The 459,057-nt window shown below is 60.8% G+C and carries 404 protein-coding genes, 3 tRNA genes and 4 pseudogenes (2 of these 411 cut by a window edge); 206 read left to right on the top strand and 205 right to left on the bottom strand.

Going from position 1 to position 459,057, the window contains the following annotated elements:
- On the bottom strand, window positions 1-15,611 hold the 5' portion of the coding sequence (locus tag KVQ82_RS29925) for a LapA family giant adhesin (RefSeq protein WP_222017421.1). Its footprint begins 1,225 nt before the window's first position; the window shows 15,611 of its 16,836 coding nt (coding positions 1-15,611); it begins with the start codon at window positions 15,609-15,611; the stop codon falls past the left edge of the window.
- Between the two features lie 357 nt (window positions 15,612-15,968).
- Between KVQ82_RS29925 and KVQ82_RS29920 the strand changes: the two genes are divergently transcribed.
- From KVQ82_RS29920 to KVQ82_RS29870, 11 genes are all read left to right on the top strand, one after another.
- Complete coding sequence (locus KVQ82_RS29920; RefSeq protein ID WP_041070916.1) at window positions 15,969-17,321, top strand: TolC family outer membrane protein; 1,353 nt, start codon at window positions 15,969-15,971, stop codon at window positions 17,319-17,321.
- 42 nt (window positions 17,322-17,363) lie between these two features.
- On the top strand, window positions 17,364-19,520 hold the full coding sequence (locus KVQ82_RS29915) for a type I secretion system permease/ATPase (protein WP_095137824.1): 2,157 nt from the start codon (window positions 17,364-17,366) through the stop codon (window positions 19,518-19,520).
- Window positions 19,510-20,877, top strand: a complete 1,368-nt coding sequence (locus KVQ82_RS29910) for an HlyD family type I secretion periplasmic adaptor subunit (RefSeq protein ID WP_041070920.1) — start codon at window positions 19,510-19,512, stop codon at window positions 20,875-20,877. Before KVQ82_RS29915 ends, KVQ82_RS29910 begins: the two co-directional genes overlap by 11 nt.
- Before the next feature lie 370 nt (window positions 20,878-21,247).
- The gene (locus KVQ82_RS29905) at window positions 21,248-22,144 is read left to right on the top strand and encodes a TauD/TfdA family dioxygenase (RefSeq protein ID WP_139053661.1); all 897 of its coding nucleotides are present in this window, start codon (window positions 21,248-21,250) and stop codon (window positions 22,142-22,144) included.
- 18 nt (window positions 22,145-22,162) lie between these two features.
- Window positions 22,163-23,188, top strand: a complete 1,026-nt coding sequence (locus KVQ82_RS29900) for an ABC transporter substrate-binding protein (protein WP_222017419.1) — start codon at window positions 22,163-22,165, stop codon at window positions 23,186-23,188.
- A 5-nt stretch (window positions 23,189-23,193) separates the two neighbouring features.
- Window positions 23,194-24,054 (top strand): ABC transporter ATP-binding protein, encoded by an 861-nt coding sequence (locus tag KVQ82_RS29895; RefSeq protein WP_222017418.1) that lies wholly within the window; start codon window positions 23,194-23,196, stop codon window positions 24,052-24,054.
- Between the two features lie 20 nt (window positions 24,055-24,074).
- The gene (locus KVQ82_RS29890; protein WP_108181302.1) at window positions 24,075-24,941 is read left to right on the top strand and encodes an ABC transporter permease; all 867 of its coding nucleotides are present in this window, start codon (window positions 24,075-24,077) and stop codon (window positions 24,939-24,941) included.
- A gap of 198 nt (window positions 24,942-25,139) precedes the next feature.
- The gene (locus KVQ82_RS29885) at window positions 25,140-26,057 is read left to right on the top strand and encodes a LysR family transcriptional regulator (protein ID WP_041070933.1); all 918 of its coding nucleotides are present in this window, start codon (window positions 25,140-25,142) and stop codon (window positions 26,055-26,057) included.
- 189 nt (window positions 26,058-26,246) lie between these two features.
- Window positions 26,247-27,785 (top strand): MFS transporter, encoded by a 1,539-nt coding sequence (locus KVQ82_RS29880; RefSeq protein WP_222017416.1) that lies wholly within the window; start codon window positions 26,247-26,249, stop codon window positions 27,783-27,785.
- A gap of 26 nt (window positions 27,786-27,811) precedes the next feature.
- Entirely contained in the window at window positions 27,812-28,882 is a 1,071-nt protein-coding gene (locus KVQ82_RS29875; protein ID WP_222017413.1) for an HlyD family secretion protein, read from the top strand.
- Window positions 28,879-30,453 carry an efflux transporter outer membrane subunit gene (locus tag KVQ82_RS29870; protein ID WP_222017412.1) on the top strand — a complete coding sequence of 525 codons (1,575 nt, stop codon included), beginning with the start codon at window positions 28,879-28,881 and terminating at the stop codon, window positions 30,451-30,453. The genes KVQ82_RS29875 and KVQ82_RS29870 overlap by 4 nt, the downstream gene beginning before the upstream one ends.
- Before the next feature lie 95 nt (window positions 30,454-30,548).
- Here the strand turns inward: KVQ82_RS29870 and KVQ82_RS29865 are convergent, their stop codons facing one another.
- A complete protein-coding gene (locus KVQ82_RS29865) occupies window positions 30,549-30,854 on the bottom strand; it encodes an XRE family transcriptional regulator (protein ID WP_098966556.1) in 306 nt (101 codons plus the stop codon).
- Window positions 30,847-31,041, bottom strand: a complete 195-nt coding sequence (locus KVQ82_RS29860; protein ID WP_222017410.1) for a hypothetical protein — start codon at window positions 31,039-31,041, stop codon at window positions 30,847-30,849. The genes KVQ82_RS29865 and KVQ82_RS29860 overlap by 8 nt, the downstream gene beginning before the upstream one ends.
- 169 nt (window positions 31,042-31,210) lie before the next feature.
- On the opposite strand from KVQ82_RS29860, the gene KVQ82_RS29855 reads away from it, so the two are divergent.
- From KVQ82_RS29855 to KVQ82_RS29840, 4 genes are read left to right on the top strand one after another with little or no spacing between them, the layout of a single operon-like run.
- On the top strand, window positions 31,211-31,990 hold the full coding sequence (locus KVQ82_RS29855; protein ID WP_108181306.1) for an efflux RND transporter periplasmic adaptor subunit: 780 nt from the start codon (window positions 31,211-31,213) through the stop codon (window positions 31,988-31,990).
- Window positions 31,987-33,306, top strand: a complete 1,320-nt coding sequence (locus KVQ82_RS29850; RefSeq protein ID WP_222017408.1) for an efflux RND transporter periplasmic adaptor subunit — start codon at window positions 31,987-31,989, stop codon at window positions 33,304-33,306. The genes KVQ82_RS29855 and KVQ82_RS29850 overlap by 4 nt, the downstream gene beginning before the upstream one ends.
- A complete protein-coding gene (locus KVQ82_RS29845; protein ID WP_222017406.1) occupies window positions 33,307-35,403 on the top strand; it encodes a biotin/lipoyl-binding protein in 2,097 nt (698 codons plus the stop codon).
- Window positions 35,404-35,414: 11 nt separating this feature from the next.
- Complete coding sequence (locus KVQ82_RS29840) at window positions 35,415-35,912, top strand: GNAT family N-acetyltransferase (RefSeq protein WP_222017404.1); 498 nt, start codon at window positions 35,415-35,417, stop codon at window positions 35,910-35,912.
- Window positions 35,913-36,031: 119 nt separating this feature from the next.
- On the opposite strand, the gene KVQ82_RS29835 is transcribed toward KVQ82_RS29840, so the two are convergent.
- The 7 genes from KVQ82_RS29835 to KVQ82_RS29805 all read right to left on the bottom strand — a co-directional run bounded on the left by KVQ82_RS29835 (window position 36,032) and on the right by KVQ82_RS29805 (window position 43,899).
- Window positions 36,032-38,215, bottom strand: coding sequence for a lipase family protein (locus KVQ82_RS29835; RefSeq protein ID WP_222017402.1), 2,184 nt, complete (start codon window positions 38,213-38,215; stop codon window positions 36,032-36,034).
- A 12-nt stretch (window positions 38,216-38,227) separates the two neighbouring features.
- Window positions 38,228-38,953 carry a hypothetical protein gene (locus KVQ82_RS29830; protein ID WP_222019466.1) on the bottom strand — a complete coding sequence of 242 codons (726 nt, stop codon included), beginning with the start codon at window positions 38,951-38,953 and terminating at the stop codon, window positions 38,228-38,230.
- Window positions 38,954-39,052: 99 nt separating this feature from the next.
- Entirely contained in the window at window positions 39,053-39,787 is a 735-nt protein-coding gene (locus KVQ82_RS29825) for a hypothetical protein (RefSeq protein WP_222019465.1), read from the bottom strand.
- Window positions 39,788-39,822: 35 nt separating this feature from the next.
- A complete protein-coding gene (locus KVQ82_RS29820; protein ID WP_222017401.1) occupies window positions 39,823-40,680 on the bottom strand; it encodes a DUF4123 domain-containing protein in 858 nt (285 codons plus the stop codon).
- The gene (locus KVQ82_RS29815; protein WP_222017399.1) at window positions 40,677-42,743 is read right to left on the bottom strand and encodes a type VI secretion system tip protein VgrG; all 2,067 of its coding nucleotides are present in this window, start codon (window positions 42,741-42,743) and stop codon (window positions 40,677-40,679) included. The genes KVQ82_RS29820 and KVQ82_RS29815 overlap by 4 nt, the downstream gene beginning before the upstream one ends.
- Window positions 42,744-42,943: 200 nt before the next feature.
- Window positions 42,944-43,255: a hypothetical protein gene (locus KVQ82_RS29810; RefSeq protein ID WP_222017396.1), complete on the bottom strand. Its 312-nt coding sequence runs from the start codon at window positions 43,253-43,255 to the stop codon at window positions 42,944-42,946.
- 56 nt (window positions 43,256-43,311) lie between these two features.
- Window positions 43,312-43,899, bottom strand: coding sequence for a phage tail protein (locus KVQ82_RS29805; RefSeq protein WP_041070954.1), 588 nt, complete (start codon window positions 43,897-43,899; stop codon window positions 43,312-43,314).
- A 241-nt stretch (window positions 43,900-44,140) separates the two neighbouring features.
- Between KVQ82_RS29805 and KVQ82_RS29800 the strand changes: the two genes are divergently transcribed.
- The 7 genes from KVQ82_RS29800 to KVQ82_RS29770 all read left to right on the top strand — a co-directional run bounded on the left by KVQ82_RS29800 (window position 44,141) and on the right by KVQ82_RS29770 (window position 57,984).
- Window positions 44,141-45,736: a glycosyltransferase family 39 protein gene (locus KVQ82_RS29800; RefSeq protein ID WP_222017394.1), complete on the top strand. Its 1,596-nt coding sequence runs from the start codon at window positions 44,141-44,143 to the stop codon at window positions 45,734-45,736.
- A gap of 138 nt (window positions 45,737-45,874) precedes the next feature.
- Window positions 45,875-46,720 carry a sulfotransferase gene (locus KVQ82_RS29795; RefSeq protein ID WP_047290731.1) on the top strand — a complete coding sequence of 282 codons (846 nt, stop codon included), beginning with the start codon at window positions 45,875-45,877 and terminating at the stop codon, window positions 46,718-46,720.
- A gap of 53 nt (window positions 46,721-46,773) precedes the next feature.
- Window positions 46,774-54,084 carry an Ig-like domain-containing protein gene (locus tag KVQ82_RS29790; RefSeq protein WP_222017392.1) on the top strand — a complete coding sequence of 2,437 codons (7,311 nt, stop codon included), beginning with the start codon at window positions 46,774-46,776 and terminating at the stop codon, window positions 54,082-54,084.
- A 49-nt stretch (window positions 54,085-54,133) separates the two neighbouring features.
- On the top strand, window positions 54,134-55,651 hold the full coding sequence (locus tag KVQ82_RS29785) for a TolC family protein (RefSeq protein ID WP_041070966.1): 1,518 nt from the start codon (window positions 54,134-54,136) through the stop codon (window positions 55,649-55,651).
- Window positions 55,635-56,240, top strand: coding sequence for an adenylyl-sulfate kinase (cysC, locus tag KVQ82_RS29780; RefSeq protein WP_222017390.1), 606 nt, complete (start codon window positions 55,635-55,637; stop codon window positions 56,238-56,240). The genes KVQ82_RS29785 and cysC (KVQ82_RS29780) overlap by 17 nt, the downstream gene beginning before the upstream one ends.
- Window positions 56,237-57,022, top strand: coding sequence for an aspartyl/asparaginyl beta-hydroxylase domain-containing protein (locus tag KVQ82_RS29775; protein WP_198759188.1), 786 nt, complete (start codon window positions 56,237-56,239; stop codon window positions 57,020-57,022). Before cysC (KVQ82_RS29780) ends, KVQ82_RS29775 begins: the two co-directional genes overlap by 4 nt.
- On the top strand, window positions 57,010-57,984 hold the full coding sequence (locus KVQ82_RS29770) for a sulfotransferase family protein (protein WP_222019464.1): 975 nt from the start codon (window positions 57,010-57,012) through the stop codon (window positions 57,982-57,984). Before KVQ82_RS29775 ends, KVQ82_RS29770 begins: the two co-directional genes overlap by 13 nt.
- On the opposite strand, the gene KVQ82_RS29765 is transcribed toward KVQ82_RS29770, so the two are convergent.
- Both KVQ82_RS29765 and KVQ82_RS29760 read right to left on the bottom strand, forming a co-directional pair.
- Window positions 57,950-58,708, bottom strand: coding sequence for a slipin family protein (locus tag KVQ82_RS29765; RefSeq protein WP_145595694.1), 759 nt, complete (start codon window positions 58,706-58,708; stop codon window positions 57,950-57,952). The two genes, KVQ82_RS29770 and KVQ82_RS29765, sit on opposite strands and share 35 nt — an antisense overlap.
- Before the next feature lie 2 nt (window positions 58,709-58,710).
- On the bottom strand, window positions 58,711-59,262 hold the full coding sequence (locus KVQ82_RS29760) for an NfeD family protein (RefSeq protein WP_222017388.1): 552 nt from the start codon (window positions 59,260-59,262) through the stop codon (window positions 58,711-58,713).
- Window positions 59,263-59,416: 154 nt separating this feature from the next.
- On the opposite strand from KVQ82_RS29760, the gene KVQ82_RS29755 reads away from it, so the two are divergent.
- The 15 genes from KVQ82_RS29755 (at window position 59,417) to pgaD (ending at window position 75,187) form a co-directional block, all read left to right on the top strand.
- Window positions 59,417-59,878 carry an aminoacyl-tRNA deacylase gene (locus KVQ82_RS29755; protein ID WP_041070977.1) on the top strand — a complete coding sequence of 154 codons (462 nt, stop codon included), beginning with the start codon at window positions 59,417-59,419 and terminating at the stop codon, window positions 59,876-59,878.
- Between the two features lie 123 nt (window positions 59,879-60,001).
- Window positions 60,002-60,247: a DUF2789 domain-containing protein gene (locus tag KVQ82_RS29750; protein WP_108591740.1), complete on the top strand. Its 246-nt coding sequence runs from the start codon at window positions 60,002-60,004 to the stop codon at window positions 60,245-60,247.
- 82 nt (window positions 60,248-60,329) lie between these two features.
- Window positions 60,330-60,575 (top strand): type II toxin-antitoxin system Phd/YefM family antitoxin, encoded by a 246-nt coding sequence (locus KVQ82_RS29745; RefSeq protein ID WP_222017386.1) that lies wholly within the window; start codon window positions 60,330-60,332, stop codon window positions 60,573-60,575.
- Complete coding sequence (locus tag KVQ82_RS29740; RefSeq protein ID WP_222017384.1) at window positions 60,565-60,846, top strand: type II toxin-antitoxin system RelE/ParE family toxin; 282 nt, start codon at window positions 60,565-60,567, stop codon at window positions 60,844-60,846. Before KVQ82_RS29745 ends, KVQ82_RS29740 begins: the two co-directional genes overlap by 11 nt.
- A gap of 146 nt (window positions 60,847-60,992) precedes the next feature.
- The gene (locus tag KVQ82_RS29735; protein ID WP_047290742.1) at window positions 60,993-61,421 is read left to right on the top strand and encodes a MarR family winged helix-turn-helix transcriptional regulator; all 429 of its coding nucleotides are present in this window, start codon (window positions 60,993-60,995) and stop codon (window positions 61,419-61,421) included.
- Window positions 61,418-63,481: an FUSC family protein gene (locus KVQ82_RS29730; RefSeq protein WP_222017381.1), complete on the top strand. Its 2,064-nt coding sequence runs from the start codon at window positions 61,418-61,420 to the stop codon at window positions 63,479-63,481. Before KVQ82_RS29735 ends, KVQ82_RS29730 begins: the two co-directional genes overlap by 4 nt.
- Complete coding sequence (locus KVQ82_RS29725; RefSeq protein WP_007957657.1) at window positions 63,478-63,687, top strand: DUF1656 domain-containing protein; 210 nt, start codon at window positions 63,478-63,480, stop codon at window positions 63,685-63,687. The genes KVQ82_RS29730 and KVQ82_RS29725 overlap by 4 nt, the downstream gene beginning before the upstream one ends.
- Entirely contained in the window at window positions 63,684-64,571 is an 888-nt protein-coding gene (locus KVQ82_RS29720; protein WP_041070994.1) for an HlyD family secretion protein, read from the top strand. Before KVQ82_RS29725 ends, KVQ82_RS29720 begins: the two co-directional genes overlap by 4 nt.
- Window positions 64,568-66,010 carry an efflux transporter outer membrane subunit gene (locus tag KVQ82_RS29715; RefSeq protein ID WP_222017379.1) on the top strand — a complete coding sequence of 481 codons (1,443 nt, stop codon included), beginning with the start codon at window positions 64,568-64,570 and terminating at the stop codon, window positions 66,008-66,010. The genes KVQ82_RS29720 and KVQ82_RS29715 overlap by 4 nt, the downstream gene beginning before the upstream one ends.
- Window positions 66,011-66,103: 93 nt before the next feature.
- On the top strand, window positions 66,104-66,739 hold the full coding sequence (locus KVQ82_RS29710; RefSeq protein ID WP_047290746.1) for a hypothetical protein: 636 nt from the start codon (window positions 66,104-66,106) through the stop codon (window positions 66,737-66,739).
- Window positions 66,740-67,055: 316 nt separating this feature from the next.
- Entirely contained in the window at window positions 67,056-68,561 is a 1,506-nt protein-coding gene (locus tag KVQ82_RS29705; RefSeq protein ID WP_222017377.1) for a YdgA family protein, read from the top strand.
- A 248-nt stretch (window positions 68,562-68,809) separates the two neighbouring features.
- Complete coding sequence (pgaA, locus tag KVQ82_RS29700) at window positions 68,810-71,290, top strand: poly-beta-1,6 N-acetyl-D-glucosamine export porin PgaA (RefSeq protein ID WP_222017375.1); 2,481 nt, start codon at window positions 68,810-68,812, stop codon at window positions 71,288-71,290.
- Window positions 71,291-71,302: 12 nt separating this feature from the next.
- Entirely contained in the window at window positions 71,303-73,300 is a 1,998-nt protein-coding gene (gene pgaB / locus KVQ82_RS29695) for a poly-beta-1,6-N-acetyl-D-glucosamine N-deacetylase PgaB (protein ID WP_222017373.1), read from the top strand.
- Window position 73,301: 1 nt separating this feature from the next.
- Window positions 73,302-74,657: a poly-beta-1,6-N-acetyl-D-glucosamine synthase gene (gene pgaC, locus KVQ82_RS29690; protein WP_222017371.1), complete on the top strand. Its 1,356-nt coding sequence runs from the start codon at window positions 73,302-73,304 to the stop codon at window positions 74,655-74,657.
- A complete protein-coding gene (pgaD, locus tag KVQ82_RS29685) occupies window positions 74,654-75,187 on the top strand; it encodes a poly-beta-1,6-N-acetyl-D-glucosamine biosynthesis protein PgaD (protein ID WP_222017369.1) in 534 nt (177 codons plus the stop codon). Before pgaC ends, pgaD begins: the two co-directional genes overlap by 4 nt.
- Before the next feature lie 102 nt (window positions 75,188-75,289).
- Here the strand turns inward: pgaD and KVQ82_RS29680 are convergent, their stop codons facing one another.
- Window positions 75,290-76,813: an apoptosis inducing factor family protein gene (locus KVQ82_RS29680; RefSeq protein WP_222017367.1), complete on the bottom strand. Its 1,524-nt coding sequence runs from the start codon at window positions 76,811-76,813 to the stop codon at window positions 75,290-75,292.
- Window positions 76,814-76,952: 139 nt separating this feature from the next.
- Between KVQ82_RS29680 and KVQ82_RS29675 the strand changes: the two genes are divergently transcribed.
- The 5 genes from KVQ82_RS29675 to KVQ82_RS29655 all read left to right on the top strand — a co-directional run bounded on the left by KVQ82_RS29675 (window position 76,953) and on the right by KVQ82_RS29655 (window position 80,782).
- Complete coding sequence (locus tag KVQ82_RS29675) at window positions 76,953-77,513, top strand: YbhB/YbcL family Raf kinase inhibitor-like protein (protein ID WP_027611137.1); 561 nt, start codon at window positions 76,953-76,955, stop codon at window positions 77,511-77,513.
- Between the two features lie 89 nt (window positions 77,514-77,602).
- Window positions 77,603-79,288, top strand: a complete 1,686-nt coding sequence (locus KVQ82_RS29670) for a VWA domain-containing protein (protein ID WP_222017365.1) — start codon at window positions 77,603-77,605, stop codon at window positions 79,286-79,288.
- Window positions 79,288-79,899 carry an RNA polymerase sigma factor gene (locus KVQ82_RS29665; RefSeq protein ID WP_313902816.1) on the top strand — a complete coding sequence of 204 codons (612 nt, stop codon included), beginning with the start codon at window positions 79,288-79,290 and terminating at the stop codon, window positions 79,897-79,899. The genes KVQ82_RS29670 and KVQ82_RS29665 overlap by 1 nt, the downstream gene beginning before the upstream one ends.
- Window positions 79,896-80,495 carry a hypothetical protein gene (locus KVQ82_RS29660; RefSeq protein WP_222017363.1) on the top strand — a complete coding sequence of 200 codons (600 nt, stop codon included), beginning with the start codon at window positions 79,896-79,898 and terminating at the stop codon, window positions 80,493-80,495. Before KVQ82_RS29665 ends, KVQ82_RS29660 begins: the two co-directional genes overlap by 4 nt.
- 56 nt (window positions 80,496-80,551) lie before the next feature.
- Window positions 80,552-80,782, top strand: coding sequence for a hypothetical protein (locus tag KVQ82_RS29655; RefSeq protein WP_177327917.1), 231 nt, complete (start codon window positions 80,552-80,554; stop codon window positions 80,780-80,782).
- 75 nt (window positions 80,783-80,857) lie between these two features.
- Here KVQ82_RS29655 and KVQ82_RS29650 read toward each other — a convergent pair.
- Window positions 80,858-80,934 (bottom strand) — tRNA-Arg (locus KVQ82_RS29650).
- 443 nt (window positions 80,935-81,377) lie between these two features.
- Here KVQ82_RS29650 and gabD point away from each other — a divergent pair.
- The 3 genes from gabD to KVQ82_RS29635 all read left to right on the top strand — a co-directional run bounded on the left by gabD (window position 81,378) and on the right by KVQ82_RS29635 (window position 85,629).
- Entirely contained in the window at window positions 81,378-82,820 is a 1,443-nt protein-coding gene (gabD, locus tag KVQ82_RS29645) for an NADP-dependent succinate-semialdehyde dehydrogenase (RefSeq protein ID WP_007963502.1), read from the top strand.
- Window positions 82,821-83,005: 185 nt separating this feature from the next.
- On the top strand, window positions 83,006-84,286 hold the full coding sequence (gene gabT, locus KVQ82_RS29640; protein ID WP_182403345.1) for a 4-aminobutyrate--2-oxoglutarate transaminase: 1,281 nt from the start codon (window positions 83,006-83,008) through the stop codon (window positions 84,284-84,286).
- A gap of 131 nt (window positions 84,287-84,417) precedes the next feature.
- The gene (locus KVQ82_RS29635; protein WP_198760131.1) at window positions 84,418-85,629 is read left to right on the top strand and encodes a response regulator; all 1,212 of its coding nucleotides are present in this window, start codon (window positions 84,418-84,420) and stop codon (window positions 85,627-85,629) included.
- Between the two features lie 130 nt (window positions 85,630-85,759).
- On the opposite strand, the gene KVQ82_RS29630 is transcribed toward KVQ82_RS29635, so the two are convergent.
- A complete protein-coding gene (locus KVQ82_RS29630) occupies window positions 85,760-86,749 on the bottom strand; it encodes a sensor domain-containing diguanylate cyclase (RefSeq protein WP_222017361.1) in 990 nt (329 codons plus the stop codon).
- Window positions 86,750-86,996: 247 nt separating this feature from the next.
- The gene (gene desA / locus KVQ82_RS29625; protein WP_222017359.1) at window positions 86,997-88,181 is read right to left on the bottom strand and encodes a delta-9 fatty acid desaturase DesA; all 1,185 of its coding nucleotides are present in this window, start codon (window positions 88,179-88,181) and stop codon (window positions 86,997-86,999) included.
- A gap of 147 nt (window positions 88,182-88,328) precedes the next feature.
- Between desA and dibA the strand changes: the two genes are divergently transcribed.
- The 6 genes from dibA (at window position 88,329) to KVQ82_RS29595 (ending at window position 94,840) form a co-directional block, all read left to right on the top strand.
- The gene (gene dibA, locus KVQ82_RS29620) at window positions 88,329-90,248 is read left to right on the top strand and encodes a phosphodiesterase DibA (RefSeq protein WP_222017356.1); all 1,920 of its coding nucleotides are present in this window, start codon (window positions 88,329-88,331) and stop codon (window positions 90,246-90,248) included.
- 308 nt (window positions 90,249-90,556) lie between these two features.
- Entirely contained in the window at window positions 90,557-90,739 is a 183-nt protein-coding gene (gene oscA / locus KVQ82_RS29615; RefSeq protein ID WP_003220508.1) for a sulfur starvation response protein OscA, read from the top strand.
- Between the two features lie 147 nt (window positions 90,740-90,886).
- Window positions 90,887-91,900 carry a sulfate ABC transporter substrate-binding protein gene (locus tag KVQ82_RS29610; protein ID WP_108181331.1) on the top strand — a complete coding sequence of 338 codons (1,014 nt, stop codon included), beginning with the start codon at window positions 90,887-90,889 and terminating at the stop codon, window positions 91,898-91,900.
- Between the two features lie 242 nt (window positions 91,901-92,142).
- Complete coding sequence (gene cysT / locus KVQ82_RS29605; protein WP_007952818.1) at window positions 92,143-92,961, top strand: sulfate ABC transporter permease subunit CysT; 819 nt, start codon at window positions 92,143-92,145, stop codon at window positions 92,959-92,961.
- A 13-nt stretch (window positions 92,962-92,974) separates the two neighbouring features.
- Window positions 92,975-93,847: a sulfate ABC transporter permease subunit CysW gene (gene cysW / locus KVQ82_RS29600; protein ID WP_007952817.1), complete on the top strand. Its 873-nt coding sequence runs from the start codon at window positions 92,975-92,977 to the stop codon at window positions 93,845-93,847.
- A gap of 3 nt (window positions 93,848-93,850) precedes the next feature.
- Window positions 93,851-94,840 (top strand): sulfate/molybdate ABC transporter ATP-binding protein, encoded by a 990-nt coding sequence (locus tag KVQ82_RS29595; RefSeq protein ID WP_086794830.1) that lies wholly within the window; start codon window positions 93,851-93,853, stop codon window positions 94,838-94,840.
- An 87-nt stretch (window positions 94,841-94,927) separates the two neighbouring features.
- Here the strand turns inward: KVQ82_RS29595 and KVQ82_RS29590 are convergent, their stop codons facing one another.
- On the bottom strand, window positions 94,928-95,455 hold the full coding sequence (locus KVQ82_RS29590) for a DUF962 domain-containing protein (protein ID WP_222017354.1): 528 nt from the start codon (window positions 95,453-95,455) through the stop codon (window positions 94,928-94,930).
- Between the two features lie 85 nt (window positions 95,456-95,540).
- Here KVQ82_RS29590 and KVQ82_RS29585 point away from each other — a divergent pair, with 85 nt between their 5' ends.
- Window positions 95,541-96,218 (top strand): Crp/Fnr family transcriptional regulator, encoded by a 678-nt coding sequence (locus KVQ82_RS29585; protein WP_222019462.1) that lies wholly within the window; start codon window positions 95,541-95,543, stop codon window positions 96,216-96,218.
- A 171-nt stretch (window positions 96,219-96,389) separates the two neighbouring features.
- Here the strand turns inward: KVQ82_RS29585 and uraH are convergent, their stop codons facing one another.
- Window positions 96,390-96,800 carry a hydroxyisourate hydrolase gene (uraH, locus tag KVQ82_RS29580; RefSeq protein ID WP_086794832.1) on the bottom strand — a complete coding sequence of 137 codons (411 nt, stop codon included), beginning with the start codon at window positions 96,798-96,800 and terminating at the stop codon, window positions 96,390-96,392.
- Window positions 96,801-96,811: 11 nt separating this feature from the next.
- Window positions 96,812-97,297, bottom strand: a complete 486-nt coding sequence (locus tag KVQ82_RS29575; protein WP_222017352.1) for a heme-binding protein — start codon at window positions 97,295-97,297, stop codon at window positions 96,812-96,814.
- Between the two features lie 136 nt (window positions 97,298-97,433).
- Here KVQ82_RS29575 and KVQ82_RS29570 point away from each other — a divergent pair, with 136 nt between their 5' ends.
- Window positions 97,434-98,114, top strand: a complete 681-nt coding sequence (locus tag KVQ82_RS29570) for a heavy metal response regulator transcription factor (protein WP_131670853.1) — start codon at window positions 97,434-97,436, stop codon at window positions 98,112-98,114.
- On the top strand, window positions 98,104-99,489 hold the full coding sequence (locus KVQ82_RS29565; protein ID WP_222017350.1) for a heavy metal sensor histidine kinase: 1,386 nt from the start codon (window positions 98,104-98,106) through the stop codon (window positions 99,487-99,489). The genes KVQ82_RS29570 and KVQ82_RS29565 overlap by 11 nt, the downstream gene beginning before the upstream one ends.
- Window positions 99,490-99,621: 132 nt before the next feature.
- Here the strand turns inward: KVQ82_RS29565 and KVQ82_RS29560 are convergent, their stop codons facing one another.
- Window positions 99,622-100,626: an AraC family transcriptional regulator gene (locus KVQ82_RS29560; protein ID WP_222017348.1), complete on the bottom strand. Its 1,005-nt coding sequence runs from the start codon at window positions 100,624-100,626 to the stop codon at window positions 99,622-99,624.
- A 100-nt stretch (window positions 100,627-100,726) separates the two neighbouring features.
- Here KVQ82_RS29560 and KVQ82_RS29555 point away from each other — a divergent pair, with 100 nt between their 5' ends.
- Window positions 100,727-101,800 (top strand): fatty acid desaturase, encoded by a 1,074-nt coding sequence (locus tag KVQ82_RS29555; protein WP_222017346.1) that lies wholly within the window; start codon window positions 100,727-100,729, stop codon window positions 101,798-101,800.
- A gap of 130 nt (window positions 101,801-101,930) precedes the next feature.
- Here KVQ82_RS29555 and KVQ82_RS29550 read toward each other — a convergent pair whose 3' ends face one another.
- The 3 genes from KVQ82_RS29550 to KVQ82_RS29540 are packed head-to-tail and all read right to left on the bottom strand — an operon-like array spanning window position 101,931 to window position 105,966.
- Window positions 101,931-103,541, bottom strand: a complete 1,611-nt coding sequence (locus KVQ82_RS29550; RefSeq protein WP_222017344.1) for an arylsulfatase — start codon at window positions 103,539-103,541, stop codon at window positions 101,931-101,933.
- A gap of 14 nt (window positions 103,542-103,555) precedes the next feature.
- The gene (locus KVQ82_RS29545; protein ID WP_222017342.1) at window positions 103,556-104,371 is read right to left on the bottom strand and encodes an ABC transporter ATP-binding protein; all 816 of its coding nucleotides are present in this window, start codon (window positions 104,369-104,371) and stop codon (window positions 103,556-103,558) included.
- Entirely contained in the window at window positions 104,368-105,966 is a 1,599-nt protein-coding gene (locus tag KVQ82_RS29540) for an ABC transporter permease (RefSeq protein WP_222017339.1), read from the bottom strand. The genes KVQ82_RS29545 and KVQ82_RS29540 overlap by 4 nt, the downstream gene beginning before the upstream one ends.
- Window positions 105,967-106,336: 370 nt before the next feature.
- On the opposite strand from KVQ82_RS29540, the gene KVQ82_RS29535 reads away from it, so the two are divergent.
- A complete protein-coding gene (locus KVQ82_RS29535; protein WP_222017337.1) occupies window positions 106,337-107,350 on the top strand; it encodes an ABC transporter substrate-binding protein in 1,014 nt (337 codons plus the stop codon).
- Window positions 107,351-107,427: 77 nt separating this feature from the next.
- Here the strand turns inward: KVQ82_RS29535 and KVQ82_RS29530 are convergent, their stop codons facing one another.
- A complete protein-coding gene (locus tag KVQ82_RS29530; RefSeq protein WP_041071095.1) occupies window positions 107,428-108,348 on the bottom strand; it encodes a LysR family transcriptional regulator in 921 nt (306 codons plus the stop codon).
- Between the two features lie 181 nt (window positions 108,349-108,529).
- Between KVQ82_RS29530 and KVQ82_RS29525 the strand changes: the two are divergent.
- Window positions 108,530-109,449: pseudogene (locus KVQ82_RS29525) on the top strand (TauD/TfdA dioxygenase family protein).
- A 107-nt stretch (window positions 109,450-109,556) separates the two neighbouring features.
- Here the strand turns inward: KVQ82_RS29525 and KVQ82_RS29520 are convergent.
- Both KVQ82_RS29520 and KVQ82_RS29515 read right to left on the bottom strand, forming a co-directional pair.
- A complete protein-coding gene (locus KVQ82_RS29520) occupies window positions 109,557-111,173 on the bottom strand; it encodes an alkaline phosphatase family protein (RefSeq protein ID WP_222017335.1) in 1,617 nt (538 codons plus the stop codon).
- 213 nt (window positions 111,174-111,386) lie between these two features.
- Window positions 111,387-112,331: a LysR family transcriptional regulator gene (locus tag KVQ82_RS29515; RefSeq protein ID WP_222017333.1), complete on the bottom strand. Its 945-nt coding sequence runs from the start codon at window positions 112,329-112,331 to the stop codon at window positions 111,387-111,389.
- A gap of 165 nt (window positions 112,332-112,496) precedes the next feature.
- Here KVQ82_RS29515 and KVQ82_RS29510 point away from each other — a divergent pair, with 165 nt between their 5' ends.
- The 13 genes from KVQ82_RS29510 (at window position 112,497) to KVQ82_RS29450 (ending at window position 125,534) form a co-directional block, all read left to right on the top strand.
- A complete protein-coding gene (locus tag KVQ82_RS29510) occupies window positions 112,497-114,857 on the top strand; it encodes a TonB-dependent receptor (RefSeq protein WP_222017331.1) in 2,361 nt (786 codons plus the stop codon).
- A gap of 23 nt (window positions 114,858-114,880) precedes the next feature.
- Entirely contained in the window at window positions 114,881-116,224 is a 1,344-nt protein-coding gene (locus KVQ82_RS29505; protein WP_222017329.1) for an aryl-sulfate sulfotransferase, read from the top strand.
- 181 nt (window positions 116,225-116,405) lie between these two features.
- Entirely contained in the window at window positions 116,406-116,732 is a 327-nt protein-coding gene (locus KVQ82_RS29500; RefSeq protein WP_003220553.1) for a hypothetical protein, read from the top strand.
- 377 nt (window positions 116,733-117,109) lie between these two features.
- Window positions 117,110-117,925: an energy transducer TonB gene (locus KVQ82_RS29495; RefSeq protein WP_145595763.1), complete on the top strand. Its 816-nt coding sequence runs from the start codon at window positions 117,110-117,112 to the stop codon at window positions 117,923-117,925.
- Window positions 117,926-117,969: 44 nt separating this feature from the next.
- Window positions 117,970-118,695 (top strand): MotA/TolQ/ExbB proton channel family protein, encoded by a 726-nt coding sequence (locus KVQ82_RS29490; protein ID WP_041071117.1) that lies wholly within the window; start codon window positions 117,970-117,972, stop codon window positions 118,693-118,695.
- Between the two features lies 1 nt (window position 118,696).
- The gene (locus KVQ82_RS29485; protein WP_003220570.1) at window positions 118,697-119,098 is read left to right on the top strand and encodes a biopolymer transporter ExbD; all 402 of its coding nucleotides are present in this window, start codon (window positions 118,697-118,699) and stop codon (window positions 119,096-119,098) included.
- A 280-nt stretch (window positions 119,099-119,378) separates the two neighbouring features.
- Entirely contained in the window at window positions 119,379-119,960 is a 582-nt protein-coding gene (locus tag KVQ82_RS29480) for an alpha/beta hydrolase (RefSeq protein ID WP_041071127.1), read from the top strand.
- 59 nt (window positions 119,961-120,019) lie between these two features.
- Window positions 120,020-120,940, top strand: coding sequence for a sigma 54-interacting transcriptional regulator (locus KVQ82_RS29475; RefSeq protein ID WP_222017327.1), 921 nt, complete (start codon window positions 120,020-120,022; stop codon window positions 120,938-120,940).
- 258 nt (window positions 120,941-121,198) lie between these two features.
- A complete protein-coding gene (locus KVQ82_RS29470; RefSeq protein WP_041071133.1) occupies window positions 121,199-121,996 on the top strand; it encodes a MetQ/NlpA family ABC transporter substrate-binding protein in 798 nt (265 codons plus the stop codon).
- Between the two features lie 584 nt (window positions 121,997-122,580).
- Window positions 122,581-123,246 (top strand): amino acid ABC transporter permease, encoded by a 666-nt coding sequence (locus KVQ82_RS29465; protein WP_145595768.1) that lies wholly within the window; start codon window positions 122,581-122,583, stop codon window positions 123,244-123,246.
- Window positions 123,227-123,886, top strand: a complete 660-nt coding sequence (locus tag KVQ82_RS29460) for an amino acid ABC transporter permease (protein ID WP_222017325.1) — start codon at window positions 123,227-123,229, stop codon at window positions 123,884-123,886. The genes KVQ82_RS29465 and KVQ82_RS29460 overlap by 20 nt, the downstream gene beginning before the upstream one ends.
- Window positions 123,883-124,665 carry an amino acid ABC transporter ATP-binding protein gene (locus KVQ82_RS29455; protein ID WP_222017323.1) on the top strand — a complete coding sequence of 261 codons (783 nt, stop codon included), beginning with the start codon at window positions 123,883-123,885 and terminating at the stop codon, window positions 124,663-124,665. The genes KVQ82_RS29460 and KVQ82_RS29455 overlap by 4 nt, the downstream gene beginning before the upstream one ends.
- Entirely contained in the window at window positions 124,662-125,534 is an 873-nt protein-coding gene (locus tag KVQ82_RS29450) for a transporter substrate-binding domain-containing protein (RefSeq protein ID WP_041071145.1), read from the top strand. Before KVQ82_RS29455 ends, KVQ82_RS29450 begins: the two co-directional genes overlap by 4 nt.
- 120 nt (window positions 125,535-125,654) lie before the next feature.
- Here KVQ82_RS29450 and KVQ82_RS29445 read toward each other — a convergent pair whose 3' ends face one another.
- Entirely contained in the window at window positions 125,655-126,851 is a 1,197-nt protein-coding gene (locus KVQ82_RS29445) for an AAA family ATPase (RefSeq protein WP_222017321.1), read from the bottom strand.
- A 202-nt stretch (window positions 126,852-127,053) separates the two neighbouring features.
- Between KVQ82_RS29445 and KVQ82_RS29440 the strand changes: the two genes are divergently transcribed.
- Genes KVQ82_RS29440 through KVQ82_RS29430 form a run of 3 tightly spaced genes read left to right on the top strand, consistent with a single transcriptional unit; the run spans window position 127,054 to window position 132,268 of the window.
- A complete protein-coding gene (locus KVQ82_RS29440; RefSeq protein WP_222017320.1) occupies window positions 127,054-128,157 on the top strand; it encodes an efflux RND transporter periplasmic adaptor subunit in 1,104 nt (367 codons plus the stop codon).
- The gene (locus KVQ82_RS29435; RefSeq protein WP_041071153.1) at window positions 128,154-129,218 is read left to right on the top strand and encodes an efflux RND transporter periplasmic adaptor subunit; all 1,065 of its coding nucleotides are present in this window, start codon (window positions 128,154-128,156) and stop codon (window positions 129,216-129,218) included. Before KVQ82_RS29440 ends, KVQ82_RS29435 begins: the two co-directional genes overlap by 4 nt.
- Window positions 129,215-132,268 (top strand): efflux RND transporter permease subunit, encoded by a 3,054-nt coding sequence (locus KVQ82_RS29430; RefSeq protein ID WP_041071156.1) that lies wholly within the window; start codon window positions 129,215-129,217, stop codon window positions 132,266-132,268. The genes KVQ82_RS29435 and KVQ82_RS29430 overlap by 4 nt, the downstream gene beginning before the upstream one ends.
- A gap of 84 nt (window positions 132,269-132,352) precedes the next feature.
- Here the strand turns inward: KVQ82_RS29430 and KVQ82_RS29425 are convergent, their stop codons facing one another.
- The 12 genes from KVQ82_RS29425 to KVQ82_RS29370 all read right to left on the bottom strand — a co-directional run bounded on the left by KVQ82_RS29425 (window position 132,353) and on the right by KVQ82_RS29370 (window position 144,813).
- Window positions 132,353-132,982 carry a bifunctional 2-polyprenyl-6-hydroxyphenol methylase/3-demethylubiquinol 3-O-methyltransferase UbiG gene (locus tag KVQ82_RS29425; protein ID WP_222017318.1) on the bottom strand — a complete coding sequence of 210 codons (630 nt, stop codon included), beginning with the start codon at window positions 132,980-132,982 and terminating at the stop codon, window positions 132,353-132,355.
- A 136-nt stretch (window positions 132,983-133,118) separates the two neighbouring features.
- Window positions 133,119-133,763: a methionine ABC transporter permease gene (locus KVQ82_RS29420; protein ID WP_027611182.1), complete on the bottom strand. Its 645-nt coding sequence runs from the start codon at window positions 133,761-133,763 to the stop codon at window positions 133,119-133,121.
- Window positions 133,753-134,874, bottom strand: a complete 1,122-nt coding sequence (locus KVQ82_RS29415) for a methionine ABC transporter ATP-binding protein (protein ID WP_222017315.1) — start codon at window positions 134,872-134,874, stop codon at window positions 133,753-133,755. Before KVQ82_RS29415 ends, KVQ82_RS29420 begins: the two co-directional genes overlap by 11 nt.
- Window positions 134,875-134,876: 2 nt before the next feature.
- Window positions 134,877-135,686 (bottom strand): MetQ/NlpA family ABC transporter substrate-binding protein, encoded by an 810-nt coding sequence (locus KVQ82_RS29410; protein WP_041071164.1) that lies wholly within the window; start codon window positions 135,684-135,686, stop codon window positions 134,877-134,879.
- Between the two features lie 126 nt (window positions 135,687-135,812).
- Entirely contained in the window at window positions 135,813-137,165 is a 1,353-nt protein-coding gene (locus KVQ82_RS29405) for an LLM class flavin-dependent oxidoreductase (protein ID WP_222017313.1), read from the bottom strand.
- Window positions 137,165-138,358 carry an SfnB family sulfur acquisition oxidoreductase gene (locus tag KVQ82_RS29400; protein ID WP_222017311.1) on the bottom strand — a complete coding sequence of 398 codons (1,194 nt, stop codon included), beginning with the start codon at window positions 138,356-138,358 and terminating at the stop codon, window positions 137,165-137,167. Before KVQ82_RS29400 ends, KVQ82_RS29405 begins: the two co-directional genes overlap by 1 nt.
- 36 nt (window positions 138,359-138,394) lie before the next feature.
- Window positions 138,395-139,636, bottom strand: coding sequence for an SfnB family sulfur acquisition oxidoreductase (locus tag KVQ82_RS29395; protein WP_222017309.1), 1,242 nt, complete (start codon window positions 139,634-139,636; stop codon window positions 138,395-138,397).
- Window positions 139,637-140,029: 393 nt separating this feature from the next.
- Entirely contained in the window at window positions 140,030-140,794 is a 765-nt protein-coding gene (locus KVQ82_RS29390; protein ID WP_041071176.1) for a hypothetical protein, read from the bottom strand.
- 469 nt (window positions 140,795-141,263) lie between these two features.
- Entirely contained in the window at window positions 141,264-142,013 is a 750-nt protein-coding gene (gene tcyN / locus KVQ82_RS29385; RefSeq protein WP_047290800.1) for an L-cystine ABC transporter ATP-binding protein TcyN, read from the bottom strand.
- 3 nt (window positions 142,014-142,016) lie between these two features.
- Complete coding sequence (tcyL, locus tag KVQ82_RS29380) at window positions 142,017-142,682, bottom strand: cystine ABC transporter permease (protein ID WP_003220607.1); 666 nt, start codon at window positions 142,680-142,682, stop codon at window positions 142,017-142,019.
- Window positions 142,682-143,482 carry a cystine ABC transporter substrate-binding protein gene (gene tcyJ / locus KVQ82_RS29375; RefSeq protein ID WP_041071182.1) on the bottom strand — a complete coding sequence of 267 codons (801 nt, stop codon included), beginning with the start codon at window positions 143,480-143,482 and terminating at the stop codon, window positions 142,682-142,684. The genes tcyL and tcyJ overlap by 1 nt, the downstream gene beginning before the upstream one ends.
- Before the next feature lie 332 nt (window positions 143,483-143,814).
- Window positions 143,815-144,813 (bottom strand): D-cysteine desulfhydrase, encoded by a 999-nt coding sequence (locus tag KVQ82_RS29370; RefSeq protein WP_222017307.1) that lies wholly within the window; start codon window positions 144,811-144,813, stop codon window positions 143,815-143,817.
- Between the two features lie 186 nt (window positions 144,814-144,999).
- Between KVQ82_RS29370 and epsC the strand changes: the two genes are divergently transcribed.
- Both epsC and betT read left to right on the top strand, forming a co-directional pair.
- The gene (gene epsC / locus KVQ82_RS29365) at window positions 145,000-145,926 is read left to right on the top strand and encodes a serine O-acetyltransferase EpsC (protein WP_041071188.1); all 927 of its coding nucleotides are present in this window, start codon (window positions 145,000-145,002) and stop codon (window positions 145,924-145,926) included.
- A gap of 414 nt (window positions 145,927-146,340) precedes the next feature.
- The gene (betT, locus tag KVQ82_RS29360; RefSeq protein WP_222019461.1) at window positions 146,341-148,302 is read left to right on the top strand and encodes a choline transporter BetT; all 1,962 of its coding nucleotides are present in this window, start codon (window positions 146,341-146,343) and stop codon (window positions 148,300-148,302) included.
- A 24-nt stretch (window positions 148,303-148,326) separates the two neighbouring features.
- Here the strand turns inward: betT and KVQ82_RS29355 are convergent, their stop codons facing one another.
- A complete protein-coding gene (locus KVQ82_RS29355; RefSeq protein WP_108181365.1) occupies window positions 148,327-148,587 on the bottom strand; it encodes a hypothetical protein in 261 nt (86 codons plus the stop codon).
- Window positions 148,588-148,982: 395 nt separating this feature from the next.
- Here KVQ82_RS29355 and KVQ82_RS29350 point away from each other — a divergent pair, with 395 nt between their 5' ends.
- Window positions 148,983-149,165, top strand: a complete 183-nt coding sequence (locus tag KVQ82_RS29350) for a type II toxin-antitoxin system HicA family toxin (protein ID WP_222017305.1) — start codon at window positions 148,983-148,985, stop codon at window positions 149,163-149,165.
- Window positions 149,166-149,224: 59 nt separating this feature from the next.
- A complete protein-coding gene (locus tag KVQ82_RS29345; RefSeq protein WP_047291023.1) occupies window positions 149,225-149,626 on the top strand; it encodes a type II toxin-antitoxin system HicB family antitoxin in 402 nt (133 codons plus the stop codon).
- 93 nt (window positions 149,627-149,719) lie between these two features.
- On the opposite strand, the gene KVQ82_RS29340 is transcribed toward KVQ82_RS29345, so the two are convergent.
- Window positions 149,720-150,757 (bottom strand): LacI family DNA-binding transcriptional regulator, encoded by a 1,038-nt coding sequence (locus KVQ82_RS29340; protein ID WP_222017302.1) that lies wholly within the window; start codon window positions 150,755-150,757, stop codon window positions 149,720-149,722.
- A gap of 204 nt (window positions 150,758-150,961) precedes the next feature.
- Here KVQ82_RS29340 and KVQ82_RS29335 point away from each other — a divergent pair, with 204 nt between their 5' ends.
- The 3 genes from KVQ82_RS29335 (at window position 150,962) to mgrA (ending at window position 155,716) form a co-directional block, all read left to right on the top strand.
- Window positions 150,962-153,187 (top strand): TonB-dependent receptor, encoded by a 2,226-nt coding sequence (locus tag KVQ82_RS29335; protein ID WP_222017300.1) that lies wholly within the window; start codon window positions 150,962-150,964, stop codon window positions 153,185-153,187.
- Window position 153,188: 1 nt separating this feature from the next.
- Window positions 153,189-154,508 carry an LLM class flavin-dependent oxidoreductase gene (locus KVQ82_RS29330; RefSeq protein ID WP_222017298.1) on the top strand — a complete coding sequence of 440 codons (1,320 nt, stop codon included), beginning with the start codon at window positions 153,189-153,191 and terminating at the stop codon, window positions 154,506-154,508.
- Between the two features lie 170 nt (window positions 154,509-154,678).
- Window positions 154,679-155,716 (top strand): L-glyceraldehyde 3-phosphate reductase, encoded by a 1,038-nt coding sequence (gene mgrA / locus KVQ82_RS29325; protein WP_086793993.1) that lies wholly within the window; start codon window positions 154,679-154,681, stop codon window positions 155,714-155,716.
- Between the two features lie 160 nt (window positions 155,717-155,876).
- Here the strand turns inward: mgrA and tauD are convergent, their stop codons facing one another.
- From tauD to KVQ82_RS29290, 7 genes are all read right to left on the bottom strand, one after another.
- Complete coding sequence (gene tauD / locus KVQ82_RS29320) at window positions 155,877-156,719, bottom strand: taurine dioxygenase (protein ID WP_222017296.1); 843 nt, start codon at window positions 156,717-156,719, stop codon at window positions 155,877-155,879.
- Between the two features lie 137 nt (window positions 156,720-156,856).
- The gene (tauC, locus tag KVQ82_RS29315; RefSeq protein ID WP_222017294.1) at window positions 156,857-157,690 is read right to left on the bottom strand and encodes a taurine ABC transporter permease TauC; all 834 of its coding nucleotides are present in this window, start codon (window positions 157,688-157,690) and stop codon (window positions 156,857-156,859) included.
- Window positions 157,687-158,481 carry a taurine ABC transporter ATP-binding subunit gene (tauB, locus tag KVQ82_RS29310; protein WP_222017292.1) on the bottom strand — a complete coding sequence of 265 codons (795 nt, stop codon included), beginning with the start codon at window positions 158,479-158,481 and terminating at the stop codon, window positions 157,687-157,689. Before tauB ends, tauC begins: the two co-directional genes overlap by 4 nt.
- Before the next feature lie 16 nt (window positions 158,482-158,497).
- Entirely contained in the window at window positions 158,498-159,475 is a 978-nt protein-coding gene (tauA, locus tag KVQ82_RS29305; protein ID WP_222017290.1) for a taurine ABC transporter substrate-binding protein, read from the bottom strand.
- A gap of 207 nt (window positions 159,476-159,682) precedes the next feature.
- Complete coding sequence (gene gshA, locus KVQ82_RS29300; RefSeq protein WP_222017289.1) at window positions 159,683-161,266, bottom strand: glutamate--cysteine ligase; 1,584 nt, start codon at window positions 161,264-161,266, stop codon at window positions 159,683-159,685.
- 246 nt (window positions 161,267-161,512) lie between these two features.
- Window positions 161,513-161,896, bottom strand: a complete 384-nt coding sequence (locus KVQ82_RS29295; protein WP_086793980.1) for a PaaI family thioesterase — start codon at window positions 161,894-161,896, stop codon at window positions 161,513-161,515.
- Window positions 161,896-164,220, bottom strand: a complete 2,325-nt coding sequence (locus KVQ82_RS29290) for a Tex family protein (protein ID WP_098966684.1) — start codon at window positions 164,218-164,220, stop codon at window positions 161,896-161,898. Before KVQ82_RS29290 ends, KVQ82_RS29295 begins: the two co-directional genes overlap by 1 nt.
- A 358-nt stretch (window positions 164,221-164,578) precedes the next feature.
- Here KVQ82_RS29290 and ompR point away from each other — a divergent pair, with 358 nt between their 5' ends.
- The 4 genes from ompR to KVQ82_RS29275 all read left to right on the top strand — a co-directional run bounded on the left by ompR (window position 164,579) and on the right by KVQ82_RS29275 (window position 168,042).
- On the top strand, window positions 164,579-165,319 hold the full coding sequence (gene ompR, locus KVQ82_RS29285; RefSeq protein ID WP_003220637.1) for a two-component system response regulator OmpR: 741 nt from the start codon (window positions 164,579-164,581) through the stop codon (window positions 165,317-165,319).
- A 114-nt stretch (window positions 165,320-165,433) separates the two neighbouring features.
- Entirely contained in the window at window positions 165,434-166,747 is a 1,314-nt protein-coding gene (locus KVQ82_RS29280; RefSeq protein WP_027611205.1) for an ATP-binding protein, read from the top strand.
- A gap of 159 nt (window positions 166,748-166,906) precedes the next feature.
- Window positions 166,907-167,209 carry a transposase gene (locus KVQ82_RS31780; protein WP_232967021.1) on the top strand — a complete coding sequence of 101 codons (303 nt, stop codon included), beginning with the start codon at window positions 166,907-166,909 and terminating at the stop codon, window positions 167,207-167,209.
- Window positions 167,206-168,042 carry an IS3 family transposase gene (locus tag KVQ82_RS29275; protein WP_260687688.1) on the top strand — a complete coding sequence of 279 codons (837 nt, stop codon included), beginning with the start codon at window positions 167,206-167,208 and terminating at the stop codon, window positions 168,040-168,042. Before KVQ82_RS31780 ends, KVQ82_RS29275 begins: the two co-directional genes overlap by 4 nt.
- A gap of 82 nt (window positions 168,043-168,124) precedes the next feature.
- Here the strand turns inward: KVQ82_RS29275 and rimK are convergent, their stop codons facing one another.
- Together rimK and KVQ82_RS29265 are read right to left on the bottom strand one after the other, a co-directional pair.
- Window positions 168,125-169,030, bottom strand: a complete 906-nt coding sequence (gene rimK, locus KVQ82_RS29270; protein WP_007949201.1) for a 30S ribosomal protein S6--L-glutamate ligase — start codon at window positions 169,028-169,030, stop codon at window positions 168,125-168,127.
- Window positions 169,027-169,446 (bottom strand): ATP-dependent zinc protease, encoded by a 420-nt coding sequence (locus KVQ82_RS29265; RefSeq protein ID WP_230679352.1) that lies wholly within the window; start codon window positions 169,444-169,446, stop codon window positions 169,027-169,029. The genes rimK and KVQ82_RS29265 overlap by 4 nt, the downstream gene beginning before the upstream one ends.
- Before the next feature lie 276 nt (window positions 169,447-169,722).
- On the opposite strand from KVQ82_RS29265, the gene KVQ82_RS29260 reads away from it, so the two are divergent.
- Entirely contained in the window at window positions 169,723-170,127 is a 405-nt protein-coding gene (locus KVQ82_RS29260) for an RNA-binding S4 domain-containing protein (RefSeq protein ID WP_222017287.1), read from the top strand.
- A 167-nt stretch (window positions 170,128-170,294) separates the two neighbouring features.
- Here the strand turns inward: KVQ82_RS29260 and KVQ82_RS29255 are convergent, their stop codons facing one another.
- Window positions 170,295-171,098, bottom strand: coding sequence for a phosphatase PAP2 family protein (locus KVQ82_RS29255; protein ID WP_222017285.1), 804 nt, complete (start codon window positions 171,096-171,098; stop codon window positions 170,295-170,297).
- A 103-nt stretch (window positions 171,099-171,201) separates the two neighbouring features.
- On the opposite strand from KVQ82_RS29255, the gene hslO reads away from it, so the two are divergent.
- Together hslO and KVQ82_RS29245 are read left to right on the top strand one after the other, a co-directional pair.
- Window positions 171,202-172,104: an Hsp33 family molecular chaperone HslO gene (gene hslO, locus KVQ82_RS29250; protein ID WP_041071252.1), complete on the top strand. Its 903-nt coding sequence runs from the start codon at window positions 171,202-171,204 to the stop codon at window positions 172,102-172,104.
- A gap of 181 nt (window positions 172,105-172,285) precedes the next feature.
- On the top strand, window positions 172,286-173,827 hold the full coding sequence (locus KVQ82_RS29245; RefSeq protein ID WP_041071255.1) for a phosphoenolpyruvate carboxykinase: 1,542 nt from the start codon (window positions 172,286-172,288) through the stop codon (window positions 173,825-173,827).
- A 149-nt stretch (window positions 173,828-173,976) separates the two neighbouring features.
- Here KVQ82_RS29245 and KVQ82_RS29240 read toward each other — a convergent pair whose 3' ends face one another.
- Together KVQ82_RS29240 and KVQ82_RS29235 are read right to left on the bottom strand one after the other, a co-directional pair.
- A complete protein-coding gene (locus KVQ82_RS29240; RefSeq protein ID WP_222017283.1) occupies window positions 173,977-175,104 on the bottom strand; it encodes a hypothetical protein in 1,128 nt (375 codons plus the stop codon).
- 94 nt (window positions 175,105-175,198) lie between these two features.
- Window positions 175,199-175,486, bottom strand: a complete 288-nt coding sequence (locus KVQ82_RS29235; protein WP_222017281.1) for a hypothetical protein — start codon at window positions 175,484-175,486, stop codon at window positions 175,199-175,201.
- A gap of 290 nt (window positions 175,487-175,776) precedes the next feature.
- Here KVQ82_RS29235 and KVQ82_RS29230 point away from each other — a divergent pair, with 290 nt between their 5' ends.
- Entirely contained in the window at window positions 175,777-176,280 is a 504-nt protein-coding gene (locus KVQ82_RS29230) for a polysaccharide deacetylase (protein ID WP_222017278.1), read from the top strand.
- 19 nt (window positions 176,281-176,299) lie between these two features.
- Here the strand turns inward: KVQ82_RS29230 and KVQ82_RS31775 are convergent, their stop codons facing one another.
- Window positions 176,300-176,428 (bottom strand): hypothetical protein, encoded by a 129-nt coding sequence (locus KVQ82_RS31775; protein WP_260687873.1) that lies wholly within the window; start codon window positions 176,426-176,428, stop codon window positions 176,300-176,302.
- A 244-nt stretch (window positions 176,429-176,672) separates the two neighbouring features.
- Between KVQ82_RS31775 and KVQ82_RS29225 the strand changes: the two genes are divergently transcribed.
- The 3 genes from KVQ82_RS29225 (at window position 176,673) to KVQ82_RS29215 (ending at window position 180,469) form a co-directional block, all read left to right on the top strand.
- Entirely contained in the window at window positions 176,673-178,601 is a 1,929-nt protein-coding gene (locus tag KVQ82_RS29225; RefSeq protein ID WP_222017277.1) for an ATP-dependent DNA helicase RecQ, read from the top strand.
- A gap of 148 nt (window positions 178,602-178,749) precedes the next feature.
- Window positions 178,750-179,976 carry a 3-hydroxyacyl-CoA dehydrogenase gene (locus tag KVQ82_RS29220; protein ID WP_222017275.1) on the top strand — a complete coding sequence of 409 codons (1,227 nt, stop codon included), beginning with the start codon at window positions 178,750-178,752 and terminating at the stop codon, window positions 179,974-179,976.
- A 61-nt stretch (window positions 179,977-180,037) separates the two neighbouring features.
- Window positions 180,038-180,469, top strand: coding sequence for a thioesterase family protein (locus KVQ82_RS29215; RefSeq protein WP_041071270.1), 432 nt, complete (start codon window positions 180,038-180,040; stop codon window positions 180,467-180,469).
- 64 nt (window positions 180,470-180,533) lie between these two features.
- On the opposite strand, the gene KVQ82_RS29210 is transcribed toward KVQ82_RS29215, so the two are convergent.
- The 3 genes from KVQ82_RS29210 to fdhD form a co-directional block, all read right to left on the bottom strand.
- Entirely contained in the window at window positions 180,534-181,013 is a 480-nt protein-coding gene (locus KVQ82_RS29210) for a glycine zipper domain-containing protein (RefSeq protein WP_131670885.1), read from the bottom strand.
- A gap of 210 nt (window positions 181,014-181,223) precedes the next feature.
- Window positions 181,224-183,572 carry an FdhF/YdeP family oxidoreductase gene (locus tag KVQ82_RS29205; protein WP_222017273.1) on the bottom strand — a complete coding sequence of 783 codons (2,349 nt, stop codon included), beginning with the start codon at window positions 183,570-183,572 and terminating at the stop codon, window positions 181,224-181,226.
- Window positions 183,569-184,408: a formate dehydrogenase accessory sulfurtransferase FdhD gene (gene fdhD / locus KVQ82_RS29200; RefSeq protein ID WP_086793967.1), complete on the bottom strand. Its 840-nt coding sequence runs from the start codon at window positions 184,406-184,408 to the stop codon at window positions 183,569-183,571. The genes KVQ82_RS29205 and fdhD overlap by 4 nt, the downstream gene beginning before the upstream one ends.
- Before the next feature lie 234 nt (window positions 184,409-184,642).
- Between fdhD and lysM the strand changes: the two genes are divergently transcribed.
- Window positions 184,643-185,083 (top strand): peptidoglycan-binding protein LysM, encoded by a 441-nt coding sequence (gene lysM / locus KVQ82_RS29195; RefSeq protein WP_027611221.1) that lies wholly within the window; start codon window positions 184,643-184,645, stop codon window positions 185,081-185,083.
- Window positions 185,084-185,185: 102 nt separating this feature from the next.
- Here the strand turns inward: lysM and yrfG are convergent, their stop codons facing one another.
- Entirely contained in the window at window positions 185,186-185,848 is a 663-nt protein-coding gene (yrfG, locus tag KVQ82_RS29190) for a GMP/IMP nucleotidase (RefSeq protein ID WP_222017271.1), read from the bottom strand.
- An 88-nt stretch (window positions 185,849-185,936) separates the two neighbouring features.
- Here yrfG and nudE point away from each other — a divergent pair, with 88 nt between their 5' ends.
- Both nudE and cysQ read left to right on the top strand, forming a co-directional pair.
- Window positions 185,937-186,503, top strand: a complete 567-nt coding sequence (nudE, locus tag KVQ82_RS29185; protein WP_222017269.1) for an ADP compounds hydrolase NudE — start codon at window positions 185,937-185,939, stop codon at window positions 186,501-186,503.
- A gap of 11 nt (window positions 186,504-186,514) precedes the next feature.
- A complete protein-coding gene (gene cysQ, locus KVQ82_RS29180) occupies window positions 186,515-187,342 on the top strand; it encodes a 3'(2'),5'-bisphosphate nucleotidase CysQ (protein WP_222017267.1) in 828 nt (275 codons plus the stop codon).
- Window positions 187,343-187,427: 85 nt separating this feature from the next.
- On the opposite strand, the gene KVQ82_RS29175 is transcribed toward cysQ, so the two are convergent.
- From KVQ82_RS29175 to rfbC, 4 genes are read right to left on the bottom strand one after another with little or no spacing between them, the layout of a single operon-like run.
- Window positions 187,428-187,883, bottom strand: a complete 456-nt coding sequence (locus KVQ82_RS29175) for a thioesterase domain-containing protein (protein WP_041071291.1) — start codon at window positions 187,881-187,883, stop codon at window positions 187,428-187,430.
- The gene (locus KVQ82_RS29170) at window positions 187,880-189,265 is read right to left on the bottom strand and encodes a sigma-54 dependent transcriptional regulator (protein WP_041071294.1); all 1,386 of its coding nucleotides are present in this window, start codon (window positions 189,263-189,265) and stop codon (window positions 187,880-187,882) included. Before KVQ82_RS29170 ends, KVQ82_RS29175 begins: the two co-directional genes overlap by 4 nt.
- Window positions 189,262-191,070 (bottom strand): ATP-binding protein, encoded by a 1,809-nt coding sequence (locus KVQ82_RS29165; protein WP_041071297.1) that lies wholly within the window; start codon window positions 191,068-191,070, stop codon window positions 189,262-189,264. The genes KVQ82_RS29170 and KVQ82_RS29165 overlap by 4 nt, the downstream gene beginning before the upstream one ends.
- A 42-nt stretch (window positions 191,071-191,112) precedes the next feature.
- On the bottom strand, window positions 191,113-191,658 hold the full coding sequence (gene rfbC, locus KVQ82_RS29160) for a dTDP-4-dehydrorhamnose 3,5-epimerase (RefSeq protein ID WP_222017265.1): 546 nt from the start codon (window positions 191,656-191,658) through the stop codon (window positions 191,113-191,115).
- Window positions 191,659-191,804: 146 nt separating this feature from the next.
- On the opposite strand from rfbC, the gene KVQ82_RS29155 reads away from it, so the two are divergent.
- From KVQ82_RS29155 to KVQ82_RS29115, 9 genes are all read left to right on the top strand, one after another.
- Window positions 191,805-194,717 carry an aminotransferase gene (locus KVQ82_RS29155; protein ID WP_222017264.1) on the top strand — a complete coding sequence of 971 codons (2,913 nt, stop codon included), beginning with the start codon at window positions 191,805-191,807 and terminating at the stop codon, window positions 194,715-194,717.
- Between the two features lie 184 nt (window positions 194,718-194,901).
- Window positions 194,902-196,008 (top strand): agmatine deiminase, encoded by a 1,107-nt coding sequence (gene aguA, locus KVQ82_RS29150; protein ID WP_047290833.1) that lies wholly within the window; start codon window positions 194,902-194,904, stop codon window positions 196,006-196,008.
- 244 nt (window positions 196,009-196,252) lie between these two features.
- Window positions 196,253-196,465: a hypothetical protein gene (locus KVQ82_RS29145; protein ID WP_041071305.1), complete on the top strand. Its 213-nt coding sequence runs from the start codon at window positions 196,253-196,255 to the stop codon at window positions 196,463-196,465.
- Between the two features lie 237 nt (window positions 196,466-196,702).
- Entirely contained in the window at window positions 196,703-197,371 is a 669-nt protein-coding gene (locus KVQ82_RS29140) for a DsbA family protein (RefSeq protein WP_222017262.1), read from the top strand.
- A gap of 296 nt (window positions 197,372-197,667) precedes the next feature.
- On the top strand, window positions 197,668-198,954 hold the full coding sequence (locus KVQ82_RS29135; RefSeq protein WP_041071313.1) for an OprD family porin: 1,287 nt from the start codon (window positions 197,668-197,670) through the stop codon (window positions 198,952-198,954).
- A gap of 230 nt (window positions 198,955-199,184) precedes the next feature.
- Complete coding sequence (locus KVQ82_RS29130) at window positions 199,185-199,931, top strand: 2OG-Fe dioxygenase family protein (RefSeq protein ID WP_041071315.1); 747 nt, start codon at window positions 199,185-199,187, stop codon at window positions 199,929-199,931.
- Between the two features lie 79 nt (window positions 199,932-200,010).
- Window positions 200,011-200,388 (top strand): GNAT family N-acetyltransferase, encoded by a 378-nt coding sequence (locus KVQ82_RS29125; protein WP_008080517.1) that lies wholly within the window; start codon window positions 200,011-200,013, stop codon window positions 200,386-200,388.
- A complete protein-coding gene (locus KVQ82_RS29120) occupies window positions 200,385-201,101 on the top strand; it encodes an AzlC family ABC transporter permease (protein WP_027611235.1) in 717 nt (238 codons plus the stop codon). The genes KVQ82_RS29125 and KVQ82_RS29120 overlap by 4 nt, the downstream gene beginning before the upstream one ends.
- Complete coding sequence (locus KVQ82_RS29115; protein WP_003220702.1) at window positions 201,080-201,397, top strand: AzlD domain-containing protein; 318 nt, start codon at window positions 201,080-201,082, stop codon at window positions 201,395-201,397. Before KVQ82_RS29120 ends, KVQ82_RS29115 begins: the two co-directional genes overlap by 22 nt.
- Here the strand turns inward: KVQ82_RS29115 and KVQ82_RS29110 are convergent.
- The gene (locus KVQ82_RS29110) at window positions 201,314-202,240 is read right to left on the bottom strand and encodes a LysR family transcriptional regulator (protein ID WP_007961685.1); all 927 of its coding nucleotides are present in this window, start codon (window positions 202,238-202,240) and stop codon (window positions 201,314-201,316) included. The genes KVQ82_RS29115 and KVQ82_RS29110 overlap by 84 nt on opposite strands.
- A gap of 470 nt (window positions 202,241-202,710) precedes the next feature.
- On the opposite strand from KVQ82_RS29110, the gene KVQ82_RS29105 reads away from it, so the two are divergent.
- From KVQ82_RS29105 to KVQ82_RS29085, 5 genes and pseudogenes are all read left to right on the top strand, one after another.
- The gene (locus tag KVQ82_RS29105; protein WP_003220704.1) at window positions 202,711-203,001 is read left to right on the top strand and encodes a type II toxin-antitoxin system RelB/DinJ family antitoxin; all 291 of its coding nucleotides are present in this window, start codon (window positions 202,711-202,713) and stop codon (window positions 202,999-203,001) included.
- Entirely contained in the window at window positions 202,967-203,281 is a 315-nt protein-coding gene (locus KVQ82_RS29100; RefSeq protein ID WP_222017261.1) for a type II toxin-antitoxin system YafQ family toxin, read from the top strand. The genes KVQ82_RS29105 and KVQ82_RS29100 overlap by 35 nt, the downstream gene beginning before the upstream one ends.
- A 136-nt stretch (window positions 203,282-203,417) precedes the next feature.
- Window positions 203,418-203,828, top strand: coding sequence for an MbcA/ParS/Xre antitoxin family protein (locus tag KVQ82_RS29095; protein WP_007961687.1), 411 nt, complete (start codon window positions 203,418-203,420; stop codon window positions 203,826-203,828).
- Entirely contained in the window at window positions 203,825-204,505 is a 681-nt protein-coding gene (locus tag KVQ82_RS29090; RefSeq protein ID WP_222017259.1) for an RES family NAD+ phosphorylase, read from the top strand. The genes KVQ82_RS29095 and KVQ82_RS29090 overlap by 4 nt, the downstream gene beginning before the upstream one ends.
- A 65-nt stretch (window positions 204,506-204,570) precedes the next feature.
- A pseudogene (locus KVQ82_RS29085) lies at window positions 204,571-204,660 on the top strand (transcriptional regulator); the annotation flags it as partial.
- Window positions 204,661-204,971: 311 nt separating this feature from the next.
- Here KVQ82_RS29085 and xerC read toward each other — a convergent pair.
- The 12 genes from xerC to KVQ82_RS29025 form a co-directional block, all read right to left on the bottom strand.
- Window positions 204,972-206,120: a tyrosine recombinase XerC gene (xerC, locus tag KVQ82_RS29080; protein ID WP_222017257.1), complete on the bottom strand. Its 1,149-nt coding sequence runs from the start codon at window positions 206,118-206,120 to the stop codon at window positions 204,972-204,974.
- A complete protein-coding gene (locus KVQ82_RS29075) occupies window positions 206,117-206,329 on the bottom strand; it encodes a hypothetical protein (protein WP_222017255.1) in 213 nt (70 codons plus the stop codon). The genes xerC and KVQ82_RS29075 overlap by 4 nt, the downstream gene beginning before the upstream one ends.
- A 94-nt stretch (window positions 206,330-206,423) precedes the next feature.
- The gene (locus KVQ82_RS29070) at window positions 206,424-206,630 is read right to left on the bottom strand and encodes a hypothetical protein (protein WP_222017253.1); all 207 of its coding nucleotides are present in this window, start codon (window positions 206,628-206,630) and stop codon (window positions 206,424-206,426) included.
- Window positions 206,631-206,840: 210 nt separating this feature from the next.
- Window positions 206,841-207,107, bottom strand: a complete 267-nt coding sequence (locus KVQ82_RS29065) for a hypothetical protein (protein ID WP_222017252.1) — start codon at window positions 207,105-207,107, stop codon at window positions 206,841-206,843.
- 61 nt (window positions 207,108-207,168) lie between these two features.
- Complete coding sequence (locus tag KVQ82_RS29060) at window positions 207,169-207,306, bottom strand: hypothetical protein (RefSeq protein WP_222017251.1); 138 nt, start codon at window positions 207,304-207,306, stop codon at window positions 207,169-207,171.
- Window positions 207,307-207,344: 38 nt separating this feature from the next.
- Window positions 207,345-207,641, bottom strand: coding sequence for a hypothetical protein (locus KVQ82_RS29055; RefSeq protein ID WP_222017250.1), 297 nt, complete (start codon window positions 207,639-207,641; stop codon window positions 207,345-207,347).
- 39 nt (window positions 207,642-207,680) lie between these two features.
- The gene (locus KVQ82_RS29050) at window positions 207,681-210,485 is read right to left on the bottom strand and encodes a toprim domain-containing protein (protein WP_222019460.1); all 2,805 of its coding nucleotides are present in this window, start codon (window positions 210,483-210,485) and stop codon (window positions 207,681-207,683) included.
- A 2-nt stretch (window positions 210,486-210,487) separates the two neighbouring features.
- Window positions 210,488-210,721, bottom strand: coding sequence for a hypothetical protein (locus tag KVQ82_RS29045; protein WP_222017249.1), 234 nt, complete (start codon window positions 210,719-210,721; stop codon window positions 210,488-210,490).
- A gap of 64 nt (window positions 210,722-210,785) precedes the next feature.
- On the bottom strand, window positions 210,786-211,160 hold the full coding sequence (locus KVQ82_RS29040) for a hypothetical protein (protein WP_222017247.1): 375 nt from the start codon (window positions 211,158-211,160) through the stop codon (window positions 210,786-210,788).
- Entirely contained in the window at window positions 211,160-211,441 is a 282-nt protein-coding gene (locus tag KVQ82_RS29035; RefSeq protein WP_222017245.1) for an ogr/Delta-like zinc finger family protein, read from the bottom strand. Before KVQ82_RS29035 ends, KVQ82_RS29040 begins: the two co-directional genes overlap by 1 nt.
- 77 nt (window positions 211,442-211,518) lie before the next feature.
- The gene (locus KVQ82_RS29030) at window positions 211,519-211,992 is read right to left on the bottom strand and encodes a YmfL family putative regulatory protein (protein ID WP_222017243.1); all 474 of its coding nucleotides are present in this window, start codon (window positions 211,990-211,992) and stop codon (window positions 211,519-211,521) included.
- A gap of 29 nt (window positions 211,993-212,021) precedes the next feature.
- Entirely contained in the window at window positions 212,022-212,222 is a 201-nt protein-coding gene (locus KVQ82_RS29025; RefSeq protein WP_222019459.1) for a DNA-binding protein, read from the bottom strand.
- A 103-nt stretch (window positions 212,223-212,325) separates the two neighbouring features.
- On the opposite strand from KVQ82_RS29025, the gene KVQ82_RS29020 reads away from it, so the two are divergent.
- Window positions 212,326-212,682 carry a helix-turn-helix domain-containing protein gene (locus KVQ82_RS29020; RefSeq protein ID WP_222017241.1) on the top strand — a complete coding sequence of 119 codons (357 nt, stop codon included), beginning with the start codon at window positions 212,326-212,328 and terminating at the stop codon, window positions 212,680-212,682.
- 104 nt (window positions 212,683-212,786) lie between these two features.
- Window positions 212,787-212,960, top strand: a complete 174-nt coding sequence (locus KVQ82_RS29015; RefSeq protein WP_222017240.1) for a hypothetical protein — start codon at window positions 212,787-212,789, stop codon at window positions 212,958-212,960.
- A gap of 30 nt (window positions 212,961-212,990) precedes the next feature.
- On the opposite strand, the gene KVQ82_RS29010 is transcribed toward KVQ82_RS29015, so the two are convergent.
- The 25 genes and pseudogenes from KVQ82_RS29010 to KVQ82_RS28895 form a co-directional block, all read right to left on the bottom strand.
- Window positions 212,991-214,280 (bottom strand): phage late control D family protein, encoded by a 1,290-nt coding sequence (locus KVQ82_RS29010; RefSeq protein ID WP_222017238.1) that lies wholly within the window; start codon window positions 214,278-214,280, stop codon window positions 212,991-212,993.
- On the bottom strand, window positions 214,277-214,717 hold the full coding sequence (locus tag KVQ82_RS29005; RefSeq protein WP_222017236.1) for a phage tail protein: 441 nt from the start codon (window positions 214,715-214,717) through the stop codon (window positions 214,277-214,279). The genes KVQ82_RS29010 and KVQ82_RS29005 overlap by 4 nt, the downstream gene beginning before the upstream one ends.
- A 6-nt stretch (window positions 214,718-214,723) precedes the next feature.
- The gene (locus tag KVQ82_RS29000; RefSeq protein WP_222017233.1) at window positions 214,724-217,546 is read right to left on the bottom strand and encodes a phage tail tape measure protein; all 2,823 of its coding nucleotides are present in this window, start codon (window positions 217,544-217,546) and stop codon (window positions 214,724-214,726) included.
- Window positions 217,539-217,658 (bottom strand): GpE family phage tail protein, encoded by a 120-nt coding sequence (locus tag KVQ82_RS28995; RefSeq protein ID WP_222017230.1) that lies wholly within the window; start codon window positions 217,656-217,658, stop codon window positions 217,539-217,541. The genes KVQ82_RS29000 and KVQ82_RS28995 overlap by 8 nt, the downstream gene beginning before the upstream one ends.
- An 8-nt stretch (window positions 217,659-217,666) precedes the next feature.
- Entirely contained in the window at window positions 217,667-218,011 is a 345-nt protein-coding gene (locus tag KVQ82_RS28990) for a phage tail assembly protein (protein ID WP_222017228.1), read from the bottom strand.
- A gap of 53 nt (window positions 218,012-218,064) precedes the next feature.
- Window positions 218,065-218,580 (bottom strand): phage major tail tube protein, encoded by a 516-nt coding sequence (locus KVQ82_RS28985; RefSeq protein WP_222017226.1) that lies wholly within the window; start codon window positions 218,578-218,580, stop codon window positions 218,065-218,067.
- Between the two features lie 46 nt (window positions 218,581-218,626).
- A complete protein-coding gene (locus tag KVQ82_RS28980) occupies window positions 218,627-219,799 on the bottom strand; it encodes a phage tail sheath protein (protein WP_222017224.1) in 1,173 nt (390 codons plus the stop codon).
- Between the two features lie 115 nt (window positions 219,800-219,914).
- Complete coding sequence (locus KVQ82_RS28975; protein ID WP_222017222.1) at window positions 219,915-220,448, bottom strand: DUF4376 domain-containing protein; 534 nt, start codon at window positions 220,446-220,448, stop codon at window positions 219,915-219,917.
- On the bottom strand, window positions 220,448-222,361 hold the full coding sequence (locus KVQ82_RS28970) for a phage tail protein (protein ID WP_260687866.1): 1,914 nt from the start codon (window positions 222,359-222,361) through the stop codon (window positions 220,448-220,450). The genes KVQ82_RS28975 and KVQ82_RS28970 overlap by 1 nt, the downstream gene beginning before the upstream one ends.
- Window positions 222,354-222,968 (bottom strand): phage tail protein I, encoded by a 615-nt coding sequence (locus KVQ82_RS28965; protein WP_222017219.1) that lies wholly within the window; start codon window positions 222,966-222,968, stop codon window positions 222,354-222,356. Before KVQ82_RS28965 ends, KVQ82_RS28970 begins: the two co-directional genes overlap by 8 nt.
- Window positions 222,965-223,879, bottom strand: a complete 915-nt coding sequence (locus tag KVQ82_RS28960) for a baseplate J/gp47 family protein (RefSeq protein ID WP_222017218.1) — start codon at window positions 223,877-223,879, stop codon at window positions 222,965-222,967. The genes KVQ82_RS28965 and KVQ82_RS28960 overlap by 4 nt, the downstream gene beginning before the upstream one ends.
- Window positions 223,876-224,229, bottom strand: a complete 354-nt coding sequence (locus KVQ82_RS28955) for a GPW/gp25 family protein (protein WP_222017216.1) — start codon at window positions 224,227-224,229, stop codon at window positions 223,876-223,878. Before KVQ82_RS28955 ends, KVQ82_RS28960 begins: the two co-directional genes overlap by 4 nt.
- Window positions 224,226-224,807, bottom strand: coding sequence for a phage baseplate assembly protein V (locus KVQ82_RS28950; protein ID WP_222017214.1), 582 nt, complete (start codon window positions 224,805-224,807; stop codon window positions 224,226-224,228). Before KVQ82_RS28950 ends, KVQ82_RS28955 begins: the two co-directional genes overlap by 4 nt.
- A 38-nt stretch (window positions 224,808-224,845) precedes the next feature.
- Complete coding sequence (locus tag KVQ82_RS28945; protein WP_222017212.1) at window positions 224,846-225,298, bottom strand: phage virion morphogenesis protein; 453 nt, start codon at window positions 225,296-225,298, stop codon at window positions 224,846-224,848.
- Window positions 225,295-225,777: a phage tail protein gene (locus KVQ82_RS28940; RefSeq protein ID WP_222017210.1), complete on the bottom strand. Its 483-nt coding sequence runs from the start codon at window positions 225,775-225,777 to the stop codon at window positions 225,295-225,297. The genes KVQ82_RS28945 and KVQ82_RS28940 overlap by 4 nt, the downstream gene beginning before the upstream one ends.
- A complete protein-coding gene (gene lysC / locus KVQ82_RS28935) occupies window positions 225,774-226,040 on the bottom strand; it encodes an Rz1-like lysis system protein LysC (protein ID WP_222017209.1) in 267 nt (88 codons plus the stop codon). Before lysC ends, KVQ82_RS28940 begins: the two co-directional genes overlap by 4 nt.
- Window positions 225,967-226,326, bottom strand: a pseudogene (locus tag KVQ82_RS31765) (LysB family phage lysis regulatory protein); the annotation flags it as partial. The pseudogene KVQ82_RS31765 and the gene lysC, both read right to left, overlap by 74 nt.
- Entirely contained in the window at window positions 226,323-226,529 is a 207-nt protein-coding gene (locus tag KVQ82_RS28930; protein WP_222017207.1) for a hypothetical protein, read from the bottom strand. The gene KVQ82_RS28930 and the pseudogene KVQ82_RS31765, both read right to left, overlap by 4 nt.
- A complete protein-coding gene (locus tag KVQ82_RS28925; protein ID WP_222017205.1) occupies window positions 226,526-227,365 on the bottom strand; it encodes an N-acetylmuramidase family protein in 840 nt (279 codons plus the stop codon). Before KVQ82_RS28925 ends, KVQ82_RS28930 begins: the two co-directional genes overlap by 4 nt.
- Window positions 227,362-227,676 carry a phage holin, lambda family gene (locus tag KVQ82_RS28920; protein ID WP_222017203.1) on the bottom strand — a complete coding sequence of 105 codons (315 nt, stop codon included), beginning with the start codon at window positions 227,674-227,676 and terminating at the stop codon, window positions 227,362-227,364. The genes KVQ82_RS28925 and KVQ82_RS28920 overlap by 4 nt, the downstream gene beginning before the upstream one ends.
- Before the next feature lie 62 nt (window positions 227,677-227,738).
- The gene (locus KVQ82_RS28915; RefSeq protein WP_222017201.1) at window positions 227,739-227,951 is read right to left on the bottom strand and encodes a tail protein X; all 213 of its coding nucleotides are present in this window, start codon (window positions 227,949-227,951) and stop codon (window positions 227,739-227,741) included.
- Window positions 227,951-228,415 carry a head completion/stabilization protein gene (locus tag KVQ82_RS28910; protein ID WP_222017199.1) on the bottom strand — a complete coding sequence of 155 codons (465 nt, stop codon included), beginning with the start codon at window positions 228,413-228,415 and terminating at the stop codon, window positions 227,951-227,953. Before KVQ82_RS28910 ends, KVQ82_RS28915 begins: the two co-directional genes overlap by 1 nt.
- Window positions 228,416-228,513: 98 nt before the next feature.
- Entirely contained in the window at window positions 228,514-229,218 is a 705-nt protein-coding gene (locus tag KVQ82_RS28905; protein ID WP_222019457.1) for a terminase endonuclease subunit, read from the bottom strand.
- A 2-nt stretch (window positions 229,219-229,220) separates the two neighbouring features.
- A complete protein-coding gene (locus tag KVQ82_RS28900; RefSeq protein WP_222017196.1) occupies window positions 229,221-230,225 on the bottom strand; it encodes a phage major capsid protein, P2 family in 1,005 nt (334 codons plus the stop codon).
- 34 nt (window positions 230,226-230,259) lie between these two features.
- The gene (locus KVQ82_RS28895; RefSeq protein WP_222017194.1) at window positions 230,260-231,090 is read right to left on the bottom strand and encodes a GPO family capsid scaffolding protein; all 831 of its coding nucleotides are present in this window, start codon (window positions 231,088-231,090) and stop codon (window positions 230,260-230,262) included.
- Between the two features lie 157 nt (window positions 231,091-231,247).
- On the opposite strand from KVQ82_RS28895, the gene KVQ82_RS28890 reads away from it, so the two are divergent.
- The 3 genes from KVQ82_RS28890 to KVQ82_RS28880 all read left to right on the top strand — a co-directional run bounded on the left by KVQ82_RS28890 (window position 231,248) and on the right by KVQ82_RS28880 (window position 234,887).
- Window positions 231,248-233,008: a terminase ATPase subunit family protein gene (locus tag KVQ82_RS28890; RefSeq protein ID WP_222017192.1), complete on the top strand. Its 1,761-nt coding sequence runs from the start codon at window positions 231,248-231,250 to the stop codon at window positions 233,006-233,008.
- Window positions 233,008-234,063, top strand: a complete 1,056-nt coding sequence (locus KVQ82_RS28885; protein WP_222017190.1) for a phage portal protein — start codon at window positions 233,008-233,010, stop codon at window positions 234,061-234,063. Before KVQ82_RS28890 ends, KVQ82_RS28885 begins: the two co-directional genes overlap by 1 nt.
- Before the next feature lie 62 nt (window positions 234,064-234,125).
- Complete coding sequence (locus KVQ82_RS28880; RefSeq protein WP_222017188.1) at window positions 234,126-234,887, top strand: DNA adenine methylase; 762 nt, start codon at window positions 234,126-234,128, stop codon at window positions 234,885-234,887.
- A 68-nt stretch (window positions 234,888-234,955) separates the two neighbouring features.
- Here KVQ82_RS28880 and KVQ82_RS28875 read toward each other — a convergent pair whose 3' ends face one another.
- The 15 genes from KVQ82_RS28875 to KVQ82_RS28805 all read right to left on the bottom strand — a co-directional run bounded on the left by KVQ82_RS28875 (window position 234,956) and on the right by KVQ82_RS28805 (window position 246,060).
- Window positions 234,956-235,615, bottom strand: a complete 660-nt coding sequence (locus KVQ82_RS28875; RefSeq protein ID WP_222017186.1) for a hypothetical protein — start codon at window positions 235,613-235,615, stop codon at window positions 234,956-234,958.
- A gap of 742 nt (window positions 235,616-236,357) precedes the next feature.
- A complete protein-coding gene (locus KVQ82_RS28870; RefSeq protein ID WP_260687864.1) occupies window positions 236,358-236,597 on the bottom strand; it encodes a hypothetical protein in 240 nt (79 codons plus the stop codon).
- Between the two features lie 83 nt (window positions 236,598-236,680).
- A complete protein-coding gene (locus tag KVQ82_RS28865) occupies window positions 236,681-236,944 on the bottom strand; it encodes a hypothetical protein (RefSeq protein WP_186646219.1) in 264 nt (87 codons plus the stop codon).
- 236 nt (window positions 236,945-237,180) lie between these two features.
- Window positions 237,181-237,372, bottom strand: coding sequence for a hypothetical protein (locus KVQ82_RS28860; RefSeq protein WP_186646217.1), 192 nt, complete (start codon window positions 237,370-237,372; stop codon window positions 237,181-237,183).
- 239 nt (window positions 237,373-237,611) lie between these two features.
- On the bottom strand, window positions 237,612-237,830 hold the full coding sequence (locus KVQ82_RS28855; protein ID WP_186646215.1) for a hypothetical protein: 219 nt from the start codon (window positions 237,828-237,830) through the stop codon (window positions 237,612-237,614).
- A 164-nt stretch (window positions 237,831-237,994) separates the two neighbouring features.
- Window positions 237,995-238,798, bottom strand: a complete 804-nt coding sequence (locus KVQ82_RS28850; protein WP_222017183.1) for a Bro-N domain-containing protein — start codon at window positions 238,796-238,798, stop codon at window positions 237,995-237,997.
- Between the two features lie 86 nt (window positions 238,799-238,884).
- Window positions 238,885-239,091, bottom strand: a complete 207-nt coding sequence (locus KVQ82_RS28845; protein WP_222017181.1) for a hypothetical protein — start codon at window positions 239,089-239,091, stop codon at window positions 238,885-238,887.
- On the bottom strand, window positions 239,088-239,246 hold the full coding sequence (locus KVQ82_RS28840) for a hypothetical protein (protein ID WP_222017179.1): 159 nt from the start codon (window positions 239,244-239,246) through the stop codon (window positions 239,088-239,090). The genes KVQ82_RS28845 and KVQ82_RS28840 overlap by 4 nt, the downstream gene beginning before the upstream one ends.
- A 1,108-nt stretch (window positions 239,247-240,354) precedes the next feature.
- The gene (locus KVQ82_RS28835; RefSeq protein ID WP_222017177.1) at window positions 240,355-241,236 is read right to left on the bottom strand and encodes a hypothetical protein; all 882 of its coding nucleotides are present in this window, start codon (window positions 241,234-241,236) and stop codon (window positions 240,355-240,357) included.
- 117 nt (window positions 241,237-241,353) lie between these two features.
- Window positions 241,354-241,429: transfer RNA gene (locus tag KVQ82_RS28830), tRNA-Thr, on the bottom strand.
- A 419-nt stretch (window positions 241,430-241,848) separates the two neighbouring features.
- Window positions 241,849-243,084, bottom strand: coding sequence for a methyltransferase (locus KVQ82_RS28825; RefSeq protein WP_222017175.1), 1,236 nt, complete (start codon window positions 243,082-243,084; stop codon window positions 241,849-241,851).
- The gene (locus KVQ82_RS28820) at window positions 243,065-243,754 is read right to left on the bottom strand and encodes an ABC transporter permease (protein WP_003220713.1); all 690 of its coding nucleotides are present in this window, start codon (window positions 243,752-243,754) and stop codon (window positions 243,065-243,067) included. Before KVQ82_RS28820 ends, KVQ82_RS28825 begins: the two co-directional genes overlap by 20 nt.
- Entirely contained in the window at window positions 243,751-244,446 is a 696-nt protein-coding gene (locus KVQ82_RS28815) for an ABC transporter permease (protein ID WP_007961693.1), read from the bottom strand. The genes KVQ82_RS28820 and KVQ82_RS28815 overlap by 4 nt, the downstream gene beginning before the upstream one ends.
- 77 nt (window positions 244,447-244,523) lie before the next feature.
- A complete protein-coding gene (locus KVQ82_RS28810) occupies window positions 244,524-245,273 on the bottom strand; it encodes an ABC transporter substrate-binding protein (protein WP_182403420.1) in 750 nt (249 codons plus the stop codon).
- Window positions 245,274-245,286: 13 nt separating this feature from the next.
- On the bottom strand, window positions 245,287-246,060 hold the full coding sequence (locus KVQ82_RS28805; RefSeq protein WP_041071351.1) for an ABC transporter ATP-binding protein: 774 nt from the start codon (window positions 246,058-246,060) through the stop codon (window positions 245,287-245,289).
- 552 nt (window positions 246,061-246,612) lie between these two features.
- On the opposite strand from KVQ82_RS28805, the gene gabP reads away from it, so the two are divergent.
- Window positions 246,613-248,004, top strand: a complete 1,392-nt coding sequence (gabP, locus tag KVQ82_RS28800; protein WP_041071354.1) for a GABA permease — start codon at window positions 246,613-246,615, stop codon at window positions 248,002-248,004.
- Between the two features lie 70 nt (window positions 248,005-248,074).
- Here the strand turns inward: gabP and KVQ82_RS28795 are convergent, their stop codons facing one another.
- From KVQ82_RS28795 to KVQ82_RS28785, 3 genes are read right to left on the bottom strand one after another with little or no spacing between them, the layout of a single operon-like run.
- Window positions 248,075-248,527 carry a hypothetical protein gene (locus KVQ82_RS28795; protein WP_041071357.1) on the bottom strand — a complete coding sequence of 151 codons (453 nt, stop codon included), beginning with the start codon at window positions 248,525-248,527 and terminating at the stop codon, window positions 248,075-248,077.
- A gap of 6 nt (window positions 248,528-248,533) precedes the next feature.
- Window positions 248,534-248,947: a hypothetical protein gene (locus tag KVQ82_RS28790; protein ID WP_222017173.1), complete on the bottom strand. Its 414-nt coding sequence runs from the start codon at window positions 248,945-248,947 to the stop codon at window positions 248,534-248,536.
- A gap of 28 nt (window positions 248,948-248,975) precedes the next feature.
- Window positions 248,976-249,926, bottom strand: coding sequence for an alpha/beta fold hydrolase (locus KVQ82_RS28785; protein WP_222017171.1), 951 nt, complete (start codon window positions 249,924-249,926; stop codon window positions 248,976-248,978).
- A gap of 243 nt (window positions 249,927-250,169) precedes the next feature.
- Between KVQ82_RS28785 and KVQ82_RS28780 the strand changes: the two genes are divergently transcribed.
- On the top strand, window positions 250,170-250,610 hold the full coding sequence (locus tag KVQ82_RS28780) for a hypothetical protein (protein ID WP_041071366.1): 441 nt from the start codon (window positions 250,170-250,172) through the stop codon (window positions 250,608-250,610).
- 91 nt (window positions 250,611-250,701) lie between these two features.
- Here KVQ82_RS28780 and KVQ82_RS28775 read toward each other — a convergent pair whose 3' ends face one another.
- The 6 genes from KVQ82_RS28775 to KVQ82_RS28750 all read right to left on the bottom strand — a co-directional run bounded on the left by KVQ82_RS28775 (window position 250,702) and on the right by KVQ82_RS28750 (window position 255,439).
- On the bottom strand, window positions 250,702-251,052 hold the full coding sequence (locus KVQ82_RS28775; protein WP_222017169.1) for a hypothetical protein: 351 nt from the start codon (window positions 251,050-251,052) through the stop codon (window positions 250,702-250,704).
- Window positions 251,053-251,218: 166 nt separating this feature from the next.
- Window positions 251,219-251,294: transfer RNA gene (locus KVQ82_RS28770), tRNA-Phe, on the bottom strand.
- Between the two features lie 103 nt (window positions 251,295-251,397).
- Window positions 251,398-251,670: an oxidative damage protection protein gene (locus tag KVQ82_RS28765; protein ID WP_008024947.1), complete on the bottom strand. Its 273-nt coding sequence runs from the start codon at window positions 251,668-251,670 to the stop codon at window positions 251,398-251,400.
- Complete coding sequence (gene mutY, locus KVQ82_RS28760; protein WP_222017167.1) at window positions 251,667-252,734, bottom strand: A/G-specific adenine glycosylase; 1,068 nt, start codon at window positions 252,732-252,734, stop codon at window positions 251,667-251,669. Before mutY ends, KVQ82_RS28765 begins: the two co-directional genes overlap by 4 nt.
- Complete coding sequence (locus KVQ82_RS28755; RefSeq protein ID WP_222017165.1) at window positions 252,731-254,956, bottom strand: AsmA family protein; 2,226 nt, start codon at window positions 254,954-254,956, stop codon at window positions 252,731-252,733. Before KVQ82_RS28755 ends, mutY begins: the two co-directional genes overlap by 4 nt.
- Window positions 254,957-255,034: 78 nt before the next feature.
- Entirely contained in the window at window positions 255,035-255,439 is a 405-nt protein-coding gene (locus KVQ82_RS28750) for an acetyl-CoA sensor PanZ family protein (protein WP_222017163.1), read from the bottom strand.
- A 225-nt stretch (window positions 255,440-255,664) separates the two neighbouring features.
- Here KVQ82_RS28750 and KVQ82_RS28745 point away from each other — a divergent pair, with 225 nt between their 5' ends.
- From KVQ82_RS28745 to KVQ82_RS28715, 7 genes are all read left to right on the top strand, one after another.
- Window positions 255,665-257,329 carry an OFA family MFS transporter gene (locus tag KVQ82_RS28745; RefSeq protein WP_041071385.1) on the top strand — a complete coding sequence of 555 codons (1,665 nt, stop codon included), beginning with the start codon at window positions 255,665-255,667 and terminating at the stop codon, window positions 257,327-257,329.
- A gap of 271 nt (window positions 257,330-257,600) precedes the next feature.
- The gene (gene hisB / locus KVQ82_RS28740; protein ID WP_007909204.1) at window positions 257,601-258,194 is read left to right on the top strand and encodes an imidazoleglycerol-phosphate dehydratase HisB; all 594 of its coding nucleotides are present in this window, start codon (window positions 257,601-257,603) and stop codon (window positions 258,192-258,194) included.
- A complete protein-coding gene (hisH, locus tag KVQ82_RS28735; protein ID WP_007961712.1) occupies window positions 258,194-258,832 on the top strand; it encodes an imidazole glycerol phosphate synthase subunit HisH in 639 nt (212 codons plus the stop codon). The genes hisB and hisH overlap by 1 nt, the downstream gene beginning before the upstream one ends.
- On the top strand, window positions 258,833-259,093 hold the full coding sequence (locus KVQ82_RS28730; protein ID WP_007952545.1) for a DUF2164 domain-containing protein: 261 nt from the start codon (window positions 258,833-258,835) through the stop codon (window positions 259,091-259,093).
- A gap of 42 nt (window positions 259,094-259,135) precedes the next feature.
- A complete protein-coding gene (hisA, locus tag KVQ82_RS28725) occupies window positions 259,136-259,873 on the top strand; it encodes a 1-(5-phosphoribosyl)-5-[(5-phosphoribosylamino)methylideneamino]imidazole-4-carboxamide isomerase (protein WP_115988409.1) in 738 nt (245 codons plus the stop codon).
- Window positions 259,874-259,882: 9 nt separating this feature from the next.
- Entirely contained in the window at window positions 259,883-260,653 is a 771-nt protein-coding gene (gene hisF, locus KVQ82_RS28720; RefSeq protein ID WP_007909211.1) for an imidazole glycerol phosphate synthase subunit HisF, read from the top strand.
- Between the two features lie 73 nt (window positions 260,654-260,726).
- On the top strand, window positions 260,727-261,482 hold the full coding sequence (locus tag KVQ82_RS28715) for an ABC transporter substrate-binding protein (protein ID WP_222017160.1): 756 nt from the start codon (window positions 260,727-260,729) through the stop codon (window positions 261,480-261,482).
- Here the strand turns inward: KVQ82_RS28715 and KVQ82_RS28710 are convergent.
- The 5 genes from KVQ82_RS28710 to gpmI form a co-directional block, all read right to left on the bottom strand.
- Window positions 261,463-262,758 carry a Vps62-related protein gene (locus tag KVQ82_RS28710; RefSeq protein WP_108181411.1) on the bottom strand — a complete coding sequence of 432 codons (1,296 nt, stop codon included), beginning with the start codon at window positions 262,756-262,758 and terminating at the stop codon, window positions 261,463-261,465. The genes KVQ82_RS28715 and KVQ82_RS28710 overlap by 20 nt on opposite strands.
- A gap of 113 nt (window positions 262,759-262,871) precedes the next feature.
- Window positions 262,872-263,648, bottom strand: a complete 777-nt coding sequence (locus tag KVQ82_RS28705; protein WP_222017158.1) for a divergent polysaccharide deacetylase family protein — start codon at window positions 263,646-263,648, stop codon at window positions 262,872-262,874.
- A 2-nt stretch (window positions 263,649-263,650) separates the two neighbouring features.
- Window positions 263,651-264,970 (bottom strand): S41 family peptidase, encoded by a 1,320-nt coding sequence (locus KVQ82_RS28700; protein WP_041071409.1) that lies wholly within the window; start codon window positions 264,968-264,970, stop codon window positions 263,651-263,653.
- A gap of 31 nt (window positions 264,971-265,001) precedes the next feature.
- On the bottom strand, window positions 265,002-266,288 hold the full coding sequence (locus KVQ82_RS28695) for a murein hydrolase activator EnvC (RefSeq protein ID WP_086793950.1): 1,287 nt from the start codon (window positions 266,286-266,288) through the stop codon (window positions 265,002-265,004).
- A gap of 252 nt (window positions 266,289-266,540) precedes the next feature.
- Window positions 266,541-268,067 (bottom strand): 2,3-bisphosphoglycerate-independent phosphoglycerate mutase, encoded by a 1,527-nt coding sequence (gene gpmI, locus KVQ82_RS28690; protein WP_222017157.1) that lies wholly within the window; start codon window positions 268,065-268,067, stop codon window positions 266,541-266,543.
- 153 nt (window positions 268,068-268,220) lie between these two features.
- Between gpmI and KVQ82_RS28685 the strand changes: the two genes are divergently transcribed.
- From KVQ82_RS28685 to secB, 3 genes are read left to right on the top strand one after another with little or no spacing between them, the layout of a single operon-like run.
- A complete protein-coding gene (locus KVQ82_RS28685) occupies window positions 268,221-268,634 on the top strand; it encodes a rhodanese-like domain-containing protein (protein ID WP_041071418.1) in 414 nt (137 codons plus the stop codon).
- A 1-nt stretch (window position 268,635) separates the two neighbouring features.
- Window positions 268,636-268,890: a glutaredoxin 3 gene (gene grxC / locus KVQ82_RS28680; protein ID WP_041071421.1), complete on the top strand. Its 255-nt coding sequence runs from the start codon at window positions 268,636-268,638 to the stop codon at window positions 268,888-268,890.
- A 57-nt stretch (window positions 268,891-268,947) separates the two neighbouring features.
- Window positions 268,948-269,433 (top strand): protein-export chaperone SecB, encoded by a 486-nt coding sequence (gene secB, locus KVQ82_RS28675; RefSeq protein WP_025110924.1) that lies wholly within the window; start codon window positions 268,948-268,950, stop codon window positions 269,431-269,433.
- Window positions 269,434-269,662: 229 nt separating this feature from the next.
- On the opposite strand, the gene KVQ82_RS28670 is transcribed toward secB, so the two are convergent.
- Window positions 269,663-270,118, bottom strand: a complete 456-nt coding sequence (locus KVQ82_RS28670; RefSeq protein WP_041071426.1) for a tRNA (cytidine(34)-2'-O)-methyltransferase — start codon at window positions 270,116-270,118, stop codon at window positions 269,663-269,665.
- Here KVQ82_RS28670 and KVQ82_RS28665 point away from each other — a divergent pair.
- Window positions 270,117-270,557, top strand: a complete 441-nt coding sequence (locus KVQ82_RS28665; protein ID WP_108181413.1) for a hypothetical protein — start codon at window positions 270,117-270,119, stop codon at window positions 270,555-270,557. The genes KVQ82_RS28670 and KVQ82_RS28665 overlap by 2 nt on opposite strands.
- Before the next feature lie 508 nt (window positions 270,558-271,065).
- Here KVQ82_RS28665 and ntrC read toward each other — a convergent pair.
- The 5 genes from ntrC to glnA form a co-directional block, all read right to left on the bottom strand.
- Window positions 271,066-272,502 carry a nitrogen regulation protein NR(I) gene (gene ntrC, locus KVQ82_RS28660; RefSeq protein WP_007961729.1) on the bottom strand — a complete coding sequence of 479 codons (1,437 nt, stop codon included), beginning with the start codon at window positions 272,500-272,502 and terminating at the stop codon, window positions 271,066-271,068.
- Complete coding sequence (gene glnL / locus KVQ82_RS28655; RefSeq protein ID WP_007961730.1) at window positions 272,499-273,584, bottom strand: nitrogen regulation protein NR(II); 1,086 nt, start codon at window positions 273,582-273,584, stop codon at window positions 272,499-272,501. The genes ntrC and glnL overlap by 4 nt, the downstream gene beginning before the upstream one ends.
- A gap of 231 nt (window positions 273,585-273,815) precedes the next feature.
- Window positions 273,816-274,433 carry a DUF4124 domain-containing protein gene (locus tag KVQ82_RS28650; RefSeq protein WP_222017155.1) on the bottom strand — a complete coding sequence of 206 codons (618 nt, stop codon included), beginning with the start codon at window positions 274,431-274,433 and terminating at the stop codon, window positions 273,816-273,818.
- Complete coding sequence (locus tag KVQ82_RS28645) at window positions 274,430-274,942, bottom strand: DUF4124 domain-containing protein (protein ID WP_222017153.1); 513 nt, start codon at window positions 274,940-274,942, stop codon at window positions 274,430-274,432. The genes KVQ82_RS28650 and KVQ82_RS28645 overlap by 4 nt, the downstream gene beginning before the upstream one ends.
- A gap of 284 nt (window positions 274,943-275,226) precedes the next feature.
- Entirely contained in the window at window positions 275,227-276,633 is a 1,407-nt protein-coding gene (gene glnA, locus KVQ82_RS28640; protein ID WP_003220788.1) for a glutamate--ammonia ligase, read from the bottom strand.
- 328 nt (window positions 276,634-276,961) lie between these two features.
- Between glnA and thiI the strand changes: the two genes are divergently transcribed.
- Together thiI and typA are read left to right on the top strand one after the other, a co-directional pair.
- Window positions 276,962-278,416 carry a tRNA uracil 4-sulfurtransferase ThiI gene (thiI, locus tag KVQ82_RS28635; RefSeq protein ID WP_027611269.1) on the top strand — a complete coding sequence of 485 codons (1,455 nt, stop codon included), beginning with the start codon at window positions 276,962-276,964 and terminating at the stop codon, window positions 278,414-278,416.
- Window positions 278,417-278,555: 139 nt separating this feature from the next.
- Window positions 278,556-280,376 (top strand): translational GTPase TypA, encoded by a 1,821-nt coding sequence (gene typA / locus KVQ82_RS28630; RefSeq protein WP_007961739.1) that lies wholly within the window; start codon window positions 278,556-278,558, stop codon window positions 280,374-280,376.
- 215 nt (window positions 280,377-280,591) lie between these two features.
- On the opposite strand, the gene KVQ82_RS28625 is transcribed toward typA, so the two are convergent.
- Window positions 280,592-281,029 (bottom strand): YkgJ family cysteine cluster protein, encoded by a 438-nt coding sequence (locus KVQ82_RS28625; protein ID WP_007961740.1) that lies wholly within the window; start codon window positions 281,027-281,029, stop codon window positions 280,592-280,594.
- A 259-nt stretch (window positions 281,030-281,288) separates the two neighbouring features.
- On the opposite strand from KVQ82_RS28625, the gene KVQ82_RS28620 reads away from it, so the two are divergent.
- The 5 genes from KVQ82_RS28620 to KVQ82_RS28600 all read left to right on the top strand — a co-directional run bounded on the left by KVQ82_RS28620 (window position 281,289) and on the right by KVQ82_RS28600 (window position 290,817).
- Window positions 281,289-283,739, top strand: a complete 2,451-nt coding sequence (locus KVQ82_RS28620) for a glycogen/starch/alpha-glucan phosphorylase (protein WP_108181416.1) — start codon at window positions 281,289-281,291, stop codon at window positions 283,737-283,739.
- A gap of 168 nt (window positions 283,740-283,907) precedes the next feature.
- Entirely contained in the window at window positions 283,908-287,504 is a 3,597-nt protein-coding gene (locus KVQ82_RS28615) for a DUF2339 domain-containing protein (RefSeq protein WP_222017151.1), read from the top strand.
- The gene (locus KVQ82_RS28610) at window positions 287,501-288,865 is read left to right on the top strand and encodes a DUF3999 domain-containing protein (protein WP_108181418.1); all 1,365 of its coding nucleotides are present in this window, start codon (window positions 287,501-287,503) and stop codon (window positions 288,863-288,865) included. The genes KVQ82_RS28615 and KVQ82_RS28610 overlap by 4 nt, the downstream gene beginning before the upstream one ends.
- Before the next feature lie 335 nt (window positions 288,866-289,200).
- Window positions 289,201-290,211 carry a class 1 fructose-bisphosphatase gene (locus tag KVQ82_RS28605; RefSeq protein ID WP_007961744.1) on the top strand — a complete coding sequence of 337 codons (1,011 nt, stop codon included), beginning with the start codon at window positions 289,201-289,203 and terminating at the stop codon, window positions 290,209-290,211.
- Window positions 290,212-290,214: 3 nt separating this feature from the next.
- Window positions 290,215-290,817 (top strand): DUF924 family protein, encoded by a 603-nt coding sequence (locus KVQ82_RS28600; protein WP_222017148.1) that lies wholly within the window; start codon window positions 290,215-290,217, stop codon window positions 290,815-290,817.
- Here the strand turns inward: KVQ82_RS28600 and KVQ82_RS28595 are convergent.
- Together KVQ82_RS28595 and KVQ82_RS28590 are read right to left on the bottom strand one after the other, a co-directional pair.
- Complete coding sequence (locus tag KVQ82_RS28595) at window positions 290,814-290,978, bottom strand: hypothetical protein (RefSeq protein ID WP_179294948.1); 165 nt, start codon at window positions 290,976-290,978, stop codon at window positions 290,814-290,816. The two genes, KVQ82_RS28600 and KVQ82_RS28595, sit on opposite strands and share 4 nt — an antisense overlap.
- Window positions 290,979-291,133: 155 nt before the next feature.
- Window positions 291,134-293,026 carry a methyl-accepting chemotaxis protein gene (locus KVQ82_RS28590; protein WP_222017146.1) on the bottom strand — a complete coding sequence of 631 codons (1,893 nt, stop codon included), beginning with the start codon at window positions 293,024-293,026 and terminating at the stop codon, window positions 291,134-291,136.
- A gap of 282 nt (window positions 293,027-293,308) precedes the next feature.
- On the opposite strand from KVQ82_RS28590, the gene KVQ82_RS28585 reads away from it, so the two are divergent.
- Both KVQ82_RS28585 and KVQ82_RS28580 read left to right on the top strand, forming a co-directional pair.
- Window positions 293,309-293,563 (top strand): hypothetical protein, encoded by a 255-nt coding sequence (locus KVQ82_RS28585; RefSeq protein WP_003220802.1) that lies wholly within the window; start codon window positions 293,309-293,311, stop codon window positions 293,561-293,563.
- Between the two features lie 31 nt (window positions 293,564-293,594).
- Window positions 293,595-294,164: a lipocalin family protein gene (locus KVQ82_RS28580; protein ID WP_041071454.1), complete on the top strand. Its 570-nt coding sequence runs from the start codon at window positions 293,595-293,597 to the stop codon at window positions 294,162-294,164.
- A gap of 120 nt (window positions 294,165-294,284) precedes the next feature.
- Here the strand turns inward: KVQ82_RS28580 and KVQ82_RS28575 are convergent, their stop codons facing one another.
- Window positions 294,285-295,649: a formimidoylglutamate deiminase gene (locus KVQ82_RS28575; protein WP_222017144.1), complete on the bottom strand. Its 1,365-nt coding sequence runs from the start codon at window positions 295,647-295,649 to the stop codon at window positions 294,285-294,287.
- 188 nt (window positions 295,650-295,837) lie between these two features.
- Between KVQ82_RS28575 and hutC the strand changes: the two genes are divergently transcribed.
- The 20 genes from hutC to KVQ82_RS28475 all read left to right on the top strand — a co-directional run bounded on the left by hutC (window position 295,838) and on the right by KVQ82_RS28475 (window position 320,173).
- The gene (hutC, locus tag KVQ82_RS28570) at window positions 295,838-296,506 is read left to right on the top strand and encodes a histidine utilization repressor (RefSeq protein ID WP_230679353.1); all 669 of its coding nucleotides are present in this window, start codon (window positions 295,838-295,840) and stop codon (window positions 296,504-296,506) included.
- Entirely contained in the window at window positions 296,503-297,075 is a 573-nt protein-coding gene (locus KVQ82_RS28565) for a HutD family protein (RefSeq protein WP_222017142.1), read from the top strand. Before hutC ends, KVQ82_RS28565 begins: the two co-directional genes overlap by 4 nt.
- 458 nt (window positions 297,076-297,533) lie before the next feature.
- Window positions 297,534-299,216, top strand: coding sequence for a urocanate hydratase (hutU, locus tag KVQ82_RS28560; protein ID WP_108181423.1), 1,683 nt, complete (start codon window positions 297,534-297,536; stop codon window positions 299,214-299,216).
- 154 nt (window positions 299,217-299,370) lie between these two features.
- The gene (locus KVQ82_RS28555) at window positions 299,371-300,843 is read left to right on the top strand and encodes a cytosine permease (protein WP_222017141.1); all 1,473 of its coding nucleotides are present in this window, start codon (window positions 299,371-299,373) and stop codon (window positions 300,841-300,843) included.
- 69 nt (window positions 300,844-300,912) lie between these two features.
- Window positions 300,913-301,881, top strand: coding sequence for an ABC transporter substrate-binding protein (locus KVQ82_RS28550; RefSeq protein ID WP_041071468.1), 969 nt, complete (start codon window positions 300,913-300,915; stop codon window positions 301,879-301,881).
- 83 nt (window positions 301,882-301,964) lie between these two features.
- Window positions 301,965-302,816, top strand: coding sequence for a proline/glycine betaine ABC transporter permease (locus KVQ82_RS28545; protein WP_007949591.1), 852 nt, complete (start codon window positions 301,965-301,967; stop codon window positions 302,814-302,816).
- A complete protein-coding gene (locus KVQ82_RS28540; protein WP_222017140.1) occupies window positions 302,813-303,643 on the top strand; it encodes a glycine betaine/L-proline ABC transporter ATP-binding protein in 831 nt (276 codons plus the stop codon). Before KVQ82_RS28545 ends, KVQ82_RS28540 begins: the two co-directional genes overlap by 4 nt.
- A gap of 144 nt (window positions 303,644-303,787) precedes the next feature.
- Entirely contained in the window at window positions 303,788-305,311 is a 1,524-nt protein-coding gene (gene hutH / locus KVQ82_RS28535; protein WP_222017139.1) for a histidine ammonia-lyase, read from the top strand.
- A gap of 116 nt (window positions 305,312-305,427) precedes the next feature.
- Window positions 305,428-306,960, top strand: a complete 1,533-nt coding sequence (gene hutH, locus KVQ82_RS28530) for a histidine ammonia-lyase (protein ID WP_086793939.1) — start codon at window positions 305,428-305,430, stop codon at window positions 306,958-306,960.
- A gap of 89 nt (window positions 306,961-307,049) precedes the next feature.
- Window positions 307,050-308,255 carry an imidazolonepropionase gene (gene hutI / locus KVQ82_RS28525; RefSeq protein WP_222017137.1) on the top strand — a complete coding sequence of 402 codons (1,206 nt, stop codon included), beginning with the start codon at window positions 307,050-307,052 and terminating at the stop codon, window positions 308,253-308,255.
- A 10-nt stretch (window positions 308,256-308,265) separates the two neighbouring features.
- Window positions 308,266-309,069 (top strand): N-formylglutamate deformylase, encoded by an 804-nt coding sequence (gene hutG, locus KVQ82_RS28520; RefSeq protein ID WP_222017135.1) that lies wholly within the window; start codon window positions 308,266-308,268, stop codon window positions 309,067-309,069.
- A gap of 253 nt (window positions 309,070-309,322) precedes the next feature.
- Entirely contained in the window at window positions 309,323-310,270 is a 948-nt protein-coding gene (locus KVQ82_RS28515; RefSeq protein WP_222017133.1) for a choline ABC transporter substrate-binding protein, read from the top strand.
- A complete protein-coding gene (locus KVQ82_RS28510) occupies window positions 310,270-311,187 on the top strand; it encodes an alpha/beta hydrolase (protein WP_222017132.1) in 918 nt (305 codons plus the stop codon). Before KVQ82_RS28515 ends, KVQ82_RS28510 begins: the two co-directional genes overlap by 1 nt.
- A 104-nt stretch (window positions 311,188-311,291) precedes the next feature.
- Window positions 311,292-312,263 carry a prolyl aminopeptidase gene (pip, locus tag KVQ82_RS28505; protein ID WP_003220824.1) on the top strand — a complete coding sequence of 324 codons (972 nt, stop codon included), beginning with the start codon at window positions 311,292-311,294 and terminating at the stop codon, window positions 312,261-312,263.
- A complete protein-coding gene (gene dtd, locus KVQ82_RS28500) occupies window positions 312,260-312,697 on the top strand; it encodes a D-aminoacyl-tRNA deacylase (RefSeq protein ID WP_222017130.1) in 438 nt (145 codons plus the stop codon). Before pip ends, dtd begins: the two co-directional genes overlap by 4 nt.
- A gap of 307 nt (window positions 312,698-313,004) precedes the next feature.
- The gene (locus KVQ82_RS28495; protein ID WP_161794907.1) at window positions 313,005-314,789 is read left to right on the top strand and encodes a glucan biosynthesis protein G; all 1,785 of its coding nucleotides are present in this window, start codon (window positions 313,005-313,007) and stop codon (window positions 314,787-314,789) included.
- Complete coding sequence (gene mdoH / locus KVQ82_RS28490) at window positions 314,782-317,352, top strand: glucans biosynthesis glucosyltransferase MdoH (RefSeq protein WP_222017128.1); 2,571 nt, start codon at window positions 314,782-314,784, stop codon at window positions 317,350-317,352. Before KVQ82_RS28495 ends, mdoH begins: the two co-directional genes overlap by 8 nt.
- 208 nt (window positions 317,353-317,560) lie before the next feature.
- The gene (locus KVQ82_RS28485) at window positions 317,561-318,358 is read left to right on the top strand and encodes a transporter substrate-binding domain-containing protein (protein ID WP_222017127.1); all 798 of its coding nucleotides are present in this window, start codon (window positions 317,561-317,563) and stop codon (window positions 318,356-318,358) included.
- Window positions 318,359-318,486: 128 nt separating this feature from the next.
- Window positions 318,487-319,446, top strand: coding sequence for an amino acid ABC transporter permease (locus KVQ82_RS28480; RefSeq protein WP_222017125.1), 960 nt, complete (start codon window positions 318,487-318,489; stop codon window positions 319,444-319,446).
- A complete protein-coding gene (locus KVQ82_RS28475; protein ID WP_041071506.1) occupies window positions 319,439-320,173 on the top strand; it encodes an amino acid ABC transporter ATP-binding protein in 735 nt (244 codons plus the stop codon). Before KVQ82_RS28480 ends, KVQ82_RS28475 begins: the two co-directional genes overlap by 8 nt.
- Before the next feature lie 154 nt (window positions 320,174-320,327).
- On the opposite strand, the gene KVQ82_RS28470 is transcribed toward KVQ82_RS28475, so the two are convergent.
- The 10 genes from KVQ82_RS28470 to ubiE form a co-directional block, all read right to left on the bottom strand.
- On the bottom strand, window positions 320,328-322,244 hold the full coding sequence (locus KVQ82_RS28470; protein WP_222017123.1) for a methyl-accepting chemotaxis protein: 1,917 nt from the start codon (window positions 322,242-322,244) through the stop codon (window positions 320,328-320,330).
- Between the two features lie 201 nt (window positions 322,245-322,445).
- Entirely contained in the window at window positions 322,446-323,153 is a 708-nt protein-coding gene (locus KVQ82_RS28465; RefSeq protein ID WP_222017121.1) for a 16S rRNA (uracil(1498)-N(3))-methyltransferase, read from the bottom strand.
- Window positions 323,150-323,941 carry a twin-arginine translocase subunit TatC gene (tatC, locus tag KVQ82_RS28460; protein WP_041071516.1) on the bottom strand — a complete coding sequence of 264 codons (792 nt, stop codon included), beginning with the start codon at window positions 323,939-323,941 and terminating at the stop codon, window positions 323,150-323,152. Before tatC ends, KVQ82_RS28465 begins: the two co-directional genes overlap by 4 nt.
- A complete protein-coding gene (gene tatB / locus KVQ82_RS28455; RefSeq protein WP_222017119.1) occupies window positions 323,938-324,411 on the bottom strand; it encodes a Sec-independent protein translocase protein TatB in 474 nt (157 codons plus the stop codon). Before tatB ends, tatC begins: the two co-directional genes overlap by 4 nt.
- Before the next feature lie 10 nt (window positions 324,412-324,421).
- Window positions 324,422-324,703, bottom strand: coding sequence for a twin-arginine translocase TatA/TatE family subunit (locus KVQ82_RS28450; RefSeq protein ID WP_003220847.1), 282 nt, complete (start codon window positions 324,701-324,703; stop codon window positions 324,422-324,424).
- 25 nt (window positions 324,704-324,728) lie between these two features.
- Entirely contained in the window at window positions 324,729-325,061 is a 333-nt protein-coding gene (locus KVQ82_RS28445; protein ID WP_007909355.1) for a phosphoribosyl-ATP diphosphatase, read from the bottom strand.
- Window positions 325,054-325,455 (bottom strand): phosphoribosyl-AMP cyclohydrolase, encoded by a 402-nt coding sequence (hisI, locus tag KVQ82_RS28440; RefSeq protein ID WP_007909357.1) that lies wholly within the window; start codon window positions 325,453-325,455, stop codon window positions 325,054-325,056. The genes KVQ82_RS28445 and hisI overlap by 8 nt, the downstream gene beginning before the upstream one ends.
- 80 nt (window positions 325,456-325,535) lie before the next feature.
- Complete coding sequence (gene ubiB / locus KVQ82_RS28435; protein ID WP_041071521.1) at window positions 325,536-327,140, bottom strand: ubiquinone biosynthesis regulatory protein kinase UbiB; 1,605 nt, start codon at window positions 327,138-327,140, stop codon at window positions 325,536-325,538.
- Entirely contained in the window at window positions 327,137-327,760 is a 624-nt protein-coding gene (locus KVQ82_RS28430) for an SCP2 domain-containing protein (RefSeq protein ID WP_086793910.1), read from the bottom strand. Before KVQ82_RS28430 ends, ubiB begins: the two co-directional genes overlap by 4 nt.
- The gene (gene ubiE, locus KVQ82_RS28425) at window positions 327,760-328,530 is read right to left on the bottom strand and encodes a bifunctional demethylmenaquinone methyltransferase/2-methoxy-6-polyprenyl-1,4-benzoquinol methylase UbiE (RefSeq protein ID WP_007961779.1); all 771 of its coding nucleotides are present in this window, start codon (window positions 328,528-328,530) and stop codon (window positions 327,760-327,762) included. Before ubiE ends, KVQ82_RS28430 begins: the two co-directional genes overlap by 1 nt.
- 154 nt (window positions 328,531-328,684) lie before the next feature.
- Here ubiE and KVQ82_RS28420 point away from each other — a divergent pair, with 154 nt between their 5' ends.
- The 3 genes from KVQ82_RS28420 (at window position 328,685) to KVQ82_RS28410 (ending at window position 330,555) form a co-directional block, all read left to right on the top strand.
- Window positions 328,685-328,960, top strand: a complete 276-nt coding sequence (locus KVQ82_RS28420) for a polyhydroxyalkanoic acid system family protein (RefSeq protein WP_003220859.1) — start codon at window positions 328,685-328,687, stop codon at window positions 328,958-328,960.
- A 250-nt stretch (window positions 328,961-329,210) separates the two neighbouring features.
- The gene (locus KVQ82_RS28415) at window positions 329,211-329,633 is read left to right on the top strand and encodes a phasin family protein (RefSeq protein WP_041074948.1); all 423 of its coding nucleotides are present in this window, start codon (window positions 329,211-329,213) and stop codon (window positions 329,631-329,633) included.
- Window positions 329,634-329,643: 10 nt separating this feature from the next.
- Complete coding sequence (locus tag KVQ82_RS28410) at window positions 329,644-330,555, top strand: phasin family protein (protein ID WP_098966799.1); 912 nt, start codon at window positions 329,644-329,646, stop codon at window positions 330,553-330,555.
- A 164-nt stretch (window positions 330,556-330,719) separates the two neighbouring features.
- Here the strand turns inward: KVQ82_RS28410 and KVQ82_RS28405 are convergent, their stop codons facing one another.
- The 10 genes from KVQ82_RS28405 to KVQ82_RS28360 all read right to left on the bottom strand — a co-directional run bounded on the left by KVQ82_RS28405 (window position 330,720) and on the right by KVQ82_RS28360 (window position 343,710).
- A complete protein-coding gene (locus KVQ82_RS28405) occupies window positions 330,720-331,337 on the bottom strand; it encodes a TetR/AcrR family transcriptional regulator (protein ID WP_222017116.1) in 618 nt (205 codons plus the stop codon).
- Window positions 331,338-331,367: 30 nt separating this feature from the next.
- Complete coding sequence (gene phaC / locus KVQ82_RS28400; protein ID WP_222017114.1) at window positions 331,368-333,050, bottom strand: class II poly(R)-hydroxyalkanoic acid synthase; 1,683 nt, start codon at window positions 333,048-333,050, stop codon at window positions 331,368-331,370.
- Window positions 333,051-333,189: 139 nt separating this feature from the next.
- Window positions 333,190-334,044, bottom strand: coding sequence for a poly(3-hydroxyalkanoate) depolymerase (gene phaZ, locus KVQ82_RS28395; protein WP_041074940.1), 855 nt, complete (start codon window positions 334,042-334,044; stop codon window positions 333,190-333,192).
- A 140-nt stretch (window positions 334,045-334,184) separates the two neighbouring features.
- Window positions 334,185-335,864, bottom strand: coding sequence for a class II poly(R)-hydroxyalkanoic acid synthase (gene phaC / locus KVQ82_RS28390; RefSeq protein WP_041074938.1), 1,680 nt, complete (start codon window positions 335,862-335,864; stop codon window positions 334,185-334,187).
- 257 nt (window positions 335,865-336,121) lie between these two features.
- Window positions 336,122-336,499, bottom strand: coding sequence for a gamma-butyrobetaine hydroxylase-like domain-containing protein (locus tag KVQ82_RS28385; protein ID WP_086793902.1), 378 nt, complete (start codon window positions 336,497-336,499; stop codon window positions 336,122-336,124).
- Between the two features lie 119 nt (window positions 336,500-336,618).
- Window positions 336,619-337,956, bottom strand: coding sequence for an ATP-dependent protease ATPase subunit HslU (gene hslU, locus KVQ82_RS28380; RefSeq protein WP_222017112.1), 1,338 nt, complete (start codon window positions 337,954-337,956; stop codon window positions 336,619-336,621).
- Window positions 337,957-338,011: 55 nt separating this feature from the next.
- Complete coding sequence (gene hslV, locus KVQ82_RS28375) at window positions 338,012-338,542, bottom strand: ATP-dependent protease subunit HslV (protein WP_007968352.1); 531 nt, start codon at window positions 338,540-338,542, stop codon at window positions 338,012-338,014.
- 288 nt (window positions 338,543-338,830) lie between these two features.
- Complete coding sequence (locus KVQ82_RS28370) at window positions 338,831-339,538, bottom strand: SPOR domain-containing protein (RefSeq protein WP_041074932.1); 708 nt, start codon at window positions 339,536-339,538, stop codon at window positions 338,831-338,833.
- 1 nt (window position 339,539) lies between these two features.
- Window positions 339,540-341,276 carry an arginine--tRNA ligase gene (gene argS, locus KVQ82_RS28365; RefSeq protein ID WP_174377218.1) on the bottom strand — a complete coding sequence of 579 codons (1,737 nt, stop codon included), beginning with the start codon at window positions 341,274-341,276 and terminating at the stop codon, window positions 339,540-339,542.
- Window positions 341,277-341,490: 214 nt separating this feature from the next.
- Window positions 341,491-343,710, bottom strand: a complete 2,220-nt coding sequence (locus KVQ82_RS28360) for a primosomal protein N' (protein ID WP_222017110.1) — start codon at window positions 343,708-343,710, stop codon at window positions 341,491-341,493.
- 287 nt (window positions 343,711-343,997) lie between these two features.
- On the opposite strand from KVQ82_RS28360, the gene rpmE reads away from it, so the two are divergent.
- The 3 genes from rpmE to KVQ82_RS28345 all read left to right on the top strand — a co-directional run bounded on the left by rpmE (window position 343,998) and on the right by KVQ82_RS28345 (window position 346,489).
- Window positions 343,998-344,213: a 50S ribosomal protein L31 gene (rpmE, locus tag KVQ82_RS28355; RefSeq protein WP_041074926.1), complete on the top strand. Its 216-nt coding sequence runs from the start codon at window positions 343,998-344,000 to the stop codon at window positions 344,211-344,213.
- 41 nt (window positions 344,214-344,254) lie between these two features.
- Complete coding sequence (locus tag KVQ82_RS28350; protein WP_222017107.1) at window positions 344,255-345,037, top strand: thermonuclease family protein; 783 nt, start codon at window positions 344,255-344,257, stop codon at window positions 345,035-345,037.
- A 183-nt stretch (window positions 345,038-345,220) separates the two neighbouring features.
- On the top strand, window positions 345,221-346,489 hold the full coding sequence (locus KVQ82_RS28345; RefSeq protein ID WP_222017105.1) for a malic enzyme-like NAD(P)-binding protein: 1,269 nt from the start codon (window positions 345,221-345,223) through the stop codon (window positions 346,487-346,489).
- A 235-nt stretch (window positions 346,490-346,724) separates the two neighbouring features.
- Here KVQ82_RS28345 and KVQ82_RS28340 read toward each other — a convergent pair whose 3' ends face one another.
- Window positions 346,725-349,172: a penicillin-binding protein 1A gene (locus tag KVQ82_RS28340; protein ID WP_041074922.1), complete on the bottom strand. Its 2,448-nt coding sequence runs from the start codon at window positions 349,170-349,172 to the stop codon at window positions 346,725-346,727.
- 216 nt (window positions 349,173-349,388) lie between these two features.
- Here KVQ82_RS28340 and KVQ82_RS28335 point away from each other — a divergent pair, with 216 nt between their 5' ends.
- From KVQ82_RS28335 to hemE, 11 genes are all read left to right on the top strand, one after another.
- Window positions 349,389-350,453 carry a pilus assembly protein PilM gene (locus KVQ82_RS28335; protein WP_041074920.1) on the top strand — a complete coding sequence of 355 codons (1,065 nt, stop codon included), beginning with the start codon at window positions 349,389-349,391 and terminating at the stop codon, window positions 350,451-350,453.
- Window positions 350,453-351,019 (top strand): PilN domain-containing protein, encoded by a 567-nt coding sequence (locus KVQ82_RS28330; RefSeq protein WP_041074918.1) that lies wholly within the window; start codon window positions 350,453-350,455, stop codon window positions 351,017-351,019. The genes KVQ82_RS28335 and KVQ82_RS28330 overlap by 1 nt, the downstream gene beginning before the upstream one ends.
- Window positions 351,016-351,639: a type 4a pilus biogenesis protein PilO gene (pilO, locus tag KVQ82_RS28325; protein WP_047290892.1), complete on the top strand. Its 624-nt coding sequence runs from the start codon at window positions 351,016-351,018 to the stop codon at window positions 351,637-351,639. Before KVQ82_RS28330 ends, pilO begins: the two co-directional genes overlap by 4 nt.
- Complete coding sequence (locus KVQ82_RS28320) at window positions 351,636-352,163, top strand: pilus assembly protein PilP (protein WP_222017104.1); 528 nt, start codon at window positions 351,636-351,638, stop codon at window positions 352,161-352,163. The genes pilO and KVQ82_RS28320 overlap by 4 nt, the downstream gene beginning before the upstream one ends.
- Before the next feature lie 13 nt (window positions 352,164-352,176).
- Window positions 352,177-354,255 carry a type IV pilus secretin PilQ gene (gene pilQ / locus KVQ82_RS28315; protein WP_222017102.1) on the top strand — a complete coding sequence of 693 codons (2,079 nt, stop codon included), beginning with the start codon at window positions 352,177-352,179 and terminating at the stop codon, window positions 354,253-354,255.
- A gap of 4 nt (window positions 354,256-354,259) precedes the next feature.
- Window positions 354,260-354,778, top strand: a complete 519-nt coding sequence (gene aroK / locus KVQ82_RS28310; RefSeq protein WP_027611316.1) for a shikimate kinase AroK — start codon at window positions 354,260-354,262, stop codon at window positions 354,776-354,778.
- Window positions 354,779-354,929: 151 nt separating this feature from the next.
- On the top strand, window positions 354,930-356,030 hold the full coding sequence (gene aroB, locus KVQ82_RS28305; protein WP_041074910.1) for a 3-dehydroquinate synthase: 1,101 nt from the start codon (window positions 354,930-354,932) through the stop codon (window positions 356,028-356,030).
- 10 nt (window positions 356,031-356,040) lie between these two features.
- Complete coding sequence (locus KVQ82_RS28300) at window positions 356,041-357,630, top strand: AAA family ATPase (RefSeq protein ID WP_131670928.1); 1,590 nt, start codon at window positions 356,041-356,043, stop codon at window positions 357,628-357,630.
- Window positions 357,631-357,980: 350 nt separating this feature from the next.
- Window positions 357,981-362,426, top strand: a complete 4,446-nt coding sequence (gene gltB, locus KVQ82_RS28295) for a glutamate synthase large subunit (RefSeq protein ID WP_222017099.1) — start codon at window positions 357,981-357,983, stop codon at window positions 362,424-362,426.
- 33 nt (window positions 362,427-362,459) lie between these two features.
- Window positions 362,460-363,878, top strand: coding sequence for an FAD-dependent oxidoreductase (locus KVQ82_RS28290; protein WP_169428512.1), 1,419 nt, complete (start codon window positions 362,460-362,462; stop codon window positions 363,876-363,878).
- A 247-nt stretch (window positions 363,879-364,125) separates the two neighbouring features.
- A complete protein-coding gene (gene hemE / locus KVQ82_RS28285; RefSeq protein WP_007968321.1) occupies window positions 364,126-365,193 on the top strand; it encodes a uroporphyrinogen decarboxylase in 1,068 nt (355 codons plus the stop codon).
- Window positions 365,194-365,328: 135 nt separating this feature from the next.
- Here hemE and KVQ82_RS28280 read toward each other — a convergent pair whose 3' ends face one another.
- A complete protein-coding gene (locus KVQ82_RS28280; protein ID WP_222017098.1) occupies window positions 365,329-366,603 on the bottom strand; it encodes an MFS transporter in 1,275 nt (424 codons plus the stop codon).
- Between the two features lie 118 nt (window positions 366,604-366,721).
- Between KVQ82_RS28280 and KVQ82_RS28275 the strand changes: the two genes are divergently transcribed.
- Window positions 366,722-367,624: a LysR family transcriptional regulator gene (locus tag KVQ82_RS28275; protein WP_041074902.1), complete on the top strand. Its 903-nt coding sequence runs from the start codon at window positions 366,722-366,724 to the stop codon at window positions 367,622-367,624.
- A 105-nt stretch (window positions 367,625-367,729) separates the two neighbouring features.
- Here KVQ82_RS28275 and KVQ82_RS28270 read toward each other — a convergent pair whose 3' ends face one another.
- Window positions 367,730-368,167 carry an excinuclease gene (locus KVQ82_RS28270; protein ID WP_222017096.1) on the bottom strand — a complete coding sequence of 146 codons (438 nt, stop codon included), beginning with the start codon at window positions 368,165-368,167 and terminating at the stop codon, window positions 367,730-367,732.
- Between the two features lie 117 nt (window positions 368,168-368,284).
- Here KVQ82_RS28270 and KVQ82_RS28265 point away from each other — a divergent pair, with 117 nt between their 5' ends.
- On the top strand, window positions 368,285-368,590 hold the full coding sequence (locus KVQ82_RS28265; protein ID WP_041074898.1) for a type II toxin-antitoxin system RelE/ParE family toxin: 306 nt from the start codon (window positions 368,285-368,287) through the stop codon (window positions 368,588-368,590).
- Window positions 368,587-368,874 (top strand): addiction module antidote protein, encoded by a 288-nt coding sequence (locus tag KVQ82_RS28260; protein ID WP_007943750.1) that lies wholly within the window; start codon window positions 368,587-368,589, stop codon window positions 368,872-368,874. The genes KVQ82_RS28265 and KVQ82_RS28260 overlap by 4 nt, the downstream gene beginning before the upstream one ends.
- Window positions 368,875-368,930: 56 nt before the next feature.
- On the opposite strand, the gene KVQ82_RS28255 is transcribed toward KVQ82_RS28260, so the two are convergent.
- The 21 genes from KVQ82_RS28255 to KVQ82_RS28155 all read right to left on the bottom strand — a co-directional run bounded on the left by KVQ82_RS28255 (window position 368,931) and on the right by KVQ82_RS28155 (window position 388,005).
- The gene (locus KVQ82_RS28255) at window positions 368,931-369,740 is read right to left on the bottom strand and encodes a hypothetical protein (RefSeq protein WP_041074895.1); all 810 of its coding nucleotides are present in this window, start codon (window positions 369,738-369,740) and stop codon (window positions 368,931-368,933) included.
- 25 nt (window positions 369,741-369,765) lie between these two features.
- Window positions 369,766-370,992, bottom strand: coding sequence for a beta-ketoacyl-ACP synthase (locus KVQ82_RS28250; protein WP_095667740.1), 1,227 nt, complete (start codon window positions 370,990-370,992; stop codon window positions 369,766-369,768).
- The gene (gene fabG / locus KVQ82_RS28245) at window positions 370,992-371,720 is read right to left on the bottom strand and encodes a 3-oxoacyl-ACP reductase FabG (protein WP_041074891.1); all 729 of its coding nucleotides are present in this window, start codon (window positions 371,718-371,720) and stop codon (window positions 370,992-370,994) included. The genes KVQ82_RS28250 and fabG overlap by 1 nt, the downstream gene beginning before the upstream one ends.
- Window positions 371,713-372,177, bottom strand: a complete 465-nt coding sequence (locus tag KVQ82_RS28240; RefSeq protein WP_041074889.1) for a hotdog family protein — start codon at window positions 372,175-372,177, stop codon at window positions 371,713-371,715. Before KVQ82_RS28240 ends, fabG begins: the two co-directional genes overlap by 8 nt.
- Window positions 372,174-373,370: a beta-ketoacyl-[acyl-carrier-protein] synthase family protein gene (locus tag KVQ82_RS28235; RefSeq protein WP_222017094.1), complete on the bottom strand. Its 1,197-nt coding sequence runs from the start codon at window positions 373,368-373,370 to the stop codon at window positions 372,174-372,176. The genes KVQ82_RS28240 and KVQ82_RS28235 overlap by 4 nt, the downstream gene beginning before the upstream one ends.
- On the bottom strand, window positions 373,367-373,975 hold the full coding sequence (locus tag KVQ82_RS28230) for a hypothetical protein (RefSeq protein WP_222017091.1): 609 nt from the start codon (window positions 373,973-373,975) through the stop codon (window positions 373,367-373,369). The genes KVQ82_RS28235 and KVQ82_RS28230 overlap by 4 nt, the downstream gene beginning before the upstream one ends.
- Window positions 373,975-374,700, bottom strand: coding sequence for a class I SAM-dependent methyltransferase (locus KVQ82_RS28225; RefSeq protein WP_222017089.1), 726 nt, complete (start codon window positions 374,698-374,700; stop codon window positions 373,975-373,977). The genes KVQ82_RS28230 and KVQ82_RS28225 overlap by 1 nt, the downstream gene beginning before the upstream one ends.
- A complete protein-coding gene (locus KVQ82_RS28220) occupies window positions 374,697-375,944 on the bottom strand; it encodes an NAD(P)/FAD-dependent oxidoreductase (RefSeq protein ID WP_041074883.1) in 1,248 nt (415 codons plus the stop codon). The genes KVQ82_RS28225 and KVQ82_RS28220 overlap by 4 nt, the downstream gene beginning before the upstream one ends.
- A complete protein-coding gene (locus tag KVQ82_RS28215; RefSeq protein ID WP_222017087.1) occupies window positions 375,931-377,094 on the bottom strand; it encodes a sodium:proton antiporter in 1,164 nt (387 codons plus the stop codon). Before KVQ82_RS28215 ends, KVQ82_RS28220 begins: the two co-directional genes overlap by 14 nt.
- Complete coding sequence (locus tag KVQ82_RS28210) at window positions 377,091-379,430, bottom strand: MMPL family transporter (protein ID WP_222017085.1); 2,340 nt, start codon at window positions 379,428-379,430, stop codon at window positions 377,091-377,093. The genes KVQ82_RS28215 and KVQ82_RS28210 overlap by 4 nt, the downstream gene beginning before the upstream one ends.
- Window positions 379,414-380,016: an outer membrane lipoprotein carrier protein LolA gene (locus KVQ82_RS28205; protein ID WP_041074877.1), complete on the bottom strand. Its 603-nt coding sequence runs from the start codon at window positions 380,014-380,016 to the stop codon at window positions 379,414-379,416. Before KVQ82_RS28205 ends, KVQ82_RS28210 begins: the two co-directional genes overlap by 17 nt.
- Window positions 380,013-380,438 (bottom strand): thioesterase family protein, encoded by a 426-nt coding sequence (locus KVQ82_RS28200; protein WP_145596002.1) that lies wholly within the window; start codon window positions 380,436-380,438, stop codon window positions 380,013-380,015. The genes KVQ82_RS28205 and KVQ82_RS28200 overlap by 4 nt, the downstream gene beginning before the upstream one ends.
- Window positions 380,431-381,975 (bottom strand): histidine ammonia-lyase, encoded by a 1,545-nt coding sequence (hutH, locus tag KVQ82_RS28195; RefSeq protein ID WP_222017084.1) that lies wholly within the window; start codon window positions 381,973-381,975, stop codon window positions 380,431-380,433. Before hutH (KVQ82_RS28195) ends, KVQ82_RS28200 begins: the two co-directional genes overlap by 8 nt.
- Complete coding sequence (locus KVQ82_RS28190; RefSeq protein WP_222017082.1) at window positions 381,956-382,903, bottom strand: glycosyl transferase; 948 nt, start codon at window positions 382,901-382,903, stop codon at window positions 381,956-381,958. The genes hutH (KVQ82_RS28195) and KVQ82_RS28190 overlap by 20 nt, the downstream gene beginning before the upstream one ends.
- Complete coding sequence (locus KVQ82_RS28185; protein ID WP_222017080.1) at window positions 382,900-383,634, bottom strand: glycosyltransferase family 2 protein; 735 nt, start codon at window positions 383,632-383,634, stop codon at window positions 382,900-382,902. The genes KVQ82_RS28190 and KVQ82_RS28185 overlap by 4 nt, the downstream gene beginning before the upstream one ends.
- Window positions 383,635-383,762: 128 nt before the next feature.
- Entirely contained in the window at window positions 383,763-385,442 is a 1,680-nt protein-coding gene (locus KVQ82_RS28180; RefSeq protein ID WP_222017078.1) for an acyl-CoA synthetase family protein, read from the bottom strand.
- Complete coding sequence (locus tag KVQ82_RS28175; protein WP_222017076.1) at window positions 385,439-385,984, bottom strand: hypothetical protein; 546 nt, start codon at window positions 385,982-385,984, stop codon at window positions 385,439-385,441. Before KVQ82_RS28175 ends, KVQ82_RS28180 begins: the two co-directional genes overlap by 4 nt.
- Window positions 385,981-386,235 (bottom strand): acyl carrier protein, encoded by a 255-nt coding sequence (locus tag KVQ82_RS28170; RefSeq protein WP_041074867.1) that lies wholly within the window; start codon window positions 386,233-386,235, stop codon window positions 385,981-385,983. Before KVQ82_RS28170 ends, KVQ82_RS28175 begins: the two co-directional genes overlap by 4 nt.
- Before the next feature lie 9 nt (window positions 386,236-386,244).
- A complete protein-coding gene (locus tag KVQ82_RS28165; RefSeq protein ID WP_041074865.1) occupies window positions 386,245-386,520 on the bottom strand; it encodes a phosphopantetheine-binding protein in 276 nt (91 codons plus the stop codon).
- Window positions 386,504-387,310 carry a 1-acyl-sn-glycerol-3-phosphate acyltransferase gene (locus tag KVQ82_RS28160; RefSeq protein ID WP_041074863.1) on the bottom strand — a complete coding sequence of 269 codons (807 nt, stop codon included), beginning with the start codon at window positions 387,308-387,310 and terminating at the stop codon, window positions 386,504-386,506. Before KVQ82_RS28160 ends, KVQ82_RS28165 begins: the two co-directional genes overlap by 17 nt.
- Entirely contained in the window at window positions 387,286-388,005 is a 720-nt protein-coding gene (locus tag KVQ82_RS28155) for a beta-ketoacyl synthase chain length factor (RefSeq protein WP_047290917.1), read from the bottom strand. Before KVQ82_RS28155 ends, KVQ82_RS28160 begins: the two co-directional genes overlap by 25 nt.
- Window positions 388,006-388,367: 362 nt before the next feature.
- Between KVQ82_RS28155 and KVQ82_RS28150 the strand changes: the two genes are divergently transcribed.
- Window positions 388,368-389,138, top strand: coding sequence for a ParA family protein (locus KVQ82_RS28150; protein WP_041074859.1), 771 nt, complete (start codon window positions 388,368-388,370; stop codon window positions 389,136-389,138).
- Window positions 389,139-389,251: 113 nt separating this feature from the next.
- Here KVQ82_RS28150 and trxC read toward each other — a convergent pair whose 3' ends face one another.
- Entirely contained in the window at window positions 389,252-389,686 is a 435-nt protein-coding gene (gene trxC, locus KVQ82_RS28145; RefSeq protein ID WP_222017075.1) for a thioredoxin TrxC, read from the bottom strand.
- A gap of 326 nt (window positions 389,687-390,012) precedes the next feature.
- On the opposite strand from trxC, the gene KVQ82_RS28140 reads away from it, so the two are divergent.
- Window positions 390,013-390,405: a type II toxin-antitoxin system HigA family antitoxin gene (locus tag KVQ82_RS28140; protein ID WP_198758220.1), complete on the top strand. Its 393-nt coding sequence runs from the start codon at window positions 390,013-390,015 to the stop codon at window positions 390,403-390,405.
- Between the two features lie 6 nt (window positions 390,406-390,411).
- On the opposite strand, the gene selO is transcribed toward KVQ82_RS28140, so the two are convergent.
- The 4 genes from selO to KVQ82_RS28120 all read right to left on the bottom strand — a co-directional run bounded on the left by selO (window position 390,412) and on the right by KVQ82_RS28120 (window position 398,983).
- Window positions 390,412-391,875, bottom strand: a complete 1,464-nt coding sequence (gene selO / locus KVQ82_RS28135; protein ID WP_222017073.1) for a protein adenylyltransferase SelO — start codon at window positions 391,873-391,875, stop codon at window positions 390,412-390,414.
- Window positions 391,876-391,923: 48 nt separating this feature from the next.
- Complete coding sequence (mscK, locus tag KVQ82_RS28130) at window positions 391,924-395,277, bottom strand: mechanosensitive channel MscK (protein ID WP_222017071.1); 3,354 nt, start codon at window positions 395,275-395,277, stop codon at window positions 391,924-391,926.
- 34 nt (window positions 395,278-395,311) lie between these two features.
- Window positions 395,312-397,054 (bottom strand): potassium/proton antiporter, encoded by a 1,743-nt coding sequence (locus KVQ82_RS28125; RefSeq protein WP_041074130.1) that lies wholly within the window; start codon window positions 397,052-397,054, stop codon window positions 395,312-395,314.
- Window positions 397,055-397,357: 303 nt separating this feature from the next.
- A complete protein-coding gene (locus tag KVQ82_RS28120) occupies window positions 397,358-398,983 on the bottom strand; it encodes a methyl-accepting chemotaxis protein (RefSeq protein WP_222017069.1) in 1,626 nt (541 codons plus the stop codon).
- Between the two features lie 278 nt (window positions 398,984-399,261).
- Between KVQ82_RS28120 and KVQ82_RS28115 the strand changes: the two genes are divergently transcribed.
- The 3 genes from KVQ82_RS28115 to KVQ82_RS28105 all read left to right on the top strand — a co-directional run bounded on the left by KVQ82_RS28115 (window position 399,262) and on the right by KVQ82_RS28105 (window position 401,828).
- On the top strand, window positions 399,262-399,492 hold the full coding sequence (locus KVQ82_RS28115) for a hypothetical protein (RefSeq protein ID WP_007967306.1): 231 nt from the start codon (window positions 399,262-399,264) through the stop codon (window positions 399,490-399,492).
- Entirely contained in the window at window positions 399,489-399,791 is a 303-nt protein-coding gene (locus KVQ82_RS28110) for a cell division protein ZapA (protein ID WP_007967308.1), read from the top strand. Before KVQ82_RS28115 ends, KVQ82_RS28110 begins: the two co-directional genes overlap by 4 nt.
- Window positions 399,792-399,890: 99 nt before the next feature.
- A complete protein-coding gene (locus tag KVQ82_RS28105; RefSeq protein WP_047290924.1) occupies window positions 399,891-401,828 on the top strand; it encodes a methyl-accepting chemotaxis protein in 1,938 nt (645 codons plus the stop codon).
- Between the two features lie 142 nt (window positions 401,829-401,970).
- On the opposite strand, the gene KVQ82_RS28100 is transcribed toward KVQ82_RS28105, so the two are convergent.
- The gene (locus KVQ82_RS28100) at window positions 401,971-403,773 is read right to left on the bottom strand and encodes an acyl-CoA dehydrogenase (protein ID WP_222017067.1); all 1,803 of its coding nucleotides are present in this window, start codon (window positions 403,771-403,773) and stop codon (window positions 401,971-401,973) included.
- A gap of 260 nt (window positions 403,774-404,033) precedes the next feature.
- Window positions 404,034-407,987, bottom strand: a complete 3,954-nt coding sequence (gene putA / locus KVQ82_RS28095) for a trifunctional transcriptional regulator/proline dehydrogenase/L-glutamate gamma-semialdehyde dehydrogenase (protein ID WP_222017066.1) — start codon at window positions 407,985-407,987, stop codon at window positions 404,034-404,036.
- Window positions 407,988-408,444: 457 nt separating this feature from the next.
- Between putA and putP the strand changes: the two genes are divergently transcribed.
- The 4 genes and pseudogenes from putP (at window position 408,445) to KVQ82_RS28075 (ending at window position 413,490) form a co-directional block, all read left to right on the top strand.
- Entirely contained in the window at window positions 408,445-409,929 is a 1,485-nt protein-coding gene (gene putP / locus KVQ82_RS28090; RefSeq protein ID WP_086794202.1) for a sodium/proline symporter PutP, read from the top strand.
- Window positions 409,930-410,278: 349 nt separating this feature from the next.
- The gene (locus KVQ82_RS28085; RefSeq protein WP_222017064.1) at window positions 410,279-412,294 is read left to right on the top strand and encodes a type VI secretion system tip protein VgrG; all 2,016 of its coding nucleotides are present in this window, start codon (window positions 410,279-410,281) and stop codon (window positions 412,292-412,294) included.
- Entirely contained in the window at window positions 412,275-412,991 is a 717-nt protein-coding gene (locus KVQ82_RS28080; protein WP_198758202.1) for a DUF4123 domain-containing protein, read from the top strand. Before KVQ82_RS28085 ends, KVQ82_RS28080 begins: the two co-directional genes overlap by 20 nt.
- Before the next feature lie 179 nt (window positions 412,992-413,170).
- Window positions 413,171-413,490, top strand: a pseudogene (locus KVQ82_RS28075) (hypothetical protein).
- A 117-nt stretch (window positions 413,491-413,607) separates the two neighbouring features.
- Here the strand turns inward: KVQ82_RS28075 and KVQ82_RS28070 are convergent.
- Genes KVQ82_RS28070 through KVQ82_RS28060 form a run of 3 tightly spaced genes read right to left on the bottom strand, consistent with a single transcriptional unit; the run spans window position 413,608 to window position 415,177 of the window.
- Window positions 413,608-414,024 carry a type VI secretion system amidase immunity protein Tai4 gene (locus KVQ82_RS28070; protein ID WP_222017062.1) on the bottom strand — a complete coding sequence of 139 codons (417 nt, stop codon included), beginning with the start codon at window positions 414,022-414,024 and terminating at the stop codon, window positions 413,608-413,610.
- Window positions 414,021-414,593, bottom strand: a complete 573-nt coding sequence (locus KVQ82_RS28065) for a type VI secretion system amidase effector protein Tae4 (RefSeq protein ID WP_222017060.1) — start codon at window positions 414,591-414,593, stop codon at window positions 414,021-414,023. The genes KVQ82_RS28070 and KVQ82_RS28065 overlap by 4 nt, the downstream gene beginning before the upstream one ends.
- On the bottom strand, window positions 414,593-415,177 hold the full coding sequence (locus tag KVQ82_RS28060) for a PAAR domain-containing protein (RefSeq protein ID WP_222017058.1): 585 nt from the start codon (window positions 415,175-415,177) through the stop codon (window positions 414,593-414,595). The genes KVQ82_RS28065 and KVQ82_RS28060 overlap by 1 nt, the downstream gene beginning before the upstream one ends.
- 232 nt (window positions 415,178-415,409) lie before the next feature.
- Between KVQ82_RS28060 and KVQ82_RS28055 the strand changes: the two genes are divergently transcribed.
- Window positions 415,410-416,249 carry a 23S rRNA (adenine(2030)-N(6))-methyltransferase RlmJ gene (locus KVQ82_RS28055; protein WP_222017056.1) on the top strand — a complete coding sequence of 280 codons (840 nt, stop codon included), beginning with the start codon at window positions 415,410-415,412 and terminating at the stop codon, window positions 416,247-416,249.
- A 119-nt stretch (window positions 416,250-416,368) separates the two neighbouring features.
- Here KVQ82_RS28055 and msrA read toward each other — a convergent pair whose 3' ends face one another.
- From msrA to aceE, 5 genes are all read right to left on the bottom strand, one after another.
- Window positions 416,369-417,034, bottom strand: a complete 666-nt coding sequence (msrA, locus tag KVQ82_RS28050) for a peptide-methionine (S)-S-oxide reductase MsrA (protein ID WP_047290930.1) — start codon at window positions 417,032-417,034, stop codon at window positions 416,369-416,371.
- 127 nt (window positions 417,035-417,161) lie between these two features.
- Window positions 417,162-419,858, bottom strand: a complete 2,697-nt coding sequence (locus KVQ82_RS28045) for a bifunctional diguanylate cyclase/phosphodiesterase (RefSeq protein WP_108181479.1) — start codon at window positions 419,856-419,858, stop codon at window positions 417,162-417,164.
- Between the two features lie 252 nt (window positions 419,859-420,110).
- Window positions 420,111-421,508, bottom strand: coding sequence for an alkaline phosphatase D family protein (locus KVQ82_RS28040; RefSeq protein ID WP_222017054.1), 1,398 nt, complete (start codon window positions 421,506-421,508; stop codon window positions 420,111-420,113).
- Window positions 421,509-421,781: 273 nt separating this feature from the next.
- Complete coding sequence (gene aceF / locus KVQ82_RS28035) at window positions 421,782-423,743, bottom strand: dihydrolipoyllysine-residue acetyltransferase (RefSeq protein ID WP_222017052.1); 1,962 nt, start codon at window positions 423,741-423,743, stop codon at window positions 421,782-421,784.
- A gap of 11 nt (window positions 423,744-423,754) precedes the next feature.
- Complete coding sequence (gene aceE / locus KVQ82_RS28030) at window positions 423,755-426,400, bottom strand: pyruvate dehydrogenase (acetyl-transferring), homodimeric type (protein ID WP_003220999.1); 2,646 nt, start codon at window positions 426,398-426,400, stop codon at window positions 423,755-423,757.
- Between the two features lie 262 nt (window positions 426,401-426,662).
- Between aceE and KVQ82_RS31760 the strand changes: the two genes are divergently transcribed.
- The 9 genes from KVQ82_RS31760 to KVQ82_RS27990 all read left to right on the top strand — a co-directional run bounded on the left by KVQ82_RS31760 (window position 426,663) and on the right by KVQ82_RS27990 (window position 436,990).
- Window positions 426,663-426,788: a hypothetical protein gene (locus KVQ82_RS31760; RefSeq protein WP_256198919.1), complete on the top strand. Its 126-nt coding sequence runs from the start codon at window positions 426,663-426,665 to the stop codon at window positions 426,786-426,788.
- Window positions 426,785-429,724, top strand: coding sequence for a bifunctional [glutamate--ammonia ligase]-adenylyl-L-tyrosine phosphorylase/[glutamate--ammonia-ligase] adenylyltransferase (gene glnE / locus KVQ82_RS28025; protein WP_222017049.1), 2,940 nt, complete (start codon window positions 426,785-426,787; stop codon window positions 429,722-429,724). Before KVQ82_RS31760 ends, glnE begins: the two co-directional genes overlap by 4 nt.
- Before the next feature lie 306 nt (window positions 429,725-430,030).
- Window positions 430,031-431,065: a lipopolysaccharide heptosyltransferase II gene (waaF, locus tag KVQ82_RS28020; RefSeq protein WP_222017048.1), complete on the top strand. Its 1,035-nt coding sequence runs from the start codon at window positions 430,031-430,033 to the stop codon at window positions 431,063-431,065.
- Between the two features lies 1 nt (window position 431,066).
- Window positions 431,067-432,128, top strand: a complete 1,062-nt coding sequence (gene waaC, locus KVQ82_RS28015; protein ID WP_027611365.1) for a lipopolysaccharide heptosyltransferase I — start codon at window positions 431,067-431,069, stop codon at window positions 432,126-432,128.
- Window positions 432,128-433,249 (top strand): glycosyltransferase family 4 protein, encoded by a 1,122-nt coding sequence (locus KVQ82_RS28010; protein WP_142579696.1) that lies wholly within the window; start codon window positions 432,128-432,130, stop codon window positions 433,247-433,249. The genes waaC and KVQ82_RS28010 overlap by 1 nt, the downstream gene beginning before the upstream one ends.
- Window positions 433,250-434,056, top strand: coding sequence for a lipopolysaccharide core heptose(I) kinase RfaP (gene rfaP, locus KVQ82_RS28005; RefSeq protein WP_222017046.1), 807 nt, complete (start codon window positions 433,250-433,252; stop codon window positions 434,054-434,056).
- Entirely contained in the window at window positions 434,056-434,790 is a 735-nt protein-coding gene (locus KVQ82_RS28000; protein ID WP_222017044.1) for a lipopolysaccharide kinase InaA family protein, read from the top strand. The genes rfaP and KVQ82_RS28000 overlap by 1 nt, the downstream gene beginning before the upstream one ends.
- Window positions 434,787-435,539 carry a lipopolysaccharide kinase InaA family protein gene (locus KVQ82_RS27995; protein WP_222017042.1) on the top strand — a complete coding sequence of 251 codons (753 nt, stop codon included), beginning with the start codon at window positions 434,787-434,789 and terminating at the stop codon, window positions 435,537-435,539. The genes KVQ82_RS28000 and KVQ82_RS27995 overlap by 4 nt, the downstream gene beginning before the upstream one ends.
- On the top strand, window positions 435,539-436,990 hold the full coding sequence (locus tag KVQ82_RS27990; protein WP_222017039.1) for a lipopolysaccharide kinase InaA family protein: 1,452 nt from the start codon (window positions 435,539-435,541) through the stop codon (window positions 436,988-436,990). The genes KVQ82_RS27995 and KVQ82_RS27990 overlap by 1 nt, the downstream gene beginning before the upstream one ends.
- 141 nt (window positions 436,991-437,131) lie before the next feature.
- Here the strand turns inward: KVQ82_RS27990 and KVQ82_RS27985 are convergent, their stop codons facing one another.
- Entirely contained in the window at window positions 437,132-438,337 is a 1,206-nt protein-coding gene (locus tag KVQ82_RS27985) for a hypothetical protein (protein ID WP_222017037.1), read from the bottom strand.
- A 377-nt stretch (window positions 438,338-438,714) separates the two neighbouring features.
- On the opposite strand from KVQ82_RS27985, the gene KVQ82_RS27980 reads away from it, so the two are divergent.
- Genes KVQ82_RS27980 through KVQ82_RS27955 form a run of 6 tightly spaced genes read left to right on the top strand, consistent with a single transcriptional unit; the run spans window position 438,715 to window position 445,977 of the window.
- Window positions 438,715-440,472, top strand: a complete 1,758-nt coding sequence (locus tag KVQ82_RS27980) for a carbamoyltransferase (protein WP_007967355.1) — start codon at window positions 438,715-438,717, stop codon at window positions 440,470-440,472.
- Window positions 440,456-441,586, top strand: a complete 1,131-nt coding sequence (locus KVQ82_RS27975) for a glycosyltransferase (RefSeq protein ID WP_222017035.1) — start codon at window positions 440,456-440,458, stop codon at window positions 441,584-441,586. Before KVQ82_RS27980 ends, KVQ82_RS27975 begins: the two co-directional genes overlap by 17 nt.
- Complete coding sequence (locus KVQ82_RS27970) at window positions 441,586-442,482, top strand: antimicrobial resistance protein Mig-14 (RefSeq protein WP_222017034.1); 897 nt, start codon at window positions 441,586-441,588, stop codon at window positions 442,480-442,482. Before KVQ82_RS27975 ends, KVQ82_RS27970 begins: the two co-directional genes overlap by 1 nt.
- A gap of 8 nt (window positions 442,483-442,490) precedes the next feature.
- The gene (locus tag KVQ82_RS27965) at window positions 442,491-443,927 is read left to right on the top strand and encodes a PIG-L family deacetylase (protein WP_222017032.1); all 1,437 of its coding nucleotides are present in this window, start codon (window positions 442,491-442,493) and stop codon (window positions 443,925-443,927) included.
- The gene (locus KVQ82_RS27960) at window positions 443,924-445,078 is read left to right on the top strand and encodes a glycosyltransferase family 4 protein (protein WP_222017029.1); all 1,155 of its coding nucleotides are present in this window, start codon (window positions 443,924-443,926) and stop codon (window positions 445,076-445,078) included. The genes KVQ82_RS27965 and KVQ82_RS27960 overlap by 4 nt, the downstream gene beginning before the upstream one ends.
- A gap of 14 nt (window positions 445,079-445,092) precedes the next feature.
- Window positions 445,093-445,977, top strand: coding sequence for a glycosyltransferase (locus KVQ82_RS27955; protein WP_041065906.1), 885 nt, complete (start codon window positions 445,093-445,095; stop codon window positions 445,975-445,977).
- 18 nt (window positions 445,978-445,995) lie between these two features.
- Here the strand turns inward: KVQ82_RS27955 and KVQ82_RS27950 are convergent, their stop codons facing one another.
- Window positions 445,996-447,213, bottom strand: coding sequence for an acyltransferase (locus tag KVQ82_RS27950; RefSeq protein ID WP_108181491.1), 1,218 nt, complete (start codon window positions 447,211-447,213; stop codon window positions 445,996-445,998).
- Window positions 447,213-449,075: a bifunctional O-antigen ligase/aminoglycoside phosphotransferase family protein gene (locus KVQ82_RS27945; RefSeq protein ID WP_108181492.1), complete on the bottom strand. Its 1,863-nt coding sequence runs from the start codon at window positions 449,073-449,075 to the stop codon at window positions 447,213-447,215. The genes KVQ82_RS27950 and KVQ82_RS27945 overlap by 1 nt, the downstream gene beginning before the upstream one ends.
- A 153-nt stretch (window positions 449,076-449,228) precedes the next feature.
- Between KVQ82_RS27945 and msbA the strand changes: the two genes are divergently transcribed.
- The 4 genes from msbA (at window position 449,229) to hldE (ending at window position 454,097) form a co-directional block, all read left to right on the top strand.
- Window positions 449,229-451,031 carry a lipid A export permease/ATP-binding protein MsbA gene (gene msbA, locus KVQ82_RS27940; RefSeq protein WP_041065811.1) on the top strand — a complete coding sequence of 601 codons (1,803 nt, stop codon included), beginning with the start codon at window positions 449,229-449,231 and terminating at the stop codon, window positions 451,029-451,031.
- A gap of 233 nt (window positions 451,032-451,264) precedes the next feature.
- Window positions 451,265-451,969 carry a sulfotransferase family 2 domain-containing protein gene (locus KVQ82_RS27935; protein WP_222017026.1) on the top strand — a complete coding sequence of 235 codons (705 nt, stop codon included), beginning with the start codon at window positions 451,265-451,267 and terminating at the stop codon, window positions 451,967-451,969.
- On the top strand, window positions 451,962-452,573 hold the full coding sequence (gene cysC / locus KVQ82_RS27930) for an adenylyl-sulfate kinase (RefSeq protein WP_222017023.1): 612 nt from the start codon (window positions 451,962-451,964) through the stop codon (window positions 452,571-452,573). Before KVQ82_RS27935 ends, cysC (KVQ82_RS27930) begins: the two co-directional genes overlap by 8 nt.
- Before the next feature lie 102 nt (window positions 452,574-452,675).
- Complete coding sequence (gene hldE / locus KVQ82_RS27925) at window positions 452,676-454,097, top strand: bifunctional D-glycero-beta-D-manno-heptose-7-phosphate kinase/D-glycero-beta-D-manno-heptose 1-phosphate adenylyltransferase HldE (RefSeq protein WP_041065802.1); 1,422 nt, start codon at window positions 452,676-452,678, stop codon at window positions 454,095-454,097.
- A gap of 90 nt (window positions 454,098-454,187) precedes the next feature.
- On the opposite strand, the gene KVQ82_RS27920 is transcribed toward hldE, so the two are convergent.
- The 4 genes from KVQ82_RS27920 to KVQ82_RS27905 form a co-directional block, all read right to left on the bottom strand.
- The gene (locus tag KVQ82_RS27920; RefSeq protein ID WP_041065799.1) at window positions 454,188-455,156 is read right to left on the bottom strand and encodes a hypothetical protein; all 969 of its coding nucleotides are present in this window, start codon (window positions 455,154-455,156) and stop codon (window positions 454,188-454,190) included.
- 31 nt (window positions 455,157-455,187) lie between these two features.
- Entirely contained in the window at window positions 455,188-456,000 is an 813-nt protein-coding gene (locus tag KVQ82_RS27915) for an aldo/keto reductase (RefSeq protein WP_182403552.1), read from the bottom strand.
- Window positions 455,997-457,172: an FAD-binding oxidoreductase gene (locus tag KVQ82_RS27910; RefSeq protein WP_222017019.1), complete on the bottom strand. Its 1,176-nt coding sequence runs from the start codon at window positions 457,170-457,172 to the stop codon at window positions 455,997-455,999. Before KVQ82_RS27910 ends, KVQ82_RS27915 begins: the two co-directional genes overlap by 4 nt.
- 144 nt (window positions 457,173-457,316) lie before the next feature.
- Window positions 457,317-457,649: a multidrug efflux SMR transporter gene (locus KVQ82_RS27905; RefSeq protein ID WP_003221050.1), complete on the bottom strand. Its 333-nt coding sequence runs from the start codon at window positions 457,647-457,649 to the stop codon at window positions 457,317-457,319.
- Between the two features lie 102 nt (window positions 457,650-457,751).
- On the opposite strand from KVQ82_RS27905, the gene KVQ82_RS27900 reads away from it, so the two are divergent.
- Window positions 457,752-458,654: a LysR family transcriptional regulator gene (locus KVQ82_RS27900; RefSeq protein WP_222017017.1), complete on the top strand. Its 903-nt coding sequence runs from the start codon at window positions 457,752-457,754 to the stop codon at window positions 458,652-458,654.
- A gap of 11 nt (window positions 458,655-458,665) precedes the next feature.
- Window positions 458,666-459,057: the 5' end (the start) of a lipid IV(A) 3-deoxy-D-manno-octulosonic acid transferase gene (gene waaA / locus KVQ82_RS27895; RefSeq protein WP_222017014.1), read on the top strand. 883 nt of this gene lie beyond the right edge of the window; the window shows 392 of its 1,275 coding nt (coding positions 1-392); its start codon is at window positions 458,666-458,668; its stop codon lies beyond the right edge, outside the window.

Raw genomic sequence — 459,057 nt, 5'->3', positions numbered from 1 at the left:
GCTTCCGTGCTCTGGAAGAAGTTGGCCGTGGTCTTGAACACGTCTTCGTAGTTGGTGCCGCCACCGGAGGTCATCGAGTCGAGTACGGCTTTGAGCTGGGTCAGCGCGTTCGGGTCGTTGAGGTTGACCGAGACTGACTTGTTGACCTGGGTATCGAAGTCCACCAGGAAGATGTTCACCGTGCCCGAATTGCTGCCGCCCAGGCTCTGCTTGAGGGTGTTGAACACCGAGGTCAGCGAGTCTTTGGCCGCGTTGATCGACGAGGTGCTCATACTGCCCGAGCTGTCGACCATGAACGCAATGTTGTAGTTGGTGCCCGGCACCACGGTCAGACCGCCGATGTCGGCGACCATGATGTCGTTGCCGTCGGTGCCGTTGAAGGTGTCATCGCCCGAAGTACCGACCACGGCGTTGTATACCGCTGGCACCACGGTGACCGGAATCGTCGCGGTGCTGCTGGCCGAGCCGCCGACCATCTCGGTGGAAGTCGACGTCACGGTCAGGTTGAACTGGCCGTTGTAGTAGGTCGGCGGGGTCACGGTCAGGCTGCCGAGGCTCCAGCCGGTAACGTTGGCTTCGCCATTGCTCGCGGTGACAGTAAAGCTGTGGCCATGGCCGTCGGAGAGAACCGAGCCGACCGGCGCGCCACTGATCTTCACGCTCAGGGTTTCCGAGCCGTCGGTGTCGGTCAGCGCGGTGTTGATCGCCGACAGTTTCACCGTGGTGCCTTCGGCGCCGGTGTTGAGTTTGTAGCCGTCGTAATAACCTTCGCCGTTGGTACCGTGCAGGTCGGAGACGGTCACACCGGCGTTCACCAGATCCTGCACGCCGGTGTAGATCGGCACGCCGGCGCTGCTCAGGTCGATCGGCGTGCTGCCGTTGACCGACAGGTTCACGTCATAGCTGCCCGGGCCGCTCTGGTTGTGGTGGTAGATGTCCAGGGTGTAGTAGCCGCTGGTGGTCGGGGTGAACGAACCGCTGATCGTACCGCCCGCGCCCCAGGTGCCCGACGCCACGCTCTTGCCGCCGATGGTGATCAGCAGGCTGTCGTCAGCCACGCCGCTGAAGCTGTAGGTCTTGCCGGCTTCCAGATAGATCAGGCCCGAGGTTTTCGACGCGGTGCCGGCGGTCACGCTGCCGTCCGACTGCACGTTGGTCACGTTGGTGCTGGAGTTCGGGGTGCCGGCGCCATCGATCACGTTTTTCAGCGTGGTCGAGTCAGCGCCATTGCCGCTGGTACCCAGGCCCGCCAGACCGGTCCAGACTTCCTTGACCAGTCCGGTGGATTTCACGCTGTTGTCGGCCACGCTCACGGTCGGTGCATCCGCCACTGGCGTGATGTCGATCTTCACGGTGCCGGTGTTGCCCAGCAGTTGGCCGTCGGTGGGCTGGAACTTGATCTGCGCGTAGTCGGCCTGGTTGTTGCCCAGGCCGGTGCCGCCGTAACCGTTGACGCCCGACTCGTTGGCATCCGGCAGGAAGCGCAGCTTGCCAGCGTCGATGTCAGCCTTGCTGAAGGTCTGGTTGTTGGCGACGTCTTTCCAGGTCGAACCGTCCAGGTACTGCAGTTTGCCTTCGCCCGGCAGCTGGGTGATTTTGATCCCCAGGCTGCTGGCCGGGCTGTCCACGTCGGTCACACCGAAGGTCGACCAGCCGAGGATCAGCGGGGTGTCTTCGGTGCCGGTGACGTTGACTGGCGCTGCAACAGGCGCATCGTTGACCGCCACCACGTTGACCGTGGTGGTCGCGGTGTTGGAGTAGTTGCCGCCATCGGTCACGGTCACGGTGATGATCCGTGGCACGGTGCTCGGGTCTTCACTGCTGTTGGTGAAGGTGATGTTCTTGATGGCCTGCATGTAGTCGGCCAGCGTCGCGTTACCCGACAGGGTCAGGGTCACGGTGCCGTTGGTGCTGTTGGCATTGATGGTGATGCCGTTGACGCTGTTGCCGAGGTTCAGCGCATCGCCGTCCTGACGGTTGGTCAGGACGATGGTCGCACCGGTCAGCATGGTGCTGTCCGGGTCGGTGATCGTCAGGTCGGTATCGGCAATCGACACGCCGGCGCCCGGAGTGTTTTCGGTGAACGTCACCTTGTAGTCGGCACCGGTGGCGCCGCTGGAGTTGTTGGCATCCAGGTCGATGACCGGTGGTGCATCGTTGTCGATGATCGAGGTGCTGACGCTGCCGTTGGTGCTGCTGACGGCCAGGTTCTCGAAGTTGCCGCCGGTGGCCGAGTCGATCTTGACCACGAAGTTCTCGGTGCCTTCGGTGATCTTGTCATCGATGGTCGCGACGTTGAACTGCGCGCTGCTGGCGCCCGCCGGAATCTTCACGGTGTACACGCCAGTGAAGTCCGAACCGTCGGCAGCGGTGCCGCTGTAGACGATCTTCAGGGTCACGTCGGTTTGCGCCGGGTGCGTCAGGCTGACGGTGTAGCTGGCGGTCTGGCCTTCGGTCACCGAGGTGCTGCCGGTGATGCTGACGGTGGTGGTGTCGATGGTATCGGCGACGTTGGTCACGGCCGGTGTCGTGCTCGGTACCAGGTTCTCGAAGTTGCCACCGCTGGCATTGGTGATGGTCGCCTGCACGCTGCCGGCGTCTTTGTAGACATCGTCAGCCGGAGCCGGAACGGTCACGGTGCCGGTGGTTTTGCCGGCGTCGATGGTGATCACCGAGCCGTTGCTCAGGGTCACGGTCACCGGCGAGCCGGCGGCGTTGCTCAGGGTCGCGGTGTAGGTGATCTGGCCGCCCTCGCTCACCGCCGGGGTCGCGCTCAGCGACAGGCTGGTGGTGTCGACGGTGTCGGTTACGGCGGTGCTGACCGGGGTCTTGTCGGCCACGAGGTTTTCGTAGTTGCCGCCGGTCACGTTGCTGATCGAGTTGGTCAACGGCGCGTGGCCAGTCAGTGCATCGTTTGGCGCGATGCTGGTCACGGTGCCGGTGGTCTTGCCGATGTCGATGGTGATGGTCTGGCCGTTGGCCAGGGTTACCACGACTGGCGAACCAGTCACAGGCGCACCGACGGTGGCGGTGTAGGTGACGGTGCCACCTTCGGCCACGGTGCCCGTGGCGGTGAGTTTCACCCCAGTGGTGTCGATGGTGTCGGTGACGCTGGTCACGGCTGGCGTGGTGCTTGGTACCAGATTTTCGAAGCTGCCACCGGTGGCAGTCTTGATCGTGGCCTGCACGGTGCCGGCGTCTTTGTAGACGTCGTCCGCTGGAGCCGGAACGGTGACGGTGCCCGTGGTTTTGCCTGCATCGATCGTGATCACTGCACCGTTGCTCAGGGTCACGGTCACTGGCGAGCCAGCGGCGTTAGTCAGGGTTGCGGTGTAAACGATCGAGCCGCCTTCGGCCACGGTGCCGGTCGCGGACAGCGACAGGTTGGTGGTGTCGACGGTATCGGTCACGGTGGTGCTGACCGGCGTTTTGTCGGCCACGAGGTTCTCGTAGTTGCCGCCGCTGACGTTGGTGATGGCGTTGGTCAGTGGAGCGTGGCCGGTCAGCGCGTCGTTTGGCGCAGTAGTGGTCACGGTGCCGGTGGTTTTGCCGATGTCGATGGTGATGGTCTGGCCGTTGGACAGAGTCACCACGACTGGCGAACCTGTGACTGGCGCACCGACGGTGGCGGTGTAGACGACGTTGCCGCCTTCAGCCGCTGTACCGGTGGCAGACAACTTCACGGTAGTGGTGTCGATGGTATCGGTGACGCTGGTCACGGCCGGTACGGTGCTTGGTACCAGGTTTTCGAAGTTGCCGCCGCTGGCATTGGTGATGGTTGCCTGCACGGTGCCGGCGTCTTTGTAGACGTCATCAGCCGGGGCAGGAACGGTCACGGTGCCAGTGGTTTTACCGGCGTCGATTGTGATCACTGCGCCGTTGCTCAGGGTCACGGTCACTGGCGAACCAGCGGCGTTGGTCAGGGTGGCGGTGTAAATGATCGAACCACCCTCGGCGACCGTATTAGTGGCGCTCAGGGACAGGTTGGTGGTGTCGACAGTGTCGGTCACGGTGGTGCTGACCGGGGTCTTGTCGGCCACAAGGTTTTCGTAGTTGCCGCCGGTCACGTTAGTGATCGAGTTGGTCAACGGCGCGTGACCGGTCAGCGCATCGTTCGGTGCGATGCTGGTCACGGTGCCGGTGGTTTTGCCGATGTCGATGGTGATGGTCTGACCGTTGGCCAGGGTCACGACGACAGGCGAGCCGGTAACTGGCGCACCAACGGTAGCGGTGTAAGTGACGGTTCCACCTTCGGCCACGGTGCCCGTGGCGGTGAGTTTCACGCCCGTGGTGTCGATGGTGTCGGTGACGCTGGTCACTGCTGGCGTGGTGCTTGGTACCAGGTTCTCGAAGCTGCCACCGGTCGCGGTTTTGATCGTTGCCTGAACAGTGCCGGCGTCTTTGTAGACGTCGTCGGCCGGGGCAGGGACGGTCACGGTGCCAGTGGTTTTACCGGCGTCGATGGTGATGACTGCACCGTTGCTCAGCGTCACGGTCACTGGCGAACCAGCGGCGTTGGTCAGGGTTGCGGTGTAAACAATCGAGCCACCTTCGGCCACGGTGCCGGTCGCGGACAGCGACAGATTGGTGGTGTCGATGGTGTCGGTCACGGTGGTGCTGACCGGCGTTTTGTCGGCCACCAGGTTTTCGTAGTTGCCGCCGCTGACGTTAGTGATCGCGTTGGTCAGTGGTGCATGACCGGTCAACACGTCGTTAGGCGCGGTGGTGGTCACGGTGCCGGTGGTTTTGCCGACTTCGATGGTGATGTTCTGGCCGTTGGCCAAGGTCACCACAACCGGCGAACCGGTGACCGGCGCGCCGACGGTCGCGGTGTAAGTGACAGTGCCACCTTCAGCAGCAGACTCGGTCGCGGTCAGTTTGACCGTGGTGGTGTCGATGGTGTCGGTGACGCTGGTCACGGCCGGGGTGTTGCTGGTCACCAGGCTTTCGAAATTGCCGCCAGTCGCGGTCTTGATCGTGGCCTCAACGGTGCCGACGTCTTTGTAGACGTCATCGGCCGGTGCCGGAACGGTCACGGTGCCGGTGGTTTTGCCCGCGTCGATGGTGATCACGGCGCCGTTGCTCAACGTCACGGTAACCGGCGAGCCGGCAGCGTTGGTCAGGGTCGCGGTGTAAACGATCGAGCCGCCTTCGGCCACGGTACCGGTCGCGGACAGCGACAGGTTGGTGGTGTCGACGGTATCGGTGACCGTGGTATTGACCGGGGTCTTGTCGGCAACGAGGTTTTCGTAGTTGCCACCGCTCACGCTAGTGATCGCGTTGGTCAACGGCGCATGGCCGGTCAGCGCGTCGTTCGGTGCGGTGGTGGTTACGGTACCGGTGGTTTTACCGACTTCGATGGTGATGTTCTGGCCGTTGGCCAGAGTTACCACAACTGGCGAACCGGTGACCGGCGCACCGACAGTGGCGGTGTAGGTGACGGTGCCGCCCTCGGCCGCCGACTCGGTCGCGGTCAGCTTGACCGTGGTGGTATCGATGGTGTCGGTGACCTGAGTCACAGCCGGAACGGTGCTTGGCACCAGGTTTTCGAAGTTGCCACCGGTCGCGGTGGAAATGGTCGCTTCGACTTTACCTGCGTCTTTGTACACGTCATCGGCAGGTGCCGGAACGGTCACGGTGCCAGTGGTTTTACCGGCGTCGATGGTGATGACGGCGCCGTTCGACAGAGTCACGGTGACTGGCGAGCCAGCGGCGTTGGTCAAGGTCGCGGTATAGATGATTGAACCACCCTCGGCGACCGAGTTGGTTGCGCTGAGGGACAGGTTGGTGGTGTCGACAGTGTCGGTAACGGTAGTCGAAACCGGGGTTTTGTCGGCGACCAGACTCTCGTAATTGCCACCGGTCACGCCGGTGATGGCGTTGGTCAACGGCGCATGGCCGGTCAGCGCGTCGTTCGGTGCGGTGGTGGTTACGGTACCGGTGGTTTTACCGACTTCGATGGTGATGTTCTGGCCGTTGGCCAGAGTTACCACAACTGGCGAACCGGTGACCGGCGCACCGACAGTGGCGGTGTAAGTGACGGTGCCACCTTCCGCAGCAGACTCGGTCGCGGTCAGCTTGACCGTGGTGGTATCGATGGTGTCGGTGACCTGCGTCACAGCCGGCACGGTGCTCGGTACCAGGTTTTCGAAGTTGCCACCGGTAGCGGTGGAGATGGTCGCTTCGACTTTACCCGCGTCTTTGTAGACATCGTCGGCCGGTGCCGGAACGGTCACAGTGCCGGTGGTTTTGCCAGCCTCGATGGTGATCACGGCGCCGTTGCTCAACGTCACGGTGACTGGCGAGCCAGCGGCGTTGGTCAGGGTCGCGGTGTAAACGATCGAGCCACCTTCGGCCACGGTACCGGTGGCGGACAGCGACAGGTTGGTGGTGTCGACGGTGTCGGTGACGTTAGTGCTGACCGGGGTTTTGTCAGCCACGAGGTTTTCGTAATTGCCACCGGTGACGTCGGTGATCGCGTTGGTCAGAGAAGCATGACCGGTCAATGCATCATTAGGCGCAGTGGTAGTCACGGTGCCAGTGGTTTTACCCACCTCAATGGTGATGTTTTGACCGTTTGCCAAGGTCACGACCACAGGCGAACCGGTCACTGGCGCGCCGACGGTTGCGGTATAGGTGACGGTGCCACCTTCGGCCACTGAGGTATCGGCAGTCAGTTTGACGGTCGAGGTGTCGATCGTGTCGGTGACTTCGGTGACAGCCGGCACGGTACTTGGCACCAGGTTTTCGAAGTTGCCACCGGTGGCGGTGGAAATGGTTGCTTCGACTTTACCGGCATCTTTGTAAACGTCGTCCGCCGGAGCTGGAACAGTCACGGTGCCGGTGGTTTTGCCGGCCTCGATGGTGATGACAGCGCCGTTGCTCAGCGTCACGGTAACTGGCGAGCCAGCGGCGTTGGTCAGGGTTGCTGTGTAAACGATCGAACCACCTTCAGCGACGGTGCCAGTGGCACTGAGCGACAGGTTGGTGGTGTCGACGGTGTCGGTGACATTGGTCGAAACCGGCGTTTTATCCGCCACGAGGTTTTCGTAGTTACCGCCGCTCACGTCGGTGATCGCGTTGGTCAGCGGTGCATGACCGGTCAACGCATCGTTCGGCGCGGTGGTGGTGACGGTGCCGCTGGTCTTACCCACCTCGATGGTGATGTTCTGACCGTTGGCCAAGGTTACGACCACAGGCGAACCGGTCACTGGGGCACCGACAGTCGCGGTGTAAGTGACGGTGCCACCTTCAGCAGCGGATTCAGTCGCGGTCAGTTTGACCGTGGTGGTGTCGATGGTGTCGGTAACGTTGGTGACGGCCGGAACGGTGCTTGGCACCAGGTTCTCGAAGTTGCCACCGGTAGCGCTGGAAATGGTCGCTTCGACTTTACCGGCGTCCTTGTACACGTCATCGGCCGGCGCCGGAACGGTCACGGTGCCAGAGGTTTTACCGGCCTCGATGGTGATCACCGCGCCGTTGGACAGGGTCACGGTGACTGGCGAACCAGCCGCGTTGGTCAGGGTTGCGGTGTAAACGATCGAGCCACCCTCGGCCACGGTGCCGGTCGCGCTGAGCGACAGGTTGGTGGTGTCCACGGTGTCGGTGACGTTAGTGCTGACCGGAGTTTTGTCAGCCACGAGGTTTTCGTAGTTACCACCGCTCACGTCGGTGATGGCGTTGGTCAGCGGCGCGTGGCCGGTCAGCGCATCGTTCGGTGCAGTGGTAGTCACGGTGCCAGTGGTTTTACCCACTTCGATGGTGATGTTCTGACCATTGGCCAAGGTCACCACGACCGGCGAGCCAGTCACTGGCGCGCCGACAGTCGCGGTGTAAGTGACGGTGCCACCTTCCGCAGCCGATTCGGTCGCGGTCAGTTTGACCGTGGTGGTATCGATGGTGTCGGTCACGTTGGTGACGGCCGGAACGGTGCTCGGCACCAGGTTCTCGAAGTTGCCACCGGTAGCGCTGGAAATGGTTGCTTCGACTTTACCCGCGTCTTTGTACACGTCGTCAGCCGGAGCTGGAACGGTCACGGTGCCCGACGTTTTACCGGCTTCGATGGTGATCACCGCGCCGTTGGACAGGGTCACGGTCACCGGAGTGCCGGCAGGGTTGGTCAGGGTCGCGGTGTAAACGATCGAACCACCTTCCGCCACCGAGTCGCTGGCGGTCAGGTTCAGATTGGTAGTGTCGACAGTGTCCGACACCGAGGTGTTCGCCGGTGTTTTGTCGGCCACCAGGTTTTCATAGTTGCCGCCGGCAACCTTGTCGATGGCGACGCTCAGCGAGCTGCCGCCCGCCAATGGGCTGTTCGGTGCGACGAAATTCACGCTGCCGGTGGTCTCACCGACGGCGATGGTGATGGTCTGGCCGTTGGACAGGGTCACGACGACCGGGGAGCCGGTTACCGGCGCGGTCACGCTCGCGGTGTAGACCACGGTCTCGCCTTCGGCGACGTTGGCGGTGGCGGTCAGCGACACGGTGGAGGTGTCGATGGTGTCGTTGACGGTGGTCACCGCCGGCGTGTTGCTGGTCACCAGGTTTTCGAAGTCGCCACCGGTCGCGCCCTTGATGGTCGCTTCAACGGTGCCGGCGTCTTTGTAGACGTCATCCTTCGGTGCATCGACGGTCACGGTGCCGGAAGTTTTGCCGGCGTCGATGGTGATCACCGCGCCATTGCTCAACGTCACGGTCACCGGAGTGCCGGCGGCGTTGGTCAGGGTGGCGGTGTAGGTGATCTGGCCACCTTCGTTCACCGCCGGCGTCGCGCTCAGCGACAGGTTAGTGGTGTCGACGGTGTCGGTCACGGTGGTGCTGACCGGCGTCTTGTCGGCGACGAGGTTTTCGTAGTTGCCGCCGCTGACATTGGTGATCGAGTTGTTCAGCGGCTCGTGACCGTTCAGCGCATCGTTCGGTGCGGTGGTGGTCACGGTGCCGGTGGTCTTGCCGATGTCGATGGTGATGGTCTGACCGTTGGCCAGGGTCACAACAACAGGCGCGCCAGTCACTGGAGCGCCGACAGTAGCGGTGTAAGTGACAGTGCCGCCTTCAGCCACCGAAGTATCGGCGGTGAGTTTGACCGTCGAGGTGTCGATGGTGTCGGTGACTTCGGTAACGGCTGGAACGGTGCTTGGCACCAGGTTCTCGAAGTTGCCGCCTGTTGCATCCTTAATCGTGACTTCGACCTTGCCGGCGTCTTTGTAGACGTCATCGGCTGGCGCTGGAACGGTCACGGTGCCGGTGGTTTTGCCCGCGTCGATGGTGATCACGGCGCCGTTGGACAAAGTCACGGTTACCGGCGTACCGGCCGGGTTGGTCAAGGTTGCGGTGTAGACGATCGAACCGCCTTCAGCGACGGTGCCGGTCGCGGCCAGCGACAGGTTGGTGGTGTCGACGGTATCGGTCACGGTGGTGCTGACCGGGGTTTTGTCGGCAACCAGATTCTCGTAGTTGCCGCCGCTCACGTCGGTGATGGCGTTAGTCAACGGCGCATGACCGTTCAGCGCATCGTTCGGCGCGGTGGTGGTGACGGTGCCAGTGGTTTTGCCGACTTCGATGGTGATGTTCTGACCGTTAGCCAGGGTCACGACCACAGGCGAGCCGGTCACTGGTGCACCGACAGTCGCGGTGTAGGTGACGGTGCCACCTTCAGCAGCGGACTCGGTTGCGGTCAGTTTCACCGAAGTGGTGTCGATGGTGTCAGTGACTTCAGTCACTGCCGGAACAGTGCTCGGAACGAGGTTCTCGAAGTTGCCGCCGGTTGCACTGTTGATGGTGACTTCAACCTTGCCCGCATCTTTGTAGACGTCATCGGCTGGCGCTGGAACGGTTACGGTGCCAGTAGTTTTGCCGGCGTCGATGGTGATCACGGCGCCGTTGCTCAGGGTCACGGTGACCGGCGAGCCGGCAGCGTTGGTCAACGTCGCGGTGTAAACGATCGAACCGCCCTCAGCCACGGTACCGGTCGCGCTCAGCGACAGGTTGGTGGTGTCGACAGTGTCGGTCACGATGGTGCTGACCGGGGTTTTGTCGGCAACCAGATTCTCGTAGTTGCCGCCACTCACGTCGGTGATGGCGTTAGTCAACGGCGCATGACCGTTCAACGCATCGTTTGGCGCGGTGGTGGTCACGGTGCCGGTGGTTTTGCCGACTTCGATGGTGATGTTCTGACCGTTGGCCAGGGTCACCACGACTGGCGAACCGGTCACGGGTGCACCGACAGTCGCGGTGTAAGTGACGGTGCCACCTTCAGCAGCCGACTCGGTTGCGGTCAGTTTCACCGACGTGGTGTCGATGGTGTCAGTGACTTCAGTCACTGCCGGAACAGTGCTCGGAACGAGGTTCTCGAAGTTACCACCCGCAGCATCCTTGATCGTGACTTCGACCTTGCCGGCGTCTTTGTAGACGTCATCGGCAGGTGCTGGAACAGTCACGGTGCCGGTGGTTTTGCCCGCTTCGATGGTAATCACCGAACCGTTGGACAGGGTCACGGTAACGGGCGAGCCAGCAGCGTTGGTCAGAGTCGCGGTGTAGGTAATCGAACCACCCTCGGCGACCGAGTTGGTGGCGCTGAGCGACAGGTTCGTCGTGTCCACGGTGTCAGTGACGGTGGTGCTGACCGGGGTTTTGTCAGCGACCAGATTTTCGTAGTTGCCGCCGCTGACGCCGGTGATCGAGTTGGTCAGCGGTTCGTGACCCGTCAGCGCGTCGTTTTGCGCGGTGGTGGTGACGGTGCCGGTGGTCTTGCCGACTTCGATGGTGATGTTCTGACCATTGGCCAGAGTTACCACGACTGGCGAACCGGTCACTGGTGCACCAACGGTAGCGGTGTAGGTGACCGTGCCACCCTCAGCAGCGGACTCGGTCGCGGTCAGTTTCACCGACGTTGTGTCGATAGTGTCGGTGACTTCGGTCACGGCTGGAACGGTGCTCGGCACCAGGTTCTCGAAGTTGCCGCCGGTTGCACCGTTGATGGTGACTTCAACCCTGTCGGCGTCCTTGTAGACGTCATCGGCAGGCGCCGGAACGGTCACGGTGCCGGTGGTTTTACCAGCTTCGATGGTGATGACGGAGCCGTTGCTCAGGGTCACGGTCACCGGGGTGCCGGCAGGGTTGGTCAGGGTTGCGGTGTAAACGATCGAACCACCTTCGGCCACGGTACCGGTGGCGCTCAGGGTCAGGTTGGTGGTGTCGACGGTATCGGTGACGGTGGTCGAAACCGGAGTTTTGTCCGCCACCAGATTTTCGTAGTTGCCGCCCGTTACGCCGGTGATCGAGTTGGTCAGCGGTTCGTGACCGTTCAGAGCGTCGTTCGGTGCGGTGGTGGTGACGGTACCGGTGGTCTTGCCGACTTCAATGGTGATGGTCTGGCCGTTCGTCAGGGTCACAACAACCGGCGAGCCGGTGACCGGTGCGCCGACGGTGGCGGTGTAAGTGACAGTCCCGCCTTCAGCTACCGAAGTGTCGGCGGTGAGTTTGACCGTCGACGTATCGATGGTATCGGTGACTTCGGTCACGGCTGGAACGGTGCTCGGCACCAGGTTCTCGAAATTGCCGCCTGCGGCGTCTTTGATCGTGACTTCAACCTTGCCAGCGTCTTTGTAAACGTCATCGGCTGGTGCTGGAACGGTCACGGTGCCGGTCGTTTTACCGGCTTCAATAGTGATCACCGAACCGTTGCTCAGGGTCACGGTGACTGGTGTGCCCGCTGGATTGGTCAAGGTCGCGGTGTAGACGATCGAACCACCTTCAGCGACGGAACCGGTGGCGCTCAACGTCAGGTTGGTGGTGTCGACGGTGTCGGTGACGATGGTGCTGACAGGGGTTTTGTCTGCCACCAGGTTTTCGTAGTTGCCGCCCGTTACGCCGGTAATCGAGTTGCTCAGCGGCTCGTGACCGTTCAACGCATCGTTCGGTGCGGTGGTGGTCACGGTGCCAGTGGTTTTGCCCACTTCGATGGTGATCGTCTGACCGTTGGCCAGGGTTACAACAACCGGTGAGCCGGTGACCGGTGCGCCGACGGTGGCGGTGTAAGTGACAGTCCCGCCTTCAGCTACCGAAGTGTCGGCGGTGAGTTTGACCGTCGACGTATCGATGGTATCGGTGACTTCGGTCACGGCTGGAACGGTGCTCGGCACCAAGTTCTCGAAATTGCCGCCGGTGGTTCCGGTAATGCTGACTTCCACTTTGCCAGCGTCTTTGTAGACGTCATCGGCAGGTGCTGGAACAGTCACGGTGCCAGTGGTTTTACCGGCCTCGATGGTGATGACCGAGCCATTGCTCAAGGTCACGGTCACCGGAGTGCCCGCCGGATTGGTCAGGGTCGCGGTGTAGACGATCGAACCGCCCTCGGCCACGGTGCCGGTCGCAGTCAGCGACAGGTTCGTCGTGTCCACGGTGTCAGTGACGGTGGTGCTGACCGGGGTTTTGTCAGCGACCAGATTTTCGTAGTTGCCGCCGCTGACGCCGGTGATCGAGTTGGTCAGCGGTTCGTGACCCGTCAGCGCATCGTTTGGTGCGGTGCTGGTCACGGTGCCAGTGGTTTTGCCCACTTCGATGGTGATGGACTGACCGTTGGCCAGAGTCACGATAACCGGCGAACCGGTCACGGGTGCACCAACCGTAGCGGTGTAAGTCACCGTGCCGCCCTCGGCGACCGAGGTATCGGCGGTAAGTTTGACGGTCGAGGTGTCGATGGTGTCGGTCACTTCGGTGACAGCCGGCACGGTGCTCGGAACGAGGTTCTCGAAATTGCCACCGCTGGTTCCGGTAATGCTGACTTCAACCTTGCCGGCATCTTTGTAAACGTCGTCGGCAGGCGCTGGAACGGTCACGGTACCGGTGGTCTTACCGGCTTCGATGGTGATGACGGAGCCGTTGCTCAACGTCACAGTCACCGGGGTGCCGGCCGGGTTCGTCAGGGTCGCGGTGTAGACGATCGAACCGCCTTCAGCGACGGAGCCAGTGGCACTCAGCGACAGGTTGGTGGTGTCGACGGTGTCGGTGACGGTGGTCGAAACCGGAGTTTTGTCCGCCACCAGATTTTCGTAGTTGCCGCCAGTCACGCCAGTGATCGAGTTGCTCAGCGGTGCCTGGCCGTTCAACGCATCGTTCGGCGCGGTGGTGGTCACGGTGCCGGTGGTCTTGCCGACTTCGATGGTGATGGACTGACCGTTGGCCAGAGTCACGACAACCGGCGAGCCAGTCACAGGCGCACCAACGGTCGCGGTGTAAGTGACGGTGCCACCCTCGGCGACCGAGGTGTCAGCGGACAGTTTGACCGTCGAAGTATCGATGGTGTCGGTCACTTCGGTGACCGCAGGGACAGTGCTTGGCACCAGATTTTCGAAGTTGCCGCCGGTTGCACCGTTGATGGTGACTTCGACTTTGCCGGCGTCTTTGTATACGTCATCCACAGGCGCCGGAACCGTCACGGTGCCGGTGGTTTTACCGGCTTCGATGGTGATCACGGCGCCGTTGCTCAGGGTCACGGTGACCGGCGAGCCGGCAGCATTGGTCAACGTCGCGGTGTAAACGATCGAACCGCCTTCGGCCACGGTGCCAGTGGCACTCAGCGACAGGTTGGTGGTGTCGACGGTGTCGGTAACGGTGGTCGAAACCGGGGTTTTGTCGGCGACGAGGTTCTCGTAGTTACCGCCACTGACGTTGGTGATGGCGTTGGTCAGCGGCGGGTTGCCGGTCAGCGCATCGTTCGGTGCGGTGGTAGTCACGGTGCCGGTGGTCTTGCCGACTTCGATGGTGATGGTCTGGCCGTTCGCCAGGGTCACGGTCACTGGCGAACCGGTGACCGGCGCGCCTACGGTGGCAGTGTAAGTGACGGTGCCGCCCTCAGCGACCGAGGTATCGGCGGTCAGTTTGACCGTCGAAGTGTCGATGGTGTCGGTGACTTCGGTGACGGCTGGAACGGTACTTGGTACCAGGTTCTCGAAATTGCCACCGCTGGTGCCGGTGATGCTGACTTCGACTTTGCCGGCGTCTTTGTAGACGTCATCCGCAGGCGCGGGAACGGTCACGGTACCGGTGGTCTTGCCAGCTTCGATGGTGATGACGGAGCCGTTGCTCAACGTCACGGTCACCGGGGTACCGGCCGGATTGGTCAGGGTTGCGGTGTAAACGATCGAACCGCCTTCGGCCACGGTGCCAGTGGCACTCAGCGACAGGTTGGTGGTGTCGATGGAGTCAGTGACGGTGGTGGTCGCTGGCGTCGTGTTTGGCACCAGGTTCTCGAAGTTGCCGCCGGTAGCACCGGTAATCGTGGTGCTGACGGTGCCGCCGTTGTTGTAGACGTCGTTCGGCGGTGTCGGCACGTTGACGGTGCCCGTGGTCTTGCCGGCTTCGATGGTGATGGTCGAGCCGTTGGACAGCGTCACGGTAACCGGCGTCTGCGCCGGGTTGGTCAGGGTCGCGGTGTAGGTGATCTGGCCACCTTCAACCACGCTGCCGGTAGCGGTCAGGGTCAGGCCGGTGGTGTCGCGCGAATCGACGATGTTCGTCACGGCTGGCGACGTGTTCGGCACCAGATTCTCGAAGTTGCCGCCGGTGGCACCGGTAATGGTGGTAGTGACGGTGCTGCCGTTGTTATAGACGTCATTCGGCGCGGTTGGCACGTTGACAGTGCCCGTGGTCTGGCCGGCTTCGATGGTGATGGTCGAGCCGTTAGACAGGGTGACGGTGACAGGCGTCTGTGCCGGGTTGGTCAGGGTCGCGGTGTAGGTGATCTGGCCGCCTTCAGTCACGCTGCTGCCAGCGGTCAGGGTGACGGTGGTGGTGTCGATGGTGTCGGTGACCTGGGTCGTGGCCGGAGTGGTCGGCGGGGTCACGGTGATGCCGTTGCCGCCGGTGGTACCGGTGACGGTCACGTCGATCTGGGTCGGGTCGTTATAAACGGTGTCGTTCGGCGCCAGCGGCACGTTGACGGTGCCGGTGGTGGAGCCGGCTGGAATCACGATCACCGAGCCGTTGGACAGGGTGATGGTCAGGTCGGTCAGCGGCGCCTGGGTCAGGGTCGCGGTGTACACCAGCACGCCGCCGGCTTCGGTGATGGTCGGCGTGGCGCTGAGGCTCAGGGTCGACTCACGCAGAGCGTTGGTGGTGGTGTCGGTGGTCTGGCCACCGGTGATGTTCTGCGCCGCTTGCGCACCGGAATTGATGCCTGCGGTCGGGAAGCCGATGGTCGGGTCGACGCGGCCAGCAGTGGCGTCGAGCATCACGAAGCTGTGGCCGCCGCCTGCCGCGCCGCCAGTCCCCGCCGCGGTCGCGCCGGCAGCGGTGGCTTCAAGAGCAGTGGTCGGGTCGGCACCGGCGGCGATGGCCTGCTGCAACTCGGCTACAGAAGGTGCGGCCTGCGCGGTGGCTTCGGCCAGGTCCGTGCTGGAGTCGGGCGCGTTGGCGCTCCACTGCGTTTCGCGACCCAGGTCCAGGGTGCGGCCATCCGCCAGTTCCAGCGATACAGCGCCGGAGAGGCCAGTATCGATCTGGTCGCCGACGAACAGGCGATCGCCTTCAACGAGCACGCGGCGTACACCCTCGGGGGATACCACGAATACCTGACCGACAATGCTTTTGACGATGGCAACAACACTGCTCATTGAAGACTCTCCGGGTGTTACGTTCAGTTGACTTCCATTGCCTGATGGCTTCGGCGCCGATTCAGTCTGGACGTACTTTTAAAATTTGCGAATCAAGATTGACGCTTCTTTTCGTCAATATTTTGGCTAGATTCTTTCGCTATTAACTTTATGCCAAACTATTGACCTTCTGGGTGCCATCCTAAACAATCGCCCCACTAATGTCACATTGATATTTCCGCGGCGACCTGTCCCTCAGCGTGTGATCCAGTTCCTATTTTGAACTTTCCGACATACGGTCATTCCGGTTGCCAATCATCCGACGCAGCAGCACGTTTTGCTGTGATTCAAGACAAGAAGTCCTGGGAAATCTTTACCATGCGTTTGCACTTGTTCAAGGCTCTACCCTTCGCTCTGGCCGCCTCTTTCGCCCATGCACAATCCTTACCGGAAGCCATGCAACAGGCGCTGGATGTCCATCCGGAAATCCAGGCAGGGGTCAACAGTCGTCTGGCCGCGGATTATCAGTTAAAGGCTGCGAAAGGTGGATACCTGCCCAAGGTCGACCTGCTGGGTGGTTATGGCCGTGAGGGCACCGACAGCGTGACCACGCGCGCCAACGGTGGCGGCAACCACTGGGAGACGCTGAACCGCAGTGAGTCAAGTTTACGTCTCTCGCAAATGGTCTTTGACGGTTTTGCGACGTCGAGCGAAGTCGGGCGTCAACAAGCCACCGTCAACTCCCGCGCCTACTCCCTGCTGGGGACTTCCGAGCGCACCGCGCTGACCGTCGCCCAGGTGTACCTGGACGTGTTGACCCGCCGCGAATTCGTGCGTCTGGCCGAAGAAAACCTCAAGAGCCATCAGCGCATCTACGACCAGATTCAGCTGCGCACCCAGCGCGGCGTCGGCAGTGGTGCCGACCTCGATCAGGCCGAAGCGCGGATGGCACAGGCGCGTAATAACCTGATCACCGAGCAAACCAACCTCGCTGACTCCGAGACCAACTTCCTCAGTGCCGTCGGCCAGATGCCTGACCAGTTGGAGCGTCCGGCGCCGTTCATGGCGATGATGCCGGCCAACCTCAATGAAGCGCGGCAGCAGATGCTGGAAAACAGCCCGATCCTGCGCTCGGCCGAGTCCGATATCGCTGCTGCCGAGAAGCAGTACGAAACCGCCAAGTCGACCTTCTACCCACGTTTCGACGCCGAGCTGGGTCGCACCGCCGACAACGATCTCGACGGTCAGAACGGCCATAACAACGAGTGGCAGGCCATGCTGCGCATGCGCTTCAACCTGTACTCCGGTGGCAGCAACAAGGCCGATCTGGAATCCAAGTCGTACCTGTCGAACCAGGCGCTGGACATCCGCAACAACGCCCTGCGTCAGTTGAACGAAGAACTGGGCCTGGCCTGGAACGCCCTGAACAACGCCAATGCGCAGGTGCCGATCGCTCAGCAGTACGTTGATCACAGCACCGCCGTGCGTACCGCTTACCAGCGTCAATTCAGCCTCGGCGAGCGCACCCTGCTCGATTTGCTCGACAGCGAAAACGAGTTGTTCACCGCTTCGCGCCGTTTGGCCGAGATCAAGAACATTCAGTTATTTACTCAGTATCGAATCAAGGCGACCATGGGCGAGTTGCTCAAGAGCCAGGGAGTGGTCGCACCGTTGGCATCCGTCGTGCAGAACGATGTGAAGCCGAAGGTCCAACTGCCGGGTATGAATTGAGCAGAACCTTCATTGTTCAATTGTTAGCCAAGAGTGCCGAGCGTGGAATCAGAAGTCAGTCGAGTTCAACTCATTCATGATCCGCGCGCGATGCACGACGATCCGTTGCTGGATGGTCTGCTCGCTCTGTGCATGCTGCACCAGAAACCCGCCAGTGCGGCGATGCTCACCACCGGTCTGCCGCTGCCCAAGCAGCGCCTGAGTATCGAGTTGCTGCCCCGCGCAGCGGCTCGCGCCGGGCTGCAGGGTCGGGTGCTGCAACGCAAGCTGGAAGAGATTCCGGCGATTGCCATGCCGGCGCTGTTGCTGCTCAAGGATGGCCGCAGCGCCGTCCTGCTCGGCTGGCAAGGTGACAACGAAGCCCGGGTGCTGCTCAGCGAAAGCGACGGCGGCGAATCGGTGGTCAGCCGCGAACTGCTGGCCGACGACTACACCGGCAAAGTGTTCTTCGCCCAGCCGCAGCACAAATTCGACGTCAACCACGGCACGCTGATCCCGCGTGCGCGCTCGTGGTTCCGCGACACCCTCAAGCGTTCACGCTGGCTGTATGCCGATGCGATCGCCGCCAGTTTCCTGATCAACATCATCGCCATGGCCGCGCCGCTGTTCGTGATGAACGTCTACGACCGTGTGGTGCCGAACCAGGCCGAGGCGACTCTGTGGGTGCTGGCGCTGGGCATCACCGGTGCCTACATTTTCGATCTGATTCTCAAGAGCCTGCGCAGTCTGTGCCTGGATCTGGCCGGCAAGAAAACCGACCTGATCATCTCCGCGACGCTGTTCGAACGCATCGTCGGCATGGCCATGAAGTACCGCCCGGCGCGGGTCGGCAGTTTCGCGCAGAACATCCATGAGTTTCAGAGCCTGCGTGACTTTCTCGCCTCGCTGACCCTGACCAGCCTGATCGACCTGCCGTTCACCATTCTGATTTTCATCGTCATCGCCATTCTCGGCGGGCATCTGGTGTGGATTCCGGTGCTGGCGTTCCCGATTGCCTTGTTGATCGGTTACGCGCTGCAGAAACCGCTGGTCGCGACCATGGAGCGCACCATGGCCCTCGGCGCCGAGCGGCAGTCGAGCCTGATCGAAACCCTCGCCGGCCTCGACGCGGTCAAGGTCAACAACGCCGAAAGCGAACGCCAATACCAGTGGGAGCAGACCATCGGCACCCTCAGCCGCCTCGAGCTGCGGGTGAAAATGCTCTCCGGTCTGGCGATGAACATCACTCTGCTGATCCAGCAACTGGCCGGGGTGATCATGATCGTCTTCGGCGTGTACCAGATCATCGCCGGCAACCTGAGCATGGGCGGTCTGATTGCCTGCTACATGCTCAGCGGCCGCGCGCTCAGCCCGCTGGCCTCGTTGTCCGGTCTGTTGACCCGCTACCAGCAGGCGCGGGTGACCATGACCTCGGTCGATCAGATGATGGAGCTGCCGCAGGAGCGCAATTTCGAAGAGCGTCCGCTGAGCCGCAAGGTATTGCAGGGCGCGATCGAGTGCCGTCAGCTGAACTTCACCTACCCGGAACAACAGAACCCGGCGCTGAAGAACATCAACCTGGTGATCCGTCCCGGCGAGAAGATCGGCATCATCGGCCGCAGCGGTTCGGGCAAGAGTTCGCTGGCGAAACTGCTGGTCGGCCTGTACCAACCGGATGACGGCGCTCTGCTGGTAGATGGCGTCGACATCCGCCAGATCGACGTCAGCGAACTGCGCTACAACATCGGCTACGTGCCGCAGGATATCCAGCTGCTGGCCGGTACCCTGCGCGACAATCTGGTCTCCGGAGCGCGTTATGTCGAAGACGAGCTGGTACTGCAAGCCGCAGAACTCGCGGGCGTGCACGAATTCGCCCGTCTGCACCCGCAAGGCTATGAACTGCAAGTCGGCGAGCGCGGGCAGAACCTGTCCGGCGGCCAGCGGCAGAACGTTGCGCTGGCGCGGGCGTTGCTGCTCAACCCGCCGATCCTGCTGCTCGACGAACCGACCAGCGCCATGGACAACACCGGCGAAGAACGCCTCAAGCAACGCCTGGCTGCCGTCGTTGAAAACAAGACCGTGGTACTGGTGACGCACCGGGCCTCGCTGCTGTCGCTGGTCGACCGCCTGCTGGTGGTCGACCGTGGACAGATTCTCGCCGATGGCCCGAAAGCCGCCGTGATGGAAGCGTTGAAGAAGGGGCAGATCAGTGTTGCTTAAGTCGGGTGTCAAAGAGTCGATCCGTCGCTACTTCAAGGGTTCTGCCTCGCTGCAGGGCCAGCCGCTGCCGGAGGTCAACAAGGCGCTGATCGAGGACGCCCCGCGCGTCGTGCGCCTGACCATCTGGGCAATCATCGGCTTCTTCCTGTTCCTGCTGCTGTGGGCCAACTTCGCCGTGATCGACGAAGTGACCAAGGGCGACGGCAAGGCGATTCCGTCGTCGAAGATCCAGAAAATCCAGAACCTGGAGGGCGGGATCGTTTCGGAAATGTTCGTCAAGGAAGGCCAGATCGTCGAGGCCGGCGCACCGCTGATTCGCCTGGACGATACGCGATTTGCGTCCAACGTCGGTGAAACCGAAGCTGATCGCCTGTCGATGCTGTTGCGTGTCGAACGCCTGAGCGCCGAGGTCGATGACCGTCCGCTGAACTTCCCGGAGGACGTGCTCAAAGCCGTGCCGGGTCAGGCGAAAAGCGAAGAGTCGTTGTACATCAGCCGTCGTCAGCAATTGCATGACGAAATCGGTGGCCTGCAGGAACAACTGATTCAGCGTCAGCAAGAACTGCGCGAATTCAGTTCCAAGCAAGCGCAATATCGTCAGCAACTGGGCCTGCAGCGCCAGGAAATCAACATGTCCGAACCACTGGTGGCACAGGGTGCCGTATCGCCGGTGGAAGTGCTGCGCCTCAAGCGTGCCGAAGTCGAAACCCGTGGTCAGCTCGACGCCACCACGCTGGCCATCCCGCGCGCCGAATCGGCGATCAAGGAAGTACAACGCAAGATCGACGAGACGCGCGGCAAATTCCGCAGCGAAGCGCTGACTCAGCTCAACGAAGCCCGCACCGACCTGAACAAGGCCCAGGCCACCGGCAAAGCGCTGGAAGACCGGGTCAGCCGGACGCTGGTCACCTCGCCGGTGCGCGGCATCGTCAACAAGTTGCTGGTCAACACCATTGGCGGCGTGATCCAGCCGGGCAGCGACATGGTGGAAATCGTGCCGCTGGACGACACCTTGCTGGTCGAAGCCAAGATCCGCCCGCAGGACATTGCCTTCCTGCATCCGGGGCAGGAAGCGATCGTCAAATTCACCGCGTACGACTACACCATTTATGGCGGGCTGAAAGCCAAACTGGAGCAGATCGGTGCCGACACCATCACCGACGAAGACAAGAAAACCACCTACTACATGATCAAGGTGCGCACCGAGCGCAGCCACTTGGGCACCGATGACAAGCCGCTGCTGATCATTCCGGGGATGGTCGCGTCGGTGGATATCATCACCGGCAAGAAGTCGGTGCTGAGCTATCTGCTCAAGCCGATCATCCGGGCGCGGGCCGAGGCGTTGCACGAGCGTTAATTCTCTAGTGGTCATTACCGCCTCATCGCTGGCAAGCCAGCTCCCACAGAGTTTTCGGCTGGAACACGATTGTGTGCTCGACATCGGAAACTGTGGCAGCTGGCTTGCCAGCGAAGGCGCCAGTGAAGTTGCCCCATTACGCCTAGAAGTGACGCAAATCGTCACTCACCATCCCGTCCATTCCTCACCAACCGCCATATCGTTATTCATTAACGGTATTTAATTTCCAATTCTTATAGCTTTAAAGTCACCCACCTGCGTACCTGCCGACCAATCGGCGCGCCGCACGACCTGAACCGACACGCAATCCAGCGTGAGTGTCTGATCGACGTGCGCGCCTGTGAGCGCGCCGTGCGTGGGAGATTGAAAGATGTCCGCAGCTACTGCCACCCCAAGCGCCGCGACTGCCGCGCCGCAAAGCTTTGAAATCCGTCCGTTCAGCGGTGCCGTCGGTGCCGAGATCATCGGCCTGGACCTGACCCGGCCGGTCAACGATCAGGACTTCGCGCGCATTCATCGCGCGCATCTGGATCACCATGTCGTGGTGTTCCGCGACCAGCGCATCACCCCGCAACAGCAGATCGATTTCAGCCGCCGCTTCGGCGTGCTGCAGATCCACGTGCTCAAGCAGTTCCTGCTGGCCAATCACCCGGAAATCCTCATCGTTTCCAACATCGTCGAGAACGGCCAGAACATCGGTCTGGGCGACGCCGGCAAGTTCTGGCACTCCGACCTTTCCTATAAAGAGCTGCCGAGCCTCGGTTCGATGCTACATGCCCAAGAGTTGCCGTCCGAGGGCGGCGACACGTTATTCGCCGACATGCACAAAGCCTGGGACAGCCTGCCCGAGGCGCTGCGCAAAGCCGTGGAAGGCCGCTCTGCCGCGCATTCCTACACCGCGCGCTACAGCGAAACCAAATTCGAGGGCAACTGGCGCCCGACCCTGACCCCGGAGCAACTGGCGCAGGTCGCCGAAGTGGTGCACCCGATCGTTCGCACTCACCCGGAAAACGGCCGCAAGGCGTTGTTCGTCAGCGAGGGCTTCACCACCCGCATCGTCGGCCTGCCGGAAGACGAGAGCAAACAACTGCTGGCCGAGCTCTACGCCCACAGCGTGCTGCCGCAAAACATCTACCGCCATCAGTGGCAGCCCCACGACATGGTGTTCTGGGACAACCGTTCGCTGATCCACCTTGCCGCCGGCTGCCCCGCGCACCTGCGCCGCAAGCTGTATCGCACGACCATCCAGGGCGACGCGCCTTTCTGATTTGCCGGAGATTCGATCATGTCCAAACGTCTTCCATTTGCACCGCTGGCGGCGGCCATCGGCCTGGGTTTCAGCCTGCTTGCCGGTAGCCTGGTGGCGCCAACCGTGGCCCACGCCGAAGGTGAAATCCGCATCGCCGAACAGTTCGGGATTGTCTATTTATTGCTCAACGTGGTGCGCGATCAGGGCCTGATCGAGAAGTACGGCAAGCAGCAAGGCCTCGACATCAAGGTCGACTGGACGCAGCTTTCGGGCGGCGCGGCGGTCAACGATGCGCTGTTGTCGGGTTCTATCGACATTGCCGGCGCCGGCGTCGGCCCGCTGCTGACCATCTGGGATCGCACCCACGGCAAGCAGAACGTCAAGGCCGTCGCCTCGCTCGGCAACTTCCCGTACTACCTGGTCAGCAACAATCCCAAGGTCAAAACCATTGCCGACTTCACCGAGAAGGACCGCATTGCGGTGCCGGCGGTGGGCGTGTCGGTGCAGTCGCGCTTCCTGCAATTCGCCGCGGCCAAACAATGGGGAGACAAGGAATTCAATCGCCTCGACAAGTACACCATCGCCGTGCCGCACCCGGATGCGACCGCTGCGCTGATTGCCGGCGGCACCGAGCTGACCGGGCATTTCTCCAACCCGCCGTTCCAGGATCAGGCGCTGCAGAATCCCAGCGTGCACGTGGTGCTCAACTCCTACGACATCCTCGGCCCGAACTCGCCGACGGTGCTGTTTGCCACCGAGAAATTCCGCAACGACAACCCGAAAACCTACAAAGCTTTCGTCGAGGCGCTGAGCGAAGCCGCGCAATTTGCGCAGAACGATAAGGGCGCGGCGGCGGACACCTACATCCGCGTGACCAAGGCCAAGATCGACCGCGCCGAGCTGCTGAAAATCATCGACAACCCGCAATTCGAATTCAGCGTCACGCCGAAAAATACCTATCCGCTGGCCGAATTCCTCTACCGCGTCGGCGCGATCAAGAACAAACCGGAGTCGTGGAAGGACTACTTCTTCCAGGACGCCAAACCGCTGCAAGGGAGCTGATCGAGATGAACGCCCCTTTGCAAGGCCACGCGGCCAGCAACCCGGTCGCCAGCACGCAAGCGCTGCTGGCGGTGGATAACGTCAGCCTCGAATACCGCACTCCGCAACGGGTGGTGCAGGCCACCCATCAGGTCAGCTTCGAAATCGATCCGGCGGACCGCTTTGTACTGCTCGGCCCGTCCGGCTGCGGCAAGTCGACTTTGCTCAAGGCCGCTGCTGGGTTCATCGCACCGAGCGAAGGCGAGATTCGCCTGCAAGGTCAGCGGGTCGAGGGACCCGGTCCGGACCGGATCGTAGTGTTCCAGGAGTTCGATCAACTGCCACCGTGGAAAACCGTGAAACAGAACGTGATGTTTCCGCTGCTGGCCTCACGAACCCTGAACAAAAAAGACGCTGAACAACGCGCGCTGCACTATCTGGAAAAAGTCGGACTGGCGGCGTTTGCCGACGCCTATCCTCACACCTTGTCCGGCGGCATGAAGGCGCGGGTGGCGATTGCCCGGGCGCTGGCGATGCAGCCGAAAATCCTTCTGATGGACGAGCCATTCGCCGCGCTGGATGCGCTGACCCGGCGCAAGATGCAGGAAGAATTGCTGCTGCTCTGGGAAGAGGTGCGCTTCACCTTGCTGTTCGTCACCCACTCGATTGAAGAGGCGCTGGTGGTCGGCAATCGCATCTTGCTGCTGTCGCCACATCCGGGGCGGGTACGCGCTGAAGTGCACAGCCATCAATACGATCTGCAAAGCCTCGGCGGCGTGGCATTTCAGGAATCGGCACGGCGCATTCACCGCTTGCTGTTCAATGAAGGCCAGTCGCCGGAGACCGAGCGTGACCATGACTTCAACGACATTCGTATCGCTTATTGAGCGTTCTGGAGGATTGCCCGATGAGCCAACCATCGTCTGTACGACAAGAGTTTGAAACCGTCCTTGAACCATTGACCAGCGTGCCGCTTGAGCGCGAATTGCCGTTGGCGCAACGCCTGTGGCAACAGGGCTGGTTGCGTAAGAGTGTGATCCTGATTCTGCTGGCGATCCTCTGGGAAGTGATCGCCCGGGTGCAGAACAACGACCTGTTGCTGCCGAGCTTTCTGCAGACCGGCCATGCGCTGTACGACGGCCTGCTCAGCGGCGAGCTGCTGGGCAAGGTGTGGATATCGCTGGTGGTGCTGATCAAGGGTTACCTGATCGGCATCGTCCTGGCATTCGCCCTGACCACGCTGGCGGTGTCGACCCAGTTCGGTCGCGACCTGCTGAGCACCCTGACCTCGATGTTTAACCCGCTGCCGGCGATTGCCTTGCTGCCGCTGGCGTTGCTCTGGTTCGGTCTGGGGCAGAACAGCCTGATTTTCGTGTTGGTGCATTCGGTGCTGTGGGCGCTGGCGTTGAACACCTACGCAGGCTTTCTCGGCGTCTCGGAAACCCTGCGCATGGCCGGGCGTAACTACGGGCTGAAGGGCATGCGTTTTGTGCTGTTTATCCTGATCCCGGCAGCGCTGCCGTCGATCCTCGCCGGGTTGAAAATCGGCTGGGCGTTTGCCTGGCGCACGCTGATCGCCGCCGAGCTGGTGTTCGGCGCCACCAGCGGCAAGGGCGGGTTAGGCTGGTACATCTTCCAGAACCGCAATGAGCTGTACACCGACAAGGTGTTTGCCGGATTGGCGGTGGTGATCCTGATCGGGTTGCTGGTGGAGAATCTGGTGTTCGACACGCTGGAGCGGGTCACTGTAAAACGCTGGGGCATGCAGCGCTGATGTGTATTGACTGAGCTGGCCCTATCGCTGGCAAGCCAGCTCCCACAGGAGTTTCGCCGGCCATAGACTTTGTGGAAGCTCACAATCCTTGTGGGAGCTGGCTTGCCAGCGATGGCGTCCTTGCAACCACCACCAGACTTGAGGGATGTTTGCTAGCATTGCACCCGGATCAATCCAGATCAGCCACGAGTGCTCTGCATGCAACTCCCGGACATGAATCTCCTGGTCGCCCTCGACGCCCTGCTCGACGAGGGCAGTGTGGTTGGCGCCGCGCGGCGGATGAACCTCAGCCCTGCCGCCATGAGCCGCACCCTGACGCGTATTCGCGAAGCCATTGGCGATCCGATCCTGGTGCGCGCCGGTCGTGGCCTGGTACCCACCCCCAAAGCCCTCGAATTGCGCGAGCAGGTGCGCGATGTGGTCGAGCAGGCGGCGCTGCTGTTTCGCTCCGCCGACAGCGTGGATTTGGGTACCTTGCGGCGGCGTTTCAGCATCCGCGCCAACGACTTTTTCATCGGCGTATATGGCGGCAAGCTGTTCGACACCCTCGACCAGCAGGCGCCGCACTGCGAATTGCGCTTCGTCCCCGAAGGCGATGGCGACGACGAAGCGCTGCGTGAAGGACGGATTGATCTGAGTGTCAGCAACACCCGTCCGGTGACCCCGGAAGTCAAAGTGCAGAACCTGTTCTCCACGCATTTTGTCGGTCTGGTGCGTGAGGATCATCCACTGCTCGACGGCGAAATCACCGCCGAGCGCTATGCCGGTTATTCGCATATCAGCATGTCGCGTCGTGGCATTGCTCGCGGCCCCATCGACACTGCGTTGAACGCCTTGGGCCTGGAGCGGCGGGTGGCGGTGATTGCACCAAGCTTCCACGCGGCGATGTTTGCCTTGCCCGATTCCGACCTGATCCTGCCGGTGCCCAAGGAAGCGTTGCTCAGCGTGCGCCGACTGGGCCTGAAGCTGCGCTCGTTCAATCTGCCGATCCCGTTGCCGACGCTGATGCTGACCCAGGCCTGGCACCCGCGCTTCGACAAGGACCCGGCACACCGCTGGCTGCGCGAAACGCTCAAGGCGTGTTGCGACGAAACCTGGCTGGCCGCGCAGCCCTGAAGGGCCAAAAGATCGCAGCCTTCGGCAGCTCCTACAGGGAAGCGCAGTCCGTAGGAGCTGCCGAAGGCTGCGATCTTTTACTTTAAACTATTGTGTCTGACGCACTTATAACCTGCCGATAAGTCAATTTTCGTCAGCACTAAGCCTTACTAAAATGCTCCGGTATTTTTCCCTCCGGAGTGTGTATTCATGACATCCCTGACCGTCCCGGCGCCCGTCGCTGCGGCCAGTCCGGCGACGGCGGCCACGCCACCGGTGTTTGGCGCGCGGATCATCACCGGCCTGGTCGGCGTGCTGCTGGCGGTGCTGGTCTCGGGCCTCAACGAGATGGTGACCAAAGTCGCGTTGGCCGACATCCGTGGTGCGCTGAACATCGGTTACGACGAAGGCACCTGGCTGGTGTCCTGCTACGCCGCGACTTCGGTGGCGGCGATGGCGTTTGCGCCGTGGTGCTCGGTGACGTTTTCCCTGCGCCGCTTCACCCTCTGCGCGATCAGCCTGTTCACGCTGCTCGGCGTGCTGTGCCCGTTCGCCCCGAACTACGAAAGCCTGTTGCTGATGCGCACCTTGCAAGGGCTGGCCGGCGGCGCGTTGCCGCCGATGCTGATGACCGTCGCCCTGCGCTTTCTGCCGGCCAATTTCAAACTTTATGGCCTGGCCGGCTATGCGCTGACGGCGACGTTCGGCCCGGGTCTTGGCACGCCGCTGGCCGGGTTGTGGAGCGAATACGTCGGCTGGCAATGGACGTTCTGGCAAATCATCGTGCCGTGTCTGATTGCCATGGCGATGGTTGCCTGGGGCATTCCGCAGGATCCGCTGCGCCTGGAACGCCTCAAGACGTTCAACTGGAAAGGCCTGCTGCTGGGTTTTCCGGCGATCTGCATGCTGGTGATCGGCTTGCTGCAAGGCAATCGGCTGGACTGGTTCGAGTCGAACCTGATCTGCGCATTGCTCGGCGCCGGCGCGCTGTTGCTGCTGGCGTTTCTGATCCATGAATGGTCGCAGCCGATTCCGTTTTTCAAGCTGCAGATGCTCGGTATTCGCAACCTGGCGTTCGCACTGATGACCCTGGCCGGGGTGCTGGTGGTATTGCAGGCGGTGGTGCTGATTCCGTCGAGCTATCTCGCGCAGGTGCAGGGTTATCGCCCGGTGCAGACCGCGCCGATCATGCTGATCGCGGCGTTGCCGCAGCTGATCGCGCTGCCGCTGGTGGCGGCTTTGTGCAACCTGCGCTGGGTCGATTGTCGCTGGGTGCTGGGCATCGGTTTGAGCATGCTCACGCTGTCCTGTCTGGGCGGCTCGCTGCTGACTTCAGAGTGGATCCGCGACAATTTCTACGTCCTGCAATGGTTGCAGATTTTCGGTCAGCCGATGTCGGTGCTGCCGCTGTTGATGCTCTCCACCGGCAGCATCCAGCCGCAGGACGGCCCGTTCGCTTCGGCGTGGTTCAACACGGTGAAAGGCCTCGCGGCGGTGATCGCCACCGGCGTCATCGAGGCGCTGACCACCGCGCGCCTGCATTTTCACTCGACCATGTTGATCGACAACCTCGGTAATTCACCGTTGGCCGATCGCAGCGATCCGGGCCTTGCCCATCGCCTGCACGAACAGGCCGTGGTGCTGACGTCCTCTGATCTCTATGTGTGCATGGCCGGCGTCGCGGTGGCGCTGATCCTGCTGATTTTCTGGCTGCCGACGCGGATTTTTCCGCCGCGCGCGCCGACCTGATTGCTTCACAGATACCGAAGGTTTTTATGACGACTCAAGCAAAGCAAAAACTCGCGGTGGCCGTGGCCGCCGCACTGGCGGTCGGCGTGTTGCTGTACCTGGCGGTGCCGGGACTGTTCGGCAAGCGTACTCAGCAAAACACCAACGACGCGTTCGTTTCCGCCGACTACACGTTAGTGGTGCCGCGCGTGGCCGGGTTCATCAAGGAAGTGCTGGTGGAAGACAACCAGCAGGTCAAGGCCGGGCAATTGCTGGCGTTGATCGATGATCGTGATTTACGCGCCGCCGCTGAAGCCGCCGATGCACAGACTCTGGTCGCCCGCGCCCAGTTGCAAAACGCCAGGGCCACGCTGGAGCGGCAGACCTCGGTGATCGCTCAGGCGCAGGCTTCGGTGGTCTCGGCCAAGGCAGAAATGGCCTTCGCCCAGCAAGAGCTCAATCGCTACAACCACCTCGCCGGTGTAGGTGCCGGCACGGTGCAGAACGCGCAACAGGCGCGTACGCGCATCGATCAGGCGAGCGCACGGCTTGATACGGCCAGCGCGAAACTGGCGGCCGAGCGCAAGCAGGTAGAGATTCTCACGGCGCAGCGCGATGCCGCCGAAGGCAATCTGAAGCATGCGCAAGCGGCACTGGAAATTGCCAGTTTCGAGCTGTCGTATACGCGCATCACTGCGCCGCAGGACGGCATGGTCGGCGAGCGTGCGGTGCGCGTCGGCGCCTATGTCACGCCGGGCAGCAAGCTGCTGGCGGTGGTGCCGTTGCAGCAGGCGTATGTGGTTGCCAACTTCCAGGAAACTCAGCTCACCGACGTGCAACCGGGCCAGCAAGTGCAGGTGCACGTCGACAGCCTCGGCGGTGAGGCCTTGAACGGTCGCGTCGAAAGCATCGCCCCGGCCACTGGCGTGACATTCGCCGCGGTGAAACCGGACAACGCCACGGGCAACTTCACCAAAGTCGTGCAGCGGATTCCGGTGAAGATCGTGCTTGAGTCGGGTCAGCCATTGGCCGAGCGTTTGCGGGTGGGCATGTCGGTGGAGGCGAGTATCGACACTCGCCGTTCGGCGTCGGCGGAGCGCGGGGTGACTCAGCGATGATTTTTGTTGAATCGGCTGTCGACATCGCTGGCAAGCCAGCTCCCACAGAGGGTGTGCAGACTGGCCGGGATTCTCACTCCAAACAGAGTTCTCTGTGGGAGCTGGCTTGCCAGCGAAGAGGTCCGTGGCAGCAACTCACCTTAAGTGCCTTGCTTACCCTTGGCCTCAGCGCCTGCACCGTCGGCCCGGACTTCCACAAGCCTGAAGCCCGCCAGATCACCGACTGGGCCAAACCCGCCAAGTCCGCCCCCAGTCAGGCGGTCAGCGAACCGCTGAACGAACGCTGGTGGGAGGTTTTCCACGACCCGCAACTCTCAGCCCTGACCCAGCGGGCGATGAACAGCAACCTCGATCTGCAGCTGGCCGGCAGCCGCTTGCAACAAAGCCGTGCCGCGCGCCAGGTGATCACCGCGGATCGCTACCCGGCCACCGCCGCTACCGGCAGCTACGCGCGCAAACGCAACAGCGGCGAAGGCCTGAATGACCCGTCCGGACACAACGGCGATTCCGCCTTCAACCTGTGGGACGCCGGTTTCTCCGCCTCTTGGGAACTGGATGTCTGGGGCCGCGTGCGCCGCGAGACCGAGGCTGCCGATGCCAACCTCGAAGTCGCCGAAAACGACCGTCGCGGCGTGCTGCTCGCGGTCCTCGCCGACACTGCACAGAACTACATTCAGCTGCGCGGCGTGCAGAATACCCGCGCGGTCACAGAGCAGAACCTCGATGTCGCCCGGCACAGCCTCAAGCTGTCGCAACTGCGCCTGAACGACGGTGTGGCGACCGATCTGGACGTCGCCGAAGCCGCCGCCCAGGTCGCGGCCATCGAATCGCGCCTGCCGGCCCTTGAGCAGCGTCAGTCGCAACTGATCAACGCGATCAGCCTGTTGATGGGCGATGCGCCCCAAGCGCTGGCCAAGGAGTTATCCACAGATGCCGCGGTGCCGCAGTCACCGCTGCAAGTCGCCATCGGCCTGCCGTCACAGCTGGCCGAACGCCGACCGGACATCCGCCAGGCCGAGGCGCGCCTGCACGCCGCCACTGCCAACATCGGCGTGGCCAAAGGCGACTTCTATCCGCGCATCACCCTGTCCGGCAACTTTGGCTCGCAGGCAATGCAGCTCAGTGATTTCGGTTCCTGGGGCTCGCGAGCTTTCGGTATCGGCCCGCAATTCAGCCTGCCGCTGTTCGACGGCGGACGGCTGCGCGGCATGCTGCAACTGCGCGAAGCCCAGCAACAGGAAGCGGCCATCGCCTATCAGCAGACCGTGCTGCGCGCCTGGCATGAAATCGACGACCAGTTGACCGCCTACAACGCCAGCCAGCGCCGCCGCGACAGCCTCGCCGAAGCCGTGCGCCAGAACCAGATCGCCCTGCGCACCGCGCAACAGCAATACGTCGAAGGCGTGGTCGATTTCGTCAACGTCCTCACCGTGCAAGGCGCGTTGCTGGCCACTCAGGAGCAGTGGGTGGAGAGTTCGACGGGTGTGTCGTTGGCGATGGTCGGGTTATACAAGGCGTTGGGTGGGGGATGGGAGTCGGTGTATCCGGTGGGGGAGATGGCGCAGCGCTGAGATTGCGCCTGAGGGAGCAAATTGGCGAATTCGATTGGCCACTATACGGCTATTGCACAGTGGAAGATTCACAGGTTGAAGCGGGTTATGGCTGTTCAGCCTGCGAAATTTTCGATTTTGATTTGCCCGTCGGGAAAGGTCGCGATGATTTCAAGTTCGCCCCCCATTGCCCGGATATAGTTGCGCAGCGTGCTGATGTACATATCGGTACGGCGCTCCATTTTCGAGATGGCCGCTTGGTTGACGTGCAGCATTTCAGCCAGCGTGGCCTGGCTCAAGGCCTTGGCTTGTCGCAGTTCGTTAAGCGGCATTTCCTTGATGTGTTGTTCGTAGATCGAATCGGCAAGCGCCCGTGCTTCGGGTGTCATGCGTGCTTCGAGGTCGGCGAATTTCTTAGCCATTGTTGCAACCCTCTTTGCGCAATGTTTCGAGATGCTCATCATTGATTGCACTGCTATGCGGAAAACGCAGGCCTGGGCCGAATTGCCCAAGCAGTTTGACGCTTGCCGCCACAGAACTCTGCTCGCTCTCAGTCAGTTCTTCCCACCAGTTGCCGAACTCGTCGGTGTATTCGATATCCCAATTCATGGGCACTAATATGAGTGTTATGGAATATTCCATCAAAGTCATATTTTCGATGGGTTGACCATAGCGCTTCGGTCGGATTACAGCAAGCGTAACGGCACAGTGATGGCCTTTCGCTTGACGCTATTCCCCGCTGTCGTAGACTCCGCTCATCCGTCAGGGAGTAGCGGTTATGCAGCGTTTGCGCGGTTGGGTTATCGGATTGACCTTTGTTACGTGTGCAGTTCAGGCGCAAACGCCCGGGCCAGACGATCCGCTGCTGGATAACGCAGCGCCTGCGACAGCCACGGCGAGCAGTGAGGCGCGGGGTGTGTTGCGCGCTCGGGATCAGGCGACGCTGGCCAGTGAGTTGTCCGGGCGGATTGTCGAGTTGCCGTTCAGCGAGGGCGAGTCGTTCAAGAAGGGCGATGTGCTGGCGAAGTTCGATTGCTCGGCGTATCAGGCGCAGCTCAATGCCGCCCAGGCCGCCAGCCGCGGTGCCGGTGAGGAACTGGCGCACAATCGGCAACTGGCGGCGCTCAATTCCGTCGGGCGTTTCGAAGTGGCGCGGGCCGAGGCCAAGGTCAGCGAGACCCAGGCGCAATCTCAGGTTTATCAGGTTCAGGTCAAACGCTGCAGCGTGGTTGCACCGTTCGACGGGCAAGTGGTCGAGCGCAAGGTGCAACGCTACGAAAGTGTGCCGGCCGGCGCGCCACTGCTCGATGTGGTCGACAACCGTACCCTGGAAATTCACCTGCTGGTGCCCTCACGCTGGATGGCCAGACTCAAGCCAGGCCAGACCTTCAGTTTCGTTCCCGATGAGACCGGTCAGCCCATCGACGCCACGGTCAAACGACTCGGTGCGCGGATTGACGAAGGCAGTCAGACCCTGTTGCTGGTCGCCACACTTCCCGAAGCCAAGGGCTTGCTCGCCGGCATGAGCGGCACGGCGCATTTTGCGGAGCTTAAATGAACGCCCCGGTGGCCGGCGGCGCCGAACAGGTGTTTGCGCGGTTTCTGGATCTCGAACGACAGACACGCGCTGCTCGCGATGCCTCGCAACTGGCCTATAGCCTGGTCAACGACGGCCAGGCGCTGTTCGGGTATCGCCATGCGGCATTACTGATCGCTGGCAAGGTACAGGCGGTGACTGGCGTCAGTACGGTCGAGCCGAATGCACCGTTTGTGGCATTCGTCGAGCAGGCGGTGGCGCAGTTGTTCAAGCAGGATGGATTGAAGATTGCGCGGGTCATCACGCCTGAGCGGGTGGGCGAAGCGATTCAGGCTGACTGGCGCAGTCTGTCTGCCGCTCAGGTGTTCTGGCTGCCACTGATCGACCGCGAGGGCGAGGTGTTCGGCGGTTTGTGGCTGGCCCGCGACGTGCCGTGGAACCCTTCCGAACAAGTGCTGTTGTCACAACTGGGCGACACCTTCAGTCACGCCTGGCTGGCGCTGCAACCGCGCAAACCGTGGCGGCTGCGCTGGACCCGCAAGCGTCAGGTGGCGCTGGTGGCGGTGCTGTTGCTCGGGTTGTTGATCCCGGTGCGCCAGTCAGTGCTGGCCCCGGCCGAGGTGGTGCCGCAGGGCGGGCGCGTGGTGGCGGCGCCGCTGGACGGGGTGATCGCCGAGTTTCTGGTCAAGCCCAATCAACCGGTGAAAACCGGCGACCTGCTGCTGCGGTTTGAAAGCACCACCCTCAAGGCCCAGGCTGATGTGGCCGAGCGTGCCTTGGGCGTGGCGGAAGCAGAGCTGAAATCCAACTCGCAACGTTCGTTTGCCGATGCCGAATCCAGTGCCAGGGTCGATTTGCTCGCCGCCCGCGCCGAGCAAAAACGCGCTGAGCGCGATTACGCCCGCGAGTTGCTGGCGCGTAGCGAAGTGCACGCGGAGCGTGACGGCATTGCAGTGTTCGCCGATGCCGAGCGCCTGACCGGCAGACCGGTGCAGACCGGCGAGCGCTTGATGGAAATCGCCGACCCGAATCAGGCCGAACTGCGCATCGAACTGGCGGTGGGCGACGCGATTGCGCTGGAACCGGGCGCCGATATTGCGTTGTTCCTCGACAGCGATCCGCTGCAACGCCACACCGCCAGACTTGAGCGTTCGGCCTATGAAGCGCAGCCCACCGCTGGCGGCCAACTGGCGTATCGACTGGATGCGAATTTTACCGAGGCACCGCCGCGCATCGGCCTGCGCGGTACGGCCAAGATATTCGGCGACCGCGCGCCGCTGGCCTTGTACCTGCTGCGTCGCCCGCTCGCCGGTCTGCGCCAGAGCGTGGGCCTGTAAATGAATCTGCCGAGCCTGCGTGCCGACCTGCAACTGTCGCCCGCGGCGCCGGCACTGGACGGTTCACCGCGCTGGACCCTGGCCGATCCGGTGCGCGGTCGGTATTTCAAACTCGGCGCGGCGGCGATGCGTCTGTTGCGCCACTGGTCGCTGGGCGATCCCGAGCAAGTGCTGCGCGCCGCCAACCGCGAACCGGGCCTGCCGCTGGACGGTGTCGAGTTGGAGCAACTGCTGACATTTCTGCGCGGGCATGACCTGATCAGCGCCCTCGACGATCAGCAGCGTGCCAGTTACTCGCTCAAGGCCCTCGCGCAACGGCAGAGCCTGTGGAAAATCCTGCTTCACCAATATCTGTTTTTTCGCATTCCATTGTGGCGCCCGGACGCTTTTCTCAATCGCGCGTGGCCGTGGCTGGAGCGCTTCGGACCACGACTGTTGCGCGTCGGTCTGCCGGTAACGCTGGCGCTCGGGGTGTTTCTGGTTTCGCGGGACTGGCAGCGCTTTGTCGGCACCTTTCCGCACCTGTTCAGCCTCGGTGGGGCGCTCTCGTTTGGTGTGGCGCTGTTCTTCGCCAAGCTCTGTCACGAGTTTGGCCACGCATTCATGGCCAAGCGCGCCGGCTGTCGGGTGCAGAGCATGGGCGTGGCGTTCATGGTCTTGCTGCCGATGTTTTACACCGATGTCAGCGATGCCTGGCGGGTCAACGACCGGCGTGCGCGGCTACTGATCGGCGCCGGCGGGGTGCTGGCGGAGTTGTTGCTGGCGTGCATCGCGTTGCTGGTCTGGTCGCTATTGCCCGACGGCCCGGCCCGAACGGCGGCGTTCATGCTCGCCAGTGCGACCTGGATCACCACGCTGGTGGTCAATCTCAACCCGTTCATGCGTTTCGATGGCTACTTTTTGCTCAGCGACTTGTGGGAGGTCGACAACCTGCAGGGCCGGGCCTTTGCCTTCTGTCGCTGGCGCCTGCGTGAGTGTTTGTTCGGCTATGGCACTCCGGCGCCGGAGCCTTGGTCGCCGAAGATGCAACGGCGTTTGCTGATCTGGGGGTATGGCTCGTGGTTATGGCGTGCGGCGTTGTTTTTCGGGATCGCGCTGGCGGTCTATCACCTGTTTTTCAAAGTGTTGGGGATCTTCCTGATGCTGGTGGAACTGGTGTGGTTCATCTTTCTGCCAATCATGAATGAGTGGCGCCAGTGGTGGAGCCGCCGCGAACAGGCCCACGGTGCGCGTGTGCTGCTGAGCAGTCTCGCTGTGCTTGGTCTGCTGCTGGTGCTGATCGTGCCGTGGCGCAGCGCGGTGGAACTGCCGACGATGCTTGAGGGCGGTCGGGCCAGTGCATTGCATGCGCCCGTGGCGGCGCGGGTCAAAACAGTCAAGGTCGCGGATGGCCAGACAGTCGCTCAGGGCGATGTACTGATCGAACTGGAATCGCCGGACCTCGATTCGCAGCAGGCCATCGTCCGTCGGGAAATCCAGATCCAGCAATTGCTGATGCGCCGACAGGCCGGTCGCAGTGAAACCGCGGCCGACGCCAGTATCATCGAGCAACGCCTCGCCGAAGCCGTGGCGCAATACCGTGGTCTGAGCGCTCGGCGCGAACGCCTGCTGCTGCGCGCGCCCCATGCCGGCACTGTGCGTGATGTGCTGCCAAACCTGACGCCGGGGCGCTGGCTGTCGAGCAAGGATGCGCTGGCGCGGGTGGTCGAGGACGGTTCGCGCCTGCGCGGCTATATCGCCGAGGCCGAGTTGTGGCGGGTCAAACCGGGCGCAACCGGGCGCTTCATCGCCGATGATCCGATGCATCCGGCGCTCGCCGTAAAGCTGGATGAAATCGATACCAATGGCGTGGCCTATGTCGATCAGGAGGCGCTGACCTCCGATCATCACGGGCCGATTGCCGTGCGCCGCGATCAACAGCAACGAGCCGAGCCTGTACAGGCGCAATATGGCGCGCGATTGACTACGCTGGATCAGCCACCCACCCCGGTTCAACCGTTGCGCGGTGTGGTGGTGCTGCAGGGCAGCGGCGAGTCGGTACTCGGCGTGGCCTGGCGTCGGCTGGCGGCGCTGGGGGTCAGGGAAAGCGGTTTTTAGGGAGCGTGAACATGGCGAGCAACGCAGATGTGGCGGCAGACGGATTGGTGGTGCGACCTTCGCGGGCCACCGACGGGCCGTTTTTGCACCGCCTCTATCAGTCGGCACGCCCGGATCTGCAATGGATCGACGGCGAGCAGGAAGTGGTGCAGCAAGTGGTCGCCCAGCAATTTCAGGTGCAGGAACAGGGCGTGGGTGAAAACCATCCCAACGCCATGCACTACGTCGTGGAAAAACTCGGCACGGCCATCGGGGCGCTGAGCACCGACTTCGGCCCCAATGAAATCCGCGTGTTGTACATCGCCTTCATCCCCCAGGCGCGGGGCAAGGGTTACGGCCGCGCGGTGTTGCAAGGCGTGCAAAAGGCCGCGCAGCAGGTCCGCTGCCCGGTGGCAACGGTGGTCTGGGCCAACAACCCTCACGCGCGGCAACACTATCTGGCGTTGGGCTTTACTGTGGAGGAAAGCAATCCTGCGGCGCAGCGGCTCGTCTGGTATCCCCACGGCTAGACCTCACAAAACCCTGTGGGAGCGAGCCTGCTCGCGAAGGCGGTGGTTCATCCAGCATCGTTGTTGGCTGATACGGCGCTTTCGCGAGCAGGCTCGCTCCCACAAGGGTGATGTGCCGTCTAGATGATCGAGTCGATATCGAGCGTATGCGGCGCACCGATCGTATGCCCGTAAAGTGACGTCAGCAGTGCATCGTTGCCGGCGTTGTCCGGGGCCTGCGCGAGTTGTTCTTGCTTGAGGTTTTCCGGGTGCGTGCGCCAGCGTTGCACGCACTCGGCGAGCAGCTCCGGCTGTTCGGCGAGCAGGCCATAAACGTCCGTTGCGCTGACCCGTTTATGCCGCAGGGCGCTCAGGCGCGCATGGCTGGTCTCGATGCGGCTGACTTCGTGGCTGATCGCCTCGATCGTGCGCTCCTGGGTGCGCACGTAAGCCGCTGGCCGGGCCAGCAGGTCCTGGCGGGCGGCGCGCAATTGCCGGGTAATGCGCACCAGCGCTTGCTCGACCCATTCAAACTCGCTGTCAGTGACCCGCGTGCGATTCGCCTCATGCGCCTGTTGCCAACGGCGCAAGGCGGCCCAGCACGCCGGGACATAGCCGCCGACCATCGAGTGATGCCCGGCATTGAAGATCTGCCGCAACAATCCCGGACGATCCGGCAGGCCGTTTTTCTGTTGCAACGCGAGGGTGCACGCCGCGTGCTGGGTGATGGTGTCGCAGCCCGGCTGCCACAGGATCGAAGACGTCTGCTGACGCCCGAACTCCACCGGCATGGCGTGATGCAGGCTGCCGTGGTGATCGTAGGCTTCCCCCGTCCAGTTTGTAATGCCCGCGACGAACACCGACAGCCCGACCGGCACGTTGGTAAACATCAATGTCGCGCCAGTCCCGTACACCTCGGCCTTGGTGTTCATCCAGCTGCCCGGCACGCTGGGCACCGGGTCGTTGTGGTTGACCATGCGGTGATGCACCAGCGGGGCCGCTGCCTGGGTGAAGACCGTGTCGCCGGCGCGGGGGGCGCCGTAGGTGTAGAGCTGGATGTTGTAGGCTTCGGACCTGCGGCGCAGCATTTCCGCGAGCAGCAGGGTGATTGCACCGCCGAGGCTGTGGCCGCAGATGATCAGTTTTTGGCCGGCGTAGAATCGGTCTAGATAGCTGATTGCGAATGCCGCAGCTTTTTTTGCTGCCTGATAGAAACCGCGGTGGACCTGACCCTCTCCTTCTTCGAACGGCACTTGTAATGCATCGGCATCGCGTAATCCGTCAGGAATGATCTCGAAGGTCCCACGCACCGCGATCAAAATCAGTTCGTCATTGTGAGTAATGAATGCCTGGGTATCGGTCGCTTCTTTACCGAGGAACCTGTCGTCAAGGAAGTGGACTTTCTCTGGGTGTTCCTGTTCCGCACCCAGAGCCGGGTTATTGACTTCATATAGCACCGGATCGAACGGCACGATTTCCAGCCTTCTCGAATACGCCACGTCTTCATACAAGGGGTAATAGGCATTCTTTTGCCCGGGATCGACGCGCCACAGCTCATCGGACTTGGCCAGAGCATCGGCGAACCAGTTGCCCACACTGGGTTGATCAGGGAAGGCCACCCGGGGTTCCTTGATCGGCGCGGCGGCGGGTTTCTGGCCAAAAGGGCAGTAACTCAGTGTGGCCATCAATGCCAGTTGATACAGGTTGAGTGCGCAGAACTCCGGCGCCGTCGACAGCATCGGGCGAAAGGCCCGCAACGCGCGAACTTCCAGCACCGTGTGCTTGCGCGAGGCCAGGGCGACGCCGACCTCGGCGTGCTTGCCCATGATTGCAGCCAGGCCGCTGTCAGCGGGGTAGTGGCGATAGACCTCGGGTGATAGATGAGCGACATGCCGGACCAGGTGGCGCACCTCGACCTGTATGTATACGTCTCCATCCGGTATGGGTTGTTCGCGGTTACGGGTGGCGCCGGGATTGCGGTAACGGGTTTGCTCGGCGCGAACCTGGAGTTCGGTGATTTTCAGGGGGTAATGGGGCCGCTCCATTACACGTAAGTAGACCTTCTCCTGCCCCTCATAAGCCTGTTCGAAACGTAAGGCAATCGGACCTGCGCAATAACTGTCGACTCTGCCAATTCCTTTTGCATCCAGATATCCATTGAATGCTTGTCCCTCCGAATCGACCGCAACATAGGCCAATCCCTCATAGGCTTCCCCCGAGCCAAACTCATCGACCAGTTGAAAACTGCTCCAGTTGCCTTGCGTCGGGCAGGTCAGCATGCGGCTGTTGAGTGGTGATTGCAGTTCCTTTTCAAATGACGTCATGTGGAACACTCCTTATTCCGTGCAGCCGGGATAGATGGTGCAGATGCGGCCATCGACCATCTGGAAGGTGCTGAAATCGGTGTGGTTGCCGAAGCAGAAGGCATCCTGATCTTCGAAGTTGTCGCCCATGCAGCGCTTCCAGCCGTTAGGGACCTTGACCCAGGTCTTGCCGATGGCGGGCCTTTCCTCCTCTGCCAACCCGATCTTCATCCGCACTGTTTTTCCCGGCAGTTGATCGACGGTGTACGCGGCAAAAGGGTGACCTTGTGCTAGCGCGCCAAGCTCATCGGCTTTTTTGCAGTCGAGGAGTTTTCGCAGGATGCGTGGCTTGCCCGAGGTGCGGAACAGCCACTGACACTGGCCGTAAAAGTTGCTTTCAGCCTTATCGTTAAAGGTGCCCTTGTAACGGGCTTCCAGCTCCTCGCGTACAGCGACCACTGCGCTGTCACCGTTGATGTCACTCCAGCCTTTGCCATATGCAGCCTTGATTTCGACATCGATCTTCCAGATCACCAGCGGGCATCCCTTGACCGTCCGGTGGATCGCAATTTCTGAAACCGGCTCGTAGTGCTCACGCCATTTCAGGTTGTAGCCAACCGCAGTATTTCGCCCGTCCGGGACGGTGCAGGTTTCTCCTTTTGCGGGTACGTATTTGGCGATGGCTTCATAGGCGAACCCCGGCGGCAGATCAGCCGTGAAGGTGAAGCTGTCGGGCGGACTGCTCTTGCAGCCAGCCATCAGGGCAAAGCAGCCGCCCAGCGCCGTGATGCATCGCCAGCGAGGCCCGGTGAGGCAACTGTGCAATGCCTTTTCCAATGACGTCATGTGGAACACTCCTTATTCCGTGCAGCCGGGATAGATGGTGCAGATGCGGCCATCGACCATCTGGAAGGTGCTGAAATCGGTGTGATTTCCGAAGCAGAAGGCATCCTGGTCTTCGAAGTTGTCGCCCATGCAGCGCTTCCAGCCGTTAGGGACCTTGACCCAGGTCTTGCCGATGGCGGGCCTTTCCTCCTCCGCCAACCCGATCTTCATCCGCACTGTTTTTCCCGGCAGTTGATCGACGGTGTACGCGGCAAAAGGGTGACCTTGTGCTAGCGCGCCAAGCTCATCGGCTTTTTTGCAGTCGAGGAGTTTTCGCAGGATGCGTGGCTTGCCCGAGGTGCGGAACAGCCACTGACACTGGCCGTAAAAGCGGCTTTCACCGGTTTTGTCGAATGTGCCTTTGTACTTTTCTTCAAGTTCTCCGCGTATGGCCACGGCGGCATAGTCTGAAGCGAAATCCCCGCGGTCTTTGCCATACGCAAAGTAGAGCTCCAGATCGATTTTGCGGATCACCAACGGGCAACCGCGCACGGTTCTGCGAATAGCTATTTCAGAAACGGCCGCGTAGTTCTCACGCCACTGCAGGTTGTACCCCACGGCGGTATTGCGGCCGTCCGGAACACTGCAGGTTTCACCTGCATCGGGTTCGTATTTGGCGATAGCTTGATAAACAAACCCCGGCGGCAAATCAGCCGTGAAAGTGAAGCTGTCCGTCGGACGCGCCACACAACCCGCCAACAACCCCATGCAGCCCACCCACCCGGCATGTTGAAAAAATCGTTTCACTGCGTTGCCTCTCCAGCCATCGTTTTCACCCAATGGCTCACCCGTTCAAAGTGTTCCAGCGGCGTTTCCCCCGGGCGCACTTGCCACTGCGCGTCAAAGCCGTTGGCTGGCGCTCGCAAGCTGTGAATCAGTAGAAACTCCAGCTGCTGCGGGGTCTGCCAACCCCACTCATCTGCTTGCGCCAAGCGTTCGCGCAGCCAGGTTTGCGGTGGCTGTGTGCGGGCGAGGTCGGCGTAGGCCTGCTCGTGCTCGGCCAGCAGATAGCGATGAGCGTTAAGCTGGCGAATCTCGCGGGTTTGCTCCGCAGGCACGGGTGTTTGCAGCCACGGTGGAGACGCTGGCAGTGGATAGCGGCCGGGCGCCGGGTTGTCGCAGCTTTCCCATTGCGTGTCCTGCCAGTAACACACGCTAAGGGCGGGCCCGAGGTAGGCCGCAATGTCTCCGTTTGGCAGATGCGCCAGTGTCCGGGCCAGCACGCGGTTGTCGTGAAAGCGGTACAGCGCCTGATGTGGACGGGCGCCGATAATCAGCCGTTGCTGCCAGTGTTCCACCCATGCGGACAGGGAGGTTTGCGGCAGGCTGAACAGCCATCCCCAGTTGCTCTCCGGACTGGCGAGCAACGGCGCGATGCGCCTGTCGTCGTACCGCTCCAGGGCGAAGACAAACGGCCCGTTGTCCGCCAGTTCGGCGGCGGGTGTGTCTTTGTAGAGGATGCGGTAATGCTCGAAGTCGCTGGTTTGCAGCAGCGTCTGCCGGGTTTCCCGTTGTGGCGGCTGTGAGTCCAGCAGCAGGTACAGGCCGTGCCCTGAAGCGAATTGACCGCTCAGCCAGCTGCGCGCAAATGCGTCGTTCATGCGACGTTCTCCCGTGGCAGACAGACGCCATCGCGGCAGGCTTCACACAGTGGGCAGAATGTCGCGCCCATGGCGTTGCTGGCCGCCAGCAGCGCGAGTTGCGTGGACGCCAGCACGGGTGGCAATCGAGATGGGGCCGCCAAGTCGTCGACGCCGTCGGGCATCGCAGCCCGCGCCGACGCAACCGCCTTGGGATTGCCGCCGAGCTGAATGGCACTGCTGCTGAAAATGCCACCGTGACTGATCACCAGATGCTCGCCACCGACCGTGAGGCTGATGCTGTTGCCGGCGTTGAGCACCAGATGATCGCCGGCGTTGAGGTGGATTTGCCGACCGGCCTCGATCGCCTGCAGTTGATCGACCCGGCTATGGCTGTCACCGCTGACGTGCAAGTGGTCGCTGGCATACAGCCGGGTTTTGCGGTCGCCGTGCACGGTGCGCTGTTCTTCGGCCTGCAACACGCTGATGCTGTGGCCCTTGATGGTTTCGTGGCGCTGGTTGCCGACGTCCAGGCGGCTGTCGTTTTCCACCTTGTGTTCGAGGTCGCGCTGGGCGCGCAGGTAAATCAGTTCGCGACCGGCGCGATCTTCCACGTGCAACTCGTTGAAACCGCCGTTGTCCGGTGAACTGCGTGAGCGAAACACGCTGCGGGTCTTGTGTTCCGGCAGTTCATAGGGCGCCGGGTTGGCGCTGTTGATCAGGCAGCCGCTGACTACCGGGTGATCGGGATCACCGTCGAGAAAACTGACCAGCACCTCCATGCCGACCCGGGGCAGCGTCAAGCTGCCGTGGGCGCTGCCGGCCCAGTTCGAGGCCAGCCGCAGCCAGCAACTGCTGTGGTCGTCGTGGTTGCCTTCGCGGTCCCAGTAGAACTGCACCTTGACCCGCCCGAACGCATCGCAATGGATCTCTTCGTCCACGGGGCCGGTCACCACGGCGGTCTGGCTGCCGAAGATTCGCGGCTTCACGAACGATGGCGGTGGGCGGTAGATCACCTCCCATGGCGTGGCGACGAAATCGTTCCGGTAGCCTTCAACGAAGCCGTCGTCTGCCGCGGTATTCACCGCACTCAGCGTTTCCTCCAGCACTGCGGGTTGTTTGCCGCGATGATTGACTTCGGTCAGCAGCCACAACCCGTTGGTGTCCTCGCAGGGATGCTCACTGATCGCCAGGAAATGACCCGTCACCAGGCCTGGCTGATCGCTTTGGCCTTGGGCCTGCAAGTAGTCGACGCGATGACTTTCCAGGGCGCGGCGGGTCAATTGCTTGCCCCGCGCGCCGTCGGTGAAGCGCCCGGGGTAGCGATAATCCTCAAGCGCCGGCCGGGCCGCGTCACTGTCGGCGCGGTGAGTGGCCTCCAGCAGAAAGCGGGTTTTGCGAAAGTCGTGATCACGCCGCACGGTTGCCGTGGGGCGGGTTTCCATGCGCACCTCAAAGGCGTTGATCGCTGGTGTCTGGGCAACCATGCCGGTGTCCTGGCGATAGGCTGTGGGACGATCCAGCCTGGGAAAGACCGTCTGGTCGTCACCCAGCACCAGCAGGTGTTTTTCGCGACTGTGCTGGAAGTGGTAGTGAATGCCTTCTTCCTGACACAGCCGCTGGATGAAGTGCAGATCCGACTCCGCCTGCACGCAATAGTCGCGTGGCGGATAGTCGGCCCCCAGATGAAACCGGTGCAGGTCACGGTGAATGCCGTTGTCCGCAAGAATCCGGGTGATGATTTGCGGCACGCTCATCTGCTGGAAAATCCGCTGATTGCAGCGATGTTGCAGATACGCCAGACGGGGTACCAGGGTCAGGCTATAGCGCGTCAGCCGTTTGCCGCGATCGCCGCGGGCGATGCGATTGACCACGCCGTGGATACCATGGCCTTCGAGGTCGAATGCGAGGAATGCCTGTTGGTGCATGAAGCTTTCAAGACGCAGGTTCGCTCGTTCGCTGACCAGTTCAACTTCGAACGCATAGGGCTGGCTGATCGATTCGTGGCCGGTGAAGGAGAGGACCTGCAGGTCGTGTTTAACGTCGTTGAGCAATAGGTTGAAGCGGGCACGGGTGGTCGACATCCTTTATTCCTTGTCCTGTGACGGGGCACAGGCTCTTGGACGTCGATGCAACGCTTGCACGCCGATCTTCCTTGGTCTGGCGCGCAACAAACGTCTCGGAGCCGGTTTCGTGCAACGCTAACAAGGCCGCCGAAGAAATGATGTCAGACGCTTCCCAAACTGCGGTTACAAAAACACTGGTCGATGCGGATTCCGGCGGGTCAGTTGAAGGACATGCAGAAGTAACCCAGTTGCGGATCCCGCCCCATCGCTGGCACTCGTGACACGAAAATGTCTTCCACTCGCCCGAGTTCCGGCAGCTCCAGTGCGCACAGGCCGTCGACGAACCCGGTCGGCACCAGGCTGTTGAATTCGAGGCAGAACGGCATGCGCTCGCTGTAGCGGGTTTTCGCGGCGGGGACTTCGTTGAGGTACTCGATGTGGATCGGCAATGCCGTGCCATCTGGCAGGTGCAGCGTGCTTTGCTGTCCGAGCAACGGCTGGACGTGTTGGATCTGAACCGCTTGCAGCATGATCTGACTCCGTTGAAAAAAGAACGGCCGGGGGCCGTGAGGCCCCCGACCTTTGTTCAGTTGCGCGAAGGGAACAGCCCGTTCAGGGCAACGCTGAAGTTGACGACCAGAGAGGGGTTGACGATGGATAACGGCTGACTGCCGCCCGTGGAGGAAATGTCCCCGGTGACCGTGGTGGTCAGGCCTTTGATGGGAACCGGTGTGGCACCTTGGGCATCGGAATAGATGTTCGCCGAGCCAGGGCCGCCGCCGGACGCGCCGATGTACGAGTTGGTGGCGGTGGGTACGGTCGCCGGATTGCTTGCAGGCACCGCCAGTTGCAGGGCGGTGTTGGCGGAAAGACCGGTCATCGCGTGGGTGTGGTTGGGCATGTTGGCGATCGTAGCCGTTACGTTTTCTGTGCCATACACCTGACCGATGACACGCGGCGTCAGCCCCTGTCCGTTACCCTGTGCCACCGGCACCCGACCTTGCAGGTTGGGCAACTGAAAATTGGTCGTGCCGTTGCCGCCGTAGTAGGTGCCCAGCAAGGCGAACAATGCCTGGTATTGCGAGATGCTCAGGATTTGTCCGTTGCACAAGGCCCAGCCACTGGGGGCGAAGTTGAAGGCGAACGGTTGAATCGTACCCATAAAGACTTCCATGGTTCCTCATCCTTCTGTTATGTGGTCGGCGCGCCGCGCGGTAGCCTAGTTGCAGGGCAGGTACACAGGCTGTGCTGACGCCTTGCATTTGCGCGGGCAGGTCACGCCACGCCGTAGCGTAGACCCGGATCAGCGGACTTGCCGGACGTCGTCATGGCCGCGCGTCGACTTCGCCTCTGGCCTACAGTGTGCGCAATGAGTGATGCTGGTTGTGATTCGGTAAATCTGTAAGGGAAGGTTGATGGAAGCGCGTCGCGAGACTCCGCTGGGGGATACCCAGGACCCGTTTGCCGCACCGAATGCCGGTGTCCGGCGTCTATGGCGCTGGGCTCGCCAGCAGTGGCTGATACCGATTCTGTTGTTGGCGACGGTGGTGCGTTTTTATGACCTGACCGCTGCCGCGATCTGGGGCGACGAAGGCTCAAGCCTGCTGCTGGCGCGCTATTCGCTGACCGGTATTTGGCAGCACGCGGCGTTCGACGTGCATCCGCCGTTGTATTTCATGCTGCTGCATGGCTGGATCGGGTTGTTCGGTGAAGGCATCCTGTCGATTCGCAGCCTCAGCGCCGTGGCTGGCATCGCCACGGTCGGGCTGGGTGTCTGCCTGGTCGATCGCCTGGCCACCCGCCGCGCCGCGATCATTGCCGGGGTGCTGTTGGCGTTGCTGCCGACGGCGGTGCGCTACAGCCAGGAAGTGCGCATGTACTCGCTGCTCGGCTTGCTCCTGATCGGTTCCACACTGGCGCTGATCTGCTGGGTCAGACGCTCGCAGCGCCGGCGGTATCTGGTGATCTATGCATTGCTGATGAGCGCGGCGTTGTACACCCACTACTTTGCAGTGCTGGCCGCGCTGAGCCATTGGCTGTATCTGGGGCTGATTCGCCTGCTGCCGGGTTATCGCCTGCGGCATATCCAGCGCAAGGACTGGTGGCTCGCCAATCTGGCCATCGTCGTGCTCTACCTGCCGTGGTTGCCGAACCTGCTTGATCTGACGCAACACATGGAAGAACTCAAGGTCGGTGGCGACGTGGGCTGGGAAGATCCGGTGACCCTGTCCTCGCTGCCGTCGATGATCTGGCTCTGGTTGATTCAGGACGACGGCGAGCATCTCCCCTTGCTGCTGTTCTGCGGCGTACCGCTGGCCTTGCTGGCGCTGGCGGGCGTGGCCGTGGCCCGCGACCGCAGCGTGAACCATGGCAGCGTCTTGCTGGCGCTTTACACCGGTATGCCGTTGTTGCTGGTGTTCGCGGTGTCCTTCATCAGCCCGGTGTTCATCGAGCGTTACCTGACAGCCTATGCGCTGGGGTTGCCGATGCTGGCGGCGCTGGCCATTGACCGGTTGTACCGCCGCGCTCGTGTGCTGGCGGTGGCGATCCTGGTGTCATGGGTCGGGGTTGAGTTGGTGGGGGTGAACACCAACGCCACGGTCGACCCGCACGATCAGTTCAACGTCATGGTCGATTACATCAACCGGCATTTCGTCAGCGGTGACCGGATCGTCACCAGCGACATGCTCTGGTACCTCAGTTACGTCTACTACAATCGCACTGACGCTCAGGTGCGTCTGTATACCCCGCCCGCCGCCGATGGTCGCTCGACGCGCCCGAATCACTACGGTTTTGGCACCCTGGTGTCCGAGGAGGTCTATCTGGATCGGCTCGGTGACCTGCCCAAGGGCAGTGCCCGGGTCTGGTTGATCGGCGATCTGGACGTGGACGTGCCTGACCCATTCCGTCCCTTGCCGACGACCTGGCAACTGCGTGATCAGACCCATGCCGGTGGCGCAAATGCGCGACTTTTTTCGTTGACCACTGATAACGGGACGACGGAGAAATGACTTAAACGCTTCACCATTTTTTTCGCGATTAAAACGGACTTTCATAGTCCGTTTTGCTCTATTTTGATATCAAAACACTACTAGTCGAAAGGGTATTGTTGGACTACGCTCGTCGGACAAAAGGACTTACAAAGTAGGGTGAAGGGATTGCAGCAATTCCACTTTATCTCCGGCTTGCCGCGCTCAGGTTCCACCCTGCTTTCTGCGATTCTTCTGCAGAACCCGCGCTTTCATGCCGGCATGACCAGCCCGGTCGGCGCGCTGTTTTCCGGTGTCCTTGAACAATGCAGCGCCGGCAGCGAATTCGGCGCGGTGATCGACACCGACATGCGCCGGCGCCTGCTGCGCGGACTGTTCGATGCCTACTACGCCGACAAGGCTGACAAACCGGTGGTGTTCGACACCAACCGGCAGTGGAGTTCGCGCCTGCCGGCCATCAGCGATCTGTTCCCCAAAGCCAAAGTCATTGCCTGCGTGCGCAACGTCGCCTGGGTGATGGACAGCCTGGAACGGTTGTACCGCGCCAACCCTTATGAAAACACCAAGCTGTTCGGCGATGCTGTCGAGCGCAACACCGTCTACAGCCGCTGCGAAACCCTGGCCCAGCGCAATCGTCTGGTCGGTTTTGCCTGGGCGGCGCTCAAGGAAGCCTATTACGGCGAGCACGCCGATTCGCTGCTGATCGTTGATTACGACTTGTTGACCCAGGCCCCGGAGCGGGTGCTGCGGCTGGTCTACGACTTCATCGGCGAGCCCTGGTTCGAGCACGATTTCGAACACCTGGCCTATGACGCGCCGGCGTTCGACCAGGCGCTGGGTGTGGCCGGCCTGCACAAGGTCAAACCCAAGGTTGCCCTGCAGTCCCGGCGCACGATTCTACCGCCGGACCTGTTCAAGCAATACGCCGATCTGTCCTTTTGGCTCGATGGCTCAGCCAGCGCTGCCAATGTGATTCGTATGAAGTCCGACGCCGCGATCAGTTGATCGCGGCGTTTTTCATTGATGCGTTTACAACTGTTCGAGTCCGGGTGAGCAACATGTGGTGGAGCAAGCAAAAGTCGCGGGTAACCGAAGGCCAACGGACGCTGGCTGCGCCGCTGATCATGTCGCTGGAACCGCGCATGCTGTTCGACGGTGCCGTCGCAGCCACGGTCGCTGACACCGCCGCCCAGGCCGACAGTCATCCCGCCGCCGACGCGGCCAAGGCACCGACGGCCGATCATCCGGTGGCCAGCAAAGACACCCACGGCCAGGCCGATGCCACGCCGGCTGCCAGTCCTGTCGCGGTACCTGGCCAGAGCGTGGTGTTCGTCGATGCCCGGGTCAAGGATGCCGACAGCCTGCTCAAAGGCGTCGCCCCCGGCGCGCAAGTGGTCAAGCTCGATGCAAGCAAGGACGGCTTGCAGCAGATCGCCGATTATCTCGACCAGCATTCGGGCGTCAGCTCGGTGCAGATCATCGCTCACGGCAACGCCGGTGACCTGTGGCTCGGCAACAGCTATCTGTCGGCCGACAACGTCGCGCAACGCAGTGCAGTGCTGGCGGACATCGGCAAGGACATGAACGTTGGCGGCGACATCCTCATTTACGGCTGCTACACCGCCGAGGGCGACCGAGGCCTGAGCTTCGTTGACTCGCTGGCACAATTGACCGGCCGCGATGTAGCCGCCTCGAACAACCGCACCGGCGTGGGCGGCGACTGGGATCTGGAAATCGCCACGGGCAAGATCGAGAGCGCCAACGTGCTGTCGACCCTGTCGATGAGCGAGTATCAGTGGGGCCTCGCCACGTGGACCGCCACCAACAACGCGAACACCGGGGTCGGCTCGCTGCGCGCAGCGCTGGCGTCGGCGCAGAACGGCGACATCGTGACCTTCGGCACCAGCATGACGGTACAGCTCACCTCTGAGCTGCTGATCAACAAGAACATCACCGTCGATGGCGACCTGAACAACGACGGCGTCGCGGACGTCACCCTCGATGGCCAGTACAAGACCCGAGTGGTAGAAATCACCTCCGGCAACACCGTGACCCTCGATGGTCTGGTGATTACCCGGGGTCTGGTCTCTGGCAACGGCGGCAATGGCGGCTACGGGGCAACCGGCGCCATGGGCGGCGGGATTTTCAACGCCGGTATTCTCACGCTGAACAACGTTTCGGTAACGGGTAACGCGGCGGCCGGTGGCGGCGGTGGCGGCGGTGTCACGGGTGCCAACTACGGCGGCGGTGGTGGCGGTGGCGGCGGCCTTGGTGGTCAGGGCGGCGGCCATGGCGGTACGGCCGGGCCGGGCACCGGAACGTTGGGCGGCCAGGCCGGCAGCGGTGGCGTGGGTGGCTATGGCGGAGGCTACGATGCAACGCACATGGGCGGGCGCGGCGGCTCCACCGTCGGCGGTGCCGGTGGCGTGGGTGTGTCCTATTACAGCAACGGCGGCAATGGCGGCACAGCCAACAACGGCACGATTTCCATCGGCGGCGGCGGTGGCGGCTCCGGTTGGGACAAGGTTGGCGGCGTCGGTGGCAATGCGGCCGGCGGGATTTACAACGCCTCGACCGGTACGTTGAAAATCGTCGGCACCTCGGTCATCAGCAATAACATCGGCGCGGGCGGCGGTGGCGGCGGCGGTAGCGGCCAGGGCAGCAACAACCTGAACGGTGGCGACGGCGGACGGGGTGTCGGTGCGATCTGGAACCAGGGCGGCACGGTCCTGATCACCGCCGCCAACTTCAGCGCCATCAGCGGTAACGCGGCTGGCAGCGGCTCCGGTGGTGCAGAGCTGGGCGGCGGCGTGACGGGCTCTGTACCGTTGGCCTTCGCGGCAATCTACAACAATGGCGGCACACTCAATACCGCTTATGTGGAGCCACCGACCGCGACCATCGTGATGGCCGACACGGCCCTGAAAATCGGCGAAACCTCGCTGGTGACCATTACCTTCAGCCGGGCGGTGAGCGGTTTCACCAACGCCGACCTGACCATTGCCAACGGAACGCTGACAGCGGTCAGCAGCAGCGACGGCGGTCTGACCTGGACCGCGACGTTCACTCCGACCAACAACCTCACCGACGCCACCAACCTGATCACCCTTGACAACACCGGGGTGACCGCGATCAGCGACGGCGTGGCGGGCGTCGGCACCACCAGCTCCGTCAATTACGCGATCGATACCGCGCGCCCGACCGTGACCATCGTGATGTCCGATACGGCGTTGAAGATCGGCGATACCTCGCTGGTGACTTTCACCTTCAGTGAAGCCGTGACCGGTTTCACCAACGCCGACCTGACAATCGCCAACGGCACGCTGAGCGCGGTGAGCAGCAGTGACGGCGGTATCACCTGGACCGGGACCTTCACTCCGACCGCCAGCATCACCGACACCACCAACCTGATCACCCTGGACAACACCGGTATCGCCGACCTCGCTGGCAACGCCGGCAGCGGCACGACGGATTCGGCCAACTACGTGATCGATACCGTGCGGCCGACGGCGACCATTGTGGTGGCCGACACCAACTTGGCGGTCGGTGAAACCTCGCTGGTGACCATCACCTTCAGCGAAGCGGTCAGCGGCTTCACCACCGCCGACCTCACCGTGGCCAACGGCAGCCTGAGCGGCCTGAGCAGCAGTGACGGCGGCATCACCTGGACCGCCACGCTCACGCCGACCAACAGCATCACCGACACCACCAACCTGATCACCCTGGATAACACCGGGGTCGTCGATCTGGCTGGCAATGCCGGCAGTGGTACCACCAATTCCAACAACTACGCCATCGACACCGCGCGTCCGACCGCGACCATCGTGGTGGCCGACAACAACCTGCGGATCGGTGAAACCTCGCTGGTGACCATCACCTTCAGCGAAGCCGTGACCGGCTTCACCAACGCCGACCTGACGATTGCCAACGGCACCTTGACGGCGGTCAGCAGCAGCGACGGCGGCATTACCTGGACGGCGACCTTCACGCCGACCGCCAGCATCACCGACGCGACCAACCTGATCACCCTGAACAACACCGGCATCGCGGATCTGAACGGCAACGCCGGCAGCGGGACCACCGACTCCAACAACTACGCCATCGATACCGTGCGCCCGACCGCGACCATCGTGGTGGCCGACAACAACCTGCGGATCGGTGAAACCTCGCTGGTGACCATCACGTTCAGCGAAGCGGTGACCGGTTTCACCAACGCCGACCTGACCATCGCCAACGGCACGCTGAGTGCGGTGAGCAGCAGCGACGGCGGCATCACCTGGACCGCGACGTTCACGCCGAGTGCCAGCGTCACCGACACCACCAACCTGATTACCCTGGACAACACCGGTATCGCCGACCTGGCGGGCAATGCCGGCAGCGGCACCACCGACTCCAACAACTACGCCATCGACACCCAGCGCCCGACCGCGACCATTGTGGTCGCCGACAGCAATCTCACGGCCGGTGAAACTTCGCTGGTGACCATCACGTTCAGCGAAGCGGTGAGCGGTTTCACCAACGCTGACCTGACCATCGCCAACGGTACGTTGACGGCGGTGAGCAGCAGCGATGGCGGCATCACCTGGACGGCGACGTTCACCCCGAACTTGGGCGTCAACGACGCGACCAACCTGATCACGCTGGCCAACACCGGCATCGCCGACCTCGCGGGTAACGCCGGTAGCGGTACCACCAACTCCAACAATTACACCATCGACACCGTGGTGCCGACCGCGACCATCATCGTGTCCGACCCCAGCCTGAAAATCGGCGAGTCCTCGCTGGTGACCATCACCTTCAGCGAAGCCGTGACCGGCTTCACCAATGCTGACCTGACCATCGCCAACGGTACGTTGACGGCGGTGAGCAGCAGCGACGGCGGCATCACCTGGACGGCCACGTTCACGCCGACTACCAACATCACCGACGCCACCAACCTGATCACCCTGGACAACACCGGCGTACAGAACCTGTCGGGCAATGCCGGCAGCGGCACCACCGATTCCAACAATTACTCGATCGACACCCAGCGCCCGACTGCCACTATCGTGGTGGCTGACACCGCACTCGGCGTCGGCCAGACCAGCCTGGTGACCATCACGTTCAGCGAAGCGGTGACCGGTTTCACCAACGCCGACCTGACCATCGCCAACGGCACGTTGAGCGCAGTGAGCAGCAGTGATGGCGGCATCACCTGGACAGCGACCTTCACTCCGGCGGCAGGGATTACCGACACCAGCAATGTGATCACCCTGGACAACACCGGCATCGCCGACCTCGCGGGCAACGCCGGCAGCGGCACCACCGACTCCAACATCTATGCCGTCGACAGCCAGCGCCCGACCGCCACCATCGTGCTCTCCGACAGCAGCCTGAGTGCCGGAGAAACCTCGCTGGTCACCATTACCTTCAGCGAAGCCGTGACCGGTTTTGACAACGCCGACCTGAGCGTCGCCAACGGCACCTTGAGCAATGTCGCGTCGAGCGACGGCGGCATCACCTGGACGGCGACGTTCACGCCGAACGTGGGCGTCAACGATGCGACCAACCTGATTGTCCTGAACAACACCGGCATCGCCGACCTGGCCGGCAACAACGGGACCGGCACCACCAGCTCGCCGAACTACACCATCGACACCGTGCTGCCGACTGCGACCATCATCATTGCCGACAACGCGCTGAAAATCGGTGATACCTCGCTGGTGACTATCACCTTCAGCGAAGCGGTGAGCGGTTTCACCAACGCCGACCTGACGATTGCCAACGGCACGTTGTCGGCAGTCAGCAGCAGCGACGGCGGCATCACCTGGACGGCCACGTTCACGCCGACCAGCAACATCACCGACGCCACCAACCTGATCACCCTGGACAACACCGGCGTACAGAACCTGTCGGGCAATGCCGGCAGCGGCACCACCGATTCCAACAATTACTCGATCGACACCCAGCGCCCGACCGCCACTGTCGTGGTGGCTGACACCGCACTCGGCGTCGGCCAGACCAGCCTGGTGACCATCACTTTCAGCGAAGCGGTGACCGGTTTCACCAACGCCGACCTGACCATCGCCAACGGCACGTTGAGCGCAGTGAGCAGCAGTGATGGCGGCATCACCTGGACAGCGACGTTCACGCCGGCGGCGGGCATCACCGACACTACCAACCTGATCACCCTGGACAACACCGGCATCGCCGACCTCGCGGGCAACGCCGGCAGCGGCTCCACCGATTCCAACAACTATGCGGTCGACAGTCAGCGTCCGACGGCGACCATTGTCATGGCCGACAGCGACCTGCGTCCCGGTGAAACCGCGTTGGTGACCATCACCTTCAGCGAGGCCGTGACCGGATTCGACAATGCCGACCTGAGCGTCGCCAACGGCACCTTGAGCAATGTCGCGTCGAGCGACGGCGGCATCACCTGGACGGCCACGTTCACGCCGAACATTGGTGTCACCGATCTCACCAACCTGATTGTCCTGAACAACACCGGTATTACCGACCTGGCCGGCAACACCGGCACCGGCACCACCAACTCCGCCAACTATCAGGTGCAGACTCAGGTGCCGACTTCCACCATCGTGGTTGCCGACACTTCACTCAAGGCCGGGGAAACCTCGCTGGTGACCATCACCTTCAGCGAAGCGGTGAGCGGTTTCGACAACAGCGACCTGACCATCGCCAATGGCACGTTGAGCAATGTCAGCAGCAGCGACGGCGGTGTCACCTGGACGGCGACCTTCACCCCGACCGCCAATGTCACTGACGCGACCAACCTGATCAGCCTGAACAATGCCGGAGTGACCAACGTCTCAGGCAACAGCGGTATCGGCATTACCGATTCCAACAACTTCGCCCTCGACACCGCGCTGCCGACCGCCACCATCGTGGTCGCCGACAACCGCCTGGGCATCGGCGAAACCACCACCGTGACCATCACCTTCAGCGAGGCGGTGATCGGTTTCGATCTGTCGGACATCAGCGTCGCCAATGGTGCGCTGTCGAACCTGGCCAGCAGCGACGGCGGCATCACCTGGACGGCGACTTTCACCCCGACAGCCGGCGTCAACGACCCGACCAACCTGATCCTGATCGACACCGCCGGCGTCCAGGATCTGGCCGGCAACCTCGGCGCGAGCATCGCCATCTCCAACAACTACATCCTCGATGCAACCCGGCCGACGGTGAACATCGTGGTTGCCAATCCGCATCTGGGCATCGGCCAGACCACCACGGTGACCTTCACCTTCAGCGAGTCGGTGAGCAATTTCGACCTGTCCGACCTGAGCGTGACCAACGGCGACCTGAGCAACCTGAGCAGCAGCGATGGCGGCAAGACCTGGACCGCGACTTTCACCCCGACCGCGAACGTGACCGACCCGAGCAACTTCATCGCGCTGGACACCAGCAACGTCACCGACCTGGCAGGCAATGCCGGCAGCACGGTGGCGGTGTCGAACAACTATGCCCTCGACAGTGAGCGCCCGACCGCCACGGTCGTGGTGGCCAACCCGAATCTGGGTCTCGGCCAGACTTCGCAGGTGATCATCACCTTCAACGAAGCGGTCAGCGGTTTCGATCTGGCGGACCTCAGCGTGGCCAATGGCACCTTGTCCAACCTGAGCAGCAGCGACGGTGGCAAGACCTGGACCGCGACCCTGACGCCGACCGCCAACGTCAACAGCGCCAGCAATGCAATCAGCATCAACACGGCCGGGGTCAGTGACCAGTCGGGCAACAGCGGCAGCGGGATCAGTCAGTCCGGGAACTACGTGATCAATACGGTGCCGGTGGTCGTACCGCCGGTGACACCGACCTCGCCGTTGGTGGTGGTGCCGCCGGATCCGGAGTTCCGCAGCAGCGACCCCGTCGTGCCACCACCGGCGCCGAACGTCCCGCTGCAACCGCTCATCTTCACACCGCCCACCGGCGACCTCGGCTCACCGCTGACCTTCGCGCCGTTGTTCGAACAACGGGTGATCGGCAACGGCATCCGTCCGCTGGGTGACATTTTCATCAACCACGGCGCCCTGAGCCCGAGCTTCATCGCCCAGGTTTTCACCAGCAGCGACAGCGGCGGCGATGGTTCCGGCCATGGCTTCCTCGGGTTTGGCGGTGGCGATGGCGGGGTGTTCGGCAGCAGCACGCTGTCGAGCCTGTTCCATCAGGACAGCGCCGCAGAGCGCGATTCGCTGAATGCCTTCGACCGTCATTCGATCACGGGCGGCGATATTTCCCAGGGCCTGCGCGGTGTGTTCGGCGCGCCGACCCTGGGCCAGCAACTGCAACAGATCAAGGACAGCGAGCAGCACCGGGTCGACAACCTGGCGGCGGCTCTGCAACAGGTCGGTATCAGCGAAATGCAGGCCTGATAACACACACAACAACTCAATATGCGCAGCACCCAGGGGCGATGCAGGGATGAAGAAAAGTCAAAAATTGTTCGGCGCCAGCCTGCTGGCGCTGGCAATCAGCGGATGTGCAGTCACCAGTGAACCGATCGAACGCAGTGTCAGCGAACAACGGGCCAAAGCCGACCTGCAAAGCATGTACAAGGGCCAGGAACCGCTGAGCGGTCCGCTGACCCTGCACCAGGCGATGGCCCGCGCGGTGAAATACAACCTCGAAGGGCGCTTGAAAATCATGGAGGAAGCGCTGGCCAAGCGGCAGCTCGACCTCGCCAGCTTCGACATGCTGCCACGCATGGCGCTGGATGCCGGTTACGTCGGACGCAACAATGTCAGCGCCTCCAGCAGCCAGAGCGTACGCACCGGCACCCAGTCCCTGGAACCGTCGACCTCCCAGGACCGCGACCGCAACGTCGCCGACCTGACCATGGTCTGGAACGTCCTCGACTTCGGCGTCAGCTACATCAACGCCAAGCAACAGGGCGACCAGCGCCTGATCGTTCAGGAACGCCGGCGCAAAGTGATCAACACCATCGTTCAGGACGTGCGCTCGGCCTATTGGCGGGCGATGGCGGCCGAACGCCTGCTCAAACAGATCGACAGCCTGATGGCGCGGGTCGATACCGCCCGGCGCAACAGCGAAAGCATGAGCGAGCAGCGCATCGGTGATCCGGTGCAGTCCCTCGGTTACCAGCGTTCGCTGATCGAAGCGACCCGGCAACTGGAAGAGCAACGCCGGGCGTTGTCGCTGGCGAAAACCGAACTGGCGACCCTGATCAACCTGCCGCTGGGCACCAACCTGACGCTGGCCACTGACGACGGTTATCAGATCCCGGAACTCAAGGTCGATATTTCCAGACTGGAGCAGGAAGCCCTGACCAGCCGTCCGGAACTGCGCGAGCAGGATTACCAGACCCGGATCAGTGCTGCTGAAACCCGCAAGGCGATGTTGCGCATGTTGCCGGGCCTGGAGTTTTCTGCCGGCGGACACTACGACAGCAACTCGTTCCTGGTGAACGATCGCTGGGCCGACTATGGGGTGAAAGTCACCTGGAACCTGTTCAATGTGATCTCCGCCCCGGCAGCCATCGATGTGGCCAAGGCTGGCGAAGAAGTCGCCACCGCACGTCGTCAGGCGATGTCGATCGCGGTGCTGGCGCAGCTGTATGTGGCCAATGCCAACTATCAAGAGGCGCTGCGTCAGTTCAAGACCAACCAGCAACTGTCGGACATCGACGGGCAGATCGTCGGTCAGTTGCGTAATCGGCACCAGGCCGCCGGCATCGGCGAGCTGGAGTTGATTCAGGGTGAATTGAACAACCTGCAAGCGGATCTGCGCCGCGACCTGTCGTATGCCGATCTGCGCAATGCCTATGGGCAGATTTTCGCCAGCGCCGGCCTCGATCCGCTTCCGGATCAAGTGCAATCCACCGCGGTGCAGTCGATCGCCACGGCCCTGGCAAACCGCGAATCGGCCTGGGCGTCGGGGGATATCTCGGTGCCGGTGGTGGCCCATGCCGGCGCCAAATAATCTGCAGGCGCCCGTCGCCAGCATCAGCCGCTCGCAACGCGAGGCCCGCAACGGCCATCGCGGTGCGGCGATTTTGCTCACCGGTCTGCCGGCGGCGGGCAAATCGACTCTGGCTCAGGCGTTGCACGCCGAGTTGTTTGTCCTTGGATTGCAGAGCGTGGTCCTCGATGGCGACGGTTTGCGGGTCGGGCTCAACCGCGATCTGGGGTTTGGCGACGCCGATCGTCTGGAGAACATTCGCCGGGCCAGTGAGCTGGCGGCATTGCTGGTGGAAAACGGGCAGATCGTGGTTCTGGCGATGATTGCGCCATTGCTGGAGCTGCGCGAGGTGTTCGCCCAGCGTTTGGGTGAGGACTATCGAGAAGTCTGGTGCAGTGCATCGCTGGCGGTGTGCGAGCAGCGGGATCCGAAGGGGCATTATGCCCGCGCAAGACGTGGCGAAATGGCCGGTTTCACGGGGGTGTCGGCGCCGTATGAGCCGCCCCTGCAGGCGTCGTTGATACTCGACACTGGCGTGCAATCGGTTGAGGCCAGTCTGGATCGGTTGCTGACCTGGCTCGGCGAGTCTGCGGTGTTACCCAAGGCATGAGCCGCCCGGTCTGTTCGCGTCTACCGGTGGCGGTGGATCTGCCGTTGCTGTTGCAGGCGCTGCAGGCGATTGCCGAAGAGGCATGGCGCGGCCACTTCAACACGGACTACTTCACGGGCGACTGGAGCGGCGTGGCGCTGATTTCGGCTGCCGATGCACTGAGTGAGTTAGCCCCAGGACGCGGTTTGCCGCTGCAGCGCACGCCATGGTTGCGTGATGAACGCTGGCAGCGGGGGTTGCGCGAGCTGGCGCTGGATATCGTCAGCGCACGCTTGCTGCGACTGGGGCCCGGCGGGCGAATTCATGAGCACCGTGATTACGATCTGGAGGGGCCGGACGCCGATCTGCGCCTGCACATTCCGTTGCTCAGCCCGCCCGCCGCAGACTTCTGGCTCGAGGGGCAGCGTGTGCCGATGACGGCGGGCGAGTGCTGGTTTCTCGATCTTGCTCGTGCGCATCGGGTGGATAACTTCGACACGTCGGCACGGATTCATCTGGTGCTCGATTGCCGACCCGGCGCCTGGCTTGCGCAGAAAATCGTCGAAGGTGTGAACGACACCCCCGCAACGCAACGGCCAGACTCGGCGTTGCAGCAATTCCAGCGATGGGTGGCGGGCGATGCCACGTTGGCGGCGACGTTGCAGGACATGACGGACCCCGAATTATTCATCGAGCGTACGCTTGAGCTGGCCGCCGAACACGGCTTGCCCTTCTCCCGGGAAGAGTTGCGTGCGGCCATGCGCCAGGGGCGTCGGCAATGGAACGCGCAATGGAGCGGCTGAATTTCGACGGCTGGCTGCCGATCCGGGTATGGCCGGTTGCGGGGCTTTGGCAGGTCGATTGGTGCTGGTTCGGTGATAGACCTTTGCAGCAGCCGTTTTTTCGCGATGCGGTCGAGGACGCGTTGCGTTTGCCGTTCAATCAGGTCTTTCGGCGCCAGACGCCGCTGTCGGCGCTGACGCAGTGGCACACGCTAAGCCCGGGACTGGCGCCGAGTGCCTTTATCCTGCACGCCTCGCGTTGCGGTTCGACATTGATCAGCCAGATGCTCGCGCGGCTCGATGACCACATCGTAGTCTCGGAGCCACCGCCGCTTGATGCGCTTTTGCGAGGTGAACTACCCGAAACCGAGCGGCGGGCAGCGATCAGTGGACTGCTCTCGGCCTACGGTCAACGTCGACGCGGTATCGAGCAGCGACTGGTGATCAAGCTCGATGCCTGGAACATCGGCGAATGGCCGTTGTTGCAGACATGCTTTCCCGACACGCCGTGGCTGTTCGTGTATCGCGATCCGCTGGAAATCGCCGTATCGCACGTGCGTCGTCCGGGGATGCACATGGTGCCGGGGATGCTTGGTGATTGTGTCCTGGACGACGGATTGCCGTTTGCCGGCCGTGAGGACTTCATCGCGCGGCGGCTGGGGCGTTTGTTCGAGGCGGGGTACATCCATTGTCGCGATGGCAGCGGTCTGGTGGTGAACTACAGCGAATTGCCCGAGGCCATGGCGGGCCGGTTGGCAGGGTTTTTTCGCTTGAACGCCGAGCAGTGTCAGCGGATGTTGGCGGCGACCTCGCAGCACGCCAAGCAGCCGTCACAGCGCTTTTTCGCCGATGGAGAAGACAAACGCCGTGAGGCGTCGTCGCAGTTGCAGGCACAAGTAAAACGTTGCGCGGCTGCGCCCTACGCGGCGCTGGAACGTTTGCGCCTGCTCAAGCCTTGCCCGACAAGTCCGCCATCCCTTTAAGCAACTCGATCGGCAACGGAAAGACAATCGTCGAACTCTTGTCACCGGCAATCGAACTCAAGGTCTGCATATAGCGCAGTTGCATGGCGCCGGGTTGGCGGCCGAGCATTTCGGCGGCCTGCATGAGTTTTTCCGAGGCTTGCAGCTCGCCTTCGGCGTGGATCACCTTGGCCCGGCGTTCACGTTCGGCTTCGGCCTGTTTGGCGATGGCACGGACCATCGATTCGTTGAGGTCGACGTGCTTGATCTCGACGTTGGCGACCTTGATGCCCCAGGCGTCGGTCTGGGCGTCGAGCACTTGCTGGATATCGATATTCAGTTGCTCGCGTTCGGCCAGCAGTTCATCCAGCTCATGTTTGCCGAGCACCGCGCGCAGGGTGGTCTGCGCCAGTTGGCTGGTGGCCGAAAGAAAGTCTTCGACCTGAATGATCGCCTTCTGCGGGTCAAGCACGCGGAAGTACAGCACCGCATTGACCTTCACCGAGACGTTGTCGCGGGTGATCACATCCTGTGGCGGCACGTCGAGCACCACGGTGCGCAGATCGACCCGGACCATTTGCTGCACCACCGGTATCAACAGGATCAGCCCCGGCCCTTTGACCTGCCAGAAGCGCCCGAGCTGGAACACCACGCCGCGCTCGTACTCACGCAGGATACGGAAGGTCGACCCGGCGAGGGCGATCACCAACAGCAGCAGTGCAACAAAACCGATTTGCAGACCCATGATCACTCTCCGTGTCGCACCGCGTCAGTCGCGGCGACTTTCAGCAATAAGCCCTTGCGCCCTACCACGCGCACCGATTGCCCGGTGTGCAAGGGTGTGGCGCTGTGCACTTGCCAGTGTTCACCCTGCAAATGCACCCAGCCGTTGTGGGCGTTTTCCGCTTGCACGGTGGTCACCGCCGTCACGCTGCCGACCAGCCCGGCGTCGCCGCTGACGGCGTGGCGCGGGCGGGTTTTCAGGGCGCGGATGATCAACGCGATCAGCAGCAGAGCGCTGAGCAGGCCGAGGCCGATGATCATCGGTACCGGCACCTCGGCGTTGCTCAGGATCAGCGCGCCGATGACGAACATGATGATCCCGCCAAGGCCGATGACCCCGTAGTTGGGCAGCGCGGCTTCGGCTATTAGAAAGGCAATGCCAAGGGTGATCAGCCACAGGCCGACCGGATTGACCGCCGTCAGCGGGACGTCAGCCGCGAGGGCCGGGCCGCTGGTCAGCAGTATCAGAAAAAACAGACAACATCGGCTGTTCACGTGACCCTCCGGGAGAGTCATGGGGGTGTTTCCTTAAGTCTAGTTGAGCCTGGCGCTGAATGAATTCTGCTCAATGAGCAGATGTGTCCAGTGAGCGGATTTCCCTTCGCCTGAGCCTCGCCGAACTAGACTCAGCAGAACAGGCACAACGTTCCGCGTGACACCGAGGTGCAGCATGCGTATGGCAAAAAAAGTGCAAAGCAGCCTGAACCGGGCGCATTGCGAATATGACATCGTGGCCCACCGCCACTCCGCCAGCAGTCTGGAAACCGCACGGGTTTCCGGGGTGCCCGCCGAGCGCGTGGCCAAGTCGGTGATTCTCGACGACCACCACGGGCATTACCTGATGGCCGTGCTGCCGGCCAGCCGGCACCTGGATTTGAGCAAAGTGCGCAGCCGCGGCGAATGGCAGATCACCCGGGAAAGCAACCTGGCGCACATCTTCGATGACTGCGAACGCGGCGCGGTGCCGCCGCTGGGTGATTCCTACGGCCTGGACATGGTCATCGACCCGCTGCTGACCCGGCAGAAAGACATCTACCTGGAAGCCGGCAACCACAACTACCTGCTGCACATGAGCATGCCCGAGTTTCTGAAAATGGTGCCGCATGCCGAGGTGCGGGAGTTGAGTCAGTAGGTTCTGTAGCGCTTTCGCGGACGCCTTCGCGAGCAAGCTCGCTCCCACAGGTTGAACGCGTTCTCCTGTGGGAGCCTGCTCGCGAATAATCTCTCACCCACCGCATTCTTGAAGGAGTCCTCCATGGAGCAGCCCACCCACAGCCTGCCGTCCCTGTTCAAGCAACTGGGCCTGGACAGCGACCCGACCAGCATTGACCAATTCATCGCCACCCATTCACCGCTCAAACCCGAGCTGCACCTGGCGGATGCGTTTTTCTGGAGCAAAAGTCAGGCGGATTTCTTGCGCGGCGAGATTCTTGATGATGCGGATTGGGCGGAGGTGGTGGATCAGCTGAACGTGCTGTTGCGCAAGGGGCGGGAGGGATGACCACCTGGCGGCTGAGCACATTTTCGGTTGTATGGAAGGTATAAATAGACCAATATCACGACCTCAATTGAGGTCTTTTATTATGCAAAGTGTTCTTGCCGATATGGCGGTCAGTGTTTCCGAATTGAAGAAAAATCCATCAGCAGTGCTGAGTGGCGCACATGGTGGTGCTGTGGCTGTGCTGAACCATAATCGCGTCATGGGTTACATGGTGCCAGCCGATGTTTACGAAGCCATGATGGAGCGGCTTGATGATTTGGAACTGGTCGAGATCGTCCGTTCCCGCAGTCATGAAACACCCATTTCGGTAAGCCTGGATGACCTATAAGCTCGAATTTCTGCCGTCTGCTCATAAGGAGTGGAACAAGCTGGGTCATACGTTGCGAGATCAATTCAAGAAAAAGCTCGCTGAAAGGTTATCGCTACCAAGGGTATCGGCTGATGCGCTTCATGGAATGCCTGATTGCTACAAAATCAAACTGAAGGCTTCTGGTTACCGTTTGGTCTATCAAGTGACAGATGAGCGAATCGTCGTTTCGGTAGTCGCTGTGGGAAAACGCGAGCGCAGCAGTGTCTATGAGAAAGCCAAAAAACGCTGAGTCGTCCAGACCTCGGCGCTTTTTCTTCTCCCCTGACAACCTATTTGTTTCAAAACTTGACTGAAATTCCCCGCCAATGCGATATTGATAGTTAGCAAACTAACAGTGTGCATTTTCCCGTGGCGAATTCCCTCGACGCTCTCCAGATGAACATCAGCAGTGCCATGGTGGTGGCCGCCAGGCATTGGCGGAAGATCTGCCAGACCACGCTGGTCAACTATGGAATCTCCGAAGCCTGCGCCGTGCCGTTGTTGATGATCGGGCGGTTGGGCGAGGGCGTGCGTCAGGTGCAGGTGGCGCAGGCCGCCGGGATGGAAAGTCCGTCGCTAGTACGCCTGCTCGACCAGTTGTGCCACGCCGGCTACGTCTGCCGCACCGAAGATGCGCAGGATCGTCGGGCCAAGTGCCTGAGCCTGACCGACACCGGTCGTGAGCTGGTGCAAGCGGTGGAAAGCGAACTGGTGCGTCTGCGTCATGAAGTGCTCGAAGGCATCGACCAGAGTGATCTGGAGGCTACGCTTCGAGTACTGCGAGCTTTTGAGGCGGCCAATCCGCCTGTGGTGATCAATTCTTGAACGGTTTTTTCTCCGGTATTCCTCCGGCCCGCGACTGGTTCTACGGGGTCCGCACCTTTGCAGCGTCGATGATCGCGCTGTACATCGCCTTGCTCATGCAAATGCCGCGTCCGTATTGGGCGATGGCCACGGTGTACATCGTCTCCAGCCCGTTTCTCGGCCCGACCAGTTCCAAGGCGCTGTACCGCGCCATCGGCACCTTTCTCGGGGCGGCGGCGGCGGTGCTGTTCGTGCCGATGTTCGTGCAGAGTCCATATGTGCTGGTGGTGGTGATTGCCTTGTGGACGGGGATTTTGCTGTTCCTGTCGCTGCACCTGCGCACCGCCAATAACTACGCGCTGATGCTGGCCGGTTACACATTGCCGCTGATTGCCTTGCCGACCGTGGATAATCCGCTGGCGGTGTGGGACGTGGCGGAAGCGCGCACCGAAGAGATTTTTCTCGGCATCGCCGTGGCGGCGGTGGTCGGCGCGATGTTCTGGCCGCGGCGTCTGGCGCCGGTGTTCAACGACGCGGTGGGCAAATGGTTCACCGACGCCACCACCTACAGCTTGAAGTTCCTCAGCCGTGACGTGCAGCCTGAACAGATCGCCGCGCTGCGCATGGCCATGGTCGCCAACTTCAACAGCCTCGAATTGATGATCGGCCAGTTGCCCCACGAAGGCGCCCGGCCGCAAACCGTGCGCAACACCAAGGAGCTGCGCGGGCGGATGATCCACCTCTTGCCGGTGATCGACGCTCTGGAAGACTCGCTCTACGCCCTCGAACGGCGTACCCCGGAACTGGTGGAAAAGTTTGCCCCGCTGCTGACCGCGACCCAGCAATGGCTCGGCCATAACGACGCCGATCTTGATCGGTGGCAGGCGCTCAAGGATCAACTCCAGGCCCTGCAGCCAAGCTGCGAGGCGCTGGAAGATCGCAAGCAGTTGCTGTTCTCCAACGCGATTTATCGCCTCGGTGAATTCATCGATCTGTGGCAAGACTGCCGCAGTCTGCAGGACGCGATTCTCTGCGAGCGCCAGGATAGCTGGCGTGCGGTTTACCGGCACTGGCGCCTCGGGCGGCTGACGCCGTTTCTCGACCGCGGGATGATGCTGTATTCGGTGGCCTCGACCATTCTGGCGATCATCGTCGCCTCGGTGCTGTGGATCCTGCTGGGTTGGCCGGACGGCGGCAGTGCGGTGATTCTGGCAGCGGTGGCGTGCAGTTTCTTCGCCTCAATGGACGACCCGGCGCCGCAGATCTACCGGTTCTTTTTCTGGACCGGGATGTCGGTACTGTTCGCCAGTCTCTATCTGTTCCTGATTCTGCCGAACCTGCACGATTTCCCGATGCTGGTACTGGCGTTTGCGGTTCCGTTCATTTGCGTCGGCACCCTGACGGTGCAGCCGCGTTTCTACCTCGGCATGCTCCTGACGCTGGTCAACACCTCGTCGTTCATCAGCATTCAGGGCGCGTATGACGCGGACTTTTTCGCCTTTGTGAACTCCAACCTGGCCGGCCCGATGGGTTTGCTGTTCGCGTTCATCTGGACCCTGATCGCCCGCCCGTTTGGCGTCGAGCTGGCCGCCAAACGTCTGACCCGTTTCAGCTGGAAGGACATCGTGCACATGACCGAGCCGGCCAACCTTGCCGAACATCGGCAGTTGGGCGTGCAGTTGCTCGACCGTCTGATGCAGCACTTGCCGCGTCTGGCCATGACCGGCCAGGACACCGGGATTGCCATGCGTGAAGTGCGTGTCGGGCTCAACCTGCTTGATCTGCTGGCCTACACCCCGCGGGTGGAGGGCGCGCCGAATGCCCTGCTGCAACAAGTGGTGGCCGAGGTCGGTGAGTATTTTCGCGCTTGCCTCAAGGCCGGCGAACGCTTGCCGGCACCGAGTCCCTTATTGATGACCATGGATCGCGCCCGCCGCGCCCTCAAAGGTCACGGCGACGAAGAAACCCGGCTAAACCTGTTGCATGCCCTGAGCGGTTTGCGTCTGGCGCTGTTGCCCGGCGTGGAATTTGTCAGCACCGGCGATGCCGAAGAACCGCTGCCCGATGGAGCGCCCCTATGATTGGTGATCTGGATATCAGCGGCATTTTCCTGCCGACCCTGCTGGTGTTGATGGGCATCACCTATGTGTTGTTTGTGCTGGTGCACGGCGTGCTCACGCGCCTGCACTTTTACCGTCTGGTCTGGCACCGGGCATTGTTCAACGTGGCCCTCTACGCCGTGATGCTGTACGGCGTGGACTCACTCAGTCGATACCTGATGACATGAAAAAACCGTTTCTGACCATCGGTCGCGTGGTCCTGACCCTGCTGATCGTGACTTTTGCCGTCGTCCTCGTCTGGCGCATGGTGATGTATTACATGTTTGCGCCATGGACCCGTGACGGCCACATTCGCGCTGACATTATTCAGATCGCCCCGGACGTGTCCGGGCTGATCCAGCAGGTCGAGGTCAAGGACAACCAGTTGATCAAACGCGGCCAAGTGCTGTTCAGCATCGACCAGGACCGCTTCAAACTGGCCCTGCGTCAGGCTAAAGCGGCGGTCGCCGATCGCGAAGAAACCCTGGCCCAGGCGCAGCGTGAAGCCAAGCGTAACCGTGGTCTGGGCAATCTGGTGCCGGCCGAACAGCTGGAAGAAAGCCAGTCGAAAGTTGCCCGCGCGCAATCGGCGCTGGCCGAAGCGCTGGTGACGGTGGACAGCGCGCAGCTCAATCTGGATCGCTCGGTGATCCGCAGCCCGGTGGACGGTTACGTCAACGACCGTGCGCCGCGTGTGCAGGAATTCGTCACCGCCGGGCGTCCGGTGTTGTCGGTGGTCGACAGCAACTCTTTCCATATCGACGGCTACTTCGAAGAAACCAAACTCGATGGCATTCATGTCGGGCAGTCGGTGGATATCCGTGTGATCGGCGACAAGGCCAGGCTGCGCGGGCATGTCGAAAGCATCGTCGCCGGTATCGAAGATCGCGACCGCACCAGCGGCAACAACCTGCTGCCGAACGTCAACCCGGCGTTCAGCTGGGTGCGCCTGGCACAACGGATTCCGGTGCGCATCGCCTTTGACGAGGTGCCGGAAGACTTCCGCATGATCGCCGGGCGGACCGCGACCGTGTCGATCATCGACGACAAAACGCAGGAGCCCGCGCAATGAACAGGGCCCTGATGATCGCCGGGTTGGGCCTGATGCTCTCGGCCTGCCAGATGGTCGGGCCGGACTATCACCTGCCCGCTGACGCGGCGGTGCAGCGCAAGGATTTTCAGGGCGAGCTGGCGGTGGACGGCAAACCAGTGGTGTCGGCGCCGGTGCCGGCGGACTGGTGGCGGCTGTATCAAGACCCGCGTCTGGATCAACTGGTACAGCAAGCCATGGCTTCCAATACGGATTTGCGCGTGGCGGCGGCCAACCTGTCGCGGGCGCGGGCTCAGGTCGATGAAGCGGAAGCGGCCGGCGGCTGGAGCGGCGGCGTGAAGATGGGCGCGCAGCGCTTGCAGGAATCCGGACAAGCATTCCTGCTGCCGGAAAAAGTCCCGGTGGCCAACGTCGCTGACATCGGTATCAGCGCGTCTTACCAGTTCGATCTGTGGGGCACGCTGCAACGCGGGATCGAAGCGGCGAAAGCCAACGCCGATGCCACGCAAGCGGCGGCCGACACCGCGCGCATCACCCTCGTCGCGGACGTGGTCCGTGCCTACACCCAAGTGTGCGCCGCCAACGAAGAACGGGAAATCGCTCAGCATTCCCTCGACCTGCAATCGCAGAGCACCACGCTGATCCAGCGCTTGCGCGATGCCGGGCGTGGTGACGAGACCCAGGTCACCCGTTCGCAAACCCAATTCAAATCCTTGCGGGCTGACCTGCCGCGCTACGAAGCGGCGCGTCAGGCCGGATTGTTCCGCCTGTCGATGCTGCTGGCCAAACCGCTCGACCAGTTGCCTGCCGGCACCGCGACCTGTGCCGAACTGCCGAAAATCGCCCAACAGTTGCCGGTGGGCGACGGTGCGACGCTGCTCAAGCGTCGTCCCGATGTGCGGCAGGCCGAACGTCGCCTCGCCGCCGCGACCGCCGGCATCGGCATTGCAACCGGTGAGCTGTACCCGGACATCAGCATCGGCGCGACCATCGGCACCGTCGGCATCGTTTCCGACCTTGGCGATCCTTCGACCAACCGCTGGGGCTTTGGCCCGTCGCTGAGCTGGAAAGTGCCGACCAACGGCGCCCGCGCACGGATCCGTGAGGCCGAAGCCAACACTCAGGGCGCGCTGGCGCATTTCGACGGTGTGGTGCTCAACGCCATCCGCGAAACCCAGACCGGTCTGGCCCAGTACAGCGCACTGCTGCAGCGTCGCGATGCACTGGCCGACGCCGAGCAATCGGCGAAACTGGCGGCGGACCAGACCCATCGCTTCTTCCAGGCCGGGCGCGAGTCGTTCCTCGCCGACCTGCAGGCGACCCGCACTTACACCGACGTCACCGCGCAACTGGCCGCCGCCAACACCCAGGTCGCCATGAGCCAGATCGATTTATTCCTCGCCCTGGGTGGCGGTTGGGAAAGCGGACGAACGCAAGCCTCAAGCGCCAGCAAACCCTGAAGCCGTTGCTATGCTTTGAAGTGTTGAAAGGGTGCCCCGTGCAACGCACCCTTTCAGCGCACATTGCTAGCGCTGGTCTAGGGGAAACCAATAATGAAAAACCCTTACGCTCTCGGCTTCTGGTGCGCCCTGGTAGCGCTGGTGCTGCTATCGGCCACCTATTTCTACGGCATCATGCTGGCCCATCAGATCGACAAGGCCATGGTCTTCCTCGACAGCGCCACGGCGTTGATCGCGGTGATGGCCATCGTCGTCGTGGCGTGGGCCTCGGTTCAGGTGCAGCGGGTCAAGAAACGCCAGTTGGAACAGGGCAAGACCCTGGTGCTGATCTGGGACACCAAAGTCGCCCTGCGCCGGGTCGAAACCGTGTTTGATCGCTACTTCTGGGGCAGCTACTGGCAACCGGGACGCACCTTCGCCGAAGTCATGGGCGAACTGACCGGCACGCCGCTGGAAAAAAGCCTCGAAGCCCTGAAAAAGCAGTGTCTGGAACTCGACAAGCAGATTGCCGATGAAGGCTGGCACTGGCTCAATAATGCCCGCGAACTGTCGGATGTCGCCACGGCCATGGCCCGTGAGCGCTATCAACTGGATTTCTGCGATCCCCGGGCTGACGGGCCGGGCGGGGCGGTGATTGATCGCGACTTTGAAGTGCTGGTGTATACCTGGACGGCGCGGTTGAAGAGCTTCGATCATCAGCTCGATGAGATCGAGGTTCAGTATTCCTGATCTTCTGGGAGTCCTCTGGCCCCATCGCTGGCAAGCCAGCTCCCACAGTTTTTGTGGTGTTCTCGGATTTTGTGAACACAACCAGTCCTGTGGGAGCTGGCTTGCCAGCGATAGCGTCCTCAAAAACACTGCAACTCTCCCCGCCTGTCAGCTGTCCACACTCCCCATAGACACTCTTTAACCTTTAAACATTGGGCCGCCTCGCGCTGCCAGTGCTAATCTCCACCGCTAATTTCAGCGGAGTCGAGCCGCGACCCGGTCACGGGTTCAGGGAAGACGACCACACTTTCAGCCACGGACATTGATCAGGTCATTCATGAATAAATCAGCAGGCGTGCTTCTCGGGATTGTTGTTGCCATCGGTGCGATCAGTGCCGGCGGGGCCTGGTATACCGGGACCAAGATCGAAGGCGTGCTGAACAACGCCGTCAGCAACGCCAACAAAGAGCTGCAGACCGCGATGGCCGGCTCCAATGGCAGCGCGTCGTTGGAGCTGGTGTCGCTGGAGCGCCACACCTTCACCAGCACCGCGCACTACCGCCTCAAGGGCGAAGGCGAGATGTTCGGTGACCAGCCGGTCGAGCTGCTGTTCGTCGATCACATCGAACACGGCCCGCTGCCGTTCTCGCGCCTGGTTTCGCTGAAGTGGCTGCCGGTCATGGCCACCAGCAATTACGAGCTGGAAAAGAGCCCGGCCACCGAAAAATGGTTTGCCGCCACCAAAGGCGCCGCGCCGCTCAAAGGTGTGACCAACATCGGCTACGACGAATCCACCACCAGCAGCCTGGAACTGCTGCCGCTGGAAACCGCGCTGGACGAACAGTCGAGCCTGAAGTTTTCCGGCCTGACCATGAACATCTCCGCCAGTGCCCAGGCGCAGAAGGTCAAGGCTGACGGCTACATGGACAGCCTGAAACTGGTCACCGTGGCGCAGGATCAGGCACCGGTGCAGGTCGAACTCAACGGTCTGACCCTGGCCAGCAACCTCACCAAGAGCAGCTACGGCTACTACACCGGGGAAAACACCCTGGAGCTGACCAGCAGCAAAACCACCTTCGGTCCCAAGCAGTCGGTACTCGGTGTGAAGAGCTTCGAAATGAAGAACCTCACCGAAGAGAGCGGCAGCAATGCCTCGGGCCGCGCTGACTACAAGGTCGGTGAAGTCACCCTCAACGACAAGAAAATCGGTTCGGCCAACATGGCCATGAGCCTGAAGAACCTCGACATCCCGTCGACGATGTCGCTGATGCAGATCTACCAGACCAAATTGCAGCCGTACGAGAAGGAAGCGGCGGCCGCTGCCGAGGCCGGTCTGCCGGCACCGGAATTGAACCTGACCGAAGCCGAGTCGGCACAGGTCAAGGCTGACCTGCAGAAACTGCTGGCCGCCAGTCCACAGATCGCGCTGGAAAACCTGTCGCTGAAAACCGCCAACGGTGAAAGTCGCGCCAGTCTGGTGATTGATCTGACCAAGCCGCAATCGATGGATCTGCCGCCGGATCAACTGGGCAAGCAATTGATCGCGCTGCTGGACCTGAATATTCAGGTGTCCAAGCCGATGCTGATCGATCTGCTCAGCGTGCAGGCGCAGCTCGACGGCCAGACTGACGCCAAAGCCATCGTCGATCAGGCCAGCGCCGGCGCCGACATGTTCTCCGGCATGGCAGTCGGTTCGCAATTGGCGACCGTCGACGGCACCAATGTCGTGACCAAGCTGCATTACGCCGCCAACCAGGTGGAATTCAACGGCCAGAAAATGACCGTCGAGCAGTTCGTCGGCTTCCTGATGAGCAAGTTCGCTGGCGTCACGCAAGTGCAGTAATCCTGCGCTCTAAATAGCAACGCCCGGCCTCTGGATTCGCGGACGCCGGGCGTTTTGCTGTCTGGCGTTCGGGTTTTGAACTGAACCGGCGGCACGATTCTGAACAATTATTGTGTTCTGAATATTCGACTACGCTTGCATGCAAGACTGCCTGACTAAGCTTGGCTGGGTCTTTATTGGCTCAGCCTCCGTTACGAATGGGCAAGGGGGGCATTGCGACCCGGCTGGCCATGTAAGGATGCTGACGAATGCCGCGTATTGATGTGCCTGTTCTACATCGTGGTTTACGCCCGTTGTTTCGTGTTGCGCTGTGCAGCCAGTTGCTTTGGCCGGCACTGGCGTTTGCCGATACGCCCTATGATCAGATGGTGCGTGATGCCCGTGCCGGGCAGACCACGCCTGCGCTGAACGTGCTGCGCCAGGTGCCGCCGGGGCAGTCGACCACTGGCCAGATCAGCGATCACCTGCAGATCGCCAGTTGGGCCGGCCTCGATGCCGAAGTGGTGCAGGTCTATGAAACCCAGGGGCGTGACCGGGCGCTGCCGGTGCAGGCACTGACCGCCACCGCACGGGCCTATCGCAACCTCAAGCGTTGGGAGCAGGCGACTCAGGTCTACAACAAGGCGCTGGCGCTGGAGCCGGACAACGCTGACCTGCAATTGGGGCTGGCCCTGACTCAGGCTGACGCGGGCAAACCCGACGAAGCCGTGACCCGCGCCAAGGCGCTGGTCGCCGCCAAACCCGACGATCCTTCGCGCCGCCTCGCACTGGGCTATGCACTGACCCGCGCCGGCAAGCAGTACGACGCGTTGTTTGAATACGATCAAGCGTTTATCCGTGCCGGCAGCAAGCCGGAAGTCGCCCGCGAATACGTGGTCGCCCTGCAAAAGGCGCGGCTGCCGGAACCGGCGCTGCGTCTGGCCAATCAACGTCCGGGGCTGATCGACCCGGTCACCTTGCGTCGACTCGAAGGTGATCTGGCCGCCGAACGCGTGCGTCTGGCCGAACTCGCCACCCGCAGTGAAAAAGAACGCTACGTGATCGCCGACCGCGCGCTGGCCGATTACGACAAACTGCTCGCCACCTGGACCCCGGATGCCAGCGCCCATGATGACGTGATTCGCTGGCGCATCGACCGCATGGGCGCGCTCAAGGCCCGGGCGCGCACCGCCGACGTGATCAATGAATACCAGAAGCTGCAAAGCGAAGGCGTGAAGATTCCGACTTACGCCTTGCGCTGGGTCGCCGCGTCGTATCTGGATCAGCGCCAGCCAGAAGTCTCTACCGACCTGTATCGCCAGGTGTTGTCGGCCCCGGACGCCGATGTCGGTGATCGCCTCGAAGACACCACCGCGTTGTACTACTCGCTGCTGGAAAGCGACCGCGCCGATGAAGCGCGCAAACTCGCCGAGGATCTGGCCAAGACCCAGAAACCGCGCGTCGAACTCAAGGGCTTGCCGATCGGCAACCCCAATGATGAGTGGATGGACGCCCAGCAACTCGCGGCGCAGGCCGGCACCTACGGCTCCGACCTGCCGCACGGCGAAGAGCGCCTGCAGACACTGGTCGATCAGGCCCCGGGCAACATCGGCCTGCGCCTGGCGCAGGCCGATCTGTACCTGGCCCGGCAATGGCCACGCCGCGCGGAAAATCAGCTCAAGGAAACCGAGAGCATGGTCCCGCGCGACATGGGCCTGGAACTCGCTCAGGCGCGCACCGCGATGACCCTGCAGGAATGGCGGCAAATGGATGCGCTGACCGATGACGTGGTCGCGCGCTTTCCCGACAACCGTCAGGTGCAACGAGCGGCCCGCGAGCGCGAAGTGCACGACATGTCCGAACTGCGCGTCGAAGCCTATGGCGGCAAGGCCAACGGAGGCGGCGGCAGTGGTGCGGGCGCGGTCAGTGGCAGCCGCGATTTCGGCATCCAGAGCACTCTGTACAGCCCGCCGATCGATGAAGACTGGCGGGTGTTCGTCGGCGCCGGTTATGCCACCGGCGACTTCGCCGAAGGCACGGGCACCGACCGCTTCCAGCGTGTCGGTCTGGAGCGCCGTACCCGCGACATGAGCCTGGAAGCCGAGGTCTCCAACCACGATTACGGTTACGGCGCCAAACAGGGCGCGCGCATCGCGATTGCCCGCGACATCAACGATCACTGGCAGTACGGCGGCAGCTTCGCCTATCTGTCGGCCGAGACGCCGTTGCGGGCGCTCAACAGCGACATCAAGGCCAACGGCGGCAACGCGTTCATTCGCTGGCGCGCCAACGAAAGTCGCGAGTGGCGGCTGTCGGTCAGCCCGTCGCACTTCAGCGACGGCAACAACCGCGTCGAAGCCTTGCTCACCGGGCGCGAGGGCGTCTACAGCGCGCCGAACGTGCAGGTCGATGCCGGTCTGGAAGTCGGTACCAGTCAGAACTCCAAGTCCGAGGATGTGCCGTACTTCAACCCGAAGGCGGACTTCAGCGTGATGCCGACGGTCAACGTCAACCATGTGCTCTACCACCGTTACGAAACCTCGTGGAGCCAGCAGTTTCAGGCCGGGGCGGGCACCTACAGCCAGCGTGACCACGGCACCGGCGGCATGGCGATGCTCGGCTACGGCCAGCGTTATGCCTGGAACGACGTGTTCGAGGTGGGCGGTTTGTTCAGTGTGATCAACCGGCCCTACGACGGTGATCGGGAGACCGATCTGCGTCTGCTCGTCGACCTCACTTTCCGCTTCTAGAAGAGTTTGAAGATGCCTTTGATGACGCGTTTCATCCTTCTGCTGGGAGTGCTGCTGATCAGCGCCTGCGCCCAGCAAGCCCCGGCTTTCGCGCCGCCGTCGCAACGTCCGGTGGCGGCCAATGAAAAACCCTGGCCGAAAAACCATGTGCTGGGCATTGCCTATCACGATATCGAAGACCGCGACCCCGATCAGGCGGTGGTGGCGGTGCGCACCGAGCGCATGATCGAGCAGCTCGCGTGGCTGCGGGAGAACGGCTACCAACCGGTCACCGTCGATCAGATCATGGCGGCGCGCAAGGGCGGCCCGGAACTGCCGGCCAAAGCGATCCTGCTCAGCTTCGACGATGGTTATTCAAGCTTCTACACCCGCGTGCTGCCGGTGCTGCGCGCCTACAACTGGCACGCTCTGCTGGCGCCGGTCGGCGTGTGGATCGACACGCCGCTCAATCAACCGGTGGATTTTGCCGGCGCCCCCCGCGCACGTTCGGACTTTCTGACCTGGGATCAGGTGCGGGAAATCTCGCAGTCGGGGCTGGTGGAAATCGCCGCGCACACCGACGCCAGCCACAAAGGCATCCTCGCCAACCCGCAAGGCAACATGCAGCCTGCGGCGGCCACACGACGCTACGATCCGCTCACCAAACGCTATGAGTCCGAAGAACAGTTCCGCGCTCGAATCAGCAATGACGTGGCGACCATCTCGGAAAAAATCCGCAAAGTCACCGGCAAGAAACCGCGCATCTGGGTCTGGCCGTACGGCACGGCGGACGGCACATCGCTGGCCGTGATCGGCGAGCAGGGCTATGAAATGGCCCTGACCCTGGACGACGGTCTCGATGCCCTCGACAACCTGATGAGCAGCCCGCGCTTTCTGGTGGCCTCGGATCCTGACGGCGAGCATTTCGCCAACAGCATTGTTGGCGTGCAGTCGGATTTCGCCATGCGTGTGGTGCACGTTGATCTGGACAACGTTTACGACCCAGACCCGGCGCAACAGGAAATCAACCTCGGCAAGCTGATCCAGCGCATGGCCGACATGGGTGCCAACACCGTGTTCCTGCAGGCTTTCGCCGATCCGAAGGGCGACGGACTGGTGCACTCGCTGTACTTCCCCAACCGTCACCTGCCGGTGCGCGCCGACATCTTCGATCGCGTTGCCTGGCAACTGCGCACTCGGGCGCACGTGAAAGTCTTCGCGTGGATGCCGGTGCTGAGTTTCGGCCTCGATGCGAAGCTGCCGCGTGTTACGCGCTGGGATCCGAAGACCGGCAGCACCTCGGTCGATCCGGGCCAGTATCAGCGCCTGTCGCCGTTCGATCCGCAAGTACGGCGGATCATCGGTGAAATCTACGAAGACGTGGCGCGCCTGACCTCGGTCGACGGCATTCTCTATCACGACGACGCGGTGCTCTCGGACTTCGAAGACGCCAGCCCCGAGGCCCTGAAGGCGTATGCCGCGCACGGCTTGCCGGGGTCCATTGCGGCGCTTCGCGATGATCCGTCAGCCATGCAGCGCTGGACGCGGTTCAAGAGTAAATACCTGATCGACTTCACCAATGAGCTGACCGCCAAGGTCCGCGCGATCCGTGGCCCGCAGGTGCTGACCGCACGCAACATCTTCGCCGAGCCGGTACTCAATCCTGAGAGCGAAGCCTGGTTTGCGCAGAACCTCGACGACTTCCTCGTGACCTACGACTGGACGGCGCCGATGGCCATGCCGCTGATGGAAAAACAGACCCAGGCGCAATCCGGCCCGTGGCTTGAAGAGCTGGTGGCGAAGATCAAACAGCGCCCCGGTGCACTGGATCGCACGGTGTTCGAGCTGCAGGCCCGCGACTGGACGAAAAAGGATCAGGCCGACATCGACGGTGCGCAACTGGCGGACTGGATGGGCCGGCTCAAGCGTCAGGGGGCGACCAGTTTCGGTTACTACCCGGACAACTTCCTCGACAACCTGCCGGACCTGAAAACCGTAAGGCCTGCGCTCTCCAACAAATGGAACCCATGACATGCTGGATAGACTGTTAGCCCTGCTTGTTCTGGCGCTCGTCCTCGGCGTGCCGCTGGGGTTGATCTTCCTGGTCACCGGGCAGTTCCTGATGGACTTCGTGTTCTTCTACCCGTTGTTCATGTCCGGGCTGTGGATTGCCGGCGGCCTGTATTTCTGGCCGCACTGGGAGCGTCACTGGCCATGGCAGGACGACACCCTGCCGCCGCCACTGGAAGGCGAGCCACTGATCTCGATCCTGATCCCTTGCTACAACGAAGGCGAAAACGCCGCCGATACCATTCACGCGGCGCTGGCCCAGCATTACCCGAACATCGAAGTCATCGCGATCAACGACGGTTCCAAGGACAACACCGCCGAAGTACTCGACCGGCTCGCCCAGGAAGACCCACGCCTGCGGGTGCTGCATCTGGCGGAAAACCAAGGCAAGGCCGTGGCCCTGCGCATGGGCGCCATTGCCGCGCGCAGCGAATATCTGGTGTGCATCGACGGCGACGCGCTGCTGGCGCCGAACACGGCGGCCTATCTGGTGGCGCCGATGCTCGACAACGCGCGGCTTGGCGCAGTGACCGGCAACCCACGGATTCGCACACGTTCGACCCTGGTCGGGCGGGTGCAGGTCGGTGAGTTCTCGTCGATCATCGGTCTGATCAAGCGCACGCAGCGGGTGTTCGGGCGGATCTTCACCGTGTCCGGGGTGATCGTCGCGTTCCGCCGTACCGCGTTGAACCGGGTCGGCTACTGGAGCCCGGACATGATCACCGAAGACATCGACATCAGCTGGAAGCTGCAACTCGATCACTGGAGCATCTTTTACGAGCCGCGCGCGCTGTGCTGGATCCTGATGCCGGAAACCCTGCGTGGTCTGTGGAAGCAGCGCCTGCGCTGGGCCCAGGGCGGTGCCGAGGTGCTGTTCAAGAACATCCGCGGCATCTGGCAGTACCGCCATCGTTACCTGTGGCCGCTGCTGTTCGAGTATTGCCTTTCGACTGGTTGGGCCTTCACCTTTCTGCTGTCGGTAATCTTCTGGGCCGTTGGCAAGTTCGTCGTCATGCCGGAGTCGATTGCCGTGCATCACCTGATGCCGCCAGCGTTCACCGGGCTGTTACTGGCGTTCGTCTGCCTGGTGCAATTCGCGGTCAGCATCATTATCGACCGGCGCTACGAACCGGGGTTGGGCCGAACCATGTTCTGGGTGGTCTGGTACCCGATCGCGTTCTGGCTGGTCAGCCTGCTCACCACCTTGGTCAGTTTCCCCAAAGTGCTGTTTGGTCAACATCAGAAGCGTGCGCGTTGGGTCAGCCCTGACCGCGGCATCAAGCCGGTTGGCGACGACGAAGAGGAGGTCATCAAATGAAAATCATCCGGACCCGGCAGCGGCCCTTCCTGGTGGTGATCGATGTGGTCCTCACCGTGCTGGCCTGGGTCGGCCTGCTGTTCCTGCTGATACGCGGGCTGTGGCCGCTGATCGAAACCCACGCCGGTGGGCCACGCATCGACAACTCTGCATTCGAGGCCCTGGGTACGTTGCAGATCTACCTGTGGGTGGCGCTGGTCAACGCGGTGATCCTGATTGGTTGGGCGCGTTATCAACAGCGCAAAAGCCGAAGCTTCGCCCAGCGTCGATTGCCGGCGCCGGTGGTCGATGATGAAGGGCTGAGCAAGAGCTTCCGGCTGTGCGATGAGCGCTTGCAGAAACTGCGCACACCGGGAGTGATGACCATCCACAACGATCAGGAAGGTGACATCAGCCATGTGGTGCTGAACTTTCGGCCGCTGGAGCCTGCGGAGCTGCCGCCACCGCTGGCGCCGCTGGAGCATCCGCGGGTGATCTTTCTGCACGCCGAGGATGACGATAATCGCGACCCGGTGAATCGCCTCACCTGAAAGATGCCCCCCTGTAGGAGCTGCCGAAGGCTGCGATCTTTTGATCTTTAAAATCAAGATCAAAAGATCGCAGCCTTCGGCAGCTCCTACATTGTTCAGCATTCAGCAGCGAATCAGCTCCCAAGCTTCTTCCATCGCCAGTGGTTGTTTCATCCGCTCCGCGAGCATCGCCATGGCCCGTTCTTCCTCGCAGGCCACCGCGGCGACCACCACGCCGTTGTGGCCGAACAGGCCGATGAACGGCGGATGCTCGGGTTCGCCCCTGAACTCGATTTCATCCCACTGGCTGGCGTGGCCAAGGTAGTCGTAGTTCCTGCCGAAGTGCCAGGTCCAGAAAAACGGCACATCCAGATAATGCTCATCGGCGCCCAACATGTTGGCGGCAGCGATGCGTGCGTGCTGCTGGGCCAGGCGCCAGTGCTCGATGCGTTGCGGCTGGCCGCTCAGGGGGAACGTGGCGATATCGCCAATCGCCCACAGGCCTTCGCAAACACGCAGGCCGGCATCGACACGCAGCGACTGGTCTTTCTCCCTCGGCAGCGACGCAAAAGCCTCGGTGGCCGGGCGCACGCCGACCCCCGCCAGCACCAGATCCGCCGAGACGCGCAAACCGTTGTCCAGCAGTACCGCTTCGACTTTGCCGTCGCCAATGATTTCCCGGACTTCGTGATCGGTGATGAATTTCACCCCGTGTTGTTCATGCAGCGCACGGATCGCTTTACCCACGGCTGTGCCGAATTGCGCGGCAAACGGAATGGCGTGGCGGGCGCTGACCGTCACGTCGAGCCCGAGCTGGCGCAGGGCCGAGGCGCATTCCAGGGCGATAAAGCTGTCGCCGATGATCAGCGCCCGCTGTTCGGGTTTGGCGGTGCGCATGATCTGTTCGGCCTGGGCTTTCGAACGCAGGACGAACACTTGCGGCAGATCAGCGCCGGGCAGTTGCAGCGGATTGGGCTCGCCGCCGGTGGCGAGCACCGCGGCGTCGTAACGCAGGGATTGGCCGTCGTGCAAATGCAGGGTTTTCGCTGAGGCGTCGAGGGCGGTGATTTCGCCTTGTCGGCGTTCGATGCGCTGCTCTTGATAAAAATCTTCATCGCGCAGCGGCGGGGTTTCCTTCGCCGACATTTCGCTGGCGAGGACAAATTTGCTCAGCACCGTGCGGTCGTAACCGGCCTCCGCTTCGCGGTCGAGCATGATGATCCGGCCACCGAAACCTTTCTCCCGCAGTGCCGCCGCACATGCCGTGCCCGCTGCACCTGCGCCGACTATCACGAAGGTGCGCGAATCATCGGCCGGCGGCGTGTGCCCATCCGGTAGCGGTTGATCATCGACCCAGACTTCCTCGCCGCGAAGTTCCAGCGGATAACGCTTGAGGCTGTCGAGGGCCGGTGGCTCGCACAACGCGCCGTCTTCGACGCGAAATGCGGCTTTGTGCCAAGGACAGATCAGGCGTCCGTTGCACAGCGCGCCGTCAGCCAGTGGCGCCCCGGCATGTGGGCATTCGCCTTGAAATGCGCGCAGTTGGCCATTGGCGTGGAGCAGGACAATCTTGCGCTCGCCGATTTCGACTTGCAGGCCACGGTCTTCGGGGACATCGGCGACACGGGCGACACGGTGCAGGCTCATGTTCGTGCTCCTGACAGGCATTTCTCTTACGAGTTTGCGCCGCAGTGCGAGGTTCAGCCAATTGCCACTGCCAAGGTACGAACGGTACAGCTATAGTTTGCAGGCCGACGAAGGCCCAACTGCACAAGGTGCTCCCGGAATGACCCGATTGACCTCTCTCAACCCTTGGCTGGCGGCTGTCGCCGTCGCCCTTTGCGTGCAGTTTCCGGCGCAGGCGGCCGAGCGCTTTACCCTCGACATCCCCGGTGTCTCGGACAATCGCCTGTTCACCTCGGCCGCCGCGAGCGATGCGGCCGGTTGCGGTGGCAAGAACCAGTCCCCGGCACTGGCCTGGAACGCCGGGCCTGCCGGCACTCTGAGCTACGCAATCGTCATGCACGACCCGGACGGCCAGAAAGGGGCTGGCGTCGATCACTGGATTCATTACGGCATCAAAGCCACCACCCGGCAGATCCCGGCCGGTGTCGGCGCCAAATCCAGTCTCGAAGGCGTAGGCGGCACCAACAGCAAAGGCACCACCCATTACATCGGGCCATGCCCACCGGTTGGCGACAGCGCCCACCACTACATCATTCAGATCTACGCCCTGGATCTGGCTCCGGATGCCTTGCCCGCCGGTCTGACCCGCGCCGAGCTGATGGACAAGATCAAAGGCCACGTACTGCGTAACAGCAGCGTGGTGCGGCGTTATCACCGCTAAAAATTTTTTTTGGCGGGGTTTAACCCGATCTGAAGGGGCTGCCCGTCTCAGTGGATGAATGGATCACTTTCATCCCGAGGTCAGCCCCCATGTCCCGCTTCCTGCCTTTTCTGCGACCCGTTGCTGTCGGTGTGTTGTTGACCATCGCCGGTTGCGGCGTGTCTTCCAATCCCGAATCGGCTGTTGTCCCGGCGCCGGCCCAGCCACAGGCGTCGATTCAGCATGAAGCGCTCGCTGCCGACCGTGCGATGGTCAAGCGCAGAGCAAGTCCGGCGCCGATTGCCAGTTTCGCGGCGATGCCGGCCCCGGAAAGTTATCCACAAGGCTATCGCGACGAGCAGCGCGAGCAATATCAGGCGCTGGCCGATAATCCGATTCACAGCGTGGCCGAGGCCCCGGTCTCAACCTTCAGCGCCGACGTCGATACCGGCGCCTACGCTAACGTCCGGCGTCTGCTCAATCAGGGACGCCTGCCTCCGGAAGGTGCGGTGCGGCTGGAAGAGATGGTCAATTACTTTCCCTACAACGATGCGCTGCCCAGCGATGGCTCGCCCTTCGGCGTGACTACCGAACTGGCCGCCACCCCGTGGAATCAGCACACGCGCCTGCTGCGGATCGGCATCAAGGCCTCCGACCGGGCCGTGGCGGAACTGGCCCCGGCCAATCTGGTGTTTCTGGTGGACGTGTCCGGTTCGATGGATCGCCGCGAAGGCCTGCCGCTGGTCAAAAGCACGCTGAAACTGTTGGTTGATCAGTTGCGCGAGCAGGATCGGGTGTCGCTGGTGGTGTATGCCGGCGAATCCCGGGTGGTGCTGGAGCCAACGTCTGGCCGGGAAAAAGCCAAAATTCGCACAGCCATCGAGCAATTGACCGCTGGCGGCTCAACTGCAGGTGCGTCGGGCATCGAACTGGCCTATCAAATGGCACAACAGGCGTTCATCCCCAAAGGCATCAACCGCATCCTGCTGGCCACTGACGGTGACTTCAACGTCGGCATCAGCGACTTCGACAGCCTCAAGCAAATGGCTGTGGATAAACGCAAGACCGGGATTTCCCTGACCACCCTGGGTTTCGGTGTGGATAACTACAATGAACACTTGATGGAACAGCTGGCCGACGCTGGCGACGGCAACTACGCCTATATCGATAACCTGCGCGAGGCGCGCAAAGTGCTGGTGGATCAACTCGGTTCGACCCTGGCGGTGGTGGCGAAAAACGTCAAATTGCAGGTGGAATTCAATCCGGCACAGGTCAGTGAATATCGCCTGCTCGGCTACGAAAACCGTGCGCTTAAGCGTGAGGATTTCAGCAACGACAAGGTTGATGCCGGTGAGGTCGGCGCAGGACACACGGTGACCGCGCTGTATGAAATTGTCCCGGCAGGTGAGAAGGGCTGGCTGGAACCGCTGCGCTACGGTAAATCGGAAGCGGCGGTTTCGGCGAAAAACGGGGAATTGGCGATGCTGCGTGTCCGTTATCAACAGCCAGAAGGTGGGAAAAGTCTGCTGATCGAGCGGCCGATTACCGATCAAGTCGCACCGGCCAGTGACGATCTGCGTTTCGCAGCGGCGGTGGCGGCGTTTTCCCAGCAGCTCAAGGACGCTCGCTACACCGGCGACTTCAGCCTGAAAGACACCGAAACGCTGGCCCGTGGCGCTCGTGGCGATGACCATTTCGGTCTGCGCAACGAGTTCGTGCAACTGGTGGAACTGGCGCAAAGCCTGCGCAGCTCAACCGCATCGAATACGCTGCCCATTGAGCGACGGATCGAATAGTGAGCCGATTCAAAGGCTTCATCAGTCAGCTGTTTGCTACGCCAGACAGCCCGACCGCCAGCAGCGATGAAACGCTGCTGGTGCGTTATCGCGAAGGCGACGGCGCGGCGTTCGAGATTTTGTACGCCCGTCATCGGCAAAGTCTGTATCGCTTTTTGCTCGGGTTGAGCGGCAAACCGGAACTGGCTGACGAGGTGTTACAGGACACTTGGCTGAGCCTGATCCGCAGCACCAGTCAGCCACAAGGACGGGCGACGTTTCGTACGTGGCTGTTCCAGATTGCACGCAATCGGCTGATCGATCACTGGCGCAAACACGGCGCATATCAGCCGCTGCACGACAGTTACGACGAACAACTGCACGCGGTCGGTGACGAGACCCACGATCCCGAGCAACTGCTGAACCTCAGCCGCGACAGCCAGCGCCTGGAAAGCGCCCTGCAAACCCTGCCCGCCGAGCAGCGCGAAGTGTTTCTGCTGCGCGCCCACGGTGACCTCGACCTGGCACAAATCGCCAGCCTCACCGAAACATCGCTGGAAACCGTCAAAAGCCGCTTGCGCTACGCCCAGCAAAAACTGCGTCGGCTGCTGGCCGAGGAGGTACTGACATGACTGACGCCCGCCAGACGCCGGAAGAGCAACTGCTCAAACATTATCGCGAGCAACACACCGGCGAGCCGTCAGAACAGCTCGATGCGCTGATTCTCGCCGCTGCGCGCCGCGCAGCTCCGGCGCCCAAGCCAAGCCTGTGGCAACGCTGGTGGCACTTCTGCCAGAAACCGCGCTGGCAGATCGCCTTCGCCAGCCTGGTCGGTGTGGCACTGATGCTGTCGCTGGTGCAACGTGCGCCCGAGCCGCCAGCGCAATTCGACTTCACCCCGGCCGCCAAACCGGCCGCGCCATTGGCGCGCAAGCAAGCGCCGGAAGCGCAGTCACTGGCCGCCCCGCCCGCTGCGGCCATGCCCGCACCGGCACCGATGATGGAAATGGCCGAGCCGATGCAAAGCGACGCGATCAGCGCCGACGAAGCCAGACTCAGCAAACGCGCCGCCGCCCCGGCCAACGGCCTGGATGAGCAACTGCGCGAAGTCCTGCGCCTGCGCGAGGCCGGCCAGTCGCAAGCCGCGGATGCGCTGTACAACAATCTGCACAAACGCTACCCCGGGGTGAACCTCGACCTGCGACTTGAGCGCATCCGCCAGAACTGACCGCTTGTTCACCCAGCCATTTGGCATTGCCCGGCAAAAACGCGCACTATCGAGCCATGGCTGAAGCGCTGGAGAACAAAGTGGCAGCAAAAATCGACCGCATCGCCCAACTCCTCAACTGCCCGCAGAAGGGCGAGGAGATGCGGCGCGCGATTACCGAGGCGCGCAAGGAGTTCCTGCTGAACCAGTCGGAAGACGACGTCGTGGAAGAAGACGAGGTTTTTGAGGAGGCTGCGGAAGAAGAGGAAGACGACGATTACGACGAGTTTGACTGGACGACGGAGTGACGGTCGTTGCATCTAACACCGCGCCCACAAAAAAGCCCCGGACCATCACAGTCCGGGGCTTTTCGTTTCAATTCATGGCGCACCAGGCGGGATTCGAACCCACGACCCCTGCCTTCGGAGGGCAGTACTCTATCCAGCTGAGCTACTGGTGCAGCGGGCGACATCATACCTAGGTCGGCTCGGGGCGTCCATGCCGGGTTTTGGCGGGTTTTGTCAGGGCGCGTGTCGGTGTGAAACGCTGCATTCCTTAAAGCTGTAACGTCCTGCAAAACCCTCGCTTGGCGCTTTTTCCCGGCTGATCTATGGTTTGGCTGCGGCCGAGGCTTTTTGCGCGTTGATCTGAAAAATCCAGCAAACGCAGGGTTTTTGTTCTTTTTTTCGAACGACCTATTGTCCTTTAACCCCTTTGCTCCTACGATCCGTTTGAGATTTCAAACGCTCTTTGACGGGGTGTGGAAGCGCAGGTGCGGTGAATAACGCACGATCACTGCGCCTCACCCGGTAGATGATTTCCCTGACGGCAGCCTTGCGAGGCGCCTTTCTACAATCATAATTTTGCTCCGCGCAGGCCGCGGTGCTGTTAAGGAAAGCCGACATGCAGCTTAAAGATACCCAGTTGTTCCGCCAGCAAGCCTTCATTGATGGCGCTTGGGTCGATGCGGACAACGGTCAGACGATCAAGGTCAACAACCCGGCCACCGGCGAAATTCTCGGCACCGTGCCGAAGATGGGCGCTGCGGAAACCCGCCGTGCCATCGAAGCCGCCGACAAGGCGCTGCCGGCCTGGCGTGCACTGACCGCCAAAGAGCGTGCCGGCAAGCTGCGTCGCTGGTTTGAACTGATGATCGAGAACCAGGACGACCTCGCGCGCCTGATGACTCTAGAGCAGGGCAAGCCGCTGGCCGAAGCCAAGGGCGAAATCGTTTACGCCGCGTCGTTCATCGAGTGGTTCGCCGAAGAAGCCAAGCGCATTTACGGTGATGTGATTCCGGGCCACCAGCCGGACAAGCGCCTGATCGTGATCAAGCAACCAATTGGCGTGACCGCCGCGATCACCCCGTGGAACTTCCCGGCGGCGATGATCACCCGTAAGGCCGGCCCAGCGCTGGCCGCCGGTTGCACCATGGTGCTCAAGCCGGCTTCGCAAACTCCATTCTCCGCGTTCGCTCTGGCTGAACTGGCGCAGCGCGCCGGCATCCCTAAAGGCGTGTTCAGCGTGGTCTCCGGCAGCGCCGGCGACATCGGCAGCGAGCTGACCAGCAACCCGATCGTGCGCAAGCTGTCCTTTACCGGTTCGACCGAAATCGGCCGTCAGCTGATGTCCGAATGCGCCAAGGACATCAAGAAAGTCTCGCTGGAACTGGGCGGCAACGCGCCGTTCATCGTGTTCGACGACGCGGACCTGGATAAGGCCGTCGAAGGCGCGATCATCTCCAAATACCGCAACAACGGCCAGACCTGCGTCTGCGCCAACCGCCTGTACATTCAGGATTCGGTCTACGACGCGTTCGCCGAGAAGCTGAAAGTCGCGGTGGCCAAGCTGAAGATCGGCAACGGTCTGGAAGAAGGCACCACCACGGGTCCGCTGATCGACGAAAAAGCCGTGGCCAAAGTGCAAGAGCACATTGCTGACGCCGTGGCCAAAGGCGCCACCGTGCTGGCCGGTGGCAAGCCGATGGAAGGCAACTTCTTCGAGCCGACCATTCTGACCAATGTGCCGAAAGACGCGGCTGTGGCCAAGGAAGAAACCTTCGGCCCGCTGGCGCCGCTGTTCCGCTTCAAAGACGAAGCCGAAGTGATCGCGATGTCGAACGACACCGAGTTCGGTCTGGCCTCCTACTTCTACGCCCGCGACCTGGGCCGCGTGTTCCGTGTGGCGGAAGCGCTGGAATACGGCATGGTCGGCGTCAACACCGGGTTGATCTCCAACGAAGTCGCGCCGTTCGGCGGCATCAAGGCGTCGGGCCTGGGCCGTGAAGGCTCCAAGTACGGCATCGAGGATTACCTGGAAATCAAATACCTCTGCCTGGGCATCTAAGCCGGGAAAGGGATCGCTGCAAACGCAAAGGGCACGAGAGCGCTGTCCCTTTGCGTCGTTTTAAACCGGAATTTTCTCTGCGGCCAGGAACGCCGTGGCAGTCGATCATCGCATGCTGCCACCGCCGATTCCTCCCGCTTTATCCTTGAACCACGCCGCCCGATGAGCGGTGAATGAGGACTGTAATGAGCAAGACTAACGCTGAACTGATGGCCCGTCGTACCGCAGCTGTTCCACGTGGTGTTGGCCAGATTCACCCGATCTTCGCCGAATCGGCGAAGAACGCTACCGTGACTGACGTTGAAGGTCGTGAGTTCATCGACTTCGCCGGCGGTATCGCGGTACTGAACACCGGCCACGTGCACCCGAAAATCATCGCCGCCGTGACCGAACAGCTGAACAAGCTGACCCACACCTGTTTCCAGGTGCTGGCCTACGAACCGTACGTAGAGCTGTGTGAAAAGATCAACGCCAAGGTGCCTGGTGATTTCGCCAAGAAAACCCTGCTGGTGACCACCGGTTCCGAAGCCGTGGAAAACGCCGTGAAGATCGCCCGTGCCGCCACTGGCCGTGCCGGCGTGATCGCCTTCACCGGCGCCTACCACGGTCGCACCATGATGACCTTGGGCCTGACCGGTAAGGTCGTGCCGTACTCGGCCGGCATGGGCCTGATGCCAGGCGGCATCTTCCGCGCGCTGTACCCGAACGAGCTGCACGGTGTGAGCATCGACGATTCGATCGCGTCCATCGAACGCATCTTCAAGAACGACGCCGAGCCGAAAGACATCGCCGCGATCATCATCGAACCGGTGCAGGGTGAGGGTGGTTTCTACGTCGCGCCGAAAGAGTTCATGAAGCGTCTGCGTGCCCTGTGCGATCAGCACGGCATCCTGCTGATCGCTGACGAAGTGCAGACCGGCGCTGGCCGTACCGGCACCTTCTTCGCCATGGAACAGATGGGCGTTGCGGCCGACCTGACCACCTTCGCCAAATCCATCGCTGGCGGCTTCCCGCTGGCCGGTGTCTGCGGCAAGGCCGAATACATGGACGCCATCGCTCCAGGCGGCCTGGGCGGCACCTACGCCGGTAGCCCGATCGCTTGCGCTGCGGCCCTGGCCGTGATGGAAGTGTTCGAAGAAGAACACCTGCTGGACCGCTGCAAGGCAGTCGGCGAGCGTCTGGTCACCGGCCTGAAGGCCATCCAGGCCAAATACCCGGCAGTGATCGGCGAAGTGCGTGCGCTGGGCGCGATGATCGCGGTCGAGCTGTTCGAAAACGGCGACAGCCACAAACCGAACGCGGCCGCAGTGGCATCGGTGGTGGCCAAGGCACGTGACAAGGGTCTGATCCTGCTGTCTTGCGGCACCTACGGCAACGTGCTGCGCGTTCTCGTACCGCTGACCTCGCCGGACGAGCAACTGGACAAAGGCCTGGCGATCATCGAAGAGTGCTTCTCGGAGCTGTAATTCCGGGCACTGTGTGATCGGATCGAGAAAAAACCCGCTTCGGCGGGTTTTTTTATGCCTCGGAAACCCTTTTGCGCTGTATCGAAGGGCCAGCATTGGCTAAGGTTCAGGCATTGCAAGGGAGAGCGCGCATGACCGCCGTTGATTTACCCGCCGTACCCCGAGTGCTGATTGCCGAGGCCGATCCGTGGTCTCGTGACCTGCTTAAACAAGTGTTGCTCAACGTGCGCTGTGATGCGCGGCTGGACTTGTGTGCCGATGGCCAGCAAGCCATGTCGTTACTCAGCGAAGTGCCTTACGACCTGGCCATCGTCGATTGGGAGTTGCCCGGTATCGATGGCTTGAGCGTGCTGCGCAGCGTGCGCCAGCGGAAACGCAATCCGCCGCTGCCGTTCATTCTGATGAGCAGTCGCAACGACAGCGCCAGCGTGCGCGAAGCCATCCCGTTGGCTCCGACGGCCTATCTGACCAAACCGCTGAACATGGAAACCCTGACCGAGCGGCTGCAGGGTTTGCTGCTGAACGCGGGTGAAGAGGTGTTCTGCGAAGTGCCGACGCTGGCGCCGGGCATGACCCTATCCGTGTTCCTCGAGCGGCGCCGCGAGCAGGCCGATGGCGCGCCGTTGATGACCGATGTGCAGGTGGCGGTCAAACGCAGCCTCAACCCCAATGGCCTCGACCTGAAACTGCTGGAAGAAGAGATCCGTACCGATCCGCAGATCACCGCCGTGCTGATCGCCGCCGCCAACAGCGCGGCGCAGCATCATGGCGCGGCGGTACAGACCCTGGGGCAGGCGCTGCATCGCCTCGGCACCGGGCAGAGCATGAACCTGATTCTCGGCCTGGCGCTCAAGCGCAGCGCCAAACTCAGCGACCCGTGCCTGGCGGATTACGCCGAGCGCTATTGGGGGCTGTCGCTGCACACTGCCGAATACGCCCGCACCCTGGCGCGCCTGCTCGACCTGGATCAGGAGCGCTGCTATTGCGCCGGCATGCTGCATCGCCTTGGCGATCTGGCGCTGTTGCGCTGTCTACAGGAGTGGAAGCAGGCCGGCGGCGAGCTTGATGAGTGGGAGGAAGTCGGTGACGCGCTGGCGGAATTCGGCGCGGCTTACGGTTCGGCGTTGCGCACGCGCTGGCGCCTGCCGCTGGAGCTGCGCGAGTTGATTGCGTCGGTCTACCAGCTCGGAGGCGGGGTTTATTCCCGTGAGGCGCTGGTGATGAACATGGCGGCGCAAATGGCACGCCTGACCGAACATGAGGGCGTTGAGGAACTGGCAAAGAGTCGCACGGCGCGGCTGCTGAAGATCGGGTTGCCGGAACTGATGCGGATGCGTAAATAACCGGATTCACGAGCATCCCCCTCTAGGAGCTGCGGCACGCTGCGATCTTTTGATCTTGTCTTTTAAAGCAAAAATCAAAAGATCGCAGCGTGCCGCAGCTCCTACAGGGGAGGTAAATCGGATGGTGGATTCAGCTTGAGATAATCCGGTTCTTGCCCTGCCGTTTGGCCTCGTACATCGCTGCGTCCGCCCGGGCGAACAGGCTGTCGAGGCTTTCATCATCGTCCCTGAGGCTGGTCAGTCCCTGGCTGACGGTGATGCCGAAGGTCTGGCCTTCGACATTGAAGACCATCCGCTGAATCTCCTGCTGCAGCCGCTCGGCCACTTGCATCGCCATGTCCGGTGCACAATCGGGGAACACGGCCGCGAATTCTTCTCCGCCGATACGTCCGAACAGATCACCCCGACGTAACGAAGTGCGCCCGCATTCGGCGATGCGTTGCAGCACGTTGTCGCCTTCCGGGTGGCCGTAGCTGTCGTTGATCTGCTTGAAGTCATCAATGTCCAGCAGCAGGAAGGCCAGTGGCGAACCGTGCAGGCGCGCGTCGTCGAATTCGCGGTTGGCGCATTCGAAGAAGTGGCGACGGTTGCTGCTTTGGGTCAGTACGTCGGTGGTGGCCAGCCGATGCAGTTCGGTTTCCATGCGCTTTTTGTCGGTGATGTCTTCGGCGATGCCGACGATGATCACCGGTTGCCCGGGCTCGTCCTGACGGTTGATGAAGCACTTGTCGCTGAGCCAGCGAACCTGGCCGTCGGCGGCGATTATCCGGTATTCGCGGTCTTCCACCGCGCCTTTGTGCAGCACTTCGGCCAGGCTGCGCTCGGCATAGTCGAGGTCGTCGGGGTAGATGCTGTCGCGCCATTGGTTGTAGTCAGCCAGCAACAGGCCTGCGGAACGACCGAAAATCCGCTCGTAGGCAGGGCTGACATAGAGCACCTGACGGGTTTCCCAATTGAACGCCCAGAGCACCGCGTTGACGCTCACCAGCAATGAACTGAACAGTTGTTCGCGCTCGCTCAGCCGGGCGACTTCGCCTTGGGCGTGCATCAGCGCCATCAGGGTTTGCGCGGCCTCGGGCCACTGCGCAAGGGATGAGTCTTGTTGATTGTTGTTGACCATCGGCACATTTCTCAAAGGGCGTGCCGCGATTTCGACAACGGCCACAGTACAGCCCGCCGGGATGGCGAAGTGTCTTTGAGATAGGGCTTTCGGTGCTAAGTTCCGCGCTTTTGTAGAGAGGAAGCTTGCTCCCGCCGGGCGGTAGAGATGACGCGTTTCAGCAATGAGAACGCGTCGACACATTTGCGGTAGCTGCGCTACCGATCGGGGATGAATCCCCTCGCCACAGGGGATTCATTCATGGCGGTCAGGCTGCGGCGGGGCGCAGCGAGTAGGTTTTCAGCTGGTCGGCGAATTCACGCAGAGACTGGATGCCGCTGGCTTCGGCCTCGTGCACCCATTCCTTGATGGCGGCGAGCATGTCGTGGCCATTGGCGCTGGTCTTGACCCAGATCTGCTGCAGGGCCAGGCGTTTTTCGTAAATGACCTTCAGCGCCTGGCTGTGCTCGAGCATGTTCTGGATGCGCAAGTGATGACGGTCTTCCAACAGGCTGGTTTCCCGCGACAGCAGGCGTTTGGCGCGATGGAATTGATGGCGTACCGAATGATCGACCTTGTCCAGTTCCTGCTTGACCAGTGGGCCGATCACCAATTTGCGGTATTGGGCCATGATCTGGAAGCGGTTGTTGAGGATCGCCATGGCGGTGTCCATGTCCAGATGGCCCTTGCCTTCGACGCGGTGGGCAATCGGCGCCACACGCTGCACCTTGGCCAGTTTGAAGAAGCTGAAGACTTTGATCCACGCCCAGCCGAGGTCGAATTCCCACTTCTTCACCGACAGCTTGGCCGAGTTGGGGTAGGTGTGATGGTTGTTGTGCAGTTCTTCACCACCGATCAGGATGCCCCACGGCACCAGATTGGTCGCCGCGTCGCGGCATTCGAAGTTGCGGTAGCCGATGGCATGGCCCAGACCGTTGACCACGCCGGCAGCCCAGACCGGGATCCACATCATCTGGATCGCCCAGATGGTGATGCCAATGGTGCCGAACAGCAGGAGGTCGATGATGCCCATGATCGCCACACCCAGCAGCGGATAGTGGCTGTAGAGATTGCGCTCGATCCAGTCTTCCGGGCAGTTCTTGCCATAGATGCGCAGGGTCTCCGGATTCTCGGCTTCGGCGCGATACAGCTCGGCGCCTTTGCGCAGCACGGTGGACAGACCCTTGATCACCGGGCTGTGCGGGTCATCTTCGGTTTCGCACTTGGCGTGGTGTTTGCGGTGGATGGCAGTCCACTCGCGGGTGTTCTGTGCCGTGGTCAGCCACAGCCAGAAGCGGAAAAAGTGTTTCAGGCCGGCATTCAGCTCAAGTGAGCGATGGGCCGAGTAACGGTGCAGATAGACCGTGACGGCGACAATTGTCACGTGGGTCATCAGCAGGGTGACCGCGACCAGTGACCAGGCCGACAAGCCAAGAAAACCTTCGTACCACATAGGCTATAGGGCCCTCGATAAAGATAAAAACAGCCGTTGCATTATCACCAAGCACACAGATAAAACCAGTCGCCCTTTCAGATAAGAGTCGCTGGATGTTTCTTGACCTATAATTCCAACCTTTTTTGTAGGGACATGGACAGCCGAATGCCTGCCACTTACCGCGATGCCCTGCGTGCAGCGCTGCTTTACCTGTTGCTTGCTGTTGTCTGGCTGCAGGGCACTGGTTACTTATTGAACAGTTTCTTTGATGAGTCTGTCGATCTGCAGCGATGGCAACTGATCAACGGTTACGTCTGGGCTGCCGTGAGCGCTGGCCTGATCTTCCTCGCGCGGGCCAGATTGTGTGAATTTCTCGGCATCGGTGCGCGGTTACGCGAGCGGCAGGCCGACCGTGAACGCCTGCGCCAGGCCGCCGCGGTATTCGACTGCACCCGCGAGGGCGTGCTGGTCACCAACCGCGAGGGCCTGATCGTGCACGTCAACCGTGCGTTCATGGAAATCACCGGCTACCAGTACGAGGAAGTTCTCGGCCACCAGCCGAGCCTGTTCAAGTCCGGCCACCATCCGCCGGGCTTCTATCAGGCGATGTTCGCCACGCTGGAGAGCGAGGGCGAATGGAGCGGGGAGATCTGGAACCGGCGCAAGAGCGGCGAGATTTACCCGCAGTGGCAGACCATTCGCGTGATTCACGATGATCAGGGCCACCTCAGCCACTACGTGGCGGTGTTTTCCGACATCAGTGCGATCAAGGACTCTGAGCACGAACTCAAGCACCTCGCCCACCACGACCCGCTGACCGACCTGCCCAATCGCCTGTTGTTCAGCGACCGCGCCGAGCAGGCGCTGGCGTCGGCGCAGATCCACAAGCGCGGCTGCGCCTTGCTGATGATCGATCTGGACCACTTCAAGATGATCAACGACAGCCTCGGCCATAACGTCGGTGATCGCCTGCTCAAAGCCGTGGCGGCACGCCTGCAGGAACTGTTCGGCCCCGGGATTACGCTGGCGCGGCTAGGTGGTGACGAATTCGCGGTACTGGCGGAGAGTTGTCCGCAACTGGTTCAAGCCGCGGCGCTGGCCCAGCGCATTCTCGATGCGCTCAAGGAGCCGTTCGGCATCGACCGGCATGAGCTGTTCATCAACGCCAGCATCGGCATCAGCCTGTTCCCCAGCGACGCGTTGAGTGCCGATCAGTTGTTGCGCAATGCCGACGCCGCACTGTTCAAGGCCAAGAGCAGCGGGCGCAACGGTTACGCGTTGTACACCGAAGAGCTGACCGCGCACGCGCAGCAACGGGTCGAGATCGCTTTCGAGCTGCGCCGTGCGCTGGAGCAACAGGAACTGCGGGTCTACTACCAGCCGGTTCACGATTTGCGCAGCAGTCGCCTGATTGGCGTCGAAGCGCTGGTACGCTGGCAGCATCCGCAGCGCGGGCTGGTGTCGCCGGCGGAATTCATTCCGATTGCCGAGCGCACCGGGATGATTGCTGAAATCGACGCCTGGGTGATGCGCCAGGCGTGTTCGCAGATGTGCCAATGGCAGCAGGCCGGGGTCGTGCTGTCGTTCGTCGCGGTGAACGTGTCGTCGCGGTTGTTCGCCCGGCGTGAGCTGTACCAGCAGGTGGCGCAGGTGCTGCACGAGACCGGTCTGGATCCGGCCTTTCTGGAACTGGAGGTCACCGAGAGCGCGGTGATGGATGATCCGGAAGTGGCGCTGGAGCAGATGCATCATTTGCGTGAACTGGGGATTCGCCTGGCCATTGACGATTTCGGTACCGGCTACTCATCGCTGTTGCGGCTCAAGCGCCTGCCGGTGCAGAAGCTCAAGATCGATCAGGGTTTTGTCGCCGGGTTGCCCTGGGACGAGGACGACGCCGCGATCGTCCGGGTGATCATCGCGCTGGCCCGGAGCATGGGCATGCAGGTGCACGCCGAGGGGATCGAGCAGGCCGAGCAGGCGGCGTTTCTGCTGGAGCAGGCCTGTGACCTGGGACAGGGCTACTGGTTTGGGCGGCCAGTGCCGGCGGGGGAGATTGATTGGGCCAAAGCCCCTGTTATCGGTTAACAGTCCTGCTCTGGCTGACACCAAACCTGTGGCGAGGGGATTTATCCCCGATGGGTCGCGCAGCGGCCCTGAAAAAAAGGGACTGCTACGCAGTCCATCTGGGATGAATCCCCTCGCCACAGGGTTTCATACAGGCTTCAAACTCAGTGAACACCGCGCAAACCCTTGGCCCGTCAGATAATGTTTTCTAGTTATATAAACATTCTTAAATAGTCTTTTTAAGAATATCTGCGCCTCTCTTATATTGCTCCCACGCCGAACGCAGTGCCGCCCACTGCCAGGCATATCCCATTCAAAGGAGCAGCACCATGAGCGCATCCCTTCGCAGCGTTGACGGTCAGGACGAAACCACCATCTTGCGTGAAATCCAGAGCGCCCTGCGCGATCTGCGTTTCGGCGCGGTGGAGATCACTGTGCACAACGCCCAGGTCGTGCAGATCGAACGCAAAGAGAAATTCCGTCTGCAGCAGCCGGGTAACAAACCGAGCTGATATGAAGATCAAAAGATCGCAGCCTGCGGCAGCTCCTACAGGGGGCTGTGTGTAGGAGCTGCCGCAGGCTGCGACCTTTGAACCGGCACCCCGATTTCCGAAATACATAAGAAAAAGCCACCACCAAGAATTCCAGGAGCTTTCACCATGTCGTCGATTCGCCGTTACGCTTTGGCCGCCCTGGCCAGCGCCGTGTTTGCCGGTTCTGCAGTTGCCAAGGATTACGAATTGCTCAATGTGTCGTACGACCCGACGCGCGAGCTGTACCAGGACTACAACGCCGAATTCATCAAGTTCTGGCAGAAAGATCACGCCGGCGACACCGTGAAAATCCAGCAATCCCATGGCGGATCTGGCAAGCAGGGCCGTGCGGTGATCGACGGTTTGCGCGCCGACGTGGTGACCCTGGCACTGGCCGGCGACATCGACGAAATCGCCAAGCTCGGCAAGACCCTGCCGGCCGACTGGCAGAAGCGCCTGCCCGAGGCAAGCACTCCATATACCTCGACCATCGTGTTCCTGGTGCGCAAGGGCAACCCGAAAGGCATCAAGGACTGGGGTGATCTGGTCAAGAATGACGTTTCGGTGATCACCCCGAACCCGAAAACCTCCGGCGGTGCGCGCTGGAACTTCCTTGCCGCGTGGGCCTATGGCCTGAAAGCCAACGGCGGCAGCGAAGAAAAAGCCAAAGAGTACGTGCAGACCCTGTTCAAGCACGTTCCGGTACTGGACACCGGCGCTCGTGGCTCGACCATCACCTTCGTCAACAACGGTCAGGGTGACGTGTTGCTGGCCTGGGAAAACGAAGCGTTCCTGGCGTTGAAAGAAGACGGCGGCGCTGACAAGTTCGACATCGTCGTGCCGTCGCTGTCGATTCTGGCCGAGCCACCGGTGGCGGTGGTCGACAAGAACGCCGAGAAAAAGGGCAACGAACAGATTGCCGAAGCTTACTTGAAGCACCTGTACAGCCCGGCCGGTCAGGAGATCGCCGCGAAGAACTTCTACCGTCCACGCGACAAGGACGTGGCGGCGAAGTACGCCCAGCAGTTCCCGAAACTGGAACTGGTGACCATCGACAAGGACTTCGGCGGCTGGAAATCCGCACAACCGAAGTTCTTCAACGACGGTGGCGTGTTCGACCAGATCTACCAGGCGCAGTAATCTGACCCACAATGAGCCTGAAGTTCAGGCACTTGAGATGTGGGAGTGAGCCTTTGTGGTGAGGGGATTCATCCCCGATGGGTTGCGCAGCAGCCCCAATGCCGACCTTTGCGGTGAATCAAATCTACCGCGAACTCTGGTTTTGCGACTGCTTCGCAGTCGGTCGGGGATAAATCCCCTCACCACAGGGCTTGCTCCCACATTGATGCGTTCAGCGGAATGCTTTTTAACCAAGGACTTTTATGTCGCGTCGTATCTCCCCCGTCATACCCGGCTTCGGGCTGACGCTGGGTTACACCTTGGTGTACCTCAGCCTGATTGTGCTTATCCCGCTGGCGGCGATGTTCGTCCACGCCGCCCAACTCACCTGGGATCAGTTCTGGACGATCATCTCCGCACCGCGCGTGCTGGCTGCTCTGAAGCTGAGCTTCGGCACCGCGCTGTGTGCCGCGATCATCAACGGCATCATCGGCACGCTGCTGGCCTGGGTGCTGGTGCGTTACACCTTCCCGGGGCGCAAGGTGATCGACGCGATGATCGACCTGCCGTTCGCCCTGCCGACGGCGGTGGCCGGTATCGCCCTGACCGCGCTGTACACCCCGACCGGATTGGTCGGCCAGTTCGCCGCCGACCTCGGTTTCAAGATCGCTTACACCCCGTTGGGCATCACCCTGGCGCTGACTTTCGTGACGCTGCCGTTCGTGGTGCGCACGGTGCAGCCGGTACTGGCTGACATCCCGCGTGAAGTCGAAGAAGCTGCCGCTTGCCTCGGTGCGAAACCGTTGCAGGTGTTCCGCCATATCCTCCTGCCAGCGCTGTTGCCAGCGTGGCTGACCGGATTTGCCCTGGCCTTTGCCCGGGGTGTCGGCGAGTACGGTTCGGTGATTTTCATCGCCGGCAACATGCCGATGAAAACCGAAATCCTGCCGCTGCTGATCATGGTCAAACTTGACCAGTACGATTACACCGGCGCCACGTCCATCGGTGTGCTGATGCTGGTGGTTTCCTTCGTCCTGTTGCTGCTGATCAACCTGCTGCAGCGGCGCATCGAAACCCCATAAGGAGGCGCGAACCATGTCCCAATCGTCTATTGCGGCCGCGTCCTCGGCCAACGCTGCGCGGCGTGGCAGTGCCACTTCGCGCAGAATCCTGATCGGCCTTGGCTGGCTGATCTTTTTCCTGTTTCTGGTACTGCCGCTGTTCATCGTGGTGTCGCAGGGTTTGAAGAATGGCCTCGGCGCATTCTTCACCGCGATCTTTGAACCGGACGCCTTGTCGGCGCTGAAACTCACGGTGATCGCCGTGCTGATTTCGGTGCCGTTGAACCTGGTGTTCGGTGTTAGCGCCGCATGGTGCGTGAGCAAATATTCGTTCCGCGGCAAGAGCATGCTGGTGACGCTGATCGACCTGCCGTTCTCGGTGTCGCCGGTGATCGCAGGTCTGGTCTACGTGCTGATGTTCGGCGCTCAGGGCCTGTTCGGGCCGTGGCTGCAGGATCATGACATCCAGATCGTCTTCGCCCTGCCGGGCATCGTGCTGGCGACGATCTTCGTCACCGTGCCGTTCGTGGCCCGTGAGCTGATCCCGCTGATGCAGGAACAAGGCACGCAGGAAGAAGAAGCCGCGCGGCTGCTCGGCGCTAATGGCTGGCAGATGTTCTGGCATGTCACCGTCCCCAACATCAAGTGGGGTCTGATCTATGGCGTGGTGCTGTGTACCGCGCGGGCCATGGGTGAGTTCGGTGCGGTGTCGGTGGTCTCCGGGCACATTCGCGGGGTGACCAACACCTTGCCGCTGCACGTCGAGATCCTCTACAACGAATACAACCACGTGGCCGCGTTCGCCGTGGCGAGCCTGTTGCTGATCCTGGCGCTCTTCATCCTGCTGCTCAAGCAGTGGAGCGAAAACCGTATCAACCGCCTGCGCGCCAGCGCCGCGGAGGAATAATTCATGTCGATCGAAGTGCGTAACGTCAGCAAGAATTTCAATGCGTTCAAGGCGCTGGACAACATCAGCCTGGACATTCAGAGCGGTGAACTGGTGGCGCTGCTCGGCCCGTCCGGCTGCGGCAAGACCACGCTGCTGCGGATCATCGCCGGCCTGGAAACCCCGGATCAGGGCAACATCGTGTTTCACGGCGAAGACGTCTCCGGCCACGACGTGCGTGATCGCAACGTCGGTTTCGTGTTCCAGCACTACGCGCTGTTCCGGCACATGACGGTGTTCGACAACGTCGCGTTCGGCCTGCGCATGAAACCGAAAAACCAGCGCCCGAGCGAAAGCCAGATCGCGACCAAGGTCCACGAACTGCTGAACATGGTGCAACTGGACTGGTTGGCCGATCGCTACCCGGAGCAACTGTCCGGCGGCCAGCGTCAGCGTATCGCTTTGGCGCGCGCGTTGGCGGTGGAACCGAAAGTGCTGCTGCTCGACGAGCCGTTCGGCGCCCTCGACGCCAAGGTGCGCAAAGAGCTGCGCCGCTGGCTGGCGCGCCTGCACGAAGACATCAACCTGACCTCGGTATTCGTGACCCACGACCAGGAAGAAGCGATGGAAGTCGCCGACCGCATCGTGGTGATGAACAAGGGCGTGATCGAGCAGATCGGCTCACCGGGCGACGTCTACGAAAACCCGGCCAGCGACTTCGTTTATCACTTCCTCGGCGACTCCAACCGCTTGTTGCTCAGCGACGACAACCACGTGCTGTTCCGGCCGCACGAGGTGTCGTTGTCCAGACATGAGCTGGAAGATCACCATGCCGCTGAAGTGCGTGATATTCGCCCATTGGGCGCGACCACGCGGGTGACGTTGAAGGTGGAAGGGCAGACGGATCTGATCGAGGCGGAAGTGGTGAAGGACCACGACAGCCTGATCGGACTGGCCAAGGGTGAAACCCTGTTCTTCAAGCCGAAGGTCTGGCAGAAAGTCGCCAGCCTCTAAAGTCAAAAGATCGCAGCCTTCGGCAGCTCCTACAGGGACATGCATTCCAATGTAGGAGCTGCCGCAGGCTGCGATCTTTCAAGCGGCCTAAGCCGCCGCTTTGCGATTCGGATTGACCCGCACCACCCCCGCCCGCGCCTCGATCTGCGCTTTCAACTCGTGGCGCATTCCCAGCAGGAACGCCACTTCGGCCACGACAAACAGCGGCCCGACAATTAACCCGCTGACATCATCGACAAACGCCGGTTTGCGCCCCTCGTAGTGGTGCCCGACAAACTGAATCACCCAGCCAATCACAAACATCGCCAGCCCGCTGCTCAGCCAGACCATGGTGCTCTGCTGCGCCAGCGCATGCCCGGCCCAGACCGACAGGCCCATCAACAGGCTCATCAGCACGCCGAGCTTCAGTTCCAGGCGCAGGTAGAACCACGCCGACGCCAGCGCCAGCAGGACCGCCGGAGAGATCCACAAGCCGCCCAGTGACCATTCTGGTCGCGACAACAATACCGCCACCGCCACCACGATCAGCGGAATGCCGATAAAGTGGCTGGCGATGTTGCGCGGGTCGCGGTGGTAGGCGGCGTATTGACTGAGATGGTCGACGAGGCTTTTCATTGTTGTTCCTCCTGTAGGGTGCGTGCAGCATGCCTCGGGTTCGGCGTTGGCTCTGTCAGGCAGGCGACAGTTGGGAGTGATCATGATGGATAAGCGTTCACGGCTGCTGACCGGGCAATGGTTCAGTCACCTGCCGACATCCTTTCAGGATAGTCTGCTGGCGGCGGGCCGGGAGCGGCGGCTGACGGCGGGGCAGCGCTTGTTCCAGCGCGGTGATCCGCCCTGCGGCTTGTACGCGGTGCTCGACGGCGCGATCCGTATCGGCGCGGTGAGCGAGCAGGGCAAGGAGGCGTTGCTGAGCCTGGTGGAGGCGCCGCACTGGTTCGGCGAAATCTGCCTGTTCGACGGCCAGCCGCGCACTCACGATGCCTACGCCGTCGGGCCGTGCACACTGTTGAATATCCCGCAGGCCACGCTGCTGAAAATCCTCGATGAACAACCGGTGTACTGGCGCCATCTGGCATTGCTGATGAGCCACAAACTGCGCTTGACCTTTATCAACCTCGAACAGTTGAGCCTGCTGCCGGCCCCGGCTCGCCTGGCGCATCGCTTGCTGATGATCGCCGAGGGCTACGGCGAAATCGATGCGCCACGCCGGGTCCTGCAACTGCCGCAGGAGCAGCTGGCGTCGATGCTGTCGCTGTCACGCCAGACCACCAACCAGATCCTCAAGGATTTGCAGGGGCAGGGGATTATCGGGTTGGGGTATGGCGAGATCGAGATTCTCGATGCCAAGCGATTGCGGGCCCTTGCCACGCTCTAAAACTTCACACCGATCCATTGTAGGAGTGAGCCTCTGTGGTGAGGGGATTTATCCCCGATGGGTGGCGCAGCCGCCCCAAACCTGTGATGAAGTCCGGCGACTGCTGCGCAGTCGGTCGGGGATAAATCCCCTCACCACAAGGCTCACTCCTACAGGGTATTTGTGCGGTAGTCAGGAGCCGCGATAGGTCGAGAACCCATAAGGGCTGAGCAGCAGCGGGATGTGGTAGTGCTGGTCAGTCTGCTTCACCTGGAATATCACCGGGATCTCCGGGAAAAACGTCTCGCGCTTGTTCTTCTCGAAATACTCGCCGGTCTTGAACACCACCCGGTATTCGCCCGCTTCGAAAGGCTGTTTGGCCGGGAACAGTTCGGCGATGCGCCCCTGTTCGTTGGTGGTGCCCTGAGCCAGTGGCTGCCAGTTTTCGCCGACGTGTTTTTCCAGGGTCACGTTGACGCCCGGCGAGGGCAGGCCGTTTTCCAGGTTGAGCACGTGCACGCTCAGTGGATTGCCGGCGGCCAACGCAAGGCTGGATAGCGCGCTCAGGCCGAGTGCGGCGAAGGTCATGCGCAGGGTGGTCATGGTCAGTCTCCTTATTGGGAACGGGTAAGGGTCAGGCCGGTCTTTTCGGCGGCCTTGATGGCACAGCTTTCGTCCTGCTCGCCGCCGCCGGAACCGGCCACGCCCATGGCGCCGACCAACTCATTGCCGGCGAACAACGGAATCCCGCCGCCGAGCAACAGCAGCTCGTCGAGGGTGTTGAGATTGGCGGTTTCCGGGTTGCTGCGGGCGCGCTCGGCGAACAGCCGGGTCGGGGTTTTCGTCGACAGCGCGGTGTAGGCCTTGCGCTGGCTGGCCGCGGTGTTGTGCGGGCCGATGCCGTCGCCGCGCAGGGTCACCAGCACGTTGCCGCCACGGTCGAGCACCGATACCGTGGCGGTGCAATTGCTCAGCGCGGTGTCGGCCAGCAGGCGTGCGGTGTTCAGGTCGAGGTCAGCGTGGCGCGGCAGTTCAGGGGCGGCGAAAGCGCTGGCGCTGAGGCCGAGGACGAGGCTGGCTGCAAGGTATTTGACGGTCATGGACAGGCTCCGAAAGCGAAGGACATCACCTTAGCCGCCGCTCTTCGTCAGAACCCCGTCAGGCGGATTACAAGTTTGTAATGGGCAACGCCGTCGAAGGCGCCTAGCCTGTGTGCCTGATCAATCGAGGTGTGCCATGCGTTTGCTGGTTGTAGAAGATGAAGCCAAAACCGCTAATTTCCTGGCCAAGGGCCTGGGCGAGTCGGGTTTTGCCGTGGACGTGGCGCTCAATGGCCTCGATGGGCGCTATTTCATCGAGCAGCAGGCCTACGACCTGATCATCCTCGACGTGATGCTGCCGGGCCTCAATGGCTGGCAACTGCTGCAACTGATCCGCCAGCGCGGCGCCACGCCGGTGTTGTTCCTGACCGCCAAGGATGCCATCGAAGACCGCGTACGCGGCCTCGAACTCGGCGCCGACGACTATCTGCTAAAACCTTTCGCGTTCGCCGAATTGCTCGCGCGGGTGCGCACGCTGCTGCGGCGCGGGCCACTGCGCGAGGCCGAGTCCTACAGCATCGCCGATCTGGAAATCGACGTGCTGCGGCGTCGAGTCAGTCGCGGCGGCCAGCGCATTGCCCTGACCAACAAGGAATTCGCCCTGCTGCAACTGCTCGCCAGCCGTCAGGGCGAAGTGTTGTCACGCACGCTGATTGCTTCGCAGGTGTGGAACCTGAATTTCGACAGCGACACCAACATGGTCGAAGTCGCGGTGCGCCGCCTGCGGGCCAAGGTCGATGACCCGTTCATGCCGAAACTGATCCACACCGTGCGCGGGGTCGGCTATCAGCTGGAGGCTCCCGACGATGCGGTCTAGGTCGATCGCCTGGCGTCTGGCGCTGGCGTTCGCCGTGGTCTGCGCGTTGGTGTTGAGTGCGATCGGTGTGTTTCTCTACCGCTCGCTCGACTCGGAGATCGCCTACCGGGATGATCTGGCGTTGCTTGGCCGCCTGGAGCAAGTGCGCGCCTTGCTCGCCGACAGCGACAGCCTCGGCGCTTTACAGGCGCGGCCACGTCTCTATCAGAACATGCTCGGTAACCTCGACAGCCTGTTGCTGGTGCGGCGGGCCGATGGCTCGAACGTGATCGCGATCAATCCGCGCCAGCGTGAGTTGCCGCCATTGAACGCAATCGCGCGCGAGCAAACACCGCAGCGTCGCGATGTGCTGACCTGGCAGGCGCCGGACGGCGCCGAGCTGGCGCTGTTGTCCGGTGACGCTCAAGGGCCGAACGGCGAACCGCTGACGGTGATCGCCGGCAAGGTGCTCACTGAACGGGAACAGATGCTCGCCAGTTATCGCTTGCGCCTGTACCTGGCCGTCGGGCTCGGTGCGTTGCTGGCGTTCGCGCTGGGGCTGGTGCTGCTGCGCCGTGGTCTGCACCCGTTGCGCCAGCTAAGCGCGGCGGTGCGCGGCATTGATCTGCGCAGCCTCGATCAGCGTCTGCCCGCCAGTGGCACCCCCGCCGAACTGCTCGAACCGGTGCAGGCGCTCAACGGCATGCTCGCGCGGCTGGACGACAGCGTGCAGCGCCTCTCTCAGTTCTCCGCCGACCTCGCCCACGAGATCCGCACCCCGCTGCACACCTTGCTCGCCAGCAACGGCCAGGCGCTGAATCACCCGCGCAGCACGGCGGAGTATCAGGAGCTGCTGGCGTCGAACATGGAAGAGTTCGAACGCCTCAAGCGCATGGCCGAAAACCTGATGTTCCTCGCCCGCGCCGAGCAGGCGGAGCGCGCGCTCGACTTGCAAACACTGGATCTGCATAACGTCGGCAGCGAGCTGTGCGATTACTTCGAAGCCTTGGCCGATGATCGTCAGTTGCGCCTGGAAAACCAGCTGCACGGCGAACTGTTGGCCGACCAGCAACTGCTGCAACGCGCCCTGGGTAACCTGCTGGCCAACGCGGTGCGCCACGCCGATGAAGGCTCGCTGATCAGCCTGCGCCGCCGTGATGAGGCGGGTGTGTGTTGGTTACAGGTACACAACCACGGCCCGGTGATTGCGCCAGAACATCTGGGCAAACTGTTCGACCGCTTCTATCGCGTCGATCCTTCTCGGGCGCAGCCTGGAGATTCGGGTGGGTTGGGGCTGGCGATTGTGCAGTCGATCATGCAGTTGCATGGCGGGCGGGTCAGGGTGAGCAGTGATGCGAGCGGCACAGTGTTTGAGTTGGGTTTTGAGGCGATCTGACTGACGTCTTCGCGGGCAAGCCCGCTCCCACAGGTTTATCGGGTGTACATGAGTTTTGGGTACGGCGCGGACACTGTGGGAGCGGGCTTGCCCGCGAAGAGTCCAGTAGGTTCAGCACACATTCCGTATCAATCAGCGCAACCCGTCGCGAAACTGCCCCGGCGTCATTCCCGTCCAGCGCTTGAACGCGCGGCTGAAGCTGCTGGTGTCAGCAAACCCCAGCAGGTAACTGACCTCACTCAACGAACATTGCGGATCACGCAGGTGCAGCAGCGCGAGGTTTTCGCGGCTCTCGTTGAGCAGCGTGTCGAAGCGACAGCCCTCATCCGCCAAGTGCCGTTGCAGGCTGCGCAAGCTCAGGTGCAAGGCCTGGGCGATGCGTTCGGCGCTAGGTTCGCCTTCAGGCAGTTGCTCTTCGATGGCGTCGCGCACCTTGCGCTCCCAGGTCAGCGGTTGGAGCTGGGCCAGGGTGCGCTTGAGCACCGCTTCGTTGTGTTCGGCCAGTTCCGGGTTGGCGTCGTCGAGGTGGCTGTCGAAGTCGGCGAGGGCAAACTCCAGGCGATCTTCGGCGCAGGAGAAATGCACCGGAGCGCGGAACACCTTGTGCCACTGATGCGCATCGGACGGTTCCGGGCGGCGCAGGTACACCGCCAGCGGCGCGTAATCGCGACCGAGGCGATTGCGGCAGGTGCGCACGTAGATCGCGGCAAACGCGTCGATGGCTTCGAAGGCCGGCGCCGGATTGCCTGACGGAATTTTCAGACGAAACAGATAGCGGTCATCGCTGCGGCTCAACTCCAGTTCCAGCGCATCGCTGACCACCGGGTGATAACGCACGATGCGCTCGAACACCTCACGCAGGCTGCCGCTGGCCACCAGCGCGTAACCGAGCGCATGGAACGTGGTCGGGCTGACGAACCGCGACACTCGCAGACCGATCGCCGGATCCCCGCTGAACTGCACCGCCAGTTGCCACAGGCGCGTGGTGCCGGACAGCGGATAACGCGCATTCGGGTCGTCCATCAACTGCGGGTCGAGCCCGGCCTGTTGGCACAGGCCGATACTGTCCAGCCCCAGCGCATCGAGTTGCTTGCGCAAGGCACGGGTCCAGCTGGCGAGCGAGGTCGGTTCCTTCATGCTGATTGGCGCTTCCGGTCAACAGGTTGGCGTTCACGGCTACCACCACTAAAGCATTAGCAAGGCAGGATGCGAACATCAATAACCAGAGGATGGAAGCATGGACCGTACTTCTGCAAGTCCCCAGCGACACAATGCTGCCCAGCGATCAGCGCATATTCGCGAAGTGGTGCTGGCCAAAGGCGTCGAACTGCGTGAGCGCTACCCGATCCTGCAGCACCAGGACGCCCTCGGTGCGGGGATTCTGGCCTTCGCTCTGGCCGGGATGGTCGGTTCGGCGGCGCTGTACATCACTGGCCACATGGCGTGGTGGGTGTGTCTGTTGCTCAACGCGTTTTTCGCTTCCCTGACCCACGAGCTGGAGCACGACCTGATCCACAGCATGTATTTCCGCAAGCAGCGCGTGCCGCACAACCTGATGATGGGCCTGGTGTGGCTGGCGCGGCCGAGCACGATCAACCCGTGGATCCGCCGCCATCTGCACCTCAATCACCACAAGGTCTCCGGCACTGAAACCGACATGGAGGAGCGGGCGATCACCAACGGCGAGCCTTGGGGTTTTGCGCGCTTGCTGATGGTCGGTGACAACGTGATGTCGGCGTTCATCCGCATGCTCCGGGCCAGGACTTGGGCACACAAAATCAACATCATCAAACGTACATTGAAGGTTTACGCGCCGCTGGCGCTGGTGCATTGGGGCGCGTGGTACGTGTTTCTCGGCTTCCACGCGGCAAATGGCGTGGCTTACCTCATGGGTTCACCGATCGAATGGTCGGCGACCACGTTGTCAGTGATGCAGGTGATCGATATCGCGGCAGTGGTGATCATCGGTCCGAACGTGCTTCGCACCTTTTGCCTGCATTTCATCAGCTCGAACATGCATTACTACGGCGATATCGAGGCGGGCAACGTGCTGCAGCAATGCCAGGTGTTGAACCCGTGGTGGTTGTGGCCGCTGCAGGCGTTCTGCTTCAACTTTGGCAGCAGCCACGGGATTCATCATTTTGTGGTGAAGGAACCGTTTTACATCCGGCAGATGACCGTGCCGGTGGCGCATAAGGTGATGCGTGAGATGGGCGTGCGGTTCAACGATTTCGGCACGTTTGGGCGGGCGAACCGGTTTGTTCGGCGGGATGAGGTGGTGCAGGAGGAGGTGCGTACCGCCAGGGCTTGATGGCTGAGTTTGAGGGCCGCATCGCTGGCAAGCCAGCTCCCACAGGTTTCAGCGTCATTCAAAGGATTTGTGAACGACATTGAACCTTGTGGGAGCTGGCTTGCCAGCGATAGCGGTGGTTCTGGCCGTTTCAGTCCGGCTGAAACGGCGAAGCACTGAGAATCACCCCAGTCTCCTCCACATATTTCTGCCAATGCCCGATCAGGGTGCTGAGCTTGTCCGGCTGACTCGACGCCAGATCATGAATCTCCCCCGGATCACTGCTCAAGTCATACAGCTGCCAGGTCGCCGGCCCCACCGGCCCGGGGATCCACACCGCCTTCCACGACCCTTGGCGAATCGCCCGGCGGCCAAACAATTCCCAGCCGGTGACGGTGTGCTCGTCATGCACCTGCGCCGTCTCGCCAGACAAAAAGCCCAGCCATGATTTGCCGCGCAGCGGCGCCACCGGTTTGCCGTGCCATTGCTTGCCCGGATGGCGCACGCCGGCCAGATCGAGAATCGTCGGGGTGATGTCCATCACCGTGCCGAAACCGTGGCTGATCTGCCCTTTGATTGGCAATTGCGGATAGTGCAGCAGCGCCGGTACGCGAATTCCGCCTTCGGTGGTGAACGCCTTGAACAGCCGCGATGGCGCGGTCGCCACTTGCGCCCAGCTCGGCCCGTACCAGACGTAGGAATTGGCGCGGCCGATGTTGTCGAGGCTGTTGTCGTAATGCTGGTTGAGGTACGTCAGCAGTTCCGGGCCGAACTTGGGGAACGCTTCCAGTAGCGCACCCTCGGCGCCGTTGTCGGACATGAACAGGATGAAGGTGTTATCGAGTTGGCCCTGCTGGCGCAGGTAATCGACCACCCGGCCAATGTTCCAGTCCATGCGCTCGACCATCGCCGCGTAAACCTCCATGGCCCGCGCGGAAATCTGTCGTTGCTCAGCGCTCAGCGCAGCCCATTGCGCATTCAGTTGAATCAGCGGATGCGGCTCGACATCCGGCTCGATCAGGCCCAGCGCCTTGAGTTTTTCCAGGCGTTCCAGACGCAGGACTTCGGGACCGGCGTCATAGCGACCACGGTATTTTTCGACAATGTCAGCCGGTGCCTGCAACGGCCAGTGCGGTGCGGAGAAGGGCAGATAAGCGAAGAATGGCCGGCTCTGATCGCGCTCCTTGAGGTACTGCAGCAGCTTGTCGCCGAAGGCGTCCGACGAGTAGAAATCCTTGGGTAACTCGTCGACAAAGGTGTCGTCTTCGATGTACAGCGCTGGCGTCGATTTCAGCAGGCCAGGGGTGTGTTCGTCGTAGGTCGGCTCGAAACCATAGTGGTTGGCCGCCCCCGGCAGCAGCGAGAACGAACGCTCGAACCCGCGCGCCTGCGGCGCCAGCTCAGCCGTCAGGCCGAGGTGCCATTTGCCGCTCATAAGGGTTTGATAGCCGGCCTCGCGCAGCAGCTCGGGCAGGGCCACAACGCGGTCGTTGAGATAGCCCTCGTAACCCGGTTTTCCGATCAACTCCGGGGTCAGCGCTTCGGCCATGGTGCCGATGCCGGCGATGTGGTGGTCGGTGCCGGTCAGCAGCATCGAGCGGGTTGGCGAGCAGGTTGGCGCGGTGTGGAAATCGGTCAGGCGCAGGCCGTTATTGGCCAAGGCATCGAGGTTCGGCGTGGCGATTTCGCCGCCGAAAGCGCCGATATCGGAGAAGCCGAGATCGTCGGCCAGAATCACCAGAAAGTTGGGGCGTTGCGGCATCGATACAGCTCCTCTCAATAGGCAATGAACGACAGCGGCAGATCGCGGATCTGCACCGGCAGGCTCGGTTGGTAATGGTCGTCACTGGTCAGTTCGTGCAGCAGTTCTTCACGCAACTGATGGAAGTCGAAACTGCTGCGCTGACGCGGGTGCGGCAGGGCGATGTCGACCACCTGCTTGATCCGTCCCGGACGCGGCTCCATCACCACCACACGGTCGGCGAGGAAGATCGCTTCCTCGACGTCGTGGGTGACCAGAATCGTGGTGATTTTCGCCCGGTCGCGGATCGCCAGCAGTTCGTCCTGCATCTGCTGGCGGGTCAGCGCATCGAGTGCGCCGAACGGTTCGTCGAGCAACAGAATCCGTGGGCTGGCGACCAGTCCGCGAGCAATCGCCACGCGCTGGGCCATGCCGCCGGAGAGCTGGTGCGGATAGGCACGGGTGAAATCGCGCAGGCCGACCAGCTCGATGAAATCGTTGATGCGCTGCTGCTTTTCGGCGGTGCTCAGCGGTTCGTTGACCAGGCCCAGACCGATGTTGTCGGCCACGGTCAGCCACGGGAACAAACGGTGTTCCTGAAACACGATGCCGCGCTCGCCGCCGATGCCGCTGACGGCTTTGCCATCGACACTGATCTGCCCGCGAAATTGCGTATCCAGGCCCACCAGCAAGCGCAGCAAGGTGGATTTGCCACAGCCGCTGGACCCGACGATGGCGACAAATTCGCCCTCGGCGATGTCAAGGTTGAATTCACGAATCGCCTCCAGTTCGAAACCGTCGACGTCGAAGGATTTGCCTACGTGGGTGAAGCTGACAATCGGTGCGTTCATGCGTGTCTCCAGCGAGTGGCGCGAATTTCCAGGCGTTGGCCGATGAGGTTGAGCAGGGCGCCGGTGAGGCCGACCAGCAGCATTCCGGCCATGATCAGGTCCATGTGCAGCAGTTGTTGGGCGCCAATCATCTGGCTACCGATGCCGCCGTTGGACGGCATGAAGTATTCGGCGCCGATGGTGCCGAGCCACGCGTAGATCAGGCTCAGCCTGAGCCCGGCAAAAATCCCCGGCGCCGCGCCCGGCAGTACCAGGCAGCGCAGGCGCTGGCCGAGGCTCAGGCGCAGCACCTGCGCGGCCTCGTTGAGTTGTGGCGAGAGGTTGGCGACGCTGCGCTGAGTGGCGATGAACAACGGAAAGAACGCGGCGAGGGCAACGAACACCCACTTCGCCAATTCACCCAATCCGAACCACGCGGTGAGCAGCGGCACCCAGGCGAAAATCGCGATCTGGCGGATGGCGGCGAGGGTCGGGCCGAGCAGTCGTTCGCTGGTGCGTGAAAGCCCCAGCAGCAAGCCGAGGGCGAAACCGAGTCCGCCGCCCAGTAGCAAGCCGCCAAGGGTACGACCGAGACTCAACGCCATGCCGCTGATCAGCGTGCCGTCGAGCAAGCCGTTTTTTGTTGTTTCCAGCACCGCGAACGGGCTGACCAGAATGTTCGCATCGACCCACTGCTGATCGCTCGCCACTTGCCACAAACCGATCAGGCTCAGCGGCAACAGCCACGGTTGCAGCCGCTGCCAGCCTTCATAGCGCGGGCCACTGCGGATTTCTGCGGTGGCCGGGTGCGGCCAGTGCACCAGTTTGCGGTCGAGAAAGCCGATGCCGCGATCCATCGCCACGCCGAGCACACCGATGACCACGATGCACACGAACACGATGTCGAGCATGAACAGTTGCCGTGCCCAGACCATCAGGTATCCGATGCCTTCGCTGGACGCCAACAGCTCCACCGCCAGCAAGGACGTCCAGCCGGCGGCCAGGGCCAGGCGTACGCCGGCCATGAATGCTGGCAGTGCGGCGGGCAGCACCAGACGCCGGATCAGCAAGTACGACGGCAGGCGCAACACGGCGGCGGCTTCGCGCAGTTTCGGTTGCGCATCACGAACGCCGACCAAGGTGTGCAGGGTTACCGGCACCACGATGGCCTTGATCAGCACCACCAGTTTCAATACTTCGCCGATGCCGAAAAACACCATGAACAACGGAATCCACGCCAGCGTCGGCACCTGTGCCAGACCGGCGAAGGTCGGAAACACCAACCGTTCGAGACGCCGGCTGAAACCCAGTGCGGCGCCCAGCACCGCACCCGCGCAGACGCCGACCAGCAAGCCCCAGAGCAGCCGTTGCAGGCTGATCCACAGATGACTCCACAGCTCGCCCTGGGACAGCTCGACGGCGCTGTTCCACACCAGCGATGGCGCCGGCAAGATCTGCTCGCTCATCCATTGATTGCGCGCGGCCAGCCACCACAGAGCGAACAGGCTGATCGGCAGCAACCAGGGCAACAGGCGTTGGTTGAGGCTTGGCCACGCCCGATGACGTTTCAGGGGCGGCGCGGGCAGCGGCAGGCTGAGCAGGGAATCACGGGCCATGGGTGACCTCCGTTGTCGGGTTGGATCGGGAGCAGGATCAAAAGATCGCAGCCTTCGGCAGCTCCTACAGGGATGCGTTGGTGAATTCGCCCCCACTAGCGGTATTAGCTAAAAACAAATCGTTATAAACAAAATTAAAAACATAGGATTTGGAGATAAGCAGCGCCATTTAAGGCTTCCAGAGCATCGCGCATCCAATGCATTCGAAGAATATTTTCGATGCTGTTAATGCATACGCCGCTGCAGCCCGCGTTGTTGCTTGCTTAGCGTTAATGGCTATAAAAATGTGCATTTATAGTATTTAAGCGAAGGTCACGCTTCGGCCTACTTTCGGCTCCTCAACGCCCGTCGTGATCAAGGAGCTACATCCATGACCCTTCCCTTCAAACGAATTTTCAGTCTGTTTGCTATTCCGGCACTGGCGGGCCTGCTGGCGTTTAATGCGCAGGCTGACGAACTCAAGGAAATCAGGATCGCCGTGCCTGACCTGAGCGCCGGCACCCAGCACAGCGGCGGCGGTGTGGTGGATGTGCTGCGTGATCGGCAGATCTTCGAAAAAGCCTTCGCCGATCAGGGCATCAAGATTCAATGGAGCTTCTTCAAGGGCGCCGGGCCGGTGATCAACGAGGCGTTTGCCAACGGTCAGGTCGATCTGGCGTATCTGGGCGACTTGGCGGCGATCATTGGCAAGTCCAACGGTCTCGACACCCGTTTGCTCAGCGCCAGTGCGCGCGGGGTGAAGCAATATCTGGGCGTGGTGCCGGGTTCGGGGATCAAGACCCTGCAGGATCTGAAAGGCAAGCGCGTGGCGATCTTCCGTGGCACCGCCACGCAGTTGTCGTTTGATGCGGCGCTGGCCAGTCAGGGCCTGAGCGAAAAGGATCTGAAGGTGATCAACCTCGACTTCAATGCAGCGGTCGCGGCATTGGCGGCTAAACAGATCGACGCATCGTGGGGCAGTTCAGGGCTGACGGCCCTGCAAGCCAAGGGGCTGGCGGAATTGCCGCTGAACACCAAGGATCTGGGCGGGGCCGGCAGTGTGCAGTCAGTGCTGGTGGGCACCGGCAAGTTTGTCGACGGGCACCCGGAAGTCGTGGCGAAACTGCTCAAGGCGCAGCAGCAGGCGGTGGATTGGCTGACCCAGGACAGCAACAAGGCTGCCTACGTGCAACTGGTGTCGGGGCTGGCAAGTTATCCATCGGTGATCCTGACCCAGGACCTGCAGGATCAGAAACTCAGCGAAGTGTTCCCGTCGACGCTGGACCCGGTGTTCCTCGGCAAATTGCAGGACTCGGTGGATCTGGCGGCGCAGCAGAAACTGATCCGCAAACCGTTCAAGGTCAGTGATTGGGTGGCGCCTGAGTTGGCGGCGGCCAAGCTTTAAAATCACAAGATCGCAGCCTTCGGCAGCTCCTACAGGGGAATGCGTTCTCTGTAAGAGAGGCTGCGATCTTTTGATCTTCAAACCGCGACGCTGACTTCCTGCTTATCCACCGCTACCAACGTCTCGATCATCGCCCGCGCTGCGGGCGACAGGCGAAACCCGGTACGACTGACAATCCCGCAGCGCGCATTCATGCTCTCCAGATTCTGTGGCAGGTTGCGCCAGTGCAGCAGCGCCAGTGAACCTTGGGCAATGTCTTCGACGAACGCCTCTTCCGTGCCCACGCCAATCGCATTGGATTGCAGCACCACTTTCACCAGCGCCGGGAAATGCTCGGTCTCGATGGTCGGCGAAAAATCGATCCGGCCGCTGAGATTCGCCAGCAGTTTGCGAATCCCTGGCGGGATCAGCGTGGTCGCCAGCGGGTAGTCGAACATGTCGTTGGTCGACAGGCTTTCCTTGGCCAGCAGCGGGTGCCCGGGCCGGCAGAAAAACACCCCGCGCTTGGGCGTCAGGGCCTGGGTCTGGAAGTTTGGATCGGCCTCGAAATGGCGGATGTCGGCGATGAAGAATTCGATCTCTTCGCGGCTCAGCGCGCGGCTGAGCTTTTCCCAGTTATCCACCTGAAAACAGGTGCGTACTTTCGGGTGCGCGTTGATGAATTGCGCCACCGCATCCGGGACCAGTTTCACCGCTGGCGCCGGGCCGCAACCAAAGTGCAGCTCCCCGGCATCAAGCTTGGTCATTTGCGTCACTTCAGCGCTGAGCAACGCCGCGCCCTGCACCAGGGTCAGGGCGTGTTGCAGCACCACCTGGCCTTCGGGTGTGGGGCGCAGATCCTTGTTGCCGCGATCCACCAGCACGCAGCCGAATTCTTGCTCCAGCCCTTGAATGCTGCGGCTGAACGCCGGTTGAGTGATGCCCATCGCGTCCGCCGCACGGACAAAACTGCGGTGTTCGTTGAGGGCGATGAAGTAGCGCAACTGGCGAAGATCCATATGCTTTCCCGGCATCCTAAAAATAGCTCGAAGGCATTTGCGACGAGGGTTGCTTGAGGTTTTAAATGCAAGCTCTTATTCCGTCAACGAAGCATGTGAATATCTATTAGATGTAAATGGAATATAGATAGAGCCATGTTTCGCTGTCGCCTAACCGCAAGCAGTCGATGAGGGTCTACCCATGAGCAATGCCGCACTCGCTGTAAAACCCGCTGTCCACGCGCTGGAAATCCATCCGGTGGCCGGCCGTATCGGCGCCGAGATTCGTGGCGTCCACCTGTCCGGAGAACTGGACGCCGCCACGGTTGAAGCCATTCAGCAGGCGCTGATCCAGTACAAGGTGGTGTTCTTCCGCGAGCAGACTCAACTCGACGATCAGCGCCAGGAAGCCTTCGCGCATCTGCTCGGCGAGCCCGTGGCGCATCCGACTGTACCGGTGCGCGAGGGCACGCGTTATCTGCTGGAGCTGGACGGAGCCGAGGGCCAGCGCGCCAACTCCTGCACACCGACGTGACCTTCGTCGACGCCTACCCGAAAGCCTCGATCCTGCGCTCGGTGGTGGCCCCGGCCTTCGGTGGCGACACCTTGTGGGCCAACACCGCGACCGCCTACAACGAACTGCCGAGCGAGCTGCGCGAGCTGGCGGACAAACTGGTCGCCGTGCACAGCAACGAATACGACTACGCCGGGGCCAAGCCAGACGTGTCGCCGGAGAAGCTCGAGCGCTATCGCAAGATCTTTACCTCGACGGTCTACGAGACCGAGCACCCGGTGGTGCGTGTACACCCGATCAGCGGCGAGAAGAGCTTGTTGCTGGGGCACTTCGTCAAACGCATCAAGGGTTATTCGCAAGCCGATTCGGCGCACCTGTTCGGCTTGTTGCAGAGCCATGTGATTCGTCAGGAAAACACCGTGCGCTGGCGCTGGAAAGCGGGCGATGTGGCGATCTGGGACAACCGGTCGACGCAGCATTATGCGATTGATGATTACGGCACTCAGGATCGCATCGTGCGGCGAGTGACGCTCAAGGGTGAAGTGCCGGTTGGGGCTTCGGGGCAACGTAGTCAGACCATTAAAGGCGCGGATATCGTCGGCGTTTGATAAGGCTCCATCGCTGGCAAGCCAGCTCCCACAGAGATTGGTGTCGGACACAAAGGATGTGAACAACGCAAAACCTGTGGGAGCTGGCTTGCCAGCGATGCTTTTAACTACCACACACCGATTTGCACCACCTTCTCGGTCTCCGGCTCGCCATAGCGAAACCGCTGTCCGCGCAAATCGATCTCCTGATGACTGATCGTGGTCCGCCGCTTCAACCCGCGCACCCATTCAAACAGGTACACCGCGTGCTCCTCGCGCACCGCCGCGTACGCCGGGTCGTCACCCAAATCGCGCAACTCCTGCGGATCATTCAGCAGGTCAAACAGCTGCGGCCGGAAGCCGTCGTACGCCAGGTATTTCCAGCGCTCGCTGCGCACCATGGTCATGCGGCAACGGTCGATCGGTTGGCCAAGTCGCTCGCGTGCCGGAGCCTGAAAGGCGTAGTCATATTCGCTGATGGCGTAGCGGCGCCAATCAGGTTTTTCGCCGTGCAACAGCGGGATCAGCGAGCGGCCCTCCAGCCGATGCTCGGCGCCCGGCAAACCCAGGGCCTGGAGAAACGTCGGCAATGCATCAATGGTTTCCGCGAGTCGCTCGTCCACCGTGCCGCGAGTGATATCCGCCGCCGCACGCGGGTCGCGCACGATCAACGGCACGCCCACCGCTTGCTCGAGCAAAAACTCCTTCTCGCCCAGCCAGTGGTCGCCCAAAAAGTCGCCGTGATCGCTGGTGAACACGATCAGCGTGTCATCCCAACGACCGTTGCTCTGCAGAAAATCGAACAGCCGCCCGAGCTGGTCATCCACTTGCTTGATCAGGCCCATGTAGGTGGGGATTACATTCAATCGTACTGAATCACGGGAGAAGTTGAGGCTTTCCTCATGCTGGCGAAACGCCGTGTATACGGGATGTTTGCTGGCTTCGGAGGGCGTCGCGCGGACCGCTTCGAGAATCGATTTCGTACTGTACAAGGCGTGGTATGGCGCCGGTACGATATAGGGCCAGTGCGGTTTGATGTAGGAGAGGTGTAAACACCAGGATTTCTCACCTTGCTCGGTGATGAAGTCGATGGCTCGATTTGTAGTGTAGACAGTCTCTGAGAACTGCTCGGGAATTCGCGCTGGCAAATGCGCATGACGCATCTGCCAGCCGCTGAGGATTTCGCCGTTCTCGCCTTCGGCGGCGTTGGCCCAGTCGTGCCAGGGATTGCGCCCGTCGAAACCCTGCTCGCGCAGGTAATGGGTGTAGGGCGCGGATTCGCGTTTGTCGTCGAACAGCGGGTCATCGGGGAAGATCCCGTCGTGGCGAAAGTACGGCTCGAAACCGACCTCGTTGAGCACCTCGGCCTGCGCGCTGTCCGGGTTGATCGCCAGACGCTGCAGGGCATCGACATTGGCCGTGGCGTGCGTCTTGCCGACCAGCGCAGTGCGAATGCCGTGCGGGCGCAGATAATCACCGATGGTCAGTTCTTCCAGCGGCAACGGCACGGCGTTCCATGCGACCTGATGGCTGCTGACGTAGCGTCCGGTGTAGGCCGACATCCGCGACGGCCCGCAGATCGTGCCCTGGGTGTAGGCGCGGCTGAAGCGCACGCCAGCGGCGGCCAGGCGATCGATGTTCGGCGTGTGCAGATGCGGATGGCCGTAGCAGGACAGGTAATCGCGGCGCAGTTGATCGCACATGATGTACAGCACGTTGCGCACGGGGTTTTGCGGGTTGGACATGGTGTTCACCGGTCAGAGAGACAGGCGAGGGTTTTCGCTTTCGGCGGGGGTGTTCGGCAAGTGCATTTGGGGAATGGGTTTTATGCAGTGGATGCATCGGTGACTGTTTCGGCACCATCGCTGGCAAGCCAGCTCCCACAGGATTTGCGCCAAGCCAAAATGATGTGAACACCCGGAACTTGTGGGGGCTGGCAAGCCAGCGATAGCGGTAGCTCAGACAGCTAAATTTTCGAGTGAATAAACCTCCTCATCCACCGCATCAATCGCCTTGATCTGCTCAATCATCGCCTCAGCCAGCGGCGACAACCGATACCCCGCCCGACTGACAATCCCATAGCGGGTGTACAGCTCCTCCAGGTCATCGGCCAAACCCTCGATCCGCAAACACACCAGCTCGCCCTTGGCCTGATGCAGTGCGTCGGAATACGCGCCAACAATGCCGATGGCATCCGAGCGCAGCACCACGCCGAGCAGGCTTGAGCTGTTTTCGCATTCGACATTGGGGGTGAAATCCGGGCGGCCGCTGAGGTCGACGATGACCTTGCGCAGGTTCGGCGGGCGGATGCTTACGGCCAGTGGATAACTCATCAGTTGCTCGGCCGAGACCCGTTCGAATGCCGCTATTGGATGCTCGGCGCGGCAGCAGAAATGCCATTTGCGCGGTCGCAAACGGTACGTCAGGTAATCCGGATCGGCTTCGAAGTGCCGGGTGTCGGCGACGAAGAATTCGAACTCTTCGCTGAGCAGGCGTTTGCTCAGGCTCTGCCAGTCATCGACCTGAAATTGCACCCGCGCTTTTGGGTAGCGCCCGATGAACGCGCCGATCGCGCGCGGGATCAATCCGGCTGCCGGCGCCGGGCCGCAACCGAAGCGCAACTCGCCCGCCTCCAGCCCATTGAACTGACTGATCTCGTTGGCCATCTGCTGCGCGCCACTGACCAGTCGCCGCGCATGTTCGAGCAACACCTGACCCTGCTTGGTCGGCGGTAATTCCTTGCGCCCGCGATCAACCAACTGACAGCCGACGCTGTGCTCCAGCGCCTGAATGCTGCGGCTGAACGCCGACTGCGACAGGTTCACCGCCTGCGCGCCGGCGACGAAGCTGCGTTGTTCGGCGAGGGCGATGAAGTGTCGAAGTTGGCGCAAGTCGATATGCATTCTTCACATAAAAAATATCCGGGAAATGCATTGGATATGCATTAGGTCGACTCCTTATAAAGGCAATCTCTTATGCAGTAAATATTTGTAAATCCATAAATAAATAACTGAAAAGAATATGCAGCACTGAAGATGTCTGTGTGTTTTTTGACCAGGAGCCGCGCCATGAGTCCGTTGAACCTTGCGTCACCCTTAACGCCACGACGGCTCAAACGCCTGCCTCTGGCCCTGTTGCTGGCGGGGAGTGCCAGCTGGACTCAGGGTTACGCCGCGAACGCCGAAACACCGCCGCCGGCTCCCGCCGGCAAGCCCGCGGCCAACAGCTCGCAGCTGGAAACCGTGACCGTCACCACCCGCCGTCGCGAAGAAAGTTCGCAAGACGTGCCGACGCCGATGAGCGTGGTCAGCGGTCAGACGCTGGAGACGCAGCGGGTCTACCGGATTCAGGATTTGCAGCAACTGGTGCCCAGCGTCAACGTCGCCTACATGCACGCGCGTCAGTCCAGCGTGTCGATTCGTGGCCTGGGCAACAACCCGGCCAGCGACGGTCTGGAAGGCAGCGTCGGTCTGTACATCGACAACGTCTATCTGGGCCGTCCGGGGATGGCGGTGTTCGACCTGATGGACATCGAACAGCTCGAAGTCCTGCGCGGGCCACAGGGCACACTATTCGGCAAGAACACCACCGCCGGGGTGATCAACATCAGTACCCGCGCGCCGACATTCACCCCTGAGCGCAGCATCGAAACCTCGTTCGGCGAGGACGGGTATTTCCAGACCAAGGGCACCATTTCCGGGCCGCTCAACGATCAACTGGCCGGACGTTTTTCGGCCTATCGCACCCGTAGCGATGGCGACATCAAGAACGAATACAACGGCCATGACCTGAACGGTGGCTCGCGCGATGGCTTCCGTGCGCAGTTTCTGTTCAAGCCCAACGAAGATTTCAATCTGCGCTGGATCGGCGATTACAACGAAGAGGACTCCAGCGCCGGCACCCGCGTGCTGTACAACACCGGACCGACCATCAACGGCGTCAACCTCTACCAATCGCGGGCCAATGCCGCCGGCGCGACGCTGGTCAACGGCTCGCACCGCAAGGTCAATCTGGACAACGACCAGCACGTCACCGTGCATCAGGGCGGCACGTCGGTGGAGGCCAACTGGACGCTGCCGAGCGATTTCACCCTGACCTCGATCAGCTCCTATCGCTTCTGGAATTTCACCCCGGCCAACGACGACGGTCTCAACGTTGCGGCGACTTACAACGCCGGGGTTTCGGTCGAAGACAAACAGTACTCGCAGGAATTTCGCCTGGCCTCGCCCAAGGGCGAGTTCTTCGACTACGTGGTGGGCGCGTACTACTTCGGCTCGGATCTGGACAACAAATCCTTCGCCTATTACGGCCCGCAGGCCGACATCTGGAACGGCACGCCACGCGGCGCGCTGGCCAACGTCGGCAGCGTCGGCAACGGCCACATCAAGACCGACAGCTTCGCCCTGTTCGCCCAAGGCACCTGGCACCTCACCGAGCGCCTGGACTTCACTGCCGGCGTGCGTGGCACCTATGAAGAGAAGAACGCCTGGGTCACCCGCGATGCGCCGGTTGGTGGTGCCACGGTCACCGGCGCAGCGGCCACCGCACGACGCGGACGCACGGGTGCCTACGACTCCGGCGATCTGAATCAGTACAGCTCCAGCCCGTCCGGACTGCTCAACCTCAGCTATCGCATCACCGATGACCTGCTCGGTTACGCCACGCTGTCCCACGGGGAAAAATCCGGTGGCGTGAACCTCGCGGTGGGTTCGGCGCCAACCGCCGGCGCCGACTCGCTGCTGATTGGCACCGAACGCGCCAACAACGCCGAACTCGGCTTCAAAAGCACGCTGTGGGACCGGCGTTTGCAGCTCAACGCCAACGTGTTCTGGACCCAAGTCAACGCCTACCAGACCAACGCCTACGACGACGTCAACCGCGTGCAATACCTGACCAACGCCGGTTCGGTGCGCTCACGCGGCGTCGAATTCGAAAGCACGGTGATCCCGTTGCGCGGCCTGACCCTGAACTTCAACGGCTCGTACAACGACGTCAGCTACCTCTCGTACAAAGATGCACCGTGCCCGCCGGAAGTCAGCCAGGCACCGGGCGCACCGGCCTCTTGCGACCTCAGCGGCCACCAAGTGGTCGGCGCGTCGAAATGGATCGGCAACGCCAACGGCAAATACGAATGGAATCTGGCCAACGGTCTGCAACCCTACGTCACCGGCAGTTACGCATTCCGCTCCAAAGCGGTGGGCACGGTCGAGGACTCCGATTACGGGCAGATCCCGAGCTACGCCGTGGTCAACCTGTCCACCGGTCTGCGTGGCGATTTCAATCAGGGCCAGTGGGACGTTTCGCTGTGGCTGAAGAACGCCTTCGACAAGACCTATTACACGACGCTGTGGACCGGCGGCAACGGCGGTTATGAAGGCCTGCTCGGTACGCCGCGCACCCTCGGCGTAACCGGTCGCTACGACTTCTGATCCGTCATTCAAGGAGCTGCATCATGTTGCCAGGCAAAACCGCTTTAGCCCTGTTGTTATCCGGCGCAGTTTCAAGCACCGGGGTGTTCGCCGCCCCCAGCGTGTACCCGACCGGCGTCACCCGCTATGACCCGAACAAAGCGTTCAACCAGTACGTGATCTTCAGTGGCGCCGACAAGCAGACCCACTTGATCGACATGAACGGCAACGAGGTGAAAACCCGGCCACAGGCGGGTTTCCCGTCGGCGATCATCGACCCACAACTGGTCGGCGGCGCGCGCGGGCATGTGCTGTTGCAACTGAGTGACAAGGATCCGGGCAAGCTCGGCTCCGCCGGTAACGGTCTGGGCAATCAGAGCGTCGGTGAACTGGACTGGAGCGGCAAAGTCGTTTGGCAGTGGGGCGACAAGGCCCCTGGCGGCGCAGCACAGCAACACCACGATCAGCGCCGGTTGAGCAACGGCAACACGGTGGTGCTGGCGAACAAGGTGCATAAGGTCAAAGGCTTCAAAGTGCCTGAGGTGATCGACGATGTGATCTATGAAGTCAGTCCTGACGGTGCGGTGAAATGGCAGTGGCTGGCCTCGGAGCACCTGAACGAATTCGGCTTCACCCCGGAGCAATTGAAACTGGTGCGCGCCAGTGATAATCCGGATTACTTGCACATCAACAACCTCAGCGTGGTCGGGCCGAACAAGTGGTTCGATGCCGGCGACAAACGCTTCAATCCGGACAACCTGTTGCTCGATTCGCGCAACGCCAACTTCATTGCGATCATCGATAAGCACAACGGCAAAGTGGTGTGGCGCCTCGGCCCGAACCTGCCGCTGATCAACCCGAAAACCGCACAGAAATTACCGCGTCCGGTGGATCAGTTTGTCGGTCAGCACGACGCGCACATCATCCCCGCCGGGCTCCCCGGTGCGGGCAATCTGCTGGTGTTCGATAACCAGGGTTCGGCGGGCTATCCAAACGTCCCCCTCGGGCTGATTTCCGGTTCGCGGGTGCTGGAAATCGACCCGCAGAAAAATCAAATCGTCTGGCAATACAGCGCAGCGAATTCGAAGCAGCCGGGTTGGGCCTTCTACAGTTCATTCATCAGCAGCGCGCGACGCTTGCCCAACGGCAATACGCTGATCGACGAAGGCATGAACGGGCGGTTTTTCCAGATCACGGCCAGCGGTGAAAACGTCTGGGAATATGTCAGCCCGTATCTGGGCAAGGCGCCAGGCAGTGATGCAATCAGCAACTGGGTCTATCGTGCGCTGCCTGTGAGTTATGACTGGGTGCCGGCGGGAACGCCGCGTTCGGAGACGGCAGTCCTGATGCCGGCCGTCGGTGTGCAACAAACCCAAGTCAGCCGTTAGTTATTAAGGTTCTTCCGATTCGAAATAAGTTATGAACGACATGAATAGTGCCTATAGCAATATCGTTGATAAGTGCCGTGGACAATAAGTCAATGGACAACCATCCTGTGTGTCGTGAGTTTCCAGGAGGAAACTTGCTCTCATCGGAAGACACTTATCCAACGATAAAGGAAATCACGTTATGTCGAGCATTAATGGCAATTATGTAAACGCTAACGCTGGCGCCAAACTGACGATCACCGATGGTAACGATTCCAACGGCACCTTCAGCGGCAAGTTCAGCCAGAACGGCGTGAACTACGACATCGCCTACGGGCATTACCATTTCCAGAACAGTACCGGGCAGCCGACGATCATCACGTTCGCGGCGCTGAATGATGGCACTGGCTATCAGTCCTGGACGCTGTTCTCGCCGGACCACAACTATTCGAAAGTTCGTGCGGTGGGTTCGCGTACTAACTTTGATGGTGATGTTGTGGGGCTGGCAGGAGAGTTCATCAAGCAATAGTTGTTCGGTCAATTAAACAGGCCGGGGCACGAAAGTGCTCCGGCCTTTTTGTTGGCGGAGTTTTATTGGCAACTATCGATTTTGTATTAGTTGTCCCATGAAACCGGGTCAGGCGAATTTGATGCGTTGCATGAATACTTTTAATGCCTGAAAAGCATGCGTTTTGCAGCGTAACGCTGCAGCCCTTGTGGCGCGCGGCTTTGGCGGAATTGATCAACTCGTATATTCCATAAAGGCCTATGCATAACATTAAAGATTACTTTCGGAGATAAGCGACAAACCCAATGATTCACCCATCGACTCGCCGTGGGGGATTCAACAAACGGCGGATCGGCTGTTGTGTAGAAAACGCAAAAAAGACCGCAGGGAGTGAATCAATGGGCAATGTCCAGACCGCCGCCAGTGCACAAGAGGTGCTGTGGCGCCAGGCACCGAGTGGCGAATTGGTCGATCTCGGCCGGCCCCATCGTGTGCCGTTGGGGCAGTTGCGTTTGCAACGCGCGCCCAAGGGCATTCTGAGCCGTCGTGAAGCGATCCTGCTCGGCGTGCTGGCGCTGCTGGTGCATGGTGCGGTGATCTACTGGATCAATCAGCATCCGACACCGGCGTTGCCGATCGTGCCGCCGGAAATTCCGCCGATGACCATCGAGTTTTCGCGGCCGGCACCACCCGCGCCGCCCGTGGTTGAACCGCCGCCGCCCGCGCCGGTGGTCGAACCTCCGCCACCGGTTGAAGACGAGTTGGCGGTGAAGCCGCCACCGCCTAAACCGATTCCCAAACCCAAGCCGAAACCGGTGGTTAAGCCGGTGCCGAAGCCAGCACCCAAAGCCGTGGAGCAACCACCGGCGCCGCCGCAACCGGCCGCCCCGGTCGCTGCGCCAGCGCCACCTGCACCCGCGGCTCCGGCTCCGGTAACGCCGGCCTCGGCCAACGCCGCGTATTTGAAGAACCCGGCGCCGGAGTATCCATCGCTGGCCCAGCGTCGCGGCTGGGAAGGCACGGTATTGCTACGGGTGCACGTGTTGGCCAACGGCAAACCGGGCGAGATCCAGATTCAGAAAAGCAGTGGCCGGCAGCAGCTCGACGACGCAGCGCTCAACGCCGTCAAACAGTGGAGCTTCGTGCCGGCCAAGCAGGGTGATGTCGCCCAGGACGGCTGGGTCAGCGTGCCCATCGATTTCAAGATTCATTAAACCGAAACCTATTCGCGCTAAATGTTTACACGAGGGAACACATCATGACGTTACTGGCCTCTCCACTGGAATCCATCGAAAGTGCGGTGATCTGGCTGCTGGTGGTTTTTTCCGTTGCCACCTGGGGACTGGCGCTGCTCAAGGCTGTGCAGTTCGGTCGTCTGAAGGCGCAGGATCGCAAGTTTCATAAACGCTTCTGGGCGGCGTCGAGTCTCGACTCCGCCGCTGAGTTGAGCGAAACCCAACCCGGCGCTGCGGCCCGGGTGGCACAGGCCGGTTACGCGGCGATTCAGGTGGGTGAGGCGCCGCAGGCCAATGACCTGAGCCAGGCGATCAACCATCAGGATCGCCTCGAACGTGCCTTGCGCCAGCAGATCGTGCGCGAACGGCGTTCGCTGGAAACCGGTCTGGCGGTGGTCGCGAGTATTGGCAGCACCTCGCCGTTTATTGGTCTGTTCGGCACGGTGTGGGGAATCATGGAAGCGCTCAAAGGCATCAGCGCGGCAGGCTCGGCGAGCCTGGAAACAGTCGCCGGTCCGATCGGTGCGGCACTGGTTGCCACCGGTGTGGGGATCGCGGTCGCGGTGCCGGCGGTGCTGGTTTACAACTACTTTTTGCGGCGTCTGAAACTGACGGCGGCGGATCTGGATGACTTCGCCCACGACTTCTACAGCCTGGCGCAGAAGAGTGCGTTCCGCGTGTTGATCCACCCGACTGCAAACAAGGTGTCGGCACCGGGCAACGCGACAAAAGTGAAGGAGGCGTCCTGATATGGCCTTCTCCACGCAAGACAGCGACGAGGTGCTGAGCGAGATCAACGTGACGCCGCTGGTGGATGTGATGCTGGTGCTGCTGGTGGTGTTTATCGTCACCGCACCGCTGCTGACCAATGCGATCCCGATCAACCTGCCGAAGACCGAAGCCGTGGCGCCGGTCGAGCAGAAAGACCCGCTGGTGGTGAGCATTGACGGTGCCGGCAAACTGTTTATCAACAAGGATGAAATCCAGCCGGACCTGCTGGAATTCAACCTCAAGTCGGCCAAGGCGAAAGACCCGGAAGTCCGCGTGCAACTGCAGGCCGACGACGGGGTGAACTACGGCGAAGTGGCGCGGGCCATGGCTTCGATCGAGCGAGCGGGGATTACCAAATTGTCGGTGATCACCGCGCGGTAACAGGATTTACGTTTTTCCGGGGCCGTCTCCTTGGCAGGGTGCGGCCCTTTTTTTATCTCGATTTAAACCCACACCCGATCCCTGTAGGAGCTGCCGAAGGCTGCGATCTTTTGCTCTTGTTCTTAAAATCAAAATCAAAAGATCGCAGCCTTCGGCAGCTCCTACACGAAGCCAACAATATTTCTTTTGGGTCTTAATAAATAGCTTCTTATTCCTTAACGAATATAAATCCCGTCCCTATACTCGATCAGGAACAGACACGACGCAGGAGAGTTCCCCCATGCGCAACGAATCAATCCGTTACCTGATTGTGCCGGGCTGGCAAGGATCGCCAGAAGATCATTGGCAAACTCATTGGCAGAACAGCCTGCCCAACAGCGCCCGGGTGGAGCAGGCCGACTGGCTGACGCCGCGCCGTGAAGACTGGGTCGCGGCGCTGGCCGAAGCGATTGCCGCCGACAGCACGCCAGTGATCCTGATTGCTCACAGCCTGGGTTGCGTCACCGTTGCGCATTGGGCGGCTACCGCGCCCGTGCAATACCTGCGGCAGGTGCGCGGGGCGTTGCTGGTCGCACCGGCGGATGTCGAGCGCCCGACTTGCGCACCGGCGCTGCGTAACTTCGCACCGATCCCGACTGACCTGCTGCCTTTCCCCAGTCAGGTCGTCGCCTCCGACAACGACGCCGCCGTCAGCGCGCCACGTGCGCTGGAGCTGGCGCGCGATTGGGGCGCCGAGGCGGGGATTCTCGCCGGGGCCGGGCACATCAACGTCAAGTCCGGGCACCAGCGCTGGGAGCAGGGTTTCGCTTACCTCTATCGCCTGCAAAACCGCCTGGAACACCACGCGCGGCGTCGCGCTTGAGTGGTATTTTTTCTTTTTGATCGCCCCCGTCTCCCGGCGGTTGTGGGCGGGAGTCTGCCATGAGTTTTGAAGCGTTCGGTCAGCCGTTGCTGACCTTTCCCGATGCGGAAAAAAGCCCCCTGAGCATCCGCGCCAAGGCGCTGGTCTTCGTTGATCCACGTTCGCGGCAACTGCGTGAAGAGCTGGAGCACCTGGCACCGCGGACAATCTCGGTATTGATCCGTGGCGAGACCGGCACCGGTAAAGAGTTGCTCGCGCGCCACATCCACCGCGCCAGTGATCGCAGCGGTCTGTTCGTCTCGGTCAACTGCGGCGCGATCAGCCCGACCTATGCCGATGCCGAACTGTTCGGCTATGCCGCCGGCAGTTACACCGGTTCGGCCAGCAGTCGTGCCGGCTGGTTCGGTTCGGCCAACGGCGGCACGTTGTATCTGGACGAGATTGGCGACTTGCCGCTGCCGATTCAGATCAAACTGCTCGCCGCCCTGGAAAATCATGAAGTCACCCGCGTCGGCGCCCATCAGCCAAGTCCGGTGGATGTGCGGCTGGTGGCGGCAACCAGCATCGATCTGGCGCAAGCGGTGGACGCGGGGAAATTCCACGAACGGCTCTATCACTACCTCAGCGAAGGTCAGCTGGAATTGCCGGCCCTGCGCGAGCGGATCGGCGACATCCTGTCGTTGGCCGAATACTTTCTCGGCATCTACAGCCAACGCCTTGATCTGCCGGTGCCGTTGATCAGCGAAGCCGCGCAGCACCTGCTGGAACGCCACAGCTGGCCGGGCAACACCCGCGAGCTGGAAAATGTCATTCACTTCGCGCTGCTGGTCAGCACTGGCGAGGAAATCCTCCCGGAGCACCTGAACCTGCCACAGACGCTGGTGCAGATCGAAAGCCAGATCAAACAAATCCTGGAAAATGGCACCGCCGCCGATCAGCAGGCGCTAAAGCAGTTACTGAAAAGCGCAGGCCTCGTGTAGGAGCTGCCGCAGGCTGCGATCTTTTGATCTTGCTTTCAGCGCTTTTAAACCATTGAAAATCAAAAGATCGCAGCCTGCGGCAGCGCCTGCATGTCTATCTCGCGTGTATGAACAAAATGGAATATCAACGTGAATAAACGTTATTGTCCGGGAATAAAAAATCCCGGTATTGTCCGCTTCACGCCAGAGATAGCACTTCACTGGCACACGTATTAATAGCCGTCGCCACGCGACCGTGATTCTCGATAAGGACACTGCATGAAAAAGGTTCTGTTGTTTACCGCATTGGCGGCTGCTCTGACTGCTTCCCTGGCCCAGGCCGGCGAGAAACTGGTGGTGGCGGCGACTCCGGTGCCGCACGCGGAAATTCTCGAGCTGATCAAACCGACCCTGGCCAAAGAAGGCGTGGATCTGGAAATCAAGGTCTTCACCGACTACGTGCAGCCGAACGTGCAGGTTGGCGAGAAGCGTCTGGATGCCAACTACTTCCAGACCAAGCCCTACCTGGACAGCTTCAATGCCGGCAAATACAAGGACGACAAGGCCAAGTACCTGGTGACCGTGCAAGGCGTGCACGTGGAACCGTTCGGTGGCTACTCGAGCAAGTACAAGAAACTGGCTGATCTGCCTGACGGCGCGACCATCGCGATCCCGAACGAAGGCAGCAACAGCGGCCGTGCCCTGATCCTGCTGCAGAAGGCGGGCCTGATCGAACTGAAAGATCCGAAAAACGCCTTGGCGACCCCTAAGGACATCGCCAAGAACCCGCACAACTTCAAGTTCAAGGAACTGGAATCGGCGCTGCTGCCACGTGTGCTGAAGGAAGTTGATCTGGACATGATCAACACCAACTACGCGCTGGAAGCCAAGCTGAACCCGACCAAGGATGCGCTGGTGATCGAAGGCGCTGACTCGCCTTACGTGAACTTCCTGGTCGCCCGTGAGGACAATAAGAACAGCGATGCTATCAAGAAACTGGCCGCTGCCCTGACCAGCCCTGAAGTCAAAGCGTTCATCGAGAAGAAGTACAACGGCGCGGTACTGCCGGCGTTCTGATCCGCCGCTTGAACCACCCCTTCAAGGTATGAAAACGCCGATGGCCAGTGAGGGTCATCGGCGTTTTTGTGTGTGCTCGATTTATGGGATCGCCACAGGATCTAAAGCCAGAATCAAAAGATCGCAGCCTGCGGCAGCTCCTACAGGGGAAAGCGATCTTTTGTAGGAGCTGCCGCAGGCTGCGATCTTTTGATCTTGATGTGTGGTAACTCAGGCCACCTGAGCTTTTAACGCCCGGCGCAACGCCACGAGCAATTTCACGATGTCCTGCGGATCCAGTCGCTGCGGCACTTTTACGTCCATGTTGTCTTCCTTGTAATGGTTTGGCCGGGGGAGTCTGGCCAAAAGCTGTTCGTCCTTGGAGGGCTTTCACGCAAAAAAGATCCTTCCTACAGCGCAAGGGAAAATAGCCTTCTTATTCCTTCCCGGCAAACCCACAGGGTAGTTTTTTGGGTGATATCAATATGCTTTAACAGTATTTAAATTCTTGTTTTTATACCTATAAAGTCAGCACCTGCCGGACAGTTACCCGCTGTCCATGGACTGCATGACCGTCGCTTACCGAGCGACGTCCAGGATGCTTCATGACTTTCGATTACGCCTTTATCCTCAGTACCCTGCCGGCCTTTCTCAAGGCTGTGGGCGTGACGCTGCAAGTCGGGTTCATCGCCATCGGCACGTCGCTGCTGGTGGCCCTGCTCAACGCGACGATTCTGGTGTTCCGCACGCCTTACCTGCAACGCGTCGTCGGCCTGTATGTGGAGCTGGCGCGCAACACGCCGCTGCTGATTCAACTGTTCTTCGTCTACTTCGCCTTGCCGGCGCTGGGGATCAAGGTTTCCGGATTCACCGCGGCAATCATCACCATGACTTTCCTTGGCGGTGCCTACCTCACCGAGGTACTGCGCGCCGGTATCGATGCGGTGCCACAGGCGCAACTGGAATCGGGGCGCTCCATCGGCCTGTCCCACGGCCAGTTGCTGCGCTACGTGATCCTGCCGCAGGCAGGGATTCTCAGCCTGCCGTCGCTGTTCGCCAATTTCATTTTCCTGCTCAAGGAAACCACCGTGGTCTCGGCGGTGGCGGTGCCGGAAATCCTCTACACCACCAAAAGCTACATCGCGCTCTACTACAAAACCTACGAAATGCTCGCCGTGCTGACGCTGATCTGCGTGCTGCTGTTCTTGCCGCTGTCGCTGCTGTTGAGCCGTCTGGAAAGGAGGCTCCAGCATGGCCAGTTCGGGTCTTGAACTGCTCTGGGTGTCGTTGCCGCAACTGACAAAAGGCGCCGGGCAAACCCTGTCGATCTCGTTTCTGAGCATCGCCATCAGCACCATTGGCGGGGTGCTCTACGGCGTATTGCGCACGCTCAACGTGACGTGGCTGAACGCGATCCTGCGGATCTATCTGGAACTGTTCCGGGCGATTCCGGTGCTGGTCTGGCTGTACCTGCTGTTTTTCGGCTTGCCGATTTTCTTCGGCCTGAGCCTGCCGAGCTTCTGGTGCGCGGTGCTGGTGCTATCGCTGTGGGGCGCCAGCGAGGTTGGCGAGGTGGCACGCGGTGCGCTGCATTCGTTGCCGCGCGGGCAGCGTGAGGCGGGGCTGTCGATCGGCCTGAATGCTGCGCAACTGTACGGCTACGTGTTGCTGCCGCAAGCGCTGAAGCGCATGACACCACCGACCATCAACGTCTACACGCGAATCATCAAGACCAGCTCGCTGGCGGTGCTGATTGGCGTGGTGGATGTGATCAAGGTCGGCCAGCAGATCATCGAGCGCACCTACGAATCGGTGCTGATCTACGGCGCGCTGTTCCTGTTTTTCTTTTTTATCTGCTACCCGCTGTCGGCCGCCTCGCGCGTGCTGGAGCGGCGCTGGACGCAAGCATGAGCGCATTGATCGAGTTTCAGGGTTTCAACAAATTCTATGGCGAGCAGCAGGTGCTCAAGGGCATCGACCTGCAAGTGCGCAGCGGCGAAGTGATCGTTATCCTCGGCCCCAGCGGTTGTGGCAAAAGCACGTTGCTGCGTTGCCTCAACGGCCTGGAAGAAGCGCACAGCGGCAGCCTGAAATTTGTCGGTCGTGAACTGTTGGACAAAGCCACCGACTGGCGCGAAGTGCGCCAACAGATCGGCATGGTGTTCCAGAGTTATCACCTGTTTCCGCACATGAGCGTGCTCGACAATTTATTGCTTGGCCCGCTCAAGGTGCAAAAGCGCCAGCGCCGTGAAGCGCAGCAGCAAGCCGAAGCGCTGCTCGAACGCGTGGGCCTGGCGGATAAACGCGATGCCTTCCCGCGCCAGCTCTCCGGTGGTCAGCAGCAACGCATCGCCATCGTCCGCTCGTTGTGCATGAACCCACGGGTCATGCTGTTCGATGAAGTCACCGCGGCCCTCGACCCGGAAATGGTCAAGGAAGTGCTGCAAGTGATTCAGGGCCTGGCCAGCGAGGGCATGACCCTGCTGATCGTCACCCACGAAATGGCCTTCGCCCGCGCAGTGGCCGACCGCATCGTGTTCATGGATGCCGGGCGCATCCTTGAACAGAACCCGCCCGAGATTTTCTTTACGAACCCGCAAACCGCACGCGCGCAGCAGTTCCTGGAGAAGTTCTCCTTCGTTGCAACACTGCCAAAAACGAATCCGACAAAGGAACTGGAACTGTTATGAAAACTGCCGCTTTTTTACTGCCTCTGCTCAGCCTTGCCTTGCTTGCCGGTTGCAGCAAAACCGAAGAACCGCCGAAGCCGAAAGTCGCCAGCGAAAGCGCCGCGCCAGCCGGTTATCTGGACAAGATCAAGGCCCGCGACAAACTGATCGTCGGCGTGTTCACCGACAAGCCACCGTTCGGTTTCGTCGATGAGGCCGGGCGCTACGTCGGTTTCGACACCGACATCGGCCGGCGTTTCGCCAAGGATCTGCTCGGTGACGAGAACAAAGTCGAGTTTGTTGCCGTGGAGCCGGCGAGCCGCATTCCGTTCCTGCAGAGCGACAAGGTCGACCTGATCCTCGCCAACATGACCGTGACTCCGGAGCGCAAGGAAGCGGTGGAATTCACCAACCCGAACCTCAAGGTTGCGGTGCAGGCATTGGTGCCGCAAAGCAGTGCGGTGAAAAAACTGGATGACCTGGCCACCCGCACCACCATCGTGACCACCGGCACGACCGCCGACATCTGGCTGACCAAGAACCATCCGGACTGGAAACTGCTGAAGTTCGAGAAAAACTCCGAGTCGCTGCAAGCACTGGCCAACGGTCGTGGTGATGCCTACGCGCAGGACAATCTGGTGCTGTTCAGCTGGGCCAAACAGAACCCGGGCTACCGTGTGCTGGAGGAAAAACTCGGCGCCGAAGCACCGATTGCCCCGGCGGTGAAGAAGGGCAATGTCGAGCTGCGTGACTGGGTGAACAGCGAACTGGCGAAGCTGGGTGAAGAGAAGTACCTGCTCAAGCTGTACGACCAATACGTGCGCAAAGAGCTGAGCGATGACACCCGGCCTGAGAGTGTGATTGTCGAGGGTGGCAAGTGGCAGGGGTGATTGGCCGTTAAATCTGCGCTGACCTGAAGGTCCTCTTCGCGAGCAGGCTCGCTCCCACAGGGGTACGCATTCCAACTGTGGGAGCGAGCCTGCTCGCGAAAGCGCCGGTTCAGGCGCGGCTCAATCCGGCCAGTGCCACGCCGGCTCATCCAGCACCCGCTGCCCGACAATTCCGGTCTGCCCCAGCGTTTTTTCGAGCACGATGCAGTTGCACTCCGGATCTTCCTGCAACGCTGAAATCAGCCGCCGCGCATGGGACACCACCCACACCTGACACTGTTCCGACGCGCGAATGATCAAGCGCGCCAGCGCCGGCAAAAGATCCGGGTGCAGGCTGGTTTCCGGTTCGTTGAGCACCATCAATGACGGTGGACGTGGCGTCAGCAATGCGGCAATCAGCAACAGATAACGCAACGTCCCGTCCGACAGCTCCGCCGCCGACAAGGGTCGCAGCAACCCCTCCTGGGAAAACTCGATGGCAAAGCGTCCACCGGCCAGCGGTGCGATGTTCAGCCGTGCGCCGGGAAACGCATCGCTGATCGCCGCCTGCAAGGCCTCGGGGTCGCCGATTTCATTGATGGTCTGCAACGCGGCTGCCAGATCGCGACCGTCGTGGTGCAGCACCGGCGTGCGCGTGCCCAGTTGCGGCTGGCGCACCGGGGCGTCGGCGTCGCTGCGAAAGTGATCGTAGAAGCGCCAGCGGCGGATGAACTCGCGCATCTGGAACACCTCTGGCGAACTGCGCAGGCTGCCGATTTGATCGAACAGGCTGTCGAAATTCGGTGTGTGCTGCGCCAGCACGTCCCAGCTGCGGGCTTCGCGGGCGCGGATCATCGCACCGTTGCGATCCACCAGCAGGCTCGCCGGGCGATAGAGCGGGCCGGCCCAGATGCATTCGCGCTTGATCTGCGGATCGAGGCTGAAACGCGAGGGGCTGGGCTGAGTGTCTCCCGGCAACATGAAGTGGCCGTTGGAGTCGGGCAGGCCGAGGCTGATGGAGTAGCTGAAATCCTCCCCGGCAAACCCCAGGCGCAGCCGTTTGACGCCCTGACGCACGGTCGGCTCGACCGCCACTTCGCCGCTGCGCATGCGTCGGCTGATGGTTTCCGGCCCGGCCCAGAACGTCGAGTCCAGCCCGCCCTCGCGGGCCAGTGCATTGACCACGCCACCCTGAGCGGTCTCCGCCAGCAGGCGCAAGGCGCGGTAGAGATTGGACTTGCCGCTGCCGTTGGGGCCGGTGATCAGATTCAGCCGGCCCAGCGGAATCACCAGTTTGTTGATCGAGCGGTAATTGGCCACCGCGAGGGTCTTGAGCATGAAAATCCTTCTCTTGAGGCGACCATTGTAGGAGCTGCCGAAGGCTGCGATCTTTTGATCTTGCTTTTGTAAAGTCAAAAGATCGCAGCCTGCGGCAGCTCCTACAGGGGAAATATAGAGATCACGCAGGCGAACGTTGAACCCTGTTCTAAGCTCACAGTCGTATCGTCACTTGCACGTTCGTACACAGGAAGGAGTCTGCATGGCGAGTCCCGGATTGAAAACAGTTGTCGTGCTGAGCCTGCTCACGTTGTTGACCGCTTGCGGCAAGAAAGAAGCCCCGGCGGAGTACCTGCCACGGGTCTTTGTGCAAGAGGTCAAACCTGCCGATTACGCGGCTGCCGTGACCCTGACCGGCGATGTGCAGGCGCGGGTGCAGACCGAACTGTCGTTCCGGGTCGGTGGCAAGATCATCCAGCGCATGGTGGATGTCGGCGACCGGGTCAGCGCCAGGCAAGTGCTGGCCAAACTCGATCCCAAGGATTTGCAGACCAACGTCGATTCCGCTCAGGCCCAGGTCATCGCCGAGCAGGCACGGGTCAAACAGAGCGCCGCAGCGTTCGTGCGTCAGCAGAAACTGTTGCCCAAGGGTTACACCAGCCAGAGCGAATTCGACTCCGCCCAAGCCGCCTTGCGCAGCAGCCAGAGCGCCTTGAGCGCGGCGCAGGCGCAACTGGCCAATGCCAAGGATCAACTGAGCTACACCGCGCTGATCGCCGATGCCCCGGGGATTATCACTGAACGCCAGGCAGAGGTCGGCCAGGTGGTCCAGGCGACCGCGCCGATTTTCAAACTGGCCCGCGATGGCGATCGCGACGCGGTGTTCAACGTCTACGAATCGCTGCTGGCCGAACGTCCTGCCGATCGCTCGATTGTCGTCAGCCTGCTCGATAATCCCGCGATCAAGACCACCGGCACGGTGCGCGAAATCACTCCGGCAGTGTCGGCGCAGTCTGGCACGGTACAAGTCAAAGTCTCCCTCGACAGCCTGCCGCAGGGCATGCAGCTCGGCTCGGTGGTCAGCGCCACGGCCAAGGGCAGCGGCAAGTCGGCGGTGGAATTGCCATGGTCGGCGCTGACCAAAAACATCAGCGATCCGGCCGTGTGGATGGTTGACGACAAGGGCGAGGTGCAGTTGCACAACGTCACTGTCAGCCGCTACCTGATCGGCAAGGTGATCATCAGCGACGGTCTCAAAGGCGGGGAAAAAGTCATTGTCGCGGGTGGGCAGTTGTTGCATCCGGGCATGAAAGTCGAGATCGCCGAAAACACCTACAAGGATCTGCAACCGGGAGCACAGCCATGAAGCGTCTGGGGCTGTTATCCATCAGTGTGTTGCTGGCCGCCTGCTCGAAAAGCGAGCCACCTCCGGAGCCGGTACGACCCGTGCTGTCGATCAAGGTACAGGCGCTGAACGAGGAAACCCTCGGGCGTTTCGCCGGCAGCATTCAGGCGCGTTACGAGAGCAACACCGGTTTCCGCGTCGGTGGACGTATTGCCAGCCGTAACGTCGATGTCGGCACCGAGGTGCAAAAGGGTACGTTGCTCGCCACGCTCGACCCCTCCGATCAACAGAATCAGTTGCGTTCGGCCCAAGGCGATCTGGCCAAGGTGCAGGCGCAACTGATCAACGCCCAGGCCAATGCCCGGCGTCAGCAGGCGCTGTTTGATCGTGGGGTGGGCGCGCAGGCACAACTGGACATCGCCATCACCGATCTGAAAACCACCCAGGCCTCGCTCGATCAGGCACGGGCGGCGGTCGATCAGAGCAAGGATCAGCTCGGCTACACCGAGCTGCGCGCCGACCACAAAGCCGTGGTCACCGCATGGAATGCCGAAGCCGGCCAAGTGGTGACCGCCGGCCAGCAAGTGGTGACTCTGGCGCAACCGGACATCAAGGAAGCGGTGATCGACCTGCCGGACACACTGGTTGATCAGATCCCCGCCGACGTGGTGTTTCTGGTGGCCGGGCAACTCGACCCGAGCATCAATACCACCGCGACCATTCGCGAGATCGAACCGCAGGCTCAAAGCGCCACGCGCACCCGCCGCGCGCGGCTGACCCTGGCCAGCACCCCGGAGGGGTTTCGCCTCGGTACGGCGATCAGCGTGACCCTCAGTTCGGCGATCAAGCCGCGTATCGAGTTGCCTGCCACTGCCCTGCAGGAAGCCGATGGCAAGACCCGCATCTGGGTGGTCGACACCTCCAGCAAAACCGTTGCGCCCCGTGACGTCAGCGTGATCAGCCGTACCGACGGCACCGTGGTGCTGGCCGACGGCGTCAAATCCGGCGAGCGCGTGGTCAGCGCAGGCGTCAACAGTCTTAAACCCGGACAAGCCGTGAAACTCGACGAGGACAGTCAATGAAAGGCTCTTTCAATCTCTCCGAATGGGCCCTCAAGCATCAGTCGTTCGTCTGGTACCTGATGTTCGTCGCGTTGCTGATGGGGGTGTTCTCTTACTTCAATCTGGGGCGTGAAGAAGACCCTTCGTTCACCATCAAGACCATGGTCATCCAGACCAAATGGCCGGGCGCTACCCAGGAGGAAACCCTCAAGCAGGTCACCGACCGCATCGAGAAAAAACTCGAGGAGCTCGATTCTCTCGACTACGTGAAAAGCTACACGCGCCCCGGTGAATCGACGGTCTACGTGTACCTGCGCGACACCACCAGCGCCAAGGACATTCCGGAAATCTGGTACCAGGTGCGCAAGAAGATCGATGACATTCGCGGACAGTTTCCCCAAGGGATTCAGGGACCCGGATTCAACGATGAGTTCGGTGACGTCTACGGCTCGGTCTACGCGTTTACCGCCGACGGCCTGACCATGCGCCAGTTGCGTGACTACGTGGAACAGGCGCGCGCCGAGATCCGCAACGTGCCGGGTCTGGGCAAGATCGAGATGATCGGCCAGCAAGACGAAGTGATTTACCTGAACTTCTCCACCCGCAAGCTCGCGGCATTGGGCATCGATCAGCGTCAGGTGGTGCAGAGCCTGCAATCGCAGAACGCCGTGACTCCGGCGGGTGTGATCGAGGCCGGGCCTGAGCGTATCTCGGTGCGTACTTCAGGGCAGTTCGCGTCGGAGAAGGATCTGGCCGAGGTCAATCTCAAACTCAATGAGCGCTTCTATCGTCTGGCCGATATCGCCGACATCAGTCGCGGTTATGTTGACCCGGCCACGCCGGAATTCCGTTTCGACGGCAAGCCGGCAATCGGTCTGGCGATTGCCATGCAGAAGGGCGGCAACGTTCAGGAGTTCGGCAAGGCGTTGCACCAGCGGATCGACCAGATCACCGCTGATCTGCCGGTTGGCGTCGGCGTCCATACGGTGTCCGATCAGGCCGTGGTGGTGGAAGAGGCGGTTGGTGGCTTCACCAGCGCGCTGTTCGAAGCGGTGATCATCGTGCTTGTGGTCAGCTTCATCAGTCTTGGCGTGCGCGCCGGGCTGGTGGTGGCGTGCTCGATTCCGCTGGTGCTGGCGATGGTGTTTGTGTTCATGGAATACAGCGGCATCACCATGCAGCGGATTTCCCTCGGCGCGCTGATCATCGCCCTCGGTCTGCTGGTGGACGACGCGATGATCACCGTGGAGATGATGGTCACGCGTCTGGAAATGGGCGAGACCAAGGAGCAGGCGGCTACGTTTGCCTACACCTCGACGGCGTTCCCGATGCTCACCGGTACGCTGGTGACCGTTGCCGGCTTCGTGCCGATCGGCCTCAACGCCAGCTCCGCCGGTGAGTACACCTTCACCCTGTTTGCGGTGATCGCGGTGGCGATGCTGGTGTCGTGGATCGTCGCGGTGCTGTTCGCACCGGTAATCGGCGTGCACATCCTCAGCACCAATGTGAAACCTCACGAGGGCGAGCCGGGACGCATTGGTCGGGCATTCAACCACGGTTTGCTGTGGTCGATGCGCAACCGCTGGTGGGCGATCGGCATCACCGTGTTGTGCTTCGTGCTGGCGGTGTTCTGCATGCGCTTTGTGCAGAATCAGTTCTTCCCGTCCTCCGATCGCCCGGAAATCCTCGTCGATCTGAACCTGCCGCAAAACGCCTCGATCGACGAAACCCGCAAGGCCGTGGACAAGCTCGAAGCCACGCTCAAGGGCGACCCGGACATCGTGCGCTGGAGCACTTACATCGGTCAGGGCGCGATCCGTTTCTACTTGCCGCTCGACCAGCAATTGCAGAACCCGTACTACGCGCAACTGGTGATCGTCAGCAAAGACTTCGAGGCCCGCGAAGCCCTCAGCCAACGCCTGCGTGAACGCTTGCACAAGGACTTCGTCGGCATCGGCAGTTACGTGCAGGCGCTGGAAATGGGCCCGCCGGTGGGGCGCCCGATCCAGTACCGGGTCAGCGGCAAGGACATCGACCAGGTGCGCAAGCACGCTATCGACCTGGCGACCGAGCTGGACAAGAACGAGCACATCGGCGAGATCATTTACGACTGGAACGAGCCGGGCAAAGTGCTGCGCATCGACATTGCCCAGGACAAGGCGCGTCAGCTCGGGCTGTCCTCGGAAGACGTGGCGAAGCTGATGAACAGCATCGTCAGCGGCTCGCCACTGACCCAGGTCGATGACGATATCTACCTGATCAATGTCGTCGGCCGCGCGGTGGATTCCGAACGCGGCACCCCGGAAACCCTGCAGAACCTGCAGATCGTCACACCCAACGGCACGTCGATTCCGCTACTGGCCTTCGCCACCGTGCGGTATGAGCTGGAGCAACCGCTGGTGTGGCGTCGTGACCGTCTGCCGACCATCACCATCAAGGCCTCGGTGCGCGACGAGATCCAGCCGACCGACCTGGTAAAACTGCTCAAGCCGTCGATTGATGCTTTCGCTGAAAAACTCCCGGTCGGCTACAAAGTCGCCACGGGCGGTACGGTCGAGGAAAGCGGCAAGGCCCAGGGACCGATCGCCAAGGTGCTGCCGTTGATGCTGTTTTTGATGGCGACCTTCCTGATGATCCAGTTGCACAGCGTGCAGAAGATGTTCCTGGTGGCAAGTGTCGCGCCGCTGGGTCTGATCGGTGTGGTGCTGGCGCTGGTGCCGACCGGTACGCCGATGGGCTTCGTGGCGATCCTGGGGATCCTTGCACTGATCGGTATCATCATCCGCAACTCGGTGATTCTGGTGACGCAGATCGATGAGTTCGAGCAGAAGGGCTATACGCCGTGGGATGCGGTGGTGGAAGCGACCGAGCACCGGCGTCGGCCGATCCTGCTGACGGCTGCGGCGGCGAGCATGGGCATGATTCCGATTGCCCGGGAAGTGTTCTGGGGGCCGATGGCCTACGCGATGATTGGCGGGATCGTGGTTGCGACGTTGCTGACCCTGCTGTTTCTGCCGGCGTTGTATGTGGCCTGGTACAAGATTCGCGAGCCGAAGAAAGAGACCGCATAAGGCAAAAGCAAAAGATCGCAGCCTGCGGCAGCGCCTACAGGAAATCCCATGTGGGCGCTGCTGCAGGCTGCGATCTTTTGATCTTCAGCCAACCCTCCGCCAGACACTCGCCAGCCAAGGCTGCTGCTCGCGCGGCAATCCCGCCGGCCGGTAGTAATGCTCAAGCTCGACAAACCCCGCCGCCGTCAACAATCCGCGCCACGCCGGCAGGTCGTGGTACGCGCCGTACCTCGGCCCGTTCCAGCCCTCGCGGTTATCCCCGCGCGGATTGGAACTGAACAACACCCCACCCGGCTTCAGCGTGCCATGCAACTGCTTGAGCACTCGCGGCAACTCCTGCAACGGCACATGAAACAGCACCGCATTGGCGAAGATGCCGTCGAAGCGCTCGGCCGGCAGATCGAGTTTCAGAAAGTCCTGCTGCCAGACCTCGCAACCGCTGTCTTCGCGGGCCATGCGCGCAAATTCCTCTGAGCCATCGAGACCGACCGCGACGTGGCCCATGCGGGTGAACGTCTGCAAATCACGTCCGGGGCCGCAGCCGAAATCGAGCAGGGTGAACGGCGCCGGACCCTGGATGTGGCGAAGCAAGGCGTCGATGTTCTGGCTGACATCGTGATCGCGGGTGCCTTCGCGGAAGTCTTCGGCCACCGAGTTGTAGTGGCCGAGGGTGGTGGCGGTGATCTGTTCCAGATCGGTGGGAGTCTGTTTCATGGGGCGGACTGTTTGGGGGAGTTGAGCAGACTATAAGCGCTTTCGCGCTTTAAAAGATCGCAGCCTTCGGCAGCTCCTACAGAAGATCGCATTCCCCTGTAGGAGCTGCCGAAGGCTGCGATCTTTTGATCTTGCTTCAGCGCTTGTTCAGACCTCTGGCGAGGCGATCGCCCCCGAGCTGAATCACCGCCACCAACGCCACCAGCAACACAATCACCGTCAGCATGATCTGGCTGTCGAAACGTTGATAACCGTAGCGGTAAGCGATATCGCCGAGGCCGCCGGCGCCAATCGCCCCCGCCATGGCCGACGAGTTGATCATCGTCACCAGCGTAATCGTGAACCCGCCAACAATCCCCGGCAGCGCTTCAGGCAACAGCACATGCCAGACGATGTGCCAGCGCCGGCAGCCCATGGCTTGCGCCGCCTCGATCAAGCCGTGATCGACCTCACGCAGACTCACTTCGGCAATCCGCGCAAAGAACGGCGTCGCGGCGATGGTCAGCGGCACCACCGCCGCCCACACACCGTACGTGGTGCCGACAATCAGCCGGGTGAACGGAATCAGCGCGACCATCAGAATCAGAAACGGGATCGAGCGGAACAGATTCACGAACGCGCCCAGCGCCCGGTTGAGCAGCGGCGCCTGATAGATCCCGCCCTTGTCGCTGGTGACCAGAATCACCGCCATCGGGATCCCCACCAGCAACGCGATCAGCGACGACACGCCGACCATCAGGAAGGTGTCAATGAAACCCTGGAGCAAGCGATCAAACCACATAACCCGATACCTCCACTCGTTGTGCCCACTGCCCGGCGCGCTCGCGCAATTGTTCGGCACTCAAGGATGAGCCGCTGACCGCCAGCAACAGTTGTCCCAGCGCGTGGCCCTGAATCCGCTCGACGCCGCCCTGCAGCAACTTCACGCGTCCGCCGAGGGCGGCAAATAACGCGGCCAGATCCGGCTCATCGGCGGCGCCACCGGTGAACTGCAAACGCAATACCACCGCCGCGCCCGGGGAGGGCGGCAGGGCATGCAGACGGCTTTGCAGTTCTGCCGGCAAGGCGTGTTGCAGCGGCGCGAGCAAGGTCTGGCTGACCTCGTGCTGCGGATTGCCGAACACTTCCCAGACCGGGCCCTGCTCGACAATCCGCCCGTGTTCCAGTACCACCACGCGGTCGCAGATTTCGCGGATCACCGCCATTTCATGGGTGATCAACACGATGGTCAGGCCCAGGCGTCGGTTGATCTCGCGCAGCAGGCCGAGGATCGACTGAGTGGTCTCGGGATCGAGCGCCGAAGTGGCCTCGTCGCACAGCAGAATGTCCGGGTCATGCACCAATGCGCGGGCGATGCCGACACGCTGCTTCTGCCCGCCGGAAAGCTGCGCCGGATAGGCCTTGTGCTTGGCTTGCAAGCCGACCAGTTCGAGCAGTTCACGCACCTTCTGCTCACGTTGCGGCTTCGGCACACCCGCGACTTTCAGCGGCAGTTCGACGTTCTGCCACACGGTCTTGGCCGACATCAGGTTGAAGTGCTGGAAGATCATGCCGATCCTTCGGCGCAGTGCGACCAGGCGATCCTCATCGAACTCGCCGATGTCGACCTGATCGATCAGCACCCGTCCCGCAGTCGGTTGTTCCAGACGATTGATCGTGCGGATCAGCGACGATTTGCCGGCGCCGCTGCGGCCGATGATGCCGAACACCTCGCCGCGCTGGATCGCCAGGTCGATGCCTTGCAGGGCCGCCACCGGGCCTTGCCGACCCGCGTAGGTTTTACCCAGGCCGATGAAGCGCACGTGGGCACGATTCAGCTCGGGATGCAGTTCGGTTTTTTCAGCATGTTTTGGCTCTGGAATCTCCAGTCGCCGTTGGATCGCGGCGGTCATGTTCAGCTTTCCCAACCGGCCTGATACAGCTTGCCGTGAGCCTTATCCAGCGCAGCGCGAACGGCCGGCGAGTGCTGGTAGATGTCGACGAATTTGATCAGGCGCGGGTCGTCCTTGCTCTTCGGCTGGATGACGAACTGGATCACGTATTCCTTGTGGTCGAGACCGTCGAACAGCAGCGCTGAGCCTGCGTCAAAAGTCTTCGCCAGACGAATATAGGCCGGGTAGCCCTGAACCAGATCGGCGTCATCGTAGGCGCGCACCAGTTGCACGGCTTCGACTTGGAGGATCTTGATCTTCTTCGGGTTGGCGACGATGTCGTCTTCGGTGGCCTTGTAGCCGACTCCAGGTTTGAGGGTGATCAGACCGGCCTTGGCCAGCAGTTGCAGACCGCGACCGCTGTTGATCGGGTCGTTGGCGATGGCGACGCTGGCGCCTTCAGGCAACTCGTCGAAGCTTTTGTATTTTTTCGAATAGAGGCCGACGTTGTTGATGATCCCCGGGGCGAACGGCACCAGGTCAAAACCGGAGGCCGCCTTGGCGTTTTCGAGGAACGGGATGTGCTGGAAGTAGTTCACGTCGATGTCGCCGGCGGCGAGGCTGACGTTCGGTGCGATCCAGTCGGTGAACTCCACCAGCTCGACTTTCAGGCCTTGTCTGGAGGCTTCCTCGACGGCGGCTTCCAGCGGAATCGCGAAGGCAGCGGTGGTGCCGATTTTCAGTGGTGCATCGGCGGCGAACACCGCCGAGCTGAACAGGCCGAAGGCCAGGGCCAGTGCTTTGACTGGGTGGGACAGGAATTTCTGGGTCATGGTGATTTTTCCAGTCAGTGCATGAATTTTGTGGTGTCTGGTCGGGCCTCATCGCTGGCAAGCCAGCTCCCACAGGTTTTGTGAACGCCACAGACCCTTGTGTGAGCTGGCTTGCCAGCGATGCTTTTAGCGGCGGTACGAAGATCCGGTATGTTGCTCAGGTAACTGCGCCCCTGCGTGAAACAGTTTTTCGCGCAAGCTGCCGCTGTCATACGCAGTCTTGTACGACCCGCGCCGCTGCAACTCCGGAATCACCAGCTCGATGAAATCGACATAGCTTTCCGGGGTCACGATGCGCGTCAGGTTGAAGCCGTCGAGACCGGTTTCAGCGATCCACGCTTCCAGTTCATCGGCCACTTGCTCAGGCGAGCCGACCACGGTGATGTAGCGGCCACCGAGGGCGTGCTGGTCGAGCAACTTGCGCCGGGTCCAGTCGTTGTTCTGCAGGTTCTTGGTCGCGGACTGGATGGCGTTGCTCTTGACGTACTGGATCGGCTCGTCGATTTCGTATTGGGAAAAATCGATGCCGGTGGACGCCGAGAAGTGCGCCACACCGGCCTCGGCACTGGCATGACTCAAGTACTCGGCGTGCTTGGCCCACGCGGCTGCTTCGGTGGCGCCGACGATCACGTTGAGGCCCATGAACACCTTGATGTCTTCGGGATTGCGTCCGGCTTCGACGGCGCTGGCGCGGACCTTGTCCACCTGCACTTTGGTCGATGGCTTGTTCTGGCCGCTGATGAACACGCACTCGGCGTGACGCCCGGCGAACAGCAATCCACGATCGGAACTGCCAGCCTGGAACAGCACAGGCGTGCGCTGCGGCGACGGCTCGCAGAGGTGATAACCCTCGACTTGATAGAATTCGCCGTGGTGCTCGACCTTGTGCACCTTCTCCGGCTGGGCGTAGATGCGCTGCACGCGGTCATTGAGTACCGCACCGTTTTCCCAACTGCCCTCCCAGAGTTTGTAGAGCACTTCGAGGTACTCGTCGGCCTGATCGTAGCGACGGTCATGCTCGACCTGTTCGGGCAGGCCCATGGCCTTGGCGGCGCTGTCGAGGTAACCGGTGACGATGTTCCAGCCGACCCGACCGCAGCTCAGATGATCGAGCGTGGACATGCGGCGGGCGAACAGATAGGGCGGTTCATAGGTGAGGTTGGCGGTGAGGCCGAAACCGAGATTTCTCGTCACCGCAGCCATGGCCGACACCAGCAGCAGAGGATCGTTGACCGGCAACTGGATCGACTCTTTCAGCGTGACGTCCACCGAGTTCTGGTAGACGTCGTACACGCCGACGATGTCGGCGATGAACAGTCCGTCAAACAGCCCGCGCTCCAGCAACTGCGCCAGTTCGGTCCAGTATTCGATGGTGTTGTAGCGGGTCGAGGTGTCGCGCGGGTGTGTCCACAAACCGTGGTTGATGTGGCCAATGCAGTTCATGTTGAACGCATTGAGCAGAATCTTTTTCTTGCTCATCAAATGGTGCCCCGCAGTGGCGGCTTTTCATCGTTGAGGTAGTAATTGCCCACCGCGTGATACTTCCAGCGCACCGGGTCGTGCAGGGTGTGCACCCGAGCATTGCGCCAGTGACGGTCGAGGCCGTGTTCGATCAGGGTCGCCTGGCTACCGGCCAGTTCGAACAGGGTGCTGCCGGCCGCCAGCGAGATTTCAGTGCTGATCGCCCGCGCTTCGGCGACGGCAATCGAGGCAGCAGCGACGGTTTCGGCGTTGGTCTCGGCCTGGGCCTTGTCGAGGGATTCGCCGGCGCGTTCCAGCAGTGCTTCAGTGGCGTGCAGACGAATACTCAAGTGGCCGAAGCTCTTCAGGGTCAGCGGGTCTTCGGTGGCCTTGTCATTACCGGAGTCGATCCACGGCCGGGTTTTGCTGCGCACGAAGTGCAGGGCATCTTCGTAAGCGGCGCGAGCGATGCCAGTGTCGATGGCGGCGTGAAGGATCTGTGCCAGCGGGCCGACCGTGGTTGGACGCTCGAAGGCGCTCTGGAACGGGATCACGTCGTCGGCGGCAACGTAGACGTCTTCGAACACCACCGAACCGCTGCCGGTGGTGCGCTGGCCGAAACCGCTCCAGTCGTCGATGACCGTCAGGCCTTTGCTGTCACGCGGGACGAAGGCCAGTTGCTGCACGCCATTTTCATCGACCACGGAGGTCGGGATACGCTGCGCGTAGATCGCGCCGGTCGCATAAAACTTGCGCCCGTTGATGCGATAGCCGTTGCCGTCACGCTCGAGGCGGGTGACGCGGTCGTGGGCGGTTTTGGTACCGAGTTCCGCCAGGGCGTTGCCGAAGCGCTGGCCGGCCAGCACCTCGGCGTACAGCCGCTGTTTCTGCTCGTGGCTGCCGTTAACGCGCAGCACTTCGAGGGCGTAGAAATGGTTCTGCGGAATCTGCCCAAGAGAGCCGTCAGCCTGAGCGATCAGGGCGATGACTTTGGCCAGGGTCACGTTGGACACACCGGCGCCGCCATACTCCTTGGGCACGCTGATGCCCCACAGGCCAGAGCGGGAAAATACGTCGAGCTCCGGCAGTGGCAGGCGGCGTTCACGGTCGCGCACGGCACTGTCGCGTTTGAAATCTTCGGCCAGATCGCTGGCGACGATCAGGGCTTGCTCATCGCTGGTGATGACCGCGACGGGGTGGGAAAAAGTCATGGTTCTCTCCAATGCCTTTGAGAAAGTGTGCGGTCGTCAGATCCAGGAATGGCGGGCCGGCAAAGTACCGTTCAGGCGATAGGCGCCAACCGCGTGATATTTCCAGCGCACCGGATCGTGCAGGGTGTGCACCCGGGCGTTGCGCCAGTGGCGGTCGAGGTTGAATTCGGCGAGGGTCGCGCGGCTGCCGGCCAGTTCGAAAAGCTTCTCGCTGGCGAGCAAGGAAATCTCGGTAGTCAGCACTTTGGCTTCGGCCACCGCAATCGAAGCGCGGGCGGCGGACTCGGCGGTGAGCGGTGCGGCGTGCACCTGATCCAGCACTTGCCCGGCCTTGCGCAGCAATGCCTCGGCGGCGTGCAGTTCGATTTTCATTTTGCCGATGTCGGCGATCACGTAGAGGTCATCGCTGGCGCGTTCCACCTTGGCGTCGATCCAGGGTCGCGCACGGGTTTTGACGAATTCGATGGCGTCGTCGATGGCGCCACGGGCGATGCCGGCGTCGATGGCCGCTTGAATCAGCTGCGACACGGCACCTTGGGTATTCGGCTTCTCGTTGATCTTCCAGTTGTCGACCACCAGGCTCGACTCGACCCGCACGTTGTTCAGCACAATCGTGCCGCTGGCGGTGGTGCGCTGCCCGAAGCCCGACCAGTCATCAACGATGCGCAGGCCCGGGGTGCCACGGCGGACGAAGGCCAGCACTTGCTTGCCGTCGTCATTGAGCGCCTTGACCGCCACCCAGTGCGCGAACAGCGCACCGGTGGAATAAAACTTCTGGCCGTTGAGCACATAGTCATCGCCGTCGGCGGTGATGCGCGCTTTCAATTCCAGGGTGTTTTTGGTGCCGCGCTCAGGGCCGGCGTTGCCGATGCGCCAGCCTTCCAGAACACTCTGGAACAGCTGTTTTTTCTGCGCCTCGGTGGCGCTGCCGAGCACCAGATTGATGATGCCGAACTGGTTCTGCGGGATCTGTCCCAGCGCCGGGTCGGCCGCGGAAATGATCGCGAACACCTCGGCCAACGTGACAAACGAAACCTGTGGGCCGCCGTATTCACGGGGGATGGCAATGCTGCCCAGACCGCTGCGGGTGAACTGTTCGATTTCCGACCACGGCAGCTTGCGCTGGCGGTCGCGCCTGGCGGCCTGCACGCGGGCGACTTGCGCCAGCTCATGGGCGGCCTTGATGGCTTGGGTGTCGTTGCGCAAGACCTGCGCGGGCAACAACAACGGGGCGATGTCCAGATCCGACTGGACGTTTGCATCGGCCAGACTGGACATCAGTGCCGCTCCCTGGCTGCACGCAATGCCCTGGCGATCTGCACTGGGGTGATTGTGTTCCGGACCATACTACCTACCTCACATCTCATGAAAAACGCCGCAAAAGTGCGGCGAACGAAAGAATGTCCGGTGGTCCGGTTCATATACCCTAAGCGTGTATAAATATTAAATAAACTAACTTTTAGGAATATGTATAGAAGGGGCGGTGGTCGGGTTGGTTAACAGTCTCTCAGCCGTGGCAATACAACCTGTGGTGAGGGGATTTATCCCCGACCGGCCGCGCAGCGGCCCTTTCTGAATCATAAAAAACGGGATTGCTTCGCAGTCCATCGGGGCGGTACGACTTCCCTGGATCCCCTCACTACAAAGCCCCATGAGTACAGGAATGCGGCATCAATCCTTGGTCGATTCAGCGGCCTTCAGATCCTGGCGCAGCGGCACCTTCAGATAAGGATTCACGCAACCGATCTTCAGCGTCCGTGGCGGTGCCCAGCGTGAGTTGTTGCCGACCCAGTCGATGACGCAGTAGGTTACGTCGAGGCGCAGATCCTCACCGCCCTCGACAATCACTGCCGGTGGCACCCAGACCTGAATCGGCAGGCCGACATCGGCAGCGGTGATTCGGGCCAGGTCCATGCGCACATCGCCCCAGCGCAAGGTGATGGCGTCGTCCTCGGCCATGTTCCGGTAGGGTTCGATGGTCAGGGGCACACCGCGTTTGATCTGATTGGGGTTCACGCCCTGGCGGCGGATGGTGTCGGGTACCGTGACCGGCGCCAGTTGCTGATTCTCGTCACCGCACAACGCCGAAGGCTGGCCGCCTGGGCAGTCGAGCTTGACTTGAACCCGGGTTGCCGCCGACAGCGCAGGTCCCTGCCCGATTTGCATGACCCGATAGTGAATCCGTGCGGTGCCGCTGGCGATGAAGCTCTCCGGCACTCGCAGACTGACCGATGTGCCGAGGTCTTCACTGGTCAGGACGCGTGAGGCGACGTAGCAGTTGTTCCAGAACAGTTCGATCAGATCGCCGGCGTCCATACCGGGGTACGGCAGAACATCGATCAGCAGATGCGCGGCCGCGGCCAGGTTGACGGCGTTTTTCTGCGCGGCTGCCAGGTGTGGGGCTGCCAGTTCGGGGGTATGCGAAGTGCGGATCATCGGGCTCTCTCCTTGAAATCTTGCGGCGAATTCCGTTTCTTGAAAAAACAAAAGGCGTGATGAATCGGTTATGCAGCCTGAACTTTTGTTCAGACTGAGTGCGAATTGATTCAACTAGTGGGTGCCGGTTGACGACTAGATAAGAGTGTGCGGGAAAGAGTGTCAATAGAGTGTCTTAGTTAATCCGTGAATTACCGATTAATCAGAAGATTCCTACGTTGTGCAGTCACGCTGCCTAGCCGCAATGGCGAATGGAACTACGGTTTTTTGGCAGTTTTTATTGTTTTAGTGCAGGCGAGTTTGGATCGTTTCGCAGGCAAAGAGATGCGCAACGGATTAAGTCCAACGGCTGCAGAACATGTATGTATTGTTTTGACAGGTTTTAGAATGGAGGAGCTTAGATGTTAGTGTAGGCGGGAAAAGTATAACTTCCATCCATGGAAGTTAATGACTCCAGACAATAAGCTTCTCAGGCGTGATTCAGAAACTTGCTGAGAAACTGTTTGGTGCGCTCTTCTTTCGGGTTGGCAAACAAGGCTTTGGCTTCGCCTTGCTCGACGATCACGCCCTTGTCAAAAAACACCACACGGTTGGCCACATCACGGGCGAACCCCATTTCGTGAGTGACGATGACCATGGTGCGTTTTTCTTCAGCCAGACCACGAATGGTCGCCAGTACTTCGCCGACCAGTTCCGGGTCGAGCGCCGAGGTCGGTTCGTCGAACAGGATCACTTCCGGTTCCATCGCCAGCGCCCGGGCAATCGCCACGCGCTGTTGCTGACCGCCGGAGAGACGACGCGGATACGCATCTTCCTTGCCGGCCAGACCGACCTTGGCCAACAGCTTCATGCCCAGGGCAACGGCTTGTTCGCGCGGCATCTTCTTGACCACGATCGGCCCTTCGATGACGTTTTCCAGGGCGGTGCGGTGCGGGAACAGGTTGAAGTTCTGGAACACGAAACCTACGTGCTGGCGCAGGTTGCGCACCAGGCTTTGTTGCTGGCTCAGAGGACGGCGGGTATCGATCTCGATATCGCCGACCTTGATCCGGCCGCTGGTGGGCTCTTCAAGGAAATTCAGGCAGCGCAGGAACGTGGTTTTACCCGAACCGCTGGGGCCGATGATGGCCACGACCTCGCCTTCCTTTACTTCAAGATCGATGCCTTTGAGCACCTCTTGACCCTTGAACTGCTTTGTCAGTTTTTCCACGACAATCATGGGTCAGGACTCCTGGTCGTGCCGATTGGCCCGCTCTTCCAACTTGTTCTGCAGATGCGAGAGCACCGTGGCCAGAATCCAGTAGATCAGCGCGGCGGCAAGATACATGGTGAAGACTTCGAAAGTCCGGGCGGTAATCAGCTGTGCCTGGCGGAACAGTTCCGGCACCTGAATGGTGGCGGCCAGTGCCGTGTCCTTGACCAGTGAAATGAAGCTGTTGCCCAACGGCGGCAGCGCCGTGCGCATGGCCTGCGGCAGGATGGCCCGGCGCAGGGTTTGCGCACGGGTCATGCCGATGCTCGCAGCGGCCTCCCATTGACCACGTTCGATCGAACCGATCGCCGCGCGGAGGATTTCACAGGCGTAGGCGGCCATGTTCAGCGAGAAGCCGATCAGCGCCGCCGGCAGCGGATCCAGTTCCAGACCCAGTTGCGGCAAGCCGTAATAGATCACGAACAGTTGCACCAGCAACGGCGTGCCGCGGAAGAACGACACGTAGATGCGGGCAATCCAGCTCACCAGTTTGAAGCGCGACAGGCGCATCAAGGCCAGGCCGAAGCCCAGCAGCAAGCCGAAGAACATGCCGCCCAGGCTGAGGATAACCGTGTAGTACGCGCCCTTGAGCAGAAAGGGCGCGGAGTCCAGTGCGAGTTGGAAAGCTTCTTCCATTATTTGGTGACGTCAGCGTTGAAGTATTTCTTCGACAGCTTCTCAAGGGTACCGTCGGCACGCAGCTCGTCGAGGGCTTTGTTCACCGCAGCCAGCAGCTCAGGCTCGCCTTTGCGCAGGGCAATACCGGATTCCTGACGGGAAAACGCTTCACCGGCAGCCACGGTTTTCGGGGCTTTCTTGGCGTATTCCAGTGCGGCCAGACGGTCGATCAGGATGGCGTCGGTGCGGCCGTTGTTCAGGTCGGCGAACTTGGTCGGATCATCGTCGTAGGTGCGCACGTCAGCGCCCGGCACGTTGGCGCGAACCCATTGTTCGTAGTTGGTGCCCAGGCCGACACCGACTTTCTTGCCGGACAGATCGGCGGCAGTCTTGATGTTCAACTTGGCTTCCTTGTCCTTCAGCACCAGCGCCTGAATCCCGGAAACGGTGTACGGCTCGGAGAAGTCATATTTCTTCTTGCGCTCGTCGGAGATGGTCACCTGGTTGACCACGACGTCCAGACGTTTGGATTCCAGCGCAGCGAGGATACCGTCCCACTTGGTCGGCTGAATCTTGGCTTTCACGCCGAGTTTCTGCGCCAGGGCTTCGGAGAGCTCGACTTCGAAACCGGACAGTTTGCCGTCGGCGTCAACGAAGCTGAACGGTGGGTAAGTGCCTTCCAGGCCGACGTTGATGACGCCTTTGTCCTTGATCTGTTGCAGCTGCTCACCGGCGGTTGCCTGGCCGATCAGGCCGGCGCTCAGTGCAAGGCCCAGCGAACCTACCAGCAGAGTGCGACGTAGTGCGGAAAAATTCATGACAAGCCCCTGTGTTTTCTTATGGAAGACGCTTAAGGAAAGTTGGCGAATCCGGGAGTTCAACGACTGCGTTATCGTGCCCTAAAGCAGCTTATGCGTCTTGCCCGAAATTCGCCTGCGGCGAGACTATAAGATGTCTGCTTTAGACTTGAAAATACTTAATGATCTTTCTGTTATTCCAATATAGAATATATATGATCAATTGTGGCGAGGGGATTTATCCCCGATGGGGCGCGAAGCGGCCCTCTCTTCTGACTTGAAGAGCAGGGGACTGCTGCGCAGTCCAACGGGGATAAATCCCCTCACCACAGAAATTCTTGCAGCAGTGAGGATCAGCTTGTCAGCGAATCCCTGTAGGCAAACAACGCCGGCGCCCCACCGGTATGCAGGAAGATGATCGGGCCCTCGTCGAAACGCTGGCGGCCGATCCCGTCGAGCAACCCGGCCATGGCCTTGCCGGTATACACCGGGTCGAGCAACACCGCGTCCTGACTGGCCAACAGCTTCACCGCCGCCAGTGTTCCGGCATTCGGCTCGCCGTAACGCGGACCGAAGTATTCGTCCCACAACTCGACCTTGAAGTTCACTGGCAATTTCACGCCCAGCAGGTCCGCCGTACGTTCGGCCAGACCCTGCACTTTCGGGCGCTGATCTTCTTCGCTGCGCGAGACGGTCACGCCGATCACCGGCAATTGCGGCAGCGCTTCGCTCAACGCCAGCGCCAGACCACTGTGGGTCCCGGCGCTGCCCGAGGCCAGCACCACGGCGGCGAATTCCAGGCCGGTGTCCTTGATCTGCTCGGCCAGTTCCAGACCGGCACGCACGTAGCCCAATGCACCGAGAGCATTGGAGCCACCGATCGGCACCAGATACGGTTTCTTGCCATTGCTGCGCAGGCGCACGGCGAGTGCGGCGAGTTGTTCGTCGGCGTTGTCGAGGTTGTCCACCAACTCGACCTTGGTGTCGAACAGATCGAGCAGCAGACGGTTGCCGTTGCCGGTGTAATTGCTGTCATCGGTGCCCAGCGGATTTTCCAGCAGCGCCACGCAACCCAGGCCGAGTCTGGCCGCCAGCGCGGCGGTCTGGCGTACGTGGTTCGATTGCAAGGCACCGGCGGTGATCAGCGTGTCGGCGCCTTGGGCGAGGGCGTCGGCGGCGAGGTATTCGAGTTTGCGCAGCTTGTTGCCGCCCATGGCCAGCGGCGTCAGGTCATCGCGTTTGATGTACACATCGCGGCCCAGCCAGGCGGACAGGCGTTCGAGTTTTTCCAGAGGCGTCGGTTGGCCGAGCAGGTCGAGACGGTTAAAGCGATCCAGCTGTTGTTTGATCATGAGCCCGTACTGGCGGAGGAAGATGACAGGACTATAGGCAGGCCGTTTTAACGGGGCAACCGTGAATTGCTTATAGCCAAATGTGCTTAGGCCAGCACTATCGGTTCTTAATTCGTCCTTGCGGGCATGTCGTAAAGTAGTCGCCGTTGACGCGGCCAGACCGGCCGCCTGTGAGGAGTCTTTACCGTGAGTGAGCGTTCCAGCCATTGGCAATTGCAGACCATCGTCAGCCAACTGCGTACCGCGCGGGATCAGTGGCGTACCCAGAATGGCCGGGCCAGTGGCGAGCAGGGTGGTCGCGAGTTGCCGTCCCGCGCGGCGATGGCCGAGATTCTCGAGGCGCTGTGTGGTGCGTTGTTCCCGATGCGGCTGGGACCGGTGGATCTGCGTGAGGAAAGCGAAGACTTCTATGTCGGCCACACCCTCGATACCGCGTTGAATGCCTTGCTGGCGCAGGCGCGGCTGGAATTGCGGTATGTCGCCCGGCACAGCGCGCAAGGCGATGCTGATGTCGAAGCGCAGGCGATCCGCATCATTCAGGACTTCGCCCTGGCCTTGCCGGGCCTGCGCAGCCTGCTCGATACCGACGTGCTGGCGGCCTATCACGGTGACCCGGCGGCACGCAGCGTCGATGAGGTGCTGTTGTGCTATCCGGGGATTCTGGCGGTGATTCACCATCGTCTGGCGCACCATCTGTATCGTGCCGGGTTGCCGTTGCTGGCGCGGATCAGCGCGGAAATTGCGCACTCGGCCACCGGCATCGACATCCATCCGGGCGCGCAGATCGGCCGCAGTTTCTTCATCGACCACGGCACCGGTGTGGTGATCGGCGAGACCGCGATCATCGGCGAGCGGGTGCGGATTTATCAGGCCGTGACCTTGGGCGCCAAGCGCTTCCCGGCCGATGAAGACGGGCAGTTGCAGAAGGGGCATCCACGCCATCCGATTGTCGAGGATGACGTGGTGATTTATGCCGGAGCGACGATTCTGGGACGGATCACTATCGGCCAGGGGTCGACCATCGGCGGTAATGTGTGGCTGACGCGCAGCGTGCCGGCAGGGAGCAACCTGACCCAGGCCAATCTGCAGCATGATGACGGGACGCAGAAGTAAGATTTCCAGTTCGTTTGTGGCGAGGGAGCTTGCTCCCGCAGGACTCCCAATTGCGACTGACGCCGGATTGGGACTGCTGCGCAGTCCAGCGGGAGCAAGCTCCCTCGCCACAATTTTCGCATCGAACCAGGTTGATGGCATTCAGCCAATTCTCCATTGAACGAATCCCTTCAAACCCGCGTCATACCCCTCCTTGGGCTGCTGTACGAAAACTACCGCCTGGCCCCGCGATTAGTCCTTACCACCCTATCCATGTTTAACTTGAACGTTCATTCAAGTTAAACCGGTGGTTCGCTGCCCGCTCACAACAGGAGGCTTGCCTTTGCTGAGTCCGATCATTTCAGCCACGATTCAACCCCTCGAGGTGCACGTTTCATGAGTGCATCGTCTACCCCCGCCAGCGGTCTGGTACGCATGAATCCGCCGGTGTTCTACTTCGCCGCGACGGTGATTCTGCTGTTTGGTCTGGTTGTCATCGCCATGCCGGAGCAGGCAGGAGCCTGGTTGCTGGCTGCGCAAAACTGGGCGGCCAATACGGTCGGCTGGTACTACATGCTCGCGATGACGCTGTATCTGGTCTTCGTGGTGGTCACCGCGTTATCGGGCTACGGCAAGATCAAACTCGGTGCCGACCACGACGAACCCGAGTTCAGTTACCTGTCCTGGGCCGGCATGCTGTTCGCCGCCGGGATCAGCATCACGCTGTTCTTCTTCTGCGTGTCCGAACCGCTGACGCACATGCTGCAACCGCCGCAAGGCGAGGCCGGCACTGCCGATGCGGCGCGGCAGGCGATGCAGATTCTGTTTCTGCACTGGGGCCTGCATGGCTGGGGCGTGTTCGCCTTTGTCGGCATGGCGCTGGCCTATTTCGCCTACCGGCATAACCTGCCGCTGGCCTTGCGTTCGGCGCTGTACCCGCTGATCGGCAAGCGCATCAACGGCCCCATCGGTTACGCGGTAGACGGCTTCGGCATTATCGCTACGGTGTTCGGCCTGGGTGCCGACATGGGTTTTGGTGTGCTGCACCTCAACTCGGGTCTGGACTACCTGTTCGGCATCGCCCACACCCAATGGATTCAGGTCGGCCTGATCACGCTGATGATGGGCGCGGCGATCATCGTCGCCGTCTCCGGTGTGGACAAGGGCGTGCGAGTGATGTCCGACATCAACATGTTGCTGGCCTGTGCGCTGCTGCTGTTCGTGTTGTTCGCCGGTCCCACCCAGCACCTGCTCAACACCCTGATCCAGAACCTCGGCGACTACCTCGGCGCGTTGCCGATGAAGAGTTTCGACCTCTACGCCTACGACAAACCAAGCGACTGGCTCGGCGGCTGGACCGTGTTCTACTGGGCCTGGTGGATCGCATGGTCGCCGTTCGTGGGCCTGTTCATCGCGCGGATTTCCCGTGGCCGCACTATCCGCGAATTCGTCTTCGGCGTGCTGCTGATCCCGCTCGGTTTCACCCTGGCGTGGATGTCGATCTTCGGCAACAGTGCGATCGATCAGGTGCTCAACCACGGTATGTCGGCGCTGGGCATGTCGGCCCTCGACAACCCGTCGATGAGCCTTTATCTGCTGCTTGAAACCTACCCGTGGAGCAAGACTGTCATCGCGGTGACGGTGTTCATCAGCTTCGTGTTCTTCGTCACTTCCGCCGACTCCGGCACAGTGGTGCTTTCGACCCTGTCGGCCAAGGGCGGCAACCCGGACGAAGACGGGCCGAAATGGCTGCGAGTGTTCTGGGGCGCGATGACCGCGTTGATCACCAGTGCGCTGCTGTTCTCCGGCAGCATCGATGCGCTGAAATCGGCGGTGGTGCTGACCTCGCTGCCGTTCTCGATGATTTTGCTGCTGATGATGTGGGGGCTGCACAAGGCGTTCTATCTGGAATCGCAGAAGCAGATCGCGCAATTGCATTCGCTGGCACCGGTCTCCGGTTCGCGGCGAGGCACGGGCGGCTGGCGCCAGCGTCTGAGTCAGGCGGTGCACTTCCCGTCGCGCGACGAGGTGTACCGCTTCATGGACACCACGGTGCGTCCGGCGATTGAGGAAGTGACGGCGGTCTTCGTCGAGAAGGGCTTGAACGTGGTCACCCAGCCGGATCCGGCGCACGACAACATCAGCCTGGAAATCGGCCACGGTGAGCAGCATCCGTTCATCTACCAGGTGCAGATGCGCGGCTACTTCACGCCGTCGTTTGCTCGGGGTGGCATGGGGTCCAAGCAACTCAACAACCGCCGCTACTACCGCGCTGAAGTGCACTTGAGCGAGGGCAGTCAGGACTACGATCTGGTCGGCTACACCAAGGAACAGATCATCAACGACATCCTCGACCAGTACGAACGCCACATGCAGTTCCTGCATCTGGTGCGTTGATCGGCAACTGAGCGCCGGGACGTTTCACGGCTCGGCGCTCAGTACCATGAACAACACCATCGCCGCCATCGGCACTCCGAACACTGCACTGCCCACCGCGATCTCCGAACCCAGCGGCTGCCCGGCATGCACCACTCCCACCGCACCATTGATCACCGTCAACGCCAGCCACAGCGCGGCGAAGCTGTAGGCCAGAGTTTGTCGGCTGAAGCCGATGCGCTCGCCGATGTAGAGCATCAGGGCGAGCAGGACCAGGCCGAAGAAGATGATGATGGCGGTGTGCATGGGTGTGCCTGCGGGTTATGCGGTGCTTGATCGGACGCCTTCGCGGGCAAGCCCGCTCCCACAGTGATCTCGGTCATTCACAGATTTGTGTACAACCAAAATCCTGTGGGAGCGGGCTTGCCCGCGAAAGGGCCACCTCGGTGTCATTGAGAGCATAGTCAAGTCAGCCCGCATCAATACAAGCCAACCATTCTCGATCAGACACATTTCGCGACGCATTCAAATGTATCTGGACGGCAAGGCCCTTTCTCGCTGGCTCGCGCCTGCCGTTGGTCGAACCAATTACCGAGCGTTTGTTCACCCAGCTAATATTTCTCAGAGTGTGTATCGTGTGTATAAATCGGTTGCTTACGCTCTAAAGTGACCCGCTCTTGCTGTCGAACAGGGCGAAGGAAATGCGTAGTCGGGAAATGATCAGGATGATCGAGGAGGATGGTTGGTATCTGGCTGCAGTGAAGGGCAGTCACCATCAGTACAAGCATCCGCGCAAGCCGGGTCGGGTGACGATCAAGCATCCGGATTCAGACCTTCCCAAAGGGACGATCAACAGCATTTTGAAACAGGCGGGGTTGAAATGAAGCCCGTTATTGGAAGTGAAAGTCCTTTTATGGACACGTCAGACGAAGGATTCACGTTTATGAAATTCCCGGTCGTTTTGCACAAGGATGCCGACTCGGACTACGGAGTGATTGTCCCGGATGTACCGGGGTGCTTCTCCGCAGGGAGCACGGTAGCCGAAGCTTTTGAAAACACTCAGGAGGCTCTGGCCCTGCACTATGAGGGGCTGGTGGCTGATGGTGCACCGTTGCCTCGAGTTCGGGACATTGATGCACATCTCGACAACCCGGATTATGCGGGTGGAATTTGGGGTGTCGTCGACTTTGATATCACACCCTATTTCGGCAAGTCGGTACGCTTCAACGCCACGTTGCCCGAGCAACTGCTGGAGCGTATTGATCAAACAGTCAGGCGTGATCAACGCTACAGTTCCCGCTCCGGATTTCTGGCCGCCGCTGCGTTACGCGAATTGTCGGCATAACCTGTAGGAGCTGCCGCAGGCTGCGATCTTTCGCTTTTAAAAGCCAGAATCAAAAGATCGCAGCCTGCGGCAGCTCCTACAGAAGCATGTTCGTCAGGTGCTTTCGCGCTCGATCACGTTGCATTGCAACAGATTCAACCGCTGCACATCATCGCTCGACAGCACCCCAAGGCTTTCCAATACCCGCGTTGCCGCCAGCACGCCGATCTCCAGTGCCGGTGGCTTGATCGTGCTCAGGCTCGGCAACAGCATCTCGGCGAACGGGTAATCGCCGAAGCCGAGCACGGCGCAGTCTTCGGGAATCCTGACGCCGGCGCGTTGCCCGGCGAGGAGGCCGCCCGCGGCGAGGTTGTCGTTGGCGAAGATGATCGCGTCGGGGCGGGGAGCGGCGTTCATCAGCGCTTCCATCGCTTGCTTGCCGGCTTCGAACGGCGCGCGGTCGGCGTCGGGTGCGAATACCCAAGGCTCAAGGCCGAACTCGCGCACGGTGGCGGCATAACCGTCGCGACGTTCGAGGGCACTGAGGTCACCGAGTGCGCTGTTCTGCACGAAGGCGATGCGGCGATAGCCTTTGTCATGCAGATAACGCGCAGCGCTCACGCCGACTTCATAGTGCGAAAAGCCAATCTGCATCGGCTCGCGATCCGGCTGATAATCCCAGGTTTCGATCACCGGAATATCCGCCTCGGCGATCATCTTTTCCGTGCCCGAACTATGGAAATGACTGGTCAGCACCAACGCGGCCGGCGACCAGCCAAGAAATGCGCGCACGGCGTTTTCTTCCTGTTCGGTACTGAAGTAACTCGACGCCAGCAGCAACTGATAACCGTGGCGGCTGAGGGTGTCGCTGAAGCCCTGAATGGTGTTGGCAAAAATCGGTCCGGAGATATTCGGAATCACCATGCCGACGATTTTGCCCCGCGCCGAGGCCAGGCCGCCGGCCACCAGATTCGGCACGTAACCCAGCTCGGCCACCACCGCGGCGATCCGCTCGCGGCGTTCCGGCGAGACGGTTTCCGGCTGATTGAAATAGCGCGACACGGTAATCGCCGAGACGCCAGCCTCGCGCGCCACTGCATTCAGGGTCACGCGTCCGGCGCCACGGCGTTTGCGGGGCTTTTCCTGGCTCAAGGCTCGATCCTTCTAAAAACAAAAACGCATATAAAAGTAATTTTTCAGTATTGGACGCTCTATGCCGAGCTTGCCAATACTGGCGATGTTAGCGCTAACAAGGCGCATTGTCTGCTACTCGCTCGAGCGAATGCCCAAGACACCGATTCAGGCGCTGTCGTCGCAGAACGGCAGCGGTTCAGGGCCAATTTCGAGCGGGCAACCATGCACAACACTCCTGGGGCGACACACAAACTGGCGCAGTCGATTCGCGCCGCTGGCTGGATCTTTACCGGGCTGGCGGCGTTGCCGCTGCCCACGGCTTTCGCCGCCGACAGCAGCGAACAAGAGCCGACCCTCAAGTCCGTCACGGTCACCGCTACCCGCCGCGAAGAGTCGCTGCAGAAGGTGCCGGTGGCAGTGTCGGTGATCGACGGCGAACAACTGGAGCGCGACAACCGCAACGGCGTAGCGGGCATCGTCCAGCAAGTGCCGTCGCTGAATTTCCGTACCGGTGCGTCGAACAAGGACACCTCGTTGTTTGTGCGGGGCGTCGGCACGATTTCCACCTCGCCCGGCGTCGAGCCAACGGTGGCCACGGTGATCGATGGCGTGGTCTATGCGCGTCCCGGTCAATCGACGCTCGACCTGCTGGATCTGGAGCGCGTCGAAGTGCTGCGCGGCCCGCAGGGCACGCTGTTCGGCAAGAATGCCTCGGCCGGTGTGCTCAACATCACCAGCAAGGCGCCGACCAACGAGACCCACGGTTACATCGACCAGTCGTACTACAGCGGCAATGAAAGCCGCACCCGCTTCGGCATTGGCGGTAGCCTGATTCCGGATACGTTGAAGGGCTCGATCAGCACCCTGGTCAGCAGCTACGACGGCAACGTCGACAACAAATACAACGGCCAGGAGGTCAACGGCTACAACCATCGCGGCGTGCGCGGCAAGCTTGAATTCACCCCGAACGACGACGTCACCTTCACCTTGATTGCCGACTACATGCAGTCCCACGACGACGGCCCCAACGGCGTGGTCAGCAAGTCGCTGACCCCGGCCTTCGCCAACGCGCTGGGCCCGGTCTACGCCAGCAGCCACAACCGCGACATCAACACCGATACCCGCAGCCATGTCGAGGACACCAACAAGGGCCTGTCCGGCCAGCTCGACTGGCAACTGGGTGATTACACCCTGACCTCGATCACTGCGTGGCGCGGCTGGGACAACACCCAGTATCAGGACGGCGATCGGCTGAGCACGATCACTGCAGCGTTCCCCGGCACCGCCGACAAGGGCGATCTGGCCTTCGACCAGTACTCGCAGGAGCTGCGCCTGGCTTCGCCGAAAGGTGAGTTTCTCGAATACGTCGGCGGCCTGTTCTACATGCACGGCAAGGATGACGAGACCTACCAGCGCACCTTGACCACCACCACGCGCACTGACCGTGGCGTCGCCGATTACAGCACCACCAGCGACAGCTACGCCGCGTTCGGCGAAGCCACGCTGAACTTCACCTCGGACTTTCGTGGCATCGCCGGCCTGCGCTACACCCACGATGAGCTGGAATACGATCACCGCCGCGTCTCCACGTCGGCGACCACGGTCAGCGGCATCCAGCCGGCCACCAGCAGTTCCGGATCGGTGGACGAGGACGGCTGGTCCGGTCGGATCGGCGTGCAGTACGACCTCAGCGATGCAGTCACCACGTACCTGACCTATTCGCGCGGCTACAAAGGTCCGGCCTACAACGTGTTCTTCAACATGCAGCCGCGTGACACCGAAGCGCTGAAACCGGAGACCTCGAACACTTGGGAGGCGGGTATCAAGGCCACCGGCTGGAACAACCGGCTGACCACCAACCTCGCGGTGTTCCACAGCGATTACGACAACTACCAGGCGAATTTTTTCGACACGGTCGCCGGGCAAGTGGTGACGCGCCTGATCAACGCCGGCAGCGTCAGCACCGAAGGCGTCGAACTCGATTACGCCTTGCAGGCGACCCAGCAACTCAAGTTCTCCGGGGCGCTGGCTTACACCCGCGCGCGCATCGACCAGTTCAGTTGCCCGGCGGGCGCGGCGGCGTCGTGCAACGTCAATGGCAAGCCATTGCCGTTCAGTCCGGACTGGAAAAGCTACGTGCGCGCCGACTACAGCATCCCGCTGGACAACGGCCTCGATATCGAACTCGGCACCGACTACAGCTGGCAGAGCGAAGTGCAGTACGACATCAGCCAGAACGCCGACACCAAACAAGGCGCCTACGGCATCTGGAACGCCAGCGTAGCGCTCGCCGATTACAGCAACGGCTGGCGTGTGGCGCTGCTGGGCAAGAACCTTGCCGACAAGTCCTACTCACCGTTGCTGGCCAGCGGCGGCAGCTACATCTACCGCGCTGTGCCTCGGGATGACGAGCGTTACTTCGGCGTGCAACTGCGCAAGGATTTCTGAGATGAGCAGACAGCTGAAACTTGGCGCCTTTCTCATGGCCACCGGGCACCACGTCGCCGCGTGGCGGCACCCGCAAGTGCCGGCGAATGCCGGGCTGGATTTCGCCCACTACAAGCGTCTGGCGCAGATTGCCGAGGCAGCGAAATTCGACACGCTGTTCGTCGCCGACAGTGTGGCCGCGCCGACGCAGGACATCGCCAGCCACATGGCGCGCTCGGATCACTTCGAACCGCTGACCTTGCTCTCGGCCCTGAGCGCGGTGACCGATCGCATCGGCCTGATCGCCACGGCGACCACCAGCTACAACGAGCCGTACCACGTGGCGCGCAAATTCGCTTCGCTCGATCATCTGTCGGGTGGCCGCGCCGGGTGGAATCTGGTGACCTCGGACAACGCTGCTGAGGCACTGAACTTTGGTCGCGATGAGCACATCGGCCACGCCGAGCGCTACAGCCGCGCCCGGGAGTTTCATCAGGTGGTCACCGGGCTGTGGGACAGTTGGGAGGATGATGCGTTTGGCCGTGACAAGGCCAGTGGCGCCTATTACGACCCGTCGAAGCTTCACGTGCTGGATCACGTCGGTGAACACTTTCGGGTGAAAGGCCCGCTGAACGTCGCACGCTCGCCACAGGGACAACCGGTGATCGTGCAGGCCGGCTCGTCCGAAACCGGGCGTGAGCTGGCGGCACAAACTGCTGAAGTGGTGTTCACCGCGCAGACTTCACTGGCTGGCGCGCAGGCGTTCTACGCCGACCTCAAGGGACGTCTGGCCAAGTACGGACGCAGTGCCGATTCGCTGAAAATCATGCCGGGAGTGTTTGTCGTCGTCGGGCAGACAGAAGCCGAAGCGCAGGAAAAATGTGAAACGTTTCAGCAATTGGTCGAACCGGAGGTTGGCGTCGCCTTGCTTGGGCGTATGCTGGGCAACTTCGACTTGTCGAAGTACCCGCTGGACGGACCGCTACCGGATTTGCCACTGACCGACAGCGGCCAGCAGAGCCGGCAGAAACTGCTCACTGAGCTGGCGGGGCGGGAGCATCTGACCCTCGCCGAATTGGGCCGCAGGATTGCCGGTGGACGCGGGCATTACAGCCTGGTGGGCACGCCGACGCAGATCGCCGATCACTTGCAGGCGTGGTTCGAACAAGGCGCGGCGGATGGCTTCAACGTGCTGGTGCCGCACCTGCCGGGCGGTCTCGAAGACTTCGCCCATGGTGTGGTCCCGGAACTGCAGCGGCGCGGGCTGTTCAGAACCGAGTATGAGGGCCGGACGTTGCGCGACAACCTGGGCCTGGCCCGGCCGCAAAACAGATTTGTGTAAACACCTGTGGTGAGGGGATTTATCCCCGATGGAGGGCGTAGCCGTCCCAAAAATTCGCTACAGAGAACGCAGATTCTAGGGCGGCTTCGCCGCCCATCGGGGATAAATCCCCTCACCACAAAGTTGGGATTCACCCTCAAATTGCTGTTAATCAAACAAGAGAGGACTCGATGACTTACACCGCTGCCGAAAACCGCTACGACTCCATCCCTTACCGCCGCGTCGGCCGCAGCGGTCTGGTGCTGCCGGCGCTGTCGCTGGGCCTGTGGCACAACTTCGGCGACAGCACGCCGATCGACACCCAGCGCGCCCTGCTGCGCACCGCGTTCGATTTGGGCATCAACCACTTCGACCTGGCCAACAACTACGGCCCGCCATACGGCAGCGCCGAAATCAATTTCGGTCGCCTGCTGCGCGAAGATTTCAAGCCGTACCGCGATGAGCTGATCATCTCCAGCAAGGCCGGTTGGGACATGTGGCCCGGCCCCTACGGCCAGGGCGGCGGCTCGCGTAAATACGTGCTGGCCAGTCTGGACCAGAGCCTGCAGCGCCTCGGTCTGGACTACGTGGATATCTTCTATTCGCACCGCTTCGACCCGGACACTCCGCTGGAAGAAACCGCCAGCGCCCTCGCCACCGCCGTGCAACAGGGCAAGGCGCTGTACATCGGCATCTCGTCGTACTCCGGGGTGAAAACCCGCGAGATCGCTGCGCTGCTCAAGGAATGGAAAGTGCCGCTGCTGATTCATCAGCCGGCGTACAACCTGCTCAATCGCTGGGTGGAAAAAGACCTGCTCGACACCACCGACGAGCTCGGCACTGGCGTGATCGCCTTCACCCCGCTGGCGCAAGGTCTGCTGACCGACAAGTACCTCAACGGCGTGCCGGCGGATGCGCGAGTCAATCGCCCGGGTGGCGGTTCGCTGCAGGCTTCGCACTTGTCCGAGGCCAACATTGCCCACGTGCGCGCGTTGAACGAGATCGCCAAACGTCGCGGCCAGAGCCTGGCGCAACTGGCACTGGCCTGGACCCTGCGTGATCCACGGGTGACCTCGGCGCTGATCGGCGCGAGCCGGCCGGAGCAGATCATCGAGAACGTCGGGGCGTTGAAGAATCTGAGCTTCAGTGCTGAGGAACTGGCGGAGATCGACCGGTTTGCCCAGGAGGGCGGGATCAATCTGTGGGAGAAGCCGTCGACCGCTGAATAAGTGACTGGCGCCGAATTATTCGGCGCCTGCTCTGACGCTTTCGCGGGCAAGCCCGCTCCCACAGGGTTCCAGTCGTACACAAAGTCTTTGAACGGTGCTGTACCTGTGGGAGCGGGCTTGCTTGCGAAGGGGCCAGTTCAGGCAATGAGGAAATCGGGCCTCATTTGAAGAACGGCACATCCCCCAACACCGTCGCCCGCTGCATCACCCGCCGTGCCGGGCGGTAATCATCCACCGCGTAATGCTGCGTCACGCGGTTATCCCAGAACGCAATGTCATCCTTCTGCCAGCGCCAGCGAATGGTGAATTCGGGCCGCGTTGCATGAGCGAACAGGAATTTCAGAATCGCTTCGCTCTCGATGTCCGACAGTTCGTTGATCTTCGAGGTGAAGCCTTCGTTGATGAACAACGAACGGCGTCCGCTCACCGGGTGAGTGCGGATCACTGGATGTGACAACGGTGGGTTCTTGCGTCGTGCCTCTTCCCACTGTGCCAGGGCTTCCGGCGTGTTGCCGTAGCGCTCCAGCGGAAACGAGCGGGTGAAATCGTGAGTTGCAGTCAACCCTTCGAGCAAGGTTTTCATCGGCGCCGACAGCGCTTCATAGGCGGCAATCCCGCTGGCCCACAACGTATCGCCGCCGAACTCCGGCAGCAGCTTGGCGCTGAGTACCGCGCCCATCGCCGGGGTCGGCAGGAAGGTCACGTCGGTGTGCCAGATCGCGTTGTCGCGCACGTCGGTGACGGCGGTGTCGAGGATCAGCACCTCGGGCTGCTCCGGCACGTTCGGGTAGATCGGATGGATGTGCAGGTCGCCAAAGTACGCCGCGAAACGCGCCTGTTGCGAAGGCTCGATCGGCTGGTTGCGGAAGAACAGCACCTGGTACTTGAGCAGCGCCTGCTCGATGGCATTGCGCTGTTCCAGGTTCAACGGCTGGCTGACGTCGACGCCGCTGATCTGCGCGCCGAGGGCCGAGCTTAAGGGGGTGATGGTCAGGCTGCTCATGATGGTTCTCTTCAATTCCGGGTAACCGCGCCCCTGTAGGAGCTGCCGCAGGCTGCGATCTTTTGATTTGTTTTTTAAAAGCAGATCAAAAGATCGCAGCCTTCGGCAGCTCCTACACGGGAGGATTCACAAATGCTTTAGTGGGTTTGGCCGTGCCACGGCACCAGTTTGCGCTGCAGGGCGCGCAGGCCCATTTCCATGGCGAAGGCAATCAGGGCGATCACCAGAATCCCCAGCACCACCACATCGGTGACCAGAAATTGCGCGGCCGACTGCACCATGAAACCCAAACCGCTGGTGGCGGCGATCAGTTCGGCGGCGACCAGGGTCGACCAGCCGACGCCCAGACCAATGCGCACACCGGTGAGAATGTCCGGCAGGGCGCTGGGCAAAATCACATGGCGAATCAGTTGTGCGCGGGTGGCACCGAGCGACTGAGCAGCGCGCAATTTCGCCGGGTCAACGGTGCGCACGCCGGTCGCGGTGGCAATGGCAATCGGCGCGAAAATCGCCAGGTAGATCAGCAGCACTTTCGACAACTCGCCGATACCGCACCAGATCACGATCAGCGGCAGATACGCCAGCGGCGGAATCGGCCGATAGAACTCGATCAGCGGGTCAAGCACACCACGGGCAATACGGTTGGCGCCGATGGCGATGCCCACCGGCACTGCGGTCAGAATCGCGAAGCCGAGGCCCAGACCGATGCGGCTCAGGCTCGCGCCCAGGTGCTGCCACAGGGTCGAATCCATGTAACCAGTGGTCGCCAGCAACCAGCCTTTTTGCAGCACGGCGGACGGTGGCGGCAGGAACAGCGGTTCGATCAAGCCGGTGGCAGTCACGGCCCACCAGATCACCAGCAAGGCGAACAGGGTCAGCAGGCTGATCCACCGCGTACTGAGGTTGCGGCGCTGCGGAATCGCCACCGATGGGGTTTTCACTGCGGGGGCGGAAACGTCGTAACTGCTCATGCGCGCTCCTGCCGTTGCACGGCGCTGCGTTGCGAGAACACTCTGCTCAACACGTGCTCGCGGGTTTCGATAAAACGCGGGTCGGATTTGATCGCTCGCGCCGACTCACCGGCGGCGTAGCGCTGGCCGAAATCCAGATGCAGACGCTCGACGATCTGCCCCGGATTCGGCGCCAGCAGAATCAGGTCAGTGGCGAGGAATACCGCTTCTTCGATGTCGTGGGTAATCAGAAACACCGGTTTGGCGGTGCGCTGCCAGACTTGCAGCAACAGCTCCTGCATCTGCTCGCGGGTGAACGCATCGAGGGCGCCGAAGGGCTCGTCCATCAGCAGCACGCGCGGGTCGGCGGCGAGGGCGCGGGCCAGGCCGACGCGTTGTTTCTGGCCACCGGAAAGTTGCCAGATACGACGGCTTTCGAACCCTGAGAGATCAACCAGCGCAAGCATTTCCCGGGCGATCTTTTCGCGCTTGTCCTTGGCGACGCCGGCCAGCTCCAGACCGAACGCGACGTTGGCCAACACATCCTGCCAGGGCAGCAGGGCGTCATCCTGGAACACCACGCCGCGTTCGGCGCTCGGGCCTTTGACCGGCACGCCGTCGAGGGTGATACGCCCGGCGCTGGGTTCGACGAAGCCGGCAATCAGGTTCAACAGCGAGGTCTTGCCACTGCCGGACGGGCCGAGGGCGACCAGCAATTGCTGAGGCCCGAGGGTCAGGGAAATGTCCGCCAGCACCGGTTCCGGGCTGCCCGGGTACTGTGCGCTGATGCGCTCCAGCTGTAGCAAGGCCATCGCAGTCAACTCCCGATCAGTTAGTGATGTATTTGGCGCTGACGTACGGCGCGTAGTCCGGCAGTACGGCTTCGACTTTGCCTTGTTCCTTGAGGAACGCGGCGGTGTCGGTAATGGCTTTGGTGGTCGGCGCGCCGAGGCTGATCACCTGATCAGCCGCCAGCGGGTAGACGTTGCCCTGCAGCAGCAATGGAATGTCGCTGGCCTTGGCGCCGGAAAGCTTCACCAGCTTGTCGACGTGGGACTGGTCGGCGAGCCAGGCTTTGGGATCCTTGCGGTAATCGGCGTAGGCGTCGAGGGTGACCTTGGCGAACGCGGTGACAATTTCCGGGTGCTTCTCGGCGAAGTCCTTGCGCACGATCCAGGCATCGAAGGTCGGCGCGCCGAACTTGGCCAGTTCGCCGGAGGTGATCAGCACTTTGCCGTTTTCCTTGGCCACACCGAGGGCCGGATCCCACACGTAAGTGGCGTCGATATCACCGCGTTTCCACGCCGCGATGATCGCTGGCGGGGCGAGGTTGAGCACGGTGACTTTCGACGGATCGATGTTCCAGTGTTTCAGCGCGGCGAGCAGGCTGTAGTGACCGGTGGACACGAACGGCACGGCGATTTTCTTGCCGATCAGATCCTGTGGGGTCTTGATCCCGGAACCGTCGCGAGCGACCAGTGCTTCGGCGGCGCCGATCTGGGTGGCGATGAGGAAAGTTTCCACCGGGACTTTGCGGGTGATGGCGGCGGTCAGCGGGCTGGAACCGAGGTAGCCGATCTGCACATCACCCGAAGCAATGGCGGCGATGATGTCGGCGCCGTTGTCGAACTTGCGCCAGCTGATGTCGGCTTTGGTGGCTTTCTCGTAGGTGCCATCGGCCTGGGCGACTTTCGCCGGGTCGACGGTGGTCTGGTAAGCGACGGTGAGGTCGGCGGCCTGCGCCAGAAAGCTCGCAGCAGCCAGAGAGGCCACGGCCAGCAGGCGAAGCGGGAAATTCAGTTTCATGGGGAGTGCTCCAAATCAGGCGACCGACGATCGGCGTGAAAGGAGACTAAATGATCTAAGAAACTAAAAATAAATAACTTTTTAGACTTAGCTTATGAGCGGAAAAATCTAAAGATCAAAAGATCGCAGCCTGCGGCAGCTCCTACATGGGATAGGCGTACACCCTGTAGGAGCTGCCGCAGGCTGCGATCTTTTCAAAGGCGGCGCTTAGTTACTGATCGCCAGAATGCTCGCCTGATACGACCCGACAAACACGTCGAAATCGCCCACCTCATTCTGTTCAAGCTCTGCCTGCTGCGCCAGCGACGAGCGCGCCAGCTCCTCAAACTTCGCCTGCTCATCCGCCGTCAACGGCTCGCGGCGGAAGAACTCGGCGTGGGCCTGGCTCTGGCGCAGGGAGAATTGCGCGAAGCTTTCCTTGTGCTCGGCCATCGCGGCCAGTACTTGCGCCGATGGGGTCAGGGACGGGTCGCTGACCTTGGCCAGTTGCGCGTCCAGCGCCTTGCTGTGCGCGTCGCCACCATGGCTCTGATCGAGCAACGCCGCCAGTGGAGCGATTTGTTCCAGCAGCTCGGCTGCCCAAACCTTCAGCTCGACCGCTTCGCCGTCACGCTGCAACTGCAGGCCCGGACGCCGGCCTTCCTTGACCACGCTGAGGAAGTTCGAAGTGGCATTGCCGCACGAAGTGTTGGTCAGCAGCGGACTGTCGTTCAGCGCGCAATACAGCAGGAACGCGTCGAGGAATCGCGATTCGGTGACGTCGATGCCCATCGGCAGGAACGGGTTGATGTCCAGGCAACGCACTTCGACGTACTGAATGCCGCGGGCCATCAGCGCCTGGATCGGCCGCTCGCCGGTGTAGGTCACGCGTTTCGGGCGGATGTTGGAGTAGTACTCGTTTTCGATCTGCAGGATGTTGGTGTTCAGTTGAACCCACTCGCCATCCTGGTGTGTGCCGACCTCCACATACGGCGGATACGGCGTGGCCACAGCCTTGCGCAGGCTGTCGGTGTAGCTCGCCAGGTCGTTGTAGCACGGCGTCAGGCCGGCCTGGGCGTTGCTCTGGTAACCGAGGTCGCTCATGCGCAGGCTGGTGGCGTACGGCAGATACAGCGTGTCCGGGTCCAGCTGTTCCAACTGATGCGAACGGCCGCGCAGGAAGCCTGCGTCCAGCGCTGGCGAAGCACCGAACAGGTACATCAGCAGCCAGCTGTAGCGGCGGAAGTTACGGATCAGCGCGATGTACGACGACGACTGGAAATCGCGGTCGGTGCCGACGAAACCTTCGGCTTCGCGCAGCAGCGGCCAGAGCTTTTCCGGCAGGGAAAAGTTGTAGTGAATCCCGGCGATGCACTGCATGGTCTTGCCGTACCGCAGGGCCAGGCCCTTGCGGTAGACGTATTTGAGCTGACCGATGTTGGAGGTGCCGTAATAGGCGATCGGGATGTCTTCCTCGGCCGGCAACGGGCACGGCATCGACGGACTCCACAGGTACTCGTTGCCGAGCTTGCTGTAGGCAAAGCGATGAATCTTGTCCAGGCTCGCCAGCGTATCGGCCGGATCGGGCAGGGCGGGGGTGATGAATTCCAGCAGCGACTCGGAATAGTCGGTGGTGATCTGTTCATTGGTCAGCGCGGAACCCAAGGCTTCCGGGTGCGGCGTTTGCGCCAGACGACCTTCACTGGTCACGCGCAGGCATTCACGTTCGATACCGTGGAGGCACTGTTCGAGCAGAGAGAGGTTGGCGCGCTCGCCGAGCAGAGCCAGGCGGCGGTTGAGAAGTTCGCTCAATTTGGATTCCTTCACGCGTCAGTCGCCCCAATATGGGGGTGGGCAGGACGGTCTACAAGGGTGAAGTTGAAACTGGCGTTTTCGCCTGGTTTTCTAGCCGGTCAGCCACACACATAAACTGTAGGAGCTGCCGCAGGCTGCGATCTTTTGATTTTGTTTTTCAATAGCAAGATCAAAAGATCGCAGCCTGCGGCAGCTCCTACAGGATTCGTTGCGCCGAAATTAACTCAAAATGATGAACAACATCTACAGGACAGCGAACGTGCCTTGCGCTTTTGCGACCAGTTTGTCGCCCTGCATCACGTCGGCCTCGACCACCAGCGTGCGGCGGCCCGGGTGGATCACCCGCGCCGTGCACAGCACCTCGCCGTCGGATACGGCGCGGATATAGTTGATCTTGCACTCGATGGTCGCGCTCTGCTGATCGAAGCCGTGGGTGCTGGAACAGGCCAGCCCCATGGCGATATCGACCAGACTGAACAGCGCGCCACCGTGCAATTTGCCGCCGCGATTGCGCAGTTGCGGTTCCAGCACCAGGGCGACTTGCGCCACCCCGGTTTCCAGGCTGTGCAGGCGGCAGCCCAACAGCTTGAAAAACGCGCTCTCGACGAGCCCGGCCGGAATCTCCATCAGCGTTTCTTCAACTGCTTGGCGTTGGCGAACAGCGAAGCCATGGCGTTGTTCACCGGTGCGGCTGTGGCCGTTTCCTTGCGTGGCGCGTTGTTCGACGACTGGCGCGGTGCCGAGCCCGGACGCGAACCACGGGCACCGTCGATTTTCTCGCCCGGGGTGTCACTCATGCGCATCGACAGGCCGACGCGTTTGCGCGGGATGTCGACTTCCATGACCTTCACTTTCACCACGTCACCGGCCTTCACCGCTTCGCGTGGGTCCTTGATGAACTTCTCCGACAGCGCCGAGATGTGCACCAGACCGTCCTGATGCACGCCGATGTCGACGAACGCGCCAAACGCGGTCACGTTGGTGACCACGCCTTCGAGGATCATCCCCAGTTGCAGGTCTTTGAGGTCTTCGACGCCTTCCTGGAACTCGGCAGTCTTGAACTCCGGACGCGGGTCGCGACCCGGTTTTTCCAGTTCTTGCAGAATGTCGGTGACGGTGGGCAGACCGAAGGTCTCGTCGGTGAACTTCTTCGGGTCCAGACGCTTGAGGAACGCGGCGTCGCCGATCAGCGAGCGAATGTCGCGGTCGGTTTCAGCGGCAATGCGCTGCACCAGCGGATAGGCTTCCGGGTGAACGGCCGAGGAATCCAACGGGTTGTCGCCGTTCATCACGCGCAGGAAGCCTGCGGCCTGTTCGAAGGTTTTCTCGCCCAGACGCGCAACTTTCTTCAGCGCTGCACGGGTCTTGAACGCGCCGTGCTCGTCACGGTGAGCGACGATGTTCTGCGCCAGGGTCGCGTTGAGGCCGGAAATCCGCGCCAGCAAGGCCACCGAGGCGGTGTTTACATCGACGCCGACGGCGTTTACGCAGTCCTCGACCACCGCATCCAGACCACGCGCCAGTTTCAGCTGCGACACGTCGTGCTGGTACTGGCCGACACCGATGGATTTCGGATCGATCTTCACCAGTTCGGCCAGTGGATCCTGCAGACGACGGGCGATGGACACCGCGCCACGGATCGACACGTCCAGATCCGGGAATTCCTTGGCAGCCAGTTCCGACGCCGAGTACACCGATGCACCGGCCTCGGAGACCATGACCTTGGTCATCTTCATTGCTGGGTATTTTTTGATCAGCTCGATCGCCAGCTTGTCGGTTTCGCGGCTGGCGGTGCCGTTGCCGATGGCGATCAGGTCAACCGAGTGCTTGGCGCACAGGGCGGCCAGAATGGCGATGGTCTGATCCCACTTGTTGTGCGGCACGTGCGGGTAAACCGTGGCGTGATCGAGCAGCTTGCCGGTGGAGTCGACTACCGCGACTTTGCAGCCGGTACGCAGGCCCGGGTCGAGGCCCAGGGTGGCGCGCGGGCCGGCCGGCGCGGCCAGCAGCAGGTCGTGCAGGTTGTGGGCGAAGACGTTGATCGCCTCGGTTTCGGCACCGTCGCGCAGCTCGCCGAGCAGGTCGGTTTCGAGGTGGGTGTAGAGCTTGACCTTCCAGGTCCAGCGCACCACTTCACCGAGCCATTTGTCGGCCGGGCGGTTCTGATTCTGGATGCCGAATTGCTGGCCGATCATGCCTTCGCACGGGTGCATGGTGCCCGGCAGCTCGTCGCCGACTTTCAGCGCGGAGCTGAGGATGCCTTCGTTGCGGCCACGGAAAATCGCGAGTGCGCGGTGCGACGGCATGCTTTTCAGCGGCTCGTCGTGCTCGAAGTAGTCGCGGAACTTGGCGCCTTCTTCTTCCTTGCCAGCGATCACGCGGGCGCTGATGGTCGCTTCCTGCTTGAGGAAGTTGCGCAGCTTCTCCAGCAGACTGGCGTCTTCGGCGAAGCGCTCCATCAGGATGTACTTGGCGCCTTCCAGCGCAGCTTTCACGTCGGCTACGCCTTTCTCGGCGTCGACGAAGCGTGCGGCTTCGGTTTCTGGTGTCAGGCTCGGGTCGTTGAACAGGCCGTCGGCCAGCTCGCCGAGGCCGGCTTCCAGGGCAATCTGGCCCTTGGTGCGGCGCTTCTGCTTGTACGGCAGGTACAAGTCTTCGAGGCGGGTCTTGGTGTCGGCGAGTTTGATATCGCGCTCCAGGGCGGGGGTGAGTTTGCCCTGCTCCTGAATGCTGGCGAGGATGCTGATGCGCCGTTCGTCGAGTTCTCGCAGGTAGCGCAGACGCTCTTCCAGATGACGCAGCTGGGTGTCATCGAGGCTGCCGGTGACTTCTTTCCGGTAACGGGCGATGAAGGGAACGGTAGAGCCTTCATCGAGTAGCGCGACGGCCGCTTCGACCTGTTGCGGGCGTACGCCGAGTTCCTCGGCGATGCGGCTGTTGATGCTGTCCATAAAACCACCTGACATAGTGTGAAAGCAGGCTCGCAGGCACGGAAATAAAGGCCCGGAGTCTGGTTGAGCGGCTAGAAAATTGCCGCTGCCTGGGTCAAAAGGCTCCCCATTGACCCGTGAAATCGAACAATTACTGCGGCCGCCGGGAAAAAAGCCCGGCCACCTGCGGTAACGATTCAGACGTTGCCTGGCACAAAACGCCGCGCATTATAACCAGCGTTCTGTCATTCGGGGGTGTAGCAGTCTGTAGGCACAAACCCCGGTTTTCTGGCAGTGAAGGAAAAATCTGCTAACAATGCACACGGTGCGTATAACGGCAGCTACGCCATAATGCGCGCCGAGCTAAAAGGAGCATCCAATGAGCAGCACTGCAAACAATGCTGAAGGCGAAAAAATTCTTATTGTTGACGACGATCCAGGGCTGAGCAGCCTGCTGGAACGTTTCTTCGTCAGCAAGGGCTACCGCGCCCGTGCCGTACCGAACACCGAGCAAATGGACCGTCTGCTGTCGCGTGAAGTGTTCAATCTGGTCGTCCTCGACCTGATGCTGCCGGGCGAAGACGGCCTGACCGCGTGCCGTCGCCTGCGGGCGGCGAACAATCAGATTCCGATCATCATGCTCACCGCCAAGGGCGATGAGATGAGCCGCATCAAGGGCCTGGAACTGGGCGCCGATGACTACCTGGCCAAGCCGTTCAACCCGGACGAACTGATGGCACGGGTCAAAGCCGTTCTGCGGCGTCAGGCCGCACCGGTGCCGGGCGCGCCGGGCAGCGAAGACGAAAACGTCACCTTCGGTGATTACGTGCTGTCGCTGGCGACCCGCGAACTGAAACGTGGCGAAGAAGTGCACATGCTCACCACCGGTGAGTTTGCGGTGCTCAAGGCATTGGTGATGAACGCGCGTCAGCCGCTGACCCGCGACAAACTGATGAACCTGGCCCGTGGTCGCGAGTGGGATGCCCTTGAGCGTTCCATCGATGTGCAGATCTCCCGTCTGCGCCGGATGATCGAACCGGATCCGTCGAAACCGCGCTACATCCAGACGGTCTGGGGCGTGGGCTACGTGTTCGTACCGGATGGCGCCGCTACCAAGTGATCGGCGATTTGTAGGAGCGGGTCTGCGCAGACCGGGTTGATCGACCCTCTACGCAGACTCGCAATCCGCAATATGCGAGCATGGCTCGCTCCTGCAAGTGTGTAACGGTTATCGATGAAAACCCCCGTCTGGTTCCCCCAAAGTTTTTTCTCCCGCACCCTGTGGCTGGTGCTCATCGTCGTGCTGTTTTCCAAGGCGCTGACCCTGGTTTATCTGTTGATGAACGAGGACGTGCTGGTGGATCGCCAATACAGCCACGGCGTCGCCCTGACGTTGCGCGCCTATTGGGCGGCCGATGAAGAAAACCGCGCGAAGATCGCCGATGCCGCGACGCTGATCCGGGTGGTCGGCGCCGGTGTGCCGGAGGGCGAACAGCACTGGCCGTACAGTGAAATTTATCAGCGGCAGATGCAGGCGGAGCTGGGCGCCGACACCGAAGTGCGTTTGCGCATGCACTCGCCGCCGGCGCTGTGGGTGCGTGCACCGAGCCTCGGCGATGGCTGGCTGAAAGTGCCGCTGTACCCGCATCCATTACGCGGCCAGAAAATCTGGAACGTGCTCGGCTGGTTCCTCGCCATCGGTTTGTTATCGACCGCGTCGGCATGGATTTTCGTCAGTCAGCTCAACCAGCCGTTGAAACGCCTGGTGTATGCCGCCCGACAACTCGGTCAGGGCCGCAGCGTGCGTCTGCCGATCAGCGATACACCGAGCGAGATGACCGAGGTGTATCGCGCCTTCAACCAGATGGCCGAAGACGTCGAGCAGGCCGGTCGCGAGCGCGAGCTGATGCTGGCCGGGGTCTCCCATGACTTGCGTACGCCGTTGACCCGTTTGCGGCTGTCGCTGGAGCTGATGGGCGATCGCAATGACCTGACTGACGACATGGTCCGCGATATCGAAGACATGGACGCGATTCTCGACCAGTTCCTCGCGTTCATTCGTGACGGTCGTGACGAGTCGGTGGAAGAAGTGGACCTGAGCGATCTGGTGCGTGAGGTGGCCGCACCCTATAACCAGAGCGAAGAAAAAGTACGCTTGCGACTGGAACCGATCCAGCCGTTTCCACTGCGCCGGGTGTCGATGAAACGCCTGCTGAACAACCTGATCGGCAACGCCCTGAACCATGCCGGTAGTGGCGTCGAGGTCGCGGCTTATGTGTCTGGCGATACCAGCGCGCCGTACGTGGTGTTGAGCGTGATGGACCGTGGCGCGGGGATTGATCCGTCAGAGCTTGAGGCGATCTTCAACCCGTTCACCCGTGGCGACCGTGCCCGGGGTGGCAAAGGCACCGGGTTGGGGTTGGCAATTGTGAAGCGGATTGCTTCGATGCATGGCGGCAATGTAGAACTGCGCAACCGCTCCGGGGGCGGGCTGGAAGCGCGGGTAAGGTTGCCGTTGGGGTTGATGTTGCCGCGGGATGCGGTCTAACAGTCGGGATGTTCAGCGGGGTTGATGGCCCCTTCGCGAGCGAGCTCGCTCCCACAGGGGAACGCATTCCAAAATGTGGGAGCGGGCTTGAACTGGCCTAATGATTTTGGACACCTCAATCGGGCGCTATGATGGCGCCCAAATCTGAGGTGTTTGGATATGCGTAAATCTTATTCAAGTGAGTTCAAACTCAAGGCTGCCAGCATGGTGCTGGACGAGGGGCAGTCGGTTCCCGAGGTCTGTGCCAGTTTGGACATGGGCCCTACGGCCTTGCGCCGCTGGGTCGATCAGGTTCGTAAGGAGCGCTTGGGCTCGACTCCGGTGGGAGCCAAGGCGATTACTGCAGATCAGAGAGAGATTCAGGAACTTAAAGCCTTACTCAGGCAAAGAGACCGGGATATCGAAATCCTAAAAAAAGCCAGTGCTCTCCTGCTTTTGGACGCCAAAGATCACTCTCGTTGATCTGTGAGCTGGGCGAGCAGTATGGCGTTAACGATTGCTGTCGTGTGTTCGGAATAAACCGCAGTAGCTTTTACGCATGGCGTCAGCGCCAAGGCAAAGTGAGCCCTAGGCGAGAGAAGCTCAAGGCCATGCTGGTCAAGCATCACAAGGCGTCGAGAGAGTCCGCGGGCGCTCGTACCTTGGCTAAACAGCTGCAAGCAGGCGGGCATGATGTCGGGCGGTTCATGGCTCGCAGCTTGATGCGAGAAGCAGGCATTGTCAGCCGTCAACGCCGGCGCCATAAGTACAAGTCACCTGGCGTGGAAGCGTTGGTGGCACCGCATGTGCTCAAACGCAAGTTTGATGTTACGGCGGTCAATCAGGTGTGGTGTGGGGACGTGACGTACATCAAAGTCGGCAAGCGCTGGCTGTATTTCGCGGCGGTTCTGGACTTGTTCGCTCGCCGGATTGTGGGCTGGTCATTTTCGATGATCTCCGATGCCACGCTGACCTGCGAAGCCCTGCGGATGGCGATTGAACTACGCGGTCGCCCAAAAGACGTACTGTTTCACTCCGACCAAGGTTGCCAGTACACCAGCCATAAATTCAGAAATGAACTGCTGGAACATGGACTCCGGCAGAGCATGAGCCGTAAAGGCGAATGCTGGGACAACGCTGCGATGGAGCGTTTCTTTGGAAGTTTGAAATCAGAGTGGGTGCCAGAAGCAGGCTACGAATCGGAGCATGAGGCCCGAGCGGATGTGCAGCGCTATGTATCGCGCTACAACATCACCAGGCCACATAGCTACAACGACTATCGGTCACCAGTCGCCAGGGAGAAGTTGGCGGCGTGAAACCTTAATCAGTGTCCAAGATTACTTGACCAGTTCAGCTTGCCCGCGAAGGCGGCCTGTCAGCTGCCACATTTCAAACGGATCAACCCTTGCCCTTTGTCCGGGTCATGTTCGGCCCGCCATTCTTCTCAAGGTGTTCGATGATGATCCCCGCCACATTCTTGCCGGTGGTGGTCTCGATGCCTTCCAGGCCCGGCGATGAGTTCACTTCCATCACCAATGGCCCGTGGTTCGAACGCAAGATATCCACACCCGCCACCGCCAGGCCCATGACCTTGGCCGCACGCAACGCGGTCATGCGTTCTTCCGGGGTGATCTTGATCAGGCTGGCGCTGCCGCCACGGTGCAGGTTGGAGCGGAACTCGCCCGGTTTGGCCTGACGTTTCATGGCTGCGATCACCTTGTCGCCGACCACGAAACAGCGGATATCCGCACCGCCGGCTTCCTTGATGTATTCCTGAACCATGATGTTCTGCTTCAGGCCCATGAACGCCTCGATCACCGATTCGGCTGCGGTTGCGGTTTCGCACAGCACCACACCGATGCCTTGAGTGCCTTCCAGAACCTTGATCACCAGCGGCGCGCCGTTGACCATGTCGATCAGGTCGGGAATGTCGTCCGGCGAGTGAGCGAAGCCGGTGACCGGCAGGCCGATGCCGCGACGTGACAGCAGTTGCAGCGAACGCAATTTGTCTCGCGAGCGGGCGATGGCCACCGATTCGTTGAGCGGAAACACCCCCATCATTTCGAACTGGCGCAACACGGCGCAACCGTAGAACGTTACCGACGCCCCGATCCGCGGAATCACCGCGTCGAAGCCTTCCAGCGGTTTGCCGCGATAGTGGATCTGCGGCTTGTGGCTGGCAATGTTCATGTAGGCGCGCAAGGTGTCGATCACGACCATTTCATGCCCGCGCTCGGTGCCGGCTTCGACCAGGCGACGGGTGGAATACAGACGCGGATTCCGCGACAGCACAGCGATCTTCATGCAACACCTGTGGAGGAGGTAGATACCGGGAACACCGGCTTGTCTTGTACATATTTGATGCCCGGATTGACCACCAGCTGGCCGTCGATCAAGGCTTTGGACCCGAGCAACAGGCGATAGCGCATGGACTTGCGGCAGGCGAGGGTAAACTCGACCTGCCAGACCCGATCACCGAGGGCCAGGGTGGTGCTGATCACATAGCGCACCTGCGCCTGGCCGTTGGAGCTTTTGATGGTTTTGCGCGTCACCAGCGGTGCTTCGCAACGCCGATGACGCAACTGCACCACCGTGCCCAGGTGCGCGGTGAAACGCACCCACTTCTCGCCATCGCGTTCGAACGGTTCAATGTCGGTGGCGTGCAGGCTGGAGGTGCTGGCGCCAGTGTCGATTTTCGCCCGCAGGCCCGCGACTCCCAGATCCGGGAGCGCCACCCACTCGCGCAGACCGACAACGGTCAAATGGTCAAATGTCTTCAAAAAAATGCTCAACCGTGGCAACCGCTCAGCCCGCAAGGGCCGGATTCGCGGTATTCACGCAGAATAAGGGTTAAAAGGCGACAGATTTCTACGGCCCGAATCGCCGACGCCTCAAGCGGGTGTCGGCTGGTGCGCATTGTAATCCGCGGCGGCGTCATTCATGGCACGACAGAAACGGTAGTACAGTTCATCAATATTTCAGAATGAGGAAATTCCATGGCACAAAAAAGCGAAGAGGACGACAAGGTCCGTCTCGACAAGTGGTTGTGGGCGGCGCGTTTTTATAAAACCCGGGCCCTGGCCAAAGCAGCCATCGAAAGTGGCAAGGTGCACTGCCGAGGTGAGCGCTGCAAGCCTGGCAAAGAGCCACGCATTGGCGACGAATTCGAGATTCGTACCGGTTTTGAAGAGCGTACGGTGAGGGTCGACGCCTTGTCGATCGTACGTCGTGGCGCACCCGAGGCGCAGACGCTGTATACCGAGACCGAGGCGAGTGTTGCCAAGCGTGAAGCGGCAGCGGCGATGCGCAAGGCCGGAGCGTTAGGTGTGAGTACCGACGGCAAGCCGAGCAAGAAGCAGCGGCGGGATCTGTTCAAGTTTCGTGGCAGCAGCAACGAGTAGTGTGCGACGAACACACTTGTGGCGAGGGAGCTTGCTCCCGCTGGCGGCCGAAGGACGCCCTGTACAGGCGAGCACGTATTTCAAAATACAACTGCATCGACGGGTAAAGCGACTGCTACGCAGCCGAGCGGGAGCAAGCTCCCTCGCCACAGGTCTTCACACAACTGTCAGTTCGCGGCAGACACCACACTCATCCGCGAAACCACCGGCAGCTTGCCCAGCAGATTGAAAACCGGCGCAGTCACCTTCAGCCAGAAGTTGGCGGCGTGATAAGCGAACGGTGTGTAATAACCCCAGCCCAACGCCCACACCGCCAGCAGCATGTCGCCGATGTAATCGTCCTGGCCCCAGTGCGCGCCGGCCACCAGACGCGGCAGCATGAACAGCAGCGCCAGGCCCCAGACCGTGAGGAACTGGCTGATCGAGCGGCTGAATACGCCCATGAACAGTGCCCAGATCAGCAACACCGAAGCGTGGTCACCGGGGAAGCTCTGGCTCGAGCGATCCTTCAGTTCCCAGGCTTTTTCCAAGTGCGGGAAGTAATCACTCAGGTGCACCGCGCCTTCCAGCACCATCGACGGACTGCTGTGCTGCCAGTCCATGTAGTCGGCGAATTTGGAAAACAGCGAGCGAATCACCACCATCAACAGCAGAATCGAGAAAAAACCGAAAAAGGCGCGACGTACATCAATCGCCTTGAACACCCAGTCACCCTTGATCAGCAGCGTCAGCAGAATCAGACCTACAACGATGTCGAACGGGCGCAGACTTGCAATTGCCCAGATGTGGAGCCATATGGGGTTGCTGGCCAGTGGTGCATTGAGTGAGCGGAACAGCCACTCGTCGAAAATCACACACAGCATCTGGCCCGTAGGCCATAACCAGAAAGCCAGTAGCGCCAACGGCACCACGTTACACAGAACCAGCCGGCCGAGGTTCCACCTTGATTGGAACAAACCCGGATTGTTCATAAAATGCCTCCCGTGGCTGAACATTCGCACCAAATGGGTGCGGAGAAGCGCGGGATTTTCATCTTTTGTAACCATTTTGTCATCAATTCAGATACCCAGACCTATGACTGATCTCCCGGATACCGATTACACCCAACGCTTCATCTTCGATGACAGCGACACTCGCGGCGAGCTGGTTGCGCTGGAACGCAGCTACGCCGAGGTCCTCGCCAAGCACCCGTACCCGGAGCCGGTCGCGCAATTGCTGGGCGAATTGATGGCGGCCGCTTCGTTGCTGGTGGGCACCCTGAAATTCGACGGCTTGCTGATTCTGCAGGCGCGCTCCGAAGGCCCGATTCCGCTGCTGATGATCGAATGCTCCAGCGAGCGCGAGATCCGTGGTCTGGCGCGTTATAACGCCGAGCAGATCGCCCCGGATGCGACCCTTGCCGACCTGATGCCGGGCGGTGACCTGACCCTGACCGTCGACCCGACGATCGGCCAGCGTTACCAGGGTATCGTCGACCTCGACGGTGAAACCCTGTCGGAATGCTTCACCAATTATTTCGTCATGTCTCAGCAGGTTGGCACCCGCTTCAAGCTGTTCGCCGACGGCCGTCGTGCCCGCGGCATGCTGCTGCAGCAACTGCCGGCCGACCGCCTGAAAGACGAAGAAGAGCGCGCCGCCAGCTGGCAGCACATCACCGCGCTGGCCAGCACTCTGAGCGCCGATGAATTGCTCAGCCTGGACAACGAAACCGTCCTGCATCGCCTCTACCACGAAGAGCAGGTGCGTTTGTTTGATGTGCAAAACCTGCGCTTCCGTTGCAGCTGCTCGCGGGAACGCTCGGGTAATGCGCTGGTCAGCCTGGGTCTGGAAGACGCGCAGGCACTGGTGGCCGAACGCGGTGGCGAAGTCGAGATCGATTGCCAGTTCTGCAACCAGCGTTACCTGTTCGATGCGGCCGATATTGCTCAATTGTTCGCTGGCGCAGGCGTGGACACGCCGTCAGATACCCGGCACTAAAACGGTTCAGCGCAGGTAAATTCACTGCGTAACGACGGAATTTCGCCGTTACGACGGGAGGACCCTACTCTTTTTGGGCTTTTCTGGCATAATCCGGCCCACTTTTTTCGCGGTAGTAGTGCACGACTTTCTACTACAAAACGTTTGGAGCACACTCGGCCACTGGCCGACGGGGAACCTCATGACGCAAGCCAATAACGCCGTGTACACCGATCTGAGTGTTGATGATCTGGTAAAAGAAGCCCTGCAACGCGGTGAGGGCGAGCTTGCCGATACCGGCGCTCTGGTTGTTCGCACCGGTCACCGCACCGGCCGTTCGCCAGTCGATCGTTTCATCGTTGAAGAGCCTTCCACCCAGGCCGCTATCGCCTGGGGCCCGATCAACCGCAAGTTCCCGGCCGACAAGTTCGACGCGCTGTGGGCTCGTGTCGAGGCGTTCAACAACGCGCAAGAGCACTTTGTTTCCCACGTACATGTAGGCGCGGCTGAAGATCACTACCTGGCCGTGAAAATGACCACCCAGACTGCCTGGCAGAACCTGTTCGGTCGTTGCCTGTTCATCAACCCGGCCCAGTACAACCCGGCCGGTCGTGAAGAGTGGCAAGTGCTCAACGTGGCCAACTTCGAGTGCGTGCCTGAGCGTGACGGCACCAACTCCGACGGTTGCGTGATCATCAACTTCGCGCAGAAGAAAGTGCTGATCGCCGGTATGCGTTACGCCGGTGAAATGAAGAAAGCCATGTTCTCCGTGCAGAACTTCCTGCTGCCGGCCGCTGACGTGCTGCCAATGCACTGCGCTGCCAACATCGGCGAAGAAGGCGATGTGACCCTGTTCTTCGGTCTGTCGGGCACCGGTAAAACCACCCTGTCGGCCGATGAAAGCCGTTACCTGATCGGTGACGACGAACACGGCTGGGGCGAAGGCGTTGTCTTCAACATCGAAGGCGGCTGCTACGCCAAGTGCATCGACCTGTCCGAGAAGAACGAACCGGTCATCTGGAAAGCCATCAAGCACGGCGCAGTCCTGGAAAACGTGGTCATCGACGATGCCAAGCACGCCGACTACGCCGATGTCAGCCTGACCCAGAACAGCCGCGCGGCCTACCCGCTGGAGCACGTTGCCAAGCGTTCCGCGAAGAACCTGGGCGGCGAGCCAAACGCGGTGATCTTCCTGACCTGCGACCTGACCGGCGTGCTGCCGCCAGTGTCGATCCTCAACGAAGAGCAAGCGGCCTACCACTTCCTGTCCGGCTACACCGCGTTGGTGGGCTCGACTGAAATGGGTTCGGGCAGCGGCATCAAGTCGACCTTCTCCACCTGCTTCGGCGCACCGTTCTTCCCGCGTCCGGCTGGTGAATACGCAGAACTGTTGATCAAGCGCATCCGCGGCTTCGGCTCCAAGGTCTACCTGGTCAACACCGGCTGGACCGGCGGTGGCTACGGCGTCGGCAAACGCTTCAACATCCCGACCACCCGTGCCGTGATCGCCGCGATCCAGAGCGGCGCACTGATCGGTGCCGCCACCGAGCACCTGGACACCATCAACCTCGACGTGCCACTGGCCGTACCGGGCGTTGAAACCAACCTGCTCAACCCACGCAACACCTGGGCTGACAAAGCTGCCTACGACGAAGCGGCCAAGGCCCTGGCCGGTCTGTTCATCGAGAACTTCAAAAAGTTCGAAGTGAGCGACGCGATCAAGGCGGCGGGTCCTAAGTTGTAAGAGTGGTTTGTTGTGAACTGAAAAGCCGCCTCTAGGGGCGGCTTTTTTGTGGGTCATGGCTTAGCTGTTGTTATCGGTTTAACTGCCATTATTCCCGCCGAATTTTGCTGTAGATTTTTCGCGTTACGCCGATCACCACCCCACCGGCCTCAACGGATATGCCGGTATGCCGCCAAGTCCAGCACGCTGGTGGTCAATCCACTATCCGGCGCGTAGATCCCGCCCTTCACCGACGAGAAAGGCAAACCTCTGCTGCCCAGCGAAACGTAGCGTTCGCCTTGGTCCAGTTCGGTGAACCAGGTGTAGGAGTACTTTTCCATGGCCTTGTATTTCGCGGCGTCCCTGACCATCGCATCGCCGCATTGCTTCAGGGCGGCATCGCTCAGGTTCAGGGAGTTGGTCAGCGGGGTGCCCCAACGCTTGAGGCAGGTTTCGGCGAAGTGACGCACGAATTGGCCGGGTTCGGCGAGGACCTTCGGGCCGGCGTTGCCGTCAGCGGCAGCGTTGCCGACCAGGGTGGCATGGCGGCCAGGGATCGGGAAGATGTGCGTGCGCGTACCGTTAGCCGTTTGCGGAATGACGCAGCTGAAACCTTTCGAACGCTCGTCGCGGGCATAGAAGCCAACGTACTCTTTGACGTTGCTGTTGAGTTTGACCCGATGTTCCTGGAAGTTGCCGATGCCGGGCACCGGATCAATGGCGAGGATCTTCACCGGAATGCTCTTCAAAGCACTGTCATTGAACATGGCGTTGGCCAGCATATGGCAACTTATACCGCCTCGACTCCAGCCGACCAGGTTGACCTGAGTGGGAATAATACCGTCCTTGCGGAACGTTTTAATGATTTGCTCCTGCAACTTCTGCTGGGTCACGCTGCGTTCTCCATAGTTGTATTTACGCCAGAACCAGGAGCCTTCGATTTTTACATCTTCAATGGGAATACCGGCCGCTTTGAGACGGTTGTATTCCGCTTCGGTCAGTTGTTGGCGTTGCCAGTCGCACTTGCCTTTGATGATGTTCATTGCGTGCAGCACGTTTTCCTCCCAGCCCTTGCCGAACAACGTGCCGCTGAGACCGTAGTCGGCAGATTTGGTGAACAGCTCATCGGCCTGCAGGTTACTGGAGCCGGGGCCGTCGACGACAATCCATTCGGCGAACTCGCGGCCCGCGTGGTGCGAAGCGAGAGTGGACACCAACTCGCCGTTCCAATAGTTGTTGTTGCTGGTATCGAACTTGGTGGAACCCGTGCCGCAAAAGAAAATAGTCAATGTGCTCATCATGTTGCTCTTGAATGAATTAAGAGCAAGCAGGCTAGTTTTTTATATTGCGGATATGAAGTGGTTAGTTGTTGCGTTGTTTGTGTGCGTGATTTTATAAGGCGTTTGCAAGTTGAAGTTTTGCTACTTCCAGAAGTTCGCAGCCGTCCTGGGTCAATAAATACAGGGCGTTGACGATGTTCGGGATGTCTTTGACATCGGCCTGTTTGAAACACAAACAGTAAAGAGTCTCCAGCAAATCGCTGGCGGCACGCAGGCGTTGATGCGCAGCGTCGAGCAGTTCGACGTGGCTGGCTTGGGTATCTATGGTCAGCACCGGATGATCGCCGTCAGTGCTTTTGAGCGGGCGATAACGATTGGCCAGCGGGTTATGCATGTTCATGTTCAGACGTATCCTGTACGAAGTCGCTCCAGTGGTTGCAGCCGCGCCGGCCACTATAGAAGTGCGTGGCAAGGGGTCACAAGACCGCCGTGATGGACGGAGTTCGTAGGGGTTTTTCCGGGACTCGGGCAATTGCCCTACAAGGTTTTGCAGCTTTTTCGAGGTAAAACCCTTAGCGCAGAAATTTCCCACGGGATTCACAGGCGTTTCTTGAGAATCCTCTGTATGGTGCGCGCCAGAAACTGTAGGACGTTGCCAAACGTCCGATGCGCACTTAAAGGGAATTGAGTATGCGGTGGCTACGAATAGCCTCGATTTTATTGCTGGGGACCATGGGTTGTCGCTTGGCCGTAGCTGCTGATGCCGGCAACGGCTGGGTGTTTGTCGATCTGCAACGCACCGGCTGGCCCGACGCGCTGTCCAGCCAGGCCCGCATCGATACTGCTTCACGTGCCGAAGTGTTGATGTTCGCCAAAGTCCTGCTGGCGAGTGAAACGCTGGATGCAGGCGCACTGCAACGGCAACTGGATGTGCCGCATGTGCGGCTCAAACCGATCCGGCAGGTGCGCGAGGGACTGTGGGAGCGTTTGCTGGGCATTTATCGCAACGCCAGTCAGGACTGTGGCGAACAGCTGTTCTGTGCACGAGTGCGCAGTGTGGCGGACCTGCGACAACTGGCGGCGGCGTTTACCGGAGACATCAGTCCGGCCCATGCACAGTGGGCGAGCAAGAGCCTGGGGGTGCATGAACAGGAACTGAATGCGCAACTTCGGGTGGCCGTGCTGCGTCCCTAGCCCGTCGTTGCGACGAGACCTAGGTGACTACGTGATCTGCAGTGGCGCGCATGGCGAGGGGTGGAATGTCATCGGGTAGTTGCATGCATCCGCCCAGCAACAGCGATGCGAGGGTCAGGGTGAGGAGCAGTTTCAGTCTGTCGGACATGTTTATTCCTTGAGTTGATCCACGGGTGTCGGCCGTCCTGGCACGACGCTCGTTTCGTGGATGCGGCGCACGTTACCTGCCTTGCGGTCAGGCCGGCGAGAGGCAAATTGTTTCCTTGTTTGATCCGGTGGCACCCGCCCCGGCGCTGTATCATCCCGTATCGAATTGACCCCGACCTTTTCTCGACTCGCTGTGATCGCCCGCTAGGCTGTTGGCATCACAGCGGTCAACGGAGTGACAGCGCATGCACCACACCCTGGAACAGGTTTTCGGTTATCCACAGTTTCGACCGGGACAGGAAGCGGCAATCAGCGCTGTACTGGCCGGGCGCTCGGCGGCGGCGATTTTCCCCACCGGATCCGGCAAGTCACTGTGCTATCAAGTGCCGGCGCTGTTGCTGCCGCATCTGACCCTGGTGGTGTCGCCGCTGTTGGCGTTGATGCAGGATCAACTGGCATTCCTCAAACGTCACGGTATCAGTGCCGGCAGCATCGATTCGGCGCAAAGTCGAGATGATGCCAATGATGTGATGGCCCGCGCCCGTTCGGGTGAATTGAAGATTCTGATGATTTCGGTGGAGCGTCTGAAGAACGAGCGTTTCCGCAACTTTTTGCAGCAGGTGCCGATCTCGTTGCTGGTGATTGATGAAGCGCACTGTATCTCGGAATGGGGCCACAACTTTCGCCCCGACTATCTGAAGCTGCCGGACTATCAGCGCCAGTTCAACATCCCGCAAACCCTGCTGCTGACGGCCACGGCGACGCCGAAAGTTGTCGCCGACATGCAGGCCAGATTCGCCATCGCCGCCGCTGATGTGGTGACCACCGGTTTCTATCGACCCAACCTCAATCTGCTGGTGGAACCGGTACGCGGCGAGGACAAACGCCGGCGCCTGGTGGAGTGGATGAGCGAGCGTCCAGGCCAGCCGAGCATTGTCTACGTGACGCTGCAGAAAACTGCCGAACACATCGCCGAGCATCTGGGGCGCAACGGCATACAGGCCCAGGCCTATCACGCCGGTTTGCCCAATGATCAGCGCGAGGCGATTCAGAAGGAATTCATGGCCGGGCAGTCCAATTGCATCGTCGCAACCATTGCCTTTGGTATGGGGATCGACAAGAGCGACATCCGCAACGTGGTGCATTTCGATTTGCCGAAATCCATCGAAAACTACAGTCAGGAAATCGGTCGCGCCGGACGCGACGGGCAGCCGTCGGATTGCCTGGTGCTGGCCAACCGCGACAGCCTCAACGTGCTGGAAAACTTCGTCTACGGCGATACCCCGGAGCGTGAAGGGATTCGTTGTGTGCTGGAAGAAATGCAGGCTGCCGCAGCCGAAGGGCAGTGGGAGTTTCTGCTCGGGCCGCTGGCCGATCAGAGCAACATTCGCGCGTTGCCGCTGAAAACTTTACTGGTGCAAATGGAGCTGCGCGGTTTGATCGCGCCGCGCTATGCCTATTACGCCGAATACCGTTTCAAATACCTGCTGGAGCCGGACGCCCTGCTTGAGCGTTTCGACGGTGAGCGCAGGGATTTCGTCGCGGCCATCATCCACACCTCCAGTCGCGCACGCACCTGGGCCACGGTGAATTTCGAAGCGATGTACACGCAGTATTCGGCTGAGCGCAACCGGGTGGTGAAGGCGCTGGATTACTTTCAGGAGAAGGGCTGGGTCGAGCTTGAGAGCAAGCAGATGACCGAGGTCTACACCGTGCTGCACAGTGATTTCGACAGCGCTGTTTTGAGCGCCGAACTGCATGCGTATTTCACCCGGCATGAACAGACTGAAATAGCACGGATTCACGCCATGCTCGATCTGTTCGGCACTGAGCGTTGCCTGGGTCATCGCCTGGCCGAGCACTTCGGCGATCACAACGCCCCCGAGCGATGCGGGCACTGTTCGGTGTGCCACGGTGATGTCGCACGCCTTCCGGCGCCTCCCGAGTTGCCAGCGCTTGTGGATAAAAACTTCGCGGCGCTGTGCGGTGATTTTATCCACAGGCACGAACAGCACACTGGCAGTGTGCCGACGGCGGAGCGGCTGACGCGGTTTCTGTGCGGGATCAGTGTGCCGTTGTTCACCCGGTTAAAGGCACGGACGATTTCGGGGTATGCGGCGCTGGAGGAGTATCCGTACGCCGAGGTTCGCAGTTGGGCTCAAGAACATCTCTGATAGGTCGGCGGTTCCTGCAGTGTGCGATTTCAGGGCGATTGGGGTTTATCCATGCGCTGAATGTCGCTCATCACGGTAATAAACTTCAAAAACGTCCGGTGCCTGACTATGGTGAAGGCTGTCTTTGGATCGCCAACAAGAGAACAACATGAGCCAGACATCCTTCGATATTCAGCAAGCTGCCGTGATCGGCGCGGGCACCATGGGCCGCGGCATTGTCATGTGCCTGGCCAATGCTGGCATCGCCGTGCAGTGGGTCGATAACAATCCACAGATGCTTGAGCAGGCACTGGCGACGGTGGCCGACACCTATGCACACAATGTGCGTCAGGGCCGGATCGATCAGGTCGAAGCCGACGCACGCCTTGCCCGGATCAGCGCGGCGGCGGATTACCCGGCGATTCGCAATGTCGATCTGGTGATCGAAGCGGTATACGAAAACCTTGAGCTCAAGCAGAAGATCTTTCGCGAGCTGGATGGCCTGCTCAAGCCTGAGGCGTTGTTGGCGAGTAACACTTCGGCGCTGGATATCGACGCGATTGCTGCTGCGACTCGACGTCCGTCGCAAGTGCTCGGCCTGCATTTCTTCAGCCCCGCGCACATCATGAAACTGCTGGAAATCGTCCGAGGGGCACAGACTTCGCCGCCTGCACTGGAAGCGGCGCTGGCGCTGGGCAAGCGCATGGGCAAGGTCAGTGTGGTGTCGGGCAACTGCCACGGCTTTATCGGCAATCGCATGCTGCATCCGTACGTGCTGGAGGCACGCAAGATGCTGCTCGAGGGCGCTTATCCACAACAGGTGGATGCGGCGCTGCAGGGGTTCGGTTTCGCCATGGGGCCGTTCCGCATGTATGACGTCGTCGGTATTGATCTGGAATGGCGCGCGCGCGAGCTGGCCGGCAAGGGGCAGGATGCGCCGGAGGTTCAGGTGGACAACCGTTTGTGCGAGATGGGCCGCTTCGGGCAGAAATCCGGCAATGGTTATTATCACTATGAGCCGGGCAGTCGACAGGCCGAGCATGATCCCGAAGTCGATGCACTGGTGCTGCGGGTCAGCGAAGAGCTGGGCTTCCAGCGCCGCGCGATCGGTCCGGAGGAGATTCTGGAGCGTTGCCTGCTGGCGCTGGTCAACGAGGGCGCAAAGATTCTTCAGGAAGGCATTGCCGGGTCGGCCCATGACATTGATCTGGTGTACCTGAACGGCTACGGATTCCCGACCGACAAGGGCGGTCCGATGGCCTGGGCGGATCAGCAAGGGCTGGCGGACATTCATCAGCGCTTGCTGGCACTGCAAACGCGGCAGGGTGATCAGTGGCAACCGGCGCGCTTGATTGGCGAGCTGGCGGCTCAGGGCAAGGGGTTTGCCGAACGCTGATTGCTAGAGCCACCACGGTTTCGCCTTTAGACTGCTCGCAAAACTTCCTGGATCAATGCTGATGTCCAACCCGATGCCACAACGCTCCGATTACCCGCATTTCCAGCCGGTCACCACGCGCTGGCACGACAACGACGTCTACGGGCATGTGAATAACGTCACCTATTACAGCTTCTTCGACACTGCAGTGAATACCTACCTGATCCAGGTCGGCGGCCTGGATATTCATGACGGCGAGGTGGTGGGGTTTGTGGTCAGTTCGGCCTGTGACTACTTTGCCTCGATCGCTTTTCCGGACTTGATCGAGATCGGTCTGCGGGTCGGCAAGCTGGGCAACAGTTCGGTGCAATACGAACTGGCGGTGTTCAAGGTCGGTGAAACTGAGGCCTGTGCGGCGGGGCGTTTCGTCCATGTATTCGTGGAACGAACGAGCAATCAGCCGGTGTCGATTCCAGGCAGATTGCGTGAAGCGCTGGAGCGTCTGGTGGTTTGAACCAGAGCAAAAAAAATCGCAGCCCTTGGGCTGCGATTTTTGCTTTCCTGCTTAACGCAACGGATTAGTCGCGATAGTAGCGGTGATGCTTGCGGTGACCATAAGCGTGGCCACGGCCAGGATGACGGTCGCGGTAGTATCGACGGTCGTCGCGGCCGCGATCGTAATGACGATCTTCGTCACGGCTTTCGTTACCCATGTAGTTGCCCAGCGCGCCACCGGCGCCGCCACCTGCTGCGGCGCCGATCAGGCTGCCGGTGGTGCCGCCCATGCTGCGGCCAACCACGTTACCGCCGGCTGCGCCCAGCGCACCACCAATGGCTGCTTCGCCACGGCTGTGCTTGTTGGCGCCGACCGCGCTACCACCCGCGCCGCCCAGAGCTGCGCCAATGGTTGAACCTGTATTGCCGCCTAAAGACTGACCGACGACCGAGCCAAGAACCCCGCCCAATGCGCCGCCCACACCTGCTTCGGTGGTGCCTCCGGCAGAAGCGAAGCCACTGACCAGGCCAAGGGACAACAAGAGAATCGAGGAGAACTTCATAGAGGAGCCTCAAAGGGATGACGGCGCGATCCTGAGGCTCTGTACCAAGACTGACAATCGAAATCCGACGAATAACACGACCTGTATACAATTCTGCAAGTTGCTGTTTTGTATGCGGAACTTAAGCGATTTTCGCCGGTCTCTAGCTACTTCGGACAGGCCGCTTTTATGCAAAAGCGGCCTTTTTTGTGGGCGCAGAAAAGTTTTGTATCAGGCCGACTTGGCCATGATCAAACCCGTCTCGCTCGCCGCCTCAAGGCGGATCGCAATGAACTTCGACGTCGGCGTATGGCTGCCATCACCGGTGCTCTCCAGCGGCACCAGCGGATTCACTTCCGGATAGTAAGCCGCCGCCTGACCCGCCGGAATATCAAACGCCAGCAAGGTAAAGCCCTTCACCCGACGTTCACGGCCATCGTCCCACAGCGACACGATGTCGGCCCTCTGTCCCGGGCGAAAGCCCAGACGAATGATGTCGGCCTCGTTGGCGAACAGTACGTCGCGCTGACCCTTGACCCCACGATAACGGTCGTCGAGACCATAGATGGTGGTGTTGTACTGATCGTGGGAGCGCATCGATTGCAGGATCAGGTCCGGCAGTTGCCCGGTGGCGCGGGTGCGTTCGTGCACCAGATCCTTGGGCAGCCGGTTGGCGCGGAAATTGGCCCGGCCCGACGGGGTGTTCCACTTGCGTGCGCCAGCACTGTTGCCGAGGTAGAACCCACCTGGATTCTTGACCTTCTCGTTGAAGTCCTTGAAGCCCGGAATGGTATCGGCGATCAGGTCGCGGATGCGCCCGTAATCGGCCACCAGCCAGTTCCAGTCCACCGGTTTGCTGCCCAGCGTGGCGGCGGCGATCCCGGCAATGATCGCCGGTTCCGAGCGCATCTGGTTCGACAGCGGCTGCAACTGACCATTTGAAGCGTGGACCATGCTGAACGAGTCTTCCACGGTGACTGCCTGCGGGCCTTCGGTCTGGATGTCGATGTCGGTGCGGCCGAGGCACGGCAGGATCAGCGCGTCCTTACCGTGGGCCAGGTGGCTGCGGTTGAGCTTGGTGCTGATCTGCACCGTGAGGTCGCAGTTGCTCAGCGCCGCGAAGGTGCGCGGGCTGTCCGGCGTGGCCTGGGCGAAGTTGCCGCCCAGACCGATGAAGACCTTGGCGCGGCCCTCGGCCATGGCGTGGATCGCCTCGACCACGTTGTGCCCGTTGTCACGCGGCACCTTGAACTGGAAACGCCGCTCAAGAGAGTCGAGGAATGCCACCGGTGGGCGCTCGTTGATGCCCATGGTGCGGTCGCCCTGCACGTTACTGTGACCGCGCACCGGGCACAGGCCGGCACCGGGTTTGCCGACGTTGCCGCGCAGGAGCATCAGGTTGGCGATTTCCTGGATGGTCGGCACCGAGTGACGATGCTGGGTGATACCCATCGCCCAGCACATGATCACGTTCTTGCCTTTGGCGTACATGCGCGCCGCTTGTTCGATTTCCACAAGGGGCAGGCCGGACTGCGCGACGATCTGCTCCCACGGCGTGTCATCCACCACGCCGAGATACTCCAGCACGTTGGTGCTGTGGGCATTGAGGAAGTCGTGATCGAACACCGCAGGTTCACCGGCCTTCTGCGCATCGCGTTCCCACTGCAAGAGGAATTTGGCCATGCCGCGCAGCACCGCCATGTCGCCGCCCAGTGCCGGACGGAAGTACGCGGTGTTGGTCGGTTTGTCGCCATTGGTGAGCATTTCCAGCGGGTGCTGTGGATGCTGGAAACGTTCCAGACCGCGCTCTTTCAGCGGGTTGATGCACACCACTTGTGCGCCGCGCTTCACGGCTTCGCGCAGCGGCTCGAGCATCCGTGGGTGGTTGGTGCCGGGGTTCTGGCCCCAGACGAAAATCGCATCGGCGTGTTCGAAGTCGTCGAAGGTGACCGTGCCTTTACCGACGCCAACGCTCTGCGCCAACGCCACACCGCTGGCCTCGTGGCACATGTTCGAGCAGTCGGGGAAGTTGTTGGTGCCGTAGGCACGCACGAACAGTTGATACAGGTACGCCGCTTCGTTGCTGGCGCGGCCCGAGGTGTAGAACTCGGCTTGATCCGGGCTCGACAACGCTTGCAGGTGCTTGCCGATCAGGGCGAAGGCGTCGTCCCAGGCGATCGGCTTGTAGCGATCGGTCTGCGCGTCGTAGACCATCGGCTCGGTCAGGCGGCCCTGGTATTCAAGCCAATAGTCGCTCTGCTCCAGCAACGAAGTGACGCTGTGTTTGGCGAAGAACTTGCCGTCCACTCGACGCTTGGTCGCTTCCCAGTTCACCGCTTTGGCGCCGTTCTCGCAGAACTTGACCATGCCGCTTTCCGGCGAATCGCCCCAGGCACAGCCCGGGCAGTCGAAGCCGCCGTTCTGGTTGGTCTTGAGCATCATGCGCAGGTTTTTCAGCGCGTTGTCGCTGGTCAACCAGGCCTGAGCCACACTGATCAGTGCACCCCAGCCGCCGGCAGGGCCCTTGTAAGACTTGTAGCGCGGGACAGGTTTCTGGTCGGCTTGATGATGTTGGCTCACGCTTGGTTCTCCATCGCTGGGCTGTAGACCCGCGGCGCATTCTTCTGCGGCAGGTGGATGAGATTGAGGTTGTGGCGACGGGCCCATTGCACGGCAAGGCCCGTGGGCGCGGACAGGCTGACCAGCGTCTGGATCCCGGCGCGCAACACTTTCTGGATCAATTCGAGACTGCACCGGCTGGTGACAATCGCCAGGCCGCCGTCGGTGGAAATCTTCTGGCGGATCAGCCCGCCAATCAGCTTGTCGAGTGCGTTGTGCCGACCGATGTCTTCACGGCCCAGCAGCAATTCACCGCTGGCGTTCATGAACACCGCGGCGTGTACCGCACCACAGTGCTGGCCGAGGGGCTGGAACGCACCGATGCGCTGGCGCAGACCGTCGAGCCATGCGGCGGGCGGCAGCGGTGCGCCGGGCAGGACTTGCAGATCGGGCAGGGCCTGCTCGACCGCTTCAACGCCGCACAGACCGCAGCCGCTGGTGCCGGCCAGCTGTCGGCGCTGTTGTTTGAGGTTCCAGAACGCGCGGTTGGCTATGGTTACCTGCGCGTATTGCGCCGAGCCGGCGCCGGTCAGTTGCAGGTCATAGATGTCGCTGGCGTCTGCGATGATGCCGCTGCCGAGGCTGAAACCGACGATGAAATCTTCCAGATCCGTCGGCGTCACCAGCATCACCGCCTGACTGATGCCGTTGTAGGCGATCGCCAACGCGACTTCCTCGGCGAGCGCGGTGCTGGCCGATTCCACAAGGGGCAGATCGCTGTAACTGTAGGTCTGGCTGGCGGCGGGCGCGGGCGTTTGAAGTGCAGGCGCCGCGCAAGTTGGGCGCTTGGCGTTCATGGCATCACCGACGGATTGATCAACGCTAAGACTAGGCGCGGCAACTTGTCGCGTCTAATCGCTACTGTCGATCTATTGATAGACGCCGTCGATCAAGCAAGGGGCCGCGATCTGCGGACGCGCGCCAGCCGCTTGAGCCAGCGGCGGAGCCGGGTCATTGGTCGGGCTGGAACCGGGTTCGGCAAACGTGGTCTAGGCTTGGACGTCTGGAATCCAAATCAAGGAGTGTGTGCCATGAGTCTGTTGAGCTTTGTGAAAGAGGCCGGTGAGAAACTGATCGATCTGCTGACCCCTGGTAATGCCAATGCCAGCGAGCAGTTGAAGGAACACATCAGCAAGGTCGGGCTGGGCAATCCGAATGTTCAGGCAACCGTGGATGGCGACAAGGTCACGGTGACCGGTGAGGTAGCGAGCCAGGAAGAGAAGGAAAAAATTCTGCTGGCGGTGGGTAACATCGAAGGCGTGGGCAGTGTTGATGATCAGATCACGGTGACCGGGCCGGTTGTGGCTGCGGCACGTTTTGTCGTAGTGAAGAAGGGCGACACCCTCAGCGCGATTTCCCTGGCGGTGTATGGCAACGCCAACCAGTACAACAAGATCTTTGAGGCCAACAAACCAATGCTCAAGGATGTAAACAAAATCTACCCGGGCCAGACCCTGCGTATCCCCGAGTAATACAACATCCTGTAGGAGCTGCCGAAGGCTGCGATCTTTTGATCTTGTTTTTTAAACAATCAAAGTCAAAAGATCGCAGCCTTTGGCAGCTCCTGCAGGAAATCAGAGTCCCTGAATCAAATCGCGGTAATCTTCAACTGCCGCAAACTCGGCCGTGTCCTTCGGCCCCTTGCGACTGTCCGGCTCTTTCACCGCCAACAAATGCGTCACACCAAATTCCCGCGCACTGCGCAGAATCGGCAACGTATCGTCAATGAACAGACTGCGCGCCGGATCGAAACCGATATCCGCCTGCAAGGCATCCCAGAACTGCGGGTTCTCTTTGGGATAACCGTAATCGTGTGAGCTGATCAGCCGTTCGAAATAGGGCGCCAGTTCGATCCGCTCCAGTTTCAGCGACAGTGAATCGCGATGCGCGTTGGTGATCATGATCACCCGTTTGCCGGTCTCTTTGATCGCCTGCAGAAAGGTGTCGGCATCCGGACGCAGCGCGATCAGGTGCGCGGTCTCCCGTTTCAGTTCACGTACCGAGAGCTTCAGTTCGGCACTCCAGAAATCCAGGCAGTACCACTGCAGCTGTCCGGCATGGCGCTCGAACAACGGCTGCAGCTCCATGTCGGCCATGGCCCGGCTCACTCCGTGCAGATCGGCGTAGCGTTGTGGCAGGTGTTCCAGCCAGAAGTGGTTGTCGAAGTGCAGGTCCAGCAAGGTACCGTCCATGTCCAGCAGAACGGTATCGATGTCAGACCACGGTAAAGAAGGCATGGCAACGTCTCGAGCGGTAGAAAGATATCCGACACAAACAATCGGGAAAGCCGCGTTATAGTAGCGCGTTCACGCCAAGGAGCTTTGCATGCGCCAGAAACCCACTGTACTCGCCCGCGAGATTGTCGCCACCAGTCGCCTGTTTTGCGTCGAAGAACTGAAGTTGCGTTTTTCCAATGGCGTGGAACGCACCTACGAGCGTCTGGTCGGCAAAGGCGCGGGCTATGGCGCAGTGATGATCGTGGCAATGCTCGATAGTGAACATGCGGTGCTGGTCGAGGAGTACTGCGGCGGCACTGATGAATACGAATTGTCCTTGCCCAAAGGCTTGATCGAGCCGGGTGAGGATGTGCTGGCCGCGGCCGAGCGCGAGCTCAAGGAAGAGGCCGGTTATGGCGCGCGCCAGCTGGAACATCTGACCGAGTTGTCGCTGTCGCCCGGTTACATGAGCCAGAAGATCCAGGTGGTGTTGGCCACCGACCTCTACGAGGAGCGTCTGGAGGGCGACGAGCCCGAGCCGATGCGCGTTGACAAGGTCAACCTGCGTGAGCTGGCTGCGCTGGCGCAAAACCCGCAATTTACCGAAGGCCGTGCCCTGGCGGCGCTGTATCTGGCGCGTGATCTGCTGACGCAGCGCGGGTTCTTTCAGTCATGAGTGAGATGTCGATGAAGTTTACCCATCCGTTGATGGCGCCGGTGGTTGAGCTGGCGTTGCAGGCTGGCGAGGCGATTCTGCCGTTCTGGCGCTCTGGCGTGGAGGTCACCGCCAAGTCCGATGATTCACCAGTGACGGCGGCGGACATCGCCGCACACCACGTGATCGTCGCCGGGCTGACCGCACTGGACTCCAGTATTCCGATTCTGTCCGAAGAAGATGCCAGCATCCCGCAGAGCGTGCGCGCCGGGTGGCAGCGCTGGTGGTTGGTGGATCCGCTGGATGGCACCAAGGAGTTCATCAGCGGCAGCGAAGAATTCACCGTCAACATCGCCCTGATCGAAAACGGGCAGGTGGTGTTTGGCGTGGTGTCGATGCCGACCAATGGCCGCTTCTATGTCGGCGGTGCCGGTCTCGGCGCGTGGCGTGGGGACAAGGGTGGTTCACCGGTGGCGATTCAGGTGCGTGACGCGCTCGCGCCCGGTGAAGCGTTTACCGTGGTGGCGAGCCGTCGCCACTCCAGTGCGGAGCAGGAACGTCTGCTCGCCGGTTTGAGCGCCAGCCTGGGCGAGTTGCAACTGGCAAACATCGGCAGTTCGTTGAAGTTTTGTCTGTTGGCTGAAGGGGCGGCGGATTGTTATCCGCGATTGGCGCCGACGTCGCAGTGGGACACCGCGGCGGCGCAGGGCGTGCTCGAAGGTGCAGGCGGCGAGGTGCTGGATCTGCAGGGCGACGCGTTCTGTTATCCGGCGCGGGAATCGCTGCTCAATGAGTTCTTTCTGGCGTTGCCGGCGAAAGCGGCTTGGCGCGCGAGATTGTTGGAGCTGGCCCGCTCATAAGATCAAAAGATCGCAGCCTGCGGCAGCTCCTACAGAGGATTTAGCATTTCCCTGCAGGAGCTGCCGAAGGCTGCGATCTTTTGCTTCAGCGGTGCAGAACGTATTGCCCGCGAAACGTCACTGCATCCTCATCACTGCCGGTGTTGACGATTCGCGTATCGAGCGTCAACCGTGCGCGTCCATAGCGCTGATACATCGCCAGAAACTTCTTCCAGACCGCCGCCTGCGGGGCGGGGCAAATGGCCGTGGCGTCGCCGGTTACCGGCAACGGATAGCTGATCTGCCCTTCCTGAATCACGATGTGCCCGTCCTCAATGCCTTCTTCCTTCAGGCGCAGGTGCAGCCAGCCCCAACCCGCCAGCACCGCACCGCAGTAGAGACTGCCGCCGAACATGGTGCTCTTGTGATTGACGTTCGGCTCCAGCGGCAAGTGCAGGCTCAACTGCTGCTCGTGCCAGCCGAGGACCTTGAGGCCCATCTCGCGGGTCAGGGGAATGTCGTGATGCAGCACCGATTCCAGATAGCGACTGTCGCGGCTCATTCGGCTTCGTCTCCATGGGCGTTACTGTCGGCGAAATTCAAGCCGTGCTTGCGCAGTTTGTCGTGCAGGGTCTTGCGCGGAATGCCCAGGGCTTCGGCGAGGCTGCGCACCGAACTGTGGGAGCGCGCCAGTTCGGCGGCAATCAACGATTTCTCGAAGTTTTCCACTTGCTCGCTCAGGCCGCCACTGATGACTTCCACGGCGGTGCCGCCGCCTTCACTTCCACTGTTATCCAGCGCCAGTTCCAGACCGAGGGCGAAACGCTCGGCGGCGTTCTGCAGTTCGCGCACATTGCCGGGCCAGGTGTGGCGCAACAGCAAGGCGCGTTGCGCCGGTTGCAGTTCGTGCGGCGGCAGACCATGGCGGGCGCTGGCTTCGTCGGCGTAATGCTGGAACAGCACCAGCGCATCTTCGCCGCGTTCGCGCAGTGGCGGAATGCGCAGCGGCGCCACGTTCAGACGGTAATACAAGTCGGCGCGGAAGCGTCCTTGATCGGCGGCTTGCCGCAGGTCTTCCTTGGTCGCGGCGATGACGCGGATGTCCAGCGGGATTAACTGATTGCCACCCAGACGTTCGACCACACGCTCTTGCAGCATGCGCAGCAGTTTCACCTGCACGTCCATGCTCATGCTTTCGATTTCATCGAGGAACAGTGTGCCGCCGTTGGCGAATTCGAACTTGCCGATCCGGCGTTTCTGCGCCCCGGTGAAGGCGCCCGGTTCATGCCCGAACAGCTCGCTTTCGACCACCGATTCCGCCAGGGCGCCGGCGTTGATCGCCACGAACGGGCCGTTGCGCCGGCTCGACAAATCGTGCAGCGCACGGGCCACGACCTCTTTGCCAGCGCCGGTTTCACCGAGAATCAGCACGTCCGCCTTGGTCGCCGCCAGCGCGCCGATCTGCTCGCGCAAGCGCAGCATCGGCGCCGAGTGGCCGACCAGTCGTGCGCTCAGTTCGTTGCGATCGCTCAGGGCCAGGCGCAGGCTGCGGTTGTCCAGCACCAGCCGGCGCAGGGCCAAGGCGCGGCGCACGCTGTCGAGCAGGGCATCGCTGGCGAACGGTTTTTCCAGAAAGTCATAGGCGCCGGCCCGCATCGCCTGCACTGCCAGCGGCACGTCGCCGTGGCCGGTGATCAGCAGCACCGGCAGCTCCGGATCCTGAGCGTGCAATTCGCTCAACAGTTCCAGGCCGTCCATGCCCGGCATGCGGATGTCGCTGACCACCACACCGGGCCAGTCACGCTCCAGTTGCGCGGCGAGACCTTTGGCCTCGGACAACGGGAGGATTTTCAGCCCGGCCAGGTCCAGGGTCTGGCCCAGGGCCTGACGCAGGTGCGGATCGTCGTCGATCAACACCACCTGAATGCGATTGTCGATGGTCATGCACTTCGATCCTCGGACGGTTGCAGGCTGACCCCGGGTGCGCCGGCGCGCAGCCGCAGGGTGATCAAGGCGCCACCTTGCTTGTGGTTGGCGAACGACAGTTCACCACCGAAGGCGCGCATCAGGGTTTCACAGATCGCCAGCCCCAGACCAAGGCCCTGAGTGCGGGTCTTGGTGGTGTAGAAGGGCTCGCTGGCGCGGCCGAGGGCTTCCATGCAAAAGCCCGGGCCGTTGTCGCGAATGTACAGATTGACGCCTTCGGCCGTGGATTCGGCACTCAGCCACAGTTTGCGCGGCGGGCCTTTTTCGGTCAGCGCATCGAGGGCGTTGGCCAGCAGATTGCCGAGCACCTGGCGCAGACGGGTTTCGCCGGCCTCGACCCACAGGGTGGCGGCGGGCAGGTCGCGGATCAGCTCGACTTCCATGCTGCGGCGCCGTTTGGCCAGCAATGCCAATGCATCATCCAGCGCCGGTTGCAGGGCGACGCTTTCCGGAGCATGGCGGTCGCGGCGGGCGAAGGCACGCAGGTGGGCGATGATCGAGGCCATGCGCCCGGTCAGTTCGCTGATCAGTTTGAGGTTGCCACGGGCATCTTCGGTGCGTTGGTGATCAAGCAGCACTTCGGCGTTTTCCGCGTAGCTGCGGATCGCTGCCAGCGGTTGGTTGAGCTCGTGGCTGATGCTCGCCGACATCGTGCCCAGTGCCGAGAGTTTGCCGGCCTGGACCAGGTCGTCCTGGGCCCGTACCAGCTCCTGCTGAGCCTGTTCGCGCTCCAGCACTTCCTGCTTGAGGCGCCGGTTGAGGCCTTCCAGATCGCTGGTCCGCTCGGCCACCCGGCCTTCGAGTTCACGGCGGGCCTTGGCTTCGAAGGCAATACGTTCCAGGTAATGTCGACGGCGCTGCATCATCAAACCAAGCAGGAGCATCACCACCAACAGCGTGGCGCCACCGATGGCGACAACGGTGCGCACCGGACGATCGATCAGCGTGCGCGGGGCAAGGATGCTGACGCTCCAGCCGGTTTCGGCGATGTTCACGGTCTGCGTCAACCAGGCGTTTTCGCTGAGGTTCAGCGGACGCGGTTCGCGGGTCGGATAGGGCAGGATCGCGGTGATCGCCGAGCGCTCGGTGTCGCTCAACGTCCGGGTCGAACGAAAGCGCCACTCCGGGCGCGAGGTGAGGATGACCACGCCGTTATGGTCGGTCACCAACAGTTGTTCCGGGGTTTTGCCCCACAGGCTTTCGGTGTGATCGAGGTCGACCTTGATCACCAGCACACCGATGATTTTTTCGCCGTTGCGCACGGCGGCGGCGAAGAAATAACCGCGTTTGGCCGACGTAGTGCCGAGGCCGAAGAAGCGTCCCAGACGCCCAGCCATGGCCTCGCTGAAATACGGACGGAAAGCGAAATTGCGCCCCACGAAGCTGTCATGTTTGTCCCAGTTCGACGCCGCCAGGGTCTGGCCGCTGGTGTCCATCAGGTACATGACTTCGGCGCCAGTCTGTGCGGCGATGTTTTTCAGCAGGCGATTGGCGTTGCCCTGGGTGACGCCGTCGTCCGGTGCGCCGAGTACGGCGCGCAGGGCCGGCAGGTCGCCGAGGATCTGCGGCAACACTTCATAGCGGTGCAGGGTGCCCAGCAGGTTGGCGACGTAGAGGTCGAGGGTCTGGCGGTTTTGTCCGGCCAGTTCACTGCGGTAATAGCGCTCGGCCAGATGCTCCAGCGGCCACAGCAGCGGCGCCAGACACAGGGCCAGCAGGGCGAGGCTGCGCCAGCGGGGTCTGCGGGGAAGGGTAGGTTTCATGAGCCGAATGCGCCTGTAGTGACAGGCGCATTATGCCTAGGCTCAGGCGAAGACGTCAGCGTCCTTGAGCAGCGCGCCGACCTGATCCTTGGCCGACAGCTTCGGCGCTTCGTCCAGTTGCCAGTCGATGCCCAGCGCGGGGTCGTCCCAGCGAATGCTGCGCTCGGACGATGGATCATAGTAGTTGGTGGTTTTGTAGAGGAATTCGGCGAATTCGCTTAGTACCACGAAACCATGGGCAAAACCTTCCGGGATCCACAGTTGACGGTGGTTTTCAGCCGACAGGCGTACGGCAACCCATTTGCCGAAGTGCGGCGAGCTGCGGCGAATGTCCACCGCCACATCAAGCACTTCGCCGGCAGTGACCCGAACCAGTTTGCCTTGAGTGTTCTGCAGTTGGTAATGCAGTCCGCGCAGCACGCCTTTCTGTGAGCGTGAGTGGTTGTCTTGCACGAACTGAGTGTCCAGACCGGTCGCCTCCTGGAACGCCTTGGCGTTGAAACTCTCGTAGAAGAAGCCGCGCTCGTCACCAAATACCTTGGGTTCGATGATCAGAACACCGGGCAGATCGGTGGTGATTACATTCATGAGGTTTTTCCAGATAGGTGTGAATGGCCGACATTCTTGCGCAAAGTGCCGGCGGATGCGAGCGCTTGAATATCTCCGGTCGGGGGTTGCGCATCGTCTGTAGCAATGGCGATATAGGCGCCTAATAAAATTTCAGGGGTCGTCCCATGCCGCTTGCCACGTTGATTCATCGCGCCAGTTTGCCCAGCCCACAGGTCTCTGAGGCGCAGGCCCGGCAGTGGTTGGCGGAGCATTACGGGCTCAGCGGCACGTTACAGGCGCTGGGCAGTCAGCAGGATCTGAACTATCGGGTCGACTGTGAGCGTGGGCGCTTTGTCCTGAAAATCTGCCGCGGCGACTATGCACTGGTCGAGTTGCAGGCTCAGCATGCAGGCCTCAAGTACCTTGCCGAACACTCGTCAGTGCACGTACCCCGGGTGATCCCGGCCGGCAATGGCGCGGATCTGCTGTCGCTGGACTCCGATGGCGAGCCGGTGCACGTGCGGTTGCTGGACTACATCGAAGGTCAGCCACTGACGCATCTTGATCACTTGGGCCACGACGTGGTGGCCGGTTTCGGTCGGCTGTGTGGCGAGATGGATCTGGCCCTGGCCGGCTTCGAGCACCCGGGCCTGCAGCGCACGCTGCAATGGGACGCGCGCCATGCCAGTGCGCTGATCAGCCACCTGCTGCCGGTGATCAAGGATGAACGCCAGCGCGCGCTGATCGCGGGCGCCGCCGAGCAGGCCGAACGTCGCTTGCAGCCGCTGCAGGACAAGCTGCCGGTGCAGGCGATCCACATGGACATCACCGACGATAATGCCGTCTGGCAACGCGATGCCAAGCGTCATTGGCAATTGCAGGGCGTGATCGACTTCGGTGATCTGGTGCGCACCTGGCGCATCACTGACCTGTCGGTGACGTGCGCGGCGCTGCTGCACCATGCCGGCGGCGATCCGTTTGTGATTCTGCCAGCGGTGCAGGCTTATCACGCGGTCAATCCGCTGCAACATGAAGAATTGCTGGCGTTGTGGCCGTTGATCGTGGCGCGGGCGGCGGTGCTGGTGCTCAGTGGTGAGCAACAGGTCAGCATCGATCCGGGCAACACCTACAGCCGCGACAACCTTGAACATGAGTGGGAAATCTTCCACGTAGCGACTTCGGTGCCGCTGGCGCTGATGGAGGCGGCGATTCTCACGGCGGTCGGCCAGCCGCTGCCGGCCATTGGCGGTGAAGGTTTCGCGCCGCTGCTGCCGGAACTGGTCGGGCGGGAGTTTGCGCTGATCGATCTTGGCGTCCTGAGTCCGCACTTCGAAGCGGGCAACTGGGAGCAACCGGGCATCGATCAACGGTTGCTGACCGAAGCCGCTGCCGCGCATGGTCTGGCGGCGAGCCGTTACGGACAATATCGCCTGTCGCAGACGCGACCGGACAGTGCGGTCGAGCCCCAGACGTTCCCGCTGCACGTTGAGTTGCGCGTGCCGCAGGGTTCGGCGGTTGAAGCGCCGTTTGCCGGTGTGCTGCATCACGCGGCGGACGGTGTGCTGCAACTCGACGGACCCCAGCTCAGCGTGCGCCTGTGGGGTGTGAGCGCCTCGCTGCACAGTGGCGCGGCGCTGGTCAAAGGTCAGGTGCTGGGGTCGGTCGATGGCCCGTTGAAGGTGCAGTTGAGCCGCGTTGCGTCGCTGGATGCGCCGTTGTTCTGCAGCCCTTCGCGCGCGGTCGCGTGGCAGGCGTTGTGTCCTTCGCCAGCCACGCTGCTGGGGCTGGCCTGCGATGCCGAACCGGAGCTGGACGCCAAAACCCTGCTCGAACGACGTGACGCCAGTTTCGCCCGCACGCAAAAACATTATTACGTCGATCCACCGCGCATCGAGCGTGGCTGGCGCAATCACCTGATCGACATGCAGGGTCGCTCCTACCTCGACATGCTCAACAACGTCGCGGTGCTCGGTCATGGTCATCCGCGCATGGCGCAGGTGGCGGCGCGGCAGTGGTCGCTGCTCAACACCAACTCGCGTTTCAACTATGCGGCGGTGGCGGAGTTTTCCGAACGCTTGCTGAAACTGGCGCCGGAAGGCATGGACCGGGTGTTTCTGGTCAACAGCGGCAGTGAGGCCAACGACTTGGCGATCCGGCTGGCGTGGGCCTACAGCGGCGGCCGCGACATGCTCAGCGTGCTGGAGGCCTATCACGGCTGGACGGTCGGCGCCGATGCGGTGTCGACGTCGGTTGCCGACAACCCGCGAGCGTTGGAAAGCCGTCCGGACTGGGTACATCCGGTGACTGCGCCGAACCTCTATCGTGGCGAATTCCGTGGCCTGGATTCTGCGCCGGATTATGTACGCAGCGTCGAAACGCAACTGGCGCATATCGCCGCGCAGGAGCGCCAATTGGCCGGTTTCATCTGTGAACCGGTGTACGGCAACGCCGGCGGGATTTCCCTGCCGCCCGGTTATCTGAAACAGGTCTATGCGCTGGTGCGGGCCCAGGGCGGGGTGTGCATCGCCGATGAAGTTCAGGTCGGTTACGGGCGCATGGGCCACTTCTTCTGGGGCTTCGAAGAGCAAGGCGTGGTGCCGGACATCATCTGCATGGCCAAGGGCATGGGCAACGGTCAGCCGCTGGGCGCGGTGATCACGCGTCGGGAAATCGCCGAGGCACTGGAAGCTGAAGGTTATTTCTTCTCGTCGGCCGGCGGCAGTCCGGTGAGCTGCCAGATCGGCATGGCGGTGCTGGATGTGATGGAAGAAGAAAAGCTCTGGGAAAACGCCCGGGTGGTGGGCGGGCATTTCAAGGCGCGCCTGGAAGCCTTGATCGATAAACATCCGCTGGTGGGCGCGGTGCATGGTTCCGGGTTCTATCTGGGGGTGGAGCTGATCCGCAACCGCGAGACGCTGGAGCCGGCCACCGAGGAGACCACGCTGTTGTGCGATCGCCTGCGCGAGCTGGGGATCTTCATGCAGCCGACCGGGGATGACCTGAACATTCTCAAGATCAAACCGCCGATGGTCACCTCGCAGCGCAGTGTGGATTTCTTTGTCGACATGCTGGATCGGGTACTTGAGGAAGGCCTCTAAATCAGACCCCTGCAGGAGCTGCCGCAGCCTGCGGCAGTTCCTACAGAGATTCAGATTTATATCGATAATAGTTGTTTTATTTTAGATGCCTGGATGTTTGTTGGCTTTTAATGCCGATATTTATCGGTTATAAAGTCGCCATTGCTTCGCAACCCCCTCGACGGTTCCCTGGAGTCCTGATCCGATGACCACCTTGAAAAGTACCCCGCGTGACGATGGCTTCTACATGCCGGCCGAGTGGGCGCCGCAGACCCAGACCTGGATGATCTGGCCCGAGCGTCCGGACAACTGGCGCCTGGGTGGCAAGCCGGCGCAAGCCGCGCATGCGGCCGTGGCCAAAGCCATCGCGCGGTTCGAGCCGGTGACGGTTGCCGTGTCGGCCGGTCAGTACGAGAACGCTCGTGCACGCCTCGATGTACCGAATATTCGGGTGGTCGAGATGTCCAGCGATGACGCCTGGGTGCGCGACAGCGGCCCGACCTTCGTCATCAACAACAGCGGCGAAGTGCGCGGTGTGAACTGGGATTTCAATGCTTGGGGCGGGTTTGAAGGCGGTCTGTATTCGCCGTGGAACCGTGATTCGCAGGTCGGTGGCAAGATCCTCGAAATCGAGCGCAGCCCGCGTTATCGCACCGAAGGTTTTGTGCTGGAAGGCGGTTCGATTCACGTCGACGGTGAAGGCACGCTGATCACCACCGAAGAGTGCCTGCTCAACCACAACCGCAATCCGCATCTGGGTCGCGAAGAGATCGAAGCGGTGCTGCGTGACAATCTGTCGGTGGATAAGATCATCTGGTTGCCGGATGGCCTGTTCAACGACGAAACCGACGGCCATGTGGATAACTTCTGCTGCTACGTGCGTCCGGGCGAAGTATTGCTGGCGTGGACCGACGATCCGCAGGATCCGAATTACCCGCGCTGCCAGGCCGCAATGAACGTGCTGCAAAGCAGCACCGATGCCAAGGGCCGCCCATTCACGGTGCACAAGATGCCAATTCCAGGGCCGCTGTACGCGACTGAAGAAGAGTGCGCCGGTGTCGATCCGGTGGACGGTACCCAGGAGCGCAACCCTTCCGTGCGCCTGGCCGGTTCCTACGTGAACTTCCTGATCGTCAACGGTGGCATCATCGCGCCGAGCTTCGACGATCCGATGGACGCGCCTGCGCGGGAAATCCTGCAGAAGCTGTTCCCGCAGCACGAAGTGGTGATGGTGCCGGGCCGCGAATTGTTACTGGGCGGCGGCAATATCCACTGCCTTACCCAACAGCAGCCAGCCCCGCACAAAGAGTGAGTTGAGACGTAACAGCCTGAGTTGATTAATAAATCACCCGGGCTGCAAGTTTTTTGCGATGGGTGCGAATAAGCCCGCGGTCCTGCTGGACCGCGGGCTTCTTTGTATCCGCCTGTCGACAAATCGGAAACCTTGGCATAGCTCTTGTATCGGATACCGCGCACTAGGGAGGGGGGGAACTTCAACAGTTCTGTCATATACCTTGGATAACTTAGCCGCTCACGAACGGGGAGAGAGCGCTGAAATGAACGCCGAAGTGAACGTAATCAGCGAGCGGAATTTGCATCCCATGGCCGTAAACGGCGAATCGCTCCAGATTGTCGCGCACTTTTTGAAGTCCAATGGAACGCGTCAGATCAGGGAACCTGATCCGCGCCGGATGATGATTGAGCGCTATCCCGCTGACCTGTTCAGCGAGGCCGAACTGGAAGCGTTGTGGGCTGTGATGCAAGGATAAGAAAAACAACAAGGATTGGTAAAAGCGCTGCCGGGATGGCGGCGCTTTTTTATGCGCGCTAGAAAACCATGGCGAACATTGAACCTGTGGGAGGGGGCTTGAAGCGGTAGCCGAACAAGGCAACCCATTCGACCGATTCGCGAAACAGTCTGAGAGCCATTCCGGCGTTTTTCCCCAATGCCCGCAGGGATAATCTGCCGCCATCGATTTTCCCCGTTTGGTTGCCGGAGTTCTCTCATGATCCTTCACTACATTTACGATCCATTGTGCGGCTGGTGCTACGGCGCCAAACCGCTGGTGCAAGCGGCGCAGCAAGTGCTGCCGGTCGTTGCCCATGCGGGCGGAATGATGAGCGGTGCGAATCGCCAGCGTGTTTCGCCGCAACTGCGCGATTACGTCATGCCCCACGACCGTCGCATTGCCGAATACACCGGTCAGCCGTTTGGCGAAGCGTATTTCGAAGGTCTGTTGCGTGATCACTCGGCGGTGTTCGATTCAACGCCACCCATCGCTGCGGTCATGGCGGCAGAGTCCATCGACGGTCGCGGTTTGCAGATGCTCGGGTGTTTGCAGACCGCTCATTACGTGGAGGGGCGGCGGATTGCCGATGAGTCTGTACTGTTCGATGTCGCGGCGCAGATGGGTTACGTTCAGACAACTTTCGTGACGGTGTTTAAGTCCGTTGATCCCCAGACGCAGGTAAAAGCCAGTCGCGCGTTGCTGGCCCGACTCGGCGGCCAGGGCTTTCCGACATTGGCGCTGGAGCAGGACGGGCAATTCACCTTGATCGACATCAGCCCGTGGTTAGGTAAACCGAAGGCCTTTGCTGATTGGTTAGGGCAAGCGCTTGTGTCCGATGAGCCGGCTCAATCCCCCGCTCTATGCGATCTCGATGGCTGCGCGTAATCGCGCCGGATTCACTGGTTAAGCGCATTTCCGAGCAATGCGCTATCGCAAAATTTACGATTCTTAGACGATTTTTACCTATTTAAAGACGATTCTTGAAATTGACACATTATTGAGGGCGCGGCTACGATTCGGCCCAACGCCTGTGGCCAACCGCCATGACTCAAAAATAATAAAAGGGCCCGACACGGTTTTACCGTGGGCGGGTCTTTTTGTTTCGGGGTGAAAAAAGAGTGCAATAGCGCCGTTTCAGCCGTTCGACACAGCGCGTTTCAACCCGTAATAAGGAAAACAAAATGTTGAACAAGCGAATCAGCCTGATCGCACTGGGGATGTTGAGTGCCACACAGGCCATGGCTGACGGCCAGGCCGAGTCCAAGGGTTTTGTAGAAGACAGCAGCCTCAAAGTGCTGCTGCGCAATGCCTACATCAACCGTGATTACAAAGACGGCAACGCGGACAAATCCGAGTGGGGCCAAGCGGCTATCGGTACGTTCTCGTCCGGCTTCACCCAAGGCACCATCGGCGTGGGTGTCGATGCTTTCGGCCTGTACGCCCTGAACCTGGAACGCAGCGAAGATCGCAGCGGTGCTGGCGGTATCGACTTCTTCAAACGTGGCGACAGCGGCAAGCCTGCCAATGACCTGTCCAAGGGCGGCGCTGCGGTCAAATTCCGTCTGTCCAACACCGTGCTGACCTACGGTGACCAGATGCCGGCCTTGCCGGTGCTGAACTATGACAATTCGCGTCTGCTGCCGGAAAGCTACACCGGTACCTTGATCACTTCCAAAGAGATCAAAGGCCTGCAACTGGACGCCGGTCGTTTCACTGCCGAGTCGCGCAAAAGCGCTGAAGGCCGTGACAGCGGTGGTCTGAAGGCGATCAACGTGTTGGGCGGCAGCTATCAGTTCACCGAACAATTCAAGGCGGCGCTGTACGCTTCCGACGTCGAAGACGTGCTGAAGAAGCAATACGTGAACGCCAACTACGTGTTCCCGATCGACAAGGATCAGTCCCTGACCCTGGACTTCAACGGCTATCGCACCAAGCTGGACGATTCCTACGTCCGCGAAAGTGGCGCTACCGGTGATGACAACAAGATCTGGAGCCTGGCAGCAACGTTCGCCACCGGCCCGCACTCGTTCACCGTGGCGCATCAGCGCTCCACCGGCGACAGCAACCTGGGCTATGCCTACGGCGGCTATCAGAAAGAGCAAGGTCGTGTCGGTGACGGTGGCAACACCATTTACCTGGCCAACTCCTACTGGTCGGACTTCAACGCAGAAGACGAGCGCAGCTGGCAGTTGGGCTACGGCCTGGACTTCGGCGCATTCGGCGTACCGGGTCTGAGTTACAACTTCGCTTATGTGCGTGGCGACAACATCACCACCTCCACCAGCGAAGGCGGCACCGAGCGCGAGATTTTCAACCAGGTCAAATACGTCGTACAAAGTGGTCCGGCGAAAGACTTGAGCGTGAAATTGCGCAGCTCGATCCTGCGTGTGTCGCAGAAATCCAGCGAGTACAACGTCAGCGGCAACGAGCTGCGTGTATTCGTGGACTACCCGATCAACATCTTCTGATGAACGATCCGGTGTAAGAAACATGAGAAAACCCCGACTGGCTCGGGGTTTTTTTTCGAGGTCTTTTCTGCGAAAACCGGAAAAACCCGTGTTTTTGTCACGTAAAAGTGGTTTTCAAGCGCCTTCAAGTACCGTTTCAAACAGGGCTTTAAATGCCTGAAATTCTTTCTCATGGACGCAAATTCTCCACCTAATAGATTAGGCCGCTCAACGCAGCGGAGAATTTGGTAATGATCGTTTTGAACAGAGAAGTGGGCGAATCGCTACGGCGCGACAAATATGTCAACGTCCAGGGTGGTGACTTCAATCTCTACGGTCATTTTGCCGACTTCGTCAGACTGACCAAAAGTTGGGAAAACATGGAGCCTGACAGTTACTACGGTCAGGCCGAAGCCGGCATGCGTTACCGTCGTTACAGCGACTTTGAATACAACCCGAAAACACGTGAGCTCAAGCAGCTCGAGCATCGCGCCTACGTGCAGTCGAAGGAGAACAACGCCTATGTGGGCGGTGTTGTGCGGCATTTTCAGGACTTCTCCGATGAAGTGATCACTTCGCCGGTGATGCGCAGCCTGATCGACACCGATTTTGAAGTGTACAAAAGCGTGCTGCCGGAAGAACTGCACGATGAAATCTGGCAGTGCCAGATCCATCAGATCCGCATCGAGATCAAACCCGGCAAGCAACTGGAAATCACCCCGGAAGGGATTCACTGCGACGGTTATCCGTTCAGCGGCGTGCACTTCTGGGGACGCAACAATGTCGAGGGTGCCGAGAGTCGTCTTTACGATATCCACGAGCATCAATTGGCGTCGACCACCTACCAGGAAATTCTCGACACCACTTACTTCCTTGACCGCGACATGCGCCACTACGTGACCCCCGCGCGCAACCCTCATACGCATGCCATGGCGTACCGGCAGATTCTGGCGATTTCCTTCTCGCGGCCCGGGACCGCTTTCGACATTGTTCGCTAATCAGATCACCCCAATCGACGGCGTCGAGTGCTCGACGCCGGTGGTGCTGCGACGTGCCACCGCCAAGGACGCGCAGCGCATGGAGCGCTTCTTCCGCCAGTTCGACGAAGTGTCGTTCTGCGAATGGCAGGACGCCAAATGCCTGCGTGGCGTGTTGATCCAGAAGACCACCACGGCCTATTTGGCCTTCGATGTCGCTGGCGAGATCGTCGGTGCGGTGCTCGGCGGCATGCTTGGTAGTCGCGGCACCATCAACCACTTGGCGGTCAGCCCACGCTATCGCAGCCAGGGCGTCGGCCAGCGGCTGGTGGAAGCGGCGTCGTCCGACATGAAACGGGTCGGTGTATTACGGATGTTTCTGTTCGTCGACGATGCTAACCTCGCGGGCAAGCGATTCTGGACTGCCCAGGGTTTTTGCGAACCCCACGGCGAGCGGACATTTGAGAGGGATCTATGAATGAAACGTCCGGCAGTGCGCCGCTGATGGCTGCCCATCAGCCATCGCGCACGTTTGCCGAAGCCAGCCCGGTGGTGGCCGGTTACTTCACGGTGTCGTTCGTGTTCGGGCTGATGGCGGTCAATGCCGGGCTGCCGATGTGGCTGCCGGTGGCGATGTGTTTATTCGTCTACGCCGGCGCTTCGCAATTCGCCGCGCTGGCGCTGATCTCCAGCGGTGCTTCGCTGACCACCATCGTATTGACCACCTTCCTGATCAATGCGCGGCACATGCTGATGTCGGTGTACATGGCCAAGGCCCTGCGCGCATTGGGCCTGAGCCGCATGGAACGCTGGGCCTACGCCGGTGGACTGACCGACGAATCCTTCGCGTTTCACAGCGTCAAACTGGGCACCGGCGCGCCGGTCAACATCCGTTACCTGATCGGCTTCAACCTGTTCTGCCACACCTCATGGGTGCTGGGCGGATTGTTGGGCGCCGTCTGCGCGCAATATGCGTCGCACCTGATCAAATATCAGCTCGATTACGCACTGACCGCGATGATGCTCTACGTGCTCGTGTCGCTGTGCAACACCCGCAACAAACTCATCGCCGCCGCGGCTGCCGTCGTTTGCATGGGCGCGCTGAGCCTGGTCGGCACTTCGCCATTCAACGTATTCATCGCCACGTTTGTGGGCTGCGGAGTGGGTGTATGCCTGACCAAACGTTCCTGATCCTGGTGGTCGCGCTGATGATGGCCGTGACCTTCCTGCCACGCGCGCTGCCGCTGCAAGTCAACACCGAGCACTGGCCGCCATTCGTTGCGCGGGCGCTGGAATACCTGCCGGTGGCGATCGTCGCTGCGATCAGCCTGACACCCTTGTTGATCAAGGATCAGCACCTACAGCTCGATCGCCCGGAATTTTATGCAGCCATTCCGACGTTGTTATGTGCGTATTTCAGCAAAAACCTCTTTCTCAGTGTGGCGGTTGGGACGGCTGCGTACATTGCGCTCGGCTCGTTCATGTAGCGGCAGATCGACCACGTCGTTCAGGGCCTGGCCCGACAGGTTCGGGTTATTCACCGCCAGACGCACTTCGAGAAAATCCTCGAAACCGGGGAATATCGTCAGGCCGTTCTTTTGCGCGGCCTCACGCGACACCATGCCGACTGCGTCCATTTGCGTGATCAACGACAGCGTCAGGGTCTCGCTGCAGGAATAAACCATGCGCTGACCGTTCTCGTGATTGCCCAGTCCGGCGTCGAGAAAACGCAGGAAGCTGTGGGAATACGGACAATCTTCCGCAGGACGCACCTGAAACTTGTTGCCCAGCAACGTCAGTGGATCGTTTTCCTGCCCGCAATGGGCACCGACCACCTGCACCTGCACATCCGGCAAAACAATGCTCGGCAAACCCGGCCGCTGCGGGCCGATCAGCACCGCGAGGTCAAAGTCCTCATTCTTCAGCTTGCTGAGGTTTTCCATCGACTCGGCGTAGCTGAATTCCATCTGGTAATCGGGAAACACCTCAATCAGGCGTCCGATCATTCGCCGGTTGAAGTCAGACGACAACGTGTTGTTCAACGCAACCTTCAATGTGCGCTGGCCGGGTACCTTGAGCGCCTCGACCTTTTCTTCCATCTGTCGCGTGGCAATCAGCACTTTGTCCATGTAGGGCGTCAGCTCCGTGCCTTGCGGCGTCAGCGTCAGCCCTTTGTTGGAACGTCGAAACAAGCGGAAACCGAACTGCTCTTCGACCTTGTTCAACTGCGCGGCCAGGGCCTGCACAGTCAGGCACGAATGCTCGGCTGCGGCCGACAACGAGCCGGTCTGCACGATGCGCATGAGGTTGCGTAAGGTTCTGCTATCCATGGGTAATGCCCTCTGAAGTGGGCTGGGTATTGTTGTTTACGAGACTGCCGGTCCGGCGTCATATGCCGGCTATATTCCAGCACCTGAGCATAGTTGTCGCGGGTTTAGTAGCGAATTGATGTCCCTGCCGATGGCTGGAAGCTGACACAGGATCGGGATTTTTGATGACGTGGGGGTGATTGGGGTCAAGAAAAGTGCGTGGTTTTGGTGCGTGGGACGATTTTTTTCGAAGAGAAACAGCTTACATCTTCCGGGGTTTTTCCCTGCGTCATGCGCAGATAGGTCTCAGGAAAAGTAACGATTCAGCTGATAGCACCTACCTTGTCAAAGGAGTTGAAATGGTCGTCTGGCATGCGAGCCATGGCGGTAGATAACCACCTATCAACTTCGCGTTGACCGACGAAGATCCCTCCGACAACAATGCAGAGGTAGCGCTTATGTAGCTACAAAATCACGATGAGGTAATGGAAATGGCTGCACTACTGAAAACTACCGATGTGCGCTGCCGCATTGATGAGGATTTGAAAGCGCGTGCCACTGAAGTCTTGAACGCTTGCGGGCTGAGCATTAGCGACGCCATGCGACTTTTTCTGCGGCAGGTTGTTGCCACTCAGGGGCTTCCCTTCGAGGTGCGAGTTCCATCAGAGAAAACGGCCCGCGCAATGATGGAAGCACGAGAAATCCGTCAGCGTTTCGACTCGATAGACGACATGCTGAGGACTGCTGATGGCGAAACCGGAGAAAACACAAAAACGCGCTGATCAGCCTAAACAGTGTGCGCAGACTTCTGAATTCAAGAAGTCTTGGGATCGTTATAACCGCGCCGGAAGGCGAGACATGAATGACGTCCGGAAGGTGATGGCGATGTTGTTTTTGGGGCAGCAGTTACCGGCAGAGTATCTGGATCATGCGCTGACTGGAGATTGGTCTGGATTCCGCGAGTGTCATATCGGTGGCGATTTTCTGATGGTTTACGAGAACACACGCCCAGACCTGATCACGTTTGTGGATTTAGGGAGCCATTCAGAATTGTTTAAATAGCACAGAAATACATCAGCCGGGCTTAACTCCGGCGTCTATGCGTTGATAGTTACGATTGTTCGTTTGTGTATCAAAACTCATAAAAATTACAGTTATGTACTAGTCTTCAGCTAAGACAAAAAATCAGGAGGCGTCTATGCCTACCTCATCCCCAGCCCTCACCCCACGCGAACAACTCGACGTCCCCGAAGCCGGGCGCGTCGCGCTGAAGTTTTTCTTCAATCTCATGGAGCGCTGGGGTTGCAACGCCGAGCAGCAGCGCACGCTGCTGGGCGGCGTCGGCAACACCACGTTCTACAAGTACAAACACCTGCCGCCGAACATTCGCCTGCCGCACGACACGCTGGAGCGCATCTCGTATCTGATGGGCATTCACAAGGCGCTGAGCATCATCTTCAGCAACAGCCGCGAGCGCGCCTACACGTGGGTCAGCAGCCCCAACACGGCTGCGCCATTCAATGGCCGGACCGCGCTGGATTACATGCTGGCGGGGAGGGTGGTCGACATTGCCGACGTACGCCGCTACCTCGACGGGGTGCGCGGTTGAAGGCCCCGCCGCTGGCTGAGCCGCAATGGCCCAAGGCCTACCGGATCGTCAACAGCAGCTTCCCGCCGATTGCGTTGTTCGAAGACGTGCTCGACCCCGAAGACCTGGAAATCGCCTACGCGCTGGAAGCACTGACCAACGATCGCCTGATCGAACAGGCCGGCGTCCTCGCCCGCGTGCGCCCCGAAGATCGGCTCTCCGGCCCCGGTTCAACCCCGGTGATGGCGGCGTTTACCCACATCGGCAAAAGCAGCCGCTTCACCGATGGCACCTTCGGCGTCTACTACGCCGCCAGCAGCCAGGCCGCGGCCATCGCCGAAACCTGCTATCACCAGGAACGTTTCCTCGCGGCCACCCACGAAGCGGATCTTGAGTTGACCATGCGGACTTACGTCAATCGGGTGGTTAAGCCGCTGCACGATGTCCGTGATGGTTTTGCACATTTGCATCAACCCGATCCGGAAGCCTATGGCCCGTCACAGGCGTTTGCCCGAGAACTGCGCGAGTCTGAATCGTGGGGACTGCTCTACAACAGCGTTCGTCTGCCCGGCCATGAATGCGTCGCCGCGTTTCGGCCGCCGGCGGTGTCGATTCCGAAACAGGGCAAGCATTTGCGTTATGTGTGGAGTGCGAGTCAGCGCAGGATTTCGTATGTGTTTGAGATCAGTCAGGTTTGAAGCGCAACCTTATTCGACAGCCTGCTCGTAGCCGACCTTGAGCAACCGAAGGAAAAAACTCATTAATGCTCAAAGAATTGGAACAATTCCGGAAGGACTTGCTGGAATCTGTACGTCAGATGAAGGCCGGTAAAGCTTTACGTGTAACCGAGGTGCTGCGCCCCGCACTGGTGGAAGCACGTCCCTCGGTGACGAATCGTCCGGATTAATGACGATTTGGGACTTCACAGCCTTGAGGCAGTGTGGACGTAATGTGGACGTTTCAGAAACAACAAAGCCCCTGCATTTCTGCAGGGGCTTCGTTTTGTATGGTGCCGGCACCAGGAGTCGAACCCGGGACCTACTGATTACAAGGAAGGTGCTTCAAGTATAGGAATCAAGCACTTACGCGATTCCTTGTTACGTCCAGATACGCGAAGGCCCGCGTGGATAGCGGGCCCTGTGTCGCTTGTTACGTCCGGTTTGCTCACTCTGCGGAAGGGGAAACGGTCGGCACGCTGTGGTCGTAGACGTCCATCATCTTCGGGTCGCGGTGGCCGCTCGCCTCCTGTTTATCTGCTCGCGTACCTGCCGTGTCGGTGATGCCGCGTCGTTTCAAATCGTGAAGCGCAAACCGTTGCTCGGGCGTGATGATCTCGTCTGCCAATGCCAACGTGATAAACCGTTGCCACGCCGTGTCCAGGCTCGACTTGCGTAGCGGCCCGCCGTGACTGGCCACGATGATGGGCCGTCGTGACGGTGCGATCGGTATTGCCGTTTTGCGTTTGGCCCAGACCTTTGCTCGATAGGCTTTGGCGTGATCCCAGGCTTTGCGCAGTCGAGGTGTCCAGCGAACGATGTTGTCGCGGCTGCCTTTGCGGCGGTTGGTGAGAATGCCACTCTCCAGCTCGTTCGCGTCGGTCAGAGTGACCACTTCGATTCCGCGTAGTCTGCACAGATACGCAAGCTCCATCACGTAGCCGAGGTACTCCGGACAGCCGCCTTTTTCGCCCCTGATCAGCAAGCCTCGGGCAATTGCTCGATCGATGAGCGTATCCATTACTTGATGATTTGGCAGGCGACGTTGTTTTCGTTCAACAGGCGCTTCGATGCCCAGCGCGGGATTCACATCCAGAAAACCCCGGTTGCGACCCCACTGCAGTACGCGCCGCAAGTAGCGGAGAGCGTGTGCAGCCTTCGACGGGGTCCCCTCGTCTGCGAGCCGATCGACGATGCGCTGCACCAGGGCAGAAGTGAACTTGCGTACCGCCAGGTCTCCCAGCGGCTTTCCCAACTTTGTGGGCAGGGTCAGCAAAACATCACGCGAGTAGCAGTAGTCATCGTGGGTTTTCGGACTGAGCTTCTTATAACGATCACTCTCGTGAAACTGGCTGCAAACGTAGCGAAGCGTGCCACGGTCGACGTTGGATGCCTCGTCCATGATCTGGTGCAGCTCGGCCAGCGAAACGTCCGCCGGCGCGATGTTGCGCCGGCGTTGTTTTCCCGTTTCGTCATAGTGCAACGTGTACCAGACCTGACCTTTGCGGTGATCAAAGTAAACGGCCGCTGGGAGAGCGGCCTGGTCGATATGGGCGGGAATATGCGGATTGTGCTTCCGCTTCCGTGCTTTCCTCATAGGATATCGGCGTCGTATCGATCTGGTGCGGCTGGCTTGATGCCGGCCGCTTGGTTGATAAGGTCCAACGTAGTCCACGGCCCGGTGCGGCCACGGAACAGGCGAACGCCTTGGTCAATCAACGATCGCTCGACATCGGACCGGCGTTGATAGCCGGTGATGCGCTGCAGGTCAGTGAATACCAAGACGTTGTCCGATCGGGAGTTCATTGCTAGCCCTCTGTAAGCTGGAGCGCCCCACGCAGTCTAGCGCTGCGGCCAAGGCATGGTTGTTAGAAGTTGGAGCACATATTTCTAGGGGCTGTTATTGCGACTCCTGGGAGGTTTCTCCCAGATCATCCAGCGCCGACTTGTAGCTGCTATAACCCATGCTTTGAGCGACGATTTCTAAAGCCTCCGCATGACGGATGCCGCGCTCTTTCTTTATTTTTGTGGCTTTACGCTTGAGGCCTTTGATCGTCTGGGGGACCCGGACTTCCTGCACCATTTCATTCCCAGGTTCAGCGTACATAACGTTTCTCCCGGTTTGCTCGAGCAGCCGCTTTTTCTGCCATCAAGGCCGCCCATTCTTCCGTTTTGCGTTGTTGCCTCAACTTGCTGCAGCTCTGGTGTCGACGTGTTGATCGAGCGAAGCCGCAGATATCGCAAATGCTGGGGAGGTCCAGGCGCTTACTCGCCATTGCAGGGCGGATCCGACTCTGTTGGACGATGGGTTGATGAGTCATTTGGCAGCTCCCTGCAATGCGCATGGGTGGCTGTTTCCCTCTACAGCCAGCATCAATCTCCACTTGGGGTAAACGCCTTTCACTTCATTTTTGAAACGCACAATTACGCAGTTACCAAAAACACGCAGAACGATCCCAGGCTTGTGGTGGCGCTTGGGCCGTCGAGCGCGTTTCCCTGTGATCACCTGATTTACCTTGTCGCCGGGTTTGAATTGCGCTGTGTTAGCCTTTTGCAGGACAGCTCTCAGGTTTCGTGCTCGCATGGTGCTTCTCCTTTGGGTAGTCGGTGCCGAGGGGTTGCAGCCCCTCGGCGCCATTTCTTTCTTAGCTGGCGAGCCAGATCAGTACGTCAGGTATCTGAAAGGCGGTAATGGTGATCAGTGCTGCGGTTGCCGTGATGCTGAGCAGGCTGTTTATGATTGCCCTTCCGGCCGGTTGGGCTGTGTTGTTCGTGCGCTGCATGGTTTTCTCCTTTCAGTAGTTGCCGGTTGCAGCCGGCGTTATTGGTAGCTGTCTGGCGATCGCACCAGGTGCAGCACCAGGTCTTCGAATTCGTTCGTGTCTTCGCTACATGACTGCCAGTCCAAAACCGCTTGGATTTGCAGCCGGGAGCAATTCAGCACCAAGATCTCGCGCTGACCATCTGTAGCCCGTACCTCCAAAATGTCGACCAATCCGTTCGCACTGTAGGCTTCCGCCTGCACCGTATTCCCAAGCTCGTTGAGCAGTTTGGTGATGCGATCCTGCAGGCTTTGCGTATCACTACGATCGGTGCCGGCGACGACTTGAATCTGCATGGTTCTCTCCTTTCCTAGCTGTCGACGCGGGTTGCAGCCCTACGCCTGAAACATCCAGCACTTGACCGTGGGTGACTTGGTGATCGTGTTGTTATTGCGCGTGGCCTGGTAAGCGCGCACCGCGCTATCGACGGCTTTGTTCGATTCCAGAAATTTGCGGCAGCGGGATTCCTTCAGGCGATCGCGCAATTCGCTAACGTCGGCCAGCTTCTGGCGGTGTTCTGCGGCGCGCTCGACAAACTCGTTGAGGTTGATAGCGATGACGTTGTCTTTCTTGCTGTGATTGACCACCGGCCCTTCGGCATCAAGGCCCTGCAGGTATTCGTAGACTTCCCAGAATTCCGCGACAACCGGATGGTCTGCGCTGATCGAGCTTTGGCGCTCGATGGCCATCGAGACAATGCAGCGCTGGGTTGCGCTGACCTGGGCATCGCTCAGCGGTACCAGCGAGCGAATGCAGTCCACCAGGCCGAGCAGCTGTGCGTGGTTTTTCACGATTCGCTCAACGCGGATGTAGCCTCGCAACTGATTGCCGCAGTGCTGGCATGCCGCTTTTTCGTTATTCGCTGGGTATTCGTTGTCGCAGGTGACGCAGTGGGTGTGTAGCCGGCGCAGGCGCGCTTCGTGGGCCGGGATCTTATCGGCAAGGGTGGACATGACGTCGCTCTCGCGCTTCACCGCCTGCAGCAGGAAGTAGCTCAACTTAGAGCCATCTAAGGCTGTCAGTCGATCAGCTGCCGCGCGGCTCTCTGGTGTCACGTTCGGCCGCACAAAATGCAGTTTCACGATCCTCGTCATGATGGCTTCTGACGCAATCACGGGCGCGTTCTGGCTGATGGCGATCGTGCCTCTGAACGGTGGCTCGTAGGTTTCGTTGCCGGCGGTTTTAACGCCTTTGGTCGCCAGTGTGCCGCCGCCGAAGTAGTCCTTCAGCTCGTCCCATTCAAAGTTTTTAGCGTGTGATTTGTCGTCGCCGCTCCGATCCGACTCAAGTAAAACCACAGGCATGCCGGATACCTGGCCCATCAACCGGCTGCGGCCGGCTTTGGTGGATTTGGACGGGTCGAATCCTTCGTAGCCGGCGCGGCCGAGCAACTTCCAAAGCAAGTTGAGCAGGGTAGTTTTACCGGCCCCGGCCTCGCCGGTCGCTTCAAGAAAGGGAAAGGAATGATAGCGAGCCCGGATCTGCTCGGCGAACAGCGAACCGAACCAGAATGTCAGCGCAACAACGCCCTGCGCGCCGAAGCACGTCCACAGCAGTTTTGTCCACTCGTCGCTGTATTCCTTTGGGTCACGCTGGATCCGCACCGGCACGGCACGTTGCAGCGTTTTCAGGCGTAGCTTGCCGAACTCAAAAAACTCTTCATCGTTGACGTCGACCACCTGACCATCTTTTACGGCCAGGTCGCCGTACACGTAGCAGGCGTACTCCTTGCTGTACCCGACAAAGTCGATCGTCTGGACCGTTTTGATCGCAAACAGTTGGTCCTTCATGATTTTGTCGAGCTGCTGGCCGCTGCCGGTGAACACGGCGCCGGCGGCCATGCCGAGCAGCCGTTTCTTGAATTCGCTCGCGGCCGCGACCTGGCCACCGGTGAAGGTGTTCTTCACTGAGCCGCCGTCGTGTGGGAAGTCGACGCGGAAGAAGTACCAGGACTCGTCCGTGATCTCATTGCGTTGGAAGTACAGCGCTTGGGGATAGCAGTTGGCGATCTCAACCACACAGCCGGACATGCGCAACGCTTTTTCTCGCATCGCCTTGTTGTTCAGCTGCTGCTCTTCGTGGTTCTCGCTCGTTTCCAGCGCCTGCATGGCATTGTTGAACTTGCTGATGTCCAGCTTCCACCAGTACAGGCGAGACTCAAACCCGAAGTGGAATTCTTCGCGCTCGCGCCAGTTGTACATCAGCAGCGCTTTCTCTGAGGCGCTTTCAGCAATCAGCAGGGCGCCATGGTGGCGAGCCTCGTTCAGATCCGCTTCTGTGCGCTTGCGTCGTTCGGCTTCGTCACCAATAAAGGCCCATCGCTGATGAAGGTCGTTCCAATCGACTTTCCGCGCGTCGCGCTGCGGTATTTGCGCAGCGGTGCATTCAAAGCCCATGGCTCTAGCCATAACGACCCATTTACGCGTGTAGCGATGCGCGCCAGGCTCGTTGTCCAGAGCCCAGACCAATCTTGGCAAGTTGCCGGCACGGTCAGCAGCAAGTGCTTTCAACGAGGCCTCGGGGAAGGCATTTGATGACATCGCCGCTACCGCGTCGATCTCGTTGTGCTGCAGAGCGATCGCGTCGAAAATCCCCTCAACGATCCACAGTTCAGAGGTCTGTGTGAGGTCGACGTAGGGGGAGCACCACCAATAGCCTTTGTATGATTCGCCCGGCTTGAAGCGTGCCTTCTTTTTACCGAAGCGCTGAGGCTGGTCGATCAGGCGTTCCCAATATCCGCCGTGCTCGAGCGCAAACCGCACCGTGGCCGAGCCGATATTCAAAGCGCGATCGAAGTAGTCCTCCTGTGTGAACAGACCCGCCACCAGATCAATCTTGAATCCGCGAGCGAACTCCATGTAGGCGCGGGCGCTTGCGGTCGGTTGGTCATCTGTTGCCGGCGCACGTTTGCTCCAGTTATCGAACAGATCGGCATACAACTCTTTGACATGCCATTGCTGGCCACACTTGCTCTCGCGGCCGCACTTGATGAAGAAAGGGTTCGCAAAGCTGGAGTACAGCTCTTTCTTGTTGCAGGCCGGGCAGGTGCCACCTCGCATGAAATCGGTGCCGACCCGGTGTTTCAAGCCGTAATCGAACTCAAGTCGGGTCAATACGTCGGCCCGGATTTTATCTTCCATCTTCATGCCTGCTTTCTGATGGCGACCCGGAGGGCGCCGAGAGTTGTCTTTTGAGCCGCCAGTGCGGGGTAGGCCGAGAGAATGGCGCTGGTGCGCAGACCATCAGGAACGCAGCGAAACCGATCCGAGTACCAGTGCTCCTGAATGCCCAGTCGCAGCCGCTCGCGGAGCTCCTTCAACAAGGCTTCGGCGAGGCTTTCGCTCAGGCTCATTTGTATGGAAAGTGCTGTGCTCATGGCTTTTTCCCTTATTCCGGGCGCAATTCACCCAAACCCACACGCAGACGGTGGAGCGATTCGGTCAGTTGTTGATGGGGCTAGGTCGGGGCTCTGAGGCCTCGACCAGGTACTGGAAGATCAGCGCGACGGGGATGGCGTAGGATTTGCCGCTGGCCGGATCGGCGAAGACAGCAACCGATTCACTGCTGTTTTTCAGATCGAGGCGTCGCTGGCCAGCGCCGGCGCGCAGTTGTCCGTATGCCAAGCCCGTCAGATTCTCGGCAAGGAAGGTGGGTACTTCGAGAGTTGTCTGCAGATGGGCGACCGTTCGGGTAAAGAGCTGCTGATCGTTGCCAAGGTGCTCTGCCTGATGGCGCTGCATGTAGCAAAGCGCGGCGTCTTGCATGGAGGCGCGATACTCCCGCTCGTGATTTTGCTCGCTGATCAGTGTGTTCATCAGGCCGTCTCCAGTCCAAGTAGGTCCATTTGCTGCTCGTCTTCCTTTTTCATTGCCTGCCGGCGGATAGCGACGTGAGCCACTGGCAAACAAACAGCCGGGTTCGGCATGCCTGATGGACTCATTTCGTGAGTCATTTCAAACTGAGCCCGAACCGACCAACCGCAGGCCTCGTTGATGCATTGCAGGTAGGCAATACGCAAAAAGATATGCGTCCCCTCACTGGTCCGAATGCGCATTCGCTCCCGGCAGTGCGGACATACCAGCTTATAAGTGCTCACTTTTTTCTCCCCGCCGCTAATCGCGGCCTGCGGCTGATGCCGAAAAATGGCGACGCTTCCAGCGTCTATTTCGAGTCCTAGCTGCTCGGGTTTTCCCGATGCAGAACGATCACCGCTGTGATCTCTTCGTGTCTGGCTGCTACGTGCGCACGGTGCGCTGCAAGAATGGCTTGCACTTCTTCGTCGTCGATGACGCCGTCTTGGAGTGCTTTGGAAATGATCGCGTCGACCATGCCGCGCTTCACCGAGGTGTTTATCGAGCGGGCGTAGAGGTCGAGGTTGTCCAACTGCTCGGCTTCAGCAACCGGAACGAAAACGCCGCCGTACAAGTTGCAGACAAAGTCGGGTAGGTGAGTGGTCCCGGTCTGCGACTCCAGTAAGCAGATCTGCTCGTCAGTAAGCGGCCGGCTGCCTGCGTTCTCATAGGCATGGTTGTCGAACTTCTTCACCGACATACCCAACCGTGGAGCCGCGCAATCACGTCCGCCTGGATACGCACAAATCACTGCGCTTACGACCTGCCGACGGGTTTCTAGAACCGTGCGTTTCATCTTCTGGTTTCTCGCCTGGCCTAATGCCATTAATTTGAAATCACACCGTCTTTGATTTTTAGAAGCACAGCTGCTCGTCGGGCTTCGCCTCGAACGCCCTTCTTGCGACCGTTTAATAAATCGCTGACCAAATTTTTGTTCAGGCCGTGTTCGCGGCAGAAATGCGCGATGGTTATCCCGTTGCGGTCAAGTTCTGCGCGGGCTTGCTCGGCTGTAAGGAGGACGGGCATAGTGTTCATGTGTGTTCAATCGTGTTGTGTGTGCCATCATTATGCCCAAGAAATTGGCTGTGTAAAGCGATGCATGCCAAAAATTTGTGTAACCGGAGAATCCTTGGAAAAAACTTTGGGCGAGCGACTCCGGGAAGAGCGCGACCGGCTTGGAATCAATCAAAACGATTTCGCAGATATAGGCGGTGTGAAACGGAACTCCCAAGGCAATTACGAGAACGATCGACAGAGACCGGACACGGCTTACCTGTTGGCAATTTCGAAGATTGGCGTGGACGTGATGTATGTTCTTTTCGGCCGGAGGGACACGGTGGCTGGAACACAAACCACTGTCGAAAATGAGGTTTTGAACTGCTTTCGTTCGCTGAGTCCAGGCGATCAGATCGTGGTTCACCGCGTCGCTACAGGCTTGGCCGAAGCTGCTGCGAAAAAGTCGCAGGACAACCTCCCACTGGAATGACCTCTCGTAGGACGAGGCAGCACAGCCAAATGAAAGAGTGCTCGCTTGGGGCTTCGGAAAGTCGCGATTTAGACGATCCTCTGCGGCTTTTAGGAGTAGTGAGCATGTTGGATCGAGGCGTTTTTGAGCAACTTGAGCAGGACGTTCGGGCCGTGGAGTCTGCCGCTTCTCAGCTGACGCAGTTGGAATGCATTCTGTTGAGCTTGTACCGGAAAATGTCGCAGGCCGATCAAAGCCATATCCTTCGTATCGCGGAGATGATGGCCCAGACGGATTGACCTCCGACCCTTTCACCTCACCCCGGCTCATCATGTCGGGGTGCCTGGAGCATCTGCCCCATTCTTGGCCTGCAGCCGCTTGTATTCCCTATCCACCGCCCGTTGTGCTGAAGCCTTGCTCTCATAAAGGTGGGTCAACCGCTTAGGATTGCTCTGATCACCCTCGCTCAACTTCTGCTGCTTACCGCTTTTCGCGTCTCGATACCACGCCAAAACTCCTGTGTAATCGCCGCTATCGTCCGCCAGTTCGGCTACCTCGTCACCGTCTGGCAGCATCGATTCGAGTTCAAGACTCGTGGTGAACGAATCCGAAGTGAAGCTGTGTTTCACGTTGCCGCCCAACCAGATGACGTCCGCTATTTCCTGCTTGATGCCGATCAGCGAATAGGTGAGCTCCGGTGTGAGGTCTGGACGGCCGCGCGCCAGCGAGTAACTGAGCGTCGCGCTTCCACGCTGCAGCTTGTTCCACTCGGCCCGGGCAGCCACCAGAGCGCTTTGCTGATCCGTGTAGGCGTGACGCAAATCCTTGATGTTGTCGCCGCCTCCAGAGATTGCCTCCTTTTTCTCAGCACTGTTGACGTCGTAATAGAACGCCCGAACACCCGTGTAGCTGTCACGGTTCGCCTGCAGGAATCGATGCTGATCGCCATCCCGGCGGGTCAGGGTGATGTGTGGCAGTGCCAGGCCGCTGGCACTCGTGCCATTGCCGATCGGCATGAACAGCAGTTTGCCCGCTTTAACCGTCGCGATCGCATCGTGCTCTTGTCCCAAGCGTGAAAGCAGGTTCGCGTCAGACTCATTGGCCTGATCAAGGTGAACCACCTGGATGGCACTGAGCGCGGCGCTGACTAAAGGACCGAGACCATAGGCACCGGCAATGGCTTGCACCACGGTTTCGATCGTCTCGTCATGCCAGCTTCGCTCCCGTTTGGCTTTCAACCCTGCAGTCAGATCCACGCTGCGAGCCCGGATGTTCAACTGATCTGGCGCCCCGCTGTGCTCGGTTTCATCGACTGTGTATATGCCTTTGTCGACCAGCCCGGTGTCGCTCCAGCCAAGCCACAGCCGCAGGGTCGCGCCTTTCGGTGGGATTGCCAGGCGACCGTCATGATCCGACAGGGTGACGTCGAGCTGGTCCGCTGTGAGTCCGCGGTTGTCGGTGAGCTCGATGCTCATCAGGCGCTTCTCGATCGCCGCTGTGATGTCGCGTCCGTCGACCTCCAGCCGACAGATTGGACGAGGGTAGGCTCTCGCCTCGCGGATGGATGCCTGCGCGTCGTTCAGATAGCCGTCGACCCGGCTGAGTGCTCGGTCGATCACAGGATTTTCCTCAGGATATTGCCGACTGTGCTCACACCGGCGCCGAGCAGATCAACCCGACCGTCATCGATCCGTTTGAGCGCGATGGTGAATTCGATGCGGCGTGCTGCGCCATCCGAAAAGAACAAAGTTTTGTTCTCGGTAATGTTGTCGATCACCCATATGCCCAGGATCCTGCCGGTGCCTTCGATCAACGGCCATGCCTTGCCGGTATCGGCCATAGCGCGGAGTGTGTCCAGGCTCAGCGGGGTGCCTGCGAGTGCCGGCAAGAGGATGCCTGGCATGCTGATTGAGTCTTCACCACGGCCAAGAAACTGGCGGGATGGGTTGGTGCCTATACGCGACGTCGAGCCGTGACGCCATTCTGTCTGTCGCTGCAGTTCCTGGTACGCCAAGCTTTCCAGACTGAAGATGAACATGCCGAGAGCCATCATCATTGCCGTCTACTCCTGGTCAAAGAGGGCACTGCGCCCCTTGGCTTGTTTTGCGTGTTGGCGTTTGTCCAGTTCAGCAGACACCGCACGCGCGATCGCCGCCGCGTCCATCCCCGGGGCTGGGTGAATATTGATGACGATTTGTTGTGGGGCCATCTGCACCGCTGCAGGAGCTGCAGCGGTAGCGATAGGTGGGCGGTTGTCGATAGCAATCGCTTGCTGAGCGCTGCCGATACCGAAAGCCATTGCGCCTGCTTGAGCCAGTTTTTTGCCCATTCCGACAATTGATTCGAGCATGCCGCCACTTTCAGGCTTCGCTCCCGCCACGGATGCGGCGGGCTCGAGTGCTGCGGCCGCTGCACCGGGCACGGCTGCGGCGGGTGTCAGCGCCGAAGCAGTCACTCCAGGCACAGCAGAGGCTGGGTTTAGCAACGCTCCAGCATTGGTAATGGCACCAATGGTCACTGTTCCCGCCTGGGTCATAAGCTCGCCCACGGCTTTGACGGCTTCCATCGGGCCGCTTTGGCCGTCATTTACACCCTGTGCCAATCCGGCCATCGTGAAGCCGCCTAGCTCGGCAAAGACACGGGAGGGGCTGTGGATACCGAGCTTTTCCTTGAACCAGTCCACAGTGCTGCTGCCAGCTTCCGAGATCGCGGTCTTAACCGAGCCCATCGCCCCGGTGATGCCATTGACGAGCCCTGAAATGATCATTCCGCCGAACTCGGTGAACCTGCTCGGAAGCTCAATGCCCATGTAATTCATCACAGCCGAGAACGCTTGGTAGAACAGCCCAATGGGGCTGAAGTTGACGATCGTGCGCAGGATGTCGCTTATGCCGCCACTGAAGCCGAGTTTTATCTCTGCCCAGGCGCTGACGAAGTAAGCCTTCACCTTGTCCCAATTTGCGTAGATCAGGTAAGCCGCCGCTGCGATCGCCGTAATAGCCAAGCCGATTGGATTGGTCAGGAACAATCTTCCCAACCACATAAACGCCTGACCGACGAAGGGCAAAACCTTGGAGCCCAGGTTGAACAGCAGGCCGATTACAGATGGCAGACGGATGCCTATCAGGGAAAGTCCGTACCGAACGGCGAGGAAGGGGCCAAGGGTGGTGGCCAGCGCCAAAGCGACAGTACTGAAGCCGATCGACAGTGCCGCAATGCCGGCGGCAACTTTCAGAATGCCCAACACTAAACCCGGGTTCGCGGTCGCCCAAGCATTGACTCGCTCCAAGACACCGTTTAATCCGGTGACGAGCTGTATCAGGGCGGGTCGCAGAGTGGCGCCAAGTGCGCTGCTCAGGTTGAACATGCGGTTCTGGGACATCTCCCATCGAGCTGACAACTGGTCCGCACGGATGTCTCCTTCGCGCTGCATCGAGCCTTCGCGCTTCGGAGCGTTATCGGCGCCGTTTACCAGGTCAAGCTGCCGACGATACTCCTCGATGTTAGACGCGAGCTTTGCCGCGTCATCGCCATATTCTTTGCCAAAGAGCTGGGTCATCACACCGAGCTGTTGGTTCTTCGGCAGTTTGTTCACAGCCTCGAGCACTTTCTGAATGGTGCCCGTGGCGTCCTTGCTCATGCCGTCCTGAACCGCTTTTGCCTCTAAGCCGATCGATTTAAGGCCCGTTACAAAGCGCTTTGGCTGCTGGGTAGCGATAGCCAATTCTCGAATCATTGCGTTGGTAGCGGTGGCTGCGATTTCTGATGAAGCCCCGAGTGTGAGGAATGTCGATCCCAACGCAGCGGCGTCTTTAAAAGACATGCCAACTGACGCGGTGATGCCTGCTGTGCGCTGCATGACGTCGATGATGTCGCCACCTTTCGACATTGCATTGTCGTCAAGGTAGTTGATCGCGTCCCCGAGCTGGCTCACGTTTTTAATTGGCAATTTATAGAGGTTGGCGATGCGCGCCAGGCTTTCACCAACCTGATCTGCCGGCAGTTCAAACGCGGTCGCTGCAGTTGCCGCGACGCGCGCAAATTCCAGCAAGTCATCTTTACCCTGGATGCCCATTCGCGCGCCGCCTTCTACCAGGGCGGCGATGTCGGTAGTAGCCATCGGGATTGTTTCGGACATCTTTTTGATCGCGTCTCCCATTTCGTAATACGTCTGGGTGAGTTGACCGTTATCGTCGCGGGCGCCGGCGACTTGCTTCGCTACGCCTGCCATTGCGTCTTCGAAGCGTGAGTAGTTCTTGATCATCCCGAGGATGGGCATGCCTGTCGCAGCTCCCACTGCTCCAGCACTTGCGCCGGCGACGGCGGCATTACCAGCAAGCTCTCTTCCCTTGGAATAGTTCCGCTGTGCTTTCGAGACCCGTTCCTGCTGTTTGGCAAGGGCTGCGAGTCGTTCTCGCTGAGTTTGGATGGCTTTGTTCGCCGCCTCGATCTCGGTTTTCAAGCGGCGCTCAGTGCTGCCGAGGTTGCGGGTGTCCGCACCGGTCGATTTCATGAGGGGTATCAAGCGCTGCAGTTCTGATCGCTGGGCAGTGTGTTTGCTTGTCAGCTTTTCGACAGAGGCGGAAGCATTAACGAACGCCTTCTGAAAGGCCGCTGTGGGGGCGTCCATCTTCTGCAGCTGCTCCCGCAGGCCGCGCAATTTGTCTTGCGCCTTTGCCAGCTCCTCAGAGGACTGGCGGACGGCTTCGCGCTGGCGGGTGAAGCTGGAAATATTGGACTGCTGGGCGTTGAGCTCTTTCAACTGATCCCGCGCCGCCTTCAAGGCACGAGAGGTCGCAGTGCTCCCAGCGCTGATTTGCTTGAGAGGCGCGGTGACCTTGTCGATCGCCGACAGCATAAATTCCAGCCGCAGCTTGTCAGTCATCTTTCGCCCCACTTCGCTTGCGAGCGCGTTCGCGCCAATCCATCAGTTCGGTCAGGGGGAGGGGATCCATCTCCACTGGCCCCCAGTGAAAAATCACGGCGATGTCCGCCATGGCGTCATCTACGCAACGAGGGATGCATCCACCTTCGCCGACTTCGGCAGCAAAAAACCGGCAACCTCGGTGGCCATCTGCACCAGGTCAGCCGGATCCATTTGGCCGATATCGTGATCGGTCAGGGTCGGTGTGGTGATTCGCGGCAGCACCTTGCGCAACGCGAGCACGTCCATCTGCAGCAGATCGGTCAGCGAAACGCCGCGCAGTTCACCTGAGACGGGTTTGCGGAGTGTCACCTCGGTGATTTCGGTCGAGCCTCGGATGATCGGCGTGTCCAGGGTGATGACTGGGCGGTTTGGGTTCTTCACTACTGGTGCTTCTGCAGCTTCGTTCTTTTGGTTGGTGCTCATGTTGAATTCCTTCAATGGATAGGGGCCGGCGGAGCCGGCGGGGATGGCAGGGATTACAAGCCGATCGCCTTACGATGTTCTGCCAGCATGTCTTTGCCGTTGACCTTGAAAATGAAGTTGAGCAAGTCGATCTCGATCTCTTCATTGCCATCAATGGTCAGCTTGTAATAGCTGCAGGTGGTGGTGAACTTGTGCTCGGTGTCTTCACCGCTTTCCGAGTCGCCCATGTCGATCTCTTCATGCCGGCCGCGCACAACCACCTCGACAGCCGAAACCTCGGCGGTGTCGTCTCGCTGGATCGATCCCGCCCAGCGCAGCATCACGCCGCTGGCCGATACCGCGCCGTATTGACGCAGCGCCGTCAGATCCCAGCCACCGAGAGTCCATTCGAGCTGAATCCCGTCGTCGCCATGGCCGAGGTCGACCTTCACCGCGCCGTCCATACCGCCGCCCCGGAAGGCCTCAAGCTTACGGGCGAGCTTGGGCAGGGTGACGCTCTTGCACTCACCGACGTAGCTGACGCCGTCGTTGTACAAATTCATGTTCTTGAGTTTTTTGGGCAGAGCCATATGGGCGCTCTCCTAAAGGCGCGGCCATTGCCGCGCGGATGAATGATCAGGCGTTTACGCGGCTTGCGAAGTCGACCAGGTAACGGTCGGTGATGCGCTGGCGAAGCCCCAGATTCTCCAGTGGCGGCACTGGCGTGTAGTCGTAATCGAGGTACAGCTTGCCGGCCTTGAGGGTGTCCTTGTCGTTGGCGGCTTCGTCGTACCAGCACTCGCCACCGATCAGGTAGCCAAGGCGTACCAGCTCGCGGAATTTCGCATTGATACCCTCGACAATGTCGCGCACCAGGCTCGGGTGCATCGGCTTATCGATCGCCCAAAATTGCCCCTCTGCCATGGTGTCAGCCAGCACCTGAGCGGTACGGGTGTAGTTTTCAAAGGCGAACAATGGGTCGTCGCTGCAGGTGCGCGAGCCCCAGAAGCGGAAACCGTCGCGGCGAATCAGAGTGGTTACGTCCGCCGCGTTCAGCAGGCCCGCATCGGTGGCCGGATTCTGCAGATCCCAGTAGATATCGCGGCTCAGTCCGGACACGCCGTTAACGGCCACGTTGGACAGTGTTTTGTGCCAGCCCACCTGCTCATCGAGCTTGGCGCGCAGACCCAATGCGCGGGCGATCGCCGACGCCGGCGCATCGGCATTCAGGGTGGTATCCCAGTTCACGAAGTCGGGCCAGATGGTCATCAGTTCGCGCGCGCCGAAGTTTTCTCGGTAGGCGGTGGCCTCGGAGACGGTGCTGCAATCCCAGGCGCTGGCATATGCGAAGCCACGCAGCTTTTGTGCGGTGAGTACCAGTTCAGTTGCCACCGGCAACGAGTCGAGGCCAGGCACACCTAGGATGCGCGGCCGCACTCCCAGCTGCGCTTCTGCGGCCAGCAGAGCTTTCATGCCCGTGTACTGACCACTGGCGGTTACACCACCAATAACATTGGTAGTGGTCTCCGCCGCGTCCTGCCCCTCGGCGACACGAACGACGACGGTAACTGGGCTCGCTTGATCAGCGATGGCATCCAGACTTTTCGCGAGCGTACCTTTGACACCGGCCTTACCACTGGCGGTAAGCACGTCAGTTAGCAGCACTGGGCGATTGAGTGGAAACGCGAGTGGATCAGCATCTTCGGCGGTGCAGACCATGCCTACGACGGCGGTCGCTACGGTGCGAATGGGGCGGGTGCCTTCGTTGATTTCTACAACTCGGACGCCGTGGTGGTAATCAGTGGCCATGGGGAGAACCTGCAAGTGGGTGACAATGAAGCGCAGGGTGACGCGCGCGCGCTTGGCGGGCGAGCGCGCTGGGTTGTAGTGATCAGCGGTACAGGGACAAACAGGAGGATCAGGTTTAATCTGATTGGAGAATTTCCGACTTCTCGTCTGGCCAGCCTTCAAACAGCATTTCAGCCTGATACTGACCGGACTCGATCGCGCGCAACAGCGTCAGCTCGCGGTCAAAGCAGGCTTGAACGTGCGCTCGCACTGCCTTCGCGATTTCGATAATCTGCGCGGCGCCAATCTCGACGAACCCGGTCACCGTCTTGAAGTTGCAACGATAATCAGGATCGAGGACGGCGGATAATCCGGTGCTGGCAATCAGTGCTTGGCTGTCGCGTGTCGTCTCGATTTGCAGACCGTCGACAAAAATCCCAACACCCTCACGCCTGAAGCGCTCAGACGCTACAGCAGCTTTGAGTTCTTCCAGCGTGACAACTGGAACGCCTTCCGGCACAAACTGCCTGCCGTCGAACTGCCACCCTTCCTGAACTTCAGCAGAACACTCGATCCAGTGCATGTCCGGGTGAAACATTGTCTTTATGTCGCCGTCGGTTTCGAACAACTGAGCGGCCTTGCCCATGTAAAGAAGCGCATACTTTTTCATCAGGCATATTCCTCAAAAATAGCCACGCCACCAGACCCCTGCGCGCCGTTGCGAGCAGCACTAGAAGTGCCGACAGCCACGCCACCAGCACCTCCCCCGTATCCGGTACCGGGCTGAATCGTAGAGTTGATCCCATAGCCGCTCCCACCCGAACCAAGTGGCCCGCTACCGCCGTGCCCTGCCAGCGTCGAACCATTGACGGTAATACCGGGATTTCCCGGTGCACCTGCCATGCTGAGTAAGTTCCCTCCAGAGGCTGAAGCCCCCGGATTACCGCCCGCATACAAGGCATAAAGCGTTGTTGCAACAGCAATTGAGAAGATTGACCCCAGACCGCCTGGAGCGGACAACAAAGCCCCCACCGAGGTGGCGCCGCCCGTGCCGCCACTATTTCCATTTACCCCCGAAGCTGTACCCCCGCCACCACCAAGACCGACGATTACCGACTGACTCGCGCCAATGTCCGCTGCTGTCAGCAGCGCTTCGGCATAGCTCCCAGCTGCACCACCGCCGGACGCCGCGACCTGACTAGCCGTTGTGGCCGACCCACCACCAGATCCACCACCGCCCCCCACGATCCGAATCCGAACCTTTTTCATCCCCGGCGTCGGAATGTAGGTGCCGTTGGCCGTGAACTTCTGGGTATTCAGCAGTCGCCCGAATTCATTGTTATTGACCCGCTGCTCCAGCGCCGCGATGTCGATGTTTCCCTGATTGATTGGCGCGTTCCACGCCTTGATACACCACACTACCGCCAAGTTGCGCGGGCGCGTTTCGCCTGTGCCAAGAGGAATATTCGGCCCGGTGTTTAGCCAGCTGTCCTCACCGGAGCCGAGATAGACCGCATTTGCCGAAACTGTGTTTGCGCCGGCAACGCCAATAGCAGCAGCCCCGTAAGGCCACTGGCCTGCGCCGGTGCCGAGACCTCGCGCGACTTGAAGCGATACGTTAGCCGTGCCTGTGTCATTCACCCCCGTAACGTGCGAATGAGCCTCGGTTTGATGTCCTTGAGCACTACCCATAGCTCGGCCAGCATCCACGCCGCGCCCATGATCCCAACCCCGCAGGAACTCGCCGCGAGAATCGGGCAGGCGGAAATTGCCTGCACCCTCGTCACCCTTGTTGAACGCCGTCCCGAGGAACGCAGCCAGATCGGGATAGACCGCAATGCTCTTGACGCTACCGTCTAGCTCCAGAAAGCCCGGCGCGACCTTGTCCAGCGGAAACGCGACGGTGGCACCCACCGGCAACGCCGAAGCTTGCGCGATAATCGCGTCGACTTCCGGCTTCGTGTAGGTGTCCTTGATGCCCATCCCGGCGAGCGTTTCCGGGTTGTCGCCTGACACGAAAACCCCGCGATCGTTGACCTTGACCCGCGTGTATTGCCCCGGGATCTTGTTCTTCGGCAGTACCTCCAGAATGGCCGCATCAACGTAGGCCCGCGAGGCCAGCACAATCGCCGGGTCAATTTTGAGCTGAATGTTGCCGGTGCTAGTGACGATGAAATTCATGCGCACGACTTGCGTGCGGCCCGAACCTTGCGACAGCAGCGGCTTGAAGCTTGGCGCGCAGTTGGCCACCGCCACCAGATCGCCGTCGGCATCGTAGAGGCCAATTTCGCGGATCCACTTGCCGCCCTCGTCGGCGGGAATGATCTGCTCGGCGATGATCACCGCCGGGTTGATTGGGTCGATCTTCAACTGGTTGAGCGGCTTGCGTCGCCACTCGTTGATCAGTTTGGTTTGACCGGCCGCCGGCACAGGATTGGGCGGATCGGCCAGCCCGTTTGGGTTGGCATCTCCCACGCCCATTTGCGTGATCAACCAAGGAATGCCGAGTGCATCGGCGTTCGCCTGCTTGGCCATCCCCACGTTCGTGAGGATCGCGAAAAACTGCGAGTTCGCATCAATCATAGTAAACGTCCAGGGTGTCTATGGTGTGTTCGCGCCCGACCACGCCGAAGCTGCCAGTGACTTCAATGTCACGCATGACGGGCGGGTAAACGTCGATTTCGTCGCCTTCGTATAGGGACACGGCGATGTTCAAGTCGCCTTGGGATTCCAGGCTGATCGCCAGCCCGGTCAGGTGTCGACTGACGGGCTTGGCATCGTCAATCAGGCGCTCAAGCTCCTGATACATTTCTTCAGTGATGCCGGTATCGAGAACGCCGACCTTCAGCGCAAAAGTGCCCGGTACGCCTTCAGGCACGGTCTTGAACCACTCGACAATCTCGATCAAATACCCCAGCGGCTCGACTACGCGTCTCAGAGCTCCGATCGTTCCTTTGCGAGAGTGGATGAAGTAAGAGCCTTTGATGACTTGCCGCTTCGTGGCTTCTGACCACTCGCTATCCCAGCGGTCGACCGAAAATGCCCAAGCCAGATAGGGCAGCATCAGGACCGGGCACCGATCGGGATTGAGCAAATCCCTGATCGGTACCGGCACCCGCTCGATCTGGGCCAGTGCCTCGGCCGCCAGTTGCTCAAGCGGCTGTGCGTTCGGCGGCAGCAGGATCGTCATGTCAGTGCACCGACGGTGACGCTATACCTGGTGCAAAACGCGGCCTCGGCCTCGCTGGGGGTGATATCTGCCCAGTCGTGCAGGACCACCTTTCGCACGCCCTCGACGTGAAGTGCAGCATGAATAGCTGACTCGGAGATCTCCACGCCGAGGCGCCGGCGCTGGTTGATGAACGTGACCAAGCGCGCTTGCGCCGCTTCGCGTATGGGCTCCGCTTCTGGCCCCGTCGTGGCGAGATAGAGAACGGCATCGACCTGGTAGGGCAGCACAGTTGCCGACTGCACCGTGAGCCGATCGGCAACCGGACGACGGTCATCGTCGCTGAGGTATTGGCTAACGATGTTCAGTAACGCCTGGTTGACGCTTCCATCTCCGGTCAAGCCTTGAACAGTGACCACCACCACCGCCGGCGACGGGCTTTCCGCCGTCGCATCGGCGATGCGGCCGTCTGCGCTGCGGGCGTGCAGGATGTAGCTGTTGCGAGGGCCAGCCGTGGAAAGGCCTTCCCATGCCATTTGCGCACGTTCACGCAATGATTCATCCGATTCCATCACTGCGACGATCGGCGGAATAGCGGCACTGTTACCCGGGGTCACAACCAAGCGTTCGACGTTGACATTGGCTGCGAGCTGCTCGAGGTCTTTGCCCTTGGCTTTGGCCAGCATGTTGGCCAGCGATGCTTCGTTCACGCGTTGACGCAGCAGCATTTCGCGATAGGCGTTCTCCTGCAGGAGCTTGGTCAGAGGTTCCGACTCTAGGGCCAATGTGGCGGCGATTTCGGCTTGCTGTTCTACCGGCCAGAGGCTGACCGCGTACGCCTTGCGTTCGGCGAGGATTTGCTCGTAATCGATCTGCTCGACGACGTCCGGATCCGGAAGCTGGGCCAAGTCGATGGGAGTGAAAGTTTTCATGCTGTTGCTCCCAAGCTCAGCGGTACGCGAAGGCTCAATGGTTCATTCGTGTCCACCAGGCTGCCCTCGATATCGAGCATCGCCTGGCCAGCGATATCGCCGAGCGTGAGCTGGACACGACTCAAGCGTATCCGCGGCTCCCAGCGCATGAGCGCGATGGTTGTCGCCGCATACGCCTGCAGGCGGGTTGCGTTGTTAAGCGGCCAATCAATCAGGTCGGCAAGCTGGCTGCCGTATTCACGCCGCATAACGCGCGTGCCGATGGGGGTGGTCAGAATGTCGGCGATCGATTGCACCAGGTGATTGTTCCCAACGGCGCTGCGGCCGGTCTTGCTGTTCATGCCGATCATGGGACAGGCCCCTGTGAGGTGCCGTTACCTGCCTGAACGCCAGATGTGCGGTGATTCACCAGGCTGATTTTCTTGGCGCCCGCGACGACGTCCTCTGTGACGGTCACCAGGCCATCAATCACGACATCACCGGTGACATGTACGCCACCTGGTGCGATGAGATTGGCTTTGCCGCCCCCAGGCAGCGTGGCGGTCAGCGTGTGGCTAGCGGTGTCATAGTCGACAATCGCCCCGTCGCGGTACTTGCGCCGGCGTCGGGTTGGCACGTTGTCTGGAGCCGGGAAGCGATCGCTGTACAGACCGAAAATGACAAAGCCGTGAGCCGGGTTGCCTGATGGCGAAAGCACCAGGCACTGCTCGTCCACGCAGGGCGGATCCCAGTCGCTATCCTCGCCGGCACGCAGGGCGAAGAACGGCAGCCAGTCAGTAAGCAGGCCGCCGGTTTTCACACGGCAACGCGGTTTTCCCGGATCGAGCTCGGCGATAGTGCCGGCACGGATCAGGTTTTCGAGGCGTCGGGTCAGTTCAGTAAGAGAGTCCATGCCGCCGATGTTGCAGGTCGCGCGTGCGAGGTGCATCGACGGTGGGCTGTAGGGTCTGTTTGTACAGGAGAGAGTCAGCCAGCGAGGTGGTCGATGAGCAGGTTTCGGATGTTCTCCAGCTCGTCGCCGCTGAATCCCAGTAACTGACGTTTTTCGTACTGCACGTCCGCTTGGCCGCGTTCTGGTCGGTCCTTGAGGCCGTACTGGTGAACCCGAGCTATGCGACTCACCCGGCCAACGAATCCTACAGACATACCATTTGCTGTGCTTTCGGTGCGCAGGTAGCGGGCTGTCTTCAATTTGCCGAACATTTTCCCTTTGATCCGACCCTTCTTCCCCCGCAGATCTTTCGGTTTGCGCGGAGCGAACGCGGAGCCGTCCGGATTGCGCTGTGTCGTGATGCGCTTCGACTGGCTACGGCGCAAGTCCCGGGCGACAGCCCCGAGCAGCTTGCGGCGTTCGCCCTCATCGAGTTTCGCGAGCAATGCTGCGACCCAAGTTTCCAAGACCTGCAGGTCGTTGCTCATGGCGCCTCCCACCGTGTAATGAACTCGCCGTCGGCGGTCCATAACTCGAGCCCGGGCATGGTGAACGGATCGTCGTCGACCACAGGCTCTGGTGGATGGCTGACGACCAGTTTGCCGTCGTCTTGGCGCTTGACGATAACCCGCTCGGTAAGCGGCAACTTGATCGACAGGTCGACCTTGCTGTTGTCCAGGACATCTGCCTCGAAGGCGACGGCGGTTTTGCTGCGCTCGACGTTTTCCATCAGTTCGCGCTGATTCACCAGGATCCATGCGAACAGCGGAATGGCGACCGCATCGGGGTGGCCAGCGTAGTCCGTGAAAATCAGATTCAGCGTGTAGCTGTATTCGAATGACAGGCCAAAGGCAGCGGTACTGCGCATAGTGCCGTTGTCGATGAACACCATCAGGCGGTCGGGGTTCTTCTTTAATTCTGGTACCGAGGCGAGCAGGTGAGCGCGTAGCGACTCTGGTTTGTTCATGGTTTACGCGCCTTTGCCTGCTGATGCTGGTAGACCATATCTACTTGGGCGGCACATTGGGCCCAATCATTCTCGATCACCTCTTGGTCGTTGAGCAGCGTTCCATTCTTGTCTGGTTTGGTTGCCGACAGGGTGCAGGGCACCACGGCTGGACAGCCAGTCGCGATAAGCTGCGGCTCCGGTGATGGCGGGACGCTCGCGCATCCGGCGAGCAGCGTCAGGCAGATGCTGGTCAGCCCAAAGGCGAAGTTCGGCATTTTCATATTTCAAGTCCTCGATCATTCGTTGACTGACGGTCAGCCCTTGGCGCAGTTGGTCTTGCGCGCTGCGCAACGTGGCCTGAGCGGCCCGCTCTTCTTGCAGGGAGGTCTGGAGTTGAGCGGCCGTCTCCTCGCTTCGCGTCGCTCGATCGCGGGCGGTTGAGGCCGCTTGATCGGCCAGATCAGCCTTCATATCGGCGACCTCGATCCGCTTCGACTGGCCCCAGATCAGAAGCGCGATCGAGGCGAGCAAGGCGAACCCGTAGAGCGCCTGGCGCAACGTGCTCATGCGCGGTACCAGCCTGCGGCGTTCATCTCCGCTAGCGAGAGCCGCTGTAAGTCGCCCCGGAAGACCATGGCTTTGACGCCGGGGGCCGCGACAGCGATCGCCTCTGCCAAGGCTTTCACCAGGTCGATTGGAGTGTCTTCGGGTACGACGAAAAGATCGCCATCGGCGGGGCTGAATTTTCGGATTTGCTCTTGATCAATCATGACGCCTCCGGCACAGGACAGCCTTCAGCGTGACGCTGATAGGCACGCTCCAGCTTGATGTCGTACAAATTGCGGGCGAAGTTGGGGCCGTTATAGGCCTTTGCGAACGCTGCCCATTTTTTACCCTTCAGCGCCTTCAGCAGCGCGGGATCCGCTTCGATATAGCGCACGAACGCTTCGAATTGCTCATTTTCGTCGTGGGCCATTCGATCGGCAAAATCCGTCACGCTCGTGTAGCCGAGGCGCTCAGCGTGATAGCCCATCACTTGGAAAGCGCCCCAGCTAGCCGACTCCAATGCGCAAAGGTCATCGATCAATCGAGCGTTGGCCAAACGCTGGTGCTCAGCCGTGCCGCCCGCATAACCACCGGGTATTGGGTTGACCAGGCTGGGCTGCTCAGCTGCCAATTGATCGGCGTGGGCCTTCAGCTCGGCTGCGTCATCATCTGGCAGGCGAGGCGTGCCCAGCTGGCGATACATGATGTGGCGTTCGAAAAGAATCTTCGGCTTGCCGTTGTCCAGGAAACCGCTGCCCTGGCTCTCAACTTCGTTGACGGCCATGATCGCGGCGAGCTCAACGCCCAGACGTGCGGCGGCGCTCACCAACAAGGCGTGCTGCAGCAGATTCGAACAATCCGCGCCGGCCAATGCCAGGGCGGTTTTCGAGCCCGCGATACCATCAATTACCAAGCCAACTTTTCGTTGGTAATCACGCACCGCCGACTCGGTGGCATCACCGAAGTCGCCGTCTGGATTCAAACCAGCGCCGTGTAAGTTGAGGCGCTGCTGCAGCGTGCGAACCGCTTGCCCGCGATCGCCGTGGCGCAAAGTACTCATAGCTGGTCCACCTTGCGGTTAAAAAACTGCTTGGCGAGTGCGCGAGTACCCTCAACGCCGAGCAACCCGATCACGCCGCCGAAGAACGGCCCAGTTGTCGCGGGGATGCCCAGCAGAAAAAGCCCGTGGCTTGCCGAAAGCGCGAGCGTGCCGCACAGAGGCGCTTCAAGCAGAACTCGGCGCCAGGTACCGCCGCCATAAATGATCCGCAGCGCAGCGATCACGCAGGCGAGTCCGCCTGAGTAAATGGCTGGCCAGTTCAGTTCGAGCCAGGCAGCTAACCAGGCCCATGTATCCGGTTTGTCAGGCATGCGCGTGATTCCGCTGTCCAAGGTTGAAGGTGGGGGTATGTCTGTTTGGTTGGTTCGGTGGCTCAATCCCATAGGTTCACCATTTGCAGTTCCGGGGCTTGGGGCGCGATATCCGGTAGCGACACCAAGGTGCCGTGAGGAATGATCGTGCCGAGATCCGAAAGTCCAGGGTTTGCCTCGAGCACCGCCTCCGTGATGCCGGCGGTGCGGCCGTAGATTCGCCAGCAAATGGCGTCGACGGTGTCGCCCTGAGTGGCATACACAGAGGTCGCCATCAGATGAGCTCCACTGTTGAATGCCCGACGCCCAGCAGATCGCGGATGGCGAAGCGGGCGTCACGCCGGTACTCATCGACAGAAGGCGTAAGTTCGTCGGCGTTCTTGTTGCCTTCGACGCTGGTGTCGTAGCTGCGATAGCGCTCAGCCAGTTCAGCGCCGACGCTGCAATAAATGGAGCGGCGGTACAGGTGGACGAAGTGGCTATCGCCATTGACTTCGAAAGCTGGCACCGCCGCGATTGTGGTGTGTCCGTTGGCCAGATGATTTGCCTTCACCTTGGCCAGTTCGCCATTCACCTGAATCAAAGCGTTGACGGTGACGACTTCAATCCGCGCGTCAGTGATGCTGCCATCAAGACGGATGGATTCGCGTAAGTGGACGACATCGATGTCAGGCCAGAATCCATCATTGGTAATGACGAATGGCTCGTCGTTGTTGCCGGTGGCAATAAATCCGCTCATGGTTCAGCCCTAAGTCGGCGGTGGCCGGGGCGTCACAGCAAGGAAAGGAGAAACCTGCTGTTCAGCCCCGGGCCGCCGGGGTTGCGGGGTACGCTCTTTCAGCTCCCTGATGGAGGAGCAATCTTTTTCAGGAGGCGCTCAGCGCCTTCCAGATCCTTTTTGCCGCCGCAGCTGCCGTTGAGCTCGATGGCGCGTTTCAGCAGTTCGATACCGGCCATTACCTGACCGGGTTGGCCCGGGTTATCAGCGGTGAGCCCCGCCACCGTGGCGCGTCCCGTAGCCAAGTACAGCTTTGCGCGGACTTCGTCTGGCATGTCCTGCTCCGCTGTCAGCTCCATGGTGCGGTGCAAAACAGCCAGGTCGAATCCGCCGCTGGCTTTCTGAGAGATCAGCGCACCTTCGGCGATTTCCTCGGCTACTAAGCAGCCGGTAGTCCGCTCGAAGCGATCGGGCATCAGCAGGTTGTGCTGCAACACATACGCTGCGATATCGAGCGCACCGGTGTAATCACCAGCGTCGATGCGCCAGATCATGATGGTGGTGAGTACTTCGTCCTGGGCGCCGTTGCCGGCAGCGAGAACCCCGTCGACGTAAGGCACGTACTCCGGCAGGAGCTGTAACTTCAGCGCGGCTTTGCCTTCGTTCGACTGAATTTGCTTGAGGCGCAGACGGTGCTGAAGCAGCTGCGCCAGCTGCATTTCATAGGCCGTCCCGCCCGCCATCGAAACAGCGGGCGACGCAGCGGCAGCCTCTTGCGAGGCAAGCGCTTTCAGCCGGTGACGTTGGGCGAGCGAGAGGGCCATAGTCATGCAGCCTCTTCGATGTTTTCGACCAGGGCGCCGAGACCGAAGTCCTCGATCACATAGTCCTCGTTCGACGACTGATAGTCGGCGATGCGATCGCGCTCCGGCTCGTCCCGGGTCATGCGGCGACGGCTGCTGATCTGGAAGTAGATCGAGAGGTTTTTCAGCGTGGTGATCATGATGCCGCCGTCGATGAAGAAAGGAGCATCTTCGATCGGCAGGCCGCCCAGCGTGCCGTTGGCGAGGATCCGCGCAGCTGCCAGCTCATTTTCGTTGTCTGCAGCGCCTTCGATGTTGGCCAGGAACTTCGCGTGCAACAGGTTGCGATCGACCAGGACTACCAGATCCGGACGCTTGCGGTGCCATGGGTCCAGCAGCTGGATAGCGTCGTACACCAGACCGTCGAGAGTCTTGTAATCGCCGTTCGGGCCGATGGTGACCTTGCCAGCAATCTTGCCGCTGTTGAGCACGCGCTCAGGAGCCTTGGTGCGGTACTTCTCCAGCCAACCGACGTTCACGTCCTGCAGAAGCTGATTGGTCGCGCGATCGGTCGTCGCGGCCGCACTGGTGCCGTTGAAGCCGATCATGATGCGGTCGAGGGCTTGGCGCTCGACGATCGCACCGGACAGACGAGCCTGAAAATCTGGGAATTTCGCCCAGGCATCGAGCAACGCATACGGAATCGCGGTATCGAAGTCAGTCTTCTTGCAGCTGTAAGTGTCGTTTTTGAGCGAGCCGACGCCGCGAGGATTGCGGGCAGCCTGGTTGGTGTCGGTCCGGCCGGCGATGGTCGAGCCGACGCCCAAAACGATGGCTTCACCGTCTTTTTCGTCGACGCCCAGCACGTTGATCTTTTTCAGGAAAGCGCTGGATTCCTGAATGGCCGTTTCCAGCTTCTGCTGCACCGACGGGGTGACGGTGAATTTCTCCGCCACGGATCCGACAGAGTTGATCGCCGCGATCTGTTTGGTGAAGCCGTTGAAGGCAAGGCGTGTTTCGTTACGCATGGTGTTCTCCTGGGGAGCTTGTAGGGGCCGGTGATCAGTAGGCGGTCAGCACAGCGCCGTCGCCGCCGGTCGCGGGAGGGCGTTGGGTTTGGCTGTGGTCTTGGGTACCGCCCAGGCGCTTGACCAGTTCGTTGAGGTCATTGCTGAGCTTGTCGACGCTGGTCTTCAGGTCTGCGGAGAATTTCTTCTCGGCCGCCAGTTGGTCTGGCAGATCTTTGACGTGCTCGGCGACAGCTTCGACGGCCTGGCTGATTTGGGCGAACTCGCCGTCGTCCTTGGCCTGTTTGCCGGAGAGCAACGCTTGCACCTTGCTGAACAGTTGGGCGCCTAAACCGGGCTTGTCTTCGATTTCTTCGAAAGTGAGTTCGGTTTCCACCGCCTCGGTGAACATCGAGGTCGCGGAGTAGTGGCGGTCTTTGAATGGGCTCGATTCAGGTTTTTGAGCTGAGAACGCGAGTACGTCGGTGCCGAGACTGGCCGGCGAATCGGTTACAGCGAGACCGACGATGTACGCCTCGCCGGTGTCGGAAAAGCTGTCGTCGATTTCGATGGACGTGTAAATCTTCTGCTTCGCCTTGTTCAGGGCGATCAGATCAGCCGTCGGTTCGATTTGGGCAAAAAGGGCCAGTTTGGTCTGGCCGTTGATCTCGACCTCTTCAGCCTTGACTGCTGTCACGTCACCGTAGGCTTTGAACGGGCCATCTGGCAGCAAGCTGCGGAAATGCTCCAGCCAGATCCGAGCGCCGTAGGTAGTCGGGTTGAAGTTTTTGGCAGCCTGTTCCAGCCAGCTGCGTTTGATGGTGCGCTTGTCCGAGGTAGCGCCCTCAACGGCGACACGGAACCAGTTGCTGCGAAATTTCTTCATGTCGGGTATCCCTCAAAGCTGTGCTGCTGGGTGCAGTTACGTTGAGGTACATCCTCGGCAGTCGCGCGATCACGGGCAATCGACGCCAGTTGTAGGCCCGTGCGCTACATGGCACATCGCTACGCCTTCACGCGCGCGAGGCGTCAGCATCGCCGCCATGACTACAGCCGCAGCCACTCCCATCCGCGATAACCGCCGTCAGGCCAAGTTCCTCTACTGGACCGGCCTGCGGATCTGCGCGATCGCAGAAATGCTGGATGAAAAGGAAAAGACCGTTCATGCGTGGAAAACGCGCGACGAGTGGGATCGGGCAGATAACGTGGAGCGCATCGGAGGTGCGCTGGAAGCGCGGCTGGTGCAACTGATCCTCAAGGACGACAAGACCGGCGGCGACTTCAAGGAAATCGACCTGCTGCACCGTCAACTAGAACGGCAGGCGCGGATCGAGCGCTACAAGTCCGGTGGCACCGACACCGACCTCAACCCCAATCTGGCCAAACGCAACGACGGCCCGAAGAAGAAAGCGGCTCGCAACGAATTCAGCGAAGACCAGATCGAGCTGCTCACTGAGGCATTTAAAGACGGCTGCTTTGGCTATCAGCTGGACTGGTACCGGGCGAGTAATCAGCGCACCAGGGCGATCCTAAAAAGCCGGCAGATCGGTGCCACCTACTACTTTGCTCGCGAGGCATTCATTGACGCCCTGGTCACCGGGCGAAACCAGATTTTCTTGTCTGCGTCGAAGAACCAGGCGCACATCTTCAAGGCCTACATCCAAGGGTTTGCCCGCGAGGTTTGCGGTGTCGAGCTCACTGGCGATCCGATCATTCTGGCGAACGGCGCCGAGCTGCATTTCCTCGGTACCAACGCCCGAACCGCTCAGGGTTACCACGGTAATTTCTACTTCGACGAGTTCTTCTGGACGTTCAAATTCAACGAGCTGAACAAGGTCGCCAGCGGCATGGCGATGCAGAAGCAATACCGGCGCACCTACTTTTCCACGCCATCGAGCATGGCGCATGAGGCCTACACGTTCTGGACCGGTGAACGCTTCAACAAGGGCAAGCCGGTCGCCCAGCGGCTGAAACTAGACGTGTCGCACGACGCGCTGCAGCAGGGCCGACTCTGCGAGGACAGGATCTGGCGCCAGATCGTCACCATCTTGGATGCGGAGCAGCGCGGCTGCGACCTGTTTGACCTTGAAGAGCTACGCCTCGAGTACAACGCGGACGCCTTTGCCAACCTGTTGATGTGCCAGTTCGTCGACGACGGGGCGAGCATATTCCCGCTCAATGTTCTGCAGCCTTGCATGGTCGACAGTTGGGTCGAATGGTCCGAGGACTACAAACCCTTCGCCGCGCGGCCGTTCGCCGATCGGCAGGTTTGGATTGGTTACGATCCGGCGGAAACCGGTGATAGCTCCGGCCTGGTGGTCGTGGCCCCGCCAACCGTGCCAGGTGGGAAGTTCCGGGTGCTCGAGCGCCACCAATTCCGTGGGATGGACTTCGCCGCCCAGGCCGAGGCGATCCGCTTGGTCACGATGCGCTACTGGGTGACATACATCGGCATCGACATCACGGGCATGGGCTCTGGCGTGGCCCAGCTGGTGCGCCAATTCTTCCCCAACGTGACGACGTTCAGCTATTCCCCCGAGGTCAAGACGCGCCTGGTGCTCAAGGCCTACGACGTGATTCACAAAGGGCGCTTGGAGTTCGATGCCGGCTGGATCGACATGGCGCAGTCGCTCATGGCGATCCGCAAGACCATCACGGCCAGCGGCCGGCAATTCACCTACACGGCAGGCCGAACCGACGAGACCGGGCACGCGGATCTCGCATGGGCTCTTTTCCACGCACTGCAGAACGAACCGCTTGAGGGCCAAACCTCAACGAATACCGGCTTCATGGAGATTTATTGATGAGCAACAGCGGCAGCGAAACCACGCAATCGTCCACTTCAGCCCCGGCTGCGGCCGAGGGACAGCTGCTGCCGGCAACGGGCGGCAAGATGGAGGCCTTCACCTTCGGAGACCCTACGCCGGTGCTCGATGAGCGGGGGATTCTGGACTACTTGGAGTGCTGGCTGAACGGTCGTTGGTACGAGCCGCCTATGTCGCTAGATGGGCTGGCCAAGTCCTCCCGGGCCAGCGTGTTCCTGCAGTCGGGTTTGAATTTCAAGCGCAACATGCTCGCCCGCACCTTCATCCCCCATAAATTGCTGTCGCGGCAGACTTTCGAACAGTTCGCCCTGGACTTCCTATGGTGTGGCAATGGCTACCTCGAAAAGCGCGAGAACATGCTGCGCGGTACGCTCGGCCTGCAGCCCGCTTTGGGCAAATACATGCGCCGAGGCGAGGATCTCGAAACGTACTACCAGGTACGCGGGTGGCGCGATGAGCATGAATTCAAGCGCGGTACGGTTTACCACCAGCGTGAGGCGGACATTAACCAGGAGATCTACGGACTTCCGGAGTGGTTGCCTGCCCTGCAAAGCGCGCTGCTTAACGAGTCTGCCACCTTGTTCCGCCGCAAGTACTACAACAACGGCAGCCATGCCGGTTTCATCATGTACATGACCGACACCGCGCAGAACGAGACGGACGTGGGTGCATTGCGCGCCGCACTCAAATCCGCCAAAGGGCCGGGGAATTTCCGAAACCTGTTCATGTACGCCCCAGGCGGCAAGAAGGACGGCATTCAGCTGATCCCGGTCAGCGAGGTGGCGGCGAAGGATGAATTCGGCTCGATCAAAAACATCAGCCGCGACGACATGCTCGCGGCGTTGCGCATTCCCCCTCAACTGATGGGAATCGTGCCGCAAAACGCCGGCGGTTTCGGCTCGATCAAAGAGGCCGCACAGATCTGGGCCATGAACGAGCTCGAACCCATCCAGGCTCGTCTGCAGCAGGTCAATGAATGGTTGGGCGAAGAGGTGATTCGCTGGAGGCCGCTGGAGCCTGTTTCCGACAAATGATCAGCCCGGGCGGCTGCTCATTGAAGCTGCCGCCCATTTTCAATCCGAAGTAAGGACCACCAATGTCTGCACCGATTTTCCCTTGGATGGGCGGTAAGCGCCGTATGGCGAAACACATCCTGCCGGAGTTTCCAGACCATGATTGCTACGTTGAGCCGTTCTGCGGCGGCGCGGCGTTGTTTTTTATGAAGGAGCCCAGCCGCGTGGAGGTGATCAACGACTTCGACGGCGAGGTGGTGAACCTCTATCGGGTCGTTGCCAATCACCTGGAAGAGTTCGTGCGCCAGTTCAAATGGGCACTGGTGAGCCGCACGATGTTCGCATGGGCAAAAGAGCAGGCGCCGCGCACGCTGACCGATATCCAGCGCGCAGCGCGCTTTTTCTATCTGCAGAACCTGTGTTTCGGCGGCAAGGCAAAAGGCCGATCTTTCGGGACCGCGACCACTTCGGCGCCAAGGCTAAATTTGCTGCGTATCGAAGAGAAACTCAGCGACGCCCATCTGCGCTTGGCGCGAACCACTGTTGAGCACCTGGATTGGAAGGAGTGCATCCGCCGGTACGATCGGAACCACACGCTGTTTTATCTAGATCCGCCTTACTGGGAGACCGCTGGATACGACGCTGGGGATTTTGGTTTTGAACAGTTCGAAGCCATGGCGGATCTGGCGCGATCGATCCGGGGGAAGATGGTGATATCGGTGGGTGACCATCCGAAAATTCGCGAGGTGTTTGCGGGGCTACGTCTCAAGGAGGTGCCGTTTCGGCATACCGTGGGTGGTAGCGGTGGCATCGAAGTGAACGAGCTTGTTTATTTCAACTGGTGATCATCGGAAAGCAAAAAGCCCGCACGAGTGCGGGCTTTTCTTGGCCTTCTGAAGCGAGTCAGGCCCTTTTACTCTTCCTCCACGCTGAACGAAATACCCACTGGCAGTATGACTTTCGAGATCAACGCCAGATGATATTGCTGATCGTCGTTTTCCGACCAAAGCTGATCTGCCAGACCATCGAGAGCATCTTGATCGGGGATTTCAACCAGCGAAGCGTTCAGCATCTGGTAGTAGTAGACGTGCAGGCCCAGCGCCAATGCAGTGGACATTTGGCGTTGCCAGAAGAATTTTCCTTCGCCAGTCTGGTGATTGTCCGACAAAATCACATCATAGCGATTGAGGATGTAGTTGAAGAAAACCTTCTGAGCCACATCTCTCAGAACCAGCGAATGACGCGAATCAGTCGAGCGCCACACCAAATTCTGGGTCGCAGGTCGGCAGTTCAAATCAACGATTCCCGTAATCACCACTTGGTTATAGTAAGCAATCGATTTCAGGACATCATTGACCAGCGCAATCTCGAAGCGATCACTGGATGGACGAGTACGGTGGTCTACACGAAGCAGTCGATAACCAGGTGTCATCACACACTGCGCGTCCGCGCTGATATCGGTGCAATTTTCAGCGCCGACCAACGAATCGTAAAGACGAGCGTTCTCCTCACGCACCATCAGGTGAGCGAAAAGCTGAATCACTTCGTTGTCTTTAACGATGAGCCTAGGCATACATACCAACTATTCGTAACCGCTATGTGTCTTCAGGCCTGTGTGAGATTTTGCGGAGCGAACCTCACACGAAAATGCCTTTCAGCGCTTGCAAGCAAATACAAGCTTCTGCAAGAACACATTTGAACACGGTTGACACTAATGTCAACCCAATTAGGTTGCATAAAGTCTTCCGTTCGGCGGCCGTTTCGCCGAACAATCGCCAGTCGGAATCACCAACCTATTCAATCGACAACGATTTTCAACAGACGGTGAAGGATTCATCTCTTCGCCGCTCGGCAAACTATTACTGAATCGTAAATCACCGATTTGAGGCGCATGTCGACGCGGATGTCTCTTGGCAAAGCGCTCAGCGGCGCTATACGCACCGTGGATTGCGTGTGAAAATACTGTTTGCCCATACAGTATTGGTCGTTTTATGGCTCGCGATCTTCCCCCATTCAAGCCAGTGACGCAGGCCGAGCTGCGCCATATCTGGGTAATGCATCCCCCGTGTTGACGGCTGGTCCTCGAGGTCGAGCGTTACCGCCGCGTCATCGCGAAGATCGATGATCTGTACAAGGTCACCCACCAGTCGTGGCGCGATAATTTAGGCGGCAACCTCACGGCGCTACATCTGCTGCAGCAAATAATGACTGAAGAGCGCGGACGCTTACCGGCGCAGATAGAGGATGCAGATTCCGCCCAATAAAAAGGCTCCCATCTTTCCGGTGGGAGCCTCATGAGCTTTATCCCGAGCGTATCAGAGCGGATCGAAGCCAGAGCGTGAAAGGACGTTCTGCAGCTTATCGACGGCCTGCTTTACCAGGTGGGCCTCATCTTCGTTTACCGAGTGGCTGTTGAACTCGAACCAACCGACGCGTTTCACGAAGTGAGCAAGCGCAGACGTCTCAGCCTCCGTCAAAAACTCGCTTTCAGGTGCGCCCGTTGGAGTGGCAACGGTAAGGGTTATTGTTTTTCGATCTAAGGGTTCGTCATTCATAGCTGCCTTCCTCATAAAGACAAGGAAGGTATAACCCTTACCGCGGACTTACCTAGACGGTAAGCGAGCATGCATCCACTGGATCAGCCCCTAAGTGCCCAGGTTGGCCACTTCTCACCTTTGCAGCCACCGTAGAACTGAGAAGCCGCCTCGTGTGCGGACAGCTTTGCTGGGATTCTTTCTGCGGCATAAAACGCGTTATCCATGCTGATCATCAGGCCGGTACCGGAATAGTCGTGTCTCTCCGTGCCTTCATCGTCATGTTTGGCGGTATTGATGGCATTGGCGATCAATGCTGTCTGGACTTCGGTAATGAACTGATATTTTTTCCAATCGAATTCTGTCACTGCTTATGCTCCATATGACCAACTTGAGTGTCCCAAGCGCGATATCCTACGGTCGGTGAAGGCCAATTGCTAGCAGGCCTCCGCGTCCGCGAGGTGCGGCTAGATCATCCTTACCGTCTGCTTACCAACACGGTAAGGGCTGCTTTAAGTGGAGCCTCGTTCAGATAAAAAAGCCCCCACGCTCTCGCAGTGTGGGGGCTTTTTTGATCTAAGCGCTGTTATTCGTAACCCGGCAGTCACTCGCTCATCTTTTTCCAATCGGTTTTCGATTTCTCGGCCGGTTTGCCCAAAACATAGGCCACGTGTACCTTGCCTTCGTTATTCGCGCTCGGCACCACTGCCAGCAGCTTCCAGCCATCGGCTAGCCGCTTGTTGGCATTGTCGGCGCCGGCTACCTGCACCACTTCTGCAGCTTCACTCATTTGCATCTGTCTTACTCCTTGTGATTGCGCCGTGATGGCCCGGCCAGCGTAGCGTATAGGCTAGGCCGCCGGATGTTCTTTTACGTTCGGGGCTTACCGTCAAGTAGCCCTCAACTCACTGGGCATGAAATCGGGCTGCCTTCTTGAATACCCAGCACTTGGTCGTAGTCTTGCGGATAGTGCTGTCCACCACCTTCCTATGAAGTCAGAACGCACGTCATTTACCGATGCCAGTCATGTGATGCCTAGTACTGCCGTAATCGCGTGATCGCGTCTGTAATTGCCGCCGCATTCCTGTCCAGGGTCTCTAAGGCCACTACAGCATTATCGGCGACAACATCTGCGCCAGCCCCTGAGATCCAATGAGTGATCTCTTCTATAGCCGCACCCAGCGCATGCTGATTGTGCAGCAGCAAAGTCAGGGCATCGGCGGTGGTGATATTGGAATTCGAGTTATCTGGCATTGGAATCGTCCTTGAGCGAAAGCCTCCGAAAGGCTAGTTCATGAGTGCCAGATCAGATTAGCTCAAGCATTTATCTCTCGATGAGGGACGGCCATTTATTCATTGTTAATGATGCGGCGAACTCGCCTTACCGCCAGATCACTCAAGCGGTAAGGCACCACCATTTATTGGGCTCGAATTTGGGTCGGCTTCTTGAAAACCCAGCACTTGGTCGTGGTCTTGCGGATAGTGCTGTCCACCGCCTTCATCCCCACGAATTGGGGCTCGGTGCAACGTTTCAGGGCGTTCGTCACCTCGGTGCTGACCATGGCCTGAATGCCATTTGCTGCGAACAGTTCGACCAGGTGCGGCATGTTCAATGCGAACAGTTGCGAGTCCTTGGAGTGGTTGTACGCAATGCCCTTGGAGTCCAGCTGCAGGAGCGCGGCCCAGAAATCGGCAACAAGGTCGGCCTGGGGAGGCTCGACACTGCCGATGGTTTCCAGATCCGGTACCGGCAAACCCATTGCGGTGGACAACTGCGTGATCTCGATACCGAGCAAATCACGCACAGTTCGATTACGGGTGCGCATCAATTCCTTCACCAGCCCAAGACGATGCTTCGACATGCTGATCTGCTGATTGACCGTGAGCTTCTCGCTGAGCGAATAGCTGCCGGTTTTTCGCAGCGATGGGAGCACGTCATGAGTGACCCAGCGTTTGAACCGTTTCGCTTGAGGTTTTCTGCTTGAGAGCACCAGGCTGTATAAGCCTGCCTCATTGATCATCACCACCTGCTGTGGTCCACCAAGGGTGCGCACATTGCGCGTACCCTTTTCGTCGTCATCCAGCCGACTGTATGCGTCGCTTGGGTTCGCAATTTCGAGGACACGACAGACGTCCGTTGCTACGAACCAGGTTTCGCCATCCTCGCCGGTATCAATGCGAACGGGGAGGGTTTCAAACTCAAATATAGATGGCATCGACATTGCGTTTCTCACTATGCGTGGTTGCCGGCTTCAAGCCGCCAAAGAGTGGGCCAAGGGTATCGGTACTACCGATACCCTTTAACGATTCAGATCCGGCGATGGTTGTTGTTGGCGGAGCGAATGACGCTGTCCAAGTCAGCGCAGATCCGGTCCAAGAAGCCAGCCAGCATTTGCGGCGTGTACAGGCCGGCGTGGTCGGCCTGCTGAGCGAGCGCATGCACCAGGGCAAGCGAATCCCGCACCCGTTCCAAATCAAACAGATCGTCGTCAGAGAGGCAGTAGGGCTTTCTCATACGGCATCCCCGTGCGTTTCAAGAACGCGCACCTGGTGCATGTGATGGTTGTAGCGCTTGAGGCGAGTAGCGAGGGAGGAGTTAGCGTGCAACGCGGCGAGAGCCATGCGGCGATGGGCAAGTGCGCGGATTCTGGACGGAATGAGGGCGGTCATAGTGAAGCTCCTTTTGCTGACAGGAGCTGCCACGTTCGTTACCAAGCGAATGGGTGGCAGCTGTACGCAGGTTGGTAAACCGGGGCAAAAGGAACCCGGCAGGCCCGAAGACCTCCCACGCACAGCCGCCATAACACGGAACTGCGGGCACAAAAAAAGCGCCTGCAGTTGTGAAGATGGGCGCTGTTGCGCCTTTTGCATGTCGGGTTACCAAGCCCGGTCGCTGAATTTGCAGCGACGACCGCACTGTACGCCTCTCAATGTCCGGGGATCAAGTGTCCCCGGACAATATTTCATATCACTGTACGCTGCAGCCGCCGGGGGCCGTCCTTCTGTTGTGGTGGTCACCATCATCGGTCGGTAGCCGGTGGCCGGTGGCCGGTGGCGTGTGGCCGATGGTAGGTGGCGGTCCGTCGGTGACCGATGGTCGGTGGCCGGGGGGCTGTTCGTGCACCATTGCGGGGCAGTCCGGAGGCTCTAGGCTGGTCTGCACCTGGCGCGCGCCGTCGTCCCCCCGCCACGCCTGCGGGCTAAACGGGTCTCAATTTCTGCACACCTGCAGCCATCCATCAGCAGCGCCCGCCGGGCTTCTCCTGTACGAACAGGGGGAGAGAAAAACCTACAAAACCCTGCACACTCCAGTTGTTTTTCGAGCGGCCAGAAGCTCAATCCTGAGGCCCTTTTTTCAAGTGACCCATGGGAAACAAGTAATTTTGGTATGGACAGGTAAGAAATCAGCCGGAGCCCGCTTGCGGTGCGGTTTTGAGCACTTACTTTGCACTGGCTTTTTTGAGTAAGGAGAGGAGTAATTTTTTGCTAAATGTATGATTTATATAGATATTTTATTTTCGATTTCTGACCTAGGTTAAAGGTAATATTAATTCTACAAATTACTTAAACCTTACCTGATCCAATCAACTGAAAGCCTTGTGTTTGAAGACTTTCAGAGCGATCACCGAAAAACTTACCAAAAATACCAGTTTCCCTTGGGTCAACATAAGAATGGAGCAAGCTACGAGAGCGTGAGGTCATGTTCCCGCTCTCGCAGCATGTCTCTCACATGCGAACTGTCACCAGAACTGCAACAAAACCCGCGATATTGTGCGCCTCAAGGCCATTTGAATGGACCAAGCCTGCCAGGTGTCTTGTTCGGCTTCGAAGGCATTCCGTCCCAGCGTAGTGTTAAACGAGTAGCCAGCACCATGCCCATAAGTACCGCAACCACCAAGATCGAAGCTAAAACTCCCCAGCGATTCTGCAGCTCAAATCCCTCGACCATCAGTACCAACAGCTGTGCTCCGCTGATGTATGAAGTCGCAGCGACAAAAAACGATAACACCCTTGGTATGCCAAAGGCCTGTGGGCTTAGCCAAGCTACAAGAAACACGATATTCAAACAAAAAAGTGCCCATGCGCATAAACCCTGAACTGCAGGTTTTAGATAGCGCATGTAGGGCGATTTAGGCTGGGTGAGATCTGTATAGGTGACGTGTGGGATCCCTGCTATACGCGCACGGACACTGTATGCAGGCTTTTTACCGGAGGTGATTATATTTATGGAGACGGAGTCACCAGAGTTCGAGAGGTGCGGTGAGATCTGCACGGTGTTATCCGTTGTGGATAGCTGGACTGGTATATCGCTAGGAACGGTACCAGTGACTCGTGCCGTGATGACTTTCGCTTCATCCTCGACATGAATTTCGATTGGTTTGTCGAAATCTTTGCTCAGCACCGCTTTGGAGCCGGTATTGATCAATTCAACAGTCGAAGAATAAGGGGATTCGAGCTTCTTCCCATCAAGTACCAATTGAAGATCATGAATCTGGGAGGCTGGCTCAAGGGAGGTAATGGAATTCAGCCGAAGCTCCATCCCTTTCGAAGACGGATCGGACTGCCAGACTACTGGCACCACAACTCCGAGAATGGATACGGAGAAAGTAACAAGAAACTTCCAGTCCAGAAATTTCCAACCTAGGAATCGCCAAGCCATAGCAGTCACTCCTTCGCCCTGAACCGTAACGGGGCCCCCGTCATCGGCTTGTTACGTCCCTTGTTACGTCTTCCAGATAAACAAAAGGCCCGCATTGCTGCGAGCCCTTGTTTTGTATGGTGCCGGCACCAGGAGTCGAACCCGGGACCTACTGATTACAAGTCAGTTGCTCTACCAACTGAGCTATACCGGCGTGTGGGCGACGATTATAGCGATTGGGTGGGTTCTGTAAACCCCTGAATTCAGACTATTTTTACGTAGGCGCTGTATCAGGCGCGGCATGGGCTGTGTCATTGGGTGTTAAGCCGCAAAATCGGGCTGTTCGACGTCAATCCAGCAGGCGAGTGTTGGCAGGATTTCTGCGCTGTTCAAGCACCCATTTCCCCCGTTTATGTCCTTTTGATTGGAAGCTTATGCACAACGGATCGGCGCTACGGCGGCGTTGCAGGGGATTTTGTGGACACGTTCTCATTTTGTGTGCAAGGCCCTGTTTTACAGGTTTTTTATCAATGTGCACAAAAAATGACCAATGCTGTTTTTGTCATGCAATGGCCGTGGATATTGGATCCACGGGGAAACCATCAACAGAGTTATCCACAGGCTGTAAAGATTTTAAGCGCGTTCGGCCAGCAGCAGAAAATTACGCGGCGTCAGCGAGCTGTCGCAGAAGGTGCCGAGTCGTACGACGTACCCCTGTTCGGCGAGGAAAATGGCTCGATCAAGAATCAGCCAAAGCTCCAGCGGTCGTCGGAACAGTCCGCGCAGTAATTCCAGGTTGCGAACTTCGGCCAATCGCTGCCAACCGGCAGCTTCCAGTGCCTGCCAGTTCGGCGTGCCGATTGTGGATAACTCCTTCAATGCAGCCAGATCGCGGCAGTAATCGGCGAAGGTTTTGTCCAGCCAGGCGCTGGGCAGGGACGGGGTAGGCAGGTATTCGTCTACTTCACGCACTTGCCGTTGCAGCAAATCGAAAGCCAGGCGCCGGGCCATGGAGGTGTCGCGCTGACGTCGGACTCTTGCACCGGCGGTGACGGTTTCGCTCATGGGCAGCGCCAGATCTTCGAGCGAGAGCTGTAGGGCGGATCGCAAACCCGCTGAGGACAATGCGTGGTACTCGCTGCGATTGATCCTGTTGTAGCAGCACGGCGCGATAGCCATCCGCTGACATCCGGCAGCGCTCGCCAGTTGCATCAAGCGCACATGCAGATCGCCGCAGGCGTGCAGGGCGACCGGGGTGTGGTGAGCGCTCAACACGTTCGCCGCGTCTGCGGCCAGCACATCCTGCTCGACATGCAGGGCATGCAAATGATGGCGCTGACTCAGAGCCTGACCGCTGGCGACCAGCGCCGGATCGTATTCAACACAGGTCAGCTGTTGCCCGGCGCTCAACAGGCGCCGGCCCAAATGCCCTTTGCCGGAACACCAGTCCAGCCAATGCGTTGGCGGCGAGGCGAAAGACAAACGGCTGCCGAACGCTTCAATCTGCTGCCACTTGCGTCCCGGCACGTCGACATTCAATCGATGGCCTGCAGTTTCCAGCGCATGTCCCGGCAACTCACCCACTGCGCTCAGCTCAGCCGACAACGCCGCCAAAGAGGCGAACGGCTCCGGGGCGTCGACGAGATCGGCAGGATGGTTGTGCGCCCGCTCTGCATCTTCCAGTGACCGTCTGCGTAGCCAGGAAGACAATTGCGGGTAGGCCGTTTCCCACGGGAGCGAAAGATGAGTGAACGGACGAGGTTTCCACAGCGCCTGATGCGCCGTAAGAAAAGCATCCAGCGCGGTGAAGCGGGCGAGTAGGGCCTCGCCCGTCAGCACGTGGGAAGTTTCAACGCCCTTGGCAGGCATCGACGCGCAGCCAGCGCTCCAGCAGCTTGAAGCCGCGCACCAGCACGTAGGACATCAGCAGATAGAACACGCCGGCGGCGAAGAAGATTTCCACCGGGAGGTAGGTGCGGGCGATGATCGTGCGGGCCATGCCGGTCAGTTCAAGCAGAGTCACGGTGCTCGCCAGTGCGCTGGCCTTGAGCATCAGGATCACTTCGTTGCTGTAGGCCGGCAGGCCGATGCGCGCTGCACGCGGCAGCATGATGTAGAACATCGCCTTGGGTTTGGACATGCCCAGTGCTCGCGCCGCTTCGATTTCGCCCGGCGGAATCGCCTGGATCGCGCCGCGCAGGATCTCCGCGATGTACGCCGCCGTGTGCAGGGTCATGGTCGCGGTGGTACACCAGAACGGATCGCGCAGGTACGGCCACAGCGCGCTGCTGCGCACCGCATCGAACTGCGCCAGGCCGTAATAGACGAGGAACAGTTGCACCAGCAGCGGCGTGCCACGGAAAAAGAAGATGTAGGCGTAGGGCAAGGCGCGCACGTACCACAGCTTCGACGAGCGGGCGATGCCCAGCGGAATCGCCAGCAGCAGGCCGGCAATCACGGCAATCGCCACCAGCTCCAAGGTCAGGGTCGCGCCCTGCGCCAGTTTCGGCAGCCACTTGATGATCACTTCCCAGTTCATGAAGCGCTCCTCGCAAAGCCGCGAGCGGCGCGTTTTTCCAGGAAGTGCATGCCGGTCATCGCCAGCACCGTCAGGCCGAGGTACATGACTGCGGCCACCAGATAGAAGGTGAACGGTTGTTTCGACACGGTCACGCCGATCTGCGCATGACGCATGATTTCTTCCAGACCGATGACTGACACCAGCGCGGTGTCTTTCATCAGGATCATGAACAGGTTGCCCAGGCCCGGCAGGGCGATGCGCCACATCTGCGGCATGATCAGTTTGGTGAAGATCCGCCATTTCGACAGGCCCAGCGCCACACCGGCTTCACGGTGGCCTTTGGGAATGGCGAGGATCGCGCCGCGGAACACTTCCGTGGCGTAGGCGCCGAAGCACAGACCCAACGCGATTACGCCGGCGGCGAAGGCGCTGAGTTGCAGGTCGGGGTTACCGAAAAATTCACCGAGGCTGCGCATCAGGTTGACCGTACCGAAGTAGATCAACAGCACCCAGAGCAATTCCGGGACGCCACGCACCAGGGTCGAATAAGTGCCGCCAAGCCACTGCAGCGGCTTGTACGGGGAAGTCTTGGCCAAGGCGCCGAGCAGACCGAGTACCAGTCCCAGGCACAGGGCCGTCAGCGCCAGTTTGACGGTCATCAGTGCACCGGCGGCGAGGGCCGGGCCGAATCCGTAGAGGTCGATAATCATGGATTTCTTTTCAAATCGCGGCAGGCAAGGCCGGGAGCCGGCGCCGTCGGTGGATGGCGCCGGTCCCGCAGGTCAGATCAATAGATGCTGAACGGGAAATACTTGTCGTTGATCTTCTTGTAGGTACCGTCGGCGACGATTTCCTTCAGCGCGGCGTTCAGCTTCTCGCGCAGCGGGTCACCTTTGCGCACGGCGATGCCGATTTTGTCGCTTTCCACGACCGGGTCGCCTTTGAACTCGTAGGCCTTGCCTGCATCGGTTTTCAGCCAGTCGTAGTTGGCGTACTTGTCGGCGAGGATGGCGTCGACACGACCGGAGGTCAGGTCCAGGTAGGCGTTTTCCTGGGTGTCGTAGAGTTTGACTTCAATATCGCTACCGTAAGTGTCCTCAAGCCAGGTGCCGGCGAGGGTGGCGCGCTGGGTGCCGATGATCTTGCCTTTGAGTGCGTCCTTGTCGGTTTTGAAATCGACGTTTTTCGGCGCGATGAACTGCAGCTTGTTCGAGTAGTACGGGTCGGTGAAGTCCACCGCGCCCTTGCGTTCTTCGGTGATCGACAGCGAGGACACCAGGAAGTCGAACTTCTTGGCGTTCAGCGCAGGGATGATGCCGTCCCAGTCGGAGGTGACCACCGAGCACTCGACTTTCATCTTGGCGCACAGGGCGTCGCCGATGTCTTTGTCGAAGCCGACCACGTTGCCGCTGGCGTCTTTGTTGTTGAACGGCGGGTAAGCCGCTTCGATGCCCATCTTCAGGGTCTCGGCCATGGCCCCGGCGCTGAATGCGAGGGTGACGGCGGCGGCCAGGAAGACCTTTTTAAAATTCTGCATGCATGTTGCTCCGTTAGCGGTTGCTGGACATGAATTGTTTGCAGCGCGCCGAAAGCGGGTTTTCGAACACCTGCTGAGGCGATCCTTGCTCTTCCACCAGCCCCTGGTGGAGGAACACCACTTCGCTGGAGACCTGACGGGCAAAGCCCATTTCGTGGGTCACCAACAGCATGGTGCGGCCTTCTTCGGCCAGTGCGCGGATGACACTAAGTACTTCCTGAACCATTTCCGGGTCAAGGGCGGAGGTGGGCTCGTCAAACAGAATCACCTTCGGCTGCATTGCCAGCGTGCGGGCAATCGCGGCGCGTTGTTGTTGGCCACCGGACAATTGCGACGGGTAGGCGTGGCGCTTGTCGGCGATGCCGACCTTGGCCAGCAGCGCTTCGGCCACCTCGATCGCCTCGGCCTTGCTCTGGCCGAGCACGCGGCGCGGGGCTTCGATGATGTTGTCGAGCACGCTCATGTGCGGCCACAGATTAAAGTTTTGAAATACAAAACCAATCTCGGAACGCAGGCGGTTGATCTGTTTGCCATCGGCAGCAACCAGTTCGCCATTTTTGGCGGGTTTGAGCTTGAGTTCTTCACCGGCCACCAGAATCTGACCCTGGTGCGGGTTTTCCAACAGGTTGATGCAACGCAGGAACGTGGACTTGCCGGAACCGGAGGAACCGAGGATCGAGATCACATCGCCGTCGCGGGCGGTCAGCGAGATGCCTTTGAGCACCTCAAGCTGTCCGTAGCGTTTGTGCAAGTTGCGGATTTCAAGCGCGGGCGTGGCCTCAGCCATGTGCGTTCCTCATATATGTTGCGCTCCTGCTGTTGGCGGGCCTTCCTGGCGAGGCGGCCAAGCTAGCATAGCGTTTCAATGGCAGCCAACAGCGCTACGGGCGGTAAGCGGATGGCGTGTGGCGGGTTGTCGCATCGGCACAGCAGACTGTCGCCCCATCAACAACTGAACGGGTGTTTGAACGTGCAGGCCCGTGGGTGTTGCGTAAAAAAAGGCGCGATGTTGCCAGCTTTGGCGGGGTGTTGGAAGCGCTATCCGGCCGAACGTTCCTGATTCGCCCTTTTATTGTGCATCCCACACTTTTTCAGTGTGTTTCTGGTGCGCCTGTTCGCTTGAAAAGTGAGTCGCAGGGTAACGCTCTGGCGAATTGCCATTAATTTTAAGGACTTGCGATGACTGTCCGGTCGCGTTCAAAGCCGCGGGCCAGAAGAGTTTGAAACATTTTGGCGCATTTATTGCGTGCAGAATCTGGAACGCCCTGTTGGTTTCTTTTTACGAGAAGGAAAATCAGGCAGGTCGGACGCAATCGCTTTCCTCGCAAAGGTAGTTTCGATGAGCAGTACCCCAAGCTCCAATGGCCTCGAACAGGGGCTCAAACCGCGTCATGTGACCATGTTGTCGATCGCCGGTGTTATCGGCGCCGGTCTGTTCGTTGGCTCCGGCCACGCCATCGCTGCCGCCGGCCCTGCCGTGCTGCTGGCTTACGCCGCCGCCGGTACCCTGGTGGTGCTGGTGATGCGCATGCTCGGTGAAATGGCTGTCGCTTCGCCCGACACCGGCTCTTTCTCGACGTACGCCGACCGTGCCATCGGGCACTGGGCCGGCTTCACCATCGGCTGGTTGTACTGGTGGTTCTGGGTATTGGTGATTCCACTGGAAGCCAACGCCGCCGCAACCATCCTGCATGCCTGGTTTCCGAGCGTGGAGATCTGGGCCTTTGCCTTGGTCATCACCATGTTGCTCACGGTGACCAACCTGTTCAGCGTGAAAAACTACGGTGAGTTCGAATTCTGGTTTGCCCTGATCAAAGTCCTGGCGATCATCGGCTTCATCATCCTCGGCCTCGCGGCGATCTTCGGCTTCCTGCCGAACAGTCAGGTCAGTGGCGTTTCGCACTTGTTCGACTCCGGCGGCTTCCTGCCAAACGGCATGGGTGCGGTATTGGGCGCGATCCTGACCACCATGTTCTCGTTCATGGGTACCGAAATCGTGACCATCGCGGCTGCGGAATCGAAGAACCCGGGCAAGCAGATTTCCAAGGCCACCAACTCGGTGATCTGGCGGATCGGCCTGTTCTACCTCGTATCGATCTTCATCGTTGTGGCCCTGGTGCCGTGGAACGATCCGACGCTGGCCAACCTCGGTTCCTACCAGACCGTGCTTGAGCGCATGGGCATTCCGAACGCGAAAATGATCGTCGACATCGTGGTGCTGGTCGCGGTCACCAGCTGCCTGAACTCGGCGCTGTATACCTCGTCGCGCATGCTGTTCTCCCTCGGCAAGCGCGGCGATGCACCGGCGATGTCGACTCGGGTCAACAAAAGCGGCACGCCTTACTGGGCCGTCATGCTGTCGACCGGCGCGGCGTTCCTCTGCACCTTCGCCAACTATGTGGCCCCGGCTGCCGTGTTCGAATTCCTGCTGGCCAGCTCCGGCGCCATCGCGCTGCTGGTGTACCTGGTGATCGCGTTCTCGCAACTGCGCATGCGTAAACAACGCATGGCCCGCGGCGAGAAAATCGTCTTCAGCATGTGGCTGTTCCCGGGCCTGACCTACGCGGTGATCATCTTCATCGTCGCGGCCCTGACCATCATGCTGTTCCAGGAAGCCCACCGCGTGGAAATCCTCGCAACCGGCCTGCTGAGCCTCATGGTAGTCGCCGCCGGCCTGCTGGTCGCGCGCCGCCGCAAGCTGGAAAACCGTGGTGCGGTGGTGCTGAACTGATCCGCAACGCGTAATGCAAAACGGCCGCTGTCAGTGATGACGAGCGGCCGTTTTTGTTTGTGCGCGAGGTTTATTCGCCCTTGTCTTCCTGGGTGTCCAGCGACTTGCCGTAAGTATCCAGCGCAATCCCGAAATCGGTGATGAACTGTGGCTCGGTCAGCCAGGCCTGGGCGGTTTCGATGTCCATGCCGTCGGCCCACATGCGGTAGTCGATCAGCATGTCGGCGGCCAGGTGAGTGGCGGCCATGCCTTCGTTCTCGGCGTTTTCCATGTCCAGCAGCTCTGGATGGTCAACGATGATGAACGCCAGTTCGCGCAGCAGGGTCAGCAGCATTTCGTTGCGACTGACGGCTTCGGCGTCGCGCATTTTGCTGAACATCGCCAGGGTGTATTCCGGGATCGGCTCGTCCAGATGCCCGGGGTTGTCGTCCTGGTCCAGCGGCTTACGGCCGACCATGCGGATGTGCTTGGCTTTGGCCTTGGCGCGTTTGGCGCGTTTCTGTTGCTTGTTCAGGGATGCCATGGGAACTCAGTTCTTCTGTTGGGTGTGTGCGGCGATCGCGTCGGACGCCGCCACATAGTCGGCCTGGAAGGCCGGGGATTCGATCCACGCCAGGGCGCCGGCTTCGTCGGTTTCTTGCGACCACTGGCGATACTCGATCAGCGCGGCGAGGATGAAATCCATCGCGCCTTCTTCGCCTTCCTGCTCGTAGACCAGCTCCAGCAGCGGGTCTTCGAGGAATGCGCTGCACATGGCTTGCTGGCTGATCTTCTCGGCGTCGATCATTTTCTTGAACAGCTCGGTCAGGTCCACCGACTCGAAGTCGATACGGTCATCGTTCGGGTCCAGTTCGAGCGGCGCCTCGGCGCGTTTGCTGCGGTTCTGCTTGGCCTTGGTCTTGGCCCGGGCGGCGCGTTTTTGCTGCTTGTTGGCGGAGGCCATGGTGTGTTCCGTCGTGCGTGGGAAGGGCTCAGCTGCGCGGCACTGTCCGCCCGGGTGTGTCGGGGGGCAGTTCGCCGGTTTGCAGCCAGGTCAGAGCGATGGGCCATAGTGTGGCTTGGTATGCGCTACGAAAAAAGGCGAAATGTCCGACTTGTTGTTCGCCGATGTCCTGCGGCGCGATGCGCAGGTGGGTTTTATGCGCATGACTGAAGTAGCCGAGCAGGCGTTCGATGGCCGGGATCGTGCCGTACGGGTCGTCGCTGATGCTGATCGCCAGGATGTGCGCGCGGACATTGGCGAAGGGCAGGCGGCCGGTTGTTTTCAGCAGTCGGCGGCCACTCGGACGCTGCTCGTAGCGCGCGGCAGGCGTGCTCCAGTCGCGCACGACGCCTGCTGGCGTGTCCTCCAGCCAGCCAAGGTGTTTGCCTGGGAAATAGCCACAGAGGCGCGTCAGAAGCGGCATCAGCACATGCCATTTGCCGAACATGCGCCAGCGCTGTTCCGGCGCGTAGTCGCGCCAGTAAGCGAACTGCGCGCCGACCGTCACCAGCCGACGAATGACCTGCCCGGATTCGCCAAGTCCCGCCGCGCAACCGCCGAAACTGTGGCCGACCACATCGATGGGCTGGCCGGGGAACTCTCGTTGCGCGCGCTTGAGCATCGCCTCGAAATCCAGCGCGCCCCAGTCGGTCCATGAAGCCTCAAGGCCTCTCAGGGTTGCCGGACGCGATTCGCCGATGCCTCGGTAGTCGTAGGTGATCACGTCGAAGCCGTTGGCGAACAGGTAATCGGCGAAGCGTGAATAGTGTCGGCAGCGTACCGAGGTGGCGGCGTTGATGATGACTACCGGGCGTTGCGTATCGGGCAGGGTGTGACGCCAGGTGAAGCCGCAGAGCATAAAGCCATCGGCGGCAGCTTCTTTGAAAGGTTCGCTCACGGTTGCTGTGTCGGGCGTAAACGCGGGACTGCGTGAATTCATATGGACCTGGCCTTGGCGAAGACGGATCGAGAATGAGCTTCAACGCCGGCCTGCGCAATCACTCGGAACGCAGTGCGTTCCGGATTGAAGGTTAGCGACTCTGTAAATTCGAGCCGCAGTGCGTCTCGAATTAGTCCCTTTCGCACCCTGGCCAAGTGCCAATCATTCTAAAACACGTGCTTACCTGGCCGGATCAAATAAGGAGTAACGGTAGGGCTCTACAAGAGCCCGGGAGTTGTCATCATGAAACGCGTTCTTTCATTCCTGCTGCCCATCGCGGCGATGGCTGCATTGACTTTTCCGGCGATGTTGCAGGCGGCCAATCTCGACCCGATCGACAGTGCCGGTGTGCAAGTCCAGCAACAACAGCAAAACGGCATCAATTACCTGTCCGGCGGGATCGGCCTGGACGAGTCAAAAGCCATTCAGCAAACCCCCGGCTACAACCTTCATATGACCTACTCGGTCGGCATGCAAAACGAGTACGCCGCCAACGTCGACGTGACAATTGAAAAAGCCTCGGGACAAACCGTGCTGACCCTCAATCAGGCAGGGCCGTTGGTGTATGTGCAGTTGCCGCCAGGCAAATACATTGTGCGGGCCACGCTCAATGGCCAGGAGCGGCGCGACGTGACTGATGTTGGCAGCGGCACGGCGCGCAATCTGGTGTTTCACTGGAGTTGAAGTGATCAATGGATGATGCACTGGCAACACATCAGGCGCGGTACAGTCCCGCGCCTGATGTGTTGGACCGCTCCGGCATTGTCTGAAAGTGTTACTGCCGCGTGCGCTTGGCCTTCTGCTTGTCACCGGGCTCGCGCGCCATTCGGTGAATCCACAATCCAATCCAGCCGACGGCTATCAGGAACAGAGTGCCGACGCACTGCGACACGATCTCGAACCAGAACATTCGGGGTTGCTGCGCCAGGGTGTAGGTATGGCGTGGGCCGGATCGGTTCCAGGTGGTGATGGAGCCGCTGAGCAAGCTGTGGATGATCAGATAAGTCGACGCGGCGATGAGGAAGGCGATCAGTATGCCGACCAGTATCATCAGCCAGAATGCAATCCGGCTCTGGCGATAGGCTGGCGGATGGGGCAGGGGCACGCGGGTTCTTTTCTGGTTCATCGAGCGGATGACCCTCTTCCATAAGGTGCAGCCAAAGTAGCGCGGATCGCCTTTGTTCGAAACCCGTCGCGCATTTGCGCAGCCCAGAAAAAAGGCTGGAGTGAGCCGCCATCAAATCGCAGGCATAAAAAAACCCTGAATCTTGCGATTCAGGGTTTTCGGTATTTGGTGCCCAGAGACGGAATCGAACCGCCGACACGGGGATTTTCAATCCCCTGCTCTACCGACTGAGCTATCTGGGCAACGGGGCGCATTAAAAGGGTTTTTCGGATTTACGTCAACGACTTTTTTAAAATTTCTTAAATTAATTCCGTCGCTTACGATCCGACCCCCGATTTTGCAGGTTTACTCTGCAGGCGGAACGTAACCTTCGGCCTTGGCGTATTCCTCGCCGGAGAAGTACTTGTCCATTTCGCCCTGAAGATATTTGCGGTCTTCGGCATTCATCATGTTCAGGCGCTTTTCGTTGATCAGCAGGGTCTGGTGTTTCTGCCAGTCAGCCCAGGCCTTGGCCGAGACGTGGTCAAAAATGTCCTGACCTTTGGCGCCCGGGAAAGGAGCGCGTTCCAGCGCGGGCAATTCTTCTTTGTACTTGCGGCACATGATGGTGCGGGTCATGACGACTCTCCTGCGTTCAATACGGCGGCCGCGCGCTCGAGCAAGGTTTTGACCGGGGCAGCAAGGCCCAGGCGCGGCGGGGTGGCGAGGTTATACCAGAGCCAGTCGGCCTCGGCCACGTGATGGGTGGCCTCCTGTACCTGAACCAGCCAGGGTTCGATGGACAGCTGGAAGTGACTGAAGGTGTGAACGAGGCTTGGCAGTGCCTGCTGCTCACCCATGGTCAGCGAGTGCTGGTCGGCCAGATGTTGCAGGTCTTCGAGATCTTCGAGTTCCGGCAAGCTCCACAAACCGCCCCACAGACCGCTGGAGGGACGGCGATAAAGCAGAATCGCGCCGTCGCCATTGGCGAGCATCGGCATCAGCGTGCGTTTTTGCGGGATCGCTTTGCGCGGTTTGGGGATCGGGTAGCGTCTTTCCAGGCCGAGCATGTGCGCCTCGCAGCCCTTTTCCAGTGGACACAGCAGGCAGCTCGGTTTGCTGCGCGTGCACAACGTGGCGCCGAGATCCATCATCGCCTGGGTGTAGGCATTGACCCGATCATGCGGCGTGAAACGCTCTGCGTTGGCCCACAGCTGTTTGGCGACCTTCGGTTCACCCGGGTAACCCTCTTGCGCAGTAAAACGCGCCAGGACGCGTTTGACGTTGCCATCGAGGATCGGCGCGCGCAGGCCCATGCTGATGCTGGCAATGGCCCCGGCGGTGGACAGGCCGATCCCCGGCAGATCCGTGAGCTTTTCGACGTCCCGCGGAAATTCACCGCCGTACTGGCTGACGACGATCTTTGCGGTCTTCTGCAAATTGCGCGCGCGGGTGTAGTAACCCAGCCCCGTCCACAGATGCAGCACTTCGTCCTCCGGCGCTTCGGCCAATGCTTGTACCGTCGGCAGTGCGGTCATGAAGCGGTCGAAGTAATTGAGCACGGTGCTGACCTGGGTCTGCTGCAACATGATCTCCGACACCCACACCCGGTACGGATTGATGTCTTGCTGCCAAGGCAAATCGTGGCGGCCGTGGCGGTCGAACCATTCCAGCACCGCCGTGGAAAACTGCTCCGCTCTCATCGCTTGAACAGCCCCTTCAATGCGTTTTTCAATTCCGGGCTGACCTTGTCGCCGAGTTTTTCATCGATCTTCTCGCTGAGTTTGTCGCCGGCCATTTTGGTCGCGACCTGGCCGAGACGTTCGTTGTCCACACGGCAGGCCTTGGCGCCCAGCTCCAGCGGACCACGGCAGCGCAGCGGCCACTCGATGCCGACAAACTTCTCGCCGACCTGACAGGCTGGATCCGGCATGGCGCTGGTGTCGCCTTCGACGATGATGCCGACGCGGTAATCCATGCCCAGCACCCGCAAGTCGATGTCGCCATCGCCGTTGACGGTCATGCCGGGGATGCGCACTTTCAGGTCCGGGTTGCTGGCCACGCCGTTGCGCAAGGTCAGGTTGCCCTTGAGTTCCTGGAACGGTGTGTCCTTGCCCCGTGGCTCGCCGCTGAGGGATTTGCGGTTAAGCGTGGCGATGCCTTTGCACAGTTGCTGTTCAAGGTTGGCGTTGAGCAGTACGCCGTTGTTGATCACGAAACTGGCGTTGCCATTGAGGGTTTCGATCAGCGCCTGCTGGCTGTTGCCGCTGCCGGTGAGACTGCTGGTCAGTGTGACCAGGCCTTTGACTGGCGGGTTCTTGCCCTGGCTTTCGAGGATTTTCTCCACCGGCACGCGGTTGATCCGGGTTTGCAGATTCAACACTGGCGCGCTCGGGCGCACATCGAGGGTGCCCTTGGCTTCGAAGTCGCCGTTGTACAGCCCGCCGCGCAGGTTTTCCAGGGTCAGCAGGCCGCCCTGGCCGGTGGCTTTGAGCGCGGCGTTCTGGATCGGCAGTTTATCGAGGGTCAGTTGGCCGAAGCTCAGATCGGCATCAACGTCGAGTTTGGCCAGGCGCTCGACCGGCAACAGGCGCTCAGTGCTCCAGGCGCTTTTACTCGGTTTGTCCGGCAGCGGTGTGCTGCCGGCACCGGCCATGGCATCGGCTTCGGTACTGGCAACTTCGGCCTGACGCACTTGCGTGGCGTTTTTGGCTTTTTCCGATTTCGGCGGCAGGTAGCGGTCGACGTCGAACGTGTCAGCCTTGAGGATCGCCCGCAGCGACTGCTTGGCGAAGTCCTCAACGGCAATGCGTCCGCTGAAGCTGCTGTCGTCGAGTTTCAGGTTGATGTTGTCGAAGGCAACGCTGCTGGGCGTGGCGGCCACGCGGCTGACCAGCTCGACCTTGCTCAGGCTGCCAGGCGCCATCGCTGGCAGTGTCTGGCCGATGCTGTCGACGAATTTCGCCAGATCGAACTGGGCGATGGAGATGCCGCCAGTGATCTGCGGAGTCTTGTCGAGGTCGTTGGCTTTCAGCTCACCCAAGGCGCGCAACTGGTTGGCAGATATCTTGATCCCGGTCCATTCGGCGACGTTCGCTGCCTTGTCCAGCAAGATCTGCCCTTGGGCGGAGAAGGTCATGGCCTTGCCCTGCAGTGGATCGCCAGTCAGCTCGCCGGACAACTTCATGTCTTCGAACTTGTAGCGTTGCAATGCACGCTCGATGCGCAACTCGCCATTGAGTTCGGTACGCACGCGCAGCACAGGCTGATTGGTGCTGAGGAACGCCGTGGCTTTCAGCGGAATGTTGGTCGAGTCGTGTACCGCACCGGTGCTCAGCTGAATGCTTTCGGCGCTGTACTGTTTGCCGGTCTGCTCGTCGGTGTATTCAACCCGGGCGTTGTTGACGGTCAGGCTGTCGATGTCGAGGCGGATCGGCTGCGGCGGTTTTTCCGGCTGGGCGGTGGCCTCTGCGACAGGCGGGCTGGCTGGCGCAGGGCTGCCGGCAGGCACGGCAGGAGGCGGCAGCTTGCCGATGTCTTCCCAGTTGCCGTGGCCGGACTTGTCGCGTTTGAGGCGCAGGTTCAGGCCTTCGACACGCACGTCGCTCATCTGCACTTCGCGGCGCAGCAATGGCAGTACGCGCACGGACAGGCCGAGCATCTGCAGATCGGCATACGGCTCGGTCGGATTGATCAGGGTGGCGATGCTGGCTTCATGCAGTTCCAGGCCCAGCCACGGGAACAGGCTCCAGCCGATATCGCCATTGAGCGTTAGCTCGATGTGGGCCTTGTCGCGGGCTATCTGGCGGATCTCGTCTTTGTAGTCGTTGGGATCAAACAGGTGGGTCAGGGCGAAGCCCGCCGCCACAATGATCAGCAACAGCCCGAGAAGTACCAGACCCAGGATTTTGCCGAACGCTTTCATGGGCGAGTCCTTGTAGTTAGTCGAATTCGTAATTTAGCCGGGGAGTATAGCGCTGCATCCGCCCGGTTCGGGGCGCTGTCATGTCGCGATGACGTCCAGCGGCACTTGCAATTTGGTGGCCAGCGCCTGGGTTTCAAGGTGTCCGGCCGGTGCCAGCAGGCGCAGTTGCGCACCCGCTTGCGACGCCATTTTCTGCGCTTGGTTCACCAATCGCTCAGCCACCCCACGGCGCCGGGTGACTTTTCGTACACACAAATGTGACAAGTACCAAACCCGGTCGTGCCTTGTCAGGCGTGCTGCACCGAGCAGGCGATCATTGAAACGTCCTGCAATCAAAGAGCCTTCAGCCAGGCTGTTTTCGATCAGTTGAGCGTCCCCGGAATACGGTGCGAACAGCCATTGCGGGGCGTCCCGATAGATTTTCTGCAGATCCTGTTGATCCTGGTAACTGGCATCGTGCAGCGCTTGGACAACGATCGGCATGGCTTTTTCCTGTGGGGGACGAGATCAGATGACATGAAAAAGGTGATATCAGTTTGGTTTTTCTGTCACGTGCAAATGGTAACCTTCGCCGGTTCGTCCGTCCTTCTGCGACTTAACGTCGCGCCTTCAAGGAGCTTCACCCGAAAAAAACGGTCATGCCTGCGTGCATAAAGGCCGAGGGTGAGCAGTGGCTGGCGAACCATACTAATAATTGGGGGATACACAATGAGCACGAGCATCACGGCGGACGGCCTTCGCGCCGACCAGCCTGCGTTCCTGTCCAAGGAACGCATTATCGCCAAGCCCGGTTTCAACCGTTGGCTGGTTCCACCGGCCGCTCTGGCCATCCACCTGTGCATCGGCATGGCCTACGGTTTCTCGGTGTTCTGGCTGCCGCTGTCCAAGGCATTGGGCGTCACCGCGCCCGTGGCTTGCGCGCCGGACATGAGCTTCATGGCTCAGGTCTTCTCTTCGCAATGCGACTGGCCGATCTCCATGCTCGGCTGGATCTACACCTTGTTCTTCATCTTCCTCGGCTGCTCGGCCGCGATCTGGGGTGGCTGGCTGGAACACGCCGGGCCACGCAAGGCTGGCGTTGTGTCGGCATTGTGCTGGTGCGGCGGTCTGCTGATCTCGGCACTGGGGATTTATACCCACCAGATCTGGCTGATGTGGATCGGCTCCGGCGTGATCGGCGGTATCGGTCTGGGCCTGGGCTATATCTCGCCGGTCTCGACCCTGATCAAGTGGTTCCCGGACAAGCGCGGCATGGCGACCGGCATGGCGATCATGGGCTTCGGCGGCGGTGCGATGGTGGGTGCACCGTTGGCGACTGCGCTGATGAGCCACTTCGCTTCGCCTGCCGGTGTTGGCGTCTGGCAGAGCTTCGTGGCCATGGCCGCGATCTACTTCGTGTTCATGATCGGTGGCGCGTTGGCCTACCGCGTGCCGCCAACCGGGTGGAAGCCTGAAGGCTGGACCGCTCCGGCGAAAAAAGCCTCGAACTCGATGATCACTCACCGTCACGTCCACGTGAATGTAGCGTGGAAAACCCCGCAGTTCCGTCTGGTGTGGCTGGTGCTGTGCCTGAACGTATCGGCCGGTATCGGCATCCTCGGCATGGCCTCGCCACTGCTGCAGGAAGTGTTCGGCGGCAAGCTGCTGGGCGTTGACGTGCCGTTCGGTCAACTGGACGCCGGGCAACTGGCCTCGATCGCCGCGATTGCCGCCGGTTTCACCGGTCTGCTGAGCCTGTTCAACATCGGTGGCCGTTTCTTCTGGGCTTCGTTCTCGGACTACCTGGGTCGCAAAAACACTTACTTCGTGTTCTTCGCCCTCGGTTTTGCCCTGTACGCGTTGATCCCGAACATGGGCCATCTGGGCAACGTTGCGCTGTTCGTGGCGGCGTTCTGCATCATCCTGTCGATGTACGGCGGTGGTTTTGCGACCGTTCCGGCGTATCTGGCCGACCTGTTCGGTACGCAAATGGTCGGCGCGATCCACGGTCGCCTGCTGACTGCCTGGGCCGCCGCCGGCGTGCTCGGTCCGGTGTTGGTGAACTACCTGCGTGAGTATCAGTTGAGCATCGGCGTTGAACGCGCTGCTGCTTACGACATCACCCTGTACATCCTCGCCGGCCTGCTGGTGCTGGGCTTCCTCTGCAACCTGCTGGTGCGTCCGGTGGCCGACAAGTACTTCATGACCGACGCCGAACTGGCCGCCGAACAGGCGCTGGGCCACGACAAAGGGGCTGATGCAAGCACTGTGCTGGAGTGGAAAGCCGCGCCGGGCAGCAAGCCGCTGGCAATTGCCGCGTGGCTGGTGGTGGGCATTCCGTTGGCGTGGGGTGTGTGGGTAACCCTGCAGAAGACGGCGGTACTGTTTCACTAAGTAATGGGTAAAACGCAGTACCCCTGTGGGAGCGAGCCTGCTCGCGAAGACGGATTGTCAGTTGCCATAAGTGTTGGCTGACTCACCGCATTCGCGAGCAGGCTCGCTCCCACATTTGTTTTCGGGGTGCCTGTAATGGCTTGTATGGACATGTCTACCCGCGACAGCCGGGGCTTCTGTCCGTCAGGCATATCACGTCGCGTGTTTCTGTTTCGGCCCCGCGTGCCTATAATGGCTGCCTTTTTCGCCCAATGATTTTGCGGAGCTGGTGATGGCCGAACGTAAGGCGTCTGTCGAGCGCGACACTCTGGAAACCCAGATCAAAGCCTCGATCAACCTTGATGGCACCGGAAAGGCCCGATTCGATATCGGTGTTCCTTTTCTTGAGCACATGCTGGATCAGATCGCCCGTCACGGGTTGATCGACCTGGATATTGAATGCAAGGGCGATCTGCATATCGACGACCACCATACCGTGGAAGACGTCGGTATCACCCTCGGCCAGGCCTTCGCCAAAGCCATCGGCGACAAGAAAGGCATCCGTCGCTACGGTCACGCCTACGTGCCGCTCGATGAAGCGCTGTCGCGTGTGGTGATCGACTTCTCCGGCCGCCCGGGCCTGCAGATGCACGTGCCGTACACCCGCGCCACCGTGGGCGGCTTCGACGTCGATCTGTTCCAGGAATTCTTCCAGGGCTTCGTCAACCACGCACTGGTCAGCCTGCACATCGACAACCTGCGCGGCACCAACACCCACCACCAGATCGAAACCGTGTTCAAGGCATTCGGTCGCGCGCTGCGCATGGCCGTCGAGCTGGATGAGCGCATGGCCGGGCAAATGCCATCGACCAAAGGCGTTCTGTAATGCAGACGGTTGCAGTTATCGACTACGGCATGGGCAACCTGCACTCGGTGGCCAAGGCCCTTGAGCACGTCGGCGCCGGCAAAGTGCTGATCACAAGCGATGCCGACGTGATCCGCGAAGCCGACCGCGTGGTGTTCCCCGGCGTTGGTGCGATTCGCGATTGCATGGCGGAGATCCGTCGCCTCGGTTTCGATTCGCTGGTGCGTGAAGTCAGCCAGGATCGTCCGTTCCTCGGCATCTGCGTCGGCATGCAAGCCCTGCTCGACAGCAGCGAAGAGAACGACGGTGTCGACTGCATCGGCCTGTTCCCGGGCGCGGTGAAGTTCTTCGGCAAAGACCTGCATGAAGACGGCGAGCATCTGAAAGTCCCGCACATGGGCTGGAACGAGGTGCAGCAGAAGGTCAGTCACCCGCTGTGGCACGACATTCCGGACATGGCGCGTTTCTACTTCGTGCACAGCTACTACATCGCTGCCGCCAATGCGCGGCAGGTAGTCGGTAGCGGTCATTACGGGGTCGATTTCGCCGCGGCGCTGGCCGAAGGCTCGCGTTTCGCCGTGCAATTCCACCCGGAGAAGAGCCATACCCATGGCCTGCAATTGCTGCAGAACTTCGCCGCGTGGGACGGTCGCTGGTAAATGGCCGCCAAGAAGTCCAAACCGCCGATCCTGACCCTCACTCCCGAACAGGAGAGCGAGGCCAACCGCAAGATCCAGCGGTTCATGGAGGATCGGTTCGAACTTGACCTGGGGTCGTTCGAGGCGGCGGAAATTCTTGAGCTGTTTACCCGCGAAATTGCTCCGCACTATTACAACAGGGCGATTTTCGATGTGCAGACCCACCTCAAAGAGCGGTTTGAAAGCATCGAAAGCGACCTGTGGGCGCTCGAGAAAAACTGATTTCCGAGCCAAGCTGAACATTCAAATTTGAAGGTTTGCCAGATGCTGATTATTCCCGCTATCGATCTTAAAGACGGTGCCTGCGTACGTCTGCGCCAGGGCCGCATGGAAGATTCCACAGTGTTCTCCGAGGACCCGGTGAGCATGGCTGCCAAGTGGGTGGAGGGCGGTTGCCGCCGTCTGCATCTGGTCGATCTGAACGGCGCATTCGAAGGTCAGCCGGTCAACGGTGAAGTGGTCACCGCGATTGCCAAACGCTACCCGAACCTGCCGATCCAGATCGGCGGCGGTATCCGTTCGCTGGAAACCATCGAGCATTACGTCAAGGCGGGCGTGAGTTATGTGATCATCGGCACCAAGGCCGTAAAAGATCCGGCGTTTGTCGCTGAAGCCTGCCGCGCGTTCCCGGGCAAGATCATCGTCGGTCTGGATGCCAAAGACGGCTTCGTCGCCACCGATGGCTGGGCTGAAATCAGCACCGTGCAGGTCATCGACCTGGCCAAGCAGTTCGAAGCTGACGGTGTATCGTCGATCGTTTATACCGACATCGCCAAAGACGGCATGATGCAGGGCTGCAACGTACCGTTCACCGCTGCGCTGGCTGCTGCGACGAAGATCCCGGTGATTGCCTCCGGCGGTATCCACAATCTGGGTGACATCAAGTCGCTGCTCGACGCCAAGGCGCCGGGCATCATTGGCGCAATCACTGGCCGGGCGATCTACGAAGGCACCCTCGACGTCGCCGAAGCGCAAGCTTTCTGCGATTCGTACCAAGGCTGAGGACTGACCATGGCGCTGGCCAAACGCATCATCCCTTGCCTGGACGTGGACAACGGCCGGGTCGTCAAAGGTGTGAAGTTCGAAAACATCCGCGATGCCGGCGACCCGGTGGAAATCGCCCGTCGTTATGACGAGCAGGGTGCCGACGAGATTACCTTTCTCGACATCACCGCCAGCGTCGATGGCCGCGACACCACGCTGCATACCGTCGAGCGCATGGCCAGCCAGGTGTTCATTCCGCTGACCGTCGGCGGCGGCGTGCGCACCGTGCAGGACATCCGCAACCTGCTCAATGCCGGTGCGGACAAGGTCTCGATCAACACCGCAGCGGTGTTCAACCCGGAATTCGTTGGCGAAGCGGCGCAGCATTTCGGCTCGCAGTGCATCGTCGTCGCCATCGACGCGAAGAAAGTCTCCGGCCCGGGAGAAACCCCGCGCTGGGAAATCTTCACCCACGGCGGGCGCAAGCCGACCGGTCTCGATGCAGTCGAGTGGGCGAAGAAGATGGAAGGCCTCGGTGCCGGTGAGATCCTGCTGACCAGCATGGATCAGGACGGCATGAAAAACGGCTTCGACCTTGGCGTGACTCGCGCGATCAGCGATGCGCTGGGCATTCCGGTGATCGCTTCCGGCGGCGTCGGCAATCTGCAGCATCTGGCCGACGGCATCCTTGAAGGCCACGCCAGCGCGGTACTGGCGGCGAGTATTTTCCACTTCGGCGAATACACTGTGCAGGAAGCGAAAGCGTACATGGCCAAACGCGGCATCGTGATGCGCTAAACCGTACAGGCCAGTGGACAGCATGGCGTACCCAAGGCACTCTTGGGCACGCCATGGATTCCGGTAGCCCGACATGATCAAACGCCTGCTTCTTGTTCTCGCCAGTGCTTCTGTGTTGCTGCTCAACACGGCGCGGGCCGAAAACAGTCCCGACACCGATCTGGTGCTCCTCACCGAAAACTTTCCGCCCTACAACATGGCGAAAGACGGCAAGAATTTCGCCAAGGGCGAGAACATCAACGGCATTGCCGCCGACATCGTGCGTGAAATGTTCAAGCGCGCCGGGCTCACTTACAGCCTGACGCTGCGCTTTCCCTGGGAGCGCGTCTACAAACTGGCACTGGAAAATCCCGGTTACGGTGCTTTCGTGATGGCGCGCCTGCCGGATCGCGAAAACCTGTTCAAATGGGTCGGCCCGATCGGTCCGGACGACTGGATCATGTTGGCCCGGGCCGACAGCAAGATCACCCTCGAAACCCTCAACGATGCGCGCAAATACAGGATCGGTGCCTACAAAGGCGATGCGATTGCCGAGACGCTGGCCAAGCAGGGCTTGAAGCCTTCGGTCGTTCTGCGCGATCAAGACAACGCGAAAAAACTGGTCAACGGCCAGATCGACCTGTGGGCCACCGGTGATCCTGCCGGACGTTATCTGGCGCGGCAGGACGGGGTGACCGGACTCAAGACCGTATTGCGCTTCAACAGCGCCGAGTTGTACCTGGCGCTGAACAAGGACGTGTCGGATGCAACGGTCGCCAGGCTGCAGGCGGCGCTGGATCAGATGCGCAAGGACGGGGTTGTCGACGAAATCATGGGGCGCTATCTGTAGTTGTCGGCAATGCCTTGTCCGCGGCTTCATGGATGCATTCGTGCGGCGGATACTGCAGCAGTTCCAGGCTCTCGTACTGGGTGTAGCCGAGGTTGATGCCGGCTTGCGAGCCGTCTGCACGGAGCAACTCGTAGAAACTCTCCTGCTGATAAGCCGCGACGAATTTGCCTTTGCCGGCCATGGCGAGGACGTTGCTGATGAACGGTGTCAGCCAGCCGCTGGTTGAGGTTTCGCAGTGCGTGAACTGGCTGTCGAGTCTCGCCGAGAATGGCAGTGACGGATGGACGTCGCTCTTCATTGCCCAGGCGCTCACAAAACTGATGGCGGTAACCTGGGTGAACAGGCGCAGCACCTTCGGATTCTGCAACCGTTGCGCAGTCCACTTGAATGCCCGCGCCTTGTCGCCCGTGTTGTGTCCGCTCCCGACCAGATAATACTGGTCGGTTCTTTCCAGGCGATAAAAGGGCGTGGTGCGTAATTGTTCGAGCGGTGACAGGTCATCCTTGACCACGAACCACGGAAGTTCCACCACTTGAGCGAGGGTGGCCGCTCCGTTGGTTTGCGGAGCGTCCGCTGCGTGGAGCGTCGGCAACACTGGCGATGATTTGATCAGTGGCGCGATCTGCATCCGCAAGGCAAAGACACTGACGTCGGCCTGTGGTCGGTTGAAGCTGCCTGCCGCAACGAAGGTGCCCGGCGCGAAGTGAATGTCTCCCGGCGGTGCGCTGGGCGGGGTGACGCTCCAGGCACTGAAACTCTGCCGTGCACCGCTGCCCTTGTCGCTCCAGAGCATATTGCCGACCGTTGAAGCGATCACCAGGTCGGCCCGGACGCAGCGCACGCTACTGAGCAGTGGCTTGTCGTCGCCGCTGGAGCAAACCTGGCCCAAGGCAACGTAGCCGGCCGGGGGCAGCGGTCGCCAGACCGTGCAGTTGGTTTTGGCGCCCGAGCCGGTATCTTTCCAGACTTGTTCAAAGTCGAGGGGCGCGCTGAGGGCTTTGGCTTTTGTCGGGTCGGTCTCGCGCTCGCTGACAACGGCCACGACGTGTTTTGCGTTGATGTTGTCGTGGCTGCCCACCACGACATCGCCTAAAGGAAAATAGCCCGGCAGCATCTCGGGAGAGGGCGTCGGGCGCCAAAAGCTCCCGGGTGCCGCTTTCGATCCGCTGCTGTCCCAGATTCGCTGGAAATCAGTCGTGAAGTTGATCAGCAGATTGTCCAGCGTGATCGGTTTTGCCTGTTGCGGGACGCCTGCGTCCTTGTCTTCGGTATTCATAATCAGCCCTGATAGTGAAAGACGACTCGGGAAGAGTCGTCACAGTTGCAGGGCTCACTATCCGGCCATGGGCGGGCCGTTTGGCGGTAATTATGTATAGCGGGCGAGGCTGTTCAACGGTAGACGCCGTCCTTGCCATGGGCGGCGGTGGCGCGATTGCTGCGCACGCTGATCATCTGCTTGATGTCGATCCACTCGATGCCTTGTGCCTTGAGCTTCGGCAATTCACGTTCCAGGACTGCCAGGGTCTGCGGATACGGGTGACCGATCATCACCGCTGACCCCTGCTTGCGCGCCAGGCTGATGGCGGTCTGCAGTTGGGTGAAGATGGCGCCTTCGTTGCGCTCGTCATCAAGGAACACATCCCGCGAGACACTCGCCAGATCGATCTTCTGCGCCTGCTGCGCTGCGACGGTCTGGGCGCTGGTGCGGCTGTCGACGAAGAATTTGTGCCGACGCTGCAACTCACCCATCAGCCACGCCATTGCCACCGGCTGGGCGGTCATGCGACTGCCCATGTGGTTGTTGATGCCCGCCGTGTAGGGGACCATTTTGAAGGCAGCGTCGAGGCGCTTTTGCAGTTCCTCGAGCGGCAGTTCGGGATGCCAGGCGTACGGGCCGGTGGCCGGGTCCATGGGCATGTGCAGAATCACGATCTTGCCGGCGCGATGGGCTTCGCGGGCGAATTCGGTAGCGTGCGGCGTGTCGGGCATGATCGCTGTGGTCACCGGGCCGGGCAGGGCCAGCACGCGGCGATCCCGGGGCAGGTTCTGCCCCAGGTCGTCGATGATCAGCGTCAGGTAGGCTTTTGGCGGGGTGGTTCTGGCAGGTTCTGCGTGAGCAGCACCCGCCAGACAGCACAGCAGGACGAAGAAGAAACGCAACGACATCCTCAACGGCCGGACGTGATGCTCAGCCCTTTGAGCAGGCTCAGCGCCTGGGCCAACTGGTAATCGTCATCCTGCGGCATGGCCTTGGCCTTGGCGCCGGAACCGGTCGGCTTGTCCGCGCCGCCGTTGCCGTTGCCCAGGTGACCTTGCAGGTCGGCTTCCTTGAAGTAGTCGCCGTCGGCTTCGTTGGTGATCTTGGCCTTGCGCACTTCGATGTCCGGGACGATGCCCTGGGCCTGGATCGAGCGACCGTTCGGCGTGAAGTACAGCGCCGTGGTGATCTTCAGTGCACGGTCGTTGTTCAGCGGCAGCACGGTCTGCACCGAGCCTTTGCCGAAACTGGTGGTGCCCATGACCACGGCGCGTTTCTGGTCCTGCAGGGCGCCGGCGACGATTTCCGAAGCCGAGGCGCTGCCACCGTTGATCAGCACGACCATCGGCACCGCTTCGCTTTCGTCCTTGCCGGTGGCGGAGAAGCGCAGTTCGGAGTTGGCGATCCGGCCTTTGGTGTAGACGATCAGGCCTTTCTTGATGAAGTGGTCGACCACTTCCACTGCCGCCTGCAACACCCCGCCCGGGTTGTTGCGCAGGTCGAGGATGATGCCGTTGAGCTTCTTGCCGTTGTCCTTGCGCAACTTGGCCAGAGCCTTGGAGACTTCTTCGCCGGTCTTGACCTGGAACTGGGTGATGCGGATGTAGCCGTAGCCCGACTCCAGCAGTTGCGCCTTGACGCTCTTCACCTGAATCACGGCGCGGGCCAGGGTCACGTCGAACGGCGTACCGCCATCGCGCACCAGGGTCAGGGTGATTTTCTGGCCGATCTTGCCGCGCATCTTGTCTACGGCTTCGGTCATGGTCTGGCCACGGGTCGGCTGGCCGTTGATCTTGACGATGAAGTCTCCGGCCTGAATGCCGGCCTTCGACGCCGGGGTGTCGTCGATCGGCGAGACGACCTTGATGAAACCGTCTTCGGAGCCGACTTCGATGCCCAGGCCGCCGAATTCGCCGCTGGTGCTTTCCTGCAATTCGGTGAAGTCTTCAGGGCCGAGATAGGCGGAGTGCGGATCGAGGTTGCTGAGCATGCCTTTGATCGCGTTTTCCAGCAGGGTCTTGTCGTCCACCGGCTCGACATAGGCGGCCTTGATCCGATCCATTACCTCGGCAAAGGTGCGCAACTCTTCCAGCGGCAACGGTGCCTTGGCGGTCGCGGCAGTGCCTGCCGGAGCGACGGCCGGGGCCGGTTGAGCGGCGAACGCCAGAGGCGCGCCGATCACCAGAGCGATCGTCAGGGCCAGCGAGGTAAGGCGGGACAAATGCAGCATGTCGAACGAACTCCTGAATTAGGCGACGCGCTTATCCTTGCGCGTGACACCATTGCGCCGGATCACTCGGGTGACCCTGCTGACGAATTGCGAAATACAGCGCTGGTGTGTCCTGACCGCCACTGTTACCCACAGTGGAGATCGACTCACCGGCTTTTACCACGTCACCGGCCGACTTGAGCAGCGTCTGGTTGTGACCGTAAAGACTCAGATAACCATTGCCGTGATCGAGGATCACCAGCAGTCCGGCACCGCGCAACCAGTCGGCGAACACCACGCGCCCGCCGTGTACGGCATGCACCTGGCTGCCGGCGGCGGCGCTGATCATCACGCCATCCCACTTGGTGCGGGCATCGTCGCCACGGCTTTCGCCGAAGCGTGCCAGCAATCGACCATCAACCGGCCACGGAAGTTTTCCCCGGGTTGCAGCAAAAGGGCCACCGAAGGTCTCGCCGCTGCTGGACACCAGGGCGCCGGGGGTTGATCTGGCGGGTTTTCGTGGGGCGTCGCTGGTGTCAGCCTGCGCCTCACGCAAACGCTTTTTTTCCGCTTCCTGCTGGGCGATCAGCGCTTTCTGCCGCGCTTCTTCTGCCTCACGGGCCTGACGGGCCAGGGTTTCTTCAATGGTTTTAAGGACTTTAGACAGGTCTGCCTGATCCTGCTCGCGGGCGGCCAGTTTCTGGTCGCGGGCTTTCACGTCATCGTTGAGCTTGGCGAGGACTTGCTGGCGCTCCTTGCGGACTTTTTCCAGCTCGTCGCGCTGGCTGTCGAGGCTGCTTTTCTGCACCAGCAATTGCGCCTGCTGCGTGGCGATGTCTTTTTCGACATTGGCCAGTTGGCGCAGGGTTTCGTTGAAGTTCTTCAACTGCTCCAGGCGGGCCTGGCTCAGGTAATCGTAATAGGTGAGGGTGCGGGCGAATTTCTCGGGATTCTGCTGGTTGAGCAGCAGCTTGAGGTATTCCTGACGGCCGTTCTGATAGGCCGCGCGGGCCTGGATGGCGATCAGTCGCTGCTGTTCAGTGCGCGCGCTCTGGAGTTTTTTTTTCTCCGCATCGAGTCGCTGCAGCTCGGATTCGCTCTTCTTCAGCTCTTTCTGCAGGGCATCGACCTGCTTCTCGAGCTTGCCCATTTCGGTTTCGGTGCCCTTGAGCTCTTTCTGCACACCGGATTTTTCTTCCTGCAGCTTGCCCAGCAGCTTTTTCAGCTCGGCAATGTCCTGACGCGTGGCATCCAACTGCTGTTGGGTTTGCGCGCGCTCGTCAGCGAAGGCCGGTTGGAGCAGGCAGGTCAGAGCGAGGGCGATCAGGACGCGGAGCATAGAGGCGGGCGGCACCAGGGTAATGGACGGCCTAGTATGCCCGCCCGGGGCTGCAAAAAAAACGCCCAATTGGGCTTGTGTGATAACTGGAGCGGCGCAGAGGCCCATTTCCATTTCGAAAACCCCATAAACCACTGTGGGAGCTGGCTTGCCAGCGATGGCGTCTGCACCTTCAACATAGCTGTTGGCTGTCAGATTGCTATCGCTGGCAAGCCAGCTCCCACAGGGTTTGGCGGTGTTTGATCTGGCGAATTACACCAGAATCGACGTACCCGTCATCTCCGCCGGTTTTTCCAGGCCCAGCAGCATCAGCATGGTCGGAGCCACGTCCGCCAGTACGCCGCCGTCACGGACCTTGAGGTCACGCTTGCCGACATAAATGAACGGCACAGGCTCGGTGGTGTGCGCGGTGTGCGCCTGGTGGGTTTCTTCATCGGCCATTTTTTCGACGTTGCCGTGGTCAGCGGTGATCAGCGCTTCGCCGCCGACTTTTTCCAGCGCCTCGACGATGCGCCCGACGCAGGTGTCCAGGCATTCCACGGCTTTCACCGCAGCGTCAAACACGCCGCTGTGGCCGACCATGTCGCCGTTGGCGTAGTTGACCACGATCACGTCGTAACGCTGGTGTTCGATGGCGTCGACGATGCGGTCAGTCACTTCCGGTGCACTCATTTCCGGCTGCAGGTCGTAGGTGGCGACTTTCGGCGACGGGATGAGGATGCGCTCTTCACCCGGGAACGGTTCTTCACGGCCGCCGGAGAAGAAGAAGGTCACGTGCGCGTATTTTTCGGTTTCGGCGATGCGCAGCTGAGTCTTGCCGTTTTTTGCCAGGTAGTCGCCAAGCACGTTTTCCAGACTGCCCGGAGCAAAGGCTGCAGGGGCCGGAATGCTGGCGGCATATTGGGTCAGGCCCACGTACTGCACTTTTGGCTGGCGCGCGCGCTCGAATTCCTTGAAATCGTCTTCGACAAATACGCGGCTCAGCTCGCGGGCGCGGTCGGCGCGGAAGTTCATGAACACCACGGCGTCGCCGTCTTCGACCTTGACCGGCTCGCCGATGGTGGTGGCTTTGACGAATTCGTCGCTCTCGCCACGGGCGTAGGCGGCGTCGAGGCCTTCCTGAGCGGTGGCGGCGTTGAATTCGGCGTTGCCGTCGACGATCAGGTTGTAGGCCTGAGATACGCGGTCCCAACGGTTGTCACGGTCCATCGCGAAGTAGCGACCGATGAGGCTGGCGATGCGGCCCTTGCCGAGCGCCTGGAAGGTCGCGTCGAGCAGTTCGATTGAGGACGCGGCGCTTTTCGGTGGCGTGTCGCGGCCATCAAGAAAGGCGTGCAGGTAGATTTTTTCGGCGCCGCGCTTGAACGCCAGCTCGGCCATGGCGATCAAGTGATCCTGGTGGCTGTGCACGCCACCATCGGACAGCAGGCCCATGAAATGCACGGCGTTGCCGGCGGCCACGGCTTTATCCACAGCGGCGCAGATGGTCGGGTTCTCGAAAAACTCACCGTCGCGGATCGCTTTGGTCACGCGCGTGAAGTCCTGATACACCACGCGCCCGGCGCCGAGGTTCATGTGGCCGACTTCAGAGTTGCCCATCTGGCCGTCCGGCAGACCAACGTCCATGCCGCTGCCCGAGATCAGGCCGTTCGGCACCGTGGCCCACAGGCGATCGAGCACTGGCTTCTTCGCCGCATACACGGCATTGGATTCGTGGCTGTCACTGTGACCGAAGCCGTCGAGAATCATCAGGACCAAAGGTTTAGGCGTGGTAGTCATGGAATCCACTCGTGGCTAATAAAGAAGAAGGCGATGGAAAAGGGAGTGGCAGTTTAAAGCGAAGTTCCTGCGGCGTCACCGCCGGACGGGGTTTGGCCCACCATAGTGGCTGTGTATACTGGCCGACATTTTAACGCCCTGGAACCTCCTTCGATGGTTGCTCACCTGATTGAATTTGCCACTAACCACTACATTCTTGTCGGTATCTTCGTCGTACTGCTGGCTCTGCTGCTGGCGCACACGATGCAGGGCGGCGGTAAAAGCCTGAGCACTGGCGAGCTGACCGCACTGGTCAACAAGGACGCAGGCGTGGTGGTGGACATCCGTCCGGCGAAAGATTACGCCGCCGGTCATATCGTTGGCGCGATCAACATTCCTCAAGACAAGCTGGCTGCGCGTGCCGGTGAGCTGGAAAAGCACAAGGCCAAGACCATCATTCTGGTGGACGCCCTGGGCCAGACCGCTGGTACCCACGCTCGTGAGCTGATGAAATCCGGCTTCACCGCCGCCAAGCTGTCCGGCGGGATCTCCAGCTGGAAAGGCGACAACCTGCCGCTGGTGAAGTGATATGAGCGAAGTCATCGTCTACTCCAGCGACTACTGCCCTTACTGCATGCGAGCCAAGCAATTGCTCGCGAACAAAGGTGTGGCCTTCGAAGAGATCAAGGTCGATGGCAAGCCGCAGATTCGTGCTGCCATGAGCCAGAAGGCCGGACGCACGTCCGTGCCGCAGATCTGGATCGGCGACAAGCACATCGGCGGTTGTGATGATTTGTATGCCCTGGAGCGCGCCGGCAAGCTCGACGCGCTGCTCAAGGCCTGAACGGCTGCACCCACGTACAGCAATCCCTAAAAGACCCAAGATCAGAAAGGATCTGAGATGACTGACCAACAGAACACTGCAGCCAGCGAAGAAGAAACCGCACCGCAATTCTCCTTGCAGCGCATCTACGTACGCGATCTGTCCTTCGAAGCCCCGAAAAGCCCGGCGATCTTCCGCCAGCAGTGGGACCCTACCGTCGGTCTGGACCTGAATACCCGTCAGAAAGAACTGGAAGGCGATTTCTACGAAGTCGTGCTGACCCTGTCCGTGACCGTGAAAAACGGCGACGAAGTGGCCTTCATCGCTGAAGTGCAGCAGGCCGGTATCTTCCTGATCAAGAACCTGGACGCGGCTTCGATGAGCCACACCCTGGGTGCGTTCTGCCCGAACATCCTGTTCCCGTATGCTCGCGAAACCCTGGACAGCCTGGTGACCCGCGGTTCGTTCCCGGCCCTGATGCTGGCGCCAGTGAACTTCGACGCCCTGTACGCGCAAGAGCTGCAGCGCATGCAGGCTGCGGGCGAGACGCCGACTGTTCAATAAGCGGTTTGAGCGACAACGAAAAAAGCGCCGTAACGGGCGCTTTTTTCTTGGGTTGGAATACAGACTTCATGACTTCATGACTTCATGACTTCATGACTTCATGACTTCATGACTTCATGACTTCATGACTTCATGTAGGAGCTGCCGAAGGCTGCGATCTTTTGATCTTGTTGTTAAAAATCGAGATCAAAAGATCGCAGCCTTCGGCAGCTCCTACAGGATCGGGTGGTTATTTGAAGTCGTTCTGCCGCCACGCTTCGTACACGGCCACCGCCACGGTGTTGGACAGGTTCAGGCTGCGGCAGCCTTCACGCATCGGCAGGCGCAGGCGCTGTTCGGCGGGCAGGGCGTCCAGCACTTCCGGCGGCAGGCCACGGCTTTCCGGGCCGAAGATGAACGCATCGCCCGGGACGAACGCGGCATCGTGAAACGGCCGCGAGCCCTTGGTGGTGAACGCGAACAACCGTGGGTGGCCGAGGCTCTCCAGGCAACTGGCGAGGTCGGCGTGGCGCTGCAGCGTGGCATATTCGTGGTAGTCGAGACCGGCCCGGCGCAAGCGCTTGTCGTCCATCTCGAAACCCAACGGTTCGATCAAATGCAGGTGGCAGCCACTGTTGGCGCACAGCCTGATAACGTTGCCGGTGTTCGGCGGAATTTCTGGTTGAAAAAGGATGACGTGAAACATGCACGGCTCCGAAGGTAAAGATGACGCGCATTCTACGCCGCCAGCCGACCCGCGTTCGAAACTATTCCCGCGGGTGATCGGTTCGCTGGCGATTTTCGGCTTGATGGTCGGTTTGATGATCGGCCGCCTGACCACGCCGGACCCCAGCGTGCTGCAGCAGGTCGACGTGACCGCTGACGGCCTGGTGGTGTGGTTCAACAATGAGCCGAAGCTGCACGGCGAGATCATCGACGGTACCGTGGCTTTGTTGTTTCAGGCTGAAGGCCGCGCGCAGAAGGGCCAGCTCAAGCTCAATGGCAAGGATGTGAACTGGCGTACGCGAGTGAGTGACGGTGGGCTGTTGTTGACAGTGCTGGCGGCGCGGCCGCTGCAAGGGGAATGGGCCGGGAGCAAGGTCGATGACCGCTGGCGGCTGGAGATCCATCTCCGGGAGCAATAAAAGCGGGAATCCCCGGCCTGCCTGTACCAGGGTTCCCAAAACGGGGTGGACTTCGCTGAGAGCGTCGGTCCGGTGTAAAGAGGGAACCCCCGGCCTGCCTGTACCAAGGATCCCAAAAGGGTGGGTTCGCCGCGTTGCGATTTGAACCCGGTGTAAAGAGGGGAATCCCCGGCCTGCCTGTACCAAGGCCCCCGAAACGGGTGGTGAATCGAATCACCTGTGAGGGATGTTGCAGGCGGCGTGCCAGTTTTAGTATTTCGAAACAGAAAAAAGCTTCAGATGCGCGAAAGCCCCGTAAATCGGGGCTTTGATGCTTCTGCGTGGCTGGAGCTTTGAAGCTGGTTGGTGTTTTTTTGATCAGTGAGTTATGCCCAATTGCGGTTCGCCGTGCCTTGTGGCGGTGCACACAAAAAAAGATCGCAGCCTTCGGCAGCTCCTACAGGGATATGCGTTCTCTGCAGGAGTTGCCGAAGGCTGCGATCTTTTCGCGGACGATTAGAGGAGGGGCTTAACCCTCATCCCCCTCATCATCATCCCCACCGTCCACTTTCATCCCCAATTCCTTGATCTTGCGGGTCAGGGTATTACGCCCCCAACCGAGCAATACCGCCGCATCACGCCGGCGTCCGGCCGTGTGCTTCAGCGCGGTCTCGATCATGATCCGCTCGAACGCGGGTACGGCGCTGTCGAGCAGGCTTGACTGGCCACGGGCCAAGGCTTGATCGGCCCACTGACGCAGCGCCTGCTCCCAGTTGGTCACCGGTGCCGAATCCTGCGGCAGGCTCAGCAGTTCCGGTGGCAGGTCACTGATGTGCACTTCGCGACCGGAGGCCATCACGGTGATCCAGCGGCAGGTGTTCTCCAGCTGCCGCACGTTGCCCGGCCATGGCAGGTTCTTCAGGTACTCCTCGGTCTCGCTTTTCAGCAGCTTCGGTTCCACCGCCAGTTCTTGCGCGGCGCGGCTGAGGAAGTGTTTGGCCAGGGTCGGGATGTCTTCGCGACGGTCCGACAGGCGCGGAATGTGGATACGGATCACGTTGAGGCGGTGGAACAAGTCCTCACGGAATTTGCCAGCGTGCACCAGGGTTTCCAGGTTCTGGTGGGTCGCGGCAATGATCCGCACGTCGACCTTGACCGGGACATGGCCGCCGACGCGATAGAACTCGCCGTCGGCCAGCACCCGCAGCAAACGGGTCTGGGTATCGGCTGGCATGTCGCCGATTTCGTCGAGGAACAGCGTGCCGCCGTCAGCTTGCTCGAAGCGCCCGCGACGCAGGTTGGCCGCGCCGGTGAACGCGCCTTTCTCGTGGCCGAACAGCTCGGATTCCATCAGGTCCTTGGGGATCGCCGCCATGTTCAGCGCGATGAACGGCGAGGCCGCGCGCGGGCTGTGCCGGTGCAGGGCGTGGGCCACCAGTTCTTTACCGGTACCGGATTCGCCGTTGATCAACACCGTGATGTTGGAGTGGCTCAAGCGGCCGATGGCGCGAAACACTTCCTGCATCGCCGGTGCTTCACCGATGATTTCCGGGGTGCGGGTCAGCGCGGGTACCACTTCCAGGCCTTGCTGTTCCTGCGCATGCTGATTGGCGCGCTTGACCAGCGACACAGCCTCGTCAACGTCGAACGGCTTGGGCAGGTACTCGAACGCGCCGCCCTGATAGGAGGCGACGGCGCTGTCCAGATCGGAGTGAGCGGTCATGATGATGACCGGCAACCGTGGGTGCTGTTCGCGGATGCGCGCCAGCAGATCGAGGCCACTGGCGCCCGGCATGCGGATGTCGGAAATGATCACATCAGGCTGCTGACGGGCCAGACGACTCATCACGCCATCGGCGCTGTCGAAGCTCTGCGTGGTCATGCCTTCCTGCTGCAAGGCTTTTTCCAGAACCCAACGGATAGAACGGTCGTCATCGACGATCCACACGGTTTCACTACGGCTCATGTCGATGTGGCTCCTTGTTCCAGTGGCAGAAAGATCGAGAACGTGGTGTGGCCGGGGTGGCTGTCACACTCGATCAGGCCCTGGTGCTGGCTGATGATGTTCTGGGTGATGGCCAGGCCCAGCCCGGTACCGTCCGGGCGGCCGCTGACCATGGGAAAGAAGATGGTTTCCTGGAGTTCCGCCGGGATCCCCGGGCCGTTGTCGATGATCTCGATCTTGGTCACCAGGCGATGGCGGACGTGGCCGATGGTGAACTGGCGCATGGTCCGGGTGCGCAGGCTGATGCGCCCCAGCCGCAGCTCGTTCTGGCTGCTGATCGCCTGCATCGCGTTGCGCACGATGTTCAGCACGGCCTGAATCATTTGTTCGCGGTCGATCAATACGTCGGGAATGCTCGGGTCGTAGTCGCGCACCAAGGTGATGCAGCCCTGGCTTTCCGCTTCGACCAGTTGGCAGACGCGCTCCAGCACTTCGTGGACGTTGCACAGCGCCAGCGATGGCAGCTTGTTCGAGCCGAGCATGCGGTCGACCAGATTACGCAGGCGGTCGGCCTCTTCAATGATCACGTTGGTGTAGTCGCGCAGGCTGTCTTCCGGCAGTTCGCGGGCCAGCAATTGCGCGGCGCCGCGAATGCCGCCGAGCGGATTCTTGATCTCATGAGCCAGGCCGCGCACCAGCATTTTGCTGGTTTCCTGCTTGGACAACTGCGCCTCTTCCTTGGTGATCCGCAGCAGGCGGTCACGCGGGTGTACTTCCAGCAGGAGCATGGTTGCGCCGTTGCTGAGGATCGGCGTCACCGCGTAGTCCACGGTCAGGGTCTGGCCGGTGAGGGCGGTGAGCATCGCTTCGCGCTTGGTGAACGGGTGTGCCTGTTCGACCGCCTGACGCAGCGAGTTGAGCGCTTCGGTGGACTCGGTGAACAACTCGCTGATGAACTGCCCATGGCTGCGCTGGCCGCTGATGGCCAGCAGCATCTCGGCCGCCGGGTTCATGTACTCAAGGCGCAATTCCGCGTCGAGCAGGATGGTAGCGGTGGTCAGGTTGTCGAGCAGCAAACGGTGGATTGCGTCGCTAATAGTCATCGGAGCCTCTTTTGGGGGCGGAGCGTGCGCAAGAAGCAGGCGTCGTTAAACGGAAAATGCAAAAACCAAACCAAGGCTCCGAAAAGAAGCGTTTGTCCCCTGAAACAGGCGTTTGACGCTCGTTTGCGTGGCGCTCAATGCACGCGAGCGGGAAGTTTCGAACCAAAATGGGTTGGAATATGGGTACGGTGCAGCCTCATGCACCAATATAGTGCGCAAAGCTGAACGGCGTTAGAAGAAACGCAGGAAGGGGTTTTTTTCTTCGACCGGTTTGTCTTTCAGCGGGCATTCCGGGCGCACGCCGTAGTCCTCGCTGGCGCAGGGTTTGACCTGGCGTTTCTGTGCCAGCGAGATTCGCAGCATGTGGAACGGCTGGTTGGCGGTGCGTTCGACGGTGCGACCCAATTGATCAAGGATCTCCACCGACAGGTTGTGGCTGCCCCGGTCGATGTTGCTCAACGGGAACACCGGACTGAGGCTTGGCTCGCCAGTGGCCTGGCCGTCGAGCAGCAAGCGGTAGCGATGGCCCTGCTGCAAACCGGGCTCGCTGGTGACGCTGACGATCACCTCGCCCGCGCTGCTGCGAAGGGTCGCGTCCGGCTCGGGGATCAGGATGCGCAGCATGTCGTAGTGGAACAGCGGTTGTTCCGCGACCTTTTTCGCGGTGCTGATCGGTGCTGCAGCCGTGGGGTTGGCCGACATGCGATTGCTGGTCGCGATAGGTACGCGCTTGGCGTTGCCGCGCGGCTGATCGGTGTAGACGCGATTACCCTGCGCATCGACGTAGGTGAAGACCTCCGCCGAAACGGGCAGGGCCAACAGCCACAGGATCAGCCAGAAAATCCTCATGGCTTGTGCACCCGCTGCACGGTGAACACCACCGTTGGGCTCTGCTGGATGATCGCTTCGCCGTCGATCACCTGCACCGCGAGACGATGCTCGCCACGATCAACATTCACCAGTTGCAGGATCGGCACGTTGCTCGGCTGGCCGTAAGGCGCGTCGTCCAGCACCAGCCTCAATTGGTGCGGCGCCTGCAAACGCGGCTTGATCAATACACTGACGGTGAAGGTGCCGTTATTGGCGCGCAGCGCTTCTTCGCTGGGCAGGCCGGTCAGTTCCAGCACCTCGTAGGCGCTGCGTGCAGGTGGTCGATTGTCGGTGCTGGTAGGCGTCGCTGAGCTCGATGCTTGCGGCTCGACGCTGTTAAGCGGTGGCAACTCAAGCGGTTGCGCCTTGACGCCGTCCGGCGAGTGATCGCTGTAGACCGTGTTGCCGTTGGCGTCGGTGTACTTGTAGATCTGCGCGGCGGCGGGCAGGGCGATCAGCAGCAGAATGTAGAGAAAGGTGCGACCCATGAAATCGACCGGGAAAGAAAGCGATTGGGTGCAGCATAGGCCAGGATGCGGCGGTTGGCCCAGCCCGGGACATATCCGGAGATCATTCAGACGCTGCAATGTCCCTGTGGGAGCGAGCTTGCTCGCGAAGGCGGTCGGTCATTGAAGGTGATGGTGACTGACACGACGCCTTCGCGGGCAAGCCCGCTCCCACAGGGTGCTGCGTCGACCATGAAATCCGGGCAATAAAAAGGCCTCCCGAAGGAGGCCTCTTTTGTCACGCCGCGTAGCGCAGCGCTACCGGATCAGCAGCTGTAGTACAGCTCATATTCCAGTGGGTGTACGAAGGTACGGACCTTGATTTCTTCTTCGGATTTCAGCGCGATGTAAGCGTCGATGAAGTCGTCGGAGAATACGCCGCCCTTGGTCAGGAACGCACGGCCCTTGTCCAGCTCTTCCAGGGCTTCTTTCAGGCTGCCGCAAACTTGTGGGATCTCTTTCGCCTCTTCAGGCGGCAGGTCGTACAGGTTTTTGTCAGCGGCATCGCCTGGGTGGATCTTGTTCTGGATACCGTCCAGACCGGCCATCAGCAGTGCTGCGAAAGCCAGGTACGGGTTGGCAGCCGGATCCGGGAAACGGGCTTCGATACGACGGCCGCGCGGGCTGTTGACGTAAGGAATACGGATCGAGGCGGAACGGTTGCGAGCCGAGTAGGCCAGCATCACCGGTGCTTCGAAACCTGGCACCAGACGCTTGTAGGAGTTGGTGGCCGGGTTGGTGAAGCCGTTCAGGGCCTTACCGTGCTTGATGATACCGCCGATGAAGTACAGGGCGGTTTCGGACAGGCCGGCATAGCCTTCGCCAGCGAAGGTGTTCTTGCCGTCTTTGGCGATGGACATGTGCACATGCATGCCCGAGCCGTTGTCGCCGTACAGTGGCTTCGGCATGAAGGTCGCAGTGCGGCCGTAAGCGTCGGCAACGTTGTGGACAACGTATTTCAGGGTCTGAACTTCGTCAGCTTTTTTCACCAGGGTGTTGAACTTGACACCGATTTCGTTCTGACCGGCAGTCGCCACTTCGTGGTGGTGAACTTCAACGGTCTGGCCCATCTCTTCCAGTGCGTTGCACATGGCAGTACGGATTTCGTGGTCGTGGTCGAACGGCGGAACCGGGAAGTAGCCGCCTTTGATACCAGGACGGTGGCCTTTGTTGCCGCCTTCGATGTCCTGGTCGGACATCCACGAGCCTTGTTCGGAGTAGATCTTGAACATCGAGCCGGAGATGTCCGACTTGAACTTCACTTCGTCGAAGATGAAGAATTCTGGTTCTGGGCCAGCGAAGACGGTGTCACCGATACCGGTGGTCTTCAGGTATTCCTCGGCACGGTGCGCGATGGCGCGCGGGTCGCGATCGTAACCTTGCATGGTCGAAGGTTCGATGATGTCGCAAACCAGGATCAGGGTCGCGTCTTCGGTGAACGGGTCGAGAACGGCAGTATCGTCGTCCGGCAGCAGGATCATGTCGGAGGCTTCGATGCCTTTCCAGCCAGCGATGGAGGAACCGTCGAACATCTTGCCGACTTCGAAGAAGTCGTCTTCCAGCGCATCGCGAGCCGGCATGGTCACGTGGTGCTGAGTGCCTTTGGTGTCCGTGAAGCGCAGATCAATCCACTTGACGTCATGATCTTTGATGAGTTGAACCGACTTCGACATAGTGTCCTCCGGGTGGCTTAGGGCTTGGTAGTGGATGCCCTTAATTTGGGTGATGCCGGCGCAGATACTCTGCCAAGGCAACCTGCCTCACAAGGGAGCAAATTGCATGCCAGTGCCCCAGCATGGGTTTTTTGCCCCAATTTCACGCTTTCAAAGCAAGAAAGCGCCATAAAGGCGAAATTATCGCCCCTTAATGTAGCGCTTCAAATCAGAAATGACCCGTTTTGGTGCAAGTGAAACCTTCTGCATATTAACTGGTTAAACCTTGAGCAATTTCCGCTATAATCCGCGCCCCCCTTTTTCGGCTGGCCCTGCGCGCGCTGTTTTCATGAAACTAATCGTAAAAGTCTTCCCCGAGATCACCATCAAAAGCCGCCCTGTCCGGATGCGTTTCATCCGCCAGCTGGCCAAGAACATCCGCGCCGTGCTCCGCGATCTGGACCCGGCCGTGGTGGTGAACGGTGTGTGGGATAATCTCGAGCTGGAAACCCGCGTTACCGACCCCAAAGCCTTGAAAGAGATGGGCGAGCGCCTCACTTGTACTCCCGGTGTCGCGCACTTTCTGCAGATCGACGAATACCCGCTGGGCGACTTCGACGACATCACCGAGAAGTGCAAACAGCACTACGGCGATGTGCTGGCCGGGAAGATTTTCTCGGTGCGCTGCAAGCGTGCAGGCAAGCATCCGTTCAGCTCGATGGACGTCGAAAAATACGTTGGCAGCAAGCTGCGTCGCGAGTGCGGGGCGGCCGGTATCGACCTCAAAGACCCGGAAATCGAAGTTCGCATCGAAGTTCGCGACCAACGGTTGTTTGTCATCCACAGCCAGCACAACGGCATCGGCGGTTACCCGCTCGGCGCCCTGGAGCAGACGCTGGTATTGATGTCCGGCGGCTTTGACTCGACGGTTGCCGCGTACCAGATCATGCGCCGCGGCCTGATGGCGCATTTCTGCTTCTTCAATCTGGGCGGACGTGCCCACGAATTGGGCGTGATGGAAGTCGCGCATTTCATCTGGAAGAAGTACGGCAGCTCGCAACGCGTGCTATTTGTCAGTGTTCCGTTCGAAGAAGTGTTGGGCGAAATTCTCGGCAAAGTCGATAACAGTCATATGGGCGTCGTATTGAAGCGTATGATGTTGCGCGCATCGTCGGCCATCGCCGACCGGCTGCACATCGACGCGCTGGTCACCGGCGAAGCGATTTCCCAGGTATCGAGCCAGACGCTGCCGAACCTGTCGGTGATCGACTGCGTGACCGACAAACTGGTCCTGCGCCCGCTGATCGTCGCGCACAAGCAGGACATTATCGACACGGCCAACGAGATCGGCACCGCCGATTTCGCCCGGCACATGCCGGAGTACTGCGGGGTCATCTCGGTCAATCCGAAGACCGCCGCCAAGCGCCACCGTGTTGAGCACGAAGAGAAAGAATTCGACATGGCGGTTCTCGAGCGCGCGCTCGAAAACGCCAAACTGGTGCCGATCGATCGAGTGATCGACGAATTGGGCCAGGACTTGCAGATCGAAGAAGTCGGCGAAGCGCTGGCCGGTCAGATCGTCATCGACATCCGTCACCCGGATGCGGCCGAGGATGACCCGCTGGAACTCGCCGGCATAGAAGTACAGACGATGCCGTTCTACGCAGTGAACGCTCGTTTCAAGGAGCTGGATCCGACTCGCCAGTACCTGCTGTATTGCGACAAAGGCGTGATGAGTCGCCTGCATGCTCACCATTTGCTCAGTGAGGGGCATGCCAATGTGCGCGTTTATCGACCGAGCTAAGTGCCCGGGGCTGTTTGCCTGTGGCCTGCGTCACCGGCCCCCCGACACCGCCGTCAAGCTGTAACGGCCATGCCGGACACTACTGTTAATCGCTGCCAAGACTTGTCAGCAAACCGAATCCTCTGATCGAGATACACAAGTGATCGAAAATCTACGTAACATCGCCATCATTGCCCACGTTGACCATGGTAAGACCACCCTGGTAGACAAACTCCTGCGTCAATCCGGCACCCTGGAGCGCAACGAGCTCAACGACGAGCGCGTGATGGACTCCAACGACCAGGAAAAAGAGCGCGGTATTACCATCCTGGCGAAAAACACCGCCATCAACTGGAACGGCTACCACATCAACATCGTGGACACCCCGGGCCACGCCGACTTCGGCGGCGAAGTAGAACGCGTAATGTCGATGGTTGACTCCGTTCTGCTGCTGGTTGACGCTCAAGACGGCCCTATGCCGCAAACCCGTTTCGTGACCAAGAAGGCGTTCGAAGCCGGCCTGCGTCCAATCGTGGTCATCAACAAGGTTGACCGTCCAGGCGCGCGTCCGGACTGGGTTCTGGACCAGATCTTCGACCTGTTCGACAACCTCGGTGCGACCGAAGAACAACTGGACTTCCAGGTTGTTTACGCTTCGGCCCTGAACGGCATCGCCGGTCTGGACCACACAGCCATGGGCGAAGACATGACTGCGCTGTACCAGGCAGTGGTCGACCACGTTCCGCCTCCGGCCGTTGACCGTGACGGTCCGTTCCAGATGCAGATCTCCGCTCTGGACTACAACAGCTTCCTGGGTGTTATCGGTGTTGGCCGTATCGCTCGTGGTCGCGTCAAGCCGAACACCCCGGTTGTCGCGATCAGCGCCGACGGCAAGCGCCGCAACGGTCGTATCCTGAAGCTGATGGGTCACCACGGCCTGCACCGCATTGACGTTGAAGAAGCAGCAGCCGGCGACATCGTCTGCATCAGCGGCTTCGACGAGCTGTTCATCTCCGACACCCTGTGCGACATCAACACCGTCGAGGCGATGAAGCCGCTGACCGTTGACGAGCCAACCGTTTCCATGACCTTCCAGGTAAACGACTCGCCATTCTGCGGTAAAGAAGGCAAGTTCGTGACCTCCCGTAACATCAAGGATCGTCTGGACAAAGAGCTGCTGTACAACGTTGCACTGCGCGTTGAAGAAGGCGACTCGGCTGACAAGTTCAAGGTTTCCGGCCGTGGTGAGCTGCACCTCTCGGTACTGATCGAAACCATGCGTCGCGAAGGCTTCGAGCTGGCCCTGGGCCGTCCTGAAGTGATCATCCGTGAAGTTGACGGCGTGAAGCAGGAACCGTTCGAAAACGTCACCATCGACATCCCTGAAGAATCCCAGGGCAAGGTCATGGAAGAGATGGGTCTGCGTAAAGGCGACCTGAGCAACATGGTGCCGGATGGCAAGGGCCGTGTTCGTCTGGAATACAACATCCCTGCTCGCGGTCTGATCGGTTTCCGTAACCAGTTCCTGACCCTGACCAACGGTGCTGGCATCCTGACCTCGATCTTCGACCGTTACGCGCCAGTGAAGTCGGGTCACATGTCCGGCCGTCAGAACGGCGTACTGGTTTCGGTTGAAACCGGCAAGGCACTGACCTACTCGCTGGAAACCCTGCAGGCTCGTGGCAAGCTGTTCGTAGAACACGGCCAGGAGATCTACAACGGTCAGATCGTTGGTCAGAACAGCCGCGACAACGACCTGGGTGTGAACCCAACCAAAGGCAAGAAGCTCGACAACATGCGTGCTTCGGGTAAAGACGAAACCATCGCTCTGGTACCACCTGTTCGCTTCACTCTGGAACAGGCTCTGGAATACATCCAGGAAGACGAGCTGTGCGAAGTCACTCCTAAGTCCATCCGTCTTCGCAAGAAGATCCTGGACGAAAGCGAGCGTACCCGCGCTGCCAAGAAAGCCAAGGCGTAATTCAGCCCGAGCTTGAAAAAACGCCCCCGGTCGCGAGACCGGGGGCGTTTTTGTTTGTCTGGGGTTTACGCGTTGTTTGTGCTGGCCTCATCGCTGGCAAGCCAGCTCCCACAGGGTTTTGCGTCGCACATGAATCTTGTGTACGACAACAATCAATGTGGGAGCTGGCTTGCCAGCGATGGCGGCCGGACAGGCGCCGAAAATTTCAGGAAAGGTCAGAACTTCTCGATCGACCGCGAATTCTGCACCCGCTCGACTTCTTTCGGCTTATACGCGCAATACCCCGGCCGCGGGCCGATTTTCGGGTGGTTGCGGCAGGTGTCCGGGCGTTTGTCATAAATGGTGCACAGGCGGCTCTTACGATCCAGGTAGTAGCAATCGTTGTTGCTCATGCGCTGCAGGGTGAAGATCCCCGACTTCTGGTTGAAGCGCTCGACCAGCCCTTCCTTTTGCAGGCGCTTGGCGATGTTCTTCGGCGGATCGCCCAGCTCGAACTCGTCGACCACGCCGATGCGTACCAGGTCCTTGATCTTGACCTCGACCGGCAGGGTGCAGCAGCTGGAGACACAAGAGCCGCACATCGGGGCCGAATATTTGGCCCATGTATCGAGACGGTCGATCTCGGCGGCGGCAATCAGGTTGGGCTTCATCATCGGGGGTTACCAGGCGTGTGTGCATCAGGGCGCGCGATCATACCGGGACTGGTGGATTTTTGAACAACCTTTCGCCAGATTTTTGCAAACGCCGTGTAAATGCCATTCAGTCCGGCACGGCCCCTGCATTCATTAGCCCACTCGCCAAGGTAATGCCGGGCTATCTCACCGTCTTCGGAAAAACTGCCGAACCTGCGCCTCTACCGTCGGTCAGACCGTCTAGGCTCAGACAATTCCCCGCTCGCTCGAGGTCCTATCGATGACTCAAGAACCACTAGTTCGCGAAGCAGAGGTGGCCGCATTCCGCGATGCCGTCCTGACCAAGCTCACCTATGCGGTGGGCAAAGACCCGGATCACGCCTTTGACCATGACTGGTTCGAAGCCATTGCCCTGGCGGCACGCGACCACATGGTCGAACACTGGATGGACCACACCCGGCAGATCTACCGCAAAGGCCAGAAGCGGGTGTATTACCTCTCGCTGGAATTTCTCATCGGCCGTTTGCTCTACGACAGCCTGAGCAACCTCGGCCTGCTCGACGTCGCCCGTGAAGCGTTGACCGAACTGGGCGTCGATCTGGAACGCATTCGTCTGCTGGAACCCGATGCGGCGCTCGGCAACGGTGGTCTCGGGCGTCTGGCGGCGTGCTTCATGGAAAGCATGTCGACCCTCGGCATTGCCGGGCACGGGTACGGCATTCGTTATGAACACGGGTTGTTCCGCCAGGCCATCGTCGATGGCTGGCAGCAGGAGCAGACCGAACACTGGCTGGATTTCGGCAACCCGTGGGAATTCGAGCGTCCGGAAGTGGTGTACACCATCGGCTTCGGCGGCAGCGTCGAAACCGTCACCGATGCCAGTGGCAAGACCAAACAGGTCTGGTCGCCGGCAGAAACCGTACGGGCGATTGCCTACGACACGCCGGTGGTCGGCTGGCGCGGGGCGAGCGTCAACACCTTGCGCCTGTGGCGTGCCCGCGCCATGGAAGACTTGCACCTTGAGCGCTTCAACGCCGGTGACCACTTGGGCGCGGTGGCTGAGGTAGCCCGCGCCGAAAGTATTTCCCGGGTGCTTTACCCGGCGGACAGCACCGAAGCGGGGCAGGAACTGCGCCTGCGTCAGGAATATTTCTTCGTCGCGGCTTCGCTGCAGGATTTGCTGCGTCGTCATCGCAACATGCACACCTCGGTGCTGACCCTGGGCGATCACGCGGCGATCCAGCTCAACGACACCCACCCCTCGATTGCCGTCGCTGAACTGATGCGGCAACTGGTCGACGTCTACGACGTGGCCTGGGATGCGGCGTGGCAAGTCACCGTCGACACGCTGTCGTACACCAACCACACGCTGTTGCCCGAGGCACTGGAGACCTGGCCGGTCGGCCTGATGGAGCGCATGCTGCCGCGGCACATGCAGATCATTTACCTGATCAACGCGCAGCACATCGACTCGCTGCGCGCCAAGGGCATTCATGATTTCGACGTGCTGCGCGCGGTGTCGCTGATCGAAGAAGACAACGGTCGTCGGGTGCGCATGGGCAACCTCGCGTTCCTCGGATCGCACAGCGTCAATGGCGTATCCGGTCTGCACACGCAATTGATGCGCAAGACCGTGTTCGCCGAACTGCACAAGCTCTACCCGGAGCGGATCAACAACAAAACCAACGGCATCACTTTCCGCCGCTGGTTGTTCCAGGCCAACTCCGAACTGACCTCGATGCTGGTCGATGCACTCGGCCCGCAGGTGCTGGATAACCCGGAAGAGCGCTTGCTCGACCTCGAACCGTTCGCCGAGCAACCCGCCTTCCGCAAAGCCTTCGCCGAACAGCGCCTGCACAGCAAGAAAGCGTTGGCCTATCTGATTCACGAGCGGTTGGGGATTGCGGTCAACCCGGCGGCAATGTTCGACGTGCAGGTCAAACGGATCCACGAATACAAGCGCCAGTTGCTCAACCTGATGCACACCGTGGCGCTGTATCAGGCAATCCGCGCCGAGCCTGAAGTCGACTGGGTACCTCGGGTGAAAATCTTCGCCGGTAAAGCGGCGGCCAGTTATCACCAGGCCAAACTGATCATCAAGCTGACCAACGACATCGCCCGGGTGGTGAACAACGACCCGACCGTGCGTGGTTTGCTGAAGGTGGTGTTCCTGCCCAACTACAACGTCAGCCTCGCCGAGAGCATCATTCCGGCGGCGGATTTGTCCGAGCAGATTTCCACGGCCGGCTTCGAAGCGTCGGGCACCAGTAACATGAAGTTCGGTCTCAACGGCGCGCTGACCATCGGCACCCTCGACGGTGCCAACGTGGAAATGTGCGAGCGCATCGGCGCCGAGCACATGTTCATCTTCGGCCTCAGTGCGCAGCAGGTTGAAGCGCGCAAACAGAACCACGAGTTCAGCGCCGCGCCGGACATCGCCGCGTCGCATCGTTTGAGCGACGTGCTGCAAGCGATCCGCAGTGGCGTGTTCTCGCCTGATGACACGTCGCGCTATACCGGGCTGATTGATTCGCTGGTGGACTACGACCGCTTCCTGGTCTGCGCCGACTTCGATTCCTACTGGGAAGCACAGAAACGCGTCGATGCGCACTGGCACGACGCCAACAACTGGTGGCGTTCGGCAGTGCTCAACACGGCGCGGATGGGCTGGTTTTCCTCTGACCGGACGATTCGCGAGTACGCCACGGATATCTGGAAGGCACTGGAGTAACTTTTCGCTGGGCTCGATATAATCGGCGCGCCGGAAAAGATCGCAGCCTTCGGCAGCTCCTACACAGGTGTTCACATAACCCTGTAGGAGCTGCCGAAGGCTGCGATCTTTTTGGATCAGGCTGCGCTAATCTTCCCGGATTGGCCTTTGCGCTTAGGGATATCGACCATGCAATGGATGTTCATGTTGATCGGGCTGCTGCTCGGCTGGCTGCTCGATGAGTCGTTCAGTGCCGCGCTATTGGGGGCGCTGCTCGGGCTGGCGATCGGGCAAACGCTGCGCCTTGCCCGGCTTGGCTCGCAGGCCACCGAACAACAGCGTCAACTGGAGGAGGCCAAAGTCGCCTTGCAGGCTGTCGAGCAGCGACTGTTTCTGCTTGAAGGTGCTGGCGTGCGCACTACGCCGCCGAGCATGGCGCCGACTCCGGACGCTGCCGTCGACCCCGTCATCGTTGCCGAACAAGCATCCGCCGCTACCCCTGAGCTGGTCTGGGAACTACCGCCCGAACTCGAACCGATCTCTGCCGTTGCCAGCGAAACCAGCCAGCCGCTGCCGGCCGATGTCTGGCGTCTGGACGCCGTCACCGACGAGCCTGCAGTCCCCACACAACCGGCCGAACCCCGTGGCCCGAACCTGATCGAGCGCGGCATCAGCGCTGCGCGCAACTGGCTGTTCGGCGGCAACACGGTGTTGCGGGTCGGTGTGGTGCTGTTGTTTTTCGGTCTGGCGTTCCTGCTGCGCTATGCCACCGAAGGCATGGTGGTGCCGATCGAATTGCGTTATGCCGGCGTCGCGGCGGCGGCGTTGGCCCTGCTGGCGTTGGGCTGGTGGTTGCGTCGGCGCAACAGCAGCTATGCGCTGATACTGCAGGGCACCGGGATCGCGGTGCTGTACCTGACGGTGTTTGCGGCGATGCGTCTGCATCCGTTGCTCGATCCGTCCGCCGCGCTGGGGTTGCTGGTGGCGGTCACGGTGTTTTCGGCCATTCTCGCCATCACCCAAGATGCGCTGGGATTGGCGGCGGCTGCAGCATTGGGCGGTTTCGCCGCGCCGATCCTGACCTCGACCGGTGCCGGCAACCACGTCGCGCTGTTCAGCTATTTCGCGTTGCTCAATGCCGGCATTCTCGCCATCGCCTGGTTCAAGGCCTGGCGCCTGCTCAACCTGATCGGATTCGTTGGCACGTTCGGCATCGGTTTCGCCTGGGGGCAGCGTTCGTATGCGCCCGAGTTGCTGTGGAGCACCGAACCGTTCCTGATTCTGTTCTTCCTGATGTACCTGGCCATCGGCCTGTTGTTTGCCCGGCGCAAGTTGCTCGACATGCCCGATGCGCCGGCAGACGGCGATCGCGAAGCACTGCTGCACTGGTCGGCGCGCAAGGGCGACTACGTCGACGGCACAATGCTGTTCGGCCCGCCGCTCGTGGGCTTCGGTCTGCAGTTTGCGTTGGTGCAGCACCTGGAGTTCGCCGCTGCGTTCAGCGCACTCGCACTGGGCGTGATCTACATGGGCCTGGCCCGGGTGTTGATGGGCGGTCGCGCTTTGTTGCTGGGCGAAACCTGTCTGGCGCTGGGGGTGATTTTCGCCAGTCTGGCGATCCCGCTGGGCCTCGATGCGCGCTGGACTTCGGCGGCGTGGGCAGTGGAGGGCGCGGGGATTTTCTGGCTCGGCCTGCGTCAGCAGCGGCCGTTCGCCCGAGCGTTTGCCCTGTTGCTGCAACTGGGTTCGGCGCTGGCGTTCCTCCGTCAGTTGCGGGTCGGCGAAAGCAGTCTGCTCGACGGCGCACCGTTGGGGGCGTTGATGCTCGGCTTCGCGCTGCTGTTCAGTTTCTATCAATTGCGCAAAGCCTCGGCGGAGCAGGCTTCGCTGTGGGAGCGTCAGGGTTTGCCGGTGCTGGCGGCGCTGGGCCTGACCTTCCTGTTTTTGCTGGCGCCGTTGTTTTTCTTTGTTCAGGCGACAGCGATCAGTTGGGCTTTGGCCGGATTGGTGACCTTGTTTGTCGGCCTGCGCCTGCAATCGCGTACGTTCCTGTTCACCGCGTTCGCCGTGCAGTTGCTGGGTGGTGCGTTGTTCCTGTTGCGGCTGCAAAGCGCGGGCGAGGATTCGGCGGCGGTGTTCAGCGCCGGTTGGAGCGGGTTGCTCAGCGCATCGCTGATCGGTCTGGCGTTGATCGCCGGGATGTTACTGGCGGCACGGGACGAGATGGTGCGCGGCGATGTGCGGCTGCTGCGCGGGTTGTCGGTGGTGTTGCTGGCGGGGTTGGTGCTGATCAATCTGGCGGTGCTGTTCGTGCTGCCGTGGCAAACCGCGAGTGCGGTATGGGCGGCGAGCGGCTTGCTGATCATCTGGCTGAGCCTATACCTCAAGCAGCGCGTGAGTTTTGTTTTCGGCCTGTTGTTGCAGTTGATCGGTGGCGCGGCGTTCTTGTTGGCCGGCCCCGAGTTGTTCGGGCCGCTGTCCAGCGAAGGCCTGCGGCCGCTGGCTCATGGCAGCTTCTGGACGCCGTTGGTGCTGGGGTTGGCCGCGCTGGTCGGTGCCTGGCGTTTGCAACTGGGCAATCATGCCTCGGCGTTCGATGCGCTGAGCTTGCAGCGCCTGTCCGAAGTGCTGCTGGTGTGGGGCGCCGGTTGGTGGGCGTTGGCGTGGGTCAGCGAGGTGCTGCGTTTTGCGCCGTTGAATGTGCAGGCGACGCTGTTGCTGCTAATTGCCGCGCTGAGTGTGGTGCTGTGGACATTGTTGTCGCTGCGCCTGAAATGGCCGGCGCTGGGCCTGCTCTGCACCTTGCTGATTCCGGCGGCGGGGCTGGTGCTGCTGGCGGCTTGGCATTCGCGTTATCACCCGGCGGCGAACGTCGGCTGGCTGGCATGGGGGCTGGTGTTCGTCGTGCACTTCTTCAGCTTGCGGCGTCTGGCGCCGATGTTGCCGGCACGGGCCTTGAGCACTGCGCATGTGCTGGGTTGCTGGCTGCTGATCGGCGTGCTGGCGCTGGAATTGCGCTACGGCTTGCTGCTGTTGTCCGAGCAATACAACGCCTGGCGCTGGCTGGGCTGGGCGATCCTGCCGAGCCTGTGTCTGCTGTTGGCGGCAGCTCCGCGCAACTGGCCGTGGCCGGTGGCGGCATTCCCGCGCGAATATCGTTTGTACGCCGCTGCGCCGTTGGCAGTGCTGATGCTGGCGTGGTTCTGGCTGGCCAACGGCTTCAGCGACGGCAATGCCGAACCGCTGCCGTACGTACCGCTGATCAACCCGCTGGAATTGGGCCTGCTGTTTGCCCTGTTCGGGGTGTACGTGTGGTTGCGCCATGCGGTGACGCAGTTTGCCCTGCGCAAGGATTACGCCGAGTACGCCACGCAACTGGTCGCCGGGGTTTCGCTGTTCGCCTTTTGTACCGCGCTGGTGACCCGCGCCGCGCACCATTGGGCGGGGATCCCGTTCGAGCTGGATCTTTTGCTTGAGTCGATGCTGGTGCAGGCCGGGTTGTCCATCGTCTGGACCCTGATGGCGCTGGGTCTGATGATCGGCGGACATCTGCGCCATCGTCGCGAAGTGTGGCTGATCGGCGCGGCGCTGATTGCGCTGGTGGTGGCCAAACTGATTTTTGTCGAATTGAGCAACCGTGGCGGATTGGCCCGGATCGTCTCGTTTATCGGCGTCGGCGTGTTGCTGTTGGTGGTGGGCTACTTTGCGCCGCTGCCACCGAAACGCGTCGAAGCTGAGCCGGCGGCGGGCAAACCCGTGCCGGATACCGAAGGAGTTTCATCTTGAGTCGCATGCTGAATCTGGGGTGGTTGGCGTTGGGCGTGGTGATGGCTGCCGGCGCGCAGGAAAAACCGGCGGACTTCGCCACGCAGGTGCCGCTGACGGTGAGCGGCAACGGCCCGTGGTATCGCCTCGACCTGCCGCTGAGCGCGCAATTGCAGGCCCGTCAGACCGATCTCAGTGATTTGCGCGTGTTCAACGCCGCCGGCGAACCGCAGGCCTACGCCCTGGCCCGGGAATCGGCGCAGACCCGCGACGACGGGCAGTTGCATGAAGTGAAGTGGTTCCCGTTGTACAACGCCGCCGACGCCAGCGAGCGGGCGCCGAACGTGCGCGTGCAATCGACCACCACCGGCACGCTGGTGGAAGTGCAGCCGTCAACTCAGTTGGAGGCCGGTGAGGAAGTGCTGCGCGGCTGGCTGCTCGATGCCAGCGCGATCAAGGCGCCGCTGCAGCAACTGATCCTCGACTGGACCAGCGAACGCGACGGTTTCCAGCGCTTCAGCATCGAGGCCAGTGATGACTTGCAGCATTGGCAGGCGTGGGGCGAAGGGCAGGTGGCGCGCCTGACGTTTTCCGACGAGCGCATCGAACAGCATGAGGTGACGCTGCCGGGGCAATCGGCGCGCTATCTGCGTCTGCTATGGGAGGCGTCCACCTCGGCACCCATCCTCACTGCAGTGCAATTGAAAAGCAGCGATCCACGCAACGTGCCGCTGCCGTTGGTCTGGTCGCAGGCGTTGGCCGGCAGTAGCACCCAATCCGGCGAGTACACCTGGCAGTTGCCGATGGGGCTGAATGTCGAGCGGGTGCAGGTCGAGTTGAAACAACCGAACAGTCTGGCGCCGGTCACCCTCGCGGGCCGCCGCGAAAGCAGCCTGCCGTGGCAGCCCCTGAGCAACGGTTTGCTGTATCGCCTGACCCAGAACGGTCAGGACGTGGTGCAGAACGAATTGCAGTTGTACGGGCAAACCGTGCAGCAGTTGAAACTGAGCGTGGACGAGCGCGGCGGCGGTCTGGGTGAACAGGCACCGAGCCTGAAGTACGCGGTACGGGCGACCCAGGTGATTTTCCTCGCACGGGGTGACGGGCCTTACAGCCTGGCGCTGGGCAATCCGACGGTGAAAACCGCGAATCTGCCGCTGAGCACGCTGATTCCGGATTTCAAACCGCAGAAGCTCGCGACGCTGGGCAAGGCGACGGTGCAGGGCGACGTGGTCACCACGCCGACCGCCCCGGCCACCACAGCGGCGGTGGCCGAAACCAACTGGAAGAAAATCGGCTTGTGGGCGGTGTTGCTGGTGAGTGTGGTGTTCCTCGGGGTGATGGCGGCGAGTCTGTTGCGCAAGCCACCGACCCGTTCCTGAGAATGGCTGGCGCTGCGCGCCATTCGCTGGCAAGCCAGCTCCCACAGGTTATTGGGTGTAATCAGGTGAACGGCCGAAGTCCTTGTGGGAGCTGGCTTGCCAGCGATGACGGCGGATCAATCAACAAAAATCCTCAAACTGTCGCTATCAACCCAGCCACCACCCGCCCCGAACCAGACTACGCTCAATCCGATGCCTGAACTCTCTCGACCCGATCACGTCTGATACAAGCAATTGCGCCCCAATGCACGTTACCGGGCGTCATCGCTCGCTAGGTTTTCAGACTCCCTGTAAACTGCGCGGGTTTTTAGCCCCCCATTCCACCGGAGCCGTCCATGTCCCGCGTTACCCTGAGTCGCTATTTGATTGAGCAGACCCGCAGCAATAACACTCCTGCCGATCTGCGCTTCCTGATCGAAGTGGTGGCGCGTGCCTGCAAAGAGATCAGCCACGCCGTGTCCAAAGGCGCCCTGGGCGGTGTTCTGGGCAGCATGGGCACTGAAAACGTCCAAGGCGAAGTGCAGAAGAAGCTCGACGTGCTGTCGAACGAGATCCTGCTCGAAGCCAACGAATGGGGCGGTCACCTGGCCGGCATGGCGTCCGAAGAAATGGACAATGCCTACCAGATCCCCGGCAAATACCCGAAAGGCGCTTACCTGCTGGTATTCGACCCACTGGACGGCTCGTCGAACATCGACATCAACGCCCCGGTCGGCACCATCTTCTCGGTACTGCGCTGCCCGAACGAATACCTGAGCCAGAACGAGCCGCTGAACGAAAAAGCCTTCCTGCAGCCAGGCACCCAGCAGGTTGCTGCCGGTTACGCGATCTACGGCCCGCAGACCATGCTGGTACTGACCCTGGGCGACGGCGTCAAAGGCTTCACCCTCGACCGCGAAATGGGCAGCTTCGTGCTGACCCACGAAGACATCACCATTCCTGAAACCACCCAGGAATTCGCGATCAACATGTCCAACCAGCGCCACTGGGAAGCCCCGGTGCAACGTTACGTCAGCGAACTGCTGGCCGGCGAAGAAGGCCCGCTGAAGAAGAACTACAACATGCGCTGGGTCGCGGCGATGGTGGCCGACGTGCACCGCATCCTGACCCGTGGTGGTCTGTTCATGTACCCACGCGACAGCCGTGAGCCATCCAAACCGGGCAAACTGCGTCTGATGTACGAAGCCAACCCGATGTCGTTCCTGGTGGAACAGGCCGGCGGCGCGTCCACCGACGGTCACCAGCGCATCCTCGACATTCAGCCCGAAGGCCTGCACCAGCGCGTAGCGGTGTTCCTCGGCTCGAAAGAAGAAGTCGCCCGCGCCACGGCTTACCACAAGGAATAAGCCGTGAACGCGCCCTGGCAGCCGCTGCTCGACTGGTGGTTCGGACACGCCGAATCACCGCGCGAGATATCGGCTGACAAGGGCAAGTTGTGGTTCGGCAAGAAAGACAGTCAAGACCTCGAAGCGCGTGAGCGTTTCGGGGTCTTTGTCGATCAGGCCCTCGCTGGTGAATTGACCGAGTGGACGCAACGTCCCGAGGGTTGGCTAGCGGTGGTGCTGCTGCTCGATCAACTGCCACGCATGATCTTTCGCGATACACCCAAAGCCTTTTCCGGTGATCTGCGCGCGCAGAAACTTGTCGCGCAGGGCATTGCGGCGGATTTCGATCGGCAACTGAAGCCGATTCAGCGGGTATTCATTTATCTGGTGTTCGAACACTGCGAAAACCTCGCGGTGCAGAACGAAGCCGTTTCGCGCTTTATCGGTCTGCTGGCTGAGCAGCCGGAAGCCGAGCGGGCGGTGTTTGCCGATAACCTGGACTATGCCGAGCGGCATCAGAAGGTGATTGCACGGTTTGGCCGGTTTCCGCATCGCAATGCGGTGTTGGGGCGGGAGTCGACGGCTGAGGAGTTGGCGTTTCTCAGTCAGCCTGGGTCACGTTTTTAGCTTAGCCGAGTTATCGGTTGAACTGAGTCCATTTCATCCAGTTCAAGAAACACGCTTTGAGCGTCTCTGAATTTTCTTTGATCAATTTCCTCATTACCTATTGCGAGGATTGCCAACAAAGTTGTTTTGTCTGGATGATCGCAATCGAGTTCCGTGTTCATCAGTCAAGTATCCTGGCCAATTACAAATTACCGAGAAGGCATTCTGCATTGTGGAAGCCGTCTTCGCGAACAAGCCCGCTCCCACACTGGTTTTGTGAACATCACCGATCCAATGTGGGAGCTGGCTTGCCAGCGATGGGGCCAGTCGCAGCGCCTCAGATCCTGAAACTGCCCACCAACTGCTTCAACCGCGCCGCCTGCTGCTCCAGATCCGAACAAGCCCGCAAGGTTGCCTGCAGGTTCTCCACACCTTCCTGATTCAGCGTGTTGATCTCGTTGATGTCGACGTTGATCGACTCGACCACAGCGGTTTGCTCCTCTGTTGCGGTAGCCACCGACTGGTTCATGCCGTCGATCTCGCCGATGCGCTGGGTCACGCTGCCCAGGCGTTCGCCGGCCTGATTGGCGATGCCGACGCTGCTTTCGCTCTCGCGCTGGCTCTCGGTCATGATGCTCACCGCCTGACGCGCGCCTACTTGCAGCTCTTCGATCATCTTCTGCACTTGCTGCGCCGAATCCTGAGTGCGGTGGGCGAGGTTGCGCACTTCGTCAGCGACCACGGCGAAACCTCGGCCTGCCTCACCGGCGCGGGCCGCTTCGATCGCGGCGTTGAGCGCCAGCAGGTTGGTCTGCTGCGAGATGCTGGTGATCACTTCCAGAATCTGGCCGATGTTCACCGTGTTGCTATTGAGGGTTTCGATGTTGCCGCAGGAGTCGCTGATTTTTGCCGACAACTGCTGCATCGCGTGAATGGTTTTATCCACAACCTGCTGACCGTCGACCGCCAGGCTGCGCGCATCGCTGGAGTGCTGCGAGGCGAGAGCGGCGTTCTGGGCGATTTCCTGGGCGGCAGCGCCGAGCTGGTTGATCGCCGCGGCCACGCTGTTGGTGCGGCTGGCTTGCTGGTCGGAGTTGTACATCGACGAGTTCGAGGCCGCCACCACACGCAAGGCGACTTCGTTGACTTGCCCGGTGGCCGACGACACTTCGCGGATCGAGGTATGAATACGCTCGACAAAGCGGTTGAACGACAGGCCCAGCGCGCCGAACTCGTCGTGGCCGTGGATCACCAGCCGCTTGGTCAGGTCGCCTTCGCCTTCGGCGATGTCATGCATGGCGCGACCCATGGTCAGCAGCGGTTGCATCAGCACGCGGATCAGCATGCCGAGCAGGGCGATGATGATCACCACGGCAATGACCATGGCGATCAGCGCCGAGGTGCGGAATTCGCTGAGCATCGAGAACGCGGTGTCCTTGTCCAGCACCAGCGCCACGTACCAGTCAGCCGATGGCACGCCGTTGACGCGGGTGAACGAGATCAGTTGAGTCTTGCCGTCGAATTCGACTTCTTTCAGGCCCGGGCTGACTTTCGGCGCACCGTTCGGATAAGCCTCGGCAAGGGTTTTCAACACCAGTTTGCTGTCCGGATGAATCAGGATCTTGCCATCGGCGCTGACGATGAACGCATGGCCATGGCCACCGAAGTTGAGCGAGTTGATGATCGCGCTGACGCTGGTCAGGTCGATATCCGCGCCGGCCACACCGATCATCTGGCCCTGACGCTGCACCGGGGTGGCGACGGTGATCACCAGTTTGCCCGACGAGGCGGCGATGTAGGGTTCGGTGACGATGGTCTGCTGCGCACTGTTGGCGGCCTTGTACCAGCCACGGGCGCGCGGGTCGTAATCCGGCGCGCGGTTGCCGGCGGGTACCGAGAACATCACGCCGTCAGCGCCGCCGAAATAGCTGAGCTGGAAATTGCCGGTGTAGGCCGGCAGGTCGATGATGCGCTTGAGGCTGGCCGGTGCACTGCCGTCGGCGGCGACCTGCTGCGCCAGCGATTGCAGCAACTGGATGCGGCTTTCCAGCCAGGTCTGGATGTTGCTGGTCGTCAGACTCCCCAGCTCCTGCATCGAGGCTTCGGTGCTGCTGCCCAGGGCTTCGCGTTGTCGATAGTCGTTGAACAAAATGAAACAGGCGAACGCAACGGCCACCACGAGGGCGGCAGCCAACAAGATCTTGTGGCTGAATTTCATGTTTCTGGTCATCGAATGAACTACCGCGAAGGGGCTGGTCGAGAAAGGGCGGCAATTTGCCACACTCGGGGGCTTTGCGCTGCTCTTATTTCGACCGCCGCGCGCCAAAGATTAGGCGTCTTTGATGAAATGCGACGAAATGCTCAATAGCCGCAGAAAGTGTCTGATTTGCCGGTAAATGCCAGACGAGCGGAGCGATAAATAGCCATTTCTGAAGGGAACCAGATGAGGGTTTTCTCTTCTAAGCTTCTGGTTGGCACCATGCCATCCCCCTTCCGCTCCAGGAGTTACTTCATGTCGCTGCGATCTATCGCCCTTCTGACTTTTTGCGTGCTGTTGGCCGCGTGCAGCAAGGTCAATCAGGAAAACTATTCCAAGCTTTCGGCCGGCATGGCCAAAGCCGAAGTTGAGACGCTGCTCGGCAAACCCACCGACTGTTCGGGTGCGCTCGGCATGTCCAGTTGCACCTGGGGCGACAAAAACAGCTTTATCAGCGTGCAGTACGCCGGTGACAAAGTGCTGATGTTTTCTGGCCAAGGCCTGAAGTAAACCGGGGCCAAGCGCCCACGGGAGAAAAATAATGAAGCGGTTATTGTTCGTCCTTTTTGCCGGCCTGGTACTGGCCGGCTGCGCCACTCACGGTGAAGATCCGCTGGCGCCCAAGACGGCTCACAGTGTCAACCTCAAGCGTTATCAGGGTACTTGGTACGAACTGGCGCGACTGCCGATGTACTTCCAGCGCAACTGCGCGCAATCCGAAGCCCATTATTCGCTCAGGCCGGACGGCAACGTCGACGTGCTCAATCGTTGCCTGACCGCCGACTGGCAATGGGAAGAAGCCAAAGGCAAGGCTTATCCACAGGTGCCGGGCAAGACCGACAAGCTGTGGGTCGAATTCGATACCTGGTTCTCGCGCTTGATTCCGGGAGTGGCGAAAGGCGAATACTGGGTGTTGTACGTCAGCGACGACTACAAGACCGCCATCGTCGGCGACCCGAGCCGCAAGTACATGTGGTTGTTGTCCCGCACGCCGACCGTCAACGGTGTGGTGCGTGAGGAGTTGCTGAGCAAAGCGCGTCAGCAGGGTTACGACACCACGCGACTGATCTGGCGAGCGTCGGATCGGCAGATGGCGAAGACTTCGAATTAAAGACCACCACCAATCAAATGTGGGAGCGAGCCTGCTCGCGAAGAGGGTGTGTCAGTTAACGAAAATGTTGCTGATACACCGCTTTCGCGAGCAGGCTCGCTCCCACATTTTTGTTTTGTGTCAGCCTAAAAGTTCGCGCAGAACCTGGGTGAAGGCGCGTGCGCTTTCCTCTTCGCCTGCATGCCGGCCATCGCGCACCACCCACTGGCCATTGACCAATACATCGCGCACCTGTCGGTCACCGCCAGCGAACAACCAGCGATTCAAAATCCCGTCACCACTGGCCGTGGCCAGATACGGATCATTGCCATCGAGCACGATCCAGTCGGCACGCTTGCCGACTTCCAGCGCGCCAATCGGCTGCCCCAACGCCTGCGTCCCGCCGTCCAGCGCCGCGTCATACAGCGTGCGCCCGACCATCGGCTGATCCGCCCCATACAAACGGTTGCGCCGCTGGTCGCGCAGACGCTGGCCGTATTCCAGCCAACGCAATTCCTCGACCACGCTGAGCGACACATGGCTGTCGGAACCGATGCCCATGCGTCCGCCCTGGGCGAGGAAATCCACCGCCGGGAAAATCCCGTCGCCCAGATTCGCTTCAGTGGTCAGGCACAGGCCGGCGATGGCGCGACTTTTGGCCATCAGCGTGACTTCCTCGGGATTGGCGTGGGTGGCGTGAACCAGGCACCAGCGCTGATCGACTTCGGTGTTTTCATAGAGCCATTGCAACGGCCGGCGACCGCTCCAGCTCAGGCAGTCATCGACTTCCTTCTGCTGTTCGGCGATGTGGATGTGCACCGGGCACTGCTTGTCGCTCGCCGCCAGCACTTCGCTGATCTGTTGCGGGGTGACCGCGCGCAATGAGTGGAAGCACAGCCCCAGCGATTGCGCTTTTTGCTGAGCCAGCAGCGGCTGCAGGCGCGCTTGCAGGTTCAGATAGTTTTCGGTGCTGTTGATAAAGCGGCGCTGCCCGTCATTGGGCGTTTGGCCGCCGAATCCGGAATGGCTGTAAAGCACCGGCAACAGGGTCAGACCGATGCCGCTGTCGCTCGCTGCCTGGCTGATGCGCAGTGCCAGCTCGGCCGGATCGGCATACGGCTGACCGTTGTTGTCGTGGTGCACATAGTGGAATTCAGCAACCGAGGTGTAACCGGCCTTGAGCATTTCGATGTACAGCTGACGGGCAATCACGCCGAGTTGCTCGGGGCTGATTTTTCCGACGAGGCGATACATCAGGTCACGCCAGGTCCAGAAGCTGTCGTTGGGATTGCCAGCCACTTCGGCCAGTCCCGCCATCGCGCGCTGGAAGGCGTGGGAGTGCAGATTGGGCATGCCCGGCAGCAGCGGACCGCTCAGCCGCTCGGCGCCATCTGCGGTGGAATCGGCCTGGATTCGGGTCAGCATGCCATCGGCACTGACTTCGAGACGTACATGGTTGGCCCATCCGTTAGGCAGCAGCGCGCGTTCGGCAAAGAAGGCGGACATGGTTCAGCACCCCATCGTGTGTTATTTGTATATACATATACAGACGTTTGCCTGCCCGGTAAACTCCGGCAAGCTAGCAACCTTCATCCAATGAACAGGGATCCACCGTGCCGACTCCGCCTCCAGTCTCCCCGTTGGCCGCGAACCTGGGCGACAGTCCGGCGCCCTTGTACGCCCGCGTCAAACAGATGATCACCCAGCAGATCGACAGCGGTAACTGGCCACCGCACTACCGCGTGCCGTCGGAAAGCGAACTGGTCAGCCAGCTCGGTTTCAGCCGCATGACCATCAACCGCGCGCTGCGCGAAATGACCGCCGACGGCCTGCTGGTGCGCATGCAAGGTGTCGGCACGTTTGTCGCCGAACCGAAGAGCCAGTCTGCGCTGTTCGAAGTGCACAACATCGCCGACGAAATTGCTTCCCGTGGCCATCGCCACACCTGTCAGGTGATCACCCTCGAAGAAGAGGCCGCCGGCTCCGAGCGCGCGTTGGCGCTGGACATGCGCGAAGGGCAGAAGGTCTTCCATTCGCTGATCGTGCATTACGAAAACGACATTCCGGTGCAAATCGAAGACCGTTTCGTCAACGCGCTGGTCGCTCCGGAATACCTCAAGCAGGATTTCACCCTGCAAACCCCGTACGCCTATCTCAACCAGGTCGCGCCGTTGACTGAAGGCGAGCACGTGGTCGAAGCGATCCTCGCCGAGCCGTCCGAGTGCAAGTTGCTGCAGATCGAAAAAGGCGAGCCGTGCCTGTTGATCCGTCGTCGTACGTGGTCGGGCCGTCAGCCGGTGACGGCGGCGCGCCTGATTCACCCCGGTTCTCGTCATCGTCTGGAAGGACGCTTTCATAAATGAGCAGTGAAGTGAAAGTTTTACGCGCCGAAGGTTACCCGCGCATGCCGTGGAAAAACGGCGGCGGCAGCACCGAAGAGATTACCCGTGATGCGGGTGCCGGCCTCGATGGTTTCGGCTGGCGCCTGTCGATTGCCGACATCGCCGAGTCCGGTGGTTTCTCGACCTTTGCCGGTTACCAGCGGGTGATCACGGTATTGCAGGGCGATGGCATGACCCTGTGCGTCGACGGCGATGACACTCGCCCATTGTTACCGCTGGACCCGTTTGCGTTCAGCGGCGAAAGCCAGGTGTCCTGCACCTTGCTCGGCGGCGCGATACGCGACTTCAACCTGATTTACGCACCACAGCGTTACCACGCGCGGTTGCAGTGGCTGGACGGTGAACAGCGGTTTTTCAGCTCGGCCTCGACGGTGCTGGTGTTCAGTGTCAGCGAGCTGCTGCAAGTGCAGGTTGCTGACAACACTGCGCAACTCGGCCGCCATGATTGCCTGCAACTGGACGGTAACACCGGTCTGGTTGAAGTCGCGATCAATGCCGCATGCTGCGTGATCGAGCTGACGGCACGCTGATCCAACTCTGGTAACACTCCTGTGGTGAGGGGATTTATCCCCGATGGCGGTGCAGCAGACCTTTTGGGACCGCTACGCGCTCCATCGGGGATAAATCCCCTCACCACAATTGCATTTCGATTCCTGTTTCCCTCAGCGCACCAACTTGTTACCGAACGCCCCAGCGTGGCGCAAAACCACGCTTTCGTAACAGCCGCACACTTCCTCCACTCACCCCCGCGAAAATTTTCATCCACGCCGCAACCCTTGACTCAGGCGCTCTGCAGCCTTGTTCGTGATTTTTCTTGAACGGCTCTTCAGTGAGTTGGCCGCTTGATTGCATATGCTTGTATGTACAAGTAAAGACGTATGCGTATAAGTCCGCAGCGTCCACTGATTCGCTTGTCGCGCATTGAGGCGCGCAGGCTGCTTGCCCACTGCCAGGGTTGGTTTGAATTGATCGCTGAGGAGTCTTTTTCGTGACTGACACAAAACCTACTAAATACCGTGACGTCGAGATCCGCGCTGCACGCGGCAACAAGCTGACCGCCAAGAGCTGGCTGACCGAAGCGCCGCTGCGCATGCTGATGAACAACCTCGACCCGGAAGTGGCCGAGAACCCGAAAGAGCTGGTGGTTTACGGTGGTATCGGTCGCGCCGCGCGTAACTGGGAGTGCTACGACAAGATCGTCGAGAGCCTGACCAATCTGAACGACGACGAAACCCTGCTGGTGCAATCCGGCAAACCGGTCGGCGTGTTCAAGACTCACAGCAACGCCCCGCGCGTACTGATCGCCAACTCCAACCTGGTGCCGCACTGGGCGAGCTGGGAACACTTCAACGAACTCGACGCCAAAGGCCTGGCCATGTACGGCCAGATGACCGCCGGCAGCTGGATCTACATCGGCAGCCAGGGCATCGTTCAGGGCACCTACGAAACCTTCGTCGAAGCCGGTCGTCAGCACTACAACGACAACCTCAAAGGCAAGTGGGTCCTGACCGCCGGTCTGGGCGGCATGGGCGGTGCTCAGCCGCTGGCTGCAACTCTGGCTGGCGCCTGCTCGCTGAACATCGAATGCCAGCAGGTGAGCATCGATTTCCGCCTGAAAAGCCGTTATGTCGACGAGCAAGCCAAAGACCTCGACGACGCCTTGGCGCGCATCGCCAAATACACCGCCGAAGGCAAAGCGATCTCCATCGCCCTGCTAGGTAACGCCGCAGAAATCCTTCCGGAACTGGTCAAGCGCGGCGTGCGTCCGGACATGGTCACCGACCAGACCAGTGCCCACGACCCACTGAATGGCTACCTGCCGGCGGGCTGGACCTGGGAAGAGTACCGCGCCCGCGCCAAGACCGAGCCGGCTGCCGTGATCAAAGCCGCCAAGCAATCGATGGCGGTCCACGTCAAAGCGATGCTGGCGTTCCAGAAGCAAGGCATCCCGACCTTCGACTACGGCAACAACATCCGTCAGATGGCGCAGGAAGAAGGCGTGGAAAACGCGTTCGACTTCCCGGGCTTCGTCCCGGCCTACATTCGTCCACTGTTCTGCCGTGGCATCGGCCCGTTCCGTTGGGCGGCGCTGTCGGGTGATCCGCAGGACATCTTCAAGACCGACGCCAAAGTCAAAGAGCTGATCCCGGACGACGCCCACCTGCACAACTGGCTGGACATGGCCCGCGAGCGCATCAGCTTCCAGGGTCTGCCGGCACGTATCTGCTGGGTCGGCCTGGGCCTGCGTGCCAAGCTCGGTCTGGCGTTCAACGAAATGGTGCGCAGCGGTGAGCTGTCGGCACCGATCGTGATCGGTCGCGACCACCTCGACTCCGGCTCGGTCGCCAGCCCGAACCGCGAAACCGAATCGATGCAGGACGGTTCCGACGCTGTCTCCGACTGGCCACTGCTCAATGCGCTGCTGAACACCGCGAGCGGCGCGACCTGGGTCTCACTGCACCACGGTGGTGGCGTGGGCATGGGCTTCTCGCAGCACTCGGGCATGGTGATCGTCTGCGACGGGACTGACGAAGCGGCCGAGCGTATTGCGCGCGTACTGCACAACGACCCGGCCACTGGCGTCATGCGTCACGCCGATGCTGGTTACCAGATCGCCATCGACTGCGCGAAGGAGCAGGGGCTGAACCTGCCGATGATTACCGGCAAATAAACGCACAATCCTGTGGGAGCGAGCCTGCTCGCGAATACGGTCTGTCAGCCACCAAACATGTTGAATGTGCTGACGCCTTCGCGAGCAGGCTCGCTCCCACACTAGTGCGCAAGACGCTCAGTGAACTCGAATAACAATCCACAGAGGTTGAATCATGGCTGTAACCCCCGATCGTGCAGGTAACAAACCGTTGATCGAAAGGCGTTCGATCGACTACATCCCGGAAGCGGAAAGACACGGTCGTCTGTTGAGCCAGTTCACCCTGTGGATGGGTGCGAATCTGCAAATCACCGCGATTGTTACCGGGGCCCTGGCCGTGGTGCTGGGCGGTGATGTGTTCTGGTCGTTGATCGGTCTGTTGATCGGTCAACTGCTCGGCGGCGGCGTGATGGCGCTGCACGCGGCGCAAGGGCCGAAGCTGGGTCTGCCGCAGATGATTTCCAGCCGCGTGCAATTCGGCGTCTACGGCGCGGCGATCCCGATCGTGCTGGTGTGCCTGATGTACCTGGGTTTCACCGCCACCGGCACCGTGCTGTCCGGTCAGGCGCTGGGGCAGTTGTTCGGCGTCAGCGACACCGTCGGTATCCTGCTGTTCGCCAGCGTCATCGTCTTGGTCACCGTGCTCGGTTATCGGGTGATCCACTGGATCGGGCGTGTCGCCAGCGTCATTGGCGTGATTGCCTTCGTGTATCTGTTCAGCCGCCTGCTGAGTCAGGTGGATGTGGGCGCCCTGTTGCAGATCCGTCACTTCAGCTGGAGCAGCTTCTTGCTGGCGGTGTCGCTCGCGGCGTCCTGGCAGATCGCCTTCGGCCCGTATGTGGCGGACTATTCGCGTTACTTGCCGAGCAAGGTTTCCTCGGTGAAAACCTTCTTTGCCGCTGGCGCAGGTTCGGTCATCGGCGCGCAGGTGGCGATGGTCCTCGGCGTGTTCGCCGCGGCGTCGGCCAACGGCCAGTTCGCCGGGCATGAAGTGGCCTACATCGTCGGGCTGGGCGGCACCGGTGCCACGGCGGCGCTGCTGTACTTCAGCATCGCCTTCGGCAAGGTCACCATCTCGACGTTGAACTCGTACGGCAGTTTCATGTGCATCGCCACGATCATCAGCGGCTTCCGTGGGCACCTGACGGTCTCGCGCCTGCAGCGTCTGGTGTTCGTGCTGGTGATTGTCGGTGCGGCGACCCTGATCGCACTGCTTGGCCAGCACTCGTTCCTCGGTGCGTTCAAGTCGTTCATCCTGTTTCTGCTGGCGTTCTTCACGCCATGGAGCGCGATCAACCTGGTCGACTACTACTGCATCACTCGTGAACGCTATGACGTACCGGCGCTGGCCGATCCGAATGGTCGCTACGGCCGCTGGAATCTGCTCGGGATCAGCGTCTATGTGTTCGGTGTGCTGGTGCAGCTGCCGTTCATCTCCACCAAGTTCTACACCGGCCCGCTGGTGGCTGCCCTCGGTGACGTGGATATTTCCTGGATCATCGGCCTGGTGCTGCCTGCCGCGCTGTATTACCTGTGCGCGAAAAAATGGCACGGCTCGGTGCCTGATCAGCTGATTTTGCCGCTCGAGCAGAACAGTGTTGTACAACCTGAAAAAAGTGGGGCCGGGCGCGCTGCGGCGCAGGCCTGATTGGACGTGGACAGGGCTGGATGCCTCTTGACTGCCGTAAGCCAATTCATGATTAGGAGCGTCGCAACAATGAAATCGAACAAGACCCTTCTCACCACACTGTTGTCCATGGGCCTGCTGGCCAGTGCCGGTGCCACTCAGGCAGCTGGCTGGTGCGAATCCGGCAAACCGGTGAAATTCGCTGGCCTGAACTGGGAAAGCGGCATGCTGCTGACCGACGTGCTGCAAGTGGTGCTGGAGAAAGGTTACGACTGCAAGACCGATAGCCTGCCGGGCAACTCCATCACCATGGAGAACGCCTTGAGCAGCAACGACATTCAAGTGTTCGCCGAAGAGTGGGTCGGCCGCAGCGAAGTCTGGAACAAGGCTGAGAAGGCCGGCAAAGTCGTCGGTGTCGGCGCCCCGATCGTCGGCGCTATCGAAGGCTGGTACGTGCCGCGCTACGTGATCGAAGGCGATGCCAAACGCAAGATCGAGGCAAAAGCCCCGGACCTGAAAAACATTGCCGATCTGGGCAAATACGCGACGATTTTCAAGGACGCCGAAGAGCCGTCCAAGGGCCGTTTCTACAACTGCCCGGCGGGTTGGACCTGTGAGCTGGACAACAGCGAAATGCTCAAGAGCTACGGCCTGGAAAACAGCTACACCAACTTCCGTCCGGGCACCGGCCCGGCGCTGGATGCGGCGGTGCTGTCGAGCTACAAGCGTGGCGAGCCGATCCTGTTCTACTACTGGTCGCCAACCCCGCTGATGGGCCAGATCGACGCGGTCAAACTTGAAGAAAAACCGGGCGTCGACAAGAGCGTGAGCATCAAGGTCGGTCTGTCGAAAACCTTCCACGAACAGGCGCCGGAACTGGTGGCCGTGCTGGAGAAGGTCAATCTGCCGATCGATCTGCTGAACCAGAACCTGGGCCGCATGGCGAAGGAACGTATCGAGTCGCCAAAACTGGCGAAAATCTTCCTCAAGGAACATCCTGAGGTCTGGCACGCGTGGGTCAGTGACGACGCAGCCAAGAAAATCGACGCGGCGCTGTAGGTCGATACCTCCCGGTCAACCGTGAGGCTGGCCGGGAGATATGCCGTCATCGCTTGATTGAGATTTCTGATTGAGAGCCGCTTATGTTTCCCGAAAGCTTTACCTTTTCCATCGCCGACTGGGTCAACGGTTGGGTCGATTCGCTGGTCACCAATTATGGTGATGTGTTCCGCCATATCTCCGACACGCTGCTGTGGGCCATTGTCAACCTCGAAGGCCTGCTGCGTGCCGCGCCGTGGTGGTTGATGCTGGCGATCGTTGGCGTCGTCGCCTGGCACGCCACGCGTAAAGTCGTGACCACTGCCGTCATCGTCGGTCTGCTGTTCCTGGTGGGCGCTGTCGGCCTGTGGGACAAACTCATGCAGACGCTGGCGCTGATGATGGTCGCGACGATCATTTCGGTGCTGATCGGCATTCCGCTGGGGATTCTCTCGGCGCGCAGCAATCGCCTGCGCTCGGTGCTGATGCCGCTGCTCGACATCATGCAGACCATGCCCAGCTTCGTGTACCTGATTCCGGTGCTGATGCTGTTCGGCCTGGGCAAGGTCCCGGCGATTTTCGCCACGGTGATCTATGCCGCGCCGCCGTTGATTCGCCTGACCGATCTGGGCATTCGCCAGGTCGATGGTGAAGTGATGGAGGCGATCAACGCCTTCGGTGCCAACCGCTGGCAGCAACTGTTCGGTGTGCAACTGCCGCTGGCCCTGCCGAGCATCATGGCCGGGATCAACCAGACCACGATGATGGCCCTGTCGATGGTGGTGATCGCCTCGATGATCGGCGCCCGAGGTCTGGGTGAAGACGTACTGGTGGGCATTCAGACCCTCAACGTCGGACGCGGCCTCGAAGCCGGTCTGGCGATCGTGATTCTCGCAGTGGTCATCGACCGCATTACTCAGGCGTACGGTCGGCCACGGCATGAGGTGAGCAAATGAACAACGCAACCGTGAGCAAGATCGAAGTCAAAAACGTCTTCAAGATTTTCGGCAACCGCGCCAAGGACGCCCTGGCGATGGTCGGCCAGGGCAAGACCAAGGATCAGGTGCTGAACGAAACCGGTTGTGTGGTCGGGGTCAATGACCTGTCGCTGAGCATCGGCACTGGCGAGATCTTCGTGATCATGGGCCTGTCCGGTTCCGGCAAATCGACGCTGGTGCGCCACTTCAATCGCCTGATCGACCCCACCAGCGGCGCGATCCTGGTCGACGGCGTGGACATCCTGCAATACGACATGGAAGCGCTGCGCGAATTTCGCCGGCACAAGATCAGCATGGTGTTCCAGAGCTTCGGTCTGCTGCCGCACAAGACCGTGCAGGAGAACGTCGCCTACGGTCTGAAAGTGCGCGGCGAGAGCAAGCAGATGTGCGCCGAACGTGCGCTGCACTGGATCAACACCGTGGGCCTCAAAGGCTACGAAAACAAATACCCGCATCAGCTCTCCGGCGGCATGCGTCAGCGTGTCGGCCTGGCCCGCGCGCTGGCGGCGGACACCGACATCATCCTGATGGACGAAGCGTTCAGTGCGCTCGATCCGCTGATCCGCGCCGAGATGCAGGACCAGTTGCTGGAGCTGCAAAAGACCCTGCACAAGACCATCGTCTTCATCACCCACGACCTCGACGAGGCCGTGCGCATCGGCAACCGCATCGCGATTCTCAAGGACGGCCGCCTGATTCAGGTCGGCACCCCGAGAGAGATCCTGCATTCGCCGGCGGATGAATATGTTGACCGGTTCGTGCAGCGGCGGGCGGCGGTGGTTTGATTTGAGTTTTGCAGTGCATTGACTGGCCTCATCGCTGGCAAGCCAGCTCCCACAGGGATCGAGTGAACAATGAGAACTCTGTGGGAGCTGGCTTGCCAGCGATGAGGCCGGTAAAGCTGCATCAATGTTTGGATGAGGTTGAAGATGTCCCAGGCTGAAAAAATCATCATCACCGGCAACCCCCTGCACTGGCAGGACGTGGTCGCCGTCGCCCGTCATGGCGCGCAACTGGAGCTGTCGAGCGAGACCTGGGCACGCATCGAAAACGCTCAGGGCATCGTCCAGCGCATCGTCGAAAGCGGCGAGCGCGCTTATGGCGTCAATACCGGCCTGGGTGGTTTGTCCAATGTCTCGCTGAAGGACGAACAACTCAGCCAGCTCTCGCGCAACACCTTGCTCAGCCACGCCTGTGGTGTCGGCCCGGTGCTGCCCGATGAGCAGACCCGCGCGATCATCTGCGCGGCGATTCACAACTACAGCCACGGCAAATCCGGCATTCATCGCCGCGTGGTCGAAGCGTTGCTGGCGCTGCTCAATCGTGGCATCACCCCGCAGGTGCCGGCGCAAGGCTCGGTGGGTTACCTGACGCACATGGCGCACATCGGCATCGCGCTGCTGGGCGTGGGCCATGTCAGCTATCGCGGGCAAATCATCTCGGCACAACAGGCGCTGGCCGAAGAAGGCCTGCAACCGGTGCAGCTCGGCGCAAAGGACGGTTTGTGCCTGGTCAACGGCACGCCGTGCATGACCGGCCTCAACTGCCTGGCGATTGCCGATGCGACGCGACTGGTGCAATGGGCCGACGTGATCGGCGCCATGAGCTTCGAAGCCCAGCGCGGCCAGATCGCCGCGTTCGACGCCGAGATCATCGCGCTCAAACCGCACCCGGGCATGCAGCAGGTCGGGAGCAATCTGCGTGCGTTACTTGATGGCAGTGAAGTGATCGCGACCAGCAAGGGCATTCGCACTCAGGATGCGTTGAGCATCCGCTCGATCCCGCAGGTGCACGGCGCAGCGCGCGATCAACTGGAACATGCGATCAGGCAGGTGGAAGCCGAACTCAATGGCTGCACCGATAACCCGTTGCTGCTGGGCACGCCGGACAACTTCCGGGTGATGTCGCAGGCTAACCCGCACGGCCAGTCAGTGGCGATGGCAGCGGATCTGCTGGCGATTGCCATGGCTGAAATCGGCTCGATTGCCGAGCGTCGCCTCGATCGCCTGGTCAACCCGCATGTCAGCGGTCTGCCGGCGTTTCTGGTGGCCAATCCGGGAGTGAACTCCGGGATGATGATCGTGCAATACGTCGCCGCCTCGCTGTGTGCCGAGAACCGCCAACTGGCGCAACCGGCGGTGCTCGACAACTACGTCACCTCGGGCCTGCAGGAAGACCACTTGAGCATGGGCACCAGCGCTGCGCTGAAGCTGCACCGTGCCCTCGAAAACTGCACGCAGATCCTCGCCATCGAGTACCTGCTGGCGGCGCAGGCCTTTGAATTTCTCAAGGCGCAGCGCTTTGGCGCAGGCACCGACCGGGCGTGGCGCCTGCTGCGTGAAACCGTCCCGGCCTACGACCAGGATCGCTGGCTGGCGCCGGACATCGCTGCCGCCGCAAGCGTTCTGAAACACCCGGATTCGCTGCACAACGTATTACCGAATCTGCACTGACAATACCCATACCAGCGTGCCAAGGCGCGGATCGTCCACAAGACGAGAAACGACGGATAACGGAATGCTCCGGAGCGACTGGTAGTTAATAACAATGCCTAAACAGGAGCATTTAAATGACTGCGCTGAACCTGATTCCCGGCCAATTGAGCCTGGCCCAACTGCGTGACGTTTATCAGCAACCGGTCAAACTGACCCTCGACCACAGCGCCTCCGCGCAGATCGAGGCCAGCGTTGCGTGTGTCGAGCAGATCCTCGCCGAGAACCGCACTGCCTATGGCATCAACACCGGTTTCGGCCTGCTGGCCTCGACCCGCATCGCCAGTGAAGACCTGGAAAACCTCCAGCGCTCGCTGGTGCTGTCCCACGCCGCCGGCGTCGGTCAGCCGATCAGCGATGAACTGGTGCGGCTGATCATGGTGCTCAAGGTCAACAGCCTCAGCCGTGGTTTCTCCGGCATCCGCCGCGTGGTGATCGACGCGCTGATCGCGCTGATCAACGCCGAGGTGTACCCGCACATTCCGCTCAAAGGTTCGGTGGGCGCCTCCGGTGACCTGGCACCGCTGGCGCACATGTCGCTGGTGCTGCTCGGCGAGGGCAAGGCGCGTTACAAGGGCGAGTGGATGGAAGCCACCGAAGCGCTGAAAGTCGCCGGTCTGACCCCGCTGACCCTGGCGGCGAAAGAAGGTCTTGCGCTGCTCAACGGCACTCAGGTGTCCACTGCATTTGCCCTGCGCGGTCTTTTTGAAGGTGAAGACCTGTTTGCCGGTGCGCTGGCAATCGGCGGTCTGACGGTGGAAGCGGTGCTCGGTTCGCGCTCGCCGTTCGATGCACGTATTCACGCCGCTCGCGGTCAGAAAGGTCAGATTGATGCTGCAGCCGCGTATCGCGATCTGCTCGGTGAGCGCAGTGAAGTCTCCGACTCGCACCAGAACTGCGAGAAGGTTCAGGACCCGTACTCGCTGCGTTGCCAGCCGCAAGTCATGGGCGCTTGCCTGACCCAGTTCCGTCAGGCCGCCGATGTGCTGGTGGTCGAAGCCAACGCCGTCTCCGACAACCCGTTGGTGTTCGCCGCTGAAGGCGATGTGATTTCCGGCGGTAACTTCCACGCCGAGCCGGTGGCCATGGCCGCCGACAACATGGCCCTGGCCATTGCTGAAATCGGCTCGCTGAGCGAACGCCGTATCTCGCTGATGATGGACAAGCACATGTCGCAACTGCCGCCGTTCCTGGTGGCCAATGGCGGCGTCAACTCGGGCTTCATGATCGCTCAGGTGACCGCTGCGGCACTGGCCAGCGAGAACAAGGCGCTGGCCCATCCGCATTCGGTCGACAGCCTGCCGACCTCGGCCAACCAGGAAGACCACGTGTCGATGGCCCCGGCCGCTGGCAAGCGTCTGTGGGAAATGGCTGAAAACACCCGCGGGATTCTCGCGGTGGAGTGGCTGGCGGCGGTGCAGGGGCTGGACCTGCGCAACGGTCTGAAGACCTCGGCCAAGCTGGAACAGGCGCGGGCGATTCTGCGCCGCGAAGTGCCGTTCTATGAGAAGGATCGCTTCTTTGCGCCGGACATCAATGCGGCGACCGAGTTGTTGGCTTCGCGGTGTCTGACCGAGCTGGTTCCAGCCAGGCTGCTGCCGAGCCTGTAAGGCCCTCATCGCTGGCAAGCCAGCTCCCACAAATACCTGTGGGAGCTGGCTTGCCAGCGATACGATTTTGAACAAGACGAGGACTTGGGATGAAAACCCTCTGGCAACACTGCCACGTCGCAACCATGGCGCAAGGCGTCTACTCGATCATCGAGGATGCGGCCATCGTGACGTCCGGTGCGCACATCGAGTGGATCGGCCCGCGCAATCAATTGCCCTCTGGCGAATACCCGGCGGTCAACGACCTGCAAGGCGCGTGGGTCACCCCCGGCCTGATCGACTGTCACACTCACACAGTGTTCGGTGGCAACCGCAGCGGCGAATTCGAGAAACGCCTGCAAGGCGTCAGCTACGCCGAGATCGCAGCGCAGGGCGGCGGTATCGCCAGCACTGTGCGCGCCACCCGTGAAGCGAGCGAAGACGAGCTGTTCGCCAGCGCCGCCAAGCGTTTGAAAAGCCTGATGCGCGACGGCGTGACCACGGTCGAGATGAAGTCCGGCTACGGTCTGGATCTGGCCAACGAGCGTAAGATCCTGCGGGTCATTCGTCGCCTGCAAAAAGAGCTGCCGATCAGCGTGCGCAGCACCTGTCTGGCCGCCCACGCCTTGCCGCCGGAGTACAAGGATCGCGCTGACGACTACATCGAGCACATCTGCGCCGAGATGCTTCCCGCTTTGGCCGCCGAAGGTCTGGTCGATGCCGTGGATGCGTTCTGCGAGTACCTGGCGTTCTCGCCGGAGCAGGTCGAGCGGGTATTCATCACTGCGCAAAAGCTTGGTCTGCCGGTAAAGCTGCATGCCGAACAATTGTCGTCACTGCATGGCTCCAGCCTGGCTGCGCGCTATAAGGCGTTGTCCGCCGATCACCTGGAGTTCATGGATGAAGACGACGCCATCGCCATGGCCAAAGCCGACACCGTCGCCGTGCTGTTGCCGGGCGCGTTCTATTTCCTTCGCGAAACCCAGTTGCCACCGATGGACGCCCTGCGCAAGCACAAGGTGAAAATCGCCATCGCCAGCGACCTCAACCCCGGCACCTCGCCGGCGCTGTCGTTGCGCCTGATGCTGAACATGGCCTGCACCTGTTTCCGCATGACCCCGGAAGAAGCCCTGGCGGGCGCGACCCTCCACGCGGCGCAAGCGCTGGGCATGGCTGACACCCACGGTTCGCTGGAAGTCGGCAAGGTCGCGGACTTTGTCGCCTGGCAGATCGACCGCCCGGCAGACCTGGCCTATTGGCTCGGGGGCGATCTGGACAAACGCGTCGTGCGTCACGGCGTTGAATCAAGTCTGTAGGAGAGCGGTTGTGGATAAGGTTCTGAACTTCAAACAAGGTCGCGTGCCGCTGCTGATCAGCATGCCTCACGCTGGCGTACGTCTGACCCCGGCGGTCGAGGCCGGATTGATCCCGGACGCGAAAAGCCTGCCGGACACCGACTGGCACATTCCGCAGCTTTACGATTTTGCCGAGGCGTTGGGCGCCAGCACGTTGGCCGCCGAGTACTCGCGGTTTGTCATCGACCTGAACCGCCCGTCCGACGACAAACCGCTGTACGCCGGCGCCACCACCGGGCTGTACCCGGCGACGCTGTTCGATGGCATTCCGTTGTTCCGCGAAGGGCTCGAGCCCTCCAAAGCCGAGCGGGCGACCTATCTGGAACAGATCTGGACGCCCTATCACCGCACCCTGCAGCAAGAGCTGGCGCGGCTGAAGGCTGAATTCGGCTATGCGCTGCTGTTCGACGCGCACTCGATCCGCTCGGTCATCCCGCACCTGTTCGACGGCAAACTGCCGGATTTCAACCTCGGCACCTTCAACGGCGCCAGTTGCGATCCACAACTGACGACGCAACTGGAAGCCATCTGCGCCCGTCACGACCCTTACAGCCACGTGCTCAACGGGCGCTTCAAGGGCGGCCACATTACCCGCCATTACGGCAACCCGGCCGAGCACATCCACGCCGTGCAACTGGAGCTGTGCCAGAGCACCTACATGGAAGAGTTCGAACCTTTCCGCTACCGCGCCGATCTGGCGGAGCCGACGCGGGTGGTGCTCAAGGCGTTGCTGCAGGGTTTGCTCGCCTGGGGCGAGAGCCACTACCCATCCTGAACACAGACCCACACCCCCTGTGAGAGCGAGCTTGCTCGCGAAAGCATCGTGTCAGTCGATTATGAGGTGACTGATTCACCGCATTCGCGAGCAAGCTCGCTCCCACGAGGGGGCGGTGTTCCGTCCGGGTCGCCGCTGTGCAAAACACAGTCGCCACCGTTCATCTTTCCCTCTCGTCGCCTGCGTAATGTTGCGGCCACGGTGCACCAGACACCGACCTGACAATAATCCGCTGCCGCACGAGAACCCCCGAATGAAAAAGCTCTTCACTCGTTGTGCGTTAATCCTCACCGGTAGCGCGCTGTTCAGCGCTGGCGTCATGGCCAATGACGACGCCTCCTGCAAAACCGTGCGCATGGGCGTGGTCAACTGGACCGACGTGATCGCCACCAGCGGCATGGCCGATGTGTTGCTCAATGGTCTCGGCTACGACAGCAAGCAGACCAGCGCGGTGCAGCAGATCATCTTTGCCGGCATTCGCGACAAGCGTCTGGACATCTTCCTCGGCTACTGGAAACCGGCGATGGACAACAACATTGCGCCCTTCCTCGCTGCCAACCAGGTCAAAGTCCTGGACAAGCCGAGTCTGGCAGATGCTCAGGCGACGCTGGCGGTGCCGGATTACGTGGCGGCGGCCGGGTTGAAAACCTTCGCCGACATCGCGAAGTTCAAGGATCAGTTGGGCGGCAAGATCTACGGCATCGAGCCGGGCAGTGGGGCCAACACCACCATCAAGAGCATGATCGAGACCAACCACTTCGGTCTGAAGGATTTCAAGATCATCGAGTCCGGTGAGGCAGGCATGCTCGCCGCTGTGCAACGCGCGGTGAATCGCAAGGAGTTTGTGGTGTTCGTCGGCTGGACCCCGCACCCGATGAACATCAACATGAAGATCACCTACCTGACCGGCAGCGAAGACGTCTACGGCCCCAACGAAGGCGCCGCCACCGTGTCCACCGTGACCGCGCCGGATTACGCCGAACGCTGCCCGAACGTCCATCGCCTGCTGCAAAACCTGACATTCACTGCCGCTCAGGAAAGCCAGCTGATGGTACCGATCATGGCGCGCAAGACGCCGCAGGACGTGGCAAAGAACTGGCTGCGTGAACACCCCGAGGATCTGCAGCGCTGGCTGGCCGGGGTCAGCAGTTTCGATGGCAAGGATGGCGTGGGCGCGGTTCAGGCCAGTCTGAAAAACTGATGAGCCATTATCCGCTGACGCCGGCCATGGCGGCCTTCGTTACCCGAACCGAAAGTTTCGTCAGTGATGACAGTAGTCTCGCAGGACTGCGCCAGGCCTATGACGCCATGTGTCGGGCCTTCACCCCTGAACGGCCCGCTGGGCTGGAGGTCGTCGACTTCCAGTTGAGCGGCGTACCGGTGCGCTCCTACCGGCCGCCGCTCAAGCCACCGGCCAGCGGCTGGCCTTGCGTGTTGTACTTGCATGGCGGTGGTTGGGTCGTCGGTGGGCTCGACTCTCACGACTTCATCTGTTTCGAGCTGGCCATGGCGCTGGGTGCGATGGTGGTGGCGGTGGATTATCGGCTGGCGCCAGAACATCCATACCCGGGGGGGTTCGAGGATTGCCTGAGTGTCTGGCGCGCGTTGCGCAGCGGGCCGTTCTGGTTTGACCCGCAGAAACTGCTGGTAGCCGGCGACAGTGCCGGTGGCAATCTCGCCGCCGCGTTGTGCCTGGCGTTGCGCGATGCCGACGAGGCGATGCCGGCGGCTCAAGTGCTGATCTATCCCGGCCTTGGCGGTGACGACCGGTTGCCGTCACGCAGCGAATGCGCCGATGCACCGTTGCTCGGCAGCCATGATGTGCACAGCTATCACGCGTTATACCTGCGCGGCAGCCCTCGGCCGGATGCTTATGCCATGCCGCTGCTCGCTGACGATTTCAGTGGATTGCCGCCCGCCTGGATCGCCGTGGCGCAATTCGATCCGCTGCGCGACGACGGCGTGCGCTACGCCGAACGACTGGCCAGCGCCGGCACAGACGCTTCGCTCTATTACGGCGAAGGGCTGGTGCACGGTTGTTTGCGTGCGCGAGGTCAGGTCGCCGAGGTCGACCGGCTCTACGAAAACCTGTTGAGGTTCATGGCTGACAAATTGTGACTGCGTGCGGGCATGCTCATTGATGTAAATCGGGTTTATGATGCCGGACGGCAGAATAATAGAAGTCCCCCCAGGGATGACCTCGACCCCTTACGGAGCACGCAATGCAGACATTGTTTCCGCAGATCAAACCCCATGCCCGGCACGATCTGGCTGTCGATGACACCCACACGCTGTACGTCGACGAAAGCGGTTCACCGGAAGGCTTGCCGGTGGTGTTCATCCACGGTGGCCCCGGCGCCGGTTGCGACGCGCAGAGCCGTCGCTATTTCGACCCGAATCTGTATCGCATTGTCACCTTCGACCAGCGCGGCTGCGGACGCTCCACGCCCCACGCCAGCCTGGAAAACAACACCACCTGGGATCTGGTCGCCGACCTCGAGCGTATCCGCAAGCACTTGGGCATCGACAAATGGGTGCTGTTTGGCGGTTCGTGGGGCTCGACCCTGGCGCTGGCCTACGCACAAACCCATCCGGAGCGTGTTCACGGTCTGATCCTGCGTGGGATCTTTCTCTGCCGTCCGCAGGAAATCGAGTGGTTCTATCAGGCCGGTGCCAGCCGTCTGTTTCCCGATTACTGGCAGGACTACATCGCGCCGATCCCGCTGGACGAGCGCGACGATCTGCTCAGCGCTTTCCACAAGCGCCTGGTCGGTAACGATCAGATCGCTCAGATGCACGCGGCCAAGGCCTGGTCGACATGGGAAGGGCGCACCGCGACCCTGCGGCCGAACCCGCTGGTGGTCGACCGTTTCTCCGAGCCGCAGCGCGCCCTGTCGATCGCGCGGATCGAATGCCACTACTTCACCAACAATGCGTTCCTCGAGCCGAACCAGCTGATCCGCGACATGGGCAAGATCGCTCATCTGCCGGGGGTGATCATTCACGGTCGCTACGACGTGATCTGCCCTCTGGACAACGCCTGGGAATTGCATCAGGCCTGGCCGAACAGCGAGCTGCAGGTGATTCGCGATGCTGGCCACGCCGCCTCCGAGCCAGGCATTACCGACGCGCTGGTGCGTGCCGCGAGCAACATGGCCCGCCGCCTGCTCGACCTGCCGCCTGAAGAAGCATGAAGGGGCTTCTGCAGCGTGTGTGCGGTGCGCGGGTCGAAGTCGCGGGAGAAATAGTCGGCGCGGTGGATCAGGGTTTGCTGGTGCTGGTGGCGGTCGAACCCGACGACACCCGTGCCAGTGCCGACAAACTTCTGCATAAGCTGCTTAACTATCGGGTATTCAGTGACGCCGAGGGCAAGATGAATCTGTCCCTGGCGGATGTGGGCGGCGGGTTGCTGCTGGTCTCTCAGTTCACCCTGGCTGCCGACACCAAGAGCGGGTTGCGTCCGAGTTTCTCGACCGCAGCCCCTCCGGCATTGGGCGAGGAATTGTTCGACTATCTATTCAGCAAAGCGAAACAGATGCATGGCACTGTGGCATCAGGTAGATTCGGCGCGGATATGCAGGTGCACCTGGTCAACGATGGCCCGGTAACCTTCCTGTTACAGACATGAAAGCGCTTAAAACATCTTTTCAAGGGCTTTTCGACTGAAAACAGGCGTTTTTCGCGATAAATACTTTGTTACCCCTGATGCGTTGTCACGCGGGCTACTAGATAATCGCGCGCTATGGGGATCAGCGTTCGCTGGTCCATTTTTGACTTAGGTAGAGACTTGTCTGGATCCGATTGGGGAATCATTTTGCCCCAGCGGAGTCGGAACAATGCTCGCCAACCTGGCATATAGATAGCTGGCCGTTGGTTTTTTGATCTGTTTTCGGCGAGGGTTGCTCGTGATTGTTAGTCCCTGTAATGCAGCAAAAATGTCTGCCAAACGCATGCGAAGTGCCCTGGTAGCGGGTTCGGCGCTCCTGTGCCTGCTCAGCGCCGGCCAGCTTTGGGCGTTCAATCTTGACGATGTATCAGCCAAGGCTAAAGAGCTCGCCGGGCAGAAGTTCGAAGCCCCACGCAGCAACCTGCCGAACGAATTCCGCGACATGAAATTCGCGGACTATCAGAAAATCCGCTTCCTCACCGAAAAGGCTGAGTGGGCCGATCAGAAGACCCCGTTCAAGCTGTCCTTCTATCACCAGGGCATGCACTTCGATACGCCGGTGAAAATCAACGAAATCACGGCGAACACCGTCGAAGAGATCAAATACGATCCGACCCGCTTCGATTTCGGCGACCTCAAGTTCGATCCGAAGGCCACCGAGCAGCTGGGCTACGCCGGTTTCCGTGTGCTGTACCCGATCAACAAGGCCGACAAACAAGACGAAATCATGACCATGCTTGGCGCGAGTTACTTCCGCGTCGTCGGCAAGGGTCACACCTACGGTCTGTCGGCCCGTGGTCTGGCGATCGACACCGCGCTGCCGTCGGGCGAAGAGTTTCCGCGTTTCCGCGAGTTCTGGATTCAGCAGCCGAAGCCGGGCGACAAGCATCTGGTGATCTTCGCCCTGCTTGATTCGCCGCGCGCCACCGGTGCCTATCGGCTGATCCTGCGTCCGGGCAGCGACACCATTGTCGACGTCAAGGCGCAGATGTTCCTGCGTGACAAGGTCGGCAAACTGGGCATCGCGCCGTTGACCAGCATGTTTCTGTTCGGCGCCAACCAGCCGTCGAAAGTCCTCAACTATCGTCGTGAGCTGCACGACTCCAGTGGTCTGTCGATCCATGCCGGCAACGGCGAGTGGATCTGGCGTCCACTGAACAACCCGAAACACCTGGCCGTAAGCAACTTCAGCGTCGAGAACCCGCGTGGTTTCGGTCTGCTGCAGCGTGGCCGTGATTTCAGCCACTACGAAGACCTCGACGACCGCTACGACAAGCGCCCAAGCGCCTGGATCGAGCCGAAGGGCGAGTGGGGCAAGGGCACCGTTGATCTGGTAGAGATTCCGACCGCCGACGAAACCAACGACAACATCGTTGCGTTCTGGAGCCCGGAAACCATGCCGGAGCCAGGCAAGCCGCTGGACTTCGCCTACCGTTTGCACTGGACCATGGACGAAGCGGCGATTCACGCCCCCGACAGCGCCTGGGTCAAGCAGACCCTGCGTTCGACCGGTGACGTCAAGCAGTCGAACCTGATCCGTCAGCCGGACGGCAGCGTCGCCTACCTGGTCGACTTCGAAGGTCCATCGCTGGCAGCCCTGGCGCCGGATGCCGACGTACGCAGTCAGGTCAGCGTTGGCGATAACGCCGAGCTGGTCGAGAACAGCGTGCGCTACAACCCGGAAACCAAGGGCTGGCGCCTGACCCTGCGGATGAAGATCAAGGACGCGAGCAAGTCCACCGAGATGCGTGCTGCCCTGGTCCAGCCAGTGGTCACCGCTGATCTGGCCAAATCTTCGGTACCGGCGTCGAATTCGTCGGTGGCCAAGGCTGACAAGATCGCCGCCAAGCAACAAGAGAAGGAAGACAAGGAAGCCAAGGCCGCTGAAGCCAAACAGGCCGACGCCAAGCCCGCCGCAGATGCCAAGGACAAGGCCAACAAAGACGCCAAGCAGCCAGCGGCTGCGAACGCGGCCCCAGCCACACCGGAATCGGCACCGACTGAAGAAGTCCTGACCGAGACCTGGAGCTATCAGTTGCCTGCCGATGAGTAACTCTCAAGTACAGCCAGAAACTCTGTCGGAGTATCTGGCGCATCTGCCGATGACCGACGAGCAGCGCGCGGAACTCGCGGGCTGCCAGTCTTTCAGCGAACTGCACCAGCGCCTGTCGTCGCCAACGTTCGACGCCCCTGCCGAAGCCGCCCAGGCTTCGGTGGGCAAGCGCCTGACCCTGAGCACCGCCGAGGAACTGGAAGAGGCGGAAATGCTGGTGCTCGACGCCAGCGGCCGGGTCGCCATGAAGGCGACGCCGCCCATTCACCGGACCAAAGTCGTGCCGGAACCCTGGCGCACCAATATTCTGGTGCGTGGCTGGCGCCGTCTGACCGGTCGCACCAACCCGCCGCAGCCGCCAAAAGATGCGAATGTGTTGCCGGCCGCGCGCTGGCGCACCGTCGGTTCGATCCGTCGCTACATTCTGTTGCTGCTGATGCTCGGCCAGACCATCGTCGCCGGCTGGTACATGAAAGGCATCATGCCGTACCAGGGCTGGTCGTTCGTCGATCTTGAAGAAGTTCTGCACCAGCCGCTGCTGCAAACCGCCACGCAAGTGCTGCCGTATGCGCTGCAAACCAGCATCCTGATTCTGTTCGGGATTCTGTTCTGCTGGGTGTCGGCCGGCTTCTGGACGGCGCTGATGGGCTTCCTTGAGTTGCTCACCGGTCACGACAAATACCGTATCTCCGGCAAAAGCGCTGGCAACGAGCCGATTCCGAAGGACGCCCGTACTGCGCTGGTGATGCCGATCTGCAACGAAGACGTGCCCCGGGTATTCGCCGGTCTGCGCGCCACCTTCGAATCGGTCGCGGCCACCGGTGATCTGGATCGCTTCGACTTCTTCGTCCTCAGCGACAGTAACGACACCGATATCTGCGTCGCCGAGCAACAGGCCTGGCTGGACGTCTGCCGCGAAGCCAAGGGCTTCGGCAAGATCTTCTATCGCCGCCGTCGCCGTCGTGTGAAACGCAAGAGCGGCAACCTCGACGACTTCTGCCGTCGTTGGGGCGGTGACTACAAGTACATGGTCGTGCTCGACGCCGACTCGGTGATGAGCGGCGAGTGCCTGACCAGTCTGGTACGCCTGATGGAAGCCACGCCGGACGCCGGGATCATCCAGACCGCGCCACGTGCGTCGGGCATGGACACGCTGTATGCGCGCATGCAGCAGTTCGCCACCCGCGTTTACGGTCCGCTGTTTACCGCCGGTCTGCACTTCTGGCAGTTGGGTGAATCCCACTACTGGGGTCACAACGCGATCATCCGCATGAAGCCGTTCATCGACCACTGCGCCCTGGCGCCGTTGCCGGGCAAAGGTGCGTTCTCCGGGGCGATCCTGTCTCACGACTTCGTTGAAGCCGCGCTGATGCGTCGTGCCGGTTGGGGTGTGTGGATTGCCTACGATCTGCCGGGCAGCTACGAAGAACTGCCGCCGAACCTGCTCGACGAACTCAAGCGTGACCGTCGCTGGTGCCACGGCAACCTGATGAACTTCCGCCTGTTCCTGGTCAAGGGCATGCACCCGGTGCACCGTGCGGTGTTCCTGACTGGCGTGATGTCGTACCTGTCGGCGCCGTTGTGGTTCTTCTTCCTGGTGCTGTCGACCGCGCTGCTGGCGGTGAACACGCTGATGGAGCCACAGTACTTCCTGGAACCGCGTCAGCTGTATCCGCTGTGGCCGCAATGGCACCCGGACAAGGCGATCGCGCTGTTCTCGACGACCATTGTGCTGCTGTTCCTGCCGAAACTGCTGAGCATCATCCTGATCTGGGCCAAGGGTGCGAAAGAGTTCGGTGGCAAGTTCAAGGTGACCCTGTCTATGCTGCTGGAGATGCTGTTCTCCATGCTGCTGGCACCGGTGCGGATGATTTTCCACACCCGTTTCGTCCTGGCCGCGTTCCTCGGCTGGGCCGCGACCTGGAACTCGCCGCAGCGTGACGACGACTCCACGCCATGGAGCGAGGCGGTCAAGCGCCACGGTCCGCAGACCTTGCTGGGTTTCTGCTGGGCGCTGCTGGTGATCTGGCTGAACCCGAGCTTCCTGTGGTGGCTGGTGCCGATCGTCGGTTCGCTGATGCTGTCGATTCCGGTGTCGGTGATTTCCAGCCGTGTCGGTCTGGGCCTCAAGTCCCGAGACGAGAGCCTGTTCCTCATCCCTGAGGAATACAATCCGCCGCAGGCGCTGCTGGCGACCGATCAGTACACCCACGAAAACCGTTGGCACGCACTGAACGACGGCTTTATTCGTGCGGTGGTCGATCCACAGCAGAACGCCTTGGCGTGTTCGCTGGCGACGGCCCGTCACGGTCAGGCCGAGCCGATCGAGTGGCTGCGTCAGGAACGTGTGCGTCACGCGATCAAGGTCGGTCCGGCCGGGCTGAACAACCATGATCGCCTGCAACTGCTGAGCGATCCGGTGGCCCTGGCCCGTCTGCACGAGCAGGTGTGGGCCGAAAGTCACGCCGAGTGGCTGGATGCCTGGCGCGCTTCGGTGAAAGCCGATCCCCACGCGCCGCTGCTGCCGCTCAAGCCTGTGAGCTTGCAGGCGCAACCGGCCTGATGAAGAAACCCCGCGAAAGCGGGGTTTTTTTTGATCTCGATAAAAAGAGCTCTTCACCCCGCCCTTGATTGTTAAACAAATCGTCCATTAAACCTTGTGCAAAAAATCGAGTGCGTTAGCATCCGTCCCCGAATTGGCGCACCCGGGCATTTTTGCCCATCACGGCTGTTTTTCGCGCCGCACATGCAATGGTTTTGGGGACTTGAAGATGAAGAAGTATCTGTCGATGCTGCTGGTCGGCGTCACGGCACTGGTTGCAGTCAATGCGGCGTACGCCGGTGCAATCGATGACGCGGTCAAGCGCGGCACGTTGAAAGTCGGTATGGATCCGACCTACATGCCGTTCGAAATGACCAACAAGCGCGGCGAAATCATCGGCTTCGAAGTCGACATCCTCAAAGCCATGTCCAAGGCCATGGGCGTCAAGCTTGAGCTGGTGTCTACCGGTTACGACGGGATCATTCCGGCGCTGATGACCGACAAGTTCGACATGATCGGCAGCGGCATGACCCTGACTCAGGAGCGCAACCTGCGCCTGAACTTCAGCGAACCGTTCATCGTGGTCGGCCAGACCCTGCTGATCCGCAAGGAGCTGGAAGGCACCATCAAGTCCTATAAAGACCTGAACACCGCCGACTACCGCATCACCTCCAAGCTCGGCACCACCGGTGAGATGGTCGCCAAGAAGCTGATCGCCAAAGCCAAGTACCACGGCTACGACAACGAGCAGGAAGCCGTGCTCGACGTGGTCAACGGCAAGGCCGACGCGTTTATCTACGACGCGCCGTACAACGTGGTCGCGGTGAACAAGGTCGGCGCCGGCAAACTGGTGTTCCTCGACAAGCCGTTCACCTACGAGCCGCTGGCCTTCGGTCTGAAGAAGGGTGATTACGACAGCCTCAACTTCATCAACAACTTCCTGCACCAGATCCACGAAGACGGCACTTACGATCGCATCCATGACAAGTGGTTCAAGAGCACCGAGTGGCTCAAGGACATGGAATAAGCCCGGTCGCATAGACCGAGTTGCCCCATTCGCGAGCAGGCTCGCTCCCACATTGGAATGCATTCCGCTGTGGGAGCGAGCCTGCTCGCGAAGAGGCCCTCCATAGCAACAAAAATCCGGAACCTGCAATGAAACAGAAAAAAGCCCAATGGCCCTGGCACGTCCTGACCGTGCTGGTGCTGGTCGGCCTGGCGGGCGCGTTGTATTACGCCACGTCGCTGATGTCCTACGAATGGCGCTGGAACCGCGTGCCGCAGTACTTCGCCTATCAGGCCGAAGAGTCCCAGCGCGCCAGCGACATCTCCACCGTCACCGAACTGGTGCGCAAGGGCGGCAGCGCGCAGGTCACCCTGCGCAACGACGCCGGTCACGAGCAGCACCTGACCGTCGACGAAAACAGCCTGCAATTCGCTCAGGGCGACGATGTGGCCGAAGGTGACGTCGTAGGCGTGACCCGGCATTGGGCGGCAGGGCCGCTGCTGTGGGGCCTTTGGACCACGCTGTGGCTGTCGGTGGTGTCGGGTGTGCTCGGTCTGCTGATCGGTCTGGTCACCGGACTGTGCCGCTTGTCGAGCAACCCGACCCTGCGCGACCTGTCGAGCATCTACGTCGAGTTGGTGCGCGGTACGCCGCTGCTGGTGCAGATCTTCATTTTCTACTTCTTCATCGGCACGGTGATGAACCTGTCCCGGGAGTTCGCCGGGATCGCCGCGTTGTCGCTGTTTACCGGCGCCTACGTGGCCGAGATCATCCGTTCCGGCGTGCAGTCGATTGCCCGCGGGCAGAACGAAGCGGCGCGTTCGCTGGGTCTGAGTGCTGGCCAGTCGATGCGCCATGTGGTGCTGCCGCAAGCGTTCAAACGCGTACTGCCGCCGCTGGCCGGGCAGTTCATCAGTCTGGTCAAGGACACCTCGCTGGTGTCGGTGATCGCGATTACCGAGCTGCTGAAAAGCGGCCGTGAAGTTATCACCACCTCGTTCTCGCCGTTCGAAATCCTGTTCTGCGTTGCCGGCCTGTACCTGTTGATCAACCTGCCGCTGTCGAAAATCGCCAGCCGGCTTGAGCGGAGGCTCGCGCAAAGTGATTGAAGTCCGCGATCTGGTAAAAGTCTTCGACACCCGTGGCCAGGTAGTGCGGGCGGTGGATAACGTCACCACCACGGTGGCCAAGGGCGAAGTGCTGGTGGTGATCGGCCCGTCAGGCTCGGGTAAATCGACCTTCCTGCGCTGCCTCAATGGCCTGGAAGCGTTCGACTCGGGTTCGGTGAGCATCGACGGCCTGCAACTGGCCGACCCGAAAACCGACGTCAACGCCTACCGCCGCGAAGTCGGCATGGTCTTCCAGCACTTCAACCTGTTCCCGCACATGACCGTGCTGGAAAACCTCTGCCTGGCGCAGAAGGTCGTGCGCAAGCGCGGGCAGAAGGAAAGTGAGGCCAAGGCCTTGGCGTTGCTGGAGAAGGTCGGTATTGCGCAAAAAGCTCGCGAATACCCGTCACGTCTGTCCGGCGGTCAGCAGCAGCGCGTAGCGATTGCCCGGGCGCTGGCGATGGACCCGAAAGTGATGCTGTTCGACGAGCCGACATCGGCCCTCGACCCGGAAATGGTCGGTGAAGTGCTGGATGTGATGAAGAACCTGGCCGTGGAAGGCATGACCATGGTCTGCGTCACGCACGAAATGGGCTTCGCCCGGGAAGTGGCGGATCGGGTGCTGTTCTTCGATCACGGCAAATTGCTGGAAGATGCGTCCCCGGCGGAGTTCTTCGATGCGCCGAAGGATCCGCGGGCGCAGGCTTTCCTGCGTCAGGTCTTGTAACGGCGGCGTTCTCTCGGACGCCATCGCTGGCAAGCCAGCTCCCACAGCAAGTGGTTTGAACACAAATTTTGTGAACGACTGCAAACCTGTGGGAGCTGGCTTGCCAGCGATAGCATCACCTCGGTCCAGAGCGAAACGAGGTCGATGCATCACCTCAGACCTTGAACCGCCCCACCAGCATCTGCAGATGCGTCCCCAAGCGCGCCAGCTCAACACTCGACGCCGCCGTCTCTTCACTCGCCGCCGACGTCTGATCCGACACATCCCGCACATTCAGCACACTGCGGTTGATCTCTTCAGCCACGGCGCTCTGCTGCTCTGCCGCTGCGGCAATCTGCTGGTTCATCGCCTGAATCGCCGACACGGTGCGGGTGATGCTTTCCAGCGAGCCACCGGCACGGCGGGTCAGTTCGACGCTGCTGTCGGTCAGGCTGCGGCTGTTGTCCATGATTGTCGCCACTTGCTGGGTGCCGGTCTGCAGGCCGACGATCAGCTCTTCGATCTCTTCAGTGGACTTCTGCGTGCGCTGGGCGAGGCTGCGCACTTCATCGGCGACCACCGCAAAGCCACGCCCGGCTTCACCGGCACGCGCCGCCTCGATGGCGGCGTTGAGCGCCAGCAGGTTGGTTTGCTGGGCCACCGACTTGATCACGTCGAGCACGCTGCCGATCTTGTCGCTCTCGCGCTTGAGTTCGCCCATGGCCTCGGTGGAGTGGCCTACTTCGGCCGCCAGACGCTCGATCTGCGCGATGGCTTCACCCACCACTTTGTCGCCTTCGCGGGCCTGCTGGTCAGCAGCGACGGCCGCTTCCGAAGCTTCCTCGGCGTTGCGCGCGACTTCCTGCACCGTGGCAGCCATTTCGTTCATGGCAGTGGCGACCTGGTCGGTCTCGACTTTCTGATTGTTGACCCCGGCGCTGGTCTGCTCGGTGACGGCAGACAATTCTTCGGCGGCACTGGCGATCTGCGTGACGCCGTCGCTGATGCCGCCGATCAGCTCGCGCAGACCTTGCGTCATGCTCTGCATCGAACGCTGCAACTGGCCGAGTTCGTCGCGACGCTGCGACACCAGGTTGTGGGTCAAGTCGCCGGCAGCCACACGCTCGGCGACTTTCAGGGTCTGGTTCAGCGGAATGATGATCTGCCGGGTGATCGCCCATGCAGCCAGCAAACCGAAGGCCACGGCCAGCAGGGTGGCGATGATCAGCATGTTCTTGGCGTGTGCGGCATCGGTATCGCGCACCACGGTTTGCGATTCGGTGAGTTTCTTGCTGAGGTCGAGGAGGATGTCGCCCTGAGCTGTCATGGTTGCCCCGGCCTTGGCATTGTTCACCTGCGAGTCGCGGAACTGGGCGACCGCCGCGCGATAAGCCTTGATCGAGTCGGTGGCCTGTTGCAGGTTGGCGATGTGCTGTTCGGGCAGTTTCGCCGGCAGGCTGTCGAGGTTTTTCAGTGCATTGTCGATGGCGTCCAGCGCTGGCTGCTCCGCCTCGGCCTTGCCGCTGTAGGTGTAGCCGCGCACCTGATAGCGCGCTTGCTGCAACAGTTTGCTCAGTTCGATCACGCTGTTGAATTGCGCGACGCTGTCACCCTGCAGCATGGATTTCTCGACTTCCGAGACTTTGGCCACGGCATTGTCGGCACTGGCGCCAAGCTTGCTGCGCGCGTCCTCACGCTGCACGGTGGCCTGTGTCATGTCGGCGAAGGCGCGTTTGTACTCGGCGACAGCGGCCAGTTGCTGATCGACCATGGCCGCATCTGAGGGCTGCTCGATCAGGCCGCGCGCGGTTTGCAAGCCGCTGGCGAGTTTGGCCAGCAACTCGTTGACCGCGCCCGGGCCTTGTTCGCCACGACGAGCTTCATAGTCCAGACGCGCCAGGCGCAGGTCCTTGGTCAGTTCATTTAGGCTGGAGATGAAGCCGAGCTTGTCGCCACGGCTGATGATGCCGCTCATGCCGGTCCAGCCGGTAAAGGTGATCAACAGGGTGAGCAACAGCACCAGGCCGAAACCGATACCCAGCTTGCGTTTGACGCTGACGTTTCCAAGATTCTCGGCTAACCAACGGTACATGCGACGACTCCCCTCGGACCACTAATTGGACTTATGGGCACTGTATCGGCGGGGTGATGGCAATCTGTAACTCGAATTGAATGCCAACCCGGTTTCTGTAGGAGCTGACGAGTGCAACGAGGCTGCGATCTTTTGATCTTGCTGTTAAAAAACAAGATCGAAAAATCGCAGCCTGCGGCAGCTCCTACAGGGAGAGGTGTGTCAGAACAGGCGGGCGAGGAGGGCGGTGACGGCGGTTTCGACGCGCAGGATGCGCTCGCCCAGTTGCACCGGTTGCAGGCCAGACTTGGCAAGCAAGTCGATCTCGTAAGGAATCCAGCCACCTTCGGGGCCGATCGCCAGCGTTACCTGTTCGCTCAACGCGCGCGGGCACGGCGGATAATTGCCGGGATGGCCGACCAGGCCGAGGGTGCCTTCGGTTATCGCAGGCAGTCGATCTTCGACGAACGGCTTGAAGCGCTTCTCGATGATGATGTCCGGCAGCACGGTATCGCGGGCCTGTTCGAGGCCGAGGATCAAATTCTCGCGAATCGCTTCCGGCTCCAGAAACGGCGTCTGCCAGAAGCTCTTCTCGACGCGATAGCTGTTGACCAGAATCACCTTCGACACGCCCATGGTCGCCACGGTCTGGAACACCCGACGCAACATCTTCGGCCGCGGCAGGGCCAGTACCAGCGTCAGCGGCAGCTTGGCCGGTGGCGGTTGATCGAGGCTGACGCGCAACTCGGCTTCGCCAGCCTCAAGGCGCAACAGTTCAGCCGAACCCATCAGCCCATTGATGCGCCCGACACGCAGGCTGTCGCCGACTTCGGATCGATGCACTTCCTGCATATGCGTCAGCCGCCGGTCGCGCAGCACGACGCGGTCGGCCGCGATGAAGTCGGCCTCTTCGAGCAACAGCAGGTTCATGCCTGGGTCGCTGGCGGCTGGTCGTTGTGATCGTCAGCCGGCGTTTCGTCCGGGCGTTCGCGTTTGCTGACCAGGTTGCCAAACAGAATGCCGATTTCAAACAGCATCCACATCGGCACGGCCAGCAGGGTCTGCGAGAAGATGTCCGGCGGCGTGAGAATCATGCCGACCACGAAGCAGCCGATGATCACGTACGGACGGATCTTCTTCAGGTATTTGACGTCGACCACGCCGATCCACACCAGCAGCACCACGGCCACCGGGATTTCGAACGCGACGCCAAAGGCGAAGAACAGCGTCATCACGAAGTCGAGGTAGCTGGTGATGTCGGTCATCATTTCCACGCCGGCCGGGGTGGCCGCGGCGAAGAACTTGAAGATCAGCGGGAACACGAAGTAATAGGCGAACGCCATGCCGGTGTAGAACAGCAGGATGCTCGACACCAGCAGCGGCACGGCGACGCGCTTCTCATGCTTGTACAGGCCCGGCGCGATGAAACCCCAGATCTGGTGCAGGATCACCGGAATCGCGAGGAACAGCGAGACCATCATCGTCAGCTTCAGCGGCGTGAGGAACGGTGACGACACATCCGTGGCGATCATCGTCGCACCGGCCGGCAGGTACTGGCGCAGCGGCGTCGAGACGAAGGTGTAGATCTGCTGGGTGAACGCGAACAACCCGGCGAAGATGATGAACACCGCCGCCACACAACGCAGCAGACGGGTGCGCAACTCGGTGAGGTGCGATACCAGCGGCATGTGCTGGTCGTTTTCGGGGAGATCGCTCATGGGGCTCGCGGCGGTAAAGTGGTGTCGTGAGGCGCAGGTGTGATCGGCGCGGCGGTTGGAGATACGTGTTCAACCGAGGTTTCTGTAGCAGCCTGCACGGGGGCTGGCGGCGCTGCAGCGGCGGCAGGTGCAGGTGTCGGAGCTGTTACAGCTGGCGCGGCTGGCGCGGCTGGCGCATGAATCGTCTGCTCACCCACATGCTCAACCGGGGTCGGCTCCTGCTGAACCGGCGTGAAAATCTTCCGCGCCTCCTGCTCCAGCGACAGAATGTGTTCGTTGTGCAGTTGCCGACGGATCTCGTCGGCACCGATTTCACGTTCAACTTCCTGTTTGATCGCGTTGAAGCTGCGCTTCAGCCGCCCGACCCACAGGCCGGCGGTGCGCGCAGCGCCCGGCAGACGCTCGGGGCCCAGCACCAGCAGGGCGACGAGGCCGACGAGCAGCAGTTCAGAGAAGCTGATACCAAACATTAGTCAGTGCTCACACGTCTTTGCGGATCGGCTCTTCGACTTTCTGCGCCTGCACGTCGATGGTGTGCGGCGGGTTGGCCTGAGCGGTGGCCTGCGGCTGCACCGGTGGAACGGGCTGCGCAGGCGTTACAGTCGGATCGGCGGCCGGTTTTTCGTCATCGTTCATGGCTTTACGGAAGCCCTTGATCGACTCACCGACATCGGTGCCGAGGTTTTTCAGTTTCTTGGTGCCGAACACCAGCACCACGACTACCAGAATGACGATCCAGTGTTTCCAGTCAAAAATGCCCATGTTGCTGTTCCTCTCTAAAAATTGTTCAGGCGGACGGACGCGAGGCTTTCTCGACGTGTCCGGAAAGACCGAAGCGGCGATCCAGTTCATCCAGCACGGCCTGCGGATGCTGCCCCAACTGGGCGAGCATGACCATGCTGTGGAACCACAGGTCGGCAGTCTCGTAGATCACATCGCTGCAGTCACCGCTGATGGCGGCGTCCTTGGCGGCAATAATGGTTTCGACCGACTCTTCGCCGACTTTCTCCAGAATCTTGTTCAGGCCCTTGTGATACAGACTAGCTACATATGAGCTGTCGGCCGCTGCGCCTTTGCGCTCTTCAAGCACTTCGGCCAGGCGGGTCAGGGTGTCACTCATGTTTGTGTCCTGCGGAGTAGATTGCATGCGGGTCTTTCAGAACCGGGTCGACCGTTTTCCAGTCGCCGTTTTCGAAGACGCGGTAAAAGCAGCTTTGACGGCCGGTATGGCAAGCGATGTCGCCAATCTGTTCGACCATCAGGATGATCACGTCGGCGTCACAGTCCAGGCGCATTTCATGCAGGGTCTGTACGTGGCCGGACTCTTCGCCCTTGCGCCACAACTTGCCACGGGAACGTGACCAGTAGATTGCACGGTTTTCCGCGGCGGTCAGTTCCAGCGCTTCGCGGTTCATCCAGGCCATCATCAGCACGCGTCCGGTCTTGTGATCCTGGGCAATCGCTGGCACCAGGCCATCGGCGTCCCACTTGATCTCGTCCAGCCAGTTTTTCATCTTCGACTCCGACAGCGAACCCGCACTTCAATAGTCGGGTTCAGGCGTTGAAACAGTGTGCCAGCCGATCAGCGAACTGGCTATCGGCGAACGACCAGATACAAGCCGACGGCCACCATGATGCCCGCCGGCCAATGCCCCAGTTCGTGCAGCGGGCCGCCGGCGGCGAGGATGGTACCGCCCGCCAGGTGCGCACTGCCGAGCAGGCGCAGGAACCAGTCGTCCTTGCGTTTGTGCCACGGTGGCGGCGGGTCGTAGGCGTGCGGTTGGGACATGCGTTCGAGCAGATCACGGGCCATGTTGGCCAAGTGCGGCAGCTGTTCGAACTGGCTCTGCACGTTGCCGATCAAGGCTTTCGGGCTGACGCGCTCGCGCATCCAGCGTTCGAGAAACGGTTGTGCGGTGTTCCACAGATCCAGATCCGGGTACAACTGACGGCCGAGGCCCTCGATGTTCAGCAAGGTCTTTTGTAGCAGCACCAGCTGCGGCTGCACTTCCATGTTGAAGCGCCGCGCGGTCTGGAACAGGCGCATAAGCACCTGGCCAAATGAAATATCTTTTAACGGTTTTTCGAAGATCGGCTCGCACACGGTACGGATCGCCGCCTCGAATTCGTTGAGTTTGGTTTCCGCCGGCACCCAGCCCGAATCGATGTGCAATTGCGCGACGCGGCGGTAGTCGCGCTTGAAGAAGGCGAACAGGTTGCGCGCCAGGTAGTCCTGGTCTTCCGGGGTCAGGCTGCCGACGATGCCGCAGTCGATCGCGATGTACTGCGGGCTCCACGGGTTGACGGTGCTGACGAAGATGTTGCCCGGGTGCATGTCGGCGTGGAAGAAACTGTCGCGGAACACCTGGGTGAAGAAGATCTCCACGCCGCGCTCGGCGAGCATTTTCATGTCGGTGCGCTGGTCGGCGAGGGTCGCCAGATCCGTTACCTGAATCCCGTAGATGCGCTCCATCACCAGCACTTTCGGCCGGCACCAGTCCCAATAGACTTGCGGCACGTAGAGCAGCGGCGAGCCTTCGAAGTTGCGCTTGAGCTGGCTGGCATTCGCCGCCTCGCGCAGCAGGTCGAGTTCGTCGTAGATGGTTTTTTCGTAATCCTGCACCACGTCCACCGGGTGCAGCAGGCGGGCATCGGCGGAGATCTTTTCGGCGGCGCGGGCGAGGATGAACAGCCACGCCAGGTCTTGGGCAATCACCGGTTTCAGGCCTGGGCGGATCACCTTGACCACCACTTCTTCGCCGGTTTTCAGCTGTGCAGCATGTACCTGCGCTACCGAGGCCGAGGCCAGCGGTTCGACGTCAAAACGGCTGAATACGTCGCTGATTTTCTTGCCCAGTTGCTCTTCGATCAGCTTGATCGACAGCTGCGAATCGAACGGCGGCACACGGTCCTGCAGCAGCATCAGCTCATCGGCGATGTCTTCCGGCAGCAGGTCGCGGCGGGTCGAAAGAATCTGCCCGAACTTGATGAAGATCGGCCCCAGATCCTGCAGCGCCAGACGCAGGCGCGCGCCACGGTTCAGCTCCAGCGGTTTGCGCGGGAACCAGCGCCACGGCAGCACGTAGCGCAGCGCCAGGAGAAACCAGGGCAACGGCAGCTCGAACAGCAGGTCATCGAGGCGGTAGCGGATCACGACGCGCTGGATGCGCAACAGACGGCGGACGGCAAGCAGCTTCATGCGTTATCGCTTGGGTCGAGGGATCGGGAAAGGCGCTCGAAACGCGCCTCGAGACGTTCCAGATCAAGTTTGATCCGGTCCAGTTCGCTGAACCGCGCTTCGGCTTCGCGCTGGCCGACGAGGGTGCGCGATTCTTCGGCGAGGTATTCGGCGAGGTTCTGGTTGAGGCTGGCAAATCCTTGTTGATACCAGCGCGCGCGGCTGCGCAGATGGCCACCGACCAATTGCGTGGCGACCGGGCCGAGCCAGCGCGAGAGTTCGTACTCCCAGTCCAGCTCGAGGTCCTGCAACACGCCGGCCAGTTCCAGCAACACACCGCTGTCACCGTCGAGCTCTACTTCCGGGGCGTGCAGCACCGCGGTCTTGTCTTTGCTCACGGCCAGTTTCACCAGGCTGGAAGCGGGTGCGCGCAGGGTGCAGTCGACGCCGGTTTCCCAGTGTGAAGCGAGCATCAGGCCCTCATCGCTGGGCAGGATGAACAGTTGCAGCGCCGGGCTGCGGCAATCCACGGCAATCACTTTGCCAGTCAGATGCGCCAGCCGCGGCAGCGCCGTGCTGTCGAGACGCAGCACCCGGTTGAGGCCGAGTTCGACGCTGGCGAGCAGCCCGGTGAGCAACATCAGGGCTTGATGCCGCGGTGCAGGGCGACGATGCCTGCAGTCATGTTGTGATAGGTCACGCGGTCGAAACCGGCGTCGACCATCATCGACTTCAGGGTTTCCTGATTCGGGTGCATGCGGATCGATTCGGCCAGGTAGCGATAGCTTTCCGAGTCGTTGGTGATCAGCTTGCCCATCAGTGGCATGAAGGCGAACGAGTAGGCGTCGTAGGCTTTCGACATCAGCGCGTTGGTCGGCTTGGAGAACTCCAGCACCAGCAGGCGGCCACCGGGCTTGAGCACGCGCAGCATCGAACGCAGGGCGTCTTCTTTATGCGTCACGTTGCGCAGGCCGAAGGCGATGGTCACGCAGTCGAAGTGGTTATCCGGGAATGGCAGCTTTTCCGCATCGGCCTGGACGAATTCGACGTTGCCCGACACACCCAGATCCAGCAGGCGGTCACGACCGACCTTGAGCATCGATTCGTTGATGTCGGCCAGTACCACCTGACCGGTCGGGCCAACCAGGTGCGAGAATTTCTTGGTCAGGTCACCGGTGCCGCCGGCGATGTCGAGCACGCGGTTGCCTGCACGCACACCGGACAGTTCGATCGCGAAACGCTTCCACAGACGGTGCATGCCGCCCGACAGAAGGTCGTTCATCAGGTCGTACTTCGCGGCTACCGAGTGGAACACCTCAGCGACTTTTTCCGCTTTCTGGCTTTCCGGAACGTTTTTGAAGCCGAAGTGAGTGGTGGGTTCGGCATCGCTGCCTTTGCGCTGATCAGTCATATCGCTGTCACCAAAAGAGAATGCGCGACATTCTAATCCCCAAGCCATGCTTTGTCTTGGAATGGCTAAAGGTAAGATGGGCAACCTTCGGGACGATTTGCCGCAGACGCGGTCAAGATTTACCGACACCCATTCATCAAGCAGGAGTCATTCAATGGCCAAAATCAGTGTTGAGCGTGCCCACAGCCTGGGCAAGGAAGCCGCCCGCGAGAAGGCCGACAAGCTGGCGCAGAAACTCTCCGATCAATATGGCCTGGAACCGCAGTGGTCGGGCGACACTCTCAACCTCAAGCGCTCGGGCGTGAAAGGCGCGGTGCATGTGGCTGACGATTCGATCCGTGTCGATGTGGAGCTGGGCATCATGATGTCGGCCATGAGCGGCATGATCAAAGCCGAGATCGAGAAGGCGCTGGATAAAGCGCTGGTCTGATCGCGATTTTTCTCAATCCCGAATCCCTGTGGGAGCGGGCTTGCCCGCGATGGCGTTGGGTCAGATAACGAAAATTCTGGATGTGCCGGCCTCATCGCGGGCAAGCCCGCTCCCACAAGGGTTCGTGTTTGTCCTGCAGACTGTTTATGTCAGTTGTTAGGGTGCCGTTTCTAATTTTTCTCCCTACTTTGTGCCTGAGCCCGACACATCTGCGGGCAGTTCCTCAAACCTTCTGCGCGTGAGGTGCACCATGGCCAAAGTCATTCTGAAGAAAAAAATCGACGCTTCGACTTCTGCTCTGAGCGACGTCAAATCCTATGCCCGCAAGATCTGGCTGGCGGGCCTGGGTGCCTACGCCAAGGTCGGCCAAGAGGGCAGCGACTACTTTCAGGAGTTGATCAAGGCTGGTCAAACTGTTGAAAAGAAAGGCAAAAAAGCCGTCACCGAAAAACTTGAAGCCGCCAACGCCGAGATCGATGAAGCCAAGGGTGAAGTCAGCTCGTTCAAAGGTCGTGTCGAAGTTCAGCTCGACAAGGTCGAGAAGGCGTTCGACTCCCGTGTGGCAAGCGCCTTGAATCGTATCGGCATTCCGTCTAAACATGACGTTGAGACACTCTCTGCTAAGCTCGATGAGCTGACGGCATTGCTCGAACGCGTCGCGCGTAAATCTTAAGGAGAACGGGATGGCTGGTAAAAAGAACACCGATAAAGAAGGCAGCTCGTGGATTGGGAAAGTCGAAGACTACTCCCGCAAAATCTGGCTGGCTGGTTTAGGCGTGTACTCGAAGATCGACACTGACGGCAGCAAGCTCTTCGAGTCACTGGTCAAAGACGGCGAGAAAGCCGAGAAGCTCACCAAGTCTGCAGTCGGCAAGAAAGTCGATGCCGCCAAGGACTCCGCTTCGTCGGCCAAGTCGCGCATCAGCGGCGTGAAAGATCGTGCACTGGGCAAGTGGGACGAGCTGGAAGGGGCTTTCGACAAGCGCCTGAACAGCGCGATTTCGCGCCTGGGTGTACCAAGCCGCAATGAAGTCAAAGCGCTGCACAGCAAGGTTGAAACCCTGACCAAGCAGATCGAGAAACTCACCGGTCTGAAGACCCAGCCGGTCGCGGCGAAAACTGCAGCGGCCAAACCGGCAGCCAAAACCGCCGCCAAGCCACTGGCTAAAGCGGCTGCGAAACCAGCTGCCAAAGCTGCGGCCAAGCCAGCGGCAAAAACCGCTGCCGCCAAGCCTGCTGCTAAAACGGCCGCTGCCAAACCAGCCGCCAAGGCTGCCGCGAAACCGGTTGCTGCCAAAGCGGCTGCGAAACCTGCGGCCAAGTCCGCGGCCAAACCAGCCGCCAAGCCAGCAGCGAAAACCGCTGCCGCGAAACCGGCTGCCAAACCTGCGGCCAAACCGGCTGCGGCGAAAAAACCGGCAGTGAAAAAACCGGCCGCGCCGAAGGCCGCTGCTCCGAAGCCAGCTGCACCCGCAGCAGCCAAGCCAGCCACCCCGGCAACCCCGGCCAGCGCGTCGAACTCCGCCGCTGCACCGACTCCGGCAGCCACCCCGACTGCTGCATCGACCCCGTCGACGCCAACCAGTCAGTCCTGATTTTTCAGGGCAAAACAAAACGCCCGGCCTGTGAAGGTCGGGCGTTTTTTTGAAGATCAAAAGATCGCAGCCTGCGGCAGCTCCTACAGAATCGTTGCCAAAGCGAAAAATGGGTGGCGAACATGGTCAATGTAGGAGCTGCCGCAGGCTGCGATCTTTTGACGTTAATGATCTTCGAGATACTGCAGGGCCATCCGTTCAGTAGCGACTTTCACCGGCGGCAGCAGATGCGGCGCCACCAGCATCATGATCTGGTACACCACCAGCCTGACCTCACCCTCGCGATCGAGTATCCGTTGATAGTCCAGCGAGAACAGCAGGGTCATGGTGATCTGCTCCACCAGTTGCCCCAATGCCTGGGTATCACTGACCAACTGCCCTGCCGCTTTCAACCGCGCCAGCAATGATGCCAGGGTGCGCTTGAGCGCATTGAGCAGATGACGAATGCCTTTGGCCAGTTTCGGCAGCCGCCCGGCAAGGTTCGACAGGTCCTGGAACAGAAACCGGTATTGCGCCAGGCGCTCGACGATCAAGTGCAGAAACAGCCAGTAATCCTCCGGCGCCAGCTCGACGTCCGACGGTGGGTCGAGCAGTGGCGTCAGTTCATTCTGGAAACGCTCGAACAGGCCGAGAATCAGCGGCTCCTTGCCGTGGAAGTGGTAGTAGAGGTTGCCGGGGCTGATCCCCATTTCGTTGGCAACTTCCATGGTGGAGACATTGGGCTCACCCTTTTCGTTGAACAGTTGCAGGGCACATTCGAGAATCCGGTCGCGGGTTTTCATCCAGTCTTCTTAGAAAAGTTCGGTTAAGCGTCAGCGCACATGCACGTAGGTGCCGGGTGCTGCCTCCATCGGTGGATAGTTCGGGTTGCCGAGCGTGAACGTGGTTTCGCGCTGGGCGCCGGAGCGTTGCTGAATCCACTCCAGCCACTGTGGCCACCAGCTGCCGTCGACGCGTTTGGCGTCGTAGTACCAGGCGCGTGGATCGCTGCTGAGCTTGCCGTTCTCGACGTAGTTGGCTTTCGGGTTGCTCGGCGGGTTGAGGATGCTTTGCACGTGGCCACTGTTGGACAGCACGAAGCGCCGCTCCCCGCCAAGCAACAGGGTCGAGCGGTACACCGCGTCCCACGGCGTGATGTGGTCATTCATGCCGGCCACGCTGAAGCTGTCGACGGTGACTTTCTGCAGGTCGATCGGCGTGCCACAGACTTCCAGCCCGCCCGGATGGGTCAGCGGGTTGTGCTTGAAGAAGTCCAGCAGGTCGCCGTGAAACGCGGCGGGCAGGCGGGTGTTGTCGTTGTTCCAGTAGAGGATGTCGAACGCGGGCGGCTCTTTGCCGAGCAGGTAGTTATTGACGAAGTAGCTCCAGATCAAATCGTTGGGCCGCATCCAGGCAAACACCTTGGCCATGTCGCGTCCGTCGAGCACGCCTTTCTGATAGGAGCGGCGCTTGGCGGCTTCGAGGGTTTGTTCATCGGCGAACAGCGTGGCCGGGGTTTCAATCTGACTGTCGAGCAGGCTGACCAGATAGGTCGCGCTGGAGACACGTCGCAGCTGCCGCTTGGCTTGCAAATGCCCCTGCAGGGCGGCAATGGTCAGGCCACCGGCGCAGGCGCCCATCAGGTTGACGTCGCGGGCGCCGGTGATCGCCCGGCAGATGTTCATCGCTTCTTCCACTGCTTCGACGTAGGTCGACAAGCCCCATTCGCGATGGCGCACGTCTGGATTGCGCCAACTGATCATGAACGTCTGCAGGCCATTTTTCAGCGCGTACTGGACGAAGCTGTTCTGCGGGCTGAGGTCGAAAATGTAGTACTTGTTGATTTGCGGCGGCACCACCAGCAGCGGCTTGGCGTATTGCTTTTCGCTCATCGACTTGTACTGGATCAGTTCAAACATCTCGTTGCGAAACACCACGGCGCCAGAGGTGGTGGCGACGGTCTTGCCGACCTCGAATGCCTGTTTGGTGACCTGGCGCGGCAGGCCGTCGTTGTGCAGCAGGTCATCGAACAGATGACTCAGACCGCGCACCAGACTTTGCCCGCCGGAGTTGAACAGCTCCTTGACTGCCAGCGGGTTGAGCAGCGTATTCGACGGTGCCACCGCGTCGTTGAGCAAGGTGAAGGCGAAGTGCGCGCGGGCGCGATCGTCATCGCTCATGTTGCTTTCATCAATCCAGCTCTTGACCTGTTTTTGCCAGGCCAGATAGGCCTGCAGGCTGCGCCGGTAGAACGGATTGAGGCTCCATGCCGGATCAGCGAAGCGGCTGTCGTTCGGGTTGGTCGGGTGCAGGGTTTCGCCGAGCAGCACGCGACCGAGTTGGCCACCGAGTTTCAAGGCGTGCTTCGCGCTGTGAATCGGGTTGCGCAGACCGTGGGCGGCGACGCTGCGCAAGGTCGAGATCAGGTCCCGGCCGCGCAGGCCGGTGATCGCACTTTGTGCGTTGATGAACACGGCGGGGCTGGGCACAACGCCCGTCGCTGGTTTGTCGCGCATGACTCAACACTCCTTCGTCTTCAGGTCAAAAACAAACTCACCGAACCAGAACACCATAGTCGCTGTTACGGGTTGCTGCCCGCGCGGCGTCCTGCCGCGCACTTTGTTCAAAACCCTGCATAAAGCCTGCCGCCGTGATTCAGCCGCCCAGCGGGGTCGGATGCGGATGCATCACGGCGCGCTGGCGTTCCTCCTCAAGGAATTTCATGATGATCGGCGCCACGGCTTCGGCGCGGGTGATCAGGAACAGATGGCCGTCGTCGATGATGTGCAGTTGGGCGTTGGGAATCCGCCAGGCAAGCATGCGCATGTTGATCAGCGGGATCAGCGGATCGTCGTCGCCGGCCAGTACCAGCGTCGGCTGATGGATCTTGTGCAGCCAGTGAATGCTGGTCCAGCCCAGGCCGGCGAACAGCTGCCAGTAGTAGCCGAGCTTGCCCGCCGAACGCACCTTGGCGGCATGGCTGGCGGCCAGCGTCGGGTCGCGGCGGAACGAGCCGCCGTAGATCAGCGGGGCGATACGGATCACGTGCGATGGCTGAATGTAGCGCCGCGGACTGGCCATCATCCACAGCACTTTCGGTTTGCCCGGCACCATCACCGCACCGGCGGCGGTCGCTGCCAGCACCAGTTTCTTGCAGCGCTCGGGGTAGTCGTGAGCAAACTGTTGCGCCAGCGCGCCGCCCCAGGACACGCCGATGACGTTGACCTGGCCGTAATCGAGGTAGTCGAGCATCCGCGCGGTCAGCTTCGCCAGCCCGGGAAAGCGATACGGCCGGTTGGGCGTCGACGAGCCGCCGACACCGGGCACGTCGAAGGCGATCACTTCCAGATCCGGGTCCAGCGCCGCGACAAATGGAAACACCAGCTCCAGGTTGGCGCCGATGCCGTTGAAAATCAGCAAGGGCGTCAAATGAGGCTTGCCGGGGCGTACCGCGGTGCGGAGGGTCTGCCCATCCAGATCGACGGTACGAAAAATGAACGGTTGCGGCATGCTTCAGGCCCTGTGGATTAATTCATCCCCGCTCCCTCTGTAGGAGCTGCCGAAGGCTGCGATCTTTTGACTTTGATTCTGAAAACAAGATCAAAGGATCGCAGCCTTCGGCAGCTCCTACAGGGAGGGCGAGGTGTCAGTTACCGCTCATGTACGTAAGTGCCCGGCGATGCCTCGCCAGCCGGATACGCCTTGTTGCCCAGTTTCAGTGGTGCTTTTTTCAGATTGCCCGAGCGCTCGGCCTGCCACGCCTGCCAGTACAGCCACCAGGAATCGGTGTGCTTGGTCGAGTTCTCTTGCCAGTCATCGGCATTGGCGGCCATGCCTTCGCTGGTCATGTAACGCGATTTCGGGTTGCCCGGCGGGTTCAGAATGCTCTGGATATGCCCGCTGCTCGACAGCACGAACTCGACCTTGCCACCAAACAGCTGCGCCGACTTGTAGCAGGACTTCCACGGGGTGATGTGGTCGTTGGTGCCGGCCAGCGAGAAAATGTCGGCGGTGACCTGCTTGAGGTCGATTGGCGTACCGCACACTTCCAGTGCATTGGGGCGAATCAGTGGGTTGTTTTTGAACATCTCGATCAGGTCGCCGTGAAACGCGGCCGGCAACCGGGTGGTGTCGTTGTTCCAGAACAGGATGTCGAACACCGGCGGCTCGTTGCCGAGCAGGTAGTTGTTGACCCAGTAGTTCCAGATCAGGTCGTTGGGGCGCATCCACGCGAAGACCTTGGCCATGTCTTTGCCTTCGAGCACACCGGCCTGATAGGAGTGGCGCTTGGCGGTCTCGAGGGTCTGCTCGTCGACGAACAGGGCGACGTCGCTGTCCAGCGTGGTGTCGAGCACGCTGACCAGCAGCGTGAGGGCGTTGACCTTGTTCTCGCCGATCGCGGCGTAGTGGCCGAGCAGGGCGGTGCAGGTAATGCCGCCGGAGCAGGCGCCGAGCATGTTTACGTCTTTGCTGCCGGTGATGGCGGTGACCACGTCGACGGCTTCCTTGAGCGCATCGATGTAAGTCGACAGGCCCCACTCGCGCTGGGCCTTGGTCGGGTTGCGCCAGCTGACGATGAAAGTCTGCACGTTATTACGCAGGCAGAAACGCGCCAGACTCTTGTCCGGGCTCAGGTCGAATACGTAGAACTTGTTGATCTGTGGCGGTACCACGAGCAGCGGGCGCTCGTGGACTTGCTCGGTGATCGGCTTGTACTGGATCAGCTCCAGCACGTCGTTGCGAAACACCACCGCGCCTTCGGTCACGCCCAGGCTCTTGCCGACCTCGAACGCGCCCATGTTGACCTGGCTCGGCATGCCGCCGTTGTGCACCAGATCCTTGGCCAGATGCGAGAGGCCATCGAGCAGGCTTTTGCCGCCGGTCTCGAAGAAGCGTTTGACCGCCGCCGGGTTGGCGGCGGTATTGGTCGGGGCCATGGCTTCGGTCATCAGGTTGATCACGAAGTGGCCGCGCGCGATGTCTTTGGGCGACAGGCTGCTGTCGTCGATCCAGGAATGGAGCTCCTTGCGCCACGCCAGGTAAGTTTGCAGATAACGTTTGTAGAGCGGGTTCTGACTCCACGCCGGATCAACGAAGCGACGGTCATCGCTGGCCGGTTGCAGTTCGGATTTGCCGAACAGCACGTTCTTCAGTTCGAGGCCGAAATGGGTGACGTGCTTGACACTATGGATAGGTTGTTTGATGGCCTGGGTCAGCACCATTCGAGCAGAGGCCAGCAGATCCTTTCCGCGTAGCCCAACGACGGGATTAAGCCCCAGGGTGTTTTCCGAGGCTTGGTACTTCAGGTCATCGTTATTCTTGTTACTCATCTACGACGCTCCATTGTCCTGAGACGAGTACCCGGTTTCGGCTGTGCAGTTCCACAGCCAATGCCAGGTACTACTGCTCGGGTGACCGTTAATTCTGCATAGCTGCTTTACAGTTCATAGAGCACTGCAGGGAACTTGCCAGCTCCATTGGTTACCCGAGTTTAATTTTTTTCGCAAGCAGCCGATCCTCGACCGCCAGGCGCAGCATTCAAACAGATGAATTTAGAAAATGCCCTCTAAAGAGCAAGAGTCTCGGACTAGAGCATCAGCTTGACAATCGACTGGTCCGGATCGCGGGTTTTTCCGGCGGCTTTGAGCTCGGCCAGATAATCGGCCCAGAGTGCGTCATAACGTCGCCCCAGCTCGTAGAGGTAATCCCAGGTGAACAAGCCGCTGTCGTGACCGTCGTCGAAGGTCAGTTTCAGTGCGTAGTGACCGGCCGGTTCCAGGCCGCTGAGGCCGACATTGAGCTTGCCGAATTGCAGGATCGGTTTGCCGTGGCCCTGGACCTCGGCGGAAGGGGAGTGCACGCGCAGAAATTCCGCGGGCAGGGTGTACTCCTCGCCGGACGCGTACTTGAGCGTCAGGGTTTTCGAGGCTTTGTGCAGTTTGATGTCGGTGGGGATCGTGGTCATTGCAGGTCATCCGACTGTGATGAACCCCTGTAGGAGCTGCCGCAGGCTGCGATCTTTTGATTTTGCTTTTCAAGATCAAAAGATCGCAGCCTGCGGCAGCTCCTACAGGGAAGAGTGACCTACAGGATATAACGGGACAGGTCTTCGTTCTGCGCCAATTCGCCCAGATGGCTGTTGACGTACGCAGCGTCGATCAGGATCGGCTTGTCGTCATGCGCGCTGGCCAGGTCGCCGGCACTGAACGACACCTCTTCCAGCAGACGCTCGAGCAGCGTGTGCAGGCGACGGGCACCGATGTTCTCGGTCTTCTCGTTGACCTGCCAGGCGATCTCCGCCAGACGCTTGATGCCTTCCGGCTGGAACTGGATGTTCAGGCCTTCAGTCTTCAGCAGCGCGCAGTATTGCTCGGTGAGCGATGCGTGCGGCTCGCTGAGGATGCGCTCGAAGTCTTCCGGGCTCAGCGCCTTGAGTTCGACACGGATCGGCAGACGCCCTTGCAGCTCAGGCACCAGATCGCTCGGCTTGCTCAGGTGGAACGCACCGGAGGCGATGAACAGGATGTGGTCGGTTTTGACCATGCCCAGCTTGGTGTTGACGGTGCAGCCTTCGATCAGCGGCAGCAGGTCGCGCTGTACGCCTTCACGGGAGACATCGGCGCCGCCGACATTGCCGCGCTTGGCGACCTTGTCGATTTCGTCGATGAACACGATGCCGTGTTGCTCGACCGCTTCCAGCGCCTTGGCCTTCAGCTCTTCTTCGTTGACCAGACGCCCGGCCTCTTCGTCGCGCACCAGTTTCAGCGCTTCTTTGACCTTGAGCTTGCGGGCTTTCTTCTTGCCCTTGCCCATGTTGGCGAACAGGTTCTGCAACTGGCTGGTCATCTCTTCCATGCCAGGTGGCGTAGCGATTTCGATGCCGGCCACTTCGGCGACTTCGATCTCGATTTCCTTGTCGTCCAGCTGGCCTTCACGCAGGCGCTTGCGGAACAGCTGACGGGTGTTGGAATCGCTGCTCGGGTTTTCTTCGTTACTGAAGCCCATGCGTGCCGGTGGCAGCAGTGCGTCGAGGATACGATCCTCGGCAGCGTCTTCGGCGCGGTGACGCACGCGGGTCATTTCCTGCTCGCGGAGCATCTTGATTGCGGCATCGGCCAGATCACGGATGATCGATTCGACGTCACGCCCAACATAGCCGACTTCGGTGAATTTGGTCGCTTCGACCTTGATGAACGGCGCGTTGGCCAGCTTCGCCAGACGACGGGCGATTTCGGTTTTACCGACACCGGTCGGACCGATCATCAGAATGTTTTTCGGGGTCACTTCAACGCGCAGCTCTTCAGGCAACTGCATGCGGCGCCAGCGGTTGCGTAGGGCAATCGCGACGGCGCGCTTGGCATCGTCCTGGCCGATGATATGGCGGTTGAGTTCGTGGACGATTTCGCGGGGAGTCATGGACATAGTAATTGACGGTCCTCAAGCAGAAACAAGCCGTGGCACTTAGGCCGCGTCAGGCTTATTCAGCGAGATCCTGCTCCTCAATGGTCTGAGTGTGGTTGGTGAATACACAGATGTCGCCGGCGATACCGAGGGCGGTTTCGACGATCTCACGGGCCGACAGGTCGGTCTTTTTCAGCAGCGCGCTGGCCGCAGCTTGTGCGTAGGCGCCGCCGGAACCCATGGCGATCAGGCCATCTTCAGGTTCGACCACGTCACCGTTGCCGGTGATGATCAGCGAGGCGTCCTTGTTGGCGACCGCGAGCATGGCTTCGAGGCGGCTCAGGGAGCGGTCGGTGCGCCATTCTTTGGCGAGTTCGACAGCGGCGCGGATCAGATGGCCCTGATGTTTCTCGAGCTGGCCTTCAAAACGTTCGAACAGGGTGAAGGCGTCGGCGGTGGCACCGGCGAAACCGGCGATGACCTGACCGTGGTACAGGCGACGAACTTTCTTCGCGTTGCCTTTCATCACGGTATTGCCGAGAGAAACCTGGCCGTCGCCGCCCATGACGACTTTGCCGTGGCGGCGGACTGAAACGATGGTGGTCAAGGGAAGAGTCTCCACGCAGCGGGGCGAAAATGCCTTATGCCCATTCATATGGGGGTGCTGGAAAGGATTTCAACCACAGCGCGGGAGAGGGGACGAGCGGTGATGGAGGGGGATGTAAATCCCTGTGGCGAGGGAGCTTGCTCCCGCTCGGCTGCGCAGCAGTCGTAAAACCTGCAACCCCGGTCTGTCTGATGCACCGGATTCACAGGGTTTGGGGGCGCTTCGCACCCCAGCGGGAGCAAGCTCCCTCGCCACAAAGTCCGCCGAACGATTACGTTCGGCGAGTGGTCAGCGGCTCTGGCGTTGTTGTAACAACAGGTTGCTGAAACCGCTGCCCGCCAGTTGTTTCTGTGCGGTGGTCAGCTGTTCGCGGTTGCTGAACGGGCCGACGAGTACGCGGTACCAGGTTTCATCCTTCACCGTGCCCGACTCAACCGAAACAGCCTGGCCCAGCAAAATGATCTGCGCCCGCACCTTGTCCGCGTCCGCTTCTTTGCGGAACGAACCGGCCTGGAGGAAGAACTTGGTCACCGGCGCCGCTTTCGCCACAGGTGGCGCTGGCGGCGGGGTAATCCCCGACAGCGCAGCCTGCGCCCGAGCGGTATCGATCTTCGCCGCTTCCGCCGGGGTGACCGGCGTGGTCGGCACTTGCGGCGTCGGCAGGGTTTTCTCCGGCACGGCGTCCGGCGGCACGATCACTTCCGATTCCGGCAGCAGGGTGTAGAAGTCGTACTTCGGCTTCACCGGTTGCGTCGGGCTCGGCGGGGTCTTGTTGGCCTCGGCGATCTTCGACGCTTTCTGCTGCTGCGCCTGCTCGACTTTCTCGCGCTTGACCGTGTCGCTGCCCTTGCCCGGCTCCAGTTTCATCAGAAACACAATGAACGCACCGACCGTCAGGCCGATGGCCATCCACAGCCAGCCCGGAATCGGTTGCTTTGCAGGAGCTTGGTAACGGCTGGCGCCACGCTTGGGTGCAGGTTTTTTCTTGGCAGCCAACTTACATGCGCTCCAGAGTTTCCAGGCCCAGCAGTTCCAGGCCTTGCTTGAGAGTACGACCGGTCAGCGCGGCCAGACGCAGACGGCTCTGCATCTGGGCCGGCGTCTCGGCGGCGAGGATCGGGCAGTTCTCGTAGAAGCTGGAGAACAGACCGGCGACGTCATACAGGTAAGTGCAGAGGATGTGCGGCGTGCCTTTTTCCGCGACGTTGTTCAGCACTTCGCCGAACTGCGCCAGTTTCGCTGCCAGCTCTTGTTCGTGCTCGGCTTCGAGAGCGATCTGGCCGTCGACTTCGCTGAAGTCCTTGCCCAGTTTGCGGAACACGCCAGCCACGCGAGTGTAGGCGTACAGCAGATACGGCGCGGTGTTGCCTTCGAAATTCAGCATCAGGTCGAAGTTGAAGCTGTAGTCGCTGGTGCGGTGCTTGGACAGGTCGGCGTATTTCACCGCGCCGATGCCGACGACCTTGGCGATGTTGCGCAGTTCGTCTTCGGCCAGCTCCGGGTTCTTTTCTTTCACCAGGTTGTAGGCACGTTCCTGCGCTTCGGTCAGCAGGTCGATCAGCTTCACGGTGCCCCCATCACGGGTCTTGAACGGACGGCCATCGGCGCCGTTCATGGTGCCGAAGCCCATGTGCTCCATTTCCATCGGATGGGTCACGAAACCGGCCTTGCGCGCCACGGCGAACACTTGCTGGAAGTGCAGGGCCTGACGCTGGTCGACGAAGTACAGCGCGCGGTCGGCTTTCAGTTTGCCAGAACGGTAGCGCACGGCTGCCAGGTCAGTGGTGGCGTACAGGTAACCGCCATCGGCCTTGACGATGATTACCGGCAGCGGATCGCCGTCGGCGTTCTTGAACTCATCGAGGAACACGCACTGGGCGCCGTTGCTTTCGACCAGCATGCCCGCGGCTTTCAGGTCGTTGACCACGTTGATCAGGTCGTCGTTGTAGGCGCTTTCGCCCATCACGTCGGCCATGGTCAGTTTGACGTTGAGCAGTTCGTAGATCTTCTGGCAGTGCGACAGCGAGATGTCCTTGAACTTGGTCCAAAGCGCCAGGCACTCGGCATCGCCGGCCTGCAGCTTGACCACCAGGCCACGGGCACGGTCGGCGAACTCTTCGGATTCGTCGAAACGCTGTTTGGCGGCGCGGTAGAAGTTTTCCAGATCGGACAGCTCGTCGCTGGTGATCGGGTTTTCCTGCAAGTAAGCCATCAACATGCCGAACTGGGTGCCCCAGTCGCCCACGTGGTTCTGGCGGATCACCTCGTCGCCGAGGAACTCGAGAACACGGGCCACGCCGTCGCCGATGATCGTCGAGCGCAGGTGGCCGACGTGCATCTCTTTGGCCAGGTTCGGTGCCGACAGGTCGACCACAGTGCGCTGCACCGGGCCGGCCTTGCGCACGCCAACGTGAGCATCGGCCAGCGCGGCGTCGAGGCGCGAGGCGAGGGCCTGGGTGTTCTGGAAGAAGTTGATGAAGCCGGGGCCGGCGATTTCGGCCTTGGTGACGTTGTCGTCGGCCGGCAGCGCAGCAATGATTTTCTCCGCCAGATCGCGCGGCTTCATGCCCGCAGGCTTGGCCAGCATCATGGCGATGTTGCTGGCGAAGTCGCCGTGGGTCTTGTCACGGGCGTTCTCCACCTGAATCGCCGGCGACAGGCCTTCAGGCAACACACCTTCGTTGACGAGTTGGGTGAGGGCTTGTTGGATCAGCTGGCGAATGGTGTCTTTCATGGTCTTCTCTTTCGACCGCAAGCGCGGCGGCGCATCGATGCGCGGGTGGAAAAACTGGGCATTATCCGTTGCGAAGACGGGCTTGCCAACCTTAGCAGGCAGGATGTGGATATGTGGTGACATTAAAAGCAAAAGATCGCAGCCTGCGGCAGCTCCTACAGGGGAACACGCTCGATTCTGTAGGAGCTGCCGCAGGCTGCGATCTTTTGATCTGCTAGTACAAATCCACCGGATCGACATCCAGCGACCAGCGCACCGCCCGCCCGCTCGGCATCTGCTCTAATTCCAGCAACCAGCTGGCGAGCAACCGATGCAGCGGTGCCCGCGCTGCCGCCTGCACCAACAGCTGCGCCCGATAGCGACCGGCGCGGCGCTCCATCGGCGCCGGCACCGGCCCGAGCAGTTCGATGCCGGTCAGATTCTGCTCGACCAGCAAGCGTTCGGCCGCGCTGCATGCCTCATCGAGGAAACTTTCGGCCTGCCCCGGTTTGTGCGCTTCGGCACGTAACAGGGCCAAGTGTGAAAACGGCGGCAGGCCGGCGGCGCGGCGCTCGCTCAGCGCCTGTTCGGCAAAGGCGAAGTAGCCCTGCTCGGTCAATTGCACCAATAAAGGATGGTCGGCCAGGTGGGTCTGGATGATCACCTTGCCCGGCTCTTCCGCCCGACCGGCGCGCCCGGCCACCTGCACGATCAACTGCGCCATACGCTCGCTGGCGCGGAAGTCGCCGGAGAACAGCCCGCCGTCGGCATCCAGAATCGACACCAGCGTAACTCGGGGGAAGTGATGCCCCTTGGCCAACATTTGCGTGCCGACCAGAATGCACGGCTGTCCCTTCTGAATCGTCGCGAACAACTGATTCATCGCGTCCTTGCGCGAGGTGCTGTCGCGGTCGACGCGCAGCACCGGGTAATCCGGGAACAGAATCGCCAGGCGTTCTTCGGCGCGTTCGGTGCCGGCGCCCACCGGGCGCAGATCAACTTTATTGCACTTGGGGCATTGGCGCGGCGTGCGCTCGACGTTGCCACAGTGGTGGCAGCGCAGTTCGCCGTAGCGCTGGTGCACGGTCATTCGCGCGTCGCAGCGCGAGCACTCGGACATCCAGCCGCAATCGTGGCACAGCAGCGTCGGCGCAAAGCCGCGCCGGTTGAGGAACACCAGCACCTGCTGGCCGGCGGCGAGGGTCTGGCCGATGGCTTGTTGCATCGGCCCGGAAATGCCGCTGTCCAGCGGACGGCTTTTCACGTCCAGCCGCAGGAAACGTGGTTGCCTGGCGCCGCCGGCCCGCTCGTTGAGGCGCAGCAGGCCATAACGACCGGTGTAGGCGTTGTGCAGGCTTTCCAGTGAAGGCGTGGCGGAGCCGAGGACGATCGGGATGTTTTCCTGTCGCGCGCGCACCAGTGCCAGATCCCGGGCGTGATAGCGCAGGCCTTCCTGCTGTTTATAGGAGCCGTCGTGTTCTTCGTCGATGATGATCAGCCCCGGGTTCTTCATCGGGGTGAACAGCGCCGAGCGGGTGCCGATAATAATGTCGGCCTCGCCGTCGCGGGCAGCGAGCCAGGCGTCGAGGCGCTCGCGGTCGTTGACCGCCGAATGCAGCAGGGCGATGCGTGCGTTGAAGCGCTGCTCGAAACGCGCCAGGGTCTGCGGGCCGAGATTGATTTCGGGAATCAGCACTAGCGCCTGCTTGCCGGCTTCGAGGGTTTCGCGGATCAGTTGCAAATAGACTTCGGTCTTGCCGCTGCCGGTGACGCCCGCCAGCAGAAACGCGTGATAACTGTCGAACCCGGCGCGGATCGCCTCGTAAGCGGCGCGTTGTTCGGTGTTGAGTGGCAACTCCGACTGGGCCAGCCAGTGCTCATGGCGCACGCCGGGCGCATGCCGGCGGATTTCAACCTGCACCAGACCCTTGGCCAGCAGCAGGTCGAGGCTGTCTTTGCTCAGCATCAGCTTGCTCAATAACAGATGAGCCACACCGTGCGGGTGCTGTGCCAGCGTCGCCAGCGCTTCCCGTTGCCGTGGCGCACGGGCGATGCGCGGATCATCAAGGCTGGCGCCGGGCGCGACAGACCAGAAGCGCTCCTGACGGGCCTCCGCCAGTTCGCCCTGACGCAGCAGCACCGGCAGTGCCCAGCTCAAGGTGTCGCCGAGGCTGTGCTGGTAATACTGCGACGTCCACAGGCACAGCTTGAACAGTGCGGGCGGCAGCGGCGGTTCGACATCGAGCAGGGCCAGCGCTGGTTTGAGCTTCTCCAGCGGCACGTCGCTGGTGTCGGTGATCTCGACCAGAATCCCGATCAACTCCCGCCGCCCGAACGGCACCCGCAGACGCATACCCGGTTGCAACTGGGCACGCTGCACCCCGGCCGGGGCCCGATAGTCGAACAGGCGGCGCAGGGGCGAAGGCAGGGCGAGGCGCAGAATGGCGTCGGGCACGCGGGGGGATCTCGATCAACACAAAAGGAGGCTTGGCGCAGATCAACTGTGGGAGCGAGCTTGCTCGCGAACGCGGTGTGTCAGGCACGAAGTCATCAACTGGCACAACGCATTCGCGAGCAAGCTCGCTCCCACAGGGGAGTGCGTTCAAGCCCGGGAGCCTAGCAGACGGTCGGTCTCAGGGACAGCTTGCGCGATTGACATTGTCTGGTAGAATCCGCGGCCTAATTACGTGCGGTATTCAACAATAGTGTTGGGTGGCGGCACGCTAGCCTGAGGAATACACCATGAAAGCTGATATCCACCCGGATTACCCAGTAGTTGCGGTTACCTGCAGCTGCGGCAACAAGTTCGAAACCCGTTCGACCTTCGGCAAAGCCCTGGCGATCGACGTTTGCAACGAGTGCCACCCGTTCTACACCGGTAAGCAGAAGACTCTGGACACCGGTGGTCGCGTTCAGAAGTTCGCCGACCGTTTCGGTGCCTTCGGCGCCAAGAAGTAAGATTGGTCATCCTGGAAAGCCTCTACGGTTTTTCAAGGCTGATGAAAAAGGCGTCCCTTGTGGGCGCCTTTTTTGTGTCCGCGATTTGGCTGTCCGGCGCCCAGGCGTTTTGCCCGGCGCCGGGCGGCCTGAGCAGCGTTGCGGTACAGCGCGTGGTCGACGGCGACACCCTGCGCCTGAGCGATGGACGCAGCGTGCGGATGATCGGTCTCAACACCCCGGAGCTGGGCAAGCAGGGCCGCAGTGATGAGCCCTTCGCCGTGGCCGCGCGCAAGCGCCTTGAAGCTTTGGTGGCGGACAGCGGCGGTCGGGTCGGTTTGCTGCCGGGCAAACAGGCCCAAGACCATTACGGTCGCACCCTCGCGCATGTCTACAGTTCAAGCGGCGCCAATCTTGAAGCGCAAATGCTTGCCGACGGCCTGGGTTTTCAAGTGGCGGTGGCACCGAATGTCGATCTGGTTGCCTGTCAGCAAGCCGCCGAACAGCGTGCACGACTCGCTGGGCGCGGGGTCTGGCGCCAGTCGCCTGTGCTGAAAGCGGAGCAGATCCGCGCTTCGGGGTTCGCCGTGGTCAGTGGGCGTGTGAGCAAGGTTCAGCGCAATCGTGGCGGAATCTGGATCGAGTTGCAGGGCTCGGTTGTACTGCGCGTTGCGCCCAATCTGCTCGGACAATTCGACAATTCCCGGTTGCAGTCGCTCAAAGGCAGGCAGGTCGAGGCTCGCGGCTGGGTCGTTGACCGTTCGCGGCGTGGTGGGTTGAAACCGGATCAGCCGCGTTGGCTACTGCCATTGACCGATCCGTCGATGCTGCAAAGTACGCGCTGAAGAAAAATTGTAGACATTTTTTCTATCGATTGTGAACAGTCCAGCCCTTGTGCGCCGTGGCTCTTGGCCCAAAGTCGTAGGACAGGGCGCTTGACAGGGGTGACCGCTCAGTCTTGTGGGGACTTTGCGAGGCGCGTATCCTCGCTGACCAGTCTGTCCAACAGTAAAAAGCGGAATGCCAAAATGTCTGATCTGAAAACTGCCGCTCTCGAATATCATGCCAATCCTCGTCCAGGGAAGCTGAGTGTCGAGCTCACCAAGGCCACTGTTACCGCCCGCGACCTGTCGCTGGCCTACAGCCCCGGCGTAGCTGAACCAGTGCGTGAGATCGCCAGCAATCCTGAACTGGCCTACAAATACACCGGCAAGGGCAACCTGGTTGCAGTCATTTCCGATGGCACCGCGATTCTGGGGCTGGGTAACCTCGGCCCACTGGCTTCCAAGCCGGTAATGGAAGGTAAAGGCGTACTGTTCAAGCGCTTCGCCGGCATCGACGTGTTCGACATCGAAGTCGACTCCGAAAGCCCGCAGGCCTTCATCGACACCGTAAAACGCATCTCCATCACCTTCGGTGGCATCAACCTGGAAGACATCAAGGCGCCTGAGTGCTTTGAGATCGAACGTGCTCTGATCGAGCAGTGCGACATTCCGGTATTCCACGATGACCAGCACGGCACCGCGATCGTGACCGCAGCCGGCATGATCAACGCCCTGGAAATCGCCGGCAAAACCCTGCCGGAAGCCAAGATCGTCTGCCTCGGCGCTGGCGCTGCGGCCATCTCCTGCATGAAGTTGCTGGTGAGCATGGGTGCAAAAATCGAAAACATCTTCATGGTTGACCGTACCGGTGTGATCCACTCCGGCCGTGACGACCTGAACCAGTACAAGGCGGTATTCGCTCACACCACCGACAAGCGCAGCCTGGCTGACGCTCTGCAAGGCGCTGACGTGTTCGTCGGTCTGTCCGGCCCGAACCTGCTGAGCGCTGAAGGCCTGCTGTCGATGGCGGCCAACCCGATTGTCTTCGCCTGCTCGAACCCTGATCCGGAAATCTCCCCGGAACTGGCGCACGCCACCCGCAGCGACGTGATCATGGCCACCGGTCGTTCCGACTACCCGAACCAGGTCAACAACGTACTGGGCTTCCCGTTCATCTTCCGTGGTGCCCTGGACGTTCGCGCCAAGCGCATCAACGAAGAAATGAAAGTGGCTGCGGCCAACGCCCTGCGCGAACTGGCCAAACTGCCAGTGCCACAGGACGTGTGCGACGCCTACGGTGGTGCGCCGCTGGAATTCGGCCGTGAGTACATCATTCCGAAGCCAATGGACAAGCGCCTGATCACCCTGATCTCCGACGCTGTGGCGAAAGCCGCGATCGAGACCGGTGTGGCGACCCTGCCGTATCCGAAGAACTACCCGCTGAAAAGCGTGGATGACGTGTTCAACGGCTAAGCCGTTGTAGCGCTCCAACAGAAGCCCCGGCTTGTGAGAGTCGGGGCTTTTTGTTTGGCAGATCAAAAGATCGCAGCCCGCGGCAGCTCCTACAATTGGCCTTGGTGGCCGCCGATTTCGCGGATCGGCGCCGATTCTGTAGGAGCTGCCGCAGGCTGCGATCTTTTGATCTTGCTTTGAAGCACAAAAAAGCCCCGCGCTTCTCACGAAGGCGGGGCTTTTTGCTTGGGCTGGATCAGAACAGATCGATCGGCGCCTGCTCATCCGCTGGCAGCGGGCTGCCCGGTACGGCACCGTTGCCCAGCTCATTCACCGAGGGCGGCGTGTCTTCGGACTTGAACAGCTCGAAGTAGGCGCCCGGCGTGCTTGGCGTTGCCGCACGACCGCTGACCGGATCCACCCGCAGGCTGAGGATGCCTTCCGGCTCAGGCTGCACGTGTGGCGGCTTGTCCTTGAGCGCGGCCGACATATAGTTCATCCAGATCGGCAGCGCCACGGTGCCACCGAACTCGCGGCGACCGAGGCTCTCTGGCTGGTCGAAACCGGTCCACACGGTGGTCACGTAATCGGCGTTGTAACCGGAGAACCATGCATCCTTCGATTCGTTGGTGGTGCCGGTCTTGCCCGCGATGTCGCTGCGACCCATGGCCAGCGCACGGCGACCGGTGCCGAGCTTGATCACGTCCTGCAGCATGCTGTTGAGGATGTACGTGGTGCGGCCATCGACAATTCGCTCAGCCACCGCAGGCACTTGTGGCGCAGCCGTAGCGCCCGGGGCTTCGCCCGGAACCGCAGCGGTGTTGACGGTAATCGGCTGAGGCGTCGGCGCTGCGATGCCATCGGTCGCCGAGCCGCCCTGTGGCACGGTCGGCGGGTTGGCGACGAACAGCGTGTCGCCGTTGCGGCTTTCGATCTTGTCGATGATGTACGGGGTGATCTTGTAGCCGCCGTTGGCGAAAGTGCTCCAGCCGGTAGCGATCTCCATCGGGGTCAGGGTCGCGGTGCCCAGTGCCAGCGACAGGTTCGGTGGCAGGTCCTGCTTGTTGAAACCGAAGCGGGTGATGTAGTCGATGGTTTTGCCGACACCCATCGCCTGCAACAGACGGATCGACACCAGGTTACGCGACTTGTACAGCGCTTCGCGCAGACGGATCGGGCCGAGGAAGGTGTTGGTGTCATTCTTCGGCCGCCAGACTTTGTCCAGGTACTCGTCGACGAACACGATCGGGGCGTCGTTGACCAGGGTCGCGGCGGTGTAACCGCTGTCCAGCGCAGCGCTGTAGACGAACGGCTTGAAGCTCGACCCCGGCTGACGCTTGGCCTGCAGGGCGCGGTTGTAGTTGCTCTGTTCGAAGGCGAAACCACCGACCAGCGAGCGAATCGCGCCGTTCTGCGGATCCAGCGACACCAGCGCGCCTTGCGCCTGCGGGATCTGGCTGAACTTCAGCGAGTTGTTCGGCTGACGCTGCACGCGAATCAGGTCGCCGACCTGCGCCACGTCCGACGGCTGGCGCGGTGCGGCGCCCATGCTGTTGGTATTGAGGAACGGGCGTGCCCATTTCATGGTGTCCCAGGCGACGTGCTCTTCGCCGGTACGGGTCAGCACCTGCAAGCCATTCTTGTCGACCTGGGTGACGATGGCCGGCTCCAGGCTGCTGATGGTGCGCTGCTTGGTCAGTTCGGTGGCCCACGCTTCGTGGGTCTTGCCCGGCAGGCGCGACTCGGGGCCACGGTAACCGTGACGCTGGTCGTAGGTCATCAGGCCTTCGTGCAACGCGGTGTTGGCCATTTCCTGCAGGTTGCTCGGCACGGTGGTGGTGACGCGGAAACCTTCTGTGTAGGCGTCGCTGCCATAGCGGCCGACCATTTCCGCACGGGCCATTTCGGCGATGTACGGTGCGTTCACTTCCGGGGTCGGTACGTGATAGCTGGCGTTCAGCGGCTCGTTGATCGCGGCGGTGTAGTCGGCCTCGGAAATTTTTCCAAGCTTGTACATGCGGCCGAGGATCCAGTCGCGGCGTTCTTTGCTGCGCGCCGGGTTGGCCAGCGGGTTGAAGCGCGACGGGGCTTTTGGCAGGCCGGCGATCATCGCCATCTGCGCCAGGCTGACGTCGCGGATCGACTTGCCGTAATACACCTGCGCCGCCGCCTCGATGCCATAGGCGCGGTTACCCAGATAAATCTTGTTCACGTACAGCTCAAGGATCTCGTCCTTGGTCAGCTGTCGCTCGATTTGCAGGGCCAGAAGAATCTCAGTGGTTTTGCGCGAGAAGCTGCGTTCGCTGGTCAGGAAGAAGTTCTTCGCGACCTGCATGGTGATGGTGCTGCCGCCGGACTGGATGTGGCCGCTTTTGACCAGTTGGGTCGCGGCACGCATCAGGCTGCTCGGATCGACGCCATAGTGGTTGGCGAAATTGTCGTCTTCAGCACTTAGTAACGCATTAATGAAATTGGGTGGAATGTCGGCGAAACGGATCGGAGTACGGCGCATTTCGCCAAATTCTGCGATCAACTTGTTGTCGCTGCTGTAGACCCGCAGCGGAATCTGCAACTGAATGCTTCTCAGCGCCTCCACAGACGGCAAACCCGGACTAAGGTAAAGAAACGCGCCACTGAGACCTAAAAGCAGTCCGCAGAAAACGGCGACGATGGACCAACCGAAAAATTTCAGCAGACGAATCAAGGCTTTTAAGCATCCAGGGCAAAGAATGAAGGTGGCGACAGGGTTCCGGTAACACACAGAACGGCCCGCGCCGGCAGTAAAAAGCGGAAAAAAACGCTGGGCATTATAAGCACTTTTCTGCTGGGGGCGTCATTTGCGCTTCTGTCAAGGCGTGATGAAGGAACGCAAGACGTATTACAGAGTCCGTAACTCACGGAAAGTCATAGGGAATTGGTAGTGCTGGGACTCTTCAATAAAAAGACCGATACGTTACTGGGGATCGACATCAGCTCCACTTCGGTGAAGCTGCTGGAACTCAGCCGTCAGGGCGACCGCTACCGTGTCGAGGCCTACGCGGTGGAGCCGCTGCCGCCCAACGCGGTAGTCGAAAAGAACATCGCCGAGCTTGAAGGCGTGGGCAATGCCTTGTCCCGTGTACTGGTCAAGGCGCGCACCGGGCTCAAAAGCGTGGCGGTGGCGGTGGCCGGTTCAGCGGTGATTACCAAGATCATCGAGATGGATGCCGGGCTGACCGATGACGAACTGGAAAACCAGCTCAAGATCGAGGCCGATCAATACATCCCCTATCCGCTGGACGAGGTCGCCATCGATTTCGAGGTCCAGGGTGTGTCGCCACGCAACCCGGAGCGGGTCAACGTGCTGCTGGCCGCCTGTCGCAAGGAGAATGTCGAAGTTCGCGAGGCAGCGCTGGCGCTGGCCGGGCTGACTGCGCGCGTGGTCGATGTCGAGGCCTACGCGCTGGAGCGCTCGTTCGGCCTGCTCGCCACTCAATTGGCCGCTTCGCAGGAGCGCCTGACTGTCGCCGTGGTGGACATCGGCGCCACCATGACCACCCTCAGCGTCCTGCACAACGGTCGCATCATCTATACCCGCGAGCAACTGTTCGGTGGCCGGCAACTGACCGAGGAAATCCAGCGCCGCTACGGTCTGACCGTCGAGCAGGCCGGGCTGGCGAAAAAGCAGGGCGGTCTGCCGGATGACTATGTCAGCGAGGTGTTGCAGCCATTCCGTGATGCCCTGGTGCAGCAGGTCTCGCGCTCATTGCAGTTCTTTTTCGCCTCCGGGCAGTACCATTCGGTCGATCACATTCTGCTGGCCGGCGGCACAGCCTCGGTACCGGGGCTGGATCGCCTGATCGAGCAGCGTCTGGGCACCCCGACCCAGGTCGCCAACCCGTTTTCCGACATGGCCTTGAGCAGCAAGGTCAACGCCGGGGCCCTGGCCAGTGACGCGCCGGCCCTGATGATCGCCTGCGGGCTCGCGCTCAGGAGTTTCGACTGATGGCGCGGATCAACCTTCTCCCCTGGCGTGAAGAACGCCGCGAAGAGCGGCGCAAGCGCTTCCTGCTGATCCTCATCGGGGTCTTCGTCGGTTCTGTGGGCGCGGTATTTATCGCCGATCAGATCTTCAGTACCGCCATCGAGCGGCAGGCCGAGCGCAATGCCTACATCGGCAAACAGATTGCCGTGGTCGACGAACGAATCAAGCAAATCAGCGAACTCAAGGCGCGGCGCCAGCAACTGGTCGAGCGCATGCGCATCATCCAGGACTTGCAGGGCAACCGGCAGATCAGCGGGCGGATCTTCGACCAACTGGCGCGCACGCTGCCGGACGGGGTGTATTTCACCAGCGTGAAACTGGCCGGCAAGACGCTGTCGATCAGCGGCGCGGCGGAGTCGAACAATCGCGTTTCGGAGCTGATGCGCAATCTGGACGCCTCAGACTGGTTCGACGCGCCGAGTCTCAATGAAGTGAAAGCGACGACTGCCGGTCAGGTGGACCAGGCCAACGTCTTTCAACTGACCGTTCGTCAGACCCAGCCGGCTGTGACGGAGGGCGATAAATGAAACCGTCCGAATGGCTGCAAAGTCTGCGCAATATCGACTTCAACGATCTGGACACCAGCAATATCGGCTCCTGGCCGGCCGCGGTGAAAAGCATCGCGGGAGTGTTCCTGGCGGTGCTGGTGCTGGCGCTTGGCTACAACTTTTTCATCAGCGACATGGAAAACCAGCTGGAAGCCAGGCGTCAGGAAGAAGACACCTTGAAAGAGCAATTCGCCAGCAAGGCGCGCATGGCCGCCAACCTGGAGTTGTATACCCAGCAGATGAAGGAGATGGAAAACACTTTTGGCGTGCTCCTGCGGCAGTTGCCCAGCGACACCGAAGTCCCGGGATTGCTCGAAGACATCACCCGCACCGGGCTGGGCAGCGGCCTCGAATTCGAAGAGATCAAACTGCTGCCGGAAGTGACTCAGCCGTTCTACATCGAGTTGCCGATCCAGATCACCGTCACCGGGGCTTACCACGACCTTGCGACGTTCGTCAGTGGGGTTGCCGGGTTGCCACGGATCGTCACCTTGCACGATTTCGAACTGGCACCTGCCAGCCCCGATGGCGGGACGAAGCTGCGCATGAACATCCTCGCCAAGACTTACCGCTACAACGACAAGGGGTTGGACAAATGACCCCGTTTCGTTTTTTCGCCCTGTCAGTGCTCTTGTTCGGCCTCAGTGGTTGCGGCGGCAGTGACGAGTTCAGTGACCTCGACGCATACATGAACGAAGTACGTCTGCGGCCGGCCGGCCGTATCGAGCCGACGCCGACGTTTCATTCCTATCCCACGTTCACCTACAGCGCGGCCAACCTGCGCAGCCCGTTCTCGCGTCAGGTGCGAGTCGATCTGGCCGGGCACCAGCGCGGCTCGCGCAACGTCAAACCCGATCCGAGCCGGGTCAAGCAATACCTCGAAGGTTTCAACATCGAGCAGTTTGAAATGGTCGGCACGATCTCCAATGCCTCCGGCTCCTTTGCGCTGCTGCGCGGGGCGGGCGGGGTGCATCGGTTGAAAGTCGGCGACTACCTGGGGCGCAACGATGGGCGCATCGTTGCCATCAGCGCCACTCAGGTCGATGTGGTCGAGATCGTGCCCGACGGCGAAGGCGCCTGGCTGGAACGTCCGCGCACCATTCCTTTGAAAGAGCACTCATAGTGGAAGTCGAACAATGAACAGGATTTTCTCCACCCTCGGTTTTTCGCTATGGATAGCGCTGCTTTCACCGATGGTTCAGGCGGCCAGTCTCAAGGCGCTGGATGTCGCGGCGTTACCGGGTGACCGTATCGAGTTGAAGCTGGCGTTTGATAGCCCGCCACCGCAACCCAAGGGCTACACCACCGAATCGCCGGCGCGAATCGCCCTGGACCTGCCGGGTGTCGCCAGCCAACTGACGAACAAGACCCGCGATCTGGGCAGCGGCAACGCCCGCAGTGCGACAGTGGTCGAAGCCAGCGACCGCACGCGTCTGATCATCAACCTGACGCAACTGACGCCGTATACCTTTCGGGTCGAAGGCAACAATCTGTTCGTGGTGGTCGGGCAGGGCGCCAAGCCTGCTGCGCCACGGCCAGCCGCTGTTGCGCCGCGACCGGTCGCGGCTCCAGCGCCGGCGAAGGCTTATACCCCCGTCGCCAAAACCATTCGTGGTGTCGACTTCCAGCGCGGCACTGCGGGGGAGGGCAACGTCGTCATCGACCTGTCGGACCCGACCATCGCCCCGGACATCCAGGAGCATGACGGCAAGATCATTCTCAGCTTTGCCCGCACCCAGTTGCCCGACAGGCTGCGGGTACGTCTCGACGTCAAGGATTTCGCCACCCCGGTGCAGTTCGTCAATGCCGCCGCCACCGGCGATCGCGCGGTCATCACCGTCGAGCCCAGCGGCACGTTCGACTATTCCACCTACCAGACCGACAACAAGCTGACCGTCAGCATTCGTCCGATGACCGTCGATGATCTGCAAAAGCGCAACGCCGACCGCAACAGCTACAGCGGCGAAAAACTTTCGCTGAACTTCCAGGACATCGACGTGCGCTCGGTGCTGCAACTGATCGCCGATTTCACCAACCTCAATCTGGTGGCCAGCGATACGGTGCAGGGCGGGATCACCTTGCGTCTGCAAAACGTGCCATGGGATCAGGCGCTGGATCTGGTGCTGAAGACCAAAGGTCTGGACAAGCGCAAGATCGGCAACGTGTTGCTGGTGGCGCCGGCCGACGAAATTGCCGCCCGCGAGCGCCAGGAGCTGGAGTCGCAAAAACAGATCGCCGAACTGGCGCCGCTGCGCCGTGAACTGCTGCAAGTGAACTACGCCAAAGCGGCGGACATTGCCAAGCTGTTCCAGTCGGTGACCAGCGCCGAAGCGAAAATCGATGAACGCGGCTCGATCACGGTCGATGAACGGACCAACAACATCATTGCCTACCAGACCCAGGATCGCCTCGACGAACTGCGGCGGATCGTGGCGCAGTTGGATATCCCGGTGCGTCAGGTGATGATCGAAGCGCGGATCGTCGAAGCCAACGTCGATTATGACAAGAGCCTGGGCGTACGCTGGGGCGGTTCGATCCAGAACAAGGGCAACTGGAACACCTCCGGGGTCAGCAATGGCTCGTCGACCACCATCGGCACGCCGGGCAGTACCAGCACCAACTCGCCGTTCGTCGATATGGGCACGGTCGGTAACACATCCGGGATCGGCATCGCCTTCATCACCGACAATGTGCTGCTCGATCTTGAGCTGACCGCCATGGAAAAGACCGGCAATGGTGAAATCGTCTCCCAGCCGAAAGTGGTTACCTCCGACAAGGAGACCGCGAAAATCCTCAAAGGCACCGAGATTCCGTACCAGGAAGCCAGCTCCAGCGGTGCGACGTCGGTGTCGTTCAAAGAGGCTTCGCTGTCGCTGGAAGTGACGCCGCAGATCACCCCCGACAACCGCATCATCATGGAGGTCAAGGTCACCAAGGACGAGCCGGACTACCTGAACAAGGTGCAGGATGTGCCGCCGATCAAGAAAAACGAAGTCAACGCCAAAGTGCTGGTAAACGACGGCGAGACCATCGTGATTGGGGGCGTTTTCTCAAATACTCAAAGCAAGGTCGTAGATAAGGTGCCATTTCTTGGCGATGTGCCGTATCTTGGCCGCCTTTTCCGGCGTGATGTGGTTTCGGAGAAAAAATCCGAGCTGCTGGTATTTCTCACTCCGCGTATCATGAATAACCAGGCGATTGCTGTGAGTCGTTGATTCTGTGCGAAATTTGATTCTTGTAGGACCGATGGGCGCTGGAAAAAGCACCATCGGCCGGTTGCTGGCCAAAGAGCTGCGCCTGCCGTTCAAAGATTCCGACAAGGAAATTGAACTGCGCACGGGCGCCAATATCCCGTGGATCTTCGACAAGGAAGGCGAGCCCGGCTTTCGTGACCGTGAGCAGGCGATGATCGCCGAGCTGTGCGCGTTCGACGGTGTGGTGCTGGCGACCGGCGGCGGCGCGGTGATGCGCGATGCCAACCGCAAGGCCCTGCACGCGGGCGGACGGGTGGTGTATCTGCACGCCTCCGTCGAGCAGCAGGTCGGGCGTACGTCGCGCGATCGCAATCGTCCTTTGCTGCGCACCGCCGATCCAGCGAAAACCCTGCGTGACTTGCTGGAGATCCGCGATCCGCTCTATCGAGAGATCGCCGATCTGGTGGTGGAAACCGACGAACGGCCACCGCGCATGGTGGTGCTCGACATTCTCGACCGTCTGGCACAGCTTCCACCCCGTTAAAGCGCCGCCGGAAATGCGCTATCCTCGGCGTCCGGTCACCGCCGTCGAGGTTGTGGCGGATGGCGTGCGAGCGGCGTCACATCAGCTAAAGGTCGCGGACATCCAATAATTCAAGGCAGGACGCCTGCTTCCATCTTCACTGTGGGGACACATGCAGACACTCAAGGTCGATCTAGGCGAGCGCAGCTACCCGATTCATATTGGCGAAGGTTTGTTGGATCAGCCCGAGTTGCTGGCGCCGCATATCCACGGGCGGCAGGTGGCAATCATCTCCAACGAGACCGTTGCGCCGCTCTATCTCGAACGTCTGACCCGCAGTCTTGCGCCGTTCTCGGTGATTTCCGTGGTGTTGCCGGACGGCGAAGCCTTCAAGAACTGGGAAACCCTGCAACTGATCTTCGACGGCCTGCTGACCGCCCGTCACGACCGTCGCACCACGATCATCGCCCTCGGCGGCGGGGTCATCGGTGACATGGCCGGTTTTGCCGCCGCTTGCTATCAGCGCGGCGTCGATTTCATCCAGATTCCTACCACGCTGTTGTCCCAGGTCGATTCGTCGGTGGGCGGCAAGACCGGTATCAACCATCCTTTGGGCAAGAACATGGTTGGCGCGTTCTATCAGCCGAACGTCGTGCTGATCGATACCGCATCGCTGAAAACCCTGCCGGCGCGTGAGCTGTCGGCCGGTCTGGCCGAAGTCATCAAGTACGGGCTGATCTGCGACGAGCCGTTCCTGAGCTGGCTTGAAGAAAACATCGATGCCCTGCGCGCACTGGATCAGAAGGCCCTGACCTACGCCATCGAGCGTTCCTGCGCGGCCAAGGCTGCGGTGGTCGGTGCCGATGAGAAGGAAACCGGCGTGCGTGCCACGCTCAACCTCGGCCACACCTTCGGCCACGCCATCGAGACCCACATGGGCTATGGTGTCTGGTTGCATGGTGAGGCGGTCGCCGCTGGCACCGTGATGGCGCTGGACATGTCCGCGCGCCTGGGCTGGATCAGCGAGCAGGAACGTGACCGCGGCATTCGTCTGTTCCAGCGTGCCGGTCTGCCGGTGATCCCGCCGGAAGAAATGACCGAAGCCGATTTTCTCGAACACATGGCAATTGATAAAAAAGTGATCGACGGTCGTCTGCGCCTGGTGCTGCTGCGCCGGATGGGCGAAGCGGTGGTGACCGCCGATTATCCGAAAGAGGTTTTACAGGCCACGCTGGGAGCGGATTACCGCGCTCTGGCTCAGCTTAAAGGTTAATAAGATTCCGATGACTAGTTTGCATGCCGACGAGGCGTTCCTCGGCCATTTCCAGTTAAGTCACGACCCTTTCGCGCCGCGGGTGCCGGGCTTCAAATTCTTCCCGGCCCAGCGCAAGCCGGTGCTGGGGCAACTGCACCATCTGGCGCGTTACAGCCAGTTGCTGCTGGTGGTCACTGGCCCGCAAGGCAGCGGCAAGACTCTGCTGCGCCAGGCGCTGGTAGCCAGCACCAACAAGCAATCGGTGCAAAGCGTTGTGGTTTCGGCCCGTGGAGCGGGCGATGCCGCCGGGGTGCTGCGTCAGGTTGCTCAGGCGCTGGATGTTGGGCAGGCCGAGGTCGGCGCGATTCTGGCGCAGGTGGTACAACTGGCGCTCACTGGTCAGGAAGTCTATCTGCTGGTGGATGACGCCGAGCAGCTCGACGAATCCGCGCTCGAAGCGCTGATGGCGCTGGGTGCCGGTGCACCGGAAGGTCGCCCGCACGTGTTCCTGTTCGGTGAGTCGTCGCTGATCGCGCAGCTCGAGGCCTTGCACCTTGAGGAAGAGCGCTTCCACGTCATCGAATTGCAGCCGTACACCGAAGAAGAGACCCGCGAATATCTCGACCAACGGCTCGAAGGTGCGGGCCGGGGTGTCGAACTTTTTACCGCGGATCAGATCTCTGAGATTCACGAAAGCTCGGAGGGTTGGCCTGGCAACATCAACCAGGTCGCTCGCGATGCACTGATCGAAGTCATGATTGCCAGCCGCTCTGCGGTCAAGCGTCCAAGTATGGGGTTCAACATGCCGAAGAAACACGTATTGGCGATTTCCGCCGTCGTTGTGGTCGCGGTCGCCGCCGCCTGGCTGATGCCGGGTCGCAACAAGGCACCAACCACCGGCGCACCTGCCAACGAACAGGCACAACTGCCGTTGGGCCAAGGCGCCAAGGGTGGCGCGCCGAACGTCGAGTTCGCCGGCAATACCCAGCCGATGCCGCTGCCGCTGGTCGGCAACTCGCAGCCGGTGATGCGCGGCCCATTGGCTGAGGCCGCGGGCGGCATCACCGAAGGTGACGATGGCGTGCCGGTTGAAGGTTCCAGCGCGACGCCGCCAACCGTAACGACTTCCGCGCCACCGGCAGGTGTTCCGGCCGGTCCAGCGCCGACGCCAGTGCCTGTTCCGGCGGCCAAGCCGACCCCGGCACCGACTCAGGTCGCCACCGCCAAGCCTGCTCCGGCAGCGCCAGCGGCCAAACCGGCCCCGGCGCCGGCCAAGCCTGTTGCTGCCGCCAAACCGGCCGAGAAGCCGGTTACCGTGGCCAAGGCTGCCGGTGGCAGCTGGTACGCCGGTCAGCCGACCAGCAACTATGTGGTGCAGATCCTCGGCACCAGCTCGGAAGCGACCGCGCAAAACTTCGTCAAGGAGCAGGGCGGCGAGTACCGTTATTTCAAGAAAGTCCTCAACGGCAAGCCGCTCTACGTGATCACCTACGGCAACTTCGCCAATCGTGATGCAGCCGTTTCTGCCATCAAGGCCTTGCCAGCGAAGGTTCAGGCTGGTAAACCTTGGCCTCGCACTGTCGCCAGCGTCCAACAGGAACTGGCAACAACTCGCTGAAGATTCGGCGGCCTTACCCAGGCCGCCTCTCCAAGCACCTCAAAATTTCTACAAGTGCGCGCCGTCTCTACAGACCGCGTGCCTTGTGGTGTCTGCGTCACAGTAGTCTTTGAGTCGTTGCAGTCAGAATTAAAAAAGTTTTGACTAGCACAGCAGATCGCTTTAAACCTTTCACAAATGCGACATGAATTTGCGACATTTCGTCGTCAAATTTGTGAGCGTCTGTGTCGCTGTGTACAATGACCACCCTTTTGCCCCCGCAAAGCCGGCGTACGTTCGGCGCGGCAAGCAAGTGGTTGAATTGAAAAGAAATTTGCCTCGTAAAGAGGCAGCCTGGTGAGAAAGTGTCTATGAAAGCAGGTCTGTACCAACCAGATGAATTCAAGGATAACTGCGGTTTCGGCCTGATAGCCCATATGCAGGGCGAGCCCAGTCATACCCTTTTGCAAACGGCCATCGAGGCCCTGACCTGCATGACCCACCGCGGTGGGATTAATGCCGACGGCAAGACCGGTGACGGTTGCGGTCTGCTGATTCAAAAGCCCGATGCCTTCCTGCGGGCGATGGCCCAGGAAAACTTCAGCGTCGAGCTGCCCAAGCAATATGCCGTGGGCATGGTCTTCTTCAACCAGGACCCGGCCAAGGCCGAAGCCGCTCGCGAGAACATGAACCGCGAGATCCTCGCTGAAGGCCTGCAACTGATCGGCTGGCGCAAAGTGCCGATCGACACCAGCGTCCTCGGCCGTCTGGCCCTTGAGCGTCTGCCGCAAATCGAGCAGGTGTACATCGGCGGTGAAGGCCTGAGCGATCAGGACATGGCGGTCAAGCTGTTCAGCGCCCGTCGTCGCTCGTCGGTGGCCAACGCCGCCGACACCGACCACTACATCTGCAGCTTTTCGCACAAGACCATTATCTATAAAGGCCTGATGATGCCGGCCGACCTGGCCGCGTTCTATCCGGACCTCGGCGATCAGCGCCTGCAAACCGCAATCTGCGTGTTTCACCAGCGCTTTTCCACCAACACCCTGCCGAAATGGCCGCTGGCCCAGCCATTCCGCTTCCTCGCGCACAACGGCGAGATCAACACCATTACCGGTAACCGTAACTGGGCGCAGGCCCGTCGGACCAAGTTCACCAACGATCTGATGGATCTGGAAGAACTCGGCCCGCTGGTCAACCGTGTCGGTTCCGACTCCTCGAGCATGGACAACATGCTCGAACTGATGGTTACCGGTGGCATCGACCTGTTCCGTGGCGTGCGGATGATCATTCCGCCAGCGTGGCAGAACGTTGAAACCATGGACCCGGATCTGCGTGCGTTCTACGAGTACAACTCGATGCACATGGAACCGTGGGATGGCCCGGCCGGCGTGGTGATGACCGATGGTCGTTACGCGGTGTGCCTGCTCGACCGTAACGGTCTGCGTCCGGCACGCTGGGTCACCACCACCAACGGCTTCATCACCGTTGCGTCGGAAATCGGCGTCTGGAACTACCAGCCGCAAGACGTGATCGCCAAGGGCCGTGTCGGTCCGGGGCAGATCCTCGCCGTGGACACCGAAACCGGGCAGATCCTTGACACCGACGCGATCGACAACCGTCTGAAGTCCCGTCATCCGTACAAGCAATGGCTGCGCAAGAACGCCCTGCGCATCCAGGCGACCATGGAAGACAACGACCACGGTTCGGCGTTCTACGACGTCGATCAGCTCAAGCAATATATGAAGATGTATCAGGTCACGTTTGAAGAGCGCGATCAGGTACTGCGTCCGCTTGGCGAACAAGGCTACGAAGCCGTGGGTTCGATGGGCGACGACACGCCGATGGCCGTGCTGTCGCAGCGCGTGCGCACGCCATATGACTATTTCCGCCAGCAGTTCGCGCAGGTGACCAACCCGCCGATCGACCCGCTGCGTGAAGCGATCGTGATGTCGCTGGAAATCTGCCTCGGTGCCGAGCGCAACATCTTCCAGGAATCGCCGGAGCACGCCTCGCGCGTGATCCTCAGCTCGCCAGTGATCTCGCCGGCCAAGTGGCGCTCGCTGATGAACCTCGACCGCCCGGGTTTCGAGCGGCAGATCATCGACCTCAACTACGAAGAAAGCGTTGGTCTGGAAGCGGCGATCCGCAACGTTGCCGATCAGGCTGAAGAAGCCGTGCGTGCCGGGCGTACCCAGATCGTCCTGAGTGACCGCCATATCGCCCCGGGCAAGCTGCCGATCCACGCTTCGCTGGCCACCGGCGCGGTGCACCACCGCCTGACCGAAAAAGGCCTGCGCTGCGATTCCAACATCCTCGTGGAAACCGCGACCGCACGCGATCCGCACCACTTTGCGGTGCTGATCGGTTTCGGCGCCTCGGCGGTCTATCCGTTCCTGGCCTACGAAGTGCTGGGCGACCTGATCCGTACCGGTGAAGTGCTGGGCGACCTCTACGAGGTATTCAAGAATTACCGCAAAGGCATCACCAAAGGTCTGTTGAAGATCCTGTCGAAGATGGGCATCTCGACCATCGCGTCCTATCGCGGTGCACAGCTGTTCGAAGCCATCGGCCTGTCCGAAGAGGTGTGCGAGCTGAGCTTCCGTGGCGTGCCGAGCCGCATCAAGGGTGCGCGTTTCGTCGACATCGAAGCCGAGCAGAAAGCACTGGCCACCGAAGCCTGGAGTCCGCGCAAGCCGATCCAGCAGGGCGGTCTGCTGAAGTTCGTCCACGGTGGCGAATACCACGCGTACAACCCGGACGTGGTCAACACCCTGCAAGCCGCCGTGCAGCAGGGCGACTACGCCAAGTTCAAGGAATACACCTCGCTGGTGGACAACCGTCCGGTGTCGATGATCCGTGACCTGTTCAAGGTCAAGACCCTCGACAAGCCGCTGGACATCAGTGAAGTCGAGCCGCTGGAATCGGTGCTCAAGCGCTTCGACTCCGCCGGTATCTCGCTGGGCGCCCTGTCGCCGGAAGCTCACGAAGCCCTGGCCGAAGCCATGAACCGCCTCGGTGCGCGTTCCAACTCCGGCGAAGGCGGTGAGGACCCAGCACGTTACGGCACCATCAAGAGTTCGAAAATCAAGCAGGTCGCGACCGGCCGTTTCGGGGTGACCCCGGAATACCTGGTCAACGCCGAAGTGCTGCAGATCAAGGTCGCTCAGGGCGCCAAACCGGGCGAGGGCGGGCAACTGCCGGGCGGTAAGGTCAACGGGCTGATCGCCAAACTGCGTTACGCAGTGCCGGGCGTGACCCTGATTTCGCCACCGCCGCACCACGACATCTACTCGATCGAAGACTTGTCGCAGCTGATCTTCGACCTGAAACAGGTCAACCCGAAGGCACTGGTGTCGGTGAAACTGGTCGCGGAAGCAGGCGTCGGCACCATCGCCGCCGGTGTGGCCAAGGCCTACGCGGACTTGATCACCATCTCCGGCTACGACGGTGGTACCGGTGCTTCGCCGCTGACCTCGATCAAATACGCGGGCGCTCCGTGGGAACTCGGCCTGGCCGAAACCCACCAGACCCTGCGCGGCAACGACCTGCGCGGCAAAGTCCGGGTGCAGACCGACGGTGGCCTGAAAACCGGCCTCGACGTGATCAAGGCCGCGATCCTCGGCGCCGAAAGCTTCGGCTTCGGTACTGCGCCGATGATCGCCCTGGGCTGCAAATACCTGCGTATCTGCCACCTGAACAACTGCGCCACCGGCGTCGCGACCCAGAACGAGAAGCTGCGCAAGGATCACTACATCGGCACCGTCGACATGGTGGTGAATTTCTTCACCTACGTCGCCGAAGAAACCCGTGAGTGGCTGGCCAAACTGGGTGTGCGTTCCCTCGAGGAGCTGATCGGCCGCACCGATCTGCTGGAAGTCCTCGAAGGCCAGACCGCCAAGCAACATCACCTGGACCTGACCCCCCTGCTGGGCAGCGATCACATCCCGGCGGACAAACCGCAATTCTGCGGCGTTGAGCGCAACCCGCCGTTCGACCAGGGCCTGCTGGCCGAGAAAATGGTCGACATGGCGACGTCGGCGATCAATGACCTCAGCGGCGCCGAGTTCGATCTGGATATCTGCAACTGCGACCGTTCGATCGGTGCGCGGATCTCCGGCGAAATCGCGCGCAAGCACGGCAATCAGGGCATGGCCAATGCGCCGATCACCTTCCGCTTCAAAGGCACGGCCGGTCAGAGCTTCGGCGTGTGGAACGCCGGCGGTCTGAACATGTACCTGGAAGGCGACGCCAACGACTACGTCGGCAAAGGCATGACCGGCGGCAAACTGGTCATCGTGCCGCCGAAGGGCAGCGTCTATCAGACTCAGAACAGCGCCATCATCGGCAACACCTGCCTGTACGGCGCCACCGGCGGCAAGCTGTTCGCCGCTGGTACTGCGGGCGAGCGTTTCGCTGTGCGTAACTCCGGTGCCCACACCGTTGTGGAAGGCACTGGCGATCACTGCTGCGAGTACATGACCGGTGGTTTCGTCTGCGTCCTGGGCAAGACCGGTTACAACTTCGGCTCTGGCATGACCGGTGGTTTCGCCTACGTGCTCGATCAGGACAACACCTTCGTTGACCGGGTCAACCACGAACTGGTGGAAATCCAGCGGATCAGCGGCGAGGCGATGGAAGCCTACCGCAGCCACCTGCAGAACGTGCTGAACGAGTACGTCAAGGAAACCGAGAGCGAGTGGGGTCGTGAACTCGCCGAGAACCTTGATGACTACCTGCGTCGTTTCTGGCTGGTCAAGCCTAAGGCTGCCAACCTGAAATCGTTGCTTTCCAGCACTCGTGCCAACCCGCAGTGATATGCGCCTGAAGAGTTTGATGAGGTTTTAACAATGGCTGAACGTCTGAATAACGACTTCCAGTTCATCGATGTCGGGCGCAAGGATCCGAAGAAGAAACTGTTGCGTCAACGCAAGAAAGAGTTCGTCGAGATCTACGAACCGTTCAAACCCCAGCAGTCGGCCGACCAGGCCCACCGCTGCCTGGGTTGCGGCAACCCGTATTGCGAATGGAAGTGCCCGGTGCACAACTTCATTCCCAACTGGCTGAAGCTGGTGGCCGAGGGCAACATCCTCCAGGCCGCCGAGCTGTCGCACCAGACCAACACCCTGCCGGAAGTCTGCGGCCGGGTCTGCCCGCAGGATCGTTTGTGCGAGGGTGCCTGCACCCTCAACGACGGTTTCGGCGCGGTGACCATCGGTTCGGTCGAGAAGTACATCACCGACACCGCATTCGCCATGGGCTGGCGCCCGGACATGTCCAAGGTCAAACCGACCGGCAAACGTGTCGCGATCATCGGTGCAGGCCCGGCGGGTCTGGGCTGTGCCGACGTGCTGGTACGTGGCGGCGTGACCCCGGTGGTGTTCGACAAGAACCCGGAAATCGGCGGTCTGCTGACCTTCGGCATTCCCGAGTTCAAGCTTGAGAAGACCGTGCTGAGCAATCGCCGCGAAGTCTTCACCGGGATGGGCATCGAATTCCGCCTCAACACCGAGGTCGGCAAGGACGTGACCATGGAGCAACTGCTTGCCGAATACGATGCGGTATTCATGGGCATGGGCACCTACACCTACATGAAGGGCGGTTTTGCCGGTGAGGATCTGCCGGGCGTCTACGACGCGCTGGATTTCCTGATCGCCAACGTCAACCGCAACCTGGGCTTTGAAAAGTCGCCGGAAGATTTCGTCGACATGAAAGGCAAGAAGGTTGTGGTGCTCGGTGGTGGCGACACGGCGATGGACTGCAACCGCACCTCGATCCGCCAGGGCGCCAAGTCGGTGACCTGCGCTTATCGTCGTGACGAAGCGAACATGCCCGGCTCGCGCAAAGAGGTGAAGAACGCCAAGGAAGAAGGCGTGAAATTCCTCTACAACCGCCAGCCGATCGCGATCGTCGGCGAAGACAGGGTCGAAGGCGTGAAAGTGGTCGAGACCCGTCTCGGTGAGCCGGACGCCCGTGGCCGTCGCAGCCCCGAGCCGATCCCGGGCTCCGAAGAGATCATCCCGGCCGACGCCGTGGTCATCGCGTTCGGTTTCCGCCCGAGCCCGGCACCGTGGTTCGAACAGTTCGAAATCCAGACCGACAGCCAGGGCCGCGTCGTCGCGCCTGAGCAAGGTCAGTACAAGCACCAGACCAGCAACCCGAAAATCTTCGCCGGTGGCGACATGGTGCGCGGTTCCGACCTGGTGGTGACGGCGATCTTCGAAGGCCGCAATGCGGCTGAAGGGATCCTCGATTACCTGGGCGTCTGATCAACTTCCAATATTGGAATGCAATACCTGTGGGAGCTGGCTTGCCAGCGATAGCATCAACTAGGTTTACCTGAGAAACCGAGTTGCCTGCATCGCTGGCAAGCCAGCTCCCACAGTGCTTTGTGTTGCTGCAAAAATTTGCATTCCAACGCAATAAATTGACCCGATAGACAAAAGGCTGACCTGCATCCGTGCCTTTTGCGTCGCGCTCTGAGAAAATGCCCGCACTTTTTTTCCGGATGCCGACATGACTGCCCTGAAGAACGACCGTTTCCTCCGCGCCCTGCTCAAGCAACCCGTTGACGTCACCCCGGTGTGGATGATGCGCCAGGCCGGCCGCTACCTGCCTGAATACCGCGCCAGCCGTGCCCAGGCCGGTGATTTCATGAGCCTGTGCATGAATCCGGAATTCGCTTGCGAAGTCACGTTGCAACCGCTCGACCGCTACCCGCAACTGGACGCGGCGATCCTGTTTTCCGACATCCTCACCATTCCCGATGCCATGGGTCAGGGCCTGTACTTCGAGACCGGTGAAGGTCCGCGCTTCAAGAAAGTCGTCAGCACCCTGGCGGACATCGAAGCGCTGCCGATCCCTGATCCACACAAGGATCTCGGCTACGTGATGGACGCGGTCAGCACCATCCGCCGCGAGCTGAACGGCCGTGTGCCGCTGATCGGCTTCTCCGGCAGCCCGTGGACCTTGGCGACCTACATGGTCGAAGGCGGTTCGTCGAAAGACTTCCGCAAGACCAAGGCGATGCTCTACGACAACCCGCAAGCCATGCACCTGCTGCTGGACAAGCTGGCGCAGTCGGTGACCTCGTACCTCAACGGCCAGATCCAGGCCGGCGCGCAAGCGGTGCAGATCTTCGATACCTGGGGCGGCAACCTGTCGGCGGCGGCTTATCAGGAATTCTCCCTGGCCTACATGAAGAAAATCGTCAGCGGCCTGATTCGCGAACACGACGGGCGCAAGGTGCCGGTGATCCTCTTCACCAAGAACGGCGGCCTCTGGCTGGAAAGCATCGCCGAGGCCGGCGCCGACGCACTGGGTCTGGACTGGACCTGCGACATCGGCAACGCCCGCGCCCGTGTTGGCGACAAGGTCGCGCTGCAAGGCAACATGGACCCGACCGTGCTCTACGCCAAACCGGAAGCGATCCGCACCGAAGTCGGGCGCATTCTGGCCAGCTACGGCAAGGGCAGCGGCCATGTGTTCAACCTCGGCCACGGCATCACCCCTGAGGTCGATCCGGAGCATGCGGGCGCGTTCCTGCGTGCGGTGCACGAGTTGTCAGCGCAGTATCACGAGTGATCGACGCCCAATAAAAAACGCCCGGCCAATGCCGGGCGTTTTTGTACAAGATCAAAAGATCGCAGCCTGCGGCAGCTCCTACATTGGGATTCGCGTTTCCCTGTAGGAGCTGCCGCAGGCTGCGATCTTTTGCTTTTAAGCTTTCACACCACCAAGTGGCGGCAACTTCGCCAGTTTCAACGCCACCAGCAGCGCCACCAGCAACAGCGCACCAATAAACAGGCCGATGCCATTCCAGCCGCCCAGATGCCAGAACACCCCACCCGCCGTACCGGCAATGCTGGAACCGGCGTAATAACTGAACAGGTACAACGACGACGCCTGACCCTTGGCCTTGGTCGCGCGCCGGCCGATCCAGCTGCTCGCCACCGAGTGCGCGCCGAAGAAGCCGAACGTGAAGATCAGCATGCCGACGATCACCAGCAACAGCGGTGTGAACATCGTGAGCGCAAGGCCGGCGAACATCAGCGCGATGGTCGCCCACAGCACTTTGCGCCGTCCCAGTTTGTCCGCCAGCGAACCGATTTTGGCCGAACTGTAGATGCCCGACAGGTACACCACCGACAGCAAGCCGACGAACACCTGATCGAGGTTGTACGGCGCGGCCAGCAGGCGATAGCCGATGTAGTTGAACAGAGTGACGAACGCGCCCATCAGCACAAAGGCTTCAAGAAACAGCAGCGGCAGGCCGGCGTCGCGAAAGTGCATGGTGAAGCCGTCGAGCAGGCTGCGCGGATGCAGCGAGCGTGAGCGGAAGTTGCGCGATTCGGGGAGGATCTTCCAGAACACCGCCGCCGCGACCAGCGCCAGACCGCCAATCACCAGCATCGCCGTGTGCCAGCTGACGAAGTCGATCAACACTCCGGTAATCAAGCGTCCGCTCATCCCGCCAATCGCGTTGCCGCCGATGTACAGGCCCATCGCCAGGCCGATGTGCTGCGGGTGGATCTCTTCGCTCAGGTAGGTCATCGCCACCGCCGCCAGGCCGCTCAACGACAGGCCGATCAGTGCACGCATGATCAGCACGCCGTGCCAGCTCGGCATCATCGAACTGGCGATGGTGCACAACGCGGCGGCGAACAGTGCCGCGACCATCACCGGTTTGCGTCCGACCCGGTCGGAAATCGGTCCGGTGATCAGCAGACCGAAGGCCAGCATGCCGGTCGCCACCGACAGAATCAGGCTGCTCTGCGCGGCGTTGATCGAATACTCGTGAGACAGCAGCGGCATCATCGGCTGCACGCAATACAGCAAAGCGAAGGTCGCGAAGCCACCGCTGAACAGCGCGAGCACCGTGCGCATGAACATCGGCGTGCCTTTTTCGATGTAGATCTCCTGCAGCTCGGCGATCACATCGTCCGCCGCGGCAGGCGGAACTTCATGGGCAAGAGGGGCGGCGGCGGTTTTCACATCAGACCTCGGAGGGCACGGCCAGGCAGGCAATGAAAAAATCATATAGCTGGCTAATGTTTCTATCCAATATATTGTTCGACCTGTTTGATAGCTTTAACGACCTAATGGGGTGTCCATGGAATTGCGTCATCTGCGCTACTTCATCGCCGTCGCCGAAGAATTGCATTTCGGCCGCGCCGCACAGGTGCTGGGGATCTCTCAGCCACCGCTGAGTCAGCAGATTCAGGCGCTGGAGCAAGAGGTCGGCGCGCGGTTGTTCGAACGCACCAATCGTCGGGTCGAGTTGAGCGAGGCCGGCCGATTGTTTCTGGAGGAGGCGCGACTGGTGCTGGCGCAGGTCGACAAAGCGGCAGACGTCGCCCGGCGTGCGCAACTCGGTGAACTGGGCGAATTGAAAATTGGCTTCACCTCGTCAGCGCCGTTCAACTCAACCATTCCCCAAGCGATTTTTTCCTTTCGTCAGCGTTTCCCGGCAGTGCACCTGAACCTGCGGGAGATGAGCAGCACCATGGTCGCGGACGCGCTGGTGGATGAGTCGATCGAAGTCGGCATCATGCGTCCGCTGGGTTTGCCGGATTCGCTGAGCGTGGTTGAGCTGATGCGTGAGCCGCTGGTGGCGGTGCTCGGCTCCAAACATCCGTTGGCGCAAGGCAGCGAGGAAGGGCTGTTCCTCTCGGCGCTGGCGCTGGAGCCGTTCGTGTTCTTTCCTCGCAGCTACGGCAGCGGGCTGTATGCGCAACTGCTCAGTCTGGCCCGCGATGCCGGGTTCAGCCCGCATTTCGCCCAGGAGGCCGGTGAGGCGATGACCATCATCGGATTGGTCGCAGCGGGGCTGGGGGTTTCGGTATTGCCGGCGTCCTACCAGCGGATGCGCATCGACGGCGTGGTCTATCGACCTCTGCTCGATCCGGAGGCGGTGTCGGCGGTGTGGCTGGTGCAGCGCAAGGATCAGAAATCGCCGATGGCCAAGGCGTTTGTCGAACTGCTGACGCGTAAAGTCGAACCTTCAAACGCTTGATTGCTGCGCAATCAAATCGCGAGCAGGCTCGCTCCCACAGGGAAACGCCTTCCAAGGTGGGAGCGAGCCTGCTCGCGAAGGCGTCAACTCAAACATCAACGCCCCTCAGGGCAACCGCACCAGATCCCCCTTCAACGCCACCCGCGTCACAAACACCCCGGCCCGGCACTCATAAGTATTCAAATCCTTGCGCACATGCTGGTCGTAATAACTGACGATATTGACCACCGCATTCGCCCCGACCCGTTTGGCATCGGCCTGCAACTTGATCAGGTTCGACTGCAGCACCCATTCGCAGGAGTCGTGATCGCTCTTGTTGAAACCGTTGGTGCGCAAATCACTGACCACGTCCCTGCGCACCAACTGCTGCGTGCCCTGCGGCCCGTTGCCGATCAGATAGAACTTCACACTGCCATCCAGCCGCCCGGCGCGAATCGCATCCGAGAGCACAGTTTCGAACGGCATGTACATCAGATTGGTGGCGTGGCTGGCGCTGGGCAATAACCCGAGGAGTGCGGCGGCGATCAGGGCTTTCACTTGCATGGTCATCTCCTTGACTTTGCGAGTCAGCATTCAACGATTTATGGAGTGTAGACACCGTACGTCGGTGCAGAAAAAACCGTCTGGTACATGTGTAGCTCAAGGGCTACACTTTCGGTCATGCCTGAGATCATTCGAAGTTCAACATTCTCCAGCTGGCTTTTGAAGCTGGCTGACAGCCGCGCCAGGATGCGTATTCAGGTGCGCATTGATCGTATGGCCGATGGGAATTTTGGTGATGTCAAAGCCGTCGGTGAGGGGCTCAGCGAAGTCAGAATTGACTATGGCCCCGGATATCGAGTCTATTTCATGCAACAAGGTCGGCAAGTGGTCATCCTCCTTTGTGGTGGAGACAAGAGCAGCCAACCCCGAGATATCAAGCAAGCCAGGCTCATCGCGGAGTCTTGGCAGGAGCAAAACCCATGACCGAACAATTCACTCGTTGGGACTCAGCCGAGTACCTCAAGACAGAAGAGGACATGGCCAATTATCTGGATGCCTGCATGGAGGAGGCTGGAGATGATCCTGCCTTTATCGCCAAGGCACTGGGCACCATTGCGAGAGCGCGAGGCATGACCCAAGTCGCACGTGACGCCGGGCTGTCTCGAGAAAGTCTCTACCGTGCACTGTCAGGTGAAGGAAATCCTGAGTTTGGAACGATTCTGAAAGTGGTGAAGGCGTTGGGCTTGAAGTTACATGCCAGCACTTGAGCTGAACTGAATAGCAAAGGGCGCCGCAAGGCGCCCTTTGTCGTTTCTACTGTCAATCAATCAACGTGGGCCAAATCCCCACGCAACGCCACGCTCGACACCACCAGACCGGCGCGGCACTGGAATTTCTCGGTGTCCTTGTACAGGTCGCGCTGGTCGACGCTGGCGATGTTGATCACCGCGTTGGCGTCGGCTTTTTTCGCGGCGTTCTGCAGGGTGGCGAGGGCTGATTGCAGCGCCCAGAAGCAGGCGTCGGTGTCGGATTTGTTCGAGCCGTTGGTTTTGCGGCTGCTGCTCACGGTGTCGAGTTTGCGCACTTGCTTGGGCAGGGTTTCGCCGGCCAGGTAGAACTTCACGCTGCCGTCCAGCAGACCGGCGTCGGTGGCGCGTTTGACGCCCTCGCGAAAGCTCAGGTAGGTCGGCTCGTCGGCGCCTTGCTTGACGATGCCCAGGTCGTTGACGAACTCGATGTCCGGGTTGATCGACAACTCCTTGAGCACGTTGTCGCGCAGGCGGTTGACCCAGCGGTTGTAGTTGCCGTGGATCTTGCCGTCCTTGGCGTCGAGGCCGTAGCTGCTGCGGTAGTCGATTTCAAACGAGGTCGGGCTGAACGGGATGTCGACCTCGGCGTGGTGGCGGCCGCGTACCGTGATCGCCGCTTTGATCATGCCCGGGCGAACCGACTGCACCACCCACTGGCGGTCGTTGAGCGCGGTGACGATGGCGCGGCTCATCTGCGCCTGGGTGAAACCGAGGTTGGGCGAAAATTCTTCCTTGGCGTTGTAAACCGGTTTGCTGGTGCAACCGCCGAGCACCAAGGCCAAGGCCAGGGCCAGCAGGGCGGCGATGCGGTGAAACTGAGTCATTCCCTTCACTCCAAACGTGTTGCGGTCAGTGCCAGCGGCGGAAAATCAACGAGGTGTTGACGCCACCAAAAGCGAAATTGTTGTTCATCACGTAGTCGTGATGCATTTGGCGGAATTCGCCGCGCAGGTAATCGAGCTTGCCGCAGTGTGGATCGACCTCGTCGAGGTTGAGCGTGTGCACATACAGGTCGCGATTGAGCATTTCGATGCTGAACCACGACTCCAGCGCGCCGCAGGCCCCCAGCGTGTGGCCGAGGAAACTCTTCTGTGAGCTGATCGGCATGTGTTCGCCGAACAGACTGCTGGTTGCCAGTGTTTCGGCAATGTCGCCCTGTTCTGTAGCGGTGCCGTGACCATTGACGTAACCGATGGCGTCCGGCGTCAGCCCGGCGTCTTCCAGCGCCAGCTCCATGGCGCGGCGCATGGTGACCTGTTCCGGGCGCGTGGTGTGCTGGCCGTCGGCGTTGCTGCCGAAACCGACGATCTCGGCGTGGATCCGCGCACCGCGAGCCAGCGCATGCTCCAGCTCTTCGAGCACCAGCATGCCGCCGCCTTCGCCGATCACCAGACCGTCGCGGCCCTTGTCGTATGGACGTGGGCTGGTCTGTGGCGCGTCGTTTTTCAGGCTGGTGGCGTACAGCGCGTCGAAGACCATGGCTTCGGTCGGGCACAGCTCTTCGGCACCGCCGGCGAGCATCAGCGGCAGCCGTCCGAACTTGATCGCCTCGTAGGCGTAGCCGATGCCCTGACTGCCGCTGGTGCAGGCGCTGGACGTCGGGATCAGGCGTCCGGTGAGGCCGAAGAAAATGCTGATATTGGCCGCGGTGGTGTGCGGCATCATCCGCACGTAGGAGTTGGCGTTGAGCCCCTCGGCGACCGAGTTCAGCAGCATGTTGCCGAAGGCCTTGATCTCGTCGGTGCTGCCGGTGGACGAACCACACGCCACACCCATGCGCCCGTCCTTGATCGATTCGTCACCGAGCAGGCCGGCGTCAGCCAGCGCCTGCTCCGCCGCACCCACCGCCAGCCGTGACACCCGGCCCATGCTGCGCAGTTGCTTGCGGGTCCAGTGCGCCGGGACGAGAAAATCATCGATCGGCCCGGCCAGACGGGTGTTGAGTTCGCTGAAACGGTCCCACTCGTGCATGCGGCGAATGCCGCTGCGGTTGGCCGCGAAGTTGCCGGCGATGGTCTGCCAGTCGCTGCCAAGCGAAGTGATGCCGGCCATGCCGGTGACGACAACGCGCTTCATCAGCACAAGCCTCCGTTGACCGCCAGGACCTGGCGGGTGATGTACGAGGCTTCCGCCGACATCAGGAAATTCACTGCACTGGCAACCTCTTGCGGGGTGCCCATGCGTTGTGCGGGGATCATTTTCATCAGTTCTTCCACCGGCACGTTTTCATCCAGCATCGCTGTGTCGATCAGGCCCGGCGCGACGCAGTTAACGGTGATTTTGCGCTTGCCCAGTTCGATCGCCAACGCCTTCGCAGCGCCGATCACTCCGGCCTTGGAGGCGCTGTAGTTGACCTGGCCCCGGTTGCCGATCAAACCCGACACCGAGGTGATGCAGACGATCCGACCGGCGGCGCGACGACGGATCATCGGCATCATCACCGGGTGCAGGACGTTGTAGAAACCGTCGAGGTTTGTGCGCAGCACCACGTCCCAATCGTCATCGCTCAACGCCGGAAAAGCGCCATCGCGGGTCAGGCCGGCGTTAAGCACCACGCCGTAATAAGCGCCGTGGGTTTCGACGTCAGCTTCAAGGATGGTTTTGCAGGCTTCGCGGTCGGCGACGTCGAATTGCAGGATGCGCGCGTGACGGCCCAGCGCTTCGATCTCGGCCTGCACCGCTTGCGCTTCGGCAACGCCGCTGCGGCAATGCAGGACGATGTCGTGCCCGGCCTGTGCCAGACGCAAGGCAATGGCGCGGCCGATACCACGGCTGGAGCCGGTGACCAGTACGGATTCAGTCATCGTTCGACTCCCTGGTTTGTTCAAGATATTGGCTGGGCTGCGGCGGGCGGAACACGTTCAAACGTGCGCTGGCCTCGATGCCGGGGGCGTTGATGTGGCATTCGAAAACACCCATGCCGTTGTCGTCTTCCAGCGAACGGATGCCGTGGATGGTCAGTTCGCTGCCGGCCGGAAACGCCTCGACGTTGCACTCGAATTTACGTGTCCCGAGCAGGAAACCCAGCGCGACCGGGTTGCCCTTCTGCCGTGCGTGGCAACCGGCGAAGGCGGCTACGCTTTGCGCCATCAACTCGATGCCGACCCACGCCGGCAGGCTGCCGTCTGGCAGGTTGAACAAACCGTCGGGCTTGACGGTGAGGCGGGTGTGGATCTGCTCTTCGTCGAAGCTGAGGATGCGGTCGATCAGGATCATGTCGCCAGCGTGGGGCAGCAGTTCGGCGAGCGGCCAGTCATTCATGGAGCGTCTCCGATAATCAGGCTGACGTTGTTGCCGCCGAAGGCAAACGAATTGCTCATCAGGTAGCGGGGTGCAATGGACGACAGGCGTTCGCTCGCGGTCACCCACTTCAGCGCCGGCAAGTTGGGGTCGGGCTGGGCGTCCCAGACGTGGGGCGGCAAGGCTTGTTGCGGGTTGTCGGCGCTCAGGCTCAGCCAGCAGAACGCTGCTTCCAGCGCACCGGCCGCGCCGAGGGTGTGACCGGTCATCGGCTTGGTCGACGAGCAGGCCACGCCGTCGGGAAACAGCGTGGCGACTGCCAGACTTTCCATCGCATCGTTGTGCTGGGTCGCGGTGCCATGCAGGTTCAGGTAGCTGATGTGCGCCGCTTGCAACTGTGCGCGGCTCAAGGCTTTCTGCATGGCTTGCAGGGCGCCGCGACCGCTCGGTTCCGGCGCGGAAATATGGTGCGCGTCGGAGCTGGCGCCGCTGCCGAGCAGGGCAATGGCCGGGCCGTTGCTGCGCTGCTGGCTCATCAGAAACAGCACCGCCGCTTCGCCGATGTTGATGCCGTTACGGTTGGCCGAGAACGGATTGCAGCGCTCGTCGGACACCGCTTCCAGCGCGCTGAAACCGTTGAGCGTCAGTTTGCACAGGCTGTCGACCCCGCCGCACAGCACCGCATCGCACAGGCCCAGATCGAGCAGGCGCTGTGCGCTCATCAGCGCCCGCGCACTGGACGTGCAGGCGGTGGAAATCACATAGGCCGGGCCGCTGAGTTGCAGCCAATCGGCGAGAAAGTTCGCCGGCGCGCCGAGTTCCTGTTGCCGATAGTCGTACTCGGTAGGGAACTGCTGCTCGCGAAGATAGTGCGCCAGCCCGCGGCTGGCCTCGTCGATCCCCGAGGTGCTGGTGCCGAGCACCACACCGATGCGCTCGCGACCATACGTCTGGATGGCCCGGTCGATGTCCTCGCGAATCTGCAGCGCGGCTTCCAGCAGCAGTTGATTGTTGCGGCTGCGCTGGTCGGTCAGTTCGGCCGGAATAGGCGCCAGCTCACCATGCACCGCCGCCACGGGCAATTCACGCTCGGCAACCCAGCCGGACTCGCGGCGCATGCCCGAGCAGTCACCGGCAAACAGGTTCTGCGCGACCTGTTGCTTGTCGCGGCCCAGCGCGCAGATCACGCCGAGGGCATTGAGGTAGGCAGTCATGGCGTCGGCTCACCGAGAGGAGAAACCCGATAGTGCGGGCCTTGGGGCAGATTCAATTGGAAACTCAACGGTTGTGCATAACGGATCGTCCAGCGCGGCGCCAGCGTGCGTTGCTCGCCCTGCTGCTGCGCGGTGGGGTAAGTGCGCGCCAGTTCGCCGGACGGGGTCAGGGCGAACAGCAGCGCGGCAAACAGTTCCCGGGCTTCGGGATTGGGCGGCAGCAGCCCGTCGGCCTGCCAGCGCCCGTCGATCAGTTGCTGACGGGCCTGGGGAATGCCCAGCGGATCCATCATCGACCAGCGGATGCCGGGGCCTTCGCGCTGGATCACCAACAGCCAGTCCTGACGCTGATCGGCCTGTTGGCGCTCGATGTGCAGTTGCAGCGGTAACGGCAGCGTCGGGTCGCTCGCGGGCAGCGGGGCCTGGCTGGCGCAACCACTCAGCAAAGCAAATGCCACCAAAATCAGCCATACCGCAAACCTTGTGGGAGCTGGCTTGCCAGCGATGGCGGCGGCACATCCAGCATTTTGGTTAACTGACACACCGCTATCGCTGGCAAGCCAGCTCCCACAGGGGTTTAGCTGTGCTGATTGAAAGTGGTACATCAGATGGATTCCTGCAATGGCTTGCGGGCGACAACGTTCACCAACGTTTCCTCACGCTCGCCAAACGGCTTCGGCCGGCGCAATCCGAACCGTTCCAGCAGTCCGAAATCCTTCGACCGGCTCCACCACAAATACGGGTACGAAACATTGCGCTCGCCAAACTCGAAACCCTGCTGGCGAATCATCTCCAGGTACTGCGCCGCGCTCTTTTGCACCTGCATCGGATGGCGGAACAGCCAGCGGATCACCCAAGTATCAATGTAAGCCTCGGTGGACTCGGCGAACAGCAGATAACCACCCGGTTTGAGCACGCGGTAGAACTCGGCGAGGGCTTTTTCCTGCTCCACCAGGTGATGAAAGGTCTGATGGCAGAACAGCAGGTCGACACTGGCATCGGCCACATTGAGCGTCGCGCAGTCGCTACCGATCAGCTCGACGTCGAAGCCCTGCCGCGCCGCTTCTTCGGCGCTCAATTGCAGGCTGTGCGGGTCGGCGTCGACGCCGATCAGATGCTGTGGGGCGAAGGTCTGGTGCAGGTGGCGGAACGATTTGCCCTGACCGCAACCAGCGTCCAGCAGCACCGGATTGGCCGGCAGCGACTCGCTGAACAATCCGCGTAAATCGTTGATCGCCACGCGCAGCACATGGTGCTGCCAGGTGTGGCTGCGCAGGAACCAGAAACCGAAGCGGGTTTCCTCGACGTAGCTGTCGCTCAAGTAATTCATGGGGCGTCCTTTGCACAGAGTTCGGAAATCATCTTCAGTCGGCGGCGTGCTTCGCTGACGAACGGATTGCGTTCATCCCAGGCGTAGCCGGCGAGGATCGAGCAGATCATTCGGCGAATGTCCGCCTGACTGTCTTGATAAAAAATCACGTCCTGAAAGGTGCCGGCATACCAGCCCTCGACGTAGCAGCGGAAGGTGTCGACGCCACGTTTGAGCGGCTCGGCGAACTCGCGCTGCCAATCGACGATTTCCCCCTGCAACTGCCGGTGCAGGACAGCGGCGGCCATGCTCGCCGAACGCATGGCGATGGTCACGCCGGAGGAGAACACCGGGTCGAGAAATTCCGCCGCGTTGCCAAGCAGGGCGAAGCCCGGGCCGTGCAGGGTTTTCACATTGGCAGCATAACCGCCGAGGGTACGCGCCGGGGTGTCCCACACCGCGTTGTTCAATACAGCGGCGAGGCTCGGCGTTTCGCCGATGAAACCGCGCAGGCAGGCATCCAGATCGCTGTCGCGCCCCTTGAAGTGCTCGGCAGCAGCCACCACGCCCACCGAGCAGCGCCCGTTGCTGAACGGGATCGTCCAGAACCAGATGTCGCGGTGCTCGGGGTGGGTGGTGACGAGGATCTTCTCGCGGTCGAAGGCCGGGTTATCGATGTGATCTTCAACGTGGGTGAATACTGCCTGGCGCACCGGGAAATTCGACGGCGCTTCCAGATCAAGCAAACGCGATAGCACGCGCCCGTAACCGCTGGCGTCGAGCACAAAGTCCGCTTCGATGCGGTACTCGCTGCCGTCTTCGCGCAGCACGTCAAGCTGCGGTCTGGCCCGGTCGAAATCGACGCGGACGATGGCATCGCCGTAACGGAATTCGGCACCCTGCAATTCAGCCTGATCAGCCAGCAGCTTGTCGAAATCGGCGCGCTGCACCTGGAACGTGGTCGGCTTGCCTGCGGTGAAGGTGTCGCTGAAATCGAAAGCGCTGTAGCGCTCGCCCCAAGCGAAGGCGGCACCGGTCTTGCGCTGGAAACCGGCGGCATTGACGGCGTCGAGCATGCCGGCTTCTTCGACGAAATCCAGGCAATGGCTGAGCAGGCTTTCACCAATGGAAAACCTCGGGAAATGCTGGCGCTCGATCACCAGCACATCGTGGCCCTGGCGCTTGAGCAACGCGGCGGCGATGGCCCCGGAGGGGCCCGCGCCAATGATCACGACCTGACGGGGTTCCATTTCAACGATTGGCACGTGAGCTCCCGGGCGCAGTGGCGCTGGTTTTCATAGGCGCGCGGTGCAGGCCGATCAGGGCCGGCAACAGCGTCGCGATCAGGCCCATCAGCATCAGCGCGAAGTACAGCGCCGGGCTGATCAGCTGTTGTTGCAGCAACAGGTTGAGAAAGACGATTTCGCTCAGGCCGCGAATGTTCAGCAACACGCTTTCGCGCCAGCGGCTGGCGCCTTCGAACGACGCACCGGCCCAGCCCAGCCCGAGCCAGTTGCCGAGCAGTTTACTGGCAATCGGCAACAGCAGCAGCGCCGCCCATTGCACCGCGCCAAGGCTGGCCAGGGCGCTGTGCACGTCGATCTGCACGATGCCGAAGGTGAGGATCAGCGGGATCGCGATCCACGTCTGCAAGCGGCTCATCCACCGCGCCGGCAATGGCAGCACCAACGGCACTTTCAGCAAGGCCATGCACAGCAGATAACCGATGCCGAAAATCAGCGCGTTGAGTTTGTAGTGCTCGGCCAGCACCAGCAGCGCGAAGAAGCCGAGGCTGTAGGTCAGCGGACGACGCACGCGCAGCAGATGCAACAGCACTGGCACGCAGGCCAAGCCGAGTGGCAGCAACAGGCTGCTCAAATGCAGGCTGCCCTGAGCGAGACCGAACAGCGTCCAGCAGGTCAGGTCGATGAGGATTGCCGTTTGTACCAGGCGCCGGGTGGCGGCGGGCGGGTAGTCGATGTGGCGCAGGTACAGGTACAGCACCGGAATCGCCGTGATTGCGAACACCAGCCCGATTGCCAGCGAGTTCAGCCACGGTTGCGCCGGCAGCAGCCAGCAAGCGACGGCCAGACCGCAGGCGAACGGCACAGCGAAACTCGGCACGGCGATTTTCACGCTCTGGCGATCCAGGCGCAGGTCGATCACATCACTGAGAATGTGCCCGAGCAACAGCGCGAAACTCAGGCTGTAGAGGTCTTTCAACCACCCTGGCGCAATCAGTTCGGCGCCGCTGAGTTGCCAGGTCGGCTCAATCCAGAAGTACATCAACAGCGGCAAACCGAAGCTGGCCAGCAGCAACTGGCTGACGATCGGGATCAGGCCGAAGTGCCGACCGACACGGGTGGCCACAGCGAACAACGCCAGGGCCATCAGCCAGAAGCTGACGACCATCACGCTGCCGGCTCCGCGACGCTGGTGCTGTGGACGTGGCGTCCGGCCCACGGCGCGAGAATGAAGCTGAAGGCCAGACCGAGGCTCACTGCCAGGCCAAAATTGCTCACCGCCGGCGTACTGGAAACGGCCAGCAGACCGAACGACAGCCAGGTCGTCAGCGCCGCCAACAGGGTGCCCAGCAGACTCACTGCCGCACCGCCAACCTGTTCACGCATCAGGATCGCGTAATCGACGCTGATCGCCGTCACCAGCAGCAGGCCGAACAGGCTGAACAGGGTCAGTGGCTGACCGAGCCAACCGAGGCTGGCCAGGCTGCACAGCGCCGCCAGCAGCGGCAGGGCGACGATGCGCAACGCGCCGCCGAAGCCGAACGGCACGATCAGCACCAGCACAATCAATACGCAGGAGGCGAGTTTCAGTTCGGCGGCGCTGATCTGGGTCGCGGCAAACACGTTGTTCAATTCACCGAGCCGATCGACCAGCATCACCCCCGGCAAGTCCAGCGCCTGCACCCGCAGCAGGGACGGATTGTTCAGGCCTTGCAGGCTGGTCATCGCCGCCACGCCGTCAGCGGTCGGGCCGAGCCACAGTGTGCGGTAGGGTTCGCCCAACGGCCCGGCCAGTGCCGCGTCGATGTCTTCGGCAGGCAGACTCTGCAACTGCTGCAACTCGGTTTGCAACGCCGCGAGCGGCACGCCGAGGTCGAGCAATGGCTGCCAGTGTTGCGGCAGTTTGCTCAGCGCTTCGCGAACCTGCTGTTGCTGGCTCGGCGGACTGAGCAGTTGGTCGAGGGCCAGATAGCCTTGCAGTTTGTCGAGGTTGACCAGTTGCTGCAGACGCTCGCTCAACGCGGCCTGACGCTCCAGCAATTCCTGCTGATTGGCCCCGCGCACCAGAAAGAACTGGCTGGTCGGCTGATAGCCGGTGATGCGTGCGATGGTCTGCGCCTCATCGGTCAGGCGTTGTGGCGCGCCGACCCATTGACGAATGTCGTTCTTGCTTTGCAGCTGCACCAGACCGCCAGCGCAGAAGGCGATCAGCAGCGCCAGCAGCACCGGGGTGCGCACGTGTTCGAGCAGGTTTTCGCGCAGTTGCACCAAGCGCTCGGCCAGGCGCAGCGGCCATTGCGCCGGTTGCAGCTCAACGTTTTTCAGCAGGGCCGGCAGCAGGCACACCGCCGACAGATACGCGCCGAGCAAGCCGGCAGCGGAGAACACCGCGATTTGCGTCAACGCCGGAAAGGGCGTCCAGGCCAGCGCCAGATAACCGATGGCGCTGGTGATCAGGCTCAGCGTCAGCCCGGACAGGGTCAGGCGCAGCGCCGGCCAACTGCGCCACGGCTTGAGGCTCCAGCTTTTCGACAGATAGTGCAGCGGGTAATCCACCGCCACGCCGATCAGGCTGGAGCCGAGCACCAGCGTCATCACATGCATGTGGCCGAACACCGCGACGCAGGCCACCGCGCCGAACATCATGCCCACCAGCACCGGCACGAACGCCAGCAGCACCCGCCAGCGGCGGAACGCCAACAGCAGCAACAGCAGAATACCGAGGGTGGCGCCGCCGCCGACCCAGGTCATTTCGCGGGTGGCTTGCTGCTGACCGTTGGCGGCGTACAGCAGACCGCTGGCGGCCAACAGTTGCACGTCGGCTTTCGCCGCTTGCTCGCGACTGTACTGCAGCAGATCGGCGACTTTCAGCGGCAGGTTCATGTCGAAGGCATTGCCGGTGGTGCGCGCGCGCAGCAGCACCCAGCGCTTGCCGTCGGCATCGGCGACCAGTGCGCCGCTGCCGATGTCCAGTTGCACCGCACCGTGTTTCGGCTGGCTGTTCTGGATGCGTCCGGTCAGGCCCAGCCAGTCGTCCTGGCTCGGTACCAAGGTGAAACCGTTGAACGGGTCGAACAGCGCCTGCACCCGTTGCTGAATGAACGCATCGGGATGCTCGGTCAGCAGTTGCCTGTCATCCGCCGAGAGCATCGCCAGCCGCCCTTGCAGCAGTTGCGTGCGCAACGCCGGCAGATCCGCCTGCAGGTTCCACTGAACCTTTTCGAACAGACCGCTGGCTTGCCATTGCTCGCCGAGGGTTTGCGCCATGGCCAGCGCTTGCTGGCGATCGGCGTGCCCGACCAGCACCAGCATTTCCCGATTGAGCGGCTCCTGCATGCGCTGTTCGGCGCGCAGTTCGAGGGCGTCAGGGTTGGTCCCGGGCACCAGTTCCATGAGGTTGGCCGACAGCGGCGCACCGTCGCGCCACTGCCACCCGGCCAGCGCGACAACCGCCAGCAGCAGGATCAGGAACAGCCACGGCAGCCTGCGCTCACTCGGCAAAGTCATGTTGCTCCGCTTCGCTCAACGGCTGGTTTGCAGTGCTGTCCTGCATGCGCAGCACGGTGCTGTCGCCCTGGGTTTCCAGCAGTTCGATGGTCTGTACCAGCTCACCACCGTTGATATTGATCTGATTGAACACTTGCTTGAGCAGCACCGAACGCGGGGTCAGGGTGAGTTTCCACTGCTGTGCGTCGCCGCTCAGGGCCAGTTCGAAATCCCGCTGCAAGCCGCTGCTGTCACCTTGCAGCACGGCGAGGAACAAACGGTTCTGTTCGGCCCCGGCGCTCTTGTTCGGCAGCAACTGCCAAGCGTTGCCGTCACGACGGGCGATGCCGTTGGCGGTGATGCGGTAATCCTGTTGCAACGGGGTCTTGAGCAGCCAGAGCAGACCGTGGTTTTTCGCCAGCACGAAGCTGCCCTTGCTGAGCAACGGCTGAGGCAGCGCGCGCAGGTGCTTTTCCTGAATGAACTGGCCGTGGATCACTTCCGGTTTCGCCAGTTGTACGCTGAGCTGTTGCAGGTCGAAGGCGTTGGCCAGCGTCGACACGGCGAGCAGCGCCAGCGCGCCAAAGCCTTTGCAGATCAGGTTCATCGCAGCATCCTTTCCACCGCTTCGGTGAACACTTTGGGGGAGGCCAGTTGCATCTCGCGGCTGCTGATCTCGACCGCCACCTGCACCGAGCTGGCACGGGTCAGGCGCTCACCGGTTAGCAGGTCGGTGATCAGATAATTGATCTTCAAGCGGTTCTCCCACTCCACCAGACTGGCGCGCACGTTCAAGCGCTGGCCGAACACCGCGCCGCGCACATAACGCAGTTGCAGGTCGATGATCGGCCACGCGTAACCGGACTCGGACATCTGCGTGTAGTTGTGGCCGATCTGGTCGAGCAGCGCGCAGCGCGCCACTTCCAGGTATTTGACGTAATGCCCGTGCCAGACCACGTGCATGGTGTCGACGTCAAAAAACGGCACGAGGATTTCCGTGTCGGCGTGCAACACTCCGGCGCTACGCATGCAGCCTCCAGTGTTGCTCGGCGATACGTTGCAGACACAGGCGCAATTCGCCTTCGAGTGCACGGTCTTCGATGACCGGCGGGAAGTCCTTGGCCAGCTCTTCGTGCATGGCGGCCAGCGAAGGTGGCAGCGCGCGTGCGTCTTCATCGCGACCACGCAGCCAGACGCCCTGATTGGCCGCGAGCAACGTGGCGGCGGCGACCTGCTCGGTCAGCTCCAATACGCGGATCGCGTCACGGGCGGCGATGGTGCCCATGCTCACCTTGTCCTGGTTGTGACACTCGGTGGAGCGTGAGAACACGCTGGCCGGCATAGTGTTTTTCAGCGCTTCGGCGGTCCAGGCGCTGGTGCCGATCTGCACGGCTTTGAAGCCGTGGTTGATCATGGCGCGCTCCGCCGGAGCACCGGACAGGTTGCTCGGCAAGCCGTGGTTGTAGCGTTCGTCGACCAGCAACGCGAGTTGTCGGTCTAGCAGGTCGGCAATGTTGGCCACCAGATTTTTCAGGCTGTCCATGGCGAACGCAATGTGCCCGCCGTAGAAGTGCCCACCGTGCAGCACGCGCTCGGCTTCGGCGTCGATAATCGGGTTGTCGTTGGCGCTGTTGAGTTCGGTCTCGATGAACGAGCGCAACCAGTTCAGGCTGTCGGCCAGCACCCCGAGCACGTGTGGGGCGCAGCGCAGCGAGTAGCGATCCTGCAGGCGATGCAGCGGCGCGGTCGGCGCGTCGATCGCCAGATCCTTGCGCAGCCACGCGGCAACCTGCATCTGCCCCGGATGCGGCTTGGCGGCGAACAGACGCTCGTCGAAGTGTTCCGGATTGCCTTGCAGCGCGACCACGTTGAGCGCGGTGATGCGCGTGGCCAGTTGCAGCAGATAGTCGGCGCGGGCGAAGGCGAGGCAGGCGAGGCCGGTCATCACCGCCGTGCCGTTCATCAACGCCAGCGCTTCTTTCGGGCGCAGCACCAGCGGCGTCCAGCCCAGTTCGCGATGCACGTCGGCAGCCTGGCGACGCTCGCCACGGAACCACACTTCGCGCTCGCCGGACAGGGTCGCGGCGACGTAGGACAGCGGCGTCAGATCACCGCTGGCGCCGACCGAACCTTCTTCGGGGATCAGCGGCAGAATGTCGTGCTCAAGGAAGGCGTGCAGGCGCTCCAGCAGTTCGATGCGCACGCCGGACACGCCGTGGCACAGCGACTGCAAGCGCGCGGCCAGCACGGCGCGGGTGGCTTGCGGGTCGAGCAGTTTGCCCAGGCCGCAACCGTGGAAGGTGTAGAGATGACGCGGCAGTGCCTCGACGTGATGCAGCGGCACCGCGACCACGCAGGAATCGCCGTAACCGGTGGTCACGCCGTAGATCACGCCTTCCTTGTCCAGCAGCGAATCGAGAAACCGCGCGCCTTTGGCGATGCGCTCACGGTAAGCGGCGTCGCTCTGCAACTGCACGGGCGCCTGACGGTTGGCCAGGGCCAGCACGTCTTCGATGCGCAAAGGGCGTTCGCCGAAGGTTACCGGCTCATGGGTTGGCGTCGTCATCGGTCTTCCAGAAAGGGTAAAAGTTGAACCATTGGTGCGGGGCTTCGAGGCAATAGTGACTCAGGCGCTGCGCGTAGCGGGTGGCCCACTGATGAATGACCTGCTCGCGCTCGCGGCGCGTCCACACCACGCTGTCGGCAAACGGTTCGAGGGTCAGGCGATAGTGACCGTCCGGTTGTTTCAGGCACATCAACAGATTGACCGGGCATTTGAGCAAACCGGCCAGCAACCACGGGCCTTGCGGAAACGCTGCCGGGTGGCCGAGAAAATCCACGCTGACGCTGCGCCCGCCGTGCAACGGCACGCGGTCGCCGGCAATCGCCAGCCATTCACCGCGCTCCAGGCGTTCGTGCAGTTGCAGCATGATCACCGGGTCCAGTTCGCTGACCTGAATCAGGCGCAGATTGGTCGCGCCGGCCTCGCCCAGCAAGCGGTTGAACTGTTCGGCGTGCTTGGTGTGTACCAACACGTTCATGGTGACCTTTTCGCCGATCTCGGCCAGTGCGCGGCACACTTCGAGGTTGCCCAGATGCGCGCCGACCAGCAGTTGCCCGCGACTGCCGCGCAGCTGATTGCGCAGCAGTGCCGGGTCGATGATTTCGATTTGCTCGATGCGCAGCTTGCCGTTCCACACGTCGAGCTTGTCGAGCAGCGAATCGGCGAACGCCATGAACTGGCGGAACACCCGCCAGTAGCTCGGGCGCAATTCGCCGCGGTTGCTCCAGTCAGCCAGCCGTTGCTGGTATTGCCAGGCACTGTTGCGCGCGGTACGGCCGAACAGAAAGAAGTACAGGACGATGCCGTACAGCAGCGGACTGAGCAGGCGTCGGCCAAGCACCTTGGCGGCGAACGCGGTGAATTTCATCAGCAGGAAGCTGCCGCGCTCTTCGCGGTCGGCCCAGTGCTTCTTGTCGGTCTCGACGCTCATGTGCGCCACCGTCGCCAGAGGATGACGGGCAGGCGCAGCAGCATGCCGAAGAACAACCGGGTATGCATGCTGGAAATCAGCGCGTTGTCGTGGAACAGGCGGAAGTGCGAGACGCCGTCCAGCGGGTAATGCACGCTGGTCTGCAGCCAGCGCATCGGCTGGTTGCGCCACGCCAGGCGCACGAGGATGTCGGAGTCGAAATCCATGCGCTTGCCGACTCGTGCCGAGTCGATCAGCGCCAGCGTCGGGGCCAGAGGATAGACGCGAAAGCCACACATCGAATCGCGGATCTGCAGCGACAGCGTGTTGATCCAGACCATCACATGAGTCAGATAACGCGCGTACAAGCGGCCCTTGGGCACACTCTCGTCAAACAGCGGATAACCACAGATCATCGCGTCCGGGTGGGCGCGGGATTCCTCGACGAAACGGGCGACGTCGTGCAGGTCGTGCTGGCCGTCGGCGTCCACTTGCAGGGCATGGGTGAAGCCCAGACGCGCCGCTTCGCGCAGGCCGGTCATCACCGCGCCGCCCTTGCCCTGATTGAGGGTCAGGCGCACCAGATGCACCTGATCACGCTCGGCCAGCGCATCCAGCACGCGCGCGCACGACGGCGTGCTGGCGTCGTCCACCAGAATGCACGGCAGGCCTTGGGCGAGCAGGGCGTCGACCACGGTGCCGATCGCGGTTTCATGGTTGTAGACCGGAATCACGGCGCAAGGGTTATGCATTGAACACATCCCCACTGTGGCGAGGGAGCTTGCTCCCGCTCGAGTGCGCAGCACTCGCTCGCAGTTTTGCGTGAACCGGGTTTGGGGCCGCTGCGCAGCCCAGCGGGAGCAAGCTCCCTCGCCACAGGTTATGCATCGGCGGCTCCTAGCAGGATTCGTCCGCTGGAGCAGGTCGCGGTGTCGTTACGGTAGGCGAAATACAGCTTGCCGCGCTCGGAATCGAAACGCAGATGCAGCTGGACTTCATCGCCCGGGCGCACCAGTTGCTGGAATTTCAGCACTTCCATGCCGGCAAATTTGCCGGGCAGGTTCAGCAGTTGTCGGCCGAGGTTCAGTGCCCATTCGACCTGCACCACGCCGGGCAGCACCGGGGCTTTGGGGAAGTGGCCGCTGAAGTAGGCCAGATCCGGTGGAACACTCAATTGCAGGCTCCACTCGCCGTCGGTTTCGACTTGCTCCAGCACTTCTGGCGCTTTCGGCCGTGGCGCCAGCAACAGTGCTTCGATGTCGGCCTGGGGCAGTTTGCCCTGGCTGTTCAGCGGCAGTTGCCGCACCAGACGCCAGCGCCGGGGCAAGGCCAGCGCTTCGCAATGCTGGCTCAGGTGCTTGCGCAGGGCTTCGGTCAGGCTGCGGCGGCCGTGTTCACGCAAGGCAAACAGGCCGGCGTCGCTGAGCACCAGCAAGGCGCCGAGTACTGCGCGGTTTTCCTGAACCACGCCCAGCCGTGCTTCGGCGACCCAGTCATGGGCGCCCAGTGCCTGTTCCAGCATCGGCAGGGAAATGCGCTTCTCTTCGAGTTTGACGATACGATCCAGCCGCCCAAGCAGCTCGAAACGCCCGTCGGCAGCGATGCACGCAGCGTCGGCGGTGTGTTCGACATGCCCCGCCGGCAAATAGGGGGAAGCGATCAGCAGGGCGCCGTCGCTGTCCTGGCTCAGTTCAACCCCGGCGAAGGGCTGCCACAGGCTGGCGCCTTGGCGCCAGGCGATGCCGCCGGTTTCCGAGCTGCCGAGGATTTCGGTCGGCCACTGTTGCAGGCGTTGCTGCAGGCTCTGCGCCGCGTCTGCGGGTAAAGCGCCGCCGGAGGAAAACACCCGGCGCACGGCGCTCAGGGCCGGCCAGTCGAGGTTGTCGCCCATGCGCTTGAGCAATGCCGGGCTGCCGACCCAGGCGAAGGCCGGGTGCTCGCGGCTGGCACGCTGCAGGTCTTCCGGAAACGCCAGTTGCCTGCGCACGAACGGCCGTCCGGCGCACAGCGGCCACAGCACCCGGAACAGCAAACCGTAGATGTGCTGGGTGGCAACGCTGCCGATGATCCAGGCTTCACCCAGATCCGCCCCCCACAGTTGCTCCAGTGCTTCGACCTCGTTGGCCAGTTGGCGCAGAGTCTTGTCGATACGCTTGGGCTCGCCGCTGGAGCCGGAGGTGCACAGGCTCAGGCGGCACTGGTCGAGATCCAGTTCGGCGCCGGGCAGGGCAGGCTGCAACAGATCGCTCAGGTGTGAATCATCGGAGTGATCGCTCAGCCACAGATCGACTTCGCTCGACCAGCGCTGGCGGGTCTGCACTTGCAGGTCCGCGGGCAACAGGACGCTGACGCCGGCGCGCCAGGCCCCGAGCAGGGCGATGGCGAGGTCGGCGGCATCTTCCAGGTGCAGCGCCATGCGCTGCACGCCGCGTGCCTGCAGGCCGGCGGCAATGCTTAGCGCCTGCTCGCGCAGTTGCGCATGGTCGAGGGCCGGGGTGTCGGTGATCGCTCGCCCCGGCAGGGCCTTGAGCAACAGTTGCTCAAGTTTTATCCAGTTCATTTACGGCCTCTTACCCGTTGTCGTATCAGCCATTCAATGGCAAACATCAGGCCGATCAATCCGTAGGAGATCAGGCCGGTGTACAACATCCACCAATGCAGCGGCGCCCACAGGGTCAGGAGCGCGGCGCACAAACCGTTGCAGAAGAAAAACACGCTCCAGGCCACGGTGACCTGACGCGTGTAGCGGATCGCCTCGGGCGGCAGTTGCGGCTCGCGCAGTCGTGCCAGGCGCTCGACCATCGGCGGGCCCCATTTCAGACTCAGGCTGAACAGCACCAGCATGAAGCCGCTGATCAGCACCGGGTACCAGCGCAGCAACCGCGGACTGTCGAACAGCGCCAGCAGCAGGCAGAACCCGATCGCCACGCAGGCCATCCACAGACTGCCTGGCTTGCGCTCGCCAGTCAGGGCGCGCGCCAGCCACAGGCTACCCAGCAGCAGCCCGAACTGCCACGGGGCGAAGTGCTCCATGCCGAAATACACCGCAAAGGGGTACAGCAGCCCCGCCAGCAGCAGGCCGAGGCCGATCAATCGGCTCATGCGGCCGGTTGAACCAGACGGTAGACCGCCTCGACCACGTCACCGACGGTGCGCACCGACTTGAATTCTTCGGCGGCGATTTTCTTGCCGGTCTGGCGTTTGATGTGATCGATCAGATCGACCGCGTCGATGCTGTCGATCTCCAGATCCTGATACAGGTTGGACTCCAGGCTGATGCGCCCCGGATCCAGTTCGAACAGCTCGACCAAGGCATCGCGCAGGGTGTTGAAAATGTCGTCACGAGTTTGCATGGTCCGGTCTCAAGCTGCCTGTTTTGCCGTGACGAATGCCGCAAGGCTCGCCACGTTGGTGAAGTGGTTACGGGTGTCTTTGGCGTCGGCGTCGATCTTGATGCCGTATTTTTTCTGGATCGCCAGACCCAGTTCCAGCGCGTCGACAGAATCCAGGCCCAGGCCTTCGCCGAACAGCGTCTGTTCGTCACCGATATCGTCGACGCTGATGTCTTCGAGGCCCAGGGCATCGATGATCAGCCGTTTGATGTCGCGCACCAGGCCAGGGTTATTCAGATCGCTCATCTTCGGCGAGCTCCTTAATGAAGTAAGAGTGCAAATAATCGTTGAGCTTGCGCGAGGCCTGCGGTGCGGGGCCTTGCGTGGCGAAAGTCTGTGGGTCTATATCGGCCCCGACACGAAAACTGAAGTGCACGCGGCGGTGGGGGATCCGATACCAGGGTTCGGCCTTGGTCAAGGTGGTCGGATTGACCTTGATGACCACTGGCGTAAGGATTTTCGCACCGCGCAGGGCAATCGCTGCCGCCCCCCGATGAAAGGCGGGCGCCTGACCGGGCTGAGTGCGCGTGCCTTCGGGGAAAATGATCAGGGTCTGGCCGTTTTGCAGGGACTCGGCGGCGGCGTCGAGCATGTCCATGCTGCCGTCATTGCTGATGTATTCGGTGCGGCGCAACGGGCCACGAGTGAACGGGTTTTCCCACAGGCTTTTCTTCACCACGCAATTGGCTTGACGCACGAGGCCGATCAGGAACACCACGTCGATCAGCGATGGGTGGTTGGCGATGATCATTTGCCCCGGGCGACCGAGACGTTCCGCCCCTTGAATGTCGTACGTCAGCACACCGGTGCGGGCCATGAAACGGACGAAAAACCAGAACAGCCGACTGACAGTCTGCCGTGCGCGCTGACGATGTTTCAAGGCATCGCCGGGCAGGCAACCGAGCAGCGGAAACACCAGCAGGCGCAAGCACAACCCGCCCAGCCCGAACAGCGCGAAACTTGCGGCAGTGGCCAGGAGGCGCCAGTAGTAGGCGTCGCGGTTTTTCTCGGTCACGGGTTGCGTTGCCAGGTCCATACACGATTTTTCCAGGCATGTTGGCAATGGGTTTGCTGACCGAGCAGGGTTCGCAACAGGTTCAGTGCGTGTGGCCAGTGCGCTTTGGACACTGCTTCCTGGCCGCTGTTCAGGGTCAGCCGCCAGCCGGTACCGGGGGTGAGCAGCAAACCGACCGCATAAGGGAACGGCACGTCGTCGATCCACTGCGAATAGGCTTGGGGCGGCTGTTCTTCGGTGATGATCAGCAGCACCGCCGGAGCGCCTTCATCGAGCAGGGCGGCCGCTTCGAGAATGCCATGTTCCAGGCCATCGCCCGCTGCCGCAAGGGCGGTCATTTCGCTGGTTTCGCCGCGCATGATCGACCACAGACCGATGATCGCGTTGTGCACCGACAGGCTGAACTGCGTCGGCGACAACGGCTCGTCCTTGGCCAGGTCACTGAGGATCTCGAAGGTGCGCGGGGTTTCGCCGTGTCGTGAAACAAACACCAGCGGCAGGTTTTCCCGTCCGTCGGCCAGTGGCCAGCCGACACTGAACGCCATGCGCGCCAGACGGCTGAGGCGCCGGCGCTGCATGGCGGGCAGAAACGACACATCGGGCGCGGCATCGCTGTCCGGGAGTACGACCGGTTGTCGGCTCCAGGCCTGCCACGCGTCCACGCTGTCGAGCCCCGGGGCCCACGCGCGCCATTGGGCGATGTTGAAGTTGATCACGGATGTTCATCCTGCCCCTGCGGGCTTTTTATGACGCTTTGAGTCGCCAAAGCCGCGGCTGACCTGATGTGGCGCTTGGCGCCGGGTGGCGCGCATTATCCCGGTGCGACGAGTGTGTAGCAAATGTTGGTTACGTTTTGCGCAGCAAAATGTACCGAGTGGTCCGCAGAAAAACTGTCACTTGGCCATTATCCGCATCGTGCCGGATTTGTCTGTCGGGCCTGTCAGCGCACACGGCAGGTTTCTGCCCTCTGTGCCCGCTGATTTTTGTACCTGACTCTGTAGTCCGCGTCGTTGAAGGTAGCGAAGCGCACGCACAGGCAACTACACTCGGTCATTCTTTGATACACGGAGGTTTTGTCATGCGGCGCGTGGTGTTCAATCAGAAAGGGGGTGTGGGCAAATCCAGCATTGCCTGCAATCTGGCGGCAGTGAGTGCCAGCGAGGGCTATCGCACGCTGTTGGTCGACCTTGATGCCCAGGCCAACTCCACTCAGTATCTGACCGGGCTCACTGGCGATGACATACCGATGGGCATTGCCGACTTCTTCAAACAGACCCTGTCTTCCGGGCCGTTTTCGAAGAAAAACCAGGCCGACATCTACGAAACCCCGTTCGACAACCTGCACATCATCACCGCCACTGCTGAACTGGCCGATCTGCAGCCCAAGCTTGAGGCCAAGCACAAGATCAACAAGCTGCGCAAATTGCTCGATGAGCTGGACGGCGAATACGACCGGATTTATCTCGATACGCCGCCAGCGCTGAACTTCTATGCGGTGTCGGCGCTGATCGCTGCCGATCGGGTATTGATTCCCTTCGATTGCGACAGCTTCTCGCGTCAGGCGCTGTACGGGCTGCTGGCGGAGATCGAAGAGTTGAAGGAGGACCACAACGACGGCCTGGAAGTCGAAGGCATCGTGGTCAACCAGTTCCAGGCCCGGGCCAGTCTGCCGCAGCAGATTCTCGATGAGTTGATTGCCGAGGGCTTGCCGGTGCTGCCGGTGTATCTGAACAGCTCGGTGCGCATGCGCGAGTCGCACCAGGCCAGCACCCCGCTGATCCACCTCGACCCACGGCACAAACTGACGCAGCAGTTCGTTGAACTGCACAACCTGCTCGAAGATCACTGATTTTCCTGTGGGAGCGAGCCTGCTCGCGAAGCGGCCAGCACGTTCAACATCTCTGTTGACTGAACGGGCGCCTTCGCGAGCGGGCTCGCTCCCACATGGGGTCCTGTGGAGGGTCAGATGCCCTGGCTACGCAGCCACGCCAGCAACTGCGGCAACGGAAACGCCCCGCTCTGACGCGCCACTTCCCGGCCGTTCTTGAACAGAATCAAACTCGGAATCGAACGAATCCCCAACTGCGCCGACAACTGCTGATTGGCTTCGCTGTCGAGCTTGGCCAACCGGCACTTGCCCGCCAACTGCGCCGCCGCCTGCTCGAATACCGGCGCGAACGATTTGCACGGCCCGCACCAGTCCGCCCACACATCCACTAACAACGGCAGATCACCCTTGATCTGGCTGGCGTAGTCACCTTGCTTGAGTTCGAACGGCTTGCTCAGTAGCACCTCGGACTTGCAGCGCCCGCATTTTGGCTGGTCGGCGAGACGTTCGGCGGGGATGCGGTTGAGGCCGTTGCAGGCGGGGCAGGGGATAAGGAGTGGTTCAGACATGATGGGCTCTCAGGCAAGAAGTCTATAAGACTGATCTGGAGGCAAAGTCGCGATTATCAAGGAATTGGCTGTAGGTCATTACCATCTTCATTTAAGGAAAGGACCTACGTGCGTCGGGACCGAGTCTGATTATCCGTATTTGATCCAATTGGTATCTTGTGCCGATCTGAACGGAATAACTCTTGGACTCCATCCCTATGGCCTTCACAACGGGTAAACGTCTTTCGCTCTCACAGCTTTTAGAAGGATCTGAGTTTGTTAAAGACTTAAATGCCCGAGCGATTTACTCGCTAGCCGGGGACTTTGTTGGTTTCGATTATGTTTGGCTGGATTCCGGTGCTGACCAAAGTCCGGATTTCTTTCCTCGTCCGCTGCGTCGGCCAGAAAATGAAGAGGATTACGACGCCTTGGTTCAGGCCGTCGGCGAGATCCTTGAGATAACCGGTGATGATGGCTCGCACCCACTCGCGAGTCTGGTGGACATCATCAGTGACTGGATTGGGGAGTGGGATCGCACACACCATCCGATGGCCGAGGCGAGCGGCGAAGAGGTCCTCGGCTACCTGATGCGCGAACATGGACTGACTCAGAGCGACCTGCCGGGTGTGGGTACTCAATCCGTTGTTTCGGAAATTCTGAACGGCAAGCGCAAGTTGAACTTGCGGCAAGTTCGCTGGCTGGCCGACTACTTCAAGGTGCCTGTAGACGTATTCATCTAGGCTGCCTCAAGACGAACAACTGATCTCCAGATGCTTGCCCCACTCCGGCGGCCGTTCGGCATAACCTTCCATTCCCGGCTGTTCGTCGAACGGCTTGCTCAACACCGCATGCAGCCGGCGTACCTCGGAGTAGTCGCCTTGTTCGGCGGCATCGATGGCCTTTTGCGCCAGGTAGTTGCGCAGGATGTACAGCGGATTGACCGCGTGCATACGTGTGCGGCGTTGTGCCTGATCGCTGTCGCCATCGCGGGCAACCCGAGCCACGTAACGCTCGCCCCAGGCGTCGAGGCCTTTGATGTCGACGAAGTCATCGCGCAATTGGGCGACAGCCTGTTCTGCTGAATCTTCGCCGAGGCGGCGGAAAAACAAGGTGTAGTCGACGCCGCTGTTCTGCATCAGTTGCAGCAGGTCTTCGAGCAGCTTCTGGTCGTCATCCTCGGCGGTGGTGAAGCCGAGGCGGCGGCGCATCAGGTCGAGGTAGTGCGCCTGGAACAGCGGCAGGTACAGGCCGAGGGTTTCGCGCAGGGCTTCGACGCTGATGAACGGCGTCAACGCCTGGGCCAGGGCGCTGAGGTTCCACTGGCCGATCGGCACTTGATTGCTGAACGAGTAGCGACCCTGATCATCGGAATGGTTGCAGATGAAGTGGGCGTCGAAATCGTCAAGAAAGGCGAACGGGCCGAAGTCGAAGGTGATGCCGAGGATCGACATGTTGTCGGTGTTCATCACCCCGTGGCAGAAGCCGTACGCCTGCCATTTGGCAATCAGTTCGGCATTGCGCTCGACAATTTTGCGGAACATCGCCAGATACGGCTCCGGCTGCTCCAGGCATTCGGGGTAGTGCATCGCCAATACATGCTCGCCGAGCTGCTTCTGCTGCTCGGGACGCTTGGTGTAATAGAAATATTCGAAGTGGCCGAAACGGATATGGCTTGGCGCCAGACGCAACACCATCGCCGCGCGTTCCTGCTTTTCGCGCCACACCGGGGTGTCGGAGCCAATCACGCAGGCTGCACGTGAAGACGGAATGTTCAGCGCGTGCAGCGCTTCGGAAGCGAGAAATTCACGGATCGATGAACGCAGCACCGCCCGACCATCGCCCATGCGCGAAAACGGCGTCTGCCCGGCGCCCTTCAGATGCAGATCCCAATGTTCGCCGGCCTGGTTATACACCTCGCCGAGCAACAGCCCGCGACCATCGCCCAGTTGTGGCGTGTAGCCGCCAAACTGGTGCCCGGAATAGACCATCGCCCGCGGCTCGGCATCGGCCCACAGCTTGTGGCCGCCGAACAGTTCGGCAAATTCCTGAGTGTCCGCCGTCGTCGGCTCGAGATCGAGCAGGGCCAGCGCCGCCGGGCTGGCGATGACCAGACGCGGGTTGTCGATCGGCTCGGGCAGCACATGGGCGGAGAACGCGTCGCCGAGGCGGGCGAAGCGATTGTCGAAGGTCAGTTCGTCGAGGGCTTTCAAGGGCCGGCTCCAGCAGAATGTCCGAGCATTCTGCTGGGATCAGACCGGTTAGTCGAGTTTGGCCGGCGGCGGCTCTTGCAGCGGCTTTTGCTCCGCGCCGATCGGGACGATGGTTTTGTTCTCGTCTTCGATGGGAACCAACTTGTATTCCTGACCATGAAGGTTTTTCAGGTACACCTCCATCTGGCGGAACGAGATGTTGATGTGCTGCTTCTTGAATTCGCGGTTGATGAAGCGGTTCACTTCATCGATCACCGGGTTGCGGTCACCGAGGTCACGCACGTGCATGCGCAGTTCGTGATCGAGGGTGCTTTCGCCGAAGTTGAGGAAGTACACATGCGGCTCGGGTTCCTTGAGGACGCGCGGGTTTTCCCGGGCGGCCTTGAGCAGCAGTTCCTTGACCAGATCCAGGTCGGAGCCGTAATCCACACCGAGTTTCAGCGTGACGCGGGTAATGGTGTCGGTCAGCGACCAGTTGATCAGTTGCCCGGTAATGAACGTCTTGTTCGGGACAATGATGTCCTTGCGGTCGAAATCGGTGATGGTGGTGGCGCGGATGCGGATCTTGCTCACGGTGCCCGACAGGTTGCCGATGGTGATGGTGTCACCGATCCGCACCGGGCGTTCGAACAGGATCATGATGCCGGAGATGAAGTTGGCGAAGATCTCCTGCATACCGAAACCGAGACCGACCGACAGCGCCGCCACCAGCCACTGCAACTTGTCCCAGCTGACGCCTAGGGTCGACAGCGTGGAAACGAAACCGACGCCGGCGATCACGTAGGACAGCAGCGTCGTGGTCGCATAGGCGCTGCCCTGCGCCAGATTGAGTTTCGACAGCACGAACACTTCGAGCAGACCCGGCAGGTTGCGCGCCAGGGCGAAGGTGATGCCGATGATGATCAGCGCGCCGAGCATGTCGCCGATGCTGATCGGCACCATGCTCATGTTAGCGCCGGTGCCGCTGGTGTATTCGTAAAGGGTGATGTTGTCGAGGTACGAGAACACCGAGATCAGGTCAGCCCAGACCCAGTACAGCGCGGCGATGAAACCGCCGAGCAGTGCCAGACGGATCAGGCGCAGCGACTGTTCGTTGACCTTCTCGATGTCCAGGGTCGGCTCTTCGATCACCGCTTCGCCGTCGCCGGCCTCTTTCGCCGCCTGACGTTTGGCCAGGGCGCGCTGGTAGGCCAGGCGGCGTGCGGCGACCGCCAGACCACGGACGAAGGTAGCCTCGATCACCAGCCAGAACATCAGCAGGTACAGGGTGTTGATCAACCGGTCGCTGAGTTTCAGCGCGGTGTAGTAGTAGCCGAAGCACACCGCGACGAACAGGGCGATTGGCAACAGAGTGAACATCACGCCCACGGCCTTGCGGAACAGCGAGGTGTTTTCGTGGGCCGGGCTGCTGATCAACAGGCGGCTGAGCAGCCACGCCATCAGCGCGTAGCAGGTCAGCACCACCGGCATGCCGATGACGTCGTCGGCCAGCGCCGCCGGTTGCAGCTCGGCCACCGCCACCACGGTCACCAGCGCCATCACCACCAGCCCGAGGCGACGGATCCAGCCCTGCAGGAACTCGACCTGCGGCTTGTCCCAGCGGAAATGCAACTCGGCCACACCGCCTGGCGAGAGAATTCGGTAAGCGGTGTAGAACACCAGCCACGCCTGACCCATTTGCAGCAGCGCCGCGCCCATGTTGGCGTTCTGCCCGCGGGCATCGATCTGCAGGGCCAGCCCGCACAGCGCCAGGCCAAGGGCCACCGGCATCGCCAGCAGAATGTTGATCAGGATCGCCTGCGGGGTATGCCACTGGCTGTCACGCTTGAAGTGCCCGATGTCCTGGTGAACCTTGTTCAGCCGCGCATACAGCGCCTTGCGCCGCCACAGCAGAGCGCCGATCAGCAGGGCCAGCGGCAGAAACAGCAGCGGACGCTGGGTCAGGCCGTCGGTCAGCTCGCTCAGGCTTGAGGCCAGCGGCAGGGTATCGATCTGCCGCTTGAGCCGCTCCGGCACACCGCGTAGCCATTCCGTGTCCAGTGGCTTGTTGCTGGGGATCCAGAACATCTGCTCGTCGAGGGTCGCACGCAGGCTCTGCGCGGTGCTCAGCAGTTGTTTCTGGTTGAGTTGCAGGGTGATCGATTCGTTGAGCACCGCGCTCAGTTCACGGTTCAGACGTTCCAGCAGGTCGGCGCGGGTGTTGGCCAGTTCCATCAGGCTCTTGCGCAGTTGCGGGGTGACTTGTTCCGGTGGCTGGGTGGAAAGCAGGTTGTCGACGTAGGTTGCCGGGTTGCTCAGCAGTTCGCGCTGCTGACTGACTTCGAACTGATACAGGCGAATGTCGGCGATCTGGTCCGCCAGATCGCGGTCGACCTTGAGCCGCGGCAACGCCTGCTTCTGCTTATAGAGAATCTTCGACAGCAGCAGGCTGCCCTTGAGCACGTTGATCTGCTCGTCGAGGGCGGAGTCGCTCTGGGTCAGGCTGTCGAGTTGCTGTTTGGTCTGCAGGTTCTGTTGGGTGACTTCGTTGAGGCGGTCGGTGCTTTTGAGCAGGTAATCGGAAAGTTTGAGGTTGGCGGCGCTTTCAGTGGCGAGCAGGCTGCTGCCGCCGGCCTTCTGTGCCTCGATCGATTGCTGGGTGACGGTTTCCTGCGACTGTGCCAGGCGCTTCTGGTTGATCAGCGTCTGAAGTTCCTGGATCTCGCGATCGAGTCGGTCGGACTTTTCCGTGAGCAGGTCGTGCTGGCTGTTGCCCAGATCCTGCAACTGGCTGTTGCCGGCCAGTTCCTGGCGGCGCAGCGGGATCAGTGCGTTCAACGCGACGAGCTCGGCGTTCAATTGATCGCGTTGTTCGGCACTGACGGTCTTGCCGCTGTCCTTGCCGGACTTGAGGATGTTGTTGATCTGCTGGATGCGCGTCTGGCTGGCAGAGATTTCTGCCTGCGCACGCTCTGGGCGAGTCTGGGCGGTGATGATCAGGCTGTTGGCATCGGCCAGGGCTTTTTGCAGGTCACTTTGCTGGGTCGAGCGATCGGTGAGGATCTGCTCCAGCTGCTGGATCGACTCTTTGCTGAAACGCTGCGCCACCGGCACCACTGCCGTGGCCTTGAGGCGTGCCAGTTCGCGGGTGTTCTCGATGGTCTGCCGCGGGGCGGAAGCCAGTTGCTGCTTGAGGTCGATCAGCTTCTGGTCGTAATCACGCCGGCTGTTGAGCTGGTTGAGCGTGGTTTGCAGGACCGTTTGCAGGGTCTTTTTGTCGGCATCCGGCAGTTTGCTGTCGGCCAGTTTGTCCAGGCTGGCCTGCACGGCTTCGCTGGACGGCGGTTCAGCGGCATACAGCGGGCCGACGGAAAGACTCAGGCCCAGCAGGGCCGCGAAAAAGAAAGAGCGCAGGGTAGGCATAGAGACCGGTCAAGCAAGTGAGAGTGGACGCAGTTTAGAGGAAGAGACCGGGACCCGGGCGACTTCCTTCGGGGAATCTGACGCCCACTTTGCCGATCTTGTTCCCGTCCATGACCGCGACCGTCCAGTGGGTGTTGTTCCACTCCACCTGGTCGCCAACGATCGGCGCACCGCCAACCTTCTGGGCAATGAACGCGCCCAAGGTCATGTCCGGATCAATGCCCTCGGCCGGCAACCCGTAAAGCGCCGCAACCGCTTTAAGCTGGGCGTCTCCTTCGAGGACGAAGTCACCGAAGAAACGCAGATCCAGACCGCGTTGCGGTGCCTGGCTGAACAGTTTGCCGAGGGCTGGAAGGTTGTGTTCATGGCCGATAACACACAGCAAATCATCGACTTCCAGCACCGTACTACCCGACGGATGGAGCAGTTGCTGGCCACGAAACAGCGCGGCGATACGTGTCCCTTCGGGCATTTTCAGCTCGCGCAGCGGTGAACCAATGCACCATTTCTCGGCGCCGAGCTTGTAAACGAACAGTTCCCACTCGCTGGTGATGTGCACCTCCAGCGCCGATCGGGAGATCGGCGCCGGCTCCGGCGGCACTGTCACCTTGAGCAGTCTGGCGACCCACGGCAAGCTTGTGCCCTGCACCAGCAGCGACACCAGCACGATGAAGAACGCGAGGTTGAAGTACAGCTGCGCATTCGGCAGCCCGGCCATCAACGGGAACACTGCGAGAATGATCGGTACCGCGCCGCGCAGACCGACCCAGGAAATAAACGCTTTCTCGCGACCATGGAACGCCTTGAACGGCAGCAGGCCGACGATCACCGACAGCGGCCGGGCGAACAGAATCATCCACAGCGCCAGACCGAGGGCGGGCAGGGCGATCGGCAGCAAATCATGCGGAGTGACCAGCAGCCCCAGCACGAGGAACATGCCGATCTGCGCCAGCCAGGCCATGCCGTCGAGCATATGCAGGATGCCGTGACGGCTGCGCACCGGGCGGTTGCCGATCACCAGACCGCACAGGTACACCGCGAGGAAGCCGCTGCCGTGCAGGGCGTTGGTCAGGGCGAACACCACCAGACCGCCGGCGATCACCAGAATCGGGTACAGGCCGGTGGCGAGGTTGATCCGGTTAACCAGTTGCAGCATCAGCCAGCCACCGCCGAGGCCGATCACGCCGCCGATGCCGAATTCGCGGATCAGGTGCGTCAGCAGGCTCCAGTGCAGGCCGGTCTGGCCGCTGGCGAGCATGTCGATCAGGGTCACGGTGAGGAACACCGCCATCGGGTCGTTGCTGCCGGATTCGATTTCCAGGCTGGCGGTCACCCGTTCGTTGAGGCCCTTGCCGCCGAGCAGCGAGAACACCGCAGCGGCGTCAGTCGAACCGACGATGGCACCGATCAGCAGGCCCTGAATCAGGTTCAGGTCGAACAGCCACGCGGCGGCCATACCGGTGAGCCCGGTGGTGATCAGCACCCCAACCGTCGCCAGCGACAGCGCCGGCCACAGGGCCACGCGGAAACTCGAAACCCGGGTGCGCAAGCCACCGTCGAGGAGGATCACCGCCAGTGCGAGGTTGCCGACCAGATAAGCCGTCGGGTAGTTATCGAAAATGATCCCGCCGCCATCGACCCCGGCGGTCATGCCGACCGCGAGGATGATCACCAGAATGGGAATGCCGAGACGGGAGGACAGTGAGCTGACAAGAATGCTCGCACCTACCAGCAACGCGCCGATCAAGAACAGGCTGTTGATGGTCGTCGCATTCAAAGGCAGTACTCCAGAAGCGTAAAGACGGGCACAAACTGACCATGCAGTCTGCGTGCCAGCGATTCTAACCTGTTGAAATGTGATGCTGTCAAAAAGGTTTTTACGCTGGCATCACATTGAATGTGCACCGAATGAAAACTGTGGCGAGGGGATTTATCCCCGATGGGTGGCGAAGCCGCCCCAAACGCTGAATGCGAGGTGCATCAGATACACCTCGCACGATGGTTTTACGACTGCTTCGCAGCCGATCGGGGATAAATCCCCTCGCTACAAAGGAGTTTCTCCAGCCGCTGCATGGCGGGATTAAAGGCTGAACCGCCCAACCATATTGTTCAGGTCCAGCGCCAGGCGCGAGAGCTCGTTACTCGCCGCACTGGTCTGATTCGCGCCGGTGGCCGACTGCACCGACAGGTCGCGGATGTTCACCAGGTTGCGATCCACTTCGCGCGCAACTTGCGCCTGCTCCTCGGCGGCGCTGGCGATCACCAGATTGCGCTCGTTGATCTCGACGATCGCGCTGTTGATGGTGTCCAGCGACATCCCGGCGCCACGCGCAATGTTCAGCGTCGATTCGGCACGCTCGGTGCTGTTGCGCATCGAATCCACGGCGTGTTCGGTGCCGCTCTGGATGCTGCCGATCATGCGTTCGATTTCGCTGGTCGACTGTTGGGTGCGATGCGCCAGGGCACGCACCTCATCGGCGACTACGGCGAAACCACGCCCGGCTTCACCGGCACGTGCCGCTTCAATCGCCGCGTTCAGGGCCAGCAGGTTGGTCTGATCCGCCAGACCACGAATCACGTCCAGCACCTTGCCGATGTCACGGGATTCATTCGCCAGATCGCCGATCAGGCTCGCCGTGCTCTGCACATCGGCGCTCATGCGTTCGATGGCGCTGACGGTTTCCTGTACCAGATCACGGCCATCACCCGCCGAGGTGGCGGCGTTCTTCGAGGCTTCCGAAGTGCTCACTGCGTTGCGCGCCACTTCTTCCACGGCGCTGGTCATCTCGTTGACGGCGGTGGCAGCCTGTTCGATTTCGTTGTTCTGCTGGGTCAGGCCGTGGGCGCTTTCGTCGGTGACGCTGTTCAGTTCTTCCGCCGCAGATGCAAGCTGGGTGGCCGAGCCGGAGATGCGCTGCAAGGTGTCGCGCAGCTTCGATTGCATCTTGGCCATGGCCGCCAACAAACGCCCGGCTTCGTCGCTGCCGTCGACGTGGATCGGTTGGGCCAGGTTGCCCTCGGCAATGGTTTCCGCCGCGTCCAGCGCTTTGGAAATCGGCTTGGTGATGCTGATGGTCAGCAGCCAGGCGAACAGCAAGGTCAGGCCGGTCGCCACGACCAGCAGGGTGACCACCAGATTGAACGCCGAGGCATACTGCTCGGCAGCCTCTTGATTGGTCTGGCTGATCTGCTCGCCGTTGATCTGCATCAGGCGGTTGAGCACGGTGTTCATCGCTTCGGAGTTGTTCAGCAACTCGGTGTTGAGCAGGTTGCGCAGTTCATCCACCTGATTGTTGCGCGACAGCGTTTTCATCCGGTCTTCGATCTGCCGGTACTGGCCCAGCAACTGCACATATTGATCGTAGGCCGCGCGTTCCTGCGGTCCGCTGATCAACGGCTCATAGGCCGATTGGGCGGCGCGGATCTGCTGGTTGCGGGTGTCCAGCAATTCCATGGTCTTCTGCTGCACGTCCGGCTCGCGATTGACCAGCAAGCGATACGACAGCACCCGCAGGCGCAAGGTCAGTTGGGTGAACTCGTCGAGGTTCTTGATGCTCGGCACACTGCTGTTGGTGATGTCCTCGGCGGCGCCGCGGATTTTGCTCATCTGGTTCAGGGCGAACACGCCGAGAATCAGCATCAGGCCGCCGATCAGGGCGAAACCGGTGAACGCCCGGGGGGCGATATTCATATTGCGAAGGGACATGGCGCGGATACCAGAAAGGGCCGCATCCATGCGGGCTGAGACTGCTGTATGGATGACTTATCGGTCATACGACTAAAGTCTTGAGGCACTGTGCGTATTTGTCGCATAGGGGGCTGAGCGACGAAGTGCAGGAACCAGATCGGCAGATCACAGTCTTTTAAACTCGCGAGAACAGTCGGCCGCCAGGAAAATCAAGGCCTTGCGCCGGTATAGCCCTGGCATCCGCAGTGACTTTTCTTTATCGTACGCGCCCTTTGAAAAACGCCTGGAAGATCAAAATGTTGGAAGCATCCCTCAGCCAATTGGAACAGCTCGTCAGCGACCTGGTGCAACAGAACCAGACCCTCGCGCAAACCAACCAGACCCTGTCCACGGAACTGGCCCAGGCCAAGGATGAAAACGAAAGCCTGCAACTGAGCCTGATGGAACAGGAAGAGAAGCACGGCGCCACCGCAGCGCGCATCCAGGCTCTGGTTGATCGCGTCAACGCAGGCCCTGTCAGCGCATGAACCACGGCACCGCAGGGGTAAAAGTCATCTCCATTCTCGGGGAGGACTATTCGATCAAGGCACCGGCCGGGGAAGAACAGACCCTGCTGGACGCCGCACTGATGCTCAAGGCCGCACTGGCCGACACCAAACGCAAATACCCGACGCTGATCGGTGACCGCTTGCTGGTGCTGGCAGCGATGAACCTGTGCTCGCAGCAGATCGAAATGAAGAAGCAGCACCAGCAGGAACTCGACCGTTACCAAGAGCAAGTCAGCGCCACGGTCGACACCATCGCCAAGACCATCAATCAGGGCTGATGGGGTTGCGCACAACCAAAGAATAGATTGTCGATCAGGTTGTATACAATCGGCACGGCTGTTGCATTGTTTCGGCCACTTATTCTTTGGGGGTGCTCCATGCAGTTGTGGCGACGCAGTATTCAATGGCAGCTGATTCTCAGCATGGGCACCGCCCTGCTGGTCAGCATCCTGATCGTGGTTGGCATTTATACCCTGGTGGTCAACCGCCTCGCCCAGAGCTATCTGGTCGAACAAGCGCTGCCGTCGAGCATCGAAGCGACGCGCAACGACATCGAACGCATCCTCGTCCAGCCGCTGACCGCCGCCAAAGACATCGCCAGCAACAGCATGGTGCGCGACTGGCTGGCCTCGGGTGAAGACAGCAGCAAAACAGCGGCCTTCGCGCAGTATCTGGAAGGCATCCGCGCCGAACATAAAGCCTTCACTGCGTTGATCATCGGCAGTGACTCCAATCACTACATCACCGAAAAAGGCCTGGATCGCACGCTCAGCCGGACCAAACCAGCCGATGCCTGGTTCTATTCCTTCCTCGACAGCAACCAGCCGCGCACCCTGAACATCGACAACGATGGCGCCACTGGAGAATTGGCGCTGTTCATCGACTTGAAGGTCGAGCAGGCCGGCAAAGTGGTCGGTGTCGCCGGGCTGGGCTTGAGCATGAAAGAGCTGTCGGAGCTGATTCACAACTTCAGCTTTGGCGAGCGCGGCAAGGTCTATCTCGTGCGTTCCGACGGTTTGATCCAGGTCCATCCCGAGGCGCAGTTCAGCGGCAAGCGCACCCTCACGGAGCAAATCGGTGCGTCGGCGGCGCAAGCGGTCATGGGTCAAAAAGTCGCCACCAACAGCTCGTTCCAGCGCGATGGCGAAGACTTCCTCGCCTTCAGCCTGCCGCTGCGCGATCTGGGCTGGACGCTGGTGGCCGAAGTGCCGCAAGCGCAGATCTACGCCGAAGCCCGCAAGGCGATGTGGATGAGCGGCGGTATCGGCTTGGCGGTGGCGCTGGTGTGCCTGGCGCTGGTGGTGTGGCTGGCCCAGGGGCTGGTGCGACCGATTCGTCAGGTAACAGCCGCGCTGGTAGCGATCGGTAGCGGCGGTGGAGATTTGACCCATCGGTTAGATTCCAGCCGCGCCGATGAGCTGGGCGATCTGGCCCGAGGCTTCAACCGTTTCCTCGACAGCCAGCGCGGGCTGATCGGCGAAGTCCTGACCACCAGCGAGCGCCTGCGCACAGCCGTCGGCCAAGTGGCGAAAGTGGTGGAAAACACCGCCGAACGCTCCGGGCGTCAGCAGGAAATGACCGACATGGTCGCCACCGCGGTGCATGAGATGGGCCTGACCGTGCAGGAAATCGCGCAGAACGCCGGCAACGCCGCACTCGCCTCGCAAACCGCCCGGGATGAAGCGTTGCAGGCGCGGGAAGTGGTTGGCGGCTCGATTCGTCATATCGAAAGCATGTCCGATGAGATTGGCGTGGCGGCGGGCGCGGTGGGTGAGCTGGCGCATCAGGTGGCGTCGATCGATTCGGTGCTGGCAGTGATTCGCGGGGTGTCCGAGCAGACCAATCTGCTGGCGCTCAACGCTGCCATCGAAGCCGCGCGGGCCGGGGACATGGGCCGTGGGTTTGCCGTGGTGGCCGATGAAGTGCGCACCTTGGCGCGCAGGACTCAGGCGTCTACTGACGAGATCCAGCAGATGATCGGCAGCCTCAAGCAAGGCGCGGAGAATGCGGTGTCATCGATGCGTACCGGGCAGGCGGCGACCGGCACCGGGGTTGAGTCGAGCCAGCGTACCGGCGCCTCCCTGACCGCGATTACCGGGCAGGTCGAGCGCATCAGCGACATGAACCATCAAGTGGCAACCGCGACAGAAGAACAGTCGGCGGTGACTGAAGAGATCAACCGCAACGTGCAGGGGATTTCCGATCTGGCCCGGGCCACGGCCGGAGAGGTGCGGGCGTGTCGTGAGGATTGTCAGATGTTGCAGCGGTTGGCGGATGATCTGGCGCGGCAGATGGGTGGGTTCAAGTTGAGCTGATGTGTTGTCAGTTCGGGCCTCTTCGCGGGCAAGCCCGCTCCCACAGGTCTTGTGACAGGTCACTTAATATGTGAACGCCACAGGACCCTGTGGGAGCGGGCTTGCCCGCGAAGACGGCATCAGCAGCGACAAAAAATCCGGATCAAAACCACGCATCCTTCATCGCCAGACACGTATCATCCCGCGCCTCCAGCAACGCCAGCTCATGGTGACAGCCCGGCACTTCCCACGTCAGGAAGTACCGCGCCGCCTGCAGCTTGCCCTTATAGAAGTCAGCATCTGCCGCATTGCCTTTGGCCAGACCTTCCTCGGCGCGGATCGCCTGTTCCAGCCAGCGCCAGCCAATCACCGTGTGCCCGAATACCTTCAAGTACAGCGCCGAATTCGCCAGGCTGCTGTTGACCTTGCCTTGCGCCAGATCGGTCAGCAGGCCGATGGTGACTGTTTGCAGGCGCGCCACCAGTTTCTCCAATGGCTCACGCAGTGCGGTCAACGATTCATACGCGGTCGCGCGCTCGGCGGTGTTGGCGATCAGGCGGATCAGCTGCTTCAATCCGGCGCCGCCGTTCTGCGCCAGTTTGCGCCCGAGCAAGTCCAGCGACTGAATGCCGTGGGTGCCTTCGTGGATCGGGTTCAGGCGGTTGTCGCGGTAATACTGCTCAACCGGGTATTCGCGGGTGTAACCGTGGCCGCCGAGAATCTGGATCGCCAGTTCGTTGGCCTTCAGGCAGAACTCCGACGGCCAGGATTTGACGATCGGCGTCAGCAGATCCAGCAGCTCATGGGCCTGTTTACGCTCGGCTTCGGTCTCCAGCGTGGTGGTGTCATCGAACAGTCGCGCCGCGTACAAACCGAGGTCAAACGCCCCTTCGACGTAGGACTTTTGCGTCAACAGCATGCGTCTGACATCGGCGTGCTGAATGATCGCCACTGGCGCGGTGGTTGGATCCTTGCTGTCCGGCACTCGGCCTTGCGGGCGTTCGCGGGCGTATTCCAGCGAGTACAGGTAACCGGCGTAGCCGAGCATCACCGCGCCCATGCCGACGCCAATCCGCGCCTCGTTCATCATCTGGAACATGTAGCTCAAGCCATGGTGCGGCTTGCCCACCAGATAGCCGACACAATCGCCGTTATCGCCGAAGTTCAGTGCCGTCGAGGTGGTGCCGCGCCAGCCCATCTTGTGGAACAGCCCGGCCAGCAGCACATCGTTGCGCGCACCGAGGCTGCCGTCAGCATTGACCAGAAACTTCGGCACGATGAACAGCGAAATACCTTTCACGCCTGGCGGCGCGTCGGGCAGTTTGGCCAGCACCATGTGCACGATGTTTTCCGACAGCGGGTGATCGCCGCCGGAAATGAAGATCTTGTTGCCCTTGAGGCGATAAGTGCCGTCAGACGCCGGCTCGGCGCGGGTACGAATATCCGACAACGACGAACCGGCGTGCGGTTCGGTCAGGGCCATGGTGCCGAAGAAACGGCCGTCGATCATCGGTTGCAGGAAGCGCTGTTTCTGCTCGTCGTTGCCGAAGCTTTCGATCAGGTTGGCCGCGCCCATGGTCAGGAACGGGTAGGAAGTGGTCGCCGCGTTCGCCGCTTGAAAGTGCGCAAAGCAGGCTTGCGATAGCAGCGTCGGCAATTGCATGCCGCCCGCTTCGAAACTGCGCGCGGCATTCAGGAAGCCGGCCTCGAGGAATGCGTCCACCGCCGGTTTCACTTCCGGGATCAGAACCGCCTGACCATTTTCGTAGCGCGGCTCGTTCTCGTCGCCCTTGCGGTTGTGCGGTGCGAAGTATTTCTCGGCGATGCTGCGCGCGGTGCCAATGGCCGCATCGAACGTTTCACGGTTGTGCTCGGCAAAGCGCTCACGCCGGGTCAGGCCCTCGGCATCGAGGACTTCGTACAGCTCGAAAGCCAGATTGCGGGAACTGAGCAGCGTCTCGGACATGGCGGCCTACCTGAAAATTGGGGTTGGGCCGAGTCTAGGCTCGCTGATAAAGGCTGAACAGGATGATTGATGGGCGTGATGTTGGAGCCCCGCAACAACTTTGCAAACACCCCAAAACAACTGTGGGAGCTGGCTTGCCAGCGATGGCGGCGGAGCAATCACCATTAATGGTGGCTGACACATCGCTATCGCTGGCAAGCCAGCTCCCACAGTTTTTTCTGCTGAACCGGGCACCTGTGCAGTACCCGGCTTAACGGTTTTTAACCGATAGTCATCAGGCTCGCATTACCACCCGCCGCCGCCGTGTTGACGCTCAGTGCGCGCTCGATCACCAGACGCTCCAGCGCAATGTTGGTCTCGCCCTGGGACAGGCCCTGAACGCCCACGATCGCACCGGCCCGCTTGGCGATCTGCTGGCAGACGCCACGCAACTGGTCGGAATGACCATGATGCAGCACGGCATCAAACACCACTTCATCCTTGTGCCAGTCGGCAACCCGTTTGATCCGCGCCTGAACGTCCTTCGGCAGGCGTGCGAACAAGGCCTTGCTGATGTCGGATTCCGGCCATACCGCCGAACCGCCGACCGCCAATACCGCCGCCAGTTGGGTCAGCAGATCGCCTTCGACGTCCGCCAGGCACAGCACGTGTTCACGCGGCAGGATCGCGTAGCTGTTTTTCTCGCCGGTCGGGCCGGCCAGCACGCGGGTGATACCGCTTTGCGATTGCGCGGCGTATTGCACGCACAGGGTGCTCAGTTCGGCGTATTGGTTGCTCTCGGCCCAGGCCTTGAAAGCGTTCAGCGGTTTGCTCATGGCCTCACGCAGACGCACGTCCGGGGCGACGAGCGCATCACCGCGAGCGAAGGATTGTTCGATGGCGTCCGTAGGACGCGTCGACAGCAGACGGTAGAGGTACAGCGGACCACCGGCTTTCGGGCCCGTACCCGACAGGCCTTCGCCGCCGAATGGCTGCACGCCGACCACGGCACCGACGATGTTGCGGTTGACGTAGACGTTACCGGCGTTGACGTTGTCGATCACCTTGGCGATGGTCTCGTCGATGCGGGTGTGTACGCCGAGGGTCAGGCCATAACCGGAGGCATTGATCTGGCCGATCAACTGGTCGATGTCCTTGCGCTTGTAGCGCACCACGTGCAGCACCGGGCCGAAGATCTCGCGTTGCAGTTCGTCAAAGCTTTCCAGCTCGATCAGGGTCGGCATGACGAAGGTGCCGCGTTTGACTTCTTCACTGTCGGCGATAGCCACCTGATACACGCTGCGACCTTTATCGCGCATGGCCTGGATGTGCTTGTCGATACCGGCCTTGGCTTCGGCGTCAATCACCGGGCCAATGTCCACGGACAGACGCTCGGGGTTGCCGAGACGGCTTTCAGCCATCGCGCCTTTGAGCATTTCGATGACGCGGTCGGCGGAATCTTCCTGCAGGCACAGCACGCGCAGGGCCGAGCAACGCTGACCGGCGCTGTCGAAGGCCGAGGACACCACGTCGATCACCACTTGTTCGGTCAGTGCCGAAGAATCGACGATCATCGCGTTCTGCCCGCCGGTTTCAGCGATCAGCGGAATCGGACGGCCCTGATTGTCGAGGCGACCGGCAATATTGCGCTGCAGCAGACGCGCGACTTCGGTGGAACCGGTGAACATCACGCCTTTGACGCGCTCATCACCGACCAGACCGGCACCAACGGTTTCACCGCGCCCCGGCAGCAGTTGCAGCACGCCTTCGGGAATCCCGGCTTCGAGCAGCAAGCGCACGGCTTGCGCGGCAACCAACGGAGTCTGTTCAGCCGGTTTGGCCAGTACCGGGTTGCCGGCGGCCAGTGCGGCAGCGACCTGACCGCTGAAGATGGCCAGCGGGAAGTTCCACGGGCTGATGCACACCACCGGGCCCAGTGGGCGGTGGGCGTCATTGCTGAAATCGTTGCGCGCCTGCACCGCGTAGTAACGCAGGAAATCGACCGCTTCACGCACTTCGGCGATGGCGTTGGCGAAGGTCTTGCCGGCTTCACGGGCCAGCAGGCCCATCAGTGGCTGGATCTCGCCTTCCATCAGGTCAGCGGCACGCTCCAGAATCGCCGCGCGCTCGGCTGGCGGGGTGGCCTGCCAGATGGGCGCAGCATTCAGCGCGCACTGGATCGCATTGTCGACGTCTTCGACGGTAGCTTCCTGCACGTGACCGACCACATCACGGTGATCCGCCGGGTTCAGCACTGGCGCCGGGGCTTCGTTGCTGGAAGCGCAACCTAGTATTGGCGCGGCTTTCCAGTTGTTGTGCGCAGTGGCGAGCAGGGCGCAGGACAGCGAGGCCAGACGATGTTCGTTGGCCATGTCGATGCCGGCGGAGTTGGCGCGCTCGGCGCCGTACAGGTCACGCGGCAGCGGAATGCGCGGGTGCGGCAGGCCGAAACCACCTTCCACAGTCGCCATCTGCTCGATCTGCGCCACCGGATCGGCCACCAGTTCCTGAATCGAAATTGACTGGTCGGCGATGCGGTTGACGAACGAAGTGTTCGCGCCGTTTTCCAGCAGACGACGCACCAGGTACGCCAGCAGGGTTTCATGGGTGCCGACCGGTGCGTACACGCGGCATGGACGGTTCAACTTGCCTTCGGACACTTTGCCGACAACCTGCTCGTAGAGCGGTTCGCCCATGCCGTGCAGGCACTGGAATTCGTACTGGCCCGGGTAATAGTTCTGACCGGCAATGTGGTAAATCGCCGACAGGGTGTGGGCGTTGTGCGTGGCGAACTGCGGGTAGATGACTTCCGGCACCGACAGCAGTTTGCGCGCGCAGGCGATGTAGGAAACGTCGGTGTACACCTTGCGGGTGTAGACCGGATAGCCTTCCAGGCCTTCGACCTGGGCGCGCTTGATTTCGCTGTCCCAGTACGCGCCTTTCACCAGACGGATCATCAGGCGATGACGGCTGCGGCGAGCCAGGTCGATTACGTAGTCGATCACGTACGGGCAACGCTTCTGGTAAGCCTGAATCACGAAACCGATGCCGTTCCAGCCGGTCAGTTGCGGTTCGAAGCACAGGCGCTCGAGCAGATCCAGCGACAGTTCCAGGCGGTCGGCTTCTTCGGCGTCGATGTTCAGGCCGATGTCGTATTGCTTGGCCAGCAGGGTCAGCGACAGCAGGCGCGGGTACAGCTCATCCATCACGCGCTCGTACTGCGCACGGCTGTAGCGCGGGTGCAGGGCCGAGAGCTTGATGGAAATGCCCGGGCCTTCATAAATTCCACGACCGTGGGAGGCTTTGCCGATCGAGTGGATGGCTTGTTCGTACGATGCCAGGTACTTCTGCGCGTCGTGTTCGGTCAGCGCCGCTTCACCGAGCATGTCGTAGGAATAACGGAAGCCCTTGGCTTCGAACTTGCTCGCGTTGGCCAGTGCTTCGGCGATGGTTTCGCCGGTGACGAACTGCTCGCCCATCAGGCGCATGGCCATGTCGACGCCCTTGCGGATCATCGGCTCGCCGCTCTTGCCGATGATCCGGCTCAGCGACGAAGTCAGGCCGGCTTCGTTGTGGGTCGACACCAGTTTGCCGGTCAGCAGCAGACCCCAGGTCGCGGCGTTGACGAACAGCGATGGGCTGTTGCCCAGGTGCGGCTGCCAGTTGCCGGTGCTGATCTTGTCGCGGATCAGCGCATCGCGAGTGCCTTTGTCCGGGATGCGCAGCAGCGCTTCGGCCAGGCACATCAGGGCCACGCCTTCCTGGGACGACAGGGAAAATTCCTGCAGCAGGCCCTGAACAATGCCTGCACGACCGCCGGCACTTTTCTGGTTACGCAGTTTTTCCGCGATGGTCGCGGCGAGTTTGTTGGTGGCTTCGGCCATCGGAGCCGGCAGGCGCGCCTGCTCGATCAGCATCGGCACCACTTCCGGCTCAGGGCGACGGTAAGCAGCGGTGATCGAGGCGCGCAGTACCGATTGCGGCAGGATGCTTTCAGCGAATTCGAGGAAACACTGGTGCGCGTGATCGGTGTGGACTTCACCGGCGTCGTCGCTGTCCTTGGCGGTCAAACCGTTCAGCTCGGTCAGGGTTGCACCACCCTCGAGTTTTTCCAGGTAATTGAAAATTGCCTGCTTGATCAGCCAGTGCGGTGTGCGATCAATCGAGGTCGCGGCAGCCTTCAGGCGCTCGCGGGTCGGGTCATCGAGTTTGACCCCAAGGGTGGTGGTAGCCATATTTTTATCCTCATGGTTGCCACAGTTGCGTGGCATCAGCTGGCGGCAAGATTAGCCGTGCGCCGAAAGAGGTGCAACCGGGTGCAACCCTTTTTTTGTCGGAAAAATAAACGCTTCGTCAGGAATTATTTTCTGGTACTGACGTGCCGCTCCTGCTTGGTGCTTTTACTTCTAGCGGAGCGCAGTGACTGCGCTAAAAAGGAGCAAAAACCGCGTATTTATCGGTATATCCGACTAGGTGCAACTTAATCGCCAGAAACTGGTTGCACCTTTTTTACTTTGTTGCATAGCATTCGCGCCCAAGGTGCAACCGGGAATACCCGGTGTATCGGCTGGTGGCTTTCCTGGGGAAACATCAGTCCTAAATGCGCGGGATCCCGTTTCGTCTGCCAAACATCGTCGTTTGTGTGCGATTGATCACCGCTGCTACATAAAAACAAAGCCAGGGCGTAACTTAATGAGCGTAAGCAATCCAACACTGATCACGTTCGTGATCTACATCGCAGCAATGGTACTGATCGGCTTCATGGCCTATCGCTCCACCAACAACCTTTCAGACTACATTCTTGGCGGCCGCAGCCTCGGCAGCGTGGTAACGGCTTTGTCCGCCGGTGCTTCCGACATGAGCGGCTGGTTGCTGATGGGCCTGCCGGGCGCCATCTACATGTCCGGTCTGTCCGAAAGCTGGATCGCCATCGGCCTGATCGTCGGTGCCTACCTGAACTGGCTGTTCGTCGCCGGCCGTCTGCGCGTGCAGACCGAGCACAACGGCGATGCCCTGACCCTGCCGGACTACTTCTCCAGTCGTTTCGAAGACAAAAGTGGCCTGCTGCGCATCATTTCGGCGGTGGTGATTCTGGTGTTCTTCACCATTTACTGCGCTTCCGGCATTGTGGCCGGTGCCCGTCTGTTCGAAAGCACCTTCGGCATGTCCTACGAGACGGCGCTGTGGGCCGGTGCGGCGGCGACAATTGCCTACACCTTCGTCGGCGGTTTCCTCGCGGTGAGCTGGACTGACACCGTGCAAGCCACGCTGATGATCTTCGCTTTGCTGCTGACGCCGATCATCGTGTTGCTGGCCACTGGTGGCGTCGATACCACGTTCCTCGCCATCGAAGCCCAGGATCCAAGCAACTTCGACATGCTCAAGGGCACCACCTTCATCGGCATCATCTCGCTGATGGGCTGGGGTCTGGGTTACTTCGGTCAGCCGCACATCCTCGCGCGTTTCATGGCCGCTGACTCGGTGAAGTCGATTGCCAACGCCCGTCGCATCTCCATGACCTGGATGATCCTGTGCCTGGGCGGCACCGTCGCCGTGGGCTTCTTCGGTATCGCCTACTTCTCGGCGCACCCGGAAGTGGCCGGCCCAGTCACCGAGAACCACGAACGGGTGTTCATCGAACTGGCGAAAATCCTCTTCAACCCGTGGGTGGCCGGTGTCCTGCTGTCGGCGATTCTCGCCGCGGTCATGAGCACCCTGAGCTGCCAGTTGCTGGTGTGCTCGAGCGCCCTGACCGAAGACTTCTACAAAACCTTCCTGCGCAAATCCGCTTCCCAGGTTGAGCTGGTGTGGGTCGGTCGCGCGATGGTGTTGCTGGTGGCGCTGATCGCTATCGCCATGGCCGCCAACCCGGAAAACCGCGTACTGGGCCTGGTGTCCTACGCCTGGGCCGGTTTCGGTGCCGCGTTCGGTCCAGTGGTGCTGATCTCGGTGATCTGGAAAGACATGACCCGCAACGGCGCACTGGCCGGCATCCTGGTCGGCGCCATCACCGTGGTGGTGTGGAAGCACTTCGAGGTGATGGGCCTGTACGAAATCATCCCGGGCTTCATCTTCGCCAGCCTGGCGATTTACATCGTCAGCAAAATGGGCGAGCCAACCAAAGGCATGGTGCAGCGCTTTGAAGCGGCGGAAAAAGATTTCCACCTGAACAAGTGATGCACTGAGCTGCGGCTCACAGAAAAACGGCCCGTTTCCTACAGGAGGCGGGCTGTTTTTTTATGCCTGTGATTTCTCAAGAACTTGGAGAGCCCTGTGGGAGCTGGCTTGCCAGCGATGGCGGTGTGTCAGTGAGCGAATAAGTTGGATGTGCCGGCCTCATCGCTGGCAAGCCAGCTCCCACAGGTCCAGTGGTGGTTTTGGGGGATATGTCTGTAGTCGATTGCGCCAATATCCGAAGGCTTTTTCGCCAGAAAAAGTAGGGCAAATCTGATTTTCCCGTCACCCGTCCAACACCCGTTATCCCTCATGCAGAATCGCCCGCCCTCAATCTGCAGAGACACATCGGATGTTCGCGCCTGCCAATCAACCGCGTTTCACGTTGACCCTCGAAGGCGCCCAATTTGATCTCAAAGTCCTTGAGTTCACGGGCAAGGAAGCCATCAGCCAACCCTTTCGTTTCGAGCTGGAACTGGTCAGTGAACGGCCCGATCTGGACCTCGAGAGCCTGCTGCATCGTCAGGCGTTTCTGAGCTTCGATGCAGAAGGTTCCGGTGTCCATGGTCAGATTTATCGAGTCGGGCAGGGTGATTCCGGGAAACGTCTGACGCGCTATCACCTGAGCCTGGTACCGCGTCTGACTTACCTCGGGCATCGCATCAACCAGCGGATTTTTCAGCATCAGACGGTGCCGCAAATCGTCGCGCAGGTGCTCAAGGATCATTCGATTCTGCGCGATGCTTTTGAATTTCGCCTGGGCAGCGAGTACCCGGAGCGCGAGTACTGCGTGCAATACGCCGAAAGTGACCTCGCGTTTATCCAGCGCCTGTGCGCCGAAGTCGGCATTCATTATCACTTTCAGCACAGTCCGGAAGGTCACCTATTGGTGTTCGGTGATGATCAGACGGTGTTCCCGAAACTGGCTCAACCGACGCTTTATCTGCCCGGCAGCGGCATGGCCGGTGGCGCGCCGGCGATCAATCGTTTCAATGTTCGCGTGGAAACCCGTACCAGCGTAGTGACCCGGCGCGATTACAACTTCATCAAGCCGCGCCTGCAGCTGCAAAGTCGGGTCGACGGTGAGCAGCGCCCGGTGCTAGAGGATTATCACTTCCCCGGCCAATTCAACGATCGTGAAACCGGCAGGCACCTGGCCCAAAGAGCGCTTGAGCGACATGTCGCCGATTACCGTCAGGCCGAGGGCATCAGCGACGTATCCGCACTGGTTTGCGGACATTTCATGCAACTGACCGAACACCCGCGCCGGGACTGGAATGACCTGTGGCTGCTCACCGCCATCGAACACCGTGGGCGGCAGCCGCAAGTGCTGGAGGAATCGGTCACCAGCGATGGGGAAACATTCCAGGGTTACCGTAATACCTTTCTTGCTACGCCGTGGGAGGTGTTCTTCCGCCCAGCCCTCGGCCCGGAAAAGCCACGGATGCTTGGCTATCAACCTGCCGTCGTCACCGGGCCGCACGACGCGGAAATCCACTGCGACGAGTACGGTCGGGTCAAGGTGCAACTGGCCTGGGATCGCGACGGCGAGCTCAACGAGCATTCCAGTTGCTGGCTGCGTGTGGCAACCGGTTGGGCACATGACCATTACGGCAGCGTGCTGATCCCGCGAGTCGGCATGGAAGTGCTGGTCGGTTTCATCGACGCCGATGCCGACAAGCCGTTGGTAATGGGGTGCCTGCCGAATGCCGCGACCCCGGTGCCGCTGGACCTCCCGGCGGACAAGACCCGCAGCATCTTCCGCAGCCACAGCAGCCCCGGTGGCGGTGGTTACAACGAGCTGCGCATCGAGGACAAAAAGGGCGCCGAAGAAATCTACCTGCGCGCCCAGCGCAACTGGACCCAGCATGTACTGCACGACCAGCAGGTGCAGGTCGACAACCAGCGCAGCATCGTCGTCACGGGCACCGCCAAGCATGAGTTGAAGGCCGACGAACAACGCATCACCCACGGCCAGCGCCAGACCGAAGTCAAACAGGACGATCACCTGACGGTGGTCGGCGATCGGCATATTCGGGTGAGCAACCAGGCCACCAGCGCCAGCGCACAAATCCACGTCAGTGCCGGGCAACAAGTGGTGATCGACGGCGGCGCGAGCGCCACGATTCAGGCCGGCGGGCAGTGGATCAACATCGGGCCTGGCGGGATCTTCAGTAGCGTGCCGATTCAAGTCGGTGGCGCGCCGATGGCGGCGATGAGCGCGGCACCCGGTGTGCCGGGGTTGCCGGAAAAACTGGCGGCAGCGCCTGCCGCGATCCTGACTGCCGCGCAAATCATGAGCTTTAAGGGAGACGCGCCGTTCTGCGAAGAGTGTGAACGCTGCAAGGATGGTGTCTGTGCAGCCTGATCAATGGTTGAAGGATGAGCCGCTGAAATCTTCGGAGCAGTTGTTCGCGGTTTTCAGTAGCGCCAGCGCGGCAGAGCCACTGAAGGCCTGGCCTTCGAATGCGCAGATGCCGACACCGGTCTGGGCGGAAACGATTTATGCCGCGTGGGATGCGGTGATGCCCTACGTGGGAATCGTCGAAAAGGGCAGTGAGTTTCTGGATTGGGTGGCGGCCACAGAGTCTGGCGATTGGGGCTGGCTAACGGTTTCTCCGGCGAAACTTGAAGCGGTGGTCGAGCACTTTCGCAGTTTGACCCAGGTGCTGATGCCGGACGGGAAAGCCGTGTTCTTCCGGTTTTGGGATGGGCGGTATTTGTTGCCGATCCTTGCGTCGTCAGGGGTGGAAGCCGGGCAGTTGCTGCCGGTCCTCACGCGAGGCTTGATCAACGGTCAGGCCGTCGAGATCGGGGGCAGGGCGCGGGTCTCGGGGCGGGAGTTTCCTTGGTGGTCGGTGCCGGAAAAGCTGCTGGCGCAATTCGGCGATGATGCCCGGATCAACAACGCCTTGCAGTGGTTGAGCGAGGAGCAACCAGCGTTGTTCGAAGCATTCCCTGCCGATGTCTTGCGCTGCAAGGTCGTCAGGTTTTTTGCAGTTTCGGCGTCGGACGAATCGTCGGCTTCGGCGTTGCTGGACTACTTGCGGGACGAGTCAGAGTGAAATTTCCGGGCAAAGGCATTGGACGCTCGACCGTAAGATCTTTTGCGGCGGTTATGCGCGGGCACGCTTCGGCGTGGCTGAGTGCTCTGGTCTCAGTCCTCCTACCCCGCGCATGGCTGCCACCCAATCCTGTAGGAGGGAAACGGTGTGCGCCTCTTTCACTACCAGAGGATTAAACAATGAGCACGCTTCATCCAGATCCACCCACGAACCCTTCATCCCTCACCCCAACAATCGCCTCATGGCGCTGACCAGCAACTGCAACGACATGCCCACCCTGTTCATCGACACCCACGCCCCGCTCGATGTGCTGATGGACGCTGCCAACTACCGGATCCGCGCGGTCATCCAGGTCCTCGAAAACATGTGCATGCGCGGCTCGGTCGAATGCGACTCGGTCATCCTCAGCGACTTCGCCCAACTCTGTGCGATTCCGCTGCGTGACGGCTGTGATGTGCTGGATGTGATTGGCAAGCGACTACGCGCCATGCCGTCCTGACTCGATCGTTCCCACGCGGAGCGTGGGAACGATCATTAGCAAGACTTCACACTCAGCCCTTTCCAGAGATCCTTCCAGTATCGGTTTGAAAGGATCATTGAGTCAGGCGAGAAGATTTCAGTTTTGCAGATACTGATCCTGCGACTTGATGAAAGCGTCAAATTCCGGGGAGTTATAAATTTCCAGACAAGAATAGAACACTATGTTTTTACTAGTCTGTTTGCTGGCTGAGGACGTTTTGAGGTAAGCGCCTGCCATGTATTTCTCAGTCTCGGCATACGGATCATACGTGACCTCCAGCGTATCTTCATTTTGCAGTATCACGTGTTGCCCCTTGCCCATGGCCGAGTAGGCGCCAATCGCGAGTCCAAGATCCGATTTTATGTCGGACTCAGACTTGAATTGATTCGATATGCAGTTGGCGAGGCCGTAATTCTTAAGTGAAATTCTTGCACTGTTTACTTCAGCCTCACCTGAAAGGGCGCTTCCGGAAATACCCAGAATGCCTAGTGCGACGAGTAGCTGGAATTTCATCCCTTTAACTCCCAGAAGTTGATTTTTTCCAGCTTCACGTCTGGCCGGTCATAGGTATGGCTATCGGGGCGATGGTAGTCGCTGTTATCTCCGGTGGCGCTACCATTCCATAAAGTCGCATGGCCCGTCGCATCGCTCCATCCCGTAATCTCCATGATAATGACGCCCTTCTTGCCATTGATGAAGTCTGCGTTGCTCAGCGTCAATTCGTGATCGGGAGCCCCCCAGTTGTGTTTCAGGAACGCTAGAAAATCCGCGACTTTCATGATGTAGGGGAGCTGATCAGCGCCGGCCAGACGATAGATGGATTTGCTGGGAATGATCGTTCCTTTGGGGATTTTGTAACCGCCGTAGTTGAATCCTCTGCTTATCCTCAGAGCGCAAGCGTTTGCATAGGCGTCCGGTTTTTCTGCTCTGGCAGCCTCGACATTGCCCCCGACAAGCGCATATACATCTATTGAGCTTTTAAGACCGACCTCTGCGTAGGCAGTCCACAGTGTGCTGAATTTTGGCCTTTTGACGACGATACTGGAGGTCACGCCACCTGAACTGATATTGACCTGGGCCATTAGATCTCTCCTTCCATATCGAATGCTTCGCCCTGAAAAGCATTCGGGATGATCGCGATTCCTTTCGCTCCGACAGTGCCCGACAACGTCTTTTCTGTCGCGCCACTGATCGTGACAGTTACCGTTTCACCGGGTGAATAGCCGGATGTTTTTACATGAATATTCAGGTCAGTATAGAAACGTGACACCGAGTCCACGGGAGTTTGGCTTTCCCCGTACGAGAAGGTTATTCGTTGTATGGCTTTTGGCTTTGGAATAAGGCTGCTTATCGCAGAGAAGCTCGCAGCACTATGTTCACCGCCACCATAAACAGATGATTGACCGAACAAGAGCGTATTGGATTTTGGGGGACAGCCGCAGGCGATGTAATCACCTTCGAGTGCAACAGGTCCGGCGGGTAATGTAACTGTTCGAGGGCCCACTGCCACGATAGGGCCCTTGCCTGCGCTGCATGCCGGACAGCTGGCCATGTGGCCGATGGAGGATGTGCTTACGGCGTAATCAATGTTGATTCCAGCGTTCCCTTCCAGCACTGCGCCACCGGTTGAGGTCGGAGCGCCGATTCCGATCACCTTTCTTCCCATGTAAATGTCCCTCTTTACAGGTTTTAAGTGCGACCGATCTTCGCATTCCCTTTGTTCAAGGGACGAAGAGTATCTATGGCGAGTTGTTTCTTGATGTTGCTTTTGCCTTTGATCCCATCTACCTCAGCGGGCTCCCACGGGTGTCCCCGACAGCAAGACCACCCACTCAGCCCCCAACCCCTGACTTGCCGCCCGGTAAAAGGTAAACTTCACGGCCCTCGCAGGAGCAGCCATGAATTATCGTCACGCCTTCCATGCCGGCAATCACGCCGATGTGTTCAAACACCTGACCTTGACCCGCCTCATCGCCCTGATGTCGCGCAAGGAACAGCCGTTTGCCTATCTCGATACGCACGCCGGTATCGGTCTGTATGACTTGCAGGGCGATCAGGCCAACCGTACCGGCGAGTACCTGGAAGGCATCGCACGTTTGTGGGATCAGCCGGATCTGCCGGCGCTGACCGCCGATTACATGAAAGTCCTGCACGAGATGAACCCGGATGGCCAGTTGCGTTACTACCCGGGGTCACCGGAGCTGGCGCGGCGTCTGACCCGGGTGCAGGATCGGGTGATGCTCAACGAGAAACACCCGCAAGACGGCGTGCAGCTAAAGGAGAACATGGCCGGCGATCGTCGGGTCAAGGTGCATCTGGGCGAGGGCTGGCATGTGGCGCGGGCGATGCTGCCGGTGCAGGAAAAACGTGCGGTGATGCTCATCGATCCGCCGTTCGAACAGCTCGACGAGATGCAAAAGTGTGCGGCGTCGCTGAAAGAAGCGATTGGCCGCATGCGCCAGACCGTCGCGGCGATCTGGTATCCGGTAAAGGATCAGCGTGCACTGCGTCGTTTCTATCAGGATCTGGCCGGTACCGGTGCGCCGAAGTTGCTGCGCGTAGAGCTGCTGGTGCATCCGCTGGATACGCCGAACAGCCTGAACGGCTCCGGCATGGCGATTGCCAATCCGCCGTGGGGGCTGGAGGAAGAATTGCGCGAGTTGCTGCCGTGGTTGTCGAAGAAGCTTGGGCAGACTCAGGGTGGATGGCAGATGGATTGGTTGATTGCTGAAAGCTGATCAAGGGCAAGATCAAAAGATCGCAGCCTGCGGCAGCTCCTACAAGTTCAGTGTCGTCCACACATACGCGGACCTGTAGGAGCTGCCGAAGGCTGCGATCTTTTGCTTTCAGACTTTAATCAATTACCCGCCAGGCTCGGTGGCATGCACACGCCGGTGCCGCCGATCCCGCAATAACCTTCAGGGTTTTTCGCCAGGTATTGCTGGTGATAGGCCTCGGCGAAATACACGGTCGGCGCCTGTTCGATTTCGGTGCTGATTTCGCCCAGGCCTGCCTTCGACAGTTCAGCCTGATACACCGCTTTGCTCTTCAGCGCCGCGTCCAGTTGCTCTGGCGAGGTCGCGTAGATCACCGAGCGGTATTGAGTGCCGATGTCATTGCCCTGACGCATGCCCTGAGTCGGGTTGTGCAGTTCCCAGAACATCGCCAGCAGCTCTTCGTAGCTGACCTTGGCTTTGTCATACACCACCAGCACCACTTCGGCGTGGCCGGTCAGGCCCGAGCAGACTTCTTCGTAAGTCGGGTTCGGCGTGTAGCCACCGGCGTAACCGACCACGGTGCTGACCACGCCTTCGCGCTGCCAGAAACGGCGCTCCGCGCCCCAAAAGCAACCCAGACCGAAGATCGCGAAGTCGACGTCCTGGAAAAACGGGCCGAGCAACGGGGTTTCTTCGAAGACGAAATGCTTTTCAGGCAGGGTCATCGCGGTTTCGCGGCCGGGTAGAGCTTGGTCTTTGGTCGGTAGCACGTTTTTGTTCACCAGAATTTCCGAGCGCAGAACCATGATCGTTCCTCTCAGTCAGGATGGGATGTAAAAAATCAGACCGCCAGTGTGCCGAATGATGCCGGATTTCGCACTATTCAATGTAGGAGCAGCCTGCGGCAGCTCCTACATGAAAGGGCGGCGAGGGCTACAGGCAGAGCGGGCCGCGCGGGTAGCGCTTGAGCGCCTGGATCAGCTCGCCGCCGGGGATCGGCCGGTCGAACAGGTAGCCCTGGCCGACGTCGCAACGGTGGCGACGCAGGAACGCCAGTTGCTCGGCGGTCTCGATGCCTTCGGCCACGACCTTGAGCTTCAGGTTGTGCGCCATGGCGATCACCGCGGAGGTGATTTCCATGTCGTCCTGGTTGTCGGGGATTTCGTGGATGAAGCTGCGATCGATCTTGATGATGTCGATCGGGAATTTCTTCAGGTAACTGAGCGACGAGTAACCGGTGCCGAAGTCGTCCATGGCCAGGGTCAGGCCCAGACGCTTGAGCTGATCGAGCTGCAAGTGCGTATCTTCGGTGGCTTCCAGCAGCAAACCTTCGGTCAGCTCCAGTTCGAGCAGGCTGGCCGGCAGCGCTTCTTCCTTGAGGATGTTGGCGATGGACGCGACCAGGTCGGGATCGGAGAATTGCTTGGGTGACAGGTTGATCGCCACTTGCAGATTGCCCATGCCCGCGGCGGTCAGCGCTTTGCTCATGCGGCAGGCCTGGCGGGCAATCCACTTGCCGATCGGAATGATCAGGCCGGTCTCTTCGGCAACGCTGATGAACTGGTCCGGGCGGATCATCCCGCGCTCCGGGTGGTTCCAGCGCAGCAGCGCCTCCATGCCCAGCAGGCGACCGCTGCGCAGGCACAGCTTGGGCTGATAGAACACGTCCAGCTCATTCTGGGTCAGGGCGCGGCGCAGGTTGTTCTCGACGAACAGCTTGTAACTGGCCTCGGCATTCAGCGCTTCGGTGAAGACTTGCACCTGATGCTTGCCGTTGGCCTTGGCCTTGTGCAGGGCCAGACCGGCGTTGCGCATCAGGGTTTGCGGATCGCGGCCGTGCAGAGGCGCGCAGGCCAGGCCCACGGAGCCGGTGACGCTGATCAGCTGGTTGTCGACGAACATCGGTTTGTCGAGGGTCGCCAGCAACTGGTTGGCGATCTGCTGGCCAGTGGCGAGATCAGTGTCGTCGAGCAGAACGGCGAACTCGTTACTGGCGAAGCGCGCGAGGCTGCCGCTCGGGCTCAGGCTGTTGCGCAGGCGCCGGGCGAGGCTGATCAGCAGCTTGTCGCCGGTCTGGTGACCGAGGCTGTCGTTGATCCGCTTGAAGTTGTCGATGTCCACCAGCAGCAGGCTGATCGGTGTATCGCTATCGCGGGCGAAGCGCTCGTCCAGATTGCGGATAAACGCCGGGCGGTTGCCGAGGTTGGTCAGATTGTCGGTGTACGCCAGACGCTCGATGCGCTGTTGCGCCAGTTTGGTCTGAGTGATGTCTTCGTAGATGCCGATGTAGTGCGTCAGCTCGCGGTTATCGCCATACACCTTGGAGATCGACAACTGGCCCCAATACGGTTCGAGGTTCTTGCGCCGGCTTTTGAATTCGCCCTGCCAGCTGTTGCTCTTGGCCAGCGCCGACGGCGCGTCAAACAGCAGCTCGCTGAGGTTTTCCAGGGCCGGCAGTTCCGACAGGCGCTGGCCGTGGACTTCCTCGGTGGTGTACTGGGTGATCGCGGTGAAACTCGGGTTGACGTACTCGACCACGCCGTCGCAATTGACCAGCAAAAAGGCGTTGGCGCTTTGCTCGACCGCGCGCTGGAACAGGTGCAGGGCGCTGGTGGCGGTGCGGCGGTTGTGGTTGTTGATGACCTGGGCGAACTGATCCGCCAGTTCACCGGCAAAGGCGATTTCATCGGACTGCCAGGCGCGGGTCACGCCGGTCTGCTCCAGACAGAGCACGCCGACCACCTGGCCATCGACGCGGATGCTGGCGTCGAGCATCGCGTTGACATCGCGCGGGCGCAGGGCTTCGGCCATCTCGCGGGTGCGCGGGTCGCGCATTGCATTGTGCGCGTCGATGGCGCGGCTGCCGTGCAGCGCTTCCATGTAGTCGGGGAAGCCGCTGATGTCGATCACCTCCGGCAGGAGGTATTCCTGCGTTGCGCGGTGATACGCGGAAATCGGCACCAGCAGATTGCCTTCGAGGTTCCACAGGCTGGCGCAGTCGATTTCATAGATGTCGCAGGCGCAGCGGGTGATCAGTTCGGCGGCTTCCTGCAGCGAGTTGTGGCTGCTGTAGCGCTGGCGGGCAAGCAGCAGAATCAGATCCTGCTGGGCGCGCACCCGATCAAGGTGCTGCAGTTGTTCCTGCTGGGCGCGCTGGTTCAGCTCCAAGGCGATCTGCAGCCGCGAGTTCTGGGTTTCGAGGTCGACGGAGGGCAGCGCTGGTGCTTCGTCGAAGACATCATCGACCGCCAGCAAATAACCGCGCAGCAAGTGCCGATTGTGCTGCTTATAGGCTTCGCCGAGTTCGAGGATGCTCAGCACGCCAGCGGCGGTGTGCAGGGTGTAGCGCACCAGATAATGCGGGCTGTCGCGCAGTTGCTGCTGGATCGCGTCGTGCAACTGATAGCGAGCTTCAGGCTCCATCAGGCTGGCGTAGGGCGAGCCGACCAAGGCACACAATTCGACGGCTGGCTGGCCGAACTGGCGTTCGCAGTTGGGATCGAGAAACAGCATCGCCCAGCTCGCTTCATTCAAGCGCTCGAAACGCAGCATGCCGAGCCGCGAGGGCACAGGCAACTGCGTCACTACCTCGGCCGCCATACGGCTGGCGGCATCGGGTTGGCTCTTCATGAAGGAACTCGCTTGGAAATATGCTGAACGCGCGGGCTCTCGCCCTCTTTACTGTTGCCTGCGGCAAGGTTGCATCATTGCGGCACCGACTGACAAGAGAGATGAAGGCCAAGTGCTATAAGAATGTGTCGGCCGCTCGGGGCATTTCTCCAGTGTGTGGTTGAAAAGAGCAAAAGATCGCAGCCTGCGGCAGCTCCTACAAGGGATGTATACCAATGTAGGAGCTGCCGAAGGCTGCGATCTTTCAAGATCTCAGCGTAATTTCAGGCTGATCGATTGCAGCTTCTTGCCATCACGATCATGGTAATTGACCAGAATTTGATCAGTCTCGACGACTACATGGGCGAAGTTGTCTTCGCTGACGACCGGGCTGGTCAACTCATGCTGATAATCACCCGTCGCCGTGCGCGCCAGTGGTCGATCGAGGATGAACGTTGACGCCTTGGCATAGGGCAGCAGCTTGCTGTTGCACAGCGGCGAGGAAACGATGGTGTGGACTTCGAAATCCGGGTCTTCACTATGCGTCAGGCGCGAGGTCAGCGAGCCATGCACATCGCCCGAGACAAACACGACATTCCTGATGCGTCGGGTGCGGATGGTTTCCAGCAGGCGCAGGCGCTGCTCCGGGAAGGCTTTCCAGGCATCGTCGCCGTGCAATTTGCGATCCGGGTAGAACATCACGCTGGTCACGATGAATTTCACCCGCGCCGGGCTGTTGGTCAGCCACTTGAGCAGCGCCTGTTCCTGCGCCTCATCGAGTATGCGACGATCATCGGCTGACAAGTTGCGGCGGGTGCGGCTGTCGGTCACAAACCATTCGATATCAGCGTCACTGAATTGGTACCAGTAGTGCTCGAGTTTTGCCCGATTCACCTTTTCGTTAGTTGTAAGTTCATGCGCCGGGCTGTGGCTGACTTGATAGATTTCATAGGCGGCCATGGCGTTGCGATATAGCACTTGATCTGATTGTTTGGCATTCGCCGGCCAATTGTCTTCGATTTCGTGATCGTCCAGGATCATGTAAGTCGAAGTGCCGGACATCAAGCGCTGAATGTTCGGCTGAGAGAAGGCCGCACGGTACTTGCTGAGGATATCCTTATATTCACGATCAGGTGCGAACAGATTAAGGTCGTCGAGATAAACCTGATCACCCGTCATCAGAGTGGCACTGATCGGCGGCTGGGCACCTTCGATCAATTGGTTGATGGAGGCAAAGATCCGGTCACCCAGATGGGGCAGCACCGGCACCCCCGCCGTCATGCGCAAATAGCGGCAAGAGCCGACGATATAGGCCTTTGGCTGCAGGGCATTGCTTGAGCGGGTACGCAATCGATAGATTTCCCGCGGCCACTGCAGCGGCAGTTCGGCGACACTGTCCACGGTATGGACCGGATTCATCGGGCTGAACCAGCCGGTCTGGTATTCATATTCGGTGTCACTGCTCAAGTTGTTGAGGGTGAACACTTCGGTCATGTCGCGCAGCGCACTGGGTTCGGCGAAAGTACTAGCTGACCACTGTTGTGTTCCAGACTTCCGATAGCGAATGGCGGCAAATACCGGTGCGTTGCCTTGCTTGTCGGCGCGCATGAATATACGCGCGTGATGAGTTGTCGTGTGGCCGATAATCGGGCCAATAGTTGGCTTGAACATATTCGAGTCCGTTCGAGTAAGTTTCGTTTTTATAAATGGCGCAGGAAGATCGCTATTTAATCCGAGGGCAGAGAGTAGTTGCCTGTCGGTGAAAAATATCGGGACGAATTCGACTGCAGTCGTAGTTCAAGTAAACCGAACTTGTAGGAAGAGCCGCTGCACTTTTTTCAGGGCAAAAAAAGCCCCGTCAAACTGACGGGGTTGAGGTACGAGCGTGTGGCGCTCGAAAACGTGGAACGCAGTCGGCCCTCCGTTGCCGGAGGGCCGAACGCTTTACAGCAGGATGGTGCGGATGTCGCCCAGCAGGCTACCCAGACGCTGGGTGAAGCGTGCAGCAGCGGCGCCGTTGATCACACGGTGATCGTAGGACAGCGACAGTGGCAGCATCAGTTTCGGCTGGAAGGCTTTGCCGTCCCAGACTGGCTGGATGGTTGCCTTGGAAACACCGAGGATCGCCACTTCCGGCGCGTTGACGATCGGCGTGAAGCCGGTGCCGCCAATGTGGCCGAGGCTGGAAATGGTGAAGCAGGCGCCCTGCATCTCGTCCGAAGAAAGCTTCTTGGTGCGGGCTTTTTCAGCCAGCGAAGCAGCTTCTGCGGCCAGTTGCAGCAGGCTCTTCTGGTCGACGTTCTTGATGACCGGTACCAGCAGGCCATCCGGGGTGTCGACCGCGAAACCGATGTTGACGTACTTCTTGCGAATGATCGCCTTGCCGCTTGGTGCCAGCGAACTGTTGAAGTCCGGCAGTTCCTTGAGCAGGTGTGCGCAGGTCTTGAGCAGCAGCGGCAGGATGGTCAGCTTGACGCCGGCCTTCTCCGCGACGGCTTTCTGCGCAACACGGAAGGCTTCCAGCTCGGTGATGTCCGCCGAGTCGAATTGCGTCACGTGCGGCACGTTCAGCCAGCTGCGGTGCAGGTTGGCAGCGCCGACCTGCATCAGACGGGTCATCGGCACTTCTTCGATTTCACCGAAGCGGCTGAAATCCACGACCGGGATCGGCGGGATGCCCGCGCCACCGGTTGCGCCGCCAGCGGCCGGTGCTTCCTTGGCCTTCTGCATCATCGCCTTGACGTAAACCTGCACGTCTTCCTTGAGGATGCGACCGTGCGGACCGCTGGCGCCAACGGCGCTCAGCTCGACGCCGAACTCACGGGCCAGTTGACGCACGGCAGGGCCGGCGTGAACTTTCGCGCCTGGCTTGGCAGGTGCAGCAGCCGGAGCGGCAGCAGCAGGTGCAGCGGCAGCCGGAGCAGCAGCGGCCGGTGCCGGAGCGCTTGGCGCAGCAGCGGCAGCTGGAGCCGGGGCAGCAGCCGGGGCCGCACCTTTGACTTTCAGCTTGAGGATCAGATCGCCGGTGCCGACTTCGTCGTCCAGCTTGATCGAAACGCTTTCCACCACGCCCGCGGCAGGCGACGGGATTTCCATGCTCGCCTTGTCGGATTCGAGGGTGATCAGCGACTGGTCGGCTTCAACGCTGTCACCAGCCTTGACCAGCACTTCGATGATCTTGGCCTTGCCGGCCGAACCGATGTCCGGAACGTGGATGTCCTGAACGCTGTCAGCCACTGGAGCAGCCGGGGCTGCTGCAGGAGCAGGCGCAGCGGCAGCGGCCGGCGCAGCAGCCTGAGCCGGAGCGGCCGCAGCCGGGGCCGCAGCACCCGTCACTTCCAGATCCAGAATCAGGTCGCCAGTGCCGACTTCGTCGTTGAGCTTGACGCTGATGGCCTTGACCACGCCCGCGGCAGGCGACGGGATTTCCATGCTGGCCTTGTCGGATTCCAGGGTGATCAACGATTGATCAGCCTCGACCTTGTCGCCAACCTTGACCTGGATCTCGATGATCTGCGCCTTGCCCGACGAACCGATGTCCGGCACGTGCACTTGCTGCACCGAAGCGGTAGCCGGGGCAGCGGCTGGCGCGGCTGGAGCAGGAGCGGCAGCCGGTTTGGCTTCAGCTTTTGCAGCCGGTGCAGCAGCAGGCGCAGGAGCCGCTTGCGCGGCGCCCTCAACTTCCAGTTCGAGCAGTTCGTCGCCTTCTTTCAGGCGGTCGCCCAGCTTCACTTTCAGGCTCTTGATGACGCCGGCTTTCGGGGCCGGCACTTCCATGCTGGCCTTGTCCGATTCCAGCGTCAGAATGCTCTGGTCGGCTTCGATGCGGTCGCCGACCTTCACAAACAGTTCAATTACTTCACCTTCACCGCTGCCGATGTCAGGTACGCGAATGAGTTCGCTCACAAAATGTCTCCTCAGCAGTCCAGTGGGTTGCGTTTTTCCGGGTCGATGCCGAACTTGACGATGGCCTCGGCCACCACTTTAGGTTCGATATCACCACGGTCAGCCAGTGCTTCCAGGGCTGCCAACACCACGAAATGACGGTCGACTTCGAAGAAATGACGCAGTTTCTTGCGGCTGTCGCTGCGGCCGAAACCGTCGGTGCCCAGGACTTTGAATTCCTTGGACGGTACCCACTGACGGATCTGCTCGGCGAACAGCTTCATGTAGTCGGTAGAGGCGATGACCGGACCCTTACGGCCGCTCAGGCACTCTTCAACGTAGCTCTGCTTAGGCTTCTGGCCAGGCTTCAGACGGTTGCTGCGCTCTACGGCCAGGCCGTCGCGACGCAGTTCGTTGAAGCTGGTAACGCTCCATACGTCAGCGCCGATGTTGAACTCTTCACGCAGAATCTTCGCCGCTTCACGCACTTCACGCAGGATGGTGCCGGAGCCCATCAGCTGTACGTGATGCGCTGCATCGCGGGTGTCTTCTTCGAGCAGGTACATGCCTTTCTTGATGCCTTCTTCGGCACCGGCCGGCATGGCTGGCTGCTGGTACGACTCGTTCATCACGGTGATGTAATAGAAGATGTCCTGTTGCTCTTCGGTCATCTTCTTCATGCCGTCCTGAATGATCACCGCCAGCTCGTAGCCGTAGGTTGGATCGTAGGTGCGGCAGTTCGGGATGGTCGCGGCCAGCAGGTGGCTGTGACCGTCTTCGTGTTGCAGGCCTTCACCGTTCAGGGTGGTACGGCCGGCGGTGCCGCCGATCAGGAAACCACGGGTACGGCTGTCGCCAGCGGCCCAGGCCAGGTCACCGATACGCTGGAAGCCGAACATCGAGTAGAAGATGTAGAACGGCAGCATCGGCTGGTTGTGGCTGGAGTACGAAGTACCGGCGGCGATGAAGGAACTCATGGCGCCCGCTTCGTTGATGCCTTCTTCAAGGATCTGACCTTTCTGGTCTTCCTTGTAGAACATCACCTGGTCTTTATCGACTGGCTCGTAGAGCTGGCCGACGGAGGAGTAGATGCCCAACTGACGGAACATGCCTTCCATACCGAAGGTACGGGCTTCGTCCGGGATGATCGGCACGATGCGCGGGCCGATTTCCTTGTCCTTGACCAGTTGCGCGAGGATGCGCACGAAGGCCATGGTGGTGGAAATTTCACGGTCGCCCGATCCATCGAGGATGGCTTTCAGGGTGTCCAGATCCGGGGTCGGTACGCTGAAGCTCTGCGCGCGGCGCTGCGGTACGAAACCGCCCAGTGCGGCACGGCGCTCGCTCAGGTAGCGGGCTTCGGCGCTGTTCGGCTCTGGCTTGAAGAACGGCAGGTTCTCCAGCTCTTCGTCCTTGACCGGGATGTCGAAGCGGTCGCGGAACAACTTCAGGCTGTCGACGTCGACTTTCTTGGTGTTGTGCGCGGTGTTTTTCGCTTCGCCGGCACCGGTGCCATAACCCTTGATGGTCTTGGCCAGGATGACGGTCGGTTGTTCTTTGTGGTTGACCGCTTCGTGGTACGCCGCATAGACCTTGTACGGGTCGTGGCCGCCACGGTTGAGTTTCCAGATCTCGTCGTCGGACAGATCGGCAACCATTGCCTTGAGTTCAGGCGTGTTGAAGAAGTGCTCGCGAACGAACGCGCCGTCTTTGGCTTTGTAGTTCTGGTACTCGCCGTCGATGACTTCGTCCATGCGACGTTGCAGGATGCCGTCGACGTCCTTGGCCAGCAGTGGGTCCCAGAAACGGCCCCAGATGACTTTGGTCACGTTCCACTGTGCACCGCGGAACACGCCTTCGAGTTCCTGGATGATCTTGCCGTTGCCGCGAACCGGGCCGTCGAGGCGCTGCAGGTTGCAGTTGATGACGAAGATCAGGTTGTCCAGCTTCTCGCGGCCGGCCAGGGAGATGGCGCCCAAGGATTCCGGCTCGTCGCACTCGCCGTCGCCCAGGAAACACCAGACTTTCTGTTTGCCCGGCTGGATGAAACCGCGGTGTTCCAGGTACTTCATGAAGCGAGCCTGGTAGATCGCCTGGATCGGACCCAGCCCCATGGATACGGTCGGGAACTGCCAGAAGTCAGGCATCAGCCAAGGGTGCGGATAGGACGACAGGCCCTGACCGTCGACTTCCTGGCGGAAGTTGTTCATCTGGTCTTCGGTAATGCGGCCTTCCATGAACGCACGGGCGTAAACGCCTGGCGAGGTGTGGCCCTGGAAGTAGATCAGGTCGCCGCCGTGTTCGTCGGTCGGGGCCTGGAAGAAGTAGTTGAAGCCGATGTCATACAGGGTCGCGCTGGAAGCGAAGCTGGAGATGTGACCACCCAGGTCAGAATCTTTCAGGTTCGTACGCATTACCATGGCCATCGCGTTCCAGCGCACCAGCGAGCGAATGCGGCGTTCCATGAACAGGTCGCCAGGCATGCGTGCTTCGTGGGTTACCGGGATGGTGTTGCGGTAAGGCGTGGTGATGGCGTAAGGGAGCTGCGAACCGCTGCGGGTCGCCAGTTCACCCATACGGGTCATCAGATAGTGAGCACGGTCTTCGCCTTCTTTGTCGAGAACCGATTCCAGGGCGTCCAGCCATTCCTGGGTTTCGACGGGATCGAGGTCTTGCATGGCTTGCTCCAGGGCGGAAAGGCTTCCAGAATCGGTTGCCTGAGTTTGCGACTGGCCTTGTGGGCAGACGATTTAAAATTCTTGGATTGCCGACAGGTTGTTCCGGCGGCGTGTAGTTTTACTACAAATCTTTGAGCATTTCAGCCTTTCGCCTGTATAGACGAGTAGTAAAACTACAGAGGAAAGGCTTGTGGCCTCCGACTGCGTTGTGAGAATAATCGTTAAGGTTGGTCGATTACCATCCGAAAAAGGTGAAAGTTTGATGCTGGATGCCAAAGAAGAAGAAATTTCAGCTATTTCTAACTTTTGTTCGACAGTCCTTCGCGTAGCGGGTTTTCATCAAACACTACAAGCGGCCATTTACACGCCGATCAAGGATAGACCATGACCCTGCCCGTGCTTGCCGAACTCCCCGCCATTCTCCTGCCGTTGGTCACTCGATCCGAGCAGTCGTTCCGTACGGCCGTCGCCTCCCTTGAAGACGATCACGGCTTGTCGAACTGGACACCGGAGCGTTGGGCGCAATTCGCCCGCGTCGGTGCCGCCAGCGATTTCGTCATTGAACAGAGCGTTCGTGACCCTTTGATGTTGTTGTCACTGGTGCAGTCCGGTGAACTCGACCGGCCGTACGCGCCGGGTGAACTCTGCGCGCAGATTGCCGCCGCCGTGAACACCGCGCAAAGCGAAGACGAACTCGGGCGCGTCCTGCGCCGCCAGCGCGCACGCCATCAAGTGCGGATCATCTGGCGTGACCTCAACCGCCAGGCCGATCTGGTACAGACCTGCCGCGATCTTTCAGACATGGCCGACGCCACCATCGATCAGGCTTATCAATGGCTGTACAGCCGCCATTGCCAGCAGTTCGGCACGCCGACCGGTCGGCGCAGCGGTCTGCCGCAACAGATGGTCATTCTCGGCATGGGCAAGCTCGGCGCGGTCGAGTTGAACCTGTCGTCGGACATCGACCTGATCTTCGCCTACCCCGAGGGCGGCGAAACCGTCGGCGTGAAACGCGCGCTGGATAATCAGGAGTTCTTCATTCGTCTCGGCCAGCGCCTGATCAAGGCCCTCGACCCGATGACCGTCGACGGCTTCGTGTTCCGCGTCGACATGCGCCTGCGCCCGTACGGTTCGTCCGGCGCGCTGGTGCTGAGCTTCAATGCACTGGAGCAGTATTACCAGGATCAGGGCCGCGACTGGGAACGCTACGCGATGATCAAGGCGCGGGTGGTGGCCGGCGATCAGACTGCCGGCGCGCAGTTGCTCGACATGCTGCGCCCCTTCGTCTATCGGCGTTATCTGGATTTCTCGGCGATCGAAGCGCTGCGCACCATGAAGCAGTTGATCCAGCAAGAAGTGCGGCGCAAGGGCATGGCCGACAACATCAAGCTGGGTTCCGGTGGCATCCGCGAAGTCGAGTTCATCGCCCAGGCTTTCCAGTTGATCCACGGCGGGCGCGATCTGAGCCTGCAGCAGCGTCCTCTATTAAAGGTATTGAGCACGCTGGAAGGGCAAGGCTATCTGCCGCCGGCAGTAATCAGTGAATTGCGCGAAGGCTACGAGTTCCTGCGCTACACCGAACACGCGATCCAGGCGATTGCCGACCGCCAGACCCAGATGTTGCCGGACGGCGCTCAGGATCAGGCGCGCATTGCCTTTATGCTCGGTTTCGCCGATTGGCACGCCTTCCACGAAAAACTGATGTTCTGGCGCGGCCGCGTGGCCTGGCACTTCGCGCAGGTGATCGCCGATCCCGATGAAGAACAGGGTGCCGATTGCGAGGTGGTGGTCGGCGGTGAGTGGTTGCCGCTGTGGGAAGAGGCGCAGGATGAGGAGGCCGCTTGCCGACAATTGGAAGAAGGCGGCTTCAAGGACGCGAGCAAAGCGCTGAAAGCGCTGGCCAGTTTGCGCGGCAGCCCGCAATTGCGCGCCATGCAGCGGCTGGGTCGCGAGCGTCTCGATGCGTTTATTCCGCGTCTGCTGGCTCAGGCGGTGGAGCATGACAACCCGGATCTGGTGCTGGAACGGGTGCTGCCGCTGGTCGAAGCGGTGGCCCGGCGTTCGGCTTATTTAGTCCTGCTGACGGAAAACCCCGGCGCCTTGCGGCGCTTGCTGACGCTGTGCGCGGCCAGTCCGTGGATTGCTGAGCAGATCACCCGTTTCCCGCTGCTGCTCGACGAGTTGCTCAATGAAGGCCGGCTGTTCAAGCCGCCACTGGCCCCGGAACTCGCCGCCGAGCTGCGCGAACGGCTGACGCGGATTCCCGAAGACGACCTCGAACAGCAGATGGAGGCGCTGCGTCACTTCAAACTCGCGCACCGTTTGCGGGTTGCCGCGTCGGAAATCGCCGGCAGCCTGCCGTTGATGAAAGTCAGCGATTACCTGACCTGGCTGGCTGAAGCGATTCTCGAGCAAGTACTGGCCCTGGCCTGGCGCCAGACCGTGGCCAAGTACGGCACGCCGCTGCGCACCGATGGCAGTTTATGCGATCCGGGCTTCATCATTGTCGGTTATGGGAAAGTCGGCGGGCTGGAACTGGGGCATGGTTCGGACCTGGATCTGGTGTTCATCCATGACGGCGATCCGCAGGCGGAAACCGATGGGCCGAAGCCAATTGATGGCGCGCAGTTCTTCACTCGGCTGGGGCAGCGGATCATTCACTTGCTGACGGCGCAGACCAACTCTGGTCAGCTGTACGAAGTGGACATGCGTTTGCGCCCGTCCGGCGCGTCGGGGCTGTTGGTCAGTTCACTCGGTGCCTTCGAGCGCTATCAGGAAAATGAAGCCTGGACGTGGGAGCATCAGGCGCTGGTGCGGGCGCGGGTGTTGGTGGGCAGTCAGGATGTCGGCCAGGCCTTCGAGAAAGTCCGCGCGCAGGTTTTGGGCAAAGCGCGGGATCTGGCGAAATTGCAACAGGAAGTCAGCGAGATGCGCGCCAAGATGCGCGACAACCTCGGCACCAAGGGCACCGCAGCCGGTACGGCGGCTAATGCCTTCGAGGCCACGGCGCCGTTCGACCTCAAGCAGGACGCCGGAGGTATCGTCGATATTGAATTTATGGTGCAATACGCGGCCCTGGCGTGGTCGCACAGCCACCCGCCATTGCTGCGCTGGACCGATAACATCCGCATTCTGGAAGAGCTGGAACACGAAGGGCTGATGCCCGCCGAAGACGCCAGCCTGTTGCGCGAAGCCTATAAGGCTTACCGCTCCGCCGCCCACCGGCAGGCCTTGCAGAAGGACGCCGGGGTGATTGCAGGCGACCAGTTTGTCGAGGAACGCCGGCAGGTATTGCGGATCTGGAAAGAGCTGGGGCTAAGCTGAAACCGGATATTTGAAGCACCGATTACCTTGTGGGAGCGAGCTTGCTCGCGAAGACGGAGTGTCAGATGACACCGATGTCGGATGTGATGGCCCCTTCGCGAGCAAGCTCGCTCCCACAGTGGATTTACAGTGTCTGTAGATCTGAAGTAAGGCGAACAAACCATGTGGGAGCGAGCCTGCTCGCGATAGCGGAGTGACAGTCGACAGTCATGTTGAAGGTAATGACCCATCGCAAGCAGCGCCGCTCCCTCAGTGATTCTCGAGGCGGGGAGGCATTGGCCTCCCCGGTTCGTTTATGGAAACCACATGAATATTCTGATCGTTGGGCCCAGTTGGGTCGGTGACATGGTGATGGCGCAGACACTGTTTCAGTGTCTCAAACAGCGCCACCCGCAATGCGAAATCGACGTGCTGGCCCCCGAGTGGAGCCGGCCGATCCTTGAACGCATGCCCGAAGTGCGCAAGGCCTTGAGCTTTCCGCTCGGCCATGGCGCGCTGGAACTGGCGACGCGTCGGCGAATCGGCAAATCCCTGGCCGGCCAGTACGATCAGGCGATCCTGCTGCCGAATTCGCTGAAGTCGGCGCTGGTGCCTTTTTTTGCTGGCATCAAGCAACGCACCGGCTGGCGCGGCGAATTCCGCTACGGTCTGCTCAATGACGTGCGCACGCTGGATAAAGAACGTTATCCGCTGATGATCGAGCGCTTCATGGCCCTGGCTTACGAGCCGAACGCCGAACTGCCGAAACCGTATCCACGTCCGAGCCTGCAAATCGATCCGGTGACCCGCGAAGCGGCACTGGCCAAGTTCGGTTTGACTCTCGACCGTCCGGTGTTGGCCCTGTGCCCCGGTGCCGAATTCGGCGAGTCCAAGCGCTGGCCGTCCGAGCATTACGCCAAGGTCGCCGAAGCGCGGATTCGTGAAGGCTGGCAGGTGTGGTTGTTCGGCTCGAAAAACGACCACGCGGTGGGCGAAGACATCCGCGCACGGCTGATTCCCGGCCTGCGTGAAGAGTCGGTCAACCTCAGCGGCGGCACCTCGCTGGCCGAGGCCATCGACCTGCTGTCCTGTGCCGATTCGGTGGTGTCCAACGACTCCGGCCTGATGCACGTGGCGGCGGCGTTGAACCGTCCGTTGGTGGCGGTCTACGGCTCGACGTCGCCGGGTTTCACCCCGCCGCTGGCCGAGCACGTCGAAATTGTTCGGCTGGGTCTGGATTGCAGCCCGTGCTTCGACCGTACCTGCCGGTTCGGCCATTACAACTGCCTGCGCCAGCTGATGCCGGACGCGGTCAACGATGCCTTGCAGAAATTGCAGGGCACTGTGGTCGAGGTTCATTAAGTTGCGGGTATTGCTGATCAAGACTTCATCGCTGGGCGACGTGATTCACGCGTTGCCGGCGCTGACCGACGCGGCCCGGGCCATCCCCGGGATCAAGTTCGACTGGGTGGTGGAAGAAGGCTTCGCCGAAATTCCGACCTGGCACCCGGCCGTCGGCAAGGTGATTCCGGTGGCGATCCGTCGTTGGCGCAAGAACCTCTGGCAGACGATCAAGAGCGGCGAGTGGAAGCGCTTCAAGCAAAGCGTGCGTGCCAGCCAATACGATCTGGTGATCGACGCTCAGGGTCTGTTGAAAAGTGCCTGGCTGACGCGCTACGTCAAAGCTCCGGTGGCCGGTCTCGACAAAGGCTCGGCGCGCGAGCCGATCGCTGCACGTTTCTATGACCGCAAACTGGCGGTGGCCCGTGGGCAGCATGCGGTCGAACGGGTGCGTCAGCTGTTTGCTATCGCCCTCGGCTATGACCTGCCCAAAGGGTTGGGCGACTACGGCCTCAACGTCGAGCGTCTGGTGGAATTGCCGCGCAAGAGCGCTTTCGTGGTGTTCCTGCACGGCACCACGTGGGACACCAAGCACTGGCCGGAAGCCTACTGGCGCGAGCTGACCGAACGCGTCGGCTATCTGGGCGTCGGGGTCAAACTGCCGTGGGGCAACCCGCTGGAAAAGGCCCGCGCCGAACGGATTGCCGCCGGTTTCAAACACGCCGAAGTGCTGCCGAAGCTGAATCTGGCCGGGGTCGGCAAAGTGCTGGCCGGCGCCCAGGCTTGCGTGGCGGTAGACACCGGTCTCGGTCATTTGGCCGCCGCGCTGGATGTGCCGACGATTTCGCTGTTCGGCCCGACCAACCCGGGCCTGACCGGCGCCTACGGCAAGGTGCAGATTCACATGGCCAGTGATTTCCCTTGCGCTCCGTGCCTGCAAAAGAAATGTACCTACCAACCGACTGCGCAGGATGCCCGTCAGTTTGACCTCAAGCGCGAGCAGCCTCTGTGCTTTACGCGTGTAAATCCCGAGCGTGTCGCCAGCCGTCTGAGCACGTTGTTAATGGCTGAGGAGCTGCGCTGATGCAATTGGCTTTTGTCCTGTACAAATATTTCCCGTTCGGTGGCTTGCAGCGCGACTTCATGCGCATCGCCCTCGAATGCCAGAAGCGCGGTCACCAGATCCGCGTCTACACGCTGATCTGGGAAGGCGACGTGCCGCCCGGTTTCGAAGTGCTGGTGGCGCCGGTCAAGGCGTTCTTCAACCACCGTCGCAACGAGAAACTCACGGCGTGGATGGAAGCGGATCTGGCCAAGCGTCCGGTGGACCGCTTGATCGGCTTCAACAAGATGCCGGGTCTGGACGTCTATTACGCCGCCGACGGCTGCTTCGAAGACAAGGCGCAGAACCTGCGCCATTCGCTGTATCGCCGTTGGGGCCGCTATCGCCACTTCGCCGAGTACGAGCGCGCGGTGTTCGCCAAAGACGCGAAAACCGAAGTGTTGATGATTTCCGAAGTGCAGCAGCCGCTGTTCATCAAGCATTACGACACGCCGCTTGAGCGCTTCCATCTGCTGCCGCCGGGTATCGCCCAGGATCGTCGGCGGCCGGCGGATGCCGACCAGATTCGCGCCGGTTTCCGCGCCGAATTCAACCTCAAGGACGACGAACTGCTGCTGGTGCAGATCGGTTCCGGGTTCAAGACCAAGGGCGTCGATCGCAGCCTCAAGGCGCTGGCGGCACTGCCTGCCGAGCTGAAGAAACGCACCCGGCTGTTTGTAATCGGCCAGGATGACCCCAAATTGTTCCAGATGCAGAGTGCCACTTTGGGCCTGGGCGACAACGTGACGTTCCTCAAGGGCCGCAGCGATATCCCGCGATTCCTGCTCGGCGCCGACTTGTTGATCCACCCGGCGTACAACGAAAACACCGGTACCGTGCTGCTCGAAGCGCTGGTGGCCGGTTTGCCGGTGCTGGTCAGCGCGGTCTGCGGTTACGCCCATTACATCGCCGAGGCGGATGCCGGGCGCGTGCTGGACGAACCGTTCGAGCAGGCGCAACTGACGCAGTACCTGACTGACATGTTGAGTGACGACGCTGCACGCGTGGCCTGGAGCCGCAATGGTCTGGCCTTCGCCGAGACGGCCGACCTCTACAGCATGCCGCAGCACGCGGCCGATGTGATTCTGGCGGAGCACGCTTAAATGAAGTTGATGCTGGCTGAACCGTTCAAGAGCCTGTGGGCCGGGCGCGACCCGTTCGCCGAAGTCGAAGGCTTGCAGGGCGAGGTCTATCGCGAGCTGGAAGCTCGACGCACGCTGCGCACGGAAGTCGACGGCAACGGATTTTTCGTCAAGATCCACCGGGGCATCGGCTGGGGCGAGATCTTCAAGAACCTGCTGACCGCCAAGCTGCCGGTGCTCGGCGCGGGTCAGGAATGGCAGGCAATCCAGCGTTTGCAGGCAGTCGGCGTGCCGACCATGACCGCCGTGGCTTACGGCGAGAAGGGCAGCAACCCGGCGGATCAGCATTCGTTCATCGTCACCGAAGAGCTGGCGCCGACCGTCAGCCTCGAAGATTTCAGCATCGATTGGGTCAAGAACCCGCCGCAGCCGAAACTCAAGCGCGCGCTGATCGCTGAAGTGGCACGCATGACCGGCATGATGCACCGCGCCGGGGTCAACCACCGCGACTGCTACATCTGCCATTTCCTGCTGCACACCGACAAGCCGGTCACCCCGGACGATTTCAAGCTCTCGGTGATCGACCTGCACCGCGCGCAGACCCGTGCAAAGATTACTCAACGCTGGCGCAACAAGGATCTGGCCGCGCTGTATTTTTCGGCGCTGGACATCGGTCTGACCCGTCGCGACAAGCTGCGTTTCCTCAAAGGCTACTTCCAGCAACCGCTGCGGCAGATTCTGGCGCAAGAAGCGCCGCTGTTGAGCTGGCTCGAAGGCAAGGCCAACAAGCTTTATGCGCGCAAACAGCGTTACGGGGATGCGCTCTGATGGCGGGTTGGACTCTTGAGCCGCAATACAGCGAACTGAGCGAAGATTTCGGCAGCCTCGAAGCAGTGTTTGCTCTGCAGGGCGAGCGCCTGACCCGTGATCCGCTATCCGAAGTCATCCGCGTGCAGCGCAACGGCGTCAATTACTACGTCAAACGCTACGTCGGCGCCGGCAAAGGCTTGCGCCGCTACCTTGGCAAGCCGCGGGTGAAGATGGAGTGGCAGAACCTCAAGCGCTTCGCCAAGTGGGGCATTCCCACGGCCGAAGTGGTGGCCTGGGGTCTGGAACGGCGGGGCGCGGCGTACAACCGTGGCGCGATGATCACCCGCGAGCTGCCGCGCACCGAAGACCTGTCGGCGCTGGCCGAACGCAGCGATCCGAAACTCAAGGATCGCCTGTGGGTTGATGGCATCAGCCGGCAACTGGCCGGCTACACGCGAACCATGCACGATCACCGCTTTACCCATAACGATCTGAAGTGGCGCAACCTGCTGATCGACGATCAGGCGCAGCTGTTTTTGATCGACTGCCCGAACGGCGATTTCTGGCGCGGCTTCTGGCTCAAATACCGGATCACCAAGGATCTGGCCTGTCTCGACAAAGTGGCCAAATATCACCTGTCGAACACCCAGCGCCTGCGCTTCTACCTGCAATACCGCGGACGTGATCGGCTGAATGCCGCCGACAAGAAACGGATTCGCCACGTGGTGAGATTTTTCGAGGGACGCGAATGACTGATTTCCTGGCTGCTGAAGACCGGTCGCTGCTTGAGCGTCATGGCCTCGGCACTTTCGACGCGCTCTGGGCCAAACAGCTCGAAGCCGTGGACGAACCGAACACCGATGGCGGTGGCTGGAGCAGCGTGTTTCGCCTGGAGCTGGAAGGGCAGGCCTACTACCTCAAGCGCCAGAGCAACTACCTGACCCGCACCCTGCATGCGCCGTTCGGCGAGCCGAGTTTCGCCCGCGAGTTTCGCAATATCAGCCGCTACAACAAGTTGGGGATCCCGGCGCTGCAAGCGGCGTTCTTCGGTGAGCGCAAGGTCAAGGGCGAAGTCCAGGCGATCCTGCTGACCCGTGCCCTCGACGGCTGGGACGACCTTGATTCGCTGTTGCAACGCTGGTCCGAGCTGAGCGCCGCGCAGCAATCGGCCATTCTCAAGGCCTGTGGACAGCTGGCGCGCCAGCTGCACGGCGTGCGTCAGGTGCACGGCTGCTTTTATCCGAAACACATCTTTTTGCAGGCTGATGGCGACGCGTATAAGGCGCAGTTGATCGACCTGGAAAAGACCCGGCCCCTGCTGTTCGGCATGCGCGACCGGGTCAAGGATCTGGAGCCGCTGCTGCGTCGCGCGCCGGAATGGAGCGAGGCGCAATTGCGCGAGTTGCTCGCGGCGTACCTCGATCAGCCCGTCGACAGTTCGCTGGTCGACAGCTGGGTTTCGCGCCTGACCGCACGGCGCAGTCGCAAGGAGACCCGTTGATGCGCTTGTCCGAACTGAAAAACGCCGGGCGTGCGCCGAGTCTGCCGCTGACGATCAGCCTCGCTGATGCGGCCGGTCCTGCGGATTTGCAGTTGCTGAGCCTGCTGCGGGTGTTGCCGGGACAGCGTTATGTCGGCGCCGGGGTCTGGCGCGGGCGACCGGTGCTGGCCAAATTGCTGGTAGGCAGCAAGGCTGCGCGGCATTTTCAGCGTGAGCTGGCGGGCGTCAAGCTGCTCGCCGAACAAGGCCTGACCACGCCACTGTTGCTGGCTGATGGCTTGCAGGACGGCGAGGGTGGCTGGCTGTTGTTCGAATTTCTCGAAGGTGCCGAAAGCCTCGGTGAGGCCTGGCAGAAAGTCGAATCGCTGCCAGTGCTGGCGGACGAGCAATCGGCGGTGCTCGCCGAGGCACTGGGTGCTATCGGTCAACTGCATGGCAAAGGCTTGTGGCAGGAAGATCTGCACCTCGACAACCTGCTGCGCCAGGGCGGTCAGTTGTACTTGATCGACGGTGCCGGGATCTGTGCCGAAACCGCTGGCCAGCCGTTGTCGCGGCAGAAGGTGCTGGAAAACCTCGGGGTGTTTTTCGCCCAGTTGCCCAAGTCTCTGGAGCCGTTCACCGAAGAATTGCTGGTGTATTACCTGCTGAGCAACAGCGAGCATGCGCTGCCGCTGGAAGCGTTGCAGAAGCAGATCGCCAAGGTGCGCGCCTGGCGCCTGAAGGATTACCTGATCAAGGTGGGTCGCGAGTGCACGTTGTTCAGTGTGCAGCGCAGTGCATTTGGCTTGCGCGCAATCCGCCGCGAGGAAGAAGCCGCGATGCTGCCGGTGCTGGGTCAGGCCGATGCACTGCTCGATCAGGGCCATCTGTACAAGACCGGCGGCGCGGCGAGCGTTGGCAAAGTCGAGGTGGCCGGGCGCACGCTGGTGATCAAGCGCTACAACATCAAAGGCTTCGCGCATTGGCTCAAGCGTTTCTGGCGTCCGAGCCGGGCGTGGCATTCGTGGCGTGAAGGCAATCGCCTGGCGTTCCTCGGCATCGCCACGCCGAAACCACTGGCAGTGCTGGAAAAGCGCTTTCTGTGGCTGCGCAGTCGCGCCTATCTGGTGACCGAGTTCCTGCCGGGGCCGGACATCATCGAGCGCTTTGCGCCGTATGTTGAAAGCGGTGCAGCGCCGGAATCCGAGTTGCAGGCGCTGGATCAACTGTTCGCCCGATTGATTGCCGAGCGCATCAGTCATGGCGACTTCAAGGGGCACAACCTGTTCTGGCAGGAGGATCGCTGGGCGCTGATCGACCTGGATTCGATGTGTCAGCACGGTTCTTCCGGCAGCTTTGCCCCCGCCTATGCCAGGGATCGCGCGCGGTTTATTCGCAATTGGCCTGAAGGAAGTGCGCTTTATCAAGTCATTGACCAGCGTCTTCCCAAGGACAGCTCTAGCGCTGACTGAATCTGGGCTATCGGTCCTGTGCGGGCAAGCCCGCTTCCACAGTCGTTCCGGTCGTTCAGAACTTCCTGTGGGAGCGGGCTTGCTCGCGATGGCGGCGGTGCGGCTTGCCCCTCTCTTGAAAGGCGACGCCTGTGCTGTTTTTTACGTGTTCAGATAGCGCACCATTCCTGCAAAGCTGGTTGTCAGGTATTCAGTCACATCCCCTGTTACTAGAAGTTTGCCGTCGTTTTGTATATGGATGCGGTTGGCCAGATCAATCCCCCCAAGATTCGTCATGATTCTCCCGTCGGTGCCAAAAGTGGGGTCTACTTTTCCGTTTTCGAGATAGCGCATCAGCATAAAATCGGCTCTTTCGGCATTGCCGAACGACGCTCCGGCAGCTACAGCTTTGTTGTCGGACTGAATGGTTATTGTCGAGTGTATGGCGCCGCCGTCATACGCTTCAATGTTAGGTGCCCCACCGTAAAATGAATCGTCCAACTTTCCATCTGAATGGATGCGAGTGACCAGAGGCTGTTCCTTGCCCTCAAAGCGGGCATGACCCGAAGCGACAAATTTTCCATCCGATTGTTGTGCAATTCCTGTGATCTGCGCTGCCAGACTGCTCTTTACAGGAATGATTGCAAATCCATCGTCGCCAAAGGAGGTATCAAGCTCGCCATTTTCCAAGTAGCGGGTAAACATCAGCTTGCCATTTCTGGATCCTGCCAAGAGCAATTTGCCAGACTTCAATGTGAGTATTGACGAGATATAAATTTTACCGGCATACACTTCGCCATTCGACCCGAAGCTGCTATCTGGCTTACCGTTATCGAGAATGCGTCGGATAATGACTTTGTCGTCCTCAACGCCGCCAACCTCTGTGCTCACGAACACAATTTCCCCGTCGTCCTGTATTGCCATGCAATTACATTTTTGCTTTCCAGAAGATTCATTAAAGATGAGTCGACCACCCTCACCAAATGAGAGGTCGAGATCACCTTCGGGCAGAACCCTGATAAGAAACACATTATGCACCGGCTTATCTAAATAGCCGAAAGAGCCAAATATAACGGCCTTGCCATCGGATTGCAGGGTAATCCATGCTTTTGTGATGGGCTGACGAGGGACAAGGTCGATGTACTTTATGCCCTGATCGCCAAAAAGGCTGTCTACAACGCCGGTATTCAGATGTCGTACGAGCGCCAGACGATCTCCGACTGCAATAACGCTGAGGATTTTCCCATCGGTTTGTAATACGGAAGAGCCAGGATTTGATATGCCTGGTAGATTGAAAAGTACCTTGCCTTCAACGCCAAAAGTCGGGTCAGGGGCGTTGTTGTTTTTAGAGTTGGTTAGTGTGTTCATTGTCTGCTTTCCTATGCGAAATTAATAACAAATGCGCGAGTGGCAATACCTGCTGTCTAGATATAAGCGTAATGATTTGTTGTGGGCTACTGTCAGAAATGACAGTCGCGACCAGCGGTGTTTAAACAATATTTGTTATCGCTACTGCGCCAGGGAAACTCTTCGGAAAGTGTGCGAAGGGACGGCGCTGAGCGTGGGCATGCCAGCCTGTCGCTCAGGCAGGGCGAAAGCGTTCTCCCCGTGTCAATTAACCTCTGGGTCATTCCCGTCATCTTTACGCTATAATCCCGCCCTTTAGCTGTCTCTCGCCCGGTGCGAGGGCACATCAATTTTCAAGGCGCATCGCGCCTGAATGCAGACTAAAGAGGCTAGACCCTGTGGCATTGACGATTCTTGGCCTGTCCGGCGCCCTTAGCCATGACCCTTCAGCCGCCTTGTACATCGACGGCAAGCTGGTGGCGGCGGCTGAAGAAGAGCGCTTCGTCCGCGATAAGCATGCAAAGAACCGCATGCCCTACGAATCGGCGAAGTTCTGCCTGGAACAGGCCGGTATCAAGCCGTCCGACGTTGACGTGGTGGCGATTCCGTTCGCGCCGATCAGCCTGTTCGGCAAAGCCCGCTGGCACTACGCCAAGCGCTACTGGTACGCGCCGGATCGCGCCCTCGACGCGATCCTGATGGGCAACCGTCGCTACAAGCGCTATCGCAACAAGATCGTCTGGTGCCTGGAGCAACTGGGTTTTGATCCGAAGAAGATCAAGATCGAGCCGGTCGAGCACCACTTGGCTCACGCCTCCAGCGCTTACCACTGCTCGGGTTTCAAAGAGAAAACCGCGATCCTCGGGATCGACGGCAAGGGCGAGTACGCCACGACCTTCTTCGGCTACGGCGAAAACGGCAAGATCCACAAGATCAAGGAATTCTTCGATCCGGACTCCCTCGGCGGCCTGTATGGCGCGATCACCGAGTTCCTCGGTTTCGAGATGCTCGACGGTGAGTTCAAGGTCATGGGCATGGCGCCGTACGGCGACGCCAGCAAATACGATTTCTCGCGTCTGGCCTCGTTCGAGAACGGCGAGCTGGTGATCAACACCGACTACGCCAACGTGATCGGTCTGCGTCGCTACAAAGAGAAGGGCAAAGGCTTCTACTTCTCGCCGAAGCTGATCGAGTGGCTGGGTCCGAAGCGTGAAGGCGATATCGCCGACGAACCGTACATTCACTACGCCGCGAGCATGCAAGCGCTGTTCGAGAAACTGGCGTTGCAGATGATCGACTACTACCTGGGCGATGTGCTCAAGGAAACCGGCAAGCTGGCCTTCGCCGGTGGCTGCGCGTTGAACGTCAAGCTGAACCAGAAAATCATCGCCCGCGATGACATCAAGGAGCTGTTCGTCCAGCCTGCGTCCGGCGATGCCGGCACCGCGGTCGGCGCAGCGGCCTATGTGTCCCACGCCCGTGGCGTGCCGGTCGAGAAGATGGAACACGTCTACCTCGGCCCGTCGTACAGCAACGAAGACGTGATCGCCGCGTGCGCCCGTCACGAGAACAAGCCGACCTGGCGCAAGCTCGACAACATGCCGGAGCAGATCGCCAAAATCATGGTCGATGGCAACCCGGTGGCCTGGTTCCAGGGTCGCATGGAGTTCGGTCCGCGCGCACTGGGCGGTCGTTCGATCATCGGTTGCCCGAGCGTGGCCGGTGTGGCTGACCGGATCAACCACCAGATCAAGTTCCGCGAGCGCTGGAGACCTTTCTGCCCGTCGATGCTCGACACCGTGGCACCGCAGATGATCAAGATCGATCACCCGGCGCCGTTCATGACCTTCACTTTCGAAGTGGCGGAAGAATGGAAGACCCGCGTGCCGGAAGTCGTTCACGAAGACGGCACTTCCCGTGCCCAGGTCCTGAAGCGCGAATACAACCCGCGCTACTACGACATGATGAAGGCACTGGAAAACCTCACCGGCAACGGCGTGTCGTTGAACACCTCGTTGAACCGTCGTGGTGAACCGATGATCTGCTCGCCGACCGACGCCCTGAACATGTTCTTCGGCTCCGATCTGCAGTACCTGATCATGGAAGACATTCTGGTGGTCAAAGAGGGCGCAAACGCTTATGACTCGCTCGGCTGAACGCCATGTGCTGCAGTTCTGTCACGGCTATGACGGGCCGTTCCTCGACTGCGCACGGCAGTACGCCAGCCTGTTCGCGGGCACTGGTTATCGGGTGACCACGGTCTTTCTGACCGGGGCCGCCGACGGCGAGGTGGCCGCAGCGTGTGCTTCCGATGAAGTGTTGTTCATGGAATACAGCTCCAAGGCCATTCGTGGCCTGAAGCTGGGCGCCATCGGTGATCTGCGCAAGATCGCCGCTTCACGCAATTTCAGTTTCTGCATCGCCCATCGCTTCAAGCCGATCTACATCGCCTTGCTCGGCACGTCGCTGCCGGTGATTGGCGTGCACCACGCGTTTGACGATTACAAACGCGGCACGCGCAAGCTGTTCGCGCACATTTTCCGCAAGCGTCTGAGCCTGCTCGGCGTCTCCGACGCAGTACGCGACGACATGCGGCGCTGCCTGCCGAAATGGCCGTCGACCCGCATCCAGACCTTGTACAACCGCATCGATGTGCCGGCCTTGCAGGCTAGTCAGGTGTCGGCCCGCGAGGCCCGCGAGACCCTCGGTCTGGCGGCTGATGCGTTCATTGTCGGCAACGTTGGACGGCTGCACCCGGACAAGGATCAGGCCACGTTGCTGCACGGTTTTGCTGCAGCGTTGCCGGGTTTGCCGGGCAACAGTCAGCTGGTGATTCTCGGCAAGGGCCGTCTGGAGCAGGACCTCAAGGAGCTGGCGCGCGAACTGGGCATCGGTGACCGGGTGCTGTTTCTCGGTCAGGTGCCGGACGCGCGCAATTACTTCCGCGCCTTCGATGTGTTCGCCTTGAGCTCCGATCACGAACCGTTCGGCATGGTGCTGCTCGAAGCCATGGCCGCCGGCGTGCCGTTACTCGCCACCGCCTGTGGCGGGGCCAAGGAAGTGGTCGAAGGCGTGGGCATTCTGTTCCCGCTGGGCGATGCCGAACACCTTGCCCAAGGCCTGCAACATTTGGCCGGTATGGATGATCAGCAGCGCCGGCAGTGCGCCGAGCTGATGCTCGATCGTCTGCGTGAGCGTTTCTCCGACCGTGCGGTGCGCGACACCTTCTGGCGTCTGCCGCAAGTTACCGATCTGGCACCGAGGGGCTGATGCTCAACCGATTTCAAGGCTGGCGCGAACGTGGCTGGTCGCCCGTTGACGCCTCCACCTATGCCAGCGCCTGGCAGCGTTTTGGCGGCAGTGTCGCGACCCATCCGCTGGTGGTCGAACGCCTGGCGGATCTGGCCGGTATCCCGGTGCGTTATCTGGCCTGGGAGCAGGACGGCGAAGTCAAAGCGGCAATCCCGACCTGGGGCCGTGATTTGGCGCTGTCCAAAGACGTGCTCAAGCGCAACGGTAAGAAAGGCCTGTTCGACCTTGGCAATGCCGAGTTGATCCTGCCGGCCGCCGCCGATGCCCAGGCGCCGCTGCGCCATCGCGCACGCTATCTGTCGACGCTCAACGAAAACCGCTTCAGCGGCCTCAAGTTGCAGACCGAACAACTGGCCATGGCCCGCACCCCCGAAGAATTGTCGAAGAAGTTTCGCTACAACCAGCGCCGCGAACTGCGCCTGCTGGAAGAGGCGGGTGGACTGGTGCGTCCGGTCAGTGAGTTTTCCAGTGCCGAACTGGCGGCGATCTACTGTGATCTGTTCCAGCGCCGCTGGGGCTTTCCGGCCACCGGCGCGGCGCGTATGGGCGAAGTCATCGAGCTGCTGCGCGAACTGTTGATCGGCTCGGTGATTTTCCTTAATGATGCGCCGATCGCCATTCAACTGGTGTACCGCGTCGAAGCGCCGGAGTGGATCAGCGTCGAGTACATCAACGGCGGCGTCGACCCCGAAACCCGCGAATTCAGCCCTGGCAGCGTGTTGAGTTTCCTCAATACGCAAAGCGCCTGGGAACAGGCGCGAGCACTGAACAAGCCGCTGCGGTTTTCCTTCGGTCGCGCCGACCGTGAATACAAGGATCGCTGGTGCAACCCCGTGCCGGTGTTCACCGTATGAGTCAGCCCATGAGCCGCAAACAGCAACTGCTCAAGCGTCATCGCCGCAACAAGCGCGTCACCTTGCTGATCGCCCTGATCGTGTTGATCGCGCTCGGTGTGCTGGTCGCGTGGTGGTTGCCGCTGGTGCTCGCGGTGGTTGGCTGGATCGCCCATGAAGCGTGGTTTGCCGATCACCTGTTCTATTCGCCGAAAGACGATTACCAGTACAGCTTTCCGCCGTTTACACCGCAGCCGAAGGTGCATCTGAACGGCGAACAATTGCGTCTGGATGAAGGTGTGATGCTGGTCGACGAAGCGACGTTGATCCTCGCGGTAAAGGTTAAAAGCACTTGGCTGGGACGTTTCCTCGATCCGCGCGTCGAACTGCTCGGCGGGGCGAATCCGGATGCGCAAACCTTCGAGCGCGGGGTCAATGGCCAGCGTTACCTGAACCTCAGCGGTCAGGCACAAACCCTGTCGCAAGGTCAGTTGCGTTTGCGCGGGCGCTTTTGCCGGGTCTCTGGCGAGCCTGTTTTGTGGGCACTGGAGCAACCGGACTACCGCCGTCAACGAGTGATGGTGATTGCACCACACGCCGACGACGCCGAGCTGGCGGCCTACGGTTTGTACAGTCAGGCCGATGAAGCCTGGATTGTCACCCTGACCGCAGGCGAGATCGAAGCCGAGCACTATGAGCAGATGGGCCTGAACAAGGTCGAAGCGGCGCGACTCAAGGGTCGCCTGCGGGCCTGGGACAGTCTAGCCGTGCCGCGTTGGGCCGGGGTTGCGCAGGAACACTGCGTGCAACTCGGTTACTTCTGTCTGCAACTGGCCGCGATGCAAGCTGCGCCGAATCAGGCGGTAGGTTCGCGCGAAGCGGACTTGAATGACACTCGCCTGTTTCGTCAGTTGAATCCGTTCACTCTGCCGGGCGACGCCGATGGTGCGCCGACCTGGAACAACCTGCTGGCCGACCTGCGTGAAGTGCTGCTGCGCGCCCGTCCGGACGTGATTGTGTTGCCGCACCCGACCCTTGATCCGCATCCCGATCATGTCTGCGCCCAGCAAGCGGTTTTGCAGGCGCTCCAAAGTCTCGACTGGCAGCCGACGTTGCTCGGTTACGCCAACCATTTGCACGACAACGACCGCTGGCCGATGGGCAATACCGGGCAGGGCATTGCCTTGCCGCCGGCCTTCGATGCGGCGGTGCCGATGCAGCCGCTGTGCCTGTCGCTGTCCCTTGAACAACAGCGGGACAAGGCCATGGCGCTCGGCATGATGCATGACCTGCAGCCGCCGGCACCGTTCAAGCGTCGCCTGCGCCGCGTGATTCAGCGCCTGCTCGCCGGGCGGACACCCTCGGTATACGGGGAAAACGAGTTTTTTCGAAAAGCGGTCAGACGCCAGGAATTGTTCTGGTTATTGAAGCACGGTGAACCGGGCGATCAGCGGGGAGAGTCATGAGTCAACGGTCCAAGGTGTTGCAGCTGCAACCCGACTACAACGTCAAAGCCCATGATTTCGCCGACCTGGCCGAGCAGATCGTCAAGGCGTTACCGGCTGATCGCTATGAAGTCACGGCGGCGTTCCTGCGCGGCAAACCGGGGCCGGGCGAGCCGGTGAGCCGGGCTGACCGTTCTGTGTACTTCGAGTTTTCCGACAAGTCGCTCAAAGGCATGCGCCTGCGGGCGATGTGGCAGCTGTACAAGTTCTGCCGTCGGGAAAAGTTCGATGTGGTGATCTGCAACCGCTTCAAGCCGGTGAACATGATGTTGGCGCTCAACCGCTGGTTGAAGGTGCCGCTGTGCATTGGCATCTCCCACGGTTTCGGCGAATACGACCGCTTTTACCGACGTCGTCAGACCCAGCGTCTGATCGATCGGCACTGGCGCTTTGTCGGCGTGTCACCGGCGGTCAAACAGTACCTGCTCGATTGCGATTGCGGCTTCACCGACCAGAACACCTACGCCATTACCAATGCCATCGACATCGAGCAGGCCGAGGGCTTGCAGCACAGCCGCGACAAAGCCCGCGAGTTGTTGGGCCTCGACCCGACTGTGCGTTTGATTGGCGCGCTGGGGCGGTTGGTATCGGTCAAGGGCCACACCTATCTGCTACAAGCCTTTGCCGCGCTGAAAGACAAATACCCGAACACTCAATTGGCGATCATCGGAGCAGGGCGCCTGCAGGCGCCGCTGGCGGCCGAGATCGAACAACTGGGCCTGAGCGGGCGTGCGCACTTGCTGGGCTTCAAGGAAAACGCCCTGCAATACGTGCGTGCGTTCGACATCTGGACCATGCCGTCGCTGGCCGAGGGCCTCGGTCTGGCGTTGCTCGAAGGCATGAGCGGACACCTGCCGGTGATCGCCTCGAATGTGCCGGCCATGTTGCCGCTGATCGAAGGCGCCGGTGGCTTGGCGATTACACCCAAGGATGTACCGAGTCTGGTCGCCGCGCTGGACAACTATCTCGCGCTATCGGATGAAGAACTCAAGGCCAAGGGCGAGCAGGCTTATCGCTACCTGCAGGAACAACACGACATCGAGGTGTTCCGTCAGCAATACCTGGACTTGATCGATTCTGGCCTGGAACAGGCCCGCAAGGAGCAGCCGTGAGCGAAGAGCAAGTCATGAGTGAAGCCAACGCCCTCGTCACGGTGATCATCGCCTCCTACAATCACGGCCCGTACATCGAGGAAAGCATCCTCAGCGTCCTCAATCAGACCTACAAGAACATTGAGCTGCTGGTGGTCGATGATGGCTCGAAGGACGACAGTGTCGAACGCATCAGCGCGTTGCAGGCGCAGTACGGTTTCGATTTTCGTGTGCAGCAGAATCAGGGCCTGACCAATACCCTCAATGGCGCTATCGCCCGTTCGAAGGGCAGTCTGATCGTGCCATTCGGCTCCGACGACATCATGTACCCGGAGAGAATCGCCACCCAGGTGGCGTACATGGCCGGCAAGCCCGAAGTCGGGATCTGCGCCGGCAACATCGAATTGATGCACGCCGATGGCAGCCTTTACCCGGAGAAGCGTCAGCGCCGCGACGTACCGTTCCGCCGTCTGGATTTCGACGATATGTTCCTTGAGCGCAAGCCGTATCCACCGGCGCCAACACTGATGATCCGTCGTGAGGCGCTGGACAAGGTGGGTGGGTTCGATCCGACGATTCGCCTTGAGGATCTGTACATCGAGCTGAAGGTGACCCGCGCCGGTTACTTCATCGACGGTTTGAACGTGGTGATGGCGCGTTACCGCAAGCACGCCACCAACTCGTACAAGAACCATCGCTTCATGATCGAGAATATTCTGCGCACCTATGCGCTGTTCAGCGATCATCCGCTGTATGACGAAGTACGCTTCAAGGCGCTGAACTCGATGTTCCTCAAGACCGCCAACCGCAATCGCAAGCTGGCCCGCGAACTGCTGGCACAGATCCCGTTCAAGGCCTGGAACAAGAAAACCTGGCGCGGCTTGGGGCGTTTGCTCTTTTCTCCGCTGGAAAAGGACTGAGGTCATGGTCGCTCGCACTCAGCGAGCGACTTTCTCCGGCAGGCGCTTTTCGCCCTTCTGGCGCTGGCGCAACCAATGCACAACCTTCTTGCCGGCAGCCATGCCCGGTTGCTCGATATAGAGGAAGGTCACGCTGCTGATCAGAATCAGCAGGCACGTGCAGATCGCCACCAGGGGCAGGTACACCGAAGTTTCCCGCGCATCGATATCCAGCAGCAGCGGCAGCCGTTGCACCATCAGCCACAGGACGAAACCGTGCAGCAGGTAAGTGCTGTAGCTGATTTCGCCGAGCCAGCGAATGCTGCGTGGTTTCAGCGCGCCGAACAGGCTGTTGCCGGACGCCACGATCACGAAAAACAGCGTCAGCAAAAACAGCGGCGCAGTCTTGAACGCCCGACTGAACGCGGTGAACGCAATCACCAGCGCGAGCACGGCGATGATGCTCGCCAGGCGTGACTGGCTCCATGCCACGAGCGCCGGGCGGCGAATCCAGTACGCGGCAGCGATACCGCCGAGGAAGCTCGCCAGAAAGTGTTTCTTCAGCGAATGCTCCCAACCGATTATCTGGTACAGCGCGTAGATGCCGATCAGGCACAGCACCACTTGCAACCAACTGCCGCGGTAGATGAACACCAGTCCGGCCAATGGCAGTGCCAGGTAGAAAAACACTTCATAGGCCAGCGTCCAGGTGACGTTGGATATCAGCATGCCGGAGTGTCGGTACTGGTTGATGTCCGGGCGGTCGAACGTCAGCCAGGCGAGAACCTGCTTGAGCACTTCCAGCCCCGGCTCTTTCAGCTGCCAGCTCTGCAAGTGGAAGATCGAGACGAACACCAGCAGCATCAATGGCAGGTACAGCGGGTACAGACGAAATACCCGTGAGACGCCGAACGCCAGCCAGTCATGGTTGCGGCCTTGCGCGAGCAAGCGGCTCCAGAACAGGAACCCGGTGATCATGAAGAACAGCGCGACGCTGCCCTGGCCCAGCATCGAATAGAAGTTGCTCGGAGGGAAGTCGATCACGCCGGTGCGCAAGAAGATCCAGGTAATGATCGAATGGTGCACGAACACACCAAACGCCAGATAGCCGCGCAGACCGTCGATGCTCGCATAGCGGCTTTCGCCGGAATGCTGCAGGTGCCGAGCAATTTTCGGCACCGCGCGCAACAGGAGCGCGGAGGTGACGATGGCCAGCAGGTAGGCTGCCAGCGCAATAAGAGGATTGGTTTCGATCATCACTGAACTCGGGCCGGGGCGTTGCCGGCCAGCACTTGCCTGTGCAGGTTTTCAACTGCGGATTTGGACGCCGTCACAGCGTATCCCTGGAGCAGGGCATCGAGGTGATCCTCGAACAGCCAGCGTTTGTCGACAGTGTAACGTTGCATATGACGCAAATTGCGTTGACGCATCGAAAGGCTGAGCGGGGTCGGGTAGATGCGCAGGTCGGCCAGATCAATCAAGCCGAACTCGCCATCTTCCAGTACCAGTACGTTGCCCAGGTGCAGCGAGCGGAAGTACACGCCTTTCTCATGCAATTGCGCCATGAATTTGCCGAAGCGTTCGATCAACGCCTGACGCACCGCCGGGGCGGTAATGCTCTGCAGTACCTGACGCAGGGTGTGGCCAGGCAACGGTGCGTAATGCACGGCACTGCTGCCATCATCGAGACGGTAAACGTTCAGTACTTGCGGGGTGGGAATTCCCATCTGGCGCAGTTGTTCGCTGTTGACTGCGAACCGCTCGGAGTAGGGGTTGAAACTGCCGGAGGTGTACCAGCGGCGACGACGGAACAGTTTGAGGAAGCTGCCATCGCTCAGGCACAGGACTTTCGGGCCCAGGCCGTCTTCTTCGATGATCCGGGCTTCGCGGCTCAATTGCTCAAGGCCTGTCACCGACAGCTTTTGGACGGGCAGGGTCAACAGCCGACGCGCGCGTTGATTGATGCTCAGCGCCGCGATCAGTGCCAGCGGGATCCACAGCAGGAACCAGTGCTCCTTGGGCCGCGAAATGATCCCGCCACCTTCTGTCAGGCCTGCGCCGATACCGAATATCAGCCAGGTCGAAGCAATGATCAGCATGGGCTGTACACGCTGACGCCAACTGCTCAGCAGGCCCCATAGCAGGAAAAACAGCCATGGAAGCAGGCCGATGATGCCGACGTAATACAGGACCCCCAGGACAAAACTGTGCGGCTCCTGAAAACTGACACCGTTGCCGGGGTCGACGGAAAGGCTGGCGCTGTAGCCATGGCCGATCCAGGGGTGATCAGCAATCATGTGCAGCACTTTCTGCCAGATTTCCAGGCGGTAGGAATCGCCTCGTTCAATGATCATCTGCGCAAACAGGGTCAGAACGGTCGCGCCGCTCAGGGCCAGCGCGATCAATAACCCTACCGAACGTCGGTTCCAGCAAATGAAACACAGCCACAACGCGGCCATGGTCAGTGCTACCAGCGGCGTTCTGGAGCCGGTGCCGATCACCGCCATGAACATGACGGCCATCGCCGGTACGCTGAGCCACATCATCTGGCGGCGCTTGCAGGTCATGGTCACGCTCAGCCAGTAGGCGCTGAAGAACCCGAACAGGTGAGAGCTGAGCAGCGGATTATCGAAGGCGCCGCCGCCAATCAGGCGCATCCCCGGTTCATAGATCCGGGCGAACATGAACAGGAAAATGGTGGTTGCAATCAGGGCGACCAGCGCTGCGCCGAACAGCAAGGGTTGCAGGATGTCGGCGCGGTAGCGCACCAGCAGGTAGCTGCCGGCAAACAGCAGCAAGGTATGCAGTGGCGGCTTGAACATTCCGCCGAGCGGCTCGCCGCCTGGCCCCCAGGCGAGGCTGAGCAACGCCCACGCAGCGAACAGCAGGGCCGCGATGAAAATCGGCTCGCGCAGCAGCTCCTTGAGCTCACGCGGGCGCAGGCACAGTGCGATCAGTGTCGGGATGCTGAACAGCCCGTAGAACAACTTGTGATGAAGGCTTCGACCCGGCAAAAAGAACAGCGCGCACAGGAGCAGGAAATAACCGGTGGGGAGTATCCACAGGCTAATGAAATCGAAAACTCGATTGGACGTACCGCTGAAGCCGCGAAGTTGCATGCTGTGAGATTCATTCCTGAGGTTGATCGACCATTCGAGTGATGGCTATTTGATGCAGAAAAGGTGCATAACAATAACAGCCTTTCGCCGATTGCCAGAACCCTGAAGAAGCTGTGCTAAAGTCAGCGTCCTTTTTATCGACTTTCGCGTGATATGACCGACTCCAGTCCCGCCGCAAGCCCTTCGAGCTTGAAAATCTACTTCCGCCTGCTCGGCTACGTCCGGCCGTACATCAGTCTGTTCCTGATCAGCATCGTCGGCTTTCTGATTTTCGCCTCGACGCAGCCGATGCTCGGCTACATCCTCAAGTACTTTGTCGATGGCCTGTCCAATCCTGAAGCGGTGCTGTTTCCCTCTGTGCCCTACCTGCGTGACCTGCAACTGCTGCAGGCCGTCCCGCTGCTGATCATTCTGATCGCCGCGTGGCAGGGGCTGGGCTCGTATCTGGGCAACTACTTCCTGGCCAAGGTTTCCCTCGGGCTGGTGCATGACTTGCGCGTGCAGTTGTTCAACAACCTGCTGGTGCTGCCCAACCGCTATTTCGACAAGCATAACTCCGGTCATCTGATTTCGCGTATCACCTTCAACGTGACCATGGTCACGGGGGCGGCAACAGATGCGATCAAGGTCGTAATCCGTGAAGGCATGACGGTGATCTTCCTGTTTGCCTCGCTGCTGTTCATGAACTGGAAGCTGACTCTGGTGATGGTCGCGATCCTGCCGCTCATCGCCGTAATGGTGCGCACCGCCAGCAAGAAATTCCGCAAGCAGAGCAAGAAGATCCAGCTGGCGATGGGCGATGTCACGCATGTGGCCTCGGAAACCATCCAGGGTTATCGCGTGGTGCGCAGCTTCGGCGGCGAGGCTTACGAAGAGCAACGTTTCCTCAACGCCAGCCAGAGCAACACCGACAAGCAACTGCGCATGACCCGTACCGGCGCAATCTACACGCCGATGCTGCAACTGGTGATCTACACCGCCATGGCGGTGCTGATGTTCCTCGTGCTGTTCCTGCGCGGTGACGCCTCGGCCGGTGACATGGTCGCCTACATCACCCTGGCAGGTCTGCTGCCCAAGCCGATCCGTCAATTGTCCGAGGTCAGCTCGACCATCCAGAAAGGCGTGGCCGGTGCCGAAAGCATCTTCGAGCAACTGGACGTCGAGCCGGAAGTCGATACGGGCACCGTCGAGCGCGATTCGGTGAGCGGTCGCCTGGACGTGCGCAACCTGAGCTTCACCTACCCGGGCACCGAGCGTCAGGTGCTCGACGACATCAGCTTCTCGGTCCAGCCGGGACAGATGGTCGCGCTGGTCGGCCGTTCCGGCAGCGGCAAGTCAACGCTGGCCAACCTGATTCCACGTTTCTATCACCACGACAAGGGTGAAATCCTTATCGACGATGTGGAAATCGAGCAGTACAAGCTGCTCAACCTGCGCCGTCATATCGCTCAGGTGACCCAGCACGTCACCCTGTTCAGCGACACCGTGGCCAATAACATCGCTTATGGCGATCTGGCCGGTGCGCCACGTGAAGACATCGAGAAAGCCGCGCGTGATGCCTACGCGATGGACTTCATTTCGCAACTGCCGCAAGGCCTGGACACCCAGGTCGGCGAGAACGGCGTCTTGCTTTCCGGTGGCCAGCGCCAGCGTCTGGCAATTGCCCGCGCGCTGCTCAAGAACGCGCCGTTGCTGATTCTCGACGAGGCCACCTCGGCGCTCGACACCGAATCCGAACGGCATATTCAGGCCGCGCTGGATCAGGTGATGAAGGGTCGCACCACACTGGTGATCGCCCACCGTCTGTCGACCATCGAGAAGGCCGATCTGATTCTGGTCATGGATCAGGGGCGGATTGTCGAGCGTGGTACCCATGATCAGTTGCTGGCGCAAAATGGTTACTACGCGCGCCTCAACGCCATGGGCCTGGATGCGCCGGCCGAAGATATCGCCTGATTCCAGGCCCTGCCCTGTGGGAGCGAGCCTGCTCGCGAAAGCACTGCAACAGACGACGTCCGTGTCGCATGTTCACCCGCTATCGCGAGCAGGCTCGCTCCCACAGTCGTTTGTATCCAGACCTTTACCCTTCTTGACCAAACCGGAATAAATCCGGACGCCGCGCTTGTTAAGGTTCCTCACTGAACTCTGACTTTTATCGAGGGGGCCATCCCCGTCGCGCGGGTGCTTTCATGTTGCAACGCTATCTCTGGAAACTGCTGCCCAAGCCGCAGCGAGCCTTTCTGCTCGGGCGCCTGTCGGTGGTCGATCGGCAGGTGGTGAACAAGTCGATGTCGGCCAACCTGACGTTTCCCCAGCCCTTCCAGCAGCGCTCCTGCCTGTTCATCCATGTCCCGAAATGTGCCGGCAGCAGCATTTGCACGGCGTTGTTCGACGGCTGGCGTCCCGGGCACTTGCCGTTGTACTGGTACGAAGAGCAATTCCCCGAGCAGTTCGCCAACGCCTTCAAGTTCGCCTTTGTCCGCGACCCGCTGGAGCGCGCCTATTCGGCCTACGCCTTTTTGCGTGGCAACGAGTTGAGCGCGCGTGACCATTCGGCGCAGCAGTTGGTGCGGCAGTACCGGGATTTCGACGATTTTGTCGCACGCTGGCTGCATCCGGAAACGATTGCCCGGCAATTGCACTTTGCGGCACAGACCGACTTTCTTACCGATTCGCTGGGGCATCTGGCGCTGGACTTCATCGGTTATCAGGAGCACCTGGCGCGGGATTTTCGTCTGGTTTGCGAACAGTTGGGGCTGACTGGCGAGTTGCCTCACGTCAACGGCTCGCGGGAAAGGCAAACGATGCCGGCGCGGGAGTTCTGTACGGTGCGCACCCGGCGACTGGTGCGTCGGGTTTATCAGCGTGATTACGAGTTGCTCGGTTATGAATGAGTACCTGTCAATGCCGATGCAAGCCCCGGCCATTCGGCCTTACGGTCTGGCGTTGTCACATCAGGCCCGCGCAGCGCTCAAGGCGCAACGCCCACGCTGCCTGTGGCTGACCGGATTTTCCGGCGCCGGTAAGTCAACCTTGGCCAATGCCCTCGAACTGCACCTGCATGCGTCGGGTCTGCACACCTTTCTGCTCGATGGCGACAATGTGCGCAATGGCCTGTGCCGCGACCTGGGCATGAGCGACCTCTGCCGCCGGGAAAACATCCGGCGTATGGCCGAGGTGGCGCGGTTGATGGTCGACGCCGGGCTGATTGTGATCGTTGCGGCCATTTCGCCGTTCCGCACCGAGCGCGACGCTGCGCGCAGGCTGTTTGCGCAGGATGAGTTCATTGAAGTGCACGTCAGCACTTCGCTGGAAGTCTGCGCCCGTCGCGATCCGAAGGGTTTGTATCAGGCCGTGCGGGAAGGAAGGATCAAGCACTTTACGGGTGTGGACAGCCCTTACGAAGCGCCATTGGCAGCCGAGTGGCAGATCGACACCGAGGCGCTGGAGTTGTCCGAATCCTGTGAGCAACTGGCGGCGCTGGTGCTCAAAAAATGAGCAAAGTAACGGACTGTTTCATCCTGTTGCAGGCTGCACTCAAGCCTGCGCCAACCCTGTGTTAATATCGCGCCCTTGTTCATTTTGTATGTGGGTTGCTCCATGAAGTTGTCCATGCCGCGATTCGATCAAGCCCCAGTCTTGGTGGTCGGCGATGTCATGCTCGACCGTTACTGGCATGGTGGAACCTCACGGATTTCCCCTGAGGCACCGGTTCCGGTCGTAAAAGTCGAGCAAATCGAAGACCGTCCGGGCGGTGCTGCCAACGTTGCCTTGAACATTGCCGCGCTGGGTGCGCCGGCGTCGCTGGTCGGAGTGACCGGTGATGACGAAGCCGCCGACAGCCTGAGCAACAGTCTCAAGGGCGCGGGCGTGCGTGCCCTGTTCCAGCGCATCGCGCATCAGCCGACCATCGTCAAACTGCGGGTCATGAGCCGGCACCAGCAATTGCTGCGTATCGACTTCGAAGAACCGTTTGCCACCGATGCGCTGGCCCTGGCCTCGCAGGTCGATGATCTGCTTGAGGGCATCAAAGTGCTGGTGCTGTCGGACTACGGCAAAGGCGCGCTGAAGAACCATCAGGCCCTGATTCAGGCGGCCCGGGCCAAAGGCATTCCGGTGCTGGCCGATCCCAAGGGCAAGGATTTTTCGATTTACCGTGGCGCCAGCCTGATCACGCCGAACCTCAGCGAATTCGAAGCCATCGTCGGTGGTTGCGCCGATGAGCACGAGCTGGTGAGCAAGGGCGCCGCCCTGATGCACGATCTCGAACTCGGCGCGCTGCTGGTCACCCGTGGCGAACACGGCATGACCCTGCTGCGTCCGGAGCATCCGGCGTTGCACCTGCCGGCCCGTGCCCGTGAAGTGTTCGATGTGACCGGTGCCGGTGACACGGTGATTTCCACCCTCGCGGCGGCAATTGCTGCCGGTGAAGAACTGCCGCACGCGGTGGCGCTGGCCAACCTGGCCGCCGGTATTGTGGTCGGCAAGCTCGGTACTGCAGCGATCAGCGCTCCGGAACTGCGTCGCGCGATCCAGCGTGAAGAAGGTTCGGAACGCGGTGTGCTGGGGCTGGAGCAACTGGTACTGGCAGTGGCCGATGCTCGCGCGCATAACGAGCGCATCGTCTTCACCAATGGCTGCTTTGACATTCTGCACGCCGGGCACGTGACCTACCTCGAGCAGGCGCGCGCCCAGGGCGACCGTCTGATCGTGGCGATCAACGATGACGCCTCGGTCAGCCGCCTGAAAGGGCCGGGGCGTCCGATCAACAGTGTCGACCGCCGCATGGCGGTCCTCGCCGGCCTCGGCGCGGTGGACTGGGTGATCAGCTTCCCGGAAGGCACCCCGGAAAACCTGCTGCGCGAAGTCAAACCGGATGTGTTGGTCAAGGGTGGTGATTACGGTATCGACCAGGTGGTCGGCGCCGACATCGTCAAAGCTTACGGCGGCACGGTGAAAGTGCTGGGGCTGGTGGAAAACAGCTCGACCACGGCGATCGTGGAGAAAATCCGCGGTCACTGATTCAAGCTAAAAAGATCGCCGCCTGCGGCAGCTTCTGCATTGGAATGCGCTTCCCTGCAGGAGCTGCCGCAAGCGGCGATCTTTTGCGTTTCAGGAACTGACTTTCTTGCGCGGTACGATCTTCTTCAGCAGTTGCTTCGCCTTGCCGCGCAACCGCGCCAGGCCCGTGGGTTTCTCCGGCGGCGTCAGGCCTTGCTGGCGCAGCCAGTCCTTCCAGCGAATCCGCTCCTCACGCACCAGCCAGCCATCCTGTCTGGCAAAACTTTCGGCCAGATACAGACCGCGCGTGCCGGCCGGAGACAGCTGACCTTTCTTCAAGGTGTACAGCTCAGCCAGCGGCTCACCATCCTGCAACGGCATCAGGTACAGATCCGGACGCTTGCGGTCCAGGCGCGCCACCAGTTGATCACCCTCCAGCCGCTCATCGACATGAAACAGGCTCAGCGATTTGGCTTCTTTTGGTACTTCCAGGCGCAGGTCGTAGATCAGTTGCAGCGACGCGGTGGGCAAATGCACATAGGCCCGGGGCCGTTCGAGCAATTGCAGATTGGCGCAGCGCACCGGCCGCGCCGAGCCGGACAACGGCGTCAGGCGAAACGGCAGCGCTTCGCGATAATGCAGGGCGGACGAGTAGGGCGCGGGCAGCCATGTGTCGTTGAATCGCCCGCCGAGCCAGCCCTCCGGGGTTTCCAGCAGGCACTCTTCGGCAATCTCTTGAATCGCGGTGTGCAGCGGGATGTTCAGCTCATGGGCTGGCACGTAACCGGAAATCAGCTTGAGCACCACGTCGCCGCGATCCTGCCGACGCTGGCGCACCAGCACCCAGTAGTCGCGATTCTGCCAATGCAGGGTCAGGCGCACCGAGACTCCGAGGTTGGCCAGCTCCACCGCGAAGCGCTCGGCATCCGCCACGCTCACCGGTTTGCGCCGCTGCAAGGTCTGGGCGAAATTCAGCGGCATGCCGACGCTCTGATAGCTCAGACCCTCGGGCGTGGCCTCGACGAACAGCGGCAGTGTCTTGAAGTTGCTCGGGTTCTTTCTGATGAGCGTACGCGGCATGTCGGCTCCTGCTTAAGGCCGCGGGGCGGCGTCAGTGACCACGAAGGACCTGGGCAACGGTCGCAACGTTATGGGCGAGGTGCAGCGGATTGATCGTCCCGACAATAGCACTGGCCACGCCGGGCTGCTGGAACAACAGCTCGAAGCTGGCGCGTACCGGATCCACGCCGGGGCTCAGGCACACATGGCCGCTGGCCAAGGCCTTCTTCACCAGAATGGCTTTGCCGTGGGCAGCAGCATAGTCAATGACTGCCTTCTCGTTCTGTTCGTTCAGATTGTAGGTGACCATCGCGCAGTCCCCTTGCTCCAGCGCCTTGAGCCCGCCTTCGACGGTTTTGCCGGAGAAACCGAACCCGCGAATCTTGCCCTCGGCCTTGAGTGCGGCAAGGGTGGCGTAGACCTCTTCATGCTCAAGGATCGCCAGATCGTTGCCGTCGGAGTGCACCAGCACCAGGTCGATAAAATCGGTTTCAAGACGTTGCAGGCTGCGCTCGACCGACATCCGTGTATGCGCCGCACTGAAGTCATGGCGCGACAGGCCGTCGGCAAACTCTTCACCGACCTTGCTGACGATCACCCAGTCCTGTCGCTGGCCGCGCAGCAACGGGCCGAGGCGTTCTTCGCTGCGGCCATAAGCCGGGGCAGTGTCGATCAGGTTGATGCCCAACCCTTTGGCCTGATTGAGCAGCAAGCGTGCCGCGTCATCGTCGGGGATCTGGAAGCCGTTGGGGTATTTCACACCCTGGTCGCGGCCCAGTTTGACTGTGCCCAAGCCCAGCGGGGACACCAGCAGGCCGGTGCTGCCCAGCGGGCGATGCAGTTCGTGCAGGGTCGCTACGCTCATGGCAACAATTGCTCCCAGGCCGGTACGCCCATCGGTGGTTTTGGCAGCGCCGGCAATGGTTCGGCAGCTTGCGGCTGAATGCCGTCGCGCTCCAGTGAGGCGATGACCCGGTCGGCAAAGTCCGGTGCCAGCGCCAGTTTGGTCGGCCAGCCCACCAGCAGGCGACCCTGCTCGGCAAGGAAGGCGTTGTCCGGGCGGGTCAGACCGGTTTGCAGCGGTTCGGCGCGATCCACCCGCAAGGTCGCCCATTGCACCTGGCTCAGGTCGATCCACGGCAGCAATTGGCCGAGTTCTTTCTGCGCGGTGGCGATCTGTTCGGCAGGCTCGCGGGCCACACCATCGCTCTCGGCAATGTCGCCGCCCAGGTACCAGACCCAGTTGCCATCAGCGGCCGGGTGAGTCGTGACGGTGATGCGCGGCTTGGTGCCGCCACCCAGGCAATGGGCGTACAACGGCTTCAGGCTCGGGCCTTTGGCGATGATCATGTGCAGCGGTCGGCGTTGCATCGCCGGTTGGGTCAGGCCCAGGTCTTCCAGCAACTGCGCGGTGCCGGCCCCTGCGCTGAGGACGATGCGCTGGGCGTGGATTTCACGACCGTCGACCTTCAGACCGACCAGCACGCCTGCTTCGAGCAGCGGTTCAATGGTTTGCCCGGCGAGCAGGCCGTCGCCGGCCAGATCGGCCAGACGCTGGATCAGGCTCGGCACGTCGACCACCAACTCGGCGAGGCGATAGACCTTGCCCTTGAAGCGCTTGTCTTGCAGCGCCGGCGGCAGTTGATCGCCCTTGACCTGATCGACTCGGCCACGCACGGCTTTACTGGCGAAGAAACTGGTGAGGTTGCCGGCGAGGGTGCCGGGCGACCACAGGTAATGCGCTTCGGACAGCACGCGCACGCCGGACAGGTCCAGCTCGCCGTTGCCGGCCAGCGCCTCACGCCAGCGGCGCGGCATATCGGCGATGGCTTCCGAGGCGCCGGTCAGTGCACCGTGCAGCGCGTACTTGGCGCCGCCGTGGATGATGCCCTGGGACTTCACACTCTGCCCGCCGCCGAGGCTGGCGCTTTCCACCAGCACGGTCGAAAAACCCTGGCGGCGCAGACGCGCGTTCAGCCAGAGGCCGGCGACACCAGCGCCGACAATCAGAACGTCGGTGGAAATAACGGATGGCATGCAACGACCTCAGTGTTCAAGACGAGGGCGCAGTATACAGACTCGGGGATCGGAGCTCAGAGGCGAAAAAAGATCGCAGCCTTCGGCAGCTCCTGCAGGGATATGCATTCCAATGTAGGAGCTCAGAGGCTGCGATCTTTTTCTTCAATGCCCTGCGGTCTTGGAGAACAACTGGATGACCACCACGCCGAGCACGATCAGCGCCATCCCGAGCATCGCTGGCACGTCCAGTTTCTGCCCATAAATGAACAGCGCCGCGACGCTGACCATGACGATGCCCATGCCCGCCCACACGGCGTAGGCGACACCCACCGGCACAGTGCGCACCACCAGCGTCAGCATCCAGAAAGCAATCCCGTAGCCGACGATCACCAGGATCAGCGGCAGCGGGGTGCTCAAGCCTTTGACCGCTTTCATCGAAACGGTGGCGATCACTTCGGCGCAGATGGCGATGGCCAGAAAGGCGTAGGCGTTCATGTGTAGATCCTCATGTAAAACGTTGCTTGCTGAGGCGGCATTCTAGTGATTCGCCAGATGCGGTAAAGTCATTACCTATCTGTTTTGAAGATGGGTCGATCAATGAATACCCAGTGGAATCTGGAACAATTGCGCGCCTTCGTCAGCGTCGCCGAACAGCGCTCGTTCTCCGCCGTAGCACGCCAGCAGCGCAAGGCGCAGTCAGCGATCAGCAGCGCGATTGCCCTGCTGGAAGATGATCTGGGCGTCAGCCTGTTCGAGCGTAGCAGTGGTCGCCAGCCCAGGCTCACCGAAGCCGGCGAGGCGCTGCTCGAAGAGGCGCGAGAAGTGTTGCGTCAATGCGAGCGTCTGAACGGTCGGGCGATGGCGATGATGCGCGGTCAGGAAGCGCAGCTTCGGGTGGCTCAGGATGAAGCCATGCCGTATCAGGCACTGGTGGAAAGCTTCGATGCGCTGGCCGAGCAATTTCCCAGCCTCGAAGTGCAACTGACCAGCGCCGCCCAGGGTGAAGTCGCACGCAAACTGGTCGAGCGCCGCGCCGATCTGGGCTTGCTGTTCTATCACGACGAAATTCCCGAAGCGCTGGAGCGTCGGGTATTGGGCCGGGTGGAAATGGTCACCGTCTGCGGCATCAATCATCCGCTGGCGACGCAGTCCTACGTCACCTGCCAGCAACTGGCGCAGCATCGGCAACTGCTGATGTCGACGCAGACCAGTGTCTACCCCGGCAACGAACCGGCCAGCCCGCAAGTCTGGCGCGCTGACAGTTTCTACGTGATGGCCGAATGGTTGGTGCGGGATCTGGGCTGGGCCTGGCTACCCCGGCATGTGGTGCAGTATTCGGCCTATCACGGCCTGATGGTCGAACTGGACAGCGAATGGACCCCGCCGGCGTTGGTGGTGGAGCTGGTCTGGCGCCGGGATGAACCCCTCGGCCCGGCTGCGCGCTGGCTGGCCGAACGTTTTGCCGTGCACTTGCGGGCGATTGGCGACAAAAGTCGATAAACTCCGCCGCCATGAATAGAACTCTCTACACCGCGCTGTTTTACCTGGGGCTGCCATTGGTGGCGATTCGGCTGTGGCTGCGCTCGCGCAAGGCCCCGGCATATGCCAAACGGATTGGCGAGCGCTTCTCTTACGGGATGCCGAGACTGCAACCCGGCGGGATCTGGGTGCACGCGGTGTCTGTGGGCGAAAGCATTGCCGCCGCGCCGATGATCCGCGCCTTGCTGCAGCGTTATCCACAGCTGCCGATCACCGTGACCTGCATGACCCCGACCGGATCGGAGCGGATTCAGGCGCTGTTCGCCAGCGAGCCGCGCATCCAGCATTGCTATCTGCCATACGACTTGCCGTGCGCAGCGGCGCGTTTTCTTGATCACGCCAAACCGAAACTCGCGGTGATCAT

Source organism: Pseudomonas sp. AO-1 (genome assembly GCF_019775695.1).
Lineage (GTDB): Bacteria > Pseudomonadota > Gammaproteobacteria > Pseudomonadales > Pseudomonadaceae > Aquipseudomonas > Aquipseudomonas parakoreensis.
The sequence above is the reverse complement of the archived record's forward strand: the minus strand, read 5'-3'. Positions and strand labels throughout refer to the sequence as shown.

Bases quoted from the DNA above. Each gene is read 5' to 3' on its own strand.
- KVQ82_RS29435 (WP_041071153.1), top strand. From the start codon at position 128,154: ATGAAGCGTCTGGGGCTGTTATCCATCAGTGTGTTGCTGGCCGCCTGC.
- pgaD (WP_222017369.1), top strand. From the start codon at position 74,654: ATGAAAATCATCCGGACCCGGCAGCGGCCCTTCCTGGTGGTGATCGAT.
- thiI (WP_027611269.1), top strand. From the start codon at position 276,962: ATGAAACTAATCGTAAAAGTCTTCCCCGAGATCACCATCAAAAGCCGC.
- KVQ82_RS29575 (WP_222017352.1), bottom strand. From the start codon at position 97,297: ATGACCGTCAAATACCTTGCAGCCAGCCTCGTCCTCGGCCTCAGCGCC.
- KVQ82_RS28550 (WP_041071468.1), top strand. From the start codon at position 300,913: ATGAAATCGAACAAGACCCTTCTCACCACACTGTTGTCCATGGGCCTG.
- KVQ82_RS29710 (WP_047290746.1), top strand. From the start codon at position 66,104: ATGAAAAACCCTTACGCTCTCGGCTTCTGGTGCGCCCTGGTAGCGCTG.
- KVQ82_RS29145 (WP_041071305.1), top strand. From the start codon at position 196,253: ATGAACGCCGAAGTGAACGTAATCAGCGAGCGGAATTTGCATCCCATG.
- KVQ82_RS28925 (WP_222017205.1), bottom strand. From the start codon at position 227,365: ATGAGTACTTTGCGCCACGGCGATCGCGGGCAAGCGGTTCGCACGCTG.
- KVQ82_RS28870 (WP_260687864.1), bottom strand. From the start codon at position 236,597: ATGAATGACGAACCCTTAGATCGAAAAACAATAACCCTTACCGTTGCC.
- KVQ82_RS28415 (WP_041074948.1), top strand. From the start codon at position 329,211: ATGGCCAAAGTCATTCTGAAGAAAAAAATCGACGCTTCGACTTCTGCT.
- KVQ82_RS28470 (WP_222017123.1), bottom strand. From the start codon at position 322,244: ATGTACCGTTGGTTAGCCGAGAATCTTGGAAACGTCAGCGTCAAACGC.
- aguA (WP_047290833.1), top strand. From the start codon at position 194,902: ATGACCACCTTGAAAAGTACCCCGCGTGACGATGGCTTCTACATGCCG.
- KVQ82_RS29855 (WP_108181306.1), top strand. From the start codon at position 31,211: ATGCAGCGTTTGCGCGGTTGGGTTATCGGATTGACCTTTGTTACGTGT.
- KVQ82_RS28790 (WP_222017173.1), bottom strand. From the start codon at position 248,947: ATGGCCTCCGCCAACAAGCAGCAAAAACGCGCCGCCCGGGCCAAGACC.
- KVQ82_RS28895 (WP_222017194.1), bottom strand. From the start codon at position 231,090: ATGAAGAAATTTCGCAGCAACTGGTTCCGTGTCGCCGTTGAGGGCGCT.
- KVQ82_RS28045 (WP_108181479.1), bottom strand. From the start codon at position 419,858: ATGAAGAGCCAACCCGATGCCGCCAGCCGTATGGCGGCCGAGGTAGTG.
- KVQ82_RS29060 (WP_222017251.1), bottom strand. From the start codon at position 207,306: ATGCAGCGCACGAACAACACAGCCCAACCGGCCGGAAGGGCAATCATA.
- KVQ82_RS28450 (WP_003220847.1), bottom strand. From the start codon at position 324,703: ATGGGCATTTTTGACTGGAAACACTGGATCGTCATTCTGGTAGTCGTG.
- hemE (WP_007968321.1), top strand. From the start codon at position 364,126: ATGACTGCCCTGAAGAACGACCGTTTCCTCCGCGCCCTGCTCAAGCAA.
- KVQ82_RS29165 (WP_041071297.1), bottom strand. From the start codon at position 191,070: ATGAAACCTACCCTTCCCCGCAGACCCCGCTGGCGCAGCCTCGCCCTG.
- KVQ82_RS29865 (WP_098966556.1), bottom strand. From the start codon at position 30,854: ATGGCTAAGAAATTCGCCGACCTCGAAGCACGCATGACACCCGAAGCA.
- KVQ82_RS29405 (WP_222017313.1), bottom strand. From the start codon at position 137,165: ATGAGCAAGAAAAAGATTCTGCTCAATGCGTTCAACATGAACTGCATT.
- KVQ82_RS29395 (WP_222017309.1), bottom strand. From the start codon at position 139,636: ATGTCCAGTCTGGCCGATGCAAACGTCCAGTCGGATCTGGACATCGCC.
- tcyL (WP_003220607.1), bottom strand. From the start codon at position 142,682: ATGGAAGAAGCTTTCCAACTCGCACTGGACTCCGCGCCCTTTCTGCTC.
- KVQ82_RS29455 (WP_222017323.1), top strand. From the start codon at position 123,883: ATGAGCGCATTGATCGAGTTTCAGGGTTTCAACAAATTCTATGGCGAG.
- tauD (WP_222017296.1), bottom strand. From the start codon at position 156,719: ATGAGCAGCCTGACCATCACCCCCTTAAGCTCGGCCCTCGGCGCGCAG.
- phaZ (WP_041074940.1), bottom strand. From the start codon at position 334,044: ATGCCGCAACCGTTCATTTTTCGTACCGTCGATCTGGATGGGCAGACC.
- pip (WP_003220824.1), top strand. From the start codon at position 311,292: ATGCAGACATTGTTTCCGCAGATCAAACCCCATGCCCGGCACGATCTG.
- KVQ82_RS28350 (WP_222017107.1), top strand. From the start codon at position 344,255: ATGAAAAAGGCGTCCCTTGTGGGCGCCTTTTTTGTGTCCGCGATTTGG.
- KVQ82_RS29345 (WP_047291023.1), top strand. From the start codon at position 149,225: ATGAAATTCCCGGTCGTTTTGCACAAGGATGCCGACTCGGACTACGGA.
- KVQ82_RS28850 (WP_222017183.1), bottom strand. From the start codon at position 238,798: ATGTCGATGCCATCTATATTTGAGTTTGAAACCCTCCCCGTTCGCATT.
- KVQ82_RS29835 (WP_222017402.1), bottom strand. From the start codon at position 38,215: ATGACGTCATTTGAAAAGGAACTGCAATCACCACTCAACAGCCGCATG.
- KVQ82_RS28915 (WP_222017201.1), bottom strand. From the start codon at position 227,951: ATGGCGACCTCTGTGTATGCCACTCAGGGCGACACCGTCGACGCCATT.
- KVQ82_RS28615 (WP_222017151.1), top strand. From the start codon at position 283,908: ATGCAATGGATGTTCATGTTGATCGGGCTGCTGCTCGGCTGGCTGCTC.
- KVQ82_RS29290 (WP_098966684.1), bottom strand. From the start codon at position 164,220: ATGGACAGCATCAACAGCCGCATCGCCGAGGAACTCGGCGTACGCCCG.
- hslU (WP_222017112.1), bottom strand. From the start codon at position 337,956: ATGTCCATGACTCCCCGCGAAATCGTCCACGAACTCAACCGCCATATC.
- KVQ82_RS29105 (WP_003220704.1), top strand. From the start codon at position 202,711: ATGGCTGCACTACTGAAAACTACCGATGTGCGCTGCCGCATTGATGAG.
- KVQ82_RS29155 (WP_222017264.1), top strand. From the start codon at position 191,805: ATGCCGCTTGCCACGTTGATTCATCGCGCCAGTTTGCCCAGCCCACAG.
- KVQ82_RS29770 (WP_222019464.1), top strand. From the start codon at position 57,010: ATGGAGCGGCTGAATTTCGACGGCTGGCTGCCGATCCGGGTATGGCCG.
- KVQ82_RS28820 (WP_003220713.1), bottom strand. From the start codon at position 243,754: ATGAACTGGGAAGTGATCATCAAGTGGCTGCCGAAACTGGCGCAGGGC.
- KVQ82_RS29480 (WP_041071127.1), top strand. From the start codon at position 119,379: ATGCGCAACGAATCAATCCGTTACCTGATTGTGCCGGGCTGGCAAGGA.
- KVQ82_RS28665 (WP_108181413.1), top strand. From the start codon at position 270,117: ATGCACGGCTCCGAAGGTAAAGATGACGCGCATTCTACGCCGCCAGCC.
- KVQ82_RS29810 (WP_222017396.1), bottom strand. From the start codon at position 43,255: ATGCTGCAAGCGGTTCAGATCCAACACGTCCAGCCGTTGCTCGGACAG.
- KVQ82_RS29370 (WP_222017307.1), bottom strand. From the start codon at position 144,813: ATGATCAAACAACAGCTGGATCGCTTTAACCGTCTCGACCTGCTCGGC.
- KVQ82_RS28885 (WP_222017190.1), top strand. From the start codon at position 233,008: ATGAGCAACAGCGGCAGCGAAACCACGCAATCGTCCACTTCAGCCCCG.
- KVQ82_RS28170 (WP_041074867.1), bottom strand. From the start codon at position 386,235: ATGCAAACTCGTGACGACATTTTCAACACCCTGCGCGATGCCTTGGTC.
- KVQ82_RS29410 (WP_041071164.1), bottom strand. From the start codon at position 135,686: ATGACCCAGAAATTCCTGTCCCACCCAGTCAAAGCACTGGCCCTGGCC.
- KVQ82_RS28510 (WP_222017132.1), top strand. From the start codon at position 310,270: ATGAGCCATTATCCGCTGACGCCGGCCATGGCGGCCTTCGTTACCCGA.
- KVQ82_RS28705 (WP_222017158.1), bottom strand. From the start codon at position 263,648: ATGTCGTTGCGTTTCTTCTTCGTCCTGCTGTGCTGTCTGGCGGGTGCT.
- KVQ82_RS27910 (WP_222017019.1), bottom strand. From the start codon at position 457,172: ATGCCATCCGTTATTTCCACCGACGTTCTGATTGTCGGCGCTGGTGTC.
- KVQ82_RS28545 (WP_007949591.1), top strand. From the start codon at position 301,965: ATGTTTCCCGAAAGCTTTACCTTTTCCATCGCCGACTGGGTCAACGGT.
- KVQ82_RS28965 (WP_222017219.1), bottom strand. From the start codon at position 222,968: ATGACGATCCTGCTGCCGCCGAACGCACAGCCGCTTGAGCAACTGGCG.
- KVQ82_RS28565 (WP_222017142.1), top strand. From the start codon at position 296,503: ATGAGCAGTGAAGTGAAAGTTTTACGCGCCGAAGGTTACCCGCGCATG.
- KVQ82_RS29535 (WP_222017337.1), top strand. From the start codon at position 106,337: ATGACCCTTCCCTTCAAACGAATTTTCAGTCTGTTTGCTATTCCGGCA.
- KVQ82_RS28200 (WP_145596002.1), bottom strand. From the start codon at position 380,438: ATGCGTAGCGCCGGAGTGTTGCACGCCGACACGGAAATCCTCGTGCCG.
- KVQ82_RS28960 (WP_222017218.1), bottom strand. From the start codon at position 223,879: ATGAAAACTTTCACTCCCATCGACTTGGCCCAGCTTCCGGATCCGGAC.
- KVQ82_RS29005 (WP_222017236.1), bottom strand. From the start codon at position 214,717: ATGATGATGGCTCTCGGCATGTTCATCTTCAGTCTGGAAAGCTTGGCG.
- KVQ82_RS29485 (WP_003220570.1), top strand. From the start codon at position 118,697: ATGGCCTTCTCCACGCAAGACAGCGACGAGGTGCTGAGCGAGATCAAC.
- KVQ82_RS29680 (WP_222017367.1), bottom strand. From the start codon at position 76,813: ATGAGCCTGCACCGTGTCGCCCGTGTCGCCGATGTCCCCGAAGACCGT.
- KVQ82_RS29215 (WP_041071270.1), top strand. From the start codon at position 180,038: ATGTCCAACCCGATGCCACAACGCTCCGATTACCCGCATTTCCAGCCG.
- KVQ82_RS28515 (WP_222017133.1), top strand. From the start codon at position 309,323: ATGAAAAAGCTCTTCACTCGTTGTGCGTTAATCCTCACCGGTAGCGCG.
- KVQ82_RS29400 (WP_222017311.1), bottom strand. From the start codon at position 138,358: ATGACTTTTTCCCACCCCGTCGCGGTCATCACCAGCGATGAGCAAGCC.
- KVQ82_RS28185 (WP_222017080.1), bottom strand. From the start codon at position 383,634: ATGCATAACCCTTGCGCCGTGATTCCGGTCTACAACCATGAAACCGCG.
- KVQ82_RS29260 (WP_222017287.1), top strand. From the start codon at position 169,723: ATGGCACAAAAAAGCGAAGAGGACGACAAGGTCCGTCTCGACAAGTGG.
- KVQ82_RS29065 (WP_222017252.1), bottom strand. From the start codon at position 207,107: ATGCGAGCACGAAACCTGAGAGCTGTCCTGCAAAAGGCTAACACAGCG.
- KVQ82_RS28265 (WP_041074898.1), top strand. From the start codon at position 368,285: ATGCCTGAGATCATTCGAAGTTCAACATTCTCCAGCTGGCTTTTGAAG.
- KVQ82_RS29895 (WP_222017418.1), top strand. From the start codon at position 23,194: ATGAACGCCCCTTTGCAAGGCCACGCGGCCAGCAACCCGGTCGCCAGC.
- KVQ82_RS29845 (WP_222017406.1), top strand. From the start codon at position 33,307: ATGAATCTGCCGAGCCTGCGTGCCGACCTGCAACTGTCGCCCGCGGCG.
- hutH (WP_222017139.1), top strand. From the start codon at position 303,788: ATGTCCCAGGCTGAAAAAATCATCATCACCGGCAACCCCCTGCACTGG.
- KVQ82_RS28945 (WP_222017212.1), bottom strand. From the start codon at position 225,298: ATGAGCAACGACCTGCAGGTCTTGGAAACTTGGGTCGCAGCATTGCTC.
- rfbC (WP_222017265.1), bottom strand. From the start codon at position 191,658: ATGAATGTAATCACCACCGATCTGCCCGGTGTTCTGATCATCGAACCC.
- KVQ82_RS28410 (WP_098966799.1), top strand. From the start codon at position 329,644: ATGGCTGGTAAAAAGAACACCGATAAAGAAGGCAGCTCGTGGATTGGG.
- KVQ82_RS29745 (WP_222017386.1), top strand. From the start codon at position 60,330: ATGCAAAGTGTTCTTGCCGATATGGCGGTCAGTGTTTCCGAATTGAAG.
- hutH (WP_222017084.1), bottom strand. From the start codon at position 381,975: ATGACGACGCCAACCCATGAGCCGGTAACCTTCGGCGAACGCCCTTTG.
- KVQ82_RS28000 (WP_222017044.1), top strand. From the start codon at position 434,056: ATGGCGGGTTGGACTCTTGAGCCGCAATACAGCGAACTGAGCGAAGAT.
- KVQ82_RS29030 (WP_222017243.1), bottom strand. From the start codon at position 211,992: ATGAAACGCACGGTTCTAGAAACCCGTCGGCAGGTCGTAAGCGCAGTG.
- KVQ82_RS28430 (WP_086793910.1), bottom strand. From the start codon at position 327,760: ATGTTGCTCACCGGGCTGCTCGCCAGCGTCGAACTCGGCCTCAACCGG.
- dibA (WP_222017356.1), top strand. From the start codon at position 88,329: ATGCCTGCCACTTACCGCGATGCCCTGCGTGCAGCGCTGCTTTACCTG.
- tatC (WP_041071516.1), bottom strand. From the start codon at position 323,941: ATGAGCGATCTCCCCGAAAACGACCAGCACATGCCGCTGGTATCGCAC.
- gabD (WP_007963502.1), top strand. From the start codon at position 81,378: ATGCAGCTTAAAGATACCCAGTTGTTCCGCCAGCAAGCCTTCATTGAT.
- KVQ82_RS29000 (WP_222017233.1), bottom strand. From the start codon at position 217,546: ATGACTGACAAGCTGCGGCTGGAATTTATGCTGTCGGCGATCGACAAG.
- KVQ82_RS29540 (WP_222017339.1), bottom strand. From the start codon at position 105,966: ATGGCCCGTGATTCCCTGCTCAGCCTGCCGCTGCCCGCGCCGCCCCTG.
- gabT (WP_182403345.1), top strand. From the start codon at position 83,006: ATGAGCAAGACTAACGCTGAACTGATGGCCCGTCGTACCGCAGCTGTT.
- tauC (WP_222017294.1), bottom strand. From the start codon at position 157,690: ATGAGCAGTTACGACGTTTCCGCCCCCGCAGTGAAAACCCCATCGGTG.
- KVQ82_RS29425 (WP_222017318.1), bottom strand. From the start codon at position 132,982: ATGAAACAGACTCCCACCGATCTGGAACAGATCACCGCCACCACCCTC.
- KVQ82_RS29790 (WP_222017392.1), top strand. From the start codon at position 46,774: ATGTGGTGGAGCAAGCAAAAGTCGCGGGTAACCGAAGGCCAACGGACG.
- KVQ82_RS28590 (WP_222017146.1), bottom strand. From the start codon at position 293,026: ATGACCAGAAACATGAAATTCAGCCACAAGATCTTGTTGGCTGCCGCC.
- KVQ82_RS27965 (WP_222017032.1), top strand. From the start codon at position 442,491: ATGAGCCGCAAACAGCAACTGCTCAAGCGTCATCGCCGCAACAAGCGC.
- KVQ82_RS29440 (WP_222017320.1), top strand. From the start codon at position 127,054: ATGGCGAGTCCCGGATTGAAAACAGTTGTCGTGCTGAGCCTGCTCACG.
- dtd (WP_222017130.1), top strand. From the start codon at position 312,260: ATGAAGGGGCTTCTGCAGCGTGTGTGCGGTGCGCGGGTCGAAGTCGCG.
- KVQ82_RS28105 (WP_047290924.1), top strand. From the start codon at position 399,891: ATGCAGTTGTGGCGACGCAGTATTCAATGGCAGCTGATTCTCAGCATG.
- KVQ82_RS29470 (WP_041071133.1), top strand. From the start codon at position 121,199: ATGAAAAAGGTTCTGTTGTTTACCGCATTGGCGGCTGCTCTGACTGCT.
- KVQ82_RS28480 (WP_222017125.1), top strand. From the start codon at position 318,487: ATGAAACAGAAAAAAGCCCAATGGCCCTGGCACGTCCTGACCGTGCTG.
- KVQ82_RS28255 (WP_041074895.1), bottom strand. From the start codon at position 369,740: ATGACTCAGTTTCACCGCATCGCCGCCCTGCTGGCCCTGGCCTTGGCC.
- xerC (WP_222017257.1), bottom strand. From the start codon at position 206,120: ATGAGGAAAGCACGGAAGCGGAAGCACAATCCGCATATTCCCGCCCAT.
- phaC (WP_222017114.1), bottom strand. From the start codon at position 333,050: ATGCGCGACAAACCAGCGACGGGCGTTGTGCCCAGCCCCGCCGTGTTC.
- KVQ82_RS29735 (WP_047290742.1), top strand. From the start codon at position 60,993: ATGAACATCAGCAGTGCCATGGTGGTGGCCGCCAGGCATTGGCGGAAG.
- hisI (WP_007909357.1), bottom strand. From the start codon at position 325,455: ATGAAAAACTGGCTGGACGAGATCAAGTGGGACGCCGATGGCCTGGTG.
- tatB (WP_222017119.1), bottom strand. From the start codon at position 324,411: ATGTTTGGTATCAGCTTCTCTGAACTGCTGCTCGTCGGCCTCGTCGCC.
- KVQ82_RS28730 (WP_007952545.1), top strand. From the start codon at position 258,833: ATGGCCGCCAAGAAGTCCAAACCGCCGATCCTGACCCTCACTCCCGAA.
- tcyN (WP_047290800.1), bottom strand. From the start codon at position 142,013: ATGATTGTCGTGGAAAAACTGACAAAGCAGTTCAAGGGTCAAGAGGTG.
- hisF (WP_007909211.1), top strand. From the start codon at position 259,883: ATGGCGCTGGCCAAACGCATCATCCCTTGCCTGGACGTGGACAACGGC.
- KVQ82_RS29095 (WP_007961687.1), top strand. From the start codon at position 203,418: ATGCCTACCTCATCCCCAGCCCTCACCCCACGCGAACAACTCGACGTC.
- rpmE (WP_041074926.1), top strand. From the start codon at position 343,998: ATGAAAGCTGATATCCACCCGGATTACCCAGTAGTTGCGGTTACCTGC.
- KVQ82_RS29130 (WP_041071315.1), top strand. From the start codon at position 199,185: ATGATCGTTTTGAACAGAGAAGTGGGCGAATCGCTACGGCGCGACAAA.
- KVQ82_RS29740 (WP_222017384.1), top strand. From the start codon at position 60,565: ATGACCTATAAGCTCGAATTTCTGCCGTCTGCTCATAAGGAGTGGAAC.
- KVQ82_RS28805 (WP_041071351.1), bottom strand. From the start codon at position 246,060: ATGGCTGAGGCCACGCCCGCGCTTGAAATCCGCAACTTGCACAAACGC.
- KVQ82_RS27905 (WP_003221050.1), bottom strand. From the start codon at position 457,649: ATGAACGCCTACGCCTTTCTGGCCATCGCCATCTGCGCCGAAGTGATC.
- hutH (WP_086793939.1), top strand. From the start codon at position 305,428: ATGACTGCGCTGAACCTGATTCCCGGCCAATTGAGCCTGGCCCAACTG.
- oscA (WP_003220508.1), top strand. From the start codon at position 90,557: ATGAGCGCATCCCTTCGCAGCGTTGACGGTCAGGACGAAACCACCATC.
- mutY (WP_222017167.1), bottom strand. From the start codon at position 252,734: ATGAGAGCGGAGCAGTTTTCCACGGCGGTGCTGGAATGGTTCGACCGC.
- KVQ82_RS29350 (WP_222017305.1), top strand. From the start codon at position 148,983: ATGCGTAGTCGGGAAATGATCAGGATGATCGAGGAGGATGGTTGGTAT.
- KVQ82_RS28240 (WP_041074889.1), bottom strand. From the start codon at position 372,177: ATGAATGACTGGCCGCTCGCCGAACTGCTGCCCCACGCTGGCGACATG.
- fabG (WP_041074891.1), bottom strand. From the start codon at position 371,720: ATGACTGAATCCGTACTGGTCACCGGCTCCAGCCGTGGTATCGGCCGC.
- KVQ82_RS29510 (WP_222017331.1), top strand. From the start codon at position 112,497: ATGAGTCCGTTGAACCTTGCGTCACCCTTAACGCCACGACGGCTCAAA.
- betT (WP_222019461.1), top strand. From the start codon at position 146,341: ATGAATCCGCCGGTGTTCTACTTCGCCGCGACGGTGATTCTGCTGTTT.
- cysC (WP_222017023.1), top strand. From the start codon at position 451,962: ATGAATGAGTACCTGTCAATGCCGATGCAAGCCCCGGCCATTCGGCCT.
- KVQ82_RS28650 (WP_222017155.1), bottom strand. From the start codon at position 274,433: ATGAGGATTTTCTGGCTGATCCTGTGGCTGTTGGCCCTGCCCGTTTCG.
- tauB (WP_222017292.1), bottom strand. From the start codon at position 158,481: ATGGCCTTGCTACAGCTGGAGCGCATCAGCGCACAGTACCCGGGCAGC.
- KVQ82_RS28940 (WP_222017210.1), bottom strand. From the start codon at position 225,777: ATGAACAAACCAGAGTCGCTACGCGCTCACCTGCTCGCCTCGGTACCA.
- KVQ82_RS29225 (WP_222017277.1), top strand. From the start codon at position 176,673: ATGCACCACACCCTGGAACAGGTTTTCGGTTATCCACAGTTTCGACCG.
- KVQ82_RS28685 (WP_041071418.1), top strand. From the start codon at position 268,221: ATGGTTGCTCACCTGATTGAATTTGCCACTAACCACTACATTCTTGTC.
- KVQ82_RS29885 (WP_041070933.1), top strand. From the start codon at position 25,140: ATGCAACTCCCGGACATGAATCTCCTGGTCGCCCTCGACGCCCTGCTC.
- KVQ82_RS29420 (WP_027611182.1), bottom strand. From the start codon at position 133,763: ATGTGGTTTGATCGCTTGCTCCAGGGTTTCATTGACACCTTCCTGATG.
- waaF (WP_222017048.1), top strand. From the start codon at position 430,031: ATGAATATTCTGATCGTTGGGCCCAGTTGGGTCGGTGACATGGTGATG.
- KVQ82_RS29715 (WP_222017379.1), top strand. From the start codon at position 64,568: ATGAACAGGGCCCTGATGATCGCCGGGTTGGGCCTGATGCTCTCGGCC.
- pgaB (WP_222017373.1), top strand. From the start codon at position 71,303: ATGCCTTTGATGACGCGTTTCATCCTTCTGCTGGGAGTGCTGCTGATC.
- KVQ82_RS28860 (WP_186646217.1), bottom strand. From the start codon at position 237,372: ATGCAAATGAGTGAAGCTGCAGAAGTGGTGCAGGTAGCCGGCGCCGAC.
- KVQ82_RS28845 (WP_222017181.1), bottom strand. From the start codon at position 239,091: ATGAGAAAGCCCTACTGCCTCTCTGACGACGATCTGTTTGATTTGGAA.
- KVQ82_RS28205 (WP_041074877.1), bottom strand. From the start codon at position 380,016: ATGAACCTGATCTGCAAAGGCTTTGGCGCGCTGGCGCTGCTCGCCGTG.
- KVQ82_RS29815 (WP_222017399.1), bottom strand. From the start codon at position 42,743: ATGTCGACCACCCGTGCCCGCTTCAACCTATTGCTCAACGACGTTAAA.
- KVQ82_RS29515 (WP_222017333.1), bottom strand. From the start codon at position 112,331: ATGCATATCGACTTGCGCCAACTTCGACACTTCATCGCCCTCGCCGAA.
- KVQ82_RS29555 (WP_222017346.1), top strand. From the start codon at position 100,727: ATGGACCGTACTTCTGCAAGTCCCCAGCGACACAATGCTGCCCAGCGA.
- KVQ82_RS28950 (WP_222017214.1), bottom strand. From the start codon at position 224,807: ATGCACCTCGCACGCGCGACCTGCAACATCGGCGGCATGGACTCTCTT.
- KVQ82_RS29070 (WP_222017253.1), bottom strand. From the start codon at position 206,630: ATGTACGCTGAACCTGGGAATGAAATGGTGCAGGAAGTCCGGGTCCCC.
- KVQ82_RS28900 (WP_222017196.1), bottom strand. From the start codon at position 230,225: ATGCGTAACGAAACACGCCTTGCCTTCAACGGCTTCACCAAACAGATC.
- KVQ82_RS29765 (WP_145595694.1), bottom strand. From the start codon at position 58,708: ATGGGTCTGCAAATCGGTTTTGTTGCACTGCTGCTGTTGGTGATCGCC.
- secB (WP_025110924.1), top strand. From the start codon at position 268,948: ATGACTGACCAACAGAACACTGCAGCCAGCGAAGAAGAAACCGCACCG.
- KVQ82_RS28260 (WP_007943750.1), top strand. From the start codon at position 368,587: ATGACCGAACAATTCACTCGTTGGGACTCAGCCGAGTACCTCAAGACA.
- KVQ82_RS28345 (WP_222017105.1), top strand. From the start codon at position 345,221: ATGTCTGATCTGAAAACTGCCGCTCTCGAATATCATGCCAATCCTCGT.
- hutC (WP_230679353.1), top strand. From the start codon at position 295,838: ATGATCACCCAGCAGATCGACAGCGGTAACTGGCCACCGCACTACCGC.
- KVQ82_RS28670 (WP_041071426.1), bottom strand. From the start codon at position 270,118: ATGTTTCACGTCATCCTTTTTCAACCAGAAATTCCGCCGAACACCGGC.
- glnE (WP_222017049.1), top strand. From the start codon at position 426,785: ATGACCCTGCCCGTGCTTGCCGAACTCCCCGCCATTCTCCTGCCGTTG.
- hisA (WP_115988409.1), top strand. From the start codon at position 259,136: ATGCTGATTATTCCCGCTATCGATCTTAAAGACGGTGCCTGCGTACGT.
- KVQ82_RS28080 (WP_198758202.1), top strand. From the start codon at position 412,275: ATGGTGTCTGTGCAGCCTGATCAATGGTTGAAGGATGAGCCGCTGAAA.
- KVQ82_RS28835 (WP_222017177.1), bottom strand. From the start codon at position 241,236: ATGGCTTGGCGATTCCTAGGTTGGAAATTTCTGGACTGGAAGTTTCTT.
- KVQ82_RS28290 (WP_169428512.1), top strand. From the start codon at position 362,460: ATGGCTGAACGTCTGAATAACGACTTCCAGTTCATCGATGTCGGGCGC.
- KVQ82_RS27915 (WP_182403552.1), bottom strand. From the start codon at position 456,000: ATGAGCGTAGCGACCCTGCACGAACTGCATCGCCCGCTGGGCAGCACC.
- KVQ82_RS28235 (WP_222017094.1), bottom strand. From the start codon at position 373,370: ATGACTGCCTACCTCAATGCCCTCGGCGTGATCTGCGCGCTGGGCCGC.
- KVQ82_RS28595 (WP_179294948.1), bottom strand. From the start codon at position 290,978: ATGAACACGGAACTCGATTGCGATCATCCAGACAAAACAACTTTGTTG.
- KVQ82_RS28445 (WP_007909355.1), bottom strand. From the start codon at position 325,061: ATGAGTGACACCCTGACCCGCCTGGCCGAAGTGCTTGAAGAGCGCAAA.
- hslO (WP_041071252.1), top strand. From the start codon at position 171,202: ATGACTGATCTCCCGGATACCGATTACACCCAACGCTTCATCTTCGAT.
- ubiB (WP_041071521.1), bottom strand. From the start codon at position 327,140: ATGAAGCTGCTTGCCGTCCGCCGTCTGTTGCGCATCCAGCGCGTCGTG.
- KVQ82_RS28625 (WP_007961740.1), bottom strand. From the start codon at position 281,029: ATGATGAAGCCCAACCTGATTGCCGCCGCCGAGATCGACCGTCTCGAT.
- KVQ82_RS29415 (WP_222017315.1), bottom strand. From the start codon at position 134,874: ATGACCGCCGCGATCCAACGGCGACTGGAGATTCCAGAGCCAAAACAT.
- KVQ82_RS28275 (WP_041074902.1), top strand. From the start codon at position 366,722: ATGGAATTGCGTCATCTGCGCTACTTCATCGCCGTCGCCGAAGAATTG.
- KVQ82_RS28420 (WP_003220859.1), top strand. From the start codon at position 328,685: ATGGCCAAAATCAGTGTTGAGCGTGCCCACAGCCTGGGCAAGGAAGCC.
- aroB (WP_041074910.1), top strand. From the start codon at position 354,930: ATGCAGACACTCAAGGTCGATCTAGGCGAGCGCAGCTACCCGATTCAT.
- glnL (WP_007961730.1), bottom strand. From the start codon at position 273,584: ATGACTATTAGCGACGCAATCCACCGTTTGCTGCTCGACAACCTGACC.
- KVQ82_RS27990 (WP_222017039.1), top strand. From the start codon at position 435,539: ATGCGCTTGTCCGAACTGAAAAACGCCGGGCGTGCGCCGAGTCTGCCG.
- msrA (WP_047290930.1), bottom strand. From the start codon at position 417,034: ATGGTTCTGCGCTCGGAAATTCTGGTGAACAAAAACGTGCTACCGACC.
- KVQ82_RS28765 (WP_008024947.1), bottom strand. From the start codon at position 251,670: ATGACCCGCACCATCATGTGCCGCAAGTACAAAGAAGAATTGCCCGCG.
- KVQ82_RS28150 (WP_041074859.1), top strand. From the start codon at position 388,368: ATGCGGCGCGTGGTGTTCAATCAGAAAGGGGGTGTGGGCAAATCCAGC.
- KVQ82_RS29670 (WP_222017365.1), top strand. From the start codon at position 77,603: ATGTCCCGCTTCCTGCCTTTTCTGCGACCCGTTGCTGTCGGTGTGTTG.
- pilQ (WP_222017102.1), top strand. From the start codon at position 352,177: ATGAACAGGATTTTCTCCACCCTCGGTTTTTCGCTATGGATAGCGCTG.
- mscK (WP_222017071.1), bottom strand. From the start codon at position 395,277: ATGCCTACCCTGCGCTCTTTCTTTTTCGCGGCCCTGCTGGGCCTGAGT.
- KVQ82_RS29775 (WP_198759188.1), top strand. From the start codon at position 56,237: ATGAGCCGCCCGGTCTGTTCGCGTCTACCGGTGGCGGTGGATCTGCCG.
- KVQ82_RS29585 (WP_222019462.1), top strand. From the start codon at position 95,541: ATGGATAAGCGTTCACGGCTGCTGACCGGGCAATGGTTCAGTCACCTG.
- KVQ82_RS29330 (WP_222017298.1), top strand. From the start codon at position 153,189: ATGAGCAGACAGCTGAAACTTGGCGCCTTTCTCATGGCCACCGGGCAC.
- KVQ82_RS27900 (WP_222017017.1), top strand. From the start codon at position 457,752: ATGAATACCCAGTGGAATCTGGAACAATTGCGCGCCTTCGTCAGCGTC.
- KVQ82_RS29900 (WP_222017419.1), top strand. From the start codon at position 22,163: ATGTCCAAACGTCTTCCATTTGCACCGCTGGCGGCGGCCATCGGCCTG.
- KVQ82_RS29550 (WP_222017344.1), bottom strand. From the start codon at position 103,541: ATGCCGCAACGCCCCAACTTTCTGGTGATTCTGGCCGACGATCTCGGC.
- mdoH (WP_222017128.1), top strand. From the start codon at position 314,782: ATGAGTAACTCTCAAGTACAGCCAGAAACTCTGTCGGAGTATCTGGCG.
- cysW (WP_007952817.1), top strand. From the start codon at position 92,975: ATGTCCCAATCGTCTATTGCGGCCGCGTCCTCGGCCAACGCTGCGCGG.
- pilO (WP_047290892.1), top strand. From the start codon at position 351,016: ATGAAACCGTCCGAATGGCTGCAAAGTCTGCGCAATATCGACTTCAAC.
- KVQ82_RS29595 (WP_086794830.1), top strand. From the start codon at position 93,851: ATGTCGATCGAAGTGCGTAACGTCAGCAAGAATTTCAATGCGTTCAAG.
- KVQ82_RS28055 (WP_222017056.1), top strand. From the start codon at position 415,410: ATGAATTATCGTCACGCCTTCCATGCCGGCAATCACGCCGATGTGTTC.
- KVQ82_RS29040 (WP_222017247.1), bottom strand. From the start codon at position 211,160: ATGAACACACTGATCAGCGAGCAAAATCACGAGCGGGAGTATCGCGCC.
- KVQ82_RS29025 (WP_222019459.1), bottom strand. From the start codon at position 212,222: ATGCCCGTCCTCCTTACAGCCGAGCAAGCCCGCGCAGAACTTGACCGC.
- KVQ82_RS29075 (WP_222017255.1), bottom strand. From the start codon at position 206,329: ATGAACTCCCGATCGGACAACGTCTTGGTATTCACTGACCTGCAGCGC.
- KVQ82_RS29135 (WP_041071313.1), top strand. From the start codon at position 197,668: ATGTTGAACAAGCGAATCAGCCTGATCGCACTGGGGATGTTGAGTGCC.
- KVQ82_RS27935 (WP_222017026.1), top strand. From the start codon at position 451,265: ATGTTGCAACGCTATCTCTGGAAACTGCTGCCCAAGCCGCAGCGAGCC.
- hutI (WP_222017137.1), top strand. From the start codon at position 307,050: ATGAAAACCCTCTGGCAACACTGCCACGTCGCAACCATGGCGCAAGGC.
- KVQ82_RS28100 (WP_222017067.1), bottom strand. From the start codon at position 403,773: ATGTCCGAGACGCTGCTCAGTTCCCGCAATCTGGCTTTCGAGCTGTAC.
- KVQ82_RS29450 (WP_041071145.1), top strand. From the start codon at position 124,662: ATGAAAACTGCCGCTTTTTTACTGCCTCTGCTCAGCCTTGCCTTGCTT.
- KVQ82_RS28160 (WP_041074863.1), bottom strand. From the start codon at position 387,310: ATGGACCTGGCAACGCAACCCGTGACCGAGAAAAACCGCGACGCCTAC.
- KVQ82_RS29355 (WP_108181365.1), bottom strand. From the start codon at position 148,587: ATGCACACCGCCATCATCATCTTCTTCGGCCTGGTCCTGCTCGCCCTG.
- putP (WP_086794202.1), top strand. From the start codon at position 408,445: ATGAGCGTAAGCAATCCAACACTGATCACGTTCGTGATCTACATCGCA.
- KVQ82_RS27955 (WP_041065906.1), top strand. From the start codon at position 445,093: ATGAGTGAAGCCAACGCCCTCGTCACGGTGATCATCGCCTCCTACAAT.
- KVQ82_RS29750 (WP_108591740.1), top strand. From the start codon at position 60,002: ATGGAGCAGCCCACCCACAGCCTGCCGTCCCTGTTCAAGCAACTGGGC.
- KVQ82_RS29850 (WP_222017408.1), top strand. From the start codon at position 31,987: ATGAACGCCCCGGTGGCCGGCGGCGCCGAACAGGTGTTTGCGCGGTTT.
- KVQ82_RS28755 (WP_222017165.1), bottom strand. From the start codon at position 254,956: ATGAAAGCGTTCGGCAAAATCCTGGGTCTGGTACTTCTCGGGCTGTTG.
- KVQ82_RS28795 (WP_041071357.1), bottom strand. From the start codon at position 248,527: ATGGCATCCCTGAACAAGCAACAGAAACGCGCCAAACGCGCCAAGGCC.
- phaC (WP_041074938.1), bottom strand. From the start codon at position 335,864: ATGAGTAACAAGAATAACGATGACCTGAAGTACCAAGCCTCGGAAAAC.
- grxC (WP_041071421.1), top strand. From the start codon at position 268,636: ATGAGCGAAGTCATCGTCTACTCCAGCGACTACTGCCCTTACTGCATG.
- KVQ82_RS31760 (WP_256198919.1), top strand. From the start codon at position 426,663: ATGCTGGATGCCAAAGAAGAAGAAATTTCAGCTATTTCTAACTTTTGT.
- KVQ82_RS28910 (WP_222017199.1), bottom strand. From the start codon at position 228,415: ATGAGCGGATTTATTGCCACCGGCAACAACGACGAGCCATTCGTCATT.
- KVQ82_RS28065 (WP_222017060.1), bottom strand. From the start codon at position 414,593: ATGGCCCAGGTCAATATCAGTTCAGGTGGCGTGACCTCCAGTATCGTC.
- argS (WP_174377218.1), bottom strand. From the start codon at position 341,276: ATGAAAGACACCATTCGCCAGCTGATCCAACAAGCCCTCACCCAACTC.
- gabP (WP_041071354.1), top strand. From the start codon at position 246,613: ATGAGCAGTACCCCAAGCTCCAATGGCCTCGAACAGGGGCTCAAACCG.
- KVQ82_RS29505 (WP_222017329.1), top strand. From the start codon at position 114,881: ATGTTGCCAGGCAAAACCGCTTTAGCCCTGTTGTTATCCGGCGCAGTT.
- KVQ82_RS29570 (WP_131670853.1), top strand. From the start codon at position 97,434: ATGCGTTTGCTGGTTGTAGAAGATGAAGCCAAAACCGCTAATTTCCTG.
- KVQ82_RS29170 (WP_041071294.1), bottom strand. From the start codon at position 189,265: ATGACCATCGACAATCGCATTCAGGTGGTGTTGATCGACGACGATCCG.
- KVQ82_RS29140 (WP_222017262.1), top strand. From the start codon at position 196,703: ATGATCCTTCACTACATTTACGATCCATTGTGCGGCTGGTGCTACGGC.
- KVQ82_RS28330 (WP_041074918.1), top strand. From the start codon at position 350,453: ATGGCGCGGATCAACCTTCTCCCCTGGCGTGAAGAACGCCGCGAAGAG.
- KVQ82_RS31780 (WP_232967021.1), top strand. From the start codon at position 166,907: ATGCGTAAATCTTATTCAAGTGAGTTCAAACTCAAGGCTGCCAGCATG.
- KVQ82_RS28710 (WP_108181411.1), bottom strand. From the start codon at position 262,758: ATGAATACCGAAGACAAGGACGCAGGCGTCCCGCAACAGGCAAAACCG.
- cysQ (WP_222017267.1), top strand. From the start codon at position 186,515: ATGAAGTTTACCCATCCGTTGATGGCGCCGGTGGTTGAGCTGGCGTTG.
- KVQ82_RS28815 (WP_007961693.1), bottom strand. From the start codon at position 244,446: ATGATTATCGACCTCTACGGATTCGGCCCGGCCCTCGCCGCCGGTGCA.
- KVQ82_RS27920 (WP_041065799.1), bottom strand. From the start codon at position 455,156: ATGCCGCGTACGCTCATCAGAAAGAACCCGAGCAACTTCAAGACACTG.
- KVQ82_RS28060 (WP_222017058.1), bottom strand. From the start codon at position 415,177: ATGGGAAGAAAGGTGATCGGAATCGGCGCTCCGACCTCAACCGGTGGC.
- KVQ82_RS28750 (WP_222017163.1), bottom strand. From the start codon at position 255,439: ATGCCGATCGTTGTCCAAGCGCTGCACGATGCCAGTTACCAGGATCAA.
- KVQ82_RS28880 (WP_222017188.1), top strand. From the start codon at position 234,126: ATGTCTGCACCGATTTTCCCTTGGATGGGCGGTAAGCGCCGTATGGCG.
- KVQ82_RS29720 (WP_041070994.1), top strand. From the start codon at position 63,684: ATGAAAAAACCGTTTCTGACCATCGGTCGCGTGGTCCTGACCCTGCTG.
- KVQ82_RS28465 (WP_222017121.1), bottom strand. From the start codon at position 323,153: ATGAACCTGCTGTTGCTCGAAGAGGCCGACTTCATCGCGGCCGACCGC.
- KVQ82_RS28990 (WP_222017228.1), bottom strand. From the start codon at position 218,011: ATGAGCACCAACCAAAAGAACGAAGCTGCAGAAGCACCAGTAGTGAAG.
- KVQ82_RS28250 (WP_095667740.1), bottom strand. From the start codon at position 370,992: ATGAAGCGCGTTGTCGTCACCGGCATGGCCGGCATCACTTCGCTTGGC.
- KVQ82_RS29490 (WP_041071117.1), top strand. From the start codon at position 117,970: ATGACGTTACTGGCCTCTCCACTGGAATCCATCGAAAGTGCGGTGATC.
- KVQ82_RS29240 (WP_222017283.1), bottom strand. From the start codon at position 175,104: ATGAGCACATTGACTATTTTCTTTTGCGGCACGGGTTCCACCAAGTTC.
- KVQ82_RS28070 (WP_222017062.1), bottom strand. From the start codon at position 414,024: ATGAAATTCCAGCTACTCGTCGCACTAGGCATTCTGGGTATTTCCGGA.
- KVQ82_RS29050 (WP_222019460.1), bottom strand. From the start codon at position 210,485: ATGGAAGATAAAATCCGGGCCGACGTATTGACCCGACTTGAGTTCGAT.
- KVQ82_RS28855 (WP_186646215.1), bottom strand. From the start codon at position 237,830: ATGCCAGATAACTCGAATTCCAATATCACCACCGCCGATGCCCTGACT.
- KVQ82_RS28270 (WP_222017096.1), bottom strand. From the start codon at position 368,167: ATGCAAGTGAAAGCCCTGATCGCCGCCGCACTCCTCGGGTTATTGCCC.
- KVQ82_RS28605 (WP_007961744.1), top strand. From the start codon at position 289,201: ATGTCCCGCGTTACCCTGAGTCGCTATTTGATTGAGCAGACCCGCAGC.
- KVQ82_RS29545 (WP_222017342.1), bottom strand. From the start codon at position 104,371: ATGAACGCACCGATTGTCAGCTTCACCCACGTAGGCAAATCCTTCGAC.
- KVQ82_RS28775 (WP_222017169.1), bottom strand. From the start codon at position 251,052: ATGAACCAGAAAAGAACCCGCGTGCCCCTGCCCCATCCGCCAGCCTAT.
- putA (WP_222017066.1), bottom strand. From the start codon at position 407,987: ATGGCTACCACCACCCTTGGGGTCAAACTCGATGACCCGACCCGCGAG.
- KVQ82_RS28875 (WP_222017186.1), bottom strand. From the start codon at position 235,615: ATGCCTAGGCTCATCGTTAAAGACAACGAAGTGATTCAGCTTTTCGCT.
- KVQ82_RS29295 (WP_086793980.1), bottom strand. From the start codon at position 161,896: ATGGAGATTCCGGCCGGGCTCGTCGAGAGCGCGTTTTTCAAGCTGTTG.
- lysM (WP_027611221.1), top strand. From the start codon at position 184,643: ATGAGTCTGTTGAGCTTTGTGAAAGAGGCCGGTGAGAAACTGATCGAT.
- KVQ82_RS29560 (WP_222017348.1), bottom strand. From the start codon at position 100,626: ATGAAGGAACCGACCTCGCTCGCCAGCTGGACCCGTGCCTTGCGCAAG.
- KVQ82_RS28930 (WP_222017207.1), bottom strand. From the start codon at position 226,529: ATGATTGATCAAGAGCAAATCCGAAAATTCAGCCCCGCCGATGGCGAT.
- KVQ82_RS28645 (WP_222017153.1), bottom strand. From the start codon at position 274,942: ATGGGTCGCACCTTTCTCTACATTCTGCTGCTGATCGCCCTGCCCGCC.
- KVQ82_RS29920 (WP_041070916.1), top strand. From the start codon at position 15,969: ATGCGTTTGCACTTGTTCAAGGCTCTACCCTTCGCTCTGGCCGCCTCT.
- KVQ82_RS27950 (WP_108181491.1), bottom strand. From the start codon at position 447,213: ATGATCGAAACCAATCCTCTTATTGCGCTGGCAGCCTACCTGCTGGCC.
- KVQ82_RS29390 (WP_041071176.1), bottom strand. From the start codon at position 140,794: ATGATCCGCACTTCGCATACCCCCGAACTGGCAGCCCCACACCTGGCA.
- ubiE (WP_007961779.1), bottom strand. From the start codon at position 328,530: ATGACTGATCAGCGCAAAGGCAGCGATGCCGAACCCACCACTCACTTC.
- KVQ82_RS29675 (WP_027611137.1), top strand. From the start codon at position 76,953: ATGACCCGATTGACCTCTCTCAACCCTTGGCTGGCGGCTGTCGCCGTC.
- KVQ82_RS29110 (WP_007961685.1), bottom strand. From the start codon at position 202,240: ATGGATAGCAGAACCTTACGCAACCTCATGCGCATCGTGCAGACCGGC.
- ntrC (WP_007961729.1), bottom strand. From the start codon at position 272,502: ATGAGCCGTAGTGAAACCGTGTGGATCGTCGATGACGACCGTTCTATC.
- hldE (WP_041065802.1), top strand. From the start codon at position 452,676: ATGAAGTTGTCCATGCCGCGATTCGATCAAGCCCCAGTCTTGGTGGTC.
- KVQ82_RS29820 (WP_222017401.1), bottom strand. From the start codon at position 40,680: ATGAACGACGCATTTGCGCGCAGCTGGCTGAGCGGTCAATTCGCTTCA.
- KVQ82_RS28995 (WP_222017230.1), bottom strand. From the start codon at position 217,658: ATGGCGGACATCGCCGTGATTTTTCACTGGGGGCCAGTGGAGATGGAT.
- KVQ82_RS31775 (WP_260687873.1), bottom strand. From the start codon at position 176,428: ATGTCCGACAGACTGAAACTGCTCCTCACCCTGACCCTCGCATCGCTG.
- KVQ82_RS29055 (WP_222017250.1), bottom strand. From the start codon at position 207,641: ATGCAGATTCAAGTCGTCGCCGGCACCGATCGTAGTGATACGCAAAGC.
- KVQ82_RS28905 (WP_222019457.1), bottom strand. From the start codon at position 229,218: ATGGCCCTCTCGCTCGCCCAACGTCACCGGCTGAAAGCGCTTGCCTCG.
- KVQ82_RS29630 (WP_222017361.1), bottom strand. From the start codon at position 86,749: ATGGTCAACAACAATCAACAAGACTCATCCCTTGCGCAGTGGCCCGAG.
- KVQ82_RS29100 (WP_222017261.1), top strand. From the start codon at position 202,967: ATGGCGAAACCGGAGAAAACACAAAAACGCGCTGATCAGCCTAAACAG.
- KVQ82_RS29760 (WP_222017388.1), bottom strand. From the start codon at position 59,262: ATGACTCTCCCGGAGGGTCACGTGAACAGCCGATGTTGTCTGTTTTTT.
- KVQ82_RS28300 (WP_131670928.1), top strand. From the start codon at position 356,041: ATGACTAGTTTGCATGCCGACGAGGCGTTCCTCGGCCATTTCCAGTTA.
- KVQ82_RS29255 (WP_222017285.1), bottom strand. From the start codon at position 171,098: ATGAACAATCCGGGTTTGTTCCAATCAAGGTGGAACCTCGGCCGGCTG.
- KVQ82_RS28210 (WP_222017085.1), bottom strand. From the start codon at position 379,430: ATGACTTTGCCGAGTGAGCGCAGGCTGCCGTGGCTGTTCCTGATCCTG.
- hisB (WP_007909204.1), top strand. From the start codon at position 257,601: ATGGCCGAACGTAAGGCGTCTGTCGAGCGCGACACTCTGGAAACCCAG.
- KVQ82_RS28405 (WP_222017116.1), bottom strand. From the start codon at position 331,337: ATGAAAACCCGCGACCGGATTCTCGAATGTGCCCTGCAACTGTTCAAC.
- KVQ82_RS28495 (WP_161794907.1), top strand. From the start codon at position 313,005: ATGTCTGCCAAACGCATGCGAAGTGCCCTGGTAGCGGGTTCGGCGCTC.
- KVQ82_RS29210 (WP_131670885.1), bottom strand. From the start codon at position 181,013: ATGAAGTTCTCCTCGATTCTCTTGTTGTCCCTTGGCCTGGTCAGTGGC.
- KVQ82_RS28975 (WP_222017222.1), bottom strand. From the start codon at position 220,448: ATGAAAAAGTATGCGCTTCTTTACATGGGCAAGGCCGCTCAGTTGTTC.
- KVQ82_RS29460 (WP_222017325.1), top strand. From the start codon at position 123,227: ATGGCCAGTTCGGGTCTTGAACTGCTCTGGGTGTCGTTGCCGCAACTG.
- KVQ82_RS28385 (WP_086793902.1), bottom strand. From the start codon at position 336,499: ATGACCACGATCCCCACCGACATCAAACTGCACAAAGCCTCGAAAACC.
- KVQ82_RS29655 (WP_177327917.1), top strand. From the start codon at position 80,552: ATGGCTGAAGCGCTGGAGAACAAAGTGGCAGCAAAAATCGACCGCATC.
- KVQ82_RS28970 (WP_260687866.1), bottom strand. From the start codon at position 222,361: ATGATTGATGCGAACTCGCAGTTTTTCGCGATCCTCACGAACGTGGGG.
- KVQ82_RS29635 (WP_198760131.1), top strand. From the start codon at position 84,418: ATGACCGCCGTTGATTTACCCGCCGTACCCCGAGTGCTGATTGCCGAG.
- KVQ82_RS28540 (WP_222017140.1), top strand. From the start codon at position 302,813: ATGAACAACGCAACCGTGAGCAAGATCGAAGTCAAAAACGTCTTCAAG.
- KVQ82_RS28700 (WP_041071409.1), bottom strand. From the start codon at position 264,970: ATGCTGCATTTGTCCCGCCTTACCTCGCTGGCCCTGACGATCGCTCTG.
- KVQ82_RS29335 (WP_222017300.1), top strand. From the start codon at position 150,962: ATGCACAACACTCCTGGGGCGACACACAAACTGGCGCAGTCGATTCGC.
- tcyJ (WP_041071182.1), bottom strand. From the start codon at position 143,482: ATGAATTTTTCCGCACTACGTCGCACTCTGCTGGTAGGTTCGCTGGGC.
- rimK (WP_007949201.1), bottom strand. From the start codon at position 169,030: ATGAAGATCGCTGTGCTGTCGCGGAATCCGCGTCTGTATTCCACCCGT.
- KVQ82_RS28825 (WP_222017175.1), bottom strand. From the start codon at position 243,084: ATGCCTGCCAAGGGCGTTGAAACTTCCCACGTGCTGACGGGCGAGGCC.
- KVQ82_RS29800 (WP_222017394.1), top strand. From the start codon at position 44,141: ATGGAAGCGCGTCGCGAGACTCCGCTGGGGGATACCCAGGACCCGTTT.
- KVQ82_RS28745 (WP_041071385.1), top strand. From the start codon at position 255,665: ATGAGCACGAGCATCACGGCGGACGGCCTTCGCGCCGACCAGCCTGCG.
- KVQ82_RS28225 (WP_222017089.1), bottom strand. From the start codon at position 374,700: ATGAATTACTTGAGCGACAGCTACGTCGAGGAAACCCGCTTCGGTTTC.
- pgaC (WP_222017371.1), top strand. From the start codon at position 73,302: ATGCTGGATAGACTGTTAGCCCTGCTTGTTCTGGCGCTCGTCCTCGGC.
- gltB (WP_222017099.1), top strand. From the start codon at position 357,981: ATGAAAGCAGGTCTGTACCAACCAGATGAATTCAAGGATAACTGCGGT.
- KVQ82_RS28110 (WP_007967308.1), top strand. From the start codon at position 399,489: ATGAACCACGGCACCGCAGGGGTAAAAGTCATCTCCATTCTCGGGGAG.
- KVQ82_RS29220 (WP_222017275.1), top strand. From the start codon at position 178,750: ATGAGCCAGACATCCTTCGATATTCAGCAAGCTGCCGTGATCGGCGCG.
- KVQ82_RS29880 (WP_222017416.1), top strand. From the start codon at position 26,247: ATGACATCCCTGACCGTCCCGGCGCCCGTCGCTGCGGCCAGTCCGGCG.
- KVQ82_RS28575 (WP_222017144.1), bottom strand. From the start codon at position 295,649: ATGTCCGCCTTCTTTGCCGAACGCGCGCTGCTGCCTAACGGATGGGCC.
- KVQ82_RS29465 (WP_145595768.1), top strand. From the start codon at position 122,581: ATGACTTTCGATTACGCCTTTATCCTCAGTACCCTGCCGGCCTTTCTC.
- lysC (WP_222017209.1), bottom strand. From the start codon at position 226,040: ATGAAAATGCCGAACTTCGCCTTTGGGCTGACCAGCATCTGCCTGACG.
- desA (WP_222017359.1), bottom strand. From the start codon at position 88,181: ATGTGGTACGAAGGTTTTCTTGGCTTGTCGGCCTGGTCACTGGTCGCG.
- cysC (WP_222017390.1), top strand. From the start codon at position 55,635: ATGCCGGCGCCAAATAATCTGCAGGCGCCCGTCGCCAGCATCAGCCGC.
- KVQ82_RS29610 (WP_108181331.1), top strand. From the start codon at position 90,887: ATGTCGTCGATTCGCCGTTACGCTTTGGCCGCCCTGGCCAGCGCCGTG.
- KVQ82_RS28585 (WP_003220802.1), top strand. From the start codon at position 293,309: ATGTCGCTGCGATCTATCGCCCTTCTGACTTTTTGCGTGCTGTTGGCC.
- KVQ82_RS29045 (WP_222017249.1), bottom strand. From the start codon at position 210,721: ATGAGCACAGCACTTTCCATACAAATGAGCCTGAGCGAAAGCCTCGCC.
- KVQ82_RS29590 (WP_222017354.1), bottom strand. From the start codon at position 95,455: ATGAAAAGCCTCGTCGACCATCTCAGTCAATACGCCGCCTACCACCGC.
- KVQ82_RS29660 (WP_222017363.1), top strand. From the start codon at position 79,896: ATGACTGACGCCCGCCAGACGCCGGAAGAGCAACTGCTCAAACATTAT.
- hisH (WP_007961712.1), top strand. From the start codon at position 258,194: ATGCAGACGGTTGCAGTTATCGACTACGGCATGGGCAACCTGCACTCG.
- nudE (WP_222017269.1), top strand. From the start codon at position 185,937: ATGCGCCAGAAACCCACTGTACTCGCCCGCGAGATTGTCGCCACCAGT.
- KVQ82_RS28085 (WP_222017064.1), top strand. From the start codon at position 410,279: ATGTTCGCGCCTGCCAATCAACCGCGTTTCACGTTGACCCTCGAAGGC.
- KVQ82_RS29755 (WP_041070977.1), top strand. From the start codon at position 59,417: ATGCGTATGGCAAAAAAAGTGCAAAGCAGCCTGAACCGGGCGCATTGC.
- KVQ82_RS27995 (WP_222017042.1), top strand. From the start codon at position 434,787: ATGACTGATTTCCTGGCTGCTGAAGACCGGTCGCTGCTTGAGCGTCAT.
- KVQ82_RS28955 (WP_222017216.1), bottom strand. From the start codon at position 224,229: ATGATCGGCATGAACAGCAAGACCGGCCGCAGCGCCGTTGGGAACAAT.
- KVQ82_RS29175 (WP_041071291.1), bottom strand. From the start codon at position 187,883: ATGAGCCGCGACAGTCGCTATCTGGAATCGGTGCTGCATCACGACATT.
- KVQ82_RS29870 (WP_222017412.1), top strand. From the start codon at position 28,879: ATGATTTTTGTTGAATCGGCTGTCGACATCGCTGGCAAGCCAGCTCCC.
- KVQ82_RS28040 (WP_222017054.1), bottom strand. From the start codon at position 421,508: ATGTTCAAGCCAACTATTGGCCCGATTATCGGCCACACGACAACTCAT.
- msbA (WP_041065811.1), top strand. From the start codon at position 449,229: ATGACCGACTCCAGTCCCGCCGCAAGCCCTTCGAGCTTGAAAATCTAC.
- KVQ82_RS28115 (WP_007967306.1), top strand. From the start codon at position 399,262: ATGTTGGAAGCATCCCTCAGCCAATTGGAACAGCTCGTCAGCGACCTG.
- KVQ82_RS28695 (WP_086793950.1), bottom strand. From the start codon at position 266,288: ATGCTCCGCGTCCTGATCGCCCTCGCTCTGACCTGCCTGCTCCAACCG.
- KVQ82_RS29495 (WP_145595763.1), top strand. From the start codon at position 117,110: ATGGGCAATGTCCAGACCGCCGCCAGTGCACAAGAGGTGCTGTGGCGC.
- KVQ82_RS29120 (WP_027611235.1), top strand. From the start codon at position 200,385: ATGAATGAAACGTCCGGCAGTGCGCCGCTGATGGCTGCCCATCAGCCA.
- KVQ82_RS28890 (WP_222017192.1), top strand. From the start codon at position 231,248: ATGACTACAGCCGCAGCCACTCCCATCCGCGATAACCGCCGTCAGGCC.
- KVQ82_RS28980 (WP_222017224.1), bottom strand. From the start codon at position 219,799: ATGGCCACTGATTACCACCACGGCGTCCGAGTTGTAGAAATCAACGAA.
- KVQ82_RS28715 (WP_222017160.1), top strand. From the start codon at position 260,727: ATGATCAAACGCCTGCTTCTTGTTCTCGCCAGTGCTTCTGTGTTGCTG.
- KVQ82_RS27970 (WP_222017034.1), top strand. From the start codon at position 441,586: ATGCTCAACCGATTTCAAGGCTGGCGCGAACGTGGCTGGTCGCCCGTT.
- KVQ82_RS29705 (WP_222017377.1), top strand. From the start codon at position 67,056: ATGAATAAATCAGCAGGCGTGCTTCTCGGGATTGTTGTTGCCATCGGT.
- ompR (WP_003220637.1), top strand. From the start codon at position 164,579: ATGAGCAGCACTGCAAACAATGCTGAAGGCGAAAAAATTCTTATTGTT.
- KVQ82_RS29825 (WP_222019465.1), bottom strand. From the start codon at position 39,787: ATGGGGTTGTTGGCGGGTTGTGTGGCGCGTCCGACGGACAGCTTCACT.
- KVQ82_RS29125 (WP_008080517.1), top strand. From the start codon at position 200,011: ATGGAGCGCTTCTTCCGCCAGTTCGACGAAGTGTCGTTCTGCGAATGG.
- KVQ82_RS28780 (WP_041071366.1), top strand. From the start codon at position 250,170: ATGAAACGCGTTCTTTCATTCCTGCTGCCCATCGCGGCGATGGCTGCA.
- glnA (WP_003220788.1), bottom strand. From the start codon at position 276,633: ATGTCGAAGTCGGTTCAACTCATCAAAGATCATGACGTCAAGTGGATT.
- KVQ82_RS29785 (WP_041070966.1), top strand. From the start codon at position 54,134: ATGAAGAAAAGTCAAAAATTGTTCGGCGCCAGCCTGCTGGCGCTGGCA.
- KVQ82_RS28810 (WP_182403420.1), bottom strand. From the start codon at position 245,273: ATGCAGAATTTTAAAAAGGTCTTCCTGGCCGCCGCCGTCACCCTCGCA.
- KVQ82_RS29840 (WP_222017404.1), top strand. From the start codon at position 35,415: ATGGCGAGCAACGCAGATGTGGCGGCAGACGGATTGGTGGTGCGACCT.
- KVQ82_RS29725 (WP_007957657.1), top strand. From the start codon at position 63,478: ATGATTGGTGATCTGGATATCAGCGGCATTTTCCTGCCGACCCTGCTG.
- cysT (WP_007952818.1), top strand. From the start codon at position 92,143: ATGTCGCGTCGTATCTCCCCCGTCATACCCGGCTTCGGGCTGACGCTG.
- KVQ82_RS29245 (WP_041071255.1), top strand. From the start codon at position 172,286: ATGACGCAAGCCAATAACGCCGTGTACACCGATCTGAGTGTTGATGAT.
- KVQ82_RS28840 (WP_222017179.1), bottom strand. From the start codon at position 239,246: ATGACCGCCCTCATTCCGTCCAGAATCCGCGCACTTGCCCATCGCCGC.
- KVQ82_RS29905 (WP_139053661.1), top strand. From the start codon at position 21,248: ATGTCCGCAGCTACTGCCACCCCAAGCGCCGCGACTGCCGCGCCGCAA.
- KVQ82_RS29115 (WP_003220702.1), top strand. From the start codon at position 201,080: ATGCCTGACCAAACGTTCCTGATCCTGGTGGTCGCGCTGATGATGGCC.
- KVQ82_RS29500 (WP_003220553.1), top strand. From the start codon at position 116,406: ATGTCGAGCATTAATGGCAATTATGTAAACGCTAACGCTGGCGCCAAA.
- KVQ82_RS29430 (WP_041071156.1), top strand. From the start codon at position 129,215: ATGAAAGGCTCTTTCAATCTCTCCGAATGGGCCCTCAAGCATCAGTCG.
- KVQ82_RS28190 (WP_222017082.1), bottom strand. From the start codon at position 382,903: ATGAGCGTCGAGACCGACAAGAAGCACTGGGCCGACCGCGAAGAGCGC.
- KVQ82_RS28555 (WP_222017141.1), top strand. From the start codon at position 299,371: ATGGCTGTAACCCCCGATCGTGCAGGTAACAAACCGTTGATCGAAAGG.
- KVQ82_RS29830 (WP_222019466.1), bottom strand. From the start codon at position 38,953: ATGGCTGGCTGCAAGAGCAGTCCGCCCGACAGCTTCACCTTCACGGCT.
- KVQ82_RS28120 (WP_222017069.1), bottom strand. From the start codon at position 398,983: ATGTCCCTTCGCAATATGAATATCGCCCCCCGGGCGTTCACCGGTTTC.
- KVQ82_RS29015 (WP_222017240.1), top strand. From the start codon at position 212,787: ATGTTGGATCGAGGCGTTTTTGAGCAACTTGAGCAGGACGTTCGGGCC.
- fdhD (WP_086793967.1), bottom strand. From the start codon at position 184,408: ATGAACGCCAAGCGCCCAACTTGCGCGGCGCCTGCACTTCAAACGCCC.
- mgrA (WP_086793993.1), top strand. From the start codon at position 154,679: ATGACTTACACCGCTGCCGAAAACCGCTACGACTCCATCCCTTACCGC.
- uraH (WP_086794832.1), bottom strand. From the start codon at position 96,800: ATGACCACCCTGCGCATGACCTTCGCCGCACTCGGCCTGAGCGCGCTA.
- KVQ82_RS28785 (WP_222017171.1), bottom strand. From the start codon at position 249,926: ATGAATTCACGCAGTCCCGCGTTTACGCCCGACACAGCAACCGTGAGC.
- KVQ82_RS29280 (WP_027611205.1), top strand. From the start codon at position 165,434: ATGAAAACCCCCGTCTGGTTCCCCCAAAGTTTTTTCTCCCGCACCCTG.
- KVQ82_RS28180 (WP_222017078.1), bottom strand. From the start codon at position 385,442: ATGAACTGGATAAAACTTGAGCAACTGTTGCTCAAGGCCCTGCCGGGG.
- KVQ82_RS27985 (WP_222017037.1), bottom strand. From the start codon at position 438,337: ATGAACACACTAACCAACTCTAAAAACAACAACGCCCCTGACCCGACT.
- KVQ82_RS28920 (WP_222017203.1), bottom strand. From the start codon at position 227,676: ATGCCTGACAAACCGGATACATGGGCCTGGTTAGCTGCCTGGCTCGAA.
- KVQ82_RS29475 (WP_222017327.1), top strand. From the start codon at position 120,020: ATGAGTTTTGAAGCGTTCGGTCAGCCGTTGCTGACCTTTCCCGATGCG.
- KVQ82_RS27960 (WP_222017029.1), top strand. From the start codon at position 443,924: ATGAGTCAACGGTCCAAGGTGTTGCAGCTGCAACCCGACTACAACGTC.
- KVQ82_RS29565 (WP_222017350.1), top strand. From the start codon at position 98,104: ATGCGGTCTAGGTCGATCGCCTGGCGTCTGGCGCTGGCGTTCGCCGTG.
- KVQ82_RS28580 (WP_041071454.1), top strand. From the start codon at position 293,595: ATGAAGCGGTTATTGTTCGTCCTTTTTGCCGGCCTGGTACTGGCCGGC.
- KVQ82_RS29235 (WP_222017281.1), bottom strand. From the start codon at position 175,486: ATGAACATGCATAACCCGCTGGCCAATCGTTATCGCCCGCTCAAAAGC.
- KVQ82_RS28485 (WP_222017127.1), top strand. From the start codon at position 317,561: ATGAAGAAGTATCTGTCGATGCTGCTGGTCGGCGTCACGGCACTGGTT.
- KVQ82_RS28620 (WP_108181416.1), top strand. From the start codon at position 281,289: ATGACTCAAGAACCACTAGTTCGCGAAGCAGAGGTGGCCGCATTCCGC.
- tauA (WP_222017290.1), bottom strand. From the start codon at position 159,475: ATGAAACTGAATTTCCCGCTTCGCCTGCTGGCCGTGGCCTCTCTGGCT.
- KVQ82_RS28320 (WP_222017104.1), top strand. From the start codon at position 351,636: ATGACCCCGTTTCGTTTTTTCGCCCTGTCAGTGCTCTTGTTCGGCCTC.
- KVQ82_RS29805 (WP_041070954.1), bottom strand. From the start codon at position 43,899: ATGGAAGTCTTTATGGGTACGATTCAACCGTTCGCCTTCAACTTCGCC.
- yrfG (WP_222017271.1), bottom strand. From the start codon at position 185,848: ATGCCTTCTTTACCGTGGTCTGACATCGATACCGTTCTGCTGGACATG.
- KVQ82_RS28010 (WP_142579696.1), top strand. From the start codon at position 432,128: ATGCAATTGGCTTTTGTCCTGTACAAATATTTCCCGTTCGGTGGCTTG.
- KVQ82_RS28230 (WP_222017091.1), bottom strand. From the start codon at position 373,975: ATGTACCACTTTCAATCAGCACAGCTAAACCCCTGTGGGAGCTGGCTT.
- KVQ82_RS29230 (WP_222017278.1), top strand. From the start codon at position 175,777: ATGCGGTGGCTACGAATAGCCTCGATTTTATTGCTGGGGACCATGGGT.
- pgaA (WP_222017375.1), top strand. From the start codon at position 68,810: ATGCCGCGTATTGATGTGCCTGTTCTACATCGTGGTTTACGCCCGTTG.
- KVQ82_RS29860 (WP_222017410.1), bottom strand. From the start codon at position 31,041: ATGAATTGGGATATCGAATACACCGACGAGTTCGGCAACTGGTGGGAA.
- KVQ82_RS28165 (WP_041074865.1), bottom strand. From the start codon at position 386,520: ATGAGCGATCTGAATAACCCTGGCCTGGTGCGCGACATCAAACGGCTG.
- KVQ82_RS29875 (WP_222017413.1), top strand. From the start codon at position 27,812: ATGACGACTCAAGCAAAGCAAAAACTCGCGGTGGCCGTGGCCGCCGCA.
- KVQ82_RS29445 (WP_222017321.1), bottom strand. From the start codon at position 126,851: ATGCTCAAGACCCTCGCGGTGGCCAATTACCGCTCGATCAACAAACTG.
- KVQ82_RS29530 (WP_041071095.1), bottom strand. From the start codon at position 108,348: ATGGATCTTCGCCAGTTGCGCTACTTCATCGCCCTCAACGAACACCGC.
- KVQ82_RS27975 (WP_222017035.1), top strand. From the start codon at position 440,456: ATGACTCGCTCGGCTGAACGCCATGTGCTGCAGTTCTGTCACGGCTAT.
- KVQ82_RS29520 (WP_222017335.1), bottom strand. From the start codon at position 111,173: ATGTCCAACCCGCAAAACCCCGTGCGCAACGTGCTGTACATCATGTGC.
- KVQ82_RS28175 (WP_222017076.1), bottom strand. From the start codon at position 385,984: ATGAGCCGATTGATCGGCCTCGGCCTGCTGCTGGCGGGGCTGCTGTAC.
- KVQ82_RS29890 (WP_108181302.1), top strand. From the start codon at position 24,075: ATGAGCCAACCATCGTCTGTACGACAAGAGTTTGAAACCGTCCTTGAA.
- aceE (WP_003220999.1), bottom strand. From the start codon at position 426,400: ATGCAAGACCTCGATCCCGTCGAAACCCAGGAATGGCTGGACGCCCTG.
- KVQ82_RS28985 (WP_222017226.1), bottom strand. From the start codon at position 218,580: ATGGCTCTGCCCAAAAAACTCAAGAACATGAATTTGTACAACGACGGC.
- gpmI (WP_222017157.1), bottom strand. From the start codon at position 268,067: ATGACTACCACGCCTAAACCTTTGGTCCTGATGATTCTCGACGGCTTC.
- KVQ82_RS27945 (WP_108181492.1), bottom strand. From the start codon at position 449,075: ATGCAACTTCGCGGCTTCAGCGGTACGTCCAATCGAGTTTTCGATTTC.
- rfaP (WP_222017046.1), top strand. From the start codon at position 433,250: ATGAAGTTGATGCTGGCTGAACCGTTCAAGAGCCTGTGGGCCGGGCGC.
- trxC (WP_222017075.1), bottom strand. From the start codon at position 389,686: ATGTCTGAACCACTCCTTATCCCCTGCCCCGCCTGCAACGGCCTCAAC.